Genomic DNA, 447855 nt, shown 5'->3' with positions numbered 1-447855 from the left:
CAAGATCGCGATAAAGACGCGGCGCAGCGCTATCGCGCGCAACCGCGTCCAACGTGGCAACAGCACCGGCGACATCCCCCGCATCAGCGGCAGCATCGGCCTGCAAAAATGCGGTGACAGCGGCAACAGCGCCCTCGCCCGCATCAATCTGCGCCAGCGCGCTTGCGCGACCTTCAGCGGGCCCCTCGAGCGCGCTCAGCAGCGCATCGCCGCGCGCGCGCACCTCGGCGGTTTGGTTATGGCGCGAGACCTCGTACCAAATGGCAAGACCCAGCAGCACGACGATAACGATCAGCGCAATGCCACCATAGCGGCGGAAAAACGTGAAAAGACGCTCGCGCCGGACTTCCTCGGTCACTTCGGCGATGAAAGTATCGGTTTGGCTCACGCTATGGATCCTTATTCTTTATGTCCTGCTGTGCCCCGCAAAGGTTCCGCGCGGACAGTGGCTTGGCATCCTTTTAGCGGCAGGATCGCCGCAAGCCAAGCCTTGCTGTCAGTCTTGGTCGGAAGCTTGCTGATGCGCCCATAGCTGGGCATAGCGGCCGTTCTGGGCCAAAAGCCCGCCATGACTGCCGCGTTCGACCACCGCGCCGTGATCCAGAACGATGATCTCGTCGGCGTCGGCAATGGTGGACAGGCGGTGCGCGATGGAAATCGTGGTGCGCCCCGCCTCGGCCCGCGCCAGCACCTCTTGCACGCCCATCTCGGTATTGGTGTCGAGTGCAGATGTCGCCTCGTCCAGCAGCAACAGCGGCGCATCTTTCAAAAGCGTGCGGGCAATACCCACGCGCTGCTTTTCCCCGCCCGAGAGTTTCAAGCCCCGCTCGCCCACCTGCGTCTCATAGCCTTCGGGCAGGCTGGCAATGAAATCATGGACTTGCGCGGCGCGGGCAGCATCCTCGATCTGCGCCTGCGTGGCGCCTGCGCGACCATAGCCGATGTTATAGCCGATGGTGTCGTTGAACAGCACGGTGTCTTGCGGCACCACACCGATGGCGCGGTGCAGCGATTCCTGGGTCACGTCACGAATATCTTGGCCGTCGATCAAGATGCGTCCGCCCGTCACGTCATAGAACCGGAACAACAGCCGCCCGATGGTGGATTTCCCCGATCCCGTCGCGCCGACCAGCGCCAGCGTTTTGCCCGCGGGCACGGTGAAACTGACGCCCTTCAAAATCTCGCGATCCGGGGCATAGTGAAAGCGGACGTCCTCAAAGCGGATTTCGCCGCCGGTGATCCGCAGCGCGGGCGCGCCCGGCTTGTCCTTGACCTCGGCCGCCTCGCCCATCAGATCGAACAACTGACCCATATCGACCAGAGCCTGCCGGATTTCGCGATAGATCGTGCCAAGGAAGTTCAGCGGCTGGGTGACCTGGATCATATAGGCGTTGACCATGACGAAATCGCCAACCGTCATCGTGCCATCCTGCACCCCCATCGCGGCCAGCACCATGACGGCGGTCAGGCCAAGGGTGATGATCAGCGATTGGCCAAAATTCAGCGCGGCCAGCGAGACACCAGTTTTGACGGCGGCATCCTCATATTTCTCCATCGCCGAATCATAGCGGTTCACTTCGCGCGTCTCGGCGTCGAAATATTTCACCGTTTCAAAGTTCAGCAGACTGTCGATGGCCTTTTGATTGGCGTCATTGTCCTGCTCGTTCATCTTGCGGCGGATGCGGACGCGCCATTCGGTCGCCAGCAATGTATACACGATATAGGCGGCAATCGTGCCCGCAACGACCAGCAGGAAACGCACGTCGAACAGAAAGAATAAGGTGGCGCAGACCAGCACCAGCTCCAGCACCAAGGGCCCCAGCGAAAAGACGAACATCCGCAGCAGGAAGTCGACGCCTTTGATCCCGCGCTCCATAATGCGGCTAAGGCCGCCGGTCTTGCGCGTGATGTGATAGCGCATCGAAAGTTGATGCATATGCGCAAAGGCCTGTCCCGCGATGATCCGCAGCGACCGCTGGCCGACGCGCACAAAGACCGCATCGCGCAGCTGCTGAAAGCCGACCGTCAGCAGACGCGCGCCGCCATATGCGACGGTCAGGCCCACCGCCCCCAGCGCCATCATGCCCGCGGGCCCGCTGACCACGCCCGACAGGCTATCGACCGCCCATTTGTAAAACAAAGGCGTCGCAACCGTGATCAGTTTCGCGATCATCAGCAGGACAAGGGCCGCAACCACCCGGTATTTCACCCAATTCGCGCCATCGGGCCACAAATAGGGCAGCACGCGCCGCAGGATGGAAAGGCCCTGCACCGGCTTTGCCGAAGCGTCAGTGATTGAAATACGCGGCCTGTGCATGTTGCCCCCTTTTCCCAAGGAGGCGCACCCTAGTCCCTTGGACCGGGATGCGCCAGTGCGTCTGCGCGGTTACGGCGTCGCAGGGCGATCGGGCGATTCCGGCAGATCCGGCAGGTCGAAAATCTGGCCCGGATAGATCAGATCGGGATCGCGGATGCGGTCGCGGTTCGCCTCGAACACCTGCACATAAAGAATGCCGCTGCCGTAACGTTCGCGCGCAATAGCCCAGAGCGTATTGCCGGGTTGCACGGTGCGGCTGGCGATGCCGGTGGTGGCGGCAGTGGCCTCGGTTGCAACGGCCTGCGCCAGCGCGCCTTCGTCCTCGCGCAGGAAAGGCGTCTCGACACGGTTGCGCACACGGCCCTCCGTGTCCAGCCAATCGACGCGCAACGTGTGGCGACCGGGGTCGATGCCGTCGTGTTGCAGGCTCCAACTGCCGTCATCGGCGACCGCGGCAAAGCCCAGCAGCACGTTATCGACATAGATCGCAACGCGCCCACCGACACCGGCAGCGCGGCCGGACAGCAGCACATTCCCGGCGGCATTATAGGAGATTGTCTGCAGCAGCTGCGCCGGCGCATCGGCAGAGAGCGGCGCAGGCGCGGCGATCACGCGCGCACCATCGGCATCGGTGATCAGGATCGTCGGCGCGGCCTGTTGCACCGGCAATTGTTCTGCGGGTTCATCTGCGGGTTCGCCTTCGGTCGGCACTTGACCCGCCGCCTCACCATCAGCCACTTCGACAGGTTCAGGCGCTGCTGCGGGCGGGTTCGGCGCAAGGATCGCCTCGGACAAGCTGGCAACGGGACCGTCGGCCGTTTCTGTTTGCAAGCCGATGACGCGCGGCGCATCGCTGGCGCCGATATCGACAACGCCAGCAAAACTGCCATCCGCGCTGGCGGTCACCGTGGTCGATGGCGCGCCATCCACCACAATCGTCACATCACTGCCCGGTGCGGCATTTCCGGCGACAACAGCCAGACCATCTCCGGCCAGACGCACGACATCAAGGCGCGGCGCGTCCTGTGCGGGCTGGGCGGCGGGTTCATCCGCGACGGGCTCAGGTTCGGGCGCAGCATCCGCAGCCGGATCAGGCGTTGCGGCGGCGGACTGTTGCTCGGCCGTATCGGCCTCAGCGGTTGCTGTTTCTGGCGGTGCGACGGCGGGTGCCTCTGCTGCTGCTGCGGGAACTTGGGTGCCGGGCGTCATGCGCGCGCTTGTGCCGAACAGGATCAGCACCACAAAGGCAACCGCAGCCGCCAGCAACCCAAGGATAATTTTCACCGTCTTTGACACTGCCTATCCGAATCCCATCAAGAATTTGAACAGGATGTGACACAATCCTGTCATCGTGACGAGTTCGACATGCGTTGAGTTACCCGCCCGCCCCAACTAATCTGGGACCTGAGACTTGAAGGAAACAGTTTAGGGGTAAATTCATGGCGCTGACCAAGAAATCAATCTGCGTATACTGCGGCTCTCGCTATGGCACGCTGGCGCATTATGCAGAACTGGCCAGTGCCACGGGTGCGATGATCGCGCGCAATGACTGGGGCCTGATTTACGGCGCGGGCGATGTCGGCCTGATGGGCCTTGTCGCCAGCGCCACACAAGAGGCCGGCGGCGCGGCCGTGGGCGTCATCCCCACCCATCTGATGAAGCGCGAGGTTGGTCGCCGCCAACTGGATCAGCTGATCATCACCGAGACGATGCATGAACGCAAAAAGGTCATGTTCATGAACGCGGATGCCATCGTCGTCCTGCCCGGCGGCGCAGGCACGCTGGACGAGTATTTCGAGGTGCTGACCTGGCGCCAGATCGGCCTGCACCAAAAGCCGATCTTTTTGCTGAATGTCGACGGGTTCTGGGACCCGCTGGTGCAGCTTTTGGAAAACATCGTGGCGCAGGGCTTTGCCGAAAGCAGCCTGCTGTCCTACACCACGGTGGTGAACACGGTCGAAGAGATCGAAGCCGCGCTGAAGCCTTACTTCGCGGCGTGATGCGCCCGCAGGCTGGCCCCGGTATAGACCGCAAGGGCCAGCCAGATCAGCGCCAGTGCGACACCGTGCCAGATCGTCAGCGCCTCGTGGAAATAAAGCGTTGCAACAAGGAGTTGCATCGTGGGGTTCATGTAAGAGATGATCCCCGTTGTGGCCATACTGACCCGTTGCGCGCCATAACCGAACAAGATCAGCGGAATGGCCGTAATCGGCCCCGCCAACATCAGCAGCAGTTGATCCTGCCACCAGGCGGGCGACAGCGGCGCTTGCCACAGCGTCTCGCCGAAAAACACCAGATAAAGCGCGGCGGGAATGACCAGCAAGATCACCTCGGCCATCACCGAGACCAGCGAGGGCACATCCTTTAGCGTTCTTTTGATCACATTATAGATGACGAACGTGCCCGCCAGCAGCAGGCTGACCCATGGCGCGCGCCCAAGGCCCAGCGTCAGCACCAGCACGCCGCTGGCCGCGATCAGCAGTGCGACGATCTGCCAGCGCCCCAGCTTTTCGCGAAAGACGGCAAAGCCGGTGACAGCGGCGATCAGCGGCAGGATGTAATAACCGATCGAGGCCTCGGTCGCGTGGCCATTGCTGACGGCAAAGATGAACAGCAGCCAGTTCGCGGCGATCATCAGCCCGGCCAGCAGCATCAGCCGCAGCTTGCGCGGATCGCGCATGGCCGTGGGCACTTCGCTGAACCGCCCCTGCACCAGCAGGATCAACCCATAAAACACTGCCGCCCAGAACACGCGATAGGCCAGCACTTCCATCGGCGGCACATGCGAGACCGCCCCGAAATAGATCGCGATAAAGCCCCAGAGCAGATAGGTGCCGATCAGGGCCAGAACGCCCGAGGATTGCTGCAAGTCGCGCATGTCTCACCCAAGAAAAAACCCGGCGCCACAGCGCCGGGTCTGGTTCGAAATCTGTAGGCGGCTTAAAGCGCCGACGCAACCTTTTCCCAGTTGACCAGATTGTCGAGGAAGTTGGTCAGATAGGCCGGACGCTTGTTGCGGAAGTCGATGTAATACGAGTGTTCCCACACGTCGACGCCCAGCAATGCGGTTTGACCAAACACCAGCGGGTTCACACCGTTTTCGGTCTTGGTGACTTTCAGGCTGCCGTCTTTGTCTTTGACCAGCCATGCCCAGCCCGAACCGAATTGGGCGGCACCAGCGGCCGAGAACTCTTCTTTGAACTTGGCAACCGAACCAAAGGACTCGGTCAGGGCCTTTTCCAGCTCGCCCGGGATGGCGACGGTTTCGGGCGACAGCCATTCCCAGAACTGGTTGTGGTTCCAAAGCTGGCTGATGTTGTTGAAGATGCCGTTTTGCGCAACAGCAGTGGCATTATAGGTGCCGGTGATGATCTCTTCGAGGGTCTTGCCCTCCCACTCGGTGCCGGCGATCAGCTTGTTGCCGTTGTCGACATAGGCCTTGTGGTGCAGGTCGTGGTGGTATTCCAGCGTCTCACGCGACATGCCTTTGGCGGCAAGTGCGTCGTGGGCGTAGGGAAGTTCCGGAAGGGTGAAAGCCATGGGACTAATCCTTTCAATGCCTTGGTAAGCTGATATGTGACCCATCGCCTTCAAAGGTCAAGGGATGGCGAGGGGGAAATTCCGCGCAAGACGTATAACGGATCACTCTTGCGGCAATAGCACGCTGAACGTGCTGCCCTTTTCGGGTGTGCTGGAAATCGCCAACCGGCCGCGGTGGCGGTTCACGATATGCTTGACGATCGCAAGGCCAAGGCCGCTGCCGCCCACGGTGCGGGCGCGATGCGCATCGACGCGATAGAACCGCTCGGTCAGGCGGGGAATGTGGTGCGCCTCGATCCCCGGGCCTTCGTCCTGCACGTCGATCCGTACGGCTGTCGCGCGCAAAGCCACATCGAACTGCGCCGGATGCAACGCGATCACGACATTCTTGTCCGGCCCGCCGTATTTCAGCGCATTCTGCACCAGATTGCGCAGCACCTGATGCAACTGCCCGATATCGCCGGGGACAATCCAATTGCCGGGTTCGGCGTGCAGGGTGACTGTATTATTGCCCTGCGCGGCCAAAGGCTCTAGCGCGGCAATGGTTTCTTCGGCCAGCGCCTTGAGATCCACGGGTGTCGTCGGGCGGACGCGTTCATCCACCTCGACCCGCGACAGCGAAAGCAGGCCATCGACCAGCTGCACCATACGGTTGGCCTCGCGCTCCATAATATCCAGAAAACGGCCGCGCACGCCGGGGTCATCGCGGGCGGGGCCGCGCAATGTCTCGATAAAGCCCATGATCGCGGTCAGCGGGGTGCGCAGCTCGTGGCTGACATTGGCGACGAAATCGCGGCGGATCTGGTTCGCCTCCTCGACTGCGGTCAGATCGGTAAAGGTCACCAAAATGGCGCGGCGCTGCCCCTCGAATGCGGCGGCGCGCATCTGCCAGATCGAATCGCGCGAGGCACCGCGCTGGGTCAGTCGCGCCCGCGATTCAGGCGCGCCCGACAGCACCAGATCAACCGCAGCACTGACCGCAGGCTGGCGCAGCACCGCCGCATGGGGCAGCCCGACCATATCCATCCCGATCAAATCCCGCGCCGCCGCGTTATGCGCGATGATCTGACCCTCGGGCGAGATAATCAAAGCGGGCAAATCCAGCGCGCCAATGATGGCGTTCAGATTGTCGGGCATGTCGGTCTCCTTCGTCTCGCGCTTATCCGGGCGAAACGAAACGGAATTATGACGACGTGCCACGCAATGTAAATTCCTGCTGAAGACCGCGCGTAAAGCCATTCAGCCAAGGTTGGCGGCTGCGACGGGCGCGTTCGGCCTGAATGATGGTGATCAGCTGCGCCTCGGCCTGATCCAGATCCTCGTTGACCAGCACGTAATCGTATTCCGCCCAATGGCTGATTTCGTTCATGCTTTCGCGCATACGTTTCGCGATCACCTCTTCGCTGTCTTGCGCGCGCGCGCGCAGACGGCTTTCCAGCTCGGCAATCGAGGGAGGCAGGATGAAAATCGACACAACAGCCGCCCCCAGCGGCGAGTTGCGGATCTGTTGCCCGCCCTGCCAGTCGATGTCGAACAGCGTATCGCGGCCCTGCGCCATCGCCATTTCCACCGGACCGCGCGGGCTGCCGTAATAATTGCCAAAGACCTCGGCATGCTCCAGCATCTGATCGGTGGCGATCAACTGGCCAAAGCCGTCGCGCGTCATGAAATGGTAATGTTCGCCATCCACCTCGCCCGCCCGCGGCGCACGCGTCGTGGCCGAGACCGAGAATCGCAGCGTCTCATCCCAGGCCATCAGACGGCGCGACAGCGTCGATTTTCCCGCGCCCGAAGGCGAGGACAAGATGATCAAAAGCCCCTGACGCGGGGCGGCTTGGCGCGGCGTGGTCATGTCGGTCATTCCAGATATCATATAAAGCCTGACTGCCCAGCTTTGCGCCGCGCTGCAAGCTTAAATCCGCAGCAATCTGCGGCCAACGGGCGGATTAACCACTCTTTTACTTTCGAGATCTCAACGCTGAGATAGCGTGCTACACAAAGGTAAGGTTTCAGTAACCACGTCTGGTTGGAGTTGGTCATGCACGGCACGCCTCATGCGCATCAGTATCGTTGCCAAGGAAGCGAGGAAATTCGCCGCTCGTTCGCGGCCTTGGAATTCTATTGGCAGCGCCTGCGCGGGGCCGCCAGCGCGCCCGCGCTTTATGACTTTGATCCCTCGCAGGTTGACGCCGTTCTGCCCTATTCGCTGGTGATCGAGGCCATCGCCCCCGGCCTGACGCGCGTGCGCGTCGCCGGCACCGAAATCGACAAGCTGTTCGACGGCGATGTGCGCGGCATGCCCTTTTCCGCGCTGTTTCAGGGCGGTGCGCGGGCACATTTGCAGGACTTGACCGAACAGGTGCTGACGCAGCCCGCTGTGATCGAGGCGAATATCCGCATGGGTCGCGCGCGCGGCCAGATGATGATGTTGCCGCTGGCCAGCAGCGAGGGTCAGGTGACCCGCGCCATCTGCGCCATGATTTTCGAGGATACCGACAGTCGCGGGCTGCATCGCTGCAGCTTTGACGGCCTGCCCGAGCGGATCGCCCCGATTCACGGCGCGGATAAGGCGCGCTTTACGCCGATCGCGCAGGCGCCTGCCCTGCGTCTGGTTAAAACCGGCGCCGCAGTTGCGACGCGCCGGGCCAGCCGCAGGGATCACCTGCGACTGGTTGTGCGAAACGACTGATCAGACCGCCAACTGCCGCGCCACGGCGCTGCGGCGGTTGGAGAGTTCTTCGGCGACAAGGAAGGCCAGCTCCAGCGATTGGCTGGCGTTCAGGCGCGGATCGCAAGCGGTGTGGTAACGGTCCGACAGATCTTCGTCGGTGACCGCGCGCACGCCGCCGGTGCATTCGGTCACGTCCGAGCCGGTCATCTCGAAATGCACGCCGCCGGGGATGGTGCCCTCGGCATTATGGATGGCAAAGAACTCACGCACTTCGCGCATCACGGAATCGACCGGACGGGTTTTATAGCCGGTGGTCGATTTGATCGTGTTGCCGTGCATCGGGTCACAGGTCCAGACGACATCCGCACCCTCGGACTGAACGGTTTGGATCAGACGCGGCAGGTGGTCGCCGACCTTGCCCGCGCCAAAGCGTGCGATCAGCGTCAGACGGCCCGCCTCGTTTTGCGGGTTCAGACGCTCGAGCAGGCGTTTCAGATCATCCGACGTCATCGAGGGGCCGCATTTCAGACCGATCGGGTTTTGCACACCGGCGCAATATTCAACATGCGCACCATCGGGTTGACGCGTGCGGTCGCCGATCCAGACCATATGGCCCGAACCTGCCAGCCATTTGCCGGTGGTCGAATCGACGCGGGTCAGCGCCTCTTCATATTCCAGCAGCAGCGCTTCGTGGCTGGTAAAGAATTCAACCGTTTGCAGCACATGGGCGGCCTCGTCGCGGATACCGGCGGCCTCGATGAAATCGAGCGCGTCGGAAATGCGGTTGGCCATCTCGCGGTACTTGCCCGCCTCGGGCGCGCCGGTAAAGCCCAGCGTCCAGGCATGGACCTTGCGCACATCGGCATAACCACCGGTCGAAAAGGCGCGCAGCAGGCTCAGCGTGGCGGCCGATTGCAGATAGGCTTGCAGCATCCGCTCGGGGTCAGGCACGCGCGCGCCCTCATTGAAATCAAAGCCGTTAATGATGTCACCGCGATAGCTGGGCAGCTCGATGCCGCCGATCGCCTCGGTCGGGGCCGAGCGCGGCTTGGCGAATTGGCCCGCCATACGGCCGACTTTCACCACCGGCACCTTGGCGCCATAGGTCAGCACGACCGCCATTTGCAGCATCACCTTGAACGTATCGCGGATGTTATCCGCCGAAAACGCCGAGAAACTTTCCGCGCAATCGCCGCCTTGCAGCAAGAACGCCTCGCCGCGCGAGACTTGCGCCAGCAGCGATTTCAGGCGGCGCGCCTCGCCCGCAAAAACCAAGGGGGGATAAGAGGCAAGGCGGGACTCGACATTCGCCAGCTGCGCGCTGTCGAGATAGTCGGGCATCTGTACGCGAGGAAGGTTGCGCCAGCCGGCTTTTTGCCACTCGGTCATCTTGGTCTCCGTTAAAAAATCATCGCGCTGCGGGTTGCTGTGACGCGACGTGCCGAGGCTTATAGCCCCACGCGTCAACATAGCAATGTTTTTTCAACTTGCATCCCATTCGGGCATTGAAAGTGAAAGCTGCTGTTTCCCTGATCACACGCCGCCAAGTGGCTTTCTTTTTGGTGACCCGACGTTATCCTGACCAATAGGACAATAGTCCAACAAGGGAGAGAATAATGAAAAAGCTTCTACTTGCCTCGACCGCAGTCTCGCTTTTGGCGGGGGCGGCCATGGCCCAGGAAGACATCAAGCTTGGTGTGTCTATCGGTTTCACCGGGCCTTTGGAAAGCATTGCACCGGCGATGTCATCGGCGGTTGATCTGGCTGTGGCCGAGGCGAATGCCGCAGGTTTCCTCGGCGGCTCAAGCGTGTCGGTTGTCACGGGCGACTCGACCTGTATCGATGCGGCGGCCGCAACCGCCACGGCGGAACGCCTGATCAGTGCCGAGGGCGTCAAGGGCATCATCGGCGGCATGTGTTCGGGCGAGACGATTGCCCAATTGCAAAACGTCGCCTTGCCCAATGGCGTCGTGATGATCTCGCCCTCGGCCACCTCGCCCGCGCTGTCGACGGTCGAGGATAACGGGCTGTTCTTCCGCACCGCGCCGTCCGACGCCCGCCAAGGCGAAGTGATGACCGAGATCCTGACCGATCGCGGTTTCACCACGGTTGCCGTCACCTACACGAATAACGACTATGGCAAGGGCCTGGCCGACAGCTTTGCCGCGGCCTTTACCGCAGCGGGCGGCACGGTCACGATCAATGCGCCCCATGATGACGGCAAGGCGGATTATTCGGCGGAAGTGGCCTCGCTGGCCTCGGCTGGCGGCGAAGTCCTTGTGATCGCGGGTTATATCGACCAAGGCGGCGGCGGTATCCTGCGCAATGCCATCGATACGGCAGCCTTTGACATTTTTGAATTCCCCGATGGCATGGTCTCGGTCGCGCTGGAAGAGCGGTTTGCGGGCGAGATTACCGGCTCGTTCGGGCAAAACCCCTCGGCCCAAGGTGACGGGCGCGATGCGTTCATCGCAATGGCCGAAGCTGCGGGCTTTGACGGCTCCGAGGCTTTTGCGGCGGAAAGCTATGATGCGGCGGCGCTGATCATTCTGGCCATGGCGGCGGCAGGCTCAAGCGATCCTGCGGTTTACAAAGAGCATGTCATGACTGTTGCCAACGCCCCCGGCGAGCCGATCCTGCCCGGCGAGATTGCCAAAGCGTTGGAAATCATCGCAGGCGGCGGTGACGTCGATTATGTCGGTGCCTCGGCGGTCGAGCTGATCGGCCCCGGCGAAAGCGCGGGCAGCTATCGCGAGGTTGAATTCGCCGATGGTGCCATGAACGTCGTGAACTGGCGTTGATTTCAAAGGGGGCGTGCCGCGGGCGCGCCCCCATTCATTTGCGGCAGACGGGATAACCCGCGGTGCCCCCAGATGGGCAGGCCGCCACAGGGAGATTTGCATGATCGTTGTCCACGACTTGCACAAGCATTTCGGCGGCTTTCGCGCCGTCAACGGCGCGTCGTTGCGCATTGAAACCGGCTCTATCACCGGGCTGATCGGCCCCAATGGCGCGGGAAAGACCACTTTGTTCAACGTCATCGCAGGCCGCCTGCCGCCCACATCGGGCCGGGTCGAAATGGATGGCGAGGATATCACCGGCCTGCCCCCACATGAATTGTTTCACAAAGGCTTGCTGCGCACGTTTCAGATCGCACATGAATTTTCCTCGATGACGGTGCGGGAAAACCTGATGATGGTGCCCGGCGGCCAATCGGGCGAGACGTTGTGGAACGCCTGGTTCCAGCGCACCCGCATCCGGGACGAGGAACGCGCCTTGCGGCAAAAGGCGGATGAGGTGCTGGAATTCCTGACCATCAGCCATCTGGCGGATGAAAAGGCGGCGAATATCTCGGGCGGGCAGAAAAAGCTGCTGGAGCTGGGCCGCACCATGATGGTCGATGCCAAGATCGTCTTTCTGGACGAGGTTGGTGCCGGCGTGAACCGCACGCTGCTGAACACGATCGGCGATGCCATCGTGCGCCTGAACCGCGAGCGCGGCTATACGTTCTGCGTGATCGAGCATGACATGGATTTCATCGGTCGCCTGTGTGATCCGGTGATCGTCATGGCCGAAGGTCAGGTGCTGGCCCAGGGCTCGGCCGATCAGATCATGCAAAACGAGGCGGTGATCGAGGCTTACCTTGGCACCGGTCTGAAAAATAAGGTGGTCTCCGCATGACGTTTCTGAACGCAAGCGCGATGCGCGGCGGCTATGGGCGCGGTGCGGATATTCTGAACGGCGCGACGATCAGCGTGGAAAAAGGCCAGATCGGCGTGGTCGTCGGCCCCAATGGTGCCGGAAAATCCACCGCGATGAAGGCGATTTTCGGGATGCTGGCGTTGCGCGAGGGCAGCGTCACGCTGGACGGCGCCGATATCACCGCCCTGTCGCCGCAGGACCGCGTGGCGCAGGGCATGGGATTTGTGCCGCAAACGCATAACATTTTCACCTCGATGACCGTCGAGGAGAACCTTGAAATGGGGGCCTTTTTGCGCCGCGACGACATCCGTCCGACGCTGGAACAGGTGTATACACTCTTTCCGATCCTCGGCACCAAGCGTCGCCAACATGCGGGTGAGCTGTCGGGCGGCCAGCGTCAGCAGGTCGCTGTGGGTCGCGCGCTGATGACCCAGCCCAAACTGTTGATGCTGGACGAGCCGACGGCAGGCGTCAGCCCGATTGTGATGGATGAACTCTTTGATCGGATTATCGAAATCGCACGCAGCGGGATCACCATTTTGATGGTCGAACAAAACGCCCGCCAAGCGCTAGAGATCGCCGATATCGGCTATGTCCTTGTGCAAGGCGCGAATGCCTATACCGGCTCGGGGGCCGAGCTGATGGCCGATCCCGATGTCCGCCGCACGTTTTTGGGGGGCTGAGGATGCTTGATCTGATAAACGCCGGCGTCGCGCTGCTGAATTTCATCATCATCCCCGCCACCGCCTATGGGGCACAGCTTGCGCTCGGGGCCCTGGGGGCAACACTGATCTATGGCATTTTGCGGTTCTCGCATTTCGGCCATGGCGATAATATGGCCTTTGGCACGATGATCACGATTGGATTTACCAATCTGCTGCTGGGCCTAGGGATCACCTTTGGCCCCTTCCCGACCGCGCTGCTGGCACTGCCGTTTGGGATCATCGTCACCGCGCTGATGATGCTGCTGATGGACCGCACCGTGTTTCGGTTCTATCGCCGCCGCCGCGCCGCGCCGGTCGTGATGACCATGGTGTCGCTGGGCGTGATGTTCATCATGAACTTTGTCGTCCGGTTCGGCATCGGTGTCGATGATGTGCTCTTCGCCGATGGCACCCGGTTCATCATCGCCGCACGCGAATTTCGCGATTGGTCGGGGTTGGACGAGGCGCTGTCGCTGCGCATGACGCAGGTGATTACTGTGGTGACCGCCGCCATTGCCGTGGCACTGCTGTTTTGGTTCCTGAACCGCACCCGCACCGGCAAATCCCTGCGCGCCTTTTCGGATAACGAGGATCTGGCCCTGCTATCGGGCATCAACCCCGACCGCGTGGTGATGGTCACCTGGATCATCGTCGCGGCGCTGACCACCACGGCGGGCGTACTTTACGGTCTGGATAAAAGCTTCAAGGCCTTCACCTATTTCCAACTGCTGCTGCCGATGTTCGCGGCGGCGGTGGTGGGCGGTCTTGGCAATCCGCTGGGTGCCATCGCGGGCGGTTTCATCATCGCTTTTTCCGAAGTGATCGTGACCTATGCGTGGAAAAAGGTGCTGACCTATCTGCTGCCTGACGCGCTGGCGCCTGCGGGCCTCGTGCAGCTTTTGGGCACGGATTACAAATTCGCCGTCAGCTTTGCGATCCTGATCATCGTGCTGCTGTTCCGCCCGACCGGCATTTTCAGGGGGAAATCGCTATGAGCACCCATGTGCAAACCACTGGAAACCAAAGCCTTCGCACGCTGCTGCTGTTCCTTGGGATGGCGTTGCTGCTGGTCTGGACGGGCTGGGCCTATAACGCGAACCTTGCGCTGATCATCCTGAATATGGGGTTGATCTCGGCGGTGATGGCCCTCGGCGTGAACCTGCAATGGGGCTATGCTGGGCTGTTCAATATCGGGGTGATGGGCTTTGTCGCGCTGGGGGGTCTGGGCGCGGTGCTGACCGCGATGCCGCCCACGATTGATGCGTGGCAGGCCGGCGGCCTTCGGATCGTGATCGGCCTGTTTATTGGTGGCGCGACGATTGTCATTGCGGTGATGACCTATCAACGCCTGCCCACGGGTCCGCGCCGAGGGCTGATCACAACCGCCATCGTGCTGGTCGGCTATGCTTTGTTCCGCTTTGTCTATGTCCCCGGCACGCAGGCGGTCGAGGCGGTGAACCCCTCCTCGACCGGCTATCTCGGCGGGCTGGGACTGCCGGTGGTGCTGTCATGGCCCGTTGGGGCGCTGATGGCGGCGGCTGTCGCGTGGGTTATCGGCAAGATCACCCTTGGGCTGCGCTCGGACTACCTCGCCATTGCGACGCTGGGCATTGCCGAGATCATCCTTGCCGTCATGAAGAACGAGGATTGGCTGTCGCGCGGCGTGAAAAACGTGAACGGCATCCCCCGTCCCGTGCCCTACGAGCTGGATTTGCAGAATTCGCCCGAATTTGTCGCGGCGGCCGCCAATCTGGGCATGAACGCGGTCACCGCCTCGACCGTCTTTGTGCGGTTGAACTATTCGCTGATGTTTGCGGCTGTGGTCATCGTGCTGCTGGTGCTGGCGCAGCTGGCGTTGAATTCACCCTGGGGGCGTATGATGCGCGCCATTCGCGACAATGAAAACGCGGCAGGTGCGATGGGCAAGGATGTGAAAAAGCGTCACTTGCAGATTTTCGTCATCGGATCAGGGCTTTGCGGCCTTGCAGGCGCGATGATGGCGACGATGGACGGCCAGCTTGTGATGTCCAGCTATCAGCCGCTGCGCTTTACTTTCCTGATCTGGGTGATGGTGATCGTCGGCGGATCGGGCAACAACTTTGGCGCGGTGCTGGGCGGGATGCTGGTCTGGTGGCTGTGGGTCATGGTCGAGCCGATCAGCCAACAGCTTGTCGGTTATATCACCGCCGCCATGCCCGAGGGCTGGCTGCGCGGTCGCCTAACCGATGTCGCGCCCCATACGCGGCTGTTCCTGATGGGGCTGTTGTTGTTGCTGGTCTTGCGGTTCAGCCCGCGCGGCCTGCTGCCGGAAAAATGAGTGAGAAATGAGTGTGGGCCGGGTGATCCCCGGCCCTTTTCTTTAGAATTTCTCAAGCCGCGCGAGCAGAGAGGATGTATCCCAGCGACCGCCGCCCAGCTTTTGCACATCCTTATAGAATTGATCGACCAGCGCGGTCAGCGGCAGGCTGGCGCCGGTTTCCTCGGCCGCATCCAGCACGATGCCCAGATCTTTGCGCATCCAATCGACGGCAAAGCCGAAATCATATTCGCCCGCCAGCATGGTGGCGGCACGGTTGCCCATCTGCCAGCTGCCAGCCGCGCCTTGGCTGATCACCTCGACCAGCGCGGCACCATCAAGCCCCGCCGATTTCGCGAAATGCAGCGACTCGGCCAGCCCCTGCACCACACCCGCAATGGCGATCTGGTTGCACATCTTGGCCAATTGACCCGCGCCTGCAGGCCCCAGCAATTTGCAAATCCGGCCATAGGCGGCCATGATCGGGGCTGCGGCCTCGAACACCTCGGGCCGGCCGCCGCACATGATCGACAGCACGCCATTCACCGCGCCCGCCTGCCCGCCAGATACCGGCGCGTCGATGTAATTGAGCCCCATGCTTTCGGCCAAAGCGGCCATTTCTCGGCTGATTTTCGCGGACACGGTGGTGTGATCCACGAAAGTTGCGCCTCGTGCCATCGCCGGAAACGCCGCCGCACAGATCGCGCGCAGATCATCGTCATTGCCGACGCAGGTCATCACGAATTCCGCGCCCGCCACCGCCTTTTCCGGCGTCTCGCCAAAGGCGTGGCCATGTGCGGCGACCCAAGCCTCGGCCTTTGCCGTCGTGCGGTTATAGACCGTGACCTGATGCCCTGCGGCCACCAGATGGCCTGCCATCGGCCCGCCCATCACGCCTAATCCCAAAAATGCGACCTTCGCCATTTCTTGCCCCTCTCGCCTTGATTTGTAAAAGACGATAGCGATAGCGCGCGGGCCTGCAAGGCGCGTGCCCACAAACAGACGACAGGTTTCGCCGATGATTTTGATTTTCCGCTGGCTCTTGCGCATTGCAACTGGGCTCATCGTGTTTGCGGCTGTCGTCATCGGGTTGATCTGGTTCTTTTTGTCGCGCTCGCTGCCCAATTATGATGCAACTGCAACGGTTTCTGGCATCACCGCCCCGGTCGAAATCGTCCGCGATCTGGCGGATGTGCCCCATATTTTCGCCGCCAATGATTCTGACGCCTATTTCGCGCTGGGTTATGCCCATGCGCAGGACCGGCTGTGGCAGATGATCGTGGCGCGCCGTACCGTGCAGGGCACGTTGTCGGAATTGTTCGGTCAGCGCAGCTATGCCAGCGATGCGTTGATGCGGCGGCTCGACCTTTATGGCGCGGCAACAGACTCGGTCGCCGCACAGGACGAGGCGGGGCTTGCTGCGCTGTATGCCTATAGCGCGGGCGTCAACGCTTGGCTGGCGGAAGTGAACCGCGGCGCGCTGGGCCGCGGCGCGCCCGAGATGTGGCTGTTCAACCATGCCATCGCGCCCTGGCAGCCCGCCGATAGCCTTGGCGTGATGAAGCTGATGGCGCTGCAACTGCAGGCGCAGATCCCGGCCGAAGTGCTGCGCGCCCAAGCCTCGCTGCTGCTGCCGCCCGAACGTGTCGCCGATCTGCTGCCTGACGCCCCCGGCGACGGGCTGGCCGCCCTGCCGCGCTATGCCGAGATTGTCCAGGACGTGCCGACCCAGTTTGCGCTGAACACAACCACCCGCGACATGCTGCAAGCTGCACCCATGCCGGGGTTCGAGGGCGCCTCGAACGCCTTTGCCGCTGGCCCCTCGCGCGTCGCAAGTGGCGGCACGCTGCTGGCCAATGACCCGCATACGGGGCTGACCGCCCCCGCGTTGTGGTATCTGGCGCGCCTGCAACTTCGCGCAGGCGATGTGATCGGCGCAACGATCCCCGGCATCCCGCTGGTGCTGTCGGGCCGCAGCAATACCCTCGGCTGGGGTATTACCGCCAGTTACCTCGACGACCTTGATGTCTATATCGAGGAGGTCAATCCCGCCAACGCCAATGAATATCGCACCCCAGACGGCTGGAAGCTGTTCGAGACGCGCGATTCCATCATCCAGATCAAAGGCGCGCCCGCCGTCACGCTGCGCCTGCAATGGACAGACAACGGCCCGGTGCTGCCGCCCGACCAATATGACCTTGGCACGATCCGGCCGCAGGGGCATGTGACCTCGATCGCTTGGACGGCGCTCGCGCGCGATGATGCCTCCTACAGCGCGGCGCGGCGGATCATGGGCGCGCGATCCGTGGCGGGCGCGATCACCGCCGCCGAAGGCTTCATCGCCCCATCGGTCAATCTGGTGCTGGCCGACCGCGCCGATATCGGCATGAAAACTTTGGGCGCGTTTCCCATTCGCGATCCCGAACACGACAGTCAGGGCCGGATGCCCAGCTATGGCTATCTGCCGCAAAACCGCTGGCAGGGCCTGCGCCCCTACGCCGACAACCCCGAGTTTCGCGGCGCGGATAACGGCATTATCGGCAATACAAACAACAAGGTGGTCGACGCGCCCTTCCCCGATCACATGAGCTTTGTCTGGGGCGATACGCAGCGTATCCTGCGCTGGGAACACTTGATGCAGCAGCGCCAGGTTCATACGCGCCAAAGCTTTATCGAGGCGCAGCTCGACACCGTCAGCCCCACCGCGCGCGCGCTGCTGCCGCTGATCGCTGCCAATCTGTGGTTCACCGGCGAAGCCGCCCCCGAGGGCACGCCCGAACGTCTGCGCCAGCGCGCCCTGACGCTGCTGGCGGCGTGGAACGGCGAGATGAACGAACACCTGCCCGAGCCGCTGATCTATTCCGCCTGGATGCGTGCGCTGCAGGACCGCATCATCCGCGACGAGTTGGGCCCCCTTGCCGACCGGTTCACCCATGTCGACCCCGTCTTCATCGAACGCGTCTTCCGCAACACGGATGGCGCAGCCATCTGGTGCGATATCATCCAATCGGCGCAGGTCGAGGATTGCGACACGATCGCCCGCCTTGCGCTGGATGATGCGCTGATCTGGGTCACCGAACATTACGGCGATGCCATTGAATCCCTGCGCTGGGGCGATGCCCATGTGGCCACCAGCGACCATCCGGTGCTGGGCGATGTGCCGCTGCTGGGCTGGATCGTGAATATCCGCCAATCGTCCAGCGGCGGAGATAATACGCTGATGCGCGGCCTGACGCTGGGCAGCGGGGATGAGCCGTTCCTGAACGTCCATGCGGCGGCCTATCGCGGGGTCTATGATTTCTCGGACCCGGATAACTCGGTCTATATCATCTCGACCGGGCAATCGGGCCATCCGCTGTCATCGCATTATGACAATCTGGGCGAGCGCTGGCGGCGCGGCGAGTATATTCCGATGTCCCTTGACCCCCAAATCGCCCGCGCCGGTGCCGTCGGGGTAACGCATCTGCTGCCCGCAACAGCGGGCCTTGACCAAACGGGTGCTTCGCAATAGCAAAGCGGGGCGCGGGTATGGTGAAATGGTATCACACGAGCTTCCCAAGCTCTTGGCGCGGGTTCGATTCCCGCTACCCGCTCCAGCCGAACGCACAATACGGCATCAATTTTCTTGATTATTAAAGCTGTTACACCGGGCGAATAACGAGGCTTGGTGGCGTTTGCGATGACAGCCTGTTGTATCATCTTGACACTGTGACCGCCTGCCTATTTCCTACGCTGTATTGAAATTCCAGCATTTGAGACGAGGTTATTGTGGATCTGCCAACACCTTCGCTGCTGGGCGCCACTTCTGCGCACGCCCCTCACCCCGTGACCACTGCGCTGCCTGCTGTGCCCTTTCGATACTATAATACCATTCGCAACTCTGGCGATGCCGTCACCAGCTATATCCTGCAGCAACAGCTGGGTGTCAGTGGCCGCGTCGTCACATCGGCCGAGCCGCATCTGTTGGGCATCGGTAGCATTTTCTTTATGGCCAATCCGCAGTCTCATATCTGGGGCTCTGGCGTGATGAGCCCAGAGGCGCAAGCGCCCAGCATCGACCCGCTCAAAGTGCATGCCTTGCGCGGCAAAAAGACCCTCGCATGGCTGCGCGAACGTGGCTTTGACATTGGCGACGTGCCCTTGGGGGACGCGGGTATTTTTGTTGACGGCTTGGTCAGCGACCGCACGAACCGCTATCGCGCGGCGGTCGTTCCCCATCATAGCAGCTTTTACAGCCCCAAATGGGACAAGGCGCGTGACAATCCCGAAATGGTGATTGTTGATATGATGGATGACAGCATGTTGCCCATCGAACAGATCGCACAATCCGAAGTGGTCATTTCAGCCAGCCTGCACGGGCTGATCTATGCCGCAGCGTTCGGAAAGCCGCATGTCTGGATCTCTGGCCACAGCAGCGACACCTGGAACTTCAAGTTCCGCGACTGGTTCAGCATGTGTGAGAACGGTCAGGATGTGCCTGTTCTTATGGACCAAAGCTTTGAAGAGATGATGGCGATGGCCGAAATCCGTCCACATGTCATCGACCGTGCGGCGCTACTGGCCGCATTTCCCCGCTTTCTAGCCGAAGACACGCCCATCGACCGCCTATCCTTCCAGACGGCACGCGCGCATTCTCCGGTGCAGGTCTATATCGAGCCCGGAAATGGCGAATATTCTGGCAAGGATTTTGCGCATAAGTTGCGTGAATTGCGCAGCAAAGCATTCGCCAACGCGCTAGAGCCGACCTATATCGCCTTTACCCATGTCAATGTAGCGCAAGCGCCGTCGCGCGCGCTTTTACTGGCCGCGCAACGCTACCTTGATGTCCATCGCAGTGCCGGTTTTGCCTGGATTCCGGGGCAAGGCGCACAAAACGGCGATTTCAGCCTGTCTGAAACCACATTTATCGATGCTGATTTTTCCAATGGCACGATCGTTATGCGGCCAGACGGCTATATTTCCGGCAATCAGAAATTCGCCTATATCTGACTGGAAAGAGGCCCTAAGAAATAAGGGCCTCTTCAATCATCGCGCGTATATCAGCGACGTCTTGCTCGGTCCCCTCCAACGCGAGATCGCGAAAGAAAGTCTCGTTGAAAACCACGCTCTTGCGCGCCTCATCCAATTTCTGATTCAGAACGGATCGGGTTCTTGTCTTGATTTTGGATACAAAGCGCTCTTTCGCATGGACGGGATGATAGATAAGCCCATCGTATCCTTGGCCCTCGAGTGCGGAGAGTGACTTTGGCGTGCCGACTGAAAATGTCTCGGCCGAATAAAACTTTTGATCAGCGCTGTTTATCTTCTCGTGGCTAAAGCCCTGAGCCAATAAAGTGGAAATCAGGAACGATTCATCATTAGGCCAGCGTCGCGCCTGATCTTCAGGAACGATATCCCGGAAAGTTTGCGACATCAGAACGCGTGCATTGAAGGCCGCCTGAATGCCCGCGTTACTGACCCCCAACAAGGGAAAGAGACAGGCATAAACGTCGGGGATAAAGTAGGACATCGGTCGATGCCAATACCATTTTGGCGTAGATTTAAAAGAATGCGCCACAACAAGATCAGATGCGCGTGCGCTGAAATGATCAAAGAAATCAGAGCAGCGCTCCATATTAAAGCGCACGTCACTTTCGACAAGCCAATATCGATCGTAATGCGGCAGCGCCTTTTGGCCAGCGTAAAGAAAGTAATCTCCGCATAGCCATCCCCAATTTTTAGGGGCGTAAAGTCCGAGCGAGCTCATATAGTCGGCGGTAATGCTGACTTTCGCCCGCCCTTGGCCCACATTGACCACACCATTGCTTTCGTCGCAAACAAATACGATATCGCGGCCAGAAGTGCGCGCCATATGATCAAAGAAGTTCAATACATCTGCGTCAGCGTAATGCGTTCGCACCAATATCACTTCGCGCATATCAAACTCCAAATATCTTATCTAAGAGAGCATTTTCTGAAATAACGACGTCTACAACGTTAATACGCTGGATCGAAACAGGCGATGAAATCTCATCGCCTGTCGTTCTGATCAATATTATGCGCTTGCGATTTTATGCAAGAACGCCGCGGGTTTAAGACCCGCTTCCTGAAGGAAGTTCACGTAACGACCCGCTTTCATCGCGCGATAGGCATCATAGGCCGCACCGTCGAATTTGATCATCTCGCGGACTGTCGCACGTGTCAGCGGGCGATCAAGATCAGCCGCACGCAAGAAAGGAACGCCGGTCTCACGGCACATCTCTTCAGTACGCGAGTCGATTGTAATACAACAGGCCATACGCTCGGCCTGCAAGGCCAGTTGCGCACCATGAAAGCGCGGACCAATCAACAGATCATGGCGCCGCATATCATCCATCCACGCATAGATGTCGTAATACGAACGCGCATAATTATTCGCCCAAGTTTTAAATTCTTCGATCGAATAATGCGGCATGATATGCTTGCGGATCTGCTCCAGCTTTTCCGGTTCGATCGCGTCAAAATCCCCGCGCGAGATTTTCACCATATCAGCCATAGATTGTACGACGTAGACACCCGGATACTGGACATCCATCATCATGGCGACCAGTTGCTGTTCGATTGTACGGACGTGACCCCAGCTTTCGTGGCCGCCTGCAACCGCCACACGTTTCGGCAGCGGCGTGCTGTTCCAGTTCGCCTCAAGCGCTTTGCCAAGGTTGGGATTTTCGCTGAGGAAATGCGATGGGCAGCCGTTGGAAAATGTATCGACTCCGGTCAGTTTTTTAATCTGCTCGGTTGTGAAGGGGCCGCGGGTATAAATGTTTTGAACCCCGAAGCGCTTGCCATTTTCAATAAGGCAATCCAGCCAAGCGCGGGTTCCCTCTTTCAGCTCGATATCGCGGCCAAAATCATCCGCCTGCGCGCCCAGCCCGATTGCGATGACGGGCTTGTCATATTTCGACATGTTATCGGCAAGACCGCCAAGGTCGGTATGCTTGCCCAGCTGGTTTGCACCTGGGAAAACAACCATATCGACCTGCTCATTCACAACCGCAGCCGGTGTGCCCCAGGCAAAAGGAATGAATTCAGCGTCGATTTGATTCATGATCGAGTGAACGAAGGCTAGATTGCCATTGTTATGCCCGACTTGTGAAAAAAGTTCATCAAAGCTCTTGTTGGAATACATGCCCAAATTTGGCGTCTTCCACAGTAGACCGATCTTCATATCGTATAATCCTTAGACAAAATTAAATCTATAAGGTATTGTTTTTTAAGAGACAAAGGCGGCCCTCAAAGGGAATATCCCTACCTGCAATCAAATCGAACTTTATTGAAACCCAGGCGGACCCTCAAGTCTGCTTCGGCAGGCATCGTCAGATTACACCACATTTGCCGCTTTATTGGACAGCATAGGTCGATCGTACACACCATGTTGCGAAGGCAGACCAGCGCAAAAAACACTGATCTGCCGGTTTTATCATCTAACCCACATCCGCGACCCGATACACGCCGAGCGCATCACCCAGCTGCGATTTCATGCAGGAATTTAGCGGGTTTTAGACCGGCCTGTTGCAAGAACTGCACGTAGCGACCGGCCTTCATTGCGCGATGGGCGTCATAGGCTGCGCCATCAAATTTGATCAACGACTTTAACCGCGTACGCGTGATCGGCTGCGTCAGATCCTGCGCGGGGATATAGGGGACCCCTGTCTCGCGGCACATCTCTTCGGTGCGGGTGTCGATCGTGATGGTGCAAGCCATACGCTCGGCTTGAATGGCCAGCTGCGCACCGTGGAACCGCGGGCCGATCAGCAGGTCGTGGCGGCGCAACTCGTCCATCCATGCCGGTACATCATAGAACGAGCGTGCATAATTCAGCGCCCAAATCTTGAATTGGTCCAGCGAGTAATGTGGCACAGTGTGATGGTGAACACGGGCGAGAGCATCTGGGTCCATTTCATCGAACAACCCGCGCGAGATCATGATCATCTCGCTCATGGATTGGACGATATAAAGCCCGGGAAAGGTCGGGTCCATCATCAGCGCGATCAGCTGCTGCTCGATCTCGCGCGTGTTGACCCAGGCCTCATGACCGGCGGCGACAGCGATGCGCTGAGGAAAGGGCTTTTGGCTCCAATGGGCTTCGATTCGACGTCCCAGATCTGCGCGGGGGTTAATAAAATGCGTCGGACAGCCATTGGCCATCGTCTCGGCCCCGGTGATCTTTTTAATCTGTTCGGACGTATATGGCCCACGGGTATAGATGTTCTGAATGCCATGACGGCGCCCGTTTTCAAGCAACATGTCCAACCAAGCCCGCGTGCCGGGCGTCAGTTGAATATCAGTGCCAAAGCCATCCGCCTGCGCACCCAAACCTATGGCAATAATGGGTTTATTAAAGCCTGACATCGTCTCGACCAACGAGCCGAGGTCCGAGTGGTTGCCCAACTGGTTGGCACAGGGAATGACGACGACATCGACATTGGCGTTGATGACATCGGGTTGTACATGCCAAGGATAGAACTGGATATCCGCGTCGATCTGGCTACGGATCGCTTGCACGAATGCGAGATTGCCATTGTTCAGCCCGATTTTCCGGTAGAGGTTTTCAAAGCTGTCGTTCGAGTAGAAACCGCAGTCCTTACTCTCCCAAAGCAATCCGATTTTCATTCTTTATTCCGCCATTCTATCAACTTAACAGTAGCTTACAGGCCACGTTCACTTGGTTCACGCCGCATCGTCTTAATGATACACAGCAGGTCCTCGCCCAGACCATGTTCTGAACATCACAAGATAGACGCGTGGTGACAGCTACTCGCGTATTAACTCAAAATCTTACAAAATATGGTACAACTTAGGGCGCAACGCCATGTTACCGCTACCAAATATGAGATAGCGTCACATTGCCACCGTTTTATGACTCGTGGCTTGAAATTACATGCAGTGCTGCCGAAAAATTAGACCGTCAGCAACGAGCTTAGCCGCCGACCTGCGCGCGGCGGGCTTCGTCACTTACGGCCGCACCGGCGTTTTGCATATCGCGGCCCGCGCCTTCGATTGTGGCGCAGGCGGCAAGGGTCAGGCAGATCGCAACCAGCATCAGATGTTTCATTCGCTTCTCCATCACTTAGACTTATTGCCCGCAAGCCTAGCGGCTTGTTTGATAGGGCACAACAGGACATGTGACCTCGGCAGAAAACTGCCAAGCCCATGGGGTTAAACTATTTTTTCACAACCACAGGTTTAGGCGCGCTGCGTGTTTCCATTGTCCGGCTGCGCCACCAGGCCGGCAGTGGCAGCAGGGCAAAGACCGCCAGCGCCAGTAGCGTCATCATGCCCTGCGACGGGTCACCCAACTGCTTGCCAAAGTAAAAGGCCATGTAAACCAGCGGCACGTGCCAGACATAGGTGTGCAGCGAATGCTGCCCCATCATCACGGCCGGACGCCAAGCAAGCACGGCGGCAATCCCGGCGCTGGTGGCGCGCAAAATGCGGCTGCCGCTGCGCGGGCCGCAGGCCACTATCCACGCGAACAGATAACCCACAGCAGCAAAGCTGATGATAAAGATCGGCCCCAGCGCGCCGCGATTTTCCATCACGCGATAAAACGGCCAGGCACCCTCGGGCAGCAGACCGCGCGCCGTCAGCCAGCGCAGCGGGAACAGCACCAGCAACACCAGCGCCGCCAGCAGCGCAAGGCGACCCGCCCGGCCCGGTGCCATGGCTTTCAGGTCAAAGCGCTGCTGAGCCAGCATCACGCCAATCACCAGCCCCATCATGAACAGCAATTGCCAGCCCATCGGATTGAACGCCATGCGCAGGCCCTGCCCGTCCGAGGCTTCGAATATCCAGTTGAACGGCGCTTGAATCCAGCCCCAGACGCCAAATTGCGCCGCGATCCAGATCGTGGCCGAGGTCACGATGACCTGCATCTGCCGCCCTTGACTGACGGCACGCACGGCGGGGGCCGCGAACAGCATAAAGACGATATACATCGGCAAAATATCGGCAAACGTCGGCTGATAGGCCAATGTCAGCACCCCAAACAGGCGCCACAGATCCCAGATCGGTGCCTCGCCTGTCCAACTGCGGAACAGGACATCCCCATCCGGCAAGGCGAAACGCATCGCATAAAGACCCAGCACCAAAAGCACCGAATAGCGCCACAGCTCGGCAATGCGGTGCTGGGCCTGCTGGGTGATCGCCTCGTATCCGCGCCGTTGCAGCCGCTTCAGCAGCACGATGCCAAACACCATGCCCGAGACAAACACAAAGCCCTGCGCACTTTCGGTGAACATAACATTGCGAAAATGCAGCGAGATCATCCAGATCGCGTCAGGGAAAACCAGATGGCTGAGCACCATGCTGATCAGCAGCCAGCCGCGCAGTCCATCAATCGCTTCAATACGCCTCACGGGGGTGGATCACTTCTATTGTTTCCCAACCCCTTGTAACTAGGGAGGTCGCAGCGGAAATGCCCGCGCCCTGCGCATACTGCGACGTTAACCGGCGGAACCCGGCCTTTTTGGCGGTTTCGTTGCGGCAGGTTCTTGCCACTTGGCGGCGCGCCGCGGTTTTTATGGGGTCGGGTCGGGGAACGAAATCGCGCTAGCGGGTGGCATTGCGGATCAGATCGCGGATTTCGCCGGCTTGCTGCGGCGTCGCTTCCATTGCCAGCTCGTCGTAAAAGCGCTGCTGAAAGATCTGCCCGATCTCTTTCTCGCTGGGCTTGCGGCTGAGTGTGTCCTTGACCCAGGCGGTCGCCTTTTGAACATAGGCGGTCCCGTGGTGCACGGGGTGATAGATCATATCGTCAAAGCCCTGCACCTGCAGCGCCCGCAAAGAACGCGGCGCGCCAACTGTAAAGCTGTCCTGCGTCGCAAATCTTGTACCGCTGCCGTTCAAATCCAGATGCTGAAAGCCGTTGTTCAGCAAGATCGACATCACAAAGGATTCGTCATTCGGCCAGCGCCGTGGCGCATCCGGCGGCACGATGCGCGCGACACTTTCGGACATCGCGATGCGCTCTTTCAGGCAGAAGGCCAAAGCGCGATGACTGATCCCGACCAGCGCGAAAAGACAGGCATGCACTTTGGGCGTGAAATAGGCCATGGGGTAGTGCCAGTACCAACCGCCATCGGATTTAAAGCCGTGAAAGGTCAGAATATCGGCATCAGATGCGGTGAAGCGATCAAAGAAATACCGGCTCTGACGCATATTCAGCCGTACATCGCCCTCGATCAGCCAATAACGGTCGTAATCGGGCAGCGCCTTGAGGCCGGCATAAAGAAAATAGTCACCGCACAGCCAACCAAAATTCGGCGGGGCAAAAAGCCCCCATGCGGCCGCATCTTTCGCCGTCAAACTGATCTTCAGCCGCCCCTCGCCCACCTCGATCGCCCGATGGGTTTCGTCGCAAACAAACACGACATCGCGGCCGGAATGCAAAACGAGATCGTCAAAAAACGCCAATATCTCGGGGGTGACGTAATGGACTCGTACCAGAATGATTTCGCGCATTTGGACCATCCCGTTTCGTTCTACCGGCTTAACTGCTGTGAAATAAGGGGGGAAGGCGGCCCAAAGTCAATGCATTGCGCCAATGGACCGCAGGCACTGACGTGCGGTCGTCTAACGGCGGGCGAATTCCTCGATCCAGTCGATGGCAAAGGCGGTGATCTCGGACGCGTCGACCAGAACCGCCGCCGCTTGACCGACCCGCCCCTGCTCTGCGCGCCCGATGACAAGGTAATCACGCAGGATCTGGCCAAAGTAATCATCGGGCAGCCCGGCGATCACGGGATCTGCGGTGTCGAACTCGTGACACCAGCGCCAGCGCGTACCCTCTGGCGTGGCAAAGGGCACCTCGACCCGTTTGATACGTTTGCCCGGTACATCGGCCAGATGTTCGGCGTGATGCAGCAAGGTGATCGTATCAAGCGGCGCGCCCAGCATCAGCACTTTGCCGCCCGCCGCCACCAGCCGCGCAAAGGGCGAGCCTGGCCCATAGCCATCATCCAGCGGGTGATCCGCGGTCAGCGCGGCGGCCTGATCGCCAATCGCGACGACCGAGGCACCGGGGTTCGCGCTGCGCAGCGCGCCGGGCGTAGTGCGCAGGAATTCCGGAAAGATGCCATTGCCGCGCGCCGCACGCGATGTTCCCGCGTGAAAGCCGGGCACCAGGTCGCGCCACGCCTGCGGTATGCTACCGTCGGGGCCCAGCAGCGCCTCGTAATCCGCGTTCCAATCGGCATAGGCCAGCACAGTCCCTGCCACTTCACGCAGCGCTGCGATGACCGTATCCACGCCGCCAAGCACCGGCCCGATCCGGCTGATCGCGGCATGGACCATCACGATATCGCCCCGACCGAGGCCCAATTGCCGCAGATCGGCGATCAGCCCATCGCGCGTCAGCACTACAGCCCCAGCGCAAGCAGCAGCATGGCCAGCACCGCAGGCACCGTTTGGATAAAGACGATCCTGCGGCTGGATGTCAGCGCGCCAAAAACGCCGGCGATGGCGACGCAGCACAGGAAGAACCATTTGAACGCAAGGCCGCCGTCGCCAATGATCAGGCCGACGATCAGACCCGCCGCCAGAAAGCCGTTATAAAGGCCTTGGTTCGCGGCCATGGCCTTGGTCTGGCGTGCGAATTCGGCCGAAAGCCCAAAGGCCCGGCGGGCGCGCGGGGTTTCCCACAGCACCATCTCGAGCACGAGGATATAAAGGTGCAGCGCCGCGATCAGCGCGATGAGGATATTGGCCAGCATAAAAGGCTCCGATGAAGGTTAGCGTGAGATTAGCGGGCGTGGCGCCCCGCGGCGATTGAAAAATTGTTACATCTTTGCGGTAGCATGGCGGAATGCGCGTTAATCGAATCGCCGATGTCTTTTGGGCCTTCCTTGTGCTGGGTTTGACCGCTTTTGGCGGCCCCATCGCGCATCTGGGCTATTTCCGCGACGCCTTTGTGACGCGGCGGCGCTGGCTGGATGATGAAAGCTATGGCGATCTGGTGGCGCTGTGCCAGTTTTTGCCGGGGCCTACCTCGTCACAGGTCGGCTTTGCGCTGGGGCTGATGCGCGCGGGCTGGGGCGGCGCGCTGGCGGCATGGGTCGGCTTTACCCTGCCCGCCGCGCTGCTGATGGCCGGATTTGCGTGGCTTGCGGTGCGTCTGGACGGCGCGGCGGCGCTGGGCGCGCTGAACGGGCTGAAAATCGTCGCGGTTGCCATTGTGGCGCAGGCGGTTCTGGGCATGGCGCGCAGTCTGACACCCGATGCGCCGCGCGCCACCATCGCGCTGGGGGCCGTCACCATCTTGGCGCTGCTGCCTGCCCCCTTTGCCATGCCGCTTGCCATCGCGGCGGGTGCGGCGGCGGGGCTGCTGCTGGCGCCGCCCGCGATCACCGCGCGCAGCCCGATGCCGCTAGTCACGGCCAGCGCGGGAAGACTGGCAGCGGCGGCGCTGGTCATTTTACTGATCGCCCTGCCCCTCATCGCGCCGCTGCACGAGACGCTTGCGCTGATCGACCGCTTCTTTCGCGCAGGCGCGCTGGTGTTCGGCGGCGGCCATGTCGTGCTGCCGCTGCTCGAGACCGAGCTGGTGCCGCATATCATCTCCGAGGATGCGTTCCTCGCCGGTTATGGCGCGGTGCAGGCGGTACCGGGGCCACTGTTTTCCTTCGCGGCTTACCTTGGCGCGCTGGAAATGGCGGGGATCGGCGCGCTGATCGCCGTGCTTGCGATCTTTGTGCCGGGCGTTCTGGTGCTGATCGCCGTGCTGCCGTTCTGGCCCGCGCTGCGCAGCCATCCCCGCGCCGCCCGTTTGATGAGCGGCGCGAATGCCGCTGTCGTGGGTGTGCTGGGCGCTGCTCTTTATACCCCCGTCTTTACCAGCGCGATCAGTGATATGCTGGATTTCGCGCTGGCGCTCGGGGGCTTTGTCGCATTGGTCGTGTGGCGGCTGCCGCCTTGGCTGGTGGTGTTGGGCGCGGCCAGCATTGGCGCGATGCTCGCCCTCTGACAAAGGCGTGAGGCCGCCCTTCGCCCCTTGTCTTATTGGCCAGATCGGTCAGGACAGGGCAACGCCACCGCACCCGAGGAATCCGATGCTGCGCCCGATCATCTCCGCCCTGACCGTTAGCCTTGCCGCCAGCGCCGCCGCCGCCGATTGCGCCAGTTGGACAAGCGGCGATCTGCAGATCAGCGCGCCGTGGTCGCGCGCGACCATCGCCCCGGATCGGCCTGCGGTTTTGTATCTGACGCTGACCAACACCGGCACGGCTGACGACGCTGTGGTGGGTCTGGAAACGCCGGTGTCGCGGATGCCGATGCTGCACGAAACGCGGGTGGAAAACGGCATCGCCTCGATGCCGCATCTGAGCCGCGTGCCGCTGCCTGCGGGCGCGACGGTCGCCCTCGCGCCGGGGGGCTTGCATGGAATGCTGGCCAGCCTGACACAGGGGCTAACCCAAGGCGAAAGCTATCCGCTGACCCTGACATTTGAAACTGCGCCGCCCGTGACGGTCGATGTGCAGATCCTGGCCCTTGGCGCACGGGGGCCGCAATGTTGAACCGTCGCAAGCTGCTGATCGGCGCGGGCGCGGCCGTCGGCGCCGTCGCCTATATGCTGGCTATCGGCGCGTGGCGCAGCCAAAGCGCGGCGCCGCAATCGCCCCGTCCCGATGCGATCACGCAGATGGACTGGCAGTTGACCGACCATAACGGGGCCACCGTCACCCCTGCAGATTGGATCGGACGCCCCACCTTGGTTTTCTTTGGCTTTACCTGGTGCCCCGATGTCTGCCCGACGACGCTGATGGATATCTCTGGCTGGCTCGAGGATCTGGGGCCAGAGGCGGATGCCTTACGCGTCGTGCTGATCACCGTCGATCCCGCCCGCGACACGCCCGAGGTGCTGGCCAATTACGTCGGCCTGTTCGACCCGCGCATCACGGGCCTGACCGGCGCGCCAGACCAGATTGCCGCCGCCGCGCAGCATTTCCGCGTCAGATACACACGTGTCGCGCGCGAAGATGGCGATTACACCATGGATCACACCGCTGGCGTTTTCCTGTTCCACGCCGATGGCCGCTTTGGGCGCATCATTGATTTCCACGAGGATCGCGCCTTTGCCGTGCCGAAAATCCGGCAAGTGTTGACCTAGGGTTTGCACAAAAATGCAGCAAATGCCCTTCCCCATAGGGAAAGTCATTTTTCTTTCCAGAAAATATTTTGACAACTCGGAAAATCATCCAGACAGAGGCTGCATCCAACTCTCCGACAGGCAGCCATAATGAACCGCTTTGCAAAATTGCTTCTGACCACCGCCTTTGTCGCCCAGACCGGCTTTGCCGCGGCGCAGACTCTGGTTGTTTCCGAATGGGGCTATACGCCCGACCAGACCGATGAGCTGGTCAATGCCCCGTTCGAGGCCGAACATGGCGTCGAGATCATCGTCGAGACCGGCAACAACCCCGACCGCCTGAACAAGATGGCCGTGCGCGGCGGCGTTGACGTGATCCTGCTGACCGATGCGTTTTCGCAGCAAGGCATCGACCGCGACGTCTTTGGCACCATCGACGCCGCCGAGCTGTCGAACCTGTCCCAGTTGACCGAGGCCGCGCAGCGCCCGCAGGGCGATTTTGGCCCCGCCTATGCCGTTGGCCGTTATGGCATCATCTATGACAGCGCCAAGGTCGAGCCGATCACCTCGTGGAGCGATCTGTGGCGCGAAGACCTCGCTGGCCAGATCGCCATGCCCGGCTTCAACACCAGCTCGGGCCCGATGACGGTTCTGGTCGCGGCGAGCCGCGTGGGCGTGGATGCCTATGCCGATCCGGATGCGGCCTTTGCCTCGCTGGCAGAGCTGTCGCCCAATATCGTGAAGACCTATAACACCGGCTCGGAACTGGTGAACCTGTTCAGCACCGGCGAGATCACCGTCGGCGCGCTGCAGGATTTCGCCGTGCCCGCGATTTTGGCCGCTGTCCCGACCGCGCGCTGGGCACCGCTGGATGAGGGTAACTTTGCCATCTACAACACGCTGAACATCGCCGCCGATACGCCGAACCGCGATCTTGCGATCAAATATATCGACTTCCGTATCTCGGCAGCCGTGCAGCAGGCGATGGCGCTGGCCGTGGGCGATGGCCCGACCAACACCACCGTCGCGCTGCCCGAAGGTGAATATCCCTTCGCCTCGACCCCCGATCAGATCAACTCGCTGATCTCGGTCGATTACAGCCAGTTGCTGGCAGTGCGCGACGACTGGGCCACACGCTGGAACGACGTATTCGGTCAATAAGTGATGAACTCTGTCGTCCAGACAGCACAGCAAGGCGGCAAGGCGGACAAACGTCCCGCCTTGCCCTTTGTGCTTGCCGCCCCAGCCGTGTTTGCACTGCTGGTCTTTCTGGTTCTGCCCGTCGCAGTGCTGATCGGCGAAAGCCTGACCGGCCCCGGCGGCGCGCTAGAGCCCTATGTGAAATTCCTCTCTTCGGGCTATAATCAACGGGTGATCTGGCGCACGCTGCAGATCGCGGGCGCAACGACGCTGCTGGCACTGGCGCTGGGGTTGATCGTCGCCAGCGCACTTGCACGTATTGGTGGAACTTTGGGACAGATCCTGCTGTTCCTGTGTGTTTTTCCTCTGCTCACCTCGGCGCTGGTGCGCTCATTCGCTTGGATGGTAATCTTGGGCCGGCAGGGTCTGGTGAACACCGGCTTGCAGGGCATAGGCCTGATCGATGCGCCGCTCTCGCTGTTGTTCAACCCGACCGCCATGGTCATCGGCCTTGTCTATCTGTTCACGCCGCTGGCGATCCTGACGCTGAAAGGCGCGATTGAGGCCATCGCCCCCCAAGTGCGCGAGGCTGCGACCACCCTTGGCGCGACGCCCATCCGCCTGTTCACGCAGGTCACGCTGCCACTGCTGGTGCCCTCGCTGATCGTCAGCGCGGTGCTGATCTTTACCGGCTCGCTTGCCGCATTCGCCACCGCGCGGCTGCTGGGGTCGGAACGCCATATGATCCTACCGACATTGCTGCATGAAAAGGTCATGGTCAGCTTTGACTGGGCGGCGGGCAGCGTGATTGCGGCGGTGATGCTGGTGCTGTCCTTTGCCGCCATCACGCTGTTCAACGCGCTTGGCCGACGTGCCAACAGGATGGTGGATTGATGCGCAACCTGCACCCCCTTCACGCCGTTGCGGCGGGCCTTGTGATCCTGTTCCTGACCCTGCCACTGGTCATCATCCTTGGCGCGGCGGTGTCGGATACGACCTATCTGACGTTTCCGCCCCAAGGGCTGTCGCTGCGCTGGTTCGAACTTGCGCTGCAAAAACAGAACTTTGTCCGCAGCTTTTTCACCAGCCTTCAGGTGTCATTCGCCGCCACGCTATTGGCACTGCTGATCGGCATCCCCACCGCCTATGCGCTGGTACGCTGGCGCGGCGCACTGCCGGCGTGGATGAAATCGTTCTTTTTCCTGCCCGTGCTGGTGCCCGAGATCGTGCTGGGCTTTGCCATGCTGAAAACCGTGGTGGTCGATATGTCGATCCCGGTGATGCCCGCGCTGATCATCGGTCATCTGGTCATCATCCTGCCCTATGCGGTGCGGGTGGTGGGCGCCAGCCTCGAGGGTTTCGACTTTTCAATCGAGGATGCCGCCGTCACGCTGGGCGCATCACGGCTGAAAGTCGTCCTGACGGTGATCTTGCCGAATATCGCGCCGGGGATTCTGGCGGCCTTCACCTTGGGCTTTATCACCTCGATCAATGATGTGTCGGTGTCGCTGTTCCTGACGGGGCCGGGCATATCGACGCTGCCGATCGAGCTTTTCACCTATGTCGAGCAGCATTTCGACCCTTCGGTCGCGGCGGTCTCGGTCATGATGATGGCGCTGACGATGGCCGTGATGGTCCTGCTGGAACGCAGCCTCGGTCTATCGAAAGCGATGGGTTAAACATGAAATCTTTGCAAATCAGCGGCCTGTCGGCCAGCTATGGCGGCCAACAGGTGCTGCGCGACCTGAACCTTGATATCCCTGCGGGGTCGTTTGTCTCGCTGCTGGGGCCGTCGGGCTGCGGCAAGACGACGACGCTGCGGCTGGTCGCGGGCCTGATGGAGGCCAGCGCGGGCCGCATCGACCTTGACGGCCGCAACCTGCTGCGCGTGCCGTCCCACCGGCGCAATATCGGGCTGGTGTTCCAGAACTATGCGCTGCTGCCGCATCTGAACGTGGTCGAAAACGTCGCCTATGGCCTGCGCCAGCGCGGCATGGGCACGGCCGAACGGCTGCGCAAAGCGGCGGAATTCCTCGATCTTGTCGGCCTGCAAGGCTTTGCCGAGCGCACACCTGATGCGCTTTCTGGCGGGCAAAAGCAACGTGTCTCGCTGGCCCGCGCGCTGGTGATCGACCCCGATCTGATGATGTTCGACGAACCGCTGTCGAACCTTGACGCGCGGCTGCGCCTTGGGATGCGCTCGCTGATCCGGCGGCTGCATCTGCAACGGCAGACCACCTCGATCTATGTCACGCACGATCAGGAAGAAGCCTTTGCCATTTCCGACCGCGTCGCTGTCATGAACAGCGGCAAGGTCGAGCAATATGACCGCCCCGAGGTGCTTTACGCGCGCCCTGCCTCGCGCTTTGTCGCAAATTTCGTGGGGTTCGAGAATATCTTTCCCTACCACCTGATCAGCCGCGCGGAGGGCGGGCTTACCATCAGCACGCTGGGCGGCACGCTCACCCTGCCCGATGATCCGACTTGGGAGGTGCTGCCCACCGGACTACTGGCCGCCCGCCCCGAGGCTTTGTCTTTTGGCGACAGTTCCATCGCGCTGGATGTCACCTTGCGCACCTATTTGGGTCGCGGCTATGCGTTCGAGGCCACCGCCCATGGCACGCCCATTCTGCTGCACAGCGAGCACGCCGACGCCCCCGCCACGCCGCGCCTTTCCATCGACCCGCGCCAGATCACCTTCCTGCCGCCAGACCAGTTGAGCGTCTAAATGTCCGATCATTCCTATATCCTCGCCGTCGCCCAGATGGGCCCGATCCAGCGCAGCGACAATCGCGCCAGTGTCATCGCCCGCCAGATCGAGATGCTGCGCGAGGCGCATGCGCGCGGTGCGCGCTTTGTGGTCTTTCCCGAACTTGCGCTGACGACCTTTTTCCCGCGCTGGATACTGTCAGACGCCGAAAAGCAGGAATTTTACGAGCATCAGATGCCGAACGCGGCCACCCAGCCGCTGTTTGACGAGGCCGCGCGCCTTGGTGTCGGCTTTTATATCGGCTTTGCGGAAAAAGACGGTGATCGCTATTTCAACACCGCGATCATCACCGATCAGGCGGGCAAAATCATCCTGAAATATCGCAAGATCCACCTGCCGGGCACCGCAGAACCCATCGCGGGCCGCGACACCCATCATCTGGAAAAGCGTTATTTCGAACCCGGCAACCTCGGCTTTCCGGTGGTGCGCAGCGCATACGGCATCGCGGGCGCGTTCATCTGCAACGACCGCCGCTGGCCCGAGACCTATCGTATGCTGTCGCTGCAAGGGGCCGAGATCGGCTTTGTCGGTTATAACACCCCGAATGATCACACCGCGAATTTCGATTTCGACAATTTGACCTCGTTCCACAATCGCCTGTCGCTGCAGGCAGGCGCCTATCAGAACGCGATGTGGATCGCGGCGGCGGCGAAATGCGGGCTGGAGGAAGGCTCCAGCATGATCGGGGATTCGATGATCGTCGCCCCCTCGGGCCAGATCGTGGCGCAGGCACTGACCACTGGCGACGAGGTGATCACCGCCAAAGTCGACCTCGGGATGGGACGCCTCTATCGCAAGACGATTTTCGACTTTGCCCGCCACCGTGAACCGGCGGAATATGGTCTGATCACCACCCGCAAGGGCATGGTCGTCGAAGTATGAACGAGCGGCTGAAAGAAAACGCCCCCGGCGCGCTGCTGGCGGCCCTGCGCAAGCAAAACGGCTGGACGTTGGCCGAGGTCTCGGGGCGGACCGGCGTGTCGATCTCGACCCTGTCAAAGATCGAAAACGGCGTCTCGGCCCCCGCCTATTCGGTGCTGGTGCGCTTGGCGGATGGGTTGCAACTGGATATCAGCGCGCTGCTGGGCCAGCCGCGCGCCACATTCGGCACCGGCGTGCGCGAAGTCACCCCCGCGGGTCAGGGCATCCGCTACAGCAATGATATGGGCGGCTACGAAGATATCGCAGCCGGCCTTTCGGGCAAGGCGATGCAGCCGATGATCATCGACATCCCCTATCGCGACGGCGCGGCCGAACAGGTCAGGTCCGAACATAACGGACAGGAATATGTGCTGGTGCTGTCGGGCGCGGTGGTGTTTGAAATGGAGCATTACGCCCCGACCCGGCTTGGCCCCGGCGACAGTCTTTACTTTGACTCGGGCGCGCGGCATGGGTTTTCGGCGGAAACGGCGGGCGGCGCGCGCATCCTGTCGGTCTGCCATGTTCCCCATCCCGGCCTGCCACAGGACCCAACCACATGACCCCGTTGACCCGTTTCAAAGGCTGGCAAAGCTACCCCGCGCGGACAGTGCTGATCGACCAGCCCACCTTGCAGCGCAATATCGACAAGATGCAGGCCTTGGCGGGCGTTGCCGCGCTGTGGCCGCATATCAAGACGCATAAATCCCCCGCGATCGCCCAGATGCAAAAGACCGCAGGTGCAACCGGCCTGACCGCCGCCCTGACCGAGGAAGCGCTGGCGATGATTGACGCGGGTCTTGGCCCCGTCACCCTTGCCCGCCCCGAGATTGACCCCGCCCAGATCGCCCGCCTGCTGCCCCATGCCTATGCTGGGCAATTGCGATTTACCGTCGATCACGCGGATCACATCGCTGCCATTGCCGCGCAGGCAGAGGGCCCCGTTGATATCCTGATCAAGATCGATGTCGGCCTGCACCGGATGGGCATCGGCCCTGATGCGGTCGGCCTTGCCGCACTGCGCCGCACCATTGCGGCCCCTCTGCGCTATGCGGGCATCCTGTCGCACGCGGGCCACAGCTATGGCGGTCAAAGCGTTGACGCGATCAGGCAGATCGCGGCGGATGAGGTCGCCGTGATGCGGGCCTTGGCCGCCGCCGTGCCGGTGGATCGCGGCCCCACCATCATCTCGATCGGCGCGACGCCGACGCTGCTGGCGGGCCAAGATCTGACCGGCATCACCGAAATTCGCCCCGGCAATTACGTCCTGCTGGATATGACCGCTGTCGGCCTTGGCATCGCCACCCGCGATGATATCGCCATGGCTGTCGTCGCCACCGTGATCGGCACCGCCGAGGATCGCATTGTCGTGGATACCGGGTCAAAGGTTCTGACCTCGGATCGCGGCGCGCATGGCACATCCGCCGTCGCGGGCTTTGGCGAGCTGTGGCTGGACGGCGCAACCCGCCCGCTGGTGCTGGAGCGTCTGTCCGAAGAGCATGGCGTTGCGCGCCCTGAACAGGATATATCCCCCCGTATCGGGCAAAAGGCGCTGGTTCTGCCGAACCACTCCTGCCCGGTGATGAACCTTGCGGGCTGTTTCACCCTGCTGCCTGCAGGCACGCCCCATCTGCTGGGCCCAACCAGCACCGAGATCGCGCGCCAGCGCCTGATGAGCCAGTAAGATGACCCAAGACCTCCTCCTGAATGCCCGCGACGAAGTCGCCACCCGCAAGCGCCTGTTGCAGGTCTCGCTGGGGCGCTTGCCCGCCGACCGCATCCTGCGCGTCGGCCGCCTGTTCGAATCCGGCACCGGCACATGGATGAACGATGCCGAAATCGTCATCTCGGGCCGTCGCATTGCCTTTGTCGGCCCGCGTGGCAGCTATACCGGCGAGGCCGCCGAGGTGATCGAGCGTCCCGATCTGGCCGCCGTTCCCGGCTTTGGCGAGGTGCATAAGCATATTGAGTCAAGCCACCTGACCCCGGAATACGAGGCGGCGCTGACCATCCCACGCGGCTGCACCTGGACCTGCGAGGCCAGCCACGAATATTCTAACGTCAACGGCGCGCATAATCTGGAATTCTGGCTGACCGCGCGCAAAGCCGGATCGCCGCTGAAGATCTTCCCGCTGCCCGGCTCTGCCGTGCCGCCCACCGCCTGGGAATATGGCGGCGGCTATTTCGGCAAGGATGAACAGGCCGCGTTCATGGCCGATCCCATGGTTGCGGGCCTTGACGAAGTGATGGACTGGCCCGCCGTCTGCAACGCGGACAACCCCAGCCACGACCGCCTTTGGGGCGTGATCGAGGCGACGATTGCCGCGCGCGGCGTGGTCGAGGGTCATGCCGCTGGCATCAAAGATATCATGAATATCAACGCCTTCGCGGCGGCCGGGCTTGCCTCGGATCACGAAAGCTGGACCGCGGACGAGGCATGGGACAAGATCACCCGCGGGCTGTTTTTGGAAATCCGCGTCCATTCCATGCCCGATATCGTCAAGGGTCTGCTGGAACGCGGCCTCAGCGATTGGTCGCAGGTCGCCTTTGCCACCGATGACCGCTCGGCATCCGACACTTTGAGGCTGGGCGGCACCGACCATAACGTGCGCACCGCGATCCGCGCCGGGCTGTCCCCGGAAAAGGCGATCCAATGCGTAACGATCAACCCAGCCCGCCACATGCGTCTGCAGGCCCATGTCGGTATGATCGCACCGGGCCGCTATGCCGATATCGTGCTGTTGTCCGACGTGGCCGATCTGCAGATCGCCGAAGTTTGGGCCGACGGCCTGCCCGCCTCCAAGGGCACCGACTATATCGGCGCGCTGCCAGCGATTGACTGGCCGGCCTGGGCGCGCACTTCAGTCCACATCAACCGCGAGATCACGGCGGCGGATTTCGCGCTGCATCACGACGGCGATGTGGCGGATGTGGCGCTGCTGCGGCCTTTCCACTGGGCGCCCGATTTCATCCGCGACCAACTGCCGGTGGTGGGTGGCGAAGTGCAGCGCGATACCGCGCGCAATATCACCAAATTCGCCATTATCGACCGCCATACCGGCGCGGCGCGCGTCGCCAAAATGTTCTGGCTGGGCACAGGCCCGGCGACGCCCGACACCGCCGTCGGCTGCACCGTGGCGCATGACCAGCACAACCTGTGGATCGTCGGATCTTCCGATGCGGCGATGGCGATGGTCGCGAACCGTATGCGCCAGACGCAAGGCGGCTGGGTGCTGGCGTCAGGCGGCGAAATCCGCGCCGAAGTGCATTACGAGATCGGCGGCCTGATGACCCACCGCCCCGCCGAGGCGCTGCACGCCGATATGGAGGCCTTCTACGCCGAGGCGAACAAGATCGACTGGATGTATGAGCCGACCTATAGCCCGCGCTGGTGGGCCGGTTTCCCCGAACGGCTGCAATTTGCGACGCTGACCTGCGCGCCCTGGGCCTGGGCCCTTGTCGCCCCATCAGACGCGATCCCGCAGGGTTTCGTGAATGTGCAGACCGGCGAGACGCATCCCGTCGTCTGGTAAATACGGGGGGAAGCGCGCGGGACATGCCGCGCGCTTCCCCCCGTGATCACCGCGTCTTCGCATCCGTGAACGATATGATCCCGCAGATTTTTCTGTCAAAGCGCTTGGCGCGTGTTAGGACGGCGGGACAATAGTTTACAAAATGACTCGTGATCTGATCGGAGGATCATATGGAAGACCAAATCATCATTCGCCACCGTTTCGACATTCGCCGCCGCACGCTGGTCGTGGCGCAAAAGGCGTATCTGACACCGCAGATGATCCGCTTTACCCTGACCAGCGACGAGTTGGACGGCTTTCAAAGCCCATCGCCCGACGATCATATCAAGCTGATCTTTCCGGATGCAGGCACCGACGAGACGGTGATGCGCGAATACACCCCCCGCGCCTTTGACGCGGATGCGGGCCAGATGGTGCTGGATTTCGCCGTCCATGACGCGGGCCCCGCCACGCAATGGGCGATTGACGCTGAGGTCGGCGACACGCTGATGATCGCAGGCCCGCGCGGCTCGGCCCAGATCGCACCGATCTTTGACTGGTATCTGCTGATCGGCGATGAAACCGCCCTGCCGGCCATGGGTCGCTGGCTGGAAGAAATGGACGATGATGTGCTGGCGATCAGCCTTGGGCTGGTGACGGACGCCGCCGAGGAGCAGGTCTTTACCTCTGCCGCTGATCTGGAGGCCATCTGGCTGCATCGCGCCGATCCGACCGACCCCGCCGTGGCACTGGCTGCTGCCGCCGATATCGACCTGCCGGACGAGGGTCGCGGTTTCATCTGGATCGCCGCCGAGGCGCAGGTCGCCCGCGCCCTGCGCGACCATTTCGCCGCGCGCGGCCACCCGCGTCCCCAGATGAAAGCCGCCGGTTACTGGACGCGCGGATTGGCCGATACCAGCGAAAAGTCGATGGACTAATTTGCATCAGATCCGCCCATAGCATAGGCAAGACACGGCAAGCCAAACGCCAGCCGTGTTTTCTTACGCATGGAAGAGCCGATGATCTTACTGACAATTAACACAAAAGGATCGCTGCAATGACAGCGATCTGGACGAATGCCGCAGGCGCGCGCCTGACCCATGCCGGGCTGATCCATCAGATGGCCCCCGCGCCCGCCGTACTGCTGGGCGAGCGTCATGACCGCGCCGATCATCACCTGTGGCAGATGCATGTGATTGCGGGCCTTGCCGCGCATCGCCCCGTCGTGGTCGGGTTCGAGATGTTCCCCGCCCGCCTTGATCCCGTGCTGGCCGAATGGGTGCGTGGTGCACTATCCGAAGCGGAATTTCTGGAACGCGCCGCATGGGGCACCTCTTGGGGGTTTCCGTCCGACCTTTACATGCCGATCTTTCGCCTGTGCCGCGATCTGCGCCTGCCGATGGTGGGCCTGAATGTGCCGCGCGCGCTGGTGCGCGCGGTGGGCGCGCATGGCTGGGACGGCGTGCCGCAGGCGGAGCGCGAAGGGCTGACGCCCGCCGCGCCCTCGCCCATGGCCTATCGCGCCTTCATCTTTGAGCTGACCGGCGGCGCGCGCGAGGGGCGCGCGGCGAAATCCGCCGACGACCCCGCATTCGACCGCTTTTTGCGCGCGCAAGAGGTCTGGGATCGCGCCTTTGCCACCCATATCCTGCGCGCCGCCCGCGCCCATCCCGGCGCGCAAGTCATTGGCGTGATTGGCATGGGCCATTTGCAGCACGGCGGCGGCGTCTCGCACCAATTGGCGGATCTGGGCTTGCCCGGCAGCCGCGTGCTGCTGCCTGTGGCCGAGGGCGATACCATGCCGGCCCCCGGTGCGGCTGATGCGATCTGCCAGCTACCCCGCCAGCTCGCGGCCACCCTCGCCCAAGGCTAGGGTCTGGGTGATGTCCAGCCCAGTGGGCGCGCGGTGGGCGACACAGATCACCATCGCTTGCGGCAGGTGCTGGCGGATCATCGACAGCATCTGACGCTCGGCCACGGGATCAAGGGCGGATGTCGCCTCGTCCATGATCAGCACATCGGGCTGCGCCAGCAGCGCGCGGGCGATGGCAATGCGCTGCTGCTCGCCCTGCGAGAGGCCCGCGATGGATTGCGCGCCGCCTGTCTCGAGCATCGAGATACGGTCGGACAGACCCACGGCGGTCAGCGCGGCAGCCAAGGCGGCGGCATCCGTATCCGCCGGATCATCGGGATAGGTCAGCATCCCCGCAAGGCTGTCAGCGGCCGTGAACGGCCCTTGCGGCAAGAAGCACAGCTTGCCTTTGGGCCGGGTGATATCGCCCGCACCGTAAGGCCAAAGCCCTGATATCGCCGCCAAAAGCGTGGACTTGCCCTGCCCAGACGGGCCACAGATCCAGACCCGCGCACCCGCGCCCAGATGCAGGAACGGCACGGGGCGCAAAGCCTCGCCCTTGGGGGTGAACAGTTGGACGCCGCGCAGGATCAGATCCGTGCCCTCGACGCGGTGCGTGATGGCGCGCGGCACATCAGGCATCGGTGCCAAGTCGCGCGTGGCGGCGAATAGCCCGTCAAGGCGTTCGGAAACTGCCGCGAATTCAGCAAGGCGGCGATATTGGAAGATGAACCAGCTGAGGGTCGTGGTCACTTGCGAAAACGCGCTTGCCATCGCCATCATGCCGCCCAAAGTCACATTGCCCGCGAAATAGGCAGGCGTCGACAGAAAGGTCGGAATGCGCAACACCGTCTGGTTATAGGGACGCGTGAACAGACCAAGGATGAGCTGCTGGTTGATCACCATCCGCCAGTTTTTCTGGATCGCGCGGAAGCGATCCGCCATGCGGCGATGCTCAGCTTCCTCACCACCTGCACGGGCGACGATCTCAGCATTCTCGCGCAATTGCATCAGGGCGTGACGGAAATCGGCCTCGCGCCGTTCTTGCATGAAATAGCGCGACTTTAACCGCCCGCCCAACATATGCGTGATCCATGTCGAAAGCGCGACATAGATGAAGGCGGTCCATACCATATAGCGCGGGATCACCACATCGAAGCCGAACAGCGTAAAGGACAGCGCAAAATCCGACAGCCCCCATAGCACCGCAACAAAGGTAAAGAGCGAAACAATGGATGAAATGAACCCCAGGGTCAGGTATAGCAGCAATTCGTTGAAGTTATTGCTGTCTTCCGCAATCCGTTGATCAGGGTTGTCGACCGGATTGGGCGAATAGCCTGCGCGTAGGTGCCAATACGCACGGCCCGCCATCCAGCGCTCCAGCGCCAGTTCGGTCAGGCGGGTGCGCAGCATCATCTGCAGGTTTTCCTGCAGCCATGTGCCGATCAGGAAGGATGACGCCGATATCGATATGATGAAAAAGAACACGCCTATCTGTTTCAGCGCCTCAGGCGCGTTCATCTGTTCCAGCGCATCATAAAAGGCGCGGTTCTGGTTGATCAGCTGCACGCCGAACCAGACGCCGACGAATTGCAGCGCCAGCACCACCCCATAAAGCCCAAGGCCGCGCCATTTGGCGCGACCCGAGAAAGCCAGCAGCGTCAGCCGCCAGATCCGTTTCAAAATGATCAGCATGTCAGAATGTATAGCTGATGCTGAGGGCGAGGTTGCGGCCCGCGCCGGTGTTCAGCTCGATCGGCGAGCCGTTGGCGACCGCCGTGGTGGGCACCAAAGCGGCGCTTGCCGCGCTCATGACATAGTATTTCTCGTCAAAGACGTTGTTCACCTGCATGTTCAGAACGACATTGGGCGCAAATTCCCACGACGCGCCAAGGTCGAGCAATTGATACGACGGCGGGGTGAAATTCGTCTCGACCGCAGGGGTCGTCTTGCTGGCAAAGGTCGCATCGGCGCGCAGCGTCAGGCCATAATCTGCGAATGTATAACTTGCGCCAATCACAGCCGACAGCGGCGGCACCAGATGGCCGGTGGTGGCCGAGGTCGGCGTCGCCCGCTGCTCGCCATCCATCCACGCCAGCGATCCGGTCAAGGTCAGCGCATCGCTGACTTCCCATGCGCCTTCAGCCTCGATGCCCCAGGTTTTGACCGCGGCGATATTGCGATAGGAAATGTCATTGGTGTTTGGGATGAACCAGAAGCTTTCAATGAAATTCTCGTATTCCGCCTTGAACGCGTTCACCGACCAATAGCTGTTGCCATATTCGCCGCGGACACCAACCTCGATGCTTTGCACCTCTTCGGGCACCAGCCAAGGCGCCGGCACAAGGTCATAAGTGCCCGAGGCCGATGAGGTATAAAGCTGTTGGAACGTCGGCATTTTAAAGCCTTCGCCGTAATGCGCCCAGACCGAATAGGTATCGTTAAACCGCCATGTCGCGCCCAGCGAGGTGAGCAGTTCATCGGCGCGGCGATCTGTCGTCGGGTTATCGGCATGGGGCAGCACCGAGGAATTCAGCGAGGGCGACATGCGATAGGTCGCAAAGCGCAGGCCGGGCGTGACTTCCAGCTTGCCGCCAAACAGCGTGATCTGGTCCTGCACATAGATGTCCGCGCGGGTCGTGGTGCCATCGGTAAAGTTAAAGCCGTTCGGGACGCTGTCGACGCTGGTGCCTTGGGTCACATTCACCACCGTGCGGCGGCGGTCATAGCTGGTCTCGGTGTAATCGCCGTCAAAGCCATAGGTCAGCACATGGCTGGTCGCGCCCAGATTAAAACGCGACGTCGCCTGAATATCCAGTTCAAGGAAATCTTCGGAATAATCGACATAGTCAAAGGTGCGGGTGATATCGCCATTGGCGGCGCGGGCGACAGCCTCGGCCACCTGGTCATAGCCCGAGGGGCTGAAGGACAAGGTGCTATTGAGCGTGTCAATGAAGCCGCCGATATTTGCCTCGTGATCAATCGCATAGCGGGTGCGGTTGATGTCACGCGTGCGCGGGTTCGCGATGTTATAGCTGGTGCCGCTTGGGCCCAAAGTCGCGCGGTTCTCGATCTGTGCCAGACGATCAAGGCGGTCATAGCTAAAGCTGAGGCGCTGGTCGGCGGTGATATCCCAGTCCAGCTTTACCAACATGCGATCAGTCGTGCGATCCAGCGGATTGAATGCGCCGCAGCTCGTGTTGCCATAGGCGACCGCGCGCCCGCAGGCCCATGGGCCGCCATTGGGGTCGGCATTCGATAGGCGCATCTCGTGATCGACCGTGCGCGAGCGTGCGATCATCGCCGAGACATTATGGCTGAACCGCTGCGCAAAAGCCGCCGCCACATTGGTCGAGCGGGTGACTTCGCTGTATCCCACCGTGACCTGCCCGCCGTGCGTCTCGCCTGCGGCGATCAGATCATCCGGCCCGATGGTGCGCAGTGCCAGCACACCGCCAAGCGCATCCGCGCCCCACAGCACCGATGCCGGCCCCCGCACGACATCCGCCTGCGTGGTAAAGTTGAAATCCAGATAATCGCGCGAGCCATCGGTGATCCGCTCGGGGATGCGGCCGCCATCGACCTGCATCTGGATGCGGTTGCCCTCGACCCCGCGAATGCGCAGGCCAATCTGGCTACCGCCAAAGGGATCGCCGCTCAGAACCTGGCGCGAGGCCGTGATCCCGGGTATATTGCGGACCAGATCTTCCAACGACTGAACGTTGCGCTGCTCGATCTCGTCATTTGTGACGACCGAGATGTTCCCCTCGACATCGGTTAGGGCCCGGCCGATGCGGTCAGCCAGCACCGTAATGCGGCCGATATAATTGCTGTAAGCGGTGGTTTCGGTGGTCGTCTGGGCGATGGCGGGCATGGACAGCCCAGCACAGGCCGTGCTGGCTAGCAGCACGACACGCGCCGTGAATGGCAAGCGCATGGAAAATCTCCAAAAATGTGAGAAAAGCTGGCGTCATGCGCTGGCGCGGAGTTTGCGCCGTGAAACCGGCACCAAACATGGGTGCCGGTTTATATTTCCGATAATTTAAATCAAGATATGCCTCATTTATTCGCGGCATGTGCGTTTATTATGCATCAGTGCCCTGTCCCGCGCTCCAGAATGCGGTGACATTGGACTCGCCGCGCGTCAGACCCTTTGTCTCGCGCAGCCAGATGCGGGTGGCCTCGGCCTCGGCACTCTCGGCGCCGACATAGACGAAACGGTCTGTTTCGGGCAGCGGTGTGGCGCGGATCGCATCCGCAACTGCGCCGGGGGTGCGCTCGATCCATCGCAAGGTGATGCCGGGGGGATGCCGTATCACCTGACGGTCAGCCTGATCGGCCAATGCGATCACGGCAACACCGGTGGTGGATTGGGGCAGACGCGCCAAATACAGCGCAATCGCCGGAAGCGATGTTTCATCGCCGAAAAACGCGACCCAGCCGGGGAAATCGCGCTTCATCGTCGTCGGCCCCATCAGACCGATCACATCACCCGGCGTGGCTCGCTCAGCCCATGCGCTGACGCGCCCACCCGCATGGATATAGATATCAAAGTCCATCCAGCCTGCATCTGCGTCAATCTCGCGCACCGTATACACAGGTCGGTGAAGAGCCAGATCACCATCAGGCCAATTGGTCCGCCCCGAGGCATCAATCACCGGCCAGCGCAGCACCGAGCCGCCTTGCGCCTCATCGGGCGGCAGGGCCGAGATGACAAAGCGGAAATGCAAGCCGTCCACCGCATAGCGCGCGACATCGTCAAACGTCAGCCGGACACGGCGGAAATTGGGGCTGATCTGGCGGATATGAACGAGCGTGGCCAGCGTCAGGTTCGGCGGCAGCGCGCCCTCATCGACATGGGCCCAATCCAGACGCGGCACCGGGTCCAGCCGGTCCAGCCGGTTCAGCACCAGTTGTTGCAGCAGATATAGCTGGCGCCCGGTCTGCGCCTCGAGCGTCACATCAAGACCGCTGCCCTCAGGCACCACGCCAATGCGCCCCGCCGACAATTGCAGGCTAAGTGCACCCGCCGTCTGACGAGGCTCGATGTCTAAAAGCCGTGCAAATTCAGTAAAGCTGTCCACGATCTGCGCGGGTTGCGCGTCATGAATTCGGGCGGTAATCGTCTGCATCATCAGCAGCCTCCGTAAAGGGAACGAAAGGCTGGCGCGCGGAAATGCGATGCTGGCGAAAGCGGGCCCGGGGCCCCTGCCTTGTGAGGAACCATAAAGCCGCGATCTTTGCAATTGGATCGATGATCATAGGCGCATCGGCCATTTTCAAGGTGGACAGCCCGCCCCGGCTTCGACAAATTAACAGCAGCACATATTGGATGATTGCATGACCTTCCCGCCGCCCATCAGCGCTGCCACACCGCAAGATTTTTTTCGGCCCGGCGTGGATGAAGGCCTATGGCTGCTGCGGCCCGAAAGCATGGAGCCGGTGCCATTTGAACGCGCGAATATTACTTGGATTTCGCTGGCCAGTGATCACCGCGTCAGACTAACGACTGATATGTTGATGCGCACCCATCCCAGCAATGGCAACAGCCTGCTGTTTCCCACAGTTATTGCCTATGCTCAGGATGTGACAGTTAGCCAATCCTATATGGCGATCGGCGGGAAGTATCTGCTGAACTCAGCAGGCGCTTTACGCATTCGCGGCAAGGCAATAAGCGCAAAAGAGCAGGACAATGACGGCGCCAAAGACGCCGCGTTGACACGCTACTTGGCGGCGGGCGCGAGAGAGGCGCAGCCGCTGGAAGTGTGGAAAGGTGCAGACCCGCGCGATCTGGATTTTGTGATCGACACGCGCAACTTCCACAATTTTTATCACTTCACCAAAGAAGCCTTATCGCTTTTAACCCTTTACGGGCGCTACGGTCTACGCGGACGCATTATCTTTTATTCAAAGAACACAAAGGATCATAAGGTTGGCGACTTTGTGCAGCAATCTATCCAGGCTTGGTTCCCAGAGTTGGCGGATAGAATCGAAGTGACCGGCAGCAACCGCGACGGTGAAGGGTATAGCGCCCCTGCCGCGCTTATCGCCTATGATACGATCAGTTATTTTTTACAAAGCAACAAAAACTGCTTTCCCAATATCACCAGGTTTGGCGTCAAGGTCGAGCGCAAGCCGGGATTAGGCAATGCGCGCGACATGGGGCGTATGTCGGTCGAATCGCCACTGGTCTCGCTGCGAGAGCGAGCCATGCGCTACATTGATCGCAGTGCACCGCAAAAATTGCGTCTATATGTCGAGCGCCGGTCAACGCGCAGTCGTCCTGTCGTGCAAGAGCATCTGCTGACAGATATTTTGAAGCGCCATGGCTTTCGCACGATCGCATTCGAGGATTCGATCGTGCCTGAACAGGCCGCGCTCGTTGCAAATTGCGAGGCGATGGTGTCGATCCACGGTGCAGGCATGACGAATATGCTTTATGCGCCAATTGGCGCTAAAGTGTTCGAGCTGTCGAATACACAGACTTTGGTTGGACGATTTGGCGATTTCAATCCAATCGCCAATGCGGCCTCGGTCACCTATGCGCATATCTATCTTGATCACGACCATGATGATCCCAGTATCGTGCCGCGGATCGTTCCCGACAAGCATCGTGGCGTGCGCCTAACGCCTTTCTCCGCGGCAGCGGCGGCGGGCTATATTTTGGCGACATTGGACCCACAAGCGGCACAAGACGCGAAAGCCTTATGCGAGGCGGCAAATGCCGCTGGTGACTTTGAACAGCTTGAACAACTGTTGGATCAGCACCAAGACATCATATCCCATATAGCGGATTACCATGTCTGGCGGGCCAATTTGGCCGCGCAAAGGCAAGATCGCTCGGCGGTTTTGCGCAAGCTGATCCATGCGCTGATGCTGGCACCGCGCAGGATCATGTTGATCAAACGCCTACTGCCTGTCGCGATAGAGTTTTCCGATCAGGTGACATTTGAATTTGCTGCACGGCAATTGCATCGCATCGACGAGGCGGAGTTTATCGCCTTTTTCGACAAGCACAAATGGCCAATCCCAGCGAATGTGACGCTGAGCGGCGGTGAGGATGACGAAGGCGCGGGTTTGGACGCCGTCTCAGAAGCACGTCGCGCGACTGACTAGCGCCGGGCCGCCTTGCGCAGGCGCCCTGCCGTGCGCGGCAGGATGATCGTCTGTTCCAGCCCGGCGGGCTTGAGGTTGCGGATCGAGATCGTGCCGTCGAACCGCTCGATAATTTCTTTGGCAATCGCAAGACCCAGGCCCGCGCCGGGTACCGATTTGCGGCGGGCCATATCGACGCGAAAGAACGGCTCGAACACGCGCTCGAGCAGCTCATCGGGAATGCCGGGGCCATTGTCACGAATGACGATGCGCGCGGATTGGCAGTCGATCTGCAAATAGACGCTGGCGCCGCCGCCGTGCAGAACGGCATTGCTGATCAGGTTGCGCAAGGCGCGCTTCAGACCGATCAGCTCGGCCTGCACGATCACGGGGCGCGAGGGGATCGCGGTCAGCACGGCGCCCTCCTCGAGTTCCGCCATCACATCGCCCAGCGGGCCGCGCAGGTCGATCGTTTCGCGCGCATGGGGGCCGACCTCTTCGCGCACCAGACGAATGGCACTATCGGCAATCACATCCATTTCCTCGAGGTCGGACAGCCATTTGGCCTGTTCCTCGGGATCGGCGATGAATTCGGCACGCAGGCGCATCCGCGTCAGCGGCGTGCGCAGATCATGGCCCGCGGCCGCGACCAGCCGCATCCGGCTTTCCATCGACTTGCGCAGCCGCTGCGATAGCTGGTTCAGCGTGCGCGCCATGTGACGGATTTCGGGGGGGCCAGACTCGGGCACATGCGGGATGACGCCATCGGGGCCGATCCGCTGCATGGCGCGTTCAACCACCGCCAAAGGCCGCGATATCCCCGACGCAACATAAAGCGCCATGCCCGCCGTACCCAAAGTGATCAGCCCGATCCACATCCCCAACAATACGAAACGATCTTCGGGCGCGCTGAAATCGGGGACTTGCGCGATCATCCAATGCCCATCCGACAGGCTCATCGAGGCAATCAGATAGGCCGCATCCGACCCGCGCGAAATGACAATCTCGCGCAGGGGCAGGATCTGCTCGGCGACGGGGCGCAGGAATTTGATCGCCTCGGCATCCTCGTGCAGGCGAAAAGGCGCGGTCGCGATCTCGACCCCGGCAAGGCGCGCCATATCGGGGTCCGCCTCGGCCAGCCGCGCCAGCCCCTCCAACTGGTTCACAATCGGCACAACGGCGGCATCGACATAGCGCGGCTCGATCACATGCAGCACGGCGACGGTGGCCAAAAACACCACCGCCAAAATAGAGCCGATCAGCACCAGTGACAGACGCAAGCGCAGCGAGATCAATGCGAGGCTCCGTATTCGGCGCGGGCGGTTTCGACCACCGGCACCACCAATTGATAGCCCGCATTGCGTACCGTTTTGAACAACGGCTCTGACGTCTTTTCCGCAAGCTTGCGGCGCAGGCGGCTCATCAGCACATCGACGGAACGGTCAAGCGGTTCATGCTCGCGGTTGCGCGTCAGATCCAGCAGCCGCAGGCGCGACAGCACACGTCCCGGACGCTCGAGGAAAACGCAGAGCAATTCAAACTCGGCCCCGGTCAACTCGAGCGCGGTGCCATCGGCGGCCAGCACCTGATGCAGCGCAGTATCGGCGGAGAGGCCCGCGAACAGATAGGTCGCAGGCGCCGCCACCTCCTCGGGTTGCGAGGCGACGCGGCGCAACACCGCTTTGATCCGGGCGACCAGCTCGCGCGGGTTGAACGGCTTGCCCAGATAATCATCCGCGCCCAGTTCCAGCCCGATGATGCGGTCGACATCCTCTTTCAGCGCGGTCAGCAGCACAACCGGCACATGCGGGTTCGCAGAGGACAGCTCGCGGCACATCTCGAGGCCGGAGCCGTCCGGCAACAGCACATCCAGCACCACCAGATCAGGGGTTTCATGCGACAGACGTTGCATACATTCACGGCGGCTTGCGGCCATTGTGACGCGAAACCCCTGCCCGCTCAGGTACCGGCTGAGAAGGCTGCGGATCTCGGGATCATCATCAACGATTAGAATATGGTTCACCGCAAAACTGCCCTTTACCTGCGCTGGCCTGCTTATATCCTACGCGACACATAGGGGCGTGGTTTTTCATGTCAAACGATGTCTGCCCGAATTTCAGACATGTTTTGACACAAAAAAGATGATCCAGAAACATTCAGACACATTAATGACGAAGAGCAGCAAAAAACCGTTGTTAGATGGGCATCATCCATACTCAGGGGTGTCTTGCCGCAATATTGAAAATCACCGACCATATTTTGGTCGTCGACGCGCCCCTAAAGTTGGGCAGGCCATAAAATAGAGCCTGTGACGATTGGCGCATTCGCATCGCAGATCTTTATCTGCGATGTTTTTCATTGCGAATAGACCCTCAGAGCAACGTTAATCATCTTACGAGGCCCAAGATGAAATCAAGCTTGTCCGGCGGCACCCTCCCGGTTGTCGGCACTGCCGTTTTCGCCCTGCTGGCACTGCCTGCTTTTGCGCAAAATGCTCCGCCGCCCAGCCCGGTCGGCGTGGTTGAAATGCACCAGCAAGCCGTGCCCCGCACCATCACTGTCCCCGGTCGCGCCATCGCAGCCGAGGAAACACTGGTGCGCCCGCGCGTCAACGGCATCATCACCCGTATTCTGTATCAGGCAGGCCGGCCCATCACCGCCGGCACCCCGATGTTCGAGATCGAGCCCGCCGTCTATGAGGCAGCCGTCGTGCAGGCCCAGTCGAATGTCGCCTCGGCCGATGCTGGCGTGCGTCAGGCACAATCGGCATTCGACCGCGCACAGCGCCTGGTGGGTTCCGGCACGACGCAGGCTGATGTTGAAAGCGCACAGGCCACCCTTGATCAGGCTTTGGCAAGCTATGCCGTTGCCGAGTCGACCTTGAATTTGGCGCAGTTGGAACTGGGCTGGACCACCGTGGTTGCGCCGATTGACGGCATGGCCAGCGTCTCCGAAGTCTCGATCGGCGATCTGGTATCCGCCGCCCAAGCCAGCGGCTTGGCCACCGTGACCACGCTTGATCCGATCGAGGTTGACCTCTACGGCCCCGCCGTGCGCCTGCAACAATTGCAATCGCAAATCGACAGCAGCCGCACCGGGGTTCTGCGCGACCTGCAAGCGACGCTGACGCTGGAAGATGGACGCGCCTATGAGACCGCTGGCCAATTCGTCGCGCCCGGTTTCTCGGTTTCGACCACCACCGGCACGATCGAGACGCGGTTCAGCTTTGAAAACCCTGATTTCCTGCTGCTGCCGGGCATGTTCGTGCGCGGTCAGGTCGTCTTTGGCGAACAACAGGGCTTCCTTGTGACCCAGACCGCCGCCACGCGTGACCGTCAGGGCAATCTGACCGTCTGGGTTGTCGAGAACGGCACCGCGGTACAGCGCGCGGTCACCGATGCGGGCGTCTGGCAACACCATTGGATCATCACCGACGGGCTGAGCGAAGGCGATCAGCTGATCGTAGACGGCACTTCGATGCTGGCCCCGGGCGCCGCCGTCACCCCCGTGCCGGTCACCATTGATGACGCCGGCCTCATCCATGACGCCAGCGCCCCTGCAGGTGGCAACTGATGGCTCAGTTCTTCATCCACCACCGCGTATTCGCATGGGTGTTGGCGATTGCGACCATGTTGCTGGGCGCGATCGGGATGTCGCGCCTGTCTATCGCCCAATATCCTGACATCGCACCCACAACAGTGCAGGTCATGGCGACCTATACTGGCGCCTCGGCCGAGATCGTCGCCGATTCCGTGACCACCGTCATCGAAGACGGCATGACCGGCATCGACGGTTTGGTTTACATGACCTCCAGCTCGTCGACAGGTTCGGCGACGGTGACCTTGACCTTTAATGAATCGGTCGATCCTGACATCGCACAGGTGCAGGTACAAAACCGCCTGCAAATGGTCTCGGCGCAGCTCCCCTCGGTCGTGCAGCAAAACGGCGTGCAGGTCTATCGGTCCAGCTCGTCGATCCTGCTGGTGGGCGCGCTGACATCCGAGGATGGCAGCTATTCCGTCGTAGAACTGGGCGATTTGACCAGCCAAGTGCTGGAGGACCCGGTGCGCCGCACCTCGGGCGTAGGCTCGATCCAGTCCTTCGCATCCAGCTATGCGATGCGTATCTGGCTCGATCCGATGAAAATGGTGCAATATCAGGTCACGACTGCCGATGTTCTCAGCGCCGTTTCGGATCAGAACACCAATGTCACCGTCGGCACATTGGGCAGCCGCCCCGTGGTTGACGGCCAGCGCCTGACGATCCCGCTTTCGGCACAATCGCAATTGAGCACCGTTTCAGAGTTTGAAAACATTCTGATGCGCGTGAACGAAGACGGTGCAACCGTCTTTCTTGGCGACGTTGCCCGTATCGAGATCGGCCAGGAAAGCTATGCCTTTGACTCGCTGTATAACGGCAAGCCCGCCTCGGGTTTTGCGGTAAACCTTGCGACCGGGGCCAATGCTGTCGACACGGCCGAGGCCGTACGCCACACGCTTGCCACCCTCGAGAGCACCCTGCCCGACGGCGTTTTCCTGGTTTACCCCTATGACACCTCGCCCTTCGTCGAGAAGTCGATTGAAAAAGTCTATCACACGCTGATCGAAGCCATCATTCTGGTCTTTGTCGTCATCCTTGTGTTCTTGCAAAGCTGGCGCGCAACGATCATCCCGATTGTCGCCATTCCGGTGGTGCTGCTGGGCACGATGGGTGTGCTGGCGGTGCTGGGCTATTCCATCAACACCTTGACCATGTTCGCCCTTGTGCTGGCGATCGGCCTCTTGGTCGATGACGCCATCGTGGTGGTGGAAAACGTCGAGCGTGTGATGGAGGAAACCGGCCTTGGTCCCGTTGAGGCGACCGAGAAGTCGATGAAGGAAATCACCTCGGCTCTCGTCGGTATCGTGCTGGTGCTGTCGGCGGTGTTCCTGCCCATGGCCTTTATGAGCGGCTCGACCGGCGTGATCTATCGCCAATTCTCGGTGACGATCATCACCGCCATGGTTCTGTCGCTGGGCGTTGCAATCATTCTGACGCCTGCGATGTGTGCCAGCATGCTGCGCGCGCGCAAGCACGGCGAAAGCAAGTTCCCGCCCGCGCGTTGGTTCAACCGCGGTATGGACAAGACCACCAAGGGCTATGGCGGCGTGATCAAGCTGCTGGTGCGCCGTCCGATCTTTATGATCATCGTGCTGCTGGGCATCAGCTGGGTTGCACTGGGTCGGTTCCAGGATCTGCCCTCGTCCTTCGTCCCGCAAGAGGACCAGGGCGTGCTGATGGCGATTGTCGAGACGCCTGACGGCTCGACCATGGAAGTCACGCGCGAATTGCTGGACCGCATCCAGACCTATCTGCTGGAAGAAGAAAGCGAAGCTGTCGAGGCCGTCTTTGGCATCCTTGGCTTCTCGTTCTCGGGGCAAAGCCAAAACGGCGGTATGCTGTTCGTCAAGCTGCATGACCACGAGGATCGCCTGGGCACCTCGGCGGCAGATCTGGCGAACCGCGTCAACGGTCACTTCTTTATGACCAACCGCACCGGCTTTGTCTTCTTCCTGCAACCGCCGGCCATTCAGGGTCTGGGCACCAGCGCAGGCTTTACGATGCAGCTGGTCGATCAGGCGCAAAACGGGCAAGAGGCGCTGGCCGCCGCTGCTGCCGAACTGCGCGCCCGCGTGCAGGCCGATGGCCGCATCACCAACGTTCAGGGCGGCGATGATCCGTTCCAAAGCGCGCTGCGTCTGAACATCGACCAACAAAAGGCCGCCGCTTTTGGCCTGAGCATTTCCGAAGTCAACGCCATGCTGTCGGTGATCTTCTCGGGCAGCGAAGTGAATGACTTTGCCATGGGCAGCGGCCTGCGTCCGGTGATCGTGCAGGGCGAAGCCTCGGCCCGCAGCCAGCCTGACGATATCGACAGATGGTATGCGCGCAACAGCAGCGGCGAGATGGTTCCCTTCTCGGCCTTTGCCTCGCGCGTGTGGGATCAACAGGCCGAAACCGTCACCCGTTACGGCGGCACGCTGGCGATGGAGATCAGCGGCGAGGCCGTTCCGGGCCTGTCCTCGGGCGATGCAATGGCGATCATGGAGGAGCTGGTCAGCGAACTCGACGGCGGTTACGGCGTTGCGTGGACGGGCCTGTCCTATCAGGAACGCCAGTCGGGCGATCAGGCGACAATGCTGTTTGCGCTGTCGGCGATGGTCGTCTTCCTTGCTCTTGCTGCGCTTTACGGCAGCTGGTCGGTGCCTTTCGCGGTGATGATGTCGGTGCCGGTCGGTATCTTGGGGGCGGTTGTCGCCGCCGGATGGTTCGGCCAGTCCAATGACGTCTATTTCAAGGTGGGTCTGCTGACGACCATCGGTCTGGCTGCGCGAAACGCGATCCTGATCGTGGAATTCGCCCAGCAACTGCACCACGAAGGCAAAACCCTGCGCGAAGCGGCGATCATGGCGGCCCAGATGCGTCTGCGTCCGATCCTGATGACGACCTTTGCCTTCATGCTGGGTGTTCTGCCTTTGGCGATTGCAACCGGCGCAGGTGCGGCGGCGCAAAACTCGATCGGCATTGGTGTGCTGGGCGGGATGACCTCCTCGGGTGCGATCGGGATTTTCCTTGTGCCCGCTTTCTATGTGGCCGTGCTGTCCTTTGTTGGACTGTTCACGAAAAAGGGAAAAACGGCATGACCTTTCTTGGTAAAGGACTGACAACGCTTCCGATCCTGCTGCTCACGGCTGCCTGTGTGGCCGTGGGACCGGACCCGCAAAGCACCCCGGCCCCTGCCGTTCCCACGACATTCGTGGGCGGCGACGGGGCGGCCCTGCCCGCTGTCGCGCAGACAGCGTTCTGGGCCGATTACCGCGATAGCACGCTGACGGCGATCATCACGCGCGGTCTGTCGCAAAACCTTGATGTGCTGGCCGCAAACCAGCGCATCGACGCCGCGCGCGCCGCGGCTGCCGCCACCGGTATCATGGCCAGCCAAGGCAGCAGTTCCCTTGGCACCCAGCGCACGCGCACCTCGGGCGATGGCATTGCAACAACCGAGGCGAATACCTCGACCCTCTCGGCCGCTTTTGTCTTCGACCTGTTCGGTGGACAACTGCGCGCCCGCGAGGCCGCATCGGCCAGTCTGATGTCTGCCGAGGCTGGCGCACAGACCACGCGTCTTGCGTGGCTGGCCGAGGTCATCTCCGCCTATGGCAACGCCCGCTATTACCAAGAGGCGATGACCCTGACGCGCAACACGATCGCCACGCGCGAGCGTACCGTCGAGGTGACGCGCAACAAGCTGAACGTCGGCACCGCCACCGATTTTGAAGTGGCGCAGGTCGAGGCGCTGCTGTCCGCGTCGCGCGCCGATCTTCCGACCCAGGAAGCAGCGTTCAACGCGCAGATCTTTAGCCTTGCGGCGTTGCTGAACGAGCCTGCGGGCCCGCTGATGGCGCAAATGCAACGCGGCGCCTCGATGCTGCGCGTGCCGGCTGCCCCCCGCGTTGGTGTTCCGGCAGACCTGCTGCGCAACCGTCCCGATGTGCGCGCGGCTGAACATGATCTGGTCGCCGCGATGGCAGATATCGGCGTGGCAGAGGCCAGCCTCTACCCCTCGCTGACGTTGTCGGGCACCGCCACGGCAACATCGGGCACCGATGTCTTTAGCTTTGGCCCCAGCCTCTCGCTGCCGCTGCTGAACCAAGGCACATTGCGCGCGACCCGTGACCAGCGCATCGCGCTGGCGGATCAGGCACAGACAGCTTGGCGCGCCAGCGTTGTCTCGGCCATTGCCGATGTGCAGACCCAGAACTCGAACCTGCAGCGCTATCGTCAGCAATTGTCGGCGCTCGAGGCGTCCGTTGCCGCCTACGACCGCGCGTTCGAACTGGCACAGCGCAATTTCGAAGAGGGCTCGCTCGCCCTGCTTGATCTGCTCGAGGTTGACCGCTCGCTTGCGTCGGCCCGTCTCAGCCTTGCCGCAGCGCGCAATACGGCCGCGCAATCCTGGGCAAGCCTGAACATCGCCATCGGCGCGGGTGCAAACCCGGCCTAAGCGGACAAAGTCGCGGGTGCCAACCCGGCCTAAGGCTGCAAACATTTGCCTGAAATTGAAAAGGCCCGGGGGAAACCCCGGGCCTTTTTATTCACAAAAGATCGGCAGGCAGGATGCTGTCCGGCAGGTTCTGATAGCTGACCGGCCGCAAGAACCGCCGGATCGACATCGTGCCGACCGAGGTCGCGCCAAAATTCGTCGAGGCCGGATAAGGCCCGCCATGCACCATCGCATCGACAACCTCGACCCCCGTCGGATAGCCGTTCACCAGCACACGGCCCGCCTTGCGTTCCAGCACGGGCAGCAGCGCGCGCGCCAGATCCGTATCCTGCGCATCCATATGCAACGTCGCGGTCAATTGCCCCTCGAACCGTTTGGCCAGCGGCACCATCTCATCGGCCGTAGCAACGCGCACCACCAGGCTGAGGGGGCCAAAGACTTCCTCGGTCAGCGCGTGGTCGGCCATGAAGGCTTCGGCAGATACCTCGTAAAGGTTCGGGCTGGCCTCGCGCCCGGTGCTGTCGGTCGTATAGATCGGGCGGACAGAGTTGCGGCTGTCAAAGCGCGCTTTGCCGGTGCGATAGGCCTCGGCCATGCCAGCGGTCAGCATGGTCTGGGGCGCGACGGCTTTCAGCGCCTCGGCAGTGGCGGCAACAAAGGCATCGCCCGCCGCGCCCGCAGGTACGATGGCGATGCCGGGGTTGGTGCAAAGCTGGCCTGCCGATCCGGTCATCGACCCCGCCCAGCCCTTGGCGATCTGATCCGCGCGCGCGCCAAGCGCAGCAGGCAGCAGGAACATCGGATTGACCGAGCCGAGCTCGCCAAAGAAGGGGATCGGCTCGGGCCGCTGCGCACACAGATCGAATAGCGCGCGCCCGCCGCCCAGCGATCCGGTAAAGCCGACCGCTTTGATCAGCGGATGCTGCACCAAAGATGTACCGACATCGCGCTTGCCGCCCTGGACCAGCGAGAACACCCCCGGATGCATGCCGGTGGATAGCATAGCCGCATGGATCGCCTCGGCAATCACCTCGCCAGTGCCGGGATGCGCGCTATGGCCCTTGACCACGACCGGACAGCCCGCAGCCAGCGCGGCAGCGGTGTCACCGCCCGCGACCGAAAAGGCGAGCGGAAAATTCGACGCGCCAAACACCGCCACCGGCCCAATCGGGCGCTGCATCAGATAGATATCGGGGCGCGGCGCGGGCTGGCGATCGGGCAGCGCCGCGTCATGGCGCACATCCAGATAGGTGCCCTTCAGCAGCGTTTCGGCAAAAAGGCGCAATTGGCCGGTGGTGCGGCCACGCTCGCCTTGCAAACGCGCGGGCGGCAGGCCGGTCTCGCGGCAGCCGATATCCGTGATGTCATCAGCGCGGGCCTCGATCTCATCGGCGATGGCATGCAAAAAGGCGACACGCTCAGCGCGGGTCGTATAGCCATAGGCCCAGAACGCATCTTCCGCACCTTCAGCCGCGCGGTTCACCAGATCGACGGTGCCCATCGAGAAATCGGATGGCGCGCCGCTGGCCGGCTCGTTCTGGAAGGTTGCGCCGCCCCCGATCCATTCGCCTGCGATCAGATGTTTGCCATGTGGGGTAAAGCCCATTGCGGTATCCTTTGCCTTTAAAATGATGGCGGCCCGACATGCGGGCCGCCACTTGCGTTAATGTGCGTCCAGATCGACGCCGGTTCGATCCTTGGTAAAGGCCATCGCCACCAGCGAGATCGCCGCACAACCCATGATGAACAGCGCCACCGGAATATAGCTGCCGCTATAGGCGACCATCAGCGCCGTCGCGATCAGCGGCATCGGGCCGCCCACCAGTGCCGCACCCAGCTGATAGCCCAGCGACATGCCGGTATAGCGGATATCGGCGGGAAAGGCCTCGGCCAGAACGGTGCCGATCATCGCGCCATAGGTCGCCCAGATGATCGACATGCCGACCAGCAGCGCCAGCGCGATCAACCAGATCGAGCCTTGGTTCAGCAGCCAGAAGTAAGGCAAGATCCAGACCATGATGGCAATCGTGCCGCCAACAAAGACCTTTTTACGGCCGATCTTGTCCGACAGCTTGCCAAAATACAGCATCATCGGAAAGGCTAGCACCGCCGCCAGCAGCACGATATTCAGCACCGACACGCGGCTATAACCGAGGCCGACCAGATATTGGATCGTGAAGGTCGCATAGAGGAAGAAGGTCGAGGTTTCGACCGCCTTGGTGCCGATGGCGATAAAGACTTCCTTGCTATGGGTGCGGAAGGTCTCGACCACGGGGACGCGCTTGGCTTTGTTCTGCTCGAGCACGCGGCGGAACGAGGGCGTCTCGTCAATGCGGTTGCGGATATACATGCCGACGAACACAAGGACGATCGACAAGATGAACGGGATACGCCAGCCCCAGGCAAGGAACGCCTCGTCGCTGAAAATGCTGCTGAGGAAAGCGGTGATCAGGTTCCCCAGTGCAAGGCCGATGACCGCGCCAGTCTGCGGCACAGCGCCGAAAAAGCCGCGTTTCTTGCGCGGCGAATATTCCACCGCCAGCAGCACGCCGCCGCCCCATTCACCGCCCAAAGCCACGCCCTGCAATAGGCGCAGCAGCGTCAGCAGGATCGGGGCCATAATGCCGATGGTCTCATAGGTCGGCAGCAGGCCCATCGCGACGGTCGAAAAACCCATCAGGCCCAGCGTGAAAACCAGCGTCTTTTTGCGCCCGATGCGGTCACCGATATGCGCGAAAATCACGCCGCCAAAGGGCCGGATCACAAAGGCCAACGCAAAGGATGTCAGCGCCAGCAATTGGCTGACAACGGGGTCCGACGACGGAAAGAACAGGTTGCCGAACACGATGGCCGACATGGTTCCATACAGGAAATAATCATACCATTCGATGGTCGACCCGATCGCCGATCCCCAAAGCGCGCGGCGGCGGTCTGCGTCCGGGATCATATCCTCTTTGGCGATATGCGCGGCAGTTGTATCTGTCATATTGGCCTCCTCGCCAATTCTGGTGCCCCCCTCCCAAGGGGCGGTGTTTATAGGGAAGCGTGCAGCATCGCGCGGTAATCCGCGGCGGATGCCTCACGCGGGTTGGTCTTATGGCTGTGATCCGCGAGCGCGCCGGTGATGACGCGGTCGAACAGGTCTTGGGTGACGCCCAGTTCCGACAGGGTCGCAGGCAGGCCGATTTTGCGCGTCATCGCGGCAATCGCGGGGATCACGGCGTCGCCGCCTGACAGGCCCATGGCGGCGGCAAGCTGCGCGAATTTCGTATCATCGCGGTTGAATTCCAGCACGGCAGGCATGAAAATCGCATTCAGCGTGCCATGGTGCAGGCGCGGGTTGATGCCGCCAAGCGCGTGGCTGAGGCTATGGACGCAGCCCAGACCCTTTTGGAACGCCATCGCGCCCATCGTTGCCGCAATCGCCATATTGGCGCGCGCCTCGCGGTCGCTGCCATCGGCCGTCGCCGCCTCGATATGCGCCCAAGCGCGGCGCAGCCCTTCCAGCGCGATCCCATCGGCAGGCGGGTTGAACGAGGGGGCGAGGAAGGTCTCGATACAATGCGAAATCGCATCCATCCCCGTCGCCGCCGTCAGCATCGGCGGCAGGCTGAGGGTCAGCTCGGGGTCCACAATCGCCGCTTTCGGCACCAGATAGGGCGACAACAGCCCGACTTTGCGGCCATCCTCTAGGATGATGATCGCGCCGCGCCCGACCTCACTGCCAGTGCCGGCGGTGGTCGGAATGGCGATGGTCGGATAGGTTTTGGCGGTGATCTTTTCGACCCCGCCCTCGATCGCGGCATAGGTTTTCAACGCGCCGCCATGCGCGGCCAGCACGACCACGGCTTTCGCCAGATCAAGCGCCGAGCCGCCACCGATTGCAATGATCCCGTTCGCATCCGCCGCCGTGAATTCCGCGACCGCATCACGCACCGCCGCCTCGTTCGGGTTGCCGGGGGTCTCGTCATAGATCGCAACAGGCTTGGTGGTCAGCACGGCCTCCAGCTTGTCCAACATGCCAAGGGCGCGCACGCCTTTGTCCGTCACGATCATCGGGCGGGTGATGCCGGCCAGCTGGGCCTCGGCCTCCAGCGTTTCCAGCGCACCAAAGGCAAATTGGACACGCGTGACATAGTTGATCAAGCCCATGACAGACCCTCCCTCATGGAATTCCGGTATTTTGAATAGGTATGTTCCCTTTGGCCCTGCGGTGCCTCCACACGTGATCAGGGCCGTGAGGGGGGAAATTAGGGGCTGCGGCCGCGAAGTAAATCCACTATTTTCCGATATGGGTATAACGAAAAGGAAATCCTGAATGGTGCTGCCAGCCGCCCTGCCGCTGACCCGCCTGTCGCTGCGACAGGTGCTGCTGCTGTCGGCCATCGACGACAGCGGATCGCTAAAACAGGCCGCCGCCACCATTGGCATGAGCCAGCCGCGCGCCAGCAAATCCGTACAGGAGATCGAAGATCTGATGGGCCACCGCCTGTTCAACCGCACCAATCGCGGCCTGTCCCCGACCACCGCCGGCGAGGTGGTTATCCGCCATGCGAAAACCATGATGGCGCAGCTATCGACCCTGCAACAGGAGTTGTCTTCGCTCGCGACCGGATCATGGCGGCGGCTGCGCATCGGCACGATCATGGGCGCCGTGCCCATCGTCAGCGATGTGGTGCAAAGGTATCTCGAGCGCTATCCGCAAACTTCGGTCGAGATTATGGACGACACCAGCGCCGAGCTGCTGCGGATGCTGGATCGCGGAGTGCTGGATTTGGTCATCGGGCGCACTTCGGTCAGTGCGACGCTCGCGCTGTACGATACGCAGATCTTGCAACAGGAAACGCTGACCGTCGTCGCCAACCCCGCCCATCCGCTGGTCGGCCGCCGCCGTGTCCGGCTAGAGGATCTGCGCGAGCCGCGCTGGATTGTATACACAGCCGGGATGCCGATGCGGCTATCGCTGGAACAGGAATACCGCCATGCGGGCCTGCCCTTTCCGCGCAACCTGCTGGAAACGCGATCGGGCTTTACCACCATGTCTTTGCTGCAAAGCAGCCCGAATGCCATCGCGCTGCTCTCCAGCGATGCGGCGGCATTCCTGGTGGATTTCGGCATTGCCCGCACCCTGCCCGTGCATCTGTCGGCGCGCAGCGAACCATACGAGGTCATCACCCTGCGCGCAGGCACATTGCCGGAACATGTGCGGGATTTCATCGCCGTGCTGCGTGATGATCAGCACGGCGACTGGGCGATCTAGTACACGTCGACCTTGCCTACCGGCGCCGCCGGTTCCGCCGCATGGAAATCCGCCAGCAGCTTTTCCGAGGCGTTCACCAGCAGCCCGACATCATGGCCAATCGCCACGAATGTCGCGCCAAGCTGGGCATAGCGTTTGCTGAGCGCGAGATTCCCGATCAGGATGCCCGGCGCTTTGCCATGGGCCAGAATGCGCGCGATGGCGGCCTCGATCACCGCTTGCACTTCGGGATGGCCGGGATTGTCGATATGGCCCATATCGGCGGCCAAATCGGCGGGGCCGATGAACACACCATCGACGCCATCGGTCGCGGCAATCGCATCCAGCGCGGCGATGCCTTTGACCGTTTCGACCTGCACCAGCAGGCAAATCTGCGCATCAGCGGTATGGAAATAATCCTTGGTGCGGTTGTATTGGGCTGCACGCGCCAGCTGCGCGCCCACCCCGCGCACACCGCGCGGCGCGTAACGCACGGCGCGGACCAGTTCCTCGGCCTGCGCCGCGCTTTCCACCATCGGGATCAGCAGGCTTTGCGCGCCAATATCCAGATATTGCTTGATCAACCATGTCTCGCCAATCGGCGGGCGCACCACCGCATGGGCGGTGCCGCCCTGCATCGCGCGGATCTGATCGGCGATCATCGGCACGTCATTGGGGGCATGTTCGCCGTCCAGCAGCAGCCAGTCATAGCCGCTACCGGCGCAGATCTCGACCGTATAGGGGCTGGCCAATGCCTGCCACAGACCGACCTGCAACTTGTTTTCCTGCAGCGCTTTTTTGAATTCATTCACTGGTGCCGCCACGACTCATCCTCCCTATCGCAAACGAGAGGCAGACAAGCGCAAATTCCCGCGCGGCACCAGAGGGGTTTTAATAGCCCCATGCCGCAAGCCATGCGCGCATCATGGCGATCTCGGCTTCTTGCGCAGCGATAACCTCTTCGGATAGTTTACGAATTTCGGGGTCCGTGCCGTATTCCAACTGGACCCGCGCCATCGCGACAGCCGCCTCGTGATGCGGGATCATGCCGCGCACGAAATCCACATCCGCATCGCCCGTATAGGGCACCATCATATCCGCCATCATCTGATCCATGGCGGCCTGATAGGCCGCCGTCGACGCGTTATCTTCCGCTTGCGCGCCATGATGCGCGTGCTGGGCAACGGCGCCGCCCGCCATCACAGCCAAAGCCGCCGCGCAGGTGATAAGATAGGTTTTCATCGTGATCTCCCTTGTCTTTTGGGCCCCAGAACGGTGCCCAAAAAATCTATGCGCCTTACCACCGTGGCAAGGTCAAGACAGGATATCCCAAAAGCAAAACGGGCCGCGGCAAATGCCAGGGCCCGTTTTTGCGTGTCACCACCCGAGGGTGATTATGGCGGAGAGACAGGGATTCGAACCCTGGGTCGGCTTGCACCGACAACGGTTTTCGAGACCGCCGCATTCGACCACTCTGCCACCTCTCCGCTGTGTGACGGGGTTTACAGTCGCTAACTGATGGCTGCAAGTGGAATTTTCGCCCATTTACCTGCCATCAGCGCTGACGTTACTTCCCCTCATTCACCCTCATCGAAATAGGCAATACGACCACCGGTTTTATTCGATGTCATCACGCCAAGGCTTTTCAATTTGCGATGCAGGGCCGAGCGTTCCATGCCGACGAAATGCGCGGTGCGGCTGATATTGCCGCCGAAACGGTTGATCTGGGTCAGCAGATATTCGCGCTCGAACAGCTCGCGCGCCTCGCGCAGCGGCAAGGTCGCAAGGCCGCCCGACAGCACGATGCGCCCATCGCCCGTATCGACATCCTCGCCGCCGGGCAGCTCGCGCGGGCTGATCTCGCCCGCCGTCTCGCCCAGAATCAATACCCGCTCCATCACATTGCGCAATTGGCGGATATTGCCCGGCCAGGTCATGGTCTGCAGCTCGGCCGCCGCATCTTGCGATAGCGCGCGCAGCGGCAGACCTTGGGTTTTGCTCAGATGCGCGATGAAATGACCGGCCAGCACCGGAATATCCTCGCGCCGCTCTTCCAGCGACGGGATGGCAATCGGCACCACATTCAGGCGGTGATACAGTTCCTGACGGAAAACGCCGCTGGCAATTTCAGCTTGCAAGTCCTTGGTCGTGCTGGAAATCACCCGCAGATCGACCTGGATTTTATCATGGCCGCCGACACGCGTAAAAGATTGATCGACCAGCACACGCAGGATCTTGGCCTGCGTGCCGGGCGGCATATCTGCCACCTCGTCGAAATAGATCACGCCGCCGTTCGCTTGCTCGAGCAGGCCCTGTTCGATCCCCCGCTCGGGGCTTTCGCGGCCGAACAGCACGTCTTCCATGCGATCGGGCGCAATCGCGACCGAGGCGACCGAAACGAAAGGCGCATGGGCACGGCTGGAATTGGCGTGAATATAGCGTGCGGCGGCCTCTTTCCCTGCCCCCGCGCCGCCCGTCAGCATCACCCGCCCGTTCGAGCGCGTCACCTTATCCAGTTGGGCGCGCATGGTGCGAAAGGCGGCGGAATCGCCGATCAGCTCGACCGGCGGCGTATCGCCCCGCTTGAGCGCCGTGTTTTCGCGGCGCAGGTGCGAGGCCTCCATCGCGCGGCGGATCACCACCAGCAAATGGTCGATATTAAAGGGCTTTTCGATAAAATCATACGCGCCCTGTTTGATCGCTGCCACCGCGATCTCGATATTGCCGTGCCCCGAGATGATGACAATCGGGATATCGGGGTGGTCGCGCTTGACCGCTTTCATAATATCCAACCCGTCCATCCGGCTGTCTTTCAGCCAGATATCCAGGATCATCAGCGCCGGTTTTTCCTGCGCAATCTCGGCCATGCATTGGTCCGCATTGGCGGCAACACGGGTGGTAAACCCCTCGTCTTGCAGGATGTCCGAGATCGTCTCGCGAATGTCCCGTTCGTCATCGGTGATCAGGATGTCGCCCATATTATGCTTCCCGTACAAGTTGTGGCTTTTCGGCTTCAGTCACGATCAGCGGCAGTCTGATCAGCGCTGTCGCGCCAAAATGGCTATCCGCATCAAAGGGTTCGGCATCGACCAGATCCAGCGTGCCGCCGTGTTCCTCGATGATCTTTTTGACAATCGCAAGGCCCAGCCCCGTGCCCTTGTCACGCGTCGTGACATAGGGTTCAAACAGGCGCACGCGATCATCCGGCAGACCTATGCCATTGTCGGATATGGATATTTCAACCATATTGCCGAACTGTTCGACCGCGACTTTGATCTTTGGATCAAAGCGGTCATCGGGCCGCTTTTCGCGGCGGGTTTGCAGCGCTTCGCCGGCGTTTTTCAACAGGTTGGTCAGCGCCTGCGACATCATTGTCGCGTCAATCGCCGCGATCAACGGATGGGTCAGCGTGGGCCGTTCAAAACACACCTCGGGCTGGCCTGCCATTTGCAGCGTCAACGCATCGCGCAGCACCGGCACCAGATCCTGCACCCGTTTTTCGGGCTGCGGCATCCGCGCGAAACGCGAGAATTCGTCAACGATCCGGCGCAGGTCATCGGTCTGGCGGATGATCACGCCCGTCATCTGTTCCAGCGCGGCAGAATCCTCGCCCAACCGGTTGCCGAATTTGCGTTTGATCCGCTCGGCCGAGAGCTGGATCGGGGTCAGCGGGTTCTTGATCTCATGCGCGATGCGGCGGGCCACATCGCCCCAAGCCGCCTGACGCTGGGCCGAGACGAGCTCGGTCACGTCATCGAAAACAACCACATAGCCAACCAATGCCCCATCTTGGGACAGGCGTGGTGCCATCTGCACCAGCAGCGTCTTTTGCTTGCCGCCGCGCGTGACATTGATCTGGTCGGAAACCGCGCTCGAGGCGGCGCGCACCGCGTCAAACAGGGCGGCGAATTCGGGAACAACCTCGACCAAGGCCCGGCCCTCGGGCAGCTCGACATCGCGCAAGCTTGCCCGCGCCGATGGGTTCGAGAAATCAATCTCGCCGCCACTGCTCAGTCCGACGACGCCCGATGTCACCGAGGTCAGCACCGAATCGAACAGACGGCGACGCTCTTCGGTTTTCAGGCTAGAGGTGACCAACTCCTCATGCTGTAGTTTAATTTCAGACGTCATTGCGTTGAAATATTTACCAAGTTGGGAAATCTCGTCGTCGCCATCTTCCTCGATCACCCGCACATCGAAATCACCCGCCCCGACCTTTTGCGAGGCCACCAGCAGGCGCCCGATCGGGCTGGACAGGCGATCCGCAAACCAGAAGGCCAGCCAGATCGCGGCCAGCATCAAGATGATGGCAAAGCCGACATAGAGCAGGCCAAACTCGAACAGCACGCGGCCCCGCTCGCGCTCTAGCTGCTCGTAAAGGGCAACGGTTTCTTGCGTCTGATCCAGCAGCGCTAGAATCTCGCCATCCACGATCCGTGTCACATACAGATAGCGGTCGCCGAACGACGGCAGCGGCAGCAATGCGCGGAATTCGTCGCTGCGCGGGTCTTCGATAATCACAACGCCATTGGCATCGGCAGCGGCGAAATCGGCGGGCGCGGGCTGCTCATAGCCGAATTCATAGGACCGCGGCGCGCGGGCGCGGATGGTGCCGGCGCTGTCGATCACAAAGGCCTCGCTCAGGCCGCGCTCGATCTGCGCCTGAAAGCGCCCCAGCGCCATGCGGGTATCGCCGTCATCCATGAACAGAATGGTTTGGCGTGTCTGCTGCAGATAGTCGGCGACGGTGCGGGCATCGCGCACCAGCTCGTTGCGGTGTTCATCGGCGTAGGCCAGCGCCGCCTGTTGCGAGGCCGACAGCACCGTGCGCACGCGGTCAGAAAACCAGCCCTCAAGGCCGATGTTAATCGTCAGCACGGCAAAAACCGCGACGATGACCGTCGGCAGCAGCGCCATCAGGGTAAAGGCGCCGGTTAGCCGCGAATGCAGCCGCGATCCGGCCGAGCGTGCCCGTCGCGCCGCCAGCATCCGCACGATGCGTTGCAGCACCAGCCCCGCGATGACCATAATGTATACGATATCGGCAAGGATGACGCCGCGCAGGCTGGGCGCGTTCACGCCGCGATCCAGCGGCCCCATCACCCACCATGTCAGCCCGACCAGTAGCGGGCCCAGCACGACAATGGACAGGGTCACAAATGTCTGCACGCGTTTACGGCGTCGCCAGCGGCTAAACCGCGCCAGACTATCCCCTGCCAGTGAATGCGCCACGTTTCAGACCTAGTTCGCTATGCCATTGGGCAGCGCTGTTGCAGCGCCACCCAAAACTGTTGCGAAGTTACATCAGCTTACGCCGCCGTGTCACGCGAATATCCAGATCTGTGATCTTTTTGCGCAAAGTATTGCGATTGATCCCCAGCAGATCGGCACATTTCGCCTGATTTCCGCCGGTTGCATCCAGTGCGATTTCGATCAGCGGCGTCTCCACATCCTTCAAAATCCGGTTGTAAAGGCCGGGGGGCGGCAGCACGCCACCGTGCAGATCGAAATAGCGGCGCAGATGTTTGGCGACCGAAGTCATCAGCTTTTCCCCGTCCGAGGCACCGCGCATCGGCTCCATCGTCGGCTGGTGGCCCAGCACGGCCTCGATCTCGGCGCGCGAGATTTCCTCCTCGGAGGAGGTCACGACCAGACGGCGGATGACGTTTTCCAACTGCCGCACATTGCCCGGCCAGCTATAGGTGCGCACCAGTTCCAGCGCAGGCGCGGAAAAGCGGCGCAGCGTAAAGCCGTCGCGTTCGGCGCGGGTCAGGAAATGCTCGGCCAACAGCGGGATATCGTCGACGCGCTCACGCAGCGCGGGCACGTTGATGGTGACGCCACCCAGACGATAGAACAGATCCTCGCGGAACTGACCGGCTTCGATCTGTCCCATCAGATCGACCTGCGAGGTCGCCATGATGCGCGGCGCGTGATCGTCGAGGCTATCCAGCATCCGCACGACGCGGGCCTGCGCCTCGGCATCCAAATCGCTGACTTCGTCCAGCAGGATCGAGCCACCACGCGCCCGCGTCAGGACCGAGGACGGCCCTTCGACCCCTTGCAGATCGCTGCTGCCGACGACGACAAACGGCAGCGAGCGGCGATCCGAAAAGTCGTGCAGCGCCTTTGCAATCAGCGACTTACCTGTGCCACTTTCACCCGAGATCATCACCGGCAGCGAGGTATTCATCACCCGCGCGACCAGACGATACAAAGATTGCATCGAAGGCGTGCGGCCCACCAGCGGCAGATCCGCGGTCGGGCGTTCGGGGATTTCTGCGGGTTTTGGCGGGTTGATGCGGCGCTTGACCTCTAGCGCGCGGGCGGCGCGGCGCATCAGATCGGGCAGATCGAACGGCTTTGGCAGATAGTCGAACGCATCCGCCTCGGCCGCCTGAATGGCGGTCATAATGGTGTTTTGCGCCGAAATCACGATGACCGGCAGGCCGGGGCGCGATTTCGCGATTTTCGGCAATTGGTCCAGACCATTGCCATCGGGCATGATGACGTCTGAAATGACCAGATCGCCTTTGCCCTCCTCGACCCAGCGCATCAGCGTGACCAGCGAGGAGGTTGCATGCACTTTGCACCCGGCGCGGGTCAGGGCCTGCGTCAATACGGTGCGGATCGTGCGATCGTCATCAGCAACAAGGACTGTTCCGTCCATCATTCTTCTCCTGCTAAATCAGTGGCTTCCTTGGGCACAAGCGGCAAGGAGACGCGGAAGACCGTGCGGCCGGGGATGGATTCAACCGAAATCCACCCCCCCACGGCGGTCACAAGTTTCGACACCAGCGCAAGGCCGAGGCCGGTGCCATTTTCGCGCCCCGAGACAAAGGGTTCAAAAATATCATCGGCAATATCGGGCGGCAGGCCGGGGCCATCATCAATAATTTCAACCTGCAGCGGCAGACGGTCGGAATTCCCGTCAGGGCGACGCACCCGCAGCGAAGGCTCGTAAAAGGTATGAATGCGGATCGAACCGCCGGGTTGGCCCGCCTCGGATGCGTTCTTCAGCAGGTTCAAAAACACCTGCAGCATCTGGTCGGGATCAATATAGGTGCGCGGCAGCGAGGGGTCATATTCCTCGAGGAACATCATATGCGCCCCAAAGCCGACCGAGGCCGACTGCCGCGCACGATCCAGAATATCGTGAATATTGACGGGCTTGCGCGCAGGCGGACGCAGGTTTCCGAATTGCTCGACCTGTTCCAGCAGCTTCACGATGCGGCGGCTTTCCTCGACGATCAGATCGGTCAGCTCGATATCCGAACCCTCAAGACCCATCGACAGCAATTGCGCCGCGCCCGTGATACCCGCCAGCGGGTTTTTAATCTCATGCGCCAGCATTTCCGCCATGCCGATCGCCGATTTCGCGGCCTTCACCGAGGAATTCTTTTGCGTCATCCGATGCGAGATTTCACGCGGGCTGATCAGCATCAGCATCTTGCCCGGCGAGCCTTGCAGCGGCGCGAAATAGATATTGCACAGGGCGGGGGGACGCTCGCCTGAACCCACATCGACATCATTCACGAACAGCGAGGATTCGTATTTGCGCGCCCGGGCAAAGGCCTCTTCCAAAGGCGCATCGACCATCACCTTGTCCCATACGGGCGCATCTCGCAGCGCCCGGGCCGAGATGTTCAAAAAAGCCTCGGCAGCGGGATTAATCTCTTGAATATGATCGCTCTCATCCAGCAGCAGCGCAGCCACTGGCAGCGATGACCACAGCGCGCTGTCTTTGTCGGGAATACCCGTCAGGGGGATTGCAGTCGTCATGCAGCATGCCTTTGTTCGCTATCAAGGGCGGTCGGCAGCAGGGCGATCACATCCGCCGCTGTCGGCGCGGTCAGAACCGCGCGACGCAGCACATCGGATGTGCCTGCCGTATCCATAAACCAACCCAAATGTTTGCGCGCGACACGGTGGCCCAGCGTCGCGCCATAGAAATTCAAAACCGCATCGTAATGCGTCAAAACCAGATCGGCGAAAGCGGCCCCTTTGGGAATTACGGGCGCCGCCGTGCCGCACAAATCGGCCATCACCTCGGCCAGCAGCCAGGGCCGCCCCTGCGCGCCGCGGCCGATCATCACACCATCGGCGCCGGATTGTTCCAGCGCATCGCGCGCATCTTGAACGCTGCAAATATCGCCATTGGCGATCACAGGGATCGACACCGCCTGTTTCACAGCACGGATCGCGGCCCAATCCGCGCGGCCGGTATAGAACTGACAACGCGTGCGACCATGGATCGTGACCAGCTTGATCCCTGCCCCTTCGGCGCGTTTTGCCAGCTCTGGTGCGTTAATCTGGTCATCGTCCCAGCCCAGACGCATCTTGAGCGTTACCGGCACTTTGACCGCGCCGACCGTTGCCTCGATCAGGCGCAAAGCATGGTCCAGATCGCGCATCAGCGCCGAGCCCGACAGCCCGCTGGTCACCTTTTTGGCCGGGCAACCCATATTAATATCAATCAGTTGTGCGCCGTTCCCTTCGATCATCTTTGCAGCCTCGGCCATCCATTCAGCCTCGCGGCCAGCAAGCTGCACCGCGGTGTTTGCCTGATCCAGACCCAGCTCGGCCTTTTCAATCGTGCCGGGACGGTTGGTTAAAATCTCTTGGCTGGCAATCATCTCGGACACGACCCAGCCCGCCCCGAATGCCCCCACCATCTGGCGATAGGGCAAGTCGGTAATCCCGGCCAAAGGCGCCAGAACCACCGGCTTCAGCACATGCTGGTCAATCTGGATAGACGGAAGGTACGCCACTTGTTTGGTCGATTGCCGCATAATTAATCACTACATCCCATGTAGAGCCAGACAAACTGTGATCTCAAGGCCGGGCGGCAAAATAGGCCTCCTGCTCGTTATGAAATATATCACTTGCACACAAATTGTGCAACAAATTGCCGTGACGCCCGTGAATTGCGCCTGTGCAAAGATCGGATTAGATTGCGGCAAGGCATTAAGGCGGGACACATGCAGATTGCTGTTGTGATTGTGGCGGCGGGACGCGGCCTGCGGGCGGGGGGCGGATTGCCCAAACAATGGCGGCTTTTGAACGGGCAGCCGGTGCTGGCCCATACGCTGGCTTTGTTTCAACGCGATGACCGGATTGGGCAAATTGCCCTTGTGACGCATCCCGATGAGGCGCAACGGTGCGGCAGCCTGCCCCAAGACAAGCTGATCCACACCATCGGCGGCGCGACCCGCAGCGAAAGCGTGCTGGCGGGTCTGCGCGCCCTTGCGCCCCATGCGCCCAGCCATGTGCTGATCCATGACGCAGCGCGCCCCCTGACGCCGCAGGCGGTGATCGATGGTGTGATCGCGGCCTTGCAGACCCATGCCGGCGCCGCGCCCGCCCTGCCCGTGACCGATGCCCTGTGGCGCGGCGCGGGTGATATCGTGACGCAGATCGTGCCGCGCGACGGGTTGCTGCGCGCCCAAACGCCCCAGGGCTTTGCCTATCGCGCCATTTTGCAGGCGCATGAAACGGCACCATCCGACGCCGCCGATGACGTGGCGCTTGCGCTGCGCGCCGGGATAGAGGTTGCCATTACCCCCGGCGATGAGCGTAACCTGAAACTGACCACAGCCGCGGATTTCACCCGCGCCGCCAAACAACTGGAAGACACAATGGATATCCGCACCGGCAACGGTTTCGACGTGCATGCCTTTGGCCCCGGCCAATCGGTCTGGCTTTGCGGGGTCGAGGTGCCCCATAGCCACGGCCTGGTCGGCCATTCCGACGCGGATGTCGGTATGCATGCGGTGACCGATGCGATCTATGGCGCGCTCGCGGCGGGCGATATCGGCCAGCACTTCCCGCCATCGGACCCGCAGTGGAAAGGCGCAGCCAGCCGCATCTTTTTGGACCATGCCTGCGCCATGGCCCGCGATCAGGGCTTTACCATGACGCATGTTGACTGCACGCTGATCTGCGAGCAGCCTAAGATCGGCCCCCATGCGCCCGCTATGCGCGCGGCCATGGCCGCGATCATGGGGCTGGAGGAGACACGCGTCAGCGTGAAGGCGACAACCTCGGAGCGGCTTGGCTTTACCGGCCGCAGCGAGGGGATCGCTGCAATCGCAACCGCAACTTTGGTGAAAGCATGAGCCGCCTGATCGCAACCGTTTTCTACATCGGCCTTTTGCGCCCGGCCCCCGGCACCTGGGGATCGGCGGCAGCGGTCGCCCTCGCCTATCTGCTGTGGCAGCTCGGCGGTCTGTGGCTGATCCTCGCCGCAACTGTGGCCTTGTTCTTTATCGGGCTTTGGGCCGCGCGCGAACAGATCGCGGCCTCGGGCGATAATGACCCCAGCTTTGTCGTCATCGACGAGGTGGTCGGCCAGTGGATCGCGCTATGGCCGGTCTTTATCGGCGGCACCATGGCCGCGAACCGGATCGAGGGCGACATCCTGCGCCTGTGGCCCGGCTTTGTCGCAGGCTTTATCCTGTTTCGCCTGTTCGACATCTGGAAACCGGGGCCCATCGGCAAGGCCGACCGGCGCGGCGATGCGCTGGGGCTGATGCTGGATGATGTGATCGCGGGCGTCTTTGCGGGCCTGATCGTGATCCTGCTGGCGGCGCTCTCGCACGGGTTGATGATCCTGCTATGACACGCGCGGCAGAGATCTTGCTGGAACAGGCCAAGGCGGCGGGCGCGATGATCGCCACCGCCGAAAGCTGCACCGGCGGCATGGTGGCGGCCGCGATCACCGATATTGCCGGATCATCTGCCATCTTTGACCGTGGCTTTGTCACCTATACGAATGACGCCAAGGTTGCGATGCTGGGGGTGCAAGGCGGCACGCTGGACCGCTATGGCGCAGTGTCCGAACAGGTCGCGGCGCAAATGGCACGCGGCGCGATCCATCACTCCACCGCCAATTTCGCCGTTGCCACCACCGGTATCGCGGGCCCAGGCGGATCTGAATTCAAACCCGAGGGCCGCGTCTGCTTTGCCGTGGCCGGCCCCGGCTTTTGCCATACCGAGACCGTCGAATTTGGCGCGATTGGCCGCGCCGATGTGCGCGCGCGTGCGACCGCCCACGCCCTGTCGCTGCTGCTGCGCGAGGTGAAGTGATGCGCGAGGCCGTCCTCTTTCAACGGATCGAGGGCGGGCTGATCTTCCTCGCTGCCCTTGCGTTTCTGACCTTTACCGGCACCGTCTTTGCGTGGTGGGCGGCCCTGCTGATTTTCTTTATCCCCGATCTGACCTTTGCGGCCTATGCCCTTGGGCCGCGCATGGGCGCTGTGATCTATAATCTTATGCATATCTATGCGCTTGGCCTGATTTTACTGGTGGCGGGGCTGGTCTTTGCCCTGCCCGCGCTGGCCGCGATTGGCGCGCTGTGGCTGGGTCATGCCGGGATGGATCGCGCGCTGGGATACGGGCTGAAACTGCCCTCGGGCTTTCAAAATACCCATCTGGGGCGGATCGGCCCGCGGAAAAATTAAGGCTTTCGCCCTTTTCCCCGTCAAAGATCCATGCAATAGGCAAGTGCCAACAGTCCCAGCCCGAGGAGAACGCGCATGGAGATTCGTGAGGCACTTACCTTTGATGATGTCCTGCTGGTTCCCGGCGCATCCTCAGTTCTGCCGTCTACCGCAGATACGCGCACGATGGTCACCCGCAACATTTCGATGAACATTCCGCTGCTGTCCAGCGCGATGGATACCGTGACCGAAGCGCGCATGGCGATCGCCATGGCACAGGCGGGCGGCATTGGCGTCGTCCACCGCAACCTGAACACCGAACAGCAGGCCAATGAGGTCCGCAAGGTCAAGCGTTTCGTTTCGGGCACCGTTTACAACCCGATCACGCTGCGCCCCGACCAGACCCTGGCCGATGCCAAGGCGCTAATGGCCCGCTATGCCATCACCGGTTTTCCGGTAGTGAACGAAAGCGGTCTGGTGGTTGGCATCGTGACGAACCGCGACATGCGCTTTGCCAATGATGACAAGACCCCCGTCAGCGTCATGATGACCTCGAATGATCTGGCGATCCTGCGCGAGCCTGCCGATCTCGATGAGGCCCGCAGCCTGATGCGCGCCCGCCGGATTGAAAAGCTGCTGGTGACCGATGATGCGGGCAAACTGACCGGCCTTTTGACCCTGAAAGACAGCGAGCAAGCCGTGCTGAACCCGATCGCCTGCAAGGACGAGCTGGGCCGCCTGCGCGTCGCTGCCGCCTCGACCGTCGGCGATGAAGGGTTCGAGCGTTCGCTGGCCCTGATCGACGCAGGCGTCGATATTATCGTCATCGACACCGCCCATGGCCATTCGGCGGGCGTTGCCAAGGCCGTTGATCGCCTGCGCCGCGAGTCGAACGGGGTCGAGATTATGGCCGGTAACGTCGCCACCGCCGATGGCACCCGCGCGCTGATTGATGCTGGCGCGGATGCAGTGAAAGTGGGGATCGGCCCCGGCTCGATCTGCACGACGCGCATGGTCGCGGGCGTGGGCGTGCCGCAGCTGACCGCTGTGATGGATGCCGCAGGCGCCGCGGGCGATGTGCCAGTGATCGCAGATGGCGGGATCAAATTCTCGGGCGATTTCGCCAAGGCCATCGCGGCAGGCGCGTCCTGCGCCATGGTCGGCAGCATGATCGCAGGCACGGACGAGTCCCCCGGCGAGGTGATCCTGTATCAGGGCCGCTCGTATAAATCCTATCGCGGCATGGGCAGCCTTGGGGCAATGGCGCGCGGCTCGGCCGACCGCTATTTCCAAAAGGACGCCGCCAGCGACAAGCTGGTCCCCGAAGGGATCGAAGGCCAAGTGCCCTATAAAGGCGCCGCGCATACGGTCGTGCACCAGATGGTCGGCGGCCTGCGTGCCGCTATGGGTTACACCGGCTGCGCCACTGTGGCGGAAATGCGCAAAAACTGCAGCTTTGTGAAGATCACCTCGGCGGGTCTGCGCGAAAGCCACGTCCATGACGTGCAGATCACGCGCGAAAGCCCGAATTACCGGATCGGCTGATGACCCCTGCCGCCCGCGTCGCCGCAGCCATTGCGGTGCTAGACCAGATCATCGCAGGCGAGCCTGCCGAGCGCGCGCTGATTTCCTGGGCGCGCGCCAACCGCTATGCGGGCTCGGGCGACCGCGCCGCCGTGCGGGATCGGGTCTTTGACGCGCTGCGGCGGCGGGATGAATATGCGCATCTGGGCCACGCCCTGTCGGGGCGCGGCCTGATGATCGGCGCGCTGCGCGCAGCGGCTGAGGATCTGGAGGCGATTTTCAGCGGTGCCGCCTATGCGCCGCCCGCGCTGACCGAGGCCGAACGCGCCGCACCCGCGCCTTTGCCCGATGACGGCCCCGCGCGGTGGAACCTGCCCGCACCGCTGATTGCAGCCTTTCGCGCCTCGCTTGGCGATCAGGCGGATCGCGCGATGGCGGCGCTTTCTCAGCGTGCCGATGTGCATCTGCGGGTCAATACCCGCAAAGGCGGCCGCGAAAAGGCACAAGCCGCGCTGGCCGCGGAAGAGATCGAGACGCGCCCGCACAACAGCGTCGAGACCGCGCTGATCGTCACCAAAAACGCCCGCAAAGTGCAGAATGCCCAAGCCTATCTGCAAGGTCTGGTCGAGCTGCAAGATGCCGCATCCCAAGCCGCGATCCTGCGCCTGCCGCTGTCCGATGGTATGCGCGTTTTGGATTATTGCGCTGGGGGTGGCGGCAAATCCTTGGCGATGGGGGCGCGTGCAAGGCTGGATATCGCCGCCCATGACGCCGCGCCCGCCCGCATGGCAGATCTGCCCGCTCGCGCCGCACGCGCCGGGCTGAAAATCCGCCAGATCGGGCCTGCCGATGTGGCGCGCTCTGGCCCCTATGATCTGGTGCTGATCGACGCGCCCTGTTCAGGCAGCGGCACGTGGCGACGCACACCCGATGCGAAATGGCGATTTGAGGACAAGGACTTACAGGCTCTTGTTCGTGTGCAATCTGAGATATTGCCCAAAGCCGCCCGACTTGTGACGGCGGGTGGTGTGCTGGCCTATGCCACCTGTTCGGTGCTGCAGGGCGAGAATGACGACCAGATCGCAGCCTTTTGCGCCGCCCATCCGCAGTGGCAGCAAACAGACCGGATGCAGCTGCTGCCGGGCCCCGATTGGGATGGCTTTTACCTGTACGTGCTGCGACATCAGGCCTAAAATCAACCATTTGATCACGAAAATGTTGACAAGCGCCGCAGGCGGGTCAATTCATGCGCATCTCGCATGTTTTGAAGGTAGCAATCATGATCCGCTCACGTGCTTTGTTTGGCGCTGTAACTGCGGCGCTTGTCGGCCTTGCCACTGCGGCCTCCGCCTGCCCTGACTGGCGCGGCCAGCCGCATTTCGGCTCGATCCAGTTGAACGCGGGTTTCATGCCCGACCCCCATGTGCGCAATATTACGGCAGGCGGCACGATCAACCTGCAAAATTGCGGCACCAACTGGGGCGGTTTTGTCACCCAGCGTCCCGACTTTGACCTGTATTGGAATGGCAGCTCGGCGCAATTGACCATCGCGATCGAGGCGAATGCCGATGCGATCCTGCTGATCTCGGCCCCCGATGGCACATGGTATTACAATGATGATTACCGCGGCCTGAACCCGGCGATCACCTTCAGCAACCCGCAACAGGGTCTGTATGACATCTGGATCGGCACCTATGACGGCTCGCGCCGCAATCCGGGGCGGCTGATCATCACCGAGTATAACTGGTAGCGAAAGAACACCATTCTCCCCGTATTTACATTTTGTTATCCTTGATCAGGCAAGACCGGATCAACGATCCGCCCAAAGTACGGGGAAGATGATGGCAGTCGTAAAAGGTGAAGTGCCGACAGACACCATGCCGACCGAGGCCGTCACGCTGATCAGTGATCGCAAGGGTCGCCTGTTGACGCTGTCGCCCGCTGCGGCAAGCTGGCTCTATCTGCCCAAGGAAACAGCGGGACAGATGAGCATTGCCGATGCGCTGGTGCTGCGCCTGCCTGATACGCATGAGGAATTACAAGACCTTGCAAGCCGCGCGGGCAGCACTTTGCGCCGGGGCGAAAGCCTGTGGCACGGTCACCTGCGGGTGACGCGGCTGGGCCTGGGGCGGCTGGAATGGTCGGTCTCGCCCTCGCTGGGCACACAGCGCGCCCGCGCGGCCGTGCAATTATCCGACCGCTGGCAGGTTGCGGTGAACCTGCCGGTGCCGCTGGCCCTGTTCGATCTGACCGGCCATATCCGCGCCATCAACGCCGCCGCCGAGGCGCTGCTGGGCCAAGAGGTCACCCCCGGCACGCCCGTCCTCAATGTGCTGGAGGGGCTGGGCCGCCCGATGGTCGACTGGCTGCGCGAGGTGCATGAGGGGCGCGCCCTCTCTTATGTCGAATTCCTGAATGACGTGCAGGGCGATAAGGTGTTCCAAGTCCGCCTCAGCGAAGCGCATGGCATGATCCCCGACGGGGTTTTGGCGATTCTGGACGATGTGACCGAATTGAAACTGCTGGAAGAGCAGTTCCTGCAAAGCCAGAAAATGCAGGCCGTCGGACAGCTTGCCGGCGGGATCGCGCATGATTTCAACAACCTGCTGACCGCGATCTCGGGCCATTGCGACCTGCTGCTGTTGCGCCATGACCGCCATGATGCCAGCTATGCCGACCTGATGCAGATCCACCACAACGCCAATCGCGCGGCCGCCTTGGTGCGGCAATTGCTGGCCTTCTCGCGCAAGCAGTCGCTGACGGTGGAAAGCATCGCCGCCGATCAGACCATCAGCGAGGTTGGCTTCCTGCTGCGCACGCTGCTTGGCGAGCGGGCACAGCTTTTGCTGTCGAACGACAGCGATCTGTCGCATATCCGCGTCGATCGGCGCCAGTTGGAACAAGCGCTGGTGAATTTGGTGGTAAACGCCCGCGACGCCCTGCCAAACGGCGGTCAGATTACGATCGCGACGCGCAATCTGACCTTGGCCACGCCGCTTTTGCGCGATCGCGCCCGCGTGCCCACGGGCGATTACGTTGAAATCACCGTCGCCGATAATGGCACGGGCATTCCCGCCGCCATCCTCGACAAGATTTTTGAACCGTTCTTTACGACCAAACGCGTGGGTGAAGGTACTGGGCTGGGCCTGTCTATGGTTTACGGCTTTGTAAAGCAAAGTGGCGGCTATGTTTTTGTCGATTCAGGGCCAGAGACGCGGCCAGAGGGCGGCAGTTGCTTTACGCTGATTTTCCCCGCCGAAGCGCCCAGCGACACCATACCGACCACGCCCGCGCAGCCCGCGGCGGGCTTTATGCCGCTGCCCGCAAGCACCGGCCAAAACGTGCTAATCGCCGAGGATGAGGCGCCCGTGCGCGCCTTTGCCAGCCGCGCCTTGCGCCTTGCCGGGATGAACGTCCTCGAGGCGGATAGCGCCGAGGGCGCGTTGAAATTGCTGGAAGATCCGCTGGTTCAGGTGGATCTGATCATCTCGGATGTGATCATGCCTGGCCTGAACGGCCCGGCATGGGTGCAGCAGGCGCTGCAAGATCGCCCCGGCACGCGGGTGATCCTGATCTCGGGCTATGCCGAGGAGAGCTTTGACGACCATCGCGCGATGATCCCCAATTGCACATTCCTGCCCAAGCCCTTTTCGCTCGCCGCGCTGGTCGAGGCGGTGAATAAAAAGCTGGCGGCCTAAAGCCCGCTGCGGACGGCAGCCTCCGCGGCAGCGGCCAGCGTTTTGCGGTCGCTGTTATCCGTCACCGGGATCGGCGGGTGAAAGGTCACGCGCACAAAACCATGCTTGCGCTGCGCCAACATCGCCAGAAAATGCGGCGCAAAACCCATTGTGCCATACCAGGCATAAAAGCGCGGATCAGCGCCCGCAGGCGCGATGTAACGCACGGAAATCGGCTGCACCCAGATCGGCTGCTGGCTGTGAACCGCACAGATCGACGCGAAAAGGGTCGTGCGAAACGGCAGCACCCGCTGCCCATCGGTCGAAGTGCCCTCTGGGAAAAACAGCAGCCGCTGCCCTGCGGCAAAACGGGCGCGCATCAGGTCGACCTGCGCCTGCGCCGCGCGCGGATCACGGGTGATAAATAGGGTGCCGGTCAGCCGCGCCAAGGGACCGATCAGCGGCCAGCGCGCAACCTCGGCCTTTGACACGAAGGTCACGCCCGCCGCCGCACCCAGCACGAAAATATCCAGCCAGCTTGCGTGATTGGCAACAACCGCCCCCGCATGATGACTGTCCTTGCCACGGGTTTCCAACCGCAACCCCATGCAAAACAGCGCCCAGCGGCAGCCCCATAGCTTGATCGGCAAGGTCAGCGGGCGACGCTCGCCCATCAAAGGGCGCTCGATCACGCGCAATATAAGCAATATAATCAGCAGGATAAGGATACCGGCCAGCAATGGGATGGCGCGCGCAATGGCGCGCAACTTGCCAAAAGCATCGGGCACCGGGATCAAGGGCGCATTCTCATCCGTCCAGGCAACACCGCTACGCAGGGTGGTGGATTTTTCCTCGGGGGCCTGCACGTCTTTCACCAACCGTCCTCAATTCTTTCAAATTGCGTGAAAACCGCTGCGCTTGCAGCATCCTATTAATCTTTTGCCCCGATGCTGCCCGAAAGGTTCCAGTTTCAACCCGCCGGGAAGGTAAGACATGATCACTTCGACCAGCTATACACCCGCTGCGGCGGATATGGAAAACCGTCTTCCGTTCATCGCCCTCGATTCCGCGGCGCAACAGCGCCTACGCAGCCTCGCCGGGCCCATTGGCGCGGCGATGGGGCCCGCGCTGGACGATTTTTATGCGCGCGTCGCGCAAACACCCGCGCTGCGGCACCACTTCCCGACGCAAGACCGCATGAACAGCGCGAAAACCCGGCAAGAATCGCATTGGAAACGCATCGCGCAGGGCGACTTTGGTCCCGATTATGTCGCCGCCGTCCGCCGGATCGGCGCGATTCACGCCGATATCGGGCTAGAACCGCGTTGGTACATCGGCGGCTATGGCCTTGTTCTGGATCGAATCATCCGCGACATCGTGACAACGCGGCGCACATGGACAGGCAAAGACCGCGCGCGCCTTGCCGCAGACCTGTCCGCCGTTGTGCGGGCGGCGCTGGTGGATATTGATCTGTCGATTACCTGCTATATCGACAAGCTGGACGAAGCGCGCGAGCGGTCCGAGGTCGCGCAGCGCAGCGCGGCCGAGACGATCGCCGCCGCGCTTGGCCGTCTGGCCGAGGGGGATCTGGGCGTGCGCATCGACGCCGAGCTTTCTGCCCGCACGCGCTTTAATGAGACGATGGAAAGCCTTGGCGATGTGATCTCGGCCGTCCATCGCGCCAGCGAAGCGATCAATGTGGGGTCTGCCGAAATTGCCGCCGCCTCGGATGACCTTGCACGGCGCACCGAACAACAGGCCGCAAGCCTCGAGGAAACCGCCGCCTCGCTGGACCAGTTGACCAGTGCTGTGCAGGATTCCGCAACGCGCGCCGCAAGTGCCGAACAAATGGCCAATCGCGCCCGCGACGTGGCCCAAAAAGGCAGCGCCATCATGGATGAAACCCGCACGGCAATGGCGCAGGTCTCGTCATCTGCCGGCGAGATGGGCCAGATCATCGGCGTCATCAACGAGATCGCCTTTCAAACCAACCTTCTGGCACTGAATGCAGGGGTCGAGGCCGCCCGCGCGGGCGAGGCTGGTCGCGGTTTCGCCGTCGTCGCCGCCGAGGTCCGCGCCCTCGCGCAGCGCTCGGCCGAGGCGGTGCGCACCATTCAGGCCCTGATCGACCGCAGCAGCGAGCAGACCGAACGCGGCGCCGCGCTGGTCGGCGCCACCCATGCCGCCTTGGGCGAGATTGTGGTGATGTTCCATGACATCAACACCACCGTCGTCGATATGGCAGAATCGGCGCAAAAACAGGCGCTGAGCATTTCTGAGGTGAACACCGCCGTGCGCTATCTTGATATGATGACCCAGCAAAACGCCGCCATGGTCGAGGAAACCAACGCCACCACCAACTCTTTGAATAACGAGGCAAAAGACCTGACCCAACTGATCCAGCGTTTTGGCGGCATGGGCGCTGCGCCTGAAATGGCGCGGCACGCCAGGGCGGGTTAACTGGACCATATTGACGCAACGTCGCCCGCGCGCATAACCTGTATGCATCCACGATTTGACGGAGAGATCAGGTGCAACTCGACCCGAAAACCGACCTTCGCCTTGAACGCACGATCCCTGTGGCGCGCGACCTGGTCTGGGAATGCTGGACAACGCCCGAACATATCAAGGCATTCTTCGTCCCGCGCCCGCACAAGGTTATCGCCTGTGAGATCGACCTGCGCGTCGGTGGTCGTTTCAACACAACGTTTGAGGTGGAGGGCAATGAAATGGCCAATGACGGCGTTTATCTTGAAATTGTGCCGACCACCAAACTGGTCTTCACCGATACCTATACCGAAGGCTGGAAACCAACGGCCGAGCCGTTCATGACCGCCATCTTGCTGCTAGAGGATGCGGGCGCGGGCCAGACGAAATACACCGCAATCGCGCGGCATCGCAGCGAGGAAAGCCGAAAAAACCACGAAGATATGGGATTTTACGAAGGTTGGGGCATCGTCGTCGATCAACTGGTTGAATATGCGGCGGGGCTAAAGCGGTAACGGGCCGCCGCGCTCACAAAACCGTTCCAATGGGTTGCCGCCCCCGCGCGCGGGGTCTAGCTTGCAGGCGATGCTGATGGGGCAGCGCCCCGCCTTCGCAAGGACATCCTATGTATACTGATACCCTCCTTCTCATTGACGGCATTTGGAGCGAAGCCTCTGACGGCGGTCGCATTCCCGTGGTCAATCCCGCGACCGAAGAGGTGATCGGCCACGTCGCCCACGCCACGCCGACCGATCTCGAGGCCGCTCTGGCTGCCGCGCAGCGCGGCTTCAACCAGTGGAAAGACGTCTCGCCGCTGGAACGCAGCAAGATTATGCGCCGCGCCGCAGATCTGCTGCGCGCCCGGTCCGAGACAATCGCGATGCTGCTGACGCTGGAACAGGGCAAAACCCTGGGCGAGGCCAAGGGCGAAGTGACCGCCGCCGCCGATGTGATCGACTGGTTCGCCGAGGAAGGCCGCCGCACCTATGGTCAGGTGATCCCCGCCCGCGCGCCCGGCATTTTGCAGATCACGATCAAGGACCCGGTCGGCCCCGTCGCGGCCTTTACGCCGTGGAACTTTCCGGTCAACCAGGTCGTGCGCAAGCTGTCTGCCGCGCTCAGCACCGGCTGTTCCATCATCGTCAAGGCGCCCGAAGAGACCCCCGCCTCGCCCGCCGCGATGATCAATTGTTTTGTTGATGCGGGCGTGCCTGCCGGCGTCGTGAACCTTGTGTTCGGCGTGCCTGCCGAGATTTCGGAATATCTGATCCCGCATCCGACCATCCGCAAAATCTCGTTCACCGGCTCGACCCCGGTTGGCAAACATCTTGCCAGCCTCGCCGGCCTGCATATGAAGCGCGCCACGATGGAGCTGGGCGGCCACGCCCCCGTGCTGGTGTTCGATGATGCCGATATCGAGGCGACCATCGCCCTGACCGTACAGCATAAATTCCGCAACGCGGGTCAGGTCTGCGTCTCGCCCACGCGCTTTTTGGTGCAAGATAGCGTCGCGGATCGGTTCATCGACGGCTTTGCCAGCGCGGCAGAACAGATCAAGGTCGGCGACGGGCTGGACCCGAACAGCCAGATGGGTGCGCTCGCGAATGACCGGCGCATCCCTGCATTGGAACGCATGATCGAGGATGCCGTCGACCGCGGCGCGCGTCTGGTCACCGGCGGTCGCCGCATTGGCAACAAGGGCTATTTCTATGCCCCGACCGTGCTGGCCGATGTGCCGCAAGATGCGCTGATCATGAATGACGAACCCTTTGGCCCCGTCGCGGTGATCAACCGTGTCGCATCCGTGGATGCCGCGCTGACCGAGGCGAACCGCCTGCCCTTTGGCCTTGCGGCCTATGCGTTTACCGGCTCGTCCGAGACGGCGTCGCGTCTGCGCGAAGGGGTGCGCTCGGGTATGCTGACCATCAACCACCTTGGCCTTGCCCTGCCCGAAGTGCCGTTCGGCGGGCTCGGCGATTCGGGCTATGGCACCGAAGGCGGCTCTGAGGCGGTCGAGGCCTATCTCGACACGCGCTTTGTCACCCAAAAACTGTAATAAAGGTGCCGCCGCCTAAGCTGCGGCGGCAACCGCATCCATCTGCGCATGTGTCGCGCGGATATGTTGACGCAGTACGGATTTCGCCTCCTCGGCGCGGCGGCCCCGAAACGCATCGACAAGGGCCTGATGCTCGCGCAGCCAGCGTGTCGTATTGGCAGTTTTGCTGTCATATTCGCGCAAGTAAAGCGCACAGATGGGGCGCAATTCCTGCACAATCGCCAGTTGGCGCGGGCAATCCGCCGCACGATACAGCGCGTCGTGAAAGGCCCAATCCGCCTCTTGCCCGCCGGTACGCCCGATGGCGGCAGCGACAACTTTCATCGCAAAATCAACATCATCCATCGCGGATTGATCGGCGCGACCAATGGCGCGCGCCAACAGATCGCATTCCAGCATCAGGCGCAGATCGCGAATTTCCGCAAGATCGGCCTGTGTCAGCGCCACGACCTGCGCACCGCGACCGGGCACCAGATCAACCAGCCTTTGCGCCGCAAGGCTTTGCAGCGCATCGCGCACAGGAATGCGGCTGACGCCGTAAGTTGCCGCAAGTTCCGTTTGCAACAGATCGCTGCCGGGGGGATAGACACCGGCAAGAATGTCGCTACGAATACGCGCGACAAGGGTCAATTCATTCTGGATCATGGTTGGCCTGCCTCTTTTTTGTATACGCGTATACAGGAACAGCCAAGGAAAACCAATATGGAACATAGCTATAGCGCCGAAGTCATCTGGACGGGCAACCGCGGCGCGGGGACGATCAACTATCGCGGCTATGACCGGACCTGGGATATCGCCGTGCCCGGCAAGGCGGTTGTACATTGTTCGAACGACCCGCTGCTGGGCGGCGATCCGACGAAAATGAACCCCGAGGATCTGCTGCTGTCGTCCCTCTCGGCCTGTCATATGCTGTGGTATCTGCATTACGCGGCAAATGCGGGCCTGATCGTCAGCAGCTATCGCGACAGCCCGATCGGCGTGGGCGAGGTCGAAAAATCCGGCGCTGGCCGCTTTCTATCCGCGACCCTGCGGCCCGAAATTGCGCTGAATGCGGGGGCGGATCTGGATCTGGCCCATGACCTGCACCACCGCATTCATGCTGTTTGCTTTATCGCGCGTTCGGTGAATTTCCCGATCAGCTACGCGCCGACGTTTCGGGCGACCTAGGCCGCCGCCGCCGATTGGCGGATGCGTTCAATCATCGCGCGCAGCCCGTTCGAGCGCTGCGCCGATAGATGTTCGCGCAGACCGATGCGGTCAAATTCGGCCAAGGCATCGACCCGCGCCACATCCGCAACCGGCAGGCCGTTGTAAAGTTGCGCCAAAATCGCGATCAAGCCGCGCACGATCAGCGCATCGCTTTCGCCGTCAAAGCGAAAGACACCGCCCTCGATCACTGGATGGATCCAGACCTGACTGGCGCAGCCGGTGACTTTGGTTGCGGGCACGCGCAACGCCTCGTCAAGGGGCGACATCGCCTTGCCCAGCTCGATCACATGGCGATAGCGGTCTTCCCAGTCGTCCAAAAAGGCAAAGGTATCAACGATTTCCTCGAATGCAGACGTGGCCATGATCACGCCTCGCTCAGGCGGATCGTGACGACATTTTGCCCCTTGGCGGCCAAAGCGATCTTGCCCTCGCACAGGGCCAGCGCGTCATCGCCAAACAACTCTTGCCGCCAGCCGGACAGGGCCGCGACATCGCGCTGCCCCGCCGCAATTGCATCCAGATCATGCGAGGAGGCGATCAGTTTTTGCGCCACCCCTTCGGCCTCGGACCGGGCTTTCAACAGCACGCGCAGCAGATCGGCGAGCGCCGGATTGACCTGCAAGGCGCTGTCTTTTTCGACCGCAAGGCGCGGCATCTGATCGGGGCGCAGCGCCAAAGCGCGCTTGACCGCCGCCAAAATACCATCCGCGATCGGGCCACGGCGCGCCTCGCGCAGCAGCAGGCGCGCCGTGCCCAGATCATCCTCGGTCGCGGGCTTTAGCGAGGCGAGCTCCAGCATCGCGTCATCTTTATAGACGCGCGAACGCGGCACATCCTGCGCCTGCGCATATTCCTCGCGAAAGCGCGCGAGTTCTTTCATCACCGCCAGAAATTTTGCGGATGATGTGCGCGTTTTCACCCGCAGCCAGGCCTGTTCGGGGTCGACACGATAGGTATCAGGGTCGTTCAACACGCCCATTTCCTCGGCCACCCAAGCGGCGCGACCGGATTTGGCGATTTGCGCCGACAGATTTTCATAGATCTGGCGCAGATGCGTCACATCGGCCAGCGCATATTCTTTTTGCGCCTCGGACAGCGGACGGCGCGACCAATCGGTAAAACGCGAAGTCTTGTCGATATCGGCCTTGGCAATTTTGCGCGCCAACGTCTCATAGCTGACCTGCTCGCCATAGCCGCAGACCATCGCAGCGACCTGCGTGTCGAACAAAGGCGCCGGAATAACGTTCTGCCCGACCGAGAAAATTTCCAGATCCTGCCGCGCGGCATGGAACACTTTGACCACGGCGGGGTTCAGGAACAGATCATATAGGGGCTTCAGGTCGATCCCATCGGCCAGCGGATCAACCAGCGCGGCATCCGCATCAGGGCCGGAAAAGGCCAACTGCACAAGGCAGAGTTTCGCGTAATAGGTGCGTTCGCGCAGGAACTCGGTGTCGACCGTCACATAGGGATGTTTGGCCGCTTCAGCACAAAAGCTGGCCAGCGCTTCGGTCGTCGTGATTGTTTTCATCAGCCTGCCGTAAATTCATGAGCTTGCAAAGGTGACGCAAGGAATAGGACATCACGCTGCCAAGTAAAAGGGCATCATTCCAGAATGATTGCGGTCTGATCGCCCGATGCAAAGCGTTTCAGCACGGCGGGATACAGGCGATGCTCTTGCACCAGCACCCGCGCGGCCAAAGTTTCAGGCGTGTCATCGGGCAAAATGGCGACCCGCGCCTGCCCCAGAACCGGCCCGTCATCCAGCGCCGCAGTCACCAGATGCACCGAGCAGCCATGCACCGCATCGCCCGCCTCAATAGCGCGTTGATGGGTGTGCAGCCCCTTATACAGCGGCAACAGCGAGGGGTGGATGTTCAGCATCCGCCCTTCCCAGCCCGCCGTGAATTCCGGCGTCAAAATGCGCATGAACCCCGCCAAGCAGACCAGATCGACATCGGCCGCGCGCAGTTCTGCATCCACCGCCGCGTCAAACGCGGCGCGATCCTTGCCAAAGGGGCGGTGATCGACAACAGCGGTGGGAATACCCAACGCGGCGGCCTTTTCCAGCCCGCCCGCATCGGGGTTATTCGCAAGCACCAGCACCGCGCGCGCCGGGAAGTCACCCTCCTCCATCGCGCGCAGCAGCGTCATCATATTAGAGCCGCCCCCCGAGATCAGGATCGCGACACGCCTCATGCCGTCAGCGCGCCGGTATAGCTGACGCCTGCGCCTGCGGTGATCTGGCCTAGGGTGTAAACCGTCTCGCCCTCGGCTTGCAGTAGCGCGGTAATCTGCGCCGCGCGATCCGCCGCGACGACGACAACCATACCGATACCGGCGTTAAAGGTTTTCAGCATTTCCGCCTGATCCAGACCGCCGACCTGCCCCAGCCAGTTGAACACCGGCGGCAGCTTCCATGCGTTCAGATCAATCGTCGCACCCATGCCTTCGGGCAAGACGCGCGGCAGATTCTCGGTCAGACCGCCGCCGGTGATATGCGCCAGCGCATGCACGCCGCCCGCACGGATCGCCGATAGCACCGGCTTCACATAAAGACGGGTCGGCGCCAGCAGCACCTCACCAAGCGCGCCATCTGCAAAGGGGGCAGCATCGTTCCATCCAAGGCCCGCTTTTTCAGCGACCTTGCGCACAAGCGAATAGCCGTTCGAATGCACGCCATTGGACGCAAGGCCCAGCAGCACATCGCCCGTCGCCACGCCCGCAGGCAGATCGGCACCGCGCTCCATCGCGCCAACCGCGAAACCGGCCAGATCGAAATCGCCGTCGTGATACATGCCGGGCATCTCGGCCGTCTCGCCGCCCACCAGCGCGCAGCCCGATGCGGCGCAGCCATCCGCGATGCCGCCGATCACACGGGCCGCCTCGTCGACCGACAGCTTGCCGGTTGCGAAATAATCCAAGAAGAACAACGGCTCGGCGCCTTGGCAGACCAGATCATTCACGCACATCGCCACAAGGTCGATGCCAATCGTGTCCAGATGGCCGGTGTCGATCGCGATGCGCAACTTGGTGCCCACCCCGTCCGTGGCCGAGACAAGGATCGGATCGCTATAGCCCGCCGCCTTCAGGTCGAACAACGCGCCAAAGCCGCCAAGGCCCGCCATTGTTCCCGTGCGGCGCGTGCGCGCGGCAGCCGGTTTGATCCGCTCGACCAATGCGTTACCGGCGTCGATATCAACACCTGCTGCGGCATAGGTCAGTTTACTTGTCGTATCGCTCATGGCTCACCCCGATTGCCCTGACGTTCTCCGCCCGCCGATACCGCAGATACTGCCGCGAGGCCAGTAGCAACTTGACCAGATGCGGTGGCTGACCTATCGGATGCAAGGGGGCCTGTAGCTCAATGGTTAGAGCAGAGCGCTCATAACGCTTTGGTTGGGGGTTCGAGTCCCTCCGGGCCTACCAATCCCCCCAATGTCCCTTCATCAATCTGACACATTTCGCGCCTATCTCCCGCGATATGTGGGCGCGACCGGGATGCGCCTGCGTTTATGCCGTGCTTTGGCCGGCAGATAGTGACAGGTTTTACATGAATATCGTTACATCTTTTGCCCTCAGCCTTGCACTTGCGGTCGGGCTTGGTGGCGCTGCTGCGCGGGCGCAGGTCGGCATGCAGCAAACCATGGCGCCCACAGCCAGCGGCTATGCCTATGCCAATATCAAAAAGGCTGATCGCAGCGTGGGTGTTCTGCATATCGAGGTAGAGTTTATCACCGATATGCAGGGCTATTCGGGCGAGCTGATCTATGGCCCAATCCCCGCGACCGATCTGGACAGCACCATCTATCTGCAGGCGGGCGATGCGCATCTGCCGCTGATCCGTGTGGATGGGGTCGCCAATATCCATGACACGATGCAGCTCGCCTTTAACTACAACCCCAACCGCAACCCACGCGTCGGGCGTTGGCAGGGTGATTTTATCGCCCCCGAAGGCGCCGCGCCGGTCTATTTGATCCTGCCCAATGTGGCGCCTATCGGGCCGATCACCATCCGAGACCGCTAGGATATCTCTTTCAAGGCGAGATGACCTTGCGTCACATGCGGCACCGCCAGCCCTTGCCTTGGGCAAAATCGCGGCCTATCGGTCACTTGCCGAAAATAGAGTTGCAGGGTGGTGTCTCCTGCACCCGGGTACGGGATCTTCTTCGCCACGGCGTCACACAGGCTTTGGTGTTGGCGCAGGCTTTGACGATGTCAGCGCAGCCGGATTATGAAGGAGACCCGATGTATATTTATGCAATCTTGCCGAATTCGGCCTTTTCCCTTGGTGCCACATGGCTGGGCTGGGCGCTGGCGGCGTTCTTTGTGCTGGGCGGCGTGGTGAATTGGATCGGCACCCCATCCGCGCGGGCCGATTACGCACGCTGGGGCTATCCCAGGTGGTTCCATTATGTGACAGCGCTATGCGAACTGACAGCCGCAGCCCTGCTGGTGTCGCCCTTTACCCAGATCTGGGGCGCGGCGCTGGCAGCGCTGGTGATGGCGGCGGCCTGCACAACAGTGATAAAACATAAGGAACTGGGCCACCTGCCCGCGCCTGCCATTGTGCTGGTGCTGTGTTTGATCTGTATGTTGGGCAATTTGATTTAACGACATGGCCCCCGCAGCGCGTATTGCGGGGGCCATGATTTCACATCTGCAATCAGATCGCGTGGCGGAATTGCAGGTTGATCAACAGACCATTGATGAAGACCGCAACCGCACTGTTGAACACAATCCCCGTATTCCGGCGGGACCGGCGCTCGTGGCGGGTCAGGCCCAAACGCGCGATACACAAACCAGCCGCCGAACCCCCACAAGGATCCGCCGAACCCACCCCAGTAGGCAAAGTCCACGCGGGCCGCGCGCGCGGTCATCGACGGTCGAGCGCATGACGCCGGCCCATGCAAACCACGTGATTTTGAAGCTGTCGTCCTTGACAACTTTTGTATGGGGAAAGAATAGCCTGCCACAAAGGAGGGTTTGGGATTGCTTTATTGTTTTTGTGTGGGTCACCTATGCGGGGCATACCAACCAGATAGAAGTTTGATATGATATTTGAAAATCTTATCCCTATGCTATGTGGCTGGTATAATCTGAGCGCGAATGAGATGAGTCTGACGGGAGATCAAGTCAGCCACATTAAGAATGATATTCTTCGCGATTATTACAAAAAATTTGGCGCATTGACCGGGCCAGTCGCCCCGATAATTCAAGCCGATGGCGGACACCTTGAGGCGCAGGATGTTATGATATGCGCATCTGAAGTGATATCGAAGGATTCCTACGCTATCTTTTGCCATGAGAACCAAGCGGTCTTTTCTCTTGCTGCCCATGACAGAGAAAACGAAGGATTTGCATTCGGTACGCTTGGCCACTTCGACAGCCCGGAACATGCGTTTGCCGTGGGTATAAGTTTGTCAGAGATTTTGGTGACATTTGCCCTTCGAGAAGCGATTTTCAGTGCACAGCGTACCTTTTGTGCACGACCACAGCGCGCGCAGAATGAATTGAAATCCAGCGCGCGCAGGGGGATCAGCACTCGATCTCGATACCTTGGGCCTGATGATTACCACGTCTTTCACTTCGGGGAGGATGCGTGGCTTATGGAGTTCCAGGGTATGGAATTCTGCGCAAAGCGTGGAAGCTTCAAGAAGCCATAGTTGCACGCAAACTTGACCTGCCCTTTTAACGGCGCGGCGCAAACCCAAGGCTAGGCTTGCGGTTAACTTTCCCCAAAACATCCATCCAAGCGACCACGTCGGCCTCTGCATGCCCTCCGCGTGCACCTATTCCCGGATTGGCGGGGATCGACCAAGTGGGCGGTGACGCAGACCTTTGGCGTCACCCTTTTGCATATCGCGATATTCTAGCAGGGCCGCTCACCAGCGCGGAGTCAGCGTCTTTGGCGGCGATGCCCAAGGGCCCTTGTAAAATTCAGATCCCTCTTACGTCTCTCGCATACCAATACAGCAGATCAAATATGACAGCCTAGTGCCTGCCTTATGATCATAGCGTTCGGGGATTGATCAGCCTACGTATAAAGAAAAAACCGGTCGTAGAACGCTTAAGGTAGTAGATAGTCTGCCTTATCAGCTCATAGGTTATCGCACATAGGCTTATACACCAAAATACCCGCTGAATGGTCAGCGCATGGATACGATCATCTTTGTTTCCATTGACGTCGGACCACCTATTAATTCCCAAAGTTTTTACATTATCGTCCATCAATCAAGAATATTTGAGAAAATAAGTGCTGCTTTATCCCATGCATTTTTCACCGTTTACTTGCGAAAACTTTGCCCTGAACAAAAGCCGCGCTGGCGTTAAACCTTCTCAATAATCGCCCTGCCCCGTGTTAAGCCCGCCCTTGTGGCCATTGCGGCGGACGCCAGCCCGACATAAGCCAGGCCATCACGCGGGCCGCAACGGGATTCACGCCACGCGCTGTGGATCGCGTGTCGGGCATTTCCCATTTGCGGATCGTTTGGGGGGCAGTATCAAGAATTGCGCCCAACTCAGATTGGGTAAGGCCCAGCTTTCGCCGGGCCTCTTTGAATTCTTCGGGCGTCATCCAAGGAAAATTTTCACAAGCGCCGCAGTCGCCCCCATCAACCCCGCCGCAGCGAGGAAGGGCGCAAGAAATGTGCTGACGGTCACTTGCTTGGTCTCAGCCAGCAGCTTCGCGATCTCGGCGCGCATTTTGTCATCTGCAAGGCTTTGTTCAGCTTGGGTCACGTCGATCTCCTCGTTTGGCGGGATGTTTTCCCATCGACATCCACAAAATAGCGCCATTGGCGCTAAAAATCAACTGCAATCTCGATACAGTTGCGGATTTATATTGGGATAGATCCGTGTAAATCAACCTTTTGCGGGCCATCGCATACCTGCGGCATAGGGTCCGTATCGATTGCGGCGCTGCGATGCAGACGAATGATATGCCTTACGCAAGGATAGTCTAATTTACGTGCAACGTCGACCGAAATTCATTCATCCGCCTTATAATCGTGGAAAATATGGCGCATTGTCTGGACAAGATATCCCGCAATAGCTAAGGCGCGCAAACGCATTTAAAATGGATATATTATGTCGTCGGTCGAATATTCAGCAACCATAGAGCGCGTGCTGGAAGATTATAGAATATTTGATGCAAGATCCGGATTGGTGAAAGAGCACACCACAAGACGTCGCAGATTAAAAGCGGGCAATCGTTTACATTTCAACCCCTCCACCACTATTGAGGAATACGTGACAATCGCAGCGGGTCATAACCTGTATGAGGTGGGCGCGTTTTCATCCATAGTGTCTGTTTTGCCAGTGCATGCGCGTGTCGGTCGCTATTGCAGCATTGCCACAGGCTTGTCGTTTCTGGGCTTTAATCACCCATTCAAAGCCGTCAGCCAAAGTTCGGCTGTTTTCAATTTTGATCGCGAATTTATTGCCTCCTATCTTTCTGATGCGCGGGTACGGGGCACTATTACGAATGATCCCCGCGAAATTGCCGCCCCGCAGCCCGAACGCAAACTGATCATTGGCCATGATGTCTGGATTGGCGAGAATTGTACCTTTTCCAGCAGTTTGCAGATCGGGAATGGTGCCATTGTCGCCTCGAACTCCCATGTGGTAAAGGATGTGCCGCCCTATGCAATCGTGGGGGGCAATCCGGCAAAGATTATACGATATCGCTTTCCAGATGAAATCATCGCAAGGCTTGAGGCGTCTCGCTGGTGGGATTACGAGTTGGCGGCAATGCTCGATCGCGGCATAGATTTCTCGAACCCTCAGAATTTTCTCGACGTCTTTGAATCACAAAATGATCTACCCAGGGCCCAATATAGACGGCTGCGCCTATCGAGCTTTCTTATCGCACCCGAAACAAATGCAATCATCTCGCATCACGGCGGTATCGTCAGATTGTCGGATCAGGGTGATATCAGCCATGATACCAACTATACAGACAGTGCAGCGATAGCGACTATCGATCGATTGCGCGATGCAGGATATACGATCACTGCAATGCAAGATGGCCGCATCACGGTAGAAAAGCACGGCAAAAAGCTGTCAGCGCAGCCAAATGGCGGTTTCGCCCAAGTCTATCACATCGCGGATTGGGAACTATTCACTATGGTCGGACATCCATCTGAATAGACCCAAATCGTTCTTTCCCGCAAAGCGATGATACCCCTTACCCGGCAATGCGCCGGGTAATTTTTCATGAGTTACAGCCAACGCGGCTGCGGATTGCGATGATAAAGAGCCGCTGAACCACCTGCGCCACTGACATTTGGCTTTGCGGCAAGAAACTGATTTGAAGTAAATATTTAATTCGGGATCGCGAAATCATGGTTTGATAAGCGACGTGATCCGGTTGCGCGACGGTTTTCTCTATCCTTAATCGACAAAAACATCGTCGATGGGCGCTGCCCTACGCGCCTCGGCGGCGGCGCGCTCAATCAGGATAATTTCGTTCACCACAGATCAGCCGCCGCCGATGTCTTTTGCAGCCTCGGGATGCGACCCTATCAGCCGCGATGGCCCTTCTCGCGATTTGCGCCACCAGCGTTAGGCTCGTTGGTTCGTGGCGCTTTATTCGGGTTATGCGGGGTCGACGCGTTACCCATTTTCTGCTTTTGGGCTTCTTCCTTCACGTCGAATTTCGTGTCCTCGGCTTTTTTGTCAAAGTCAGGATGTGTCATCGCAGATCTCCTTTCAAATTAACTGCCGCCAGGGAAACGCCCCGCCCCGGCCATCCGTTCCTCACGATGTGTTAACAGGTGATCACGGAACCGAGACGATAGTTCGCGTGTTTCGTGGATGTAGCAGCGCATATTCAGGTGCGTTGCACGTATCACGCACTTGCCGAACTCGGCACATCTCAGGGGCATCTCATGAACAGCATCATCTATCTCGTCGGCCTCGTCGTGGTCGTTCTGGCTATCTTGTCGCTCATTGGCCTGCGCTAGGAGTCATGGGCATGGAAAATCCGACAACCACACTGCCCCCCCGCCGCGATCGCGGTGTCGGGTATATCGACTGGGCCGCTATTCTTGGCGGCACCGTCGTCGCAGCCGCGATTGCAGCGCTTTTTATGGCTTTTGGTGCCGCTCTTGGGCTGTCAACGATATCGGCCGAACCCGGCGAGGGTTCGTTTAACCTGTGGATCATCGTCACCGCTGTGTGGATGGTGATCACACTGGTCGTAAGCTATATGGCTGGCGGCTATATCGCCGGACGACTACGCCGTCAGGATGACGAGGCAACCGCCGACGAAATTTCGACGCGCGATGGCATCACCGGACTTGTCGTGTGGAGCTTGGGCATGTTGCTGACAGCCTGGATGGCAGGCAGCTTGATCAGCGGTGCCGCATCGGCGGTTGGCACGGCGACAAATGCGGCTGGCGCAGCGGTGGGCGGCATGGCGCAAGGCGCTGGCGCGGCAATCGGCAGCGCGGCACAAGGCGTCGGTAACGCGGTTTCGGACGAGGATTCCGACGGGCTGCTTGACTATCTGAACAGCACCTTGATGCGCCCGGCAGTGGACGGCGTTCAGCAATCGGCCCAGCAACAGCCCGGTCTGGTGACCACGCCCGGCACGCCTTCGATGGATGATGCCGAGCTTGCTCGCCAATCCGGTGTGGTTCTGGGTAATGTGCTGCGCACGGGCGAGATCTTGGATACCGACCGCCAATTCCTGATTGCCGCCGTGGCACGTCGCACAGGTCAGACCGAGGCCGAGGTAGAAGCCCGCGTCGACGAGACTGTGGCTAATATCCAGCAAGCCCGCGCAGAGGCCGAGGCCGCAATCGCCGAGGCGCAACAAGCGGCGATAGACGCCGCCGAGACGGCTCGCAAAAGTGCGATCCTGACCGCCTTCTTGCTGACAGCGGCAGCGCTGGTTGCCGCAGCCGCAGCCGTGGCAGGCGCCGTGCGCGGTGGTCGCCATCGCGACGAGGGGCGTATCTGGGGCGGTTTTTCATATCGCATCTAAGCCGGCCCGTATGGTCAAGACAGGGGGTGCGCCGCGGCGCGCCCCTTTTTAATGCGCGCTTGCGCCGGTCTTTAGACCACAAATAAAAAGCGGCAGATCGTGATCCGCCGCCTTACACATCGTATCAATCTTACACTCAGCGCCGCAAAATCAATTTACCGCAGGGATCTGCACCTCTTCAGAACGTTTTTTTAGGCTCAAAGTCAGCGGGATTTTGATCTGCCCGCTGGTCTTTTTGCTTACGCTCTTCTTCGGCGATCCGCTTGACTTCGTTGCGCGGGTCTTGCTTGGTGTTATCTTGGTTCATGAAATTTCTATTGTCGGAACCCATATGAGTATCCTCCATATCGCCGCTCGGGATATTCCCGCGACCTCATACATCTAGTGATCAAACGTAACGATACGACCGCCCGTCCGAAACGATCTCTCAAATCACTGTAAAGATGACAAACTATTATGATCGTGCGGGATGTGGATCAAAAATAACACGCTGCATTACGTCTTTTTACGCTTTTACCGCCGCATGCCGCCTTGAAATTCAACCGTCATATAGGCGGTTTTGCGCCGCTTCGCTGTGAATTTCATTATTATGCCATAGTACCATCAATAGCTGCGATACCAACAGTGCAAGCGGTCAGTTCAAAAGCGAACTGTCGCACCCGACCTCATCCCAAATCCACAGATAAACGCCTATAGTAGCCGTGCTTTATGGCCCTGTTCTTTGAGGTATTTTGCAAAAGGAGGACATGATGCACAGCATTATCAATACTTCTGCACCAAAAATTAATCTGCGAATTCAGTCACATCATCAGGATCTATACGATATCGATAGCCACCACCAAAAGACCTTGCGACAGATTGTGTCTCTGGGCCCGGATATGAGAAAATTCGCCATCTATCTTTGCCGAAATTCCAATGATGCAGACGACTTGGTTCAAGAAACCGCGCTAAAAGCGATCAGCAAATCGGATCAATATCAGCCGAACACCAATCTGCGTGCATGGTTATACACGATTATGCGCAATAATTTCTATACGAGTTGCTACAAACGGGCGCGTGAAAAGCCGGGCGATCTGGATTGCGCCTCAGATATTCCTGTCGAGGATTGCGATACAGCATATTGGCATCTGCGTATGACCGAGGTTTCCAGCGCGATGAGATTAATCTCGCCGCATTTAAGCCAAGCAATCAAACTCGTCGCGATGGACGGCTACAGCTATCAACGCGCGTCAGAAATTATTGGTTGCAACATCGGCACGCTGAAAAGCCGCGTGAACCGTGGCCGGGCGGCGCTCAGAAATCGTTTGGGTGAAGATCAGATGGTGACAGCGTAATCATCCGCCGCGCCGCATGGCGAAGACGGGGGGGTGATGCCCCCCCCGCCGCACGGCCTGCTCGGATACATGCGGATTGATACGACCTGCCTACCACCTTGTTGATGCGAACATATGGGGCGGCACACGATCAGCCCAGCGCTTGGCGATGCGGCGGCGGATCAGGCAATCCCCAGATGATCGGCGAAATGCGTGCCTGTATACGCGCTGCGGAACAGCCCGGCACGCGCCAGCGCGGGCACCAATTGCTGCAGCGCGATATGCATTGATCGGGTCGAGCCGCAGGGCGCAAGGATCATGCCGTCGATCACCCCTGCCCCGTGCCACTCGGCAATCTCGGCCACGGCATCCTCTACTGTGCCGACAATCGTCCAATGCGGCGCGGCGACCAGCTCGTGCCGGTTCAGCAATTGCGCGACGGTGGGCGCCTCAGCCGTGATCAGACGGCGCAGACGCGCCTCTAGCATCGCGGTGCGGGGCTTGGCGGGCGGCAGATCGGCGGCGGTGACCTGCCGCGCATCCGGCCAGTTCCGCAGATCAAGGCCCAGCGCGTCCAGCACCTTGTCCAGACGCCTCTCGCGCGGGATACGGGCGTGAGTTGCGGAAAACAACGCCTCGGCCTCGACGCGGGTCTCGCCCAGATAAAGGCCGATCCCGGGCAGCACGCGGATATCCTCGGGCGCGCGGCCATGGGCGACGGCGCGGGCGGATAGATCGTCCCGCAGCTCTTTGGCGGCGTCGAAATCAGGGGTCATGGCGAAGACGATATCGGCGGTGGCCGCCGCGAAATCACGCCCAGCGCCCGAGGCCCCCGCCTGTATCAGCGGCACACGCGGGCCGGGATAGGCCGGCAAGTTCAGAGGCCCCTTGATGCGATAGCTGCGCCCGACATGGTTGATGGGATGGATTTTGCTGGTATCGGCATAGCGCCCGCTGGCGCGATCGGCCAACACCGCATCCGCCGGAAAGCTGGCCCACAGCCGGTGGACAACATCGGTGAATTCGGCGGCCTCGGCATAGCGATCCTCGGATTTCGGCAGGCTCTCCATGCCGAAATTCTCTTGCCCCTGCATGGCGGTGACAATGTTCCACCCCGCGCGGCCCTTGGACAACCAATGCAGCGACATCAATTGCCGCGCCACCAGATAGGGCTGTTGCAGCGTGGTGGATACGGTCGTCACGAGCCCGATATGCGAGGTCTCACGCGCGATAGCGGCCATCAGCATGGTGCTGTCCAGAGAGGTAAAGCCAAAGCTTTGCTCCAGCCGCTCCATCGGCAAATACAGCGTATCGGGGCGGAAGACGAAATCCAGATGCACCGCCTCGGCCATACGGGCGATATCCAGCGCGAAATCGGACGAGAACAGCCCGTCGATATTGCTGTCATCGGCGCGCCAACCCTCGCCGCTGAGCCAGGTGGGCGCCAGCGACATGCCGATACAAAGTTTCCGTCGGGTGGCCATTGGGCTTCCTTTTTGCATAGCACGGCCCCCGCACGAACGGGGGCCGGATATCATTTAAAACGTGCCGCGGACACCCAGGCCCACGGTACGCGGCGTGGTGATCGAGGCCTCGATCCCGCCGCCGGTGCGGTTGTATTGCATCGCGGTCGGCACGCGCTCGTCGAAGACGTTGTTCACATAGCCATAGATTTCCAGCCCATTGTCAAAGCGATAGGCGGCTTGCAGATCGGCCAGCGCGTAATCATCGACGACATAGGCTTCGGTATTGGCGATATCGGAATAATAGCCGCCAAAGGCACGGATCGAGCCTGCGATGCTCAGCGCCTCGGTCGCCTGCCAATCGGCGCCCAGCGCCAGCGTATAGCTGGGCGATTTTGCAAATTCATTGCCCTCATAGCTGCTATTGGCGGTGACCTCATCAATCCCAGTGCGCAACAATCCCGCCGAGGCGCGCAGCTTCAGCGTATCGCTGGCCGCGAAATCAAGCCCGACCTCCAGACCGTAGGAATGCGCCTGTTCGGCGTTGATCGTATAGCTTTGCGTCACACCGGGCGAGACCTCGACCGCGATGTTATACTGCTGATCCTCGTAATCCATGTAGAAGATGTTCGTGGTCAGGAACAGGCGCTCCTCCAGCAGCGTCGCGCGCGAGAACAGCTCGTAGTTCCAGATCGTTTCCGCCTCGAACTCCTGCCACGCCTTCGATGACAGATTCAGCGTCAGACCGCCGGGGTTATAGCCGCGGCTGATCATACCGCCGATGTTGAAATCGGGCGTCACCTCATAGGTCAGCGCCAGTTTCGGCAGCAGTTCGGTAAAGGTCTGGTCATAGGTCGCAGGCAGCGTCGCCGCATAAGATGTGCCAAGACGCTCGATCTGGTCGCTTTGCAGGCGCAGACCGGCGTTCAGGCTCCAGCGCTCGGCAAAGTTCCAGGTCGCCTCGCCAAAGACGCCGATATTGATCTTGGTATCGTCAAAACTCGAATTGCCGGCGGTCAGGCGTAGGGCCTCGTCCGCCTCGACACGGCGCACGAACAGGCCGGCAAGGCCGGTAAAGGCATCATCTGGCTGGCCAAAGGTCAGACGCGTCTCGTTCGAGAAGTCGCGCGTGGTGATATCGGCATCACCGTTCCCCGTACCCACGCGCCGCTCGACCGTGCCATAGGAGGCTTGGGTCTGGTTGGTCAGCACCATACCATTGCCAAAGTCCTGCTCGATATCCAGCACCAGAGCGTCCTGCTGCTGATCCCAACCGGGAACGGTGGTCGCATAGGCGTTGTTCAGATCGCTATAGGGCGCAGTGGCCATTTCCTGCGTCGGGCGGTTGGTGTCGCTATGGCTAAAGGTCAGCTTGACGGACAGACCGTCCATATCGCTGGGCAGCCACAGCAGCTTGCCGCGCAGGTTCAGGTTCTGGAACGAGTGATCTGCATCGCCGGTGGTAAACGAAGGGTTCGTATAATTGATGAACGTATCGCGGCTAGTATAATCGACCGAGATCCGCCCTGCCAGATTGTCGGTGATCGCCGAGGAATAGGCCAGCGACACACGGCGGCTATTGTTCGACCCGACCTCGGCGCGATAGGCACCCTCGGGCGTAAAGGTCGGGTCATTGGTATTCACCACGATGGCGCCCGCAATGGCGTTGGCGCCTTGGCTGGTGGTTTGGGGGCCGCGATAGACCTCCAGCGACTGGCTGTCCCAGATCGAGCTTGCACCGTAATACAGCTCGTTAAAGCCCAGATAATGGCCGTCGACGCTGACCGCGACGCGCGGCACGGTGCCCGAAAAGAACGCGCCCGCCCCGGTGTTCGGCCCTTGGGTATCCAGACCGCGAATAACCGGCGCGCTGACATTGTCGGGATAGACAAGGTTCGCCGTGCCCGAAATGGCGGTCGACAGCGAATCCGCACCGGCATGTTCGCGCGCAAGATCCTCGGCGGTTTTCACCTCGACCGAATTTGCGGTGTCCTGCTGGTTGCGCAAGCCCCGGTCGCCCGTCAGCGAAATGTAGATATTGCCAAGATTGGTGGACGTCTGTTGTGCGGCCAGCGGCAGCGCCGCGGCAAGGGCAAAGGACAGGGTGCTGACACCAAGGGTCAGGCGGGCGCGTGTGCCAAGGGCCATAATGATCTCCGGATATGGATTTTCCCGGCTGGCGATAGGCTGGCGTCGCGAATGCGTATTGCATTGCAGAACGCATACCGCATGTCAACACGCGCCCCGCGCAGTTTCGGCTTTGCCTGCCCCCTTGCATCGGGTTAAGTGACCGGACTGCAACAAAGGGCCGCGATGATGGACGAGTTCGAGCTATTCCCCGAGGAAGACCCCGAAACCGGGGGCGGCAAACGCTCGCCCATGATCCAATCGGTGTCCTTTGCGGCGCGGTTTCTGAAGGTCATGGCCGAGGCGGGCAGCAGCCTGCCCCTCAGCGAATTGGCCCGTCAGGCGGGGACCGGCCGCTCGACCGCGCATCGCTATTTGCAAAGTCTGGTGAAAGAGGGTCTGGCGCGTCAGGATCGCGCCACCGGCCATTACGATCTGGGGCCGATGGCGCTGACCATCGGCATTGCCGCGCTGAAACGCACCGATGCGATCGAGGTGGCCGCCCAGCATACCCGCGATCTGGCGCTGCAACATGGCCTCAGTGCAGGTGTTGCGATCTGGACGGATCGCGGGCCGGTGCTGGTGCGCTGGTATCGTAATGTCTATTTCGCCATCAACCCGCTGGTGCTGGGCGATATCCTGCCCCTTGATAACACCGCCTGCGGTCTGGTGTTCCAAGCGTTCCTGCCCCCCGCCGCCGTACAGGCCGCCCGCGCCAATCAGCCCGAGACCTTTCGCGGCACCCCGCCCGATGCGCCGACGCTAGAGACGATCCGCCAGACCGGCTGGGCGGAAAAGACCAGTCATCTGCTGCCCAATGTCACCGGCCAAGCCGCGCCGGTCTTTGACGTGCAGGGCGAGCTGGTCTGCGTCATGACCACCGTCACCGACCTTGGTCGTCTTGCCCATCCCGAGGATCGCATGGCCCTGCTGGCCGAGGCAAAGCGGGTGAACGCCGCCCTCGGCGCCGCTATCCCCTAGACCTGCCCCCTAGCGCGCCGCGTCGGCACAATCATTGGCGTCTGTGTCACCGGATCAGGCAACACGATCGAATCGAGGTCAAAGACGCGTTTGACCAGCGCCGCATCGACGATCTGATCGGGCGCGCCCTCGGCCAGAATATGGCCATCGCGCATGGCGATCAAATGGGTGGCATAGCGGCAGGCTTGGTTCAGGTCGTGCAGCACCGCCAGTACGGTGCGCCCCGCGTGGTTCAGATCGGCCAGCAACTCCATCAGATCGACCTGATGCGCGATGTCCAAAAAGGTCGTCGGCTCGTCCAGCAGCAGGATCGGGGTTTCCTGCGCCAGCACCATGGCGATCCAGACCCGCTGGCGCTGACCGCCCGATAGCGCCTCGACCCGGCGATCCGCCAGATCAGCGGTGCCGGTCTGCGCCATCGCCCGCGCAACCGCCGCCGCATCCGCCGCCGACCATTGCCGCAAGAAGCCCTGATGCGGGAAACGCCCGCGCCCGATCAGCTCGGCCACGGTGATCCCCTCGGGCGCGGTGGCGGTCTGCGGCAACAGCCCCAACCGCCGCGCCACCTCGATCGAGGGGATGGCGCTGATCGACTGGCCGTCCAGCAAGATCTGCCCTGCCGCAAGCGGCAGCAACCGCGATAGCGCCCGCAACAGCGTGGACTTGCCGCAGGCATTAGGCCCTACGATGACGGTAAAGGCGCCATCGGGGATCGCGACAGTTAAATGCGTGGAAATTTCGCGCGTGTCATAGCGCAGGGTGATAGATTGCGCGTGAAGGCGGGCCGTGTCGGCTGGCTGCATGGGCTGCGCGGGGCGGGATGTCATGATCAGCCTCCGATTGTTGCGACGTGTATTGCATCGCGGAACGCGTTCTGCAATATCAATCCTGCCACGCGGGCGATGCCGCCCGCTTTAGCCTTCCCCACCATGACCGGATACGAGGCAAAGATGGCCGCAGATAAACGCGACAGCGTTGAAGACCGCAATGATACACTCAGCAAAGCCGACCATATGCGCGGGCTCGAGCGGCTTCAGATGCAGGTCCGCACGATCACCCGCCCCAATGCAATCATGCTGCGCGTCACGGGCACCATTCAATCCCAGGACACGGCCGCTTGGGCCGTCCCCAATGTCGCCGTCCGGCTAGAGGTCGCATCGCCCGAGGGCATCCGACCCACCTCTCGCGTCTATACGATTCGCCGCTTTAATGCCGCGAGCGGCACGGTGGTAATTGATTTTGTCGACCACGATGGATCAAGCCCCGCGATGGATTGGCTGCGCGCCGCCCAGCCCGGCGCGCGCATCTGGTTGACCGGCCCCCGCCCGCATTTCCTGCCCGCGCATCTATCGGGTCACCGCGCTGTGGTGCTGGCCGATGACACCGCCATCCCCGCGCTAGAGCCGATCCTTGCCATCTGGCCCGCGGGTGCCCCCGGCCTGCTGATCGTCGAGACCGCCGACCCCGCCGCCTTCACCGCGCTGAATATCCCTGCAGGGGTCGAGGCGCGGATGATCCCGCTGCAAGGCGCGGCCGGCACCACGGGCACGCTGGCCGCTGCCTTTGCCGCGATCACCGACCCGCAGATCACGCTGTGGGCCGCAGGCGAGCGGGCCGAGATGCGCACTATTCGCCAGCACGCCCAAGCCCTTGGCCTGCCGCGCGATCTAATCCGGGTCGAGGGCTATTGGAAACATGGCGTCTCCAGCTCCGAGATCGACCGCGCCCGCCTTGCCCATTACGAAAAACTGCGCGCCGCAGGTGGGGGCCTGATTGATATCGACTTTGCCGAGGAGACCTTCTGATGCTGCGCTATCTGCTGCTCGCCACCGCGCTTGCCACCCCCTTGGCCACCCCCGCCTTCGCGCAGGACTGGCCCCGCACCCTGCCGCATGAGGGCGGGGAATTGACCCTGACAGCCCCGCCCCAGCGCATCGTCTCGACCAGCCCCAGCCTGACCGGTATTTTGCTGGCGATGGATGTGCCGCTGCTGGCCAGCACCGCCGCCACGCGCACGCCTTTGACAGATGAAAACGGCTTTTTCACGCAATGGGCCGATGTGGCGGTATCGCGCGATGTTGCAGTCCTCTACCCCAATCTGACCTTTGATATCGAGGCGCTGATGATTGCCGCGCCCGATCTGATCATCGGCGCATCCACCGGCGCAGATAGCATTGTCAGCTATCTGCCCGATCTGCAGGCGATGGATATGCCGGTCTTCGTGCTGAACTACTCCAACCATAGCTGGCAGGATCTGGCCCGCCAGATTGGGGCCGCCACGGGTCACGAGGCCGGTGCCGAGGCCGCCATCGCGCGCTTTGACACCGAAATGGCCGCGATCCGCGCCCAGCTACCTGCAGGCGGCGGCCGCGTCACCGTTGTTGGCTATAATCTGGGCGGCAGCTATTCCATTGGCCGCACCGAAAGCCCGCAGGCCCGCGTGGTCGAGGCCCTTGGGTTCGACATCCTCCCCCTGCCCGAAGCGCTGCGCCCGCAGGTCAGCCGCTCGTCCGATTTCGATTTCATCTCGCATGAATATCTATCGGCGGCGATCGAGGGGGAGACCGTCTTCCTGTTCGGCGCGGATCAGTCGGGCGTCGCGGCCTTTATGGCCGATCCGGTGCTGGCGAATCTGCCTGCGGTGCAAGCGGGCCGCGTCTATGCGCTGGGGCTCAGCTCGTTCCGCGTTGATTATTACTCGGGTCTGCAAATGGCGCATCTGGTCGCCGATGCGCTAACCCAGTGAGCCGCCCTGCGATCCTGCTGACGGCACTTGCCGCGCTACTGGTGCTGGCGTTGCTGGGCATCTGCCTTGGCGCGCGGCCCATCGCGCCGGGTGACAGCCTGCGCGCGCTATTCTCGCCCGATCCGGCGAATGATCTGCATCTGGTGGTGCGGGAACTGCGCCTGCCGCGCACGCTGATCGCCGTCATGGCAGGCGCGGCGCTGGGGATGGCGGGCGCGCTGATCCAGGCAGTGACGCGCAACCCGCTGGCAGAACCCGGCCTGTTGGGCGTCAACGCGGGTGCAGGCGTCGCCGTCATCATCGCCGTCGCGTTTTTGGGGGTCAAGGGCGTCACCGCCTATGTTTGGTTCGCCTATCTTGGCGCGGGCGCTGCGGGGGCGCTGGTGTTCTTTTTGGGCCGCGCCCATACCAGCGGCGCGCACCCGCTGCGTCTGGTCCTGGCAGGCGCGGGCCTGTCGGTCGCGCTAGGGTCCCTCACCGGCATCATCGTCATCAACAGCCCGGTGCAGGTGCTGGACGATTTTCGCAACTGGTCCGCAGGCTCGGTCGAGGGGCGCAGCCTGCAGGTGGCCTTCGTCCTTGCCGCGTCGCTAGCGGCGGGCGGGCTGATCTGCTTTACGCTGGCGCGGGGGCTGAACGCGCTGATGTTGGGACAGGAGAGTGGCCGCGCATTGGGGCTGAACCCGCCGCGCATCTGGGCGCTGGCCTGCGTCGCTGTCATGCTGCTGGCGGGCGGAGCAACAGCGGCGGCGGGGCCGATCAGCTTTGTCGGCCTTGTCGCCCCGCATCTGGCCCGCAGCGTCGGGCGCGCAAACTATGGCTGGATCTTGGTCTTTTCGGCGCTGTTCGGCGCGCTACTGCTGCTAGGCGCAGATATCATCGGCCGCATGATCGCCGCGCCAGACGAGGTTGCCGCCGGCATTATCGCCATGCTGGTCGGCGGGCCGTTCTTTATCTGGGTCGCCCGTCGCTTTCGGATGGTGCGGGCATGAAACTGGTGACCCTTGGCCCCTATTCGCTGCTGCTGCGGCCTCGTGCGCTGCTGGTTGCGCTGGTGATGCTGGGCGTCCTCACGCTGATAGGTTTCGCGCTGCTGGGCACCGGGACGCTGAATGTCCCACCGCTGGATGTCGCACGCACGCTGAGCGGCCACGCCCCCGATCTGATGGCCGAACGGATCATCTGGCAGATCCGCCTGCCCCGCCTGCTCACCGCCATTCTGGTCGGCGGGGCGCTGGGTGTCGCAGGCGCGGTATTCCAGTCGATCTCGCGCAACGCACTGGGATCGCCCGATGTGATCGGGTTCACCTCTGGCGCGGCGACCGGAGCGATCGTGCAGATCATCCTGTTCAACGCGGGGCCGTGGCTGACGGCTGTCAGCGCGATGGCCAGCGGCATGGCCGTCGCGGTGATCGTGCTGCTGCTGTCGCGGCGCGATGGTGGCGGGCGGCTGGTGTTGGTCGGCATCGGTTTTGGCGCGCTGCTGGCCGGGATCAATACGGTGCTGCTGGTGATGGGTAATCTAGATCAGGCTGCCAGTGCGCAGCTGTGGCTGGCCGGATCGCTGAATATGCGCGGCTGGACGCATGTCGCGACGATTGGCGTCGGTATCGCCTGCCTGCTGCCGCCCATCCTCGCGCTGTCGCGGCAGTTGAATATTCTGGAAATGGGCGATGACACCGCCGCGCAGCTGGGCCTGCACCCCGAACGCTTGCGCCTTGTGATGGTGTTGCTGGCGGTCGGGATGACGGCCTCTGCCACTGCGATTGCCGGGCCGATTGCCTTTATCGCACTGGCTGGCCCACAGATCGCCAAGCGCCTGACCCGCGCGCCCGATGTGCCGATCATCTCAGGCGCGCTGGCAGGCGCGGTGCTGCTGGCGGCGGCCGATCTGATCAGCCAACGCTTTGCGCTTGGCGTCGCGATGCCGGTGGGGCTGACGACCGGGCTGATCGGCGGGCTTTATCTGGTGGTCTTTACCTTTCGCCGGATCGACAGGGCATAATGCCGTTTGCCGGAGGCGCGCGGCTGGCCCAAACCCCGCCAGCGCCTCGCTGTGCGATAGGCCGTGCTGCGCAAGATTGCTTTCGCTTTTGGCGCGCTCTGCGGCTATGAATGTGCGGGATATCCGCGCCAGCGATATCATCATGCCCGGCACTCATCGCGGCTTCCGCCTGCGCTTTTCCAGCGGCGGCAATACCGTCTCCGCGGCGCGGAATTGCAGGTGAGTTACAACACCGGCCGCGCCTTTGGCGGCAGCGATCAGCTGTCGTTCGATGTCGCGGTCGATAACGCGACCGGCTTCGCGCTGAAAGCCCCGATCACGCCCCGTCACACGCCATGTCACAGGCCCCTGCCCGCAAAACCTGCGCGCGGGCGACAGAGCCATCAGTACAGATGACAACCGTCATATGCGTTCAATATCTTATAGGGATAATGGCGGGCTATGCGGGACCCGGATGAGAACTATGTCTACTCCATAGCCCTCCATGGCCCTCTATAGCACGACAAAAGGCTGATCATCGGGTCCTTAGCTACAGTCGATCTGGGCGACATCATCCTGATATTGCGCCGCTGCTGGCTCCTGATTATCGCCACTTCGGCTCCGGCGTCAGCTGAGATGATCAGCTCATCTTCCGACCTCTACTAGCGCAGCATGCAAAGAACTGCTTTCGGCTCATTGAGCAGAATGGCCATCGATGCCGACGTATCGATAAACATTATCGCGGCAAGCCGGTCTCGTCGTCATAGAGAAAATCCTGGCTGCGGGCGGCAGAGACACCCGCCGACGCCTTCGCTGCACCGGACTTTCGAAACGTTTCGAAAAGAACCCGGCGATCTTTGGCGGATAGAACGGTGTGAACCGGCACGAGCCGCACGGCGGCATGACCATGGCGGGTCAGCTCCACGTCCTCGCCAGATTCGGCGCGGCGCACCAGTTCTGCCAGTTGGGTCCTTGCTTTCGTAATAGGCACTCTCATGGCGTTTCCTTTCAGGCGGTCCAATAGCCCATCTTCACACTGCAGAATGAACTGCTGAATAGTCTATTCCAAGGTGCAGCATAGGTCGTCACGCCTAAAGTCCTGTTTTGAAGAAGCGTGATTAAGAGAATGTTGCACTGACCATGATTGCCTCGCTAACCGGCATTGAGCAAATCGATAAATATCTGTAGATAATGTAATTAATAAATAGATTTTTGGCTTTAACCCTTCCTCCTTTAGACTATTCCGGCGATACGCTGGGAATGTCAAAAACTCCGCGTAAATCCCGATCCGCCTCATCCACAAACGCCAACCCTGCAGTCTCCAGCTCCAAGCGCCGTCCGAAGCACGACGTGTCCACCTGGATCGTCACGGACGACTGGCCTGATGAGGTGCCGATCACCGAAGCTGAGATCGAGGTGTTCGAGCGGTACTTCGGCGATGTCTTCGATGAGATGTTCGGCCCCATCGATCCGATCGACCGGTCAAAATCGTGATCGCCGTAGGCAGTACTGCGGCGCTGCGAGTCGCGCTTTACCTGCGCGTCTCCACGACGCGGCAGGCACAGCATGACGTCTCTATCCCCGATCAGCGTCAGCAGGGCGAAGCCTGGTGCGCCGCGCATGGGCATCAGCTTGTCGACACCTTCGTCGATGCCGGCGTGTCCGCCACCAGCGATCGCCGACCCGAGTTTCAGCGTCTGATCGAGGCAGCAAGCGGACGGCCTGCGCCGTTCGACATCATCCTCGTCCATTCCTTCAGCCGCTTCTTCCGCGATCATTTCGAGCTGGAGTTCCATATCCGCAAGCTGGCCCGCAACGGGGTCAAGCTGATCTCGATCACCCAGGCGGTGGGCGACGATCCTATGCATGTCATGATGCGCCGGGTGATGACCCTGTTCGACGAGTATCAGTCACGCGAGAACGGCAAGCATACGCTGCGGGCCATGAAGGAGAACGCGCGTCAGGGCTTCTGGAACGGAGCGCTGCCGCCGATCGGATACCGCATCGTCGAAGCCGAACGGCGCGGCGCCAAGGTAAAGAAGACACTGGCCATCGACCCCATGCATGCAGACACAGTGCGTCTGATCTACCGGCTGGCGCTGTCGGGTGATGGAACCACCGGGCCAATGGGCGTCAAGGCGATCGTCGGATATCTCAACGACCGGTCGATATTCACCCGCGACGGAGGACGCTGGGGCGTCGGCCCGATCCACGCGATACTGACCCGAACGACCTATGTGGGCCAGCACCGGTTTAACCGACGCGGCAAGGACAGGACCCGCAAAGCGGACGACGAGGTCATCACCCTCGCCGTGCCGCCGCTGATCGATCAGGCAACGTTCAACGCCGTTCAGACGCTGTTGCGCGACCGCAACCCGAAGACCCTTTTGCCGCATCTTGTCAGCAGCCCGAACATGCTGACCGGCCTGCTGCACTGCGCGCAATGCGGAGGTCTCATGACCATGCGGACCGGCAAGGCCGGGCGCTATCGCTATTATGCTTGCCAGAAGACGGCGCGCACGGACACCGCCCGATGCACCGGCATCGCGATCCCGATCGATGCGCTCGACACACTGGTCGCCCGGCACATGATGGAACGGCTACTGGATCGGAAGCGCATCGAGCGCATTCTGACGATGATTCTCGAACGCCGGCAGGCGCTGATAGCGCGGGACGGAGCTGGTCGACTCGACGAACTGAACCGATGTGCCGAGGAGGCGAAGCTCCGCCTACAAAGGTTACGAAAAGGGATAGAAATGGGCGCTCTCGACATCGATGACCCATCATTGCAGGAGCGCTTGACCTATCTTCGGGCACTACAAGCCCGAACAGCGGAGGAAACCGCGAGCCTTCAGGCTGAACTCGACCGAGCGGGCATCGTGACGGTATCGGCATCGATGCTGAGCGCGGTCATCGAGACGGCAGGCCAGCGCCTGCTTGAGCGAGGGGATGGCTTTCGGCGCGGATATGCCTCTGCCTTTACCGGGCGGATCGTTGCCGAGCCGGACAAGGTGCGAATTACGTGCACAAAGTCATGAAGGTCTCGTGCTTCATAACAGCAACGGAGGTTCTACGCAGGAATCCAGTTTTCAGCAGCCCGTGCCATCTGAAAAAGAGGCCTGCTTGAACGATCAGAAGGTCCGCAATGTTGGACCTTCCGGAACGGCAGCTTCGAGAACGCGAAGGGCGACAAGCTGCCGTTCACGCCGGCCTACGCCAGAGGCAGTAAAGCGCACCAAGATCGCTCGATGCTGCGCGCCCGCACTTCGTTCAGGCGTCCTTGGATGAGTATGCTCAACAGATTACGGTAACGTGCGAAGAGCTGGTCCCAAATTGCGTGCTTGCCCGCAGTATGGGCGGGCCAGTCCTACGAGATCCTACAATCCGTCGCCGCATCGGGTTGCCGCTAGGTGTCGTGCGCTGCCCTTGATCCACCTCGACCCTTGGCTGGGTCTATGGTGGGCTAGATACGGGAGGTCGGGCTTTCTGCTTTCTTGTGACGCTAAAACGGCAAATCGTCGCGGTCGCCCAGTTCATCGTCACCTTCCTCCGCGATTATGGCGGTGGTCGACGCACCGAGCGATCCAAACAGGCTCGCCAAAGCAGCGTCGTCGAATTTATCGCTCGGAATATCCGTGGACCCGGTGAAATTTGCTTCGATGTCGTCGGCCTCTGTTTCACGCAATTGTAAAGTTCGGTGATTGAGGGCGGCATGGGCGCGCTCGACGACGAGCGAATCTGCATCGAAACGAGCGGCGAGCGTTTCGATCGTTTTGCCCCAGTCTTCCAGCGTAGATTCCGAATCTAGATGGCCGAGATTGTCGGGTAGCTCCTCCATCATCCGGTGCGTGGCGCCTTCGATCTCAGCGAAAAGCTCGGGTGGCAGACTACCTTCATGTTCGTCGGCAGCGGCGAGGATGCGGGTGATGTCGTCCGGATCAAGATCGGTCGCGAGCAGACCGGAGACCCCGGCCTGGACAGCGTCGATCAGTTCGGAAGGCGTCGGTTCGCCCAGAGCCTGGGCTGCGCGCAGCCCAGCTAGTATCTCCGGCAGCTTCCTTCCGTCCTCCCACGCAGACAGGACGGCGCGTCCCCGGTCGGCGATCGTCTGCGCTGCCGTGATGAACGGCTCGGCGTTCGAGAGCCGCCACCAGTTCACGAGAAGGTCCATGCGGTCCGAATTCGGTAGCTCGTACATTCGAGAGCGATATGTTTCTCCCGGAATGCGCTTCCACACCTCCACCGCTACGAACCGCTCACAAAGCCGGACGAATCTGGAAACGAAGGTAGAGATCCCCTCGTTGGTAGGGTCGGGCTGCTTCATGAAGTGATCGAAGAGGTTGCGCGCACTTCGTAGCGTGGGAACGCCGTCGGCCAGCACGGACAACAACGCCTTGTCACTCAGGTAACGCGCAAGATAGTCCCGTACCGACGGGTTGACGAAGCGCACCATCGTTCCTGAAATCACGATGAAGCTCCCTTCGACCGTACGGAGCGCACCTTCGAAATCCTTCGGATCATAGGGCACGCCGAATTTCACGCACAGAACCGGGTGAATGCCGGCGAACACTTCGTCGAGATCATCGATCTCGGAGCCGTGTTCGGACATCAGGAACAGGGCGATCAGCAGGTGCTGCGAGCGCCGAGTGATGTGGGTGCGGAACGCCTTGTCCCAGATGAGATCAGGGTCCTTGAGCGTATCGAGAAACGCTTTGGGATACCCTGCCGGATCGGTATCGGCGACCCGGTCCGCCTCGGTCATGAACTGGATGATGCGGGGGTTGTAGTGTTTGTGATCGACGATCTTCTTGATCGCTTTCTGATCGATTAGCGCTGCGATGTGCGCTTCGGGAATACCTGCCACAACCAGATGGTTGTATAGGATGCGCGCGCGAATGCGACGGGTGTAGATGCCCACATCCAGAACATAGCGCGATACGTTGAGCTTGGTATCGGACAAAGCCTCCGAGAACAGTCGCGCCTGCTCGTAAATATAAGCACGGGTTGTTAGAATGAACCGCGCACCAGGTGTTCGCCGTACCCGGCTGATAAACCGGGCGAGATCGGAGTCCTGCGTCGATAAAGCGCGCTCGTCGAGCGCGATCCTACCGAGGAAATCATCAAAGAAGAAAATCTGCCGCTTGCTGTCGTCTATCCGCGCAAACCCTTCTTCGAGATTGCGGATCGCGATGAGTTCCCACTCTTCCGCGATGTAGGCGTAGCAAAGCATTTCGGCGAGCGTAGTCTTGCCGACGCCGGGAGGACCCGAAATGATAAGGACGCGCTGACTTTCCAGAATATCTCGCCCTGATTTGAAACTCGGGTTCTCAGCATAAACCTTGAGCTTCGCCTCGATCTCCTGTTGTGTAATCGTCGTGAAGTTGTGTGAAGCTGCGTTGAGCACACGGTCGAGCATACCGGCCCCGGAGAGCCACAGCTTAACGTGACTGCGTTCGATTTCAGGATATTTGCGCAGCAGACCGTTCAAATCTTCGCATCCGAAGATGTCGTCGATCGAGCGCAAAGACGACAGCCCAATGATCTCGGCCAAGGCCGCCTTGTTGTCCGGCGTCAGCGGCCGTGATGTCGCGAGGATGTATCGGTCTGGATCGAGCCGGTTGATCGCACCGCGTTCCTTCTTCATCGCGCGAGTGAGCGCCGCCATATCCGATAGGCGATAGTGCTTTGCTTGGAGAATCACCATCTCGTCGCCGGTCGCATGTCGGCCATCGACTCCTCCATCGGGACCTGGCCCGAACGCTTCGAATCGGACGCCAAGATGGCGACCGACGAGGTCGCGTACGAGATCCTCGAAATCGGCAGGGGAGAGGGTCTCAAAACTGTAAGTCAATTAAGAATATATCCCGCACGGTGCCATCTGATCTGGGTGGTCGCTACGCGCGCCAGCCATTGGCACTGCTCCTATACGTACCGCGACGCTGTGCATATCCACATGATATCAGCCGGGATCTGACAGCAACCACCTATAGATAGCGCAAAGTAGGCTACGCTCAAAATTGTACATAGGTTACAAGAATTATGAATAATAAAGCATGGCCATAAGCACATTTCTAAAATTAGTGTGTGCCTATCCAACATATGCTGGGCCGGTATAGGAGGCGGTTTGTGTTTCTGAAAAAAATCACCACACTCAAGAGTGTTGGCAGGTTCAAGTCCGCTCGCATCAGCGGCGGTGAATATGGCCACTTCACGCTGATCTACGGCGGAAATGGGCGTGGAAAGACCACGCTTTGTGCCGTGCTTCGTTCGCTTCAGCTAAATGATCCGAAAGTGATCCTACGCCGCAAAACGTTCACGGCAACTACAGAACCCGACGTTGGGTTGTTGTTCGACACCGGCCTCTCTCGCTTTTCGGCCGGGACGTGGAGTGCACCTCAGCCCGACATTCACATTTTCGATCAGCAGTTTGTTACCGAGAATGTCCACGGCGGCGATCAGATCGACGTGGAACATCGCCGAAATTTCTATCGGATCGTCGTCGGTCCGACCGGCGTCGCGCTTGCGGAGGAGGTCGACCGGCTAGATGCAGATGCGACCGCCAAGCAATCGACCATTACAGCCGAGAAGAAAGTTCTGGAGCAGCATCTTCCGGCCGGGATGAAGCTCGATACCTTCCTGAAGCTGGCTGCGGACTCCGCAATCGACTCAAAGATCGAGGCTGCCGAGAAGGCCTTAAAGGCCGTGATGGACAGTGCTGCGATCTCGGCTCGAAAGCAATTCAGCGTACCCACGCTCCCTTCTCTGCCCGACGATTTTCTCGACCTGCTTGCCAAAGGCGTGGACGGGATTGCCGCTAATGCCTCAGCGCGCATCCAAGCCCAACTTGCGCATCACGCTTTCACCGATGCGGGCGAGGAATGGCTCTCGCAGGGTGTCCCCCACATCGTCGACGATCGCTGCCCTTTCTGCGCGAACCCGCTCGACGGCAACGCGCTGATCGAGGCCTATCGTGGATATTTCAGTGAGGCCTATGAAGATCACAAGGCCGCGATCACCGACATGGCGACCGAGCTGAACAAGGCTTTGTCATCGACCACTGCGCTGAAGGTAGAAACGGCCTTTAAGACAGTCGCGACCGATGCCGAATTCTGGGCGGCCTATTGCGATCACGGCTTCATGCCATCGGAGGCGGTCGATCGTATCAGCGAGGAGGTCGATGCGCTTTTCGTGGCTGCAAAGGCGATGCTGATGACGAAGGCGGCAGCCCCGCTCGATCCGGTCGCTTCCACTACGGGGTTCATTGAAGCGCAGGCCAAGTGGGCTGCGACGGTGGTTGAGCTTGAGGCGAGTGAAGCTACCTTCGAAGAGGCTAACCGGCATATCCAGGCCATTAAGGATGCGAACGCCGTTACCGACAAGTCGACAGCGCAATCCGCGCTTGACGCGCTCAAAGCGGTGAAGAAACGCCACACGGAGCCGGTGCTTGGGCTCGCCTCCAATTATGCGACGCTGCTCAACGAGAAGAAGACGTTAGTCGACTTGAAGGACGATAAGAAGGCAGCGCTCGACGCCTATGATGCGTCGATCCTTCGCGCTTACGAGGCCGACATCAATCAGTTTCTGGCATCGTTCGGGGCGAGCTTCCGCCTTGCGGAATGCGGCAAAAACTATGTAGGGAAGCAGCCTCAATCGACATATTGCCTGCGCTTCGACACGAGCGACGTCGACGTCATGAAGAGCAATCCGGATGATCCCGGCTTCGACACAACGATGAGTGCCGGCGACAAGAATACCTTCGCGCTCGCTTTCTTTCTGTCGCAGCTCAAACGCGACGCCGACCTCTCGAAGAAGATCGTCGTCTTCGACGACCCCTTCACGAGCCTCGACGATTTCCGCCGCGCTATGACCGCTAAGGAGATCGTGCGCACCGGAGGCACCGACAGGGCGGCGCAGGTCATCCTGCTCAGCCACGACAAGTTCTTCCTCGATGCCGTACACGGCCTCATCCACGGTGCGAACTGCACGCCGTTCCAGATCTCCACGAGCTCCGGCAGTTCGTCGATCGAACCTTGGGACATTGAGCGCGAGGTGAAGGAAGGCTATCTGCATGACCATATGCGTCTGCAGGACTTTGCCGAGGGCCGCGGCGGCTATGCGCGTGACATGCGTTTGTTGATGCGGCCGCTTCTGGAACGGTACATCCGCTACCGCTTCCCGAATCAAATTCTGGAAGGGAAGTGGTTGGGCGACATGCTCGCGATCATCAGGGATGACGCGGCACACCCACTCACCCCGCAATATGACGATCTCGATGACATAAACGGCTACACTGCACCATTCCACCACGACCCAAACACGACCTTCGACGAGGATGAAGTGAGGACCTATGCCCAGAGGACGGTGGCGATCGTTGGGGGGTGCTAGTGCCGTGAATTGGTCGGCAGGCTACGCGCGCCAACGGCAGCTTTGGTTACATGCCGGCCTGAACCGGACATTCGCCTATCGGCCCAAGAGGCACCATAGTTAGCCGCATGAATGGACAACCAATTTCTATGTCCCGGCGAGGCGTAGTGAATGTCGGAGATGTTGGCACCAGGAGAACAGGTGCAGCAATTTGATGCGAGTGGTGGTTCGGCATCTGAACGAACGGAAGGTTATGGGGTGCAGCCAAGTTAGGCAGAGAAGTTGGCGCTTGCAGTCTGGCATCTCAGTTCTTCGGCCACTCTCAATGCGACGGCTGATGTCTCCTAAAAACTCGGTAACCCCATGATGAAGGCTCCGAACTTCTTACGCAGCATTAACCCGAGTTCGTCTGTCGACGTCAGGCCCTCCAACTCCTGCCGGTTTAGGACGAGTGTCTTCAATCCGACTTGGTCGAACTCCCTTCGCAGGTGCGCATGTCCTGCGGTGCGATCCGTCTGATCTCCGGTGATGCCGTTCGAGGCAACGACAATGCCAAAATCGAGCTTGAATTGTCTGAGCTTGGAGGTGAACGCGCGCAGCGTTGCAGTATTCACCGGCGAACCCCAATTTTTACACTCGATGAGGATATTATCGGGTAGAAATGGTAGTCCCGCCGGGTGACGCTGATTATAAAGAAGTATGTCAATTTCGCAGGAAGTATCGACATCGACAGCGTTGGTAAAGAGCACGCCGACGCCATCGAACAAGCATAGCGTATCGGCCACGACCTGCTCGAGAGCATTTCCCTTCTGAGCAGTCGTGCCGCCGTCTGCTGCAGCTAAGGTGGCGGCAATCGAGCCGAGCGCTATTGCAACCATTAGCGGACGCCGTGCACGGCGCGATTTCGACTTTCGCGCAGGTATGACCCTAGGCGCGACGATTGCAGTAGGTCACGAAAAGTCTGCAGATCCAGCCAAAAAATGGTCGGCCACGCCGGTTGTGATCGCTCGGGAACGGTCTCCGACGTTATTACTAGCCCAGTACGCACGCCGCTGGTGCCCATAAAGCCTAGCAATCGCTCTTCAATCGAACGAATCGAACCGCGCTCGACGCGCCCCTTTACCTCGATTACCGCTGGATCGAGCAGCTCCGGTTCCTGCGAGCTGAGCCAAACCAGCAGATCCGGGCGGTATCGCTCGGGCGCAGCGCTCTCCGGTTGTACGACCGCCGAACCACCGGCTTGCTGGATCAGGTCGAACACTTCCTGCTCGAGCCGGGAGTCGGGCGTTGCAGGTCGGGCTCGTTGCGTCGCAGGGATGCTAGGCGGCTCTGGGGCAGACGACGAGGTCGGACTGCGCTCCTCAAAAACATTCCGATGCGGTGCTGACAAGAAGGCATCGATATGGAAGCGAAGCGCGCGCTCATCGGTTAGCTTAACATGCGCGATGGTGAATTGGCGCAGATCTACCGGCAACTTCCTAAGCGGGGACATGATCAGAAGAACAGGCTTCGCCAATGCTGCGGCGACGCCCACCTCATGTATCACCCGATAGTCGGCCCTAGTTCCGTTCAACACCCCGATGAAGAAATCGGCGTGGCGAATCGCCGCGTAGGGGTTTGCCAATTCCGAAGTGCTCGCCTTTGCCCATTCCCAGCCTATGCCGCGTGCACCTAGAATCTCCGGTAACAAGCCAAGGTTCATTCCGGCGGGTGCCGAAATGAAGCAGCTGCTGAAACTATGCCCTCTTGAACTGGCCAGCACCACACACCTTTCGAGCATTTGTCCGCTCATACCAGAGCTCCCTCCCCGTAGCATCAGATCATGGCTGCACGTGAGGTCTCACATTTGTTCCTGTTTCGCGCAAAGTGCGCTTCGGTTTCGACTATTATATTGCCCAGCAATTCCATGCGATCGCAATGGCCGAGCGAGATGAGATCGCGATTTCTCCAGCATATCTCCCAACAACTTTGCCTACTCATCGAAGAAGACGCTTATAATGCTGCTGGATCAACATGCGCGTGGTTTGCAGGTGTGGCGGTCGTTTTCCGTCCTTGAGGCTCCGAAACGAATGACAGCTATTGGGAGGTACGCCGCAGGCATCGAACGGCCGCAATGTTAGCGGAAACCGCGCTTCTACCAAACAGGATCAGCGTGCCAGAGACCACGTCCATCCTTCTTTAGCCATAGCCGCGCTGATCCAAGAGGCCACATCGCCAGTAGGTCCGCTGTGATACCACAGGAGGGAGTCGTCTTCTTCTCGCACCCAGGCCACCAGTTCCGCAGCTTGGCGTGAAGTATAGGAAACGACTGCCCCATTTGCCGCGTGCCGATGAATTCCGGCGAGTGCTGACCAAAGCTCAACGCCGCATGCGCCATCCGCTCTCACCTGTTCGCCAACGGCACGATCGATGGTAGCTTCGAATTCCTTTATCGGTCGAAGCAGGCGCTGGCTGGGCACACCCGCAAAATCGGCTTTGTCGAAAAAGGGGAAAATGAACCTCCTGCGGCTCAGCTCTATTTGATCGGGCACTTAGTTTTGTGCGGGAAACGACGGCTAACGGCGGTGTTTGGCGTTCTTAAATAGGGCCGAAACAGGAAGTATGGCGGACAGTGAGGGAGTGCGGAAGTCCATGATTTTCAAGTGCCTATCGCGGAAAACCACTTCGCTTGAGCTTGAATGATATCAATAAGTTAGCTGACCATGTGGAAAACGTCCGCGAGCATATTGCCTTTGCCTTTCACAGCATACCGCTTTCGCGAACATCTTGCGGGGCTCGCCACCAAGAAGGGCCCGCCTCCTACCGTTCGGTAAGGTCTCACGGCCGAGCGCAAATACGGAATAGCCCCTGAATTTTTTCAAGGCTGAGCCATGCCTCGAGTATTAACTGCGAGCAAATCTGCGACCAGTGTTCTTCCCCTACTCGGAACAAAAGAACTTTCACCTCGTTACCGCTCTATCTCATTCAAACGAGGAAATAGTCATGAACGACCGTTCGCTAGTAGGAAAAACGATAGTTATTACTGGTGCGTCTAGCGGCTTTGGTAAGGGTGCAGCAATAGCGCTTGCCTCAATGGGCGCTAACGTTGTTCTTGCCGCGCGCCGGACCAACTTACTGGCTGAATTGACCAGGCAGATTGGCCCCAATGCGCTCGCGGTGACAACGGACGTCAGTAAGCCAGACGACATTCAGCACCTTAAAAAAGAGGCGCTATTGCGTTTTGGTGCCATTGACGTCTGGATCAACAACGTCGGTGTAGGAGCATTGGGACTTTTCTGGGACATCCCTGTCGAGGATCACGCCCGCGTGCTCGACGTAAACATCAAGGGGCTAATCTACGGCGCGCACGCCGCCCTTAGCGAGTTCCTCACGACAGGCACGGGCACCTTGATCAACGTGGGATCCATCGACAGCGAAGTGCCGCTTGCCTACCAAGCGTCCTACGCGGCCTCTAAAGCAGCTGTATTAAGCTTAAGTCGATCATTGAACGAAGAACTTCGGCTGATTAATCAAGGCAATATCCGCGTTGCGACCATTATGCCTTGGGCTGTAGACACACCTTGGTGGATCCACGCGGCGAATTACACCGGCCATGAGCCGCGCATGGCCGCTATGGATGACCCGCAAATTGTGATTGACGCTATAGTAAGAGCCTGCATCGACCCGAAAGAGGAGATGCCAGTTGGACCAAAAGCCCATGCGTCCAATATCTCGCACAAACTCTTTCCGAATCTGACAGAACGTCTAACTGCAAATATTGCCGATAAAGAGGTGAAGAAAGCTTGGCCGGCACCACCGACCGCAGGCAGCCTGCATGAGCCAATGGATGAAGGGAGCGGCATCGATGGAGGAATTCGCAAGCGTATGAGGCTGAAAGACGAGGCACCTCATGACATCCCACCGGAATGAGCGCGCTTCCGCTGCATTTGCAATAATCTATTTATTCTCTGAACAGCGTCGTCACCCCGTGACACAGTGAGCGCACACTCGGCCAACTTACTTGGGGTTGGCTGCACGATTCTAAAGCCCAAAAAAATAGGAGACTTTAAGGCGGCTGTACTTATAGCCGCCAGTCGAAGGTCAGCGCGAGGAGAAAGCTGTGACTGTAATCACAAACGACTTAGTACGTCTAGGCTCCAGACCCATTGATTTTGGGGTTTTGGCGTGATTCAGGCTCTGTGAGGAGACCTGATCGATGAGCAATCTATATTGGCTGAGCGATGCTCAGATGGCGCGCCTTGCGCCTTTCTTTCCCAAGAGCCATGGCAAGCCCCGCGTGGACGATCGTCGCGTCCTCAGTGGCATAATATTTATCAACCGCAATGGGTTGCGGTGGTGCGATGCGCCGAAAGAATACGGCCCGGCGAAGACCCTTTACAACCGGTGGAAGCGATGGAGCGACAACGGAGTCTTCGCCCGGATCCTGGTCGGGCTGGTCACTGAGCGCGCCGAGCACGAGACGATCATGATCGACGCGACGTATTTGAAGGCACACCGCACCGCATCAAGCCTTGGGGTGAAAAAGGGGGGCGCGGGCGCCAGATCGGGCGCACCAAAGGCGGCATGAACACAAAGCTGCATGCCGTTGCTGATGCCAAGGGGCGGCCGATCGGGTTTTTCATGTCGGCTGGGCAGGTCAGCGATTATACTGGCGCGGCGGCACTGCTAAGCAGTCTGCCGAAGGCGGGGTGGCTGCTCGGAGATCGGGGTTACGATGCCGATTGGTTCAGAGATGCGTTGAAAGACAAGGGGATAAAGGTCTGCATCCCAGGCCGGAAGTCCCGCAAGAAGGCGGTGAAATACGACAAGCGGCGTTATAAACGGCGCAACCGCATCGAGATCATGTTCGGTCGCCTCAAGGACTGGCGGCGCGTGGCGACCCGATACGACCGGTGTCCAGAGACCTTCTTCTCAGCCATCATCCTCGCCGCAACCGTCATGTTCTGGCTATGAGCAAGAACGAGTCCTGAGCCTAAGCAACCCCGACTCACGACCCGACACCTTTTACGGCGAACTCGAAGAGTGGAATTCTCTCACAACCACAGATCAAATCTTGTTACTGCTTCCCAGCTTGAGAAAGCGTGGAAATGTACTTTGTCGCAATGCTAACGACGCAGACGATTTGCTTCAGGACACAATCCTACGCGCGATAGCTAAAGCCCACCAGTTCCAGCGGGGCACTAATTTGAAAGCTTGGCTATTCACTATCATGCGAAATCGGTTTTACTCCGCATGGCGAGTAACGAGCCGTGAGAGCCCAGCGGTGAGCGAAGATCGCTTACCGTCCCCTGTAGACAATTCAAATCTTAGCTATTGGAATATTAGAACAAAGGAAGTGGCTGCTGCACTTTCTCGCATCGGGCCGAAATATCGTGTGGCTCTTTTGCTTGTTACGGTTCAGGGTGAAACGTATGAAGACGCTTGCCGAATTGCAGATTGCAACATCGGAACACTTAAAAGCCGCATCAGTAGAGGTCGGGCTGCGCTCAAGCTAGAATTAGGCGAAGTCTAATTAGCGCGCTAGCTTAGCAGGTGAGCAAGAGTCCTTAGTCTACCCTTGCACATTCTATGGCCAGCATCCCGCCGCCATCCCGAATTCCTGATGACCGATCAGTGCCCGCAGTGCCTGCGGATCTTGCTCGGCCAGATAGTCCACGGTCGCACCAGCCACTTGGACCTGTCGCCAGCCTGCGCACCCTGCTTCAATCCTTGGGCCGCACGAGGCCAACACGCTTAGCGCGGTTAGCCAAGTCAACATCATCAGCGATTTGCGCATCCATCTCATCCCGTTTTTCGTCTGCATTCGCGGCAGCCTCTGCCTGCTGCTGCCGCACCGCTTCCCGGCCACTGCGCCGCCCCTGCCACCACGCGAGGACAATTGCCCCCGCCCAGATGGCAATCCCAATCAGCCAATCCATCAGGTGGCCCAACCCATGCGGCGCGCGATCTGCCACCAGACCAGTTGCAAGCCCATGAGTGCCGCGCCGATCAGACGCGCGACCGCATCGATCATAGCCGGATCTTGGGTGGCGGCATGAACAAATTCAGGCGGTGCCCCGCGCGAAATCAGCCAGACGCCACCCCACCCCAGTACGATGCGTGCCCATACGATGCTTTGTGCGATGATTTGTGCGGCCATCGGTTAGCCCTCCAATGCGTTGAGACAAAGCCGCTGCTCTGCGGCGCGGCGATTGGTCAGGCCCGCGACGGGCTGGCCGCCTGCCCGGTTCCAGCGCGGCAACTGCTGGCAAGCCGCCTGCCAGTCACCGGAATTTGCGAGGCGCGCGAGGGTCGAACCGCAGGCTGCGCCCACGCCCACGTTGTAGGCCCATGAGGTCAGCGCGACTTGGACGCCCTGTGGCTGATCAGGCAGGGCCGCCACGCAGCGCGCGAGGCCCGCGTGATAGACCGACAGAGCCTCGATCAGCATCTTCTGGCATTCGGCGCTGGTATAGCTGTCGCCCTGCTGGACGGCGCGCGTCTCGCCAAAGCAGACTGTCCACACCGGCGGGTCAGCGATGCGGTCGAGGTAAGCCTCGAGGCGCTCGCCCTCCCACGGGCCGACGAACACGGCGATAGCCGTCAGCAGACTTGCAGCCGCGCCGCCGGAAGTGGCCGCAGCGCGCTTGGGCGTTGAGAATAGAGATTGAAGCCACGCGAACAGCGCGGCGAAGATCTTTTGCATAAGCATCTCCTGAAAATGAAAAACCCCGCACGATGGCGGGAATTTTGTATCTACATATACTTGACGGCCTCACGGTTTATGCATATACATAAACGCATGATGATGATTGTCTGGGATGAACCGAAACGCGAAAGCAACCTCGAGAAACACGGGTTAGATTTCGCAGATTTGTCCGAGGAATTCTTTCTGTCCTCGGTCGTTGTCCCGGCAAAGAACGGGCGTCACATGGCGATAGGGAAGCTTGCCGACGGAACGATTGCAGTGGTCTTTGCCACACTTGGAACGCAAGGCCTGTCGGTGATTTCGATGCGCCACGCCAGCAAAAAGGAAAGGGCGATCCTATGAAAGCCAACAAGCTAACCGAGAAAGAAATCCAACGCCGGATCGCAAGCGACCCGGACGCACCCGAGGCAACAGATGACCAGCTGGCGAAGGCGAAGCCCTTCGCCGAGGCCATGCCCCAACTGGCAGAGAACCTGCGCCGCAACCTTGGCGGCCGCCCGAAATCCGACAACCCCAAAGTCGCGGTTTCGCTGCGCCTCGATCAAGACGTGATTGAGAAGTTCAAGGCCGCTGGCCCCGGCTGGCAGTCGCGCATGAACAAAGCCCTGCGCGAAGCTGCGGGGGTATGAGACTGCGCCGCTCACTCTTTGCGGCGCAGCAACTCTTTAATGTCAGTCCGCACCTCGGTCAGCAGCGAGTTGGTGGATGCCCGCGCCTCTTTGTGCGCGGCCTGATCCTCGTTGCGCTGGTGTTGAAGACGGCGCAGCTCACGGGCGTTTGCCTGCACCGATGCCTCCATACGCACCACCCACACCACCAGCGCCAGCAGGCCCGCGAATTGCGGCCAGTATTCCTTGAGCAATTGCATTCGCGTCGATCCGATCACTGCACGCGGGGCGGCGCGTTGCGATAGGGATGGTTTGCGGGCAAGCGCTCCTCGAGGCCGTGGCGCCAGTGCATGTACGCCTCGATCAGCTGGCGCGTGGCAAGATCCGGCACCACCCCCAGGGCGATGGCGCCGAGGATCGGCCCGACCCATTGGCGGTTGTTATTTGCATCAAAGCCCCGACCGATACACCAAGATGCGCTGGCGCTAACGCCGAACGACATCGACCCCATCGGCATCGGGAAAATGCCGGACGACACCTCAGCTTCAGCCGCGTTCAAACGGATCGCACTCGTCCCGGATTGCACGGCATCCGGCTGCTGGAACGACACACGCGCAAGTGCAGCCTGCCCATTACCGAGGATCTGCGTATAGATCGCACTGCCCGTTGACGTGCCACTGATGATCTCAACGCCTGTGGCAAATTCCGCGAGGACGAGCCACCACATCGGTGCAAAAGCCGCAGGCGGTTGCAGATATTGGTACTCCGGGGACTTGTCCCAGATGACGGCGGGCATACCGCGAAATGTGCCAGCACGGGGCTGATTGGCGGCTGTGGGCTGGGTGTAATCCCGCACGCCAAACTTGTCGCGCCACGCGGTGACGTAATCCGCGCCGTTGCGCTCGACTGTGGTCCGATCCTCGCCCAGCCATAGTCCACCATTGTCCTTTTGCGGCGCGGTCAGTTGGCGCTCTGGCACCCACATCTGGATCGTGTTGCTTTGCATAATGGTAATATCCGCATCTTGAGAAATCGCCGCGCCCTCCAGCGCCGCGCTGATAATGAGCTCCCGCCCAATGGCGCCGGAGATTGCCACGCCGTCCGCGAACCACTGGCCCGATAGGTTCGACCGCAGCCGCGATCCGGCATAGCCCGCACCCTGCACGATCCGAATGATCGGGCGATAATCGAGGCTGATGGCAGCGCCCTCATAGGCGGGCGTCATTTCCCAGCGCAGGCCCACCGCGCCGGGGATATCGACGCCATCGGCCTGCCACTGGCCAAAGACGCTGGATTGATAGCTGCTGCCTGCATAGCCCGGATCGCCATCGCTGACCCAGATATGCGGATCGACCCGCAGAAAGATCGCCGCGCCCTCGAGGTCGGGCGTGATCATCAGCGCACCCCCCCAAGCGCCGGGGATGGCACGCCGTCCGCATACCACTGGCCCTCGACGCTCGAGACGAGTTCTGCGCCCGCGTATCCGCTGCTGGACGCTAGCGAGATCACCGGCACCGCCCCCGCCCGCGCGCCTGCCAGCGCGGCAAGGGCGGTCAGGCCAAAGCCAAGGGCCAGCATTACCAGATTCCGACGAGGCCGGTGGCCGTGGTGCCCGAGGCCCAGACGCGCGAGACGCGCACCGGCAGCGGCACCCCCACGAGGATCGGCAGCACCACGGGATCGCCACCGCCGCGCATGGTCACCCGCACATTACCCTCTCCCAGCGCATAGAGCGCGCGCGGGACATTGGGCAGGTCATCGGTATTCGAGGGGGTAATGCTGGCGGCATTGGATGCCGGGCTGTCCATGCCTACCGCATGGTGTTGAAAGGCGTCTGCCATGGTGTTCCTCACATGAGCATGGGGCAAAAGAAAAACCCGCCACAATGGGCGGGTTTAAAAAGATCATTACTATTTCATCGCTAGTTAAAAAGCGTGAACGCTAAATAGACAAGCTGGGAATATAAATTTCCCAAATCGCGTCAGGCCTCACTCAACTGTAAACCAAACAAAGACTGACAAGCTCAGCACCACGAGCGGCGCAATGGCATGTGTGAACTCTCCATGAGCGAGCACGGTGGCCGCCGCCCCACACATGACGACTGCTGCTAAACCAGAACCAAGCTTGCGGGTTCGCAGGGAGATCAAAAGAGCTCCAGCAATCAACTCCAAAGTTCCGGTTAAATAATGGAACCAAAAAGGATAACCCCAACGGGCATAATCAGCCTGAATGGCGTCCGAAGCGAGTATGTTGCCTATTCCCCCGACAAAGAAAAAAGCGGCTAGAAGCCAAGCAAGAATAGATTTCCAGAATATGTTACGCATCATGCGTCTTTCATAAGCGCACCATGAAGGAATACGGAAACCGCCTGGCGCGCAATAGCGGCAATTTCCTCAGAATCGAGTGGTTCGCTCATGCCAGTCAACGCGTCCCGCTGCGCCTTGCTGACAAGCAGTGTCACAAACAGCTCTGCTAGGGAAGTTACGGATAAATTCGGACGAAAGTCTTCTTCTCTGGTCAAAAGCCAACGAACAAGAACAGCTACACCCGCCTCATGACCTGAAGCAGAAATCGCTCGCGACAGCTCGGGAAAACGCTGCCCTTCGGCAATCATAAGGCGATGTAGTGCAAGGGTGCGTGGCTGCAATACGATCTGCAGCAAACGTTCACCGAAGGACTGGAGTGCGCTGACCAGATCTCCTCCCGCGATTTCCATCTCACGCAGGGGTGCCGCCTGACAGTCGCAAAGTTTGGTAATTACCTCGACGAACAAACCCTGTTTGTCGCCAAAACGGTTATAGATATTCCGCCGAGACCCCCCCACCTTTTGAATCAACTCGTCAACGGAAACCCCATCCATTCCCTTCTCAAGAAACAGGTCGGTCGCAGCCTCTGTCAGAGCGAGAATACGGGTCTCACCGTGCTCTGTAAGTTGTGGCTTTGCTGTCGTCATTGATCACTCGAATCACGTGGTAACACTTAGTACCAAATTGCATTCGATATAACCACTCTTTGCATACATTCCAAACCTGTCATGGGGTTGGGAAAGGTACGATCAATGAATGCTACATATTTTCATCTTCACCCTCCGGCCACTCGACGACCTCGACCGCCTCGCACCCCTCCGGCACATCCATCCCCGGATAGGCGGGGATCGCCCATGTGCCCGGCGTGGCGGTCTCGCGCGGTTCTGCCCAGCGGGCGGTGACGCGGGCCTCGGGCGCAACCTCCTGCCCGTCGCGGTATTCGGGCAGGCCGGTCACCAACGCGGTGGCTGCGGCTTCGGCGGCGATGATTGCGGTCTGCGGGCCAGTCCAATAGATCTGCATTATTGTTTCCTCGGTCCAAGAGTTTTGTAAGGGTGGTCGGCGGGCAGTTGCGCCGCCAAGCCGTTGCGATGGGCGAGACAGCCCTCGATCATCAGGCGGGTTGCCTCATCGGGTTCGGACGCCAGCGCCAGCACTTCATAAACGTCGCCGAACCACGACCAGTTGTTGCCCTGCCCCCAGCCCAGCGACCACAGCGCAAGCCGATCGATGGACGGGTTCACATAGGGTTCGAACGACAGCAGCGCCTTCGGCATGGGTAAGGCACTGCTACTTGCCGCGCCGCCGTTGCGGCGATCACTTGCATTCTGCCAGTTGCCAAAGCCGCCCGGGACACGCATGCGGCGCTGATTGGTGCCATCGCCCAGCAGCGTTGCGCCGTTGCCTGCAACCGCCTCAAAGCCGGTGCCATACTGCGCGACCGCAAAGACATAGCCTGCCCTTAGCGCCGAGGTTGGCGACAGATACGTGATGCCCGTATCTGCTGGGAAGCTGATCACCGGCATATCACCGACCAGCTTGCGCATCGGCTGGTTAGCGGCGGTGCCTTGCACCAGATCGCGCAGACCAAAGCCGTCTGGGACTGCGGTGATCGCATCGCCAGCAGTCACCTGCACGCCACGCTTCGGATCCCACCAGCCCTCTTTCAAAGCGGCGGGCAGATCGGTCGGCATTAGCATCTGGATGATGTTGCTGCGCGGCGGGGCAAAGGCGATATAGCTGATCGCCGCGCCTTCATATTGGATCGCCATCGTATAGGTCTGGCCGCGCGCGCCGGGGATCGGCAGGCCGTCCGCATACCACTGCCCGCCCCCGCGCGAGGCGCGATAGACAGAGCCAGCGAAGCCCGCGCCCGAGGTGATCGAGATCTCGACCGGCTGTTGCGACAGGGCCAGATCATACTGTATCGCCGCGCCCTCATATCCAGCCGTCATCGTCCATGTCTGGGCCGTCGCCCCAAAGATCGGCACGCCGTCCGCAAACCACTGCCCGCCGGGCTGCGATGCGGCATAGATTGAGCCTCCGTAACCGCTGCCAGATGCGAGCGAGATCTGCGGCGGCGCAGCCCACATCAGCACAGATCCGCGCCGCAGCTCAGTCACATCGCGGCCCGCGATGCGCAGTGCGCGGATCTTTGCAAATTCCAATTCGATCATGTGACCCTCGCATACCAATGTAGCGGATTGGGATCGGCCGGCGGCGGCCAATTGGCTTCATCGACCAGCGTCACCGTCACCCCATGCGGCACCGGCACCCCCAGCAGATCGGCCAAAGCATAAGGGCCGGGGCCGTCGATAAAGATGCTGCCAATGACCGTGGTGCGGTCACCCTTGAGGACATAGGCCACGTCATAGATGACGCCCTGCCCCAAAGACTGCTGGAACAGCGAGGCGCTGAACGTGCCGCCCGTCACCGTCACATCGACCGGCGCGCCGGTGATGATCGCCGCGCCGCTCTTGTCCCAGCCGCGCGGGGTAAAGCGGATCAGGCTCAAATTCTGCGGCGCGCCCGCGATATCGCGCAGCTCACCCGTAACCGTTACGGTCGTGATCGCCATGACTGGCCTTTCTCTCGTTTGGGCAAAGAAAAACCCGCCACGGGGGCGGGATATTCCTGTAAAGGTGATTTTGAGGGCCAGCCATGCTGAGCAAGCGGACATCCATGGGTGTAGACAGCGCAATCATTAGGATCTGCAGAGGAGGCGCATCCGAACATAGCCTCGTTTCAGTAGAGACCGATTGCCTATTTGCTTTTCATTTGGAAAAGAGCTTGCTTTGCGTGACCAGTAGGGAGTTTCAGGATGTCGTCGCGCACCGCTCAAGGCGTTAGTTTTGTCGTCATGCTCATCATTGTGACCATCGCATTTGTTTGGCTGATGCTGCCATTTTATGGTGCTGTGTTGTGGGCCATCATCCTCGCCATCCTCTTTAATCCACTACACCGCAGATTGGTGCGAGGCTTAGGTGGCCGCAGGAGTCTAGCAGCAGCATTTAGCACTCTTGCTTGTATCTGCATCGTCGTCATTCCCGGCTCTATGGTCCTTGCGGCTTTAGCTCGTGAAGCGGGCAGCCTGTACGCACGCGTAAGCGCTCCGGATTTTGATGCGATTTCGATCTTGGAGCGAGTGCACGCCGGCATGCCTTCCTACCTCGTCGAAGCCCTGTCAGCGTTTAACCTCAGCGAATTCGACCAAATTCAGACACGTCTTACCGGCTTTCTAGGCGATGCTGCGCAAACAGTGGCCACCGGTGCTCTGAACATAGGACAGAGCACAGCGCAGCTTGTCATCGGCTTAGGCGTAATGCTCTATGTGCTCTTTTTCATGTTCAGAGATGGATCACAGCTAGCGATCATCATACGACGAGCCAGTCCGCTCACCGACTACCAGACCGAACACGTCCTTCGAAAGTTCACCACGGTTGTTAAGTATACGGTCAGAGGCAATGTCATAATCGCGGTCATTCAAGGTGCCATCGGCGGCATCACTTTTCTTCTTCTTGGTATCGAGGCTGCATTCCTATGGGGGGTGTTAATGGCAGTACTGTCACTTCTTCCGGCTGTCGGCGCATTCCTTGTTTGGTCGCCAGCAGCCGCCTATCTGTTCCTTTCAGGACAGGTAATCCAAGGTTTCATTTTGGTGGCAGTGGGCGTCGTAATTATTAGCACCATCGATAATATTCTGCGGCCTCCCCTAGTCGGTCAAGGAACCAAGTTGCCGGACTATATGGTGCTCGTTTCAACGCTGGGCGGTCTTGCACTGTTTGGTGTGAATGGGTTCGTTATAGGCCCGTTGATCGCAGCTTTGTTTGTAGCGCTATGGTCGCTTTACACAGATCAACAGTCGCGCCTACAGGGCGAGGGTACCACGGTGAGCAATGGTCAAAGTGATTTGACACGTTCACAATCTATTCAGAATGACGAGTGAAGATCCTATCTAGTGCCACCGTCAGTGCAGGCGATCTCCCCCTTCACCCTGGCCCTGCCGGCCAAACCAACTGCGCCGGATCCGCTGTTGCCTCCGGCAGATCCCGCAGCGCCTGCCGATAGGCGAGCCATGCGACGCGGGCCTCATCGCTTTGCGGATAGTCCGGCAGCACGTAGCGATCCGACGCCGCCAACCGCCGATCCCGCTCGGCGCGCAAACCGTCCATCGCGGCGCTGGCCGCGCCGAGGACGGCAAAGCTGCCGCCCTCAGGCACGAACTGTGGCGCGTCCGATTCCTCGACCGCGATGCGGTTCAGGACGGTGCCCGCCGCATCGCGGATCTCGATATTCACCACCGTCATTCCAGAAGCCCCATCATTTCAGGTTTCCTTGTCCGTAATAGACGACCATGACAAAGCCCTGTCCGCCACTGCCGCCTGCGACGTCACGGCTGCCATTGGTGCCGCCGTCATCGCCCCGATAATCGTGCGTTGAGCGGCCAGCGCCGCCCCCGCCATAGCCGCCATTGCCTTCCCAGCCATGCACATTGCCAGCACCGCCCCGGAAGTCATTGCCATAGAGACCCTTGAACGGCAGGCCGGTGACTTCGAGGCCGTTAAAGATGGCAGGCCAAGCCTCGCGCATGCCGCCCTGCTGACCCTCGCCAAAGGGATTACCCCAGCGATCCACGCCAAGGCCAAAGTCGGCGGACGAGCCGCCTGCCCCGATATGCACGGACATGTCATGCGTGTTGCCATAGCCGGGGCTATTCCAGCGCCCGCCCGTCGCATGACCGCTTTGCCTTGGCGGCGACCAGCGGTTTGGCGTGGCTTCACGGCTGCCAACCCATCCGCTTTGCCCCCCTGCGGCCCAGACATTGATGATCTGCGATTCCGACCATCCACCCGCGTTCAGGTTGTAGAAATGGCTTGCGCCACCATCCCAACCCCAGCCCTCTTGCGCCCCGCCGCTGACCCAGCCGCCACCACCGCCAGCGCCAACAAAGATATTATAACGCTGGCTAAAGTTCAGGTTCGGGATGAAGTTCCACCCAAAACCGCCCGAGCCACCACCGCCCGCGAACATAGGGCGATAACCCTGCGCGGCTTGGTTGTTGTAATAGCCCTGATAGACAGCGCCACCACCGCCACCGCCGCCGATCACATAAGCAGCGGCCAGACCTTCCATCGGCGGCTGCCAGTTCGAGACGGACGACATAAAGATATCGACGCGCACCGGATAGAGCGCTGTTTGCAGCACCCCATTGGCAAACAGCGGCAGGGTCAGGCTATCCGCCTCGATCATCGCGCCGCGCATATACACCCGGCCATTGTCGATGATGAACGGATAGACGTCAGACTGTCCGCCGGTCACCGCAAAGCGCTGCGCGTCGATAATCACTTCCGATGGCGCACCACTGCGGGCGCGCAGATACAGCGCAGCTTGACTATCTTGCGCCCCGCCACCCATCACACGCGCATTAAGGCCAATGGTCGTGCTGGCCCCAGCTTCCTCTGCAACCACAGTCACGCGGAACCGGCCCTCTGCGGACATATCGCCGACCTGCGCACTGACCGAGGTCAGGCTGTCGGACAATGCCGTCAGATTGCCCTCCGCATCGCTGACACGCGTCGTAAGCGAGCTGACCGCAGTCGCCGTGCCCGCCTGCGCCAGCGCGAGATCGCTGACCGAGGAATTGAGGCTGGTCAGTGCCTCAGCCTGCGTGGCGAGCCGCCCTTCCGCGTCAGCGACCCGCGTAGACAGACCTGCCACCGCGCCCGAGGTCGCAGCCTGCTGCCCCTCGATATCCTGCACCGACGAGATCAGCGCATCCTGCACTTCCTCGAGGGCGATCACGATCCCCGGCAGATCGCCCAGATCCGCCGCGATCCACGCATCCAGTGTCGCAAGGCTGGCGCGGATCTCTGCGGACAGCTCATCTGCGGTCAGACGCACATCCGGCGTTGTCACGCTGACCCAGCCCGACCAGACCACCGGCAGGCCCTCTGCAATCGGGCGCAGCCGGATCTGATAGCTGGTCGCGGGCAAGATCCCGTCCGCAATCGTCAACCCACCCGCTGCCGGATCCGCCATCATGCCGGTCAGCACGGCGTTGCTGCCCGTCGCCGCCACCTCATAGGCGATGCCGGTGACGCCAAAGAGGCCGTCACCTTGCCACACCGCCCGGATCGCGGGCCGACGCGGCGCGCCTGCATTATCCTCGAGGATCAGGCCATAGGCATTGACCCCCGATAGCATCAGCGCCTCGAGCGCCTCGGGCTGCTGGCTGACCGGCACCCACGGCACCACCTTGTCGAGATCCGGCTGGTAATCGTTCGGATCGACTTCGCGCAGGCTGAACGTCACCAGCTGCGTGAACGGACTTACGGTCTTACCCGCGACCTCAAAGACTTTGCCGTCAAACCCGTTCTCTTGGCTTGACCAACTGATCGTGTCGAGCGGCGTCAGATAGGCATATTCCGGCGGCAGCGTGATCGTGAACACGCGGCTGCGGCGGCTATCCTCCGCATAGGCGACAGCAAGGCGCTGCACCTGTTCGGCATAGGGTGCCGCCCCCAGTTGCAGATCGGCGATATTCTCTTGCCCATCATCCGCCGCGATATGCGCCGGATTGCGGTAGATCGGCGCGGGCACGCTTTGCCAGTTCGATGCCGGATCAGGGAAGGCGACGGCCACACCGTTGTAAACTTCGGCCATCGACTTGATGACTTCAAAGCTGCGACCTTCCGTCACCACGATATCGTCGTCAGATATCCACGCGACCGGCGCAGCAGGCCCGCCAAGCCGCGTAAGCCATGCGGTGCCCACTTCGGCAAACTGCATCAGGCTGGCCGCGCCAAGCTGTTCCAGCACCGTCGCAGGCTCATCCGACAGCGCCACTTCATAGGATGTGCGCCAAGCAGGCTCACTGCCACCGCCCGTGGTCGCCACCTGCGCATCAGCCGCGTTCATCGCGGCAACCCACGAGGTCAGCGGCAGCTGCGCGCTATCCGCCTGCCCGCCCCAGATGCGGCCATCGGGCAAGGTGATGCCGCGCAGGATGTTATATGCCTGCACGGCGGGGTTTTCTGATGCCGCCCAGGTGCTGCGATCATGCCAGCGCATCGCGCCAGCGCCGCCGATGCTGCTATCAAAGCGCGGATCGTAAAGCGGGATGCCCCCGACCACGAGCTGCACCTGCGGCATGCCTTTGAAGGCTTCCGTATCATACTGGAACGTCACCACCGCATAGGCGGTGCCATGGCCGATCATATCCGCCGTCCAAGGCCGCTCTTTGCGGTTGCCGTAAGCCGCCAGCAGATGGCTGTCCGCCGCCGTCTGGTGGCCGTCATGCCAGCGCACCCAAGCCCGGTCGCTGCGGTCATCGAATTTGACCATCTGCCCATAGGTGGCGTGATTGGTCGTCGTGATTTCTGCCAGTTTGCCGTCGACCAATATGCCATCGAGGCTGCACCCCGGCACGTCCGAGGCGGCAATGACATAGGTCAGATAGGCGTTTTGCGCCCCGCCCGCGCGGCCATGCGTCATCGGCGGGCAGACATGGCTGCCGCCAGTGGCGTAGCGGCCAAGAATGAACCCTTGCGAGACCGTGCCGCCGGTCAGCGTTACCTCGTTCTTGATACCGCTTGAGGCACCGGCGCTTTGCTTGCCTGCCAGCACCTGCCCCAGCGCCGTCAGCGCGACCGAGGACATCAGCTTGCCGGTGACGGTCGTGGTGGCCCATGTCCATGCGCTGGCCGCCGCGCCCTGCATGCCGGGGATGAATGCGAGGCCGATAACCGCCGCAACGCCGATGATCTTTTTTGCGGCCTTACTCATAGTGCGAACACCTCCAAGGCGGTATCGATCGGCACCAGCCCGATACCCCATTCGCCAAACACATAGGCCACGCCGTGACCCGCGATCCCGAGGGCCGCAAAGCGCCCCTCACCGGGCACTGCCACCACATCGCCGGGCATGGCCGCCATCCAGCCGCTGCGCGCTGTCAGCGCCGCGCGGAATACTGCAACATGATCGGCAAAGCCTGCCGCGCGCACCACGCGCAACCCGCCGCGTTCCGTGCTGTAACGCCCCCGGAAACTGGCGCCGAGATCTTGGCCGGTGCGTTCCAGCACCCAGCCCGCCGCGAATAGCGCGCAGTCATGCAGGCCATAGGCGAAGGGCTTTTGCGCCGCATCGCCGACATAGGCGCTTAGCGCCGCGACTACCCCTTCGCCCCCCATGTGTCCGCCCCCGTGCTGCTGCTGTATTTGTAAAACTGGTCTTGGCCGTTGCCGCGCTCGGCCATGCCCGCAGCCGATCGCGTCAGGAACACCCGCCGTGTCAGCTGCCATGCGGTCGAGAGGATCGAGACTTCCGCCCCGCCGGTGCCGCCCTGCGCAGGCGTCTGGATCGTGACACTGCCGACCCGCCCAAAGATCTCGGGCACGGGCGCGGAGAGCGGTTGCATTGTGGCAGGGTCAAAATCGACCGTGTGAACATCCGCCGCGGCTAACCGCAGATCATAGCCACGGATCGCCGCGCGGCCATTATCCGTGAGGCCGGAAAGTCCTGCCTTCCAAGGCCGCACCGTCAGCCCGATCGTCTGCGCCAGCTGGTCAACCGAGATGACCTCGCCTGCGCCAAGGTAAGTGCGGCTGACGCCCGCCACTTCAAACTGGCGGTCATGGTCACCCGTCCAAAAGCCTACCGGCTCATATTGCGGCGGATCGTCAAAGGTGCGGGCATTGATCCAGATCAGATAATGCGTGATCTGGCCCGCGCGCTTTTGGCGGGCAGCCGCAACCGCCGCTGGCAGGGTCTGCATGATTACCTCTAAGCGCTAAGGGTTTGGATGATTTGAAAGCTGATGCCGCTGGTGACGACCTGATTGGAACTGCCCTCGTTCACCGTGTCGGGCACGATCACGGCGCGGAAAACTGGTGCGGCGATCTGCACTTGCGCCCCCGCCGTGACCCCCGGTCGAAAATGCGGCCGCACATCGAACAGCGGCGTGATCCCTGCCGCGTTGGCGGTGACCGGCTCCGATATCCGGTGCAGGGCATGGCGCTGGGGCGCTGGCCCGTATTGGAACGACAGGAAGCCGCCACGGTCGAGTTCATAATGTGGCGGCAGGCCCGCGAGGCTGATGCGTCGGTTATCGGCCACGCTCGCGATGAAAGGGCTATGCCCCGCGATCAGCAAGCCCAGCGGATCCACGCTAGGCAAGAGGCGCGGCAGAGGCGTCGCCAAGAACGATGCCCCCGCATCCTGCATTGCCTCGATCAGCGCCAGCGCCGCCTGCCCCTCGCGCGCCGGCATCGCCGCCAGCGTCACCGTGCCTTGCCACAGCCTTGTCCCTAAGCTGGCCGTCAGCACCTCGCCGCCGCCGGTCACACTTGACTGTATGGCGGCGGGCAAGGTGAATATGGCAGAGGCGACTTTTAGCCCGCCGAAGAACGCCGCGACGGGCGCAGGATTTGCGAGTGCCATTGTTACCCCATGCGCGGGTTTGCCGCGATTTCATTGACGCGCATCGGCAGCATGGCATCCATTGTTGCCACAGCCTGCGCCATACCCGCCCGCACCATGTCCATAATCTCGGCATTGCCGCGCGCGCCGGTCACGTCGATATTGATCTGCCGCACACTGCCGCGCCCCATGCCATCGGCCATGCGGTTCGACACATCATGCGGGATGATCCGGGTGCCGGACGGCAGATCGACAATCTCGCCGCCGCGCTCGTTGATCTGCGTCAACCCGCCGCGCCAATTATTGGTGCCGTTGGCATTGGCCCCGATCAAACTGCCAAGGCCCGAGGCGATCCCACCCCAAAGCCCGCCGCCCGCCGCAAGCTGCGCAAAGCCCTGCTGCGCGAAGGTCTTGGCGATCTGCAAAGCGAGATCCCCAAGGGCGGACTTCAAAGACTTTGTGCCGGTCACGAGGCCCAGGAACGTATCCGACATAAGCGAGGCACCCGACTTGGCCGCATCGCTCAGATCATTGGTGGCGTCGGTCACCTCACTGATCGCACTGGCCGCGCCACTGGCGCTGCCACCGCCGCCACCCGAGATCTCGGCAAAAAGATCGCGGATCGCCTCGAGGCTTTGCATCGGGGCGATCACATCGGCAAAGCCTGCCGATGCATCGGCCAGCGCAGTCCGCGCCGCCTCTGCCGCATCCGCCGCCGTTTGCGCCAGCGCCGCCGACACGCCACTGCCATCGAAGGTGTTGGAATTGAACCCTGCCGCGAAAGCTCCCGCCGCTGCCGCGCCAGCCTCTTGCGCCGCGCCCGCATGGGGGTTCTGGATCCGCTCAATCTCGACTTCACCGATGATGCCAATGCGAGCATTCTCGCCGCCCATCCAGTCGGGGATCAGCGCCAGCGCGCTGTTCACCCCCGCGATAAAACTGTTCACGCGGCCAATGACGCCGTTCAGCATCGCCTCAACACCGCCAATCATGGCGTTGGCCGCGCCATAGGCCAGATCGCCGATCGCGCCGGGCAGCTGGCCCCAGATCGCTTTGACCGCCTCAAAGGCCCCGCGATAGATGCCGATGTAGCGGTTCGCAAAATCCACCCCGCCGGTGACAATATGCGAGGCCATGGTAGCAAAGCCCGACTGCATGCCCTTGAGCGCGGCGGTAATACCCTTGCCCATCACATCGACCGCCGTCCCGACGCGGCCCCATGCCTCGATCCCGATATCGCGGACATAACCAAACGCCTGACCGATCCCCCCCGTCACCTTCACCAGATCGAAGAACTTTTGCCCGAGTGTCACGGCAAGCCCGACAAGCGAGGTGAAGCCCGCAAATTGGAAAGCGGTGCGCATGGCAGCACCGACGCCCCGAAGGCCGGTGGTCAGCGGCCCCAGCGCGCTGCGCAGCGTATTGACTTGCGTGGTCGACCCGCGCGCGCCCTGCTGGAACTGGCGCGCGTCCAGCCCGAGGTTCACGCGCAGATTACCGATGATCGACGGACTGGCCATTGCCTGTTTCCTGTTGCTTGAGGTGGTCGCGCACATCGGGCGGCATCTCTGCACCCCATGCACTGGCAAGCGCGATCAGCACCGCCTGCATCGCTGCAGGTGGCATTGGCGTGCCCGCGCGGGATTTGGTGAATATCTGATCATAGGGCCGGATATCGCCGCCCAGCGGCACCACCACGAGCTTGGCGATCAGCCATGCCTGCCGGGTCAGCGCCTCGGCCTCGCGCTCAATCCGCTCCACTGCGCCTGCCATATGGATACGGTAGAGCGCGGGTGTGAGCGCCCAGAACCCGGCAGGGTCAAACCCCGCCGAGACATAGGCGCGCAGCAGATCTTCTATTGTTGCCGGGTCTTGCGCTTCGGCTTGGGCGGATCCGGGTTCGGCGGCTCTACAGCCTCCCCCGGCGCTTGCGCTGGCTCCAACTCCTCCGCCTCCCGGGACTTTCCCGGCTCTGCGCCCGTCAGCTTTCTGATGGCTTTCTGATCATGAGTGATAATCAAGCCTGCCAGCCCGACCGTGGCATCGAGGTGGTGTTGCCGCAGTGCGGCCCAGATCAGGTAGCGCATATCGCGCGCATTAATCGGTTCGCCCGCCTCGATCTGATCAACGAGCGTTAAACCGTTGCGCCCAGTCACGTCCTCAAAGTCGCACAGGGCGTTGAAGTTCAGCACCAACTTATAACTTTGACCATCATACTTGGCGGTCACTTCACCCTTAAGTTGCTGTGCCATCAGCCACCTGCCACCAACCCGAGCGTGGGCTTGCCAGAGGGCTGCATGACTAGCGATGCAGTAAGCTTGTCATTGCTGATATCACCAAGCGCAAATTCGGTGACGATCCCGGTAAAGTCGAACGCCACCGTCCCGCCCGGAAACAGAATGCGGAACTCGCCCGAGCCGGTTGCAAAGGCATCCGTCACGTCCGAAGTGGCGGCAGGCACAAAGTTCAGTGTGATCGTCACCGGCTTGCCAGTCTTCATACCGGCGATGAACTCGTTGTAGCCATCAGGGCTTTCCAGATGGGTTGCGTCGATGGCCTCGCGCGTCATGCCGATGCCGTTAATGTTCGAGACCTCGGCGAAATAGGCATAGGTATTGCCGGTGCCGGTCTTGCGCCCGAAACGGGTGCTGAAGCCGGTGGTGGCAGTGGATGCAGGCATGTTGCCCTCCTGTTAAAAGATCCAGTAGCAGCGGCAATTGAATGTCACCGCGACCGTGCCGACGCGCTTGCCGCCGTCGGCATTCACAACTGTTTGGCTGGTCTCGACGTCGCACTGGATCTGCGCGCCGCAGAGGCTCGCGCCGTGCAGCGCGGTGATGATCGTGGCGATAATCGTTTCCAGATCGAGATCGAGGTCGTCATCGAGGTCCGAGGGCAGCCCGGTGCGCTTGGCGGCGACCGTCAGCTTCACATCCCACTGATGTTCGCCATCCAAGGTGGTGCGCCCGAAGGCATCCGACAGCGTGAATGCGCCAAAGGCAGGCAGCACGCTATCATTCACCGCCTCAACCCAAGACGGCAGGCGCGCAAAACCGGCGAACCGATCCGCCGCCGCCATGGCCGCCGCCGCCGTGTCGCGATAGGCTTTGCGGATACTGGCAGGGCTATCCATACCATTCCTCCAGCTGACACAGCACTTGGGCATCCGCAGCAGGCGAGCCAGTCGGGTCAAAGTTTACGACGCGGTAGACCTTACCCGAGGCGGGGCGCACCAGATCATCGCGCTTGAGATCCGGCACCAGCCGGTGAATGACCCGCCAAGTCGGCGCGATGATCAGCACATCGCGCCCCTCGGCATCCGTGACCTCGATCGGCTGTTCGCGGAAGGTGGACGGAATATCCGTCCACTCCATGCGCCCGTCGCGCCGGTATTCGACAACCGTGCCGAAGGTGCCGGTCAGCAGCCCCGCGACACCATCAAACAGCGCCGTCATGGCCTAGGCCGCAGCGGGCGAGAACGACCCATTGAGCCGAACAATGCCCGTGGCAGATGGATTGACGGTCGCCTCGACCGCCACCCCAACGAGCACGTTGCCAGATGCCGCCGTGGTCAGAACGCCCGTAGCGGGCACGGCATAGACCAGTGCCCCGACAGACCATGCCTGCGTCGGTGTTTTGGTCAACTCATAAACGCCCTCCAGGTGGATCTCGACCCGATCACCCGCGTCTGCATCCGCACCCGCGACGCCGACCATGCGACCCGCGACGACCAATTGGCCGCTTTCCACCGCAGCCGCTGCAATGATGGCCAAGGAATGGCCGCGTTGAATGGAGTTTTTCATATGTCTTTCCTGACATCTAAGAGGTGAACGACAAAAGCCGCCCGAAGGCGGCTCTTGTCAGTGAATAGGCAGTGGCTTTTAGCGGCCGATGTTCTTGAAGCCGCTCTCATAGCGGGCGTGACCCACGCCAAAGTCATGCTCCAGTTTCAGTTTCATGCCCTGCTGATCGAACAGCTCCTGCGTGCTGACACGCGGGGCCGAGGCATCCTCGAGATAGCCGTAAGTCCAGCAGGGGTTTGTATTGTCAAACACATACCATTCCCGACCGGTGATCTCCGGCGTAACCACCAGCCCCAGCTGGCCGCTAAAGACGTTGACGTCGTCAGCGTTGGCGGGCGTGGTCTGCGCCAGCAGGCGCTGCGCCGCTGTCTCGTTCTTGGGGCCGACCAGCAGCAAGTTCGGGTTCAGGTAAAGCGGCTCGCCGTCCAGCCCTTTCGCCTCACGCAGATAGGTGCGTGCCTCGCTGACTGCGTCGTCCGTAATATCCGAGCCGTTCGGCGCGACGTTCTTGTGATCCGTATGGAAGATCGGCTTTTCGTCAGACATGAGGCCAGAGAATGCCAGCGAATAGAAGGTGCGTTCCTCGAACACGCCAACCGTGCGGCCATAGCGCTCCATAACGCGAGCAATCGCGCCCAGTTCGTCATTCACGATCATCGCCCGGTCAATCGGCACAATCACGCCATAGCGTTCGATTGTCGCCATCTCGCCGCGATCGGAGAAGGTGCCGTGCTTGATTTCACCGGTCTCGGTAATCGGCTTCAGCATCGGCAAGCTGCCGGTCATCACCAGTGGCATCGGGCGGAAGTCGTTAAAGTCCTTGCGCTCGGCCACGCGCTGATAGGTCGGTGTGAAGTTGCTGTAGGTGTCGAGCAGCACCTTATGCAGCGCATTTTGGAAAATCGCCGGAAAGTCCGAGGTGGAATGCATCGCATCCATCATGAACTGTTCGCGCACACCATAAGACATGGCAAAGCGCGGCAGCTTGCGACCCGTTGCGACCGATGCCATCTCGATCAGACCCGCATCCATATACTGGCGCGATGCGCCCTGCACCTCGACTTTGCGACCGCGCTTTTGCTGCATTTTGGCAAAGATCGCACCGGTCAGCGCCGCGCGGCGGGTGTCGACCTCATCGCGCACAATGCGGGCGCGCGGCGTGAAGGCGGTGGTCTGGGGCATGCGGCCATCCTTGTTCGCAGGGTGGAGGCGGCGCACGTCATCCGAGGACATGCCCGCCGCGATATAGTGATGCGCAACCGCCGTGCTGATGCCGCGCGCCTTACACAGCTTCATCACCGCCGTTGCCCGCATCGCGGTTTTAAGTTCGTCATCGGGATCTGCCCCGGATGCATTCAGATCATCGAGATCATCGCCGTCATCGGCGGTGATTTCATCGTCGTCGCTGGCCGTAATGTCGTCGTCGTCGCTGGCGGTGATGTCGTCAACGTTCTGGTCATCCAGCGCCGGATCCAGATCATCCTCCAGCGTCGGAGCCTGATCATCGTTCATGGTTGCATTTGCACGGGTCGCACGGGGTTTGGGCATGAAAGCCTCCTTTTGAGCATTGTTAGATCCGGCCATCATCGCCGCGACGGCGCGCTTGGACTGACGCCGACCGACTGCGTCACCCACCGCCCGCAAACTTGCGGGGGCATGAGCGTAAAGATTGTAATCAAAAAGCGCCGCAGCTGCTGCCGCCGCGCTGTCATCTGTCGCGGTCGCAAACCCCGCGCGGACCGCTTGCGGCCCATCGTAATAGGTCTCGACCTGCATGATCTTGCGGGCAGCCTCGGGGCTGATACCTGCCCGCGCGGCGTAAATCGCCGCATAGGCATTGGCGATAACGCCCAGATGCTTGGCGGCTTTGAGGTGATCGGCCTCAGTGCCGCGCCCCTCGACCGCCCAGCTGGCCGGATCGTGGATCATCATGATCGCGCCTTCGGGCATAATGATGTGATCACCGGCCATCGCGATCAGCGAGGCGGCAGAGGCCGCGATGCCGTTCACAACAATCGTCACCTCGCCCGGATATTCCTTCAGCAGCGTATAGATCGCCTGCCCCTCGGTCGCGATCCCGCCACCCGAGTTCAAATTAACCGTCAGAGGGCCGCTTAGACCCGCCAGCACGTCGCGGACGGAGCTTTCGGTGAAGAATTCCTCATCCCAAAAGGACTGCCCGATCGTGCCGGACAGGTAGATCTCATTCATTGCGTGCCCTTTCCGCCTGCTCGCTGAGGATCTGCCGCGAGATGTCCTTGCGCGGGTCGCTGTCAAAGATCAGCCCCAGCTCATCCGCCTCGCGCATGTCTTGATATTGCTCCTGCATCAGCCTTTCGGGATCGATGCCGGTTGTCCGCACCACGCCCTGACGGCTCATGAACCCCGAGCGCACCGCCGTGTTGAACGCCGCGAACTCGCCCGAAGGGTCGATCATCAGCCGCACCGGCGGCACCCACGTCAGAACAAGCCCGCCGCCGTCGATGAAGTCGCCAAGCGGCAGATCCTTTATCTCCCGCGTCTGCGCCTCGTATTCGGCCCATGCTTCCATGATCCAGCAACCGAGTGGTTGCAGCATCTGCGGCACCATCATCAGCCATTGCCAGCTGCTAACATTGCGATCCATTTCCAGCCGTCCGATGCGGGCCGAGCTGAAGTTGACGCCCGACAGATCGCCGGTCAGCGCCTCGTAAGAGATGCCAAGCCCCATCGCGATGCCGCGCAGGATCGTGCCTTTGAACTGGTCATCCCCCGATGCCGTCGGCGGCGCAGCAAAAACCACATCCTCCTCCGGCCCGATATCGACGATTGTGCCGGGAACCAGCGTCTTGCTGATTTCAGGCGATGCCTTCGCATCCGGCCCCGTTTTACGGAACGCGGCAAAGCAAGCCGCGATCCGCTGCCGCATCAGCTGCGCGTCCTCGTAATCGTCGAGCATGAGCATCTTTTCCGCCACCGGCGCGAGCCAACTCATACCGCGATCCTGTCCCGGGCGATCCGGTCGAAAGACGTGAATAATCTCATCGGCAGGCACCCGAACCGAAGTGATCTGCGATTTACTGGGCACGAACTCGCCGCCGGGATGCTGGCTGAACAGCCAATAGGCGACACGGTTGCCAACCGGATCGTATTCGATCCCGTCCCGCACGATATTCTCGCCCTCGCCCGCCCACATGCGACCACTGTCGAGGTATTCGGGTTCAAGCACCTCGATTTTCAGCGGCAGCCCCGCGCCATTTTCAACCGGCAGCTTGTGCCGCCTGATCAGCGCCTCGCCCGATTCCACGACCGTGTTGATTACCTGTCGCTGCAAGCCGTAAAGATTTTGCAGCCCCTTTTTGTCGATATGCACGGTATCGAGTGAGGTCTCGATATGGTGCATGCCGCGATCCTTCAGGCGCTGGCCGAGATCCCGATCCGCGACCTGCGCATTCATAGTGACCTTCGGGATGATCCCGTCGCCCACCACATTGTTCGCGATGACCGCCTGCGCCCGCGCCGCAAAAGGCGCATTGCGCACCAGATCCCGCATATATTGCGACACCCGCTGTCGCGCCTGCCCCGCCACATTGGCATCGGAGTTCGTGGGGCGCAGACTATCCGAACGCTGCCCAAGCCGTGCGGCGCGATAATGCATCGCGACAAGGCGCGAGCGTTCACGCCGCGCCGCCCATGCCGGGGCGACCGCGAGCGCGACTTTGTTCATGAAGCCCATATCACCCCCGCGAGAACTTTGGCGTGTGGAACGTCTTGCGCGTGTCGCCATCGCGCCTGCGGTAGAGCCACGTCAGGGTGCGCTGCATTTCGTCAAAGCTACGTAACGTGACCTTTTCGCCGTTTTGCTCCAGCGAAAGCACACCCTTCGCGATCATGTCCTCGATCTGCTCGATTTGCGTATTGACCTTGCTCAAAGCCAGCTTCCTTTCCGGTGTTTGATCCAGCCGCCGGTTTCGGGCTTGGCAGGCTGCGCTTGCGGGCGCGGTTTTCTTTTAGCGGGCACCGGCACCGCAGCTTCCGGATCCGCAAGCGGGGCGAGTTTGATCGGGGCAACAAAAAAGCGGTTCTGGTTACCCAAAACCGCCCATTCCGGTGGATCGTCCCAATTGACCCGCTCGCCGCCCTTGATCAGATGCTGGGCCCTTGCTTGGACGAGGTGGTCGAAACTCTCGTTTCGCACAACGCCGGGTCGTTTTTCCCAGCCGGACTTGCCGCGCCGCTCGGCCATCAGCTCGCCCAGCTCATCGGTGGTCATCCAGCCCGGCACCTCGCAATCATTGGTGCCGCCGTCCTGCATGCGAAGACTTGCCGCCACCGCATCTTTCAACCGATCCGTCGCCATGTGCAGGATCTGGATATCCGCTGCCGCCTTGCGCTTGACGTTGTTCGACCGTTCCGGCGCTTTCAGCCACACGCGATCGGGTTTCTTCAAACCGCCCTCGCCGCGCGTCAGATACCAGCGCTGCCCCTCGCCCGCCTTGCGGCGCTTGCGGTAGAACCGATAGGCGTTTTCCGTGGTCGAGCCGCCGCCGTGCATGTCGATCGCGATCGAGCGTGCAAGCAGCGATCCATTGGCCCCATCAACCGGCCATTCGCGCGTCGCCAGATCCACCAGCGCATCCCAATCGGCGGCAATCTCGAACGGCTTTAGCGTCCGCTCCGGCGCATCCGCGTCCTGATTGGGCGGCTTCACAATATCAAAGCGGTCAATCGGGCAGTGCCGACCGTTCTCGCCCCAGCCCGTGACACCCACCGAGAAGTAGGTGCTTTGCACGTCCACCGATACCGTGAGGTAACGCACCCAATGCGGCGCGATCCCGCGCGGCAGATCATGCCCTTCCGCCTTATCCTTCAGCCCTTGCAGCGAGAGCGTCATTTCATCCGAGGCAGAGCGCGGCATATAGGGCATCGCCTGCCCCGTGTTCGCTGCGGTCTTTAGCTTTTCCTCGTCGCCGGTCTTGTCAAAGGCGCGCTTGGCGTTCTCATAGGTTTCCACCAGTTCCGCCCAAGTCGAGAACGCGGCGGCTGCCCCGTTCAGCCAGTAGCTAAGCATATCGGTGCGCCGCACTAAGCCGCTGTCGATGGTGACAAGGCGCGGGCGTCCGTATTCGTCAACCTCGCGGCCTTCATGCAGCCAGCGTCCTTCACTGTTCAGCGCGCGCTTGAGGCCATGCCCGAAGGTCTGGCGACAATGCGGGCACCGCATCTCGGCAGCGTCACCGGCTTCCGCAGGCTCGGCCCCTTCGGGATAGACGAGGCGCGCAAAGGTCGGTTCAAATTCCTCGCCGCAGCACGGGCATGTCCAATACCACCGGCCCCGCGTCCCGTTCGGATAGAGCGACAGCACCCCGTATTCCACCGGCGGCACATCATGCGCTGATTGCGGCTGCCAATGTTCATCCGTGATCGGCGCGCCTGGACTGCTTTCAACCACCACCATGCCCCGCGACATGTAGGTCTTGGCCCGCGCCCGCATCAGCGAATAGGCATCGCCCTCGCCGTCCACGCTCTCGGGGAAGTGGTCATAATCCGTGCCCAGCACCAGCCGGATCGTGGTCGAGCTGAGCTGCGTAATCGTCGGCCAGTTCAGCGTCAGATGCGTGCCGCCCAGAAACAGCTTTTGAAAGATCGTATCCGACCCGCGCCCCTTCGCCAGCTTCGCCCGCAGCTCAGGCGAGTTCGCGATCATCGGCGCGATCTTTTCGCGCTCAAACAGCTGCGCCGCATCCCGTGTCATCTGGAACAGCCCGACCCGTCCGGGGTTCGCGGCAATCGTATAGGCCACCGCCGATTGCAGCATCTGGGTCTTGCCCGACTGCGACGGCCCGCACAGCACCAGCCCGCGATACATCCGCGAAGGGATCATGTCGCTCGGCTCGGTCATGTAAGGCGTCACGTCGCGGCTGAACTTTTTCCACGTTCCCGAAACATTCACGCGCATATACTTTTCGGCGGCATCGGTGACCGAGATCCGCTCGGCAGGACGAAGCGCAGGCAGCGCCGCCTTCAGCGCTACGCGCGGATCCGCATAAGGCATCAATGGCTCGAACCCGCGCATCTGCATCGATAAAAGCCCTCTTAATTTAATTTCATCCATTGTGGCTGCACTGCTCTAGCCAACGTGAATTGGGAGTAGACAGAACGATCCAATCTGATCCAATTCAGCTTGTAGTTGTAGGTAACCCAACAGGTTAGACAGGATCGGTCCATGGAGATTAAGGATTTGCAGGAGAGAATGCTGAAGCTCTCCACCAAGATTGCCGCGATCGAGCGAGACAACAGTTCGTTAAATTTGCAGATGGAGCAGCTCAAGCGCATGCTCAAAGAGGATAGACGCCATATCGCGCAACTGATCGAGGCCGCGCGCAAGCAATCTGACGAGACCTAATTCATCCACAATTGCCGATCCGGCAGGTCAGCGACCGTGCGTTCTTGCAGTTCGGCGGCTTCAATCTTTTCCGTCAGGCTGGTCAGGATATCGTGCCCGACAGCAACAGCCGCCGCGACCTGATCGGGTTTCAGGTTCAGTTCCCGTTCCAGCAGATCGGGCATCGCCTCGATCCCATCGCGCACCATGGTCAGCACGCTCTCCAACAGGTCATGCACCTCGTCCAACTGCACCAGCGTCCGGCGTTCGCGCTGCGCTTTGTTCCAAACAAGATCAGCCTCGGCCATTTCGCGGCGCGCTTTCGGCGTCATGTGCGCGTTTGGGTCTGACACATCGAGACCCAGCATTTCGGCTTGCAGCGCAGCCGCCTGCTGTTTGTTGTGTTGGCTGCGCAAGTCGCGATCCGCATCCCGCGCCTTGAGCCACGCCCAGCAATGCGACAGCCGCAGCACATAGGATTTACCGTTGCCGCCCGCCTGGGCGACCGGCATGCCCTCTTGCCGAATCCACTTTGCAATCGTGTTGACGGATTGGTTAAGGGCCGAGGCCAGTTCCTCTTGGTTCATATCCGCGTCCTGCACCGTCGCGGGCAGCGGATAGTCAGCAAGGATCTTTTGAAACTCGGCGCTGACCTCGACCGCGACGAGCGTAACAGTTTGATCGTCGGCCATGGCAAACCCCAACAACAACCCCTTATTTGCAAATGGAAAACCAAAAAAATCGCACGGCACGGGGCGCGAATTACCCGCATGCAAGCGAACCCTAGGAAGGACCCGCGCGGATTTTTTCAGACCTTGACGGCCCGCTTGGCGACCATTTGCGCTAGCGTCCGGCGAAGGTGCAGCGGCATCTGGCGAGAGGCCACCACCTCGGCACCATCGAGGAACTTCAGGCGCGGCTTGTAGACCGCCGAGCGATCCGTGAAGTTCAGCACCTTTTGCAGCTTGGCCCCGCGACTGGTGCGCTTCCATACACCGGGCGACAGTTTCGATCCGGCGCGCGGCACAAAGAACTGCGCAGCGCTCGATCGCTTCACCTTGGCCGCGCCGCGCTTGCTGTTCATGTGCTTATCGCTCTGGGCGCGAATGCTAGAGAGGACGCGGTTGCGTTCACCCGTCGACCAATTGCCGCGCGCATCGAGCAGCGCCGCAGGCCCCGGCGTCACAGTTTGCAAATGCCCAGCGTAAGGCAGCTTGAAACCTAGATTGCGTTCAAGGCCGGTTTGCGGGCGAACGCCGCCAAGTTCCTGCACTTTCAGGAAATGGCGCTTTCCGACCGAGGGCCGTTCCTGCACCGCTGCCTGCAAGTCATTGGGCCGCGCCTTGCGCACCTGAAATGCGTTCAGCGCAAAAGGCGTTGGCCGGTCGAACACCTGCCCCATGCGCTGCTGCACATCGGTCAGCACATCTGCCGCCGTATCATTCAGCGCCCATGTCGCGGCAATATTCAGATCGCGATCCGAGAGATCGGTCAAAGACCGGATCAGCGCGCGATCACCCGTCAGAGTTACGCCATTGCCGTGGGTCAGCACAGAAAGACCTGATGCCATTGCACCCTCCAGAAACGCGAAACTGACCAATCGGCAAAAAAGCGTCGTTTTAGCTCGCTCAAAAAATGTGATTACGGTTTAGGCAAAATATTAACGACGATGAACTCACGTGAAGACCAATCTTGTGAACTCTTAACCAATGGAGGACGGCATGAACTGGGATACCGTGAAGGGCAAATGGGCCCAAGCAAAGGGTGATGTGAAGACCAAATGGGGTCAACTCACCGACGACGATCTGACTGAGATCGACGGCCAGCGCGAAAAACTGGCCGGAAAGATCCAAGAACGCTACGGCATTGTCAAAGAAGAGGCCGAAAAGCAGATCGACGAGCACTTCAAGACCAAATAGCCTGAACGTCGACGGCGGGTCCTACGTATGCACCTAGCCCGCCGTCACCCTTGGCTTTCCTTGCCGCGCTATGCCGTCTGCATAGACAGTTCTTTCCCATGCAGACGGCACCAGCAGTATAAGGCAGCACTGATGGTTAATGCTGTAGACGAGGTCAGCCGCCGTCGTTAACCTGAGATTCGATGGCAGGCACGGTCGCTTATGTTGCCATCGCAATTGGCTTACTCCGCCAATATCAGCCGCCTGCGTTAGCTGTTCCAATCCTCGCGCAGGCGGCTTTTAGTCGGAACGCCAAATCTACCCAAGTCGCCTGCAAGATGTTCTGTTGTTATCTGTCCTTGCGGGCGACACCACCAAACCCCTGAACGCAAAAGCGCCCGCCGGTTTCCCGTGGGCGCAATTATGGATAGTGCTTATTTCCTATCGTCGGAAGGGATAAGGCGTCAACCCCCTATTTGGCGAAGGGGCTACGCGCCACCACGCCGCACCGTAAGGTGGCATGTCGGTGCCGCGCAGTAGGCCCAGTCATCCGATCCAATGCGGCCCCCAGCGCCTTAATCAGCGATCCACGCGTAGTAGCATCCGGCGACCAGCCATGCGAGCGAAGCAATGACGCCAAACTTTGATCCGCGAGGCAAACGGCATCCACCAATTTGCGATCGGTGATTTGCGACTTCACCGTTACGGCCTTGTCATCCACCTTGCGCCGACGACGCACCTCCAACGCAACGCCGTCACCGATCCGGGCGCGGATCCGGTCGAGTTCGCGCGATGCATCCAACCGCGCCTGCGTGAAGCTATCGGCAGAGCCGCCACCACCGCCACCGCCCGCCTCGGCAGACGAACATTTAATCCCGCCCGCCTCATGCCGCTCGACCAACGCGCTATAGGTGCGCGCCATTGCGATTTGCGTTGGCGTCAGTGCCAAGGCCCCGCCCCGACGACCCGCTTGCAGCGCCATCAGGTCGAACACATCCGCGACCTTCATGCGCCCCGCAATGGGTTTCAGCTTTGGCTCGGGCGGCTGGCGCGGATCCTTTGCCGCCACGTATTCGATTTCGTAATCGGCATCGGGAACGAGTTGACGGGCATCCATCATGCCACCGCCTTTCCGGCCCGCGCATCCGCCACGGCTTGCTCGCAATACAGCCGCCGATCCAGATACCAGCGTTCCCATGCCAGATCGTCGGGAAACTGTTCGCGGCCACGTTCGCGACGTTCCGCAATCAGTTGCAGCTTGCGCGCGTTGTGCTGCGCGACAACCTCGACGCGCTTGCGATCCTCAGGCAGCGACGGCGGGCGCTTTTTCTGTTCAAAGAATTGCCACGTTTCGACGAGCGTCCCGTTCTCAATCGCGCGCGGCCCCTCGATCGAGGCGAACCAGCTGAGCAGCTTGGGCGAGAATTCCAGCGGGCGCGGATGCAGCCATTCGGCCACCCCGATGAACGAGGCGCGCGACGGCCAGAAATCCTTGCTGGCCCCCTCGCCCCGCGCCCGCATGGCCTCAACCATCGCGATCAGCACGTCATCAGGCAGATACGCCATTTCATCTGCAATCGCGTCCAGCGATGCGCGGCCCACTGCCTCTTCGGTCTTGCGCGGGTGCCGGAACCCCAGCGGCACCAGCAGCAAGCGCCTGACCCGATCGCGATTAGTCTCTGGTTGGTTTGTGTCGAACCCCATCAGCCTTTCCTCTTTTCTCAGCAATGCCCGATTGCCACCTGCATGCGGCTTGTTCGGCGCGACTTATCCACAGCTTGACCGTCCAACTGTCGCTGCACGGGTATTTGTATTTATCTTGTCATTGTCCTTGTCCTTATGGTGGTGGACAGTCCGGGACTGTCTTCGTCTGTCTCGATCTGTCTTCGTCTGTCTTCGTCTGTCCATGTGGACACATACGATAGACTGTAGTTTCGTTTAGATACTACGCCCACGACCTGAGAGGCGATGCATGTGCCCCGACCATGCCGACATGGCCCGCTCCAGCCAGTCAGAGCTACGCTTTGTGCATCCTTGTTCGATCAGCCATTCATCAATCCAGCGCACTGCCGCCTCATTAGAGGCCAGATCTTTGCTGTAACCCGCCAACATGCTGCGCATACGCTGAAGGCGCTTGATGTTGCTGGCTGCATCGGTGCGCGCTTGGTTCTCTGCACGGCGCGCGACAGCCTCATTCAACGTCTTTAGAACCATTGGATGGCCCAGGCGGATTTCGCCTTCGCAGTTGAACTTGCGCCACTTGTGCAGCGGCCCGAATTCTTGGCGGCACAGCTGCTCAAAGCGGTCATCAGTAACGAACAGCAATTTCGCCAAGATCTTATGATCCGTTGGCAAGGTGCCGACCGGCGACTGATCATAGCTGATATTGATCAGATCAAAGAACAGGGCGCGGCATTCCGGATCACCACGCAGGCGCATGTCGGAATTGAGCCAGCGCCGCCGTTCCCATGCCATAAAATAGTGGCTTTCGAAGCGATCCTCGACCGAGAACGGATAGTCCCCGATCTCATCCACAGCGACAGGCCGCAGGCTTGAAATTGCGGTCATCACATTCCCAATGCTGATTTGTAGATTTCGAGGATGGTTTCTTCCTCAGCCAAGTCATCGGCATGACGCTTGCGCAGCGCGATGATCCGACGCAAAATCTTTGTGTCGTATCCTCTTGCCTTCGCGCGCGCCATCACCTCGCTCATACGGTCTCCGACGCCGGAACGCTCTTCGGCCAGCGTTTCATATTCTTCGACAATCTCTTTGATTTCGGCCGAGGTCACCGCAAACGCCAGATCTGCGACAGCACGATCCGCGTCTGTCTGTTTCAGTGGTAACGCTTTCACGCCAACGCCCTCAAAGTGATGGAACGCATCGCCGTCACACCCGTTTCCGTCGAGATAGCGCGGTAAAGTCGTGAGGCGAGCAACCAATGACCCAAGACCGAAAGAAATATCACCGTCTCCGAAAACTGACGGACGAAAGCGTAAAAGCTGCCGATGAGATGAGAGCGGCTGCGAAAGAAATATCGTCTCTTCTCACTGCGGAAGCCAACGCCAAGAGAGATGAAATCCTGAGATCCATCAATGGCATCGAGAAAGCCGCAAGATTGCTTTGCGAGACAAATGAGTTGCTTAGCGACAACGCCAAACTTAGCTAGGATAATCTTCAGCGCGCTAAGGAGGCGCTTCTGGACGTCGAGCGTCATGTCGAGATCATGGACGCAGATGTCTACGCGCTGACAGCGACACCTGCGGGCGGCATTGTCATGGCACCACGATCCCCGGAAGGCACTGAGCCAAGTCACTACCTCTGCCCGTACTGTTTCGCATCTGGACAACGCAGCATGCTTCAGGGAGGCAGCATCAGAAAGTTCTGCCACACTTGCGAAAATAGCTTTCGCATCGGATTTCTGCGTCGCGACAACGATATCGTTCATTGATCGCGCACCACAGCTAGCAAACTTATATTGACGCCAGCTCACCGCATTGCCCCCTTGATCTTGTGGAAAAACTTTTCCGAGCGCGACTTAAACTTAGCCGCCGCCATCGTGTTGCCTGCGCGGCGGGCACGAGCCGCGCGCGCAAGCAGGTAACGTTGTGCAATCCGCCAGAGGATCCGCTTCATTCGCCCACCTCCGGGTCAATCATTTGGAAAACAGCCTCGGCCCCCACAAGCGCGATCACCTTGATCACATAGCGAAAGTGCGGCGCGTTCTCGCACCGCAGCCAATTGCGCACCGTCCGCTTATCGACAGGGCGCGATTCCGAGGTCAGCACCATCGCCGCGAGCTCGGCCAGCTCATTTTCGGAGTTGGCATCAGGGAACGCCCGCCACAGCAGCCGCGCGAACCGCGCCCGCTCTGCATCCTCGCCGTTTTTCGGTTGGCGAGATTTTCGGAAAGACTTTTCCAACGGCACCCCCTTATGTTGGTCTCGTGTCGAACGAACCGAAACATTTGATGCTAGGTTGTGAGGGGCGGTCTGCTGCATCAGGCCGCCCTTTCATTTTGGGCAGCGGGCGGGTTTGCAGCCATGTAGGCGCGAACGCGGTCGGCAACAGCCATCGTTGGGCTGGATTTCCCATCAAGCCACGCCTGCCACACGCGCCAAGATGCTCGAACCGCCGATTTCAAAATCGACTGTGGGGGCCTGCCTACCGCTTTCGCGTATGCCTCAACTTCAGTAACGAATTGTTCCATGGCTTACGGTATGGAGTTATTATACTCCAGTCGTCAAGGGTTTTTATACCCGATGCTATAGCTTTGAGCCTGGAGTAATTTACCTCCATGCAAAGCACCTTCGCCTCCGCCCTAGAACATGCCATCGCGACAACGGGACGCTCACTACGTAGTGTTTGCGCCCAAGCTGGCGTGTCTTACGACCAGATGAAAAATGTAAGGCAAGGCAAGGCGAAAACCACCAACGTTGACGACGCAATGAAAATCGCGGCAGCGTTTGGAGTAACCCTTGAAGACTTCTATGATGGCAACTTTAGCGGGTCAGGTCGTAAAACCGCTGTAGCAGGCCGCATCGGCGCGGGCGCACAAGTCGAACTGATGGACGACTTTGCCAAGGGCGATGGCATCTACCACGTCGAGACTCCAAATCACCTTCCGACACACGGCATCGTGGCGGTCGAGGTGACGGGCGACAGCATGGAACCTTTCTACGAATCAGGCGGCGTGGTGTTTTACTCACGCGACACTATCGGCGTCCCCTCCGAAGCCCTCAATAAGATCTGCGTAGCCGAATGCGAGGAAGGTAAGGTTTGGCTGAAGCAGGTGAAACAAGGGAATGAGCCACACCTATTCCACCTGCTTTCCCTGAACATGACAGCCGAACCAATGTTCAATCGACGCCTGAAATGGGCGGCGCCAATCAAGCATTATTTGCAACCCGAACTAGTAAGAAAATCCAGTTAGGAGTTCATATATGGCAAAACCAACTACACCATCTGGCCACGCGCGCGTAATCTCTAACAAAGCGGCCGAAGTGACGAACAACGCATCGCCACTGAAATCTGTCAAAACGTCCGGTCCCCCGCCAGCAAAGAAAAATACACCTACGACTTCTTCAGAGTAAAAATCACACGACTTACTTCACTGGCCGGAACATAGGTCAGTGAAGTACCCCACTCAGCGTCAAAATTCGCGCCATGCTCAATAACGGATCCGTTCGGCATGTATTCGTTTTCGACAACCATCAAAACCGAACCATCGTCACCCAAAAGTAGCCCGTCCCACGGCTGGCCAATATATGCGGGCCCATTCAATAAGTTAAGAACGCGCCCATCCTTTAGGTATACCTGACACTGGTTGATCTCATGGTTTCCATGTACAAGAATTGGCCAGATACGCAGGTTCCCATCATCGCGATGGACACCAGACCATCTCATCAACGTCTGCCAGAAGCTCATGCCAAATTTGCGCCATAATGCGCCTGCCGCAATTGTGGTTAAGAACACGCTAGGCACAGAAATTATCGGCAAAAACTGCGCATGTTCTAGAACAACGAATAAAAGCTGCGCCAGCGCGGAAAAGGCTATTGTGATGAAGATTGCATCTTCCGCTCGATGATCCTTTCGATAGCCTGCGTATGCAACCGCATACGCTAGGTAACCAGCGCCGAGCGAAACCTGCAGCGTGAGCGTGAGCTCCAAAAATTCCAAGCCAAACATCATGCCCCCTCTGGTAGCGCCGCTCTAAGCGCCTGATAGCACACCCCGCCCTAGTGGCGGTTTTTTTCTCGCCCCGATTCTGCACGTCCGAGTAATCACGTCAATAAAAAGTGGAGTAAAATAACTCTATTTAGTTGACGGAGTTTTTTTACTCCAATACCACTGCCCCATCGATACACCGATGGAGCATCAAATGCAGACGACCTCCACCCCCGCTAACTTCGCCCAACTCGCCCACGCGGCGACTTCCGACTCTATTCTGCACGGCCCCGTGGCCGCGAAACAGCACGTCTGGCAGGCCCTTTGCGAAGAGCGCGGCATCCGCCTGAACCCCGAAAATCTCATGCTGACCGGCCACGTCATGCGCCGCGAAGGCAGCGGCCTGCGCACCCACGCCCAGCCAAGCCTGCGCCAAGTGCTGGATGACGCCGCACCGCGGATCAGCGCTGCCGTCGCCGCGCGTCTGCGCCGCAATGCAGTTTGATCCGGGGCGACAATGCAGACCAAGCTAATCACAACGCAGGATATCAAGCGCGTGACAGGCCTTAGCCCGCGTGCCATCCGTCACTATGAAAGCCTTGAGCTGATCCCCCCGCAACAGACGCGAATGGCATTCGCCGCCGCCTACCCGGTCAAGCACTGAAGGCTGGCCGCAACCTTCGCTATTTCAAGCCTGACGTGCTGGAGCGGTTGGCGCTGATCCGGTTTCTCATTTCCATTGGGGTCGGACTGCAAGACATTTGGTTCATCCTGCAGGATCTGGACACCAGCCGCTCGCTCGAGCGCACATTGCACCAGCACCGCGATAAGGTGGCCGAGGCCTATGAGCGCCTACACCAGCTCGCAATGGACGCACATGCAAAGGCATTAACCGCTGCCCAATTGCTGGCCGGTGCTAACCCGTCCAACCTATTCAATACCCACAATTCCAGCGCGGTGAAGCAACTGGCCGCACTGGTCAGCAGCAAAATGCTGGCCGAGGTCACATCGGCGTCGGAACTGGTGGCCGACCTTGGCCTGACGCCTGACATGCTCGCACAGCTTTACCTGCTGATCGAGAACCGTTTCGGCGTCCAGCTGCCCACGGGCGTCCGCGAAACCGTCCGCACGGTCGGCGGGATTGAGGCCGTGATCCAGCATCTAACCAACCAGAATGCGGAGGCAGCATAATGCGCGATCACGCACCGACCGCGCAGGATCCGCGCACGACGAATGAGGCCCAAGCGCCAAACCCTTACAACCTCGCACCCGAACGCCTGCGCGGCGAAGCGCTGGCTGCCGAGGCCAAACAGCCGGTCGCGGCCCGCGAGGTTTCTACCGACCGCGCCGATGTGCTGCAAGTCGCTGGCGAACTAATTGGCCAACGCCGCGATAACCGCGTCGAGGCCATGCACCATGCCGGCCTGACCATTCGCGCCATGCAAAAGCGAATTGACGAGTTGACCAAGCCGCACATCAATCACTGCACAGAATGCGACGGCCACGGCCAAGTTATTGGTTGGCTGTGCGACGAGGATTGCGCCGCCTGCGACGGCACCGGCAAGATTCCAATTACCCAGGTGCCAGCCGCCGCAGATACCAAAATGGTGCCGACACGCGACCAGATGAAAGCCGAGATTGACCGGCTGAAAGCGCAACTGAAACCGGCGCTGGAAGCCTGTCAGGTCATCGATGCCATCGTCATCGCTGGCTACGACAACTTCCGCGACATGGTTATGCACATGCTGGAGGCGGTTGAGCCTTCCCGCGCAGCCCTGGAAGGATCGCAGGAATGAGCGCCGATCTGTTGATACGTCTTAATGGGGCTGAGCGCAGGGCCAAAGCGCTGATGAATTTCCTTGGCCTCAAGGGATCATCGAGCACCACATTGCTATGGATGGTCGACTGCTGCAACGACTCTGCCGCCGAGATCACCCGCCTTCGCGCTGAACTGGCCGAGGCGCGCGAGGTCAAGTCGCTTGCTTGGGGACCGCGCAATGACGAGGACGCACACCCCGACGAACTAGTTGCTGGTGACTATGCAATTTGGGCGGAACGGCACCAATTCGAGTTGCTGTTTTGGTCGATACCGATTGGCCGCTTTGGTGCTCTGCGGGATGCGCAGGCATTCGCGAACTCCCACCACACGTCCCGAATCCTTGCAGCCCTGAAAGGCGGTGCATAATGCGCGTCCTCATTGGCTGCGAAACATCGGGCGTGATGCGCCGCGCATTCTCCGAGCTTGGACACGACACTTGGTCTTGTGACCTCCTCCCCGCAGATGACGGCAGCAACCGCCACATCCGTGGTGATGTTCGTGACCACTTGGGCGACGGCTGGGATCTGCTGATCGTCGCGCACCCGCCGTGCACTAGGCTTTGTAACAGCGGCGTCCGCTGGCTGCATAACCCGCCACCTGGACGCACTCTAGCGGATATGTGGCGCGAGCTAGACGAGGGCGTGGCGCTTTTCACGACATGCTGGCGAGCCCCAATTGATCGGGTCGCCGTGGAAAATCCAATCATGCACCGACATGCTCGTGAAAGGATGCCAGCGAACCTGCCGCGCCCACAGATCGTGCAGCCATGGTGGTTTGGGGATCGGGCAAAGAAGGCCACGGGCTTTTATTTGCGGGGCCTGCCCCGGCTGAGCCCGACTGACAAGCTAACGCTGCCGCCGACTGGCAGCGACGAGGCGAAGCGATGGGAGGCCGTGCATCGCGCGCCGCCCGGTCCCGATCGCTGGAAATTCCGCAGTCAAACATTCGCGGGCATTGCTCGAGCGTGTGCGTCACAGTGGGGCGGATACGCCTTGGAGGCGGCAGCATGAACTTGATCGACCGCCCCTTCCGCCGCGAAGCTCATGCCTGCCGCATCGACGGCATGATCAAAATAACCGGCGGCGCGATCTCGCAGCGCCAGCTGGCCGAGCGCCTAAAGATCCATCGCGCCACAGTCCGCAGCATCCTGAAAGAGCGGAACTGGTTGCGCCGGATCGACCGCCCACACCCATCGGCAAACCTCGCTGCGTTCAATGCGCGCAGGCAGGGGTTTGCTGAGCTGAACTTTGATTGAGAGGATCAAATGACAGTATCCACTCCAACCCAAGCAGCTATCAAGCGCGGCATTGCTGCGCTTGAAGGCGCAGGAAAGCCGGTCATAGCGCTGCGCATCATGCGTGATGGTAGCGTAATGATCCTTGCAACAGACACACAAACAGACTTAGCGTCCGAACCCGAAACCGGAGAGGACGCATGGGACAAAGCTATAGGGGCAGCGTAGTGACGCTTGAAGGGATTAAGACGGTGGTACGGAGGGGAAAGACCTATCGCTACTTTCAGCGCCGAGGCTTTCCTTTGGTGAAGCTGCCGGACTTGCCGATGGACGATCCAGCCTTCCTAAGGGCCTACGCAGAAGCAAAGTCCGCCAACCCCGAGAAGTCACCAGCAGCCGCTGGATCTTTTGCAGCGTTGGTGCGAGCTGCGCTAAAGTCAGACCATTATAGCCAATCGAAACTAGCTACCCGCGCCATGTTCCGCCGCCATTGCGATGCGCTGGTGGAAGAATTCGGCGAGCTTCCCGCGCGGGGACTTAGATCGCGGCATATCCGGGCAAACCTTCCGAAAAGCACTTCACAAGGCCACCGACTTCGCACTTGGCGCTTCCTCTGTAGTTTCGGGGTGGCGACCAATCTGCTGGAGCGCAACGAGGCGCTCGACGTCGCCATGCCTAAGGCAAAGAGCAAAGGCGGCCACCCACCATGGACGCAGGATGAAATCGCAGCTTTTCGCACACGCTGGCCAATGGGATCAGCAACACGTGCTGCCTTCGAGCTTCTGCGCTTTAGCGGCGCGCGGATCAGCGATGCTGTTCGCCTTGGGCCGGGAATGGTGCGTGGTGGCGTGCTGACATATCGGCAGGTTAAGACTGACGGTCCGGCACATATTCCATGGTCGTGCCCCCTACCTGATTTCGCAGCGCACCTTTCCGAAGACCGGGCCATCATGCACCACGCCCTCGAGGCACTTGCGGGTCAGATGACCTATCTAGATGCACGCGGCAAAGCCCGGTCGGAAAAATCTCTCGGAACGATGATACGCGAGGCTGCGATGGAAGCTGGTTTTAAGAAAAGCGCGCACGGGCTGCGCAAAAGCCTCGCCACCGAATTGGCAGAGGGCGGTGCCACGGCGCACCAGATTAGCGCTTGGACGGGGCACGAAACACTGAAAGAGGTCGATCACTATACCAAGTCAGCTGACCGTCGCCGCGCCGTTGTCGGAACGGAACAAGATCAGAACATTGGAAAACATTCTGGGCAAATGTGGAAAACGCGAAATTAACTACGCGTTTTCAGTATCTTATAGGGATAATGGCGGACAGTGAGGGATTCGAACCCTCGAGACGGTCTCCCGCCTACACACTTTCCAGGCGTGCGCCTTCGACCACTCGGCCAACTGTCCAACGCGTTTCTCTTGCGCGAGAAGCGCGATATTTGCAAGGGGTTATCCAGCGGAAACCCGCAAGAAAACCCTAGGCTTAAACTCAATCTTCGGCATTCGCCTCGGCGCGGCTTTTGCCCGAGACATCCATCGCCAGCGTCGCGGCCATGAAACCGTCCAGATCGCCGTCCAGCACGCCTTGGGTGTCCGAGGTCTCGTGCGAGGTGCGCAGGTCTTTCACCATTTGGTAAGGCTGCAGCACATAGGATCGGATCTGGTTGCCCCAACCCGCACTGCCCTTGGACTCATGCGCCTCGTTGATGGCGGCGTTGCGGCGGTCCAGCTCGATCTGATAGAGGCGCGATTTCAGTGCCTTCATCGCGATATCGCGGTTCTGGTGCTGCGACTTTTGCGAGCTGGTCACGACGATGCCGGTCGGCAAGTGGGTGATCCGCACGGCCGAGTCGGTGGTGTTCACGTGCTGGCCGCCCGCGCCCGACGAGCGATAGGTGTCGATGCGGATATCTTTGTCCTGCACCTCGATCTCGATATTGTCGTCCACCACCGGATAGACCCAGACCGAGCTGAACGAGGTGTGGCGACGCGCCGCAGAATCGTAAGGCGAGATGCGCACCAAGCGGTGGACGCCCGATTCCGATTTCAGCCAACCATAGGCGTTATGGCCGGAAATCTTATAGGAAACCGATTTGATGCCCGCCTCTTCGCCGGGGCTTTCCGATTGCATTTCAACTGTATAGCCCTTTTTCTCGGCCCAGCGGACGTACATCCGCGCCAGGATCGAGGCCCAGTCGCAGCTTTCGGTGCCGCCCGCGCCCGAGTTGATCTCGAGGAAAGTGTCGTTGCCATCGGCCTCGCCGTCCAGCAGCGCCTCGATCTCTTTCTTGCCGGCGACATCGCGCAGGGCGCGCAGCGCAGCCTCGGCCTCGGCGACGACATCATCATCGCCCTCGGCCTCGCCCATCTCGATCAGCTCGATATTGTCGCGCAGGTCACGTTCCAGCGCGTCGACATTGCTGATCTTGTCCAGCAGCACCTGACGGTCGCGCATCAGCTTTTGCGCGGCCTCGGGGTTGTCCCACAGCGTCGGATCTTCAACGCGGGCGTTGAACTCTTCCAGCCGATAGGATGCCGTCTCACGGTCCATCCGCTGGGCCACCAGCGTGATAGATTTTTCAATGGCGGCAATGATATCTCGCGTTTCGCTACGCATGGCTGTCCCGGTGTATAAGAATTGGAGCCGCTTCTAGACCGGCAGGGGCGATCAGTAAAGCCACCCTTAGTAAAGACCGCCCGAGGTCACAGTCCCGAACGAGGCATTATCGCCGACCGTCGCAGCGCCGCCCGACGAGTTGGTGACATTGCGCGAGGCGGCAACAACTTCGTCCACCAGTGGCAGGTCCGCCGACATCGCAAAACCGCCGTCAAAGGTGATGCCGAACACCGGCTCTTCGCCCGCACGGAAACATTCCGCCTGTACATTCGGGCCGCTGGCATCGGGGCCAAGACGCGCACCCGAAAAGCGGTCGATATTCATAAAGCGGCAATCGGCAGGAATATGGAACGGGCCGCCGCCATATTCCTCGATCGCGGCGGCCATGGCGCGCTGGAACACGGGGCCGCAGGTGCCGCCGCCCGATACCGAACCCATCGGCTCGGGCGTGTCATAGCCGATATAGCAGCCTGCGACGATGTTCGACGAATAGCCGATGAACCAGACGTCTTTCGCGTCATTGGTGGTGCCGGTCTTGCCGGCGATCGGCACCGGCAGGTTGATCGAGCTGCCCGTGCCGCGCTGCACCACGCCCTGCATCATCGAGGTCAACTGATAGGCCGTGACCTCGTTCATGATCCGCTCGCGTTCCGAATGGATCGTCGGGCTGACACCGGCTTGCAGCGTCGGCAGGGTGCAATCCAGACATTCGCGCTGGTCGTGGCGATAAATCGTGCGGCCATAGCGATCCTGCACGCGGTCAACCAGCGTCGGCTCGACCCGCTCGCCGCCATTGGCGAACATCGCATAGGCCGCCACCATGCGGTAAAGCGTCGATTCCTCGGACCCCAGCGAGGCGGCCAGCACCGGGTTCATCGTGTCGTAAACGCCGAACCGCTCGGCATATTCGGCGACCACATCCATGCCGACTTCCTGCGCCAGACGAATGGTCATCAGGTTGCGCGACTGTTCAATCCCCGTGCGCAGCGGCGTCGGGCCATAAAAGCGGTTCGAGGCATTTTGCGGACGCCACGGGCCTTGCGGGGTCATAATTTCGACCGGCGCATCCACGACGATCGTGGCAGGCGTATAACCGCTATCCAGCGCCGCCGCATAGACAAAGGGCTTAAAGCTAGAGCCGGGCTGACGGCGCGCTTGGGTCGCGCGGTTAAACACCGAGGATTGATAGGAAAAACCGCCCTGCATGGCCAACACGCGGCCGGTGTTCACGTCCATCGCCATGAACGCGCCCTCGACCGCGGGCACCTGACGCAACGTCCAGCGCACGAATGCGCCGCTACTGTCGTTCGTCATGCGGCGCACCAGCACTACATCACCGGCGGTGAAATTGTCATGGAAATTGCCGCGCATCCATTCGATATCCGCGCGCGGCACGACGGGCGTTTCGGCATCGTCCAATGCCACGCCCTCGATCCCCAGTCGCAACTGGCTATCCTCGACCGCCAGCACAACGGCAGGCAGCCACGGGCTATCCAGCGCAATATCGCGCGGCACATCGGTCGCGGTCAGCGCCGTGCGCCACAGGACTTCATCGCCCAGCAGCGCCGGATCGATCACCTGCCCCGTGCCATGCCAACGCCCGCGACCACGATCATAGGTTTCCAGCGCGCGCTGCAGCGCCAGCGCCGCGACATCCTGCAATTGCGGGTTCACAGTGGCGCGGATCGACAGACCGCCGTTAAAGAACTGATCCTCGCCGAACGAGCGCGACAGCTGACGGCGGATTTCATCGGTAAAGTAATCGCGCGGCGGACGGGCGGTACGGAAGCTTTCGATATCGCCGGTCTGCACGGTGCGCAAAGGCTCGGCCATGGCGGCGTCAAAAGCGGCCTGATCGATATGGCCATCGGCCAGCATCCGGCGCAGCACATAACCACGGCGCGAAATGGCGGCATCGTGGTTGGTGACGGGATGCAGGCGGCTGGGGCTTTGCGGCAGGGCGGCAAGATAGGCCACTTCGGCCACTGTCAGCGCGTCCAGCGATTTGTTGAAATAGGTCTGCGCGGCAGCGGCCACACCGTAAGAGTTCTGACCCAGGAAAATCTCGTTCAGATAAAGCTCTAGGATCTGGTCCTTGGACATGACCTGTTCGACGCGGCTGGCCAGGATGATCTCTTTGATCTTGCGCTCGGCCTCGCGCGAGCCGTCGAGCAAAAAGACCTTCATCACCTGTTGGGTAATGGTCGATGCGCCGCGCAGCTCTCGCCCGCCCGAGCGCAGGGCCTCGACCGCGACCGCCGCCAGACCGCGAATGTCGTACCCTGGGTGGGTATAGAAATTCTGATCCTCGGCCGAGATGAAGGCGTTCTTCACAAGATCGGGAATTTGATCGGCAGGCACGAACAAACGCCGCTCATTGGCGAATTCGTCGATGATCTGCCCCTCGCCCGAATAGATTCGGCTGATGGTGGGCGGCGCGTAATTTGTCAGCGTCTCATAGCTTGGCAGATCGCGGCTATAGACAAAGATCACTGCGCCCATGGAAAGAGCGCCGAAAATCAAGGCCATAGAAACGAATGAAAAGATGCCGCCAAAGAACGAGGCGATGAAACGTAGCAAGCGCGAGCTCCCCCAGAAAGTGCAGCTGCCTTATACCCTTTGGGCAGCTTCCCGTCAAAACACCAGCTAGCGCAGCCGCAGCGGTGCCAGCGCCGCCTCGGATTGATGCCAGCTTTGCAGGCCCTGAACGATGCCCTCGATCAGCGGCTGCCGTCCCAAAACGGTATCAAGCCGCGCGCGTTCCGCCGGATTGGAAATAAATCCCGCCTCGATCAGGATCGAGGGGAAATCCGCCGCATTGAGCACCCATAAAGGCGCGCGCCTATGCGGCATCGTATTCATCTGCGCCCCCGCGCCGGACATGCTGGCGATCAGCGCAGCGGCCAGACGCTCGGATGCGGGGCCGGTCTCGCGCCGCGCCAGATCCATCAGCACCGTGGCAACACGATCATCCTGCCCCGTCAGATCGAGGCCGGCCAGCAAATCGCCGCGGTTATGCCGCTCGGCCATGTTTTCCGTCGCGCGATCCGCCGCGCGGGCCGCGAGTGTATACACGACAGCGCCCGACACCTCGCGTTGATCCACCGCATCAACATGCAGCGAGATGAACACATCCGCCCCCGCCGCGCGCGCGATGGTCATGCGTTCGGACAAAGGCACGAAAACATCATCGCTGCGGGTCAGCACGGGGGTGAAATCGCCACTGCGTTGCAGCCGATCCGCCAGCTCGCGCGCGAATTGCAGGACAAGCTGCGCCTCGATCACGCCGTCGCGCATGGCGCCGGGGTCAATGCCGCCATGGCCGGGATCGATCGCGACCACCAGCCGCCCATCGCCCGCCGCACGCGGCAGCGCCGCCGGGATCATATCCCAACCGCTGGCATTGGGGACACCGGATTCCACGCTAAACTGTGCGGCATCCGTGGGTTGCAGGGTGATATTCAACTGCGCGCGTCCATCGCCCGACGCCACCTGCATCCCCGCCCGCGCAATGCGCATCGGCTGCGCCAGATCCAACACCAGACGCGACCAGCCGGGACGCAGCCGCCCCATGCGCAAGGCCCCCTCGGGCAAATCGCGGCTGATCGCCTGCGCGCCGGCGCTGCCGAATTCGACCTCGCGAAAATCAACGACAAGGCGGCGCGGATCGTCCAGCGTGAACACCCGCCACGGCACCGCCTGCGACAGGCTGAGGCCTATGTGATCCGCACTGACCGCACTGCCCGCCGCATCCATCCGCGCCAGGCCCGCCATCGGCGCCTGCGCCAGTGCGCCCCCGGCCAGTGTCAGCAGCAGCGCAAGGGTCGCGAAGAACCTCATGTCCGCCGCCCCGCCATAAAGGCCTTGATCCGCGCGATCCCCTCAATGATGTCAGAGGTTTGCCGTGCATAGCAAAAGCGCACCCAGTGATGGCCTTCCTCGGGGTCGAAATCCACGCCGGGCGCTGCGGCAACGCCCGCCTCTTGCAAAAGCGCGGCGGTAAAGGCCAAGGCGTCATCGGTATAGGCGCTGACATCGGTATAGATATAGAACGCCCCATCAGGCGGCGCGAAATGACCAAGGCCCGCCTCGCGTAGACCGGCGATTATCAGATCGCGGTTGGCTTTATAGACGGCAAGGTTCGCGTCAAGCTCGGGCCGCGCATCCATAGACGCCAGCGCCAGCCGCTGCGCCGCATGGTTCGGGCAGATGAACATATTCTGCGCCAACCGCTCGATCGGGCGAATGTGATCCTTGGGCACGACCATCCAGCCGACCCGCCAGCCGGTCATCGAAAAATACTTGGAAAAGCTGTTGATGACATAGACATCATCGGTGACGGACAGCGCGGTCTCGGCCACTGATCCATATTCGATACCGTGGTAAATTTCATCTGAAATCAGTGAAATACCGGACGCATTGCATGTATCACTCAACGCTTGATAAGCCGCGCGATCCAGCATCGTGCCGGTGGGATTTGCGGGCGATGCGACCAACAGCCCGTCCAGCCGCAGCCCCGCCAAATCCGCAGGCACGGGCTGCATCCGGTTCTCCATCGTCGTTCGGATGCCAACGGGCTGCATATCCAGCGCGCGCAGGATCTGGCGATAGCTGGGATAGCACGGATAGCCAAGGCCGACGCGCGCACCGGTTTCAAACAGCGCATTGAACGCCAGCAAGAACGCACCCGATGCCCCCGCCGTCACCACGACACGCTGCGGGTCCAGATCGACGTTATAGACATCGCCATAATGCCGCGCGATCCGCGCGCGCAGCGCCGGCAGGCCCAGCCCCACCGTATAGCCCATTGCATCATGCTGCAGCGCGTCCCCAAGGCGCGCCAGCGCCGCCTGCGGCGCCCCGGTCGAGGGTTGACCCACCTCCATATGGATGACGTGACGGCCCGCAGCCTCTAGCTTGCGGGCGGCTTCCATCACATCCATCACGATGAACGGATCAACATCTCCACGCTGCGACAGTTTCATGGGGGCCTCTTTTGATATCTCTGCCGCAGTCTTGGCATATCCCGTCCCGCCCGGCCAGAGTGGCTTGGGAAAGATGTGATCCGAGCGGGGCTTGGCATTCAGGTCAAGCTGTGAACAATTGCGGCAAACAGTGATGGATATCCCGATGCGCCAGCCTCTTTTTGCCCTTGCCGCGACCCTTGGCCTTGCGGGCGGCCTCAGCGCACCGGCGCTGGCCTTTGACCCCGCCGCAATGACTGCGGACGAGCAGCGCGCCTTTGGCCTTGCGGTGCGCGACTATCTGCTGACCCATCCCGAGGTGGTGATGGAAGCCGTCGATGCCCTGCGCGCCAAGGAATTCACCGCCCAAGCCGATCGCGACAGCGAAATGGTCGTCGCGCTGCAGGACGAGCTGTTCAACGACGGCTATTCCTGGGTCGGCGGCAACCCCGACGGCGATATCACCATCGTTGAATTCATGGATTACCGCTGCGGCTACTGCCGTCAGGCCTTTGCCGAGGTCGAAGAACTGGTCGCCGCAGATGGCAATATCCGTCTGATTATCAAGGAATTCCCGATCCTGACCGAGGGCTCGACCCTGTCCGCGCAATTCGCACTGGCGGCCAAGCTGATCTATGGCGATGACACCTATAAGACCCTGCATGATGCGCTGATCACGCTGCGCGCCGATGCCACGCCCGAGGTGCTGGTTGACCTCGCCAATACGCTCGGCCTCGACGGCGCGTCGATCGCCACCCGCGCGGCCAGTTTCGAGGTCTCGGATATGATCGGTCGCAACCATGATCTGGCCAATACCCTGCAAATCAGCGGCACCCCGACCTTTATCCTGAATGATACGATGCAGCGCGGCTACGAGCCACTCGACAGCATGCGCGCCCGCGTCGCTGCCCTGCGCGCCGAGGGGTAAGCCAAAAGGCGGCCTATTCGGCCGCCTTCCCTGCCGCCTCGATCGAGGCCGCCTTTTGTTCGACCTGCTCGACGATGTGGTCGATCATCTGGTCGTTCGACATGCGGTGCGATTGTTTGCCCGCCAGATAGACCATGCCATTGCCGCCGCCGCCGCCGGTCCAACCGACATCGGTCATCAGCGCCTCGCCGGGGCCGTTGACGACGCAGCCGATGATCGACAGGCTCATCGGTGTCTTGATATGTTCCAGCCGCCGCTCGAGCGCCTCGACCGTTTTGATCACGTCGAACCCCTGCCGCGCGCAGCTGGGGCAGGAAATGATGTTCACGCCGCGATGGCGCAGGCCCAAAGATTTCAGCAGCTCGTTGCCGACCTTCACCTCTTCGACCGGATCAGCCGACAGGCTGACACGGATCGTATCGCCGATCCCCATCCAGAGCAGGTTGCCAAGGCCGATGGCCGATTTGATCGTACCCGACATCAGGCCGCCGGCCTCGGTGATGCCCAGATGGATCGGTGCCTCGGTCGCCTCGGCCACGGCCTGATAGGCGGCGGCAGCCAGAAAGACATCCGAGGCCTTGACCGAGATTTTGAAGTTCAGAAAATCGTTATCCTCGAGGATCTTGATATGATCGAGCGCGCTTTCCAGCATCGCATCGGGACAAGGCTCGCCGTATTTCTCCAGCAGGTGCCGCTCAAGCGATCCGCCATTCACCCCGATCCGCATCGAACAGCCATAGTCCCGCGCGGCCTTGATCACCTCACGCACGCGGTCGGCATTGCCGATATTGCCGGGGTTGATGCGCAGACAGGCCGCGCCTGCCTCGGCCGCCTCGATGCCGCGTTTGTAATGGAAATGGATGTCGGCCACGATCGGCACCGGGCTTTCGCGGCAGATTTCCTTTAGGGCGCGCGCGCTATCCTCGTCCGGCACGGACACACGCACGATATCCGCCCCAGCCTCGGCCGAGCGGATGATCTGGTCCAGCGTGCCCTTGATATCGGTGGTCAGCGTATTCGTCATCGTCTGCACCGAAATCGGCGCACCATCGCCCACCGGCACATTGCCAACCATCACGCGACGCGATTTGCGGCGGTAAATCTCGCGCCACGGACGAATGGAATTCAGTGACATTGTAGTCCTCGTGTGGCGCGGGCTGCGCCGTCACATTAATTTAAGGCCTTCGCGCCGCAGGCTCAACCACCTGCGACAGCGTCACGCATTATTGCGGTGTGACCAATTGTGCGACGCGCACCACCTCGGCCAAGGCATCGTCGCGCGACAGATCAGCGACCTGAAAGCGCCCCGTCACCGCAGCGGGCGACAGTTCGATATTCGAGGTGACCGTCCCCGCCGCGCCGACCGGGCCATGCGGCACGCCATTGACGGCCAGATACATCGCACCGGATTCGCCCACGCGCACACGCGGCGCATCGGCCATCGCGGGCACAGCATAGGTCTGGCCCGCCGACATAATGCCTTCGAACAGGATCGTGCCATCGGCGGCACTGACCCGCACCCAGGCGGGCCGCACCGCGACCAATTGCAGCGGCTCTTGCGGCGCGTCGGTCACCTGCACGCTGGGGGTGGCATCGGCGATCTGGGTAACGGCGGTTGCAGCACCGTCAACCGACGGCAGTTGCGGCCCCTGTAGCTGGGTTCCGGCAAGACGCGTCAGCGCGGTCTCTGCCCCCGGTGCGATGGCCGAGATCGGCCCGTCGCGCGCGATCAGCACCGGCAATTCCAGCGCTTGCGGGCGATAAAGTCGCGCCAGCGCATCATTGGTGGGCGCGTTCGGCGCCGCTTCGACGCTGACGGTCTGCGCCGGCGCATTGCCCGACAGCCGGTCAACGGTGGTCACGACGACCGGCGCCTGCTCGACCGGGGCCAGTTGGACGCGCTGCACCTCTTGCACGACGGCCCAGGCGCCATAGCCGAGGCCGGCCACCAGCAAAGCCAGCACGGCGATCGAGCCGATCGCGCGCGGCTCGATGCCGGAAAACATCCGCTCGCCCGCAGGAATGAACGGTGTGCGCGACGAGGTGAACATATCACCGCCGCGCCCCATGCCACGGCTTTCCTCGCGCGGGGTGGTGGTCGGGCCGACAACCGTCGCGGTCGGGCGAAAGCCCGCCTCTTTGCAAAAGGTCACAAAGGTCTGATCGGGGTCCATCCGCAGATAGCGCGCATAGGATCGCACATAGCCCGCAATAAAGCCGGGCGTGTCAAAGACCGACGGGTCGCAATTCTCGATCGCGGCGATATAGGCGGCCTTGATTTTCAGCTCGCGTTGCACGTCCAACAGGCTTTTGCCCATGGTTGCACGCTCACCGCGCATCAGGTCGCCAAGGCGCAGCTCAAAATCATCGAAGCCTTTGGCTTCGACGACCGGTTCGACCGCATTCTTGCGCCGAAAGGCCTGCCTGATCATGCAGATGTCCCGTCACTGCCTGTTATCGCGAAGGTTTGATTCGACAAACACTTCGCCCATAAGGCCGAAATATCACAGGTGAAGTAAATTTACAGCGTTCTCTTGCGATTATCCGGCCAATTCGGCGCGATTTAGCGCGCAATGCGACCACAGCGCGTCCAAAGCCCGCACCAGCGCATCCATTTCCTTGGGCCCATGCACGGGCGAGGGCGTGAAACGCAAACGCTCGGTGCCGCGCGGCACGGTCGGGAAATTGATCGGCTGGACGTAGATGCCATATTGCTCGAGCAGCATGTCCGACATCATTTTCGTATGTTTGGGGTCGCCCACGATCACCGGCACGATATGCGAGCCGTGGTCGATCACCGGCAGACCCAGCATCTTCAGGCGGGTTTTCAGCACGCTGGCGCGTTCTTGATGCAGGGCGCGGATGTCCTCGTCCTGCTTCAGATGGCGCACGGCCGCCAAGGCACCCGCGACAACCGCAGGCGGCAGCGAGGTCGAGAAGATGAACCCCGGCGCATAGGACCGCACCGCATCCATCATCTTTGCCGAACCCGCGACATAGCCGCCATGGACGCCAAAGGCCTTGCCCAAAGTGCCGTTGAAAATATCGATGCGATGCTGCAGATTGTCCCGCTCGGACACGCCGCCGCCGCGCTTGCCATACATGCCGACGGCATGCACTTCGTCGAGGTAAGTCAGCGCGCCGAATTCATCAGCCAGATCACAGATCTGCGCGATGGGGCCGAAATCGCCATCCATCGAATAGACCGATTCAAAGGCGATCAGCTTGGGCGCGGCAGGATCGTCGGCGGCCAGCAATTCGCGCAGATGGGCGACGTCATTGTGACGGAAGATGCGCTTTTCACCGCCATAGCGGCGCACACCCTCGATCATCGAGGCATGGTTCAGCGCATCGGAATAGATAATCAGACCGGGAAACAGAATGCGCAGCGTCGAAAGCGTGCCGTCATTCGCATTATAGGCCGAGGTGAACAGCAGCGCAGATTCGGCGCCATGCAGATCCGCAAGTTCGGCTTCCAGCTCTTTGTGGTAAACGGTGGTGCCCGAGATATTGCGCGTGCCGCCCGAACCTGCGCCCACCGCGTCAATCGCGCCATGCATGGCGGCGAGAACGGCGGGATGCTGGCCCATACCCAGATAGTCATTGCCGCACCAAACGGTCACCTGCTGCTTTTCGCCATCGGGGCGGTGCCAGGTCGCGTGGGGGAATTGACCCTTTTCACGCGCAAGGTCGATAAAAGTGCGATAGCGACCCTCGGTATGAAGGCGATCAAGAGCTGCATCTAGCTGGGCGTTGTAGTCCACTGGCTTGCCTTTCAGGTCTCCTGGCCCACTGTATCCAGAACAGGGCTTGGTGTGGGTCTTCCGCAGACGTCATATAAACCTGCAATCGCGTTCACAAGATAAGAATGGTTCTAATTCTGACCATCGGGGGTAAAAATTCCCTAAATCCGCACACAGAATCGCGACCACTCGACATGTCCGCGCGATCAGGGCAAGTCTTTTGGCAACCGGATTCCCAGACGTGAAAGAGATTGGCCCATGTCCACGACCCCCACTTTGCAGGATGTTCTGAACCAGATCGACACATCGCTGCCAGCCGCAACCGACCGGTTGATGGCGCTGCTGCGCATCCCCTCGATCTCGACCGATCCGGCGTTCAAGGGCGATGTGGCCAATGCCGCCGATTGGCTGGTGGACGAGCTGAACAGCCTGGGGTTCGAGGCGACATCCCGCCCCACCCCCGGCCATCCGATGGTTGTCGCCCATGCCAAGGGCGGGGCTGGCCCGCACATTCTGTTCTATGGCCATTATGACGTGCAGCCGGTCGATCCGCTGAACCTGTGGGACCGCCCCCCGTTCGAGCCTGCGCTCGAGGAGACCGAAAAAGGCACGGTGATCCGCGGCCGCGGCACCGCCGATGACAAGGGCCAGTTGATGACCTTTGTCGAGGCCTGCCGCGCCTATCGTGACATCACCGGCACCCTGCCCGGCCCGATCACCATTTTCCTTGAGGGCGAAGAAGAATCCGGCTCGCCCTCACTCGTGCCTTTTATGGTCGAGAACGCAGACGAGCTGCGCGCCGATGTCGCGCTGATCTGCGATACCGGCATGTTCGACGCCGACACCCCCGCCATCACCACGCAGCTGCGCGGGTTGCTGGGCGAGGAAATCACCATCAAAGCCGCGACGCGTGACTTGCATTCGGGTCATTTCGGCGGCGCGGCGCAAAACCCCATTCGCGTGCTGACAAAGATCCTCGCCAGCTTGCATGACGAAACCGGCCGCATCACCGTGCCCGGTTTCTATGACGGCGTGCCGGAAATCTCGAACGCTTTGCGCGCGCAATGGGAAGACCTCGGCTTTGACGACAAGGCCTTCCTTGGCGATGTCGGCCTGTCGATCCCCGCGGGCGAGCAAGGCCGCACCGTGCTGGAACAGATCTGGGCGCGCCCGACCTGCGAATTCAACGGCATCTTGGGCGGCTACACCGGCGATGGGTTCAAAACCGTGCTGCCCGCCGAAGCCTCGGCCAAAGTCTCGTTCCGCCTTGTCGGCACCCAAGACCCGCTGGCCATCCGCGAATCGTTCCGCGCGCTGGTGCGCGCCATGGTGCCCGCCGATTGCGAGGTGGAATTCCACGGCCATGGCGCATCGCCTGCCAGCGTGATGTCGACCGACAGCCAGTTGTTCGCACAGGCGCGCCAGGCGCTGACCGACGAATGGCCCCGCCCCGCCGCCTTTATCGGGGCTGGCGGCTCGATCCCGATCGCGGGCTATTTCAAGACCTACCTTGGTATGGATGCGATGCTGATCGGTTTCGGCCTCGAGGATGACCAGATCCACTCGCCCAATGAAAAATACGATCTGCGCGCCTTCCACAAAGGCACACGGTCCTGGGCGCGTATTCTTGGGAAAATCTACGGCGTTGAATAAGCGTTGAAAGATGGGGGAATCTGGGCCAAAAGGTGAACATGGCTAAAGATTCCCCCAGTTTCAAATGCACATCCTGTAACGCCCGCACCACCAAATGGGCCGGGCGTTGCGAATCCTGCGGCGCGTGGAACACCATCGTCGAAGATACCGGCCTCAGCGTCTCGGGCCCGTCCAAACAGGGCATGGGCGGGCGGCGCGGCAAGATGCTAGAGCTGACCGACCTGAAATCCATGGCCGAGGCCCCGCCCCGCACCGAGGCGGGCGTGGCCGAGCTGGACCGCGTGCTGGGCGGCGGGCTGGTCCATGCCTCGGCGGTGCTGCTGGGGGGCGATCCGGGCATCGGCAAGTCCACCTTGCTGCTGCAGGCTGCCGCGCGCTTTGCCCGCAACGGTCTAAAGGTCATTTATGTCACGGGCGAGGAATCGGCGGCGCAGGTGCAACTGCGGGCACAGCGCCTTGGCCTTGCGGACAGCCCCGTGCTGCTGGCCTCCGAATCGAACCTGCGCGACATCCTGACCACGCTCGAGGCGGAAAAGCCCGACCTTGCGATCATCGATTCGATCCAAACCGTCTGGATCGACACGATTGAAAGCCCGCCCGGTTCCGTCAGCCAGGTGCGCGCCAGCGCCCACGAGCTTGTGAATATGGCCAAAAGGCGCGGCATTTCCACCATTCTGGTCGGCCATGTCACCAAAGAAGGCGCCCTCGCCGGCCCGCGCGTGGTCGAACATATGGTCGATACGGTGCTGTATTTCGAGGGCGAGCGCGGCCACCAATTCCGCATCCTGCGCGCGGTGAAGAACCGCTTTGGCCCCGCCGACGAGATCGGCGTGTTCGAGATGACCGGACGCGGCCTTGCCGAGGTGAAAAACCCCTCGGCCCTGTTCCTGTCCGAGCGCGGCAAGCCCACCCCCGGCTCGGCCGTTTTCGCCGGGATCGAGGGCACGCGGCCCATATTATGCGAGATTCAGGCGCTGGTCTCGCCCGCGCCGCAGGGCCAATCGCGCCGCGCTGTGGTGGGCTGGGACGGGTCGCGCCTGTCGATGCTGCTGGCAGTGCTGGAATCGCGCGCCGGGGTCAGTTTCGCGGGGCTTGATGTCTATCTGAACGTGGCGGGCGGCCTGCGTGTCACCGAACCGGGCGCCGACCTTGCGGTGGCCGCTGCGCTGATGTCCGCGCGTGAGAACCACCCTTTGGGCGGGCAAACCGTCTTTTTTGGCGAGATTAGCCTATCCGGGGGGGTGCGTCAGGTGATTCAGACGGAAAACAGGTTGAAAGAAGCGCAAAAACTTGGTTTCACCAGCGCATTCTTGCCCCGCATGGCCAAACGCAGCGCGGTGCAGGGCATCGCGCTGGACGAAGTCGATGATCTGGCGGGATTTGTGACAAGCAATTTCGGCCAACCCGCCCCTCAGCGCGGTTAAAGCCATAACCGGAGACGAACCTCATGGAAGGCTTTACCATCATTGACGCGGTGGTTGCGGCAGTCATTCTGCTGTCAGCGCTTTTGGCCTATTCGCGCGGCCTTGTGCGCGAAACCCTCGCCATCGGCGGCTGGGTGGTCTCGGCGATCCTTGCGTTCATGTTCGCAGGCCAAGCCGCCCCCATCGTGCGCGCCATCCCCGTGGTGGGCGATCTGATCGCCGATAGCTGCGAATTGTCGATCATCGGCGGCGCCGGCCTGATCTTTGCCGTCGTGCTGATGATCACCGCGATTTTCACGCCGCTGTTTTCCAGCCTGATCCACCGTTCGGTGCTGGGCGGCATTGATCAGGGTTTTGGCTTTTTGTTTGGCGTGCTGCGCGGCATCCTTTTGGTCGCGGTCGCCTATTTCGCCTATCAGACGTTCCAATCGGCCCAAGGCATCGCCATGGTCGACAACAGCCGTTCGGCCCAGATTTTCGCAGGCGTCACCGAACGCTTTGCCAGCGCCGATTCCTCGGCTATGCTGGACTGGATCAATGCACAATATTCGAACCTGATCAGCAGCTGCGCCGCACCGGCCGCGCCTGAAACGCTGACTGTTCCGGGCTGACGTGCCGCCGACTTGCCCTAGTGGCGTCTTAATTGCCGCACCTATATGAACGTGACGTGACAAAGCCGCCGCCCCCCGTTAAGGGGGTGGCATGCCAGCCGCCTTTCGGAGTCCCTCCCATGACCGACCGCCGCCTGCCGCCTGCTCACCCGTTTGACGATGACAAGCTGCATGAAGAATGCGGCGTCTTTGGTGCAATAGGCGTGTCCAATGCCGCAAATTTCGTGGCCCTTGGCCTGCACGCGCTGCAGCACCGGGGTCAAGAGGCGGGCGGGATTGTCACCTACTGCCCCGATTTGGGTTTCCAGTCCGACCGTCGCATGGGCTATGTGCGCGACAACTTCACCTCGCGCGAGGTGATGGAAAAGCTGCCCGGCACCATCGGCATCGGCCATGTCCGCTATTCGACCGCAGGGGCCAAGGGCCAGACCGCGATTCGCGACGTGCAGCCCTTTTTTGGTGAATTCTCGCTGGGTGGCGCGGCGATTGCGCATAACGGCAACCTGACGAATGCTGCCGCGCTGCGCCGCGAATTGGTGGAACGCGGCTCGATCTTCCAATCCTCGTCGGATTCGGAATGTATCATCCATTTGATGGCCCGCTCGATGGGCCGCACCATCCCCGACCGGATGGAAGATGCGTTGCGCAAATGCGAAGGCGCATTCTCGGTCGTGGCGATGACCCGCACCAAACTGCTGGGCTGCCGCGATCCGCTGGGGATGCGCCCCCTCGTGCTGGGTAAGGTCGGCGACGGCTGGGCTTTGGCCTCGGAAACCTGCGCCCTCGACATCATCGGCGCCGATTTCGTGCGCGAGATCGAGCCGGGCGAGATGGTCGTCATCTCGGCCGAAAAAGGCGTCGAGAGCTTTTTCCCCTTCCGCGCCCGCGCCTCGCGTTTTTGCATCTTTGAACATGTCTATTTCTCGCGCCCCGACAGCATTATCGGCGGCCGCTCGGTCTATGAGACGCGCGAGGCCATCGGCCGCGAGCTGGCAAAAGAGGCACCGGTTGACGCGGATATCGTCTGCCCAGTGCCGGATTCCGGCACGCCCGCCGCCATCGGCTATTCGCTGCAATCGGGCATTCCCTATGCGATGGGGATCATCCGCAACCAATATATGGGCCGCACCTTTATCGAGCCGTCCGAGCAGATCCGCAACATGGGCGTGCGGCTGAAGCTGAACGTGAACCGCGCGCTGGTGCGCGGCAAGCGCGTCATTTTGGTCGACGACTCGGTCGTGCGCGGTACCACCTCGCGCAAGATCAAGGAAATGATCCTCGAGGCTGGCGCGAAAGAGGTGCATTTCCGCATCGCATCGCCGCCCACCGCTTGGCCCTGTTTCTACGGCGTCGATACGCCCGAACGGGGCAAGCTGCTGGCCGCCACGATGAACGAAGAGGAAATGCGCGAATGGATCGGCGTTGACAGCCTGAAGTTCATCTCGCTCGACGGCCTCTATCGCGCGGTCGGCGAATTGAACGGACGCGACCCGATGCGCCCGCGTTATTGCGATGCCTGCTTCTCGGGCGATTATCCCGTTGCGCCCGCAGACATGCTGGAACAAGGCTTTAAGATGAAGTCCGAAGCGGCCTGATCACGCCGCATGGCGGGCGGGCATCTTGCCTGACCCGCCGCCCTGCCTTATGACCGTCTGTAAAGTGAGTAAGGACGGTCAATGCGCATTCTGATCACCAATGACGACGGCATCAACGCCCCCGGTCTTGCGGTTTTGCAGGCCATCGCCCACGAGATCGCTGGCCCAAATGGCGAGGTTTGGACCGTCGCCCCCGCGTTCGAGCAATCGGGCGTCGCGCATATGATCTCTTACACCCACCCGACCATGATCGCGAAACTGGGGCAGCGCCGCTTTGCGGCCGAGGGCTCGCCCGCCGATTGCGTGCTGGCGGGTCTTTATGATGTGATGGAAGGTGCCCCGCCCGATCTGGTGCTGTCGGGCGTCAACCGCGGCAATAATTCGGCCGAAAACATCGTCTACTCGGGCACTGTCGGCGGCGCGATGGAGGCGGCGCTGCAACATCTGCCCGCGATAGCCCTGTCGCAATTCATGGGCCCCGCGAATATGAAACTCGACAACCCGTTCGAGGCAGCCGCCGTCCATGGCGCGCGCATCATCCGCGATCTGCTGGACAAGGCGATCTGGGACAATGCCGATTACCGCCTGTTTTATAACGTGAATTTCCCCGCTGTTGCCGCCAATGATGTCAAAGGCGTCAAGGTCGCGAAACAGGGTTATCGCCATGGTGCGGGTTTTGGGCTCGAGCCGCAGATATCACCCTCGGGCCGCAAATTCCTCTGGGTCAAGGGCGGCAAGCAGGATCTGACCTCGGGCCCCGACACCGATGGCGAGGCGAACCTGCAGGGTTATATTTCGGTGACGCCGCTGCGCGCCGATATGACCGCCCATGACACGCTCGCCGATCTACAAAGCCGCCTGAACCGGGAAGGTCACGGGTGAGCGGCGAACACGATCAGCTGATGCAATTCATCTACACCCTGCGCGCGCGGGGCGTGACGGATACACGCACTTTGCGCGCGATGGAACGTGTCGACCGCGCGCTGTTCGTGCGCCCCACCTTTGCCGATCGCGCCTATGAGGATGTCCCCCTGCCCATCGGCGCGGGTCAGACCATCTCGCAGCCCTCGGTCGTCGGCATTATGACCCAGGCGCTGGATGTGGGCGAGCGCGACAAAGTGCTAGAGGTCGGCACCGGCTCGGGCTATCAGGCCGCGATCCTGTCGCATCTGGCGCGCCGTGTATACACGGTTGACCGCCATCGCGGATTGGTCGCGGATGCCCGCGCGGTATTCGACGCCCTTGGCATTACCAATATCACCGCCTTTACCGCCGACGGCAGCTATGGCCTGCCCGAACAGGCGCCCTTTGACCGCATCATCGTCACCGCCGCCGCCGAGGATGCGCCCTCGCCCCTCTTGGCGCAGTTGAAAGTCGGCGGTATCATGGTGTTGCCGGTGGGCCAGTCCGACCATGTGCAAAGTCTGATCCGCGTGATACGTCTTGAAAACGGCTTTGATTACGAGGAATTACACCCCGTGCGCTTTGTTCCGCTGGTCGCGGGTCTCGCGTGATTTCGCTGCGAAAGAGGAAGCTATGCCAAGACCTATTCCCATGAAAAATCTTGGGCTGCATCTGATGGGGGGTGTCGCGCTGATGGCGCTGGCCGCCTGTAATGACGTGCCCGATTATGATCTGCGTGGCATGGGCACTGGCTTTACCACCGCGGGGGCGATGCCATCGACCAATAACCGCCCGGCGCCAGACGCCAATGGCGTGATTTCCTATCCGACCTATCAGGTTGCGGTGGCGCGCGCGGGCGATACGGTCGCGACCATTGCGGGCCGCCTGTCGCTGGATGCGGGGCAACTGGCCAGCTATAACGGGCTGCAAACCGGCACATCCTTGCGCGCGGGCGAAGTTCTGGCCCTGCCGGCCCGCGTTTCGGGCGGCCTTTCGGGCGGCATGACCGATATCACCAGCATCGCCGGGGCCGCCATCGACCGTGCGGGCGATGTCACCACGACCGCGCTTGCGCCCTCGGGCAGCAGTGCCGCCACCGCCCCTGCCGCCAGCAGCACGCCGCTGCAAATCTCGGAACCCGTGCGCCACCAGGTCGCGCGCGGCGAGACCGCCTATATCATCGCGCGGCGCTATAATATCCCCGTGCGCTCGCTGGCGGAATGGAATGGTCTCGACAGCAATATGACCATCCGCGAGGGGCAATATCTGATGATCCCGACCGCGAATGGCACGCCGTCGACCACGCCGGTCACCTCGGCGCCGGGCCAAGGATCGGCCACCCCCGTCCCGCCCTCGGCCAGCCAGCCGCTGCCGTCCGAGGCGACGCCCCCCGCCGCTGCCGCACCGGCCGCCGCTGCGGCCGCCGCCGCCGCAACGCCGAACCTTGGCGCGCAGCAGACCAGCGCCAGCCAATCGACCTCGACCCTGCAGCGCCCCGTCGCGGGCAATATCATCCGCGCCTATGCGCGCGGCCGCAATGACGGGATTGATATCGGCGCGCCCGCCGGCACCGATGTGCAGGCCGCCGCCGCCGGCACCGTCGCGGCCATCACCACCAACACGGACGGCATCCAGATCGTCGTGATCCGTCACGATGGCAATCTGATGACCGTGTATACACATCTTGACCGCCTGACGGTGGCGCGCGGCGCATCCGTCTCGCGCGGGCAGGTCATCGGCAAGGTCGCGGATGGCGCCACGCCCTATCTGCACTTCGAGGTGCGGCGCGGGCTGGACAGCGTCGATCCCTCGACCATGCTGCCATAATAGAAACGTAAGGAAAACAGATGGCTATCCGCTACCTTCACACCATGGTCCGCGTGCTGGATCTGGATAAAAGCGTCGCCTTTTACCAACTGCTGGGCCTTGTGGAAAAGCGCCGCACGGAAAGTGAAAAGGGCCGCTATACCCTTGTTTTCATGTGCGCCCCCGGTCAGGACGAAGTTTCGGTCGAGCTGACCTATAACTGGGACGGCGATACCGGCCTGCCCAGCGACAGCCGTCATTTCGGCCATCTGGCTTACCGCGTCGATGATATCTATGGCCTGTGCCAGCGCCTGATGGATGCGGGCGTCACCATCAACCGCCCGCCGCGCGACGGCCATATGGCGTTCGTCCGCTCGCCCGACAATGTCTCGATCGAGCTGCTGCAAGAGGGCGAACACCTTGCCCCGGCCGAGCCTTGGGCCTCGATGCCCAACACCGGTCACTGGTAATCAGTAGATATAGCGGATCTGTTCCGTCCAATAGCGTTCGACCCGGCGCAACATCAGCGTCAGGTCGTCCATCCCCTCGCGCGGCAACACGCCGCGCGCCACCATCCCATCGGCGTGGCCCGCAAATAGGCGCAGCAACGTCTCGCGCACGCGGCGGCCCTTTTCGGTCAGGCGAATACGCACCGCGCGCCGATCCGCTGTGCTGCGTTCGTGATGCAGATAGCCCAGATCAACCAGTTTCTTCAGATTATAGCTGACATTGCTGCCTTGATAGAAACCGCGCGTTTTCAGCTCGCCCGCCGTCAGCTCTTGCTCGCCCATATTGAACAGCAGCAGCGCCTGTACCGGGTTGATCTCCAGCACGCCCAGCCGTTCGAACTCGTCCTTGACCAGATCCAGCAGCAGCCGGTGCAACCGCTCGACCAGCGCCAGCGTGTCAAAATAGCTGACCATCTGCCCTGCCGCAGGGGGCGCAGATTTGGTCATCGGATGGCTTAGATTCATCGCACTCTCCCTTTTCAGGAAGATTCGCCGCAAAAAGCCAAAACGTCGTTAATAGGGGGCCGCAGTGTCTAAAACTTTAGACAGATCGCGCTAGACCCAGGCCCCGCGCACGGCTGCCGCATGGGCCAGTAGCTGCGCAATCAGCCCGGCATAGGCGCCGGGCACCGGCAGCGCCCCGGTGGCCCAGGCGTGAATGTCATGGTCATTCTCGTCCAGCAGCGCCTCGAACAGATCCAGATCCGCGGGCGCCAGATCCGCCAGCCGCGCGGCGGCGAAATGGCCCAGCAGCAGATCCATTTCCTTGATCCCGCGGCGAATGGCCCGCATATGCAGGCGGCGCAGGCGCAAATCGTTACTCATGGTGGTCCTCACGGCTTGCCTTGGCCCGTCCGCTATGCCACGAAATGGTGCTGCCCCGCCAGAGGGCCGCTATCCCAGCAGGACAAGCATATGAGCTTCCTTTCCCAGACCCTTGCCCGGGTCAAGCCCTCGCCCACCATCGCCGTCACCACCCGCGCGGCGGAACTCAAGGCCGAAGGCCGCGATATCATCAGCCTCGGCGCGGGCGAGCCGGATTTCGACACGCCCCAGAACATCAAAGACGCCGCGATCCGCGCCATCAACGAGGGTAAGACGAAATACACCGCCGTCGACGGCATCCCCGCGCTGAAACAGGCGATCTGCGCCAAATTCGCGCGCGAGAATGACCTGACCTATACGCCTGCGCAGGTCACGGTCGGCACCGGCGGCAAGCAAGTCCTGTATAACGCCTTGATGGCCACGCTGAACGCGGGCGACGAGGTGATCATCCCCGCTCCCTATTGGGTCAGCTACCCCGATATGGTCCTGCTGGCGGGCGGCACGCCGGTCATCATCACCGGCACGCTGGAAAACCAGTTCAAGATCACGCCCGAACAATTGGAAGCGGCGATCACGCCCAATACCAAATGGTTCATGTTCAACAGCCCCTCGAACCCGACGGGCGCGGGCTATAGCTGGGACGAGCTCAAGGCCCTGACCGATGTACTGCTGCGCCATCCGCAGGTCTGGGTGCTGTCGGATGACATGTATGAACATCTGGCCTTTGACGATTTCAAATTCTGCTCGCCCGCGCAGGTGGAACCGGCGCTTTATGACCGCACGCTGACGGTGAATGGCGTGTCCAAGGCCTATGCGATGACCGGCTGGCGCATCGGCTATGCGGCGGGGCCTGTGGCGCTGATCAAGGCGATGGCCAAGGTACAGTCGCAATCGACCTCGAACCCCAGCTCGATCAGCCAATATGCGGCGGTTGAGGCGCTGAACGGCCCGCAGGATTATCTGGAAAGCAACAAGGCCCTGTTCCAAGGCCGCCGCGATCTGGTGGTCGCTGCGCTGAACACCTGCCCCGGCATCACCTGCCCCGTCCCCGAAGGCGCGTTTTATGTCTATCCCGATATCGCGGGCTGCATCGGCAAGACCAGCGCCGGCGGCGCGGTGATCGCGAATGACGAAGCCTTTGTCACCGCCCTTTTGAACGAGACCGGCGTTGCGGTGGTGTTCGGCGCGGCGTTCGGCCTGTCGCCTAACTTCCGCATCAGCTATGCGACCTCGGAAGCCGAACTGACCGAGGCCTGCGCCCGGATCAAGACCTTCTGCGAAGGCTTGAACTAAGCCCTATCGCCTGCTGCGCATCTGCCGCAGCAGGCGCCAAAAATAGACCACCGCGACACCGCCAAAAATCACCAGCGACAAAGGGTCCAGTACGGATTCGATCCGGTGGTAATTCTCGCGCAGCAGCACGCCGGTCATGGTCAGGATGGTGATCCAGACCGTGCTGCCCGCTGTGGTCGCCAGCAAAAACAGCGGCAGCGGCATTCTAGAGATGCCAGCGGGGACCGAGATCAGCGTCCGCGCGCCGGGGATCAGCCGCGTGACCAGCACCGCCCAGACACCCCAGCGTTCGAACCATGTGAAGGCGCTGATCGTATCTTCGCGCGACAGCGTCAGGATCGGGCCAAAGCGGTCGACAAAGCGCAAGATACGCGCGCGCCCGATCATCATGCCGACGTAATACCAGAAGACGGCCCCCAGAACCGATCCGGCAACACCGGCAAGGATCACCTGCCAGAACGACATCTCGCCCTGCGCCGCCAGAAATCCCGCCAGCGGCACGATCAGCTCGGACGGGATCGGCGGAAACAGGTTCTCCAGGATCATCAACAGGAACAGGCCGAACGCGCCGGCCCATTCCATCAATCCCAGCAGCAGGTCAAACATGGGCGATATACCTATGGGTGACGAGACCGCGCCAAAAGCGATAGATCATCAGCACGCTGGCAACGCCAAGCCCGGCCACCAGACCGACCCAAACCCCCACCGCGCCGCCGTTCCACCAGATCCCGATAGCAAGGCTAAGGGGGAAGCCGACGCCCCAATAGCTGACAACCGCCATCAGCATGGGAACGGTCGTATCCTGCACCGCGCGCAGCAGTCCCAATGCCATGACCTGCGCCGCATCCAGCGCCTGAAACAGCGCCGCCATCAGCAGCAGCGCCATGCCGATCTGCAGGACATGCGCGTAATTCGCATCAGACTGATCCAAAAAGACCGAGACCAGCGGCATCCGGAAGATGACGAAAATCGCGACGCCCGCGACCAAAATACAGGCCGCCACGCTGCCAGAGGCCAGCGCCACGCGGCGCAAAGCCTGCGGATCGCGTTGACCGTATGCGCGCCCGGCCAGAATGGTCGCCGCCTGCGACAGACCCATATACAGCATAAAGACCAGCGCCGCGATTTGCAGGGCAATGCCATGCGCCGCAAGCTCGGCCGTGCCGATCCAGCCCATCAAGATCGCGGTGGCGCTGAATAGCCCGCCCTCGGCCAGGCTGGTCAGACCGATGGGCAGGCCGACACGCGTGACCTCGACCATCGCCTGCGGATCGGGCCGCCAAAAGCGTTGGAACAGATGATATTCGGGCAGCTTGCGCACCGCATAGATGCACAGGATCGCAAGGCCGGTGATCTGCGCAATCGTCGTGCCGACCGCCGCGCCCAGAATGCCAAGCTCGGGAAAGCCGAAATGGCCAAAGACCAGCAGATACACCAGCACGCCGTTCAGGATCGCAACAAAGACCGTTGCCCAGAACACCACCGCCGTATGCCCCAGCGCCGCCAAAAAGCTGCGCATACAGGCGATCAGCAGCGCCGCGAACAGGGCGATGAAAATCACCTGCAGATAATCCTGCGCCAGCGCGCTGATGCTTGGATCTTGGCCGATCGACAGCAGCAACGCCTCGGACAGCAGCATCGGGATGGCGGCGAGCGTGGCAAAGCCCAGCGACAGCCAGATCCCCATCCGTGTCACGCGCCGCACGCGGGTGTCGTTCCCCTGCACCGCGGCCTCGGCGACCAGCGGCATCACCGCCCAGGCGAACCCTGCGCCAAACAGATAGAGCAGCGAATAAAGCGCATGGGCCAGCGTGACGGCGGCCAAAGCCTGCACATCATACCAGCCCAGAATGATCGTATCGGTCAGATTGATGACCATCTGTGCCAGATTTGACGCGATCAGCGGCACACCAAGGGTCAGAACTGCCCAGATTTCATGCCGAAATCCACGCTTTGCCGCATTTGCCATCATATCCTCCACCTTCGCGGCGTCACTACCGCCAAACCGCCCGCCCGTCTAGCGGGTCACACAACTGTTGCGTGATCCTGTGGACAACCGGGCGCGGCGTGTTAATCTGCCCTGAAATCCCTGACCGAGCCGAGCCGAAAACATGCGCCACAGTTTGCCACTGGCCCCGCAGTTTTATGTCACCGCTCCGGCGCCATGCCCCTATCTTGAGGGGCAGCTAGAGCGGAAACTGTTCACCGCGCTGCAAGGCGATGGCGCGGCTGCGATGAATGATGCGCTGTCGAAACAGGGGTTCCGCCGCTCGCAGAACGTGATTTACCGGCCGACCTGCGCCAATTGCAGCGCCTGTTTGTCGGCGCGCATCCGGGTCGCCGATTTCAAACCCAACGCTTGGCAGCGCCGCGTCCTGAAACGCAATGCCCGCGTCCAGCGCCGCGTGCGCCCGACCTGGGCGACCGAGGATCAATTCGCCCTGTTCCGCCGCTATCTGGATGCCCGCCACGAAGAGGGCGGCATGGCCGATATGGATGTGTTCGAATTCGCCGCCATGGTCGAGCAAACCCCCGTGCGCAGCCGCATGGTCGAATTCACCGATCCCGAGGCCGCCGATTTCCTTCGCGATGACGACGGTCTGGTCGGTGCCTGCCTGATCGACATTCTGGATGACGGGCTGTCGCTGGTCTATTCGTTCTATGATCCGAACCGGCCATCGGACTCGCTGGGGAATTACATTATCCTGCAGCATATCCTGCTCGCGCAGGAGTTGGGCCTGCCTTACGTCTATCTGGGCTACTGGGTGCCCGGCAGCCCGAAAATGGCCTATAAGGCGCGCTACCAGCCGCTGGAGATTTATCGCGGTGGCGCATGGGTTCAGTTTGACCCCCAAGACCCGCCCCAGACCGCACCGCACCCGCTGGACACGCCCCCCGTGGCCGAACAAGTGGCGCGGATCACCCTGCCCGATCTGACCCGCCTGTAGGATTCGGGCAAAACCGCCCCCTCGAAATGATCTTCCGCAATTTTGATACAAAATTTCGGATCATTACCCGAAAGCCCGAAATTGACGTTGGGTTCCTTGCGCAACGGCTGCGATTATATCGCTAACCCTACGTGCATTTGGTTGACGATTTACCGCTTTTCGCCCTAGTTTGCGCGGAAGTCCGCCGCGTAATTATATTACGCGGCCTAGTGTCGTAGCGTGATCTTTTACGCGGGGGGAGAAATAATTCATGAAGATACTTCTAGCCTTTGCTAGGATTGTCGATGCAGTGAATGAGTTCATCGGTCGTCAGATCGGTTGGCTTATTTTCGTGGCGATCCTTGTCTCTGCGCTGAACGCCATTGTGCGTAAGGTGTTCAACTATTCGTCCAATGGCTATCTCGAACTGCAATGGTATCTTTATGGTGCCGCATTCATGCTTGCAGCATCTTGGGTCATCAAGACGAATGACCATGTGCGCATCGACCTGATCTATGGACGCCTGTCGCGTAACGCGCGCAACTGGATCGAATTGCTGGGCCATCTGTTCTTTTTGATGCCCTTCGTCCTCGTGATGATCTATTTCCTGTGGCCCTATGTGATCCGCTCGTACAATTCGGGCGAGATGTCCCCAAACGCAGGCGGCCTGATCCTGTGGCCGGCAAAGATGATGCTGCTGATCGGCTTTTTGCAGATGTTCTTCCAGGCCATCTCGGAAATCATCAAGCGCGTCGGCGTCATGACCGGCACTTATGACGACCCCAACCCCTATGTCACCGCGCGCGACCTTGCCGAACAAGAAGCCAAAGAGCTGGCGGAAGAAATCCTTAAAGCGCAGGAGGCACGCCAATGATGGAATTCATTGCGACGAACATGGCGCCGATCATGTTCGCATCGCTGATCATCTTCCTGCTGATCGGCTATCCGGTGGCCTTTGCATTGGCTGCAAACGGGCTGATGTTCTTTATCATCGGCGTGGAACTGGCGCCGCTGTCCAATGGCGTCATCACGCTGAACTGGCCACTGCTGAACGCGCTGCCGGATCGTTTCTTTGGGACAATGTCCAATGATACGATGCTCGCCATCCCATTCTTTACCTTTATGGGCGTAATCCTCGAGAAATCCGGCATGGCCGAGGATCTTTTGGACACGATCGGCCAGCTCTTCGGCTCGATCCGCGGCGGCCTTGCCTTTGCCGTGGTTCTGGTTGGTACGATGCTGGCGGCCACCACTGGCGTTGTGGCGGCCTCGGTGATCGCCATGGGCCTGATCTCGCTGCCGATCATGCTGCGTTACGGCTATGACCGCTCGCTGTCTGCGGGCGTGATCGCCGCGTCGGGCACGCTGGCGCAGATCGTGCCGCCCTCGCTGGTGCTGATCGTTCTGGCGGACCAGCTGGGCCGCTCGGCCGGTGACATGTTCAAAGGCGCGATGTATCCCGCCCTTGCACTGTCAGGCATCTACCTGATCTATATCGCCTTTGTCGCGATTTTCCGCCCGCACAAAGTGCCCGCCCTGCCGCCAGAGGCCCGCACCTTGGGCAAAGGCATGGGCTCGCTCGGCGTGATCATGGGGATCCTGATCCTGCTGGCGCTGGCGCTGATCGTCCTGTTTTCGCAAGTCATGTCGCGCAGCAACGCGGATATCCTGGGCGGCTTTGCGGCCGTGCTGGTCGTCTATACTTACGCGCAACTTGATCGCAAACTGAAATGGAACCGCCTGTCCTATCTGGCGCAACAGGTCGTCATCGTTATGGTGCCGCCCGTTACGCTGATCTTCCTAGTGCTGGGCACGATCTTCCTCGGCGTTGCAACCCCGACCGAAGCAGGCGCGATGGGTGCCGTTGGCTCGCTGTTGCTGGCCGCTGGCAAGCGTCGCCTGAACCTTGACGTCATCAAACAGGCGATTGTCTCGACCACGCGCCTGTCGACCTTTGTCATGTTCATCCTGCTGGGCGCGCGCGTTTTCTCGCTGACCTTCTACGGCGTGAACGGCCATATCTGGGTCGAGCATCTGCTGACCTCGCTTCCGGGCGGCGCGCAGGGCTTTATCATTGTGGTGTCGATCCTGGTGTTCTTCCTGGCCTTCTTCCTCGATTACTTCGAGCTGGCCTTCATCATCGTGCCGCTGCTGGTCGCACCTGCGCTTGCGCTGGACATCGACCTTGTGTGGTTCGGGGTGATCCTTGCGATCAACATGCAGACCTCGTTCATGCACCCACCTTTCGGCTTTGCGTTGCACTTCCTCAGATCGGTCGCGCCGCGCGTCCCGTATATCGATAAGGTGACGGGCAAGAAAACCGCGCCGGTTACATCGGGGCAAATCTATCTTGGGGCGATCCCGTTCATGGGGCTGCAACTGCTGATGATGGTCATCGTGATCTGCTTCCCGCAGCTTGTGATGCACTATCGCGGCCCTGCCATTGATACATCCACGGTGACGATCACGCTGCCGGGTGTTGGCGGCGGGCTGGGTGCGCCGGGCATGGGCGGCCCTGGGGGCGGCCTTGGTGCACCGGGTAGCGGCCTGGGTGGCGGCGGCTTGGGCGGCGGCCTAGGCGCACCGGGGGGCCTTGGCGCTCCGGCACCGGCGGGCAACTGATCCCGCGAACATCACAGACGGCGCCCCACGCGGGCGCCGTTTTTTTTATGGCCCGCCGCCTTCCAAGCAGACAAAGAAAAACCCCCGCGAGGCACGCGCCTCGCGGGGGTTTGTGATCGGGACTGGGGCCCGCGCTTACAGCGCGCCTTCGTTCTGCTTGATCATCATATAGGTGTCGTAGTTATACTCGGTCACTTGCGACCAGGTATAGTGATCACGACGGAAGTCCTTGATCGCGCCCCACATATTCGCAAAGGCCGGGTTCACGGCTTCGATCTCGGCATAGACCTTGTTGGCCGCGTCGAACATCGCATCCATGATCTCTTTCGAGAAATAGCGCAGTTGGGCGCCCTGACCGATGACGGTGCGCAGCGCAGGCGGGTTGCGCCAGTCGTATTCGGCCATCAGGTCGTTGTTCACGATCTTTGATCCGCCAACCAGCAAGGCTTGATAGGCGGGCGGCAGGTCTTCGAACTGATCCTTGTTGATAAAGAAGTGGATCATCGGGCCGCCTTCCCACACGCCGGGCGCGTAGTAATAGGGTGCAACCTTCACGAAACCCAGCTTTTCATCGTCATAGGGGTTGGTGAATTCGGTCGCATCCAGCGTGCCACGCTCGAGCGCGGGATAAACATCGCCGCCTGCCAATTGCTGCGGCACAACGCCCAGCTCTTCCAGAACCTTGCCGGCAAAGCCGCCGACGCGGAACTTCAGACCGCGCAGGTCATCCAGCGTGTTGATCTCTTTGCGGAACCAGCCACCCATCTGCGCGCCGGTGTTGCCTGCGGGCAGGCCGACGATATTATGCTGGGCGAGGAATTCGTTATACATCTCGTTGCCGCCGCCTTCGAACATGAACGCATTCATGCCGCGCGCGTTCAACGAGAAGGGAACTGCCGAACCCAGTGCAAAGGTCGGATCTTTGCCCCAGAAATAGTAACCCACGGTATGGGCGATTTCGACCGTGCCATCGGTCACCGCGTCATGCACTTGCAAGCCGCCGACGATCTCGCCCGCCGCAAACGACTGGATCTGGAACGCGCCGTCGGTGGCATCCGACATGAACTTTGCCAGCGTCTCACCGCCGCCATACAGCGTATCGGTCGATTTGGGGAAGGACGAAGCCAGGCGCCAGGTGATGCGCGGGTTAGCCTGTGCCAGCGCGGGCGCGGCCAAAGTGGTCGCTGCCGCAGCGGCTGCACCGCCCACCGTAGCTTTCGTCAAAAACTTACGTCTATCCATCAGAGCAATCCTAAAAAGCCGGGATTCTTTCCCGGAAACTGGCGGCAAACTAATAAACTTGCGTGCAGGAGGGAATAACAAAAATGATAATTCACCCCCTTTAGAGTCATTTTATTTCGCGCGTAGATAGGTAATCTTTGCTGACATAATAAAAAACCCCGCGACAAAATCGCGGGGTTCCTATTACAGCGTTGAATTCCCTTAAATTAAAGGGCGCCCTCGTTCTGCTTGATCATCATATAGGTGTCATAGGTGTATTCGGTGACCTGCGACCAGGTGTAATGGTCGCGGCGGAAGTCCTTGATCGCACCCCACATACGGGCGAAATGCGGGTTCGAGGCCTCGTATTCGGCATAGGTGCTGTTCGCGGCGGTGAACATATCGTCCATCACCTCTTTGGGGAACCAGCGCAATTGCGCGCCTTGGGCGGCCAGCACTTTCAGCGCGGGCGGATTGCGCCAGTCATAATCGGCCAGCACGTCATTATTCACCGCGCGCGTCGCGGTCTGCAGCAGCGATTTGTATTGTGCTGGCAGATCGTCATAGGCGGGCTTGTTGAAATAGAAGTGCAGCGTCGGGCCACCCTCCCACACGCCGGGCGCATAGTAGTATGGCGCAACTTTCACAAAGCCCAGCTTTTCATCGTCATAGGGGCCGACCCATTCGGCGGCGTCGATCGTGCCGCGTTCCAGCGCCTGATAGATGTCGCCCGCCGCGATCTGTTGCGGCACAACGCCCAGCTGCTCCAGCACCTTGCCGGCGAAACCGCCGACACGGAACTTCAGACCGCGCAGATCCTCGGTCGTGTTGATTTCCTTGCGGAACCAGCCACCCATCTGCGCGCCCGAGTTACCGCCCGGATAGCCCACGATATTATGGCCTGCCAGAAACTCGTTATACAGCTCGTTGCCGCCGCCGTAATACAGGAACGCGTTCATCCCCCGTGCCGAGAGCGAGAACGGGATCGACGTCGCCAGCGCGAATGTCGGGTCCTTGCCCCAGAAATAATAGCCAACGGTATGGCAGGCCTCGACCGTGCCTTCGCTGACCGCATCCTGCACCTGCATCGGGCCGACAAGCTCGCCCGCCGCAAAGGGTTGGATCGTAAAATTGCCATCCGTCGCCTCGGACAGATAGCGGTTCAGGCTCTCCGCGCCGCCATACAGAACGTCCAGCGACTTAGGAAAGGATGAAGCCAAGCGCCAGGTAATGCGCGGGTTGCTCTGGGCGATGGCAGGGGCGGCCAGCGTGGCTGCTGCGGCAGCCGTTGCGCCGCCTACCGATGCTTTCGCCAGAAACGAACGTCGATCCATTAGAACTTCCTCCGAAATCCGGGGGTCTTCCCCGAAATCTGGCGGCAAACTAGAGAGTTTCGGATCTTTTTGGAATAACAAAACCGAAGTTTCACTGGCGATTTCGTCATTTTATTTCGTCAGAATATAGGTAAACTTTCCTGACATAACGTAAGGGCCCCGCAGCACGCTGCGAGGCCCCAAGATGACCTGAAGACCTGAAAGGCGGCTTACAGCGCGCCTTCGTTTTGTTTGATCATCATATAGGTGTCGTAGTTATAGTCGGCGATCTGCGCCCAAGTGTAATACTCGGAACGGAAGTCTTTGATCGCACCCCACATATTGGCAAAGTGGGTATTGGTCGCGCTATATTCCTCATAGGTGCGGTTCGCGGCGTCGAACATCGCATCCATGACGTCTTTGCTGAACCAACGTAGCTGCGCGCCTTGCCCCACCAGCGTCTTGATCGCGGTCGGGTTCTTATAGTCGTATTTCGACAGCATACGGACGTTGGCCGCATCACAAGCCGTGCGCAGCACGGATTTGTAGTTTTCCGGCAGCGCGCCATAGGCATCGGTGTTGAAGTAGAAGTGCCACATCGGGCCGCCTTCCCACACGCCGGGGGCGTAGTAGTAAGGCGCAACTTTCACAAAGCCCAGCTTTTCGTCGTCATAGGGGCCGATCCATTCGGCGGCGTCGATCGTGCCACGCTCCAGCGCCTGATAGATATCGCCGCCCGCGATCTGCTGCGGCACAAGGCCGAGCTGTTCCAGAACCTTGCCCGCGAAGCCACCGATGCGCATCTTCAGGCCGCGCAGGTCGTCGACGGTGTTGATCTCGCGGCGGAACCAGCCACCCATCTGTGTGCCCGAGTTACCGCCCGGGAAGGCAATAATCTTATACTGCGCCAGAAACTCGTTATACAGCTCGTTGCCGCCGCCCTCGTACATGAAGGCGTTCATGCCGCGCGAGCTGAGCGAGAAAGGCACCGCACAGCCCAGCGCGAAGGTCGGGTCCTTGCCCCAAAAGTAATAGCCAGCGGTATGCGCCGCCTCGACCGTGCCGTCGGTCACTGCGTCATGCACTTGCAGCGCGCCGACAATCTCCCCCGCGGCGAACGGCTGAATGACAAAGTTCCCATCGGTCGCTTCGGACACGAAGTTGTAAAGATCATCGGCCGCACCATAAATGGTATCGAGCGATTTCGGAAATGACGACGCAAGACGCCATGTGATACGCGGGTTGGTTTGTGCAATTGCAGGTGCGGCCAGCGTGCTGGCAGCCGCGCCCACGACCGCAGTCTTCGTCAAAAACGAACGACGATCCATTGTTTCTCTCTCCCTCACAGACGGGGTTTTATGCGCCCCCATCAAATGCGCTGATCAAGCGTAAATCGGCATGATTCCGCGCGATACAGAAAAAATCGCCGCAGTCGCGCAAATTCACGGAAGATGTGATTGACGCAACTATATTACAATTTTTACACCAAATACGACGAATCCCGTGGATCACCCGGCTTTCGATCTTACCTCTGTCGACAGAATCGGGGATGGCCTGCAGAATCACCGCAGAATCACCGCAGAATCACGCCATGCCCAGCGCGTTTCTTTCACCACAGTTGTTGAAATTTTCTTTCGAAATGGTGATTAAAAAAGACATATTATTCACAAAATCTATTGACCTCGCCAAGGGCCCTGTGCATAACCGCGCCATCAGATGTGGCTGAAATCCGAAAGTGGCTGACATGAACGGTATTCTTATTCTTGTCGTAGATGAATTTGGGCGTATGGGCCGGTAACGGCACTCCAGCGATGGACCCATGCGCCCCCGGTTAACAGCCGGGGGTTTTTCATTTCCGACGAGGTGCCGTGCCTACCCCTTTCGATAAACTGGAGACGACAATGACGCGCGAAATGACTGGCGCAAAGATGGTGATCCAAGCCCTGAAAGATCAGGGTGTAGACACGGTATTCGGCTATCCGGGCGGCTCGGTGCTGCCGATTTATGACGAGCTTTTCCAGCAAAACGACATTCGCCACATTCTTGTCCGCCACGAACAGGCAGCGGTTCATGCGGCCGAGGGCTATGCCCGCTCGACCGGCAAGCCCGGCGTCGCGCTGGTGACATCGGGCCCGGGCGCCACCAATGCCGTCACCGGCCTGACCGATGCTTTGCTTGATTCGATCCCGATTGTCGTGATGTCGGGCCAAGTGCCGACCTTTTTGATCGGCACCGATGGTTTTCAAGAGGCGGACACCGTCGGCATCACCCGCCCCTGCACCAAACACAACTGGCTGGTGAAAGACACGTCGGATCTGGCGCGCACCATGCATACGGCGTTCCATGTCGCCACCTCGGGCCGTCCGGGTCCGGTGCTGATCGACATTCCCAAAGACGTGCAATTCGCCACCGCGACCTATACCGCGCCCGAGGATGTCACCCACCGCTATAACCCCCGCCGCGCGCCCGAGCTTGCCGGCGTGAACGCGCTGGTCGAGATGATCGAGCGCGCCAAGCGTCCCGTCTTTTATACCGGCGGCGGCGTTATCAATTCCGGCCCGCGCGCCAGCAAATTGCTGCGCGAATTGGTGGCCGAGACGAATTTCCCCATCACCTCGACCCTGATGGGTCTGGGCGCTTATCCCGCATCGGGCAAGAACTGGCTGGGTATGCTGGGAATGCACGGCCTTTATCAGGCGAATATGGCGATGCATGATTGCGATCTGATGATCAATATCGGCGCGCGCTTTGACGACCGCATCACCGGCCTTGTCTCGGCCTTCAGCCCCAATTCGCGCAAAGTGCATATCGATATCGACCCCTCGTCGATCAACAAGGTGATCCGCGTCGATGTCGGCATCGTCGGCGATGTGGCCGAAGTGCTGGAACAGGTGCTGTCGATCTGGCGCAACCGTGGCAGCAAGACCGACCCCGCCGTGCAGACGAAATGGTGGCCGGAAATCCAGACTTGGCGTCAGGTCGATTGCCTGCATTACACGCAATCGGGCAAGGTCATCAAACCGCAATATGCGCTGGAACGGCTAGAGGCGCTGACCAAGGGCCGCGACCGCTATGTCTCGACCGAAGTGGGCCAGCACCAGATGTGGGCCGCGCAATTCCTGCATTTTGACGAGCCGAACCGCTGGCTGACCTCGGGCGGCCTTGGCACGATGGGCTACGGCTTTCCGGCCTCGATCGGCGCGCAGATCGCCCATCCGGATGCCCTGTGCATCAACGTCGCGGGCGAGGCGAGCTGGCTGATGAACATGCAAGAAATGGGCACCGCCATGCAATTCGGCCTGCCCGTCAAACAGTTCATCCTGAACAACGAACGCCTTGGTATGGTGCGCCAATGGCAGCAATTGCTGCACGGCGAGCGTTATTCCCAAAGCTGGTCGGAAAGCCTGCCCGATTTCGTGAAACTGGCCGAGGCCTTTGGCGCCAAGGGCATCCGCTGCGATGATCCCGACACGCTGGATGATGCGATTTTGGAAATGATCAACACCCCCGGCCCGGTCATCTTCGACTGTCTGGTGGAAAAACACGAGAACTGCTTCCCGATGATCCCATCGGGCAAGCCGCATAACGAAATGCTGCTGGGCGACGCCTCGACCGAGGGTGCGATCACCGGCGCTGGCGGCGCATTGGTGTAGGAAGGGCAAACATGTCTGCAATGAAACTCAGCAGCGATAGCGTCAGCCACTCGGCCTATAACCTGACGCAATCCGCCAATACCCCTGAACGCCACACGCTGACCGTGCTGGTGGAAAACGAACCGGGCGTCCTCGCCCGCGTCGTCGGCCTGTTCTCGGGGCGCGGCTATAACATCGAAAGCCTGACCGTGGCCGAGGTGGATCACTTCGACAAACGCTCGCGCATCACGATTGTGACCTCGGGCACGCCCGGCGTCATCGAACAGATCAAGCTGCAACTGGGGCGCATCGTCTCGGTTTACGGCGTCAACGATCTGACGGTCGAGGGCAACGCGGTCGAGCGCGAGCTGGGCCTGTTCAAAGTCGCGGGCAAAGGCGAAGCCCGCATCGAGGCGCTGCGCTTGGCCGAGATTTTCCGCGCCAATGTGGTGGATAGCACGCTGGACAGCTTTGTCTTTGAACTCAGCGGCAACCCCACCAAGCTTGATGCTTTTGCCGATCTGATGCGGCCCTTGGGGCTGGCGGAACTGGCACGGACCGGCGTTGCCGCCCTGCCGCGCGGCAGCAAGTAACACTGGCATCGGCCTGCCCTTGGTGTTTGGATAAAGCCAGATACCAAGGGGGCGCTGATGGCACCGCAGAAAATCATTATCGACACCGATCCGGGTCAGGATGACGCGCTGGCGATCCTGCTGGCGCTGGGGTCTCCGGCCGAGATCGAAGTGTTGGGCATTGTCGCCGTCGGCGGCAACGTTCCCCTGACCCGCACCTCGCGCAATGTCCGCACTGTGCTGGAACTGGCGGGCCGCACCGATATCCCGGTTTACGAGGGGCACGCCGTCCCGATGCTGCGCCCCCTCGCCACCGCCGAACATGTCCACGGCGCGACCGGCCTGGACGGCGCGGCCCTGCCCGAGCCGGAAATGCCGATCATGCATAAGCACGGCGTCGATTTCATTATCGACACGTTGCGGGCGGAGCCTGCGGACACAGTCACCCTTTGCACGCTTGGCCCCCTCACCGATATCGCCCAAGCCTTTCGCCGCGCCCCCGATATCATCCCGCGTGTCAAACGCGTGGTGTCCATGGGCGGCGCGTATTTCGAGGTTGGCAACATCACCCCCGCCGCCGAGTTCAACATCTGGGTCGACCCCGAGGCTGCCAAGGTCGTCTTTGGCGCCGGCGTGCCGCTCACTCTTGTGCCCCTTGATGTGACGCATCAGGCGCTGACCACCCGCGAGCGCGTCCAGCGCTTTCGCGATATGGGCACGCGCCTTGGCGATGCGGTTGCGGGCTGGCTCGATTTCTTTGAGCGCTTTGACACCGCCAAATACGGCTCGGACGGCGGGCCGCTGCATGATCCTTGCGTCATCGCCTGGCTGATCCGCCCCGAGCTGTTCACGGGGCGCGAGATCAATGTCGAGATCGAGGTGCAATCCGAGCTGACCCGCGGCATGACCGTCGCCGATTGGTGGCGCGTCTCGGGCCGCGCGCCGAACGCCCTGTTCCTTGGCGGGATCGACGCTGACGGATTTTACGAGTTGCTGACCGAACGGATCGCCACGCTATGATGCGCCCCCCCGCCTATACCAGCCTGCCTGAACGCATGTATGCCGCCCAGCGCCCCAGCGCCGTGCCCGCGCCGCGTCTGATCGCCTATAATCAACCGCTTGCGGACGCGCTTGGCCTGTCGCTGACGCTGGACGAGATGGCCGGCAATGCCATTCCAGATGGCGCGCAACCCATCGCGCAGGCCTATGCGGCGCATCAATTCGGCCAGTGGAACCCCATGCTGGGCGATGGCCGCGCCGTGCTGCTGGGCGAGGCGGGCGGACGCGATATCGTGCTGAAGGGCGCAGGACGCACGCCGTTCAGCCGTCAGGGCGACGGCCGCGCCGCCCTTGGCCCGGTGCTGCGCGAATACCTCGTATCCGAGGCGATGGCCGCCCTTGGCATCCCCACCACCCGCGCGCTGGCGGCGCTGGAAACGGGCGCAAAGGTGCAGCGCGAAATGCCGCTGCCCGGCGCGATTCTGGTGCGCGTCGCCGCCAGCCATATCCGCATCGGCACCTTTCAATTCTTTGCCGCCCACCGCGATACCGAGGCGCTCGGCGCGCTGTTCGAACATGCCTGCGACCTGCATTACCCCGGTGCGCAGAACCCGATGGATTTCCTGCACGGCGTCATGGCGGCGCAGGCCGATCTGGTGGCCGCCTGGATGGGTGTCGGCTTTATCCACGGGGTAATGAACACCGATAATATGTCTGTCTCGGGCGAGACGATCGACTTTGGCCCCTGCGCCTTTATGGATGGCTATAATCCGGGGGCGGTGTTTTCCTCGATCGACACCTATGGCCGCTATGCCTATGGCAACCAGCCCGGCATCGCGCATTGGAACGTTGCGCAGCTTGCGTCCTGCCTGATGCAGCTGATGCCCGATCCAGATGCGGCAAAGGCGCAGATGCAGGCCGCGATCGACACATTCCCCGCGCTTTACGAGGCCGCATGGCTGCGCGTTTTCGGCGCAAAGCTGGGGCTAAAGCTGACGCTTGAGACCCGCCCCATCGCCGCCCGCCTCTTGGATCTGATGGCGACAGATGGGGCGGATTTCACCAATACTTTCGCAAACCTGCCCGACGCCCGCGACCAGTTCCTTGACCGCGAGGCCTTTGACGCATGGCAGCGCGACTGGCTGGCCCTAGGCCCCGACCTTGGCGCCCTGAAAAACCCGCAGGTCATCCCCCGCAACCACCGGATCGAATCCGCGATCTATGATGCTATGGCAGGCGATTTCGCCCCCTTCCACGCGCTGCTGGACGCCGTCACGCACCCCTTTGATCCCAATACAGAATACGCCCGCCCCCCCACGGAAGACGAGCGCATCACCCGCACCTATTGCGGGACGTGACGAAAAAACCCGCCAGATCGCTCTGGCGGGTTTTGTTTATTCGGTGACGCGCACTGTCGTCATGATATCGGGGGCGCCTTCAACCGCGCCATTGGCGGCGGAAGATCCCTTTTTGATCGCGTCCAGCACTTCCAGACCCTCGGTCACGCGGCCAACCACGGTGTATTGCCCGTTCAGGAAATCACCGGGGGCGAACATGATAAAGAACTGGCTGTTCGCGGAATTGGGGTCCTGCGCGCGCGCCATACCAACCACGCCACGCTCAAACGGAATGTCCGAGAATTCGGCGGGCAGATTCGGCAGGCTGGAGCGGCCCGTGCCTGCACGGCGCAGATCGCCGCCAATACGGCCATATTGCACATCGCCCGTCTGCGCCATGAAGCCGTCGATCACGCGGTGAAACACCACGCCATCATACTGGCCTTCGCTGGCAAGCGTGGTCAGACGCTCGACATGCTGGGGGGCGGCATCGGGCAGCAGCTCGATCTTGATCGTGCCATTGGCTTCGCCCTGCACGTCGATCTCGAGGCCCACCGCGCCGGCGGCACCCGCCAGCACGCTTAGGGCAACGCCCGCCAGAAGATTACGCAACATCGGCCGCCACCTTGACCGAGATCATGCGGTCGGGGTTTGCAGGCGGCTCGCCGCGGACGATTTTGTCCACGAATTCCATGCCCGAAATCACACGGCCATAGACGGTGTATTGACGGTTCAGGAAGTGGTTGTCGTTGAAATTGATAAAGAATTGGCTGTTTGCCGAATTCGGGTTCATCGAACGGGCCGCACCCAAAGTGCCGCGGTCATGCGGCAGCGCCGAGAATTCGGCAGGCACATCCGGCAGGTCCGAACCGCCCGTGCCTGCGCGGCGCGGGTTATAGTTTTCGCTGGCCATATTCGCATGTTCGACATCGCCGGTCTGCGCCATAAAGCCGTCGATGACGCGGTGAAAGGCGACGTTGTCATATTTGCCGGCGCGGGCCAGCTCTTTCATACGCGCCGTGTGCTGGGGCGCAACATCAGCCAACAGCTCGATGACGACGGCGCCGTCCTTCAGTGCGATGATGATGGTGTTTTCGGGATCTTTGATCTCGGCCATAGCTGGCTCCTTTTCGTGCAACTGGGGCAGATATGGCGCGACTTGGCCGTTATGGCAACCGTGCTGCGTTGACCAAAGCGTGTCCATCATGCAGGTGTTGGCGCAACTGCAACCCGAGGGGGATTAAAATGGGCTGGAAATCGCTGGCTGAACTGGATCTGGCAGGCAAGAAAGTGCTGCTGCGCGTCGACATCAATGTGCCGATGGAGGGCGAGCGTGTCCTCGACACCACCCGTATCGACCGCATCGTGCCGACGGTAAAGGCGATCCAGGCGGCAGGCGGCAGCGCGATCTTGCTGGCGCATTTCGACCGGCCCAAGGGCAAAGTCGTCCCCGAAATGTCGCTGTCGCGCGTGCGGCCCGCCCTGTCCGCCGCGCTGGGCGAGGATGTCGCCTTTGCCAGTGACTGCATCGGCGCGCCCGCCGAGGCTGCCGTTGCCGCGCTGCCAAAGGGCGGCGTGCTGCTGCTGGAGAACACCCGTTTCCACGCGGGCGAAGAGGCGAATGATCCCGCTTTTGCCGCCGATCTGGCAAAGCTTGGCGATATCTATTGCAACGACGCCTTCAGCGCCGCCCACCGCGCCCATGCCTCGACCGAAGGGCTGGCGCGCCTGCTGCCCGCCTGCGCGGGGCTGTTGATGGCCGAGGAGCTGTCCGCACTGGAAGCCGCGCTGACCACGCCCGAGCGTCCGGTTGTCGCCATCGTCGGCGGCGCCAAGGTCTCGAGCAAACTCGACCTGTTGTCGAACCTGATCACCAAGGTCGATTACCTTGTGATCGGCGGCGGCATGGCGAATACGTTCTTGGCGGCAAACGGCGCGGATGTCGGCAAATCTTTGTGCGAACATGACCTTGCCCCCACCGCCCGCGCGATTACCGAAAAGGCCGAGGGCGCAGGCTGCACCATCATCCTGCCTGTCGATGTGGTCGTGGCCCGCGAATTCAAGGCGAATGCCGCGCACGAGATCGTCGCCGCCGACGCCTGCCCGCCTGATGCGATGATTCTGGACGCTGGCCCCGCCACTGTCGATGCGCTGGCCGAGGTCTTTGCCAAATGCAAAACCTTGGTCTGGAACGGCCCGCTGGGCGCGTTCGAGCTGACCCCGTTTGACGCCGCCACCAATGCCGCCGCACAGGCGGCCGCAGCCCTGTCGCGCGCGGGCGCGCTGGTCACTGTGGCAGGCGGCGGCGATACCGTCGGCGCCCTGAACCATGCAGGCGTTGCGGGCGATTTCACCTATATCTCGACCGCAGGCGGCGCTTTCCTTGAATGGATGGAAGGCAAGACCCTGCCGGGCGTCGCAGCTTTGGGCTAATGTCATAATTCTTCGAAAGGGTTGGCGCTAACACAATTGCGCCAGCCCATTTGCTTTTCTATGGCTTGGCCGAACCGTTCCTAAAGGGGCCATGCCACCATGAAGACCACGCGTATCGTTCAAAACATCCTGAAGAACTACGAAGGCGAGAACGCCGGCGTTAAGGGCAACCTGGCCCGTATCCTGATGGAAGGGAAACTCGGCGGCACCGGCAAGCTGATCATCCTGCCCGTCGATCAGGGTTTCGAACACGGCCCCGCCCGCAGCTTTGCCCCCAATGCCGCAGGCTATGACCCCCATTACCACTATCAACTGGCGATTGACGCAGGGCTTTCGGCCTATGCCGCGCCGCTTGGCCCGCTCGAGGCTGGTGCCGATACTTTCGCAGGCCAGATCCCGACAATCCTGAAAGTGAACTCGGCCAATTCGCTGATGTCCGATACCGCAGGCAAGAACCAGGCGATCACCGCATCGGTGGATGATGCCCTGCGTCTGGGCGTCGCGGCGATCGGCTTTACCATCTATCCCGGCTCGGACATGGCCCTCGATATGTTCGAGGAAATCGTCGAGATGCGCCGCGAGGCTGCCGCCAAGGGCATCGCCACCGTCATCTGGTCCTATCCGCGCGGCGAGGCAATCACCAAAGACGGCGAGACCGCCATCGACGTGGCCGCCTATGCCGCCCATATCGCGGCGCTCTTGGGCGCGCATATCATCAAGATCAAACTCTCGACCGATCACCTGATGCTGCCCGAGGCCAAAAAGGTCTATGAGGCGCAGCAGATCCCCGTCGCCACCATGGCCGAGCGTGTGCAGCACTGCGTGCAATCCTCGTTCGGCGGTCGCCGGATCATCGTCTTCTCGGGCGGCGCGGCAAAGGGTGCGGATTCGGTCTATGACGACGCCCGCGCGATCCGCGACGGCGGCGGCAATGGCTCGATCATCGGGCGCAACAGCTTCCAGCGCTCGCGCGAAGATGCGCTGGCGATGCTGTCGAACCTCGTCGATATCTACAAAGGCAAAGCCTAATCAGATCAGGGCGGGCTAACTGGCCCGCCCTTTTCATTCGGGGATTCCCAATGGCCCGCAGACGTGGCACAATGGCGGCGCACGGCAAGAAGCAGTCCCGATGATCAGAACCCGCCCCGCCCTAGGCTTCATTTATATCGCCGCAGCCGTCATGGCCGCGCTTTACTTTATGTTTGCCGCGATTCAGGGTGACTATGGCCTGTTCCGCCGGATCGAGCTGAACGCCGAAGCCGACGCCCTGCGCACGGAACTGGGCGCCCTGCGCGCGGAACAATCCAACCTTGAAAACCTGACGCACCGGCTGTCTGACGCCTATCTTGACCTTGATCTGCTGGACGAACGCGCCCGCAATGTGCTGGGCTATGTGCGCGCCGATGAGGTGGTCGGGCGCTGATCGCCTCTTGCCTCTCGCCTTTTCAGCGCCGATGATGTAAAGATCGTTCAACGTTGAACTATCCTGAACCCATGGGGGAGGACGCCTGCTATGGCACCACGCAAAGCCGCAGCTTCGACCAGCGACGCCACGAAATCGAACGTCGCATCCGAAGACCTGCTGAAATACTATCGCGAGATGATGCTGATCCGCCGGTTCGAGGAAAAGGCAGGCCAGCTTTATGGCATGGGCCTGATCGGCGGTTTCTGCCACCTGTATATCGGGCAAGAGGCGGTCGTCGTCGGCCTTGAGGCTGCGGCCTCGGAAGGCGACAAGCGCGTCACCTCGTATCGTGACCACGGCCATATGCTGGCCTGCGGCATGGATGCCAAGGGCGTCATGGCCGAGCTGACCGGCCGCGAAGGCGGCTATTCGCGCGGCAAGGGCGGCTCGATGCATATGTTCAGCAAGGATCGCCATTTCTACGGCGGCCACGGCATCGTCGGCGCACAGGTGCCGATTGGTGCGGGTCTGGCGTTCGCCGACAAATACCTTGGCAATGACCGCGTGACCTTTGCCTATTTCGGCGATGGCGCCGCGAACCAAGGTCAGGTCTATGAGACCTATAACATGGCGCAGCTGTGGGATCTGCCGGTCATTTTCGTCATTGAAAACAACCAATACGCCATGGGCACCTCGGTCCAGCGTTCGACCAAATCGCCCTCGCTGTGGAAGCGCGGCGAGGCTTATGGCATCAAGGGCGAAGAAGTCGACGGCATGGATGTGCTGGCCGTCCGCGACGCGGGCGAGCGCGCCGTCGCGCATTGCCGCGCCGGCAAAGGCCCCTACATCCTCGAGGTGAAGACCTATCGCTATCGCGGCCACTCGATGTCCGACCCTGCGAAATACCGCTCGCGCGATGAAGTGCAGAAGATGAAGGACGAACGCGACCCGATCGAACAGGTCCGCCAGATCCTGCTGACCGGCAATCACGCGACCGAGGATGAGCTGAAAAAGATCGACGCCGATATCAAAGCCATCGTGAACGAATCGGCGGAATTCGCCAAAGACAGCCCCGAGCCCGCGTTGGACGAGCTCTGGACTGATATTTACGCTTAAGGGGTCACCGACATGGCAATCCAAATCCTGATGCCCGCGCTTTCCCCTACGATGGAGGAAGGCACCCTCGCCAAATGGCTGGTGAAGGCAGGCGATACCGTCAAATCCGGCGACATCCTGGCCGAGATCGAAACCGACAAGGCCACGATGGAATTCGAGGCCGTCGATGAAGGCGTGATCGGCGAATTGCTGGTCGCCGAGGGCACCGAGGCCATCGCCGTCAACACCGCCATCGCGACCCTGATCGCCGACGGCGAAGAGGCAGCGCCCGCCGCCGCGAAAGCTGAAGCGCCCAAGGCGGAAGCGCCCAAAGCGACCGCCGCGCCCAAGGTCGATGCCGCCCCCAAATCCGAGGCCGCGACCTTCGCCCCCGAATGGCCCGCTGGCACGCCGATGAAAACCATGACCGTCCGCGAAGCCCTGCGCGAAGCGATGGCCGAGGAAATGCGCGCCGACGATACCGTCTTCCTGATGGGGGAAGAGGTCGGCGAATACCAAGGGGCCTATAAGATCAGCCAAGGTCTGCTGGACGAATTTGGCCCCAAACGCGTGGTCGACACGCCGATCACCGAACACGGCTTTGCCGGTATCGCGGTCGGCGCGGCCTTTGGCACGCTGCGCCCCATCGTTGAATTCATGACGTTCAACTTCTCGATGCAGGCGATTGACCAGATCATCAACTCGGCGGCAAAGACGTTGTATATGTCGGGCGGCCAGATGGGCGCGCCGATGGTGTTCCGTGGCCCGAACGGCGCCGCCGCCCGCGTGGGTGCGCAGCACAGCCAGGATTATGCCGCATGGTATAGCCAGATCCCCGGCCTGAAAGTCGTGATGCCCTATACGGCAGCCGATGCCAAAGGCCTGCTGAAATCGGCCATCCGCGACAATAACCCGGTGATCTTCCTGGAAAACGAGATCCTGTATGGCCGCAGCTTTGAAGTGCCGCAGGTCGAGGATTGGACCGTGCCGATCGGCAAGGCCCGCATCGCGCGCGAGGGCAGCGATATTACGCTGGTGTCCTTTGGCATCGGCATGAGCCACACCCTCGCCGCCGCTGAAAAGCTGGCCGAACAGGGGATCGAGGCCGAGGTGATCGACCTGCGCACCATCCGCCCGATGGATACCGCAACGATCATCGAATCCGTGAAAAAGACCAACCGCTGCGTCACCATCGAGGAAGGCTGGCCGCAGTCCTCTGTCGGCAACTATATCTCGTCGGTGATCATGCAAGAGGCGTTCGACTATCTGGATGCCCCCGTCATCAACGTGACCGGCAAGGACGTTCCGATGCCCTATGCCGCGAACCTTGAAAAGCTGGCGCTGGTGACCGTGGATGACGTGGTCGAAGCCGCCCGCAAAGTCACCTACCGCTAAGGGGAAAGCCACATGTCGATTGAAATTCTGATGCCGGCCCTCTCCCCCACGATGGAGGAAGGCACCATCGCCAAATGGCTGGTGGCCGAGGGCGACACGGTGAAATCCGGCGACATTCTGGCCGAGATCGAAACCGACAAAGCCACGATGGAATTCGAGGCTGTCGACGATGGCGTGATCGGCAAGATCCTTCTGCCTGCGGGCAGCGAGGGCGTGAAAGTGAACACGCCGATGGCGATCCTGCTGGAAGACGGCGAAACCGAAGCCGCCGCCCCCAAAGCGGCTGCCCCCAAAGTGGAAGCAGCGCCGGTCGAAGCGCCCAAAGCAGCTCCGGTCGCCGCCGCTGCCGCGCCGGTCGAAAAGGGCGACCGCGTTTTCGCCTCGCCCCTCGCGCGCCGCATTGCCGCTGACAAGGGTCTGGACCTGAACGCCATCGCAGGCAGCGGCCCCAAGGGCCGGATTGTGCGCGCTGATGTCGAAGGTGCCACGGCCGCGAAACCCGCCGAGGCCGCAAAGGCCCCTGCCGCCGCCGCGCCCACACCTGCCGCGCCCGCGCCCGTCCCCACCAGCAGCAGCGCCGATCAGATCCTGAAAATGTATCAGGGCCGCGACTATACCGAGGTCAAGCTGGACGGGATGCGTAAAACCATCGCCGCCCGCCTGACCGAAGCCAAGCAGACCGTGCCGCATTTCTATCTGCGCCGCTCGGTGAACTTGGACGCGCTCATGGCCTTCCGCGCTGATCTGAACGCAAAGTTGGGGCCGCGTGGGATCAAGATCTCGGTCAATGATTTCGTCATCAAGGCCTGCGCCATCGCGCTGCAACAGGTGCCAAAGGCGAATGCGATCTGGGCCGGTGACCGCGTGCTGCAGATGAAAGCCTCGGACGTCTCCATCGCCGTCGCGGTCGAGGGTGGCCTCTTCACCCCCGTCATTCGCGATGCCGACGCCAAAAGCATCTCGGCCCTGTCTGCCGAAATGAAGGATCTGGCCAAGCGCGCCCGCGACAAGAAACTGCAGCCGCAAGATTACCAAGGCGGCAGCTTCTCGATCTCGAACCTCGGGATGTTCGGGGTCGAGAATTTCGACGCCGTGATCAACCCGCCGCAGGGCGCGATCTTGGCCGTGGGTGCAGGGATCAAGAAACCCATCGTGGGGGATGATGGCGAAATCACCACCGCCACGCTGATGTCGCTGACCCTGTCGGTTGACCACCGCGTCATCGACGGCGCACTGGGCGCGCATCTGCTGACCGCGATTGTCGAAAATCTGGAAAACCCGCTCTCGATGCTGGCTTAAGAGCCCGCGTAAAGACAACAAAAAGGCCGGGATCGTCCCGGCCTTTTTTGTTTCCCGCGCCGCAACCTGTGCGGCACCTGATGCAGCGCTTACTGCGCCGCGTCGCTGAAGCTTTGATCCAAAGTCTGATCCATCTGCGAGGCAGGCTTGTCGCAGCCCCCCGCGCCCACGACGCGTGCCGGAACGCCCGCGACCGTGGTGCAGAACGGCACATCTTTCAGCACCACAGACCCCGAGGCGATGCGCGATGCATCCCCCACATGAATATTCCCCAGCACTTTTGCGCCCGCGCCGATCATCACGCCATTGCCGATCTTCGGATGGCGGTCGCCGTCGGATTTGCCGGTGCCGCCCAGCGTCACATTATGCAGGATCGACACGTCATCGCCGACCACCGCTGTCTCGCCAATGACGATGCCATGGCCGTGGTCGATCATCAGCCCGCGCCCGATTCGGGCGGCGGGGTGGATATCGACGGTAAAGACTTCGCTCATGCGCATCTGGATCAGATAGGCCAGATCATGGCGGCCCTGTTTCCACAGCCAATGCGCGATGCGATAGCATTGGATCGCAAGATATCCCTTAAAGAACAGCAGCGCCTGCAGCAGGCTGTGGCAGGCCGGATCGCGGTCAAACACCGCCTGCAAATCGGCGCGCGCCGCCAGTGCGATCTGCGGATCGGCGGCAATCGCCTCGTCGGCGATCTCGCGCAGGGCCTGCGCCGAAATCTCGGCACTGCCCAGCTTCATCGAAATGCGATAGCCCAGCGCGCGTTCAAAACTCTGCTGATAGAGGATGCCAGCGTGGATGATACTGCCCAGAATCGGCTCATGCGCGACGGCGGTCTCTGCCTCGTTGCGCATTTGCCGCCACAGCGGATCGCATTCAGCAATATGGGGACGAGGATGCGCCATGGGGGCCTGCCGGAACTGGTTTCTGCTTTTGCATAGGCAAGTTTTGGGAAAAATGAAAGGCCGCGGTGCCCAGCGCCAGTAAATACTCTCTTTCCACCCCGGTCACCGCATATCCCGGTCGCAGCGTCTCGCATAGGATCGCGGCCATGACGGAACCATCGCCGAAATCGGGATGGATGCGCCCGGTGGCCGCCACATGGGCGCGCGCGGCGGTGCAGCGCCAGTCGAGTTCCCCCAGCGCCCTGCCCCAATCGCCGCGCGGCCGATCCATCAGCCAGCGCGCCGCCAGATCGAGATCGCCCAGATGCAGCATCAGATCGCCCCAACCAGCGCGGGCCCCGCACCGAAGACTTGGGACATCTGCGCCACTTCGACCGTCACACCCGCCCCATCTGCCGCGCGCATGGCGGCGGGATAGGCGAAGGCGGGCGTGTCCAGCATCACCTCGCGCAGCAGCGCGCCGGATTGATACATGCGCAGGCGGTACAGCTCGCGCTCCTCACCCAGCGGCACGTCGATGCCGTCCCAACTGTCGCCGCCGCTGCGGGTGCGGCGTTGCCATGTCACGGCGGTATCACTCACGCGCAGATGGCAGGGCGCATAGGGACGCAAGCCCACGCCGGTAAAGGCGCGGTTGGCCTGCCGCCAAGTGCGGTCGCTCATCGGGCGTTGCACCGGCCCCCAATGCCAGTCGCGCGACACACCGCGCGGCACATCAAGCGGCGTCAGGCGATTGTCCAACAGCACGAACCGCGACCCTGCGGGCCAGACGGGCGGCATCACCCCATCACTGCCGCCCTGACCGCGCAGGCGCAGGCTGAGGGCGTATTCGTTCGGGGCCACCAGCGCGGCCTCGGCAAATTGAAAGACCTCCCAGATATCACTGGTGCCATCGCCGATAGCGGCAAGGTTCGCGCCCGATAGCAATGCCTCGGGCAGGTGCGAGGCGAGCGTGCCGGACACCAGCCGCACCCGCAGCGCGGGGCCGCGATCCCAGATCCCTGCGCGGGCGGCCGATAGATCGTTCAGCGTCTCGCCCACCACCGCCGGGGCGGCGCTGCGGGCGAGTTCCACCAACGGCGGCCCGGCGTGGATCGCGACCTCGCCCGGCCATGTGGCCGAAGTGAGGGCGACAGCGAAACTGGGGCCGGTCTCGGACGGCAGATCAAGGAAGGTTGCCGCGACCGGCATCGGCGGCGCAAAGGCGGCGGGCTGGGGGATATCCTCCACCGCATCATGGGGCAGGAACAGGCTGCGGCTGGTGCGGGTGGCGGTGATGCCCAGCGCCTCGGCCCGCTCTAGCTGGTCGATGCGGTAGTCATCGCCCGCAAGCGTCAGCACATCACCCACGCGCAGCCATGCGTCCGAGGGCGGCAGCGTGAATGTCGCCACCTCGCGCGCGAGACGGGATTCCAGCAGCCAGCGCTCGGCGGCGCGGGTGGCGTCGGCGCGCGACATCAGCAGCGGCAGGTCCGAGGTCGAGACCGTATCGCGCGGCGTATCGGCAAGCGTCGCCTCGGCCCCGCCGATGCTGAAATCGCCGCCCGCTGCGACAAAAGCCACGCGGACCTGACCGGCGAGCTCGGCCTCGGGCAGACGGGTCCGCACCAGCGCGGGGGCGTCGTGGGCCACCAGATCATCCATCTCGCGCGTGGCGATGGGGCGGCCGTGGCGGGTGATCAGGTGCAACGCACCGTCGCGGTCGACCGCATCGAACCCATGCGCCAGCATCAACGGTTGCAGCGCGGCGCGCCCCGTCTCGATCCGGTCCATCGCATAGCCCTGCACCATGCCCCAAAGCGCATCGGTGTTCGCGGACAGACCCGCATCCGTGCAAATCTGATCCGCGACGGCGGCCAAAGCCTGCCCGCCGGCGCGGCCGTTCAGCCAATGGCCACGGTCGTAATTCGCGCCATCCGACCACAGATCGCCGCGCGCGGGGAGCCACGGATAGGGCCGCGCGTCCCACGCCCAGACATGCGCGTAGTCCATTTCGACCATGGGGCCGTCGTAGATTTCAGAGGTCGGGTTCTGCGAGGGATCGGCGAAATGGCGGTTTAGGGCGCGCAGATATTGAAGCTGGATAAAGTCGTCGCGTAGGCCGTTGGAATAGTACGGCAGCGCCGATTCCGAGGATTTCGGATCGAGGAATTTGTTCGGCTGGTTGGTGCCTTTGTCGATGGCGGCGCAGCCGATTTCGGTAAAGCGGATCGGTTTGGAACGCGGCAGCCAAGGGCTTTGCGGGCCCTGCGCGCCGTCCACGCGGTCGAAATGCGCATGGCTCCACCACCCTAAGATATCCTTCACGCGCCACATCCAAGGCTGATCGTAACCATCTGTGATTGCAGTGCGAATTTGCGCATCTCGTGCCTCGGGCGAGTGGTAGAACCAATCGTACATCTCGCCGCCTGCGACATTGGCGGTCAGGTAATCGAGGTTATAGATCGCGCCCGCCTGCGCGTCCAAGTGGCTATCGCCGTCGCGCCAATCCGACAGCGGCATGTAATTGTCGATACCGATGAAGTCGATATCCTCATGCGCCCAAAGCGGGTCGAGGTGGAACAGCTTGTCGCCCGTCCCAAGCGGTTGGTAGCCGTGATATTCGCTCCAATCCGCGGCATAGGTGATCAGGGTATCGGGGCCGAGGATGCTGCGCACATCGGCGGCCAGCGCCATGAGTGCGCTGACGGCGGGAAAGCCGATATCGTCGCGCACTTGCGTCAGCGCCACCATTTCCGAGCTGATGCAGAAACTGTCGACGCCGCCCGCCGCCGCGCATAGATGCGCGTAATGCAGGATGAAGCGGCGCAGCGACCACTCATTGGGGCCGGTATAATGCACCCGCTCGCCGGTGCGGGTGAAATGCGCGGGGGTGGCGGTGCCGAAAAAGGCCGCAACCTCGGCCCGTGCGGCGGCTGTGCCATCGGTTGTGCCGGGTTGACCCGGGGCAAGGCTGGTCGTGATGCGGCCGCGCCATGGCAAGGGCGGCTGACCAGCCTGCCCCGTCCAGGGGTTCGGCAGGGTGTTATCCGCCAGTTGATCCATCAGGATGAAGGGATAGAACATCACTTCCTGCCCGCGCGCGCGGATGGTGCGGATGGCGCTGATGACTGCGGCATCGGACGGCGTGCCGCCATAGATGGGCGAGCCGCCGACGCGGGGCACGGTTGCCGCGGCGCTGCGCGTGATGCCGCCTGCCCGCCACGGCTGGTCGGGGGCATCAAAGGCGGTCTGTTCGACCTTTGGCTGCACCTTGCACTGGCCCGCGCGCAGGTCATCGCCGAACCAAGAGACCACCAGCGAGACGGATGTCACGCGCGGCAGTTCGGTATTCAACTGGTCAAGCGCCGTCAGAAAGTCGCTTTGGCCGCTGGGGGTGTTTTCGTTCTGTGTGCCTTCATCGGCATAGGAATAGCGCAGGGCGACGGGTGTATCCGACAGGGCATATTCGCCGGTGCCGGGGATCATGGCGACAGCCTGCACCGCGCCTGCGAATGTATCATCGCGGGCGGGATCGTTGCGGATCACCTCGAATGAAAACTGCGGCACGCGATTGCCATAGGGGCCAAGGTCGAGGTCCTCGATCACCACATAGGCGGTGCCGCGATAGGCGGGGGTGTTGTCTGCCCCCTCGACCGCGCTGATACGGGGGTCGGGCAGTTGATCCATATGGCCGTGGTAAAGGCGCAGGCTTAGGTCGGTGGGCGCAATCTCGGTCCCGTCGGCCCAGATGCGACCGATGCCATTGATCGGCCCCTCGCACAGCGCAATGGCCAGCGAGGTGGTATAGCTGAAAGTGGTGGTCTTTGGCTGACCTTTGCCAGCGCGGGTCTGGGTGCTGGTTTCCATGAATTTGGTCGCCCAGATCACCTGCCCGCCGACACGCATCCGGCCATAAAGGCGCGCCATCGCGGCGCCTTCGGACGCACCTGTGACGCGAAAGCGGTCGATGCGGCCGGTTTCAACGGGCTGCGCGCCGCCGCCCAAGATGCGCTGGTCGATCAGGCTGCCTGCAACAGCGCCGACAGCGCGGCCGATGACGGCCGAGGAGAGGCCCAAAATCCCGCCCCCGATCGAGGCACCGACCGAGGCGCCAACGGCAGAAAGAACCAGCGTTGCCATGTTAGGACTCCTGTTTAGGGGCGAAATGGTAAAGGCCTGCGATGCGGCGGCGCCACGGCAGGCTGAGGGGGCTTTCAACGACGCCGCCCGCGTGGAAGGCATGGATGAACGTCGGCCCCGCGCAGATGGCCAGATGCGCGGGCGGCAAATGCGGGCGCAGGCGCAACAGCATCAGCGCGCCGGGATAAAGCTGCGCTGCGCGCGGCAGATAGCGGTCGGCGGCGCGCGCCATCGCATCTGGCCCCAGCGTTACGGACCAGTCGGGGCTGTAGTCCAGCGGCCACGGCGCGGGGCCGTAAATCTGCCGCCAAAGGCCGGTGATGAGGCCAAGGCAATCGGCCCCGACCCCTTGCAGGCTAGCGCCGTGCACGAAAGGCGTGCCGATCCATGCGCGGGCAAGGGTGTCAGGTGTCATCGGAACAGGCTCTCGCCGCTGCCGTTTGTTTTAGGGGCGGCGATCAGCCAATCCTCGCCCGGGATATGGGGGAAGCCGCGAAAGTTGTGCAGATTGCCGAATTTCGCGCGGCAGGTGGCGAGGCGTTTGTCGCAGCCGGGCAGCAGGCGGATCTGATCGCCTGCCTGCGGTTGCACCCCCAAGGGCGACCAGAGCGAGATCAGCCGCTGTGCGCCCAAGCTGGCGTCGGATTTGATCATGCCCGAGAGGCCAGCCGCAGCCCCCGTGGTGATTTTCACAACGCCGCGTTCGAACCAGCGCGGATCAAGGTCCGGCGCGGCGATGGTCAGCGTGGTGTCATCCACCGCGATCAGCGCGGCATCCATCGCAAAGCCGGGGGTATCGAGGTCAAAGCCGCAGGCGGCATCGCCCAGCACCGCCGCGCAGCCGCGCTGATAGCTGCGCCCGATGGGACGGGACAGCGCCTCGGCCGCGCCGCGCAGCTCGGCCCGCCATGCGCCATCCTCGAGGGTGATCTCGCCCAAAGTGCCGTGAAAGATCAGGCTGCGGTCGGCAGGGGCGCGCCAGTTGACCTGATAGATGCGGATATCGGCCCCGTCGAAACGGCCTGCCCGCAGGTCGCCCTCGCCCACGGCATCATCGGTGATCATGCCAAAGCCTTCGGTATTGTCGACAGCAAGGCCTGCGCCTTGCACCAGTGCCGCGCCGCTCATGCCCGCGCCCGCGCGGAACGTCAGGCCCGCAAAGGTCAGATCGCCATCGTGATCGGTAAAGCCCAGTTGCAGCCCGTCCGTGCGGGTGATGGCCCAGGCGGTGCAGCGGGTGGTGGAATGGTCGCTCATGGGCGCACCTCGATCAGGGGGACGGAGGGGATTTGGCCCGCCCGAAAGGACGAGACCGAGATCTGGATCGTGTCGGTTTCAAACCGCACGGGGACGTCGAATTCAAAGCCCGCGCTGATTTCGGCCCCCGGCGCAGGCGGGCTGGCAAAGATCACGCGGCCAAGGCCAAGGTTCAGCGTGTAATCCGTCCCCTCGTCCAGCTTTTGACCGGCGACGGCGATCTGGACGGTATTGGCGACAGGTTTGGTGATCGGGCGGGCATAAGCGCCCTCGCCCGAGACATAGTTTTTCACCAGCGGCCAGTCGGCGGTTGCGCCATCGCCATATCCAAGCGTCTGATCCATTTCGGAAATCGCGGCGGACGGCGCGCAGGATTTGTAATCCGACCAGTCTTTCCAGCGAAAGGCATGCAATTGCCCGCCGCGCGCCTCGAAAAAGGCGATGAGCTGCGCGACATCATCCAACGAGCGCAGGCCGACGCCTGCGTCATAGCGGCGGCGGGAATGGGCCCAAGCGGTGTTGCGCTGTTCATAGCCGCTCGTCAGCGTGACGATTTCCGTGCGCCGCGTCGGGCCGCCGAGCGAGTCAAAACTGATGGCGGCGGGAAAGCGGATGTCGTGAAAGGCCATGATGCCCCCCTGTCAGCGGTTGCGGTTGCCGCGCGCCACAAGGCGCGAGACCTGCGCGCCGATCTGGCTTTGCGAGCGGTGGAAACTGGCGGCATCGGGCGTCTGGATGTTCATCACCAGATTGACGCCGCCGCCGCCTTGCGCCGCGACGCCCAAACGGCCATCGGCGCCGCGCGTCAGCGGCATGATCGCCTCGGGCCCCGCCTCGCCCATCAGCCCGGTGCCGCCGCGCATCGGAAAGGTGGTGGGGGCGGTGACAACACCGCCTTTGGCAAAGGGCATGACGCGGCCTTGGGTGAAGGTGCCACCCTCAGCGAAAGGCATCAGGCTTTCGATGCCACTGGCCAACCAGCCGCCGATCTTGTCGGTGATGGGCCGCATGGCGGCGTTATAGGCGGCGTTTTGAACGCTTTGCGCGATGCTGCTGACCGCCGTGCTGAGGCGGTCGCCGTCGAACACCAGCCCGTCAAAGGCGCGGCGCAGCCCCTGCGAGAGGCCGCGTTCCAGCCCCGCCACATCGCGCGAGGTCGCCGATAGCGTGCCGCGCATCTCGCGCAGGCCCGCGTTGAAGGCGGCGGTGACGGATTGGGTTTGCTGAAGCTCGGCGGTGGTGGTGTCAGCCATCGGTGGCCTCCTGGAGTGGGGCGTGATCGGGATAGGCACGGACGAGCGCATCAAGGCGCGCGCGCGCCATGGGTTGGCTGCCTGCTGCAAGGCCCAGCATCAGCATCAGTTCAATCGGCGTCAGCGCCCAGAATTCGGCGGGTTTCAGGCGCAGATGCTGCAGGCCAAGGCGCAAAAGGCCGGGGAAATCCATGGGCTTATCCCGCGCTTGCAAAGGCGCGGGCCAAAAGCTGGCCTGCAATACGCGCCGCTGCCAGCGGCCCGCCGCCCACGTCGATCTGCTCGAGATCCGCCGCCGTGCCCTGCCAGCCGCCGCCGCGCAGGCCCGCAACGATCAGCGCCAGCACATCCGCCGTGCGGATATCGCCACTTTCAAACCGCGCGACCAGATCGGGCAGATTGCCCGATTGCAGATCCGCCTCCAGCCGCGCCAGTGCGCCAAGGGTCAGACGGCCGATGTGGATGACGCCGTCGAGCGGGATTTCGACCTCGCCCGCATGAGGATTGGCGCTCATACCTCGGCCTCGAATGTCAGTGCGCCTGCCGAGGCGAGGGTCACGTCATAGGTGGCCTCGCCATTATAGGTGCCGGCATATTCCAGCGCGGTGATCTGAAAGCGGCCCTCGATCGCGCCGAAATGCGGGATGATGATGCGAAAGGCGGGCACCTCGCCGGAAAAGAACAGGGCGCGCATCCGCTCGTCCGTGGATTGGTCGCGGAACACGCCCGCGCCGGACACGGAGGCCGAACGCATCCCCGCCCCGGCCAGCAATTCGCGCCAGCCGCCCTGGCTTTCCATCGTGGTGACATCCACCGTTTCGGCGTTGAAACTGATCCGCGAGGCGCGCAGCCCCGCGACGGTCTCGAACAGGCCATCGCCCGTCATGTCGATCTTGATGAGGAGATCCTTGCCGTTTTGCGCGCTCATATGAGGCTCCTTTAGGGTTCGATACGGATGCGGAAGAACAGGTCGATGCGGCGCTCGGCCCCCGAGGCGGATGTGCCCTTGGCCGAGGCGCGCAGGAATTGCGCGGGGCTGGCGGTAAAGGACGGCAGGGTGAGCGGCGCGGCCAGCGCCTCGGTGATGGCGGTGGTAATGGTCTTGGCGCTGCCAAAGCCGCCACCCGTCGCGATGACCGAGATTTTCACCTCGTGGATGGTCAGCGCGCCCTCATGCGTGGAAAGGTCTTCGACCTCCTCGGGGCCGAGGGCGACGTAAAGCGCGGGCACGGGGCCGCTGGGCAGCGCGTCATAGATGTCCACGCCATCGAGCGCGGCCGTCAGCCGTGTATACAGCGCCTGTTGCAGGGCAAGGGATTGGGTCATCGCACCAGCTCCTCCTCGGCAATGCAGGTCAGCAGGCGGGCGCTGGTCTCTTGCACCGCTAGGATCAGAAAGCTGCGCGGCCCTTCGGTGAGCCGCTGGCCCGCGATGGGGCGGCGGGGATCGCCGGCGGGCGCGGCGCGCAGGGTGATGCGCACCGGCACGCGCGCCAGTGCCGCGCCCAGCGCCGCCGCCTCGCGCCCCGTGGCAGGTGTCACCGCAGCCCAAAGCGTGCCGAGGGTCTGCCAGCCTTGCGTATAGCCGCCCGCGCCATCGGGGGTGCGGGTCGGGGCCTGCAGGATTAGGGCGCGGTTCATGCGCGGCGGCCTCATGTGCGGGCCCCCATCGACAGACGCAGCGTGCGATAGCGTTCGGTCAGGGCCGAGACGCCAAAGGGCATACAGGCGCCGTCCAGCGCCGGGTCCTGGCGGTATTCGTAATAATGCGCCGCCAGCATCAGCACCGCCTGTTGCAAATCGGCGGGCAGCGCGGCGAAATCATCCGCCAGCCCGGCGTCATAGCGGACGGTCAGCTTGGCCGTTGTCGGCGCGGTGATTGTTGTGCCCGCCAGCGCATAGGGCTGCGCCGTGCCATCCACCGTCACCGACAGCACCGCGCGCAAAGGGCCGACCGCCATCGCCTGACCGGATGTCATCTGCTGCGCAAAGCTGCGAGCGATCAGGATTTTGTTGATACGCCCCTCGATCGCGGCAAGGGCGGCGCGCAGGAAGGCGCGCAGCAGGTCATCTTGCAACCCATCCGTGCCAAAGCCAGAGCCGAGGCGCAGGAAGGCACCCAGCGCCGCGACCGGCAAGGCGGCATCATCCACCGTTGTTTCTTCGACCAGCATCATCGCGCCCAGCCCTTCCGTGTGATCATTGGGGGGATGGCGGGGCTGATGGCCCCGCCCGTTGGATTTACGCGGTCGCGTAGCGCAGCAGCTTGATCGCGGCATAATCGGTGACCGCACCGCCGACGCGTTTGGTCGCATAGAACAGCACATGCGGCTTGGCCGAGAACGGGTCGCGCAAGACGCGCAGGTCGGCGCGTTCGGCAATCGTGTAGCCAGCGGTGAAATTGCCAAAGGCGACGGGGAAGGCATTGGCGGCGATATCGGGCATGTCCTCGGCAATCAGAACGGGATAGCCCATCAGGCGCGCAGGCTCGCCCGCGGCAAGGCCGTCAGACCACAAAAAGCGGCCGTCGCTGTCTTTCAGCTTGCGCAAAACGCCGGTGGTTTTGGAGTTCATCACAAAGCTGGCGCCGGCGCGGTATTCGGCGCCCAGCGCATAGACCAGATCGACGATCGAATCCGCAGGCAGCGCTGCGGTCGAGCCGGTTGCGACATAGCCGAGGTTGCCCCAGCTAAAGCTGGCATTCGCGACTTTCGTCACCGTCAGGAAGCCGTTCGGCTTATCGACGCCATCGCCATTGACGAAAGCGGCCGCCTCGGCGCGGGCAAAGCGCTGCGCGATGCGGGTGGCGAGCCAGTCTTCAAGATCAAAGGCGCTGTCATCGAGCAGGCGCTGCGAGACTTTGGGCAGCGCCGAGAGTTCATGCAGGCGGATCGAAATGCGGTCGATGACCGGGGTCGTGCTTTCTGCAACGGTGCCGGTCTCGCTCGCCCAGCCCGCGCCCGGCTCGGTCCGGTCGACCAGCACGTCATAGCTGCTGGCATCGACATTCACGACGCTCGAGATCGCGCGGATCGAGGCGGTGGCATTGAGCACCGACTGGATCGTTTGCGCGGTTTGCGGCGAGACCAGATAGCCGCCATCGGCGGCGACGGCGGTGGACATCGCCTTGCCCTCGATCTCGATATGGCGCAGGCCGTCATCGTCGCCCGAGCGCAAATAGGCGTCAAAGGCCTTTTGATGCGGCGCGTCGGTGTCGACGGCAGCGGACAAGGCGGGACGGTAGGCGGATTTGCGGTCAAGACGGGTCATGCGGGTCTCCTGCTGTTCAAGACGTTGTTTCACTTCGCCTGCAAAGACATTGAAATCAGAGATGAAACCGTTCATCTCGTCGGTTACGGAGGGCGTATCCATGGCGGCTCCTAGAGGTTGCGGATGGTGGCGCGGGCGCTGCGCAAAGCAGCGATCAGCGCGGCGTCGGTTTTGGTGTGTACGCGGGCGTTGGGCAGCATGGGGAATGTCACCAGCGACACCTCCCACAGCTCGACCTCGTGCAAGAGGCGGGTGCCTGTGTCCGATTTGGTAGAGCGCAGGGTGCGATAGCCGATGGAAAGGCCGTCGATCGCACCGGCCGCCAGCAGCGCGGAAACTTCGGCGGCCTTGGCGACCTCGGGCAGCAGGCGGCCGCTGACGCGCAGGCCGGTGGCATCCTCGGTGACCTCGTCCCAGACGCCGATAGGAAGGCTGGGGTCGTGCTGCCACAGCATCCGCACCTTGGTGCCAGCAGCGGCAAGACGCGCGAGCGAAGCGGCAAAGGCCCCCTTTTGCACGATATCGCCGCCTTGATCGCGCAGCCCAAAGACCGAGGCATAGCCTGCGACGCTCACGCCCGCAGGATCGGGCGCGGATAGCGTTGCGTATTTATATTCGAGATCCAAAATCCCCTCCATTTAACCGGGAGCAACCGACAGGAATGATTGAAACGCCTGCGCCAGAATCGCGCCCAAAACGCCGTAAACCGTCAGCCACAGACGTTTTTCTAACCGCTCGATCAGCGCCTCTACCCGGGCAAGCTGTTGCTGCAATTGCTGGAATTGCAGCGCGACCAGCCGCTCCTGCGCCTCGATCTTCAGGCCGGGGGCGCAGAGGAAGGGGCGCTCACGCGGCTCCATCTGGCTCTCCGGGAAGGCCGAGCAAGGCGCGTTTTTCGGCGGTCGAGAGGAAGCTTGCGGCGCCCACGCGTGCCCACAGGGCGTCGCGTTCGGTTTGCAAGGCGGCGATCTGGTCGGGATCGGGCCGCAGATCCAGCCAGGTGCCCGCAAAATCGTCCAGCCAATTCACCAGCGCACCCGTGACCCGCGACGCCAAAGGCAGCACGGTTAGGCGGTAAAAGGCGCGGTTCGCCTCTTGGTAATTGGCATAGGTCGCGTCCCCGGGGATGCCCAGCAACATGGGCGGCACGCCAAAGGCGGTGGCAATCTCGCGCGCGGCGGCCTCTTTGGTTTGCAGGAATTCCATGTCCGAGGGCGAAAAGCCCATCGGCTTCCAATCGAGGCCGCCCTCAAGCAGCATCGGGCGTCCGGCATTCCTCGCGCCCTGATGCTGGCTTTCCATCTCGGCCACCAGCCGGTCGAATTGGCCGTTGGACAAGGTGCCGTTGCCATCGGCGCCGCGAAAGACAATCGCGCCCGAAGGCCGCGCCGCGTTCTCCAAAAGCCCCCGCGACCAGCGCGAGGCGGCATTATGCACCTCGACCGCCGCCGCCGCGGGCGTCAGGGGCGACAGGCCGTAATGGTCGTCATGGGGGTGAAAGGCACGGATATGGCAGATCGCGGCGGCGTCAAAGCGGTGTTTGCGCCCGGCCACCGCATAGTCATAACCGGTGGGCCAGCCATCGGGCCCCGGCACGACCGACATACGATCGCTGCGCAGGACATGCAGTTCCGTGGGCAGCGCGCCATCCGACACGGCCTCGACATAGGCATTTCCGGTCAACAAAAGCTGGGCGTAGATCGCCTCGAACAGTTCAAGCTGGCCTTGGGCGGGATTGGGGCGGGCCAGCAGATCCAGCACGGGGTGGGTGTCATAGCGCTGCGTCGCGTCTTGCAAGATCAGCGGCAGGGCCGAGGCCGCCTCAGAGATCAGGCGCACGGCACGAAAGCCGATGGGGTTGGCGGCAAAGCCCGCGCGCACCAGCGATGATCCCTCGCGCGGCTGGAATCCGGTGCGACCGGCTGTGCCGAAACCCACCACCTTTCCCGCCGCCGAGGCTTTGACCTCGACCAGCGGCGCCGGTTGTTTTTTCTCGCCAAATCCGAACATGTGCCCCTCGCTGCTGCCGTCTTGCGCTTAAGGGGGGTTATCGGGGATGGGGGTTAACGCGCGGCGGTGGCACCGCGCGTTGCCCGTTGCGCTAGCCGATAGCGCGGATCTGGGGCGATGCGCCGCCTGCCCCCAGCATCAGCTCGTGTGCGGCCCAGACCAGCGCGTCGACCCGGTCGGGCGAGCCTTTGCCGGTAAAGCCCTGCAGCGTCATCAGGGACATTTGCGCCTCAAGCAGCGCTAGCCCCGGCAGGTGGCAGGCGCGGCCCCGCTCGTAAATGGTCGAGACGGGTTCAGCGCGCGCGCCCTTGGATTTGCTGGCCCGCACGGCGCGATAGGGGATATGCGGGTCAAGCTGGCGCAGCACGCTTTCCACCAGCGCGCCGCCTTGGTTCACCTCGGCCACGAGGCGATCCGCGCCGTGGCGGTGAAAGGCCGCGATGGCGGCGCTGGCCCAGGTATGGGGGGACGCGCCCTGCACGGTTGCATCCTCGATCACCCACAGCCGCCAGTCGGTGGGGGCCCCGCGCTGTTCGACCCCCGCGACAATGATGCCGCAGGCGTCCGAACCCGCATGACCCGTCACGGGCGGATCGACCGCGACCACGATGCGATCCAGCGGGGGCGCCTGCCGCTGCAAGGCCGCATCCAGCAGGTGCTGCGGCCACAGCGTGCCCTCGGCCTCGTCAACCAGCAGGCCATCGAGTTCCTGACGACCCAAATGCGAGCCCTCGAACATCGCCTCGACCGCGGCGACAAAGCCGGGGGCGAGGTTGGCGCGATTGGCGCGGGTGGGGGCATGGGTCATCACGGTGCCGCTTTGGGCCAGCAGCTTGCGCAGGAACGGCCCGCCGCGCGGGGTGGTGGTCAGGCAGGCGCGCGGGTCATCCCCCAACCGCAGGCCCATCACCAGCATGTCCCATGCCTCTTGCGCAAGGCGCCATTTGGCGACCTCGTCCGCCCAGATGGCGTCGAACTGGGGGCCGCGCAAAGCCTCGGGGTCGTGGGCGGAAAACAGGCGCGCCTCTGGGCCCCGTTCGGCCAGCGCAGCATGGCGCGGCCCGCGATCCATTCGGGGCGGCGCGCGGGCGGGCAGCAGGCCATCAGCCCGCTGTCGCCAAAGACCATCACCTCGCGCGCCTGATCCATCGTCTGGGCGATAAGGCCGACCCGTTTGGCGCGGCCGGGGGTATCGGGGCGCGGCCCTTCGACCATGCTGCGCACCCATTCGGCCCCTGCCCGCGTCTTGCCCGCGCCGCGCCCGCCCATGATGACCCATGTGCGCCAATCGCCCGAGGGCGGCAGTTGATGCGGCAGCGCCCAAAACTCGAACAGCCAGGGCAGCGCCGCGATCTGGTGATCGGCAAGCGCGCCCAAGAACTCAGCCCGCGTCGCAGCAGGGGTTGAGGCGAGCCAGGCGGCAGCCGATTTCATCGCGGATCGCGTCATAATCGAGTGTGTCATCAGCGGTCCCTTTGGCAAATTTCGCATACCAGTCGTTGAACTTCTGCTCGGTATCAAAGGCGCGCCGCAGCGCGGTCTCGAGTTCCGATTGTTTGGGGGCAATCTCGCGCAGCGGGCCCGGATTGCCGGCAGAGAGTTCCGCCAGCATATCGGCGAGCGAGCCGCGCACCGACAGCAGCAGCACCATCGCATCGCGCAGTTGCCGCTGGATGTCTTGGTTTGGTGCCAAATTCGGGGGGTGTAAATCGTCAGCCATGATCGTGCGCCTTGTCTGAGGGGCTGGCACAGACGCAAAAAGCCCCACGGTTTCCCGTGGGGCCTGATGCAATTGTGCCAGTGTGCCCAAATTACGCGGCGCACCGTGCGCTGGCAATGAGATGCGCCGCAAGGGCCTTGCGCGGGCGGCGCATTAACCGATTGCTGGCTTTAGTTACCCAAAGCCCGCCAGCGCGCGACGTTGCGGTTATGCTCGTCCAGCGTCGTTGCAAAAGCATGCCCGCCAGTGCCGTCAGCCACAAAGAAGATATAGGGGCTGGTCGGCGGGTTCAGCGCAGCCTCGATACTGGCGCGGCCGGGGTTGGCGATGGGCGTCGGCGGCAGCGCGGGAATCGTATAGGTGTTCCAAGGCGTTGGCGTGTCGAGTTCCGACCGGCGCAGGCCGCGTCCCAGCACGCCGCGCCCCTCGGTCACGCCATAGATCACCGTCGGGTCGGTTTGCAGACGCATCCCCTGACGCAGGCGGTTCACAAAGACGGCGGCCACCTCGCCGCGCTCGTCCGGCACGCCGGTTTCCTTCTCGATGATCGAGGCAAGGATCAGCGCCTCTTCGGGCGTGGTCACGGGCAGGTCATCGGCGCGCGCCGCCCAAGCGGTTTGCAGGATATTGTCCTGACGCGTCCGCATCTGTGCCAGCAGATCGGCGACAGCCGTGCCACGGCGGATTTCATAGGAATCGGGGGCCAATGTCCCCTCGGGCGGCAGGTCGGTCACATCGCCTTCCAGCACATCCATTGCGTTCAGGCTATTGACCACTTGCCAGACGGTCGTGCCCTCGACCACTTGCACGGTCAGTTGCACATCGCCCTCGGCCAGCGCGGTGGTATATTCGGCGGGGACGGCGTCCTCGGCGGCGGGGTTAAAGCGGGCAACCTCGCCGTAGCGGCCCGTCTCAGGATCAAGTTCGCGCACGCGGGCGCTGAAATCATTCACGCTGACGACATAGACCACCTGCGCGCCGCAGGTGGATGCGCCGCCGCGCGTGATCTGATCGGTGATCTGTTCCATCGAGGAGCCGGGCGCGATCAGGAAGGCCCCCTGTTTCAACTGGCTGCGCATGTCGCGATAGTCAGCCATCAGATTGAACAAAGTGACCGACGAGATCGCACCTTGTTCCCCAAGGTTTTCCGCCGCGCGGCCAAAGCTGCCGCCTGCGGGCACCCGCAGGCAGACCGACTGCTGCAGCGGCCCCGGCGCCGCATATTCCCGCACGCCCCAAGTGATGACACCCGCCACCAAAAACAGCGCAACAACCGCAAAGGTCAGGAAACTTGACGCCAGGTGCTTCCACATCAGGCGTATTTCCCAACGATCAGGCTGGCATTGGTGCCGCCAAAACCAAAGGAATTCGACAGCGCCACGTCGATCTTGCGCTCGACTTTCTTATTCGGCGCGAGGTCGATTTTCGTCTCGACCGCCGGATTATAAAGGTTGATCGTGGGCGGTGCGACCTGATCGCGGATCGCGAGGATCGAGAACACAGCCTCGATCGCGCCCGCTGCGCCAAGCAGGTGGCCGGTGGCCGATTTGGTCGAGGACATGGTGACGTTGCTGGCCGCATCGCCCAGCAGACGCTCGACTGCGCCCAGTTCAATCGTATCGGCCATGGTCGAGGTGCCATGCGCGTTGACATAGTCGATGTCCGACGCGCTGATGCCCGCATCGCGCATCGCCATCGCCATGGCGCGCGCGCCGCCTTCGCCGTCCTCGGACGGGGCGGTGATGTGATAGGCATCGCCCGACAGGCCATATCCCAGCACTTCGGCATAGATTTTTGCACCGCGCGCAAGGGCGTGTTCCAGTTCCTCAAGGACGACAACGCCCGCGCCCTCGCCCATGACGAAACCGTCGCGGTCGGCATCATAGGGACGCGAGGCGGCCTTGGGGTTATCGGCACCTTTGGTCGACAGCGCCTTGCAGGCGTTAAAGCCCGCGATACCGATTTCGCAGATCGAGGCCTCGGCCCCGCCGGCGACCATGACATCGGCATCGCCGTATTTGATCAGACGGGCCGCATCGCCAATGGCATGGGCGCCGGTGGCGCATGCGGTGACGACCGCGTGGTTCGGGCCCTTAAAGCCGTGTTTGATCGCGACCTGACCCGAGATCAGGTTGATCAGCGCGCCCGGAATAAAGAAAGGCGAGACGCGGCGCGCCCCCTTTTCCTTGATCAGAACGGCGGTTTCGGCAATGGATTTCAGACCGCCGATGCCCGAGCCGATCATCACGCCGGTGCGGAAACGATCCTCGTCGGTTTGCGGCACCCAGCCCGAATCCTCGACCGCCTGCTGCGCGGCGGCAACGCCAAAGATGATGAAATCATCGACCTTGCGCTGGTCTTTCGGCTCCATATAGCGGTCGGCGTTGAACGTGCCGTCCGTGCCATCGCCCAAGGGAACCTCGCAGGCATAGGTGGTGGCCAGGTGGCTGGCATCAAACTGCTTGATCGGGCCTGCACCCGACTGGCCGTCCAAAAGACGCGACCAGCTTTCCTCGACCCCATCGGCCAGAGGGGTCACAAGGCCAAGGCCCGTTACGACAACACGACGCATATTCTACCCTTCCTCGGAAGTTTTGCCGCATCTGATACACGCGGTCGCGGCCAAGGCCAACCCGATTTAACCTTTACGATCCTCGGCAAGTGTGTGCGCCACCAAGGCATTGGCATGGCCGTGGCCCATCTGGTGTTGATCTTTCAACCATTGCACCAGCTCCATATGCTTGCGGTCGCCCTGCGCGCGGATCATCGCCTGCCATTCGGAAATGGGGCGGCCGTATGTCTTTTCAATGGATGGAAAATAGGATGCCGGCCCTTTGATCACTGGTTCTGACATGATGCGTCCTCCTGTTCCCAGATTGGGAGGGGGCGCGTCAAAGTCAAGAAAAGCTGGCAGCGCAAAAGAAAACGGCGCCGACCCGAAAGTCAGCGCCGTCATGCAAAAATCGTGAAACGATTATTGCGCTTCCGAGATGAACTTCACGGCATCGCCGAAAGTTTGAATGGTCTCGGCGGCGTCATCGGGGATTTCGATGCCGAATTCTTCTTCGAAGGCCATCACCAGTTCAACGGTGTCCAGGCTGTCTGCGCCCAGATCGTCGATGAAGGACGCGGCTTCAACCACTTTGTCCTCTTCAACGCCAAGGTGCTCTACAACGATCTTGCGTACGCGCTCTGCGACATCGCTCATCTAAATGTCCTCATGTCTCTCTGGGCTTGTGCCCGCTTTTCAATACCCCCGGAAATGGGGGCGATTCAACTGCCCGGCACCGGGCCCATTCCACCGGGCCCCATCATAGGACCCAGCCAGAATTACGGCGGCTCATAGCAGGATTTTATCCGAAGGCAAACGCTTTCACATCCCGCAAATCAGCCTACCCCCGTCCAATTGCGACGGGAAGGGGCGAAATGCCTTAAATCATCGCCATTCCGCCGTTCACGTGCAGCGTAGCGCCCGTGACGTAACCTGCCTCGACACTGGCCAGATAGAGGACAGCCGCCGCGATTTCTTCGGGGTTGCCCATGCGTCCGGCCGGAACCTGACCCAAGATGGTGGCTTGCTGGCCCTCATTCAAGGCGTCGGTCATCGCAGTCGCGATAAAGCCCGGCGCGATGCAGTTCACGGTGATGCCGCGGCTGGCAACCTCGGCGGCGATGGCCTTGGACATGCCGACCATACCAGCCTTGGACGCGGCATAGTTCGCCTGACCGGGGTTGCCGGTTGCGCCGACGATGGACGAGATATTGATAATGCGGCCCCAGCGCGATTTCATCATCGGGCGGATCACACCGCGCGCAAGGCGCATGGTCGAGGTCAGGTTGACGTTGATCACATCATCCCATTCCGCATCCGACATCCGCATGAACAGGTTATCGCGGGTGATGCCGGCGTTGTTCACCAAAATATCGACAGAGCCCATGGCGGCGGCGGCGGCTTTGGGCAGCGCCTCGACCGCCTCGGCGTCCGACAGGTTGCAGGTGATGACATGGACGCGATCGCCCAGATCGGCGGCCAGCGCATCCAGCGGCGCTTGGCGGGTGCCGGAAATCGTCACCACAGCCCCTGCCCCATGCAGTGCGCGCGCGATAGAGGCGCCAATACCGCCCGAGGCGCCGGTGATCAGGGCGTTTTTGCCGGTCAGGTCAAACATGTCATTCTCTCCTTAAAGGGTTGCGGCGGCTGCGGCCGCTTCCTCGGGGGTGCCGATGTTCAGGCACGCGATATCTTTTTCAATGCGGCGGATCATGCCCGACAGCGCCTTGCCCGCACCAATTTCCCATGCGGTGGTCACGCCATTTGCCGCCATCCATTGCACGGATTCGCGCCAGCGCACTGACCCGGTCACCTGTTGCACCAGCAGATCGCGAATCGCCGCGGGGTCGGTCACAGCGGATGCGACCACATTCGCGACCACGGGCACGGCGGGCGTGTTAATCGTCACCGCCGCCAGCGCGTCCCGCATGACATCGGCCGCAGGCTGCATCAGGGCCGAGTGGAACGGCGCCGAGACCGGCAGCAGCAGCGCGCGTTTGGCGCCTTTGGCCTTTGCAATCTCGCAGGCGCGCTCGACCGCGGCCTTGTGACCCGAAACGACGACCTGCGAGGGGTCGTTGTCATTGGCGGCCTGACAGACCTCGCCTTGGGCAGCTTCGGCGGCAATCTCGGCAACAGTCGCAAAATCGAGGCCCAGAATCGCAGCCATCGCGCCAATGCCGACGGGCACAGCCGCCTGCATCGCATCGCCGCGAATGCGCAACAGCCGCGCGCTATCCGCGAGGCCGAGCGCGCCGACGGCACAAAGGGCGGAATATTCGCCAAGGCTGTGGCCCGCGACAAAACCGGCGTCGGTGATCTTGACGCCCTCGGCCTCGAGCGCGCGCAGCGCGGCGATCGATGTGGCCATCAGCGCAGGCTGCGCGTTGCGCGTCAGGGTCAGCGTTTCGATATCGCCCTCCCAGATCAGCGCCGACAGGCTTTCACCCAGCGCATCATCAACCTCGGCAAAGACGGCGCGCGCGGCGGGATAGTGATCGGCAAGGGCACGGCCCATTCCTATGGCCTGCGACCCCTGTCCGGGGAATACGAATGCGCGCAAGGGCTCTCTCCTCATTACGTTTTCAACCTCACTAGTCAAATTGGGCGGGTTTCTCAACTGCTGGCTTGAAAAGCGCGCGATACGTCATCATATTATAGGGCGTGGGACGACCCACATTTTCATGCATGTCTCGGGACGACCCGATTGTGATGAGGCTTGAAAATGGCTTGGGTTTATCTGGTTTTGGCTGGCGCGTTTGAAATCGTCTGGGCCTATACGATGAAACTGTCCGACGGGTTCACCAAACCGCTTTATACCAGCATCACCATCGTCACGATGGTGTTCAGCTTTGCGCTGCTGTCGATGGCGATGAAAGTGCTGCCCCTTGGCACCGCCTATATGATCTGGACCGGGATCGGCGCGATTGGTGCCTTTACCATCGGCGTGCTGTTTCTGGGCGAGGCCCTGACCCCCATGCGCGTCATTGCGGCGCTGCTGCTGCTCTCGGGGCTGATCCTGATGAAACTGGCAACCAAATAAGGGCGTAAAGCCTTGCGCAAACGCGCGGGGCCTGTATAAGGCCCCATCTTTCCGCCATAGATATGAACGGCGCAGTCTCTCGAGGGGTGGTGCGGAAAGTAAGCCATCCCGTTGAAATGCGCATGACACATGGAGAAAACATGCCCCTGTATGAGCATGTCTTGATCGCGCGTCAGGATCTGTCCAACGCGCAGGCCGAAGGCCTCATCGAACACTTCTCGGCCGTTCTGGCTGACAACGGCGGTGCCGTTGTTCTGTCGGAATACTGGGGCGTTAAAACGATGGCCTACAAGATCAACAAAAACCGCAAAGGCCATTACGCCTATCTGCGCACCGACGCCCCTGCGGCTGCTGTGCTGGAGATGGAACGTCTGGCCCGTCTGCACGACGACGTCATGCGCGTTCTGACCATCAAGGTCGATGCACATGAAGACGGCCCGTCGGTTCAGATGCAAAAGCGTGACGAGCGTGACCGCGGCGAGCGTGGCGACCGTCCCGAGCGCGGCGAACGCCGCGAGCGTCGTTGATCTCAGGTCATAAGGAATAACGCACATGGCAACCAAGCCTTTCTTCCGTCGCCGTAAGTCCGACCCCTTTGAGGGCGAAGGCGCACCCGTGATCGATTACAAAGACACCCGTCTTCTGCAGCGCTACATTTCCGAGCGCGGCAAAATCGTTCCCGCCCGCATCACCGCCGTTTCGGCAAAGAACCAGCGTAAGCTGGCACAGGCTATCAAGCGCGCGCGCTTCCTGGCCCTGCTGCCCTACGCTGTGAAATAAGGAGTATTCCACATGGAAGTCATCCTGCTGGAACGCGTCGCCAAGCTTGGCCAGATGGGTCAAGTGGTCAAGGTCAAGGACGGCTACGGCCGTAACTACCTGCTGCCCCAAGGCAAGGCGCTGCGCGCAACCACTGCAAATATTGCGAAATTCGAATCGCAAAAGGCGCAGCTCGAGGCTCGTAACCTCGAGACCCGTAAAGAAGCCGAAGCCGTTGGCGAAACGCTGGCCGGTCAAAGCTTTATCGTCATCCGTTCGGCTTCGGACGGCGGCGTGCTTTACGGTTCGGTCGCTGGTCGCGACATCGCTGAAGCGGCAACTGCTGCAGGCTTCACCGTTGACCGTCACCAAGTTGCACTGATTGCTCCGATCAAAGATCTGGGCGTTCACGATGTGACCGTGCGTCTGCACCCCGAAGTCGAAGTCACCGTTTCGGTGAACGTGGCCCGTTCGCCTGAAGAAGCTGAACTGCAAGCCGCTGGCAAGTCGATCCGCGAACTGGCTGCAGAAGCTGAAGCTGCTGCAGAATTCGAGATCGCCGAGCTGTTCGACGATATCGGCGGCGCTGTCGACGAAGACGAAGAATAAGCAATCCTGTGATTGCGACCAGAAAACCGCGCCCCTCGGGCGCGGTTTTTTGTTGCGCGGATATTTTATGCAGCTGCGACATGACGGTGCCCTGTGCTGCGCGGATTGCTGCCACGACGGGGACATCTGTCACGCTGTCATTGCCTTGTAACCCCCGCCTGTCAGGCTGGCGGCAGTTTTCAAGGAGCCTTCCCATGACATTTCGCCTCTCGCGCAGGCATTTTCTGGCCACCACCGGTGCGACGCTGGCCGTGATGCATCCGTTCTCGGTGCGCGCCGCCAGCAATCAGGCGCATCTGCGCATCATGGAAACGACGGATCTGCACGTCCATGTCTATCCCTATGATTATTACGCCGACCGCGCCATCGACACGGCAGGCCTCTCGCGCACCGCAAGCCTGATCGAGGGTATCCGCGCCGAGGCCGCGAACAGCATCCTGTTCGACAATGGCGATATGCTGCAAGGCAACCCGCTGGGCGATTACATCGCCTATGAGCGCGGCATGGAGCCGGGTCAGACCCACCCGATCATCAATGCGATGAACACGCTGGATTACGCGGCGGGGACGCTGGGGAACCACGAATTCAACTATGGCCTGCCGTTCTTGGCCAATGCGCTGGCCGGATCGGGCTTTCCGGTGGTCTGCGCCAATGCGATCACCAGCGCGGGCGAGAGTCCGCTGGAGGATGTGACGCTGGTCGCGCCCTATGTGATTCTGGACCGCGAGATGACCTTGGGCGATGGCAGCACCCTGCCCCTGCGCATCGGCGTGATCGGCTTTGTCCCGCCGCAGATCACCGCCTGGGACAAGGCGCATCTGGATGGCAATGTCACCGCGCGCGGCATTGTCGAGGCGGCCGAGGCCTATGTGCCCCAGATGAAGGCCGAGGGGGCCGAGATCATCATCGCCCTGTGCCATTCCGGCATTGGCGAGGTGGGTGCCGACCCCGCTCAGGAAAACGCCGCCATCCCGCTGGCGGCGATTGAGGGCATCGACGTGCTGCTGCTGGGCCATTCCCACCGCGTCTTTCCCGGCCCCGATTATGAGGGCACCGAGGGCGTCGATGCCAGTGCTGGCACCATTGGCGGCAAACCTGCCGTCATGGCCGGTTTCTGGGGCAGCCATATGGGTCTGGTCGATCTGATGCTGGAACATGACGGCACGGCTTGGGCCATCGCCCGCGCCGAGGTCGAGGCTCGCCCGATCACCGCCCGCGACGCCGAANATCGCGTGACCGCCGCCGTGGGCGACGTGGCCGCCGTGCAATCCGCCGCGCGGGTCGAGCATGAGGCGACCCTTGCCTATGTCCGCCGCGCCGTCGGCCAAACCAGCGCGCCGCTTTATAGCTATTTCGCGCTGGTGGCGGATGACCCTTCGGTGCAGATCGTCTCGCAGGCGCAGCTGTGGTATGTCGCCGACCTGCTGCGCGGCACCGAATATGAGGGCCTGCCCCTGCTGTCCGCTGCTGCCCCGTTCAAGGCAGGCGGGCGCGGTGGTCCCGATTATTATACCGACGTACCTGCGGGCGATATCGCGATCCGCAACGTGGCCGACCTTTACCTCTATCCAAACACCGTGCAGGCCGTGCTGATCACCGGCGCACAGTTGAAAGGCTGGCTCGAGCGTTCGGCGGGCATGTTCAACCAGATCACCCCCGGCGCCAGCGACGCGCTGCTGCTGAACCCTGATTTCCCCAGCTATAATTTCGACGTGATCGACGGGGTGACCTATCAGATCGACCTGAGCCAACCGGCCATGTTCGACCGCGACGGGGCGGTGGTGAGTGCAGATACGAACCGTATCGTGAACCTGCAATGGAACGGCGCGCCGGTGGACCCGGCGCAGCAGTTCGTCGTCGCCTCGAACAATTATCGCGCCAGCGGCGGCGGCAGTTTCCCGGGGGCGGATGGCTCGACCATCATTCTGGTTGCGCCCGACACGAACCGCGACGCGCTGGTGCGCTATATCGTCGATCAGGGCACGATCAACCCCAGCGCCGATGGCAATTGGCGCTTTGCCCCGATGGAGGGCACCACGGTGATCTTTGAAACCGGCCCGCGTGCGATTGAATACGCCGATCAGGTGCAAGGGTTGACGATCACCCATATCGGCCCGGCCGAGGGCGGTTTTTCCCAGTTCCGCATCAACCTGTAAGACCAAAGGCCGCCCTAAGGGGTGGCCCTCTCACTGCAATGCAAAAGGGCCACCCAATCGGGTGGCCCTTTCCTATCCCAGAAGGCGGGACTTATTCGACGTCAAGCGCCTCGACAGCGGCTTGCAGGTCTTCTTTGGTGGCGTCTTTTTCTTCAACTTTCACTTGGCTGAAGATGAAGTCCACGACCTTGTCTTCGAAAATCGGGGCTTGGATCTGCTGACGGGCAGCAGCGTTTTGTTGCACGAATTCAAAGAACTGACGCTCTTGACCGCGGTATTGGCGGGCTTGGTTCAGGATCGCTTGGGTCAACTCGGAATCGGTGACCTTGATCTCGTTCTTTTGGCCCAGTTCCGCCAGCAGCAGACCCAGTTTCACGCGGCGCACAGCCAGTTTGCGGTGTTCGTCGGTGGTGACGATCTCGCCATGGGTGTGGTTGGTGTCTTCGGGGTGCTCTTCGTGGTACAGTTGATGCGCGATTTGACCGGCTTCAGCCTCAACCAGCACTTCGGGCAGCTCGAACGAGACCAGCGTGTCCAGCTTGTCCAGCAGGGCGCGTTTGGCAACAGCGCGCGAGGCACCGGCAAATTCGCCTTCCAGCGAGGTCGCGATCTGCTTTTTCAGACCTTCAAGGTCTTCGGCGCCGAATTGCTTGGCCAGCTCGTCGTTCAGCTCGGCGGCTTTGGGCTCTTTCACGGCTTTGACGGTGCAGGTGAAAACAGCAGCTTTGCCAGCCAGATGGGCAGCGCCGTAGTTTTCCGGGAAGGTGACTTCCACGTCCTTCACTTCGTCGACTTTCACGCCAACGAGACCCTCTTCAAAGCCGGGAATGAACGAGTTCGAACCCAGAACCAGCGGGTAATCCTCAGCCGCGCCGCCTTCAAAGGCTTCGCCGTCGACTTTACCCAAGAAGTCGATGACCACTTGGTCGCCGTCTTTGGCCTTGGAGCCCTTGCGACGGTCTTCGAATTGCTTCGAGGTATCGGCGAGGTTTGCCAGCGCTTCGTCGATGGCCGCATCGTCGGCCTTGACGCTCAGGCGGGTGATTTCAACGCCCGACAGGTCGACTTCGGGAACGGCGGGCAGCGTTTCATAGGACAGCGTGACTTCGACGTCCTGGCCTTCTTGCCAGTCTTCGTTGGTCATTTTCACTTCGGGCTGCATCGCCGGACGGTCACCGGTGGCGGCCAGATGGTCGTTGATCGCGCCATCGACAGCTTCTTGCATGGCTTCGCCGAGCAGGCGCGGGCCGAATTGCTTTTTCAGCAGCGCGAAGGGGACTTTACCCTTGCGAAAGCCCTTCATCTCGATTTCGGGCGCGGCTTCGTCAAGCTTCTCACGGACCTTCGCGTCCAGTTCGGCAGCGGTCACCGTGATGGCATAGCCGCGCTTCAGTCCTTCGTTGAGGGTCTCGGTGACCTGCATTTTTGCGTCCTTCAGCTTTCGATATCTGGCGGAACGACCCGCCTTCACGCCCCTTGGTCTGCCCAAAAAGGCCATATTCTCTGGGGCGGATAAAGAATTTCCCCGGCCAAGGCAAGCAGACAATGACGTCAGACCGCCGATCCCGCGATTGTTAAGATGCTGTTAGCGGGTAACAGTTAGCCTTGCAGGACCGCTTACCTCTATGTCACTGTAGGTAGATAGATTTTTATTATCGCAATCATGCGAGAGGTGCTGCACGATGATGCGAATGCTAAAATGACACCAGAACCAGAAATATCCGCGAGCCGTCGATGACTTGTTTGCCAGCTTCGGGGAAATTCACCGTGATCTTGCCCCTGATATTGGACTGCACCTGCCCCTCACCCCATTCGGGATGGTCGGGGTGGCGCACGATATTGCCCGGGGCCAGCATCGCATTCAGGTCGATCATCCGTTTATCCTTCCGGCGCGACAGCGCTGTTTTTCTGTGTTGTGAATGAAAGGGCCTTTCGAATGCAAGCTGATCTGACAGCTTTGGTGACGTCGCGTATCAGCCACGATCTGTTCAACCCGCTGGGCGCGATCAGCAATGGGGTGGAACTGCTTGGCCTTGTCGCCCCCTCGCCCGAGTTGGAACTGATTGGTGACAGCGTGAAAAGCGCCACCGCCCGCCTGCAGATGCTGCGTCTGGCCTTTGGCGCGGCGGGATCGGGGGCGGTCACCGCGCGCGATTGGGCGGCGACGCTGGCGGGCGTTTCAGCCGGTGGGCGCGGCAAATACAAACATAACAGCCCCACACCCGTTCCGCGCAACGAGGCCAAGGTGCTGGCGCTGCTGGGTCTGTGCTGCGACGCCAGCCTGCCCTATGGCGGCGAGATTGTGTTCAGTCCCCATGGCAATGGCGGATGGTCGGTACAGGCCAGCGGGCGCGAGGTGCGGTTCAACGCGCATCTTTGGGGTTGCGTCACCGGCCTCGCCCCGCGCGAGCCGGTCGAGCCGTCGCATGTGCAGTTCCTGCTGGTCGCAGCCGCCGTGGCGGATCTGGGGCGCCAGATCAACCTTGTTCATACCGCGACGACAATCGACATCGTCTTTTGATGGCATTGGGGCCGGCCTGGCGCCAGCCCCAAACCTTAATAAGTCTTGGTCAGAAACTGCCGCTCGGCCGCGCTTTGGGCCGAGGCAACCGTCATGGGCTGCTGCATATGCGCAAAGGACAGCACGTCCAGCCCGCCCGTCCAGCCGATCAAGGGATCAATGGCATGGGCGGTGGGTACCGCTTTCGCCTCGAACCAGGACCAGAGTCTGTTAAAGGCCGATTGCGTTTCGGCCCGATCTTGGTGGTCAAACCCGTCTGCCATTTGTCACCTCCTGCGAATGGCGGTCACGTGTAAGGTCAGTGTATACAGCACGGGCCATTTGCCAAAGAAAAACCGCGCAGAAACCGGTGTCCCTGCGCGGCGATCAGCCAAAAGAGAAGATTCTGCTGGCGATCTGGGCCAAATCACCGTGTTTTGCGCGTTTATCGCGCAGTCACAGTCGATCCAAACCGCGTATAATCGAGGCGGTCGAGCAATTCGGCGATCGTGCCATCGCCGATCATCTCGGTCATGGCCGCATCCAGCTCGCCGCGCAGGAAGGTGTTATTGCTCAGGACAATCGCACCCATGTCGATTTGCGCATTCACGGCGGGCATCCGTTCCAACTCGTGCAGCCCCTCGAGCAGCGCGGGCTCTTCTTGTTCGATTTTGCGCCAGGCCGGGCCATAGATGCTGGCAGTGGCAATGCTGCCGTCCTGCACGCGGGTCAGCAGCAGCGTATGGTCGACATAGGGCTGATAGCCCCATTGCTGATCGGTCGGGCGCAGGCTGTTGAACTGGCGGAAGATATAGGCGCCATAGGACGCAAGCTCTAGCCCGATGCGGCGATCCGCCGGAATATCGGTCAGGCGCGTAAAGCCCGGATCTTTTGACAGATAGGTAAAGGAATGCGTCGCATAGGGACGCGTGACGGTAAATTCGGGCGGATAGGGAATAACGCCGAGGCCCATCCCCATAATCACATCACAAGTGGCCGATAGCGCGACCAGCATATCCGAGGCCGCGAATTCGCCGCCCATCCCATAACCCGAGGGCATTTCATTCACCTCGATGGGCATCAGCAGACGCGCGGCGATCTCGCTAGCGACGGCGCTGTCCAGATCAGCGGTGGGTGAATTACGGTAATGACAGGCCCGCAGCGTACTGCCCGAAGGCAGGATGTTGGGGTTCATCAATTGCGGATTGGCAACCTGATCAATCAACTGCGCCGAGGCGAAAGCCGGGCACAGCGCGATGACGGCAGAAACGAAAAAACGCATAAGCTTATCCCAAAAAGAACTGCACCGGCCCTGGGGCCGGTGCAGCTTGGTTCATTTATTCAGCGGTCAGACGATAGACATAGACCATGTTCGCACCGGTGATCGGCGGAATGCTCATGCCAGGGGTCAGCGCAACTTGCGTGGTTGCCGATTGGCCAGCCGGGATGGCGACATATTGGATGCCGTCAATCTCGTAGGTCATCGGGTAACCACCGATCGGTGCGTGCAGACGCTGGGTCCACAGCACTTCACCGGTCTCGTCGTTCATCGCATAGACGTAACGGTTTGCGTCACCGACGAAGATCAGGCCGCCACCGGTGGCCAGAACCGAGGACGAGAAGCGTGCGGGCTGCTCGACTTCGAAGGCGTCCGAGCCGTCCAGAACGTTCAGCGCAAACAGCGAGCCGACGTTATCATGGCCGGGTGCCAGTTGCTGCGGGCCGGTTTGGGCCAGACCCATCGATTCACCGGTCGGTGCCAGTTCAAATGCCAGCGGCGTGATCGTTTGGCAGATGTTGGCAGCCGGCAGGTAGAACATGCCAGTGTCGGGGCTGTAAGCCGTTGCTTGCCACAGACGACCACCGTTGAAGGTCGGGCAGAACAGCTTTTCTTCACCAATCTCGGTCGGGATGGTGTCGAGGTTCAGCGTGATCTCACCGGTCTCTTGGTCGATGCTTTCGATGACGTTCTGGTAGATGGTTTCTTTCGACCAGATGAATTCACCGGTTGCCGCGTCCAGCGCAAAGGTGATGCCGTTTTTACCGGGCGTCGTGACGACCAGCTTGCGCATCTCGCCGTCGATTTCTTCTTCGATGATGATCCGCTCGAACGGCGAGTCAAGGTCGAAGTTATCGCGCGGCATGTGCTGGTAGTACCACTTCAGCTCGCCCGTGTCGGCGTCGATCGCCAGGGTCGAGTTGGTGTAGAGGGCCGAACCCTCGCCGGTACCACGGGTCAGTTCCGAATAGGGGATCGGCATACCGGTGCCGAAGAAGACCATATTCAGTTCTGCATCATACGAACCGGTTGCCCAAGGGGTTGCACCCCAACGGTTTTCAGCCGGAACGCCACCCCACGATTCGTCAACCAGCGGGTTGTTCGGATCGTCGATGGTGTTAAAGCGCCAGATTTCTTCGCCGGTGTCGGCATCATGCGCGGTGATAAAGCAGCCGCCATTGGTGCCAGCGATCGAGCAGCCCGAGATGCCGCTGAAGATCTTGCCGTCAACAACCAGGGGACCGGCGGTATAGCTGTAGCCCTTTTCCCAGTCGTGGACCTGAACGTCCCATTCGACTTGGCCCGACAGCGCGTCCAGCGACATCAGACGACCGTCAACAGTGGTCAGGATGACGCTGTCTTGCCACAGCGCGACCGAGTTCTTTTGACGCTCGGCCTGACGACCGTGGTATGCGCCCTCGAATTCGGGACGGGTGTGGGTGTACATCCAGATCGTGTCGCCGGTGACGGCGTCAACAGCCATCACGTTGTTCTGGTTTGTCGCCAGGAACATGATGCCGTCGTGAACGATCGGTGCAACTTCTTGCAGACCGGGGACACCCATCGGATAGGTCCAGGCCAGTTCCAACTCGCCCACGGTATCGCGGTTGATCAGGTCCAGCGGGCTGTGACCTTGGTTGTCGACCGTGCGGCGCCATTGCAGCCACTCGGACGGATCGGGGTTCAGGATCATTTCCGGGGTCACCGGCGAGTAGTCGCGCGCAGGCGCGGCTTCAGCGGTTTCTTCCAAAACGACATGGGCAATATCTGCCGGGTCGGCGCCGATGGCAGCGACCTGAACGGCGGCAGTGCCAGCGACGACTTCGTCACCCAGCGCCATGCCGTTGTGGTTCAGGATATAGCCGGCAATGTCGACATAATCCTGCGCCGGAAGACCGCCGGGATTGTCCAGCGGCATGCCATTCAGGACCATCGCATCAACGATCGTCGCGGCGGTGGCGGTCGAATTTTGGTAGCTGTCACGGATGCTGTTCGCGTGGCAAACCGAGCAGCGTGCGTCGTAGAGTTCCTGACCGCGTTGAACTTGTTCAGCGGTGTAGAAACCATCCTGCGCATGCGCTGCACCTGCGATCATCATCGGGATGATGGCGGCAGTTGCCCGCAAAAGGAATGTGGGTTTCACGATGGGCCCGTCCTCTGTCTAACTAATGCCGGCCTGGAATGAAGGCGGCGTTGCTGGAACACACGAACCCGCCGGGGGAGGACGGCGGGTCGAGACTCTCACGCGCATGTAAAATTGCAGACATCTCTGCCCAGAATCGTCAAATGCGCATTTTGTCGCTACCATATTTAGTGCATAAAGTAATGGTATATTTTGATTTTAGGCTATTTCGGGGGTGGACCTCGGGGCAGCAAATGGGGTGATAACGCTAGCAAAAACCCATGCCATGGTGCGCCCCTCGGCGCATGAAAACTGACTGAGTCGCACGCAAAAGGGCAGATATGAGCAAGCCAACCGCCGATGTCGCAGGGATCGCCTATGCGCTGCGCGATGTAACCGTCGAATATGGTCGCACTGTCGCATTAGATCACCTGTCGCTGCAGGTGGCGCGGGGCACGTGGATGTCCGTGCTGGGGCGCAATGGCGCCGGCAAAAGCTCGCTGATCAAACTATTAGCAACCCTGCTGCAGCCGACATTCGGGCAAGTTGAGCTGGATGGCATCAATGTCGCACGCAAACCGGGTCTGGCACGGCGACATTTGGGCTATGTGCCGCAGTCCGGCAGTCTGGATGGACGGCTGACGGTGCGCGAGAACCTGGAATTCTTTGCCGCGATGCAGGGGTTACGGGGCGGTGCACGCCGCAGCGCGATTGATCAGGCGCTGGCCCCATTCGACGCCTTTGCAGACCGTTTGGTCGCGCAATTGTCCACCGGACAAAAGCGCCGAGTCGAAGTGGCGCGTGCGCTGATGCATGATCCCGATATCGTGATTCTCGACGAGGCGACCGCCGGGATTGACGCGCAGTCGCGGCAGGCGATTTGGGACAGCCTGCAACAGATGCGCCAGACGCGCAGGGTGACGGTGATCATGACATCGCATTTCATCGAAGAAATCGGCCAGACCGACCGCTGTTGTATCCTGCACAAGGGGCAGTTGCTGGGCGAATGGGCGACGCCCGATCTGCTGCGTGATTATGGCGGCCAGTTCTATCGCATGACGGCCAAGGATGCTGCGGCGCAAGATGCGCTGCTGGCTGCCCTGCCCGGCGCGGCCATCGATCCCACCAGCGGCGATGTAGTGGTGACATTAACACAGCACGACCCCGCCCTGCTGGCGCTGATCGCGGCGCACTCCGCCCGTCTGCATGTGACGCCCGCACCGCTTGACCGCGCGATTGTCGAAGCAACCGCAAGGCTGGCGCGATGATTGCGATTTTGCAGGCCATTCACGCGATCTGGCAGCGCGATGTGCATAAATTCCTGCGCGACCGCGCGCAACTGGTCGGCAGCATCAGCCGTCCGCTGCTGTGGGTAGTGATTATGGGGATCGGGCTGAACCCCTATTTCCGGGCCGAGACCTTCGGCCAAGTGCGGTTTGCCGTACCCTATACCTATCTGCAATTCATCTTTCCGGGGGTCATCGCGCTGAATGTGATGTTCGGGGCGATGCAGGCCGCAACCAGCGTGATCGCCGACCGTGAATATGGCTTTGCGCAGATGCTGGGCACCAGCCCGCCGCCGCGCTGGGCGATCTTGCTGGGCAAAGTGCTGGGCGGCACCACGATTGCGACATTCCAAGGGATGATCGTGCTGCTGCTGGCCCCGACCGTCGATCTGCAGATCGGGCTGGCGCAGGCGCTGCTGGGTCTGTGCGCCATCGCGGGCTTCGCCTTTGCCATGAGCTGCTTTGCCATCTACCTTGCGACCCGCACCACCAGTTTCGAGGGCTTTGGCCTGTTTTCAAATGCCGTCATCCTGCCGATTTATTTCACATCCAACGCGATGTTCCCGATTGATCCGGCGATTGGCGCAGCCCAAGCCCGCGCCATCTTCCCCGAATGGCTAGTTTTAATGGTCGAGATGAACCCCGTCACCTATATCACTGATTTATTTCGCGGAGTCTTCATCGGCTTTCAATCCTACACCACCGCCGGCAGCGTTTGGGTGCTGGTGATTTCATCGGCGTTTTTCTTTACGCTGGCGTGGCGGCGCTTTTTGCGCGCGCAGCAGGTGTAGCCATGTTTTTCCGTCGCCATGCCCGAGACCTCGGCGCTATCGCCGCCGTGCTGATGTTGTTTTCCGCCGTTAATCTGCTGCCGCCTGACACCGCACTGAAGCAGGTCGAACGCCAAGGCGTGCTGCGCGTCTGCGCGCCGCAAAACTACCCGCCCTTTGTCACCGCCGACCCCGCCGCGCCGGGGATCGAGGTCGAGATCATCCGCACGATTGCCCAAGGCATGGGCCTGCGCCTTTCCATCAACCGCATTGCCGCCATCGGCCGCGAGGTGAACCCGCTGGCCTGGAATATCAGCCGTGCCAATTGCCATGTGATGATCGGCGGTCTGGTCGATACCCCCCTGATGCGCAATTACATGGATATGAGCCCGCCCTATCTGCAAAGCGGCTGGGTCACGCTGGCCGCCACTGATACCCCTGATGTGTCCGGCGCGCGGATCGGCGTGTTCGTCGGCACGATCGGGCGCGACCGCCTTGCCCTCAGCCGCGCGCTGCGCGAGGCTGGCGCGGCGGAAATTACTGGCCAGACCAGTTTGAACGGCGCTGTGCGTGCATTGGCCGCGGGTGATCTGGATCTGATCGTGACCGATGCCGTTCTGGCCTCGGGCGTTGCGCATGAGGATCTGCGGATTGCCCCCCTTGGCGCTTTGCCCGGCGATTCCATCGGCATGGGATTTTGGAAAGGGGATTTGACCCTGAAACGCGCCGCCCTGCGCATTTTGGATCAGATGATCGACAGCGGCGAGACGGTGCAGATCGCCGCGCGCTATGGCTATGGCACGCTGGCCGAACTTGCGGCCGAGGACAGCGAATGATCAATCCCTTTGATATCTACGGCAACACGCCGCAGACCATTGTTTTCTCGGTGATTGCGGGTGCGGCGACGGTCGGGCTGCATAGCTGGCTGCTGGCACGGCTGGTGGTGCTGCTGGGCGATCGCGGCCCGCGCCAGGATGGGCGCATCGCGCTATCGCCCCTGCGCGCGGCGGGGCCGATCGGGCTGTTTGCCGTCGCCATCACGCAGATCGGCTGGATCCGCCCGATGCAGATCGATCCTGCCCGTCTGCGCGGTGGTCGCGCGATGGTGCCGGTGCTGTTGCTGGCCAGCCTCGCGCTGCTGGCGCTGGTGGCGTGGGGGCTATGGCAGCTCAGGCCCGTGTTGGTGCAAAATTTCCCCGGCGCGACGCCCGCCTATGTGACGATCACCACAATCACCACATTCGCCTATACGGTGTTCTGGTATAGCCTGTTCAACCTGCTGCCACTGCCGCCGTTCTTGATGGGGCATTGGTTTCAGTCGCGTCTCCAACGCGTTGCAACGCCGGTGGCAGTGGCAGCACTGGCCGCATTGCTTTACCTGACCATCACCTATCGCGGCTGGTTCGGCGGGGTCGAACGGTGGTTCTTCTCTTAGGCACTGCGGCTGAAGACATCCAGGCCGCCCACGTCACGTTCAACCAGATCAAAGCCGCGCGCGGCGTAATAAGGCGCGTTGTCGCGGCTGGCACAAAGATAGACCTTCGCATAGCCCAGAGCCGCGGCGCTGTCTTGGGCGTGCTGCATCAACTGGGCGGCGATCCCCTGCCGCCGGGCGTCTTCCTCTACCCAAAGCGCGGCGATCCAAGGCGTCAGCGTGGGTCGCGCCGACAGGTCGTTTTCGATCAGGAACACCGAGCCCAGATAGCGCCCGCCGTCATGCGCGACAAACCCGCAAGGGATGCCGGCGCTGGCAGCAATCGCGGCGACACCGGCTTGGTAATCCTGCAGCGTCACATCTGTCTCCTGCCACCAGGCCTGCCACGCGCGCTGCGCGATACGTGGCACGAAATGAGGAACATCGCGAAGCGGACTGATCTGCACGGGTCTTAACCTTTGGCGGAAATTGGTGGAGCCGAGGGGGATCGAACCCCTGACCTCGTCATTGCGAACGACGCGCTCTCCCAACTGAGCTACGGCCCCATGGTGAAAATCTGCGCCCCGGCCCGGGGGCTGTCAAGCCTAGAAGGTGAGCCAGGCGTCCAGCCCCAGCGCCGCGCCGCGATCACCGGTGAGGGCTTGGGTCACGCTGGCACGCAAGGTGATCGCCTCGGTCACGGCATAGCCACCGGCGGACATCACCTTGGCATAGAAATCGCCGCTGATCCCCTCGCCCATCTGCATGCTGAGGCTGCTCATCCACGGGGTGTCGGTGAAGGTGTGGCCCCATGTGACCTCGACCTTGCTTTGCACCAGATCTGGCAGGTCATCACCCGATCCGAGCCGCCCTTCATAGATGGCATCGGCGCTCAGCCAGCCCTGCTGCAGCCCATAGCCCCAATGCAGCGCAATGCGGCCCATCGGGGCTGTATACATATCGGTATAAATCTGACCATAGGCCAGCGAGACCGCCAGTTGGTGCCCCGCCGCATCTTGCAAAACCGGCACGCGGGCGAACAGGTAATCGCTGCGCGCCGTGCCGCGATCGGCCTGAAAGCCATCAGCGCCCACCGTTAGCCAACCTGTTGCGCCGAATTCAACGTAATAGGTCGGATCGTAATGCACCGGCCGCACGGCGGAAAACAGCGCCACATTCGCGCCGACCGTGGTAAATGTCTCGCCCTCGGCGCGCGGCCAAGCGCCGCCTTGCGCCGCAGCGCCGTAGGTCGCGATCAGAAAGGCCAAGGGGATGATCCGCATGGCCCGAGTTGACGGGCCATATGGTTAAAGTGCGGTTAACGCCGCTTGCTGCGTTTATTGCCGCCGCGCTGACCGGCACGGCCAGCGGTCGAGCGACCACCGGCCTTTTTGGCCCCTTCGACCGCGTCATCGACCTCGGATTGGCGCGCCAGCGGATCATCGGCGATGGTCAGTGCGACCGTCTCGAGCCGCTTCACCTCGTCGCGCAGACGGGCCGCCTCCTCGAATTCGAGGTTCTCGGCGGCCTTGCGCATATCGGCGCGCAGACCCTCCAGCACCGCCTCGAGATTGCCGCCCTTGCCGGGTTTGATCTTGGCCGTGACGCGGGACATATCGGTGTCACCTTGATAGGTGCCAAACAGAATATCCTCGACGTTCTTTTTCACGCTTTGCGGCGTGATACCGTGTTCGACGTTATAGGCCATCTGGCGTTGGCGACGGCGATCCGTCTCGGCAAGCGCGCGCTGCATGGAGCCCGTGATGCGATCCGCATACATGATCACGCGGCCTTCGGCGTTGCGCGCCGCGCGGCCAATCGTCTGCACGAGCGAGGTCTCGCTGCGCAGGAACCCCTCCTTATCGGCGTCCAAAATAGCAACCAGCCCGCATTCGGGAATGTCCAACCCCTCACGCAGCAGGTTGATGCCGACCAGCACATCAAAGGCCCCCAGACGCAGATCGCGCAGGATCTCGATCCGCTCGATCGTGTCGATATCGCTGTGCATATAGCGCACGCGAATGCCCTGTTCGTGCAGATATTCGGTCAGATCCTCGGCCATACGCTTGGTCAGCACGGTGGCGAGGGTGCGCATCCCGGCGGCGGACACTTTGCGAATCTCGGACAGCAGGTCGTCGACCTGCATCTCGACGGGGCGGATATCCACCAGCGGGTCCAAAAGACCGGTCGGGCGGATGATCTGTTCGGCAAAGACGCCGCCGGTCTGGCCCATTTCCCATGGGCCGGGCGTGGCCGAGACAAAGACCGATTGCGGGCGCATGGCGTCCCATTCCTCGAACTTCAACGGGCGGTTATCCATACAGCTGGGCAGACGGAAGCCGTGATCGGCCAGCGTCGTTTTGCGCCGAAAGTCGCCGCGATACATCGCACCGATCTGCGGCACGGTCACATGGCTTTCATCGGCGAAAACGATGGCATTATCCGGGATGAATTCGAACAAGGTGGGCGGCGGCTCGCCCGGGGCGCGACCGGTCAGATAACGGCTGTAGTTTTCGATACCGTTGCACACGCCAGTGGCTTCCAGCATTTCAAGGTCAAAGCGGGTGCGCTGCTCCAGCCGCTGCGCCTCGAGCAGCTTGCCCTCGTCAGTGAACTGATCAAGCCGCTGGCGCAGCTCGTTTTTAATGCCGATCACCGCCTGATTCATCGTCGGGCGGGGCGTGACATAGTGGCTGTTCGCATAGATGCGGATCTGGGTGAAATTGTCGGTTTTCTGGCCGGTCAGCGGATCGAATTCGATGATCGATTCCAGCTCTTCGCCAAAGAATGACATGCGCCAGGCGCGATCCTCGAGGTGGGCGGGCCAAACTTCCAGCAGATCGCCGCGCACGCGGAAACTGCCGCGCGAGAACGCCTGATCGTTCCGCTTATATTGCTGCGCCACCAGATCGTTGATGACCTGCCGCATGTCGTAATTCTGCCCGACGAACAGATCCTGCGTCATCGCGGAATAGGTCTCGACCGAGCCGATACCATAGATGCACGAGACCGAGGCGACGATGATCACATCGTCACGTTCCAGCAGCGCCCGCGTCGCCGAGTGGCGCATCCGGTCGATCTGCTCGTTAATCTGGGATTCCTTTTCAATGAACGTATCGGTGCGCGCGACATAGGCCTCGGGCTGGTAGTAATCGTAATAGCTTACGAAATACTCAACGGCATTTTCGGGAAAGAAATTCTTGAACTCGCCATAAAGCTGGGCGGCCAAGGTCTTGTTATGCGCCAGAATAATCGCGGGACGCTGGGTGCGCTCGATCACCTGCGCCATGGTAAAGGTCTTGCCCGTGCCCGTCGCGCCCAGCAGCACCTGATCATGCTCGCCGCTGTCGATCCCGGCCACCAATTCGGCAATCGCACTGGGCTGATCGCCTGCGGGATCGAAACTTGTGTTAAGGACAAACCGCTTGCCACCCTCCAGCTTTTCGCGGCGCTGGGGCGTGGAATACAGCATCGGCATTTGATCTGGGGCGTTGTTGTGCATGGCGACCTTTTCCGCAGAACTGGCCCCTTTATGTGGTCACTTTTTGTTCCAGCACAAGAGGGGATCAAACTGCGACAATTTGCCATTGCAAGCGGGGCTGGAACGCGCAACACTTGGCGCGACGCAAATCACGAGGTTAGACATGTCGGCCCGTATTTACCGCCCTGCCCGCACAGCCATGTCGTCGGGCACCGCCAAGACCCAAGTTTGGGTGCTGGAATGGGACGCAAGCGCCGCGCCGCAGATCGACCCGCTGATGGGCTGGATCGGTCATGGCGACACCCAAAGCCAGATGCGGCTGCAATTTGAAACATTGGACGCCGCTTTGGCCTATGCGGCCGCGCATGATATCGACGTGGTGACCCTGCCAACCCAAGAGCGTGCGCCGCAATTGCGCAGCCTTGGATATGGCGAAAACTTCGCGACAAATCGGCGCGAGCCCTGGTCGCATTAAGCGCGTTTTGACGGGATAAAAAGCGCGCCTGTGTTAACGCGCCTTTTATTCATCGCAACGTATATTCATAATATGACACAACCAAAGCGTGCAGCGATACACTAAACCTTGCGCGCATTCAGGCGTATTGGGTGAATGAATTACTTATAAAAATTCCAAAATCCGAACCAATTGGAAAACAAATCCAGACGATATTCATGCCCCGGAAATCAGAGTTCGCATTCCTCTAGCGTCATGCCTGCGGCGTCCAGATCGTGAACCCATTGCGGCTTGCGGCCGCGGCCAGACCAGGTTTGATCGGGATTTTCCGGATTTCTGTAACGTGCCACGCCCGGCATACGGCGATTGCCCAGCATGGAAATCTCGTCCGTCAACTGGGCTAGCGAGAAACCATAGGCCGATGCCGCCTGTTGCGCGGCTTCCAGTGCTGCGAGCCGGTTACGCTCATCAAGAGTGGCCAAAGCGCGATCGACGTCCACGCGCAGCTTAACCAGCTCTTTACGGTCAAGCGAATTCAGATCCATTTTTTTACCCATATTGCGGGAGGACCGAAAACCGAGGTCTGATCCCAAATATTTGCACAGCAAATGTAGGCAAATAATAGAATCGCATTGTCACAATTGCAAGGCGCTCTACTACCTTAGGTAGAGTAAACCATTTACAAACAGAAAATAGAATAAAAATTCCATGAAATCAGATTGTTTGATTTCGCACGTGGCGCGAAGGTCAGCAGTATCGGCGTAATTCGCCCATTTCATGGTGAATGATGAACCAGCGATAGGTCTGAATCAACCCATTATGTAAATTGATTTTCGCATTCCATCCCAGCCGTTCCAGACGACGAGAATCGACAATCCGCCGGGCCACGCCCGAGGGTTTGGCGGGGTCAAATCGGATCTCGCCGCCGTATCCGGTGACCTGCGCCAGCGCCCGCGCGAGGGTCGCAACGGATGTTTCCTCGCCGCTGCCAGCGTTCAAATGGGCAAGCCCCTCTCCCAGTGCGCCCCAATAGGCCTGCGGCGGCAGATCCAGCACAAAAAGCGCCGCATCAGCCAGATCGTCAACGAACATGAACTCGCGCCGCGCCTGCCCGTCGCCCCAAATATCGACCGAAGGCGCAGCGATGTGCCGCGCATGATGCATACGCGCCATCAATGCAGGGATCACATGGCTAGAGGTTGCGTGAAAATTATCGCCCGGCCCGTAAAGATTTGGCGGCATCAGGCTGCGAAAATCGGCCCCGTATTGGCTATGATAGGCGGCACATAGGGCGATCCCTGCGATTTTAGCCAGCGCATAAGGCGCGTTCGAGGGATCAAGCGGCCCTGTCATCAGCACGTCTTCCGGCATCGGCTGGGGCGCATCGCGCGGGTAGATACAGGATGACCCAAGGTTCAAAAGCCGATCAACCCCCGCCTTCTGTGCCGCGTGAATAATGGTGGTCGCGATCATCAGATTATCGTGCAGAAATTCAGCAGGTTGGGCGATATTCGCGGCGATCCCCCCGACGCGCCCTGCGGCGATAATGACCTGATCGGGGCGAGCGGCGTGAAAGAATCGCACCACCGCATCCCTGTCGCGCAGATCCAGCCCCGCACGCGGCGCTGTCAGTATCTCATGCGCCTCACCCGCCGCATGACGTTGCGCCAGCGCGCGCAAAATAGCGCCGCCGACCATACCGCGATGCCCTGCAACGAAGATGCGCCGCGTCATGCGGGTATCGGGCGCTGCGCCCGGGCCAGTTGGATATCTGCGAGCACCATCTCGCGGCAGAGCGTGCGTGCATCAATTTCAGGCACCCAGCCCAAGATCGCATGGGCACGGGCAGCGTCGCCGCGCAGTTGCGGCACATCGGCGGGCCGAAAAAGATGCGGGTCAACCTGCAACACCCTGTCCCCACGGCGCAAAGCGGGCGCATAGGGGCCGTCGTTTCGCGCAACAATCGCGTGCTCCTGCGTGCCGCTGCCGCGAAATTCCAGCGTCAGGCCCAGATCCTCGGCGGCCCAGGTGACGAACTGGCGCACGCTGCATTGGTGTCCCGTCGCGATCACATAATCACCGGGGCGATCCTGTTGCAGCATCAGCCACTGCATCCGCACATAATCGCGCGCATGGCCCCAGTCGCGCAGCGCATCCAAATTGCCCAGCCGCAACGGCCCCTCTAGCCCCTGGGCCAACCGCGACAGGCCACGGGTAATCTTGCGCGCAACAAAGTTTTCGCCGCGCCGGGGGCTTTCGTGGTTGAATAACAGCCCGTTGCTGGCGTGAAAGCCATAGGTCTCGCGATAATTCACCACGCTCCAATACGCGAACAGCTTGGCGACCGCATAGGGCGATCGGGGCTGAAAGGGCGTCCCCTCGTGCTGGATGGGCGCGCGGGTGGCCCCGTAAAGTTCTGAGGTCGAGGCCTGATAGAATCGCGCGCGCAATTGCAAAGCGCGCATCACCTCGAGCAGGCGCAGCGCGCCCAGCGCGTTCACATCGGCCGTATAAAGCGGTGTGTCGAAACTGGCAGCGACATCGCTTTGGGCGCCAAGATTATAGATTTCATCGGGCTGGATGCGCGCCAGAATCGCGGTCAGCCCCGCTGCATCGGACAGATCGCCGTAGTGCAGATGCAGGGGCTGATCGGGCAAAAGATGCGCAATGCGCTGCGTATTATCGACGGATGCGCGCCGCAACATCCCATGGACCGCATATCCCTTTTCCAGCAAAAACTCGGCCAGATAAGAGCCGTCCTGCCCGGTAATGCCTGTAATCAATGCCCGTTTCATCGCCTGCCCCGTTCCAAACAAGGACAGGTTAAAACGGCGACTGTAAACGGCGGGTTAGCCGATCAGATCGATAAACTGATAAGGATAATCAAAAGGATGCTGGTTCATCCTTTTATATGGTCGGGGCGGAGAGATTCGAACTCCCGACCCTCTGTTCCCAAAACAGATGCGCTACCAGGCTGCGCTACGCCCCGAACCAAGGCCCTCATAGCGGCAATTTTTGCCGAGGGAAAGACCGCTAATTGCAACTTCCGGCAATCGAGGGGTGAATCATGTGATCACCCGCCGTCAACCCCAGCGCCTCCGCCGCGCCGCCATTGATTTCAAGGACATATTGCACATTCGGCCCGCCCGGAATTGCCGTTTCGTCATGCGGGATCGCGTTTTCATGAATGCGCGTAATTTCACCGTCGGGCGCTGCAAACAGCATATCGAGGGGAATCAGCGTATTGCGCATCCAAAAGCTGGGGCTTTCGGGCGCGTCATAAACGAACAGCATACCGGCCATATCGGGCATCTGCGGCACGAACATCAACCCTTGGGCGCGGGTCTGCACGGTATCGACCACTGCCACCATGAAGCGCAACGTCTCACCGGTGTCGTGTTTGCGGATGAATAATGTGCCCTCGTGGCAGGCAACCTGCGCCTGCGCACTGGACACATCGGCAAAGGCCGTCAAGGCGGCTAGGCCAAAGGCAAGCCCGCCTCCCAAGGCATAACGGCCACGGCCATTGGCCCTCGTTTTCCGGCGATCAGGCGCAGACATATTGCTTCTCCTTGGCGCAGGTCGGAGAATCCGCCTTCGCGCATCACTTCGATATGGATGAACACATCATCGGCGCTTCCAAAGACATTCGCAAAGCCAAATCCGCGTGTGCGATCAAAGCGTTTGACCCGCGCGGGCACCACAGGCAAGGCGCGGATTTCCTCGGCACTAAGCCCCTCAAGGTCGGTAAGTCCGGTGCCGGGGCGGCCATTATCGCCGACCGCCAAAATCTCGATCGCCTGCGCGCCTTTGGGCGTCCGACTGACTAGCACCGTAATTTCAATACCTTCGCCAACGCTATTGAGGCCAAAGCGACGCAGCACATTGGCGTGGAGCAAGATGTCCGAGCGTCCTTGTGGATCGACAATAAAGCCAAATCCTTTGGTCGCGTCATACCATTTCACATGGCCAGCCATCAAAACGGCTGGCTGTTCGTTATCTGTATTCATGCAGTGCGATTTTACGGGAGCCTATCCCGACCTCGTGAATATCTATATTGACCTTAATATAACCACACGCAAAACGGAACAAATCGCAAGCTGCCTAGCCCTTCGCCGTCACGGCTTCAAGGGTAAAGGCGCTGAACGACCCACGGGTTTAAGGCCGATTCGCGACTCCACCGAAAGCGATCATGCAAACGGTGGGCACCATCGGCCCAAAACTCGATACTCTGGGGAATAATGCGGTAACCGCCCCAATGCGGCGGCCGTGGCGGCGCGTCCCCAAAACGCGCGTTTAGTTGCTCGACACGCTGCATCAACACGGCGCGCGACTCAAGAGGGCGTGATTGGTCCGAGGCCCAGGCCCCGATCCGGCTCTCCAGCGCGCGCGATGCGAAATATGCATCTGATGCAGTCTCGGTTTCTGGTGCGACATGGCCGCGCACCCTAATCTGGCGACGCAGCGTTTTCCAGTGCAGCACGAAGGCGGCTTGCGGATTTTCAGCAAGCGCGCGGCCCTTGTCACTGTCATGATTGGTATAAAAGACAAACGCATCGTCTTCGATGGCTTTCAGCAAGACCATCCGCACATCGGGCAGGCCCGCAGAATCCGCTGTCGCCAAGGCGATTGCATTGGGATCATTGGGTTCGGTGATGGTTGCCTCGGCCAACCAGGCGCGGGCGATCTCATAGGGGTTCTCGCCTGCGAAAATGCCGTCAGTGGGGTTCATGCTTGCTACTCTCTTGGGCGCACTTCGGTGGCGTAAAATGACATACTGCGACGTGAATGTTACCCTTAACGCCTTAATGACGCTACGTCGCGAACAGGTTGTGATGGTTCTTGCCGCCTGCGGGGCAATGGCCTAGAGAAAGGTCAGAACAGCCACGTTTGGCAAGAGGAATAGAATGGCAAATGAACTGATGAAGGGAAAGCGTGGACTTATCATGGGCCTGGCCAATGATAAATCCATCGCCTGGGGCATCGCGAAAGCCTGTGCTGACGCCGGAGCCGAGCTTGCTTTCTCGTATCAGGGTGATGCGCTGCTAAAGCGTGTGACGCCCCTCGCCGCAGAACTCGGCTCGGATATCGTGCTGCCCTGCGATGTGACGGATATGGAGTCGATCGACGCCCTGTTCGCCGCGCTTGAGGAAAAATGGGGCAAGCTGGACTTTGTCGTCCATGCGATTGCCTTCTCGGACAAGAACGACCTGCGCGGCCGCTATGTCGACACATCGCGCAACGGCTTCCTGCTGGCGATGGATATCTCGGTCTATTCGTTCACCGCGATCATGCAGCGCGCGGAAAAGCTGATGGAGCCCGGCGGCTCGGCCATGACGCTGACCTATTACGGCGGCGAGAAAGTCATGCCGCATTATAACGTCATGGGCGTCGCCAAAGCCGCGCTTGAGGCATCGGTGAAATATCTTGCCGAAGATCTGGGCAAAGACGGCATCCGCGTGAATGCGATCTCGGCCGGCCCGATCAAAACGCTTGCCGCCAGCGGCATCGGCGATTTCCGCTATATCCTGAAGTGGAACGAATATAACTCGCCGCTGCGCCGCAATGTGACGATCGAAGATGTCGGCCGCTCGGCCCTCTATCTGCTGTCGGACCTAGGTTCGGGCGTCACGGGCGAGGTTCTGCACGTCGATGCGGGCTATCATGTTGTGGGGATGAAGGCGATTGACGCCCCCGACATGGCCAAGGAACTGTCCAAAGACTAACCCAATATCCAGCCAGGTAATCCAGATGACCACTCCGCGCCCCGACCGCCTGCCCCATGAAAAGGGCTTCCACATCAGCTGGGATCAGATCCATCGTGACAGCCGCGCGCTGGCGTGGCGTCTGGACGGGCATGGCCCGGGCGAGAACGGGACGTGGCGTGGCATCTGCGCGATCACGCGCGGCGGCATGGTGCCCGCCTCGATCCTCGCGCGCGAGCTGGATATCCGCACCATCGATACGATCGGTGTGAAAAGCTATGACCACAACCAGCAAAGCGGGCTGGAAGTGCTGAACCAACCCGATCCCGACTTTATGAAAGACGGCGAAGGCATCTTGATCGTCGATGATCTGGTCGACAGCGGCAAAACGCTGGAACTGGTGCGTCAGATGTATCCCAAGGCGCATTTCGCCACCGTCTATGCCAAGCCCAAGGGCCGCGTGCAGGTTGACACTTTCATCACCGAAGTCAGCCAAGACACCTGGATTTTCTTCCCTTGGGATATGGCGCTGCAATATGTCGAGCCTTATCGCGGTCGCGAATAAGCCATGACACGCACCGCTGCGACGTTTCCCTCGCCCATTACGGAATCGCGCAGTTGGCTGGCGGGGACCACCTTCCCGCCAGAGCGCCCGCTGATCAATGTCAGCCAGGCCGCCCCACTCGCGCCGCCACCTGCCGATATGTTGCAGGCGATGGCGCAGATGGTGCTGAACGATCCGTCCATTCATCGCTATGGCCCCGACCTTGGCCTGCCTGCTTTGCGCGCGGCGCTGGCGGCGCGGTGGGCGCGGCTGAATGGCGGCACGGTCAGCGCCGATCAGGTGGCGATCACCTCGGGCTGCAATCAGGCCTATTGCGCCGCCAGTGCCAGCCTCTGCGATGAGGGTGACGAGATCATCCTGCCAAGCCCGTGGTATTTCAACCACCGCATGTGGAACGATATGGCGGGGATCACGACCGTGCCGCTGGCGCTGGATGATACGCTGATCCCCGACCCTGCCGCCGCTGCCGCGCTGATCACGCCGCGCACCCGCGCCATCGTGCTGGTGACGCCTAACAACCCTACCGGCGTCGAATATCCCGAAGGTGTGGTGCGCGCCTTTTACGATCTGGCCAAGGCGCATGGCATCGCGCTGATTCTGGACGAGACCTATCGCGATTTCGACAGCCGCAGCGCGCCTGCGCATGGGCTGTTCGCGCTGCCGGATTGGGATCACACCCTCATCCACCTCTATTCCTTTTCCAAGGCCTACCGCCTGCCCGGCCACCGCGTCGGCGCCGTGACCACCGCCCCCGCCCGCCTGTTCGAGATCGAAAAATTCATCGACAGCATGACGATCTGCCCCAGCCAGCTGGGCCAGAATGCCGCGCTATGGGGAATCGAACATCTGGACGGCTGGCTGGCTGGCGAGCGGGAAGAGATTTTGCGGCGCAGGCAGGCGGTGATCGACGGCTTTGCCCCCCTTGCTGCGCAGGGCTGGCGGCTGCTGGGCTGCGGCGCTTATTTCGCCTATGTCGCGCATCCGTTTGAGATGGCCTCGGACATCTTGGCGAGGCGGCTGGTCGAGGAGGCAAGCATTCTGATGCTGCCCGGCACCATGTTCACCGCCCCCGGCGATACGGGCGGACAGCGGCAATTGCGCATCGCCTTTGCCAATATCGACGCCGCCCAGATCACAGAGCTGTTCCGGCGCCTCACATCCTATCGCCCCTGAGGTCTGCCGCCTTGCATGGCGCGCGCGCGCCCCTTATGCAGTGTCGAACGAAATTGAACGGCACGGGACCAAAACATGGCCACGAAAAAGCGCACGAGCCCCTTTGTTTGGGCGGGGTTCATTCTGATCGCAGGCGGCCTGATGATTACCGGCGGCCTTGGCCTATCAGGCACCGTGCGAAATGTCGGCAAGGTCGGTGATAAGACCGTGACCGCGCTGGAATATCAGGGCGCGATGCAGCAGGGCCTGCAACAGATGCGCCAGATGTTCGGCAATACGCTGACCTTCGCGCAATTCCAGCAAATGGGCGGCGAGGCGATGGCCCGCGAGCAGCTGGTGCAGGAACGCGCGCTGGAAAACGAGGCTAGCCGCATCGGCCTGTCGGTCGGCGATCTGTATGTTGCCCGTCAGATCCAGCAGATCAGCGCCTTTCAGGGTCTGACCGGCGGTTTCAGCCTGGAAACCTATCGCGCCGCCCTGCGTCAGGTCGGCCTGGCCGAGCGTCAGTTCGAGGATGCCCAGCGCGACGCGATTGCCTCGGGCCTTTTGTCCAGCGCCATCGCGGGCGATCTGACGATGCCCGCCATCTATGCCGAGACTCTGGCCCGTTTCCGCGGCGAGCGCCGCGTGATCACGTGGGCCGCTGTCACTGCCGCCAATGTGACCACAGATATCCCCGCCCCGACCGAGGAAGATCTGCAGGCCTATCACGACAGCCACCCCGATGTGTTCACCACGCCCGAGACGCGCCGCGTGACCTATGCCGCGCTGACGCCTGAAATGGCCGCCGAGACGATCGAAGTGTCCGAGGACGAGATCCGCGCCCTCTATGACCAGCGCATCGACAGCTATATCGTGCCCGAGCGTCGCATCGTCGACCGTCTGACCTTTAACAATGACGCTGATGCAACGGCCGCGCTGGCCCGCATCCAAAGTGGCGAGATCACCTTTACCGACCTCGCCAATGAGATGGGCTTTTCGCTGGAGGAGATCGACCAAGGCGAGATGACCGAAGCCGCGCTTGGCGAGGGTGGCGCTGCCGTCTTTGCCGCAGCAACAGGCGATACGGTTGGTCCCGTCCCATCGCGCTTTGGCCCGGTGCTTTACCGCGTGAACGTCGATCTGGCCGCCGAGGAAACTCCTTATGATGCCGTGCGCGACACGCTGCGCAATGAGCTGGCCGCCAGCCGCGCAGGCCGCGTCATCGCGCAGGAAAAAGCCAGCCTGACCGATCTGGTCGCAGGCGGCGCGCAGATCGAGGATATCGTGAACCTCTCGGATCTGCGCAGCGGCACGCTGGACTGGCAAGAGGGCAATACCGAAGGCATGGCCGCTTACGAGCCGTTCCGCGCAGCTATCGCCGCCGCCGAAATTGGCGCTTTCCCGGCGATTGTCGATCTGCCCGATGGCGGTATTTTCGTGCTGCGTCTGGACGAGATAGTGCCGCCGCGCGTGCAAACGCTGGACGAGATGCGCGCCTATGCCGAGGTGATGTGGCGTTTCCAAGCGACCCAAGACGCCGTCGCCACTGAGGCCGCCCGTCTGGCCGAGGCCGTCGAGGGCGGCGCAACGTTCGAGGAGTTGGGCCTGACCGCCACCACCGAACCCGCCCTGACGCGCAGCGATGTCGTGGCGGGCACCCCCTATGGCACAATGACCACCGCCTTTACGCTGGACAGCGGCGATGTCACCACCTTGTCGGATCAGGGCACCGTCGTCATCCTGCGCCTTGATAGCATCGCCACTGCGGACGAGAGCAACGCCACCTATACCGCCGACCGCGACGCGTTGGCGCAGACGCTGAACAACAGCCTCGCCGGTGATGTGATGCAGGCTTACGGCGGCGCCGTACGCGCAACGACTTCGGTCAGCTTTAACGAGACGGCAGTCTCGTCCATTAACACCGGACTATAACGGATCACTCACATGCCGATCTTCCCCGACTTTGAAACGTTTCGCACCGGCTATGAGGCGGGGAAGAATCAGATTGTATACACGCGCCTTGCCGCCGATCTGGATACGCCCGTCTCGCTGATGATGCGCCTGTCTGGCGCGGGCAAACACGCGTTCATGCTGGAAAGCGTGACCGGCGGCGAGGTGCGCGGGCGCTATTCCATCATCGGCATGAACCCCGATCTGATCTGGGAATGCAACGGCACCACCAGCCGCGTGAACCGCGCCGCGCGCTATGACGAAGATGCCTATACCGATATGGGCGAGCCGCTGGCCGCGATCCGCACCCTGCTGGACGAATCGAAAATCGACCTGCCCGATGATTTGCCGTCGGCCAGTGCGGGCCTGTTTGGCTATCTGGGCTATGATATGATCCGGTTGGTCGAACATCTGCCCGATGTGAACCCCGACCCGATTGGCGTGCCCGATGCGGTGCTGCTGCGTCCTTCGGTCGTGGCGGTGCTGGACGGCGTCAAGGGCGAGGTTATTCTGGTCGCCCCCGCCTGGGCGAACAGCGGGCAGTCGGCCCGCGCCGCCTATGCCCAAGCCGCCGAACGCGTCCGCGATGCCGAGGTTGCGCTGGATCGCCCTGTCGCCCTCAGCGGGCGGGCGCTGGGATCGGTCGGCACCCCGTCGGAACCCGTGTCGAATTTCACGCGCGAGGGCTATAAGGCCGCGGTCGAGAAGGCCAAGGATTACATCCGCGCCGGCGATATCTTTCAAGTCGTCCCCGCACAGCGCTGGACGCAGGATTTCCACGAGCCGCCGTTTTCGCTGTATCGCAGCCTGCGCCGTACGAACCCCTCGCCCTTCATGTTCTATTTCAACTTTGGCGGCTATCAGATCGTCGGTGCCAGCCCCGAGATTCTGGTGCGCGTCTTTGGCAAGGAAGTGACCATCCGCCCGATCGCCGGCACCCGCCCGCGCGGCGCAACGCCAGAGCAGGATCTGGCGCATGAGCATGACCTGCTGAACGAACCCAAGGAATTGGCCGAGCATCTGATGCTGCTGGATCTGGGTCGCAATGATGTGGGCCGCGTGTCAAAGCCCGGCACCGTGAAGCCGACCGAGAAATTCACGATCGAGCGCTATAGCCATGTGATGCATATCGTCTCGAATGTGATCGGCGAGCTGCGCGACGATCAGGACGCTTTGTCGGCCTTCTTTGCCGGTATGCCCGCAGGCACGGTCTCGGGCGCTCCCAAAGTGCGTGCGATGCAGATCATTGACGAGCTGGAGCCGGAAAAGCGCGGCATCTATGGCGGGGGCCTCGGCTATTTCAGCGCCAATGGCGATATGGATATGTGTATCGCCCTGCGCACCGCCGTTGTGAAAGACAACAAGCTCTATATTCAGGCCGGTGGCGGCGTTGTCTATGACAGCGACCCCGAGGCGGAATATATGGAAACCGTGCACAAAAGTGGCGCACTACGGCGCGCCGCCGCCGAGGCCACGATGTTTCGCGGCCTGAAAGACAATTAATCCCGCAGCAACGCCGAGACCGGAACAAAGCCCGTGGGCAGTGTTCCGGCGCGCAGCGCGGCGATGACCACAGGCCGCAGCCGCGTTAGGAACACTGCGTCTTGATCACTGGCGGCAAGGCCGCTGATCTCGCGCGCCAGCACGATGGGACTGCTGGCCGTGCTGGGCAATTGCGCGGTGATCTGCGCATGTTGCAAATCGCCCGTGCCCTCACCCATCGAGATCAGCCCCAGACCCGCCTCGCGCAGCGCATTGGCAGCGCCGGTGCCGATCTCGGCTGAATCGACGTCCATCACCGCCACCGCCTGCGGCAGCGCGTGCTGGGCGGCGAAAACGGCGGTCGGCCCCGCACCCTCTAGCCGCAGCAGCGCGACAACCTCGATCCCCATGGCGCGATAGGCGTTCATCTTGTCAGTGGCATCGGCGCGCGAGGGGTCAATCGCAATCGTCACTGGCATCGGCAGCGCGGCGACGGCCTGCGGGCCGCCCACCATCATGCCATCGTCAATCATCACAATTGCCAAAGCGCGGCCAATGACCGGCGCTGTGGGGGCGGCATAGGCCTCGATCGGGCGGCTGGTTTGCGGCAGGACTTGGCAATGCGACCGGCGCGGGCGCGGTCTGCGGCAGCGGTGCGGTTTGCACGGGCGGCGCGCTTGGCATCGGGGTCGCAGCGTCCAAGGTCGCGGGGGCGTCGGCGGCGCGCTGCGGCAAATCGGGGCGCAGGGCGGCATCAGGGGCGGCGCCGACCTCAGCCACATCTGCGGCGGGGGCGGCCTCGGCCTGTGCGGGGCGGGCCGCGACTTCTTGCGCCATGTCGTGCGGCGGCAGGCGCAGGGGCGACAGCAGCGCGCTTGCACCCAGCGCCACCACAGACACAGCCGCGCCCGATACGAATCCCAACAGATGCCCGCGCATTTTGCCCCTTTCTTATGCAGTCTTTGCCGCAGACTAGCCGCGCGGGCCATGGCGCGAAAGCCCCGTTCACCCATTCGCACAGGTGACGCTTCGGCTGTTGCCCCGGGCGGCATGTTCAGCGATAACAATCGCGACACTTTCGGGGCCCTGCCGATGCTTTTGCTTATCGATAACTATGACAGCTTTACCTATAATCTCGTGCATTATTTTGGCGAGTTGGACGCCGATGTGGTCGTGCATCGCAATGATGCGCTGGATGTGCAGCAGGCCATGGCGCTGAACCCTGATGCAATCACGCTGTCGCCCGGCCCCTCGGACCCCGATCATGCGGGCATCTGCCTTGCATTGACCGCTGCGGCGGCGGAAACCCGCACCCCCCTGCTGGGCGTCTGTCTGGGGCATCAGACCATCGGTCAGGCCTTTGGCGGCGCCGTGGTGCGCTGCCACGAGATCGTGCACGGCAAAATCGCCGACATTTACCATGACGGCAAAGGTGTGTTTGCGGGCCTGCCCTCGCCGTTCAAGGCGACGCGCTATCATTCGCTGGTGATCGACCGCGAAAGCCTGCCGCCCGAGCTGGAAGTGACGGCCTGGCTGGCGGATGGCACGATCATGGGCGTGCAGCACCGCGACCTTCCCATTCACGGCGTGCAATTCCACCCTGAAAGCATCTCGTCCGAACATGGCCACCAGATGCTGCAGAACTTTCTGAACCTCGCCAAACCCGCGCATGAGGCGGCGGCATGAGCGCGGCGCTCAAGCCGCTGATCGCTGCTGCCAGCCATCGCCCCCTGACCTCTGCCGAGGCGACCGAGGCCTTCAACATCCTGCTGCAGGGTGGGGCCACCCCGGCCCAAGTTGGCGGGCTGCTGATGGCTTTGCGCACGCGCGGCGAGACGGTCGAGGAAATCACCGCAGCCGTCGGCGCGATGCGCGCGCATATGGTACCGGTCAAGGCGCCTGCGGGCGCGGTCGATATCGTCGGCACCGGCGGCGACGGCAAAGGCACGCTGAACATCTCGACCGCCGCCGCCTTTGTGGTGGCGGGCGCGGGCGTGCCGGTGGCGAAACATGGCAATCGCAATGTCTCGTCGAAATCCGGCTCGGCCGATGTGATTTCCTTCCTTGGGATCGAGACGATGGTCGGACCCGAGGTGGTCGAACATATTCTGGCTGAGGCGAATGTCGGCTTTATGATGGCCCCGATCCATCACCCCGCGATGCGCCATGTCGGCCCGATCCGGCAGGATCTGGGGACACGGACGATTTTCAACATTCTGGGGCCGCTGTCGAACCCGGCCGGGGCGCTCTATCAGGTGACCGGCACCTATGACCGCGCGCTGAACCGCCCGATGGCCGAGGTTTTGCGCAAGATGGGCAGCCGCCGCGCGTGGCTGCTGCATGGCAGCGACGGCACCGACGAGCTGACAATCACCGGCACCAGCTGGGTCAGCGCGCTTGATGGCGACAAGATCACCGATTTCGAAGTACATCCCGAGGATGCCCGCCTGCCCGTCCATCCGTTCGAGGCGATTATCGGCGGCTCGCCCGCTGAAAACGCCGCCGCGATGCGCGCCATGCTGGCCGGTGAGCGCGGCGCCTATCGTGATGCGGTGCTGCTGAACGCCGCCGCCGCGCTGGTGGTGGCCGGTGCCGCCGCGCGTCTGTCCGACGGGGTCGAAATGGCCGCCGTCAGCATCGACAGCGGTGCGGCTATGGCGGCGATTGATACGATGGCACGGATCAGCCCCAAAGCATGACGGATCTACCGCAGAACGGCTGGCGCGATCTGGCCTTTTTCACCGCAGACTGGCCCCGTATCCAGACGGTTCTGGCCGCCGAGACGCGCCAGATCCTGCCGCCCGCACCGCAGCGCTTTGCGGCGCTGAACTTGACCGCGCCTGATGATGTGCGCGTGGTGATACTGGGTCAGGACCCCTATCCGACGCCGGGCGATGCGATGGGCCTTGCGTTCTCGGTCGCGCGCGGACAGGCGCTGCCGCGCTCTTTGCGCAATATCTATACCGAGATGCGGGACGATATCGGGGCGGCGCCTGTGGATGGCGATCTGACCCATTGGGCCGCGCAGGGCGTGCTGTTGCTGAATACCGCCTTGTCCGTGCCTGCGGGCAGCGCGGGCGGACATGCAAAGCTGGGTTGGGACCGCCTGACCGCCGAGGTGATACAGCGCGTCAGCACACGCCCCACCGCGTTTATCCTGTGGGGCAATCACGCGCAGGGCTATGCCCAATATATTGCGCCCGCAGACCACCTGATCATCCGCAGCGCGCATCCCTCGCCGCTGTCTGCGCGGCGCGGCTTCTTTGGCTCGCGCCCGTTCTCGCAGGTGAATGAATGGTTGCAGGCGCGCGGGAACGCGCGCATCTGTTGGCAAGGGAATGATAGGGGGCTGCTGCTATGACGAATATTCTGGACCAGATCAAAGCCTATAAACTCGAGGATGTCGCCGCCCGCAAAGCCGCCGTTCCGCTGGCCGAGGTCGAGGCAAAGGCCCGCGCCGCCAGCAAACCGCGCGGCTTTGCCGAAAGCTTGCGCACGGCGTCCATCGAGGGTTACGGCCTGATCGCGGAAATCAAAAAAGCCAGCCCCTCCAAGGGCCTGATCCGTCCCGATTTCGATCCGCCCGCGCTGGCAAAGGCCTATGCCGATGGCGGTGCGACCTGCCTTTCGGTGCTGACCGACACGCCCAGCTTTCAGGGCGAGGACAGTTTCCTGACCGCCGCGCGCGAGGCCTGCGATCTGCCCGCGCTGCGCAAGGATTTCATCTATGACACCTATCAGATCGCCGAATCCCGTGCGCTGGGGGCCGATTGCATCCTGCTGATCATGGCGTCTTTGGAAGATGGTCAGGCGGCTGAACTCGAGGCTGCCGCCTTTGACTGGGGCATGGATGTGCTGATCGAAGTGCATGACGAGGAAGAGCTGGAACGCGCGGCCTTGCTGAAATCGCCGCTAATGGGCATCAACAACCGCAGCCTGAAGACATTCGAGGTCACGCTCGACACCACGCGCCGCCTTGCGCGCATGGTGCCGCCCGACCGGATGATCGTCGCGGAATCGGGTATTTTCACGCCCGCCGATATGGCCGATATCGCCCGTTATGGCGCGCGCTGTTTTCTTGTCGGTGAAAGCCTGATGCGCCAAGATGATGTGGCAACCGCCACGCGCACGCTGCTGGCGAACCCCTATATGGGCGAGAATGCCTGATGCTGAACCATTTTGACGAAAGCGGCCGCGCGCATATGGTCGATGTCTCGGACAAAGAGATCACCACCCGCACCGCCGTGGCCGAGGGGCAGATCACCATGCTGCCCGCGACTTTGGCGCTGGTGCAGGCAGGCACAGCCGCCAAGGGTGATGTGCTGGGCACCGCGCGCCTCGCTGCGATCATGGGCGCGAAACGCACGCCCGATCTGATCCCTTTGTGCCATCCGCTGCCCCTGTCCAAGGTGGCCGTTGACCTCGATATCGACGAAAGCCTGCCCGGCGTGCGCATCACCGCCACTGTCCGCACCAATGGCCGCACCGGCGTCGAGATGGAGGCGCTGACCGCCGTCTCGGTCGCGGGCCTCACCATCTATGACATGCTCAAGGCCGCCGACCGCGCCATGGTCATCGGCCAGATCCGCTTGCGCCTGAAAGAAGGGGGCAAGTCCGGTCGGATTGAGCTGGAATGATCTCGGTCGCGGAGGCGCTGGCGCGGGTTCTGGCCCTTGGCGCGCCGCTGGCGCCCGAGGAAATCGACCTCGATCAGGGGCTTGGCCGCGTCTTGGCCGCGCCTGCGGTGGCGCAGCTGGATCAGCCGCCGTTTGATACCTCATCCATGGATGGCTATGCCGTGGGCGCTGCCGCGACGGGTGACAGCCTTCAGGTGATCGGCGAAAGCGCGGCGGGTGCGCGCTTTTCGGGTGTCCTGTCGGCGGGCGAGGCTGTGCGCATCTTTACCGGCGCCCCCCTGCCCGCTGGTGCGCTGCGCGTGGTGCCACAAGAGGATGTCTTGCGCGATGGCGACCACATCGCCATCACCGAGGATCAATCCAGCCTGTTCGTCCGCACCGCTGGTGATGATTTTCGTGCAGGCGACACGCATTTCCCCCGCCGCCCCCTGCGCCCCGCCGACCTCGGCCTGCTGGCGGCGATGAATGTGCCGCGCCTGTCCGTCCACCGCCGCGCGCGCGTGGCGATTATACCGGGCGGTGACGAGTTGGTGCCCCCCGGCGGCCGTCCGGGCCCGGATCAGATCATCGCCTCGGGTGATCTGGCCATCGCGGCGATGGTGGAACGTGCGGGCGCCATCGCGCTGCGCCAGCCCATCGTGCCGGATCATGTCGATGCGATCCGCGCCGCGTTTACCGCCGCAGCCGATGCAGATGTGGTTGTGACCATCGGCGGCGCCTCGGTGGGGGATCACGACCTGATCGCGCCGACCGCGCGCGCCATGGGGGCTGTGATTGATTTTCACCGCATCGCCCTGCAACCGGGCAAGCCGCTGATGGCCGGCACTTTGGGACATCAGGTGTTTATCGGCCTGCCCGGCAATCCGGTTTCGGCGCAGATCTGCACGCTGTTGTTCATCCTGCCGCTGCTGGATGTGCTGCGCGGTCTGCCCGGCGCCGCGCCCAAGACCGCGCGTGTCAGACTGGCCGCCGATCTGCCTGCCAATGGCAAGCGCCAGCATTATATGCGCGCCACGCTGACCGATGAGGGTGCGCTGCCGGTGCGTTCGCAAGAAAGCAATCTGCAAAGCCTGATGGCGCTGGCTGATGGCGTGATTATCCGCCCCATCGGCGCAGGCCCTGCCAAATGCGGCGAAATGGTCGATTACATTGCATTTTAACGACCTTGTTCATTGACACAAAGAACGAACAAGGGCAGAACAAATGTCAAACATTTCTTCGCGGGGTCGCCATGCTGACACGTAAGCAGCTTGAACTACTGGAATTCATCGACCAGCGGGTCAAAGCCACGGGGGTGCCGCCCTCATTCGAAGAGATGAAAGAGGCGCTGGATCTGAAATCGAAATCGGGCATCCACCGCCTGATTACGGCGCTCGAGGAACGCGGCTTTATCCGCCGCCTCGCTCATCGCGCCCGCGCGCTGGAAGTGGTGCGGATGCCCGAGATGACGGCGCATAAACCCGCCGCCGCCGCGCGCAAGCCGCAATTGGTCGCCAGCGCGCTGAATACTCTCGCCGCGATCGAGGTCGATGTCATGGGCCGTATCGCCGCCGGCGTGCCGATTGCCGCGATTTCCGAGGTTTCGCATCAGGTCGCCGTGCCGCAAGGTATGATCGGCACCGGCAACCATTATGCGCTGGAAGTTCAGGGCGATTCGATGATCGGCATCGGCATTAATGACGGTGATATCGTAGTGATCCGCCATGCGGACCTCGCCAGCAATGGCGATATCGTCGTGGCGCTGGTCGATGAGGCCGAGGCGACGCTGAAACGTTTTCGCCGCCAGAACGGCATGATTGCCCTCGAGGCCGCGAACCCCGCCTATGAAACCCGCCTGCTGCCCGAGGCGCGCGTGCGCGTACAGGGCAAGCTGGTCGGGCTGATCCGCAATTACTAAGCCGGGCTTGCGGCACCCCTTCAGGGGGGCTGCAAGCGGTTCGCTGGCAAGATGGTGTCACTTTGACGCCAATATGCCGTGATACCGCTGACCGCCACGCCTTCACATCGTGATATTAAAAAAGGGGCCTTGCGGCCCCTTTTCTTTTACTTGCTCCACCAGCCAGAGCGTTTTGGCTTGGCCGCCGCATCCGGGGCCGCCTCTGGTTCAGGGGTCACGACGGGTGCCGCTGGCACAGGCGTGAGCGCAGGGGTCACGACGACCGGCTCAACCGTTGCTTCTCGCGCAGGTTCCGCCACCGCGACAGGTGCAGCCTCGACGGCAACCGGCGCATCAGCCACAGCTTCGACAGCAGCCTCAGCCACTGGCTTTTTACGGCTGCGGCGCGGCTTTGGCGCGGGTGCCTCAGCGTCGACGGCAACAGCTGCCTCGGCTGCGACTTCGACCGGAGCCTCGACCTTCTTGCTACGCGTACGGCGCTTGGGCTTTTCGGCGACAGCTTCGGCTACTTCCGCAACGACCGGCGCATCTTCGGCACCTTCGGCAGCGACTTCAGGCGCAGCAGCTTCAGCCACTGGCTTTTTGCGCGTGCGGCGCTTGGGCTTTTCGACCGGCGCCGGAGCTTCTTCGGCTACGACCTCGACAGGCGCGGCGACCACTGGCTGCGCTACAACTGGCGCAACAGGCGTCTCGACGGCGAGCTCTACAGGCGCGACTGTGGCAACAGCCTCGTCATCGCCATCCTCGTCACCTTCGTCATCGCCAGACAAAGCATCGCCATCCAGCGTGCCGTTGCCCTCGCCATTGCCCCGACGACGACGACGACGACGACGCTTTTTGCGCGGGCGATCATCTTCACCCTCGGGGGTCTGCACGGGCGCAGCGGCGACTGCCTCTTCCTCGACGACAGCGATATCGTCCTCGATGACCTCGGCCGCGATGATCTCTTCCATCAACTCGGCCGTGCCGGTCACAACGGTCGGCGCAGCAGGCGCAGCTTGCACAACGCGCGTTGCGGCTTTCAGTTTTTCAATGGAATAATCGGGCGACACCAGCGTGATATCCGCCTCGACCCGCACGGACATGCCGTAACGCTGTTCGATGCCGGCAATATGTTCGCGCTTTTGGTTCATCAGGAAGTTCACGATGCCGACGGGCGCATGCACCACAACTTCGCGGCTGCGCCCACGGACGCCCTCTTCCTCGAGCTGGCGAATGATCGTCAGACCCAGGTTGTCGTCCGAACGCAGAAGGCCGGTGCCGTGGCAATGGCTGCACGGCTGGGTCGTCGCCTCGATCATGCCGGGACGCAGACGCTGACGGCTCATCTCTAGCAGGCCAAAGCCCGAGATGCGGCCGACTTGGATGCGGGCACGGTCGTCTTTCAACTTGTCGCGGAAGCGCTTTTCGACGGCGGCGTTGTTCTTGCGCTCGTCCATGTCGATAAAGTCGATCACGATCAGACCGGCCAAGTCGCGCAGGCGCAGCTGGCGGGCGATCTCGTCGGCAGCCTCAAGGTTGGTTTTCGTCGCGGTCTGCTCGATCGAGCCTTCTTTCGTGGCGCGGCCCGAGTTCACGTCGATGGCCACCAGCGCCTCGGTCACGCCGATCACGATATAGCCGCCCGAGGGCAGTTGCACGACCGGGTTGAACATGCCGCCCAGATACCCCTCGACCTGATAGCGCGCGAACAGCGGCATCTGATCGTGGTAATGGATGACCGAACGCTCTTGCCCCGGCATCATCATTTTCATGAAATCATAGGCGGTGCGGAAGCCCTCGTCGCCCTCAACGATCACCTCGTCGATCTCGGTCGAGGTCAGGTCGCGGATCGAGCGTTTGATCAGATCGCCTTCTTCATAGATCTTCGCGGGCGCATTCGAGGACAGCGTCAACGCGCGGATCTGTTCCCACAGGCGCATCAGATATTCGTAGTCGCGCTTGATCTCGGCCTTGGTGCGCTGCGATCCGGCGGTGCGGATGATCAGGCCAGCGCCTTGCGGCACTTCCAGCTCTTGCGCGATTTCCTTCAGCTTTTTGCGGTCGGCGACATTGGTGATCTTGCGGCTGATGCCGCCACCGCGCGCGGTGTTCGGCATCAGGACGCAGTAACGGCCCGCCAGCGACAGATAAGTCGTCAGCGCCGCGCCTTTGTTGCCGCGTTCTTCCTTGACCACTTGCACCAGCATCACCTGGCGCACTTTGATCACTTCCTGGATCTTATAGCGACGCATACGGGTCTTGCGCACGGGGCGCACATCGTCGCTGTCGTCCGCAGAGATCGTCTCGACCTCGTGGGCGGGATCGGGTGTGTCGTCCTCGTCCTCATCATCGGCAGCAGCCTCGGCTGCGGGCGTCTCGACCGGAGTCTCGGCGACCGTCACCATCGGCGACAGACCCTCGGAGGGATCATCACCCTCGGCCTCGAGGTCGATGACCTCCATACCGGCGGGCGCGGATGCGGCATCGCCCTCGGTCAGCTCTTGGGTCGCGACAGCATCACCGCGTGCCTGTGCAGGACGCGGGCCAGTACCCGTGCTGGTGCGGCTGCGGCGCACGCGGCGGCCACGGCCACCCGATTTTTCCCCCGATTTTTCATCGGTCGGCTGATCATCGGCGGGGCTGACATCGTCGCTATCGGCATGGGCATCGGCCATTTCCTCGGCCAGCAGCGCCTCGCGGTCGGCAACGGGGATCTGGTAATAGCTGGGGTGAATTTCCGCAAAAGCCAGAAATCCGTGACGGTTGCCGCCGTAATCGACGAAAGCCGCCTGCAGCGAAGGCTCGACCCGCGTTACTTTTGCAAGGTAGATATTGCCTGAAAGCTGCCGTTTGGCAGCGCGTTCAAAGTCGAAATCCTCGACCTTGTTTCCGTCGACCACCACAACGCGGGTTTCCTCCGCGTGGGTGGCATCGATAAGCATTTTCTTTGACATTTGTTCCGTTCGTGCGCGCGCAACACCGCGCTGCGAGGGCGAACCATCACAAAACTGGACTTGCGCACACATCTATCTGAGGCAAAGGGGCCCCGCGTCGCGCGATGAATGGCGCAAGATGAGCCTAAAGCCCCCTGCATCCGATCGCTTTCCCGCGGCACACAGCCCATTGCGTTACTACCCTGGCGCAGATGCACCAACGCGCACCCGGCCCTCTGACTACGCCCCGCAACACCGCACATCAGGCGCGCAGCGGGGTAAACTCGCATCCCTTGCGGGACAATAAACCTGCGCACGGGGCCCAACATCGGGGCCGCATCGTGGCAGAAATTCCATCACCGGCATCAAAGCACCCGTATGTCGGTACTTCCAATTCCTCAATGTCACCTTAATGACATTCACGCCCGCTGCACAATCATAATTTACGCCCACACAATTCAAGATTGTGTGGGCGTCTATTTTTTCAACCTTAAAGGTAATCGCTGCGCTGTAGCCCGTATTTGGCCATTTTCTCGTTCAGCGTGCGCCGCGGCAGGCAGAGCTCGTCCATCACCGCAGCGATCGAGCCCCGATGCCGCCGCATCGTATTGTCGATCAACATCCGCTCGAACGCATCGACGAATTCCTTCAGGGGCTTGCCTTCGGTGGTGATGGCGGGGCGGCTGTCATCGGCTCCATCGCTCATCAGCAGCGAGGCGATCGTCCCTGCCCCGCGCCGCGATTGCAGTACCGCGCGTTCGGCGACATTGATCAATTGACGCACATTGCCCGGCCAAGGCGCTTGCAGCAACTGGGCCGCCTCTTGTGCGGTGACGGCGGGCGCGTCGCAGCCATATTCATCGGCGAATTGCTCGGACAGGCGCGAGAACAGCGTCAGGATATCCTCGCCGCGGGCGCGCAGGGGCGGCACGGTGATGCGCAGCGCGGCAAGGCGATAGAACAGATCGGGACGCAGCATATCCTCGCAGGTCTTGCCGGCCTCTTGCACATTGCAGATCGCGACGATGCGCGTCTCGCCCGGCGTGCCCTGTTCGTTAATCACCGTCAGCAGGCGCGCCTGCAGCGGTTGGGACAGGGCCTCGACATCTTCCAGCACCAAAGTGCCGCCGCGCGCCTCTTCCATCGCGGGAATGGGCTCGTCTTCGGCGGCGGGGCCAAACAGACGACGGGTCAGGGTTTCCTCGTCAAAGGCCGCGCAGGACAGCAGCACGAATTTGCGGCTAGAGCGCGCGGATACCGCATGCAAAGCATGGGCGACCAGCGTTTTGCCCGTACCGGTTTCGCCATCGATCAGCACGTGACCATCGGCCTGCCCCAGATCAAGGATGTCTTCTTTCAGGCGCTGCATCATCGGGCTGGAGCCGATCAGCTTGTTCATCAGCGCGGTCGGGTCGGACAATTCGCGGCGCAGCGCGCGCGCATCCAGCGTCAGGCGACGGTTCTGGCTGGCCTTTTTCGCCAGTTCGGTCATGCGATCAGGGTTGAACGGCTTTTCCAGAAAGTCGAATGCGCCCACGCGCATCGCCTCGACCGCCATCGGCACGTCACCGTGGCCGGTGATCATGATGACCGGCAGCGCCGAATCGACGCCGCGCAGCTTTTTCAGGAATTGCATCCCGTCCATGCCGGGCATCCGCACGTCACTGACGACGATGCCGGGGAAATCGGGGCCAATGGCCTTCAACGCCTCTTCTGCGCTGGCATAGGCTTCGGTGTCGAAACCCGATAGCGCAAGCCATTGGCTAATCGACTGACGCATATCCTTTTCATCGTCTACGATCGCGATCTTCATGGCTTTGCTGAGGCTGTTGCTCAAGCTCATGGGACTTCCTCTCATTGTGCGGCGGTTGCGGGGGCGTCATCGGGCAGACGCGGCAGCTGAACTTCAAACGCAGCGCCACCCGAAGTGGCATTATGCGCCGTCAGCCGACCGCCAAGGTCAGCGACGATCCCAGACGAGATCGCCAACCCAAGACCCACCCCGTCGCCGGGTGCCTTGGTGGTATAAAACGGTTCGAATAGGGCATCGAGGTCGTCAATGCCGGGGCCATTGTCGCGTACGGTCAAGGTCACTGTCTCGCCCTGTGCCAAAGTGATCGTCACTTCTGGATGTGGGGTGCCTTGGGTCGCATCAAAAGCGTTGCGCAAAAGATTTATTATCACCTGCTCCATCCGCAGGCGGTCGCCCAGCACCAGAACAGGGGTCGAGGGCAGCGTGCGCACGATGGCGATCTTGCGCGCTTTCAGCTGCGGCTCCATCATCGCCAGCGCGCTGGAAATGGCGTTGCGCATGTCGAACGGCTCGAACGCATCGGTGCCTTTGCGGGCAAAGGATTTCAACTGGCGCGTGATCGACCCCATACGGTCGATCAGATCGTCGATGCGCTGGAAGGCGGACAAAGCCTCGTCGGGGCGCTTGCGTTGCAGCAGCAGACGCGCGCCCGCAAGATAAGTTTTCATCGCGGCCAACGGCTGGTTCAACTCGTGGCTGACAGCCGCCGACATCTCGCCCAAGGCCGCCAGTTTCGAGGATTGCGCCAGCGATTGCTCTGCCACTTCCAGCGTACGCTCGGCCTTTTCACGCTCGGCAATCTCGCGTTGCAGGCGCATGTTCAGCGCCCGCAGCTCGGCAGATTCGCGCTGGAACAGCACCACGCGCGAGGCGCTTTTGCGCGAGCTGACCCAGAATGCCAGCGCGGCCAAAATCGCAAAGGCCATGATTTCCAAGGCGATAATGGCATTCACCTGCTCGCGGATCGAGGCATAGGTGGTAAAGCCGACCATCTTCCAGCCCTGAAACGGCACACGCAGCTCGCGCCGCAGCACGGCCTCGCCCCGCAAATAGGTGTCATAGGGCGAGCTCCATTCGTCAAAGCGCAGCGCGCGCGCAATGGCCGAAGGGGCCGAGGTGTTGGTCAGCGCGGCTTCCTCGCTCAGGCCGCGCCAGCGCGGCTCGGTCGCCATCAGAATCGTGCCGGCGGAATCGGTGACCAGCACCGCGTCCTGCGTGCCGGCCCAGCTGCGCTCGAGCCGCGCCAGATCCACCTCGACCGCGATCACGCCCAGCATCTGACCGCCACTGTCGATCCGGCGCGAATAGTAAAAGCCGTAGCCGCCATTCTCGCGCGGCAGCGAGGTGAAAACCGTGGTCGAGACCCGCCCCGCATCACCAAAGTAAGGCATCGCCGCATCGTTACGCCCCATGATCGCGGGGTCGGTGGCGGCGACGATTGTGCCTTCGCGGTCATAAAGCAGGATCGAGGCCGCGCCGATTTCCTCGACAAAGCTGGTCAAACGCTGGGTCGACAGCGAATAATCCTGCGTCTCGAGGGCTGTGATCAGTTCGGGGTCGCGCGATAGCAGTTGCGGCACGATGGAATTGCGCTGCAATTCAGACACCAGATTGCCGACATAGATCGTCATGCGCACTTCGGCGCGTGTGCGGGTCGTGGTGGTAAAGCGTTCGGTCAGCAGCACATTGGTCAGCCAGACCGCACCGAATGCGATCAGCACCACCGCACCAATAATCAGGCGCGGCCACCAACTTGGGCCGTTTGCACCAGTGCTTTGGCGCGTCGGGGCGATATCTACACCTGAAGCCATAACGGGCAGCTTATTTCACTGCCCGTCCAGCAGCAATCACCCCATAGGGGGCCGTAGGGGTCAGGCGGCAACAAACCGCCCGACAAGGCCCGCAAACAGGGCACGACCGTCGGTGCCACCGTGCAAATCCTCGATCGCGCGCTCGGGGTGGGGCATCATGCCCAGCACGCGGCGGTTCGCGGACAGCACGCCCGCAATGTCATCGCGCGAGCCGTTGGGGTTTTGCGCATAGGTAAAGGCGATGCGGTCTTCGCCGTGCAGCGCGGCCAGCGTTTCATCATCGACAAAGTAATTGCCGTCGTGATGCGCGATCGGCACATTCAGCACCTGCCCCGCATTATAGCCGCTGGTGAATGCGCTATCGGATGTCGCGACCGTCAGGCCGACCGGCTTGCACAGGAATTTCAGCCCCGCGTTGCGCATCAGCGCGCCGGGCAGCAGACGGGTTTCGGTCAGCACCTGAAAGCCGTTGCAGACGCCCAGCGCGTAACCGCCACGTTCAACATGGCGCACAAGCGCCTGACAGGCCGGGGAATTTGCGGCGATCGCGCCGCAGCGCAGGTAATCGCCGAATGAAAATCCGCCCGGCACAGCGACCAGATCAACGCCCGCAGGCAGATCCGTATCCTTGTGCCAGACCATTTCCACATCGGCACCCGCTTTGCGCAGGCCTTCGGCCATGTCGCGGTCGCAGTTCGATCCGGGAAAGACGATAACGGCGGCCTTCATGGCAAACCCCTTTAGGACAGGCTGATGCGGTAGCTTTCGATCACGGTATTCGCCAGCAGCTTTTCGCACATCTGGCGGACGGTTGCCTCGGCGCTTGCGGCGTCGGTTTCGGCCAGATCCAGCTCGATCACCTTGCCCTGACGCACGCCGTTCACGCCCGCAAACCCGAGGCTGCCCAGCGCGGCACGCACCGCTTCCCCTTGCGGGTCAAGAACGCCCGCCTTCAACATGACTTCGACGCGCGCCTTCATGGCATTCTCCCTAGTTGATCATCGTGCCGTTGGCGTTATGCGTCACATTCGACGGCAAAACACCCAGGCGGCGAGCGACTTCGGTATAGGCATCCGACAGCGACCCAAGGTCTTGACGGAAAACATCTTTATCCAGCTTGCGACCGGTCTCGATATCCCACAGACGGCAGCTATCGGGGCTGATCTCGTCCGCGATGACAAGGCGCGGGAAGTCGTTTTCCCAGATCCGGCCCATTTCGATCTTGAAATCGATCAGGCGGATGCCGACGCCGTGGAAGACGCCCGACAGGAAATCGTTCACCCGCAGCGCCAGCGCCACGATATCGTCCAGCTCTTGCTGCTGGGCCCAGCCAAAGGCGATGATATATTCCTCGGGCACCAGCGGGTCGCCCAGCGCATCGTTCTTATAGCTGAATTCGACGATGGGACGCGGCAGGGGCATGCCCTCTTCAAGGCCAAGACGCTTGGCCATGGAACCGGCGGCGAAATTGCGCACGATCACTTCCAGCGGCACAATCTCGACCTGACGGACAAGCTGCTCACGCATGTTCAGACGCTTGATAAAATGCGTCGGAATGCCAACGCCTTGCAGGCCAAGCATGAAGAATTCGGACAGGCGGTTATTCAGCACGCCCTTGCCTTCGATCACGGCCTTTTTCTGGGCGTTGAAGGCGGTGGCATCATCCTTGAAATACTGCACAAGCGTGCCCGGCTCGGGGCCTTCATACAGGATCTTGGCCTTGCCTTCGTAAATTTTCTTGCGACGTGCCATGACGGCTCCTACTGGTTCCGCGCCGAGGGTCGGCGGCCTTAGCTTGCGCGCCTCTTATGACAAGGGCGACGGGGGGGCAAGGGCTTACCCGTGCACCCGGGTAAACGTCCCCTGCCCGGCCAAAATGCCGCGGAAGCCACCCGGCTCGTCCAGGCTAAAGACGATGATCGGCAGGTGGTTGTCACGCGCCAGCGCAATGGCGGATGCATCCATGACGCCCAGGTGCTTTTGCAGCACTTCGTCATAGGTCACATCGCCGTAACGCTTTGCATCGGGGAACTTTTTCGGGTCTTTATCATAGACGCCGTCAACTTTGGTGCCCTTAAAGATCGCCTCGCAGGCCATCTCGCTGGCGCGCAGCGTCGCTGCTGTGTCGGTGGTGAAATAGGGGTTGCCGGTGCCTGCGGCAAAGATGCACACCCGCTTTTTTTCCAGATGACGCACGGCGCGGCGGCGGATGTAGGGCTCGCACACCTGATCCATCGGAATGGCCGAGATCACGCGCGAATGCACCTCAAGCGATTCCAGCGCGGCCTGCATCGCCAGCGCGTTCATCACGGTCGCAAGCATACCCATGTAATCGGCGGTCGTGCGCTCCATCCCCTGCGCCGAGCCTTGCAGCCCGCGAAAGATATTGCCGCCGCCGATGACCATGCAGACCTCGACGCCCATGTCGCGGACGTTTTTAACTTCTTGGGCCACGCGCTGGACGGTGGGCGGATGCAGACCAAACCCCTGATCCCCCATCAGCGCCTCGCCCGAAATCTTTAGCAGGACACGTTTGAAACGGGGGTGGGTTTGATCATCGACCATGTCTTGTGCTCCGCTGGCTTTCATTAGGCCCAGAAATGTCGCAAAAGGCGCCGTCTGGCAATGGCAAGAGAAGCGGAAAATGGCCGAGCATGTGATCAAGGGCAGCGACGGAAGGGCTTTTGCACTGGATGCCATCGCCCCAGATCGCCCCGTGCTGATCGCAGGCCCGACCGCCTCGGGCAAGTCGGCGCTGGCACTACGGATCGCGGAACATGCGGGCGGCGTGATTATCAACGCCGATGCGCTGCAGGTGTTCGGCGGATGGCGCATCCTGACGGCGCGCCCCGACGATGCGGATCTGGCGCGCGCGCCCCACTGCCTGTATGGCCATGTGCCGTTTGACGGGGTCTATTCGGTCGGCCACTGGCTGCGCGATATTGCGCCACTGTTGGGCGGTGCGCGGCCGATCATCGTTGGCGGCACCGGCCTTTATTTTCACGCGCTGACCCAAGGCCTTGCGGACATTCCCGCGACGCCGCCCGCAGTGCGCGGTGCGGCGGATGAGATGGATTTGCCCGATCTGGTAGCAGGCCTCGATAGCGCCAGCGCGGGCGGCATCGATCTGAACAACCGCGCCCGTGTGCAGCGCGCCTGGGAGGTGTTGCAAGCCACCGGCGAGGGGATTGCCGCTTGGCAATCGCGCACCCCTGCGCCTCTGCTGCCGTTGGATGCGGTTTACCCCATCGCGATGATGCCCGATGTCGATTGGCTGAACGCCCGCATTGCGCAACGCTTTGACCTGATGATCGCAGGCGGCGCGCTGGAGGAGGCGCGGGCCATGCTGCCCCACTGGGACCCCGCGCATCTGTCGTCAAAGGCCATCGGCGCGCCCGAGCTGATCGCCCATCTGCAAGGCGCAATGCCCCTGGATGAGGCGCGCGACGCCGCCATCATCGCCACCCGCCAATACGCCAAGCGCCAACGCACATGGTTCCGTGCGCGGATGAAGGCCTGGCAGCACCTGCATCTGGGTCGTGGCGCATAGATACGTTCCGCTTGAGCCGCGAAATCCTGTTAGGCAAAAGCGTGGAACCCTCGCATTCTTGTTAAGAATATATTTTCAGGTCGTATCTATATCCATCTATACCCCGTGAGAAACTTGACGATTAGTATCTAAGCAAGGTTAAGATTTCATTGACCAAATGTTAACTATTTCAACGAGAATCGTGCTAGAAATACTAGCGCAAGCAGCACATTTGCGTTAACGTGAAATCATTATAACGAAAGTGGTAAAATATGAGCATTGCGGTATCAGACCAAGTAAAAGAAAACAGTGCCCTATTACGGCTGGACTTGAACGATACGGCAAATGCGTTGCGCGTCCTGAGCGACGCCTATGTCATCCCGCCCGATCCGACCAAGAAATCGGGCCGCTACACGAACTCTGGCGTGCTGGATGCGGATGGCAACTTTGTCATCCAGTCGATCAGCTGGTCCAACTCGACCGAGCAGGTGAATTCAGCGCCCGCAACCCCCGCCCCCGAAGAGGTGGAACAGCTCAAAGGGCGCTATATTTTCGGCGGCGTACTCTATGGGCATTTCGGGCATTTCATTGTGGAATCGCTGGCTCGGCTTTGGGCACAGGATGCCGAGGGCGTCGATGCCGAGGCTTATATCTTTACCGCCAAAGTCAGTACTTTCCCGCAGAAATCCGTCGAAAAGCTGCAAAAGCTGGCCGCACTTCTGGGGCTGCGTCTGCCCATTATTGTGGCACGTGTACCAACTCAGGTCGAAACCCTATATGTGCCTGCGCAAGGTTTTGGGATGAACGACCTGATCGAAGGCAGCGCCGCATTTCGCACCTTCATGAACACCCATGCCGGCGCCGGGATAGAGCCTACGGGCGACGAAAAGATCTATATTTCGCGATCGAAACTGCCTTCTGATCGTGGCAGTCTGCTGGGTGAGTACAAGCTGGAGGAATATCTCGCGGCCGAGGGTTATGACATCTTTCACCCACAAAGATTCCCCGCCGAAGAGCAAATTGCCCGCTATAAGGCGGCGCGCCAGATTATTGCCGTGGATTGCTCGCCCCTGCATATGTTGGGTTACGTGGGACATAAGGACCAAAGCGCCGCGATTATCCTGCGCCGCAGCATGGTGATCGGGGATTACCTGGCGCGTCAGCTCCAAAGCTTTAAGGGCATGGACGCCTATTCCATCGACTGCCTGCTGGATGACTGGATTTTGCAACCCGGCAGCCGGCCGTCGCGCAGCTCTTGGGGCGAGATCGACTTTGGCGCGCTGCACGCAAAGCTTTTGGCGTCGGGACATATCCAGAATCCGACCCCATGGCCGTCACTGACGCAAGAAGAGCGCAGTGCCGAGTTGGAGCGCATTGAAAAGATGCACGAGGCCAAGTTCCGCTCGTATAATGAAATCAAAGTGATCCGTAATAAATCCATCATTTAATATAATGCCGCCAGCCTTCATACTGGCGGCATTCTTAATAAGGTCACTTGAATATGACGCGCACGCCGCTACGGGCCTATTGGTGGCAGAATCCTGGCTTTCTGAATATCGGCGATGCCATCAACGGCAATGTGTTGGAATATATTTCCGGTCGCAAGGTCGAGCGGGCCGGCCCATGGGGAGCCGAGATCATCGCCATTGGCAGCGTTCTTGATAACCCCATGATTGGCGAGGCATTTGCCAATGGCAGAGGGAAACGCCTTTGGGTTTGGGGTTCGGGCGCGATGGATTCTGTGCCGCCCCATTGGTTGAAAAAGATGAATGTGGCGGCTGTGCGCGGCGCTTTGACAGCTAGCATGTTGGATGCAGCGACAGCGACAGGTGTCCTTGGTGATCCCGGATTGCTGGCACCGCGCATATGGCAAACAGACAATACAAAGACACATAAAATTGGCCTGATCCCGCATCACAGCCAACTCAAGGCAGACTGGGTCGCACGCTTTCTAGCGCAAGTGCCCAGCGCAGTATTGATTGATGTGACCAATCCGGATTTTGCGGCGGTCTTCAATCAAATTGCGGGCAGCGAGATGATATTTTCTAGCAGCCTCCATGGTCTTATTTTTGCAGATGCATGGCATGTACCCAATTTCCGGATCAATGCTGGGCGGCTGCATCGCGGCGGCGACATCAAGTTCCGTGATTACTATTCCGGCGTGCTGCGGCCCGAAGATATACCTTTTGATACCGAAAGCTTTGATGGTGTCGCCGATTTTGAATTCGAAGCGGATTATTTCAATTATTTCAAGGCATTGGATCTTGTCGCAGATCGATTAGAGCGGGCATTTCCGGAAGAGTTGAAAGAGGTCCAGACGGCCTAAAGCCCCAAAATCACCCTGACATAGGCCTGGGTTTCGGCAAAGGGCGGGATGCCGCCGTGCGTCTCGACCATCCCTGGACCCGCGTTATAGGCGGCCAGCGCAAGCTGCCAATTGCCGAACTTGTCATATTGTCTGCGCAGATAACGCGCGCCGCCATCCAGATTTTGCTGCGGATTGAGCGGATCGACCCCCAGCAGCCGCGCGGTATCGGGCATCAATTGCGCAAGGCCTAGCGCGCCTTTGACTGACACCGCAGCCTCATTCCAGCCGCTTTCCCGCTGCACAAGGCGCAGGAACAGGTCCTCGGGGATGTTATGCCGCCGTGCGGCGGCGCGGGCCTGCGCCAGATAGGGGCCGTTATAACTGCCGTTATACAACGGGATCTGGGGCGCTACGCGTTCGGGAATCAGACGCTCGGAAAAGCTGTATTGCGAGGATGCGCGCCCATCCAGCACGTCGAGCTGGCTTTGCAGCAACCCCACCCGATTGGATGTCGACAGCGTATCGGCAAAGGCAGGCACGCTGCATAGTGCAGCCCCCAGCAGCGCAATCGCGCAGGCCCCGTTTCGCATTCTGGTGTCCCCCAGTGCAGTTTGCGCGGCAGATTAACGCAGAATTCGCATTTGGGAAGTATCCTTGCGACAGGCGGGCGGGCATCCGCCTTGCGGCGCGATGACAAATCTGCGACCAATGCGCATCACGCATTTGAAGGGGGCTGGCGCATGGCTGGATCGGTAAACAAGGTCATTCTGATTGGCAATCTGGGGCGCGACCCCGAGGTCCGCAGCTTTCCCAATGGCGGCAAGGTCGTGAACCTGCGCATCGCCACCAGCGAAACCTGGCGCGACCGCAATTCGGGCGAGCGCAAGGAACGCACGGAATGGCATTCGGTTGCCATCTTCTCAGAACCGCTGGGCAATATCGCCGAAAAATACCTGCGCAAAGGCAGCAAAGTCTACCTTGAGGGCCAGCTGGAAACGCGCAAATGGCAAGATCAGGCCGGCGCTGACCGCTATTCGACCGAAGTCGTGCTGCGCCCCTTTAATAGCAGCCTGACGCTGCTGGATGGGCGTGATGGCGGCGGCCAAGGCGGCGGCGGTGGCGGCTATCAGGGCGAGCAAGGTGGCTATGATGGCGGCTATGACCGTGGTTATTCTAGCCAGCCGGCATCGGGCGGCGCTGGTGGCCGCAGCGGCGGCGGCGCGCAAAACCGCGTCAGCGACCTTGGCGATGACGAGATCCCGTTTTAAGATTGAAGGGTGGCCAAGAGCCACCCTTTTTATGTTGCGTCATGCAACCAAGGTGCAAAACTAAGGCCGGTCAGCACGCCTTCAGGGCTGATGAAACGGGCAATCGTCTGGCCCCATGGCTCGTCGCGCGCGGTATGGATAAAAACCTGTCCCTGCGCCTGCATTTCGGCGACAGCGACGGCGACGGCAGCGGCGGTTTCCAGCTCAAACTCGACCGAGGCGCTGGGGATCGACAGATCATCGGGCCAGTCATCCATGCCAAAACAGGCCTGCGCCACGTCCTTCAGCGGCCAGACGCCAAAATGATGCGCGCCGGAAAAGCCGTCAATAAAGGCATAATCGCCCTGCTGCTGCATCGGCAGCCCTAGCGTGTCGATATACAATGCGGCGCTGGTCGGGCCATCGCGCGAAATCACCGAAAATCCTGATATTGCGACGATTTTCATGTCACTCCCTTTCCTTCAAAGCATCCTCTAGCACGCGCAGAACCGCAGTCGCGGGCACGTCGGATGTGATGAAGGCCTGACCGATGCCGCGCGTCAGAATGAAGCGCAGTTTACCATCTTGCACCTTTTTGTCCTGCCCCATCAACGCCAGCAGCGCCGCCGCATCGGGCAAATCACCTGCAATATCAGCAAGGCGCATCTTGGTGCCCATCTGTGCCAGATGCGCGCGCAACCGCGAGGGGTCCTCTTGCGGACACAGGCCAAGGCGCGCCGACAGCTCTAGCGCAAGGACGCAGCCGATTGCGACCCCCTCGCCGTGCAGCAGGCGATCCGAATAGCCGGTCGCCGATTCCAGCGCGTGGCAAAAGGTATGGCCAAGGTTGAGCAGCGCGCGGTCGCCCTGCTCGGTCTCGTCGCGCATGACGATATCCGCCTTCATCTGGCAGGATTTTTGCACGGCATAGATCAGCGCATCGGGATCGCTGTGCAGGTTCGGGCCATGCTGTTCCAGCCACGCGAAAAATTCGAAATCACCCAGCAGGCCGTATTTCACCACCTCGCCATAACCCGCCAGAAAATCGCGGCGAGGCAGCGTGGCCAGCACATCCGTATCGGCCAGCACCAGTGTCGGCTGATGGAAAGCGCCGACAAGGTTCTTGCCATGGCGGGTGTTAATACCTGTCTTGCCGCCGACGCTGCTATCCACCTGCGCCAACAGGGTCGTCGGGATCTGCACGAATCGCATCCCGCGCCGCGCGATGGCGGTGGCAAACCCGACCAGATCGCCCATCACACCGCCGCCCAACGCCAGCACCAGATCGCCGCGCTCGACCTTTTGGTCGAGGATCCATTCGACCGTTTGCGTAAGGCCGTCCCAGGATTTGGTGCCCTCGCCCGCGGGCAGGGTCAGGCTGGCATGGGCAATCCCGGCGCCATCCAGCGCGCCTTGCAGCGCGCCCAGATGCAGCGTGCTGACATTGCTGTCGGTCACGATGACCACACGCTTGCGGCGCAGGAAAGGCGCGATCAGATCAGGGGTCTGCGCCAGCAGCCCGCGCCCGATCAGGATATCATAGGCCCGTCCGGGCAGATCGACATGAACCTTGGGCATCAGATTTCCTCTAGCACATCAGGGCGGGTCAAAAGCAGCGCGACGGCGCGGCTGGCGGTTTCTTCGACGCTTTGGCCGCCAATGGCCTGCAGGCGCAGCCCGGCAAGCTGATAGATGGGCGCGCGCACTTTATGCAGCTCTTCCAGCGTCTTGCGCGGATTTTCGGTGCGCAGCAGCGGCCGCGTATCGCGGTGGCGCACGCGTTCCCACAAGATCCCGACCGAGGCATCAAGCCACAAAGCCACGCCCGCCCCTTCGATTTTCTCGCGGTTGCGCGCCGCCAAGAACGCACCGCCCCCGGTCGAGATGATCGCAGGTTCGTCCGTCAGCAGGCGGGCGATCACCTCGGCCTCGCGGTCGCGAAAGAACGGCTCGCCATCGCGGGCGAAAATCTCGGCGATGGTGGATTGGGCCGCCGCCTCGATCGCCTGATCCGAATCGCGAAACGGCACGCTAAGGCGCTGCGCTATGGCGCGCCCGACAGCGGTTTTTCCAGACCCCATCATACCGACCAATGCCACGGCCTTATGCAGGTGATATCGTTTTTTCACTGCCGATTGCCGCCGCATATGCCTCACCTCGGTCTTGACGTAATTGTTTCGACTGAATGGCGTGATCTTGGATAAATTTCCAGCTATAAACCGTAGGTAGGCCTCAACGGCCGCTGCTGTTTGTGGCAGATAGAAACGTAAACGAGGCTTGGATCGCGCATATGCTGTGGAAACTCATCAAGGTTATCTTCATTCTCGTCGTCGTGGCGGCGATTGCGCTGATCGCCTATGCCTATGTCGGCCCGCTGGTGATGCCCGATGACTTCCAGCCCCCCGCGCGCGAAATGCGTGTGCCCGTGACGCTGCCTTAACCCATTTTCCTGCGGGGATCCGATGCGTATTGCTCAGGGGCTTGGCCTGATATGGTTGACGATTGCAGGCGCGGCAGTGGCGCAAGAGCGCGGGCCGCTGTCTGCGATTGACTGGCTCTCTGAAAGCGTGACGCCCGCCCCGCCCGCAAGCCCCACCAGCACCGCCCCGGTCACCGGCGGCGTCACGCCCGAGATCACAGTGCAATCGCTGGACGCGCCCTCGCCCGATATCGTGGGGCTGCTGCCATCGGATGTGACCGGGCTGCCGACCAGCCTGTGGTCGCAAAGCCCCGAATCCGACGCGCTGGCCGCCTTGCGCGCGACCCCTGCGCCCAGCCTGCCCGCCTTGCAGGAACTGCTGGTGCAACTGATGTTGGCCGAGGCTGCCCCCCCGTCGGGCGCGGCAGCGACCGGCAATTTATTCCTCGCCCGCGTCGATAAGCTGTTGGAAATGGGCGCTTTGGATCAGGCCCAATCGCTGATCGAAGCCTCGGACGTCGCGCGCCCCGAAGTGTTCCGCCGCTGGTTTGACGCCTCGCTGCTGACCGGGACCGAGGATTTTGCCTGCACCAAATTGAACGAAATGCCGGCCATCGCGCCGACGCTTTCGACGCATGTCTTTTGCCTTGCCCGCGCGGGCGACTGGCCTGCGGCGGCGCTGGTGCTGAACAATGCCCTCAGCCTTGGTGCGGTGAATGCCGATGAGCAGGCGCTGCTGGTGCATTTCCTCGACCCGGAAATGGACGATGGCGACAGCATCCTGCCCGAACCCACGACGCTGACCCCGCTGGAATTTCGCATGCGCGAGGCCGTGGGCGAGGCGATCCCGACGGCTACCTTGCCGCGCGCCTTTGCCAATGCCGATCTGCGCAGCATGGTCGCGTGGCGCAGCCAGATCGAGGCGGCCGAGCGTCTGGCCCGCGGCGGCGCGCTATCGGAAAACGCGCTGGTCGGCTTTTACACTGCACATATTCCGGCAGCTTCGGGCGGCATATGGGATCGCGCGCGCGCGGTGCAGGATTTCGAACGCGCCTTGGCGACGGGGGCCGAAACGGCCTTGGACGCCCTGCCCGCGCTTTATGACGGTGCGAAAGCCGCGCGGGTCGAAGTGCCCCTTGCCCGGTTTTACGCCGAAGCACTGGTGCAGCCCGATTTTGCGCGCTCTGGCAATGCTGCTGCGCTAGAGATGGGGCTGCTGTCGCCCGATTACGAATCGGTCGCCGCGCTGCAACGCCCCGCGAATGCCAATAGCCGCGAGGCATTGCTGATCGCCGTTGCACGCGGACAGGTGACCGAGGGGACCCCCGTCGGCGGCTGGGCCGGAAACCCGTTTGTCGGCCCGGTGATCAACGGCTTTACCCTTGACGATACGCCCAATGCCGCCGCCGACCTGATCAACGCAGGCAAGCTTGGCGAGGGGTTGTTGAAAGCCATTACCGGGGCCGAGGCCGCGCTGACCGGTGATCCGGCCGCGCTTGCCCCCGCCTTGGCAGCGCTGCGGCTGGTCGGCCTCGAGGATGTCGCACGGCGGATCGCGCTGCAAGTGCTGCTGCTGGATCGCACAGGCTAAGGCGATGATGGAGCGCTGGATATCCACCTTTCTTGAGGCACAGGCGGCCGAGCTTGGCGCGGCGCGCAACACTTTGCTGGCTTATGGGCGCGACCTGCAAGATTTCGCGGCATGGCTGGCGCGCCGCAAGCTGGATTTTCTGACGCTGGATCAGGCGGATATCGAGGATTATCTGACGTTTTGCGCCGATCAGGGCTTGTCGCCTTCGACCCGCGCGCGGCGGCTGTCAGCCGTGCGGCAATTGTTCCGCTTTGCCTTTGACGAGGGTTGGCGCACCGATAATCCGTCCATCCGTCTGAAAGGCGCGACCAAGGCGCGCACCCTGCCCGAAACGCTGAACGAGGACGAGGTCGACCGCCTGCTGGACGCCGCCCGCGCAGCGAGCGCTGCCCGCCCGCGCGAAGCGTTGCGCAACACCTGTCTGCTGGAATTGCTTTATGCGACGGGGATGCGGGTCAGCGAATTGGTGACCCTGCCGGTCGCCGCCGCGCGCGGGGACCCGCGCATGTTGTTGGTGCGCGGCAAGGGTGGCAAGGAACGTCTGGTGCCGCTGTCGCCGCCCGCCCGCACCGCTATGGTCGAGTGGCTGGCCCAGCGCGACACGGAGCAAGAGGCTTTGCGCAAGGCAGGCGGGCAACCCTCGCGCTTTTTGTTCCCCTCGCACGGGGCCGATGGTCATTTGACACGGCAGCATTTTCTGGTGATTTTAAAAGACCTTGCGGTGCTTGCCGGCATATCGCCCGCGCGTGTCAGCCCGCATAAATTGCGCCATGCCTTTGCCACGCATCTGCTGGCCAACGGTGCTGACTTACGCGCGATCCAGACCATGCTGGGCCATGCCGATATCGCCACGACCGAAATTTATACCCATGTGCTGGACCAGCACCTGAAAGATCTGGTGCTGACCCATCACCCGCTGGCTAAAGATTAACGGCGGCCAAGGATTAACGTCCCTTGAACAAGGTCCCAAAGACGCCGCGCATGATGCGGCGGCCGGTGGTGCCGCTCAGTTCCTTGACCGCAGCTTTCTTGAACGCCTCGACAAAATCGGCGCCGCCGGTTTGCGCGCTTGGCGCGGGCTGGCTGCGACCGCCGTTGTAACGACGCGCGCGGGTGAATTCGCCGGTCGCCTCGGTCTCGGCGGCATCCGCCTCGGCGCTGGCCAGCGCGGCCCGCGCCGCCAGCATTTCGCGCGCGGATTCGCGATCAATCGTCTTGTCGTATTTCCCCGCCATATCCGAGGCTTGCAGGATCACCTGCCGTTCCTCGACGGTAATGGTGCCATTCCTTGATTGCGGCGGGCGGATCAATGTGCGCTCGGCCATTTGGGGGCTGCCCTTGCGATCCAGCAGCGATGTCACCGCCTCGCCCGTGCCAACCTGCGAGATCGCATCGGCGGTTTTGAACCGGGGGTTGTCGCGATAGGTCTCGGCCGCCTTTTGCAGATCACGACGGTCTTTTGCGGTAAAGGCCCGCAACGCGTGCTGAATGCGATTGCCCAGCTGCCCCAGCACCGAATCCGGCACATCTTGCGGATTTTGCGTGACAAAATAGACGCCGACACCCTTTGATCGGATCAGCCGTGCCACCTGTTCGATCTTGTCGACCAGCACTTTTGGCGCATCGTCAAACAGCAAATGTGCCTCGTCAAAGAACAGCACCAGCTTTGGTTTGTCGGGGTTGCCAACCTCGGGCAGCGTCTCGAATAATTCGGACATCAGCCACAGCAGGAAGGTCGCGTAAAGCCGCGGCGCTTGCATCAACTGGTCAGAGGCAAGGATATTCACCATGCCGCGCCCGGCGGCATCGACGCGCATCAGATCGTCCAATTCCAGCGCCGGCTCGCCAAAGAACTGCAGCGCGCCCTGATTCTCGAGGATCAGCAGCGCGCGTTGGATCGCGCCCACCGAGGCGGTCGAGACATTGCCATATTGCAGCGACAGATCGCGCGCATTTTGACCGCACCAAACCAGCATCGCCTGCAAATCCGTCAGATCCAGCAGCGGCAGGCCCTGCTCATCCGCGACGCGGAACAGGATGTTCAACACCCCCTCTTGCACATCCGACAGGCCCAAAAGGCGCGACAGCAACAGGGGTCCCATCTCGGCCACCGTGGCACGCACCGGGTGGCCCTGCTTGCCGTAAACATCCCAGAACGTGACCGGAAAGGCCTGATATTGCAGATCAAATCCGATCTGCGTGGCGCGTGCGGCAAAGGCGTCGCGCAGCTTTTCATCGGGCACGCCCGCCTGCGACAGCCCCGCCAGATCGCCTTTGATATCGGTCAAGAACACCGGCACACCAGCGGCGGAAAAGGCCTCGGTCATGATCTGCAAGGTTACGGTCTTGCCCGTTCCCGTCGCACCCGCGATCAGCTCGTGGCGATTGCCCTGCGCCAGCAGCAGGTTTTGCGCCGTGCCATAGGCGTCACCGCCGCCACCAATGAAAATCTCTGTCGCCATCTGAGCCCCCGTTTTTCACGGGTATTGAACGCCGGGCGGCGCTTAAAAACAAGGCAAGCCATGCGCCGCGACCCCGACATTCTACCCGGCATGCACAAAGCGATTGACGCATCGCTAAAGGTTCCGTAACTTTTTTGTAATAGGTCGGCCAAGTCCGGCGGGGAGATAAAAGAGAAGGGACCTTTTGGGTCCCTTCTTTATTTTGGCACAAACTTGCCACATCCGTCATCAACACGACATCAACCTTTCGCATATCGGCGCAGGTTGTGCTGTTTGTTGCCACCGCATCATGCTAAAACAGCGCCACATCCGCAGACCGGAGAAGTCATGCAAAAGACGACGTTGAAACTCATGTCCGCCGCACTTGCTGTGCTGCTGGCCGCCCCTGCCTTTGCACAAGAGGCTACCCCGCCCGCCGCATCGGGCCTGAGCACGGGCGAGCCTGTCGCCGCCGCCACCGGCCCCCAGCTGGGCGAGCCCTATGTGCAGGAAACTTTTGGCGATTGGGCCCTGCGCTGTGTGAACACCGGCGAGGAGAACGACCCCTGCCACCTCTACCAGCTGCTGGAAGATGAGGAAGCCAACCCGGTCGCCGAGATCAGCATTTTCGCCCTGCCCGCCGGCCAAGAGGCTTCGGCTGGCGCGACGATCATCGCCCCGCTGGAAACCATGCTGCAAGCCGGTGTTGTGCTGGAAGTCGACGGTCAGAACGCCCGCCGCTATCCCTTTGCCTTTTGCGGCATGGCGGGTTGCGTCTCGCGCATCGGGCTGACCACGGCTGAACTTGACCAGCTGCGTGCTGGCAGCGCTGGCCGCGTCACCATCGTTCCGGCTTTCTCGAATGCCGAGAACCCCGAGGTCAATCTGACGGTTTCGCTGGCCGGTTTCACCGCTGGCTATCGCGCAATCGAGGCCCTGCCCCCGACCGAGGCACCCGCCGAGTAAAGCGAAAGGGCCGCTTCATCGGGCGGCCCTTATCTTATTCGCCTTTGCGCGGGGCGAGTTTGGCAAGGATGCGCGGCAAGCGCCGCAGCGCCTTATAGCTTTCCAGTTGCACATCCATTTTCGTCGCCGGATAGCCCAGCATGACGCGCCCTGCGGGAACGGACGATAGGATCACGCTTGCCCCGCCCAGCACGCAATCATTGCCGATGGTGATATTGTCGCTGATGCCCACCTTGCCGGCGCAAACGACGCGATTGCCGATCACGCTCGAGCCTGCAACGCCAACCTGTGCGGCAAACAGGCAGTGCTCACCGATCACCACGTTATGCGCGATATGGATCAGGTTATCCAATTTGGTGCCATTGCCGATTTTCGTGGCGCGGATCGTGCCCGAATCAATCGTAGTGGCCGCGCCGATTTCGACATCATCGCCGATCTCGACCCCGCCCAGCGAATGGATGCGGTGCCAGCGCGGATCACTGGGGATCGTCACCTCGCCCACACCCAGGGTCTGGCGCGAGAGTTCGACAAAGGAGGGCTCGGCAGTCACGAACGACAGGCCGTCGGCGCCAATCACCGCATTCGGCTGCACAATCACCCTCGCGCCAATGCGGACGCGGCGGCCAATTCGCACGCCGTCATGGATCAATCCGTCCACGCCGATCACGCTGCTTGGGCCGACCGACACATGCGCGCCGATCCGGACACCCGCCGCCACTGTCACCCCCGCACCGATGATCGAAAACGGGCCGATTGCCACATCCGCCGCAATATCGGCAGTGGGATCGACAATCGCGCTGGGATGGATACCGGGCGCCATCGCGGGGCCGGGGTCCATCAGCGCCGTCAAACCTGCCATCGCCAGCCGTCCGCGCGGGGCGAAAACCGCAGCTTTCAGACCCAGCGCCTGCCAATCCGCACCCGGCCAGACAACGGCGGCTTGGGCGCGGCCCTCGGCCAGATGGGCGGCATAGGCGGGGGACATGGCAAGGGCCAGATCGCCCTCGCCTGCGGTTTGCGGCTCGGCCGCGCCCGAGACGATCAGGCTTCCGTCACCCTCAAAGCTTGCGCCCAGTTTTTCGGCCAGCTCGTCAATCCGATAGGGCATGTCGCGTCCTTTTTCAGCTTTTATCATCTCTGAAATAGTATCAGACAAGCCGCGCCGCTACCCCTTGCTGCGCCATTGCACCCCAGATCGCTGCGTCGCGGCCATAGATGTCGCGGCGGAACGTAACCGCACCCGAGGGCGCGATAACCGTGGTGCGGTAATCCAGATGCACCGGCAGCGGCTGTTCCAGATCGACGCGCGTCTCGCGGCCGGTGTCCAGCGTGCGCTGGAACAGGCCGCGCGGATCGCTGGTTTGCGGCCCCAGCAGTTGATAGGCGAAATCAAAGGGATCGGCCAAGCGGATGCAGCCGTGGCTAAAGGCCCGCGTCTCGCGCGCGAACAGATCCTTGGACGGCGTATCATGCAGATAGATGTTCCACTGGTTCGGGAACATGAATTTCACCAACCCCAAAGCATTCCCGCGCGAGGGCGGCTCGCGCATGGAAAACGGGAAGTTGCTGGCATTATAGGCGTTAAAATCGATCAAGCTGCGGTCGATCGCGCGGCCAGACCCATCCTGCACATTGATATGGCTAACGGCATAGGGGTTGCGCTGCAATTGCGGCAGATATTCCCCCACGACGATCGAGCGTGGCACATGCCAGCTGGGGTTCACCACCATATGGTTCATGATATCGGAAAACTCGGGCGTTTCGCGATCTGCACCGCGCGCGCCGATCACCGAACGGGTGCGGAATTCGTCCATACCATTGTTGCGGATCACCGTATGGTAATCGGCGAGGTTCACCCAGATATGCCGCGCGCCCAAGGGTTTGTTCGACCAGCGCGCGCGCTCCATCGCGACCAGCACCTGCTGGATACGGGCGTCGATCCCCATGTTCAATTCGGCCAAAGTTCCCGCCCCGACGACGCCATCGGTGGCAAGGCCATGCGCGGTCTGGAACGCCTGCACGCCCAAAAGCAGGCTCTGGTCAAAGACGGGGCTGAGGCTGGGCGCCATATAGCCCTGCAACATCAGTCGGTTGCGCAGGGACAGCACGGCATCGCCCTGATCGCCCAGCTGCAATTTACCGGCGGCACCGGCAAAAACCTCGCCGCCCCAGCCGCCAGCCGCCTCGGCCGCATCCAGCTGCGCGCGGGCGCGCATCAGACCGGCATATTGCGCATCCGACGGCGTAAGCGCACGCAGCACGGCGCCCGCAGATTGGCTGGTCATCGCGTTCAACAGCGCGACGCCATCGACCTGCGGTGCCTGCCGCTTGATCAGCGAAATCACCCGACCCGGTGTCAGAAAACCACCATGCAGCGCCTGCCCCAATGAGACGGCGGCACGGCTCAGCGCAGCCTCGGCGGTGCCTTGGGCCTGCGGTGTTGCGGCGGCGTGCATTTTCGCCAGCAGATCATAGGGATCGAACAGCGACGCGGGCAGACCATGCGCAGGCGCGTCTGCCATCGCAGCCAGCAGCGCGTTGCGACGTTGGACGGCAGTATCTTCGGTGCCAGCCCACAAGGCCTGATAATCGCGCGCGCCATAAAAGCTGCGCAGGGTCGCGTCATCGCCGATCGCCTCGATCAGGCCCTGACGAAAGCCTGCCTGATCAAGCCCCAGCGCCATCGCACCGCCTGCAGGCAACAGGCCCGCCACCATTCCACCCGATAGACCGCGCAGCAGCGCCCGACGCGACATTTGAACCTGAACCATACCCAGCCTCGTCTTTATATTTTCTATAAGTCTTTGACAGCGCTGCAGCAGAGGTAAACTCACAATCGTGTCTGCTGGTTAAAAATCTGGCCAATGCGGCGGCGCAGACACGCGCGCAGACGGGAAATCATCCGCACATCTGCGCAAAATCGCAGCAACAACTGTCCCAATTTGCACGCAGACGCGCAATTTTTCGCCTATTTACCATTTCCAAAGGAACCAATGGCAAAACAGAGGTTGGTCGCTCAGCGATCGCATGCCATAAACCCCCTGCGCCCGTAAGAGGCGCAAGACCAGCATCGGTTGAGGATCAGCCAGTTTAGCTAGGGTTTGGCCGGTGCGGGCGAAGGAAAACGACGGGACAGGCATTCGATGACAAGATACGAATCCACCGGCCAGATGGATCAATCATCTCGCCGCAGCGACACGGGTTTCAGCCGGCGCGCGCTTTTGGGTATCTTCGCGGCCACGATGGTCACGGCGGCACCTACGTTTAGTAAGGCAGCTGGTTTTTTGCGCGGCGGCGCAGGCGATATTCGCCGCATCCGCATGTATTCGGGACGCACGGGCGAACAATTGGACACGATCTATTGGATCGACGGCCAATATGTCCCCGAGGCTGTGCGCGAAGTGACCTATTTCATGCGCGACTGGCGCAATAATGAAATGATCGGCATCGACACACGTACCATCGACATTCTGACGGCGACGCATCGCCTGGTGGATGTGAACCGCCCTTATATGCTGCTGTCGGGTTTCCGCTCGCCGCAGACGAATGCGATGCTGCGGGCGACCAGTTCGGGCGTTGCACGCGATTCGCTGCATATGCGCGGTCAGGCGGTTGATGTGCGTCTGGAGGGCCGTTCGGTCAGCCAAGTTGCATCGGCAGCCGAGCGGTGCAGCGCGGGCGGCGTTGGGCGCTATTCGGGTTCGAATTTCGTGCATATGGATTGCGGCGCTGTGCGCCAATGGGGCCGCTAAGGCCCCTTTTTATGGGCGCTACCAGCGCCCTCGCATCGCGCGCCACAGCAAAGATAGGCGGCGCGCGGCCTCAGACGGGGCAAGCCCGCCGGCCATTGCGTCGGCCTCATGCGTTTTGGCCCGGCGCAACACGGGCCCCGCATGGACCGACCAAAGCGCAGCCGGAAAATCCGATTTCGGCAGGCCGCGGCGGCGATCCAGCAGCGCCAAACCCTGCCCCGCCAATTCCCCGACACTGACCGATGCAGGCAGCCACGTCTTGCCCTTTGCCAATAGAGCAGGGCCGGCCAGCAGCCAGTTTGCAATGCCTGTGGCCAAGCCGATCTCTTGCAACGCCTTGATATCGCGCGCGCCTGTCGCCTGACCGGCCAGCGCGGACAGATTGCCCGCCGTATCACGCAGAAAGTGCATCAGATCACCCTGCTCGCCCCGCGCGGCGATCATCGGGTGCAGCAGATCGGGGTCAAGACCCCGCTCCAGCAGCCCCGCCAGCGCCAGCGCCACATCGCCACTAGGGGCGGCACGGCCATCGACGATATCATGCCACCACTGCAGCCGCATCGCGACGATCAGCGGATTGTCCGAAATCCACCCGATGCGCGCCAGTTCCAAATTCAGCGCCGCCAGCGCGAATAACGGCGCGCGGGCGGGCACAGGCGCGGCCATTGTAGCGGCAAAACGGTCCGCGTCGCCCTCGCGCACCAGTTCGGCAAGGGCGACGTTGACCATGCGCTAGCCTTTCAGCGACGAGAGGTCGGCGCCCGCGCCGATCTGCCATTCGGTGACACCGCCGGGCTTGTCTTTCAGCACGACGCCCGCGGCAACCAGGCGATCACGGATCGCATCGGCGGCGGCAAAATCGCGGGCCGCCTTGGCCGCCGCGCGATCCGCGAGTAGCCCGTCGACCAGCGCGGCGTCATCGCCGCTGGCCGCCAGCCAATCGCCCATACCGTCCTGCAACAGCCCCAGCATCTGCGCCGAGGCCAAAAGCCCCCCCGCATCGCCCGCATTCGCCAGCCGGTGCAGCGCGGAAATCGCGCCGGCGGTGTTCAGATTATCCGCGAGCGCGGTAATCACCTCGGGGTCGATGGCACCCGGGGCCGCGCCCGCCGTCAGCGCACGCCATTTGCGCAAAGCGCCTTCGGCGGTCAGGCGTTTATCCTCGGTCCAGTCCATCGGGCGGCTGTAATGGGTGCCCAACATGACAAGGCGGATGACCTCGCCCGGCACGCCCTGATCCAGCAGATCGCGGACGGTAAAGAAGTTGCCCAAGCTCTTCGACATCTTGCGGCCTTCGACCTGCAACATCTCGTTATGGATCCAATAGCGCGCAAAGGACGCTTCGGGATGGGCGCAGCAGCTTTGCGCGATCTCGTTTTCATGATGCGGGAATTGCAGGTCGATGCCGCCGCCGTGGATGTCGAAGGACGCGCCCAAAAGCCCATAGCTCATGGCCGAGCATTCGATATGCCAGCCCGGACGGCCATGGCCCCAAGGGCTATCCCAGCCCGGCTGATCCGTGTCCGAAGGTTTCCACAGCACGAAATCCATCGGGTTGCGCTTAAAGGGCGCCACCTCGACCCGCGCGCCCGCGATCATATCCTCGACCGAGCGGCCCGACAGCGCGCCGTAATCGGCATAGCTATCGACGGCGAATAGCACATGGCCCTCAGTGGCATAGGCATGGCCACGGTCAATCAGCCCGGTGATCATCTCGACCATGGCGGGAATCCAATCGGTCGCGCGCGGCTCGAGATCCGGGCGATCCGCGCCCAGCGCATCCATATCGGCGTGATACCAGCCGATCGTCTCGTCCGTGATATCACGGATCGAGCGGCCGGTGGCGGCGGCGCGATCGTTGATCTTGTCATCGACATCCGTGAAATTGCGCGCATAGGTCACCGCATCCGCGCCGTAAACATGGCGCAGCAACCGCACCAGCACATCGAACACCAGCACGGGGCGCGCATTGCCCAGATGCGCGCGGTCATAAACGGTGGGCCCACACAGATAGAGCCGCACATTTGCCGGATTGAGCGGCACGAAGACCTCGGTCTGGCGGGTCTTGGTGTTGTGCAGGGTAATCTGTGTCATTTCAGCCTCTAAGCGGATTTGGCGGCCTTTTTCTCGGCCACCAGCTTTTCTGCCAGATCGCGGGCGATTGCGAAAGAGCCGCGAATGCGGTCAGCTTCGGTTTTCCAATCGGCCTGAATAACGATCCGGTTGTCTTTGACGCGCGCCGCGCCTTTCTGGTCGGTGATGAATTCGACCAGCCCCACGGGCGAGGCGAATTTATCGTTGTGGAACCGGATGGTCACGCCCTTTGGCCCGGCCTCCAGCGCAGAGATACCGGCGCGTTTGCACATCGCCTTGATCCGCACCACGGTCAGCAGAGTGTTCACCTCGCGCGGGAGTTTGCCGAAACGGTCGATGAGTTCCGCCGCAAAGCCCTCGAGTTCCACCTTGGTCGACAGATCCGACAGGCGGCGGTAAAGGCCAAGGCGCACATCCAGATCGGGGACGTAATCCTCGGGGATCAGCACCGAGACGCCAAGGCTGATATTGGGTGCCCATTGGTCATTATTCGGCAGCCCTTCGGATTCGCCGGATTTGATGCGGGCGATCTCGTCCTCCAGCATCTGCTGATACAGCTCGTATCCGACTTCGCGGATCTGGCCGGATTGCTCCTCGCCAAGCAGGTTGCCCGCGCCGCGAATATCCAGATCCTGCGAGGCAAGCTGGAAGCCCGCCCCCAGACTGTCGAGGCTGCCCAGCACCCGCAGCCGCTTTTCGGCCGCAGGGGTCAGCTTTTGACGCGGCTTTGTCGTGAGGTAAGCATAGGCGCGCACCTTGGAGCGCCCCACCCGGCCGCGAATTTGATAAAGCTGCGCCAGGCCAAACATATCGGCGCGGTGCACGATCATCGTATTCGCCGTCGGGATATCGAGGCCGGATTCCACAATCGTTGTCGCCAGCAGCACATCATATTTGCCGTCGTAAAAGGCGTTCATACGGTCATCCAACTCGCCCGCAGCCATCTGGCCATGGGCGGTGACGTATTTCACCTCGGGGACTTCGCGTTGCAGGAATTCCTCCATCTCGGGCAGATCCGACAGGCGCGGCACGACGATAAAGCTTTGGCCGCCGCGGTAATGTTCGCGCAGCAGCGCTTCGCGCACGGTGATCGTGTCGAATTCGCTGACATAGGTGCGGATCGCAAGGCGGTCGATGGGGGGCGTGCCGATGATCGACAGGTCGCGCACGCCGGTCAGCGACAATTGCAAGGTGCGCGGGATCGGCGTCGCGGTCAGGGTCAGCACGTGGATGTCCGACCGCATCTGTTTCAGCCGCTCTTTGTGCTGCACACCAAAATGCTGTTCCTCGTCGATCACCAGCAGGCCGAGGCTTTTGAACTTCACGCCTTTGGCCAACACGGCATGGGTGCCGATCACCACATCGACCGTGCCATCCGCCAGACCCTTGCGGGTCGCCTCGGCCTCTTTGGCAGAGACGAACCGCGACAGCGGGCGCACGTTCAGCGGGAAGCCACGGAAGCGTTCGGCAAAGCTTTTGAAATGCTGCCGCGCCAGCAGTGTCGTCGGCGCAACCACCGCGACCTGCAGGCCGGACATGGCGGCGACAAAGGCGGCGCGGATCGCCACCTCGGTCTTGCCAAAGCCGACATCGCCGCAAATCAGGCGATCCATTGGGCTGCCCGCCTGCAGATCGCCGATCACATCGCCAATCGCCTGCAATTGGTCGTCGGTTTCCTGATAGGGAAAGCGCGCAAGGAACTGCTCCCAAATCTCCGAGGGCGGATCGACCTCGGGCGCGGTGCGCAAGGCGCGCTCGGCCGCGACGCGGATCAGGCTGTCCGCGATCATGCGGATACGTTCTTTCAGGCGGGCCTTTTTCGCCTGCCACGCGCCGCCGCCCAGCTTGTCGAGCAGCCCCTCCTCGTGCCCATAGCGGCTGAGGAGTTCGATATTCACCACCGGCAAATACAGCTTTGCGCTTTCTGCGTATTCCAGCACAAGGCATTCATAGGGCGCACCCGCGGCGGTGATCACCTCTAGGCCCAGATAGCGACCGACGCCGTGTTCGACATGGACGACCAGATCGCCCGGCGACAGGCTTGCAGCCTCGGTCAGGAAATTCTCGGCCCGTTTCTTGCGGCGGGTCTGGCGGATCAGACGCTCGCCCAGCACATCCTGTTCGGATACGACATGCAGGCCGGGAGCGTTGAAACCGGCCTCTAACGCCCAGACGGCGATATGGATGCCGCGCTTGCCGACGCGGGAAAAGTCGGTGACGGGGATCACCTCGCCAATGCCTTCGTCCTCGAGAAGGCCGGTCAGGCGTTCACGCGCGCCTTCGGAATAGCTGGCGATGATAACGGCATGATCTTTAGATAGGGGTTTAACATAGTCTGATAATGCCTTGAACAGGCTGATGCTTTCTTGTTGTCGTTCAGGCGCGAAATCGCGACCGATTGTGCCGCCTGCATCAATCACACCCAGGCCGGTCGGCTGTTTCAGCGGCGCATAGCGCAGCACGCGGCGGGGCCCGACGGCGGCCTCCCACGCGGCATCGTCCAGATAGAGCGTCTCGGGCGGCGCGGGTTTATACACGCTGTCATTGCCGCGCCGCTGCGCCAGCGCATGTTGGCGCGCGCCATATTGGTCGGCGATGGTGGCCCAGCGCGCCTCGCGGATGGCGTCGCTTTGATCGTCGAGCGTGATGGTCGCACCCGGCAGATAGTCGAACAGGCTTTCCAGATGGTCATGGAAAAAGCCCAGCCAATGCTCCATCCCCGCATGTTTGCGGCCCGCCGAGACCGATTCATACAAGGGATCATCCGCCCCGCCCGCACCAAAGGCGATGCGGTAATTCTGGCGAAACCGCGTGATCGACGCCTCGTCCAGCACCACTTCGGACACGGGGGACAGCTCGATCCGATCGAGCTTTTCCACGGTGCGCTGGGTGGCGGGATCAAAGGTGCGCGCGCCATCCAGCACATCTCCAAAGAAATCGAGCCGCACCGGCAGATCGCGTCCCGGCGGGAAAATATCGACGATACCGCCGCGCCAGGCAAAATCCCCCGGCTCGGCCACGGTCGAGGCTTGGCTATACCCCATCCGCACCAAAAAGGCGCGCAGGGCAGCCTCGTCGACGCGAGTGCCGACATCGACGGCAAAAGCGGATTTGCGCAGCAGCGCACGCGCGGGCAGCTTTTGCGTTGCCGCGTTCAGTGTCGTCAGCAGCACATAGCGCTGCGGCATGCCATGGGTCAGCGCGGCCAGCGTCGCCATACGGGCGGCGGAAATCTCGGGGTTGGGCGAGATGCGGTCATAGGGCAGGCAATCCCACGCCGGAAAGACAAAGACCGGCATCGCCGGATCAAAGAATGCCAGCGCGGCCTGCATCGCGGCAAGGCGGCGGTCATCGCGCGCGACATGCACCAATGGCCCGCCGCTTTTGGCGATTTCTTGCAAAATCAGACGGGCATCGAACCCTTCGGGCGCGCCAGAGACGGTAATGTGATGCGGATGATGAGACATATCGAATACCTAAGCGGCCCGCCGTCTTTCGGCAACCTGCTAAACCTAAAACAGAATATAGCTGCGGATGATGTCAATTGCGCCAATGATCAGCGTGACAAACGCCAGCAGCGCGCCGATCGCGCGCCGCGCCCAGCGCAGGCGGACCAAGGTGCGGCGCAGCGGCTCGCCCACCAGCTCGCCGTGGAAAATCCGCAGCGCCCATCGCAGATCCAGCAGCGCCAGCGCCAGCAGCGGCAGCGCAAGGCAGGTCAGCGCGCGAAAAAACTCGACCCGATAGAACCAGCCAAGGCTGATCAGCGCGGCGCCCGCAAAGCCGATCAGACCCGCCAGCCAGATGCCGCCCTTGTCGGCGGTGCGCGCGATACGGCCCAGCGCGATGCGCACGGCGTCATTCATATCGCGGACGCTGTCTGCCTCGCCGGATTTTGCGCGGCGGATGATGTCCCATGGCACGCCCAGAACCTGCGCCGAAGCATGGCCCCAGACCAGCGCCACGCCGATCCAAAACCACAGGCTGGTGAAGGCGCGCGGCGAGATAATGTCAAAGATCGTCACGTCTTTTTGGTTCCAATAGGCCGGATGGGCGCACCCTAACGGGGCAAAGCCCCCTTGCCCATAGCGCATATGGGCGTAAAACCCATGGCAAACGCATATGTGTCACGAAAGGCGCGCAATCATGCCACCCGTCCTTGCCCCATTTCCCGCCACCCGCCTGCGCCGCAACCGCGCAACACCTGCGCTGCGCGCCCTTGTGCGCGAGACGCATCTGGACAGCAGCGATTTGATCTGGCCGGTGTTTGTGATGGACGGCGAGGATTGCGCGACGGATATCCCCTCGATGCCGGGCGTGCAGCGCCTGTCGGTCGATCGCATCGCCAAGGCCGCCGTCGAGGCTGAGGCCCGCGGCATCCCCGCCATGTGCATCTTTCCCTATACCGACATGTCCGCCCGCACCGAGGATTGCGCCTTGGCCTGGAGCATGGACAATGTCGCGAACCGCGCCATCCGCGCGATTAAAGACGCTGCACCCAATATCGCCGTGATGACTGATATCGCGCTCGACCCCTATAATATCAACGGCCATGACGGCTTTGTGGTCGACGGCCAGATCTTGAACGACGAGACCGTCGAGGCGCTGGTGAAAATGGCACTGGCGCAGGCCGAAAGCGGCGCCGATATTCTAGGCCCCAGCGACATGATGGATGGCCGCATCGGTGCGATCCGCACGGCGCTGGAGGGCGCGGGCCACCGCAATGTCACGATCATGAGCTATGCCGCGAAATATGCCTCGGGCTATTACGGGCCGTTCCGCGATGCGGTGGGCGCCAGCGCTGCGCTGAAAGGCGATAAAAAGACCTATCAGATGGACCCCGCCAATCGCGACGAAGCTTTGCGTCTGGTCGCGCGCGATCTGTCCGAAGGGGCCGATATGGTCATGGTGAAACCGGGGATGCCTTACCTCGATATCTGCCGCCAGGTGAAAGATACGTTCGGGGTGCCGACCTTTGCCTATCAGGTGTCGGGCGAGTACGCGATGCTGAAGGCGGCCTTTGCCAATGGCTGGCTGGACCCGCAAAAGGTCGTGCTGGAAACGCTGATGTCGTTCAAGCGCGCCGGCTGCGACGGCATCCTGACCTATTTCGCGCCAGAGGTGGCCGAGGCGCTAAACGGGTAAAATCCCGCGCATCTGGTCGCAGGCGGGTGACAAATCCCTGCTTGCGGCCTATTCTGCGCGCCAGCGGCCACCATAAGGCCGACAGAACAACCAGAGGCGGCAGAAAATGATGGACCTGACACGACGCGGCCTGCTGATCGGCCTTGGCGCAACCGGCCTTGTCGCGGGATGCAGCAATGGAATCGGCAGTGGCGGCGCGGCTGAGATTGACGCCCGCGCGGATAGCACCATTCAATATATGTTGCAGGCCTATCCCGGCACGCAGGATCTGATGAACCGCTCGGCGGGGATGCTGGTCATGCCGGTGATTTCCGAACTTGGCCTTGGCTTTGGCGGCTCGTATGGGCGCGGCGCGCTGCGCATTCACCAGACCACCGTCGATTATTACTCGGCCGCATCGGCCAGCGCGGGTTTCCAGATCGGCGCGCAGCAGTTCAGTCATGTGCTGTTTTTCATGACGCAGGACGCGCTGGGGCAATTCCGCACCGGCTATGGCTGGGCGGCGGGTGCCGATGTCGAATATGCGATTGCCGAGAATGGCGATATGCTGCGCACGGATACCACTACCTCGAGCGCGCCTGTGATTGCCGTCGTCTTTGCCCAAAGCGGACTGCGCGTGGGTGCGACGATTGAAGGCACGAAATATTCGCGCATCATCCCGTAACAACGCGGGCGTGCTGCCAGCTTTTGTAGACGAATTCCAGCGTATAGCCGTCGAGGTCGCGCAGTTGTGCCGCAAAATAGCGCGGATCGTAATGCAGCTGCGCGCCGGGCGGGTGAATTTCGGTGCCGCCCGCCGCAAGGGCGGCAGCATGAGCGGCCCGGACTTCGGCTTCGGAATGGGCCAGAAAGCCAACATGCACCGCCTGCGGCGCGGGCTGCCCCTGCCGCAACCAGAATGAAATACGCCCCTGTGTGCCAAAGCCCTTCAGATCAGGGTGACCGGCAGGGCCGTCCTTGCCGTCATAATCATGGCGCTGGGTGATGCCGACATGCGGCAGCACCGCCTGATAAAAGGCAATGGCGCGCGTCAGATCGTTGACGGTTAAAAAGATATGGTCCAGCATAGCGCGCCCCGCAAAAAGTCAATCTGCAAGGCCTATCACAGCGACCCCGCCAAGGCACGCTTTGCTTTGCCCCCTCAGGCGCCGCGCAGGGCTTTGGCCTTTTGGGCGCGCCATGCGAAAAAGATCAGCGCCACAATGGTCACGGCAAAGGGCATCGCCTGGATCAGCTCGGCCGGGAAATTCTGCGCCCGGGTGGCAATGACGAATGACAGCGCGTCGAAAAAGCCGAAGAGCAGCGCCGCAACGCAGGCGCCGACCGGATGACGCGCGCCCAGCAGCACGGCCCCCAGCGCGATGAACCCCCGTCCCGCCGTCATGTCACGGGTAAAGCCGACATAGTTGAACATCGCCAGCTGCGCCCCCGCCAGCCCCGCGAATGCGCCCGAGGCGATTAGCCCCCACATACGCACGGTATCGACCTTGATCCCCGCAGCCGCAGGGGCCGCGGGATATTCGCCCACCGCCCGCAGCCACAGCCCGCCGCGCATCCGGTAGAGGAAGAACCACAGTCCAAAGACGGAGGCAAAGGCAAACCATGTCAGCACCGAATGGCCCGACAGCATCCCGTGCAGGGGCTGCCCCACCACGGGAATATCGCGCAGGAACGGCAGATTCACCGCCGGAATGGCCTTGGACACCAGATTGATCGAGGTGCCTTTATCGCCGCCCGTCGCCAGCGACAGCGCGAAAACCGTGCCGCCGGTCGCCACGATATTCACCGCAAAGCCGACCAGAATGATATCGGCGCGCATGCGCAGGTGGAAGAACGCCATCATCAGGCCCAGCGCCGACCCCGCGCTCATCCCCGCCAGCACCGCCACATACCAAGGGTAATGCACCGAGACGAGCACCGCCGTCAGCGCGGAAATCAGCATCATGCCTTCCAGCGCAACATTCAGCGCGCCCGAGAGGTCCGCGATCAGCCCGCCCAGCGTCGCCAGCAGCAGCGGCGTCATCTGGCGGATGACCATGGCAAGGAATGTGACCGAAAAGACGGCTCCGATAATATCCATCATTGCGCGGCCTCCTTGCGGCGCAAAAGGCGCGCCAGCGCGCGGCGACCGGGAATGGTGAAACTGGAGGCGACCAGCAAGATGACCAGCGCCTGCACGACGGCGATCATTTCATTGGGCACGTCGGTGCGGTTGCCCATCAGCTGCGCGCCTTGGCGTAAGTAGCCATAGGCCAGCGCGACGAAAGGCACTGCAAGGGGGCGGTTCTTGGCGACGATGGCGATCAGGATGCCTTCGAACGCAAGGTTGCCGTCAAAATTCTCGGTAATCTTGCCATAGGCGCGGCCCTGTACAAAGACCGAGCCCAACAGGCCCCCGATTGCGCCTGCCGCCGTCATCGCGGCGATCATCACCGCGTTCGATTTGATACCGGCATAGGCGGCGAAAGTGGCATTATCGCCCACCAGCCGCAACTTTAGCCCCCAGCGCGTGCGATAGAGGGTGAACCACACCACAATCACCATCACCAGCGCGATGACCAGCCCCAGATCCAGACGAGTGCCGGACACCAGCGCGGGAAAGGTCGCCTCGGGCGGAAATGGCGGCGACATCAATTGGCCGCTGCCCTCGGGTGCAAGATGTGCGCGCGTCACCCAATTGACCACTTTGATGGCGATATAGTTCAGCATGAGGGAGGAGACGATCTCGTTCGCGCCGAATTTAGCCTTGGCATAGCCGGGGATAAAGCCATAGGCAGCGCCGCCGATCATGCCCGCGATCAGCCCCAGCGGGATCGCAAGCACCGTGGTCCCCAGCGGCGACAGCGCAACCCAAGCGGCGAACATGCCACCGATATAGACCTGCCCCTGCACGCCCATCGAAAACTGCCGCGCTTGGAATACCAGACTGAAGGCAAGGCCGGTCAGCGTCAGCTTTGCCACGTCATCCATCCAATAACCGATCGTGCGTTTCGACGTCAGCGGCGCGGTCAGCAATTGCGTAAAGGCATTTGCAGGGTCGGATGAGGTCGCGATGATAATCAGCAGTGCCACGACCAGCGCGACAGCCAGCGCCAGCAGCGCGCGGGAAAGCTCGGTGTAAAATTGTGTCATTGCAGTCCCGCCGTGATGTCCTCGGGCGTCTGACGGGTCAGGCCCAGCATATAGCGGCCCAAAGCCTCGGGCGTGAGACCCTCGGTATTTGGCAGCGCGGCGACGATCTGGCCGCGATAGAACACCACCAGCCGATCCGACAGAGCCATCAGTTCCGACAGATCGGCGGACACCAGCAACACGCCCGCGCCGCCGTCCCTTGCCTCGGTCAACCGCTCCCAAATGAATTGGGTCGCACCGAGGTCAACGCCGCGTGTCGGCTGGTTCACCAGCAACAGCGCCGGCTGCGTCGCAAGTTCGCGCGCCACGACGACCTTTTGCATATTGCCGCCCGATAGCGTCGCGACAGTGTAATCCGGCCCGCCCGCGCGGATGGCGAATTGAGTGATCCTGTCCACGGCATTTTTGCGGATCGCGCGCAGGTTGAGCAGACCCCGCCGCACGAAACGCGGATCATCCAGCCGCGTCGCCACAAGGTTTTCGGCAATGGTGGAATGGGGCGCCAGCCCCTCGGCCAAGCGATCCTCGGGGATCGAGGCGACGCCCATGCTACGGCGCGCCAGCACCGATTGGCCGTCCAGCACCTGCCCCGCCAAGGTGATGCGACCGCCCGCGACGGGGCGCAGACCCGCGATCGCCTCTAGCACCTCGGCCTGCCCGTTGCCCTCGACCCCGACGAGGCCGAGAATCTCGCCCGCGCGCACCGACAGATGCAGGTTCTGCACCAGCGCCGTGCCTTTTTCCGACCGCAGATCAAGGCCCTCGACCGATGCAATCACATCGCCGATATGGGCGGTGCGCGCCGCGCGCAGGTGCACCTGCCGCCCGACCATAAGGGTCGCAAGGCTATCCTCGGTCACCTCCGCTGCGCGCACCTGCCCCACCGTGCGGCCCGCGCGCATCACGGTGATGCTGTCGGAAATCGCCAGAACCTCGGGCAGTTTATGGGCGATGAAGATGACCGTGCGCCCCTGCGCCGTCAGGGCGCGGACGGCGGCAAACAACTCCTCGACCTCTTGCGGCGCAAGGACGGCGGTCGGCTCGTCGAGGATCAGGATCTTTGCATCGCGATAGAGGGATTTCAGAATCTCGACACGCTGCTGTTGGCCGACCGGCAGGGTATCGACGCGCGCCTCGGGGTCGACATTCAGGCGAAAGCGGCTCGACAGCTCGCGCACACGCGCAATGGCAGCGGCGCGGTCAAAGATGATACCGGATTTGGGTTCAGACCCCAGCACGACGTTTTCATAGACGGTAAAGGACGGCACCAGCGAGAAATGCTGAAACACCATGCCGATGCCCATATCAATCGCATCGCGCGGGCCAGAGAACGCCACCGGCTTGCCAAATATCTGCAAGCTGCCGCCATCGGGCTTTTCCGTCCCGAACAGGATTTTCATCAGCGTGGATTTGCCCGCGCCATTCTCGCCCACGACGGCATGGACCTCGCCCGGCTGGACGCGCAGGTTCACGCCGTCATTGGCAACAGTACCGCCGGGATAGACCCTGCGGATATCAACAGCCTCGATGACCGGTTGCATATCTGTCCCTTAAACGCACCCTTAAACGCAGCGCGCCCGCGAGGGATATCCCCGCGGGCGCATCTGCCTTTATTACATCATCGTCTCGACGGTGATCTCGCCGGCGATGATCTGCGCCTCTAGCGCATCCACCTCGGCGCGCACATCAGCGGGGACAACCGCCTCGTAATAGGCGTTTTTCGAGATGCCGACCGCGCCGTCTTGCAGACCCAGCACGATGGTCGAGCCATAGGGCGCGGTGCCCGCCAGCGTCTGCTCCAGCACCAGATAAAGCGAGTCGCCGACCTTCTTCTCGACCGAGGTGAAGATGGCTTTCGCCTGTGCCTCGTCCGTCGCCTCGAAAATCAGGGCCTGATCGCTATCGACGCCGACGGCGAGTTTGCCCTCGTCCCGCGCCGCTTGCAGCGCGCCGATGCCGGTGCCGCCCGCGATGGGGAAGATCACATCCGCGCCCTGCGCGATCTGGGTCAGCGCCAGTTCCTTGCCCTTGGCGGGGTCGGTAAAGCTGCCTGCGACCGCGCGGATCAGCTCGACCTCGGGGTTGGCATGGCGGGCGCCTTGCTCAAAGCCGACCGCGAATTCCAAAATGGTCGCGCCTTCGACACCGAAAATCTCGCCGATCTTGCCGGTTTGGCTGACCTTGGCCGCCGCATAGCCCGCAAGGAAAGCCGCGGTCGAGGTGCGATAGGTGATCGCCAGCACATTGGGCAGGCTGGCGGCCGCGAAATCGGGCGCGTCGTCAAAGATGATGAATTTGGTATCGGGAAATTCGGGTGCCAGCGCGACCACGAAACCGGTCATTTCCCATGTCCCCACGACAATGATGTCGTAGCCCTGATCAGCCGCATCCGCCAGCGCCGGCTCCCAGCGCGAGCGGTCATTGCCCGGCTCGATCACGGTCGTCTCGACCGGCAGGCTTTCGGCTGCGCGGGCAAGACCGGCCGCAGCCGAGTCGAGGAAGCTTTTATCACCAAGCTGGCCGTGCACCACAAAGGCCACACGGGTCGCAGCCTGGGCCGTTGCGCTGCCTGCAAAAGCGGCAATCGCGGTGCTGGCCATCAGCGTCGCGCCAAAGCCGCGACGGGTGATCAGGATGGACATGGGAAAATCTCCTGTTGGTTATGCGTGATAAGAAATCGACGCCTTATAAGCGGCGGTCAACTGCGTCACATCGCCCGTCTCGACCAGCGTGATCATCGGCGTGCCAAGGCGGCCCGAGGGATCAACCACCGTCATGCCGCGCGTGATGCCCAGCGCCAGCGAGACATCGACCGAGGCCTTGATGGTTTTGATCACGAGGTCTGGGTTCAGATAAACCGCAATCGCAAAGGGATCGACATATTTGAACTTGCCGTCGCCGCCGTAGAATTCATCGGTCTTGCAGGCATGTTCCAGCAGCGCGGACGAGAAATCACGCACAAAGCTGGGCGCCTCGGCGGCGATCATGGCGCGGGCCGCGTCGCGGCTGATGAAATGGGTGGTGCAGGGCTCCCACGGGACGACGATCGTGTCGATATCCGCCTGGAAGACAACGGCAGCCGCCTCGGGGTCGGCGCAGATGTTGAATTCGGCGGCGGGGGTGGTGTTACCGCGGCCATAAACCGTCGCGCCCATAATGGTCAGGCGGCCGATACCGGCAGTGATCGCGGGCTCGAGGCGCAGCGCCAGTGCAAGGTTGGTCAGCGGGCCGATCATGATGATGTCGGTCTTGGTGCCATTGGCGGCGCTATTGCGGAAGGTCTCGCGCAGGAAGGTCACGGCATCATCGCCAGCGGGCGCAGGGATCGATGCGGGGCGCGGCGCGCCGCCAAGGCCGTCTTCGCCGTGGATATGCGTCGCATCAATGACGGGCTGCACCATCGGCACCGCAGCGCCCGTATAGACCGGCACACCGCCATGGCCGGTGACTTCCAGCACGGTCAGCAGGTTGCGCGTCGCAGCCGCCAGGCTGACATTGCCGAAAACCGAGGTGATCGCCATCGGCACAACGCCGCCCGCCAGCAACATTTGCAGCGCCTGCGCGTCGTCAACACCACCGTCCGAGTCGAAAATAACAGGGTTTCTCACTTAATTCGCCTTTGTCTTTGCCGCACGCACACGCGCCCAGAACGTCTGATGGGTCGCCTCATATTGCGCGCGAACGGTTTCGTAATCTGTCCGGACCAGCTTGCGATTTGCGACCAGCGCCTCGCCCGCGACCCATACATCCTGCACATCTCGCCCCGAGCCTGAATATACAAGCGCCGTTTCCACATCCGGTGTCGGCGACCAGCCCGGGCCACGCATGTCGATGCTGATGATATCAGCAGCTTTGCCGATGTCCAACGAGCCGATTTCATGGTCCAGACCCAGCGCCTTTGCGCCCTCGATCGTGGCCATACGGATCAGATCGCGGCTAGAGATGACCTGCGCCACGCCCTCGCGGTGGCTGGCGACAAGGCCCGCGACGCGCATTTCCTGCACCATATCATAGGAATTATTCGCCGCGACATTATCGGTGCCGATGCCGACGGGAACGCCCGCCGCGCGCAAGGTGACAACGGGGCAGATCCCCTCGCGCCCTGACCTCAGGCCCGCCGTCGCGCAATAGGCGACCGAGGCGGCAGGCGCGCGGGCAAAGACGGCGATATCCTCGTCCGACAGGTCAAGGCAGTGCGCCACATGCACCCTGCCGTTGAAAAAACCTGTTTCTTCAAGGGCTACAGCGGCTGTCTTGCCATATAGCTTTAGCGATATGTCATTATCTTCGGGGCCGGCGGCCATATGCATATGCAGGCCCGCGCCATAGGTGTTGGCCACTTCGACCTCGGCGCGCAGCAGGTCCTCGGTATTATCGACATAGGGGGCATGCGGGCCAAACCACGGAATCACGCGGCCGTCGGGCGAGCGCTGCCCGGCAAGGAAAGCCTCAGCCAGGGCCAGCTCGCGCTTGCCCACATCGGGATCGCCCAGTTGAACGATGCCATAGGCGATGACGCCGCGCAGGCCTGCCTGCCGGACGGCACCGGCGATTTCCTCGGCAAAGAAATATTGCTCGCAAAAGGTGGTGGTGCCGGAGAGCAGCATCTCGGCACAAGAAAGCGCAACGGCGGGCGGGATATCTTCGGCGACCAGCGACAGTTCCGGCTCGCGGATGGCATTATACCAGCCGTCCATCGTCAGCAGGCTTTGCCCCTCGGCGACGCCGCGAAACAGCACCATCGGCGTATGGGTATGCGCATTCACAAGGCCGGGCATCACCAGATGGCCCGACAGGTCACGAATATCGGCATAGCCCGCAGGCTCGGAGCCCATCGCGCCGGTGCCTGCGATGCGCCCATCTTTGACCGCGACCCAGCCCTTTTCATAGGCTGTATCTGCGGCATCTACCGTCAAAACATGGGCATTTATCAGCAAAAAACTGGTCATACTGTCCGAAGTCCGTCAAAGGGTTACATAGAAAAGGCGCAGCCTTGCGCCAATGTCAAACTCAGACAACAGGCGGCACGCATGCACGGCTGGCATTCGCCGCAAATAGAGGCAGGAAAGACCATGTTCGCCACGCGTATCCCCGCAAATCCTGATGTGCCCGCGCGCCTTTTGCAGCTATCGGACCACCAAGACGCCATCCGCGCCGACGCTCTGTCGCCGCTGGCGGACCACGCCTATCTGCGTCATGAAGGCCGCCGGATAACGGCTGATCACGCAGATAGCGTCATCGCCCGCCATGGCCTATCGGGGGTCGAGGAATTGATGCTCCTGCTGCTGCCCGATGCGGAAAAAGTCGCGACGCCGCCGATTTCAGGCTTTCACGTTGGCACCGTCGGGCGTGCGGCGGGCAGTGGTGCGCTGACACTCGGTGGGAATATCGAATTTCCGGGCGCGCATCTGGGACAGGCGATCCATGGCGAGGGTTTTGTCACCACCCGCGCCTTTTTGCGCGGTGAAAGCCTGTCACATATCGCGCTGACGGCGGCACATCCCTGCGGGCACTGCCGCCAATTCCTGACGGAATTCGAGAGCGCGCCAGATTTGCGCCTGATCGACCCGCGCGGCGGCACCTATGTGATGGATGACCTGCTGCCCTTTCCGTTCAACCCCGCCGCGCTCGAAACCGCAGGCGCGATCCCCGGCCATGTCGCGCATGATCTGGCGCTGGCCGATGGCCCTGCCCGCGATCTGCTGATCCATGCGGGCAATCGCGCGCATGTGCCCTATAGCCACTGCCCCTCGGCGCTGGTGTTGGAACTGGGCGATGGCACCCAAGTTTGGGGCACCAGCATTGAAAGCTGCGCCTATAACCCGACCATCATGCCCGCGCAGGCGGCGCTGATCATGCTGCTGGATCACGGGCATAGCTATGGCGATATTGCGCGTGCATGGTTCGCGCGGCCCAAAGGCGCGGTTGTCGATCTGGCCCGTGCCAGTGCCGATCTGCTGGCGGCGGTTGCGCCGGACGCGTCTTTGACGATTTTGGAATGGAACTGAGAGATGCCCGCGCTTGATTTCGCCTTTACGCCGTGGACCGATGTCGAGGCCCGCCTCACGCGACCGACTGTCGCCGTGTTGCCTTTGGGCGCGGTCGAACAACATGGCGCGCATTTGCCGCTGACGGTGGATGCCGATCTGGCGCTGGGTGTGGCGCGGGCGATTGCAGATCCGCTTGATGCGCTGCTGCTGCCTGCAATGCCTTATGGCGATGCGTGGAACAATGCCGCCTACCCCGGCACGCTGTCGCTGTCGCCCGCCACGCTGCGCGCGGCGATCACCGATATCGGCAAGGGCCTGCAAGAGATGGGGGTGTCTAGCCTGATCTTGCTGAATGGGCATTTCGGCAATCATGAACCGATGTTGCTGGCGGCGCGCGATCTGGCAGGCGGCGGGCTGCCCTGCCTGCATCTGGATTATCCGGGCCTTGCCGAGCTGGCAGAGAAACACTGCGACAGCACCCCTGCCGCGCCGCATTTCTATCACGCGGATGAGGTCGAAACCTCGATGATGTTGGCGCTGCGGCCGGATGCGGTACGGATGGCGGATGCCGCCCCCAGCTATCCGACGTTTCCGGCGACCTTTGGGGCCGAGCCGATGCAGTTGCGCAGTTTCAACCCCAGCGGGGTGTTCGGCGATCCCCGCCCCGCGACGGCAAACAAAGGCCGCGCGTTCATCGAGGGCATCGCGGCAAATGCCGCGCCGATCATTGCAGCTTTCCTGCATCGGCACGGCATTGCGGTCATCGAACCTTAGAAAGGTTTCCAGATCATCAAGATCAGCACGATGATCAGCACCAGCAGTTGGATCGCGGCGAATTTCAACGCGGTTCCGGTTTGCATGGCATAAAGGGCACGGCGGCTTTTCGCGCCAAGGATGTTGTGGACAGCGATCCCGGCAAAGCCGACCCAGGGGAAAACCCACATTAGCCACGGGCCGAACAGCGTCACGATAATGCCGAAAACGGCCGAAAGGCCCGTCAGCACCATCATCGGCAGATAGATGCATTTGCGATACATAGTGGGGAAGCGCGCAATATCACCCGCGCCGAACAAGATCCCGCCGACCCAGAACAGGGTCCACAGGAAACCCAGATAAGATGTCGCGCTGTGCAGAAATACAAAGAATCCCATGGCCTAACCCTTGCTGTGGTTTCAAGCGTTGATAGGCGGTTTTGGCCCAATGGGAAAGGCGGGCGACCATTGCCGCCCGCCTTTTTGGATTATTCTTTTGTCACAAGACGGTAGTAGACGTAGTCGGAGGATGCGCCGTTGACGAAGCCTTCGACATTATCGGCCATCGCGACTTGTTTGACGGCTTGGAACATCACAACGATCGGCGATTCCGCCTGCACCTGACGCTGCAGATCACGGTACATATCAAGGCGCGCCTCGGGGTCAGCCTCGGTCAGGGCGGCCATGGTCAGCTCGCTCATTTCCGCAGGCGGCATCCATGCGTTGCGCCATGTGGTGGTCGAGGCATAGTGATCGTCGTCGTTATTCGCATTATAGGCGAAAGCCTTGGCGTTCGAATGCGGGTCCATAAAGTCGGGGCCCCAATACAGCAACATCGCCTCGTGCGAGCGCTCGCGATAGCGGGTGATCACTTGGCTGCCGGTGCCGGGCAGGATCTCGAATTCGATCCCGGCTTGGGCAAAGCTGGCTTGCAGCGCCTGCGCCATATCGGTGAACGGGTTCGAGTTGATCACATCCAGCGTGACGCGGATCGGCAGCTCGACGCCGGCGTCTGCCAGAATTTGCGCCGCTTTTTCAGGGTCATAGGTAAAGGGGTTATCCTCGACCGCGCCCGGATAGCCGGTGGGCCAGAACGCTTGGTGCACGATCATCTGACCGTTCAGCAGCGTGTCGGCCATGCCTTGGTAATCCACCAGATAGCGGGCGGCTTCCCAAACGGCGGGGTTGGTCAGATCCTCGTCCTTTTGGTTGAACGACAGCCAGTGAACAGCCGCCTGCGGGAAGGTCTCGACCTCGACGCCCTCGGTGCCCGCGAGGCCGGCAACCTGGTCAGGCGTCAGGTTCATCGCCATATCCACATCGCCGGTTTCCAGCATTAGACGCTGGGTTGCGGCCTCGGGGACGTGGCGGATGATGACCTGTTCCATCGCGGGGGCGCCCGCGTAGTAATTCGGGTTCGCGGTCAGCGCGATCATCTGGCCGGGGTTGAACTGGCGCAGCACGAAGGGACCCGAGCCTGCCGAATTCTGGTTCAGCCAGGCATGACCCATATCGCCATCGACTTCATTCGCCATGGCGGTGGTGAAATCGACGATGGACGCGGGGCGCGAGGCCAGCACGTTCAGCACGAAAGCCGGTGCGAAATCGCCTGCATAACGCACGGTGACAGTATTGCCATCGGCGGTGACCATTTCGGCGATATTATCGACCGTCCAGCCAAGCTGGGTCAGGATGAAAGCGGGCGCTTTGTTCAGCGTCAGAACGCGCGTCCACGAGCCCACCACATCCGCACCCGTCACCGGATTGCCGGACGAGAAGGTCACGCCTTCGCGCAGGGTAAAGGTGATCGCCTTGGCCTCGGCGTCAACCTCCCAGCTTTCGGCCAGCGCACCGGCCAAAACGGTGGTGTCGACCGCATCATAGCGCACCAGCTGGTCATAGGTATTCGCTACATATTCGCCCGAGGTGAACTCGTACGCCGAGGCCGGGTCGATGGTGACGATATCGTCGATATTCTGCGCGACGACCAGCGCATTGGCGGGCGTTTCGGCGGCAGACTGGCTGGCCATCACGGCCAGCAGACTGACGGCGAGGCCGGTTTTCAAGAAATTCATAACCCTCTCCTGTTATTACTCGGTTGGACCCGAAAGAACGGTTGGAAAAATATTGGGCGCGGTGCCTGTCCACAAAAGGCGTGCCTCAGCCTTGCCGATGGTGCGGCTGGAATGGGGCACGTCACCCATGAAATGCAGCGCGTCATCCTTGACCATGCGCATCGTCACATCGCCAAGGGTTACTTCGATCTCACCTTCCAGCATCAGGATGAACTCCTCGCCGGGGTGGGATGTCGTCTCTAGGCGGCAGCCGGGGGGCATGTGGATGATGATGCCGGTCAGATTGCTGCCGGGCATCACGGTCGTCACCCGCTCGTATCGCGCGCGGCCGGGACCGGTGCCGAAACTGTCCCGGCCCGCCGCACGGCTAAGGCTGTCGCTGGGCCGCGGGGTCGAAATGAAATGGTCGATATCCACCTGCAGCACCTGCGCCAGCCGCGCCAGCGACCGCAGCGACGGCAGCGACGGCACGGCCTTGTCCCGCTCCAATTGTGACAAAAATCCAACCGAAAGCCCGGCGCGATCTGAGAGCTGTTGCAGCGTCAGGCCGTTTTTCTTGCGTAGCTCGCGAATGCGGCTACCGTAAACCGGTCGATCCCCGCCAAGGCTGGCACGGGTTTCACGGACGGGTTCGGGCGCATGTTCTGCGATGGCGGCATTCCCTTTCACGACATTCCCACGTAAAGGTCTGGTAAAATTTCTTTGACGGTATCAAAATAAATCACATCGTCAAACGAAATCAGACATATAAAATTTCGCGCCTGCCGCCCTTATCGGAGAATAGGATGATCGCCAGATGAGCCCAAGCCTTGCCGCTTTCGGAAAACGGATCTCGAACCGGGCGCGCGGCCTTGCCGGGCTGCTGCTGACCGTCGCGATCACCTTTATCGGCCTGCTGGCTATCACCTTTTTCATCGGGCGCGTGATCCCGATTGATCCGGTGCTGGCGGTGGTGGGCGATCGCGCCTCGACCGAGACGTATAATGCCGCGCGCGAGGCTATGGGCCTTGATCGCCCGATGATCGTGCAATTCGGCAGCTATATTCTGGATGTTTTACAAGGGGATCTGGGACGGTCCGTCTCGACCGGGCGTCCCGTGGCCGAGGATCTGTCGCGCGTCTTCCCCGCCACGCTGGAAATGGCAACGCTGGGGATCATCATTGGCGTGGTGCTGGGCGTGCCGATGGGCGTTTATGCGGCGTGGCGGCAGGGCACATGGATCGATCAGGTCATCCGTGTCGTCGGCCTTGCCGGCTATGCGATTCCCGCATTCTGGCTGGGTCTGGTCGGTTTGGTTATTTTTTATGCACGGCTGCGCTGGGTCGGCGGGCCGGGGCGGATTGATATCTTTTTGGACGGCATGGTGCCGGTGCGCACGGGCCTGTTGCTGATCGACAGCCTGCTGGCGGGCGATATGCAAAGTTTCCACAGCGCGTTTCGCCGCATCATCCTGCCCGCCGCGATCCTTGGCTTTTTCTCGCTGGCCTATATTTCGCGCATGACCCGCAGTTTCATGCTGGAACAGCTGGGGCAGGAATTCATTTTGACCGCCCGCGTCAAAGGTGCCCCGCCCCGCATCATCCTGTGGCGCCATGCCTTTCGCCCGATCCGCATCCAACTGGTGACGGTGGTCGGCCTGTCCTATGCCGCGCTGCTGGAAGGGTCCGTCATGATCGAGACCGTCTTTAGCTGGCCCGGTATCGGCAATTACATCACCACCGCCCTGCTGAACGCCGATATGAACGCCGTTCTGGGCGGCACCTTGGTGATCGGCGCGGTTTTCATCATTATCAACAAAGGGTCCGACCTGCTTTACAGCTTGCTCGACCCGCGTGCGCGCTAAGGGGGCAGGTATGACAACACGACGCGAATGGTTGCTGTCCGAGACGCCCGAAAACATGGTTCAGTTCCGGCTGGGCCAAGCTTACCGCATGGCGCGCGCCTTTAGCCGCAATCCGCTGGCGATGGTGGGCGCGGTCATCATTCTGATCCTGCTGCTGGTTGCGGCATTCGCCCCACTGCTTGCGACGCATAACCCGCTGTTTGGCACGCTGTCGCAGCGCCTGCTGCCGCCCTCGACCAGCCATTGGATGGGCACGGATGAGCTCGGCCGCGACATCTATTCCCGCGTGATTTTTGGGGCGCGCATCACGCTGACCATCGTCGTGATGGTGGCGGTGATTTCTGCGCCGATCGGTCTGATTTTGGGCGCGGCTGCGGGCTATTTGGGCGGTTGGTGGGATCGCGTGCTGATGGCCGTCACCGATATTTTCCTGTCCCTGCCCCGCCTGATCCTTGCGCTGGCGTTTGTCGCCGCGCTGGGGCCGGGCATTCAGAACGCGGTGATCGCCATCGCCATCACCAGCTGGCCGGTCTATGCCCGTATCGCGCGAGCCGAGGCGATCACGCTGCGCGGTGCCGATTTCATCACCGCCGCACGCATGCAGGGTGCCTCGCATATCCGCGTGATCTTTCAGCATATCCTGCCGATGTGCCTGTCATCGACCATCGTGCGCGCCTCGCTGGATATGGCGGGGATCATTCTGACGGCGGCGGGGCTTGGCTTTATCGGCCTTGGCGCACAGCCGCCCCTGCCCGAATGGGGGGCGATGATCTCGCGCGGGCGGGATTTCATCATCGACCAATGGTGGGTCGCCACCATGCCCGGCCTTGCCATCGTCATCGTCAGCCTTGGCTTTTGTTTCTTTGGCGACGGGCTGCGCGATATTCTGGACCCCAAAGGAAAGACCAAAGGATGAGCACTCTGATCGAAGTTCAGAACCTGCGCGTCGCCTTCCCGTCAGAGACGGGCATGGTCGAGGTCGTCAAAGGCATCTCGCTGTCCGTCGGGAACGAGCGGGTCGGCATTGTGGGCGAAAGCGGCTCGGGCAAATCCATGACCGGGCGCGCCATGATGGGGCTGATCCCGCCCCCCGGCCGCGTCACCGCAGATCGGCTGACATTCAAGGGCCAAGACATCCTGGGCCAACCCGAATCAAAGCTGCGGCATCTGCGCGGGATGCAGATGTCGATGATCATGCAGGACCCGAAATTCTCGCTGAACCCGGTGATGACCATCGGCGCGCAGATTGGTGAAGTGCTGTCCTTCCACGGCAAATTCACCCGCAAGGAACGCCACGCCCGCGTCATCGCCGCGCTGGAATCGGTGCGCATTCACGACCCGGAGCGTGTCGCGAAACTTTATCCGCACGAGGTCTCGGGCGGCATGGGGCAGCGCGTCATGATCGCCATGATGGTGATTATGGAGCCCGCCCTGCTGATCGCGGACGAGCCGACCTCGGCGCTTGATGTATCCGTGCGCGGCCAAGTGTTGGAGATCATGGATGATCTGGTGCGCCGCCGCGGCATGGGCCTGTTGATGATCAGCCACGACCTTGGCATGGTCTCGCGCTGGTGCGATCGCGTTCTGGTCATGTATCAGGGCAAGATTGTCGAGGAATGCGCGGCGGGCGCGCTGGATCAGGCCCAACATCCCTATACGCGCGGGCTGCTCGCCTCGCAGCCGCAACTGGACGAGACACGCGACGTGCTGCCCGTTCTTGATCGCGCCATGCTGGAGGGCGTCAAATGATCCGTCTGGACAACCTTGATATTTTCTATGGCGAGACCCGCGTCGTCAAAGGCATGAACCTGGATATCGCGCGGGGCGAAAGTTTCGCGCTGGTCGGTGAAAGCGGCTCGGGCAAGTCGACGGTGCTGAAAGCGCTGGCCGGGCAAGTGGATAGCTGGACCGGCAAGATGACCGTCGCGGATAAGATCGCGGAAAACGGCAAGATGCGCGCCGGTCCCCGCCTGATGCAGATGGTGTTTCAGGACCCCTATGGCTCATTGCATCCGCGCAAAACCGTCCATGCCACGCTGATGGAGCCGCTGCAGATCCACAAAATGGACCGGCGCGAGGAGCGGATCAGCGATGTGCTGCAAGCCGTCGGCCTTGGGGCGCATTTCCGCTTTCGCCTGCCGCACCAACTGTCGGGCGGCCAGCGCCAGCGCGTCGCGATCGCCCGCGCCCTGATGCTAGAGCCGCAGATCCTGCTGCTGGACGAGCCGACCTCGGCGCTGGATGTCTCGGTGCAGGCCGAGATCTTGAATCTGCTGAAATCCCTGCGCCAATCGCGCGGGCTGACCTATCTGCTGGTGGCGCATGACCTGTCGGTCGTGTCTTTCCTTTGCGACCGTTTGGCCGTGCTGCGCCACGGCGAGGTGCAGGAGATGGCCGATGTCAGCGCGCTGAAAGCCCGCGCGCTGACCAGTGACTACGGACAGCATTTGCTGGCCTCATAGGCCCTTTGCCGCCGCAATCTTGTGCTGCAGCGCCTGTTCATCCGCCACACGGCGGGTGAATTCAGAGCTTTCGGCATCCTTGCCCATGAAGACGGCGGGATTGCGATAGATCATCGGGCTATCGACCTGTTTTCCGGCGCCAAAATGGAACTCGTAACCGCCTGCCAGCGTGCCATCGGGGTCGATATCAGCGGGGGTCAGATCACCGCAGACCAGAATGATGATCCGCCCGCGCGCGGCGCGGATCAGATTCTGCAGCAGCGGCAGCGCCAGCGCAGCGCGCGCCTGTTGGCCGGTGGTCAGGACGCGGCTGACACCGGCGGCGATCAGCGCCTCGAGCGCCTCAAACGGGTCACGGGTCATGTCAAAGGCGCGGTGACAGGTGACATCCATCCCGCCCGCCGCCGCCACAATCGCCCGCATCCGGTCGAGATCAATGGTGCCGTCCGGCATCAGGCAACCGGCCACCACACCGGGTATGCCAGCTGCGCGAAAGGCCGAAATATCGCCCAGCATCGATTCAAATTCCGATGCTGTATACACGAAATCGCCGCCGCGCGGGCGCACCATCGGATAGATCAGCACCTGTTCCAGATAGGTCTGCGCCACCTGCACCAATCCGACCGAGGGGGTGATCCCCCCTTCGGTCCCGAGCGCCGCGCAAAGCTCGATCCGGTCCGCGCCCGCGGCCTCGGCGGCCAATGCCTCGTCGACGTTTTCGACGCAAATTTCGACCAATGGCATCAATGCCCTCCGCAGGCGCAGGGTTGCAGATGAAAGAACGGCTCTTCAAAGGTGCGCCGCGCGATTTCCGCCTCGCGCCCGGCCTGATAAACCGCCATCGGATGGAACAGGCGATCGCCCTTGCGCGTCTGCCCGCGCACATCGGTAAAGGTGAAACCGGCGTCCACGACCTGCAGCGCGGTGATATCGGCAATCGCGCCGACACCCAAATGGCCGAGTTCCGGCCGACGCACCGCCAGCGCGGGCGCATTCGCGGAGGCCGCGACAACCTCGGCCACAGACATACCGCAGTTCAGCAGCTTGCTCATCGTATGCAGCAGATCATAGCCAGGGCCGCCCAGACTGACGACATGCACATCGCTGGAAATCAGGTCGGGCTTGAACCCCAAGGCCAAAGATTTCTCGGCCACTTCGAAACCAAAGGCCCCCATACCGTGGGCGATATCAAACAACACACCGCGCTCGCGGGCGGCCTGCACCTCGGGCAGCAATTGCCCATCAGCGCCCAGCGCCGAATTTGGATCGGGGCGATAGCAATGGGTCAGGATATCGCCGGGCCGCAGCATCGCGACCACCTCGGCATAGCTGGGCGGCGGGCCACCGATATGGGTCATCAGCGGCAGGCCGACAGCCTCGGCCGCCTCGAGCGCCAACTCCAGCGCGCCAAGGCCAAGGCGACCGGTCGCGGGGCCGCCGATGCGCACCTTTACACCGACGATCTTGTCGCGGTTCGCCTCGATCTTGGCGATGCAGCGGTCGACGGGCAGCATTTCGGCCAATGTCGCCTCGCCGATGAACAGATTGTGGTCAAAGCCAAAAATGCCCGGAAAGGAAATGTTAAGGAAAGCGAGGATACGGTAATCGGACTGCTTCATCACAAAGTCACGAAAGCCGTCGTAATTGCCCGCACCCGCCGACCCCGCATCGACCAAGGTCGTCGTGGCAGAGCGGCGCGAGATCATATCGGGGTCAACACTAAGAGAGGTCGCCTTGTGATAGACATGGGTGTGGATGTCGATCAGGCCGGGCATCACATAGCAACCCGCCATATCGCGCACGCGCGCCCCTGCGGGATCAAGGCTTTCAGCCACAGCGGCGATCTTGCCGTTCAAAATGGCGATATCGCGCTTGTCGTCGATGCCGTTGCGCGCATCCAAAAGATGGCCGCCTTTCAGCACCAGATCGTATTTACGACCCTGAATTTGCGACATTTTATTCTTTCCTTCCTTGGCACTTGCGCGCCTTTAGTCCTGCGGCTTATACGCCACGGCTTCGATTTCGATCAGGATGTTGGCCATCAGCCGCGCCTCGCTGGTGGTGCGGGCGGGCAGACCTTTGGTGAAAAAGCCGGCATAGGTGGTGTTAAAGGCGCGAAAGTCGCGGGCGTCCTGCAGCCAGACGGTGGTCTTGCAAATGTCGTCCAGCGTGCAGCCCGCCAGCGCCAGTGCCTTCTCGATATTGGCCATGACCTGCTTGGTTTGGGCGGTGATCTCGTGCCCGACAATCACGCCATCCGCGCCCGCCGGGATCTGCCCCGAGACCCAGACGAAATCGCCAGTGCGCACAGCCGGGCTGAGGGGCGAGCCGCCGGTTGCGCCCGCAAATGTCAAATATTCAATGGTTTTTGGCATGGTCTTTCCTTTCAGCCTTTGACCGCCCCGCCTGCGAGGCCGGAAATCAGGTGGCGTTGCAGCCAGATAAAGATCACCGATACCGGGATCGTCGCCACGAATGTCGCGGCCATCACGTAATGCCATTCGATCTGATAGCGCCCACCGCTGAGGGCCGAGATGCGCAGTGGCAAGGTGTAATTCTCGGCGGATCGCAGCAGCGCCAGCGCCAGCGCATATTCGTTCCACGCGCCGATAAAGGTGAACAGCGCGACAACCGCAGTCGCGGGCGCCGCCAGTGGCATGAAAACGGTGCGCAGCGTGTGGAACTTGCTAGCTCCCTCCAGCCAGGCCGCATGTTCCAGCTCGATCGGGATCGAGGCGAAATAGCTTTGCAACATCCAGATCGCGACGGCGATGTGGAAACAGCAATACAGCACCGCCAGGACGGGCAGCGAATCCAGCATCCGCATCTGGACCATCAGCGTGAACAGGCCAATGACCAGCACCACCGGCGAGAACATCTGCGTCACCAGCATGAAGATGCGAAAGCCCGTCATCCCTTTGAACGGCATCCGCGACATCGCATAGGCGGCGGGGACCGAGACGAGGATCGTCAGCAGCGTCGTCATCACCGCAACCATCATCGAATTCGCCAGCGCCTGACCAAAGCCGGTGGTGACCCACATTTCGGTAAAGTTGTTCCAGGCAAGGCGCACCGGCACCCAGCGTGTCTGCCCCGACAGCACCACATCGCCCGGCGTCAGCGCGGTCGAGATCATCACCGCAAAGGGAAACAGGTTCGCAACGACCAGCGGCGCCAGCAACAGCCATGTCAGGGCCGAGGCTTTGAACGTTATACGATTACGCATTGGACTGCTCCTTTGAGATCAGGCGCAGATAGATGACCGAACAGATCAGCAAAAAGACGATCATCAGCAGCGAGACGACCGAGGCCTCGCCCAGCTTGCCGTATTTGAAAGCGATCTTGTAAAGGTAAGTCACCAGAATATCAGTGGAATTCGCGGGGCCGCCTTCGGTCAGAATCCAGATGATCGGGAAAGAGTTGAACACGTTGATCATGTTCAGCACGACCGCGATATTCAGGAACGGACGCATCAGCGGCAGGGTGATGGTGCAAAACTGCTGCCAGGGGGTGGCGCCCTCCATCTCGGCGGCCTCATAGATATCGCTGGGCAGCGACGACAGCCCGCCCAGCAGCAGCGAGGATGTGAACGGGATCGAGACCAGAATCCCGATGACGATCTGCACGGTAAAGGCGATCTGCCCGTTACCGAGCCAGACCACCGGCGCATCGATGATATGCAGCTGCATCAGCAGGTGATTCAGCAGGCCGGATTCGGCGTTCAGCGCCCAGCGCCACACCACCGTCAGCAGCGACAGCGAGACCGACCATGGCAGGATCACAATGACCCGCGCCAGCGCGCGGCCATGGAATTTGCGGTTCAGCAGCAGCGCGACGCCCATCGAGATGATGATCGTCCCGACGATGATCGCGCCCGTCCAGACCAGCGATCGCCAGGCCGCTGCCTGAAACTGCGGATCGGCAAAAACGGCGGTGTAATTGGCAAAATCATTCAGGCCTTGGATCATGCCAAAGCGGTTTACCGACCGCATCGACGTATTGATTAGCGCATAAAGCGGATAAAAAACGATGAAGGCCGCCAGCAAGAATGAAGGCGCGATCAACAGGTAAGGCGCGGTCAGCCGGTGGGCGGGTGGTTTGCGCGTCGGTATAGCAGTAGCTGCGGTCATCTTTTCGTCCTGCAGTTGGGGGATCAGGGCGCGAGCGCCCTGACCTTGGGCCAGTTACGGCAGGATGGCGTTCACGCTGGCCTCGATCGCGGCCAAGGCAGCTTCGGGCGTGGTTTGGCCAAGGTAGACCGACTGCAACTGAGTGATGGTCGCATCGGCGATCTCTTCCCAACCGCCGACCAGCGGCGCGAATTGGGCGTTGGCCAGCAGTTCGGTAAAGACCTTTAGGTCCTCGTTATCGGCGAATTGCGGCTGTGCGGCCTCTTCAACGTTCACGGGCAAAAAGCCCTCGGCCTCGTCGAATTTCACGCGTTGGTCGGTGGTGAACAGGAAATCAAGAAAGGCCCAAGCCTCGTCCTTCACATCCGAATTCGCGAACATGACGATGGAATCGGTCACGCCATAGGTGGCGGTTGTGGTGCCCGCAGGCACACGGCCGATACCATAGTTTAGATCGGGCGCTTGCTCGGCCAATTGGTTCGACAGGAACGGCCCGGTGATGACAAAGGCGGAGCGGCCCTGTTTGAACAGGTTCTCGATATCGGCGCGGGCGTAATCGGTGACGCCCGGTTGGGTCAGCCCCTCGTTGATCATGGTTTGATAGGTGGTCAGCGCGGTCAGGCCCGCTTCGGTGTTCACGCCGCTGGCGCCATCGGTCAGGATTTCGCCGCCATAGCTCCACATCGGGTAATAGAAATAGACGTCGGTCTCGGTCGATTTGCCCTGCAGACCAAAGGGAATGACATCGGGATTGCTGGCGCGGATGGCGCGCGCCACCTCGAGCATTTCTTCCCATGTCGCGGGCGGCGCATCATAGCCGGCAGCCGCCAGAATATCGGTATTATAGAACATCGCACGGGCGGATGCGGCGATCGGCAGGCCGTAATTGGTGCCGTCGATGATCGAAGGCGTCAGGAACACGTCAAAGAAACGGCCCGCGAAATCTGGGGTGATATAGCTGTCCAGCGGCTCGATCACGCCCAGTTCCGCGTAATCCAAGATCCAGCGCGTGCCGATCACCGCAAGGTCGGAATTCACCCCGCCCGAGATATCCGTCACCAGCTTTTGCTGCAGCGAGGCCCAAGGCACCATTTCCAGTTCAATCGTGGTGTCCGGGTTGGCAGCCATGAAATCAGCGGCAGCGGCCTGAAAATAGGGCATCGTATTGGCGCTGTATTCGGGAATGGTCACGCGCACAGTGTCGGCAAAGGCCGCCCCCGCCACCAGCGACAGCGCGGCGGCAGAGGTCAGCGACCGACCCAGCACGGGTTTGGTCAGACGAGGGGTCATGGTGTTCTCCTGTTGGGATGGGTCTTCTTTTGATTATGTCTCAGGCTAGGTTTGCGGTTTTGCGCCTGTCAATAAATTTGTTTGCGCAAATCGAAAATCATGCCTAGCCTTGCAACATATGCGAAGTTTTGCACAAATCGAATCCAGAAATCAGCAAGCGGACGTTGTTATGACCAGCCCCCGAGCCTATCGCGCCCTTTATGCCTATACGTGGGACTTGGCCGAATCGGACCCCGGCGCATTGGACCAGGAATTCGCGCGCGCGCGGCTGAACACAATCACCATCGCCGCCGCCTATCACGCAGGCAAATTCACGCGGCCACATGGCACCTCTGGCAAAGTCTATTTCCCCGAGGATGGCGTGCTGCACTGTCAGATCGACGATGCGAAATTCGGCACGATCAAACCAGAGATCGGAAAATTAGCCCAAGAAAACAACGTTTTTGCTGATTTTTGCCAGAACAGCGCGCTGGACGTCACAGCCTGGGCCGTACTGATGCACAACAGCCGTATCGGCGCGCAGCACCCCGACAGCATCACGCGCAACGCCTTTGGCGACGGGCTGATCTACAGCCTGTGCCCCTCCTCGCCCGCGGCGCGCGACTATGCGGTGACGCTGTGCACCCAGCTTGCGGCGCAATATGACATCAAAGGCCTGACCCTCGAGACGCCCGGCTGGCTGCCATTCCGCCATGGTTACCATCACGAATTCGCGCTGATCGGCGAGTCGCCCCGCGCCGAATTTTATTTAGGGCTATGTTTTTGCGCAAATTGCAAAAGTTGTGCAAAACTTGCGGGCATTGATGTAGAAAATTTGCAGACCCGTGTCATGGCCCGCGTCAATGAAAGCCTGTCTGCGGAAGTCGAGCCCTTCGCCCCGACCGACCGCCAATGGCTGGAAACCGAGCTGCTGTTCGATGCTGATCTGGCGGCATTTATGCGCTGGCGCTGCACGGTGGTCACATCGCTGATCGCGCAAATCCGCGCCGAGGTGCGCAAGGACGCCGCCGTCCATGTCATCCCATCGGTCAACCAGCCCCTGGCGCTGTCATGGATTGAGGGCACGGACCTTGCCGCCATTGATCGCGCCGCCGATGGGCTAGAGGTCTGTTTCTATGCCCCTGCCGATCGCGTGATGACCGATGTGGCCGCCGTCAAGCGCCAGATCGGCCATAGCGATATGCGCGTGGTGCTGCGGCCCACCTCGCCCGAACACCGGTCCGAGGGCAGCTTTGCGGGCACGATCAAAACCATGGCCGACAGCGGTATCCGCGATTTCGGCTTTTACAATTACGGACATATGCGACGCGCAGGCGTCGAGCGGATCGGCAGATCCCTTGGGGCGATTGAACCGCGCGCGGTCTTGACAGGAGAGAGTGAATGAAACTGCTGGAAGGTAAAGTTGCGCTGGTCACCGGTGCGGTGGGCGGAATTGGCACGGCCATCGTGCGCGATTTTCTGGCCGAAGGCGCCAAGGTGATCTTGATGGATATCAAGGCCGAGGCGGTCGAGGCCGCCGTCGCCAAATTGCAAGCCGAAGGGTTCGAGGTTGCCGGTGCCGCCGCCGATATTCGCGACGCCGCGGCTGTAAAGTCCGCCGTCGATGCGGCGCGGGCCAAGCTTGGTCCGATTTCCATCGTCGTCGCCAACGCCAATACCGGCGGGTCGACCACCACGATGGACAAATCCACGCCCGACGTGTTCCGCACCGAGGTTGCAGATAACGTCGGCGGCCAGTTCAACACGATCTATGCCGCAATTGATGATCTGAAGGCGCTGGGCGGCTCGATCACGGTTGTGGGCTCCGTCAACGGCCTCGCGACCTTCGGGCAGCCGGGATATAGCGCCGCAAAAAGCGCGCTGGTCAGTTTGGTGCGCACCATGGCGACCGAATACGGGCCACATAATATCCGCGCCAATATGATCGCCCCCGGCACCGTGCGCACCCCCGCATGGGACAGCCGTCTTGCGCGCAAGCCCGATGTCATGGACGGGCTGAAACGCTGGTATCCGCTGGGCCGCGTCGCCTCTCCCGAAGATATCGCGAAACCGATCACCTTTCTTGCATCCGAGGGTGCGGCCTTCATCTCGGGCGCGATCATTCCGGTGGATGGCGGGCTGATGGCCGGCAACCATCAGATGGCCAAAGAACTGACGTTGGAGGGCTAAATGGCTGATCTCACACTTGATAAAATCACCAAATCCTATGGCGCCTATAACGTGCTGCACGGGATCGACCTGAAAATTTCTGAGGGCGAATTCGTCGTGCTGGTCGGCCCTTCGGGGTGCGGGAAATCCACGCTGCTGCGGATGATTGCGGGCCTTGAGGATCTGACATCGGGCGATATGGTCGTGGGCGGCAAGCTGTATAACGATGTGCCGCCGCAAAAGCGCAATATCGCGATGGTGTTTCAATCCTATGCTTTGTTCCCGCATCTGAACGTGCGCGACAATATCAGCTATGGCCAAAAACTGCGCGGCGAACCTGCTGATGAGATCGCGCGCAAGGTCGATTGGGCGGCGGGCGTGCTGAACCTGACCCCTTACCTCGACCGTTTTCCGCGTCAGCTTTCGGGCGGGCAACGCCAGCGCGTGGCGATGGGCCGCGCGATCGTGCGCGCCCCCAGCCTGTTCCTTTATGACGAGCCTTTGTCCAACTTGGACGCACAGCTACGCGTGCAGATGCGCACGGAGATCAAGGCCCTGCATAAAAAGGTCGGCACGACATCCATCTATGTCACCCATGACCAGATCGAGGCGATGACACTCGCCGACCGTGTCGTGGTGATGAACGCGGGCCGGATCGAGCAGGTGGGCACACCGCTGGACCTGTTCGACCGCCCGCAGACCACTTTCGTTGCCGGCTTTATCGGATCGCCTGCGATGAATATGCTGCCTGCAACCTATACGCACGGCCAGATCGTGATGGATGACGCCAGCGCCGGTGCGATCCCCTTGCCCGCTGGCTATCATCTGCGCGAAGGCGCGACCCTGACCATCGGCATCCGGCCCGAGCATTTGCAAGTGACCGCAGACGAGGGTCTGAACTTCACCAGCACGATTGTCGAGCAGACCGGCTCGGACACCTATGTTTATGGCACGCTTGGTGGGGCGGCTGCGACGATGATGTTCCGCGAACGCACGGCCATTGCCGATAACACCCAATTGCGCGTGACCGCAGCCCCCGGCAAACTACACCTGTTCGACCGCGAGACGGGCCTGCGCATCCCCGAGGTACAGGCATGAGCTGGCAAGAGATCGAGACCCCCGGCGTCATCGTTGATCTGACCATCGTAGAAGCCAATCTGAAGCGGATGCAGGACTATTGCGACGCCCATGGCATCCGCCTGCGCCCGCATATCAAGACGCATAAGATCAATGCCTTGGCACAGATGCAGCTGGATCTGGGCGCCGCCGGCATCACTTGTCAAAAGCTGACCGAGGCCGAGGCGATGCTGGGCAGCGGTGCCAGTGATATTCTGATTTCCTATCCGATGATCGGGCCGCAAAAGGCGGCGCGGCTCGGCGCGCTGGCAGGCAAAGCGCGCTTTACCGTCGCCGCCGATAGCCCGATGGCGATTGAAACCGCCGCTGCCGCCGCCGCGATTGCGGGGGCCGAGATTGGCATTTTGGTCGAATTCGACAGCGGCATGGGCCGTACCGGCGTTGTCGCGCCAGAGGCTGCGCTTGCGCTGATGCAACAGGTGCTGGCCACCCCCGGCCTGCGCCTTGCGGGGCTGATGACCTATCCCGCCAGCGCGCAGACGGTGACGTTCATGGCGGCGCTAAAGCCGCTGCTGCGGGCCCAGGGGCTGGACGTGCCTCCCCTGTCCGTCGGCGGCTCGCCCAAGGCCTATCAGACCCATAGCCTTGGCGGCGTCGATGAACTGCGGGTTGGCACCTATATTTATAACGACCGCAATATGATCGCAGCCGGCGCGGCGAGCGTTGACGATTGCGCCCTGCATGTCATTGCCACCGTCATCAGCACGCCCAAGCCCGGCCATTTCATCATTGACGCAGGCACGAAAACCCTGACCAGTGACCTCAGCGGCGCGGCGCATCCGGGCTATGGTTACCTACGTGACTACCCCGATGCGGTGATCGAACGCCTGACCGAGGAACATGGCATCGTCCGTATCGACCCTGCCTTGCCTGCGCCCAAGATCGGTGAAAAAATCCGCATCATACCGAACCATGTCTGTCCGGTCAGTAACCTGCATGACACAATCACCGTGGTTCGCGGCGACGGGGTGCAAGACATCTGGCAAGTCTCGGCGCGCGGCGCTACGCGATAGACACCCCCATTTCAGGAGCCTGTCGTGGCCCTCCGGCAAGACTTTCGCACATTGATGCGCAACCCCAGCTTTGTGCTGTTCACCCTATCCTCGCTGGCAAGTTCGCTGGCCTATTGGATGCTGCGCACCACCAGCGGCTGGCACGCATGGCAATTGACGCATGATACCGCCTGGGTCGGCATTGTCGTGGCGGCGGATATGATCCCGGCGATGCTGGTCGGGCCATGGGCCGGACAATTGGCGGATCGGCTGGATTTGCGGCGGATCTTGATGGCATCCACCATGGCCTCGGTCGTGCTGATGGTCAGCACGGCGGCCATGGTGGGCATGGGACTGGCAAGTGTCTGGCTGCTCTGTGCGATCATGATGACGAACGGGATTATTGCAGGCCTGTCGCAGCCCGCCCATCACGCAGCGGTCGGCGCGGTGACGGACCGGCCGCAAATGGGCACCGCCGTCTCGATCAGCTCGATCCTGTTCAACGTCTCGCGTTTTATCGGACCGGCGATTTCGGGCATCATCATTGCAGGCGCCAGCATTCAGGCCAGCTATGGCAGCGTCGCATTGGTGATGGTGTTCAGCCTGCTCGGCCTGTTCCTTGTCCGCTTCCGCCCCACTGTACGGATGACCGGACAAAAGGGCATTATCAACGGTCTGGCCGAGGCGTTCCACTATATCATGGCCTCGCCCGCCTGCGCGCCGATGTTTATCATCTTTGCCAGCGCCGCGCTGTTCCTGCGCCCGATTGGCGAGCTGTTGCCCGAGCTTGCCGATCTACGCCTGGGTGGTGATGCGCGCACCTTGGCGCAGCTCAGCTCCGCCATGGGTCTTGGCGCGATTGTGGCGGGGCTGACGAATATGGTCGGCGGCATCCGCGGCGTGGTGCGGCTGTCGTTTGTGGGAACCGGGATTGCAACGCTGGCGGGGCTGGGACTGGGGTGGTCCGCCTCGACCCCGGTGGCACTGATTGCCGCCGGGTTTTATGGCGGCGCGATTGCAGCGGGCGGCGTCTCGATCCAAACCGCACTGCAGGTCACCGCGCCTGAGGCGATGCGCGGCCGCATCATGGGCCTGTTCGGCATGACATTCCGCGTCGCACCCGCCCTTGGCGCCATCGGCATGGGCGCACTGGCCAGCCGCTTGGGCCTCAGCCAAACCTTCACGCTGGGCTGCGCGCTGATGATGGCGGTGCTGGTTGTCCTCTCGCGCCAGTTCGCCACGGCAAAGCGGGGAATTATTGCCGAATAGACCCGCCCTTTGCGCATTGCGCAATTGGCAAGGTGGGCGCTTATCTGTAGGGAGTGGTCATGCCAAACATGCCCGACCGTAAGATCAATCAATCCGATATCGCCCGCCAGGCGGATGTCAGTATCAGCACGGTCTCGCGCGCGCTATCGGGTGCGCCGGGGATCAGACCCGAGCTGCGCGAGCGGATCATGTCCATCGCCTATAGCCTGGGCTATGACCATCCGGCGGGCAATGACGCGCAGCGCGTCGCGGTGATCTTGCCGATGAACCCGGTGACCGGCGGCTTGCATCAGATCTTTCAAGAGACGTTTGACGGCTTTCAGGCCGCAGCGCTGGAAAGCGGCCTGCGGCTGTTTCCGCATCTGATCATGGAACGCGATGTGACGGCGGCGCAACTGCGCGAGATCCACGACAGCATCGGCTCGACCACCACAGTCATCTTTTACGCCCGCCCCGATGCCGAACTGATGCAATATCTGCAACAGACCGGCCCCTTCGTGCAGGTGTTCAACCGCGATGGCGAGATGCGGTTCGATGCGGTCATGGCCGATGATCGTGCGGGCGCACGGCTGATGGTGCGCCATATTCTGGGCCTTGGCCATCGCAAGACCGCCTTCGTCTTTGCCCCCAGCCGCCCCAGTTCCCAGCGGCGGCAACAGGGGATGCACGAGGCATTGGCCGATGTCCCGGATGCCAGCGCCACGCTGATCGCACTGGACCACGACCGTCAGGAAACCGCCTTTGACTATTTCACCGCCCTGTTCGCCAAGGGGCGGCCCGCGTGGTCTGTGGCGATCTGCGTCAATGATCTGGTGGCGATGGGCCTGATCCAGGCCGCGCGCGATGCTGGGCTATCGGTGCCTGGCGATCTATCTGTCAGCGGTTTTGACAGCCTCGCGTGGAGCCAGATGACAAAACCCAGCCTGACCACAATGCATGTCGACCGTGCCGCGCTGGGGCGTGAAGTGGCAAATGCATTGCTGCGCCGTCTGGCCGATCCCGCCGCGCCCGTATTGACCGTGATGCAAGGATCGACCCTGTTGCCGGGCGGCACGGTTACCGCCATTTAAATTATCCGCGACGTCATCTGTTAGCGCGTGACATTTCCCGCGCCACGATGCAAAGCGCGACATAAATTCGTCATGGTTTCGTGCAAGCCGTGGCCCGCAATTTACCCCATTGGACCATCATGCCCGCCATTTTTGCCCCAGCCATTATTTTTGGCTGCAACGCCATCCTGTTCGTCACGCTATTCTCGCGCCTGCCCGATCTTGCGGCCAACCTGTCACTGGATAAGGGGGCGCTTGGCACCATTATCCTGTGCAGCGCGGTCGGCGGATTGCTGTCCACCCCGCTGGCGAACCGGATCGCCGCGCGCCTGACGCCGCCGCTTGCCGCCACAATCGGCATCACCATCCTGTCGCTGGTGGTGTTTTTGATGAGCTTTGCGCCCATCCCCGGCCTTGTGCTGCTGTTCTTTGTCATGGGCGCGAACAACACCGTGCTGGAAGTGTCGCAAAACCTAGTCTCGCTGCGGATCGAGGCGGATAGCGGCAAAAAAGTCCTCGCCCGCTCGCACGGGTTCTGGTCGGCGGGGATGATCCTTGGCAGCGCGATCTCGGCTGGGATGCAGTGGGCGGGAGCCTCGGCGCAGGTGCATATGGGCGCGATGGCGCTGCTGGCGATCTGTGCGGCCTGGTTCGGCATCCGCCGCTTTGCCCCCAAAAGCTGGCCCGCCGCGCCCGTCACCACCGGCAAGCCGCGCTTTGCCTTTCCGAACCGCTTTATCCTGCTGCTTTGCGTGACGATCTGGGGCCTCGTGCTGCTCGAGGGGGCCGCCTATGACTGGGGTATCTTCTTCTTGCGCGAGGTGAACCTGTTCGATCCGGCCACCGCGACGCTGGTCTATGGCTGTATGTCGGTCGCGATGTTCGTCATGCGGATGACCGGCGACAGCCTGCGCAGCCGCATCAGCGATGGCACCATCCTGCGCGGCGCGGCGGTGGCGGGGATCTTGGCGATCATCCTGTTGCTGGCCAGCCCTACCATTTGGGCGGCGGCGCTGGCCTTTGTGCTGCTGGGCTTTTCGGCGGCGATGGTCTTTCCCGTCGCAGTGGCGATCGCGAATGCGCGTTCGGGGCTGGACGGCGGCGATGGGATCGCCGCGCTGGCCGCAACGCTGACACTGGCGCGCATCGGCATCCCGCCGCTATTTGGCTGGATCGCGCAGGCCTATAGTTTGCAGCTGGTGTTCGGCATGTTGATCATACCGATACTGGTGACGATCCTACTGGCCCCGCGCGTGACGGGACGCACATAGAAAACCGCGCAAGGATCTCTCCTTGCGCGGTTTTTTATATCAGGCGACGCTTGCGGCGTTCAGGAAATCGGCGATCAGATCGCCGGTATCCTCTAGCCCGATCGAGACGCGGACCATGCCGGGGGTGATGCCAGCCTCGGCCTTTTTCTCGGGCGAAAGGCTTTGGTGCGTCGTCGTATAGGGATGGGTCGCGATGGATTTCGCATCACCCAGATTGTTCGAGATGATGCAGATCTCGAGTGCATTGAGGAACCGGAACGCCGCCTCTTGGCTGCCCAGATCCAACGCCAGCAGCGTGCTGCCATAGCCGCCGGTCTGCTTCATCATGATCTCGTGCTGCGGATGGCTGGGCAGACCCGGATAGATGACGCGCTGCACTTTGGGATCAGCTTCCAGCGCCTTGGCAATTTCCAGCGCCGAGGCCGTTTGCGCGCGCACGCGCAGGTCCATCGTCTCGAGGCCCTTCAGCAGCAGCCAAGCGTGGAACGGCGACATCGCACCGCCCGTATGCTTCATATAGGGTTCCAGCACGCCGCGGATATAGTCGCGCTGCCCCAGCACGACGCCGCCCAGCACGCGGCCTTGGCCATCGATATGTTTGGTCGCCGAATAGACCACCACATCCGCGCCCTGCGCGATCGCGTTCGAAAAGACCGGCGTCGCGAACACATTGTCGATCACAACGCGCGCGCCGACCGCATGGGCCAGCTCGGCCACGGCCGCGATATCAATGACTTCCAGCGTCGGGTTCGAGACGCCCTCGAAAAACACCATCTTGGTATCGGGGCGGATAGCGGCGCGCCATTCGTCCAGATTGGTGCCGTCGACATAAGTGATCTCGACGCCGAATTTCGCCAGCACCTGATCAAGAATATAGATACACGAGCCAAACAGCGCCCGCGCCGAGACGATGTGATCGCCCGCGCTGATCCCCGCCATCAGCGCACCATTGACGGCCGCCATGCCCGATGCAGTCGCGAAAGCATCCTCTGCCCCCTCGAGCGCGGCGATGCGGTCTTCGAACATCGCGGTGGTCGGGTTCGCATAGCGCGCGTAGATGAATTCCTCGCGCGAGGCTTTCAAAAAGCGCGCTTCGGCCTGCTCGGCGCTGTCATAGACAAAGCCTTGGGTCAGGAAAATCGCTTCGGAGACTTCGTTATATTGGCTGCGGCGGATGCCGCTATGCACGGCTTTGGTGCGCTTGTTCCAGTCGCTCATCTGTTCCTCCACCCCGAATCTCGGGGCAACAAAACCCACGTCAATTAGATAGGGTCGGGTGCAGGACCAGGCCCCCTCTTTAGCGGAATGTTTAGCGTGGCCCGCAATCTGGGTCGTTCAAATCACCACGTCGTCCGGCGGGCATAGACCTGCCCGCCCCCAGCGTCAAGAACGCTATTTCGCCTCATCATCGGGCAGATATGGCGCCAGCGACGTGAACTGCCAGAACAAAAATCCGAACATCAGCAGCGGAAAGCCAAAGCTTTCGATCATTACCCAGGCGCTATCAGACAAAAGGCGCCAGGTCAGTTCATTCAATACCGCCATGCCCGCAAAGAACAGGCAAAGACGGCGGGTCAAAATCATCCATCCCTCGGGCGCCATGGGCAGGGCGTCGGACATGACCCATTGCAGATAACTACGCCCGCGCAGCAGCCCGATCCCCAGCAGCACCGCGAACAGGCCGTAAACGATCGAGGTTTTCATCTTGAAAAACCGCTCGTCATTGAACCAAGCCGTCAGCGCGCCAAAGAAAATCACCATAAAGGCTGTGAAAACCTGGATGCGGCTGATCTGCCGTGTCAGCGCCCACAGCACCGCCATCGAGGCCAGCAGTACGGGAATGAAGAACACGCTGGCCATGATAAAGCCGGAATATTCCGTGCCGCCGATAACGAAAACGTCATCTTTGATAAGGAAGTATAGCACGACGAAAAAGACTGTCGGCCCCAGATCCAACACTTGCTTTAGGATCGGGTTCAGCGGTTTGCGCGCGGGTTTGGGAGCGGTATCGGTCATTTCAGTTCCTCAAGTCCGCAAAGGGCGCGGGCAAATTCCTGCGGGTCAAAGGGCGCCAGATCGTCGATCTGCTCGCCCAGCCCAATCGCGTGAATCGGCAGACCGAATTTATCGGCCAGTGCCACCAGCACCCCGCCCCGCGCGGTGCCGTCCAGCTTGGTCATCACAAGACCCGAAACATCGGCGATCTTGCGGAAAATGTCGACCTGCATCACGGCGTTTTGTCCGGTGGTCGCATCCAGCACCAGCAGCGTATTATGGGGCGCGCTGGGGTCTTTCTTGCGAATGACACGGACGATCTTGGCTAGCTCTTCCATCAGATCCTGACGGTTTTGCAAGCGGCCAGCGGTGTCGATCAGCAAAAGGTCCGCGCCAATTTCCTCGGCGCGGGTCATGGCATCGAACGCAAGGCTGGCCGGATCGGACCCTTCGGGCGCGGTCAGCACGGGCACGCCCGCGCGCTCGCCCCAGACCTGCAATTGCTCGACCGCGGCGGCGCGGAATGTATCGCCTGCGGCCACGACGACCTGCTTGCCCGCCGCCTTGAACTGGCTGGCCAGCTTGCCGATCGTGGTCGTCTTGCCCGATCCATTCACCCCAACCACCAGAACAACTTGCGGTTTTTTCGGGTAGATCGGCAGCGGACGGGCGACAGGCTCCATAATGCGGCCCACTTCGCGGGCCAGCGCCTCTTTGATCTCGCGCGTGGTCAGGCGGCGCCCGTGCAGCGCATCACCGATATTGGCGGTGACGCGCGTTGCGGTCTCGACCCCCATATCGGCGGTGATCAGCAGCTCTTCCAGCTCTTCCAGCATCGCATCATCAACGGTGCGGCGCGCCTCGTCCGCGGCACTGGCAGCGGGCGCATCGGCAACGATCCCCTCGATCCCCGCATCAAGGCGTGTCGAGGATTTGAACAACCGATCTTTGAGCTTGCTGAATAATGACATAGGCACCTTCTATGGCCGGTGGCGGCGATTGCTCGCAGACCTAAGCGCTCTGCCCCCGTTTGGAAAGCCCCGAGGTTCAGGTCCAATGCATCATGGATGGCCCCGCCAGCATCTGCATGGCCAGCATCGGCTGTTCATAGGGCAGCCCCACCTCGTCGCAAAAGGCGCGAATCCAGTCATCGTCATTGCCAAGGAACCCCAGAACCGACGCAAGAAAGGCATGGTCCGTCGCCCCCCGCCGCAGATCGTCCATACTGGCACCCGTGGCCCCCAGAAAGGCCATCAAAATATCATCCTGCGTCGCCAGCCAGCCCAAGGCCTGAATGCCGATCACCTCTGCCGCTTCGCGGTTTATTGCCTGTCTGCTGCGCTGCATCGCGTCCTCCGAACCTTCGAAACACTATATTAACCATTTTCTACGAAGTGTGAATCAAAGCTCTCTCTGTCAGGAGATTGACGTGATGTCTGGCGAAATTCTTGTGGTGGATGCCGATGCGACGCGGCGCGCGGCGCTGGGCCATGTGCTGGCCAGCGCGCATTACCGCATTATCGATGCCGCGACCGCCGACGAGGCGCTCTTGCACGCCGGCACCCTACGGCCGGATGTGATTTTATTACGCCTCGACGGCGGCATTGCGCAATGGGGCGCGCTTTTGGTGCGCCTGCAGGCGCTGGCCGGCCCCTTGCCGGCGTGGATTATCGCCATCAGCGACAGCAATGCCCCGTCCGAGCGGATCGGGGCGCTGCGCGCGGGCGCGCATGATGTGATCTCGGGCGCTTTCCCCGCCGAGGTGTTGCATGCAAAGCTGCGCGCGACGCTGCGCCAACGCGATCTGCTGCGCGATCTGCAACCCCGCGATGATGTCGAGGGGGATACCGCCATCGGCTTTGCCGAGGCGCAGGCGGGCTTTTCCGCGGCGGGCCGCATCGCCGTTGTCAGCACCCTCCTGCCCGAGGACCAGCCGCAACGCCTGCGCAATCTGCTGCAACGCTGGCCGGGCCGTCCTATTTATCTGGCGCCAGATGATTTGCCACTGGACCCCTATGTGCAGGTGCCGGACCTGTTCGTGATCGACGGCACCGATGGTGATGCGCGCGATATCTGCCGCCAGATCGCCGCCGCGCGCGGCAAATCCGCGACACGCCACACGCCGACGCTGGTGCTGCTGGACAGCGGCGCGAATGAACTTGCGGCGACGACGCTGGACCTCGGCGCATCCGATCAGGTCTTTACCGATGTCAGCGAAGAGGAACTGGCTCATCGCGCCCGCAGTCTGATCCACAGCAAGAACCGCGCCGAAAAGCTGCGCAATCGCATGCGCTCACAGCTAGAGGCGGCGATTACCGATCAACTGACCGGCCTGCACAACCGCGTCTATGCCCTGCCGCGCCTGATCCGTCTGTCGCAGCGCGCGCGGGACGAGGGCCGTCCCTATTCCATCATGATGATCGACATCGATCATTTCAAATCGGTCAACGACAGCTATGGCCATATGATCGGTGATCAGGTGCTAGTCGGGATTGCGCAGCAGATCCGTAGCAATCTGCGCGCCATCGACATGACCATCCGGTTTGGGGGCGAGGAATTCTTGGTCGCCATGCCCGATACGGATGTCGAGCAGGCCATGGGCGTGGCGCAACGGCTGCTGCGCAAAATATCAACCACGCCGGTGCGGGTGATGCTGCCCCTGCTGCAAGGAGAGGCGCCCGATGCCGCGCTGGATGTGCCGATCACGATATCAGCGGGGGTGGCAGCAGGCATTCCTGCCTGCGCCGTCTATGACACCCAACTGACATTGGACGAAATCTGCGCCGCCGCGGATGAGGCATTGTATCGCGCGAAAGGCATGGGCCGTAATCGCGCGATAGCGGCGCAATAGCGCTAGCGGCGCCCCTCTTGGGGTGCGGGCGCGGGATCATTGCCCTGATTTCCATCGCGGTTCTCTCCGCGTCCAAAAGCGCGGTGAGAGCGTTCGAATGCAGCGGTCAGGCGATCGGCAAGGGCGTTACGCTCGTCGGGTGTCATCTGGGACAGACGTTGCAATAGGGCCTGTTGCAGCGCGCCCTGCATCGCAATATCCGATGCATTTTGCCGCTGAAAAATCGCCTCGAGCACGGCAGGATCGAAATCCGCGCCGCGCAGGGTATCCATCATCAACACCCCATCAGCGCGCATATCGCGCGGCGACATAATGTCGGGATTGCGACCACTGCGCACAAAATCCAGCACTTCGTCGCGGTCTTCGGGGGTCAGCGCGCGCGACAGCGGGCCGACGGTCAGCATTTGCATATTAGCCGGTGGTGCGCCCCCCGCGACATGACGTTTAAGGCTAAGAACACCGCCCACCCCGACCCCGACAAACAGCAGGTTCAAGGTCAGCGATCCAAACAGCAACCAGCGTGTCCACCCCTTTGGCGTGGCTGAGATTTTTCCCTCAGTCATCAATCATTCCTCCAATAGGGCATAGACATCCAGATCCTGATAGAGCGGCACCGTGATCGCGGCCGAGGCTTGGCCCACCCCGATCACCTGCGGCAGCACCGCCCCGATCCACAGACCGCAAACCGCTGCGGCGCACAAGGCACCAAGGGCGGAAAACTTTTGCATCATGTGGCGTGGGGCGGCGGGACGCGGCGGGGCAATGTCATTGGCGGGGCCCGCCGGCATCGCCGCAAGCGCGCCTTGCTGCACCGCGGCCAAAAACCCCTCGGGCAGTTCAATAGGTTTCGCGGCAACATCATCAAAGACCTGTTGCAGGATTTTATCATCTGATGCGTTACTCATCTGCGAATCCCAATTCCTCTTTTCGCCCATGCAAGGCGGTGGCCAAGGCACGGCGGGCGCGCGCGGTCAGGCTTTCGACCGCCTCGATTGTAATATCCATAATCTCGGCAATCTCGGGGTTGGACAGCCCCTCGAGGTGGCGCAGCGCGACGGCCTCGGCCTGTCTTGCAGGTAGGGCCGCCAAGGCGTCGGACAAGGCCTTTTCGCGTGCAATATGCAGCAAACGCGCCTCGGCGGATGGCGCGGGATCGACCGGCTCGGCCGCCTCGCTATCCACTGCCATGATCCGCCTGCGGCGCAGACGGTCCGTGCATAGATTGGCAACCACGCGATACAGCCACGAGCTGACCCGCGCCTCGCCATAACGCCATGTGGGCGCGGCGCGCCACAGACGTAACAGGGCCTCTTGCGCGACATCTTGGGCCTCGGCCGCATCGCCCAGCATCCGATAGGCCTGACCATAGGCCCGCGGCGCAAGGCGCGCCGTCAGCGCACCGGCAGCCACGCCATCACCGCGCGCAAAAGCGGCCAGCAGCTGCGCGTCTGCGTCAAGGCGCTGCGGCTCGGGCGCGGAAAAGCGGAAGAGTTGCTGCATCTTCACCGGTTGCGATTTCCCCATCGGGCTGGCCCGAGAATACCTGATTCCCGGGCCTTGCACCATGCGCATCGCCTAGTCGCGCGGGCCGCGATCATCGCGGCGGTCTTGATGGTGGCCTTGGTGGCGGTCTTGGGGCATCTCACCCGCGGCCCCGCGCATCCCCCGGTGCATCTCGCGCAGGCGTTCGGGCGCGGCGGCATATTCCTCGGCCGAGATTGCGCCATTGCCATCGGTGTCCAGCGCTTGGATCATGCGCGCGATGCCGGGACCACGCGGACCGCCATGCATCGGGCTACCCTGCATCGGGCTACCCTGCATTGGACCGGCCTGCATCGGGCCGCCGTGCATGGGGCCATCTTGCATCGGGCCGCGCGCGCGGCCTTCGGGGGCGCGGCCTTCGGGGGCATTGGCGTGGCCACGGGGGCCGGGGCGACCCTCAAAGCCGCGCTGCATCGGTGCAGCGGCGATTTCCTCGGCCGACAGCACGCCATCGCCATTGCTATCAAGGCGGGCAATCAGCGCATCGGCACGGGCCAGCGCACGGGCTTGGCGCAGGCTTTCAGGTGCAGCGGCCAGTTCCTCGGGCGAGATAGCGCCATCGCCATTCGTGTCAATCGCGGCGAAACGTTCGGCGGCACGCTGAGACTCCATCGCGTCAAAGTCAGCGGCGTCGATCTGACCGTCACCGTTCACGTCCAGCACCTCGAACGGCGGCAGGCTGAAGCCGCGCGGGGCCGCATCGGACCCCGCCTCGGGCGCTGCCTGAGGGGCGGGTGCGGGTTGCGCCGAAGCGGTCGTGCCAAAAGCGGCGACAGCCAGCGCGGCAACAGCGGTTGCAATTGCGCCAGAGGCAATCAGTTTATAGGCCATGTGCTTATCCTTTCGCGTTTTGCGCGGGTGTTCCAAAGACGATGTTTTGCCTTTGAACTGCCCTTAAAACGGCGGGTGCGGATTTTTCCGTCGCGGGTTGCGCGAAATATCTGACTTTCCCCCGCGTTCCATCAGGCGTAAAGCCGTGGGCATCCGTATTTGAAAGGTCTGCAGATGACCGCAGAAACGATTACACCTCCCCAACCGATGACCGCCGAGCGCCCGATTGGCCCCGCCCTGTCACGCGGCTGGCGTCGCCGTTGCCCCGCTTGCGGCAAGGGCAAATTGTTGACCGGCTATCTGAAGGTTGCCGATCACTGCCCCGCTTGCGGCGCGGAAATGTTTCACCAGCGCGCAGATGATGGCCCCGCCTATCTGACAATCCTGCTGGTCGGCCATATTATGGCGGTCGCGCTGCATATCGTCTGGTCGGCCTTTCGGCCCGCGCCGATTGTCATGGCCTTGACCTTTTCAATTGGCGTGGTGCTGCTGGCGCTGTATTTGCTGCCGCGCATCAAGGGGGCGTTCATTGGCCTGCAATGGTCGCGCAAGATGCACGGCTTTAGCGATAAGCTGCCCGATTAAAAAGGCATCGCATGGGCGCGGTGGGTCTGTTCGATCGCGTCCAGCACATCGCTGCTCAGGCGCAGATCGTAACCGGCGAGTTGCACCTCGAGCTGCGCGGCAGTGGTCGCCCCGAGGATCGGGATCAACGGGAACGGACGGCTGCGCAACCAGGCCAGCGCCATTTGCACGGGGTCTAGCCCCGCGCCCGCTGCGATATCCAGATAGGCCTGCACCGCATCGAAGACGCGCGGCGTCACGCGCCCGCCCAGATCGGCCACCAGCGAGCGACGCGAGCCTGCGGGAATGGCGCCGTTTTGATATTTGCCGGTCAGCAATCCCGCTGCCAGCGGTGAATAGGCCAGCAGGGTCACCCCCTCGTTCACCGCAACTTCGGCCAGATCGGTGTCGAACAGCCGGTTCAGCAGCGAATATTCGTTCTGGATCGTCAGCACGCGCGGCGCGCCTTGCGCATCGGCGCGATCCACCCAGCGCGTGGTGCCCCAAGCGCTTTCATTCGATAGACCAAAGGCGCGGATTTTCCCCTCGCGCTGCAGATCTTTCAGCGTGCCCAGCACCCCATCCATATGCGCGATATTGCCCGCCGGGTCCTGCCCAGAGGGATCATAGCTCCAGTTCTGGCGAAACGCATAAGAGCCGCGCTGCGGCCAGTGGGTCTGATAGATATCAATGGTCTCTAACTGCAAGCGGCGCAGGCTGTCCTCGAGGGTGCGGCGGATGATCTTGCTGTCAAACCCCTCGCCGCCGCGCACTTGCTGGCGGCCAACACCGGTGACTTTGGTCGCGATCACCGCATCACCGCGCCCGCGCGCCGCAAGCCAGCGGCCCAGAAATTCCTCGCTGCGGCCGACGCTTTCGGGGGTGACTGGGTTTACGGGATACATCTCGGCTGTATCGAAAAAGGTGATGCCCGCCGCACGCGCCATATCAAGCTGGCGAAAGCCCTCGGCCTCATCGGTTTGATTGCCAAAGGTCATATTGCCCAAGGACCAATCCGATACCACGATCCCGCTTTTGCCCAGTTCCAGCTGTTTCATCCGTCATCCCTTATGCGTTTCCCGCACACTAGGTGGCCCAAAGCGGGATGCAAGCCGATTGCGCTGCCCTCTGGCCCTTTGGAACGACTAGGGGTAATCAATGACAAAATTAGCGGCGGACGGACTATGGCACGGCATCTTATCACCTCGGCTATTCCCTATATCAACGGGATCAAGCATCTGGGCAATCTGGTGGGAAGCCAGCTGCCTGCGGATCTTTATGCGCGATATCAGCGGGGGCGCGGTCATGAGGTGATGTTCCTCTGCGCAACCGATGAACACGGCACGCCCGCCGAGATTGCTGCCGCCAAAGCCGGTAAACCCGTCGCGGAATACTGCGCCGAGATGCATGATGTGCAGGCCGAGATCGCGAAAGGCTTCCGCCTGTCGTTCGACCATTTCGGCCGCTCGTCCAGCGCGCAGAACCACAAGCTGACCCAGCATTTCGCAGGCGTTCTGGCCGAGCGCGGCTTTATCCGCGAAGTGACCGAAATGCAGATGTATTCGCCGACCGATGGCCGCTATCTGCCCGACCGCTATATCGAGGGCACCTGCCCCAATTGCGGCTTTCCCGACGCGCGCGGCGATCAATGCGACAATTGCACCAAGCAGCTTGATCCGGTCGATCTGATTAACCCGCGCTCGGCGATCTCGGGCGCGACCGATCTGGAAATGCGCGAGACGAAGCACCTCTACCTGTGCCAAAGCCAGCTGCAGGACAAGATCGCGGCATGGATCGACAGTAAGACCGACTGGCCGGTGCTGACGACCTCGATCGCAAAGAAATGGCTGACGGATGGCGACGGGCTGCAAGATCGCGGCATCACGCGCGATCTGGATTGGGGCATTCCGGTGAAAAAGGGCGATGCGGACTGGCCCGGCATGGAGGGCAAAGTCTTTTACGTCTGGTTCGACGCCCCCATCGAATATATCGCCAGCGCGCAAGAATGGGTTGATGCCGGTAAGGGCGTGGATTGGGAGCGCTGGTGGCGCACCGACAAGGGCGCCGATGACGTGACCTATACCCAGTTCATGGGCAAGGATAACGTCCCCTTCCACACGCTGACCTTCCCCGCCACGATCCTGGGTTCGGGCGAGCCGTGGAAGCTGGTCGATTACATCAAGTCGTTCAACTATCTGAATTATGACGGCGGCCAATTCTCGACCTCGCGCGGGCGCGGCGTGTTCATGGATCAGGCTTTGTCGATCCTACCCGCTGACTACTGGCGCTGGTGGCTGCTGTCACATGCGCCCGAGACCTCGGATTCCGAATTCACCTGGGACAATTTCCAGATGTCAGTGAACAAGGATCTGGCCGATGTGCTGGGCAATTTTGTCAGCCGCGTCACCAAATTCTGCCGCAGCAAATTCGGCGAAGTCATCCCCGAGGGTGGCACCTGGGGCGCGCGTGAGAACGCCCTGATCGCCGAGCTGACCCAGCGCCTTCAGGCCTATGAGGGCTTTATGGATGCGATGGAGGTGCGCAAAGCCTCATCCGAGCTGCGCGCGATCTGGGTTGCGGGCAATGAATACCTGCAATCGGCAGGTCCCTGGACCACGATCAAAACCGATACCGAGACCGCCGCCATGCAGACGCGTCTGGGTCTGAACCTGATCCGTCTTTATGCCGTGCTATCCGCGCCCTTTATCCCCGATGCATCGGCCACGATGCTGGCGGCGATGAAGACCGCGGATGATCAATGGCCCACAGATATCACCGGTTTCCTGACGGCCCTGCCCGCAGGCCATGCATTTGAGGTGCCCGAGGTGCTGTTCGGCAAAATCACCGACGAGCAGCGCGAAGACTGGCAAGTGCGCTTTGCCGGAACGCGCTAAACCTTACGCGCTAAAAGGATCAGGGCCGCCCCATCGGGCGGCCCTTTTCATTATTGCTGCCAGCTATAGGCGATGACGACATTCGACTGCGTCACCGGCACGATCACCAGACCATCAAGTTCGGGATAGTAATGGTGGTCGGCAAAGCTGAGCATCCCGGTATCAAGGATCGTCTCGGGGGCGCCTTCCTCGGGGATAAAGACCAGCTTGCCGCCGGCGTAATCTGCCGCAAGAACGCCGCCTTCGGCCATATCAACACCGTCGAAAATACCGATCTCGGTCTGGCCGAAATCGCTGATTTCTTTGGATGCGATATTGATCTGCTTGGCATCGCCAATGGGCGAGATATTGGCAAAGCCGTTCGACAGATCGCCCATGCGGACAATGATCAGACGCTCGCCATCCACTTCGATGCCGTTGATACCCGCCAGCGCCGGATCTTGCAGCCACAGGCTGACAGTGCCGTCCTGCAGCGCATAGATCGAACCGGCCATCGTGTCGGTCGCATAGACCGTGCCATCTTCGGCCACATCGATACCGTTCAGCATATTGGTGCCTTCGGGCGCGGGATATTGGGTGACTTCGCCCGATGCTAGATCAACCGTGGCAATCGAATTCACGGTTGCCACATACAGGACGCCATCCGCGATTGCAGTGCCCAGCGGGCGGGTCAGCCCTTCGGCAAAGCGTTCCTCGGCGATGGTGCCGTCGCGGTTCAGTTTCGAAATAAAGCCAGCCGCGCCTTCGGCGTCGCCGTTCACGTTGGTCACATAGAATGCGTCGGTGCCGGGGTCATAAGAGACCGATTCAGGTGCCGTAAAGCCGGTGGTGCGCCACAGTTCGACTGGCTCGGCCGCCATAGCGGGGGCGGCAGCTGCAAACAGGGCGGCGACAGACAGGGACGAGATGAGCTTGTTCATTCTTTCCTCCTTTGGACACGGGTTTTTAGGGCCCGCGCATTCCCGCGCCCACGATAGTGCGACAATCTGACACCCTCTAGCGAAAAATAGTCACAAACCCATGATCGGCAAAAGTTTTCTAGCCATGCGGATTTCGGCCGGTATGATGCGGCCATACATTTTGGGGGGAAGATCATGCGGAAGACGGCTTTGACATTCCTGCTGGGCGCGCTGCTTGCAGGCCCGGCGGCGGCCTTGACCTGCGGTGATACCGCCGCAGGTTTTGGCGCGTGGAAGCGCGAATTTGCGCAATATGCGGCGCAAAACGGCGTCGGCGCGCGAGGATTGGCGGCGCTCGATAGTGCGACCTATGCGACCCGAACCATTAACGCCGACCGCAACCAGCGCAGTTTCCGCTATGAGCTGGACGAGTTCATGCGCATTCGCGGCGGCGACACCATCGTCGCCCAAGGTCGCCGCCAGATCGAGAATAACCGCGATTTCTTTCTGCAACTGGAACTGACCTATGGCGTTCCCTCTAGCATCATCGTCGCGATCCATGGGATGGAGACCGGCTTTGGCAATTTCATGGGCGACAGCAACGTGGTCTCGGCGATCACGACGCTGGCCTATGACTGCCGCCGCCCCGCATTCTTCACGCCCCATGCGCTGGCCGCGCTGCAATTGGTGGATCGCGGCGCGATCAGCCCGAATTCCACCGGCGCGATGCATGGCGAGCTGGGCCATACCCAATTCCTGCCCGGCAATATTCTGGCTTACGGTGTCGACGGCAACGGGGATGGCATCGTCGATATGACGAACCGCGCAGATTCGCTGTATTCCACCGCGAATTTTCTGCGCCAAAAGGGCTGGCAGACCGGCCAGAGCTATGCCGAGGGTGGCCCGAATTTCAGGGTGATCCAAGAATGGAATGCGGCGGGCGTCTATCAGCGCGCCATCGCCCTGATCGCCAGCCGCATCGACGCCTGATCGGTGCTTAGGCGCGCTGTTTGATCAGGCTGGGACGCGCCTGTGCCACGGCGGCGGTGATCACCGCCGTCAGCACCGCTTTGATGATATCCCCCAGCAAAAAGGGCGTGGTCATCGCCAATGCGCCGATAAAGCTGGTCTCTAGTTTCCACCACATGCCCAGCGCGCCGATGAAATTCACGATCACCACGCCGCTGATCAGCGCGCCTGTCAGCACGGCAGGCAGGCTCATGGGCGCGCGGAACTGGCCCGCGATCCAGCCGGTGACGAATGCGCCGATGGGAAAGGCGACCAGATAGCCAATCGTCGGCCCCATAAACACCCCCAGACCGCCGCGCCCGCCCGATAGCAGCGGCAGGCCCAGCGCGACCAGCGCCAGAAACAGCAGCACCGCCAGCGCGCCACGTTTTGGCCCCAGAACGGCGCCCGCCAGCATGATCCCCATGCTTTGGGCCGAGATCGGCACCCCATTCAGCAAGGTCAGCGCCGGCACAAAGGCCAAAGCCCCGATCAGCGCGGCAAAAAGGGCGATCATCGCAAGATTGCGTTCCAACATGGGCTCCGTTCAGGTCTGGTCGCGGCTATCGCTGTCAATGGCACCGCGGGCGCGCAATGCTTCGCCGACCTGATCGGCTGCGTCAATCGCAGAAAGGGCCAAAGGCAGCGCCAATCGCCACCCTGCCCGCTTTGTGCTGCGCGCGCGCCAAGCCATGCGCATCTGGCCCGCCCGGGCGGAAAGCTGCGGGACAAAGCTGATCACCAGCGCCGCCGCCGTTGCGATCTGGCTGCGCAGTCCTGCGGGCACGCCAATGCGGCGCAAAAGGCCCGCGATCACGCGCATCATCTCTTGCAGGGGCGTCGTCATGGTCACCAGATTGGCCGCCGCAACCAGCGTGATAATGCGCCCCGCGATCAGCAGCCCGCTGGTCAACGTCCCGAACACCGCGTGCCAGACCACGATCACCACAACGAATATCCAGATCGGGCGCAGCAGCCGCATCGCCTGCCGCATCAGGGCTAGCCCGCCAATCATATGCAAGATCAGCACGGCGATGGCGGCGATCGCCAAGGTCAGCGGCGAAAACGCCAGCATCACCACCACCATAAACACCGCCAACGCCGTCAGCTTGAGGGCCGCCGGCAGGCGATGGAAGGGGGTCGGAACTTCAGTGGTCAGGCTCAGCATCGGCGCGCTCTTGCATATCGGCGATATAGGCGGGCAGCACGGTATTGGGCGGGCCGTCCAGCAGCACTTGGCCGCGATCCAGCCAGATCACGCGATCATAACCCGCCAGCGCCTCGAGGTCATGGGTCACGTGCAGCACGTCCTGCGGCAGATCGCGCAGCACGCGCAGCAACCGCAGCCGCGTCACCAGATCAAGGCCCGAGGTCGGCTCATCCAGCACGATCAATTTCGGCTGCATCGCGATCACGGCCATCAGGCACAGCAATTGCTTTTGCCCATGCGACAGCGATTGCACTGCCCGGCCCCGCCACGGCTGGCGCTGAAACTGTGCCAGCACCGCGTCGATACGGGCCTCGGCCTCGGCCTTGGGCAGATGGCGCAGGCCAAAGCCCATTTCCTCGTCCACGGTCGGGAAGATGATCTGGTGATCGGGGTTCTGAAAGATCACGCCGACCAGCTCAATCGCGCGGGCGCGTTGGCGCGCGATATCGACGCCTTCCAGCCGCACCTCGCCCTGATCGGGGGCGATCAGACCCGCCGCAAGACGCAAAAGCTGCGATTTTCCCGCACCGTTGCGACCGACAACGCCAACACGATGCTGCTGCAACGTCAGCGAAAAACCGGTGAACAGCGGCGCATCCGACGGGCTATAGGTTAGCGATTTGAAATCCAGCGTGACGGGCGCCATTTAATGCGCGGTCTCGGCGTGGTCGTGATGCTTGCACAGGTCATGGTTGCCCAAAACCTCGATCACGCGGCAATCGGCGATGGTGGTATGGGCGTCCTGCGCGATCATACGGGCAAGCTCGGCCTCCAGAGCCTGCAACCGGCTGATCCGGTCGCGCACCTCGGCCAATTGGCGCACCGCGATTGTGTCGACCGCCGCACAGGAATGGTCGGGCTGGTCGGACAGGCTGAGGAGTTCGCGCACATCCTCGAGCGGGAAGCCCAGATCGCGCGCGTGGCGGATGAACCGCAGCCGGTTCAGCACGTCAGTGCCATAAAGCCGCTGGTTCCCCGCGCTGCGCCCGACATCGGGCAACAGGCCGATCTGTTCGTAATAGCGGATCGTCGGCACTTTGACGCCCGCCGCTTTCCCCAACTTTCCGATCGTCAGCATGATTTACCCCTTGAACCTCTAGTTGCTAGAGCAATTAGTTTCCTGATTCGATGAAAGCAAGACCTGAAGGCGGCACGACTCGGATGACGACACATGAATGGAATATCACCGGCATGGATTGCGCCGGTTGCGCGCGCAAGATCAAAACCGCGGTCGAGCGTTTGCCCGGCACCGCAGATGTCGAGGTGACCGTCATCAGCGAGCGGCTGAAACTGGCGTTGCAAGGCGGGGCCAATGCGGCGGATGTGGAAAGCACGGTGCGCGATCTGGGTTACGGGATCGCGGGCGTGAAAAAGCACGACCATGAACATGGCCACGGCCACGGCCACGATCATGACGACCCCGCAGACCGCGACCGCACGTGGTATCAGACCGGCAAGGGTCGCCTTGTGATCCTGACGGGCGTGCTGCTGGCACTGGCTTGGGGGGCCGAATGGCTGTTCCCGGCAGTGGGACCGCTGGCCTTTACACTCGCCTGCCTGACCGGGCTGATCCCCGTCGCCCGCCGCGCCACTGCCGCGCTGCGCACGGGCCAGCCCTTTACGATTGAAAGCCTGATGACCATTGCGGCCGTGGGCGCGCTGTTCATCAACGCCGCCGAGGAGGCCGCGCTGGTGGTGTTCCTGTTTGCCGTAGGCGAAGTGCTAGAGGGCGTTGCGACCAACCGCGCGCGTCAGGGCATTCGCGCGCTGGGGCAGCTTGTCCCCCGCACCGCCCTGCGCGAACACGGCAATCACACGCATGAGGTGCCCGCCGCATCGCTGAACATCGGCGATATCATCCAGGCCCGCCCCGGCGAGCGGATCGCCGCAGATGGCGAGATTATCGAGGGCACCTCGGGCATTGACGAAAGCCCCGTCACCGGCGAGAGCATACCCCGCACGCGCGGCCCCGGCGAGGATGTCTTCGCAGGCGCGATCAACACCCAGGCCGCCCTGCGCATCCGCGTCACGCGGCAGGCCAGCGACAATACCATCGCCCGGATTATCCGCTTGGTCGAGGAGGCCGAAGAGGCCCGCGCCCCGACCGAACGGTTCATTGACCGCTTCAGCCGCTGGTATATGCCGCTGATCGTGTTGGCCTCGCTGTTGGTGATCGTGGTGCCGCCGCTGGCGATGGGACAGGATTGGGGGACATGGGTCTATCGCGGCCTTGCCCTTTTGCTGATCGGCTGCCCCTGCGCGCTGGTGATCTCGGTCCCCGCATCCATCGCCTCGGCCATGGCGGCAGGCGCGCGCAACGGCCTGCTGATGAAAGGCGGCGCCGTGATCGAGGCCGCCGCCGCCATCCGCACCATCGCCTTTGACAAGACCGGCACCCTGACCGAGGGCACGCCCAAAGTCACCGATATCATCCCCCTGACCGCCAATGTGGACGAGGTGATGTCCGTCGCTGCGGCGGTCGAGCGTGGCTCCTCGCACCCCCTCGCCGGTGCAATCCTGTCGCGGGCAGCGGATCTGCCTGTGCTGCCGGCCAGCGGCGCGCGCGATCTGACCGGCATGGGTGTCACCGCCGAGGTTGCGGGCGCGCCCGCTTTTGTAACCTCGCCCCGCACGGCACTGGCGGATGGCGTGATCGGCACGGATGTGATGGAGCAAGCCGCCGCGCTGGAGGCCGAGGGCAAGACCGTCGTTACCGTCTATCGCCGCGGCGCTGCGCTGGGTCTGATCGCCATGCGGGACGAGCCGCGCGCGGATGCCGCCGCAGCCATCGCCCGTCTGCACGCAATGGGGATCAGCACCACCATCCTGACCGGCGACAACCCCCGCACCGCCGCCGCGATTGCAGAAACGCTTGGCACGGCGTTCCGCGCCGAAATGCGGCCCGAGGATAAGCTGACCGCAATCCGCGATCTGTCGGGGGCGGGTGGCGTGATGATGGTCGGGGACGGCATTAACGACGCGCCCGCGCTGAAACAGGCCAGCGTCGGTGTGGCGATGGGTGGCGGCACGGATGTGGCGCTGGAAACCGCCGATGCGGCGATCCTGCGCAGCCGTGTGCAGGATATTCCGGGCCTGATCGCACTCGCGCGCGCGGCGATGGGGAATATCCATCAAAACGTCGCGCTGGCGCTGGGGCTGAAGGGAATTTTCCTTGTGACATCGGTGCTTGGTTATACCGGTCTTTGGGTGGCGATCCTTGCCGATACCGGCGCAACCGTGCTGGTCACGCTGAACGCGCTGCGCCTGCTGCGGTTCTCGCCGGACAAAAAGGGGTGAATTGCACCTGCCGCGCCCCAAGGTTACAACCTCTGGATAACGGAGGCGCAGATGGCTGGTTCGCTCAATATCATTAAACTTTCCGTCGGCACTGAGGATGTGGGCGATCTGGCCGCGTGGCAAAGCCTGCCGCAGGCGCAGACCGCCGACGGCCTGCCGCGCCACATCACCCGTATGTGGCCCAAGCGCGAGGCGGAGATCCTCAGCTCTGAAGGTTCGGTCTATTGGGTGATCAAAGGGGTGATCCTGTGCCGCCAGAAACTCGTCCGCTTTGACCGCGTCACCGGCAGCGACGGGATCGAGCGCTGCGCCATGGTGCTAGAGCCAGAACTGATCCGCGTGACGCCAACGCCGCGCCGCCCCTTCCAAGGCTGGCGCTATTTTGCGGGCGGCGATGCGCCTGCCGATCTTGACCCCAAACGCGCGGCAGATGATGCGCTGCCGCCGAAACTCTCGGCGGCATTGGCGGAATTCGGGGTTATTTAACCGCGGATTTCGTCGATCAGATCAATGGCGACGGCCAGCACTTCCTCGGCGGTCAGTTCCGATGTGTCGATGGTGATCGCATCATCAGCGGCAAGCATAGGCGCGGCATCACGCGCCGCATCGCGCGCGTCGCGGTCCTGCATATCGCGCAGCACGGTTTCAAAATCGGTATCAACGCCCGCGCGTTTGAATTCCGACAGGCGTCGCTCGGCCCGCGATATATCGCTGGCGGTGACGAACAGTTTCACCGGCGCATCGGGCGCAATGACCGTGCCAACATCGCGGCCGTCCAGCACCGCGCCGCCCTCTTGCAGCGCGAAACGCTGCTGGAACGCCAGCAGCGCGGCGCGCACCTCGGGGATAGCCGCGACGCGCGAGGCTTCGGCGCCAACCTCGGGGCTGCGCAGGTTCGGTGCGGCAAGATCGGCAGGGGTCAGCGCGCGGGCGGCATCCGCAGGCGCGACCCCCGCCAGCACCTTGACCGCCACCGCACGATAGAGCGATCCGGTATCCAGATGCGGCATATTGTAATGGGCGGCCAAGGCCTTGGCCAAGGTGCCCTTGCCCGCCGCAGCCGGGCCGTCAATCGCGATCGTGAAAATCATCAGGCATCGTCCCGGATAAAGGTCATGTAGTTGGGGAAGCGCCCCTCGCGCAGGGCCTTTTGCTCATACCGGGTCGAGATCCAATCCGACCACGGCTGATCCATCGGATGATCGACGCGGGCAAAGCCTGCGGGCGGCACTTCTTCCAGCGTCTGGCGCACATAATCGGGAATGTCCGTCGCGACACGGAATTCGGCACCTTTGGCCAGCACGCGATGCAGCGGCGCAAGATAATCGGGCGTGACAAACCGGCGGCGATGGTGGCGCGCCTTGTGCCATGGATCGGGGTAATTCAGGAAGGCCTTGGCAATCGCGCCATCGGGGATGACGTCGAACAGCTCGCGCACATCGCCGGGGAAAACGGCAAGGTTCGATACGCCCGCCAGATCAATCTTGCGCAGCAGCATGGCGACGCCGTTCACATAGGGCTCGGCCCCGATGATCGCCATATCGGGATGGGTGGCGGCCATATGCACCAGATGCTCGCCGCCGCCAAAACCGATTTCCAACCAGATCGGGCGATCACCAAAGCGCGCCTGCAAATCCAGCGGCAGGCGCTGGGGGTTTTCCTCATAGGTGACCGCGCCGGGCGACAGCGGGTCAAGATCGCTCAGGCGCGCCTCTTGCGCGGGGCGCAGCGTTTTACCGCGAATGCGACCGTAGAAGTTCCGCCAAGGCGTGCCATCGGGATGAAGACGGGGTTTGGAAATGCGCTGTGACATGGCGCTCCGATAGCTGTAGCCGTGCCTTGCGTAAAGGGGGGCATGGCGGGTTCGCCGCCATGCCACGTCGTTTTAGTTCAGGGCCGCGTCAGTGATGACATGCGTCCATGCGCCTTCGGGCACGGCGGTGATGACCGGGTCCGAGCCGGGCTGCATCAGCATTTCAACCGTGCGGTCAAACGCCGCCGGGTCCAGCGCGCCGTTCGAGCCTGCGGTCAGCTTGGCAATCTCGCTCATCATAAAGACCTGATGCGCCTCGGTCTGGGCGCCGGTCTCGTCGAATTCCAGCACGATGGCGGCGGCTTCCTCGGGGTTCGCCTCGGCGTATTTCCAACCCTCCATCGAGGCGCGCACGAACCGCACCAGAGAATCGACAAAGGCCTCGTCCGACAGGCGGTCTTCCAACACCCAAAGGCCGTCTTCCAGCGTGGCAACGCCCAGATCCTCGAAGACGAAATTGGTCAGCTCGTCGGGGCTGACGCCAGCCTCCAGCACTTGGCCATATTCGTTATAGGTCATGGTCGAAATGCAATCGGCCTGACGCTGCAGCAGCGGGTCGACGTTGAAACCCTGACGCAGGATCGTCACGCCATCTTCGCCGCCATCAACCGAGATGCCTTCGGCGCTCATCCAGTTCAGGAAGGGATATTCATTGCCGCCGAACCAGACGCCGATTGTATGGCCTTTGAAATCCTGCGGGCCGGTAAAGCCCGCGTCTTTCCAACAGGTCAGCATCAGGCCCGAGCTGGCAAAGGGTTGCGCGATATTCACGACCGGAAGGCCGCCTTCGCGCACCGCCAGCGCCGAGGGCACCCAGTCTGTCATGATATCCGCCGCGCCGCCCGCCAGCGCCTGCGGCGGGGCCACATCGGGGCCGCCCGGCAGGATGGTGACATCAAGGTTCTCGGCCTCGTAAAATCCCTTTTCCAGCGCGACGTAATAGCCCGCGAATTGCGCCTGTGTGACCCATTTCAGTTGCAGGGTCAGCGCGTCTTGCGCCATGGCGGGGGCGGCGATTGCGCCCAGCGCGGCACCTGCCAGTAAGATGTTCTTGATCATTTTCGCTCTCTCTGTTGGTTGGGAGGTTATGGTTTTCTTGTTGTTATTTACGTTGCGAGGGGTGCCAGAACGTCACCGCCCGCTCGACAAGTGCGACCAGCCCATAGAACAGGCTGCCCGCGATGGCCGACATCACAATGGCCGACCACACGACATCCAGCGCCAGCCGCCCGCGCGAGGCGTCGATCCGAAAGCCAAGGCCCTGTGTCGGCGAGCCGAAGAATTCCGCCACAATCGCGCCGATCAGCGCCAGAGTGGTCGAGATTTTCAGCCCGTTGAAAATGAACGGCATCGCCGCTGGCAGGCGCAGTTTCAGCAGCACCTGCCAATAGCCCGCCGCATAGGTCGTCATCAGATCGCGCTGCTGCACGGTGGTATCGCGCAGGCCCGCGACGATATTCACCAGCAGTGGAAAGAACACCATGGCGACGACCACGGCCGCCTTTGACTGCCAGCCAAAGCCGAACCACATGACGAAAATTGGCGCCGTACCGACAATCGGCAGCGCGGACAAAAAGCCGCCGACCGGCAGCAGGCCGCGCCGCAAAAAGGCAAACCGGTCCGCCAGCAGTGCCACGACAAAAGCCGCAATGACGCCAATGACATAGCCGGACAGCGCGCCTTTGAACACGGTCTGGACCAGATCCTGCCACAGGGTCGGCAGGTTGCGCATAAAGCTGACCCAGATGGCGCTGGGAGGCGGCAGGATGACGCCCGAGACATTCAGCCCCCGCACCAGCAATTCCCACATCAGCAGCAGCGTGACGCCAAAGATGATTGGGGCCACGGTCGCAACCCAAGGGGCGTTGAGGCGCGACAGCCGGTGGTTCAGCGCCCAAGCGCCCAGCCAGATCACCAGTGCAAGCAGGGTCAGCATCATGCCGCACCCCCCATCGCGCGGCGCACCAGCCGGTCGGCGACGCCGACCACGCCGACCATCGCCGCCGCCAAAATCGCCGCCGCCAGCAGCGCCGCCCAGATCTGTACGGTTTGCCCGTAATAGGACCCCTGCAACATCCGCGCGCCGAGGCCTTGGGTGGATGAGGTCGACAGCTCCGACACGATCGCCCCGACCAGCGCCCCCGCAATCGCGACTTTCAGCGAGGCGAACAGATAGGGGACCGCCATCGGCAGCCGCAGCTTCCAGAACCCCTGCGCCGCCGAAGCATTATAGGTGCGCATCAGATCCAACTGCATATGATCAGGCGCGCGCAGCCCTTTGACCATGCCGACCAGCACCGGAAAGAACGACAGATAGGCCGCGATGATCGCGCGCGGCACAAGGCCGGTGATCCCCGCAGATGACAGCAGCAACACGATCATCGGCGCCAGCGCCACAATCGGAATGGTCTGGCTGATGATTGCCCAAGGCATCACCGACAGATCCATCGCCCTTGAATAGACGATACCCACCGCCAACGCGATCCCCAGCACCGCCCCAAGAACAAAGCCGTAAAGCGTTGTTTCAATGGTCTTTAGCGTATGCAGCACCAGCCCCGCATTCGACAGACTGCCCGATCGCACGATACCGCGCCGCCCGTTCATCTCTTCGTCCAGGGTGCTGTTATAGAATTCACGGATCACCTGCGCGGGCGACGGCAGACGCGGGCGATCCTGCGCATAGGTCAGCCCGATTTGACCCGCGTTTTGCACGACCAGCGACAGCGCGCCGGCATCGCGACGCTCGGGCGCGGTGGCGGGGGTGATGGCGGCGCCTGCCCGCTCGGCCTCGGTCAGCGCCTCGCGGATGTTCATCGGGATGACGGCGAGCGTCCAGAGGAGCAGCAGCCCTGCCACCACCGTCAGGATCGCCGCCACATTGACTATCCCTTCACGTGGCAGGGTCATTCCACATGCCCCGCGCGCAGGCCTTCGCGCACGCGATGCGCGATGGCGATGAATTCGGGGCTGTCGCGGATCTCCAGCGGACGCTCGCGCGGCAGGGTGCTTTCGATCACGTCAGTGATGCGGCCGGGGCGCGGCGACATCACCACGATCTTGGTCGACAGATAGACTGCCTCGGGGATCGAATGGGTGACAAAACCGATGGTCTTTTTGGTGCGCGCCCATAGGCCGAGCAATTCCTCGTTCAGGCGGTCGCGGACGATTTCATCCAGCGCACCGAACGGCTCGTCCATCAGCAGGATATCGGCATCGAACGCCAGCGCGCGGGCAATGCTGGCGCGTTGCTGCATCCCGCCCGACAATTGCCACGGGTATTTCTTTTCAAAACCGGCAAGTTCCACCAGCTCCAGCACGCGCTGCACCCGCATATCCTGCTCGGTCTTGGGAAAGCCCATGATCTCCAGCGGCAGGCGCACATTCGCGCCAATCGTGCGCCATGGGTAAAGCCCCGCCGCCTGAAAGACATAGCCATAGGCGCGGGCGCGGCGCGCCTCGTCCGGGGTCATGCCGTTGACGGTGATCGCACCGCCCGTCGGCTGCTCGAGCCCCGCGATCACGCGCAAAAACGTCGTCTTGCCGCAGCCCGATGGGCCGATAAAGCTGACGAAATCGCCCTTTTCAATATTCAGATTCACATCTTTCAGCGCCTGCACAGGCCCGTCGCCGGTTTGAAAGATCAGGTTCAAATTGTTCGCAGTAATGACCGGAGCCATTTATACCCCCGTCGCAGGCAGTTCGGCGCGCAGGACGGCGCGCGGGTTGGATACGGCTTTCCAGGCAGAAAGCGCGCGGTTCACATCGGGATTGGCCTTGCGCGGCACAAAGGCACCGTGACTCTCGGCCGCGAGAACCTTGCCCTCGGCATAGGCGATCACCCCGCGCGAGAGTGTCATACGCGGCAGGCCGGTGACGGTGATCCCCTCGAACACGTTGAAATCGCTGGCGGATTGTTGCGCGCTGGCGGTAATCACCTTTGTCGCCTTTGGGTCCCAGATCACCAGATCAGCATCCGATCCGACCGCCACCGCGCCCTTTTGCGGATAGCAGTTCAAAACTTTCGCGGCATTGGTCGATGTGGCGGCGACGAATTCGCTGGGCGTCAACCGCCCCGTGCCGACACCATAAGTCCACAGCAGCGGCATCCGATCCTCGAGCCCGCCGGTACCGTTCGGGATCTTGGTGAAATCACCTAGGCCGAAGCGCTTTTGCGCTGTGGAAAAGGCGCAGTGATCGGTCGCAACGCAAGACAGCGACCCCGCAGCCAACCCCGCCCACAGGCTGTCCTGATGCTGCTTGCCGCGAAAGGGCGGCGACATGACGCGGCGCGCGGCATGGTCCCAATCAGGGTGCAGATATTCAGAATCGTCCAGCACCAGATGCTGGATCAGCGGCTCGCCCCAGACGCGTTTGCCGGATTGGCGCGCGCGGCGGATCGCTTCGTGGCTTTCCTCGCAACTGGTGTGGACGACATAGAGGGGCACGCCCGCCATATCGGCGATCATAATGGCGCGGTTCGTGGCCTCGCCCTCGACCTGCGTGGGGCGCGAAAACGCGTGGCCTTCGGGACCGGTGACGCCATCGGCCAGCAGCTTTGCGGACATTTCGGCGACGATATCGCCGTTTTCGGCATGCACCATCGCGAGGCCGCCCAGATCCGCGATGCGGCGAAAACTGGCGAACAGCTCGTCATCATTGACCATCAAGCTGCCCTTATAGGCCATGAAATGCTTGAAACTGGTAATGCCGCGGGCGGTGATTTCCGCCATCTCGTCAAAGACTTGCTGGCCCCACCAGGTGATCGCCATGTGAAAGCTGTAATCGCAATGGGCGCGCGCCGTCTTGTTCGACCACAGTGCCAGCGCATCCAGCAGCGACTGACCCGGCGCAGGCAGCGCGAAATCCACCACCATCGTGGTGCCGCCCGCCAGCGCCGCACGGGTGCCGCTTTCAAAATCATCGATCGAGAACGTGCCCATAAAGGGCATTTCCAGATGGGTATGGGGGTCAATCCCCCCCGGCATGATCAGGCACCCTGCCGCATCAATCACCTGATCGCCCTGCAACCCTGCGCCAATCGCGGCGATCACGCCATTCTCGATCAGCACATCGGCAGTATAGGTCAGTTCATGCGTGACAATGGTTCCGTCTTTAATGACCGTGGTCATACGGAGTCCTCGACAACTGTTGGAAATGGCCGGGTTTTCCCGGTCCTTATTATCGCCCGCGCGAGGAAGCCCGCGCGGGCGCAAATCTTATCGCGCAGCGCAGATCGGGTTGCCCGCGCCATCGCGCAGCGGATAGCCGCTGGGCGGGGTGGTCACTTCGACCGAGTAAAGATAGCAGCCGTCGGAATTCTGGATGACAACGCTTTCGGGTGCGCCTGCGGGCAAGGCGGCAGCGACATTTGCGGGCAGCGGCTCAGGCTCGCGCGGCACGGCGGGCTGGATGACCACACAGCCTGCCAGCAGCGGCAGAAAAGCGACGGATATCAGGTATTTCTTCACTGGTCTTTCCTTCTTTCGTTTCGAGGCCAAGGCCCATCACGCCGTGATGATAGCGGTTTCAAGCACTGCGTGAAGCAAAACATCAGTGCCTTTGGTCGCCCAATCGGGGGTGATCTCCTCGGCCTCGTTATGCGACAGGCCGTCAACGCAGGGGCAAAAGATCATCGCAGTCGGTGCGACCTTGCTGATCCAGCAGGCATCATGGCCCGCGCCCGAGATCATATCCTTGTGGTCATAGCCGAGGCGGGCCGCGGCGGCACGGACACGCTCGACCAAGGTGGGGTCGAAGGTCACGGGATCGACATGGCCGACGGGTTCAATCTCGATCGACAGGCCCAGCGCATCGGCGATGGCGGGGGCCTCATCCTCGAACCGCGCGCGCATGGCGGCAAGCTTTGCCGGATCGGCGGTGCGAAAGTCGATGGTAAAGACCGACTTGCCGGGGATCACATTGCGGGAATTGGGATAGACATTGATCTGCCCCACCCCGCCCACGGCACCGGGCTGCGCCTCCATCGCGATGGTCTGCACCAGCTCGATCATACGTGCCATGCCAAGGCCCGTATTGCGGCGCATCAGCATCGGGGTCGAGCCGGTATGCGCATCCTTGCCCAGCAGCGTCACCTGCAGCCACCACAGGCCCTGACAATGGGTAACAACGCCGATGTCCAGCTCCTCGGCCTCGAGGATCGGGCCCTGTTCGATATGCAGCTCGAACATCGCATGGATTTTGCGGGCGCCGACTTCTTCCTCGCCGATCCAGCCGATGCGCGCCAGTTCATCGCCAAAGCGCAGGCCATCCGCGTCGCGGCGATCGTAGGCGTAATCCAGATCGTGAATCCCTGCAAAGACGCCCGAGGCCAGCATGGCGGGCGCGAAACGCGAACCTTCCTCGTTCGTCCAATTGGTCACGACGATGGGGTGGCGGGTCTTGATGCCCAGATCCTTGATGCTGCGCAGCACCTCGAGGCCCGCCAGAACGCCGTAAACGCCATCGAATTTGCCGCCCGTCGGTTGGGTATCAAGGTGGCTGCCGATGTAAACCGGCGCGGCCTGCGGGTCAGTGCCCGGAATTTGGGCAAAGATACTGCCCATTTTATCGACACCAATTGTCGCACCCGCAGCGATACACCATGTTTTAAAGAGGTGGCGGGCCTCACCATCAGCGTCGGTTAAGGTTTGACGGTTATTGCCACCGGCCACACCTGGGCCGATTTTTGCCATTTCCATCAAGCTGTCCCAAAGGCGCGCGCCATTTACCTTGAGGTTAGCTGCCGGGCTTGCCATAGATAGTTCCTTGAATTCTGTGTCGTTCCACGCAGTCGCTGTAACGCTACAGGGTCCGGCTGCGGGCCAAGCGATTTGACCAAACGGTAAAGTGAATCTAGCATTTACGAGACGTATCGGGTCAAGGGCCGCTGCTGAAAACCAAGGCGGAAGATGAATAGCGATGAGAAAACAAACACCGACCCGTAACTTCGCGCAAAAATGCAGCAAGTGCCAAACCGGCACAATGGCTCTTTAGGTGGGAATGCCGATGAATAGCCCCGTCGTCAGCGAGACAACCCCCGCACCAAAGCGCAGCCGTATCCAGCGCAAGAACCGCGCCCTGATTCTAAAAGCCGGGCTCGAGGTGTTTTCCCAGAACGGTTTTCGCGGCGCGACGGTTGATATGATCGCGCAGGTCGCGGGCCTCTCAAAGCCGAACCTGCTGTATTATTTCCATTCCAAGGAAGAAATTTACACCACGATCCTTGCCGATCTGCTGGTGGAATGGCTGAACCCGTTCCGGATGCTGGACCCGAACGGCGATCCGATGGACGAGCTGATGGGCTACATCCGCGCCAAGCTGGCCATGGCCCGCGATTTCCCGCAAGAAAGCCGCCTGTTTGCGACCGAGGTGATCCAAGGCGCGCCGCATATCAAATCCGTGCTGGAAACCGATCTGCGCGAGCTGGTCGAGGCGCAATCCGCGATTCTATCGAAATGGATGGACGAGGGGCGCATCGCGCGGATGCATCCGGTGCATCTGATCATCACGATCTGGGCGCTGACGCAGCATTACGCCGATTTCGACGCGCAGACCCGCGCGATCCTGTCGGGCGACGACCCGTTTCCCGATGCCGCCGCCCATCTAGAACTGTTGTTCCGCAAACTTCTGACGCCCTAAGAGGCGTCAGATAAAGTCGCGCATCACCTCGGCCCCGATTTCCAGCGAACGCTTGCGCGCCTCGAAATCATAAACCGCGCCTGCAGCCATGATCTCGTCCGGGGCAAAGGCGTCGATCAGGCGGCCGATATCGGCGCGCAGCTTGTCGCGGCCGCCCACGGCAGACACCGACAAGGCATGATCCGCGCCCTGCAGGATCGACGGCGGATAGAGCGTTGCAATGTCATTGCGCGGCGGCGGCAGCAGGCCCGGCATGCCGGTGCGCAGCCGCGCAAAGGTCTGCACCTGCGAAGTTTTCAGGAACTCTGCCTCGGCATCGCTTTCTGCCGCATAAAGCCCCATCGCCATCATGAAATAGGGCTTTTCAAGATGCTCGGACGGACGGAAGGTGCGGCGATAGACATCCACCGCCTGCGCCAGATGGTCAGGCGCGAAATGCGAGGCAAAAGCATAGGGCAGCCCCAGATAGGCCGCCAATTGCGCGCCATAAAGGCTGGAGCCCAGCACCCAGACCGGCACATTCGTCCCCGCCGCAGGCACCGCCTGCACGCGCAACTGACCCGCATCATCCGAGAAATAGGTCATCAGATCGACCACGTCCTGCGGAAAGGTGTCATCCGCCGACATATTGCGGCGCAGGGCATGGGCGGTCACCTGATCGGTGCCCGGCGCACGGCCAAGACCCAGATCGACACGGCCCGGGAATAGCTGCGCCAGCGTGCCGAACTGCTCGGCAATCACCAAAGGCGAGTGGTTCGGCAGCATGATCCCGCCCGCGCCAAGGCGGATGGTTTTGGTGGCCGCGCCGACATGGCCGATCACGACGGCGGTCGCGGCACTCGCGACCCCCGGCATGTTATGGTGTTCGGCCAGCCAAAAGCGGTGATAGCCATTCGCCTCGGCCAGTTGCGCCAGCGTTGCGGAATTGGCCAAGGCCTGCGAGGGCGTCGAGCCCTCGGTGACCTGGCACAGATCCAGAATCGAATAATGCTGCATCTGTTAACCGTTCAACTGGGCTTTGATGATCGCGCCCGCTTTGCCAAAATCCATCTGCCCCGCATAATTCACGCGCAGATAATCCATGATCCGGCCCATATCGCGCAGGCTGGCAGCCTCGGTCGCGGCAATCGCGGCGGCAATCGCGGCCTCGACCTCGGCGCTGTCCAGTTGGCGCGGCAGGAATTCTTCGATCACGGCGATCTCGGCCCGCTCTTTGGCAGCAAGCTCGGGGCGGTTGCCGCTGTCGTAGACACTGGCGCTTTCCTGACGCTGGCGCACCATTTTCGCCAGCAGCACGGTGATATCGGCATCGCTGATCGCGTCTTTGCCCTCGCCGCGTGCATCGATGTCGCGGTCTTTGATGGCGGCGCTGATCAGGCGCAGGGTCGACAGGCGCGCGCTGTCGCGGGCGCGCATGGCGTCTTTCACGGCTGCGGTCGTCTTTTCGCGCAGGTCCATGGGATGTCCTTTCATCTGGCTTTGCATCATTAGATAGGGTGCCCCATGCCAAAGGTCAAAACCCGACGAAATACAGCGCCAATCCCTTGACCCTGATCGCGCGCGGCACTAGTTACCCGTCGATTTATCTTTCGGTTTGGAAAAGGACGCGCGCGATGTCGAACACTGCCAAGAAACCGACGGCCTGCCTTGCTTTGGCAGATGGCACCGTCTTTTACGGCTTCGGCTTTGGCGCAACCGGCCAGACAGTGGCCGAGCTGTGCTTTAACACCGCTATGACCGGCTATCAGGAAATCATGACCGACCCGTCCTATGCGGGTCAGGTTGTGACCTTTACCTTCCCCCATGTCGGCAACACCGGTACCACCGCCGAGGATGACGAAACCGGAGATCCCGTGGCCGCCGGCATGATCGTGAAATGGGACCCGACCCAGCCGTCGAACTGGCGTGCACAGGGCGATCTGGAAGCCTGGCTGACGAAAAAGGGCCGCATCGGCATGGGCGGCCTTGATACCCGCCGCCTGACCCGCGCCATTCGCCAGCAAGGCGCACCGCATGTCGCCCTCGCCCATGATCCCGAAGGCAACTTTGACGTCGAGGCGCTGGTCGCCGCCGCCCGCGGCTTCCGCGGTCTGGTCGGTCTGGATCTGGCCAAGGATGTGACCTGCGCCCAAAGCTATACCTGGAACGAGATGCGCTGGGCCTGGCCCGAAGGCTACGCCCCCCAGACCGCCGCGCGCCACAAAGTCGTCGCGATTGACTATGGTGCCAAGCGTAACATCCTGCGCTGTCTTGCCTCGGCCGGCTGCGATGTCACCGTGCTGCCCGCTTCGGCGACCGCTGATGACGTGCTGGCGCTGAACCCCGATGGCGTCTTCTTGTCAAACGGCCCGGGCGATCCGGCCGCAACCGGTGCCTATGCCGTGCCGATGATCCAAGGCGTGCTGGAGCGCAGCGACGTGCCGCTGTTCGGGATCTGCCTTGGCCATCAGATGCTGGCGCTGGCGCTGGGGGCAAAGACCGTCAAGATGAACCACGGCCACCATGGCGCGAACCACCCCGTCAAGGATGTGGAAACCGGCAAGGTCGAGATCACCTCGATGAACCACGGCTTTACCGTCGACAGCCAGACCCTGCCCGAAGGCGTGATCGAGACGCATGTCAGCCTGTTCGATGGCTCGAACTGCGGTATCCGCATGCTGAACCGTCCGGTCTTTTCGGTGCAATACCACCCCGAAGCCAGCCCCGGCCCGCAAGACAGCTATTACCTGTTCGAGCGTTTCGCCGATGCCATGGACCAAAAGAAGGCCAGCTAAGCCTCTCTCTGTTCACACTTTATTTACCAATAATCGTTCTGCTGTTCCCGTAACTTACGGGGACAGCGATGGCGGATAGCGCCGCAGGCTTTGCGACAGATCAACTGCCGGGCGGTCGGCCAGATCCGGAATTATTGGACCGCTTTGGCGCGGACGAGGCTGCGGCAATGGGCCTTATGCCATGGCGCAGGCAGGGCGCTGCGGTCATCGTCGCCACCAGCGGCGCACCAGATGCTGCCGCGCTGATCCGACTGCGACAAGTCTTTGGCCGCACCGCGCTGCACATGCTGCCGCCGCGCGTTTTCGAGCGTGAGGTCGCCCCCCTCTATCAACGCCAGGCCATCTCTGCCGCCGAACGCCTGCTGCCCCTTGCACAAAGCTGCCGCACGATCCTGCATTCCTATGGGCTGCAATATACCGCGCTGGCCGTGGTGGCGGCGCTGGCCATTGCGCCCGGCCCCAGTTTTGCCGCCCTTTGTATCATCGCGGGCGGCCTGTGCATCGCGAACGCGCTGCTAAAACTGGTCTGTGCGCTGGCCGCAGGTCGCCTGCCGCCCGCCCCGCCGCCCCTGCCCGATGACGAGCTGCCCGTCTTTACCATCTTCGTCCCCCTGCTGTTCGAAGAGGATATCGCAGGCCATTTGCTGGCCCGGTTTGAAAAGCTGGATTATCCGCGCGACCGGCTGGATCTGTGCCTGCTGACCGAGGATCATGACGAGATGACCCGCAGCGCGCTGCGGGCCGTATGCCTGCCCGCATGGGTGCGCGTGATCGAGGCGCCGCTGGGCACCATCCGCACCAAGCCCCGCGCGATGAACTATGCCCTGCCGCAAGCGCGCGGCAGCCTGATCGGCATCTATGACGCCGAGGACAACCCCGCCCCCGATCATCTGCGCCGCGTCGCCGCCGAATTTGCAATGCGCGGGCCGCAAGTCGCGTGTTTGCAAGGCAAATTGGATTACTTCAATGCCAATGCGAATTTTATAACCCGCTGTTTCACGCTGGAATATGCGGTCTGGTTCCGCCTGTTCCTGCCCGGCCTTGGGCGGCTGGGATTTGTTGTGCCATTGGGTGGCACGACGCTGTTTTTACGCGAATCCGTCATCCGCGCGCTGCATGGGTGGGACGCCCATAATGTGACCGAGGATGCCGATCTGGGCGTGCGTATCACCCGCGCCGGTTATCGCACCGAGATTATCGACATCACCACGATGGAAGAGGCGAACGGGCGGGCATGGCCTTGGGTGAAACAACGCTCGCGCTGGCTCAAGGGATTCGCGATGACCTGGGCGACGCATATGCGCGATCCCGCTGCGCTGCTGCGGGATCTGGGCGCGCGGCGGTTTTTGGTGCTGCAAATCATGCTGCTGGGGATGCTGGTGCAGACACTACTGGCGCCGCTGCTGTGGTCCATGTGGTTGATCGTGCTGCAAATCCCGCATCCCTTAACCGGCCTGCTGCCTGCATGGGTGCTGGTTTTTGCCGCCAGCGCGTTTATTGCGGCGGAACTCGTGCAGCTCGTCACCTTTTCCATTGGTGCGATCCGCGCGCGCAAAGCTTGGCTGATCCCATGGGCCCCCACGATGCACCTGTATTTCCCGCTGGCGACGCTTGCGCTGATCAAGGCGCTGGCCGAAATGGTGACCCGGCCGCATTACTGGGACAAGACGCAGCACGGATTTTACAAGCCGCCTGCCAGCTCGTGACTATAAAAGCCCGCTATTCTCGGCCTTTAGCGCATCGACCTTGAGCCGAGTGCGATAGGCGCGCGAAATATGCTCGCGCAGCGCCGCCTCGGCCGTTTCGCCGTCCCCCGCCTCTATCGCGACGACAACAGCGGCATGTTCGTCCATCGCAGCCTGCGAGCGCCCCTCAACCTCCAGCGACGAGCTGGCCAGCAGCGCCATCGAGCGATGCACAAGATCCAACTGCTGCACCAAAAACCGGTTGTGCGAGGCGAGGTGAATTTGACGGTGGAACCGCCGGTTCGTACGCGCCAGCGCCGCCGGATCACCTGTCAGCAGCAGATCATCCTCCAACATCTCGCGCAGGACGCGGACTTCCTCGGGCGTGGCGTGGCGGGCGGCAAGACGGGCGGCCAGCCCCTCAAGCGTGCTGCGCACCACATAAAGCTCAGACAATTGGTTATGATCGAGCGAGGCGACGATCAGCGAGCGTCCATCGCGCGACAGCAGCGCCTGAGTCTCAAGGCGCTGCAACGCCTCGCGGATCGGGGTGCGCGACATGCCGAAACGTTCGGCCAATTCATTCTCGACCAGACGGTCACCGGGGCGATAAATGCCGCTGTCAATCGCCTCAAGGATCTGACCGTAAGCATCCCCCTGATTTGGCTTATTTTCCGTCATATCCGCCTCCAGTTTCAGCAAGTCTTAGGCCAGCGGGACGCGCGGTTCAACTGGAATGCAGGCTTGTCAACGCGCCCGCCCAAGACTAGCACAGGATCATGAGCGAAATTCTAAAGCCCGCCCCGCGCGCAGTCATGAATCACGTGAATGTCTGGGTCTTTGACCTCGACAATACCCTTTATCCGCCAGAGGCGACATTATTTGACCAAATCCGTGCCCGGATGCGGGATTATGTGATCCGCGAGCTGCGCCTGAGCCCGGCGGATGCGGACACATTGCGCGATGGCTATTGGCATCGCTATGGCACGACGCTGGCGGGTTTGATGGCCGAACATGGCATCGCGCCCGAGCCTTTCCTAGACGAAGTGCATGATATTGATTTTTCATGTCTTTGCGCCGATGTGCAGCTGGCGACGCAGATCGCGGCCCTGCCCGGTCGCAAGATTATCTTTACCAATGCGGCGCAAGGCTATGCGAACAAAGTACTGAAAGCGCGCGGTCTGGACGGGTTGTTCGACGGTGTTTTCGGCATCTCGCAAACCGGCTATTGCCCAAAACCCGAACGCGCCGCCTATGACATCGTGATCCGCGATGCGGGCTTTGATGCGACCCGCGCCGCCATGTTCGAAGATGACCCCCGCAACCTGTTGGTGCCCAATAGCATGGGGATGCGGACGGTGCTGGTCGGATCAACCTCGGTCGCGCCACATATTGATTTTTCTGCGCCCGATGTCGGGAATTTCCTGTCGCAGTTGCAACATGTCTAGCGTCGATATCGTCATCGCAGGCGGCGGCGTGGCGGGATTGACAGCGGCGGCCGCCTTTGGTGCGGCGGGCTATACCGTCGTGCTGGCCGACCCTGCTCCGGCCGTCGCGGCCCAAAATGATCAACGCACAACCGCGTTTTTGCAGCCCGCCCGCGCGCTGCTGGAACAGGCGGGCGTCTGGCCACTGATCGCGGGGGATGCCGCGGATTTGCGCGTCATGCGCATCGTCGATGCCGCCAAGCAGCCAGCGGTATCCGCCGATTTCGTCAGCGACGAGATTTCCGACCAGCCCTTTGGCTGGAATTTCCCCAATGCGCTGCTGCGGGCAAAGCTGCTGGAACGGATCGCCGCGCTGCCGCAGGTGCAGATCCGCTTTGCGACGCGCTATGAAAGCCACCTTGCCCAAGATGCAGATGTGCGCGTGCAATTATCGGACGGTATCGTGAGAGCGCGCCTGCTGATCGGGGCGGACGGGCGCGCATCAAACGTGCGCGAACAGGCCGGGATCAAGGCGCGGGCCAGCAGTTTCGCCCAAAAGGCGGTGGTGTTCTCCGTCACGCATAGCCAGCCGCATGACAATGTCTCGATCGAGGTGCACCGCAGTGGCGGGCCGTTCACGCTGGTGCCGCTGCCGGATCGGGACGGCAAACCCTGTTCCTCGGTCGTTTGGATGGAAAACGGGGCGCGCGCCGAAGACCTGATGGCGCTGGACGACGCCGCTTTCATCGCCGCCGCGCAGGATCGATCCGCCGATGTGCTGGGGCAGATGGCGCTGGCGTCAAAACGGCAACTTTGGCCGATCATCGCGCAGCGCGCCGCCCATATCACCGCGCCGCGTGTGGCGCTGATGGCCGAGGCCGCGCATGTCATGCCGCCTATCGGCGCGCAAGGGCTGAACATGTCGCTGGCCGATCTTGCCGCGCTGCTGGATCTGGCGACGCCCGCGGGCCTTGGCGGTGGGACAATGCTGCGCGCCTATGCCCGCCGGCGCGAAGCGGATATCGCGCTGCGGATGGCGGGGGTTGCGGCGCTGAACCATGCCTCGATCGCGGCACTGCCGGGGATTGGCGCGCTGCGGGCGCGAGGGTTGCGGGCGATCCACGGGCCGAAAGTGATCCGCCAAGCCCTGATGCGCCTTGGCCTTGGCGTGCGTTAAAGCGGGCCGGGCAAGCGCTCCTCGGACAGCAGGACATTCGCCTCGACATTGCCGACGCCGGGCAAGGTCAGGATACGGCGGCGCAACACACGTTCAAAATCAGCCAGATCGCGGGCAACGACACGCAGGCGGTAATCGAACAGGCCCAGCACATGTTCGACCAATTGCACCTCGCGGATGGCGGTCACGGCGCGCTCGAAATCATCGACACCCACCCGCCCGCGCGCGGCAAGCTTGACGCCCAGAAACACCGTCACGCCAAAGCCCAGCGCTTCTTTGTCCAGCACAAGGCGTTTGCGCGCAATCACACCCGCCTCTTGCAGCCGGTTGACGCGCCGCCATGCGGCGGGTTGCGACAGGCCCAGCTTGCGCCCGATGGCGCTGGCGGGCTGGCTTGCATCCTGCACCAGCAGGCGCAGGATTTGACGATCGATGCCGTCAATCTCGATCATAGCGGCAGGCTTTCATCGTTTTTGATCTGGGCGATGGTCATCAGGGATTCGATTTCCAGAATATGCGGCAGGTTCAGCAGCCGGTCGTGATAGATCGCCTGATAGTCGCGCAGGCTGCGCGCGATCACAGATAGCCGCAGATCGACCCGGCCAAGGAAGGTCTGAATCTCGATCACCTCGGGCACTTGGCGGGCGGCGGCGGCGAAATCCTCAAAGGCGCGCGGAGCGGTCTTGTCCAGCGTGATCCGCAATGACACCTCGACCTCATAGCCCAGCGCACGCCAGTCGATCACCGCCACCTGCCCCGCGATGACCTTGGCCTCGCGCAGCTTTTCCAGCCGCCGCCAGACAGCGGGCGCGGTCATGCCGGTCAGCTCTGCCAGTTCATTATTACCCAAAGAGGGATCATCTTGTAATAATCGCAAAAGGCGGCGGTCGATATCGTCAAGCATGATTGTTAAACCAATATCTGTAATGACGCATGATAATTTCCATTGTACGCCAAATTATCCAAGGCTCAATCTGGTTTATCGCCAGAATATGGATAGTTTATCGCCATCAAGGCCGCTTGGCCAGCTAGACCCAAGGATGAAGACAATGCGCGTTTATTATGACCGTGACTGTGATGTGAACCTGATCAAGGACACCAAGGTCGCCATTCTTGGCTATGGCAGCCAAGGCCACGCCCATGCGCTGAACCTGCGCGATTCGGGTGCGAAAAATCTGGTTGTTGCCCTGCGCGAGGGCAGCCCCTCGGCCGCCAAGGCAGAGGCAGAGGGCCTGAAGGTGATGGGCATCGCCGAGGCTGCCGCCTGGGCCGATCTGATCATGTTCACCATGCCGGACGAGCTGCAGGCCGAGACCTATAAGAAATACGTGCATGACAACCTGCGCGAAGGCGCGGCGATTGCCTTTGCCCATGGCCTGAACGTGCACTTCGGCCTGATCGAGCCGAAACCCGGCGTTGACGTCATCATGATGGCGCCCAAAGGCCCCGGCCATACCGTGCGCGGCGAATATACCAAAGGCGGCGGCGTGCCCTGCCTGGTGGCGGTGCACAACAACGCCACCGGCCGCGCGATGGAGCTGGGCCTGTCCTATTGCTCGGCGATCGGTGGCGGTCGCTCGGGCATCATCGAGACGAACTTCCGTCAAGAATGCGAGACCGACCTGTTCGGCGAGCAAGCCGTTCTGTGTGGCGGTCTGGTCGAGCTGATCCGCATGGGTTTTGAAACGCTGGTCGAGGCTGGCTACGAGCCCGAAATGGCCTATTTCGAATGCCTGCACGAAGTGAAGCTGATCGTAGATCTGATCTATGAAGGCGGCATCGCCAACATGAACTATTCGATCAGCAACACCGCAGAATACGGCGAATATGTCAGCGGCCCGCGCATCCTGCCCTATGACGAGACCAAGGCCCGCATGAAAGCCGTGCTGACCGACATCCAGACCGGCAAATTCGTGCGTGACTTCATGCAGGAAAACGCTGTCGGCCAGCCCTTCTTCAAGGCGACCCGCCGCATCAACGACGAACACCAGATCGAGCAGGTCGGTGAAAAGCTGCGCGCGATGATGCCCTGGATTTCCAAGGGCAAGATGGTCGACAAGGCCCGCAACTAACAGATCAAGGGGCGCGAAAGCGCCCCTTTTTCATTCCGGTTGCCACTCAAATTGGCTGTCCAACCCATCCGAGGACAGCAGGCGAAAGCCGCAAGCGGCATAGAACCCCGCCGCCGCACTGTCTTGCAGCGCGATCAGGCGGATCACCTGCCCCATTCCTTGCAAATGCGCGATCACCTGCCGCCCGACGCCCTGCCCCTGATGCTCGGGTTTTAGGTAAAGATGGTCGAGGTAAAGGTGACCCTCGCGCGGGCGCAGCACATAGAACCCCATCAGATCGCCGATATAGATCAGCATGGTGTCCGCAGGCGTGAAATTATCCAGCAGCCGCGCACGGGCGCGGGCCTCGTCGAACCGGCCCACAGCCATCAGGCTGTCGCGCATCGCAGCGACACGGATATCGGCAAGGCGGGCCGCATCCCCGGCCCGCGCGCGGATCAGCCGCATCAGGCCGCGCGCTCAACCGCGGCGACGATATCGTCCACCACCTGTTCAGCCAGCGCCGGATCGACGCTTTCGGCCATAACGCGGATCAGCGGCTCGGTGCCGGATTTGCGGATCAGCAGACGGCCCTTGCCGTCCAAGCGCGCCTCGGCATCGGCGATCACGCGCTGCACCTCATCGGCGTCAAGGGGGGCTGTCCCCTCGCCATAGCGGACGTTTTTCAACAACTGCGGCACCATGTCGAACTGGCGCGCCAGCACGCTTGCGGGTTGGCCGGTCTGCACCATCGCGGCCAAGAACTGCAGCCCCGCCAGCAAACCGTCACCGGTGGTCGCGTAATCGGTCATGACGATATGGCCCGATTGCTCGCCGCCCAGGTTCATGCCACGGTTACGCATCTCCTCGACCACATAGCGGTCACCGACGCGTGTGCGCAGCAGGGCAAGGCCCCGGCCCTCCAGATAGCGCTCAAGCCCGAGGTTCGACATCACCGTCGCAACCAAAGTGCCATGGGACAGACGCCCCTCATCCGCCATGCGGCTGGCAAACAGCGCCAACAACTGGTCGCCGTCCGCAATCTGGCCCTGCTCGTCGATGATCACGATCCGGTCGGCGTCACCATCAAGGCAGATGCCGACATCCGCGCCATGCGCAACGACCGCAGCCGCAGCCGCAGCAGGCTTGGTCGAGCCACAGTTTTCATTGATATTCAGGCCGTTTGGCGTATTGCCCAGCGGGATGACATCGGCGCCCAGCTCCCAGAGCACATCGGGGGCGACGCGATAGCCCGCGCCATTGGCGCAATCGATCACGACCTTTAGGCCGCGCAGATTGAACCCCGCCGGCAGGCCGGCCTTCAGGCGTTCCATATACCGAAAGCGACCGTCATCGATACGCTTGGCGCGGCCGATCTGCTCAGACAGCGCATTCGGGACGCCGCTATCGATCAGGGATTCGATTTCAGCCTCGGCATCATCCGACAGTTTGAACCCGTCGGGGCCAAAGAATTTGATGCCGTTGTCGTAATGTGGATTGTGGCTGGCCGAGATCATGATCCCAAGATCCGCCCGCATCGACGGCGTCAACAGCCCCACCGCAGGCGTCGGCACCGGCCCCAGCAGCAGCACGTTCATCCCGGTCGAGGTCAAACCCGCCGTCAGCGCGTTTTCAAACATATAGCCCGACAGCCGCGTGTCCTTGCCGATCACCACACGGTTCACGCCGCGTTCGGCCGCACGGAAATAGTGCCCCGCAGCGGCACCCACACGCAAAGCCATCTCAGCCGTCATCGGCCAAGCGTTTGAACGTCCACGGATTCCATCAGTGCCGAAATATTTGCGCGACATGCTGCCTCTCACTTCTCTTTTTCGGCCATATGACCGAGAGCCCAAGGCAAGGGCCACTCACATAATATTACAGCCTGGTTTCAGGCAGATTGGCGTCAGTTTGAGGCTGTGCGGATCGGGTCGCGATAGAAACGATGCGCGCCAATGCTGGCGGTGCGTTCAAAGACGCGCGACCATCGCGGGCTGACAGCCGATGTGTGGTAAAATGTAGCGCCATTGGTCAGATCGCGCGGCGCGCCATCCAGCATCGCGCGGGCGATCTGGCCCACTTTGCGATAAGCGGCGCGTTCATTGATCACCTCGGGGCGACCATCGCAGGTATAGGAAAATTGGCAGCTACGCCCGCTGGCGCTGCGCTGGTTGACCACGGTGCAGACGGTATTGGGGAAACCATCGCTATCGACGCGGTTCAGGATCACTTCGGCGACGGCTGCGATACCTTCGGTTGTCTCACCGCGCGCCTCGAAATACAGCGCCTCGGCCAAACAGGCCCATTGATCGTCACCCGAAGCGGTGGCCGCAGCGATGCGGCTGGTCAGGCTATCGGTCTCGGCCTCGGCGCTTGGCGTGATGCGGTTTGACCCGACCGGCGGCGTGTTCAAGACCGCCTCATCTTCCAACGTCTGAGAGTAATCACCCTGATCGAGAAGCGCCCCAAGGCGGCTTGCCACCAGCTCTTCTGCGCCTGCATGACCCGGCGAAATTGCCAAACCAGCGACCAGAATCCCCACCGCAATCCCGTGCCCTAGCACCACGTGACCAGACTGCATTTACCTTCATCCGTCGTTTCACGCAGTCAGCCCCGCGCCGGCTGGAACGAGGTATGCGAGATGAAACGAGGTGTCCAGACATTAACGCAAGTTAAGCAATTCTTGGCCTTCGCATAAATTTACATTTTAATTCATGTAGTTATAAATATTTCCCGCTAGCACTGGGAAAATCATAACGTTCACGAATCGCAAGTTGCGCTGCCGCAAGCCGCGCAACCGGCACTCGAAACGGCGAGCAAGAGACGTAATCGAATCCCTGCGCGCGGAAAAATGCGATGGCCTCGGCATTGCCGCCATGCTCGCCGCAGACCGATAAAGTGACGCTGGGGTGACCCTGTTTGGCGCGCGCAGCCCCGATCTGCAACAGCTCGCCCACCCCCTCGATATCGAGGGTGTGGAACGGGTCGGCGGGGAAAACATGGTCGGCCAGATAGGCGGGCATGAACCGTCCCGCATCATCGCGCGACAGGCCATAGGTCATCTGCGTCAGGTCATTCGTACCAAAGGACAGAAAGGCCACATCCTGCGCAATATCGCTGGCGCGCAGGGCCGCGCGGGGCGTTTCGACCATGACACCCAGACGATAAGTGAACTCAACCCCAGATTGTGCCCGCACCGCACTGGCGATCGCATCGATCTGACTGCGCACGGTCTGCACCTCGCGCCGGGCCGAGACAAGCGGCAGCATGATTTCGGGCGTCACACTCAGCCCGCCGCGTACGACAGCGACGGTTGCCTCGAAAATCGCGCGGGCCTGCATCTCATAGATTTCGGGGACGGTGATCCCAAGGCGGACGCCGCGCAGGCCCAGCATCGGGTTATATTCGGTCAGCGCCTCGACCCGCGCGATGACATCGGCCAGCGGCAGCGACAGGCCGTCGGCCAGATCACGCATCCCGGCACGGTCCGAGGGTAGGAATTCATGCAACGGCGGATCGAACAGACGGATGCACACCGGCAGCCCGTGCATGATTTCGAACAAGCGGACGAAATCCTGTCGCTGCATGGGCAGCAGACGGTCCAGCACTTCGCGCCGTTCGCCGGACGTCGCGGCAAAGATCATCTCGCGCATCATGCCGATGCGCTCGCCCTCGAAAAACATATGTTCGGTGCGGCAAAGGCCAATGCCCTCGGCGGCAAAATCGCGGGCGATCTGCGCATCGCGCGGCGTATCAGCATTGGCACGGATGCCGATATCGCGGCTGGCATCGGCCCATGACAACAAGGTGCGAAAGGCATCGTCCAGCGGCGCCTCTCGCAAGTTGGCCTCGCCGGCCAGCACCTCGCCGGTCGAGCCATCGACCGTGATCACTTCGCCCACGTGGATGACGCGGCCATCGGGCGCGATGACGCGCGCGCCGCGCCGGTCGATGACCAGCCCCGTCGCACCGACGACACAGGGCACCCCAAGGCCCCGCCCCACAACGGCCGCATGGCTTGTCACACCGCCGCGCTGCGTCAAAACCCCCGCCGCCGCATGCATGCCGCGGATATCCTCGGGGGTCGTCTCGCGGCGCACAAGGATCGCAGCCTCGCCGCGCATGGCAGCGGCCTGCGCCTCTTCGGCTGTCAGCACCAGCTTGCCATGGGCGGCACCCGGACTTGCCGCGATGCCGCGCATGATCAGGTCGCGCGGCGCTGTCGGGTCGACCTGCCGGTGCAGCAGCGCGGTGACCGCCTGCACGTCAATACGATGCACAGCCTCGGCCCGCGGGATCACATCGCTTTGCGCCAAATCCACTGCGATCCGCACCGCCGCCTGCACCGTGCGGGGCACACGTACCGCGTCGATAATATGCAGCGCGCCGTTGGAAATGGTGAATTCGATCTGCATCTCCTCGCGCAGGCGCTTGCGGGCGATCTGGCCAAAAGCCTGCAATTGCGCGAAAATCTCGGGGTTCTGCTGTTCCAGCGCGGGGCCGCGCGGATCGCGTGTCAAAAACAGCGCGCCATCGGCCACCATCGCCTCGCGCCCCTGACTTTGGCCAAGGTAGCGCCCGGTGATGCGCGGCGCGCCGGTTTGGCTGTCGACGAATTGAATGACGCCCGCACCGCTGTCGCCCGCGCCAACGCCCAAGGCCATCGCCTGCACGACCAGCCCCAGACCCGCATCGCTGGGCGCACCTTTCGCCTGCCGCAGCAGTCGCGCGGATGTCCCCTCCCACGTGCGCGCCATGGACCGCAACACCTCGGACAGTTGCACGGCGGGATCTTGGGGAAACGGCTCGTCCATTTCCGCCTCGAATGTGGCAAGGGCGATACCCAGTGTATCCAGTCCGGAACGCCCGTCGAAATCAAAGGCGTCGGGATTCAGCCGCGCCACCTGGATCGCATAGGTCTGGATAAACCGCAGATACAGCGCGGTTGCCGCCGCCTCGCCCGCCGTCGCGGTCAGCTTTTGGTGCAGCGCATCGCACATGCCGATGTTCAAGATCGCCCCCGGACCGCCCCAATCGGGATCAAGGCTAGACGGGCGCACCGACAGCAGTGGCGCATCGCCAAAGGGGAAGACAATTGCAGCCATATCCGGCATCTGCCCGCGCGCGATCGCCCGCACCGCATCAAACCCCAGCGCCACCGTAACAGGCACCGGCATTTTCAGGCGGATCAGCCGCTGCAGGCATTTGGCGCGCCCGCCAAACACATCAGGCCGCATCGGGGCGGTTTCGGTGATCAATGTGACGGGGTCGTAATGCGATGCATCAGGCACAGAGGGCCTCCTTCATTCGCCCCTATCTTAACCCGTCACGCCCCGTGGTTCAAAGCCTTGATTCGTCCCCCTTTACGCTGCTGGAACCCCTTGAGCGGATGGGACAATTCGCGAAAAATTCAATGAAATAAGGCGCCTCTTGATTTTTTGACCAATCGGTGACATATGAGAGAGGTCACTCAAGACAGAAAGAGAAGAGTGTGTAATGACTGCCCTGAAGCGCAGCCTGAATTCGTTCGGCGCTGTTCTGGGGGTTATCGGCGCCGCATTTTGTATTCGCGGCTGCTCAGATCACCATGGCTCCTACGCGGGCCTGAACCGTTCCGGACAAGCCGGAAAAGAGTTCGACGTTCATTTCTGACCTTATCGGGATGCCCGCCCATTAGAATTGGCGGCGCGGTAGCCCAGTCAGGTCAGACTCGCAGGTCCCACTTTGGGGATCGCCTTGGCGAGAGACTGCGACGGTTGCAGCACTGATCGAACGTTACCAGAACTACCGCAAGACTATCGTAAGATAGGCGGCCGGTCGGGATCCATTCCCGGTCCGGCCGTTTTGCTTTTGGGGGTCACGGGTTGCTGCGGCACGCCCAGCGGGATCGCCTGCCCCACGTTCAGCCGTGCGACAAAGCTGCTGTCTTTGCTGCTGTCAAAAAAGGCCACATCCAGTGCTGCCGCCTCGACCCCGGAAAAGACCAAAGCTTCGCGCACCGCGCTGGCCAGTTGCGGCTGCGCGGCAGGATCGGCATCGACAAAAGCCAGCATATGGCCGCGCGCGCCGGTGTCATATTCGATTGCAGCCAGCCAAGCCGCCCGCGCCAGCACGCCCGCATGGGTCAGACGCGCGGTCAGCGCCTGCATCAGCCCGGGCGGCATCTGCGCGGGGGCCGCGATTTTACGGGGGCGCGCGAAATCGGATTCCGGCTGCGCCGCCAGTGTGTCCGCCAGCCAATCCACCCCTTCGGGCCCGATCATCATGCTAGAGGGCGCGCTATCGAGGTTCACGCCAAGACCGATTCCCTGGCCCGCGATCATCTCGACCAGACCGCGCCCGGCGAGACCGGCATAGGGCACCGCCCCGCCCGCAAATGCGGCAAGGCGTGCCTCGCTGTCAAAGACCAAAATGTAATCCACGCCTGCGACATTGAACACGGCGGGGCTGACGCTTTCGCCTTCAGGCTCGCCCTCCAGCATCAAAAACAAAGCGCTATCGGCCAGCACCGCATAGAATTGCAGGCGGCGCGCATCATCATCGGGCGCGGCCTGCATCTGCGCATGGGCTTGATCCAGCGCGCTGAGGTCACTCATTGCGGCTTTTCCACCGGGCCCAGTTGATGCACATCGGCCGAGGATTCCAGCGTCTCGGCGGTCTCGATCGGCAGCGTATCATTCGACAGCTTGTTCATAATCTCGCGCTGATCGCGGGTATAGGCCGCGCCCGCCAGCAAGATCAGTCCCACCGGCGTTGTGATCATGACAAAGATGCCGATGATCAACTCATGCAGCAGCACCTCGCCCGCGATGACCGAAAAGAAGATCATCGAGGCCAGCGCAATCCCCGCCGTGCCCCAGCTGGTGCCAAGGGTCGGCGCGTGCAAGCGGTCGTAAAAGTTCTTCAGCCGCACCAGACCCAGCGCGCCAACAAAGGTCAAAGACGATCCGACCACCACCAGCACGGCGATCAAAATTGCGACCCAAACGGGCAGATCAGCGCCGGTCATTCGATCACCTCGCCGCGCAGCAGGAATTTCGCCAAGGCGACCGTGGTGACAAAGCCAAGGATGGCGATGATCAGCGCGGCCTCGAAATAGTAATGCCCGCCGGTGCGGATCCCGGTGACCAGCAACAGCAACATCGCGGTGATATAGATCGTATCCAGACCCAGCACGCGATCTTGGGCACGCGGGCCGGTCACGCCGCGCCAGCCCGCCAGGATCAGCGCCAGACCCAGCATGATCTGCGCATAGGTCACCGCCCAAAAGAGGATGGTTTCGCTCATTCGTAGATCTCCATCAGAACCCGCTCATATCTTTCTTGGATCTGCCGCCGCCATTCGTCCTCGTCGACAAGGTCAAAGACATGGATCAGCAGCCGCCCGCGTTCGGGATCGTGCCAGATCCAGGCCGAGCCCGGCGTCGCCGTCAGGATCAGCGCCATGACCATCAGGCCAAAGCGGTCGGTCAGTTGCAAATCCATCTCGATAAAGCCGGATTTGCGCGCGCCTTGGCGGCCTTTGGTGACGATCAGCCAGAACACGGCAGCATTCGAGCGGATGATATCGGCGCCGACGACAAAGAACAGTTTCACCAGCGGTAGCCAGTTCTTGATCCGCCGCTCGCGCGGATAGACTAGGCCCAGCGACCAGCCTGCCAGCAGCGCAATACCAAGGCCCAGCAGCAGATGCCCGACGCTGAAATCGTTCAGCGTCATCCAGACCAGCGTCAGCGACAGGGTCACCATCGGATGGGGGATAAGTTTACGCACCGTTTCCTCCTGCAGCTGCGACGGGTTGCTGTTCTGCGACGGGGCCTTGCAGATCCTCGACCCGCGGCGCGGTGATGACGCCGTCGATATAAATCGTCGGACGCGCCAGCGCGCGTGCGGTGATCTCGGTATAGCGCATGACCGGATGGGCACGCACGGCAAGGATCACCAGCAATACAACCAGACCGACGATGGGCAGCAGCTCTTGCAGGCGGACCTTGGACATCGGCTCATCATCGCCCCAGAATGTCTGCATCCCGATCCGCACCAGTGCGATCATCGTGGCAAAGCCCGACAGGATCACAAGGAAGGTGAACAGCCACATCCATTCCGACGGCATTCCGCGCCCCAAGCCGCCCGGGTTCAGCCCGCCCGACAGCATGGCGAACTTGCCGATAAAGCCCGGCAAAGGCGGCATCCCCGACAGCACCAGCGCCACGGCAAAGAACGCCACCGCCAGCACGGTCAGCACGGCAGGAATGGCAACGCCAACCTCGCCCGATTCCGAATCGTCCTCGGGCTGATCAACGCCGTAAGCATCAGCGGTCAGCGCAAGGATGGCCGCGATACCGCCCTGCCTGCGCTGCAGCACCTCGTCCAGCAGGAATAGCGCGGCCGTGGCGAGGGTCGAGGCGATCATATAATACATCGCGCCGCCCAGCATCGACATGCCGCCACCACCGATGGCAAAGCCGATCACCGCGATCAGCGTCGCCGATGTGACCTGCACCGAATAGCCCGCCATACGGCCAAGGCTTTGCGATGTCATGACACCCGCAGTGGCATAGATCAGCGACAGGATGCCAATGGCGATCAGCACCTCGGCCCCGAAGCCGGCGGAAAGACCGCCGCTTTCCCCAAACAGCAGCATCGACATGCGCAAGATGACATAGATGCCGACCTTGGTGAGGATGGCGAACATCGCCCCCACCGGCGCCGGCGCCGCCTGATAGGTCGGCGGCAGCCAGAAGGACAGCGGCCACGCGCCCGCTTTGATCAAGAAGGCGATCCCCAGCACACCTGCCGCCGCGTGCAGCAAGGGACGGTCGGCATCGCTGATATTCACGATCCGCGTCGCCAGATCCGCCATGTTCAGCGTGCCGGTGACCCCGTAGATCAGCGAGACGCCGATCAGGAACAGCAGCGCGCCGACAAGGTTCACCGCGATATAATGAAGACCCGCCCGCACCCGCAGCTGCCCCGAGCCATGCAGCATAAGGCCATAAGAGGCCGCCAGCAAAATCTCGAAGAAAACGAACAGGTTGAACAGATCGCCTGTCAGGAACGCGCCGTTCACGCCCATCAGCATGAACTGGAAGATCGAATAGAAATGCTGCCCCTTACCGCCCCAACCGGCAGCGGAATAGACCAGCGCCGGGATCGAGACCAGCGCCGTCAGCACCAGCATCATCGCCGACAGGCGGTCGACCACCAGCACGATGCCAAAGGGCGAGGCCCAATCGCCCAGCAGATAGAAACCGATCGAGTTGCCACCCGTCAGTTCGGACCCGCGCGCGCACCAGCAGCTCGATCCCGATGACCAGCATCGCAAGGGCCGAGCCAAGGCTCATGATCAGTTTTGCGCGCCGCTGACGGTCATCATACAGCAGCATCAAGGCGCCAATGACCATCGGGATGACGATCGGCGCGATCATCAGGTGTTCAGGTGATGCGCCCATCAGTTGGTCTCCTTGCCGTCAACGTGGTCAGTGCCGGTCAGCCCGCGCGAGACCATCATCACCACCAGAAACAGCGCCGTCGTGGCAAAGCTGATGACAATGGCGGTCAGCACAAGGGCTTGCGGCACCGGGTCGGCGAATTGGGTCGGATCGACCGGCCCGCCTTTGGTCATGATCGGGGCTTTGTCGACCCACAGCCGTCCCATGGCAAAGATGAACAGGTTCACACCGTAAGACAGCAGGCACAGGCCGATAATCACCTGGAATGTGCGGGGGCGCAGCACCAGCCACACACCCGACGCGACGAGAACGCCGATTGCAGTTGCAAGAACGACTTCCATCAGGCGACCTCCTCGTCTTCTTCTTTGGCACGCGCCTCATCCAATTCACGCGCCCGCGCGGAACGCAGCGATTGGTGGGCGATTGCGATCAACATCAGCACGGTTGCGCCCACGACCAGCAGGAACACCCCAAGGTCAAAGAACAGCGCACTTGCCGCAGGGACGCGGCCGATGATCGGGATATCCAGATATTGCGAATGGGCGGTCAGGAAGGGATAGCCAAACAGCCATGCCCCCATCCCCGTCGCCGCCGCAATCAGCAGACCCCAGCCAATCCAGCGGATCGGCAGCACCGTCAGTCGCGATTCAATCCAGCGCACATTCGCCGCGATATATTGCATCAAGAACCCGACGGCCAAGGTGACACCGGCAGCAAAACCGCCACCGGGCAGATCGTGACCGCGGAAGAACAGATAGGCCGAAAGTGCAATCGTCGGCGCGAACATCCACTGCATCACGATGGCCGGCACATACAGGAACTGGTCCAGCATCTTGGGATCGGCACCGATTTGTTCATCCGGGCGACCGGCAGCCTCTGGCGCGGGGCGGAACCGCCGCAGCAGCGAAAAGACGGTCAGCCCGACGATGGCTAGAACGGTGATCTCGCCGAACGTGTCAAAGGCGCGGAAGTCGACCAGAATGACATTCACCACATTGGTGCCGCCACCCTCGGAATAGGCGTTTTGCAAGAACCAATCGCCGATTGTATCCACTGGCGGCGATAGCATGACCCACAGTGCCACGATTGCGACACCCCCGCCGCACGCCACCGCAATCACCAGATCGCGCGTCCGCCGCAGGTGCGAGCGTAGAGCCCCGTCACCTTTGATCGGCTCGCGCCGCTTGGGCAGCCAGCGCAGACCCAGCAGCAGCAGGACGGTGGTCACAATCTCGACCAGCAGTTGCGTCACGGCCAAATCGGGCGCGGACAGCAGAGCAAAGGTCATCACCGTGCACAGGCCCGCGCCGCCCAGCAGCACCAGCGCCGCGAAACGGTGGTATTTCGCCTGCCACGCCGCCGCGACAGCACAGGTCGCACCCACGATCCACAGCATCGCAAACGGCAGGTCAAAGCCGACGCCGCCCAGAATATCGGGCACCGGGCGCGGCACGCCCCAGACCGACCACGCCGCCACAAGGAAAGCGACCAGAATGATAATCACCAACTGTGACTGCAGGCGGTCACTGGCAAAGGTCGACAGCAGCCGGCGCGGCACGCGCCACGACAGGATCAGCAGCAGCCGGTCAAACACGCGTTGCCCGCGCAGCGGGTGGATCAAGGGCGGGCCATCGGGCCCTTCCTCGATCTGGCGACGGAACGTCAGATACAACAGCGTGCCGCCGATCAGGGCAATCGCGCTCATCATCAGCGGCGTGTTAAAGCCGTGCCACAGCGACAGCGAATAATGCGGCGTCGCATCGCCCAGCACCGACAGCACCGCCACCTTCAGGATCGGGGCAATGGTTTGATAGGGAAAACAGCCCACGGCCACGGCCAGCAGCACCAGGATCTCGACCGGCAGGCGCATCAGGCGCGGCGGCTCGTGCGGGGTTTTGGGCAGGCTGGTCGCATCGGGGCCAAAGAACACCGACAGGATCAGGCGCAGCGCATAGGCGGCAGAGAACAGCGAGCCAATCGTCGCAACCCATGGCAGCAGCGCGGCAAATTGGCTGCCGTTATAGGGCTCGATCGTTTCGGCAAGGAACATTTCCTTGGAAATAAAGCCTGACAGCAGCGGCACGCCCGCCATCGCGGCAGCCGCCAGTGCGGTCAGCACAAAGGTTACCGGCATCAATCGCCTGAGGCCGGACAGGCGCCGCATATCGCGGGTGCCCGCCTCGTGGTCGACGATACCTGCGGCCATGAACAGGCTGGCCTTGAAAATCGCGTGGTTGGCGATGTGGAAGATCGCGGCGACAATGGCGGCAGGGGTGCCAAAGCCCGCAAGTGCGGTGATCAGACCCAGATGGCTGATCGTCGAATAGGCCAGCAGACCTTTCAAATCATGGCGGAACAGCGCGACAAAGGCGCCAAAGGCCATGGTGACCATCCCGACGCCGCCCACCGCATAGAACCACAGATCGGTCCCACCGATAGAGGGCGCAAACCGCACCATCAGATAGACGCCCGCCTTCACCATCGTCGCCGAATGCAGATAGGACGACACCGGCGTTGGCGCGTTCATCGCGTTTGGCAGCCAGAAATGGAACGGGAATTGGGCGGATTTTGTGAACGTGCCCAGCAGAAACAGCGCGAGGATGACAGGGTACAGGCCGTGATCCTTGATCACGCCGCCCGCCGCCAGAATGCGGTCGATATCATAGCTGCCAACCACATGGCCGATGATCAGCATCGCGGCCAGCAGGCATAGCCCGCCCAAACCCGTGACGATCAGCGACATCCGCGCCCCATCGCGCGCGCCTTGCAGGTGGTGCCAATAGGAAATCAGCAAGAAGGATGTGATCGAGGTCAGCTCCCAGAACACGACCAGCATGATCACATTGCCCGACAGCAGCACGCCCGCCATCGCGCCGGTAAAGGCCAAGAGGCTGCCAAAAAAGCGGGCCGAGGGATCTTTGGGCGACAGATAGAACCGCGCATAGATCACCACCATCAGCCCGATGCCGAACACCAGCAGCAGGAACATCCAGCTAAAACCGTCCAAGCGGAACAACAGGTTCAGCCCGATACTGGGCACCCATTGGATCTGGCTGCGCAGCGCGCCGCCATCTTGGATCAGTGGATAAAGCGACAGCGTGATCACCAAACCTGCGGCCATGACGATCGCGGCAAGCCATGCTTCGGCGTTTCTGGCATGGGTTCCCAGCGAGACGGCCAGCAATGCGCCCGCAAAGGGCAACACTGTCAGCACCAGCAGCAGGTTTTGTTCTATCATTCGGCCACTTCCCCCCAAGCCACGTGCATCATAACGCCACCCACGACGCGGGCCACGCAAATGACAGTTTAAGCACTGTCACAGCTCCCCTCGGAACCTAACTTGCCTAAAAGCAACAGTCTGTCGCTGTGCTGCAACAGACATCCTGATGGGAGCGCCCAAAAACTAGGCCAGCCCGCCCCGATTGTCGAGTGTCAAGGCGGCAAAAATGTGCAGATTTGCACATGAATTTTCATATCTTAACAATCGCATTGCACGTTTAGCGCTAATTACGCCCTAGCCGGCGGCAACGCGTCGCAATCGCAACGCATTTGCCACCACCAAAACAGACGAAAGAGCCATCGCGCCCGCCGCAAGCGCGGGCGACAGCAGCCAGCCAAACGCCGGATAAAGCACACCTGCGGCGACCGGGATCAGCAGCACGTTATAGCCAAAGGCCCAGAACAGGTTCTGCCGGATATTTGCCATCGTCGCCCGCGCAATCTGGCGCGCGCGCAAGACGCCCGCGATATCGCCGCTCATCAGCACAATGTCCGCGCTTTCAATCGCGATATCAGTGCCATTGCCGACGGCAAGGCCGACATCCGCACTGGCCAGCGCCGCTGCGTCATTGATGCCGTCCCCGACAAAGGCCACGGGGCCACCCTCGCGCAGCGCCAACACCGCGTCGCGCTTGCCCTCGGGCAGCACCTCGGCCAGCACCTCGTCAATCCCGAGGGTTGCGGCCACGCGGCGCGCATTGGCCGCCGCATCGCCCGAGATCATCACCACCCGCGCGCCTGCCGCCCGCAGCGCGGCGACAGTATCGGCGGCATGGGGCTTGGCCTGATCCTCGACCGTCAACAGACCCGCAATCTTGCCCGCCTTGGCGATCAGCACGGGGGCGCGCCCCTCGGCGGCCAGCGCGGTCAGGCGCGCGGCGATGGGGGTCAGGTCGATGCCTTCATCCGCCATCAGACGCTGGTTGCCGATGACAAGACGCTGGCCCGCAACCATGCCCGTCACGCCCAGACCGGGCAGCACCTGCAGATCACGCGCCTCGGGCAGCGTGCGACCCGCTGCGGCGGCGGTGATGGCAGCAGCGGTCGGATGTTCGGACAGGCTTTCCAGCGCGGCAACCTCGGCCAGCAGATCGCCGTCCGCCAGCGCTTCAAAATCTGTCAGCACAGGCTTGCCGGCGGTCAGCGTGCCGGTTTTGTCAAAGGCATAGGTCTTGATCCCCGCCAGCCTTTGCAGCGCATCGCCCTTGCGAAACAGCACACCCAGCTCGGCCGCGCGGCCAGCGCCGACGATGATCGACACCGGCACCGCCAGCCCCATCGCGCAGGGACAGGCAATGATCAGCACCGAAACGCCCGCAACCAAAGCATGGCTAAGGCGCGGCTCGGGGCCAAAAACCAACCAGACCAACACTGCCCCCGCCGCCAGCACCATCACAACCGGCACGAACCATAGCGTGATGCGGTTGACCAGATCTTGGACAGGCAGACGCGCGCCTTGCGCCTCTTCGACCATCGACAGGATGCGCGACAGCACCGTATCGCTGCCGGTGGCGGCAACCTCCATCCGCAGCATACCCGCACCATTGACGGTGCCGCCGGTCAAGCTGTCGCCAGTGGTTTTCGCGGCGGGCATCGGCTCGCCTGTGATCATGCTTTCATCGACATGCGAGGTGCCCGAGATCACCCGCCCATCGGCGCTGATGCGGCTGCCGGGGCGAATTTGCACGATATCGCCAAGGCGCAGGTCAGCAATCGGCAGCTCGACCACCTCGCCCGCGCGCTCGACCAGCGCGGTGGCGGGGCGCAGGTCCATCAGGCGGCGAATGGCCGCGCCTGCCCGACCCCGCGCCCGCGCCTCTAGCCAGCGACCGGCGAGGATCAGGGTCACGATGACACCCGCCGCCTCGAAATAGACCACGCGGCCAGATGCGGGCACCAGCCCCGGCAGGAACAGCACGAAGGTCGAATAGAGCCACGCCGCCCCCGCCCCGACGGCCACCAGCGCATTCATATCTGGCGCGCCGTGCAGCAGCGCGGGAATGCCACGGCGAAAGAACACCTGCCCCGGCCAAGCCAGCACAGCGGTAATCAGCAGGAATTGGAACAGCCAATTGGTCAGCGGCAGTTCTGTAAAACTGGTGCCGTGATCATGCGCTGCGGATGTCAGCCCGACCCAGCCCAGCAAATGCGAGCCCATTTCAATGGCGAACACCGGCAGCGTCAGCGCAGCGGCGATGATCAGGTTGCGCTGCAAGGCGGCCGCCTCAGCCGCGTCGCGATCCTCGGGTGCGGCGTCCACCTCGCGCAGGCGGGCATCATAGCCCGCGCGTTTCACCGCGGCGATCAGACGATCCGCATCGCGCGACAGATCATCCAGCTGCGCGCTGCGCGTGGCAAGATTGACAGTGGCATTGGACACGCCCGGCACTTTGGCCAGCGCCTTTTCCACCCGCGCGACGCAAGAGGCGCAGGTCATCCCCTCGATCTCGAGGGTGCGGTGGGTCAGCGTTGCGGGATAACCCGCCTTGCCCAGCGCGGCCGTCAGCGCATTGGCGACAACGGAGGCCTCTGCGCCATCGGCGAGGGTCACACGGCCCGCATGGGTCGCAAGGTTCACATCCGCAACCGCGACGCCCGGCACGTGTGAGAGCACCTTTTGCGCCCGCGCCGAACAAGATGCGCAGGTCATACCTTCGATATGAAAGGTCAGATCCATGGGGCACCTCCTTTTCTTGATTCGATGAAGATAAGGGCTTCCCCAATGGCAAGGTCAAGGCCCGCGCCGGATTGTTGTTGACTGGGGCGCGCGGGGGATCAAACTGGGCCAAAGTGACCCGAGGAGAAGTGTCATGGATACTCTGCGCAGCAACGATCCCACCGCCATTATGGCCGCGGACAAGGCCCATGTCTGGCACCATCTGATGCAGCATAAACCCTTTGAGGGCGGCGTCGATCCCCGCATCATCGTCGAGGGCAAGGGCCTGCGCGTCTGGGATATCAAGGGGCGCGAAAGTCTGGATGCGGTCTCGGGCGGCGTCTGGACGGTGAACCTTGGCTATGGGCGCGAGCGGATCGCCAATGCGGTGCGCGACCAGCTGATCAAACTGCCCTATTTCGCGGGCGCCTCGGGCACGATCCCCGGCGCGATCTATGCGCAAATGCTGATCGGCCATATGCCGGGCCTGTCGCGCGTCTATTTCGCGAATTCGGGGTCAGAGGCGAATGAAAAGGGCTTCAAGATGGTCCGCCAGATCGCCCACAAACATTACGGCGGTAAAAAGTGGAAAATCCTGTATCGCGAGCGGGATTATCACGGCACCACCATCGGCACGCTGGCCGCCTCCGGTCAGGTCGAGCGGGCGATGCAATACGGCCCCTATCCGGACGGTTTCGTCATGGTGCCGCATTGTCTGGAATACCGCAAACAATGGGATGTCGAAAACTATGGCGAGCGCGCCGCAGAGGCGATCGAGGAAGTGATCCTACGCGAGGGCCCCGATACGATCGGCGCGCTGTGCCTGGAACCGATCACCGCAGGCGGCGGTGCGATTGTCCCGCCAAAAGGCTATTGGGAAAAGGTGCAAGAGATCTGCCGCAAATACGACATTCTGCTGCATATCGACGAGGTCGTCTGCGGCTTTGGCCGCACCGGCACGATGTTCGGCTATCAGCATTACGGCATCCAGCCCGATATCGTGACCATGGCCAAGGGGGTCGCCTCGGGCTATGCCGCGATATCGGCTTGCGTCACCACCGAGGCGGTGTTCGACAAGTTCAAGGACGACAGCGACCCGCTAGGCTATTTCCGCGATATCTCGACCTTTGGCGGCTGCACCAGCGGCCCCGCCGCCGCGATCGAAGTGCTAAAGATCATGGACGAGGAAGACACCTTGTCGAACGTCAAGAACACCGGTGCCTATTTCATCGACCAGCTGCAGGGCTTGGCGGATCGCCACGCGATCATTGGCGATGTGCGCGGCAAGGGCCTGTTCGCAGGGGTCGAGCTGGTCGCGGATCGCACCACGAAAGAGCCGCTGGCGGAAAAGCTGGTCGGCGGTGTGGTGGCCGATTGCGCTGCGAACGGCGTGATTATCGGGGCGACCAACCGCTCGATCCCCGGGTACAACAATTCGCTGGTCTTTGCCCCGCCGCTGATCGCCACAAAATCCGATATTGACGAGATCGTGGCGGCCGTGGACGGGGCGCTGTCGCGCGCGGTTTAGCTGCCGCGATAGGTCGAATAGCCAAAGGGCGACAGCAAGAGGGGCACGTGATAGTGGTCCTCTTGATCCATCGTGAAACGGATCGGGATGATATCCAGAAAACCGCCCTTCAGCCCCGCGCCGCGCAGGTAATCACCGGCGTGAAACACCAATTCGTATTCGCCCAGCGCAAAGGCCTCAGCGGGCAGAATCGCGCCATCGGTGCGGCCATCGGGATTGGTGACTTTGCTCGCGATCAATTGGCCCGCGCTGAACAATTCGATCTTCAGGCCGACCGCGGGCGTGCCGGTTGCGGTATCCAGAACATGGGTCGTCAGATAGCCTTTGCTCATTCCTTGATCCTTTGGCGTAAATTTCTGCCCGCCACCTTGCAACTTTCCGCAGGCATCCGCTACGCCTGAACCGACAGATGAGGGAAGAAAACATGCCGAACCGTTATCCGCGCGATTTCAGGGGCCACGGGCCAGAGGCGCCCGATGCCGCATGGCCGAACGGGGCCAAAGTCGCGATCTCGCTGGTGCTGAACTATGAAGAAGGCGGCGAGAATAACATCCTTCACGGCGATGATGCCTCTGAGGCGTTCCTGTCGGATATCGCAGGCGCGGCGATGTGGCCGGGCAAGCGGCACTGGAACATGGAATCCATCTATGAATACGGTGCGCGCGCGGGGTTCTGGCGGCTGCACCGTCTGTTCACGGGGCTGAATCTGCCGATCACCATTTACGGCGTCGCCACCGCCCTTGCCCGTAACCCCGAACAGGTCGCGGCGATGGTGGATGCGGGCTGGGAAGTGGCCAGCCACGGCTGGAAATGGGTCGAGCACAAGGACATGCCCGAGGAGATCGAGCGCGCCCAGATCGCAGAGGCTATCCGCCTGCATACCGAGGTCGTCGGCACCCCGCCCAAGGGCTGGTATACGGGCCGCTGCTCGGCCAATACCGTGGCGCTGACGGCTGAAACCGGTGCGTTCGACTGGATTTCCGACACTTATGACGATGACCTGCCCTATTGGCGCGAATGCGGCACCCGCGACCAGCTGGTCATTCCCTATACGCTAGAGGCGAACGACATGCGTTTTGCCACCGCGCCCGGCTATATCGAGGGCGAGCAGTTCTATCAGTATCTGAAAGACACGTTTGATACGCTCTATGCCGAAGGCACGGCCGGCCATGCCAAGATGTTCTCGGTCGGTTTGCACAACCGCCTGATTGGCCGCCCCGGCAAGATCGCGGGGCTGAAACGCTTTCTGGATTACGCGCTGTCGCATGACGGGGTCTGGTTCGCAACGCGCGGCCAGATCGCCGCCCACTGGGCCGCGCACCACCCGCATCAGCGCTTTGAACGGCCGAGCGAGATGGATGCCGTGACATTCGTCGCCCGTTTCGGCGGCATTATCGAACACAGCCCATGGATTGCCGAGCGTGCCTTTGCGCTAGAACTTGGCCCCGCGCATGACAGCGCGGCGGGCTTGCAAAACGCGCTGGTGCGGATGCTGCGCAGCGCCTCGGACGCGGAAAAGCTGGGCGTGCTGAATGCGCACCCTGACCTCGCAGGCAAGCTGGCCGCCGCCAAACGCCTGACAGCCGACAGCACCGCCGAACAGGCCAGCGCGGGCCTAGATGCGTTGACGGACGAGGAACGTGCGACGTTCACGCGCCTCAACGCCGCTTATGTGGAAAAGTTCGGCTTTCCCTTTATCATCGCCGTGCGCGATCATGACAAAGCGGGCATCCTTGCGGCTTTTGCACGCCGCATCGCCAATGATCACGCCACCGAATTCAACGAAGGGTTGCGCCAAGTCGAACGCATCGCCCTCTTGCGCCTGAAAGCCATCCTGCCATGACCTATGCCTTCCCCCCCGGCGGTATGCCGCCCCTGAGTGACGATCCCGCAGCCGCAGGTGCAGTGTTCACCCCCGCCTATGCCTTCATCCCCGGATCGGTCATGCGCGATATCGTCGCGAGCCTGCTGCCCGGCTGGGAGGGCACACGCGCCTGGATCATCGCCCGCCCCCTGACCGGCTTTGCCGAAACCTTCGCGCAATATGCGGTCGAAGTGGCCCCCGGTGGCGGATCGGACGCGCCCGAGCCTGACGCGGGCGCCGAAGGCGTGTTGTTCGTTGCCGCGGGCGAGATGCAACTGACGCTGAACGGCGCCCTGTATACACTGACCGCAGGTGGCTATGCCTATCTGCCCCCCGGTGCGATCTGGTCGCTGCGCAACACCGGCGGCGCGCTGTTGCAATTCCATTGGGTGCGCAAGCGGTACGAGCCTGCCCCCGGCCTTGCGCTGCCCGATGCCTTTGTCACCTCGGATACCGACAATCCGGTGAACTGGATGCCCGGCACGGACAAATGGGGCACCACACGGTTTGTGGAACCAAGTGATCTGCGTCACGACATGCATGTCAATATCGTCACCTTCCACCCCGGCGGCCGTATCCCCTTTGCCGAGACCCATATCATGGAACACGGCCTTTATGTCCTTGAGGGCACGGCGGAATATCTGCTGAACAAGGATTGGGTCAAGGTGCAGGCCGGCGATTTCATGTGGCTGCGCGCCTGGTGTCCGCAGGCCTGTATCGCCACCGGCGACGGCCCGTTCCGCTACATGCTGTATAAGGATGTGAACCGTCATCCCAGCCTGACGCTGGCCGCCAAATGATACTGGCGCGCCCGCTGACGGCGGCGGATTTCGCGCCCTTTGGGGATGTGCTGGACGCCGCGGGCGATCCCGATCGGATCATCAATGCGGGGCTTTGCGGTCGTTTCCACGACCGCGCAAGGCTCGATTTTGCGGCAGGCGGCCGCGCGGGGGTCAGCATTTTCAATGCCGTGCCACGCGCCCTGCCCTATGCGCTGGATCTGGTCGAGCGTCACCCGCTGGGCGCGCAATGCTTTATCCCGATGACGCAGCATCCCTATCTGGTGATTGTGGCAAGCGCCCCCACGCCTGATGCGGTGCAGGCGTTCATCGCTGCGCCTGGTCAGGCGATCAACTTCCACCGTGGCACTTGGCACGGTGTGCTGACCCCGCTGCATGCCCCCGGCCTGTTCGCCGTGGTGGATTACATCGGCGAGGGCGACAACCTGCAAGAAGTGACGTTTGATACGCCCGTGATGATCACAGCGCCGCAAGCATGACTACCGCGCCGCAGGCATAATCACAGCGCCGCAAGCGCCGCGTTGACACCCTTTAGCCCGCCATAAAGCCCCTGCCAAATCGCAAAGCGTTTCTCGGCCAGGGCGGCAGCGGCGGGATCGGGGATAAAGACACGATCCACCGGCACCAGCGCGCGGGCGGCGGCGGCCAGATCATCGGTCAGGCCGACGCCCGCTGCCGCCATTACTCCCGCGCCCATCGCGCCCGCATCGCGCGCCTGCATCCGTTCGACCGGGCGGCCCAGCACATTGGCGCGGATCTGGCACCAGGCGTCGGACGATGTGCCGCCGCCCCCGACCCGCACGACACGGGGGCGCATGCCCCCCGCCTTTTCAAGGGCCTCGAGGGCGAGGCGCGCAGAAAAGGCGACCCCCTCCATCACGGATGCAACCATACGCGGCGCGCGGGTCGAGCTGTCGAGGCCCGCAAACGCCCCGCGCGAGACCGCATCCCACAGAGGCGCGCGCTCGCCCTCTAGATGTGGCAGGAATAACGGGCTGCGCGGGTGGATCACCTCGCCCTCGGCCAGTGTCGCCGCCGCGCCCGGCTCGATCTGCAAAAGGCGCGCCAGCCAATCCAGCGAGGCGCCCCCCGCCTGCGTCGGCCCCGCATGCAGTGTGATGCCGCGCCAGGCTGGAAAGGTAATGACGCCTGCGACCGGATTGCGCGTGCTGGAAATCAGCCCAAGCACCTCGGATGTGCCCGACAGGTTCATCCCCTCGCCCTCGCCCGCGACGCCCACCCCGAACATCGAGGCCCAGGCATCCATCGTCCCCGCGACCACGGGCACGCCTGCAAAAGCGCCCTCAGCCACCGTCCCAATCACATCCAACGGATCATGCAGCAGAGCCAACCGCCCCGCCGCGCCGTCCAGCAGGCGCAGCACCGCGCCCGCATATCTCATATCCGTCCCGACCAGCCCGACGGATGAGATCGGATCGGCCACAACCTGCCCCGTCAACTGCGCGATGACATAATCCTTGGGCGCCAGCACATAGGCGGTCCGCGCCCATAAATCCGGCGCGGTCCGCCCCAGCCACGCCATCCGCGACAGAGCGTGGCTGGCGTCAATCTGCATCGGCGCGCCCAGCGCTGCGATCTTTTCCTCGGCCGACAGCGCCTGATCCAAGCGCACGGCATCACCGGCCGCGCGCCCATCGGCCCAGTTGATCGCAGGCAGCAAGGGCTGCAGCGCGCCATCCACAAAGACATGGGTATTGACCTGCGACGTCACGCCAATCGCCGCAACCTCGCCCGCGCGGGGATGGGCGGCGAATGCGGCAAGCGCCGCAGTGACATGTGCCGTCCAGTCATTGGGGTTTTGCTCGACAAGCCCGGGCGCAGGCCGCGCGGTCGGATAGCCCGCGCTATACCCCGCCAGCCGCTGACCGCCCGCGTCCAACATCACCGCTTTGACCGCAGTTGTGCCAATATCGACGCCGATCAGAACCGCCTTGCTCATCTTCCCCCCGAATTCTTATGTACGCACCCGTCCGGGCGCTGGACAGTCGCCTGCGGCGCTGCCATTCATGTCCCGATGAACCACAAAGCTTCCGGGGGAGGAAGACCTGACATGATCCGCACGGGACAAGCCATTGCAAGCGCCGCCATCTTTGCCCTGATGGGCAGCGCCGCTTTCGCGCAAACTGTTGCCGTCATCACGCCCTATCTGGCGCAGCCCGGCACGCAGTTCTATGTCGAGGCGTTCAACGCCCGCGCGGCAGAGCTGGGCTGGGATGTCTCGGTCGTCGATACCGCAGGTGATGTGGGTGCGGTCATCAGCCGGATCGAGGATGCGGTGATCCAAAACGTCGACGCCATCGTCATCAACGTCGATCCCGTGCAGGTCGGCGCTGGCCTTGCCGCCGCCGCCGATGCGGGCATTCCCGTTGTCGGGATGGATGCGGGGAACGACCCGCTGCTAGCGGCGAACGTCACCTCGAACGGCTATGCGATGGCGGCTGAAACCGCGGTTTATGTGGCCGACCGCATCAATGGCGCGGGCAATGTCGTGATGATCACTTTTGACCCCTTCCCACCTGTCCAAGTGCGCGGTGTGGTTGCGGATGCCGTGTTCCAGAACTTCCCCGATATCAATGTGATCGACCGCATCACGCCGGACGTATCCGACGGCGGCATCGCCGATAGCCGCGCCAAGATGGAAGCCATCCTGACTGCGAACCCCGCGCCTGGCTCGATCGCGGCGGTCTGGGCCGCCTGGGATCAGCCCGCCTTGGGCGCGCTACAGGCGATCGAGGCCGCTGGCCGCGAGAACGAGGGTATCGTCATCACAGGCATCGACGCGAACCCGCAGGCCCGCGAAGCCGTCGCCGCCGGCGGCAATTTCGAGGCGACCGTGGCGCAGGATTTCGCAGGCATTGGTCGCACCGCAGCCGATACCGTCGCGCGCCTGCTGGCAGGCGAGCAGATCCTGACCCAGAACGTCTATGTGCCGACGGTGCTGATCACCGCCGCCAACGCTGCCGAGTAAACACGCGGGGGGCGGCGACCCCGCCCCCAAAGGCCCCCTATGACGACCCTGACCCTTTCCGATATCAGCCGCCGCTATGGCGCGGTGCAGGCGCTGCAAGGCGTGTCCCTCAGCCTGCAATCAGGCGAGGTTCACGCCCTGATGGGCGAGAATGGCGCCGGAAAATCCACGTTGATCCGCATTTTGGCGGGGCTCGAGCGCGCCGATAGCGGTGCGTTCCACCTGGATGGCGCGGCACTGCCGCCTTTGGATTGCACATCAGGCCTGCGCTTTATCCATCAGGAATTGCAGATCATTCCGGCCCTGTCGGTGGCCGAGAATATGCATATCGCGCGCCCCTATCCGCGCCGCTTTGGGTTTGTGGACTGGCGCGCGCTGCACCGCGCATCGGCACGGGCGCTGGCGCGCCTTGGCCTGTCGCATATCCGGCCACAGCAGCTGATGGGGGACCTCGGCCCCGGCGATCAGATGCTGGTGCGGATTGCCGCAAGCCTGCTCGAGAGTGCCACGCAACCTTGGCTTTATGTCATGGACGAGCCGACGGCCGCGCTGACAGGTGACGAAGCTGCGCGCCTGTTCCGCGTCATCCGCGAATTGGTGACGCAGGGCGCGGGTGTGCTCTATGTCTCGCACCGCATGGGCGAGGTGATGGAGCTGTCGCAGCGCGTCACCATCCTGCGCGACGGCAGGTTGATCGAAACCACCCCCATCGCGAAGACCGATCAGGCCCAGATCATCACCGCGATGACGGGCCGCGCGATGGCCGATCTCTATCCGGCGCGGGCGGCGGCTGCCCGCACGGATACGCGCCTCAGCGTCGAAAACCTGTCCTCTGGTCGCTTGCAAAATGCCAGTTTCACTGTAGCGCGGGGCGAAATTCTGGGCCTTGCCGGTCTTGCAGGATCAGGGCGCGGCGCGCTGCTGGCGGCGCTGGCGGGGGCCGCGTGCTATACCGGGAATGTGACGCTAGACGGCAGCGCCCCGCCCCGCGATGCGACCGGCGCATGGCGCGCAGGCATTGCCCATGTCCCGCCCGAGCGGCGGGCCGAGGGGTTAATGCTGGATCAAAGCATCACCGACAATATCGCCCTGCCGCATCTGAACCGCCTGTCCCGCATGGGGCTCCGCGCGCATCGGCGCGAGCGCGCGCTGGCCAGTGACAAGGGCCAAGCGGTGCGGCTAAAAGCGGCCTCGGTGCAGGCACCTGTTGCCTCGCTATCAGGGGGCAACCAGCAAAAGGTACTGTTCGCCCGCGCTTTGGCCGGAAATCCGCGCCTGCTGCTGCTGAACGAGCCGACGCGCGGCGTCGATGTGGCGGCAAAATATGACATCTATCAGATCATCCGCGATCTGGCCGACAGCGGCACCAGCGTGATCATCGCATCATCCGACCTGCCCGAGCTGATCGGCCTTTGCGACCGCATCGCCATCTTGCGCGAAGGCCACCTGACCCGCGTGATCGCCAATGAAAACCTAACCGAAGGTGGGCTGCTGACCCATTGCTATGGCCACCAAGGGGATGCCGCATGACTTCGATTTTCCGCCGGTTCGCAAGCCTGCTCGGTATGGCTGCCATCGTGCTGTTCTTTTGGTTCAACCTGCCCGAGACGTTCATGACGGCCCGCAATTGGCTGAATATCAGCCAGCAGGTCAGCATGTTGATGGTCGTAGCCGTGGCAATGACGGTTGTGATGGCAATGAACGATTTTGACCTGTCCGTGGGGGCGATGGCCTCGCTGGCGGGGGTCGTGGCGGCGATGCTGTTCAGCCAAGGCTGGGGCATCGGCGCGGGGATCGCGGCGGCGCTGGCGGTGGGCCTTTTGGGTGGCGCGCTGAACGGCTTTTTGATCGCGGGCATCGGCATTTTACCCTTTGTCGCGACACTGGCGACGATGACGATCTTTTCGGGCGCAGCGATGATCGTCTCGGGCGGCAGCACGATTTTCGGATCGGCCATCCCGGCGGAATTCGGTAATTTCGCCCGCGGCGGCATCCCCCTGTGGGAGGTCGACGGCCGCATCACCCGCCTGCCCGCCCTGACCGTGGTCGCATTGATCATCGCGGCGCTGCTATGGCTGGTGCTGGAACAGACCAGCTATGGCCGCCGCCTTTATGCGATTGGCGGCAATGCGGTCGCCGCGCGCCTTGCGGGCGTGCGGGTGGCATGGCTGCGCGCCAGCGCCTTTGCCTTTACAGGCGTGGGCGCGGCGATTGCGGGGCTGATGTATGCCAGCCGCGTCGCATCCGCGAACCCCGTGCAGGGCGATGGCTTGATGCTGAACGCCATTGCGGCGGTGTTTTTGGGCATGACGCTGACCCAGAACGGCCAGCCAAAGATTCTGGCCACGATCGCAGGGGTCTTTACCCTTGCCGTGCTGGAAAACGGCCTGACCCAGATGCGCGTCGACAGCTATGTGTCAAAAGTGCTGGTCGGGGTGATTATCGTGCTGGCGGTCAGCCTGTCGGCGATCAGCCGCAAGCGGGCAGCGCGGGGATAGCGCCCCGCGCCGCGCCTCTATTACTCGGCCTCGTCGAATTTCGACGCGTTCAGCAGCGCGTAATTCTGATCGCCCAGACGGTCGAGCAGTTCCAGCTGCGTTTCCAGAAAGTCGATATGACCTTCCTCGTCGGCCAACAGCTCGTCAAAAAGCTGTTTGGAGACGTGATCACTGACCGAGGCGCAATATTCGCGCGCCTCGCGATAGAGCTCACGCGCTTCGCGCTCGGCGGCCAGATCGGCCTCGACCGATTCGCGCGGCGTCTGGCCAATGCGCAATGGATCGAGCTTTTGCAGGTTGGGATGGCCTTCCAAAAAGATCACGCGCTGGATCAGTTTGTCGGCATGTTGCATCTCTTCGATGCTTTCGGCGCGGGATTTCGCGGCCATATGGCCGAGGCCCCAGTCCTCTTGCAGGCGGTAATGCAGCCAGTATTGGTTGACGGCTGTCAACTCGCTGCGGATACCACGGTTAAGGTAGTCGATGACTTTCGCGTCGCCCTTCATCTTGCAGATCCTGTGTCTTGACGCGGCCAAGGCCGCGCAGTTGCATGGGTATCTCAAGATTAGCGTTCTGGCGCATGGTTGAAAGGAAAAGTGGCAGACAAGAGCCACAATCAGCGGATTTTCCCAATGCGCGATAGACTTTACCGGGTGTGATCAGCGTATGGGCATCGGATGCACGCATCCAATCAACAGCGGCGTTGATATCTTTGTCGGTGATTCCCAGACAAGAACAGACAATCATCGGGCGGCCCCTACACGGCAAAAGCGAGGGATTCATGCCCGTGACAGGGCAAAAAGTCAATCCTGACAAAAACAATCATCTGTTACGGCAAAACCTGACGGTTTCCCTTTGACCATTTCCGACTAAACCACTACGGATTTTTGCGAAGACCCACAAAGCGTTGAGCCCTTCAGGCGCATCGCCCAAAAAGGACCTTGCAATGAACCTGCGTTACACGTTGTCGGCCGCAAGCATCGCCATGGTGGCGGCACTTCCGGCTTTTGCCCAGTCGGTTACCATCCCCCATGCACAGGGCGAGCTGACCCTGGACGCCGCACCCGAAAAGGTGCTGGTGATGGATATCAACACGCTCGACAACTTTGTCGCGCTGGGCCTGACGCCTGCGGGCGTGCCCAAAGGCAACCTGCACGGCCCGGCTGCCGTGTTCGACACCGATGAATTCATCAATGTCGGCACCTTGTTCGAGCCTGACCTCGAGGCGATCAACGCCGCCGAAGCCGATCTGATGATCGTCGCCTCGCGTTCGGCGCGCGCCTATCCGGCCGTGTCGGAGATCGTGCCGACGATCGACCTGTCCTTCGACAGCGGCAAAGTGTTCGAGGATGTCTCGCACAACCTGACGCTGCTGGGCGATGTGTTTGGCGTGCAAGACCGCGCAGCCGAATTGGTGGCCGATCTGAACACCCGTCTGGAGACGCTGCAAGCCGCCGCCGCAGGCAAAGGCACCGCCGTCGTGCTGGTCACCAATGCAGGCAACCTTGGCACCTATGGCCCCGCCAGCCGTCTGGGCTGGATCTTTAACGATCTGGGCTTCCAGCCGCTGGAAGAGAATATCGATGACCGTTTCCACGGCGGCGATGCGATCAGCTTTGAATATGTGCTAGAGCGTAACCCCGATTACATCTTTGTCGTCGACCGCGACGCGGGCGTTGGCGACAATACCGGTGCGGCTGCCGCGCTGCTGGACAATGATCTGGTCAATCAGACCACCGCAGCCCAGAACGGCCATATCATCTATCTGGACCCCTATTCGGCCTATATCACCTTTGGCGGCTATAACGCGCTGGTGACCCTGACCGACCAGATCCTCGCCGGTATTCAGTAACAGGATAGGGGTGATCAGCCAGCGCTGATCGCCCCTTTTATTTCATGCGATTTCCCCTTTTCCTTGCCATTGCCGGCCTGATTATACTGGCCGGCATCAGCCTTTTCGTTGGGGTCACCAATGTCAGCATACAGACGCTGATCACCGGTGGCTTTGACGGTCGCGCCATGCAGGTGCTGATGGTGTCCCGTGTGCCGCGCACGCTGGCGCTGATCCTTGCGGGCGCGTCCATGGCCATTTCCGGCCTGCTGATGCAGATGATGATCCGCAACCGCTTTGTCGAACCGGGCACGGTTGGCACCAGCGAATCCGCGGCCCTTGGGCTGCTGCTGATCACGATCTTTTTCCCGGCCTCGCCGGTCTTTGTGAAAATGCTGGTCGGCGCGATGGCAGCGCTGATGGGAACTGCGCTTTTCCTGCGCATTCTGCGCGCCGTGCCGCTGCGCGATGTGCTGATGGTGCCGCTGGTTGGCATTATGCTCAGCGGCGTGATCGCCGCCATTACCACCTTTATTGCCTATCGTTACAATATGATGGCGACCGTTTTGGGCTGGGGCGCAGGCGATTTTTCCGGCGTGCTGCGCGGCCGGTACGAGCTGCTGTATATCGGTTTTGCCTTTGCTATCCTGGCCTTTGTCGCCGCCGACCGCTTTACGGTTGCGGGGATGGGGCGCGATTTTACGGTCAATCTGGGGCTGAACTATCGCCGCGTGGTGATCTTTGGTCTGGTGATCGTGTCGCTGATCTCCTCGACCGTGCTGGTCTCGGTCGGGATGATCCCGTTCCTTGGCCTCGTGGTGCCGAACCTTGTCAGTATGATGATGGGCGACAATATGCGGCGCGCAGTGCCATGGGTTGCACTCCTTGGCGCGGGTTTCGTGCTGGTCTGCGATATTTTCGGCCGCATCGTCCGCTTCCCGTACGAGATCCCGATCGGCACCGTCGTTGGCGTCGTCGGATCGGCCCTGTTCCTTTACCTGCTGCTCAGGAAAAATCGCCGTGTTAGCTAAGGCCGTCTCGCACGATCCTGCCGCCCGCCGTGCGCATATCGTGCTGATCATATTGATCGTCATCGCTGTGATTGCCACGTTTTGCTTTATGACGCTTGGTGCGCGGGGATCGTGGTCCTTTGTGCTGAAACTGCGCGGCACCAAACTGGCCGGTCTGGTGCTGGTGGCATCGGCGATTGCCACATCAACCGTGCTGTTCCAGACCGTCACCAACAACCGCATCCTGACCCCCTCGATCATGGGGTTCGATGCGCTTTATATTCTGCTGCAGACCATGCTGATCGCCTCGCTGGGATCGGTCGCGGTCAGCCGAATGGACAGCACGCTGCTTTACGGCATCGAAGTCGTGCTGATGCTGGTGTTTTCTGGCCTGCTGTTCCGCTGGCTGTTTATCGGGCACGAGCGGTCACTGCACCTTTTGGTGCTGGTCGGCATCATCTTTGGCACGTTCTTTCGCAGCCTGTCGGGCTTTGTACAGCGCATTTTGGACCCGAATGAATTCCAAGTGCTGCAAGATATGTTCTTTAGCAGCTTCAACATCGTTGACCGCTCGCTGCTGGGCTTTTCCGCCGTCATCCTGATCGGTGCGCTGATCTGGACCTATCTGCTGATCGGGCGGCTGGATGTGGTGAACCTGGGCCGCGCGACGGCGATCAATCTGGGGCTGAATTACCGCAGCACGGTGATGCAAGCGCTGATCATCTGTGCGGTGATGGTGTCCGTCTCGACCGCGCTGGTCGGGCCGGTCACATTCTTTGGCCTGCTGGTCGCCAGCCTTGCGCATCGGCTGGTGGGCACCGATAAGCATATCTACCTGATCCCGACCGCGATCCTTTTGGGCATCATCGCGCTGGTCGGCGGCCAAACCGTGCTCGAGCGCGTGTTCGCCTTTAACACCGCCCTCTCGATCATCGTCGAATTCCTCGGCGGTCTGACCTTTATCTACCTCATCATGCGCAGGAGCCGTGCCCGATGATCGTCGCAAGCCAAGTCACCAAAACCTATGGCGATACGCTGGTCGTCGATGACGTCACGCTGACCATCCCCGCACATGGGATCACCGCCATTATCGGCCCGAATGGTGCGGGCAAATCGACAGTGCTGTCGATTGCCGCCCGCCTGCTGGCCGCCGACAAAGGCACTGTCACCGTCGACGGCATGGATGTGACCAAGACGCCCTCCGATAAGCTGGCGCGTCATCTGGCGATTTTGCGGCAGGATAACCACCTGTCCGCCCGCCTGACGGTGTACGATCTGGTCACTTTTGGCCGCTACCCCTATTCCAAGGGTCGCCCGACTCTTGAGGATAAGGGCCATGTCGATCGCGCCATCGAATATCTGGGCCTGACCGAGCTGTCTGGCCGCTATCTGGACGAGCTGTCGGGCGGCCAGCGTCAGCGTGCGTTCGTGGCGATGGTGCTGTGCCAAGACACCGATTACGTGCTGCTGGACGAGCCGCTGAACAACCTCGATATGAAACATGCGCGCTCGATGATGCAACTGCTGCGCCGCGCCACGCGCGAGCTGGGCAAGACCGTCGTGCTGGTGCTGCATGATATCAATTTTGCGGCCTGGTATGCCGATACGGTCATCGCCATGCGCGATGGCAAGCTGGTTGCAGGCGGCTCGGTCGATCAGATCATCACGCCCGACGTGCTGCGCCAGATCTATGATATGGAGATCGCGGTGCATGAGCTGGCAGGCAACCGCATCTGCCTGTTCTACGAGTAAATCGACTTTATTCCCTGCACGGCGGTGCGCAACAGTGCGCCGCCCCCCAGCCCTTTGCGGGTTTTGCGCACGACGATATTGGGGCGGATCGCGCCGATTTCGGCCAGACGCACGGCGGTCAATGCTGACGGGATCTGCGCATCCGCACGCCAGTCGCTGCGGCGCAGGATCTTGCACGGCACATTCGCATCAGGCACCCAACGGCGGTATTTCAGCGCCAGTGCCAGCGTGAGCCCCCCTGTAAGCAGCCCGCGCAGCGCCCCGTCGCGCCGATTGCGGCGGCGCATCATCACGGCGGGCAGCTCGCCCGCGATGACCAGACGCGCATAGCAGCCAAGGCCCGCCAGCGGCACCTGCCCGTCAGCGTCCAGCACCATAATGACATCGGCGCTTGCGGCCGCCACGCCCGCGTTCAACGCCGCGCCATGGCCTGCGTTTTCTTGCTGGAGTAACCGGATACGCGGATCAGCCCTGACAATTGCAGCCGTATCATCCGTCGAGCCATCGTCGACGACGATCACCTCGGCATCAGGCACGGCGGTCAGGATATGATCGCCAAGTTCGGCCAGCGCAGCGGCGATCCCCGCCTGTTCATTATAGGCGGGGATAATGATCGAAAGCTGCGTCATTCGCCCTGCAAGGCCGCGATGATCGCGCCGACATTATGGCGCTGCATGGCGATGAAATCCGCCGCGTGGCCATCCGCCGCCGAGAAATTTTCCGCATAAAGTGGCGCGCCCAAGGGGATCGACAGCTCGGCCGCAAGCCGCGCCACAAGGCGGTCGCTGGCGCCGCTCACCGGAAAGGCCGCCGCTGCGCCTTCGTCCCTGAGCGCGCGCAACAGCGCGGCGAGATCAGCGGCAGAGGGTTCGGATTCGGTCGACAGGCCTTGGGGGGCCTCGAAGGTCAGGCCGTAAGCCGCGCCGAAATAGGCAAAGGCATTATGCGGCACCAGCAGCACGTGATCCTGCGCACCGGCCTTAGTCAGCGCGGCGTGCAATTCCACGTTCAGCGCCGCGAATTCCGCATGGGCCTCGCCCTGCCGTGCCTGATAGGTGTCGCAGTTCTCGGCGTCGAGACCGCAAAGCGCCTGCGTGATATTGTCGATATAGATCAGCGCGTTGTCGATGGATTGGAAGGCGTGCGGATCAGGCGCGTCATCGCCGTGGTCGTGATGATCGTGATCGTCATGCCCGCCCGCCTCTTGCAGCGTGACACCCTCGCTGGCGACAACCACGGGGGCCGCGCTGCCGCTGGCGGCGATCAGACGGTCGATGAACCCCTCGAACCCAAGGCCATTCACCACGATCAGATCGGCGCGCGCCAGCACGCCCGCATCGGCAGGCGTCGGCTCATACACATGCGCATCCGCGCCCGCCCCCACCAGCGAGGTGACGGTGACGCCGTCGCCGCCCACACGCTGGACGAAATCGCCAAGCACGGGGAATGTCACCACGACATGCAGCGGATCAGCCACTGCTGCCCCTGCGCAAACGCTGAGTGAGGCTGCCAAAAGCGCGATCTGTTTCATAACCCTACCCTATGCCGTGCGGTGACGCGCCGCCGGACGCGCGCCCAGCAAGCCGCGCCGCCCAATGACCATTGAAATCAGATAGATCAGGCCCGCTGTCAGGATGATCGCCGGCCCCGCTGGCAGCGCCCAGTGATACGAGGCCAGCAGCCCCAGCACCGAGGATATCAGCCCAAAGCCCAACGCCAGCGCGGTGATCACCCCCACCCGGGCCGACCAGAACCGACCAGCAGCGGCGGGCAACATCATCAGACCGACCACCATCAGCGATCCCAGCGCCTGAAAGCCTGCCACCAGGTTCAGCACCACAAGGCCAAGGAAGGCGAAATGCACCACACCGCCCAGGCGCGAGACGCTGCGGAAAAACAGCGGGTCCATACATTCCGCAACCAGCGCGCGCCACAGCAGGCCCATGACGATCAGCGTCACCACCGACACGCCGCCAATCAGCGCCATCGCGCCGCCATCCAGCGCCAGAACAGACCCGAACAGCACATGCATCAGATCCACGCTCGAGCCTTTGGCCGAGATCAGCACCACGCCCAAAGCCAGCGAAATCAGATAGAAAGCGGCCAGTGAGGCATCCTCGCGCTGGACGGTCAGCCGCGCAACGGCCCCCGCACCAAAGGCCACGACAAGGCCCGCAATCAGGCCCCCGATGGTCATCGGCATCAGGTTCAAGCCAAAGAACATAAAGCCCAGCGCCGCGCCGGGCAGGATCGCATGGGCCATCGCATCGCCCGTGAGGCTCATGCGGCGCAGCATCAGGAACACGCCAAGAGGGCTGGCGGCGGCGCTCAGAAGCCACGCCCCCAGCAGCGCCCGCCGCATGAAAGCAAAATCAGCGAAAGGCGCGATAAACAGGTCGTAAAGCGCCATCAAGCCAGCTTTCGGAAATGGTCGTGCCCCTGATCGTGGTCATGGCCGCCCAGATGTTCGTGGGGCGGCTCGTCACAAATCGGGGCGCTGTCATCCCACGCCTCGGCAAAGCCGCGCGCGCGGGCAAGGTTCAAAGGCGTCAACACATCCGCCGTCGGCCCCCAAGCAATCGGGTCGCGCGCCAGCAGCAGCGCGCGCGGGAAATGTGTGCGGACGGTGTCAAGGTCATGAAGGACGGTCAAAATGGTGCGCCCCTCGGCGTGCCAACCGGCGATCAGGCGCAAAAGATCGGCCTCGGTCGGCTGGTCGATCCCGTTAAACGGCTCGTCCAGCAGAATGATGTCGGCCTGCTGCACGATGACACGCGCGAACAAAGCGCGCTGGAACTGGCCACCGGACAGGGCATCCAAGGGGCGATTCTCGAAACCCGCAAGACCGACACGCGCCAGCGCCGCTTGCAGACGGGCACGGTCATCGGTGCTGTGCTTGCGCCACAATCCACGCTCGGCCCAGAGGCCCAGGCTGACCAGATCAATGACGCGGGCGGGAAAAGACCGGTCAACCTCGGCCGATTGCGGCAGATAAGCGATGCGGGTGCCCTCGGCGCGCGTAATGCGACCGCCCATCGGGCGCAGCAGCCCGACGATCCCCTTCAGCAGCGTCGATTTACCCGAGCCATTGCCGCCCACCACCGCCAGCTTTTCCCCTCGCGCGATACTGCCGCCCAAGTGGTGAACCGCCGCGTGGTTGCCGTAACCAAGCGTGAGGTTATCAATCGTCAATATGGGCATATCAGGCACGCGCCTCGTGTTTTTGGCAGGCGGGGCATAGGCCCGCCACCTCGATCACGGCACGTTCAGCGCGAAAACCGGTTGCCGCGGCCAGCGCCGACAGACCGCCGAGGTCATGCCCCGCCTCCAGCTCCGCCACCGCATTGCATTTTTGGCAGATCATAAAGACCGGCGCATGGGCATGGTTGAAATGGCTGCAGGCGACATAGGCGTTCAGCTTTTCGATCTTATGGGCAAAGCCCTGCTCGACCAGAAAATCCAGCGCGCGGTAAACCACAGGCGGCTGACTGCCCAAGCCCTCGGCGGCAAGGCGTTCCAAAATGGCATAGGCCCCGATGGCGCGATGTTCCTCGCCCAAGATTTCCAGCACGCGGCGACGCACGGGGGTCAGGCGCAGACCTTCGGCTTGGCAGCGATCTTCGGCGCTGGCCAGCATTTCGCCTTGGCAATGCGAATGGTCGTGGGTGTCGAATCCGGTCATTTTGCGCCTCTAAAGTTACGATATAACATAAGAGGACGCAGGCTGACCCGCAAGGGGCGTTATTTTGCGGCGATTTGCGCCTCGAGCGCGGCAATACGGGCGGCAAGGGCGATATTCTCCTCGCGCGCGCGGGTTGCCATGGCGCGGACAGCCTCGAATTCTTCGCGGGTGACCAGATCACGGTCGGCCAGCCAGCGGTCAAGCCAAGCCTTCATGGCATTATCCGCCTCGCCCTTGGCCCCTTGGGCGACACCCATAGCATTGGTGAAAAGCTGCGATACGTCATCAAAAAAGCGGTTTTGGCCGGCCATGATATCCCCCTGTCCAGTTGCCCTATCATATGGCGTTTGGCGCACCGATCACAAGAACGCCCGGGCACATTGACTTTGCACCGCAATCCCGCAAGGAAAGCATATGGAAACCGGCATCCCCTTCCCCCCGCTGTCACCCGATGTTTTCAGCCTGAGCCTGTTCGGGTTCACCTTTGCGCTGCGCTGGTATGCGCTGGCCTATATTGCCGGGGTGGTGATCGGCTGGATGGTGGTGCGCGCCGCTGCCCAGCGCCCGCAGCTATGGCCCGAAGACCGCGCGCCCTATACGCCCGCGCAACTGGAAAACTATATCACCTGGGTGATCGTCGGCATCATTCTGGGCGGCAGGTTAGGCTATGTGCTGGTCTATGAGCCCGCCCAATATCTGGCCCGCCCGTGGGAAATTTTGGCGCTGTGGACCGGCGGCATGTCTTTCCATGGCGGCTTTGTCGGTGTGGTGTTGGCGACGCTGCTATTCGCGCGCAGGCATGGCATCGCGCTGCCCGCGTTGTCCGATAGCGTGGCCATGGTCGCGCCGATCGGCATTTTGCTGGGGCGGCTTGCGAATTTCGTCAATGCCGAGCTGTGGGGCCGCCCGACCGATCTGCCGTGGGGCGTGATCTTTCCGGGTGCGGCGGCGCAGGATTGCGGCAATTTGATCGGCCTGTGCGCGCGCCACCCCTCGCAGCTTTATGAGGCGCTGATCGAGGGGCTGATCCTGGGCGCGCTGCTGCTGTGGCTGGCGTTCCGGCGTGGCGGGCTGAAAAAGCCGTGGCTGATCACAGGGCTGTTTCTGACCATCTATGGGCTGGGCCGCTTTGTCGTCGAATTCGTGCGCCAACCCGATGCGCAATTCGTGGCGGTCGGCAACCCGCTGGGCCTTGCGCTGCATGTGGGCGGCTGGGGCCTGACGATGGGCCAATTGCTGTGCCTGCCGATGATCCTGATCGGACTGTGGCTGGTCCGGCGCGCCCGCGCATGAGCCTTGCCGCCCGGATCAAGCGGATGATCGCGCAGGGCGGGCCGATGCGCCTGTCGGATTACATGTCGCTTTGTCTGCTCGATCCCGAGGCCGGTTATTACACCACCCGCACAGCAATCGGCGCGGGCGGCGATTTCATCACCGCGCCCGAGGTCAGTCAGGTCTTTGGCGAGCTGATCGGCCTTGCGCTGGCGCAGGCCTGGCTGGATCAGGGCGCGCCCGATCCTTGCATATTGGCCGAGCTTGGCCCAGGGCGCGGCACGCTGATGGCCGATATTTTGCGCGCGACGCGCAAGGTTCCCGGTTTTCACGCCGCAGCACAGGTCGTGCTGGTCGAGGCCTCGCCGCTGATGCGCACGCTGCAAGCGGCCAATGTGCCCGCGGCCAGATGGTGCGACAGCGTAGAGGCACTGCCCGCCGGGCCGCTATTCCTGATCGCGAACGAATTTCTGGATGCCTTGCCGATCCGCCAATTTCAGCGCAGCAGCGACGGCTGGCACGAGCGGCTGGTCACCGTGCAAGACGGGGCGCTGACCCTCGGCCTTGGGCCGCAGATCGCACTGCCCGATGCGCCGGATGCGGATGTCTTTGAACAAAACACGATGGCCGAAAGCGTGATGCGGATCATCGCCAGCCGGATCGCTGTTGCGGGCGGCGCTGCGATTTTCATCGACTATGGCGCGGATGAAAGCCGTGGCGATACGTTTCAGGCCGTGCAAAATCACGCCTATGCCGATCCGTTCAGCGATCCGGGGACAGCGGACCTGACCGCGCATGTGGCGTTTGGCCCCCTCGCACGCGCTGCGACAAATGCGGGCGCTGCGGCCTCGGCCTTGATAACCCAAGCAGATTTCCTGCTGACCCTTGGCCTCAGCGCGCGCGGCGCGGCTTTGGCCCGTCATCTATCGGGCGCTGCGCTGGACGCGCATCAGGCCGCGCTGAACCGCCTGACGCATCCGGGCGAGATGGGGACCTTATTCAAAGTTCTGGGCATCACCCCTGCCGCCGCGCCAGCCATTGCGGCCCTGCCGCGCCCCGTGCATAGTACATGACGACTCTGGTGAAAGGGCCGTGGGCATGAGCCTCGACATCATCACTTCTGATGCGCTGGTGGGCGTGCGCCATGGCTTTTTCGGCCGTGCGGGCGGCGCATCTTCGGGTGTATTTGCAGGGCTGAATTGCGGCCTTGGCAGCACCGACCAGCGCGAGGTTGTCCTGCTGAACCGGGCCCGCGTCGCGGCTGCGATGGGTGTGGCGGCAACCGCGCTGATTGGTGTCAATCAGGTGCATTCCGCCGATGTGGTTGTGGTCAGCGACAGTGATACGCCCCGCCCCGCCGCCGATGCGATGGTGACAAATGTGCCGGGCATCGCCCTTGGCATCCTGACCGCCGATTGCCAGCCGGTGCTGTTCGCCGACGTTGATGCTGGCGTCATCGGTGCCGCGCATGCCGGTTGGAAAGGCACGCGGGCAGGCGTGCTCGAGGCGACGGTCGATGCGATGATCCCGCTTGGCGCGCGCCGCGATCAGATCACAGCGGTGATCGGCCCGACCATCAGCCAACGTGTCTATGAGGTTGGCGCCGATTTTCGCGACAATTTCATCGCCGCCGATCCCGATGCCGCGCGATTTTTCGTGGCGGGCGCGCCCGGAAAATATCAGTTTGACCTGCCAGGATTTGGCCTGTCGCGTCTGCGGCGCACGGGGATCAAACAAGCGGAATGGACACGCCATTGCACCTATTGCGACCCCAAGCGCTTTTTCAGCTATCGCCGCACTACACATGAAAAAGAGGCGGACTATGGCCGCCTCATCTCAGTGATCAGGCTGTAATTACGCGCGGCGCGCGATCCGCTCTTCCAGAACATCGAACGGCACGCCCGGCTCGTCTTTCGCGCAGCGAATCACAAGGCTGGTCTTCACGCTGGCCACATTCGGCGCCGAGGTCAGCTTTTCCGTCAGGAACGACTGAAAGGTGCGCAGATCCGGCGAGATGCATTTGAGGATAAAATCCACTTCGCCGTTCAGCATGTGGCATTCGCGGACCAAGGGCCATGATTTCGCCAGCGCTTCAAAGGCGCTCAGGTCAACCTCGGCCTGATTGATCAGGCGCACCATGGCGAAAACCTGCACCTCGAACCCCAGCTCGCGCGGGTCGATATCGGCATGATAGCCACGGATATAGCCCTGTTCCTCAAGGGCGCGGACACGCCGCAGGCAGGGCGGAGCCGAGATTCCAACGCGTTTCGCCAGTTCCACATTGGTCATACGACCATCGGCCTGAAGCTGGGCTAGGATATTGCGGTCAATGTCGTCTAGTTTCGCCCCGGGCACGCCTTACCCCATCAATGCTGATTTCAGTGCTGTCAGAGGCATATAATACGCAATAATATTACGCAACAGCCCAATCGCTTAGCAAGGAAAAGACGTCGCGGGAATTCGCCATTGTCCCTGAAAATCGCGGCTTTTGCTGGCGGGCTGCACTGCCTATATGATGTGCAACGACCTATCGCAGGAGCCGATCCCATGTCCAATCCCCGTCACACACGCGTCCTGATCATCGGATCGGGCCCGGCGGGCTATACCGCTGCCGTCTATGCGGCGCGCGCCATGTTGCAACCGATCCTTGTGCAAGGGATGGAGCCCGGTGGCCAATTGACCACCACCACCGATGTCGAAAACTGGCCGGGCGAGAAAAGCATCCTCGGCCCCGACCTGATGGTGCGGATGGAGGACCACGCCCGCGAGATGGGCGCCGAGATTGTGATGGATCTGATCACATCGCTGGATCTGCAGCAGCGCCCGTTCACCGCAGTGGGCGATAGCGGCACCGTGTATACAGCCGATGCGATCATTCTGGCCACCGGCGCGCGCGCCAAATGGCTGGGCCTGCCGTCTGAGGAGCATTTCCGCGGCTTTGGCGTCTCGGCCTGTGCGACCTGTGACGGCTTCTTTTATCGCGGGCAGGAAATCGTCGTTGTGGGCGGTGGCAATACCGCCGTCGAAGAGGCGCTGTTCCTGACGAACTTTGCCAGCAAGGTGACGCTGGTGCACCGCCGCGACAGCCTGCGCGCCGAAAAGATCCTGCAAGAACGCCTGTTCAATCACCCCAAAGTCGAGGTGATCTGGAACCACGAAATCGTCGAAGTGCTGGGCGAGACCAATCCGCGCGGCGTCGAGGGTGTGCGTCTGCGCGATGTGAACACGGGCGATGTGCGCGATCTGGCCGCCAAGGGCTTTTTCGTCGCCATCGGTCACGCCCCTGCCAGCGAATTGGTGCAGGGCCAGTTGGAACTGTATAACGGCGGCTATGTGAAAGTGACGCCCGGCAGCACCGCAACCTCGGTGCCGGGCGTGTTTGCGGCGGGCGATCTGACCGATGACAAATATCGCCAGGCAATCACCTCGGCCGGGATGGGCTGCCAGGCGGCGCTGGATGCTGAGCATTGGCTGCAAGCCCAAGGCTGACGAGAGGGTTGATTTTACAGCGCCAAGCGCGACACTGCGTCAAAGCGACGGGAGATGAAGATGAGTAATGTTCTGGCCGATCTGCTGAGCGAAGTCTCGGACGCCGAAGAAATATCCAAAGCGGCCAGCGCCGCTTTGGTCAAAGCCCAAGAAGAGCTGACTTGGTTTGACGCCTTTGATCAGGCCGAAGTGCGCGCCAAGATCGAAGCGTTGAACGAAGATCTGGGCGTGCTGGCCGGCACGATCGCCGGCCTTGTGGCCGAGGAAGCGCTAGAGCAAGAGCGCTACAAGGAACTGCGCAGCGAGGCGGGTAGCATCCTGAACCCGCTGAACTGGTTCAATAAAGAGAAAAAGGAAAGCCGTGCCGTTGCCCGCGACCAGCGTGGCAACCGTGATGCGACCCGCGACCAGTTGCGCGATCAGCGGCTGGTCGAAAGCCGCCTGCAAGCCGAAAAACGCGAGCAGCAAGAGCATTTGAAGCGGTTCGAGGCCTTTGATCGCCCCAAACAGGTCAAGCTGCTGAAGTCGCTGGAGATCGACGCCGACAAGACCCGCCTCCATGCCGAGGCTTTGCGCGCGCTCTATGAAAGCGCGAAAAAGCTGACCGCCGGCGCGCTGGCGGAATTCGAGGTGCTGTCGGACAAGCTGAAACCGCTGCAAGACCGCCTGTCGCGGGCCACCACCGCCGTCGCCAATCTGGCCGCAGAAAAGGACCAGACCCAATGCGACGTGCTAGAGGAGCGCGCCAAGGAACAGTTCGGCACCGTCGATCTGCAACAGGTGATCAGCGGCTGTCAGGCCGAGATGAGATCGCTGGAGGATCAGCTGGCCGGGGTCGAGGCGCGGATTTCCGAAACCGTCCTGACGATGCGCAAAAAGCTGGATTTGCCCGTGGTGCAGAAGAAAACCTAAATAAAAAAAGGGCCGCGCGATGCGGCCCTTTTCTTTAATTCACACCCACCGGCGTGCGCTCGTATTGGCGGGCGATTTTAAAGGCCAGATCGCGGTTCGCAACCAGCGCCAATTGTTCACCGGCTGCGTCATGGATTGAAAAGACCGTCTCCATATTCTGGCCGATCCGCTCTTGCACATCATCAGGCAGGCTCGCAACCTCGACGGGTTTCACATAGACCACTTCGCCCAGGCCAACTTTTCCAAGATCGATCAACGTGTTCATTTCCCACTCCTTTTGATGCGGATGGTCTGCACGACGGCGTCGGGCAGTTGGCGGTTCAAATCAATATGCAGCAGGCCGTTTTCCAGCACGGCCTCGCCGACTTCCATCCCGTCGGCCAGCACGAAACTGCGCTGGAATTGGCGCGTGGCAATGCCACGATGCAGATAGACCCGCTCGCCCACATCATTTTGGCGCCCGCGCACCACCAATTGGCGGTCCTCGACCGTGATGGACAAATCCTGTTCCGAAAAACCTGCAACAGCCAGCGAGATCCGGTAATCCCGCTCGGAGGTTTGTTCGATATTATAGGGGGGATATCCCTCGTTCGAGGATTTCGCCGTCCGCTCAACCAACCGCTCGAGCTGGTCAAAGCCCAGCAAAAACGGATGGGCCCCCAATGTCAATTTCGTCATTCCGCACGTCCTATAGCTAGCGACAGTGTCCAAAGTGGCCCCAAATAGGCGACCATCTGTACAGTGAATATGGGCGCTTGCCCGCCCCCTTGCAAGTAGCCAGACCTTGCAACTGGGCTAGCGCGGCGGCACAAGGCACAGTATAAAATCAGAACCCTCCCAGACGCACAGGTAACCGCAGATGAGCTTTTCGCCCCGTATGGAAGAGACCGAGGTCCTGCGCGTCAAGCTGGAGATGTTGCGCCGCGAACACCGCGATCTGGACGAGGCGATCCAGGCGCTGGACGCGCGCGGCACCGGCGATATGTTGATGATCCGCCGGTTGAAAAAGCAAAAGCTGATGCTGAAAGACCAGATCGCCGCAATCGCCGACCGAATTCTGCCCGATATCATTGCCTGACCTCGCGCGCGCGTATAAGCGGGGCGTGAAACAACAGGGGATCGGCATGGGCGATATCAAAGTTGGCATCATCATGGGCAGCCAGTCGGACTGGGCCACGATGCGCGAGGCAGCAAGCATTCTGGACGAGCTGCAAATCCCCTATGAAACCAAGATCGTATCTGCCCATCGCACGCCCGACCGCTTGTGGTCCTATGGCAAAACCGCTGTTGATCGCGGCCTGCATGTGATTATCGCAGGCGCGGGCGGCGCGGCGCATCTGCCGGGGATGATGGCGTCGAAAACCCGCGTGCCGGTAATCGGTGTGCCGGTGCAGACGCGGGCGCTGTCTGGCGTCGATTCGCTGTATTCCATTTTGCAGATGCCCAAGGGCTTTCCCGTGGCCACGATGGCGATTGGTGCCGCGGGCGCCGCGAATGCCGGGCTGATGGCTGCGGGCATTCTGGCGATCAGTGATGCCGCGATTGCCGCGCGTCTGGATGCGTGGCGCGAGGCGCTGTCCGCCTCGATCCCCGAGGAGCCGCGCGATGAGTGATATGCTGCAACTGGGCGCGACGATCGGGATTTTGGGCGGCGGGCAGTTGGGGCGTATGCTGGCGGTTGCGGCATCGCGCCTTGGCCTGCATGTCCATATTTACGAGCCGGGCGCCTCGCCCGCCGCTGAAACCGCCGCCCGCGTGACCCATGCCAGCTATGACGACGCGGCCGCCCTGCGCGCTTTTGCTGAAAGCGTCGATGTCGTCACCTATGAATTCGAGAATATCCCGACATCGGCGTTGGATCTGCTGGAATCCCTGCGCCCGATCCGTCCGGGTCGCCGGGCGCTGGCGACCTCGCAAGACCGGCTGACGGAAAAGACATTCCTGCAAAGCATCGGCCTGCAAACAGCGCCTTTTGCGGTGGTTGATGATGCCGAAAGCCTGCGCAGTGCGATCCTGGCGGTCGGCACGCCCGCGATCTTGAAAACCCGCCGCATGGGTTATGACGGCAAGGGCCAAGCGCGACTAAAGTCGGAGGCCGATGCCGTGGATGCGCTGGCCGCGATGGCGGGCGCCCCCGCCCTGCTGGAAGGTTTCGTCGAGTTCAGCGCCGAGATTTCCGTCATCGGTGCGCGCGGCGTGGATGGCGAGATCGCCTGTTTCGACCCCGGCGAGAATGTCCACCGCAATGGCATCTTGCACACCACCACCGTTCCTGCCCGCATCAGCCCTGCCCTGCGGTCGGATGCGGTGCTGATCGCGGCGCGTATTTTGAATGCGCTGGATTATGTCGGTGTCTTGGGTGTCGAGCTGTTCGTGACGCCGCGCGGGTTGATCGTGAACGAGATCGCGCCCCGCGTGCATAACTCGGGCCATTGGACGCAGAACGGCTGCCTGATCGACCAGTTCGAACAGCATATCCGCGCGGTTGCAGGCTGGCCCCTCGGCGATGGATCACGCCACAGCGACGTGGTGATGGAGAATCTGATCGGCGATGACGTGCTGCGAGTGCCAAGCATTGCCCGCAGCAATACGGCGATCCACCTTTACGGCAAAGGCGCGCCGCGCCCTGGCCGCAAAATGGGCCATATCAATCAAATCACTGGCCGTTAAACGCCCTAAGCGCCTCATCCACGGCAGCAGATAGCACGCCGCCAAGGGTGAGGTCATGGTTGAACGCCCCCTCGCGCAGATAGGTGACCGTCTGCGCGATGACCAGCGGGTTGTTCATCAAGAATGTATGGCTGACCGGCAGCACCAGATGGTCGCGCATCCCCTCAAGACGTGTCGAGGCGACCGAGACCTTGCCGTCATGCTCGCCCTCGAACGCCAGCGACATCAGCGGGTTCAGCGGGGCGTTTCCGGCGATAATGCCGATATCATAGCCATTCGCGGGGCCCAGCGTGTTCGGCACCGAATCCGCGCCTGTCCCCAGTTGCAACCCCGCCGGCCCGTTCATCCATTGAAACGGCGCGAAATCACCAAATATATCCACCAGTTCCGAGCCTTGGTTCGGCGGTGCCAGCATGACGATCCGCCCCAGATCCGGCACATGATTGTCGGCCAGATAGGCGCGCACCAATATGCCGCCCATCGAATGGGTCACGAAATTCACCCGCCTTTTGCCGCATTCGGCAATATCCTGCGGCAGATGCTGGGCGACCAGTGCCTCGATCGGCTCGGCGGTCGAAGGGTAGCCGCTGTTCACCACCCTATAGCCCGCGATTTTCAACGCCTCGCCCATCGGCGCAAGCGAGGCCTCGCTGCGGGCAAGGCCGTGCAGCAGCACGACGCATTCCCCCGTATCCGGCGCGGCAAGGGTAAAGGCGGGTGTCTGTGCCATAGCGGGCCCTGCGGTGATGGCCAAAGCGGCCAGGATCAGCGGTTTCATGCCCTGCATCAAACCAGCAACACAGGGCAATGGCAATCAGCGCGCCTCGCGCCGGACCACGCGCAGCACGACATAGCCCAATGTGCCCGAGAGGATCGATCCGGCCAGAATGCCGAATTTCACCCCGTCCTGCAGTGCCGGGTCGTCAAAGGCCAAAAGGCCAATGAACAGGCTCATGGTAAAGCCGATCCCGCATAGCAGCGACACACCCAGCACCTGCCCCCAACTGGCCGCCGCTGGCAGATCGACGATACCACTGCGCACCATCAGCGCGACCGCGCCAAAGACCCCGATCAACTTGCCAAGGAACAGCCCAGCGGCCACACCCAAGGTCAGCGGCTGCGCGAATGTCGCCAGCGTAACGCCCTCGAACGAGACGCCCGCATTGGCGAAACCAAAGATCGGCACGATGATAAAGGCGACCGGTGTTTGCAGGATATGCTCGAGCCTGTGCAGCGGCGATTCGGCTGGCGATGCTTCGGGCGCGGCGGGGGTGCGTTTGATCGGAATGGTCAGCGCAAGGATCACGCCCGCCAGCGTCGCATGCACGCCGGATCGGTAGACCAGCACCCACAAGATCACGCCCAGCACCAGATAGGGCACAAGGGAATTGACCCGCATCCGGCCCAAGCCCACCAGCGCTGCCACAACAGCCGCCGCCAGCCCCAGATCCACCACGGACAGATCCGTCGTATAAAACAGCGCGATAATCACGACCGCGCCCAGATCGTCGATGATCGCCAGCGCGGCGAGGAACACCTTGAGCGAGGCAGGCACCCGTGGCCCCAGCAGCGACAGCACCCCCAGCGCAAAGGCGATATCGGTGGCCGATGGAATCGCCCAGCCGCGCAGGGCCGCCGGATTTCCTGCGTTAAAGGCGACATAGATCAGCGCAGGCACCGCCATACCGCCCAGCGCCGCCACTCCCGGCAGGATGCGGCGCGGCCAGGTCGATAGCTGGCCATCGACCATCTCACGCTTGATCTCGAGGCCGACCATCAAAAAGAACGCTGCCATCAGCGCATCATTGATCCAATGCTGCAGGCTGAGCGGACCAAGATACAGATGCAGCGCGTTGAAATAGCTGGCCGCAAAAGGCGAATTCGCCGTGATGATCGCAAGGGCCGCAACCACCATCAAGACGATGCCCGCGGATGATCCGCTGTCCAGAAATTTACGAAATGTAGCGTTACCGCCGCGACCATTCGGCCGTGGTTCATGCGTCGACATGACCAAGCTCCCCAAGAGACAGGTTTCAAACTTCTCCGTATTCAGGGGGACCCTGGGCGCACGCAGCACACGCCTGTCTGTATTCTAGCCAATGCGGCCCTGCGGTGCCAAGCCTTTTCGTCGCATTGCACCCCGCCCTCGCCGCCGATAAATACGCAAAGCCGAAAAGATAAAGGGCGGTTGGTTATTCCGCCCCTCTGCGTTCCAGAGATCCATTTGCGCCTGCGCGCAGAGCCACGGCGTCTGTCGCAGCACGGCCCCAGACACGGGGGCCGCATTATCTGGAAAGCCTCACCCTTTGGAACTGAAGACTCGTATTATCGCGCAACTGATCATCACCTTTTGCATGGCCAGCATCATGTCGGGTTTCCTGACGCTGCTGGTCATGGGGCCAAGTATGCAATGGCTGCAACAATGGCCGCTGCGCATTATCGTCGCTTGGCCGCTGGCCTTTATCGTCAGCCTGATCGTCGGGCCGCTGGCGTTTAAGATTGCGGCGCGTCTGACGGCACCGCGCCGCTAAAAGCCTCGGCCACGGCCGCCGCCTCGTGCGGGTCAAGGCCGTGGCCTGCGGGCAGCAGGGTGACCTGCACCTGCGCGCCTGCGGCCTCCAGCGCTGCGGCAAGCCGCTGGCCTTCGGGCAGGAAACTGTCATCGCGGCCAAGGATTAGCGTAATCGGCACATGATCCAGCGCCACTGCGGGCGCCCCCTCCAGCACTTCGGCGGCGCGCAGCAGAACCGTGCGGGTGGCAAGCTGCGGATAAAGCCGCATCGCCGCCGCGATGAAATTCGCGCCATTGGAATAGCCAAGGAACGTGACATCGCTGATCGCGATGCCATAGCCCGTGCGCAGATCCTCCATAAAGGCGGCAAAGGCGGCGGCCTCGGCACGGATGTCGGCCTGATCATACTGGCCCGCGCCAAAACGGCGGAACCAGCGCAGGCTGCCCTCCTCGGTCGCGCGACCGCGCAGGGCGATCAGTGTCGCGCGCGGATTGGCGGCGGCGGCAATGGGCATCAGATCGGCCTCGGTCCCGCCCGAGCCGTGCAGCAGCACGATCACCGATCCATCGGGGTCGGCCGGATCATAGAAACGGTGGCTGAAATCCAGCGTGCGAATGGGGCGGCGCGGCGCACCCGGCAGTGCAAATTGCGGCAGCATCACCTGTAGATCCGCCGCACGGTCCAGCGCATTATCGGGCAAGAACAGCCCGCTGCCCAAGTCCTCGGCGCGCTCATCTAGCAAGAAACCGGGCGCATCGGTGGCATATTCGATCAATGTCCCCGCAGGCTCGCGCACGTAGAGCGAGAAAAAGTATTTGCGATCATGGACATGGGTCACGCCCTCGTGGTCGCGCAAGTCAAGGCGCATCTGGCGGACGGCATCGACATCGGGCGCACGAAAAGCGACGTGATCAAAAATCCCAGCGCCCGGGCCCCCGGTCACAAAGCCCGCGGATTGTCGGATATCCACCACATCACGGTCGGATTGCATCCGGATGAACGGCCCGTCGCGCAGCGCCACGCTATAGCCGAAACGCGCGATGAATGCGCCCGTTGCCTCGGCATCCTCGGTCAGGATCGTCACCGCGCGGATGCGGGTCGGGGCCATCGGATCGGGCAAAGGGGCATCCGCAGGCAGATCAGTCCCGACCAGCTTGACGATAATCCCGTCGGGGTCGCGCAGGCGCAGCACAGGCTCGCCCAATTCGCGCGCGGGGCCGGTAAAGGGAATACCCGCCGCCATTGCCCTTTGCAGCCAGTCACCGATACTGGCGAGCGGCACCGCAAAGGCGATCTCGCTGACCTGCCCGAGGCCGACGCGGCCATGCGCGCCATCGGGCCAGACCAGAAAGGTGATCAGCGATCCGGGGCTGGCAAGCTGATCGCCATAAAACAGGTGCAACTGTTCGGCATCCTCGAAGCCGCCGGTGCGCTTGACCAGACGCAGGGCCAGAAACCCCGCGTAAAAATCGACATTGCGCTGCACATTTGCAGTAACGGCGGTGACGTGGTGGATGCCCGAGGTCATATTCTATCCTGTCTGTAGCGCCGCCACCTTGCCGCGATTTTCGTGCAAAAAGAAAGGGCCCGCGTTGCCGCGAGCCCTTCCCGTCAGACCAATTGGCCGGATGATTACATCATGCCGCCCATGCCGCCCATGTCGGGCATGCCGCCGCCGGCGGGTGCGCCTTTGGGCTCGGGCTTGTCAGCGATCATCGCTTCGGTGGTGATCAGCAGCGAGGCAACCGACGCTGCGTTTTCCAGCGCAGTACGGGTCACTTTAGCCGGGTCGATCACGCCGAAGGTGAACATGTCGCCATATTCTTCGGTCTGCGCGTTGAAGCCGAACGAGGTCGAGGTCGATTCGCGGATTTTGCCCGCAACAACCGCACCATCAACGCCCGAGTTTTCCGAGATTTGACGGATCGGCGCTTCCAGCGCGCGACGGATGATCGCGATACCGACGTTTTGGTCGCTGTTTGCGCCAACCAGGCCGTCCAGCACTTTGGTCGCTTGAACCAGAGCGACGCCGCCGCCGACGATGATGCCCTCTTGGACAGCAGCGCGGGTTGCGTTCAGCGCGTCATCAACGCGGTCTTTACGCTCTTTCACTTCGACTTCGGTCATGCCGCCAACGCGGATGACAGCGACGCCGCCAGCCAGTTTGGCCACACGCTCTTGCAGCTTTTCGCGGTCGTAGTCCGAGGTGGTTTCCTCGATCTGCGTGCGGATCTGGCCCACGCGGGCTTCGATCTCGGTACGCTCGCCCGCACCATCAACGATGGTGGTCGCGTCTTTGGTGATCGAGACGCGCTTGGCCGAGCCCAGCATGTCGATCGTGACGCCTTCCAGCTTCATGCCGAGGTCTTCCGAGATCACTTGACCACCGGTCAGGATCGCGAGGTCTTGCAGCATGGCCTTGCGGCGATCGCCAAAGCCCGGTGCCTTGACGGCAGCGATCTTCAGACCACCGCGCAGCTTGTTGACGACCAGCGTGGCCAGAGCCTCGCCTTCGACGTCTTCAGCGATGATCAGCAGCGGCTTTTGCGACTGAATGACGGCTTCCAGCAGGGGAACCATCGGCTGCAGCGACGAGAGTTTCTTCTCGTGCAGCAGGATCAGCACGTCATCGAGGTCAGCAACCATTTTGTCGGGGTTGGTGACAAAGTAGGGCGACAGGAAGCCACGGTCGAACTGCATGCCTTCGACAACTTCGACCGAAGTCTCAGTGCCTTTGGCTTCTTCGACGGTGATGACACCTTCGTTGCCGACTTTTTGCATAGCTTCAGCGATCAGCTTACCGATCAGCGCTTCGCCGTTGGCCGAGATGGTGCCGACTTGGGCAACTTCATCGCTGTCCGCAACGGGACGGGCCGCGGCTTTCAGGGCTTCGACGACTTTGGTGGTCGCCAGGTCGATGCCGCGCTTCAGATCCATCGGGTTCAGGCCAGCCGCAACCGACTTCAGACCTTCTTTGATGATCGCTTGCGCCAGAACGGTCGCAGTGGTGGTGCCGTCGCCGGCCTCATCATTGGTGCGAGCCGCAACTTCTTTCACGAGCTGTGCGCCCATGTTTTCGAATTTGTCAGCCAGTTCGATTTCTTTGGCAACCGAAACGCCGTCCTTGGTGATGCGCGGGGCACCGAACGACTTGTCGATCACGACGTTACGGCCTTTGGGGCCCAGCGTCACTTTTACAGCATCGGCGAGGATGTTGACGCCGCGCAGCATACGCTCGCGGGCTTCGGTGTTGAACTTTACGTCCTTGGCAGCCATTTCAGCTTTCCTTGTCTTCTATGGTTTCCCGGAAGGGCGAAATCAGGCGATAATGCCCAGAATGTCGCTTTCCTTCATGATCAGCAGCTCTTCACCTTCGACGGTGATCTCGGTGCCCGACCATTTACCGAACAGAACGCGGTCGCCGGTTTTCACCGAAGGTGCGATCAGCTCGCCCGAATCCTTACGTGCGCCTTCGCCAACGGCGACGACTTCGCCCTCAGCGGGCTTTTCTTTTGCGCTATCGGGGATGATCAGACCGCCCTTGGTCTTTTCTTCGCTTTGCACACGGCGCACGACCACACGGTCATGAAGCGGCTTGAATGCCATCTTGCGGCTCCTCAGCTCATCAAAATATGGTTTTTAGCACTCATCAGTCCCGAGTGCTAACGATCCTTACTTAGGGATCGAACAGCGCTTATGTCAACTCTTGTGGTGCGGAAGTTTTCGGCGGCATGCGTGAAATTTGCATGACAACGGGCGAAAGCCCGCCGCTGGCAAGTGACATCTCGTGGCCCGCCCCCTATAAACCGGCCGAAATGCAGGCGTCTGCACCAAATTCACGCAGGATATCACTATGACGACATTGGTTTTTGGCCATAAATCCCCTGACACCGACGCAACCGGCTCGGCCCTGATCTGGGCCTGGTATCTGAACGCCACCGGTTTCAGCGCCGAAGCCCGCGTTTTGGGCACGCCAAATACCGAAGCCGCTTTCGTGCTGAAGCGTTGGGGTTTCGAGACGCCGGCCCTGCTGACAGAAATCGCCGCGGGCCAGCCCTGCGTCATCGTCGACACCAATAACCCAGCCGAATTGCCCGAGGGCATCAACAGCGCCGATATCCGTGCGATCATCGACCACCATGCGCTGATCGGCGGGCTGAAGACCAAAGGCCCGATCGAGATCACCATCCGCCCGCTGGCCTGCACCGCAACGCTGCTGCACCAATTGATGGGCCATGTCGCCGAGACCGCGCCCGAGGCGATCAAGGGTCTGATCCTGTCGTGCATTTTGTCGGACACGCTGGAATTCCGCTCGCCCACCACCACGCCGGTTGACCGCGCATTGGCGGAAAAGCTGGCCGCAGACCTTGGCATCGAAATCCCTGCTTATGCGGCTGAAATGTTCGCCGCGAAATCGGATGTATCGCATTTCTCTGACGCGGCGCTGCTGCGGATGGATTCCAAGGAATACAACGTCGATGGCGTCGAATTCCGCGTCTCGGTGCTGGAAACCACATCGCCCGCCACGGTGCTGTCGCGCAAAGAGAGCCTGATGGCCAGCATGCTGGATGTCGCCCGCGAGGATGGCGCCGACCAAGTGCTGCTGTTCGTCATCGACATCCTGAACGAAGAAGCCACCCTGCTGGTGCCGAATGATCTGACCAAACAGGTCGCCGAGAAAAGCTTTGGCGCCACTGTCACGGGCGACACCGTGGTGCTGCCGGGCATCATGAGCCGGAAAAAGCAAATCATCCCCGCACTAAAGGTCTGACATGTCACGTATTATCGAACGTTTCAGCGAAATCGCGCTGAACTACGACGCCGCTTTCGTTGACCTGTGGGGCTGTATGCATGACGGCATCCGCGCGCTGCCCGATGCGGTGGCCGCGATGCAGGACTTCCGCAAAGGCGGCGGCACGGTTGTGCTGGTCACCAACTCGCCCCGACCCCGCGCCAGTGTCGAGCGTCAGATCACCGAAGATTTCGGCATCGCGCCCGATAGCTGGGATGCGATTGCGACGTCGGGCGATGCGGCGCGCACCGCGCTGTTCACCGGCGTTGTCGGCCAAAAGGTCTGGTTCGTCGGCCAGCCGCATGAGCGCATCTTTCTTGAGCCGCCAAAGGTCTTGGACACACCCATCGACGTGACCGAGGTGGATCTGGATCAGGCCGAGGGCATCGTCTGCGCGGGTCCCGCCGATCCGATGGCTGATCCCGACCTATACCGGCCGGAATTTGAACGCGCCATCGCGCGCGGGCTAAAGCTGCTGTGTGCGAACCCCGATATCGTCGTGGATCGCGGCCATTCGCGCGAATGGTGTGCGGGCAAGCTGGCGCAGATCTATACCGAGATGGGCGGCGAGAGCCTGTATTTCGGCAAGCCGCATGCGCCGATCTATGATCTGGCGCGCCGCCGTCTGGACAAGCTGGGGCGCAAGGTCGATCACAGCCGCATCATCTGCATCGGCGACGGCATCATCACCGATGTCCAAGGCGCCCTGTCCGAGGATTACGATTGCCTTTATATCAGTGGCGGTCTGGCCGCGGCCGAGACGAAAACCACCTATCAGCCCGAACCCGCCGCGCTGGATGCCTATCTGACAAGCACCGGCCTTTCGCCTGATTACACGATCGGTTTCCTGCGTTAAGCGCGGGAAACTGTCACGCTTGCGCTTGCCGCGTGGCGGCGCTAGGCAAACCGCATGGACATCATCCGAGACTCGCAATTCATCGCGCCCGCGCAACGCTGCGCCGTCATCGCCATCGGTAATTTCGATGGCGTCCATGCTGGCCACGCCGCCGTCATCGACCACGCAAGGCAGATCGCCCAACAGATGAACGCCCCCTTGGGCGTTCTGACGTTCGAGCCACATCCCCGCCAGTTCTTCATTCCCGATGGACCGACCTTTCGACTGATGGATGCCGCAACGCGCGCCGAACAGCTGCGCGAAAGCGGCGTGCAGCGCCTGTACGAGCTGCCATTCAACAGCGCGCTGGCGGAACTGAGCGCCGAAGATTTCATCCAAAAGATCCTGCACGAGCGTCTTGGCGTGAAACATGTCGTCGTCGGTCAGGATTTCCATTTTGGCAAAGGCCGCAGCGGCAATGCCGCCATGCTGGCCGAGATGGGCGAGCATTTGGGCTTTGGCGTGACCGTCGCGCCGCTGATTGCGCTGACCGGCAAGGAAGTGTCCTCGACCGCCATCCGCACCGCCTTGGCCGAGGGTCGCCCCCGCGACGCCGCCGCGATGCTGGGCCATGTTCACCGCATCGAAGGCATCGTCGAACACGGCGATCAACGCGGGCGCGAGCTGGGCTTCCCGACTGCCAATATCGGCATCAACGGCCTGCATATGCCGCGCTTTGGCGTCTATGCGACCACTGTCATCGTGCGCGATGGCCCCTATGCCGGACAGTACTTGGGCGCGACATCCATCGGTAGCCGTCCGACCTTTGGCGTGAACAAACCCAATTGCGAGACCTATCTGCTGGATTTTCGCGGCGACCTTTATGGCGCGCGGATCTCGGTCGGGCTGGTGGATTATCTGCGGCCTGAACTCAAATTCGACAGTATCGACGCGCTGATCACCCAGATGCACGCCGATGTGATCGAGGCGCGCCGGATCTTGGCCGATGTCTGACCCCACTCTTCGCCCGCAGTTCTGGGAGAAGTATCGGCTGGAGCAACTGACCCCCGCCGAATGGGAAGCCGTCTGCGATGGCTGCGGCAAATGCTGCCTGAACAAGATCGAGGACGAGGACAGCGGCGAGGTGTTTCTGACCCGCGTCGCCTGTCGCCTGTTGGACGGTGCAACCTGCCAATGCTCGCGCTATGCCACCCGTCACGATTACGTGCCCGAATGCATCGTGCTGACGCCCAAGACTTTGCGTAAGAACCTGTATTGGTTGCCACAAACCTGCGCCTATCGCCTGATGCACGAGGGGCGCCCCCTCTATCCGTGGCATCACCTGATCAGTGGCGACCCTTCCGCCGTCCATAAAGCAGGTGTATCGGCCGCTGGCATGACTGTTTCCGAGCTCGACGTCGATGACGACGACTGGGAAGATCTTATTATCGAGGAGCCGCTTTGAATGTTTTTCGCATCGGATAATGCCGGGCCTGTCCACCCTTCGGTTTTTCGCGCGCTCGAGGCCGCGAACCAGGGCTATGTGGCAGGCTATGGCGCCGACGCCCTGACCCGCGATGTGACCGCCCGCATCCGCGCCCTGTTCGAGGCGCCCGAAGCTGCGGTCTATTTCGTCGCAACCGGCACCGCCGCCAATTCGCTGGCGCTGGCGACGCTGGTGCAGCCGTGGCAGACCGTTTTTTGCACCGAAATGGCGCATATTCAGGAAGATGAGTGCAACGCCCCCGTCGCCTTCATGGGCGGCGCGACCCTGACGCTGGTCGAGAATGTGAATGCGAAAATCGTCCCCGCCGCGCTGGCAAAGGCGATCGCAGGTGCGGGCAGCCGCGGCATCCACGGGGCGCAGCCAGGCGCCGTGCAGATCACGCAGCTGACCGAAAAAGGCACGCTCTATACGCTGGACGAGATCCGCGCCGTGACCGATGTGGCCCATGCCGCTGGCCTGCCCGTCCATATGGACGGCGCGCGTTTTGCCAATGCGCTGGTCGCGCTGGGTTGCTCGGCGGCCGAGATGACGTGGAAAGCCGGCATTGACGCGGTGACCTTTGGTGGCACCAAGAACGGTCTGATGGGCGTCGAGGCAGTCGTGATTTTCGACCCCAAACACGCACTGGAATTCGAATACCGCCGCAAGCGCGGCGCGCAGCTGTTTTCCAAACACCGCTATCTGTCGGCGCAGTTTGACGCCTATCTGCAGGGTGATCTGTGGCTGGATCTGGCCCGCGCCGCAAATAGCAAGGCCGCGCGCCTGGCGGCAGGTTTTGCCGCAGCAGGTCACAGCCTGAACTACCCCGCCGAGGGCAACATCCTGTTCGCCGACCTGCCCCGCAGCCTGCACCGCAAGCTGCAAGGTGCGGGCGCCATGTATTCCCTGTGGAACGGCGCCTTGGGCGAGGGGCCGGAAGACGAGCTACTGCTGGCGCGCTTTGTCTGCGACTGGGCCCTGCCCGAGGCCGAAATCGACGCTTTCCTCGCACTGCTTTAACCACTGACTGTTGCAACGGCTTCAGGACGGCTATGTTTTCGCAAACATCCGTCACAAAGCCGTTGCAGATTTCCCGCTGCGGGGCCAGAAGCGGCCTCATCGTCGGCGGAGAGTTCCGCCCCTTCTGCCAAAGGAAAATCCGATGCCGCTGATGACCGAACCCAAGTTGATTTCGGGGAATGCGAACCGCACCCTGTCGCGCGCGATTGCCCGCCGCATGTCGATGCACCGGGGCATGAATGTCGATCTGGTCGACGCCCGCGTCGAGCGGTTCAACGACCAAGAGGTCTATGTCGAGGTTTACGAGAATGTCCGCGGCGAGGATATGTTCATCGTCCAGTCGACATCGAACCCCTCGAACGACAACCTGATGGAATTGCTGATCATCACGGATGCGCTGCGCCGCTCGTCCGCGGGTCGCATCACCGCCGTGATCCCCTATTTCGGCTATGCCCGCCAAGATCGCCGCACCCGCGCCCGCACGCCGATTTCGGCCAAGCTGGTCGCGAACCTGATCGCCACCGCTGGTGTTGACCGCGTCTTGACGCTGGACCTGCACGCGGCGCAGATTCAGGGCTTTTTCGACATGCCGGTGGATAACCTCTATGCCTCGCCGATCTTCTCGCTGGATATCAAACATCACTTCGCCGACCGGATCGAAGATCTGATGGTCGTCTCGCCCGACGTGGGCGGTGTGGGCCGTGCGCGCGAGCTGGCAAAGCGCATCAACGCGCCGCTCGCCATCGTCGACAAGCGCCGCGAAAAGCCCGGTGAGATTGCCGAGATGACCGTGATCGGTGACGTGACCGGCAAGACCTGTATCATCGTCGACGATATTTGCGACACCGCAGGCACCCTGTGCAAAGCCGCTGAAGTGCTGATCGATGCAGGCGCCGCCGAGGTCCACAGCTATATCACCCACGGCGTCCTATCCGGCCCTGCCATCGAGCGGATCGAGAATTCGGTCATGAAATCGCTGGTGATCACCGATTCGATCGAGCCGAGCGCCGCTGTCCGTGCCGCCTCGCGCATTCGCATCGTGCCGACCGCGCCCCTGTTCGCGCAGGCGATCATCAATACCTGGAGCGGTACTTCGGTCTCGTCTTTGTTCGAGACAGAGACCCTGACCCCAATCTACGAAGGCCTTTATTCGGCCGGCTAAAACAAAAGCCCCGCAGGACACTGCGGGGCTTTTTGCAAAGGGTCAGACGTCCCAGGCGTCGGCCTCGACCATGCCGATGGCCTGCCACCCGACCCTGACCCGTGCGATTTTCGTATCGCCCCAGGTGCGGAAGATCAGCGTAAAGCCTTTGGGCGTGATGTCAGCAGTCGTCAGATCGACGCGTGCCACATGCGCGTTTGAAATATCCCACATCTGCAAACCAACCGTCACCGCAGGCGTCGCGGCAAACGTATCGTTGAAACGCACCTTTGTGCGCACCTCGCGGTCACCCTCGCCTGTCCACATCGGGCCGCCATTCTCATAGTCCGAGAACAGTACAATCTGCCCGTGGTCAACACCGATATACCCACTGAGGAATCGCTGCATCGTCTGTCTTTCCATCGTTTAAACGGCATAAGGGGCCCATTTCGGGGCCCCTTATAAAGTCTTAGCCAGCGTGGTCAAAGACCATCAAAGCCCGAGGCTACGCGCAGCAACGTCCAGATCTGCAACCTGTTTGGCTGCAACATCGACGTCTGCATTGGCGCGCAACTGAGCGGCCAGTTCTTCGACCTTGGCCGCCGTCACTTCTGCTGCAGGCAGCGCAACCTCGGCCAGAACCGTCACCGTTGTCGCACTGATGTCAGCAAAGCCGCCGGTGACCAGATAGTCATCGGTGCCGCCCGCATGGACAACGCGCAAGATGCCGGGACGCAGCGTGGTGATGGTGGTCGCATGGTCCGCCATCGCCGTCAGGTCGCCATCAGCGCCCGGGATCTGCACCTCGCGCGCGGAAACAGAGGCAAGCCTCCGCTCCGGGCTAACGAGGTCGAATTGGATGTCAGCCATTCAACCGCTCCTTAGGCAGCAGCCGCAGCGAGACGCTCGGCCTTGGCGATCACTTCCTTGATGCCGCCAACCATGTAGAAGGCAGCTTCGGGAAGGTGATCGTATTCACCAGCAACCACGGCCTTGAACGAGGCAATGGTTTCGTCCAGCGGCACTTGCTTACCGTCAGCGCCGGTAAAGACCTTTGCCACGTCGAACGGTTGCGACAGGAAGCGCTGGATCTTACGCGCGCGGGTCACGGTCAGCTTGTCGTCTTCCGACAGCTCATCCATGCCCAGGATCGCGATGATGTCCTGCAGCGACTTGTACTTTTGCAAGATGATCTGAACCGAACGGGCAACAGCGTAATGCTCTTCGCCAACGATCGCCGGGTCCATCAGACGCGAGGTCGAATCGAGCGGGTCAACGGCCGGGTAGATACCCATTTCCGAGATCGCACGCGACAGCGTGGTGGTTGCATCCAAGTGCGCAAAGGTCGCGGCCGGTGCCGGGTCGGTCAAGTCATCGGCGGGCACGTAGATGGCCTGAACCGAAGTGATCGAACCCTTTTTGGTCGAGGTGATACGCTCTTGCAGGGCGCCCATGTCGGTCGCCAGCGTCGGCTGGTAACCCACGGCCGAAGGAATACGGCCCAGCAGTGCCGACACTTCCGAACCTGCTTGGGTAAAGCGGAAGATGTTGTCGACAAAGAACAGAACGTCCGAACCCGAGGTGTCGCGGAATTGTTCTGCAATGGTCAGACCGGTCAGGGCCACGCGCGAACGCGCACCGGGCGGCTCGTTCATTTGACCGTAAACCAGCGCCACTTTCGACTCGGTCAGGTTGTCCGGCTTGATAACGCCCGATTCGATCATCTCGTGATACAGGTCGTTACCTTCGCGGGTCCGCTCGCCCACACCGGCGAAAACCGAGTAGCCCGAGTGCACTTTGGCGATGTTGTTGATCAGTTCCATGATCAGAACCGTCTTGCCCACGCCCGCGCCGCCGAACAGACCGATCTTACCGCCTTTGGAGTAAGGGGCCAGCAGGTCGATGACCTTGATGCCGGTGACGAGGATTTCCGACGAGGTCGACTGTTCGTCGAACGCCGGTGCGGTGTTGTGGATCGGACGGGTTTCGGTCGAGATAACCGGGCCCTTTTCGTCAACCGGCTCGCCGATGACGTTCAGGATACGGCCCAGCGTGGCATCGCCCACGGGAACCGAAATCGGTGCGCCCGTGTCTTCAACCGGACCGCCACGGACCAGACCTTCGGTCGCGTCCATTGCGATGGTGCGGACGGTGCCCTCACCCAGGTGCTGTGCAACTTCCAGAACCAGTTTCTTGCCGTTGTTTTCGGTCGTCAGCGCGTTCAGAATCGCCGGGAGTTGATCCTCGAACTGCACGTCGACGACGGCGCCAATCACCTGCGTGATCTTGCCCTTGTTTGCCATGTCGTTACTCCGGTTCGTTAGAGCGCTTCAGCGCCCGCAATGATTTCGATAAGCTCGGTGGTGATCGCGGCCTGACGGGTGCGGTTCATTTCAACCGTCAGCTTGTTGACCATGTCGCCTGCGTTACGCGTGGCGTTATCCATGGCCGTCATCCGCGCGCCCTGTTCCGAGGCAGCGTTTTCCAGAAGCGCCGCAAAGACCTGCGTCGTGACACCGCGCGGCAGCAGCTCGGCCAGGACCGCATCCTCGCCCGGTTCGTAGTCATAAAGACCCGAGACCTCGGCGGTGGTGGTGACCTGGGCCGGAATGACCTGCAGTGCCGTCGGCGTCTGGCTGATCACCGACTGAAAGCGCGAGTAGAACAGCGTTGCGACATCAAAATCGCCAGCGTCGAACGACGCCAGGATCTGTGCGGCAACATCCTGTGCAACAGCGTAACCCAACTTGACGCCCGTCAGGTCAACGTGACCGACGAACAGATGGGCAAAGTCACGCTTCAGCGCTTCGCGGCCTTTTTTGCCAACGGTCAGAATCTTGACCGTTTTGCCCTCGGCCAGCAGCTTGTTCGCATGCTGACGCGCAAGGCGGGCGATGTTGGCGTTAAAACCGCCACACAGGCCGCGTTCAGACGACAGAACCACCAGCAGATGCACGCGATCCGCACCGGTGCCAGCCAGCAAGGCCGGCGCCGAAGGCGAATTCGCAGCCGCTGCCGTCAGCCCCGCCAGAACCGCGTTGAAACGGTCGGCATAGGGGCGCGCGGCTTCGGCCGATTCCTGCGCGCGGCGAAGTTTCGCCGCGGCAACCATCTGCATGGCCTTGGTGATCTTGCGGGTCGATTTGACCGACGCGATCCGGTTTTTCAGGTGTTTAAGACTGGGCATGCCAACCTCTCCCTTTTATGGCCGGATCAGGCGAAATCGCGTGCGAAATCGTCCAGAGCCGTTTTGATCTTGGCCTCGGCGTCGCCCTTGATTTTGGGGTCTTCCGTCGCGATGAAGTCCAGCAGATCCTTGCGCTGGGTGCGCAGGTAGGTCAGCAGGGCTGCTTCAAAGCGCACCACGTCACGCACAGCGATCTTGTCCAGATAGCCTTTGATCGCGGCATAGATCACCACAACCATCTCGGCGCTGGTCAGCGGCGCGTATTGCGGCTGCTTCATCACCTCGGTCAGACGGGCACCGCGGTTCAGCAGCTGTTGCGTTGCCGCATCCAGATCCGAACCGAACTGCGAGAACGCCGCCATTTCGCGGTATTGCGCCAGTTCCAGTTTGATCGGGCCAGCCACCGACTTCATGGCGTTGGTCTGTGCGGACGAACCCACACGCGACACCGACAGACCAGTGTTCACAGCCGGGCGGACGCCCTGATAGAACAGATCGGTTTCCAGGAAGATCTGACCGTCGGTGATCGAGATCACGTTGGTCGGAACATAGGCCGCAAGGTCACCAGCCTGGGTTTCGATGATCGGCAGCGCGGTCAGCGAGCCAGCACCGAAATCGTCGTTCAGCTTGGACGAACGCTCGAGAAGGCGGGAGTGAAGATAGAACACGTCGCCCGGATAGGCTTCGCGGCCCGGCGGACGGCGCAGCAGCAGCGACATCTGGCGGTAGGCGACGGCTTGTTTCGACAGGTCATCATAGATGATCAGCGCGTGACGGCCGTTGTCGCGGAAGAACTCGGCCATTGCGGTTGCCGAATAGGGGGCCAGATATTGCATCGGCGCGGGGTCCGAAGCGGTCGCAGCGACGACGATCGAATAGGCCATCGCGCCGCTTTCTTCCAGCTTTTTCACCAGCTGGGCCACGGTCGAGCGCTTTTGGCCGATCGCGACATAGACGCAATACAGCTTTTTCGACTCGTCCGAGCCAGCTGCTTCGTTATACGACTTTTGGTTCAGAATGGTGTCGAGCGCGATTGCGGTCTTACCGGTCTGACGGTCGCCAATGATCAGCTCGCGCTGGCCACGACCGACGGGGATCATCGCATCAACCGACTTCAGGCCGGTTGCCATCGGCTCATGCACCGATTTACGCGGGATGATGCCGGGGGCTTTCACGTCGGCCACGCGGCGCTCGGTGAATACGATCGGGCCCTTGCCATCCAGCGGGTTACCCAGTGCGTCGACAACGCGGCCCAGCAGGCCATCGCCTGCGGGCACGTCCACGATGGACTGCGTACGCTTGACGGTGTCGCCTTCTTTGATGTCACGGTCCGAACCGAAAATAACAACACCAACGTTGTCTTTTTCAAGGTTCAGGGCCATCCCGCGGATACCACCGGGGAATTCGACCATCTCGCCAGCCTGGATGTTGTCGAGGCCATAAACGCGGGCGATACCATCGCCAACCGACAGGACGCGACCCACTTCAGCAACTTCGGCGCTTTGGCCAAAGTTCTTGATCTGGTCCTTCAGGATCTTGGAAATCTCAGCGGCTTGGATCGCCATCATCCGACCTCTTTCATGGTGTTCTGGAGTGCCTGCAGCTTCGAAGCGACCGACGTGTCGATCATTTTCGAGCCAATTTTTACAACAAGACCGCCGATCAACGCAGGATCAACGGTCGCATTCAGTTTAACAGTCTTGCCAACTTTCGCCGAAAGAACCTCGGCAAGTTTGGTGGCTTGGGTTGCGGTCAGCGCCTTGGCCGATACGACCTCTGCGAAGACTTCACCCTTTGCGGCCATGACGCGGGCACGCAGCTCTGCCACCAATTGGGGCAGAACGAAAAGACGACGCTTGGCGGCCATCAATGCCAGCGTGTTTTTCAACACAACCGACAGGCCCAGCGCATCAGCAACAGCCGTAATGGCCCTTGCCTGCTCGTCGCGGGTCAAAACGGGCGATGCAATTACCGCACGCAGATCTGCACTGGCGGTCAGGGCAGCGTCGAGGCTGTCGATATCACCCTCGAGCGCGGGCAGAGCCCCTTCTTCCACCATAAGGTCAAAGACAGCCGTTGCATAACGACTGGCGATGCCTGTTGAAATCGAAGCTGGTTCGGACACGTCCACCCTTCCGATGTCTGGGCCCGCCGATCACATCGTAATGCCGATGCTGGCGGGCTGCCTACCCCAACTACCTCATCACAAGGCAGTCATTAATCCATGGCGCGTGTAGCAGACGAGGGTGGGCCTCGCAACCGGCTAGAGGCTGCTTTTCGCGATTGAATCGCATTTGTTTCGTGCCTTTGCTGCACGAATTGGCACCCTGTTGCATGGGTGACATGATGGGGCCGTGATTTCGGGAAAATGTCAGCGGTAACGCATCGCTGCGGGCGAAGTTGCGGGCCCGAGGATTCGCAAGCTGCGCTTTTCCAGCACGCTGCGCGGGCGTGCGGGGGTGCGCGGCGCGGGGACTTTGACCGCTTCGACCATTAAAACGCCACCTGCATATATCGCAGGCAGATGCGTTCCGACACTTTCCAGCATCGGCCCCAACCGCCGCCATGTGCGCCGCACGGATGGCGGCTGATACAGCACCGTTGCCGCGCGCTCGGGCGCAAAGTCATGCAGTCGCAGCGCCCCTTCTAGCTGGCCGATCGTATAGGGCTTGCCATAGCCAAAGGGCGTGCGGTCGGTGCGCGACCATATCCCGGCGCGGTTGGGCACGATGAACACCGCCCGTCCGCCGGGCCCAAGGACGCGCCGCGCCTCTTGCAGCAGCGCGCCGGGGTCATCGGACATCTCAAGGCCGTGCAGCATGACCAGCCGGTCCACCGACCCCGTTTCCAATGGCCAAAGCGCCTCTTCGACCAATGTGGTGATATTGGGCAGGCCGGGCGGCCAGGCCATCACCCCCTGCGGCCCCGGCATCAGCCCGATGACGCGGCGGGCCTCGGGCAGAAACGGACGCAGCAACGGCAGTGCAAAGCCGAATCCTGCAATCGTCATACCCTTTGTCTCGGGCCACATCTGCCGCAAGCGTCCGCGCAAGACCTGCTGCACCGCCCGCCCAAGGGCGCTGCGATAGTAGAAATTCTTCAGATCCTGCACGTCGAGATACATTTCACCCCGCCAAATCCGCCCCGGCACCTTGCCTTAGGGGCGAAGTAATCCCATGATTCCCAAAGGGGCTGTCAATGCAACCCCGTATCCACATGTTCATCCGAACGACATCCCCGACATTCCGGGGGGCCCTAGAATTTTGGGAGACTGCCATGTCCGCCTCGACAGGAACCGATGACAAAGGATTTCGGATCGTCACGATCCCCTGCCTGCGCGACAATTATGCCTTTCTGATCCACGACAGCACCACAAACCGCACCGCCTTGATCGACGCCCCCGAGGCAGACCCGATCGAGACCGTGCTGCGCGCCCGCGGCTGGAAGCTGGACGCCATCTTGCTGACCCACCACCACGACGACCATATCGCCGCCGTCCCCGCCCTGCTGCAAAACCACAAGGCCCAGGTTTACGGCGCGGCCGCTGACCGCCACCGCCTGCCGCCGCTGGATCATGCGCTAAAGGGCGGTGATGTGTTCTCGTTGCTGGGCACGCCGGTCGAGGTGATCGAAGTGCCCGGCCATACCATCGGCCATATCGCCTTTCACCTGCCTGAACTGACAGCGGCCTTTACCGGCGACAGCCTGATGGTGATGGGCTGCGGTCGCCTGTTCGAGGGCACCGCCGCACAGATGTATCACAGCCTGACCCAGCTTGCCGCCCTGCCGCCCGAGACGCTGATCCATTCGGGCCATGAATATACCGAAAGCAATATGCGCTTTGCCCTGTCGATCCTGCCGGACGACCCATCCTTGCGTGCGCGTGCCACCAAAATCGCGGCCTGCCGCGCCGAAGGCAGCTTTACCGTTCCGGCCCGACTGGAAAAAGAGCTGGCAACAAACCCGTTCTTGCGGGCGCATGAGGCGCAGATCGCGCGGGCCATCGACATGCCCGATGCCGATCCGCTGCGCGTCTTTACCCGCTTGCGGGCCATGAAGGACGATTTCTAGGCGAAAACCCGCGGCCCGAAAGGGCCGTTTACGCCTTCATTTCTGCTCCGTCTTATTTAGTGATCGGAATGTGACAATTTTCTTCTTGAAGATACGCAAGGAAAGCCGATCTTTATATCCTATAGGCCATGGTGGCGCAGCGGACCAAAAGCCAAAGGCCTCTGCCCGCCCCCGGACGAAAGGAGCACCCGACCGTGCCGTCATTTACCAATTCGCTCGAACAGTCCATTCACAGCGCATTGTCGATTGCCAATGCACACCACCATGAGCTTGCAACGCTCGAGCATCTGCTGCTCGCCTTGCTTGACGAACCTGACGCGGCCCATGTTTTGCGCGCCTGCGCCGTCGATATGACCGACCTGCGCAAATCGCTGGAAGACTTTGTTGACGATGACCTGACCACGCTGGTGACAACGGTTGAAGGCTCGGAAGCCGTGCCGACCGCCGCCTTCCAGCGTGTGATCCAACGCGCCGCCATCCATGTCCAAAGCGCGGGCCGTGTCGAGGTGACCGGCGCCAATGTCATCGTCGCATTGTTTGCCGAGCGTGAAAGCCATGCCGTCTACTTCCTGCAAGAGCAGGACATGACCCGCTATGATGCGGTGAACTTCATCGCCCATGGCGTCGCCAAAGATCCAGATTTTGCCGAAAACCGCACTGTCAACGGGGCGACGAACGGCGAAGACCGCTCGGCCCCCACGGGTGACGAGAAGGAAAAGGCCTTGGCGAAATATTGCGTCGATCTGAACAGCAAGGCGCGTAAGGGTGACGTCGACCCGCTGATCGGCCGCGACCTCGAGGTCGAGCGGGCCATTCAGGTCCTGTGCCGCCGGCGCAAGAACAACCCGCTGTTGGTGGGTGATCCGGGCGTGGGCAAGACCGCCATCGCCGAAGGGCTGGCGTGGAAAATCGTTCAGGGCGACGTGCCCGAAGTGCTGGCCGCGACCACGATCTATTCGCTGGATATGGGCGCGCTGCTGGCCGGCACCCGCTATCGCGGTGATTTCGAGGAACGTCTGAAGGCTGTCGTCAAAGAGCTGGAAGACCACCCCGATGCCGTGCTGTTCATCGACGAGATCCACACCGTGATTGGTGCGGGCGCGACCTCGGGCGGGGCGATGGATGCCTCGAACCTGCTGAAACCGGCTTTGGCCGGTGGCAAGCTGCGCTGCATGGGCTCGACCACCTATAAAGAGTTCCGCCAGCATTTCGAGAAAGACCGCGCCCTCGCCCGCCGTTTCCAAAAGATCGACGTGAACGAGCCCAGCATCGACGATGCGGTGAAAATCCTGCGCGGCCTCAAGCCGAATTTCGAGGAGCATCACGGTGTGAAATACACCAATGATGCGATCCGGGCCTCGGTCGAGCTGGCAGCGCGCTATATCCATGACCGCAAACTGCCCGATAGCGCGATTGATATCATCGACGAGGCCGGTGCCGCCCAGCATCTGGTGCCCGAAAGCCGCCGTCGCAAGACGATCTCGGTGAAGGAAGTCGAGGCTGTGGTCGCCAAAATCGCCCGCATCCCGCCCAAGCAAGTGTCCAAGGACGATGCCGCTACGCTGAAAGACCTCGAGCCGTCGCTGAAACGCGTGGTCTTTGGTCAGGACAAAGCGATCGAGGCGCTGGCCTCGGCGATCAAACTGGCGCGGGCTGGCCTGCGCGAGCCTGAAAAGCCGATCGGCAACTATCTGTTCGCAGGGCCCACCGGCGTCGGTAAAACCGAGGTTGCCAAGCAGCTAGCCGATACGCTGGGCGTTGAAATGCTGCGCTTTGACATGTCGGAATACATGGAAAAGCACGCGGTTTCGCGTCTGATCGGCGCGCCTCCGGGCTATGTCGGCTTTGACCAAGGCGGGCTTTTGACCGATGGCATCGACCAGCACCCCCATTCGGTGCTGCTGCTGGACGAGATCGAAAAGGCCCACCCCGATGTGTTCAACATCCTGTTGCAGGTGATGGACCACGGCAAGCTGACCGATCACAACGGGCGTCAGGTCGATTTTCGCAATGTGATCCTGATCATGACCTCGAATGCGGGGGCTGCCGATCAGGCGCGCGAGGCGCTTGGCTTTGGCCGCGACCGCCGCGAGGGCGAGGACACCGCCGCGATCGAGCGGACGTTCACGCCCGAATTCCGCAACCGTCTGGATGCGGTCATCGCCTTTGCCCCACTGGCCAAGGAGACGATCAGCAAGGTGGTCGAGAAATTCGTCCTGCAACTCGAGGCGCAGCTGCTGGATCGCAACGTGCATTTCGAACTGTCGCCCGCGGCCGCCGCTTGGTTGGGGGACGAGGGTTACGACGAAAAGATGGGCGCCCGCCCACTGGCGCGCGTGATCCAAGAGCATATCAAAAAGCCGCTGGCCGAGGAGCTGCTGTTTGGCAGCTTGCAAAAAGGCGGTCTGGTGCGCGTCGGCGTCAAGGATGGCAAGCTGGACTTGCAATTCGAGGCGGCGAAACAGCGCCAAGCCACCAGCGATACACCTGAACTGGCGGACTGATCGCCAAGGGTATAATCTGAAGGCCCGCCAGAGATGGCGGGCCTTTTCCATTTCGGGAGGCAAACATGCCCGCAGACAGCCATTACGATAAGGTCGACAAGCAATTCGGCCCCCGCGCGCAGGCCTATATCGACAGCCCGACCCATGCGGCGGGCGAGGATATCGAGGCTTTGGCCGAGATTATGGCCGGTAAACGCCCGCATCTGGCGATTGATCTGGGCGCAGGCGGCGGCCATGTGGCTTACCGGATGGCGGGCCTTGCTGATCATGTGCTGGCCGTTGATCTGTCGCAGGACATGCTGCTGGCCGTCGGCGCCACCGCGCGGGCGCGCGGCATCACGAACCTGACGACCCTCTGTGCGCCTGCCGAGATGATGTCCCTGCCCGATGAACATGCCGATTTTCTGGCCAGCCGCTATTCGGCGCATCACTGGCACGATCTGGCCGCCGGTCTGCGCGAGGCGCACCGCGTGCTGAAACCCGGCGCGACGGCTGTCTTTATGGATACGGCAGCGCCGCGTTCCGCCGTGGTCGACACCCATCTGCAGGCGATTGAACTGCTCCGCGACCGCTCGCATGTGCGCAATTATACCGCCGCCGAATGGGTCAGCGCACTTGCCGTTGCGGGTTTTCAGGTCCAGACCCTCAGCCATCACCCGCTCAGGCTGGAATTCCAGCCTTGGGTGAAACGCTCGGGCACGCCCATCCCGATGGTCGCGGCGCTGCTGGAATTGCAATCGGGCGCAAGCCAGCCGGTGCGCGATGCCCTGCGGATCGAGGATGACGGCACGTTCACCGTGGACAAGGTCTTCATCACCGCCACGCGGACTTGACTTCCCGCCCTGCCCCTCATAAAGCCGCCTCTGTTGGTGTTGGTGGCCCCCGCAAGGGGCAGCCTGTCGGGATATCATTCCAAAGGACAACGCCCTTCACGCCCCATCCGGGGCACCCACTTTGAAGGAGATCAGAGGTGACTAAACGTACTTCTGCCAAGCACAAAATTGACCGCCGTATGGGCGAAAACATCTGGGGCCGTCCCAAATCGCCGCTGAACCGCCGCGAATACGGTCCCGGTCAGCACGGTCAGCGCCGCAAGGGCAAACTGTCCGACTTTGGTACCCAGCTGCGCGCAAAGCAAAAGCTGAAGGGTTACTACGGCGACCTGACCGAAAAGCAATTCCGCCGCATCTATTCGGATGCCGAGCGTACCAAGGGCGACACCGGTGAGAACCTGGTAGGCCTGCTCGAGCGCCGCCTGGACGCCGTCGTCTACCGCGCCAAGTGGGTTGCGACCGTCTTTGCTGCACGCCAATTCGTGAACCACGGCCACGTCACCGTGAACGGCGTTTCGGTGAACATCCCCTCGTATCGCGTCAAAGAAGGCGACGTCATCGAGATCCGCGCCAAGTCCAAGCAACTGGCCGTCGTGCTGGAAGCCATCAACCTGGCCGAGCGTAACGTTCCCGACTACATCGAAGTCGACAACAGCAAGCTGACCGCGACCTATGTGCGCACGCCTTCGCTGGCTGACGTTCCCTATCCGGTGATCATGGAACCGAACCTGATCGTCGAATTCTACGCAAAGAACTAATCCCAACCGGATTTCTTCTTTTAAGCCCGCCGGTTTCGGCGGGCTTTTTCTTTGCCCGCGCTTTGCCCATGCGATTTTGTGTCACGCCCTATTGATCGCGGATCGCGTCGATTTTATCTGATCGCGAAACACCCCTCCCGGAGAAAAGAATGTCGAAAAAGAACGGTCTCGAAGTCGGCTTCGAGCGCACCTTGTTTGCGTCGCGCTGGCTGATGGCCCCTATGTATCTGGGCCTTGTGCTGGCGCTGTTGATGGTCGTTGTGATCTTTTTCCGCGAGCTCATGTATTACGTGCCGCAGATGTTCACGATGGAGATGGACAAGGGCATCCTCGCCGTCCTGTCACTGATCGACCTGACGCTGGCTGCGAACCTTTTGGGGATCGTGATCTTTTCGGGCTACGAGAATTTCGTCTCGAAACTCGATATCGACGAAAATGCCGAGCGTCCCGAATGGATGGGCACTGTGGACTTCGCGGGCCTCAAGATGAAGCTGATCGCCTCGATCGTGGCGATTTCGGCGATCCACCTGCTGAAGCGGTTCATGGAAATCGGCAAGCCGGTGGGCGAGTTGTTCGACGGCACCGAGCTGATGTGGCTGGTGATCATCCACCTGGTGTTCATCGTCTCGGGCGTGATGATGGCGCTGATGGATTACATCAACGCCAAGGTGAAAGCCGCATCCAAATACTAAAAGAAAAGGGGCCGCGCGGCCCCTTTTTTACGTCTTGTTGCGGCTGATCCAGACACCGGCAAGGATCATCAGCACCCCGCCGAGCTGCATCCAGCCATTGCCGGATGCGCCGCGCAACAGATCCAGCGCCACCGATGACAACATCTGCCCCGCGATCAGCAGCACCGATGTCAGCGCCGCGCCCAGACGCGGGATCAGCCAGCTACCCGCCGCCACAAAGACGGCGCCAAAGATGCCGCCCATCCAGGCCAGCATCGGCGCGGTGGATGCGCCCTCGGGCCACAGACCACCTGCGCCCAGCACCACCAGCGTATAGGCCAGCAGGATCACAAAGCCGACCGCGTGGTTCCACAGCGACGAGATCACCGCCGAGGTCGACAGCGCCAGCCGCCCGTTCAACTGGCGCGACAGCGTGACCAGCATTCCGCCCGCGAAAGCGATCAGAACAATCACCGCCATCAGCCCTGCCCTCCAGCCTGCGCGCGACCAAAGATGATCAACAGCGTGCCGCCGATTACCAGCGCCAACGAGATCAGATCATTGCGCGTCGGCTTGCGCCGCGCCATGCCCAAAAGGCCAAAACGGTCAAAGATCAGCGCCAGGATCACCTGCCCCGCCAGACCCAGCGCCAGCGTGCCCGTCAGCGCCAGCGAAGAATTCGCGGCATAAGAGGTCAGCACCACCGTCAGCGCACCTGATAGCCCGCCCAGATAGGCCCACAGCGGCGCGCGGCCAATCAGCGGCGGCTGTGCCTTGCCCGGCATCGCCAGCCGCAGCGCCAGCACCGCCAAAACCAGCGCCACCGCTCCCACGCCATGCGCCGTCAACGATGAAAACAGCGGCGTGGTATGTGCGGCCATCAGGCTGTTTGACAGCAGCATGATCGTCATCAGGCCGCCCGTCGCCAGCGCGATGCCGATTTCAAAGATACCGGGAGAAGACGCGGGTTTGGTCATCAGAATCCTTTCAGCGGCAATAGGCACTGCGGCGGCTGGCGGTGTCGAAATGCAGGTGGTCGCGGTGGGCGGCGTTCGCCTCGGGGCCCAGAACCGTGCCGAACATGCCGCAGGCGGCGCGATGCATCTGGCGCAGCACATTGCCCCAGGCCGCGCTGCGCCAGCCGTTCAGCACGTTGAATGTGGTGCCATCGCGCAGGCGAAAGGCGACGACATCCACCGCTTTGCCGCGTCCATGTTCAGACAGGCGATTGCTATTGGTGCCCACCACCGCGCGGCAGGAATAACCGCCCGGCGTCTGGATAAAGGCGAGGCCGCCGCCGGTATTGCCGATGCTGGGGATCGCAACCTCGCTGACCCAGCGGTTAAAGGTCACGGCGGTTTGGCAATCAATGACCAGCGGCGTCGAAAGCGCAACACCCTGCACCGATCGCACCTGCACCGCATTCGTGACGCCGCAGCCGCCGCGACCGGAAATATCCTGAATCACATCGCCTTGCAGGCCGGGGATACCGCAAAGCCCTGCGCCGGTGCTGGCGATACGGGGGGCGGCAGGTGCGGCAGGCGCGGGTGTTGCTGCAATGGCGCGCCGCCCGGCGGGGCGCTGCGGCGGGCGGGGCACCGGGGGCAGAACCGACAGGACCGTCGGGGCGACCTGCGCCGCGCGGGGTACGGCTGGCACGGATTGCGGCCTTGTGCGCGGGATCGGCACCGACAGCGAGCCATCAGGCCGAGCGGTGACAGGCGCCGATTGCGCAGGCGTGTTGGGGGCAGCGGTTTCTGGAGCAGGCGTTTGCGGAGCTGCAGCCTCGGGGCGCGCCTCGGGCAACGGAATGGTTTGCGCCGCCAGGGGCGCGCCTAGCAACGCCAGGGCAAGGCAGCCAAGGGCGATCTGGCGCCCTGCCCGCTTCAACCCTTGCTCTCCGATACATCCTCGATGCCGCGGCCAAAGTTCGGCTTGGCGGTATCCTGACCTGCCTCGATAATGCCGCGACGAATGGCACGGGTGCGGGTGAAATAGGCGTGCAGATGATCGCCATCGCCCTGCCGGATCGCGCGTTGCAGGGCGAACAGCTCTTCGGTGAAACGCCCCAGAATTTCCAGCGTCGCATCTTTGTTGTTCAGGAACACATCGCGCCACATCGTGGGGTCAGAGGCCGCGATCCGCGTAAAATCGCGAAAACCGGCGGCGGAATATTTGATGACCTCGGAATCGGTCACACGGCCCAGATCATCGGCGACGCCCACCATCGTATAGGCGATCAAGTGCGGCGTATGGCTGGTCACGGCCAGCACGCGGTCGTGGTGGTCGGCGTCCATCACCTCGGTATTCGCGCCCAAGGCCTGCCAGAAGTCTTGCAACATTTGCAGGCGATCGGCGGGGGTGTCCTCTTGTGGGACAATGATGCACCAGCGGTTATCAAACAGCGAGGCAAACCCGGCACGCGGGCCAGAATGCTCGGTCCCAGCCAAAGGGTGCGCCGGAATAAACGACACATTTCCAGGCACATAGGGCATAACCGCATCAATAACAGAACGCTTGGTCGATCCCACATCGCTGAGGATCGCACCCGGTTTCAGCGCCGCGCCAATCTGACGCGCCACCGATCCCATCGCGCCCGGCGGCACGCAAAGAATAACCAGATCGGCATCCACCACAGCCGCATCAGGCGTGTCGGTAATGCGATCGCACAGGGCAATCTCGCGCGCGGTATCGCGGACATCGCCTGAGACATCATAGCCGACAATCTCGCCCGCAACACCGGCCCGCCGTGCCGCATGGGCGATGGACGAGGCGATCAGCCCCAGCCCGATCAGCGCTACGCGCGGGAACAGCACGGACATCAGCGCAGGCCCTTGAATTGCGCGACGGCATGGACGACCTGACGGCAAGCCGCCTCGTCACCCACGGTAATGCGCAGCCCCTCGGGGAAACCATAGCCGGTCACGCGGCGCACGATGATACCGTTGTCGCGCAGATGCGCATCGCAGCCCGCCGCCTCGGCCTCGGAGGCGAAACGGGCGAGGATGAAGTTCGCAGAGCTTTCGTCCACCGCAACACCAAGCTCGGTCAGCGCATGGCTGAGCCACGCGCGCCATTTTGCGTTATCGGCGCGGCATTTCTCGACCCATGCGGTATCGCGCATCGCGGCTTCGGCGACGCTAAGCTGCACTTCCGACAGATTGAACGGCTGACGCACGCGGTTCAGCACGTCGATGATCTCGCGCGCGGCATAGCCCCAGCCGATCCGAAGGCCGCCAAGGCCGTGGATCTTGGAAAAGGTGCGCGTCATGATCATGTTCGGGCGCGTGGTCACCAGACTTGCGCCGCCGTCATAACCATCGGCAAATTCACAATAGGCGCTGTCCAGAACCAGCAGCACCTGACGCGGCAAAGCATCGGACAGGCGTGCGATTTCAGCCTCGCCGATCATGGTGCCGGTGGGGTTGCCGGGGTTGGTCAAAAAGACGATTCGCGTGCGATCCGTGCAAGCGGCCAAAATGGCATCCACATCGACGCGGCGCTGCTTTTCAGCGACTTTCACCGGCACCGCGCCAACCGCCAAAGCGAGCAGCGGATATAGCGAGAAACCGTGTTCGGTATAGATCACTTCATCGCCCACACCCGCATAGGATTGGGTGACGAATTGCAGCACTTCATCAGAGCCTACGCCGCAGATAATACGTTCAGGATCAAGGCCTTGGACTTCGCCAATGGCGCCGCGCAGGCGCGCGTGATCTGTGCCCGGATAGCGATGCAGGTCATGCGCCGCCCGCAGGAAAGCCTCTTTCGCCGCATCCGAGAATCCGGCCGGATTCTCGTTCGAGGAAAGCTTCAACACATGGCTTTTCCCGGCGATGCTGGACGCGCCACTGGTGTAAAGCGCGATATCCATAATGCCGGGTTGCGGGCGAATTGCGGTCATCTTGAACCTGCCTGACTTGACTTCCGCCCCTCTCTAGCCGCGAGGGCGCGCCAATGCCAGAGGCTAACCAAGCGTAAAGAAGCCCTCGCCTGCCAAACCACGTAGTTTTCGTGCCATTTCGGCACCGATTTGGGCAGCATCAACGGCGGCGCCGCGCATGTCATCACAAATCGCCTCGGAACCGTCGGGGCGCAGCACCTCGCCGCGCAGGCGGATCTGGTCGCCGATGATCTCGGCCAGCCCCGCGATAGGCGTGTGGCACGAGCCGTCAAGCCCCGCCAAAAACGCGCGCTCTGCGGCCAGACGCACACCCGTCGGGCCATCGTGAATAACGGCCAGCATCCCCTCGATGATACGATCATCGGCGCGCCGTTCGATCCCGATGGCGCCTTGGGCGACGGCGGGCAGCATCTGCTCGACTTCCAGCGCCTTCAGCGGCACGTCACCCCGCTGCAGGCGGTTCAGGCCGGCCATGGCAAGGAAAGTGGCATCTGCGACGCCCTCGTCCAATTTCTTCAGGCGGGTCTGCACGTTACCGCGAAACTCGACCACGGTCAGATCGGGGCGACGCGCCAGAATTTGGGCGCGGCGGCGCAGGCTAGAGGTGCCGATGACCTTGCCCGCAGGCACATCCGCCAGCGTCCAGCCATGCAGCGACACGAACGCATCACGGACATCTTCGCGCGGCAAATAGCAATCCAGCAGCAGGCCGGCGGGCTGCTCGACGGGCATGTCCTTCATCGAATGGACAGCAATGTCGATACTGCCATCCAGCAGCGCATCCTCGATCTCGCGGGTGAACAGGCCCTTGCCGCCGATCTCGCGCAGCGCTTTGTCCTGCACCATATCGCCCGTGACCTTGATCACTTCGATCTGAAAGGCCTCATGCGGCAGGGCAAAGGCCTGCGCCAAGCGGTCGCGGGTCTCATAGGCTTGCGCCAGGGCCAGCGGCGAGCCGCGTGTGCCAATGCGCAAAGGTTGGGCGGGTGTGGGAAGGGCGTTCAGCATGGCCCCTTCTATGCCGAGGCGCGGGTGCTTTCAACTGTGCAGGCTTGACTTTCACCCCCATTGCCCCGACTTGCCATCAAGACTGACAAGAGGACGATCATGACGCTGCAAAAGCCCATTCTGCGCGCCCTTGCGGGCGAAACGCTGCCGACGCCCCCCGCCTGGATGATGCGCCAAGCTGGCCGCTATCTGCCCGAATATCGCGCAACGCGCGCCGAGGCGGGTGATTTCCTGTCGCTGTGCTATACGCCCGATCTGGCGGCCGAGGTCACGTTGCAGCCCCTGCGTCGATACAGCTTTGACGCGGCGATCCTGTTTGCCGATATTCTGCTGCTGCCCCAAGCGCTTGGGGCCGAGCTGTGGTTTACGCCGGGCGAAGGCCCGCGCCTGTCGACCACGACGACCCCGGATGAGCTCTCGGCGCTGAAACCCGCAGATGCCGTCCATGACCGTCTGTCGCCAATTTATGAAACCGTCCGCATTCTGGCGCGCGAGCTACCAAAGGACGTGGCACTGATCGGCTTTGCCGGTGCGCCTTGGACGGTTGCGACCTATATGATCGCCGGTCGCGGCACGCCGGACCAAGGCCCCGCCCATGCGCTGAAGACCGAGGACCGCGCCACATTCGACGGCATCATCGACCTGCTGACCGCTGGCACGATCGAATATCTGTCGAAACAGGTCGAGGCTGGCGCCGAAGTGATCAAGCTGTTCGATAGCTGGGCCGGATCGCTGCAGGGCGAGGATTTCGCCCGCTATTCGCTGCGCCCGATGCAGGAAATTACCAGCGCGCTGAAGGCCCGTTTCCCGGGTCTTCCCGTCATCGCCTTTCCGCGCGGCGCGGGGAACCGCTATGCGGGCAGCCATGCCGCCGTTGGCGCCGATTGTATCGCGATTGATGATGGTGTGACCGCCGCATGGGCTGCCGAACATGTCCAGCCCGCAGGCTGTGTGCAGGGCAATCTGCTGAACAGCCATCTGGTCACCGGCGGCGATGCGCTGGTGACCGAGACGCAGCGCGTCGTGCGTGCGCTGCGCGGCGGGCCCCACATCTTTAACCTCGGGCACGGCATCACCCCTGATGCCGACCCCGAGAATGTGACGATCATGCTCGAGGCGATCAAAAACGCCTGATTAGGTCCATTTGGCCAAAGGCGGCAGGCTCATCAACACCGCATCGGCGTTGTGACCTGTCGCCAGACCGAATTTCGTGCCGCGATCCCAGACCAGATTATATTCGGCATATAGGCCGCGATAGATCAGCTGGGTGTCGCGGTCAGCCTCGGTCCAGGGCGTGTTGCGGCGGCGTTCGATCAGCGGCAGATAGGATGGCAGGAACGCGCGGCCAATATCGCGGGTCAGCGCGAAATCCGCAGCCCAATCGCCGGTGTTGCGATCATCCATGAACGTGCCGCCCACCCCGCGCGCGCGGCCACGGTGCGGAATAAAGAAATACTCATCGGCCCAGGCTTTCAGCTGCGGGTAAAGCCCCTCGCCATGGGGCGCGATGAAGGATTCTTGCGTCGCGTGGAAATGCGCCGTGTCCTCGGCATAGGGGATCGGCGGGTTCAGATCGGCACCGCCGCCAAACCACCACGCCGAGGGTGTCCAGAACATGCGGGTGTTCATATGCACCGCAGGCACATGCGGGTTCTGCATATGCGCCACCAGCGAGATACCAGCAGCCCAGAAACGCGGATCGGCCTCGATCCCCGGCACGCCGCGCTGCGCCATCGAGCGGATCGCGCCCTCGCCCAACGTCCCCTCGACCGCAGAAAAGTTCACGCCGACCTTTTCAAAGACGCGGCCACCGCGCATCACGCTCATGATGCCGCCGCCCAGATCCTCGCCATTTTCGCCATGGCGTGGCGTCGGGGTCACTTCGAAACGCGCAGGTGGCAGATCGGCGGTGGGGCCAGCAAGATCGCCATGCTCGGCCGCCTCGAACGCGGTGACGATCTCGTCCCGCAGGCTGCGGAACCAATCCGCCGCTGTTTTCCGCTCTTCTTCCATACCGGTGGCTTTGATATAGCCCGCCATAACGGCCCCCTTGCGCTTGCTTGCCAGTTGCGGGGGGCTTACCATTGGACAAGCGCAGGCACCAGCCGCGCGTGTTTTCGGTTACGCAAGGAGTAAGCGATGCGCAAAGCCCTCGTCATTCTACCGCTGGTCTTTCTGGCCGCGTGCCAAACCCCGCGTGAGGCCTGTATCAGCGATGCATCGGGCAATCTGCCGACCATCAACCGCTTGATCACTGAGGCCGAGGGCAACCTTGCGCGCGGCTATGCCATCGGTACCCGCGAAGAGGTCGAGATCGAGCGTGATTATTGCACCCGCACGTTGCAGGACGGCTCGACGACCGAGGTGCGCTGCGATCGCGCCCGCACGATCGAGCGCCGCGTGCCCGTCGGCATCGACCTGAATGCCGAACGCGCGAAACTCGAGTCGCTGTATCAACGGCAGGCCCAGTTGCAGCGCCAGATCGCGCCCGCCATCCAGGCCTGCGTCGCAGCCTATCCCGAATAGGCCTTAACGCCGTGCGCGCACGGGTTTGGCGGCGTAGAACAGTTTGAAGGCGCCGTCACCGCCCGGAAGTTCCGAGACTTCATGGAACTGCTCGCGCAGGATGGCCTCATAGGGCAAATGGCGGTTCGCAACCATCCACAGCTTGCCGCCGGGGTGCAAGATACGCTGCGCGGCGGTGATAAAGGCGCGGCCCAGTGCAGGCTCGCCCTTTGCGCCGATGTGGAAGGGCGGGTTCATCACCACGGCATCATAGGCCTTGTCCGCCTTGAACTGCGTCGCATCGGCCCAAGTGAATTTCGCGCGCGCATCCGTCACGTTCTGGCGGGCATTCTCGAGCGCCAGCGCCTCGGCCTCGATCAGATCGACGGTTTTCACACCCTCGCGCTGCAAGATCGCCTGCGAGAGATACCCCCAGCCTGCGCCGAGGTCCGCAATCCGCGCTGGCAGTTTTTCAGGCAAAGCGGCCGCGAGCAGCGCCGAGCCGCGATCCACTGCGCCATCCGAGAACACGCCAGCCGAAGTGACAAAGCCGTCGAATTCCGACAGCACCGGCGCCGCCCAATCCTCAAATGCGCCTGCGGGGATCTGATCGCGTGTCAGCCAGAACAGGCGACCATGCGCCTTGACCACACCCGACAGGTCGGCGGCGGGCACTTTGGCGCGCATATCGCGCCAGATGCTGTCGATACCATCTTCGCGCTGGCCATCGACCAGCACCAGTTCGGCCGTCGCAACGGCCGCCGCAATCAGCGCGCGGGCCTGCACTTTAGAACGCGGCAAGACCACCAGCGCGGTCGGCGCGGTGATCGCGCCCTCTTGCACGGCATAGCCGGCGGCGCGCCAATAATCGTAATCGGGACGGAATGTATGGCTGATGACGACCTGTTCACGCGGCAAAGCGGACAGGTCGAAACCGGCGGCGGGACGAAAGACGGCGATAGGGCCGTCAGGCAGGCTGACCGCGCCGCTGTCCAGCGCAGTCGTCAGGCGGGATTGCGCCATTGATGTTACTCTTGCTCCATCGTGCATTGCAGGGGGTGCTGGTTGCGGCGAGCGAATTCCATCACCTGCGCAACCTTGGTCTCGGCCACCTCATAGGGAAAGACGGCGACAACGGCCACACCTTTGGTATGGACGGCCAGCATAATCTCGACCGAGCGGGACTCGTCGAGGCTAAAGAAACGCTGCAGCACCAAAACGACGAATTCCATCGGCGTATAGTCGTCGTTCAGCAGCATCACCTTGTACAAGGGCGGCCGCTTGGTCTTTGGGCGCGTCTTTAGGGCAACGCCGCGTTCGTTCTCGGGCGTGTTGGTGCCGTCATTGTCGTTGGATGATGTCATCCGTGTCGTGCCACCCATGCGTCACGTTCCGTCTCTATGCGAATTGAAAGGTTGAACCTCTATATAAGCGGGCATAGGCACATGAAAAGACCTGTATAGCCCCAAGGTAAGGCAAATATGCCCCGCAACGACTGGACCATTGGCTTTGATGCCGATGACACCCTATGGGAGAATGAGACATTCTTCCGCACAACCGAAGCGCAATTCGTCGAAATGCTGGGTGATTTCGCGGATCGTGACCATTTGATGAACCATCTGATGGAGGCCGAGACCCGCAATCTGGCCTCGTACGGCTTTGGCATCAAGGGATTCGTGCTGTCAATGATCGAAAGCGCCATTCAGGTGACCGAAGGGCGCGTTGATTCGCGCACCATTGGCAAAATCGTCGATTGGGGCAAGGATATGCTGGCCCATCCCGTCGATCTGCTGCCCGGTGCGCGCGCCGCGGTCGAGGCCATGGCCGAACGCGGCGATGTCGTGCTGATCACCAAGGGCGATCTGCTGGATCAGGAACGCAAACTGGCCCTGTCCGGTCTGGGCGAGCTGTTCACATCAGTCGAGATTGTCAGCGACAAGCGCCCCGAGACCTATGCCCGCATCTTTGCCCGCCACGACAGCCACCGCGCGCTGATGGTCGGCAATTCGCTGAAATCCGATGTCATCCCCGCGATCGAGGCCGGTCATTGGGGCGTGCATATCCCGTTCGAGACCACTTGGGCCTTTGAAATGGCCGAGGCGCCGGTGGATCACCCCCGCTTTCGCGCGTTGCCGCAGATCGGTCATCTGGTGGGGCTGGTCGATTCGCTGTGATCATTAACAATTGCTGAATTGCCACAGGGGACAAAAAGTTATCCACAGGCGCAACCTAGGTCTAGGCAGAATCCTGCGCGTGACCCCCACATATGCGCGCATTACCGTAATATCACCCGCGAAACTGCTGTAATTCTATTGTTTTCTTGAAGCCCCTCACATGCTAGCCTGACCGGACGACACGCATGGAAACCGACCGCGGATCAACCGCTGGCGATACCTGAGGCGAAGGGCAGTTAATATGGCACAGCTGGCAGGCAAGGCCCGTCTGGGGCTTTTGGCGTTCATTATTCTATGTGCGGCGATGATGTCGCACGCCTTTGCTGCACCCTATGCAGCGCTGGTGATGGATGCACGAACGGGACAGGTTCTCGATTCCGAAAACGCAGATACGCGGCTGCACCCGGCCTCGCTGACCAAGATGATGACGCTGTATATCGCGTTCCAAGCGATCGAACGCGGCGAGGTTTCGCTGAATTCGCAGGTCACCGTATCCGCCAATGCTGCAGCCCAACCGCCCTCGCGCCTTGGCCTGCGCGCGGGACAACGGATCGAGCTGCAATATCTGATCCGCGCTGCCGCCATCAAATCCGCCAATGACGCAGCCACCGCCATTGGCGTTGGTATCTCGGGTTCGGAAGAGGCCTTTGCCGCCCGCATGAACGCGACCGCCCGCGCTATGGGCATGAACAACACCCATTTCATCAGCATGAACGGCCTGACAACGAACGGTCACTATTCGACAGCACGTGACATGACGATTCTGGGCCGTCACCTGATCTATGATTTCCCGCAGTATTATAACCTATTCTCGCGCCGCTCGGCGGATGCCGGGATCGCGACGGTGCGCACCACCAATTCACGCCTCCTGGACAATTATCAGGGCGCTGACGGGATCAAGACCGGCTATACGCAGGCGGCGGGTTACAACCTGACCGCATCGGCGGAACGCGGCAATGTGCGGATCATCGCAACGGTGTTTGGCGCGACATCGAACGCGGATCGTCATACGCGGATCACGCGCCTGATGGATCGTGGCTTTGCCAATGCGCCGCGCAACGCCCGTCTGCGCCCGCCCGAGGCACCGCCCGCCTTCCTGACACCGCAGCAACAGCAGCCCTCCGCCCCTGCGCGCCTGCCTGAAACACCGCCCGCGCGCCCGACGGAAGAGAACTTCGACATGAACGCGCTGATCGCGGCGGTCTCTGCCAGCGCCGCGGGCAACAGCCCTCCGCCCGCGCCGCCCAGCAGCGAGACGCTTGCCGCGCTGCGCCCCATCGCGCGCCCCAGCCTAGCGACAGCCGCTGTGGTCGCCGCCGCCGCGCCAGAGCCTGCCGCCCCGCCGCCGTTCCAGGTCATCTCGGACGAAGATCTGGGCGCGATTGCCAGCGACAGCACGACCGCCGATGCCATTGCCGAGGCTGTGGCGCTGGCCGTGGCCAGTGATCCCGCCGCGCCCGCTGTTTTGCGCCCGATGATGCGCCCCGCGACACAAGTCGCGGCGGCGACCCCGGCCCCCGCGCCCGTTACAGAGCCCGTCGCAGAGCCGGTCGCCGCGTCTGAACCCGTTCAGCTCGCTGCGGCAGAGCCCCTGCCCGCGCCCGCACCGGTCGAAGAAGCCCAGATCATCGCCAGCTTTGGCGAGACCGAGGCCCAGCCCGAAACCCTTGCGATGCTGGACACGACCGAAGCACAGGCCCGCCCGCAGACGGTCATCATGACCACGGCAGAGATCACCCCCGCCGCCACCGGCGTCGCCGAGCAGCAGGTCGTCTCGCGCATGTCCACCTCTGGCGGGCGGCTGTTTGGCGTGAATATCGGCCGCTTCAATTCGTCCTATGCGGCCGAGCGCGAGCTGATGCGCGTGGCGATGATGGAGGTCAGCATTCTGTCTGGCAGCCAGCGCACCGTTAGCCAGAACCCGCGCGGCTTTGACGCGAATTTCGTCGGCATGACCCGCGATCAGGCGGAACTGGCTTGCGGTCGCCTGCAAGCGCGGTCGATGGAATGTAATCTGCTGGATACCAACTGATAAGATCAGGCGGCCTTAGGCCCAAAAGGCCGCCTGCATCAATGTCTTGGTATAATCGCTGGTCGGGTTGTCAAAGACATCAGCCGCCAAGCCGCTTTCCACCACATCGCCGTCTTTCATCACCATAATCCGGTGCGACAGCGCGCGCACAACGCGCAGGTCGTGGCTGATAAAGACATAGGCCAGCCCGTGTTTGGCCTGCAAATCGCGCAACAGATCGACAATCTGCGCCTGCACCGTCATATCCAAGGCCGAGGTCGGCTCGTCCAGCACCACCAGATCGGGGCGCAGCACCAGCGCGCGCGCAATCGCGATGCGCTGCCGCTGACCGCCGGAAAACTCATGCGGATAACGGTTGCGCATTTCGGGGTTCAGCCCGACCTCGCGCATGATCGCGACCACCTGCTGTTCGCGCGGGGTGGCGGGGTCGACAGCATGAACGCCCAACCCCTCGGCGATGATCTGGGCGACCGTCATGCGGGGGGATAGCGCGCCATAGGGGTCCTGAAACACAATCTGCATCTGGCGACGCAGCGGGCGCATCTGGCGATGGCTAAGGGCCGAGATCTCGCGCCCCAAAAACAAGATCCGCCCCTGGGATGGCACCAGTTTCATCAGCGCCAGCGCGAGCGTCGTTTTGCCCGAGCCGCTTTCCCCCACAATCCCAATCGTCTCGCCAGCGCGGACCGCAAAATTCGCGTCGTTCACCGCCTTTACATGGCCGACCGTGCGTTTCAGCAATCCGCGCTGAATGGGAAACCAAACGCGGAGGTTCTGCACCTCGGCGATCACCGGCGCCTCATCGGGCACCGGCTGCGGCACGCCTGCCGAATGGGCGGCCAGCAACATCTGCGTATAGGGATGCTGCGGATTGGCGAAAATCTCTGCCGTCAGGCCCTGCTCGACGATCTCTCCGTCTTTCATGACGCAGACACGGTCGGCGATGCGCTGCACGATGCCAAGGTCGTGCGTGATGAACAGCATCGCCATGCCGCGTGCGCGGCGCACATCGGCCAGCAATTCCAAAATCTGCGCCTGAATGGTCACATCGAGCGCGGTCGTCGGCTCGTCCGCGATCAGCAATTTGGGATCGTTGGACAACGCCATCGCGATCATCACCCGCTGGCGCTGGCCGCCCGATAGCTGATGCGGATAGGCGCCAAGGCGGCTTTCGGGATCGCGAATACCGACCTGATGCAGCAATTCAACCACGCGCGCGCGCGCAGCCTTGTCGCGCAACCCTTGGTGCAGGGTGATCGCCTCGACCAACTGCTTTTCAATCGTATGCAGCGGGTTCAGGGATGTCATCGGCTCTTGAAAGATAAAGCTGATGTCATTGCCGCGCACGGATTGCAGGTCGCGTTCGCGCATTTGCAGCATCTCATGCGCGCCAAACAACACCTGCCCTGCTGTCACCGCATTATCCGGCAGCAGCCGCACCGTGGACATAGCCGTGATCGACTTGCCCGAGCCGCTTTCGCCCACCAGCGCCACGGTCTCGCCCGCGTTCACGGTGAAACTGACGCCGCGCACGGCATGCGTCTCGCCCGCCTCTTGCTGAAAGCGGACATGCAGGTCTTTCACCTGCAACAATGGGGCATTCATCGGAACGTCTTTCGCGGGTCAAAGGCATCGCGGACGCCCTCGAATATGAAAACCAGCAGCGTCAGCATGATGGCAAAGGTGAAAAAGGCGGTAAAGCCCAGCCATGGGGCCTGCAGATTATCCTTGGCCTGCTGCGCCAATTCGCCAAGGCTGGGGGCGGATGACGGCAGGCCAAAGCCCATAAAGTCCAGCGCCGCCAGCGCGCCGATCTGGCCGGTGACGATAAAGGGCAGCATGGTCAGCGTGGCCACCATGGCATTCGGCAGCATGTGGCGGGCCATGATGGCAATATCCGACACGCCCAGCGCCCGGGCGGCGCGGACATATTCAAAGTTGCGCGCCCGCAAGAATTCCGCCCGCACGACGCCGACCAATCCCATCCAACCAAATAGGATCGCAAGAAATATCAGCAATGATAAACTTCGCCCCAGCACCGCAAACAGGATGATGATAACATAGAGCGTGGGCGTGGCGGACCAGATCTCGATAATCCGCTGCAAGATCAGATCGACCCAACCACCGAAATAGCCCGAGGCCGCGCCCACCGCGATGCCGATCACCGATGTCGCAACCGTCACCACCAGCGCATAGATGATCGACAGCCGCACGCCGTAGATCACCCGCGCCAGCACATCGCGTTTCGTGTCATCGGTGCCCAGCCAGTTATGGCCGTTCGGAGCCGATGGCGCCGCGCCCGGAATATCGACGATGGTGGAATAATGATAGGGGATCAGCGGCCACAGCATCCAGCCTTTGACGAAACCCGGATCATCGACCGCACCGCTATCCGCCGCCGCAATCATCGCGCCGGGATCGTCAAAACAACTTTCCAGTCCGCCGGTCGCGATCAGGCATTGCAGCTCGATATCTTTATAACGCGCAGCGGTGGGCAGATCGCCGCCAAAGTCACGCTCGGCGTAAAAGCGTGTCATCGGGAAATGCAATTCGCCCCGGTAACTGACGACCAAGGGTTTGTCATTCGCGACGAATTCAGCGAACAGGCTGATGGTGAACAGCACGGCAAAGATCACCAGCGACCAAAAGGCCCGGCCATTCTTGCGAAAGTTGCGCCAGCGGCGGCGGTTCAGGGTCGAGATCGCCATTACCTGCGGCTTTCAAAATCAATACGTGGGTCGATCAGCACATAGGTCAGATCAGTGATAATGCCGACCACCAGCCCCATCAGGCCAAAGGCGAACAGCGTGCCGAACACCACGGGGTAATCGCGCTGCAGCGCAGCCTCGAAACCAAGGCGGCCAAGCCCGTCCAGCGAAAAGATCGTCTCGATAATCAGCGAGCCGCCAAAGAATACGCCGATGAACAGCGCCGGAAAGCCCGAGATCACGATCAGCATCGCATTGCGAAAGATATGACCATAAAGGACGCGGGATTCCGACAGGCCCTTGGCGCGGGCGGTCATCACATATTGCTTGCGGATCTCGTCCAGAAAGCTGTTCTTGGTCAGCAGCGTCAGCGTGGCGAAGCCCGAGATGGTCGAGGCGATGACCGGCAGCGTGATATGCCACAGGTAATCCACGATCCGCGCGCCCCAGCTCATCGCCTCCCACCCGTCGGATGTCAGGCCGCGTAGCGGAAATATCCGCCAGTACGACCCCCCCGCGAACAGCACGATCAGCAGGATGGCGAACAGGAACCCCGGGATGGCATAGCCCACGATAATCGCGCCCGAGGTCCAGGTGTCAAAACGCGATCCGTCGCGCACCGCCTTGCGGATGCCCAGCGGGATCGAGATGAAATACGCAAGCAGCGTCGACCATAGTCCCAGCGTGATCGAAACCGGCATTTTTTCCAGCACCAGATCCACGACCGAGATCGAGCGGAACCAACTGCGACCGAAATCGAACCGGATATAATCCCACATCATCATCGCAAAACGTTCCAGCGGCGGCTTGTCGAAACCGAATTCGCGCTCGAGCTGTTCGATAAAGGCGGGCGGCAAGCCGGTCGCACCGGCATAGGTCGATCCGGTGACGCCGGATGTCACCTCGGATTGAAAGGCGGCATCGCCGCCGCCGCCGGTGATGCTTTCCATCACATTGCCGCGCCCTTCCATCTGGGCGATGATCTGTTCGATCGGCCCACCGGGCACGAATTGTGTCAGCACAAAGTTGATCACCATGACCCCGAACAGGGTCGGGATCACCAGCAGCAGGCGGCGTAGGATATAGGCGCCCATATTTAACGGATGACCCCCGCCGCACGCAGCCCATCGGCTTTCTCGGCATTATACCACCAGAAATCCAACTGCCCCAGCGCATAGGGGGGCATCTCTTCGGGGTGCTCGAACATGTCGTAATAGGACACCCAGAAATTGGCATTATACCACGAGGGGATCACGAACAGCGCGCGCCGCATAATGCGGTCGATACCGCGAACGGCGGCAGACATCTCATCGTAATTCTGCGCATCGACCGCAATCTCGATCAGGCGATCAACGGCGGGCGATGAATAGCCAGCAGGGTTGAACACGTCATCCACGGCGTAAGAGCCGAACCGCTGCGCAAGGCCAAGGCCCTCTTCCAGCCCGGTGGTATAGCCATCATAGACCATATCGAAATCATTGGCGCGGGTGCGCACCGTATATTGCGAGGGGTCAATGCGGTTGTAATTCGCGGCAATGCCCAGGGTATTCAGGTTTTCGATAAAGGGCGTCACAATGCGGTCAAAGGTCGGCGAGTAGCCCAGCAGTTCCAGCGTCAGCGGCTGGCCGTCTTTCATCAAGCGGCCATCGGCGCCACTTTCCCAGCCCGCCTCGGTCAGCAGCGCCAGCGCCCGACGCAGGTTCGCGCGGTCTAGCTGGTTCGCGCCCGCCGTATGGGGCATGGTCACAGGCTCGGTCAGGATCGCGGGGTCGATCAGATCGGCGACGCTTTCCAGATATTCCAGCTCCAACCCCTCGGGGGTGCCGTGGGCCTCGAGCGGGCTGCCCTGCCAAAAGCTGTTGCGCTGCTGGAACAGGCCATATTGCAATGTGTCGTTCGTCCAAGTGAAATTATACATCAGCGCAATGGCCTGACGCACGCGAATGTCCTGAAATTCGGGACGGCGCAGGTTCAACACAAAGCCGACAGCAGGTGGCAGGTTGCCATTCCCCAACTCATCCTTGACGACATAGCCATTGTTCAGCGCCGGAAAATCATAACCCGTCGCCCAAACGATCGAGCTGTTTTCCTGCCGGAAGGTATATTCGCCGGCCTTGAACGCCTCGAACGCTACATTGGCATCGGCGAAATAGACGACGCGGATCTCGTCGAAATTGTGCCGCCCTTGGTTGATCGGCAGATCGGCGCCCCAGTAATCGGGGTTGCGGCGATAGGTGATGTAATTGTTGAAATCGAACGCCGCGCGCACATAGGGGCCGGAACCGGGCGAGGTTTCCACCTGCGTCTGATCCAGCCGCGCGCCGGTGGATTCATACCAAGCCTGCGAAAACACCGGCGAGCCGCCCGCCTGCACGATCAGCCCCTTGCGCGGCACATCGGGAGCAAAGGTAAAGCGCACGGTGTGATCGTCCAGCGCCTCGACATTCGTGATCAGCGGGGCGACAGCCTCGCGATAAGACGGCAGACCCTGCTCCATCAACAGGTTATGGCTGAACACCACATCATGCGCCGTCAGCGGCGTGCCATCGGAAAAGCGCGCCTCGGGGCGCATGTGAAAGATCACCCAATCCTGACTTTCGGGATATTCCAGCGTCTCGCACAGCAGGCAATAGGCGTCGCTGACGGTATCGGCGGTTGCCTCTAGCAGGCTTTCATAGCCGATGGTTGCCATTGCCCCCGACAGACCCTCGCGCGCATAGGGGTTGAAGCTGTCAAACGTGCCCTGCGCCCAGACCGAGATCGTGCCGCCTTTTGGTGCATCGGGGTTCACATAGTTCAGATGCTGGTAATCGGCGGGGTAGGTCAGCTCGCTCAGATCACCAAAGGTGGTAAAGCCGTGCGAGGTGATCGTTTCCTCTTGCGCGCGGGCGGCACCAGACCACAGGGCCGCCCCCAAAAAGCCGAATGCCGCCAGCACGATGACGGGTCGCCAATCCCTGCGCCCTGCGGCAATCACACGCGAACGGGAACGAGGGGCCTGGCGCATCATCATAGCTCTCCTGCACTGATGTTGTTTCGCACCAGCTAAAGGCCTGAACCCGCAGGATTCAAGTTGATAATGCGTGATCGGGTCCTAGTGCCCCTGAAGGAAGGCAATCAGATCGGCGCGGTCCTGCGCATTTCGCATCCCGGTATAGGTCATCAGCGTGCCCGGCGCGAACCGGCGCGGGTTCGCAATCAGGGCATTAATGCGGTCAGGTGTCCAAACCGTGACAACCCGCTCCAGCGCGCCGGAATAGGCAAAACCGGGGGCGGTATCGACCGCGCGCCCGACAACACCGGCAAGGCTGGGACCTGTGCGGTTGTCGCCCGCCTCTAGCGAATGGCACATGCGGCACGACCGCCACAGGCTTTCGCCGCGCACCGGATCAGCCGCCTCAAAGATGCGGGCGAATTCAACGGGATCAAGCGGATCGATCCGCGGCCCCGCCCCCGGAACCTCAACAAAATACGCAGGCTCGTCATGGATTGCGCCGACCGAATAGACCGCATCTGCGATGAAACGGATGACCAGCAGCAGCGCGAGCGCCGCGATGATCGACAGCATCAGCGCCGCGGCTGCGCGGGTTTTTGTGCCAAACATGCCGCGCCTCCGCTTTGGTTTTCACGCTGGGCGCATCTATGCCCTTCAAACCCTATTGCGCAAGGTATAGAGGCCATTCACCTGCCCCAAGGACATCACCGGGCAGGCCAAAGGAGGACAGATGACCACGACCTATCGCGGCCGTATCGCCTATCAAGGCGCGCCCGGAGCCTACAGCCACCAAGCCTGTATCGATTCCTGCCCTGATTTTGAGCCTGTCCCCTTTGCCACCTTTGAAGACGCGATCGAGGCCGTGCGCAGCGGCGCCGTCGATCTGGGCATGATCCCGGTCGAGAACTCGACCTATGGCCGCGTCGCGGACGTGCATCAGCTGCTGCCCGAAAGCGGTCTGCATGTGATCGACGAGGCGTTCGTACGCGTCCATGTGAACCTGCTGGCGGTGCCCGGCGCGACGATGGCAGACATCCGCGAGGTGCGCGCCATGCCGGTGTTGCTGGGTCAGGCGCGCGGATTCATTCGCGACAATAACCTCAGCCCCATTGCGTGGTCGGATAATGCGGGCGCGGCGCGCGATGTCGCGGCGCTGGGGGATATCACTGTCGCCGCGATGGCGTCGGAAATCGCGGGCCAGATCACGGGTCTGACGGTGCTGGCCCGTCATGTCGAGGATAACGACCTGAACACGACCCGCTTTTTGGTCATGTCACGCACGCCCGATTATACCCGCCGCGGCACCGGCCCGATGATGACCTGCCTGATCTTTCAGGTGCGCAACATTCCCGCCGCGCTTTACAAAGCGATGGGCGGCTTTGCCACCAATGGCATCAACATGACCAAGCTGGAAAGCTATATGGTCGGCGGCCATTTCACCGCGACGCAATTCTATGCGGAAATCGAGGGCCATCCGGACGACCGTTCCGTCCAACTGGCATTGGAAGAGCTGGGCTATTTCACCAGCCATATGGCGCTGATGGGTGTCTATCCCGCATCCAGCGCCCGTAACTCAGAAACCCGTAACTAAGAAAAAGGCGTCGGCTTAAACGCCGGCGCGCTCCTCGGCGCGGTGCAGGTAATTGCCCACACGTTTATGAACGCGGCTAGAGATCTGGCCACGCGCCAATTTCAGCGATTGCAGCAAAAGCCGCCCGATCAGGGTCGAAGCCCCCATCGTCATCGTAAACGCCGTATCCGTACCGTCACCGGCCGGGGTGGCGAGCAGCACGACTTTACCCTCGACCCCGCCGGTGGTGAACAGAACGCGCATCCGATGCGGTGCCTCAACCTCGGTCACGGTCATCGTCACATCCAAGGTGCGGTCGCGAAAAGGCGCACCAATCTGCCATGTCGCACCAACGCCCGCACCGCGACCCGCGTCAGTGCGCCGAACTGTCGCACCGCCGCGCCGGATCATCTGTTCCAGCAGGTCGGTATCGTTAAGATGTTTGAAGAGGGCATCGGGGCTAACAGCGATATGATCGTTGACAACAAACTCCATGGCCCATTCCTATCTGACATACTTCATGTATCGGTTAACTTATTTGATCTCACCGGTCAGCAACGAATTGCAACAAACATCATTCATCTTTGATCTAATTTGGCGCATCCTCGCCGCAAGATCCTCATAACGAAGGCGAATACCGATGTCCGAACCCGTTCTTTATGGCCATCCCGATTCGGGACATGCCTGCAAAGTGGCCCTCGCGCTAGAGCTGGCCGGCGTCCCCCATCAGCGCATCTGGGTCGATATCTGGGCGGCGCCCGAGACACGCCCGGCGGCCTTTCTGGCGGGCAGCCCCTTTGCCGAAGTGCCGCTGTTGGTGATTGATCAGCAGCCCTATGTCCAATCGGGCGCGATTTTGCTGGAAATCGCGCAGCGCTATCAGGTGCTGGGCGGCGACAGCCATGCGGGCCTGCGCCGCGCGCGCGAGTTGATCGTCTGGGAGGCGAACCGCATCGGCATGTGCCTGCCGCAAATCCACTATGCCGCGAAAGTGCAGAACCAGGGCTTTCCGCCCGGCGCGCTGGATTGGCTGCGGGCCCGCTATCAGGTCGACCGCGCAAATTTTGATCGTTTGCTGGGCGATGCGGCGTTTTTCCACGGCGATGCGCCGGGTGTGGGTGACTGCGCGATTTGGGGCTATACCCAGTGGATCAACCGCATGGGGGTCGAGCCGACGACATCCATGCTGCGCTGGATCGACAATATGCGCGCCCTGCCCGGTATGAAGACGCCCGAATCCTTCTTTCCCAACTAACAAGGACGACCCAATGACCGATACTGTGACCCATGCCTTTAAGGGCGTCGTCTTTGATCTGGATGGCACGCTGACCGATACCGAGGCACAGGCAAATCACGCCGCGATCGCGGTTCTGGCCGATATGGGCGCCGACGTCGATATCGCGATTTTCGAGGCGCTGGCCGGCGTCCATGATGCCGAGCGCCGGGTGATTCTGAACCGCGCGCTGGCTGAACAGGTCTCGCCCGATGCGTTCCTGCTGGCCTGGCGCGCCCGCATCAACGACCTGCGCGAGATCAGCGTCCCCATCAAACCCGACGCGCATGAGGTGCTGACGGCGCTGAAGGCGGCGGGCTATAAACTGGCGCTGGCGACATCCAGCCACCGCGAACAGATGGATGCCAAGCTGGCAAAGGCGGGCCTCGCCGGTTATTTCGACGCGCTGGTGCCGGTGGATGACGTCGCGCACGCCAAGCCCGCGCCCGATCCCTATATCCTTGCGGCAGAACGCCTCGGGCTGAAGCCGGTCGAATGCGTGGCCTTTGAAGATACCGAAGTGGGCGCTGAAGCGGCCTTTACCGCTGGGCTTTTCACCGTCCAAGTGCCTGATATCCAACCCGCCAGCGGAAAATGGGCCAATCTTGTCGCCCCGACTTTGCTGGAAGGGGCGAAAGGCGCAGGGTTGATCTGACCCTTGCGCCCCGCGCATCAGCCGATTATATCGGCCCCTGAGAGGTTGGCGCGGGCAAGCGCCTCGCCAACCCGGTCAGGTCCGGAAGGAAGCAGCCGTAACGAGATCCGTATGGGTCGTGTCCAGCCTCTCACCTTGCAGACCGCCGATGGCTGCCTCTGGATGATATCTCATGGATGACAGCGTTTATAATGGATCGTGCCACTGCGGAACGGTGCGATTCACGGTGCGTTTGCGCGACGGCCTGGCCAGCGCGCGCCGCTGCAATTGCAGCTTTTGCGCCATGCGCGGGGCGGTTGCGGTGTCGGCAAAACTTGCGGATCTCGAGATCCTAGAGGGCCGCGATAACCTGTCGATGTATCAATTTAATACCGGTCAGGCGAAACATTACTTTTGCAAGACCTGCGGGATTTATACCCATCACCAGCGCCGCTCGCGCCCGGGTGAATTTGGCGTCAATCTGGCCTGCATTTCGAAAATGTCGCCCTTTGATCTGCCCGAAGTCCCCGTCCTGAACGGCCGCGACCACCCGCGCGATGGCAATCCCCATCGCAATCCGGTCTATGGCACGCTGATCTTCCGCCGCTCGGACAGCTAAGGCTTTGACGGTGTAAGATGAGCCGTTTTCACATCCGCCAACTGACCCGCCACGATGCCGAATCGTTCCGCCAGCTACGGCTGGAGGGTCTTGCCGCGCATCCCGAGGCTTTTGGCGCCGACCTTGCCGACGAGGCCGCACGGGATCGCGATTTCTTTGCGACCCGGATCGAGACCAGCAAGATCTTTGGCAATTTCCGCTTTGCAACCAAGATGATGGGCAGCATCGGGCTGGCGCAGGGATCAGGCGCGAAAACGCGGCATATTGCGACGATCTGGGGCATGTATGTCCGCCCCGAGATGCGCGGCAGCGGGCTTTCCTCGGCCTTGATGCAGGCGGCGCTGGATAACCTGCCCCCAGATGTGCGGCAGGTGCGGCTGTCGGTTGTCGCCTCGAATGCGGCAGCACTGCGGCTGTACCAGACATTCGGCTTTCGCATCTGGGCACGGGATCAGGGCGCGCTGCGCGTCGGCGACAGATTGCACGACGAGATTTTGATGCGCCGCGAGCGTGCCGATTAACCCATCGGCGCGGTTTACGGCGGGCGCGCGCGGCGTTAGATTAGCCTGATGCTAAAGGAACCCCGCGCATGAGCGATCCGCAAAACTACCGCGTGCTGGCGCGTAAATATCGCCCCGAGACCTTTGCCGATCTGGTCGGTCAGGATGCGATGGTGCGCACGCTAAAGAACGCCTTTGCGGCGGGGCGTATCGCGCAAGCCTTTATTATGACAGGGATTCGCGGCACCGGTAAAACCACGACCGCGCGGATCATTGCCAAGGGGCTGAATTGCATCGGCGTGGATGGCACAGGCGGCCCGACGACCGAGCCTTGCGGCAAATGCGAGCATTGCGTCGCGATCACCGAAGGCCGCCATGTCGATGTGCTGGAAATGGACGCCGCCAGCCGCACCGGCGTCAATGACATCCGCGAAATTATCGACAGCGTCCATTACCGCGCGGCCTCGGCCCGGTATAAAATCTATATCATCGACGAAGTGCATATGCTCTCGACCAGCGCCTTTAACGCGCTGCTCAAAACGCTGGAAGAGCCGCCCGCCCACGTCAAATTCATCTTTGCCACGACCGAGATCCGCAAGGTTCCCGTGACCGTCCTGTCGCGCTGCCAGCGGTTCGACCTGCGCCGGATCGAGCCCGAGGTGATGATCGCCCTGCTGCGCAAGATCGCGGATGCGGAAACAGCCGCGATCACCGATGATGCGCTGGCGTTGATCACCCGCGCGGCCGAGGGGTCAGCCCGCGATGCCACCAGTCTTTTGGATCAGGCCATCAGCCATGGCGCGGGGTCGGACGTCGGCACCACCGCCGATCAAGTGCGCGGTATGCTGGGCCTTGCGGATCGCGGTCGTGTGCTGGACCTGTTCGACATGGTCCTGCGCGGCGATGCGGCAGGTGCGCTTTCCGAACTTTCGGCCCAATATGCCGATGGGGCCGATCCGATGGCGGTGCTACGCGATCTGGCCGAGATTGCGCATTGGCTGTCGGTCATCAAGGTGACCCCCGATGCGGCGGATGATCCGACCATTCCGCCTGATGAACGCCTGCGCGGTACTGAAATGGCGGGCAATCTGCCGATGCGCGTGCTGACCCGCATGTGGCAGATGCTGCTGAAAGCACTGGAAGAAGTGGCGATTGCCCCCAATTCCATGATGGCCGCCGAAATGGCGATCATCCGTTTGACCCATGTCGCCGATCTGCCCAGCCCTGCCGAGCTGGTCGAACGTCTGCGCGATCTGCCCGTGCCGCCCCCCTCCGGCGGTGGCGGTGGCGGCGGCTATCGCGCCGCGCCCGCACCCGGCGGCACAACCCAGGCGCGCGGCGTCCCGATGGCGACCCATTCCGCATCGGGCGGTCCGGTGGCGCAACTTGCCGGCGCGCCCAGTCTGCTCGCGCCCTATGCCACTTTTGAGGCTGTGGTCGAATTGATCCGCGATCAGCGCGACATGCGCCTGCTGGTCGAGGTCGAGGGCACCATGCGCATCGCCCGCTATCAGCCCGGCCGGATCGAGTTTCAGCCGACCCCAAATGCCGCGCCTGATCTGGCCGGTCGCCTTGCCACGCGCCTGCAGAACTGGACCCATGCCCGTTGGGCTGTCATCATCGTGAACGAGGGCGGCGCCCCCACCATCACCGAGGCCCGCGACAGCGCCGAGAATGCCCTGCGCGACCGCGCCGCGCAAAACCCGCTGGTCGCCGCCGTCTTGCGCAACTTTCCGGGCGCGAAAATTGAAGTCACCCCGATCCCCGACAAAATCGCCAGCGCCGCACAGGATGCCCTGCCCGAGGTCGAGGATGAATGGGACCCCTTTGAAGACGATTAAGAGGTAGCAGATGTTTAAAGGTATGGGCGGTCTTGGCGATATGGCCAAGATGATGAAAACCGCGCAGGATATGCAGGAAAAAATGCAGCGCCTGCAAGAGGATCTAGAAAACACCGTGGTCGAGGGCCAATCGGGCGCGGGCCTCGTGCGCGTCAGCGTCACCGCCAAGGGCGAGATCCGCGCGCTGTCGATTGATCCTTCGATCCTGGTCGCCTCGGAAAAGGAAGTGGTCGAGGATCTGATCCTGGCTGCAATCCGCGACGGTCAAAGCCGCGCGGCGGAACGCTCGGCGCAGGAAACCCGCCGCATGGCCGACGGCCTTGGCCTGCCCCCCGATTTCAAGCTGCCGTTCTAAACCGTGGATGACAGCAGCGACATCGCCCGTCTGATCGCGCTGATGGCGCGTGTGCCCGGTCTTGGGCCGCGTTCCGCGCGGCGGGCGGTGTTGCATCTGGTGAAAAAGCGCAGCCAGTTGATGGTGCCGCTTGGCAATGCCATGCAAGCGGTGGCGCAATCAGCGCGCGAATGCCTGAATTGCGGCAATATCAGCACCCATGACATCTGCCCGATCTGCGCAGATACCGCCCGCGCCAACGGCCAGATTTGCGTGGTCGAGGATATTGACGATCTGTGGGCGATGGAACGCACGGGCGCCTTCAAGGGCCGCTATCATGTCCTTGGTGGCACGTTATCCGCCATCGACGCCATCGGCCCCGAGGAGTTGCGCATTCCGCGTCTGGTCGATCGCGTCACGACCGAAAATATTACCGAGGTTATTCTAGCGCTTGGCGCGACCATTGATGGCCAGACCACCGCGCATTACATCGCTGACCACCTCAGCGGCATCATCGTCAGCACCCTTGCCCAAGGCGTGCCCATCGGCGGCGAGCTGGATTATCTGGACGATGGCACGATTGGCGCCGCACTGCGGGCGCGACGCCAATTGTAATTTTTAGATCGTCTGCGTGACCTTCGACAGCGTTTCAGGCGCGTCGGGGTTCATGCCCAGCGACAGCGCAATCTCGCGGATGATCGGGTAAACCACACACAGCAGCAGCGCGGCGGCGGCGGCAGGCACCAGCGCATCAGCCGTAATATCGCTGGCAGCGATGCGGAACACTTTGCCGCCGGTGGCGTTGAAACGCGCCTCGGCCGCGTCGAGGCTGGCTTTTGCGCTCTCCTCGCCGGTGTCCAGAATCAGCACCGTCAGGCCGCGTTTGACCAGTTGCAGCGGGCCGTGCAGCACTTCAGAGGCGGAATAGGCCTCGGCATGCAGCACGCAGGTTTCCTTCAGCTTCAGCGCTACCTCCTGCGCCGCGCCAAAGCCGCAGCCGCGACCGACGACATAGACGTGGTTCGCACCCGCCAGCGCCGCTTGCAGTTCTGCCGCGCGGGCATGGGCGGGGGTGCCGATGGCGGCAAAGGTTGCAGCGGCGGATTTCGCAGCCGGGGCATAGGCCGGCTTTAGCGCCGCCAGCAGCGCCATGGCTGCCGCAACCGAACCCACAACCGATTTCGTCGCAGGCACCGCCAGCTCCGGCCCCGCGCCGATGGGCGAGAGCGCATCTACCGCTGTGCCAACGGGCGAGGCTTCGACGTTGACGATCCCCACCGTCACGGCGCCCGCGGCCTTTGCACCCTTGATCGAGCGCACCAGATCCTCGCTTGCGCCCGATTGCGAGATGCCCAGCGCGATCGCGCCGTCCATCTTGACGCCCGCGCCCAGCGAGAAAATCGACGGCGGCAGCGAGGTCATCGGCAGGCCGGTCTCGCGCATGAATTCATAGGAAATGATCGTCGCCGCCGCGTCGGACGAGCCGCGCGCGATGGTGTAAAAGGCGCTGCGGCCCCCGAAATTGCCGTCAGTCAGGCCCAGCGGGGCCAAAGCGGGGGTCAGGTCGGCTGCTGCAGTGCGGGCGAATGTACCCGGTGCCTCGGCCACTTCGCTGGCCATCAATTCTCCGCTCATGCTTGTCTCCTGCTGGTCGGATGTCGTTGGCCCTTGGTAGGCGATGCGGGGGCCAAGGGAAAGGGCAGTGAATTACTGAGATGTGATAAGTTATTCGATGCGGCAAAAGTTAGGACTGTCTTGCAGTTACCCTTGATTAGGGAATGACCTTTAGGCATCTGCACATCACGTGATATCAATGGGATAGATTATGACCACACTTCGCCTCGCCCTGATCGCCGCCGCATTGGCCACCGCCGTTGCCGCACCGGCCAGCGCCGACCCCAAGCTGGGCCTTGGCCTGACGCTGACCTTTGGCCCGAACCAGACGCTGAACACCGGCGCCAGCCTGCGCCTGTTTTCCGACAACGAAGATGACAGCGTCGTGGGTGCCGTCGGCGTCGATTATATGTTCATGACCAACAGCCTGCGCGCCAGCGTCGGCCCGGCCTATGTGAAGGACGACCTCTTTTTCGACCTGAACGTCGGCTATGACTTTGGCCTGCAAAACGTCAGCTTTGGCGCAGGTATCGGCGCGCTGTCGACCCAAAGCGAACAGCCTGCTGTCGTGCACTATCAATAAAGATTAAGGGGGCCTTTCGGCCCCCTTATTTTATTCCCCGTAGCCCATCGGATTGGCAGATTGCCATTTCCAAACGCTGTCGGTCATATCGCGCAACCCGTATTCGGCGCGCCAGCCCAGCACATTCGCGGCCTTGGTCGCATCGGCACGCATCTCGGCCACATCACCGGGGCGACGGGGCTGCACCGCAAAGGGCAGATCGCGACCGACGCTGGCCGAGAATGCGGCCAGCATTTCCTTGACCGAATAGCCGGTGCCGGTGCCGATGTTAAACGCCTCGGCCCCCTCGCCGTTGAAGTTCAGCGCGGCGACATGGGCGTTGGCCAGATCGACGACATGGATGTAATCGCGCACGCCAGTGCCATCGGGCGTGTCATAATCATCGCCAAACACCGCCAGCTTTTCACGGCGGCCCGTGGCCACCTGTGCCAAGAACGGCATCAGATTGTTCGGAATGCCGACCGGGTCCTCGCCAATCGTGCCACTCGCGTGGGCGCCGACGGGGTTGAAATAGCGCAAGAGGATCGAAGTGCGCCCCGGCGCCGCCTCGGCCCAGGCCGACAGCAGCTTTTCGGCCGTGAATTTGGTCTCGCCGTAGACATTGGTCGGGGCCAGCGGGTGGTCTTCGGTCATCGGCAGGAATTGCGGCTCGCCATAAACCGTGGCCGAGGAGGAGAACACGATCTTATTGCAGCCCGCCGCCTCCATCGCGCGGATCAGCGACAGCGTGCCGGTCACGTTCACATCATAATAATCGACGGGGCGCGTGCGGCTTTCGCCCACGGCCTTCAGCCCGGCAAAGTGGATGACCGCATCGGGACGGAACGCAACCGCCACAGCCGTCAGCGCAGCCGTGTCGCGAATATCGACATCATGCGCCTCGATATGGCCGTTGGTGATCGCGCGCACGCGGTCCAGCGCGATGGGCGAGCTGTTCGCATAGCTGTCGACAACGCAGGTCTCATAGCCCATCGCCGCCAGTTCGACCAATGTATGGCTGCCGATATAACCGGCCCCGCCTGTCACAAGAACGCGCATAAAATTTCTCCTGAAAATCGTCTTTGTCGCTGTTCTAACGACACAATGTGACAGCCCGCCAGCAAATTGCACCATGCTCGGCGCTTTTGGGGTGTTGTAACGCAAGGTGCCGCCGATCTAGGCTGACATCAGGTAACAGGAGAGGCCCATCATGCCAGACAACAGCCCCAACAGCTGGGAAGCGCGCGCTGATCGCTATAACCTCTATGGCTTTACGGATCTGCCAACGGTCGAGGCCCGCGGCGCGGTCGTCGTCACCCATGGCAAAGGGCCCTATATCTTTGACACGGCGGGGCGCAGCTATCTGGATGCGAATTCCGGCCTGTGGAATATGGTTGCGGGCTTTGACCATCAGGGGCTGATCGACGCCGCCAAGGCGCAATATGACCGCTTTCCGGGCTATCATTCCTTCTTTGGCCGCCTATCCGATCAGACGGTGATGCTGTCGGAAAAACTGATAGAGGTCTCGCCCTTTGACCGTGGCCGTGTGCATTACACGAACTCGGGGTCCGAGGCGAATGACACGCTGGTCAAGGCGCTCTGGTTCATGTTCCGCCACGAAGGCCAGCCCGAGCGGCGCAAAATCCTGACCCGCATCAATGCCTATCACGGGGTGACGGCGGTCTCGGCCTCGATGACCGGCAAACCCTATGTCGGCACGTTCGGCCTGCCCCTGCCCGGCTTTATCCACCTGACCTGTCCGCATTACTGGCGCTTTGGCGAAGCTGGCGAGACTGAGGCGCAGTTCACCGCCCGCCTTGCGCGCGAGTTGGAAGATACGATCCTGCGCGAAGGCCCTGAAACCATCGCCGGTTTCTTTGCCGAACCCGTCATGGGCGCGGGCGGCGTCATCCCGCCCTCGGACGGCTATTTCCAGGCGGTACAGCCGATCTTGCGCAAATATGGCATTCCCTTTGTCGCGGATGAGGTGATTACCGGCTTTGGCCGCACGGGCGAGGTTTGGGGCTGTCAGACCTATGATTTCACGCCCGATGCGATCATCTCGTCAAAGAACATCACCGCGGGTCTGTTCCCGATGGGCGCGATCATTCTGGGGCCAGAGCTTGCCGACCGTATCCAGGCGGCCTCTGAGGCGGTCGAGGAATTCCCCCATGGCTTTACCGCCTCGGGCCACCCGGTCGGCTGCGCCGTCGCGCTAAAGGCGATTGATGTCATCCTGAACGAGGGGCTGCTGGAGAATGTCCGTGCCCTGACGCCCCAGTTCGAGGCCGGCCTTGCCCGCCTTGCACAAAAGCCGAACATCGGCGAATGGCGCGGCAAGGGTCTGATGGGCGCGCTAGAGGCCGTTGCGGATAAAGAGACCAAGCGCCCCTTTGATGGCACCCTGTCCGTGTCCGAGCGTATCGCCAATGCCTGCACCGATCAGGGCCTGATCTGCCGCCCGCTGGGACAGTCCATTGTGCTGGCCCCCCCGTTCATCATCACTCCCGCCCAGATGGACGAGATGTTCGACAAGCTGGAAAAGGCGCTGGACAAGGTGTTCGCCGAAGTCGCCTAACAAAAAGCGGCCGCCCTGCTGGAGACAGGACGGCCGCAACGCAATCCGCCCAAGGGATGGACAAAGGGCGAAATGTCATCCCGCGCCGCAAAGGCGCGGCCACGGCAAAGGCAAAGGCAAAGCCTTCATCTGCGTTCTACCAGTTTCCATTGCAATGGTGAACGCCGCATCGCGTCTTTACAACAGACGCATCCACGGCAGATCCGGCCCTTCGGGAACGATGCCCATCGGGTTCAGCGTCTTGATCGAATAATAGCCGCGCTTGATATGGTCGGGGCTGACAGTCGCCGCAACACCCGGCACCGCCAGCACGCGTTCGATATAGGCCGACAGCGCCGGATAGCTGGAGACCTGACGTTTATTCGCCTTGAACAGCCCATAATAGGCCAGATCAAAGCGGATCAGCGTGACAAAGGCGCGGATATCCGTCTCGGTCAGGCGGCTGCCGAACAGGAAAGGGCCGCCGTTTGTCAGCCGATCTTCCAGCGCATCGAGCGCGGTGAACACATCGGCATAGGCATCTTGATAGGCGCCTTGGGTCGTGGCAAAGCCCGCGCGATAAACGCCGTTGTTCAGGCGCGGATAGATCCAATCGTTCAGCGCGTCGATTTCCGTGCGAAGATCTTCGGGGTAAAGGTCGATGCCACCTTTCGCCAGCGCGCCGAAACCGCTGTTCAGCATCCGCACGATATCGGCGGATTCGTTGTTCACGATGGTTTTTGTCTGACGATCCCACAGCACAGGCACGGTGGCGCGGCCGGTGTAGTTCGGGTCGGTTGCGGTATAGATTTCATGGATATAGGTCGCGCCCTGTGCAGTCTCCGTGTCCGCACGGGCGGCGTCCGATAGCCGCCAGCCTTGATTGCCAATCTCGGGCTCCATGACCGAGACGGTGATCACATCCTCGAGCCCTTTCAGCGCGCGGGCGATCAGCGTGCGCGAGGCCCAGGGGCAGATCAGCGCGACGAACAGGTGATAGCGGCCCGCCTCGGCGGGATAGGCGCTGCTGCCATCCGAAGTGATGACATCGCGAAAACCCGAGATTTGGCGCACAAAGCCGCCCTTTGCATCCGTGCTTTGCACCGGCTGCCAGTCAGCGTCCCATTTTCCATTGACCAGCATGTCAGGCGTCCTTCGTCGTCAGGGTAAAGGTGGTATGGCTGGGGTCGGCGACCGTCAGCACCGGCGCGGGTGTCTGCCCAAGGCGGGCCGCAACCGCATCCAGCGTCGCGCGATCTTGCGTCAGCAGTTTCACATCCGACAGGCCCGTCATCGCGCCTGTGCGCGGGGGCGAATTGCGGCTGTTCCAGATGTTCGAGGCCAGATGGTGGTGATAGCCGCCCGAGCCATAGAAAATCGCGCCCGGATAGCGAGTTGTCACATCGAAGCCCAAATCCTTGGCGTAAAAGGTCTCGGCCGCCGACAGCATCGCGGTTTGCAGGTGGACATGGCCGATATAGGTGCCGGCGGGCACACCCGACCAGCGACTGTTACCGGCGCTTTGCACCAGATCCTGCACGTTCAGCGCCTCGGTGAACATCTCGAGGCTGCCGTCCGATTGTTTGGGCCACTGGGCATAGGGGCGGTCGGCATAAATTTCGATGCCGTTGCCCTCGGGGTCGGTCAGATAGATCGCCTCGCTGACGCCATGATCCGAGACGCCGCTGACGGGGATCTGCCCATCAATCGCATGCATCACCCAGCGCGCCAGATCGGCCCGCTGCGGGAACAAGAAGGCATTGTGGAACAGGCCCGCCTGACGCGCGCCGGGGTTCTGCGCGGCCTTATCCCCGCGCAGGGTCAAAAAGGGCGTATCGGCGCCCAAAGTAATCTCGCTGCCATCCGCGCTGAACGTCTCGAGGTTCAGCAGATTGCGGTAGTAATCCGCCATGCCTTGCAGATCCTGCGCGACCAGCGTGACGCCACCCACGAAAATCGGCGCTTGGTTCGAAATGGTCATATTGCACCTATCCAAAGGGCGATCCGCCCGTTGAGGGTTAGATAGACTATTTCTGACTTTGCCTTAAGACACCCGTTTGTGATGATTAAGTTTCCATTTTGGAAACAATCACCAGCCCTTCTCCCAGTCCGGCGTGCCACGGAAATGTCCGGCAAGGAATTCGACAAAGCTGCGCAGCTTCAGCGGCAGGTGACGGCCGGGCGGAAAGACGATGAACAGGCCTACGGGGTCATCCTCGGTCTGGGTCATCAGCGGTACCAATGCGCCGCTTTGGAACATCGGCCCGGCGACAAAGCTGGGGATGCGCGCGATCCCAAGGCCAAGGCTCGCCGCGCGGGCGCAGCTTTCGGCATTCGACAGCACGATGCGCGATTGCACCGGCACCGAGACGCGCCCGCCGGCCGTGTTGAAACGCCACCTTGTCGCATCGGTGAAATTCGCGTCAATCACGCAATCATGGCCCACCAGCGCGGCAGGCTGATCGGGCGTGCCATGCGCGGCCAGATAACCCGGCGATGCGCCCAGCACGATGCGGATATCGGTCAGTTTGCGCGCGATCAGGCTGCTATCAACCGGATGGCCGATGCGGACGGCGGCATCGAACCCCTCGTCCACCAGTGACACCACGCGGTCGGAAAAGCTGATATCCAGCGTAATCTCGGGGTAGGCGCGGGCGAATTCGACCAGAATTGGCGTCAGGGTCGAGACGCCAAAGGTCAGCGGTGCCGTCACCCGCAACCGCCCCGAAGGCCGTCCTGTCGCCTGCCGGACCGAGGCGTCGATCGCCTCGACCTCCTCAACGACGCGGCGCATCCGCTCGACATAGGCCTGCCCCGCCTCGGTCAGCGACAGGGCGCGCGTGGTGCGTGACAGCAGTTGCACGCCCAGATCGCTTTCCAGCCGCGAGATCACCTTTGACGCCTGACCGGGGCTGACGCCGTGCCGCTCGGCCCCGCGGGCAAAGCTGCCAAGGTCGACGACGGAAATCAGCAGGCGGTCTGCGTCAAGGCGGTCCATCAGCGGCCCGCCGCCGCGATCAGACCGGCCAGCGTGGTTGCATCATCGGGTGCGGTGCGGGGGCTGGCGCCCAGTTGGGCCAGCGCGCGGGCATAGGCATCGGCGCGCGGGCCGATCACCACGATATCTTGTCCCAGCCACCAATGTTTCGCACCGGCAAGATCGGCCCCGATCAGCAGCCCCTGCTGCGCAGCGCGGCCAGATGTGGTCGCAAGACGTGACAGCAACTGCTCGGGCCGGGCATAGCCATCGGCGACGGCCGCATCGAAATCGCCACCCTCGCCCTGACCATCGGCCAGAAAGTCGCTGATCTCGCCGGTCAGGCTGGCGCGCAGGCCGATCACCTCGCCCGCGCTGACATGCGCCCAGATCGTGCGGCTGTGGCACAGGCAGATCGCGCCATCCCAATCACCCGCCGCACGCAGCCATCCGATGATCCGCGCCTCGTGCCCCATGGTGACCGCGCCGGTATCGCTTTGGATCAGCGGTGCCAACAGCTTTTGCTGTGCGCCTGCGGCCAGATGCAGCGGGATGGTCGGCACAGGCATCGCGGGCACGCCGCCGATACCGCAGGCGACAATCGGCAGATCGGGCAAGGCCCCGCCATCAAGGGCAAAGGCACGTTGCACCTCGGCCCCGCGCATCTGCCAGCCTTGGCCGCTGAGAGCGTCGATCGCCAGCCAATCGCCGGTCATAATCCGCCGACCTCTTTCAGCAGAGCGACGATCTCCTCGACCCCCTCACCATTCCTAAGGCTGGAGAACAGGAACGGCCGCCCCTGCCGCACGCGGGTCGCGTCGCGTTCCATCACATCCAGCGATGCCCCGACATAGGGCGCAAGATCGGTTTTATTGATGATCAAAATATCGGATCGCGTGATCGCGGGGCCGCCTTTGCGCGGGATCTCCTCGCCCGCGGCGACGTCGATGACATAGATCGTGACATCGGCAAGCTCGGGTGAGAAGGTCGCCGACAGATTGTCGCCGCCGCTTTCGATAATGACCAGATCGAGGTCAGGATGGCGGGCGCGCATCTCGGCCACGGCGGCGAGGTTGATCGAGGCATCCTCGCGGATCGCGGTATGGGGACAGCCGCCAGTCTCGACGCCCATGACGCGGCTTTGCGGCAGGATCTGCAGGCGCATCAGCGCCTCGGCATCTTCCTGCGTATAGATATCATTGGTGATGACGGCCAGCGACAGCTCGTCTTTCAGGCGCTTGGCGAGCGTTGCGGTCAGGGTGGTCTTGCCCGCGCCGACGGGGCCTCCGATGCCGAGTTTCAGCGGGCCGTTCGGGGAGATGGTCATCGACGAGAGTCCTTTATGAGCGGAAGAGGCGCGGCTGCAGCCCCTCGTGCCGCATGGCAGCGATATCGGCAGCAAGGGCGAAACCGCCCAGATCTTGCAACGATGCGCCCGTGTTTTCCAGCGCAACCTGCGCGCAGATCGGTGACAGCGCCTCGATCGCCTGCTGCGCGCGGGTCTGACCCAGCGGCATCAGGCGCTGTGCCCCCTGCACGAGGTTGGTGACAAAGGCTTGCAGATAGACCTGCGCGGCGGGCACCAAGGGCAGCTGCGCCTGCCGCGCCGCCCAGCCGAAAACCACAGGAAACACGGCATCGGGCAGATCATAGCCGCGCACATCGCGGGTGATTTTGGCAAAAGCCGCGCCTTGGCTGCGCGCCTCGAGCAAACGTTCGCGCGCGGGCTGCAAGGCGGCACCATAGGCGGCGGCACCCTGATCGCCGCGATAGGCCG

465 protein-coding genes, 6 tRNA genes, 1 other RNA gene, 1 pseudogene and 1 riboswitch (2 of these 474 only partly in view) are annotated in these 447855 nt (G+C 61.8%); of the genes and pseudogenes, 203 read left to right on the top strand and 270 right to left on the bottom strand.

Going from position 1 to position 447855, the window contains the following annotated elements; translation table 11 throughout:
- The 3 genes from KVU_RS04510 to KVU_RS04500 all read right to left on the bottom strand — a co-directional run.
- Positions 1-388, bottom strand: partial view of a hypothetical protein gene (locus KVU_RS04510; protein WP_013384149.1) — the 5' portion only. The gene continues 263 nt to the left of window position 1, outside the view; 388 of the gene's 651 nt are visible here — the first part of the coding sequence; its start codon is at positions 386-388; its stop codon lies off the left edge, out of view.
- Between the two features lie 108 nt (positions 389-496).
- Positions 497-2317 (bottom strand): ABCB family ABC transporter ATP-binding protein/permease, encoded by a 1821-nt coding sequence (locus KVU_RS04505; protein ID WP_013384148.1) that lies wholly within the window; start codon positions 2315-2317, stop codon positions 497-499.
- A gap of 69 nt (positions 2318-2386) precedes the next feature.
- Positions 2387-3613, bottom strand: coding sequence for a LysM peptidoglycan-binding domain-containing protein (locus KVU_RS04500; protein WP_014537688.1), 1227 nt, complete (start codon positions 3611-3613; stop codon positions 2387-2389).
- 143 nt (positions 3614-3756) lie between these two features.
- On the opposite strand from KVU_RS04500, the gene KVU_RS04495 reads away from it, so the two are divergent.
- Positions 3757-4317 (top strand): LOG family protein, encoded by a 561-nt coding sequence (locus tag KVU_RS04495; RefSeq protein ID WP_013384146.1) that lies wholly within the window; start codon positions 3757-3759, stop codon positions 4315-4317.
- Here KVU_RS04495 and rarD read toward each other — a convergent pair.
- The 4 genes from rarD to gmk form a co-directional block, all read right to left on the bottom strand.
- The gene (gene rarD / locus KVU_RS04490; RefSeq protein WP_014537686.1) at positions 4302-5195 is read right to left on the bottom strand and encodes an EamA family transporter RarD; all 894 of its coding nucleotides are present in this window, start codon (positions 5193-5195) and stop codon (positions 4302-4304) included. The genes KVU_RS04495 and rarD overlap by 16 nt on opposite strands.
- A gap of 62 nt (positions 5196-5257) precedes the next feature.
- The gene (locus tag KVU_RS04485; RefSeq protein ID WP_013384144.1) at positions 5258-5857 is read right to left on the bottom strand and encodes a superoxide dismutase; all 600 of its coding nucleotides are present in this window, start codon (positions 5855-5857) and stop codon (positions 5258-5260) included.
- 102 nt (positions 5858-5959) lie between these two features.
- On the bottom strand, positions 5960-6994 hold the full coding sequence (locus tag KVU_RS04480; protein WP_013384143.1) for a sensor histidine kinase: 1035 nt from the start codon (positions 6992-6994) through the stop codon (positions 5960-5962).
- 46 nt (positions 6995-7040) lie between these two features.
- Positions 7041-7718, bottom strand: a complete 678-nt coding sequence (gene gmk / locus KVU_RS04475; protein ID WP_014537685.1) for a guanylate kinase — start codon at positions 7716-7718, stop codon at positions 7041-7043.
- 177 nt (positions 7719-7895) lie between these two features.
- On the opposite strand from gmk, the gene KVU_RS04470 reads away from it, so the two are divergent.
- A complete protein-coding gene (locus tag KVU_RS04470; protein ID WP_013384141.1) occupies positions 7896-8546 on the top strand; it encodes a PAS domain-containing protein in 651 nt (216 codons plus the stop codon).
- Here the strand turns inward: KVU_RS04470 and KVU_RS04465 are convergent, their stop codons facing one another.
- Complete coding sequence (locus tag KVU_RS04465; RefSeq protein WP_014537684.1) at positions 8547-9917, bottom strand: class II 3-deoxy-7-phosphoheptulonate synthase; 1371 nt, start codon at positions 9915-9917, stop codon at positions 8547-8549. It lies immediately after the preceding gene.
- A 227-nt stretch (positions 9918-10144) separates the two neighbouring features.
- Between KVU_RS04465 and KVU_RS04460 the strand changes: the two genes are divergently transcribed.
- The 5 genes from KVU_RS04460 to KVU_RS04440 all read left to right on the top strand — a co-directional run bounded on the left by KVU_RS04460 (position 10145) and on the right by KVU_RS04440 (position 15251).
- Entirely contained in the window at positions 10145-11329 is a 1185-nt protein-coding gene (locus tag KVU_RS04460; RefSeq protein WP_014537683.1) for an ABC transporter substrate-binding protein, read from the top strand.
- 100 nt (positions 11330-11429) lie between these two features.
- Entirely contained in the window at positions 11430-12209 is a 780-nt protein-coding gene (locus KVU_RS04455; RefSeq protein WP_013384138.1) for an ABC transporter ATP-binding protein, read from the top strand.
- Complete coding sequence (locus KVU_RS04450; protein WP_013384137.1) at positions 12206-12913, top strand: ABC transporter ATP-binding protein; 708 nt, start codon at positions 12206-12208, stop codon at positions 12911-12913. The genes KVU_RS04455 and KVU_RS04450 overlap by 4 nt, the downstream gene beginning before the upstream one ends.
- Before the next feature lie 2 nt (positions 12914-12915).
- A complete protein-coding gene (locus tag KVU_RS04445) occupies positions 12916-13929 on the top strand; it encodes a branched-chain amino acid ABC transporter permease (protein WP_013384136.1) in 1014 nt (337 codons plus the stop codon).
- Positions 13926-15251: a branched-chain amino acid ABC transporter permease gene (locus KVU_RS04440; protein ID WP_014537682.1), complete on the top strand. Its 1326-nt coding sequence runs from the start codon at positions 13926-13928 to the stop codon at positions 15249-15251. The genes KVU_RS04445 and KVU_RS04440 overlap by 4 nt, the downstream gene beginning before the upstream one ends.
- Before the next feature lie 42 nt (positions 15252-15293).
- Here KVU_RS04440 and KVU_RS04435 read toward each other — a convergent pair whose 3' ends face one another.
- On the bottom strand, positions 15294-16154 hold the full coding sequence (locus KVU_RS04435; protein WP_044008032.1) for an NAD(P)-dependent oxidoreductase: 861 nt from the start codon (positions 16152-16154) through the stop codon (positions 15294-15296).
- Positions 16155-16248: 94 nt separating this feature from the next.
- Between KVU_RS04435 and KVU_RS04430 the strand changes: the two genes are divergently transcribed.
- The 3 genes from KVU_RS04430 to KVU_RS04420 all read left to right on the top strand — a co-directional run bounded on the left by KVU_RS04430 (position 16249) and on the right by KVU_RS04420 (position 20219).
- On the top strand, positions 16249-18741 hold the full coding sequence (locus KVU_RS04430) for a penicillin acylase family protein (protein ID WP_014537680.1): 2493 nt from the start codon (positions 16249-16251) through the stop codon (positions 18739-18741).
- Positions 18742-18752: 11 nt separating this feature from the next.
- Positions 18753-18826, top strand: a tRNA-Gly gene (locus KVU_RS04425).
- 172 nt (positions 18827-18998) lie between these two features.
- The gene (locus KVU_RS04420; RefSeq protein ID WP_013384132.1) at positions 18999-20219 is read left to right on the top strand and encodes a polysaccharide pyruvyl transferase family protein; all 1221 of its coding nucleotides are present in this window, start codon (positions 18999-19001) and stop codon (positions 20217-20219) included.
- Positions 20220-20232: 13 nt separating this feature from the next.
- Here KVU_RS04420 and KVU_RS04415 read toward each other — a convergent pair whose 3' ends face one another.
- From KVU_RS04415 to KVU_RS04380, 8 genes are all read right to left on the bottom strand, one after another.
- On the bottom strand, positions 20233-21147 hold the full coding sequence (locus tag KVU_RS04415) for a hypothetical protein (RefSeq protein WP_013384131.1): 915 nt from the start codon (positions 21145-21147) through the stop codon (positions 20233-20235).
- A 117-nt stretch (positions 21148-21264) separates the two neighbouring features.
- On the bottom strand, positions 21265-22416 hold the full coding sequence (locus tag KVU_RS04410) for a polysaccharide pyruvyl transferase family protein (RefSeq protein WP_013384130.1): 1152 nt from the start codon (positions 22414-22416) through the stop codon (positions 21265-21267).
- Positions 22417-22709: 293 nt separating this feature from the next.
- Positions 22710-23861 carry a polysaccharide pyruvyl transferase family protein gene (locus KVU_RS04405; protein WP_013384129.1) on the bottom strand — a complete coding sequence of 384 codons (1152 nt, stop codon included), beginning with the start codon at positions 23859-23861 and terminating at the stop codon, positions 22710-22712.
- Between the two features lie 307 nt (positions 23862-24168).
- On the bottom strand, positions 24169-24303 hold the full coding sequence (locus tag KVU_RS04400) for an entericidin A/B family lipoprotein (RefSeq protein WP_013384128.1): 135 nt from the start codon (positions 24301-24303) through the stop codon (positions 24169-24171).
- A 109-nt stretch (positions 24304-24412) separates the two neighbouring features.
- Positions 24413-25606 (bottom strand): OpgC domain-containing protein, encoded by a 1194-nt coding sequence (gene opgC, locus KVU_RS04395; protein ID WP_013384127.1) that lies wholly within the window; start codon positions 25604-25606, stop codon positions 24413-24415.
- Positions 25607-25799: 193 nt separating this feature from the next.
- Positions 25800-26711 carry a hypothetical protein gene (locus tag KVU_RS04390; protein WP_013384126.1) on the bottom strand — a complete coding sequence of 304 codons (912 nt, stop codon included), beginning with the start codon at positions 26709-26711 and terminating at the stop codon, positions 25800-25802.
- 111 nt (positions 26712-26822) lie between these two features.
- Positions 26823-27608: an aminoglycoside 3-N-acetyltransferase gene (gene aac(3) / locus KVU_RS04385; RefSeq protein ID WP_044008151.1), complete on the bottom strand. Its 786-nt coding sequence runs from the start codon at positions 27606-27608 to the stop codon at positions 26823-26825.
- Entirely contained in the window at positions 27608-27961 is a 354-nt protein-coding gene (locus tag KVU_RS04380) for a DUF1304 domain-containing protein (protein ID WP_014537677.1), read from the bottom strand. The genes aac(3) and KVU_RS04380 overlap by 1 nt, the downstream gene beginning before the upstream one ends.
- A 92-nt stretch (positions 27962-28053) precedes the next feature.
- Here KVU_RS04380 and chrA point away from each other — a divergent pair, with 92 nt between their 5' ends.
- The 13 genes from chrA (at position 28054) to KVU_RS04315 (ending at position 40546) form a co-directional block, all read left to right on the top strand.
- Positions 28054-29211, top strand: a complete 1158-nt coding sequence (chrA, locus tag KVU_RS04375; RefSeq protein WP_013384124.1) for a chromate efflux transporter — start codon at positions 28054-28056, stop codon at positions 29209-29211.
- 85 nt (positions 29212-29296) lie between these two features.
- The gene (locus KVU_RS04370; protein ID WP_013384123.1) at positions 29297-29761 is read left to right on the top strand and encodes a copper chaperone PCu(A)C; all 465 of its coding nucleotides are present in this window, start codon (positions 29297-29299) and stop codon (positions 29759-29761) included.
- A complete protein-coding gene (locus tag KVU_RS04365; RefSeq protein ID WP_013384122.1) occupies positions 29755-30354 on the top strand; it encodes an SCO family protein in 600 nt (199 codons plus the stop codon). The genes KVU_RS04370 and KVU_RS04365 overlap by 7 nt, the downstream gene beginning before the upstream one ends.
- A 129-nt stretch (positions 30355-30483) precedes the next feature.
- Complete coding sequence (locus KVU_RS04360; protein ID WP_013384121.1) at positions 30484-31494, top strand: ABC transporter substrate-binding protein; 1011 nt, start codon at positions 30484-30486, stop codon at positions 31492-31494.
- A 3-nt stretch (positions 31495-31497) separates the two neighbouring features.
- A complete protein-coding gene (locus KVU_RS04355) occupies positions 31498-32367 on the top strand; it encodes an ABC transporter permease (protein ID WP_014537676.1) in 870 nt (289 codons plus the stop codon).
- Positions 32367-33152: an ABC transporter permease gene (locus KVU_RS04350; RefSeq protein WP_013384119.1), complete on the top strand. Its 786-nt coding sequence runs from the start codon at positions 32367-32369 to the stop codon at positions 33150-33152. Before KVU_RS04355 ends, KVU_RS04350 begins: the two co-directional genes overlap by 1 nt.
- A gap of 2 nt (positions 33153-33154) precedes the next feature.
- A complete protein-coding gene (locus KVU_RS04345) occupies positions 33155-34201 on the top strand; it encodes an ABC transporter ATP-binding protein (RefSeq protein WP_013384118.1) in 1047 nt (348 codons plus the stop codon).
- On the top strand, positions 34202-35125 hold the full coding sequence (locus KVU_RS04340) for an N-carbamoyl-D-amino-acid hydrolase (protein ID WP_014537674.1): 924 nt from the start codon (positions 34202-34204) through the stop codon (positions 35123-35125).
- Complete coding sequence (locus KVU_RS04335) at positions 35122-35724, top strand: helix-turn-helix domain-containing protein (protein WP_013384115.1); 603 nt, start codon at positions 35122-35124, stop codon at positions 35722-35724. Before KVU_RS04340 ends, KVU_RS04335 begins: the two co-directional genes overlap by 4 nt.
- A complete protein-coding gene (locus KVU_RS04330) occupies positions 35721-36845 on the top strand; it encodes an alanine racemase (protein WP_013384114.1) in 1125 nt (374 codons plus the stop codon). Before KVU_RS04335 ends, KVU_RS04330 begins: the two co-directional genes overlap by 4 nt.
- 1 nt (position 36846) lies before the next feature.
- On the top strand, positions 36847-38694 hold the full coding sequence (locus KVU_RS04325) for an adenine deaminase (protein WP_013384113.1): 1848 nt from the start codon (positions 36847-36849) through the stop codon (positions 38692-38694).
- Between the two features lie 170 nt (positions 38695-38864).
- Positions 38865-39611 (top strand): siderophore-interacting protein, encoded by a 747-nt coding sequence (locus tag KVU_RS04320; protein WP_013384112.1) that lies wholly within the window; start codon positions 38865-38867, stop codon positions 39609-39611.
- 119 nt (positions 39612-39730) lie between these two features.
- Positions 39731-40546: a ChaN family lipoprotein gene (locus KVU_RS04315; RefSeq protein ID WP_013384111.1), complete on the top strand. Its 816-nt coding sequence runs from the start codon at positions 39731-39733 to the stop codon at positions 40544-40546.
- On the opposite strand, the gene KVU_RS04310 is transcribed toward KVU_RS04315, so the two are convergent.
- From KVU_RS04310 to KVU_RS04300, 3 genes are all read right to left on the bottom strand, one after another.
- Positions 40508-42220: an ABC transporter ATP-binding protein/permease gene (locus tag KVU_RS04310; protein ID WP_013384110.1), complete on the bottom strand. Its 1713-nt coding sequence runs from the start codon at positions 42218-42220 to the stop codon at positions 40508-40510. The two genes, KVU_RS04315 and KVU_RS04310, sit on opposite strands and share 39 nt — an antisense overlap.
- A gap of 1 nt (position 42221) precedes the next feature.
- Entirely contained in the window at positions 42222-44462 is a 2241-nt protein-coding gene (locus tag KVU_RS04305) for a TonB-dependent receptor domain-containing protein (protein WP_014537673.1), read from the bottom strand.
- Between the two features lie 148 nt (positions 44463-44610).
- A complete protein-coding gene (locus KVU_RS04300; RefSeq protein WP_014537672.1) occupies positions 44611-45660 on the bottom strand; it encodes a siderophore-interacting protein in 1050 nt (349 codons plus the stop codon).
- Between the two features lie 205 nt (positions 45661-45865).
- Between KVU_RS04300 and KVU_RS04295 the strand changes: the two genes are divergently transcribed.
- Positions 45866-47641, top strand: a complete 1776-nt coding sequence (locus KVU_RS04295) for a glycosyltransferase 61 family protein (protein WP_014537671.1) — start codon at positions 45866-45868, stop codon at positions 47639-47641.
- On the opposite strand, the gene KVU_RS04290 is transcribed toward KVU_RS04295, so the two are convergent.
- Together KVU_RS04290 and KVU_RS04285 are read right to left on the bottom strand one after the other, a co-directional pair.
- Positions 47638-48915, bottom strand: a complete 1278-nt coding sequence (locus tag KVU_RS04290) for an ATP-binding protein (protein ID WP_014537670.1) — start codon at positions 48913-48915, stop codon at positions 47638-47640. The genes KVU_RS04295 and KVU_RS04290 overlap by 4 nt on opposite strands.
- Positions 48912-49643, bottom strand: coding sequence for a response regulator (locus KVU_RS04285; RefSeq protein WP_013384103.1), 732 nt, complete (start codon positions 49641-49643; stop codon positions 48912-48914). Before KVU_RS04285 ends, KVU_RS04290 begins: the two co-directional genes overlap by 4 nt.
- A gap of 383 nt (positions 49644-50026) precedes the next feature.
- Here KVU_RS04285 and KVU_RS04280 point away from each other — a divergent pair, with 383 nt between their 5' ends.
- From KVU_RS04280 to KVU_RS04270, 3 genes are read left to right on the top strand one after another with little or no spacing between them, the layout of a single operon-like run.
- Entirely contained in the window at positions 50027-51193 is a 1167-nt protein-coding gene (locus tag KVU_RS04280; RefSeq protein WP_014537668.1) for an efflux RND transporter periplasmic adaptor subunit, read from the top strand.
- Positions 51193-54303, top strand: a complete 3111-nt coding sequence (locus KVU_RS04275) for a multidrug efflux RND transporter permease subunit (protein WP_013384101.1) — start codon at positions 51193-51195, stop codon at positions 54301-54303. The genes KVU_RS04280 and KVU_RS04275 overlap by 1 nt, the downstream gene beginning before the upstream one ends.
- Positions 54300-55664: an efflux transporter outer membrane subunit gene (locus KVU_RS04270; protein ID WP_013384100.1), complete on the top strand. Its 1365-nt coding sequence runs from the start codon at positions 54300-54302 to the stop codon at positions 55662-55664. Before KVU_RS04275 ends, KVU_RS04270 begins: the two co-directional genes overlap by 4 nt.
- Before the next feature lie 91 nt (positions 55665-55755).
- Here KVU_RS04270 and KVU_RS04265 read toward each other — a convergent pair whose 3' ends face one another.
- The 3 genes from KVU_RS04265 to gbd are packed head-to-tail and all read right to left on the bottom strand — an operon-like array spanning position 55756 to position 59816.
- A complete protein-coding gene (locus KVU_RS04265) occupies positions 55756-57270 on the bottom strand; it encodes an aldehyde dehydrogenase (NADP(+)) (RefSeq protein ID WP_014537667.1) in 1515 nt (504 codons plus the stop codon).
- 57 nt (positions 57271-57327) lie between these two features.
- Positions 57328-58650, bottom strand: coding sequence for an MFS transporter (locus tag KVU_RS04260; protein WP_014537666.1), 1323 nt, complete (start codon positions 58648-58650; stop codon positions 57328-57330).
- Positions 58651-58697: 47 nt separating this feature from the next.
- On the bottom strand, positions 58698-59816 hold the full coding sequence (gene gbd / locus KVU_RS04255; RefSeq protein ID WP_014537665.1) for a 4-hydroxybutyrate dehydrogenase: 1119 nt from the start codon (positions 59814-59816) through the stop codon (positions 58698-58700).
- A 166-nt stretch (positions 59817-59982) separates the two neighbouring features.
- Here gbd and KVU_RS04250 point away from each other — a divergent pair, with 166 nt between their 5' ends.
- Positions 59983-60924: a LysR family transcriptional regulator gene (locus tag KVU_RS04250; protein ID WP_014537664.1), complete on the top strand. Its 942-nt coding sequence runs from the start codon at positions 59983-59985 to the stop codon at positions 60922-60924.
- Here the strand turns inward: KVU_RS04250 and hpaI are convergent.
- From hpaI to dusB, 8 genes are all read right to left on the bottom strand, one after another.
- Positions 60921-61727: a 4-hydroxy-2-oxoheptanedioate aldolase gene (hpaI, locus tag KVU_RS04245; protein WP_013384097.1), complete on the bottom strand. Its 807-nt coding sequence runs from the start codon at positions 61725-61727 to the stop codon at positions 60921-60923. The two genes, KVU_RS04250 and hpaI, sit on opposite strands and share 4 nt — an antisense overlap.
- Before the next feature lie 67 nt (positions 61728-61794).
- Positions 61795-62145: a CopM family metallochaperone gene (copM, locus tag KVU_RS04240; RefSeq protein ID WP_013384096.1), complete on the bottom strand. Its 351-nt coding sequence runs from the start codon at positions 62143-62145 to the stop codon at positions 61795-61797.
- 155 nt (positions 62146-62300) lie between these two features.
- Positions 62301-62390 (bottom strand) — tRNA-Ser (locus KVU_RS04235).
- Positions 62391-62480: 90 nt separating this feature from the next.
- Positions 62481-63881: a nitrogen assimilation response regulator NtrX gene (gene ntrX, locus KVU_RS04230; RefSeq protein ID WP_013384095.1), complete on the bottom strand. Its 1401-nt coding sequence runs from the start codon at positions 63879-63881 to the stop codon at positions 62481-62483.
- 1 nt (position 63882) lies between these two features.
- Complete coding sequence (locus tag KVU_RS04225; protein ID WP_013384094.1) at positions 63883-66135, bottom strand: sensor histidine kinase NtrY-like; 2253 nt, start codon at positions 66133-66135, stop codon at positions 63883-63885.
- A gap of 67 nt (positions 66136-66202) precedes the next feature.
- Positions 66203-67573 carry a sigma-54-dependent Fis family transcriptional regulator gene (locus KVU_RS04220; protein ID WP_044008030.1) on the bottom strand — a complete coding sequence of 457 codons (1371 nt, stop codon included), beginning with the start codon at positions 67571-67573 and terminating at the stop codon, positions 66203-66205.
- On the bottom strand, positions 67573-68685 hold the full coding sequence (locus KVU_RS04215; RefSeq protein ID WP_013384092.1) for a two-component system sensor histidine kinase NtrB: 1113 nt from the start codon (positions 68683-68685) through the stop codon (positions 67573-67575). Before KVU_RS04215 ends, KVU_RS04220 begins: the two co-directional genes overlap by 1 nt.
- The gene (gene dusB / locus KVU_RS04210; protein WP_013384091.1) at positions 68682-69695 is read right to left on the bottom strand and encodes a tRNA dihydrouridine synthase DusB; all 1014 of its coding nucleotides are present in this window, start codon (positions 69693-69695) and stop codon (positions 68682-68684) included. The genes KVU_RS04215 and dusB overlap by 4 nt, the downstream gene beginning before the upstream one ends.
- A gap of 189 nt (positions 69696-69884) precedes the next feature.
- Between dusB and KVU_RS04200 the strand changes: the two genes are divergently transcribed.
- The 8 genes from KVU_RS04200 (at position 69885) to KVU_RS04165 (ending at position 77566) form a co-directional block, all read left to right on the top strand.
- The gene (locus tag KVU_RS04200) at positions 69885-71021 is read left to right on the top strand and encodes a bifunctional 2-C-methyl-D-erythritol 4-phosphate cytidylyltransferase/2-C-methyl-D-erythritol 2,4-cyclodiphosphate synthase (protein WP_013384089.1); all 1137 of its coding nucleotides are present in this window, start codon (positions 69885-69887) and stop codon (positions 71019-71021) included.
- Positions 71018-71524 carry a phosphatidylglycerophosphatase A family protein gene (locus KVU_RS04195; RefSeq protein WP_014537662.1) on the top strand — a complete coding sequence of 169 codons (507 nt, stop codon included), beginning with the start codon at positions 71018-71020 and terminating at the stop codon, positions 71522-71524. Before KVU_RS04200 ends, KVU_RS04195 begins: the two co-directional genes overlap by 4 nt.
- Positions 71521-71991, top strand: coding sequence for a CinA family protein (locus KVU_RS04190; RefSeq protein WP_014537661.1), 471 nt, complete (start codon positions 71521-71523; stop codon positions 71989-71991). The genes KVU_RS04195 and KVU_RS04190 overlap by 4 nt, the downstream gene beginning before the upstream one ends.
- The gene (locus tag KVU_RS04185) at positions 71991-72365 is read left to right on the top strand and encodes a DUF4260 domain-containing protein (protein WP_013384085.1); all 375 of its coding nucleotides are present in this window, start codon (positions 71991-71993) and stop codon (positions 72363-72365) included. The genes KVU_RS04190 and KVU_RS04185 overlap by 1 nt, the downstream gene beginning before the upstream one ends.
- A 75-nt stretch (positions 72366-72440) precedes the next feature.
- Positions 72441-73889 (top strand): IMP dehydrogenase, encoded by a 1449-nt coding sequence (guaB, locus tag KVU_RS04180; RefSeq protein WP_013384084.1) that lies wholly within the window; start codon positions 72441-72443, stop codon positions 73887-73889.
- Positions 73889-75061, top strand: coding sequence for an RsmB/NOP family class I SAM-dependent RNA methyltransferase (locus tag KVU_RS04175; protein ID WP_013384083.1), 1173 nt, complete (start codon positions 73889-73891; stop codon positions 75059-75061). The genes guaB and KVU_RS04175 overlap by 1 nt, the downstream gene beginning before the upstream one ends.
- Before the next feature lie 86 nt (positions 75062-75147).
- Complete coding sequence (locus KVU_RS04170) at positions 75148-75618, top strand: peptidase S1 (protein WP_013384082.1); 471 nt, start codon at positions 75148-75150, stop codon at positions 75616-75618.
- Between the two features lie 91 nt (positions 75619-75709).
- Complete coding sequence (locus tag KVU_RS04165) at positions 75710-77566, top strand: ATP-binding protein (protein ID WP_014537660.1); 1857 nt, start codon at positions 75710-75712, stop codon at positions 77564-77566.
- Here the strand turns inward: KVU_RS04165 and olsA are convergent.
- A complete protein-coding gene (gene olsA, locus KVU_RS04160; protein WP_013384081.1) occupies positions 77563-78420 on the bottom strand; it encodes a lyso-ornithine lipid O-acyltransferase in 858 nt (285 codons plus the stop codon). The genes KVU_RS04165 and olsA overlap by 4 nt on opposite strands.
- Before the next feature lie 118 nt (positions 78421-78538).
- On the opposite strand from olsA, the gene KVU_RS04155 reads away from it, so the two are divergent.
- The 3 genes from KVU_RS04155 to KVU_RS04145 all read left to right on the top strand — a co-directional run bounded on the left by KVU_RS04155 (position 78539) and on the right by KVU_RS04145 (position 82088).
- The gene (locus tag KVU_RS04155; RefSeq protein WP_013384080.1) at positions 78539-80005 is read left to right on the top strand and encodes a globin-coupled sensor protein; all 1467 of its coding nucleotides are present in this window, start codon (positions 78539-78541) and stop codon (positions 80003-80005) included.
- A 71-nt stretch (positions 80006-80076) separates the two neighbouring features.
- A complete protein-coding gene (locus tag KVU_RS04150) occupies positions 80077-80547 on the top strand; it encodes an SRPBCC family protein (protein ID WP_013384079.1) in 471 nt (156 codons plus the stop codon).
- Positions 80548-80657: 110 nt separating this feature from the next.
- The gene (locus KVU_RS04145; RefSeq protein ID WP_060486252.1) at positions 80658-82088 is read left to right on the top strand and encodes an NAD-dependent succinate-semialdehyde dehydrogenase; all 1431 of its coding nucleotides are present in this window, start codon (positions 80658-80660) and stop codon (positions 82086-82088) included.
- A gap of 15 nt (positions 82089-82103) precedes the next feature.
- On the opposite strand, the gene KVU_RS04140 is transcribed toward KVU_RS04145, so the two are convergent.
- Positions 82104-82733, bottom strand: coding sequence for a GntR family transcriptional regulator (locus KVU_RS04140; RefSeq protein WP_013384078.1), 630 nt, complete (start codon positions 82731-82733; stop codon positions 82104-82106).
- Between the two features lie 57 nt (positions 82734-82790).
- Between KVU_RS04140 and KVU_RS04135 the strand changes: the two genes are divergently transcribed.
- On the top strand, positions 82791-83255 hold the full coding sequence (locus KVU_RS04135) for an OsmC family protein (RefSeq protein WP_014537658.1): 465 nt from the start codon (positions 82791-82793) through the stop codon (positions 83253-83255).
- Here KVU_RS04135 and KVU_RS04130 read toward each other — a convergent pair.
- The 4 genes from KVU_RS04130 to purM all read right to left on the bottom strand — a co-directional run bounded on the left by KVU_RS04130 (position 83252) and on the right by purM (position 86542).
- Complete coding sequence (locus tag KVU_RS04130; RefSeq protein ID WP_013384076.1) at positions 83252-83659, bottom strand: SufE family protein; 408 nt, start codon at positions 83657-83659, stop codon at positions 83252-83254. The genes KVU_RS04135 and KVU_RS04130 overlap by 4 nt on opposite strands.
- Positions 83660-83661: 2 nt before the next feature.
- The gene (gene rnd / locus KVU_RS04125) at positions 83662-84828 is read right to left on the bottom strand and encodes a ribonuclease D (RefSeq protein WP_013384075.1); all 1167 of its coding nucleotides are present in this window, start codon (positions 84826-84828) and stop codon (positions 83662-83664) included.
- A 74-nt stretch (positions 84829-84902) separates the two neighbouring features.
- A complete protein-coding gene (gene purN, locus KVU_RS04120; RefSeq protein WP_013384074.1) occupies positions 84903-85496 on the bottom strand; it encodes a phosphoribosylglycinamide formyltransferase in 594 nt (197 codons plus the stop codon).
- On the bottom strand, positions 85493-86542 hold the full coding sequence (gene purM / locus KVU_RS04115) for a phosphoribosylformylglycinamidine cyclo-ligase (RefSeq protein WP_013384073.1): 1050 nt from the start codon (positions 86540-86542) through the stop codon (positions 85493-85495). Before purM ends, purN begins: the two co-directional genes overlap by 4 nt.
- Before the next feature lie 108 nt (positions 86543-86650).
- On the opposite strand from purM, the gene KVU_RS04110 reads away from it, so the two are divergent.
- The 5 genes from KVU_RS04110 to KVU_RS04090 all read left to right on the top strand — a co-directional run bounded on the left by KVU_RS04110 (position 86651) and on the right by KVU_RS04090 (position 88963).
- Positions 86651-86726: transfer RNA gene (locus KVU_RS04110), tRNA-Ile, on the top strand.
- Positions 86727-86850: 124 nt separating this feature from the next.
- Positions 86851-87324 (top strand): hypothetical protein, encoded by a 474-nt coding sequence (locus KVU_RS04105; RefSeq protein ID WP_013384072.1) that lies wholly within the window; start codon positions 86851-86853, stop codon positions 87322-87324.
- Between the two features lie 221 nt (positions 87325-87545).
- Positions 87546-87911, top strand: coding sequence for a DoxX family protein (locus KVU_RS04100; RefSeq protein WP_049776463.1), 366 nt, complete (start codon positions 87546-87548; stop codon positions 87909-87911).
- Between the two features lie 34 nt (positions 87912-87945).
- The gene (locus KVU_RS04095; protein WP_162467561.1) at positions 87946-88350 is read left to right on the top strand and encodes a hypothetical protein; all 405 of its coding nucleotides are present in this window, start codon (positions 87946-87948) and stop codon (positions 88348-88350) included.
- Between the two features lies 1 nt (position 88351).
- Positions 88352-88963 carry a hypothetical protein gene (locus KVU_RS04090; protein WP_044008028.1) on the top strand — a complete coding sequence of 204 codons (612 nt, stop codon included), beginning with the start codon at positions 88352-88354 and terminating at the stop codon, positions 88961-88963.
- Between the two features lie 695 nt (positions 88964-89658).
- Here KVU_RS04090 and KVU_RS04085 read toward each other — a convergent pair.
- Both KVU_RS04085 and KVU_RS16105 read right to left on the bottom strand, forming a co-directional pair.
- Complete coding sequence (locus KVU_RS04085) at positions 89659-89874, bottom strand: helix-turn-helix domain-containing protein (RefSeq protein WP_013384069.1); 216 nt, start codon at positions 89872-89874, stop codon at positions 89659-89661.
- Positions 89871-90038 carry a hypothetical protein gene (locus KVU_RS16105; protein ID WP_013384068.1) on the bottom strand — a complete coding sequence of 56 codons (168 nt, stop codon included), beginning with the start codon at positions 90036-90038 and terminating at the stop codon, positions 89871-89873. Before KVU_RS16105 ends, KVU_RS04085 begins: the two co-directional genes overlap by 4 nt.
- A gap of 348 nt (positions 90039-90386) precedes the next feature.
- Here KVU_RS16105 and KVU_RS04080 point away from each other — a divergent pair, with 348 nt between their 5' ends.
- A complete protein-coding gene (locus KVU_RS04080; RefSeq protein ID WP_013384067.1) occupies positions 90387-91448 on the top strand; it encodes a CatB-related O-acetyltransferase in 1062 nt (353 codons plus the stop codon).
- 374 nt (positions 91449-91822) lie between these two features.
- Here KVU_RS04080 and KVU_RS16100 read toward each other — a convergent pair whose 3' ends face one another.
- On the bottom strand, positions 91823-91996 hold the full coding sequence (locus tag KVU_RS16100; RefSeq protein WP_013384066.1) for a hypothetical protein: 174 nt from the start codon (positions 91994-91996) through the stop codon (positions 91823-91825).
- A gap of 278 nt (positions 91997-92274) precedes the next feature.
- Here KVU_RS16100 and KVU_RS04075 point away from each other — a divergent pair, with 278 nt between their 5' ends.
- Positions 92275-93288: a hypothetical protein gene (locus KVU_RS04075; protein WP_013384064.1), complete on the top strand. Its 1014-nt coding sequence runs from the start codon at positions 92275-92277 to the stop codon at positions 93286-93288.
- Positions 93289-93466: 178 nt separating this feature from the next.
- Here the strand turns inward: KVU_RS04075 and KVU_RS16350 are convergent, their stop codons facing one another.
- Positions 93467-93595 carry a hypothetical protein gene (locus tag KVU_RS16350; RefSeq protein ID WP_257720550.1) on the bottom strand — a complete coding sequence of 43 codons (129 nt, stop codon included), beginning with the start codon at positions 93593-93595 and terminating at the stop codon, positions 93467-93469.
- Positions 93596-94037: 442 nt separating this feature from the next.
- Between KVU_RS16350 and KVU_RS04070 the strand changes: the two genes are divergently transcribed.
- Complete coding sequence (locus KVU_RS04070; protein ID WP_013384062.1) at positions 94038-94622, top strand: sigma-70 family RNA polymerase sigma factor; 585 nt, start codon at positions 94038-94040, stop codon at positions 94620-94622.
- 161 nt (positions 94623-94783) lie between these two features.
- On the opposite strand, the gene KVU_RS04065 is transcribed toward KVU_RS04070, so the two are convergent.
- Together KVU_RS04065 and KVU_RS04060 are read right to left on the bottom strand one after the other, a co-directional pair.
- Complete coding sequence (locus KVU_RS04065; protein ID WP_013384061.1) at positions 94784-96085, bottom strand: NtaA/DmoA family FMN-dependent monooxygenase; 1302 nt, start codon at positions 96083-96085, stop codon at positions 94784-94786.
- A 54-nt stretch (positions 96086-96139) separates the two neighbouring features.
- The gene (locus tag KVU_RS04060) at positions 96140-98212 is read right to left on the bottom strand and encodes a TonB-dependent receptor (RefSeq protein ID WP_014537653.1); all 2073 of its coding nucleotides are present in this window, start codon (positions 98210-98212) and stop codon (positions 96140-96142) included.
- Positions 98213-98377: 165 nt separating this feature from the next.
- On the opposite strand from KVU_RS04060, the gene KVU_RS04055 reads away from it, so the two are divergent.
- Positions 98378-99172, top strand: coding sequence for an IclR family transcriptional regulator (locus KVU_RS04055; protein ID WP_013384059.1), 795 nt, complete (start codon positions 98378-98380; stop codon positions 99170-99172).
- Here the strand turns inward: KVU_RS04055 and KVU_RS04050 are convergent.
- Positions 99169-99999, bottom strand: a complete 831-nt coding sequence (locus KVU_RS04050; protein ID WP_014537652.1) for an ABC transporter ATP-binding protein — start codon at positions 99997-99999, stop codon at positions 99169-99171. The genes KVU_RS04055 and KVU_RS04050 overlap by 4 nt on opposite strands.
- Positions 100000-100122: 123 nt before the next feature.
- Here KVU_RS04050 and KVU_RS04045 point away from each other — a divergent pair, with 123 nt between their 5' ends.
- The 5 genes from KVU_RS04045 (at position 100123) to KVU_RS04025 (ending at position 104319) form a co-directional block, all read left to right on the top strand.
- On the top strand, positions 100123-100977 hold the full coding sequence (locus KVU_RS04045; RefSeq protein ID WP_065739344.1) for a siderophore-interacting protein: 855 nt from the start codon (positions 100123-100125) through the stop codon (positions 100975-100977).
- A complete protein-coding gene (gene fepB, locus KVU_RS04040; RefSeq protein ID WP_013384055.1) occupies positions 100977-101918 on the top strand; it encodes a Fe2+-enterobactin ABC transporter substrate-binding protein in 942 nt (313 codons plus the stop codon). Before KVU_RS04045 ends, fepB begins: the two co-directional genes overlap by 1 nt.
- The gene (locus KVU_RS04035) at positions 101915-102910 is read left to right on the top strand and encodes a FecCD family ABC transporter permease (protein ID WP_014537650.1); all 996 of its coding nucleotides are present in this window, start codon (positions 101915-101917) and stop codon (positions 102908-102910) included. Before fepB ends, KVU_RS04035 begins: the two co-directional genes overlap by 4 nt.
- On the top strand, positions 102907-103923 hold the full coding sequence (locus KVU_RS04030; RefSeq protein ID WP_014537649.1) for a FecCD family ABC transporter permease: 1017 nt from the start codon (positions 102907-102909) through the stop codon (positions 103921-103923). Before KVU_RS04035 ends, KVU_RS04030 begins: the two co-directional genes overlap by 4 nt.
- 219 nt (positions 103924-104142) lie before the next feature.
- Positions 104143-104319: a hypothetical protein gene (locus tag KVU_RS04025; RefSeq protein WP_156771216.1), complete on the top strand. Its 177-nt coding sequence runs from the start codon at positions 104143-104145 to the stop codon at positions 104317-104319.
- A gap of 319 nt (positions 104320-104638) precedes the next feature.
- Here the strand turns inward: KVU_RS04025 and KVU_RS04020 are convergent, their stop codons facing one another.
- Positions 104639-104899 (bottom strand): type II toxin-antitoxin system Phd/YefM family antitoxin, encoded by a 261-nt coding sequence (locus KVU_RS04020; protein WP_014537648.1) that lies wholly within the window; start codon positions 104897-104899, stop codon positions 104639-104641.
- A 353-nt stretch (positions 104900-105252) separates the two neighbouring features.
- Between KVU_RS04020 and KVU_RS16095 the strand changes: the two genes are divergently transcribed.
- Together KVU_RS16095 and KVU_RS04015 are read left to right on the top strand one after the other, a co-directional pair.
- Complete coding sequence (locus tag KVU_RS16095; RefSeq protein ID WP_013384052.1) at positions 105253-105396, top strand: hypothetical protein; 144 nt, start codon at positions 105253-105255, stop codon at positions 105394-105396.
- Positions 105393-106940: a recombinase family protein gene (locus KVU_RS04015; protein ID WP_013384051.1), complete on the top strand. Its 1548-nt coding sequence runs from the start codon at positions 105393-105395 to the stop codon at positions 106938-106940. The genes KVU_RS16095 and KVU_RS04015 overlap by 4 nt, the downstream gene beginning before the upstream one ends.
- Before the next feature lie 464 nt (positions 106941-107404).
- Here the strand turns inward: KVU_RS04015 and KVU_RS04010 are convergent, their stop codons facing one another.
- Positions 107405-109753: an nSTAND3 domain-containing NTPase gene (locus tag KVU_RS04010; RefSeq protein WP_013384050.1), complete on the bottom strand. Its 2349-nt coding sequence runs from the start codon at positions 109751-109753 to the stop codon at positions 107405-107407.
- Between the two features lie 275 nt (positions 109754-110028).
- Here KVU_RS04010 and KVU_RS04005 point away from each other — a divergent pair, with 275 nt between their 5' ends.
- Positions 110029-112287 carry an AAA family ATPase gene (locus KVU_RS04005; RefSeq protein WP_014537646.1) on the top strand — a complete coding sequence of 753 codons (2259 nt, stop codon included), beginning with the start codon at positions 110029-110031 and terminating at the stop codon, positions 112285-112287.
- Positions 112288-112610: 323 nt separating this feature from the next.
- Here KVU_RS04005 and KVU_RS04000 read toward each other — a convergent pair whose 3' ends face one another.
- The gene (locus tag KVU_RS04000; protein ID WP_044008027.1) at positions 112611-113144 is read right to left on the bottom strand and encodes a restriction endonuclease; all 534 of its coding nucleotides are present in this window, start codon (positions 113142-113144) and stop codon (positions 112611-112613) included.
- On the bottom strand, positions 113144-114058 hold the full coding sequence (locus tag KVU_RS03995) for a nucleoside 2-deoxyribosyltransferase (protein ID WP_148639074.1): 915 nt from the start codon (positions 114056-114058) through the stop codon (positions 113144-113146). The genes KVU_RS04000 and KVU_RS03995 overlap by 1 nt, the downstream gene beginning before the upstream one ends.
- 1190 nt (positions 114059-115248) lie before the next feature.
- On the opposite strand from KVU_RS03995, the gene KVU_RS03990 reads away from it, so the two are divergent.
- The 3 genes from KVU_RS03990 to KVU_RS03980 all read left to right on the top strand — a co-directional run bounded on the left by KVU_RS03990 (position 115249) and on the right by KVU_RS03980 (position 117778).
- Positions 115249-116175, top strand: a complete 927-nt coding sequence (locus KVU_RS03990) for an SDR family NAD(P)-dependent oxidoreductase (RefSeq protein WP_014537645.1) — start codon at positions 115249-115251, stop codon at positions 116173-116175.
- A 286-nt stretch (positions 116176-116461) separates the two neighbouring features.
- Positions 116462-117219 (top strand): IS5 family transposase gene (locus KVU_RS03985; protein ID WP_148225652.1). Its coding sequence is split into 2 segments (ribosomal slippage): positions 116462-116786 and positions 116786-117219, totalling 759 coding nucleotides; the frame shifts between segments, so codons are not numbered across the junction.
- A 100-nt stretch (positions 117220-117319) separates the two neighbouring features.
- On the top strand, positions 117320-117778 hold the full coding sequence (locus KVU_RS03980; protein ID WP_014537644.1) for a sigma-70 family RNA polymerase sigma factor: 459 nt from the start codon (positions 117320-117322) through the stop codon (positions 117776-117778).
- Positions 117779-117968: 190 nt separating this feature from the next.
- Here KVU_RS03980 and KVU_RS03970 read toward each other — a convergent pair whose 3' ends face one another.
- The 3 genes from KVU_RS03970 to KVU_RS03960 are packed head-to-tail and all read right to left on the bottom strand — an operon-like array spanning position 117969 to position 118951.
- On the bottom strand, positions 117969-118184 hold the full coding sequence (locus KVU_RS03970; protein WP_162467560.1) for a hypothetical protein: 216 nt from the start codon (positions 118182-118184) through the stop codon (positions 117969-117971).
- Positions 118184-118405: a hypothetical protein gene (locus tag KVU_RS03965; protein WP_013384046.1), complete on the bottom strand. Its 222-nt coding sequence runs from the start codon at positions 118403-118405 to the stop codon at positions 118184-118186. The genes KVU_RS03970 and KVU_RS03965 overlap by 1 nt, the downstream gene beginning before the upstream one ends.
- A gap of 3 nt (positions 118406-118408) precedes the next feature.
- Positions 118409-118951, bottom strand: a complete 543-nt coding sequence (locus KVU_RS03960; RefSeq protein ID WP_013384045.1) for a lysozyme — start codon at positions 118949-118951, stop codon at positions 118409-118411.
- Between the two features lie 96 nt (positions 118952-119047).
- Here KVU_RS03960 and KVU_RS03955 point away from each other — a divergent pair, with 96 nt between their 5' ends.
- Both KVU_RS03955 and KVU_RS03950 read left to right on the top strand, forming a co-directional pair.
- A complete protein-coding gene (locus KVU_RS03955; protein ID WP_013384044.1) occupies positions 119048-119296 on the top strand; it encodes a BrnT family toxin in 249 nt (82 codons plus the stop codon).
- Entirely contained in the window at positions 119293-119583 is a 291-nt protein-coding gene (locus tag KVU_RS03950; protein WP_013384043.1) for a BrnA antitoxin family protein, read from the top strand. Before KVU_RS03955 ends, KVU_RS03950 begins: the two co-directional genes overlap by 4 nt.
- A gap of 11 nt (positions 119584-119594) precedes the next feature.
- On the opposite strand, the gene KVU_RS03945 is transcribed toward KVU_RS03950, so the two are convergent.
- From KVU_RS03945 to KVU_RS03910, 9 genes are all read right to left on the bottom strand, one after another.
- Positions 119595-119822, bottom strand: coding sequence for a hypothetical protein (locus tag KVU_RS03945; protein ID WP_013384042.1), 228 nt, complete (start codon positions 119820-119822; stop codon positions 119595-119597).
- A gap of 14 nt (positions 119823-119836) precedes the next feature.
- Positions 119837-120958: a hypothetical protein gene (locus KVU_RS03940; RefSeq protein WP_254660353.1), complete on the bottom strand. Its 1122-nt coding sequence runs from the start codon at positions 120956-120958 to the stop codon at positions 119837-119839.
- Positions 120958-121140 (bottom strand): hypothetical protein, encoded by a 183-nt coding sequence (locus tag KVU_RS16225; protein ID WP_254660352.1) that lies wholly within the window; start codon positions 121138-121140, stop codon positions 120958-120960. The genes KVU_RS03940 and KVU_RS16225 overlap by 1 nt, the downstream gene beginning before the upstream one ends.
- Positions 121140-121403: a spike base protein, RCAP_Rcc01079 family gene (locus tag KVU_RS03935; RefSeq protein ID WP_013384040.1), complete on the bottom strand. Its 264-nt coding sequence runs from the start codon at positions 121401-121403 to the stop codon at positions 121140-121142. Before KVU_RS03935 ends, KVU_RS16225 begins: the two co-directional genes overlap by 1 nt.
- A gap of 147 nt (positions 121404-121550) precedes the next feature.
- Positions 121551-121889 (bottom strand): DoxX family protein, encoded by a 339-nt coding sequence (locus KVU_RS03930; RefSeq protein WP_236953149.1) that lies wholly within the window; start codon positions 121887-121889, stop codon positions 121551-121553.
- Complete coding sequence (locus tag KVU_RS03925; protein WP_044008023.1) at positions 121886-122515, bottom strand: TetR/AcrR family transcriptional regulator; 630 nt, start codon at positions 122513-122515, stop codon at positions 121886-121888. Before KVU_RS03925 ends, KVU_RS03930 begins: the two co-directional genes overlap by 4 nt.
- Before the next feature lie 112 nt (positions 122516-122627).
- Positions 122628-122891 carry a hypothetical protein gene (locus tag KVU_RS03920; RefSeq protein WP_013384038.1) on the bottom strand — a complete coding sequence of 88 codons (264 nt, stop codon included), beginning with the start codon at positions 122889-122891 and terminating at the stop codon, positions 122628-122630.
- Positions 122891-124045, bottom strand: a complete 1155-nt coding sequence (locus KVU_RS03915; RefSeq protein WP_013384037.1) for a hypothetical protein — start codon at positions 124043-124045, stop codon at positions 122891-122893. The genes KVU_RS03920 and KVU_RS03915 overlap by 1 nt, the downstream gene beginning before the upstream one ends.
- Positions 124042-124446, bottom strand: coding sequence for a hypothetical protein (locus KVU_RS03910; protein ID WP_013384036.1), 405 nt, complete (start codon positions 124444-124446; stop codon positions 124042-124044). Before KVU_RS03910 ends, KVU_RS03915 begins: the two co-directional genes overlap by 4 nt.
- A 243-nt stretch (positions 124447-124689) precedes the next feature.
- Here KVU_RS03910 and KVU_RS03905 point away from each other — a divergent pair, with 243 nt between their 5' ends.
- Complete coding sequence (locus tag KVU_RS03905; protein ID WP_013384035.1) at positions 124690-125814, top strand: AI-2E family transporter; 1125 nt, start codon at positions 124690-124692, stop codon at positions 125812-125814.
- 43 nt (positions 125815-125857) lie between these two features.
- On the opposite strand, the gene KVU_RS03900 is transcribed toward KVU_RS03905, so the two are convergent.
- From KVU_RS03900 to KVU_RS03825, 16 genes are all read right to left on the bottom strand, one after another.
- A complete protein-coding gene (locus KVU_RS03900) occupies positions 125858-126175 on the bottom strand; it encodes a tail fiber assembly protein (RefSeq protein WP_013384034.1) in 318 nt (105 codons plus the stop codon).
- A 13-nt stretch (positions 126176-126188) separates the two neighbouring features.
- Positions 126189-129653: a phage tail protein gene (locus KVU_RS03895; protein WP_014537639.1), complete on the bottom strand. Its 3465-nt coding sequence runs from the start codon at positions 129651-129653 to the stop codon at positions 126189-126191.
- Entirely contained in the window at positions 129650-130057 is a 408-nt protein-coding gene (locus tag KVU_RS03890) for a DUF6950 family protein (protein ID WP_013384032.1), read from the bottom strand. Before KVU_RS03890 ends, KVU_RS03895 begins: the two co-directional genes overlap by 4 nt.
- The gene (locus tag KVU_RS03885) at positions 130039-130641 is read right to left on the bottom strand and encodes a hypothetical protein (RefSeq protein WP_014537638.1); all 603 of its coding nucleotides are present in this window, start codon (positions 130639-130641) and stop codon (positions 130039-130041) included. The genes KVU_RS03890 and KVU_RS03885 overlap by 19 nt, the downstream gene beginning before the upstream one ends.
- An 8-nt stretch (positions 130642-130649) precedes the next feature.
- Positions 130650-131306, bottom strand: coding sequence for a hypothetical protein (locus tag KVU_RS03880; RefSeq protein WP_013384030.1), 657 nt, complete (start codon positions 131304-131306; stop codon positions 130650-130652).
- A gap of 2 nt (positions 131307-131308) precedes the next feature.
- Entirely contained in the window at positions 131309-132805 is a 1497-nt protein-coding gene (locus tag KVU_RS03875; RefSeq protein WP_014537637.1) for a tail tape measure protein, read from the bottom strand.
- Entirely contained in the window at positions 132780-133046 is a 267-nt protein-coding gene (locus tag KVU_RS03870; RefSeq protein ID WP_013384028.1) for a hypothetical protein, read from the bottom strand. Before KVU_RS03870 ends, KVU_RS03875 begins: the two co-directional genes overlap by 26 nt.
- Positions 133047-133141: 95 nt before the next feature.
- On the bottom strand, positions 133142-133537 hold the full coding sequence (locus KVU_RS03865) for a GTA-gp10 family protein (RefSeq protein WP_044008021.1): 396 nt from the start codon (positions 133535-133537) through the stop codon (positions 133142-133144).
- Positions 133537-133965, bottom strand: coding sequence for a phage tail tube protein (locus tag KVU_RS03860; RefSeq protein ID WP_013384027.1), 429 nt, complete (start codon positions 133963-133965; stop codon positions 133537-133539). The genes KVU_RS03865 and KVU_RS03860 overlap by 1 nt, the downstream gene beginning before the upstream one ends.
- Before the next feature lie 12 nt (positions 133966-133977).
- Positions 133978-134418, bottom strand: a complete 441-nt coding sequence (locus KVU_RS03855) for a hypothetical protein (RefSeq protein ID WP_013384026.1) — start codon at positions 134416-134418, stop codon at positions 133978-133980.
- The gene (locus KVU_RS03850) at positions 134411-134740 is read right to left on the bottom strand and encodes a head-tail joining protein (protein ID WP_014537636.1); all 330 of its coding nucleotides are present in this window, start codon (positions 134738-134740) and stop codon (positions 134411-134413) included. Before KVU_RS03850 ends, KVU_RS03855 begins: the two co-directional genes overlap by 8 nt.
- A gap of 3 nt (positions 134741-134743) precedes the next feature.
- Positions 134744-135088, bottom strand: coding sequence for a DUF2190 family protein (locus tag KVU_RS03845; RefSeq protein ID WP_013384024.1), 345 nt, complete (start codon positions 135086-135088; stop codon positions 134744-134746).
- Between the two features lie 78 nt (positions 135089-135166).
- Positions 135167-137299: a head maturation protease, ClpP-related gene (locus tag KVU_RS03840; protein ID WP_014537635.1), complete on the bottom strand. Its 2133-nt coding sequence runs from the start codon at positions 137297-137299 to the stop codon at positions 135167-135169.
- Entirely contained in the window at positions 137292-138803 is a 1512-nt protein-coding gene (locus KVU_RS03835; RefSeq protein ID WP_013384022.1) for a phage portal protein, read from the bottom strand. The genes KVU_RS03840 and KVU_RS03835 overlap by 8 nt, the downstream gene beginning before the upstream one ends.
- Position 138804: 1 nt before the next feature.
- Positions 138805-138999, bottom strand: a complete 195-nt coding sequence (locus KVU_RS03830) for a phage head-tail joining protein (protein WP_013384021.1) — start codon at positions 138997-138999, stop codon at positions 138805-138807.
- Positions 138996-141122 (bottom strand): phage terminase large subunit family protein, encoded by a 2127-nt coding sequence (locus KVU_RS03825; protein WP_236953148.1) that lies wholly within the window; start codon positions 141120-141122, stop codon positions 138996-138998. The genes KVU_RS03830 and KVU_RS03825 overlap by 4 nt, the downstream gene beginning before the upstream one ends.
- 171 nt (positions 141123-141293) lie before the next feature.
- On the opposite strand from KVU_RS03825, the gene KVU_RS03820 reads away from it, so the two are divergent.
- On the top strand, positions 141294-141473 hold the full coding sequence (locus tag KVU_RS03820) for a hypothetical protein (protein ID WP_014537634.1): 180 nt from the start codon (positions 141294-141296) through the stop codon (positions 141471-141473).
- Here the strand turns inward: KVU_RS03820 and KVU_RS03815 are convergent.
- Complete coding sequence (locus KVU_RS03815) at positions 141470-142144, bottom strand: DUF1441 family protein (protein WP_014537633.1); 675 nt, start codon at positions 142142-142144, stop codon at positions 141470-141472. The two genes, KVU_RS03820 and KVU_RS03815, sit on opposite strands and share 4 nt — an antisense overlap.
- 116 nt (positions 142145-142260) lie before the next feature.
- Positions 142261-143022, bottom strand: a complete 762-nt coding sequence (locus KVU_RS03810; RefSeq protein ID WP_013384017.1) for a hypothetical protein — start codon at positions 143020-143022, stop codon at positions 142261-142263.
- 151 nt (positions 143023-143173) lie between these two features.
- Between KVU_RS03810 and KVU_RS03805 the strand changes: the two genes are divergently transcribed.
- A complete protein-coding gene (locus tag KVU_RS03805; RefSeq protein ID WP_013384016.1) occupies positions 143174-143371 on the top strand; it encodes a CsbD family protein in 198 nt (65 codons plus the stop codon).
- Positions 143372-143822: 451 nt separating this feature from the next.
- Here the strand turns inward: KVU_RS03805 and KVU_RS03800 are convergent, their stop codons facing one another.
- The 7 genes from KVU_RS03800 to KVU_RS03770 all read right to left on the bottom strand — a co-directional run bounded on the left by KVU_RS03800 (position 143823) and on the right by KVU_RS03770 (position 147351).
- A complete protein-coding gene (locus tag KVU_RS03800; RefSeq protein WP_013384015.1) occupies positions 143823-144470 on the bottom strand; it encodes a hypothetical protein in 648 nt (215 codons plus the stop codon).
- Positions 144467-145054 (bottom strand): hypothetical protein, encoded by a 588-nt coding sequence (locus tag KVU_RS03795; RefSeq protein WP_236953147.1) that lies wholly within the window; start codon positions 145052-145054, stop codon positions 144467-144469. Before KVU_RS03795 ends, KVU_RS03800 begins: the two co-directional genes overlap by 4 nt.
- 234 nt (positions 145055-145288) lie before the next feature.
- Positions 145289-145918, bottom strand: coding sequence for a hypothetical protein (locus KVU_RS03785; protein WP_014537631.1), 630 nt, complete (start codon positions 145916-145918; stop codon positions 145289-145291).
- Complete coding sequence (locus tag KVU_RS03780) at positions 145918-146142, bottom strand: DUF2312 domain-containing protein (protein ID WP_338033835.1); 225 nt, start codon at positions 146140-146142, stop codon at positions 145918-145920. The genes KVU_RS03785 and KVU_RS03780 overlap by 1 nt, the downstream gene beginning before the upstream one ends.
- A 59-nt stretch (positions 146143-146201) precedes the next feature.
- Positions 146202-146798: a hypothetical protein gene (locus KVU_RS03775; RefSeq protein ID WP_044008019.1), complete on the bottom strand. Its 597-nt coding sequence runs from the start codon at positions 146796-146798 to the stop codon at positions 146202-146204.
- Between the two features lie 41 nt (positions 146799-146839).
- The gene (locus KVU_RS16090; RefSeq protein WP_014537630.1) at positions 146840-146986 is read right to left on the bottom strand and encodes a hypothetical protein; all 147 of its coding nucleotides are present in this window, start codon (positions 146984-146986) and stop codon (positions 146840-146842) included.
- Positions 146983-147351, bottom strand: coding sequence for a hypothetical protein (locus KVU_RS03770; protein WP_236953146.1), 369 nt, complete (start codon positions 147349-147351; stop codon positions 146983-146985). The genes KVU_RS16090 and KVU_RS03770 overlap by 4 nt, the downstream gene beginning before the upstream one ends.
- A 296-nt stretch (positions 147352-147647) precedes the next feature.
- Between KVU_RS03770 and KVU_RS03765 the strand changes: the two genes are divergently transcribed.
- Positions 147648-148283, top strand: coding sequence for a S24 family peptidase (locus tag KVU_RS03765; RefSeq protein WP_014537628.1), 636 nt, complete (start codon positions 147648-147650; stop codon positions 148281-148283).
- 140 nt (positions 148284-148423) lie between these two features.
- Here KVU_RS03765 and KVU_RS03760 read toward each other — a convergent pair whose 3' ends face one another.
- Positions 148424-149041 carry a hypothetical protein gene (locus tag KVU_RS03760; RefSeq protein WP_044008018.1) on the bottom strand — a complete coding sequence of 206 codons (618 nt, stop codon included), beginning with the start codon at positions 149039-149041 and terminating at the stop codon, positions 148424-148426.
- Positions 149042-149231: 190 nt separating this feature from the next.
- Here KVU_RS03760 and KVU_RS03755 point away from each other — a divergent pair, with 190 nt between their 5' ends.
- The 8 genes from KVU_RS03755 (at position 149232) to KVU_RS03725 (ending at position 153356) form a co-directional block, all read left to right on the top strand.
- Complete coding sequence (locus KVU_RS03755) at positions 149232-149522, top strand: hypothetical protein (protein ID WP_236953145.1); 291 nt, start codon at positions 149232-149234, stop codon at positions 149520-149522.
- A gap of 12 nt (positions 149523-149534) precedes the next feature.
- Positions 149535-149681 (top strand): MerR family DNA-binding transcriptional regulator, encoded by a 147-nt coding sequence (locus KVU_RS03750; protein WP_014537626.1) that lies wholly within the window; start codon positions 149535-149537, stop codon positions 149679-149681.
- 35 nt (positions 149682-149716) lie between these two features.
- Positions 149717-150208, top strand: a complete 492-nt coding sequence (locus KVU_RS03745; RefSeq protein ID WP_014537625.1) for an acyl carrier protein — start codon at positions 149717-149719, stop codon at positions 150206-150208.
- Positions 150208-150813 (top strand): hypothetical protein, encoded by a 606-nt coding sequence (locus KVU_RS03740; RefSeq protein WP_014537624.1) that lies wholly within the window; start codon positions 150208-150210, stop codon positions 150811-150813. The genes KVU_RS03745 and KVU_RS03740 overlap by 1 nt, the downstream gene beginning before the upstream one ends.
- Complete coding sequence (locus tag KVU_RS03735; RefSeq protein ID WP_013384003.1) at positions 150810-151202, top strand: hypothetical protein; 393 nt, start codon at positions 150810-150812, stop codon at positions 151200-151202. The genes KVU_RS03740 and KVU_RS03735 overlap by 4 nt, the downstream gene beginning before the upstream one ends.
- Positions 151202-151846 carry a hypothetical protein gene (locus tag KVU_RS16220; protein WP_014537623.1) on the top strand — a complete coding sequence of 215 codons (645 nt, stop codon included), beginning with the start codon at positions 151202-151204 and terminating at the stop codon, positions 151844-151846. The genes KVU_RS03735 and KVU_RS16220 overlap by 1 nt, the downstream gene beginning before the upstream one ends.
- Complete coding sequence (locus tag KVU_RS03730) at positions 151843-152091, top strand: helix-turn-helix domain-containing protein (RefSeq protein ID WP_013384002.1); 249 nt, start codon at positions 151843-151845, stop codon at positions 152089-152091. Before KVU_RS16220 ends, KVU_RS03730 begins: the two co-directional genes overlap by 4 nt.
- 179 nt (positions 152092-152270) lie before the next feature.
- A complete protein-coding gene (locus tag KVU_RS03725; RefSeq protein ID WP_013384001.1) occupies positions 152271-153356 on the top strand; it encodes a tyrosine-type recombinase/integrase in 1086 nt (361 codons plus the stop codon).
- 30 nt (positions 153357-153386) lie between these two features.
- On the opposite strand, the gene KVU_RS03720 is transcribed toward KVU_RS03725, so the two are convergent.
- The 5 genes from KVU_RS03720 to KVU_RS03700 all read right to left on the bottom strand — a co-directional run bounded on the left by KVU_RS03720 (position 153387) and on the right by KVU_RS03700 (position 159671).
- Positions 153387-153476: transfer RNA gene (locus KVU_RS03720), tRNA-Ser, on the bottom strand.
- Between the two features lie 82 nt (positions 153477-153558).
- Positions 153559-154686, bottom strand: coding sequence for a peptide chain release factor 2 (gene prfB, locus KVU_RS03715; protein WP_013384000.1), 1128 nt, complete (start codon positions 154684-154686; stop codon positions 153559-153561).
- Between the two features lie 66 nt (positions 154687-154752).
- Positions 154753-157266 (bottom strand): penicillin-binding protein 1A, encoded by a 2514-nt coding sequence (locus KVU_RS03710; RefSeq protein WP_014537622.1) that lies wholly within the window; start codon positions 157264-157266, stop codon positions 154753-154755.
- A gap of 66 nt (positions 157267-157332) precedes the next feature.
- Entirely contained in the window at positions 157333-158526 is a 1194-nt protein-coding gene (locus KVU_RS03705) for an N-acetylmuramoyl-L-alanine amidase (protein WP_014537621.1), read from the bottom strand.
- Positions 158523-159671 (bottom strand): pyridoxal phosphate-dependent aminotransferase, encoded by a 1149-nt coding sequence (locus tag KVU_RS03700; RefSeq protein WP_014537620.1) that lies wholly within the window; start codon positions 159669-159671, stop codon positions 158523-158525. Before KVU_RS03700 ends, KVU_RS03705 begins: the two co-directional genes overlap by 4 nt.
- 133 nt (positions 159672-159804) lie before the next feature.
- On the opposite strand from KVU_RS03700, the gene KVU_RS03695 reads away from it, so the two are divergent.
- The gene (locus KVU_RS03695) at positions 159805-160578 is read left to right on the top strand and encodes a DsbA family protein (RefSeq protein WP_013383996.1); all 774 of its coding nucleotides are present in this window, start codon (positions 159805-159807) and stop codon (positions 160576-160578) included.
- Between the two features lie 13 nt (positions 160579-160591).
- Here KVU_RS03695 and ispG read toward each other — a convergent pair whose 3' ends face one another.
- The 3 genes from ispG to hemA all read right to left on the bottom strand — a co-directional run bounded on the left by ispG (position 160592) and on the right by hemA (position 164342).
- On the bottom strand, positions 160592-161713 hold the full coding sequence (ispG, locus tag KVU_RS03690; protein ID WP_013383995.1) for a flavodoxin-dependent (E)-4-hydroxy-3-methylbut-2-enyl-diphosphate synthase: 1122 nt from the start codon (positions 161711-161713) through the stop codon (positions 160592-160594).
- A gap of 88 nt (positions 161714-161801) precedes the next feature.
- Complete coding sequence (locus KVU_RS03685) at positions 161802-163010, bottom strand: helix-turn-helix domain-containing protein (RefSeq protein ID WP_013383994.1); 1209 nt, start codon at positions 163008-163010, stop codon at positions 161802-161804.
- A gap of 108 nt (positions 163011-163118) precedes the next feature.
- Positions 163119-164342, bottom strand: coding sequence for a 5-aminolevulinate synthase (hemA, locus tag KVU_RS03680; RefSeq protein WP_013383993.1), 1224 nt, complete (start codon positions 164340-164342; stop codon positions 163119-163121).
- 237 nt (positions 164343-164579) lie between these two features.
- Between hemA and KVU_RS03675 the strand changes: the two genes are divergently transcribed.
- The 8 genes from KVU_RS03675 to KVU_RS03640 all read left to right on the top strand — a co-directional run bounded on the left by KVU_RS03675 (position 164580) and on the right by KVU_RS03640 (position 172783).
- Positions 164580-165974: a M20/M25/M40 family metallo-hydrolase gene (locus KVU_RS03675; RefSeq protein WP_013383992.1), complete on the top strand. Its 1395-nt coding sequence runs from the start codon at positions 164580-164582 to the stop codon at positions 165972-165974.
- 38 nt (positions 165975-166012) lie between these two features.
- Complete coding sequence (radA, locus tag KVU_RS03670) at positions 166013-167398, top strand: DNA repair protein RadA (protein WP_013383991.1); 1386 nt, start codon at positions 166013-166015, stop codon at positions 167396-167398.
- 23 nt (positions 167399-167421) lie between these two features.
- The gene (locus KVU_RS03665) at positions 167422-168009 is read left to right on the top strand and encodes a CvpA family protein (RefSeq protein ID WP_014537618.1); all 588 of its coding nucleotides are present in this window, start codon (positions 167422-167424) and stop codon (positions 168007-168009) included.
- Positions 168010-168128: 119 nt separating this feature from the next.
- Positions 168129-169604 carry an amidophosphoribosyltransferase gene (gene purF, locus KVU_RS03660; RefSeq protein WP_013383989.1) on the top strand — a complete coding sequence of 492 codons (1476 nt, stop codon included), beginning with the start codon at positions 168129-168131 and terminating at the stop codon, positions 169602-169604.
- Positions 169605-169685: 81 nt separating this feature from the next.
- Positions 169686-170486 carry a 5'/3'-nucleotidase SurE gene (surE, locus tag KVU_RS03655; RefSeq protein WP_013383988.1) on the top strand — a complete coding sequence of 267 codons (801 nt, stop codon included), beginning with the start codon at positions 169686-169688 and terminating at the stop codon, positions 170484-170486.
- A complete protein-coding gene (locus KVU_RS03650) occupies positions 170483-171118 on the top strand; it encodes a protein-L-isoaspartate(D-aspartate) O-methyltransferase (protein ID WP_013383987.1) in 636 nt (211 codons plus the stop codon). Before surE ends, KVU_RS03650 begins: the two co-directional genes overlap by 4 nt.
- Before the next feature lie 40 nt (positions 171119-171158).
- Positions 171159-172334, top strand: coding sequence for a M23 family metallopeptidase (locus tag KVU_RS03645; RefSeq protein ID WP_014537617.1), 1176 nt, complete (start codon positions 171159-171161; stop codon positions 172332-172334).
- Between the two features lie 20 nt (positions 172335-172354).
- Positions 172355-172783 (top strand): VOC family protein, encoded by a 429-nt coding sequence (locus KVU_RS03640; protein ID WP_013383985.1) that lies wholly within the window; start codon positions 172355-172357, stop codon positions 172781-172783.
- On the opposite strand, the gene KVU_RS03635 is transcribed toward KVU_RS03640, so the two are convergent.
- Complete coding sequence (locus tag KVU_RS03635) at positions 172784-173269, bottom strand: MarR family winged helix-turn-helix transcriptional regulator (RefSeq protein ID WP_420537793.1); 486 nt, start codon at positions 173267-173269, stop codon at positions 172784-172786.
- A 108-nt stretch (positions 173270-173377) separates the two neighbouring features.
- Positions 173378-173647 carry an FAD assembly factor SdhE gene (locus tag KVU_RS03630; RefSeq protein WP_013383983.1) on the bottom strand — a complete coding sequence of 90 codons (270 nt, stop codon included), beginning with the start codon at positions 173645-173647 and terminating at the stop codon, positions 173378-173380.
- 90 nt (positions 173648-173737) lie between these two features.
- Here KVU_RS03630 and KVU_RS03625 point away from each other — a divergent pair, with 90 nt between their 5' ends.
- Positions 173738-174940 carry a pyridoxal phosphate-dependent aminotransferase gene (locus tag KVU_RS03625; protein WP_013383982.1) on the top strand — a complete coding sequence of 401 codons (1203 nt, stop codon included), beginning with the start codon at positions 173738-173740 and terminating at the stop codon, positions 174938-174940.
- A gap of 3 nt (positions 174941-174943) precedes the next feature.
- Here the strand turns inward: KVU_RS03625 and KVU_RS03620 are convergent, their stop codons facing one another.
- Both KVU_RS03620 and KVU_RS03615 read right to left on the bottom strand, forming a co-directional pair.
- A complete protein-coding gene (locus tag KVU_RS03620; protein ID WP_013383981.1) occupies positions 174944-175546 on the bottom strand; it encodes a DedA family protein in 603 nt (200 codons plus the stop codon).
- A complete protein-coding gene (locus KVU_RS03615) occupies positions 175539-176912 on the bottom strand; it encodes an MATE family efflux transporter (RefSeq protein WP_236953144.1) in 1374 nt (457 codons plus the stop codon). The genes KVU_RS03620 and KVU_RS03615 overlap by 8 nt, the downstream gene beginning before the upstream one ends.
- A 139-nt stretch (positions 176913-177051) precedes the next feature.
- On the opposite strand from KVU_RS03615, the gene KVU_RS03610 reads away from it, so the two are divergent.
- The 3 genes from KVU_RS03610 to KVU_RS03600 all read left to right on the top strand — a co-directional run bounded on the left by KVU_RS03610 (position 177052) and on the right by KVU_RS03600 (position 180489).
- Positions 177052-177888, top strand: a complete 837-nt coding sequence (locus KVU_RS03610; protein WP_013383980.1) for an arginyltransferase — start codon at positions 177052-177054, stop codon at positions 177886-177888.
- A 250-nt stretch (positions 177889-178138) separates the two neighbouring features.
- Positions 178139-178741 (top strand): TRAP transporter small permease subunit, encoded by a 603-nt coding sequence (locus KVU_RS03605; RefSeq protein WP_044008016.1) that lies wholly within the window; start codon positions 178139-178141, stop codon positions 178739-178741.
- Positions 178738-180489 (top strand): TRAP transporter large permease, encoded by a 1752-nt coding sequence (locus KVU_RS03600; protein WP_013383978.1) that lies wholly within the window; start codon positions 178738-178740, stop codon positions 180487-180489. The genes KVU_RS03605 and KVU_RS03600 overlap by 4 nt, the downstream gene beginning before the upstream one ends.
- Positions 180490-180624: 135 nt before the next feature.
- Here the strand turns inward: KVU_RS03600 and KVU_RS03595 are convergent, their stop codons facing one another.
- The 3 genes from KVU_RS03595 to KVU_RS03585 form a co-directional block, all read right to left on the bottom strand.
- On the bottom strand, positions 180625-181731 hold the full coding sequence (locus tag KVU_RS03595; RefSeq protein WP_013383977.1) for a TRAP transporter substrate-binding protein: 1107 nt from the start codon (positions 181729-181731) through the stop codon (positions 180625-180627).
- Between the two features lie 206 nt (positions 181732-181937).
- A complete protein-coding gene (locus tag KVU_RS03590) occupies positions 181938-183044 on the bottom strand; it encodes a TRAP transporter substrate-binding protein (protein ID WP_013383976.1) in 1107 nt (368 codons plus the stop codon).
- 209 nt (positions 183045-183253) lie between these two features.
- Positions 183254-184351, bottom strand: a complete 1098-nt coding sequence (locus KVU_RS03585) for a TRAP transporter substrate-binding protein (protein WP_013383975.1) — start codon at positions 184349-184351, stop codon at positions 183254-183256.
- Positions 184352-184924: 573 nt separating this feature from the next.
- Here KVU_RS03585 and KVU_RS03580 point away from each other — a divergent pair.
- Genes KVU_RS03580 through KVU_RS03565 form a run of 4 tightly spaced genes read left to right on the top strand, consistent with a single transcriptional unit; the run spans position 184925 to position 189584 of the window.
- Positions 184925-186676: an acetolactate synthase 3 large subunit gene (locus tag KVU_RS03580; RefSeq protein WP_013383974.1), complete on the top strand. Its 1752-nt coding sequence runs from the start codon at positions 184925-184927 to the stop codon at positions 186674-186676.
- Positions 186677-186687: 11 nt separating this feature from the next.
- Positions 186688-187248: an acetolactate synthase small subunit gene (gene ilvN / locus KVU_RS03575; protein ID WP_013383973.1), complete on the top strand. Its 561-nt coding sequence runs from the start codon at positions 186688-186690 to the stop codon at positions 187246-187248.
- 57 nt (positions 187249-187305) lie between these two features.
- Entirely contained in the window at positions 187306-188247 is a 942-nt protein-coding gene (locus KVU_RS03570; protein ID WP_014537615.1) for a nucleoside hydrolase, read from the top strand.
- Positions 188244-189584: a protein adenylyltransferase SelO gene (locus KVU_RS03565; protein ID WP_013383971.1), complete on the top strand. Its 1341-nt coding sequence runs from the start codon at positions 188244-188246 to the stop codon at positions 189582-189584. The genes KVU_RS03570 and KVU_RS03565 overlap by 4 nt, the downstream gene beginning before the upstream one ends.
- Before the next feature lie 36 nt (positions 189585-189620).
- On the opposite strand, the gene KVU_RS03560 is transcribed toward KVU_RS03565, so the two are convergent.
- Both KVU_RS03560 and KVU_RS03555 read right to left on the bottom strand, forming a co-directional pair.
- Positions 189621-190178, bottom strand: a complete 558-nt coding sequence (locus tag KVU_RS03560) for a peptidylprolyl isomerase (RefSeq protein WP_013383970.1) — start codon at positions 190176-190178, stop codon at positions 189621-189623.
- Positions 190168-190680, bottom strand: a complete 513-nt coding sequence (locus tag KVU_RS03555) for a peptidylprolyl isomerase (RefSeq protein WP_013383969.1) — start codon at positions 190678-190680, stop codon at positions 190168-190170. The genes KVU_RS03560 and KVU_RS03555 overlap by 11 nt, the downstream gene beginning before the upstream one ends.
- Before the next feature lie 128 nt (positions 190681-190808).
- On the opposite strand from KVU_RS03555, the gene KVU_RS03550 reads away from it, so the two are divergent.
- From KVU_RS03550 to KVU_RS03525, 6 genes are all read left to right on the top strand, one after another.
- A complete protein-coding gene (locus KVU_RS03550) occupies positions 190809-191996 on the top strand; it encodes a phosphoglycerate kinase (RefSeq protein WP_013383968.1) in 1188 nt (395 codons plus the stop codon).
- Positions 191997-192095: 99 nt separating this feature from the next.
- Positions 192096-193025, top strand: a complete 930-nt coding sequence (locus KVU_RS03545; protein ID WP_013383967.1) for a class I fructose-bisphosphate aldolase — start codon at positions 192096-192098, stop codon at positions 193023-193025.
- Positions 193026-193125: 100 nt separating this feature from the next.
- Positions 193126-193419 (top strand): FtsB family cell division protein, encoded by a 294-nt coding sequence (locus KVU_RS03540; RefSeq protein ID WP_013383966.1) that lies wholly within the window; start codon positions 193126-193128, stop codon positions 193417-193419.
- 90 nt (positions 193420-193509) lie between these two features.
- A complete protein-coding gene (gene pdhA, locus KVU_RS03535; protein WP_014537613.1) occupies positions 193510-194517 on the top strand; it encodes a pyruvate dehydrogenase (acetyl-transferring) E1 component subunit alpha in 1008 nt (335 codons plus the stop codon).
- Between the two features lie 12 nt (positions 194518-194529).
- A complete protein-coding gene (locus KVU_RS03530; protein ID WP_013383964.1) occupies positions 194530-195891 on the top strand; it encodes a pyruvate dehydrogenase complex E1 component subunit beta in 1362 nt (453 codons plus the stop codon).
- 12 nt (positions 195892-195903) lie between these two features.
- Positions 195904-197190 carry a pyruvate dehydrogenase complex dihydrolipoamide acetyltransferase gene (locus KVU_RS03525; RefSeq protein WP_014537612.1) on the top strand — a complete coding sequence of 429 codons (1287 nt, stop codon included), beginning with the start codon at positions 195904-195906 and terminating at the stop codon, positions 197188-197190.
- Between the two features lie 89 nt (positions 197191-197279).
- Here KVU_RS03525 and cysE read toward each other — a convergent pair whose 3' ends face one another.
- The 25 genes and pseudogenes from cysE to fabD all read right to left on the bottom strand — a co-directional run bounded on the left by cysE (position 197280) and on the right by fabD (position 216849).
- A complete protein-coding gene (gene cysE / locus KVU_RS03520) occupies positions 197280-198104 on the bottom strand; it encodes a serine O-acetyltransferase (protein WP_013383962.1) in 825 nt (274 codons plus the stop codon).
- Positions 198076-198417, bottom strand: a complete 342-nt coding sequence (locus KVU_RS03515) for a DUF7742 family protein (RefSeq protein ID WP_013383961.1) — start codon at positions 198415-198417, stop codon at positions 198076-198078. Before KVU_RS03515 ends, cysE begins: the two co-directional genes overlap by 29 nt.
- Positions 198417-202226, bottom strand: coding sequence for a baseplate multidomain protein megatron (locus KVU_RS03510; RefSeq protein ID WP_013383960.1), 3810 nt, complete (start codon positions 202224-202226; stop codon positions 198417-198419). Before KVU_RS03510 ends, KVU_RS03515 begins: the two co-directional genes overlap by 1 nt.
- Before the next feature lies 1 nt (position 202227).
- Complete coding sequence (locus KVU_RS03505) at positions 202228-202641, bottom strand: C40 family peptidase (RefSeq protein ID WP_013383959.1); 414 nt, start codon at positions 202639-202641, stop codon at positions 202228-202230.
- Positions 202638-203483 carry a phage/gene transfer agent baseplate hub protein gene (locus tag KVU_RS03500; protein WP_013383958.1) on the bottom strand — a complete coding sequence of 282 codons (846 nt, stop codon included), beginning with the start codon at positions 203481-203483 and terminating at the stop codon, positions 202638-202640. The genes KVU_RS03505 and KVU_RS03500 overlap by 4 nt, the downstream gene beginning before the upstream one ends.
- Positions 203480-204112 carry a DUF2460 domain-containing protein gene (locus tag KVU_RS03495; protein ID WP_013383957.1) on the bottom strand — a complete coding sequence of 211 codons (633 nt, stop codon included), beginning with the start codon at positions 204110-204112 and terminating at the stop codon, positions 203480-203482. Before KVU_RS03495 ends, KVU_RS03500 begins: the two co-directional genes overlap by 4 nt.
- A 12-nt stretch (positions 204113-204124) precedes the next feature.
- A complete protein-coding gene (locus KVU_RS03490) occupies positions 204125-204736 on the bottom strand; it encodes an RcGTA-type gene transfer agent tail tape measure protein (RefSeq protein WP_013383956.1) in 612 nt (203 codons plus the stop codon).
- Positions 204729-204929: a rcc01693 family protein gene (locus KVU_RS03485; RefSeq protein WP_013383955.1), complete on the bottom strand. Its 201-nt coding sequence runs from the start codon at positions 204927-204929 to the stop codon at positions 204729-204731. The genes KVU_RS03490 and KVU_RS03485 overlap by 8 nt, the downstream gene beginning before the upstream one ends.
- 4 nt (positions 204930-204933) lie before the next feature.
- Positions 204934-205251 (bottom strand): gene transfer agent family protein, encoded by a 318-nt coding sequence (locus tag KVU_RS03480; protein WP_013383954.1) that lies wholly within the window; start codon positions 205249-205251, stop codon positions 204934-204936.
- Positions 205248-205664, bottom strand: a complete 417-nt coding sequence (locus KVU_RS03475; protein ID WP_013383953.1) for a phage major tail protein, TP901-1 family — start codon at positions 205662-205664, stop codon at positions 205248-205250. Before KVU_RS03475 ends, KVU_RS03480 begins: the two co-directional genes overlap by 4 nt.
- Positions 205665-205675: 11 nt before the next feature.
- Positions 205676-206062: a DUF3168 domain-containing protein gene (locus KVU_RS03470; protein WP_014537611.1), complete on the bottom strand. Its 387-nt coding sequence runs from the start codon at positions 206060-206062 to the stop codon at positions 205676-205678.
- A complete protein-coding gene (locus tag KVU_RS03465; RefSeq protein ID WP_013383951.1) occupies positions 206059-206391 on the bottom strand; it encodes a head-tail adaptor protein in 333 nt (110 codons plus the stop codon). Before KVU_RS03465 ends, KVU_RS03470 begins: the two co-directional genes overlap by 4 nt.
- On the bottom strand, positions 206388-206912 hold the full coding sequence (locus tag KVU_RS03460; protein WP_014537610.1) for a head-tail connector protein: 525 nt from the start codon (positions 206910-206912) through the stop codon (positions 206388-206390). The genes KVU_RS03465 and KVU_RS03460 overlap by 4 nt, the downstream gene beginning before the upstream one ends.
- A gap of 64 nt (positions 206913-206976) precedes the next feature.
- Positions 206977-208107, bottom strand: coding sequence for a phage major capsid protein (locus KVU_RS03455; protein WP_013383948.1), 1131 nt, complete (start codon positions 208105-208107; stop codon positions 206977-206979).
- Positions 208108-208115: 8 nt separating this feature from the next.
- A complete protein-coding gene (locus tag KVU_RS03450) occupies positions 208116-208643 on the bottom strand; it encodes an HK97 family phage prohead protease (protein WP_013383947.1) in 528 nt (175 codons plus the stop codon).
- The gene (locus tag KVU_RS03445) at positions 208644-208865 is read right to left on the bottom strand and encodes a GTA head formation protein, RCAP_rcc01685 family (protein WP_013383946.1); all 222 of its coding nucleotides are present in this window, start codon (positions 208863-208865) and stop codon (positions 208644-208646) included. It lies immediately after the preceding gene.
- A complete protein-coding gene (locus tag KVU_RS03440) occupies positions 208852-210015 on the bottom strand; it encodes a phage portal protein (RefSeq protein WP_013383945.1) in 1164 nt (387 codons plus the stop codon). The genes KVU_RS03445 and KVU_RS03440 overlap by 14 nt, the downstream gene beginning before the upstream one ends.
- A gap of 91 nt (positions 210016-210106) precedes the next feature.
- Positions 210107-211449, bottom strand: a pseudogene (locus KVU_RS03435) (DNA-packaging protein).
- The gene (locus tag KVU_RS03430; protein ID WP_013383943.1) at positions 211397-211735 is read right to left on the bottom strand and encodes a hypothetical protein; all 339 of its coding nucleotides are present in this window, start codon (positions 211733-211735) and stop codon (positions 211397-211399) included. The pseudogene KVU_RS03435 and the gene KVU_RS03430 overlap by 53 nt, the downstream one beginning before the upstream one ends.
- A 170-nt stretch (positions 211736-211905) precedes the next feature.
- On the bottom strand, positions 211906-213048 hold the full coding sequence (gene mltG / locus KVU_RS03425) for an endolytic transglycosylase MltG (protein WP_013383942.1): 1143 nt from the start codon (positions 213046-213048) through the stop codon (positions 211906-211908).
- A complete protein-coding gene (gene fabF, locus KVU_RS03420; protein ID WP_014537609.1) occupies positions 213048-214307 on the bottom strand; it encodes a beta-ketoacyl-ACP synthase II in 1260 nt (419 codons plus the stop codon). The genes mltG and fabF overlap by 1 nt, the downstream gene beginning before the upstream one ends.
- A 66-nt stretch (positions 214308-214373) precedes the next feature.
- Complete coding sequence (locus KVU_RS03415; protein ID WP_236953143.1) at positions 214374-214691, bottom strand: DUF4287 domain-containing protein; 318 nt, start codon at positions 214689-214691, stop codon at positions 214374-214376.
- Between the two features lie 18 nt (positions 214692-214709).
- Positions 214710-214943: an acyl carrier protein gene (locus KVU_RS03410; RefSeq protein WP_013383938.1), complete on the bottom strand. Its 234-nt coding sequence runs from the start codon at positions 214941-214943 to the stop codon at positions 214710-214712.
- Positions 214944-215166: 223 nt separating this feature from the next.
- A complete protein-coding gene (fabG, locus tag KVU_RS03405; RefSeq protein WP_013383937.1) occupies positions 215167-215904 on the bottom strand; it encodes a 3-oxoacyl-[acyl-carrier-protein] reductase in 738 nt (245 codons plus the stop codon).
- Between the two features lie 12 nt (positions 215905-215916).
- Positions 215917-216849 (bottom strand): ACP S-malonyltransferase, encoded by a 933-nt coding sequence (gene fabD, locus KVU_RS03400; protein WP_014537608.1) that lies wholly within the window; start codon positions 216847-216849, stop codon positions 215917-215919.
- Between the two features lie 162 nt (positions 216850-217011).
- Here fabD and KVU_RS03395 point away from each other — a divergent pair, with 162 nt between their 5' ends.
- The 5 genes from KVU_RS03395 (at position 217012) to KVU_RS03375 (ending at position 220853) form a co-directional block, all read left to right on the top strand.
- Entirely contained in the window at positions 217012-217329 is a 318-nt protein-coding gene (locus KVU_RS03395; protein ID WP_013383935.1) for a DMT family transporter, read from the top strand.
- Between the two features lie 140 nt (positions 217330-217469).
- Positions 217470-217856 carry a 30S ribosomal protein S6 gene (gene rpsF, locus KVU_RS03390; RefSeq protein ID WP_013383934.1) on the top strand — a complete coding sequence of 129 codons (387 nt, stop codon included), beginning with the start codon at positions 217470-217472 and terminating at the stop codon, positions 217854-217856.
- A gap of 25 nt (positions 217857-217881) precedes the next feature.
- Positions 217882-218109, top strand: coding sequence for a 30S ribosomal protein S18 (rpsR, locus tag KVU_RS03385; protein ID WP_014537607.1), 228 nt, complete (start codon positions 217882-217884; stop codon positions 218107-218109).
- Positions 218110-218121: 12 nt separating this feature from the next.
- Positions 218122-218697, top strand: coding sequence for a 50S ribosomal protein L9 (rplI, locus tag KVU_RS03380; protein WP_013383932.1), 576 nt, complete (start codon positions 218122-218124; stop codon positions 218695-218697).
- 194 nt (positions 218698-218891) lie between these two features.
- Positions 218892-220853, top strand: a complete 1962-nt coding sequence (locus KVU_RS03375; protein WP_014537606.1) for a bifunctional 2',3'-cyclic-nucleotide 2'-phosphodiesterase/3'-nucleotidase — start codon at positions 218892-218894, stop codon at positions 220851-220853.
- A gap of 91 nt (positions 220854-220944) precedes the next feature.
- On the opposite strand, the gene tig is transcribed toward KVU_RS03375, so the two are convergent.
- Entirely contained in the window at positions 220945-222276 is a 1332-nt protein-coding gene (tig, locus tag KVU_RS03370) for a trigger factor (RefSeq protein WP_013383930.1), read from the bottom strand.
- Between the two features lie 271 nt (positions 222277-222547).
- Entirely contained in the window at positions 222548-222727 is a 180-nt protein-coding gene (locus KVU_RS03365; RefSeq protein WP_013383929.1) for a DUF3553 domain-containing protein, read from the bottom strand.
- Positions 222728-222789: 62 nt separating this feature from the next.
- On the opposite strand from KVU_RS03365, the gene KVU_RS03360 reads away from it, so the two are divergent.
- A complete protein-coding gene (locus tag KVU_RS03360; protein ID WP_013383928.1) occupies positions 222790-223374 on the top strand; it encodes a histidine phosphotransferase family protein in 585 nt (194 codons plus the stop codon).
- 35 nt (positions 223375-223409) lie between these two features.
- On the opposite strand, the gene KVU_RS03355 is transcribed toward KVU_RS03360, so the two are convergent.
- The 3 genes from KVU_RS03355 to KVU_RS03345 all read right to left on the bottom strand — a co-directional run bounded on the left by KVU_RS03355 (position 223410) and on the right by KVU_RS03345 (position 226775).
- Complete coding sequence (locus tag KVU_RS03355; protein ID WP_013383927.1) at positions 223410-223637, bottom strand: hypothetical protein; 228 nt, start codon at positions 223635-223637, stop codon at positions 223410-223412.
- A gap of 161 nt (positions 223638-223798) precedes the next feature.
- Entirely contained in the window at positions 223799-224635 is an 837-nt protein-coding gene (locus KVU_RS03350) for a transporter substrate-binding domain-containing protein (RefSeq protein WP_013383926.1), read from the bottom strand.
- 55 nt (positions 224636-224690) lie between these two features.
- Positions 224691-226775: an outer membrane protein assembly factor BamB family protein gene (locus KVU_RS03345; RefSeq protein ID WP_014537605.1), complete on the bottom strand. Its 2085-nt coding sequence runs from the start codon at positions 226773-226775 to the stop codon at positions 224691-224693.
- 320 nt (positions 226776-227095) lie between these two features.
- Here KVU_RS03345 and KVU_RS03340 point away from each other — a divergent pair, with 320 nt between their 5' ends.
- The 4 genes from KVU_RS03340 to KVU_RS03325 are packed head-to-tail and all read left to right on the top strand — an operon-like array spanning position 227096 to position 230245.
- Complete coding sequence (locus KVU_RS03340) at positions 227096-228022, top strand: ABC transporter ATP-binding protein (RefSeq protein ID WP_013383923.1); 927 nt, start codon at positions 227096-227098, stop codon at positions 228020-228022.
- Positions 228019-228831, top strand: a complete 813-nt coding sequence (locus KVU_RS03335; protein WP_013383922.1) for an ABC transporter permease — start codon at positions 228019-228021, stop codon at positions 228829-228831. The genes KVU_RS03340 and KVU_RS03335 overlap by 4 nt, the downstream gene beginning before the upstream one ends.
- Positions 228832-228833: 2 nt before the next feature.
- Positions 228834-229646 (top strand): substrate-binding periplasmic protein, encoded by an 813-nt coding sequence (locus KVU_RS03330; RefSeq protein WP_013383921.1) that lies wholly within the window; start codon positions 228834-228836, stop codon positions 229644-229646.
- Positions 229643-230245: a zinc metalloprotease gene (locus KVU_RS03325; protein WP_013383920.1), complete on the top strand. Its 603-nt coding sequence runs from the start codon at positions 229643-229645 to the stop codon at positions 230243-230245. Before KVU_RS03330 ends, KVU_RS03325 begins: the two co-directional genes overlap by 4 nt.
- Here KVU_RS03325 and KVU_RS03320 read toward each other — a convergent pair.
- From KVU_RS03320 to uvrB, 4 genes are all read right to left on the bottom strand, one after another.
- Complete coding sequence (locus KVU_RS03320) at positions 230242-230691, bottom strand: GNAT family N-acetyltransferase (protein ID WP_014537604.1); 450 nt, start codon at positions 230689-230691, stop codon at positions 230242-230244. The two genes, KVU_RS03325 and KVU_RS03320, sit on opposite strands and share 4 nt — an antisense overlap.
- Before the next feature lie 23 nt (positions 230692-230714).
- Positions 230715-230790 (bottom strand) — tRNA-Ala (locus KVU_RS03315).
- 39 nt (positions 230791-230829) lie between these two features.
- Positions 230830-231492 carry a hypothetical protein gene (locus KVU_RS03310; RefSeq protein ID WP_236953142.1) on the bottom strand — a complete coding sequence of 221 codons (663 nt, stop codon included), beginning with the start codon at positions 231490-231492 and terminating at the stop codon, positions 230830-230832.
- A gap of 50 nt (positions 231493-231542) precedes the next feature.
- The gene (uvrB, locus tag KVU_RS03305) at positions 231543-233726 is read right to left on the bottom strand and encodes an excinuclease ABC subunit UvrB (protein ID WP_013383917.1); all 2184 of its coding nucleotides are present in this window, start codon (positions 233724-233726) and stop codon (positions 231543-231545) included.
- Positions 233727-233868: 142 nt separating this feature from the next.
- Here uvrB and KVU_RS03300 point away from each other — a divergent pair, with 142 nt between their 5' ends.
- Positions 233869-234180 (top strand): NADH dehydrogenase ubiquinone Fe-S protein 4, encoded by a 312-nt coding sequence (locus KVU_RS03300; RefSeq protein ID WP_013383916.1) that lies wholly within the window; start codon positions 233869-233871, stop codon positions 234178-234180.
- A 209-nt stretch (positions 234181-234389) separates the two neighbouring features.
- On the opposite strand, the gene KVU_RS03295 is transcribed toward KVU_RS03300, so the two are convergent.
- The 7 genes from KVU_RS03295 to pdxH form a co-directional block, all read right to left on the bottom strand.
- On the bottom strand, positions 234390-234704 hold the full coding sequence (locus KVU_RS03295) for an H-NS histone family protein (RefSeq protein ID WP_013383915.1): 315 nt from the start codon (positions 234702-234704) through the stop codon (positions 234390-234392).
- 202 nt (positions 234705-234906) lie between these two features.
- Complete coding sequence (locus tag KVU_RS03290) at positions 234907-235893, bottom strand: GDP-L-fucose synthase family protein (RefSeq protein ID WP_014537603.1); 987 nt, start codon at positions 235891-235893, stop codon at positions 234907-234909.
- Positions 235890-236954 carry a GDP-mannose 4,6-dehydratase gene (gene gmd, locus KVU_RS03285; protein WP_014537602.1) on the bottom strand — a complete coding sequence of 355 codons (1065 nt, stop codon included), beginning with the start codon at positions 236952-236954 and terminating at the stop codon, positions 235890-235892. Before gmd ends, KVU_RS03290 begins: the two co-directional genes overlap by 4 nt.
- Before the next feature lie 117 nt (positions 236955-237071).
- Positions 237072-237148 (bottom strand) — tRNA-Pro (locus KVU_RS03280).
- A 44-nt stretch (positions 237149-237192) separates the two neighbouring features.
- Positions 237193-237633 carry a DUF192 domain-containing protein gene (locus tag KVU_RS03275; protein WP_013383911.1) on the bottom strand — a complete coding sequence of 147 codons (441 nt, stop codon included), beginning with the start codon at positions 237631-237633 and terminating at the stop codon, positions 237193-237195.
- Positions 237634-237638: 5 nt separating this feature from the next.
- Positions 237639-238169, bottom strand: coding sequence for a cold-shock protein (locus KVU_RS03270; protein ID WP_013383910.1), 531 nt, complete (start codon positions 238167-238169; stop codon positions 237639-237641).
- 116 nt (positions 238170-238285) lie between these two features.
- Positions 238286-238891 carry a pyridoxamine 5'-phosphate oxidase gene (gene pdxH / locus KVU_RS03265; protein ID WP_013383909.1) on the bottom strand — a complete coding sequence of 202 codons (606 nt, stop codon included), beginning with the start codon at positions 238889-238891 and terminating at the stop codon, positions 238286-238288.
- A gap of 175 nt (positions 238892-239066) precedes the next feature.
- Here pdxH and fabI point away from each other — a divergent pair, with 175 nt between their 5' ends.
- The 5 genes from fabI to trpE all read left to right on the top strand — a co-directional run bounded on the left by fabI (position 239067) and on the right by trpE (position 245037).
- A complete protein-coding gene (fabI, locus tag KVU_RS03260; RefSeq protein WP_013383908.1) occupies positions 239067-239885 on the top strand; it encodes an enoyl-ACP reductase FabI in 819 nt (272 codons plus the stop codon).
- Between the two features lie 25 nt (positions 239886-239910).
- Positions 239911-240429: a xanthine phosphoribosyltransferase gene (gpt, locus tag KVU_RS03255; protein ID WP_013383907.1), complete on the top strand. Its 519-nt coding sequence runs from the start codon at positions 239911-239913 to the stop codon at positions 240427-240429.
- A gap of 3 nt (positions 240430-240432) precedes the next feature.
- On the top strand, positions 240433-241602 hold the full coding sequence (locus tag KVU_RS03250) for an aminotransferase (protein WP_013383906.1): 1170 nt from the start codon (positions 240433-240435) through the stop codon (positions 241600-241602).
- Between the two features lie 75 nt (positions 241603-241677).
- Positions 241678-243516: a peptidylprolyl isomerase gene (locus KVU_RS03245; RefSeq protein ID WP_013383905.1), complete on the top strand. Its 1839-nt coding sequence runs from the start codon at positions 241678-241680 to the stop codon at positions 243514-243516.
- Between the two features lie 12 nt (positions 243517-243528).
- On the top strand, positions 243529-245037 hold the full coding sequence (trpE, locus tag KVU_RS03240) for an anthranilate synthase component I (RefSeq protein ID WP_013383904.1): 1509 nt from the start codon (positions 243529-243531) through the stop codon (positions 245035-245037).
- Here trpE and KVU_RS03235 read toward each other — a convergent pair.
- Positions 245034-245549, bottom strand: coding sequence for a polysaccharide deacetylase family protein (locus tag KVU_RS03235; protein ID WP_164928153.1), 516 nt, complete (start codon positions 245547-245549; stop codon positions 245034-245036). The genes trpE and KVU_RS03235 overlap by 4 nt on opposite strands.
- Positions 245542-245955: a hypothetical protein gene (locus KVU_RS03230; RefSeq protein ID WP_014537599.1), complete on the bottom strand. Its 414-nt coding sequence runs from the start codon at positions 245953-245955 to the stop codon at positions 245542-245544. The genes KVU_RS03235 and KVU_RS03230 overlap by 8 nt, the downstream gene beginning before the upstream one ends.
- Before the next feature lie 153 nt (positions 245956-246108).
- On the opposite strand from KVU_RS03230, the gene KVU_RS03225 reads away from it, so the two are divergent.
- From KVU_RS03225 to lexA, 7 genes are all read left to right on the top strand, one after another.
- Positions 246109-246702: an anthranilate synthase component II gene (locus KVU_RS03225; RefSeq protein WP_044008142.1), complete on the top strand. Its 594-nt coding sequence runs from the start codon at positions 246109-246111 to the stop codon at positions 246700-246702.
- On the top strand, positions 246699-247715 hold the full coding sequence (gene trpD, locus KVU_RS03220) for an anthranilate phosphoribosyltransferase (RefSeq protein WP_013383900.1): 1017 nt from the start codon (positions 246699-246701) through the stop codon (positions 247713-247715). The genes KVU_RS03225 and trpD overlap by 4 nt, the downstream gene beginning before the upstream one ends.
- The gene (locus tag KVU_RS03215; protein WP_013383899.1) at positions 247712-248377 is read left to right on the top strand and encodes a uracil-DNA glycosylase; all 666 of its coding nucleotides are present in this window, start codon (positions 247712-247714) and stop codon (positions 248375-248377) included. The genes trpD and KVU_RS03215 overlap by 4 nt, the downstream gene beginning before the upstream one ends.
- A complete protein-coding gene (trpC, locus tag KVU_RS03210) occupies positions 248374-249183 on the top strand; it encodes an indole-3-glycerol phosphate synthase TrpC (RefSeq protein ID WP_013383898.1) in 810 nt (269 codons plus the stop codon). The genes KVU_RS03215 and trpC overlap by 4 nt, the downstream gene beginning before the upstream one ends.
- Positions 249183-249653, top strand: coding sequence for a cyclic pyranopterin monophosphate synthase MoaC (gene moaC / locus KVU_RS03205; protein ID WP_013383897.1), 471 nt, complete (start codon positions 249183-249185; stop codon positions 249651-249653). Before trpC ends, moaC begins: the two co-directional genes overlap by 1 nt.
- Positions 249650-250813, top strand: coding sequence for a molybdopterin molybdotransferase MoeA (locus tag KVU_RS03200; RefSeq protein ID WP_013383896.1), 1164 nt, complete (start codon positions 249650-249652; stop codon positions 250811-250813). Before moaC ends, KVU_RS03200 begins: the two co-directional genes overlap by 4 nt.
- 71 nt (positions 250814-250884) lie before the next feature.
- Positions 250885-251550, top strand: a complete 666-nt coding sequence (lexA, locus tag KVU_RS03195) for a transcriptional repressor LexA (protein WP_013383895.1) — start codon at positions 250885-250887, stop codon at positions 251548-251550.
- 146 nt (positions 251551-251696) lie between these two features.
- On the opposite strand, the gene KVU_RS03190 is transcribed toward lexA, so the two are convergent.
- From KVU_RS03190 to pyrH, 7 genes are all read right to left on the bottom strand, one after another.
- Positions 251697-254486, bottom strand: coding sequence for an Rne/Rng family ribonuclease (locus KVU_RS03190; RefSeq protein WP_014537597.1), 2790 nt, complete (start codon positions 254484-254486; stop codon positions 251697-251699).
- A gap of 469 nt (positions 254487-254955) precedes the next feature.
- On the bottom strand, positions 254956-256308 hold the full coding sequence (locus KVU_RS03185) for a sigma-54-dependent transcriptional regulator (RefSeq protein ID WP_013383893.1): 1353 nt from the start codon (positions 256306-256308) through the stop codon (positions 254956-254958).
- A gap of 11 nt (positions 256309-256319) precedes the next feature.
- On the bottom strand, positions 256320-258089 hold the full coding sequence (locus KVU_RS03180) for a sensor histidine kinase (RefSeq protein ID WP_014537596.1): 1770 nt from the start codon (positions 258087-258089) through the stop codon (positions 256320-256322).
- Positions 258090-258149: 60 nt separating this feature from the next.
- Positions 258150-258818: a phosphoribosylformylglycinamidine synthase subunit PurQ gene (gene purQ, locus KVU_RS03175; protein ID WP_013383890.1), complete on the bottom strand. Its 669-nt coding sequence runs from the start codon at positions 258816-258818 to the stop codon at positions 258150-258152.
- 11 nt (positions 258819-258829) lie between these two features.
- Positions 258830-259069, bottom strand: coding sequence for a phosphoribosylformylglycinamidine synthase subunit PurS (gene purS, locus KVU_RS03170; protein ID WP_013383889.1), 240 nt, complete (start codon positions 259067-259069; stop codon positions 258830-258832).
- A gap of 10 nt (positions 259070-259079) precedes the next feature.
- The gene (gene purC, locus KVU_RS03165) at positions 259080-259841 is read right to left on the bottom strand and encodes a phosphoribosylaminoimidazolesuccinocarboxamide synthase (protein WP_013383888.1); all 762 of its coding nucleotides are present in this window, start codon (positions 259839-259841) and stop codon (positions 259080-259082) included.
- An 84-nt stretch (positions 259842-259925) separates the two neighbouring features.
- Entirely contained in the window at positions 259926-260654 is a 729-nt protein-coding gene (pyrH, locus tag KVU_RS03160) for a UMP kinase (protein WP_013383887.1), read from the bottom strand.
- 79 nt (positions 260655-260733) lie between these two features.
- On the opposite strand from pyrH, the gene miaA reads away from it, so the two are divergent.
- From miaA to KVU_RS03145, 3 genes are all read left to right on the top strand, one after another.
- Positions 260734-261639: a tRNA (adenosine(37)-N6)-dimethylallyltransferase MiaA gene (gene miaA / locus KVU_RS03155; protein ID WP_013383886.1), complete on the top strand. Its 906-nt coding sequence runs from the start codon at positions 260734-260736 to the stop codon at positions 261637-261639.
- A 308-nt stretch (positions 261640-261947) separates the two neighbouring features.
- A complete protein-coding gene (locus KVU_RS03150; protein ID WP_236953141.1) occupies positions 261948-263066 on the top strand; it encodes a glycosyltransferase 61 family protein in 1119 nt (372 codons plus the stop codon).
- A 53-nt stretch (positions 263067-263119) separates the two neighbouring features.
- On the top strand, positions 263120-263944 hold the full coding sequence (locus KVU_RS03145; RefSeq protein WP_013383884.1) for a polysaccharide pyruvyl transferase family protein: 825 nt from the start codon (positions 263120-263122) through the stop codon (positions 263942-263944).
- Here KVU_RS03145 and KVU_RS03140 read toward each other — a convergent pair.
- The gene (locus KVU_RS03140; RefSeq protein WP_013383883.1) at positions 263941-264516 is read right to left on the bottom strand and encodes a lytic transglycosylase domain-containing protein; all 576 of its coding nucleotides are present in this window, start codon (positions 264514-264516) and stop codon (positions 263941-263943) included. The two genes, KVU_RS03145 and KVU_RS03140, sit on opposite strands and share 4 nt — an antisense overlap.
- 150 nt (positions 264517-264666) lie before the next feature.
- Between KVU_RS03140 and ssb the strand changes: the two genes are divergently transcribed.
- On the top strand, positions 264667-265194 hold the full coding sequence (gene ssb, locus KVU_RS03135) for a single-stranded DNA-binding protein (protein ID WP_044008141.1): 528 nt from the start codon (positions 264667-264669) through the stop codon (positions 265192-265194).
- A 29-nt stretch (positions 265195-265223) separates the two neighbouring features.
- Here ssb and KVU_RS03130 read toward each other — a convergent pair whose 3' ends face one another.
- The 3 genes from KVU_RS03130 to KVU_RS03120 are packed head-to-tail and all read right to left on the bottom strand — an operon-like array spanning position 265224 to position 267320.
- Positions 265224-265640 (bottom strand): glyoxalase/bleomycin resistance/dioxygenase family protein, encoded by a 417-nt coding sequence (locus tag KVU_RS03130; protein ID WP_013383881.1) that lies wholly within the window; start codon positions 265638-265640, stop codon positions 265224-265226.
- 1 nt (position 265641) lies between these two features.
- A complete protein-coding gene (aroB, locus tag KVU_RS03125; protein WP_013383880.1) occupies positions 265642-266751 on the bottom strand; it encodes a 3-dehydroquinate synthase in 1110 nt (369 codons plus the stop codon).
- Complete coding sequence (locus KVU_RS03120) at positions 266751-267320, bottom strand: shikimate kinase (RefSeq protein ID WP_044008014.1); 570 nt, start codon at positions 267318-267320, stop codon at positions 266751-266753. Before KVU_RS03120 ends, aroB begins: the two co-directional genes overlap by 1 nt.
- Positions 267321-267424: 104 nt before the next feature.
- Here KVU_RS03120 and KVU_RS03115 point away from each other — a divergent pair, with 104 nt between their 5' ends.
- From KVU_RS03115 to KVU_RS03105, 3 genes are read left to right on the top strand one after another with little or no spacing between them, the layout of a single operon-like run.
- On the top strand, positions 267425-267613 hold the full coding sequence (locus KVU_RS03115; RefSeq protein WP_014537593.1) for a hypothetical protein: 189 nt from the start codon (positions 267425-267427) through the stop codon (positions 267611-267613).
- 22 nt (positions 267614-267635) lie between these two features.
- Entirely contained in the window at positions 267636-269183 is a 1548-nt protein-coding gene (locus tag KVU_RS03110; RefSeq protein WP_013383877.1) for a hypothetical protein, read from the top strand.
- 7 nt (positions 269184-269190) lie between these two features.
- The gene (locus KVU_RS03105) at positions 269191-270114 is read left to right on the top strand and encodes a site-specific tyrosine recombinase XerD (RefSeq protein ID WP_060486301.1); all 924 of its coding nucleotides are present in this window, start codon (positions 269191-269193) and stop codon (positions 270112-270114) included.
- Positions 270115-270127: 13 nt separating this feature from the next.
- Here the strand turns inward: KVU_RS03105 and KVU_RS03100 are convergent, their stop codons facing one another.
- The gene (locus tag KVU_RS03100; RefSeq protein ID WP_014537591.1) at positions 270128-271645 is read right to left on the bottom strand and encodes a helicase HerA-like domain-containing protein; all 1518 of its coding nucleotides are present in this window, start codon (positions 271643-271645) and stop codon (positions 270128-270130) included.
- A gap of 327 nt (positions 271646-271972) precedes the next feature.
- Here KVU_RS03100 and KVU_RS03095 point away from each other — a divergent pair, with 327 nt between their 5' ends.
- Entirely contained in the window at positions 271973-272590 is a 618-nt protein-coding gene (locus tag KVU_RS03095) for an invasion associated locus B family protein (protein ID WP_013383874.1), read from the top strand.
- 34 nt (positions 272591-272624) lie between these two features.
- Here the strand turns inward: KVU_RS03095 and KVU_RS03090 are convergent, their stop codons facing one another.
- Together KVU_RS03090 and KVU_RS03085 are read right to left on the bottom strand one after the other, a co-directional pair.
- On the bottom strand, positions 272625-273698 hold the full coding sequence (locus KVU_RS03090) for a UDP-3-O-(3-hydroxymyristoyl)glucosamine N-acyltransferase (protein ID WP_013383873.1): 1074 nt from the start codon (positions 273696-273698) through the stop codon (positions 272625-272627).
- A gap of 40 nt (positions 273699-273738) precedes the next feature.
- Entirely contained in the window at positions 273739-275361 is a 1623-nt protein-coding gene (locus KVU_RS03085; RefSeq protein ID WP_014537590.1) for a L,D-transpeptidase family protein, read from the bottom strand.
- 372 nt (positions 275362-275733) lie between these two features.
- On the opposite strand from KVU_RS03085, the gene mepK reads away from it, so the two are divergent.
- Entirely contained in the window at positions 275734-276342 is a 609-nt protein-coding gene (mepK, locus tag KVU_RS03080) for a peptidoglycan L,D-endopeptidase MepK (protein ID WP_014537589.1), read from the top strand.
- A gap of 18 nt (positions 276343-276360) precedes the next feature.
- On the opposite strand, the gene KVU_RS03075 is transcribed toward mepK, so the two are convergent.
- The 4 genes from KVU_RS03075 to KVU_RS03060 are packed head-to-tail and all read right to left on the bottom strand — an operon-like array spanning position 276361 to position 282461.
- The gene (locus KVU_RS03075) at positions 276361-277071 is read right to left on the bottom strand and encodes a squalene/phytoene synthase family protein (protein WP_013383870.1); all 711 of its coding nucleotides are present in this window, start codon (positions 277069-277071) and stop codon (positions 276361-276363) included.
- Positions 277072-277074: 3 nt separating this feature from the next.
- Positions 277075-278436, bottom strand: coding sequence for a cysteine--tRNA ligase (cysS, locus tag KVU_RS03070; protein WP_013383869.1), 1362 nt, complete (start codon positions 278434-278436; stop codon positions 277075-277077).
- Positions 278437-278444: 8 nt separating this feature from the next.
- Positions 278445-281903 (bottom strand): transcription-repair coupling factor, encoded by a 3459-nt coding sequence (gene mfd, locus KVU_RS03065; protein WP_013383868.1) that lies wholly within the window; start codon positions 281901-281903, stop codon positions 278445-278447.
- Positions 281904-281948: 45 nt separating this feature from the next.
- Complete coding sequence (locus KVU_RS03060; RefSeq protein WP_236953140.1) at positions 281949-282461, bottom strand: hypothetical protein; 513 nt, start codon at positions 282459-282461, stop codon at positions 281949-281951.
- Positions 282462-282582: 121 nt separating this feature from the next.
- Between KVU_RS03060 and hemB the strand changes: the two genes are divergently transcribed.
- Positions 282583-283581, top strand: coding sequence for a porphobilinogen synthase (gene hemB, locus KVU_RS03055; RefSeq protein WP_013383866.1), 999 nt, complete (start codon positions 282583-282585; stop codon positions 283579-283581).
- Positions 283582-283687: 106 nt separating this feature from the next.
- Positions 283688-284245, top strand: coding sequence for a lipid-binding SYLF domain-containing protein (locus tag KVU_RS03050; protein WP_014537588.1), 558 nt, complete (start codon positions 283688-283690; stop codon positions 284243-284245).
- On the opposite strand, the gene KVU_RS03045 is transcribed toward KVU_RS03050, so the two are convergent.
- From KVU_RS03045 to KVU_RS03015, 7 genes are all read right to left on the bottom strand, one after another.
- On the bottom strand, positions 284235-284648 hold the full coding sequence (locus KVU_RS03045) for a VOC family protein (RefSeq protein WP_013383864.1): 414 nt from the start codon (positions 284646-284648) through the stop codon (positions 284235-284237). The two genes, KVU_RS03050 and KVU_RS03045, sit on opposite strands and share 11 nt — an antisense overlap.
- A gap of 74 nt (positions 284649-284722) precedes the next feature.
- Positions 284723-285664: an ABC transporter permease gene (locus KVU_RS03040; RefSeq protein WP_014537587.1), complete on the bottom strand. Its 942-nt coding sequence runs from the start codon at positions 285662-285664 to the stop codon at positions 284723-284725.
- Positions 285661-286713 carry an ABC transporter permease gene (locus KVU_RS03035; RefSeq protein WP_013383862.1) on the bottom strand — a complete coding sequence of 351 codons (1053 nt, stop codon included), beginning with the start codon at positions 286711-286713 and terminating at the stop codon, positions 285661-285663. The genes KVU_RS03040 and KVU_RS03035 overlap by 4 nt, the downstream gene beginning before the upstream one ends.
- The gene (locus KVU_RS03030; RefSeq protein WP_013383861.1) at positions 286710-288254 is read right to left on the bottom strand and encodes an ABC transporter ATP-binding protein; all 1545 of its coding nucleotides are present in this window, start codon (positions 288252-288254) and stop codon (positions 286710-286712) included. Before KVU_RS03030 ends, KVU_RS03035 begins: the two co-directional genes overlap by 4 nt.
- Before the next feature lie 72 nt (positions 288255-288326).
- The gene (locus KVU_RS03025; RefSeq protein WP_013383860.1) at positions 288327-289355 is read right to left on the bottom strand and encodes a BMP family lipoprotein; all 1029 of its coding nucleotides are present in this window, start codon (positions 289353-289355) and stop codon (positions 288327-288329) included.
- Between the two features lie 18 nt (positions 289356-289373).
- Positions 289374-290321 carry a nucleoside hydrolase gene (locus KVU_RS03020; protein ID WP_013383859.1) on the bottom strand — a complete coding sequence of 316 codons (948 nt, stop codon included), beginning with the start codon at positions 290319-290321 and terminating at the stop codon, positions 289374-289376.
- The gene (locus KVU_RS03015; RefSeq protein WP_013383858.1) at positions 290322-291662 is read right to left on the bottom strand and encodes an amidohydrolase family protein; all 1341 of its coding nucleotides are present in this window, start codon (positions 291660-291662) and stop codon (positions 290322-290324) included.
- Between the two features lie 123 nt (positions 291663-291785).
- On the opposite strand from KVU_RS03015, the gene cdd reads away from it, so the two are divergent.
- Both cdd and KVU_RS03005 read left to right on the top strand, forming a co-directional pair.
- Positions 291786-292721, top strand: a complete 936-nt coding sequence (gene cdd / locus KVU_RS03010) for a cytidine deaminase (RefSeq protein WP_014537586.1) — start codon at positions 291786-291788, stop codon at positions 292719-292721.
- Between the two features lie 3 nt (positions 292722-292724).
- Positions 292725-293477: a creatininase family protein gene (locus KVU_RS03005; RefSeq protein WP_013383856.1), complete on the top strand. Its 753-nt coding sequence runs from the start codon at positions 292725-292727 to the stop codon at positions 293475-293477.
- On the opposite strand, the gene KVU_RS03000 is transcribed toward KVU_RS03005, so the two are convergent.
- The 3 genes from KVU_RS03000 to KVU_RS02990 form a co-directional block, all read right to left on the bottom strand.
- Positions 293474-293854: a hypothetical protein gene (locus tag KVU_RS03000; RefSeq protein WP_013383855.1), complete on the bottom strand. Its 381-nt coding sequence runs from the start codon at positions 293852-293854 to the stop codon at positions 293474-293476. The two genes, KVU_RS03005 and KVU_RS03000, sit on opposite strands and share 4 nt — an antisense overlap.
- Positions 293855-293943: 89 nt before the next feature.
- Positions 293944-295530, bottom strand: coding sequence for an ABC transporter substrate-binding protein (locus KVU_RS02995; protein WP_014537585.1), 1587 nt, complete (start codon positions 295528-295530; stop codon positions 293944-293946).
- A 15-nt stretch (positions 295531-295545) separates the two neighbouring features.
- Positions 295546-296199, bottom strand: a complete 654-nt coding sequence (locus KVU_RS02990; protein WP_014537584.1) for a helix-turn-helix domain-containing protein — start codon at positions 296197-296199, stop codon at positions 295546-295548.
- A 127-nt stretch (positions 296200-296326) separates the two neighbouring features.
- On the opposite strand from KVU_RS02990, the gene KVU_RS02985 reads away from it, so the two are divergent.
- From KVU_RS02985 to KVU_RS02970, 4 genes are read left to right on the top strand one after another with little or no spacing between them, the layout of a single operon-like run.
- Positions 296327-297373 carry an ABC transporter permease gene (locus KVU_RS02985; protein ID WP_013383852.1) on the top strand — a complete coding sequence of 349 codons (1047 nt, stop codon included), beginning with the start codon at positions 296327-296329 and terminating at the stop codon, positions 297371-297373.
- Positions 297374-297383: 10 nt separating this feature from the next.
- A complete protein-coding gene (locus KVU_RS02980) occupies positions 297384-298289 on the top strand; it encodes an ABC transporter permease (RefSeq protein WP_014537583.1) in 906 nt (301 codons plus the stop codon).
- Positions 298286-299122 carry an ABC transporter ATP-binding protein gene (locus KVU_RS02975; protein WP_014537582.1) on the top strand — a complete coding sequence of 279 codons (837 nt, stop codon included), beginning with the start codon at positions 298286-298288 and terminating at the stop codon, positions 299120-299122. The genes KVU_RS02980 and KVU_RS02975 overlap by 4 nt, the downstream gene beginning before the upstream one ends.
- Complete coding sequence (locus KVU_RS02970) at positions 299119-299835, top strand: ABC transporter ATP-binding protein (RefSeq protein ID WP_013383850.1); 717 nt, start codon at positions 299119-299121, stop codon at positions 299833-299835. Before KVU_RS02975 ends, KVU_RS02970 begins: the two co-directional genes overlap by 4 nt.
- On the opposite strand, the gene KVU_RS02965 is transcribed toward KVU_RS02970, so the two are convergent.
- Genes KVU_RS02965 through KVU_RS02940 form a run of 6 tightly spaced genes read right to left on the bottom strand, consistent with a single transcriptional unit; the run spans position 299830 to position 305255 of the window.
- Positions 299830-300579 carry a copper homeostasis protein CutC gene (locus KVU_RS02965; RefSeq protein WP_013383849.1) on the bottom strand — a complete coding sequence of 250 codons (750 nt, stop codon included), beginning with the start codon at positions 300577-300579 and terminating at the stop codon, positions 299830-299832. The two genes, KVU_RS02970 and KVU_RS02965, sit on opposite strands and share 6 nt — an antisense overlap.
- Entirely contained in the window at positions 300579-301790 is a 1212-nt protein-coding gene (locus KVU_RS02960; RefSeq protein WP_013383848.1) for an amidohydrolase/deacetylase family metallohydrolase, read from the bottom strand. The genes KVU_RS02965 and KVU_RS02960 overlap by 1 nt, the downstream gene beginning before the upstream one ends.
- 33 nt (positions 301791-301823) lie before the next feature.
- Positions 301824-302210 (bottom strand): RidA family protein, encoded by a 387-nt coding sequence (locus KVU_RS02955; RefSeq protein WP_013383847.1) that lies wholly within the window; start codon positions 302208-302210, stop codon positions 301824-301826.
- Between the two features lie 11 nt (positions 302211-302221).
- Positions 302222-303061: a carbohydrate ABC transporter permease gene (locus KVU_RS02950; RefSeq protein WP_013383846.1), complete on the bottom strand. Its 840-nt coding sequence runs from the start codon at positions 303059-303061 to the stop codon at positions 302222-302224.
- The gene (locus tag KVU_RS02945) at positions 303054-303965 is read right to left on the bottom strand and encodes a carbohydrate ABC transporter permease (protein ID WP_013383845.1); all 912 of its coding nucleotides are present in this window, start codon (positions 303963-303965) and stop codon (positions 303054-303056) included. The genes KVU_RS02950 and KVU_RS02945 overlap by 8 nt, the downstream gene beginning before the upstream one ends.
- Positions 303966-304019: 54 nt before the next feature.
- Positions 304020-305255: an extracellular solute-binding protein gene (locus KVU_RS02940; protein WP_013383844.1), complete on the bottom strand. Its 1236-nt coding sequence runs from the start codon at positions 305253-305255 to the stop codon at positions 304020-304022.
- A 169-nt stretch (positions 305256-305424) separates the two neighbouring features.
- Here KVU_RS02940 and KVU_RS02935 point away from each other — a divergent pair, with 169 nt between their 5' ends.
- From KVU_RS02935 to KVU_RS02905, 7 genes are all read left to right on the top strand, one after another.
- The gene (locus tag KVU_RS02935; protein WP_014537581.1) at positions 305425-306639 is read left to right on the top strand and encodes a hypothetical protein; all 1215 of its coding nucleotides are present in this window, start codon (positions 305425-305427) and stop codon (positions 306637-306639) included.
- On the top strand, positions 306636-307424 hold the full coding sequence (locus tag KVU_RS02930; protein ID WP_013383841.1) for an SDR family oxidoreductase: 789 nt from the start codon (positions 306636-306638) through the stop codon (positions 307422-307424). The genes KVU_RS02935 and KVU_RS02930 overlap by 4 nt, the downstream gene beginning before the upstream one ends.
- Complete coding sequence (locus tag KVU_RS02925; protein ID WP_013383840.1) at positions 307425-308501, top strand: ABC transporter ATP-binding protein; 1077 nt, start codon at positions 307425-307427, stop codon at positions 308499-308501.
- Positions 308498-309553, top strand: a complete 1056-nt coding sequence (locus tag KVU_RS02920) for an alanine racemase (protein ID WP_014537580.1) — start codon at positions 308498-308500, stop codon at positions 309551-309553. Before KVU_RS02925 ends, KVU_RS02920 begins: the two co-directional genes overlap by 4 nt.
- A gap of 24 nt (positions 309554-309577) precedes the next feature.
- Positions 309578-310801: an MFS transporter gene (locus tag KVU_RS02915; protein ID WP_013383838.1), complete on the top strand. Its 1224-nt coding sequence runs from the start codon at positions 309578-309580 to the stop codon at positions 310799-310801.
- A 59-nt stretch (positions 310802-310860) separates the two neighbouring features.
- Positions 310861-311871: a LacI family DNA-binding transcriptional regulator gene (locus KVU_RS02910; RefSeq protein ID WP_013383837.1), complete on the top strand. Its 1011-nt coding sequence runs from the start codon at positions 310861-310863 to the stop codon at positions 311869-311871.
- Positions 311872-311990: 119 nt separating this feature from the next.
- Complete coding sequence (locus KVU_RS02905; RefSeq protein ID WP_013383836.1) at positions 311991-313121, top strand: MFS transporter; 1131 nt, start codon at positions 311991-311993, stop codon at positions 313119-313121.
- Positions 313122-313160: 39 nt separating this feature from the next.
- Here the strand turns inward: KVU_RS02905 and metZ are convergent, their stop codons facing one another.
- The 4 genes from metZ to KVU_RS02885 form a co-directional block, all read right to left on the bottom strand.
- Positions 313161-314339 carry an O-succinylhomoserine sulfhydrylase gene (gene metZ / locus KVU_RS02900; RefSeq protein WP_013383835.1) on the bottom strand — a complete coding sequence of 393 codons (1179 nt, stop codon included), beginning with the start codon at positions 314337-314339 and terminating at the stop codon, positions 313161-313163.
- A 62-nt stretch (positions 314340-314401) separates the two neighbouring features.
- A riboswitch (SAM riboswitch) is annotated at positions 314402-314478 on the bottom strand.
- 35 nt (positions 314479-314513) lie between these two features.
- Positions 314514-315137 carry an inner membrane-spanning protein YciB gene (locus KVU_RS02895; protein ID WP_013383834.1) on the bottom strand — a complete coding sequence of 208 codons (624 nt, stop codon included), beginning with the start codon at positions 315135-315137 and terminating at the stop codon, positions 314514-314516.
- Entirely contained in the window at positions 315134-316087 is a 954-nt protein-coding gene (gene ftsY / locus KVU_RS02890; protein WP_013383833.1) for a signal recognition particle-docking protein FtsY, read from the bottom strand. Before ftsY ends, KVU_RS02895 begins: the two co-directional genes overlap by 4 nt.
- A 76-nt stretch (positions 316088-316163) precedes the next feature.
- Positions 316164-316463, bottom strand: coding sequence for a DUF3572 domain-containing protein (locus KVU_RS02885; RefSeq protein ID WP_013383832.1), 300 nt, complete (start codon positions 316461-316463; stop codon positions 316164-316166).
- Between the two features lie 85 nt (positions 316464-316548).
- Here KVU_RS02885 and KVU_RS02880 point away from each other — a divergent pair, with 85 nt between their 5' ends.
- On the top strand, positions 316549-317967 hold the full coding sequence (locus tag KVU_RS02880) for a diguanylate cyclase (RefSeq protein ID WP_013383831.1): 1419 nt from the start codon (positions 316549-316551) through the stop codon (positions 317965-317967).
- Between the two features lie 2 nt (positions 317968-317969).
- Here the strand turns inward: KVU_RS02880 and KVU_RS02875 are convergent, their stop codons facing one another.
- From KVU_RS02875 to KVU_RS02860, 4 genes are read right to left on the bottom strand one after another with little or no spacing between them, the layout of a single operon-like run.
- Positions 317970-318530 carry a periplasmic heavy metal sensor gene (locus tag KVU_RS02875; RefSeq protein ID WP_013383830.1) on the bottom strand — a complete coding sequence of 187 codons (561 nt, stop codon included), beginning with the start codon at positions 318528-318530 and terminating at the stop codon, positions 317970-317972.
- Positions 318531-318533: 3 nt separating this feature from the next.
- Positions 318534-318872 (bottom strand): hypothetical protein, encoded by a 339-nt coding sequence (locus KVU_RS02870; protein ID WP_013383829.1) that lies wholly within the window; start codon positions 318870-318872, stop codon positions 318534-318536.
- The gene (locus KVU_RS02865; RefSeq protein WP_014537579.1) at positions 318865-319491 is read right to left on the bottom strand and encodes a sigma-70 family RNA polymerase sigma factor; all 627 of its coding nucleotides are present in this window, start codon (positions 319489-319491) and stop codon (positions 318865-318867) included. Before KVU_RS02865 ends, KVU_RS02870 begins: the two co-directional genes overlap by 8 nt.
- A gap of 51 nt (positions 319492-319542) precedes the next feature.
- Positions 319543-320340, bottom strand: a complete 798-nt coding sequence (locus KVU_RS02860) for an EF-hand domain-containing protein (RefSeq protein WP_013383826.1) — start codon at positions 320338-320340, stop codon at positions 319543-319545.
- A 174-nt stretch (positions 320341-320514) separates the two neighbouring features.
- Here KVU_RS02860 and KVU_RS02855 point away from each other — a divergent pair, with 174 nt between their 5' ends.
- Positions 320515-320925, top strand: a complete 411-nt coding sequence (locus KVU_RS02855) for a DUF983 domain-containing protein (RefSeq protein ID WP_014537578.1) — start codon at positions 320515-320517, stop codon at positions 320923-320925.
- Here the strand turns inward: KVU_RS02855 and KVU_RS02850 are convergent.
- Positions 320922-321962, bottom strand: a complete 1041-nt coding sequence (locus KVU_RS02850; protein ID WP_013383823.1) for an aldo/keto reductase — start codon at positions 321960-321962, stop codon at positions 320922-320924. The two genes, KVU_RS02855 and KVU_RS02850, sit on opposite strands and share 4 nt — an antisense overlap.
- A gap of 126 nt (positions 321963-322088) precedes the next feature.
- On the opposite strand from KVU_RS02850, the gene metG reads away from it, so the two are divergent.
- The gene (metG, locus tag KVU_RS02845) at positions 322089-323798 is read left to right on the top strand and encodes a methionine--tRNA ligase (RefSeq protein ID WP_013383822.1); all 1710 of its coding nucleotides are present in this window, start codon (positions 322089-322091) and stop codon (positions 323796-323798) included.
- A gap of 50 nt (positions 323799-323848) precedes the next feature.
- On the opposite strand, the gene KVU_RS02840 is transcribed toward metG, so the two are convergent.
- Positions 323849-324718 carry an SMP-30/gluconolactonase/LRE family protein gene (locus tag KVU_RS02840; protein ID WP_014537577.1) on the bottom strand — a complete coding sequence of 290 codons (870 nt, stop codon included), beginning with the start codon at positions 324716-324718 and terminating at the stop codon, positions 323849-323851.
- Between the two features lie 174 nt (positions 324719-324892).
- Between KVU_RS02840 and KVU_RS02835 the strand changes: the two genes are divergently transcribed.
- Positions 324893-325687, top strand: coding sequence for a lytic murein transglycosylase (locus KVU_RS02835; protein ID WP_014537576.1), 795 nt, complete (start codon positions 324893-324895; stop codon positions 325685-325687).
- A 7-nt stretch (positions 325688-325694) separates the two neighbouring features.
- Here KVU_RS02835 and KVU_RS02830 read toward each other — a convergent pair whose 3' ends face one another.
- The 4 genes from KVU_RS02830 to KVU_RS02815 are packed head-to-tail and all read right to left on the bottom strand — an operon-like array spanning position 325695 to position 327993.
- Positions 325695-326243: a biotin transporter BioY gene (locus KVU_RS02830; protein WP_014537575.1), complete on the bottom strand. Its 549-nt coding sequence runs from the start codon at positions 326241-326243 to the stop codon at positions 325695-325697.
- 9 nt (positions 326244-326252) lie between these two features.
- Positions 326253-326873: an energy-coupling factor transporter transmembrane component T family protein gene (locus KVU_RS02825; protein ID WP_014537574.1), complete on the bottom strand. Its 621-nt coding sequence runs from the start codon at positions 326871-326873 to the stop codon at positions 326253-326255.
- Positions 326854-327561 carry an energy-coupling factor ABC transporter ATP-binding protein gene (locus KVU_RS02820; protein WP_013383817.1) on the bottom strand — a complete coding sequence of 236 codons (708 nt, stop codon included), beginning with the start codon at positions 327559-327561 and terminating at the stop codon, positions 326854-326856. Before KVU_RS02820 ends, KVU_RS02825 begins: the two co-directional genes overlap by 20 nt.
- Positions 327562-327993 (bottom strand): MerR family transcriptional regulator, encoded by a 432-nt coding sequence (locus KVU_RS02815; protein ID WP_013383816.1) that lies wholly within the window; start codon positions 327991-327993, stop codon positions 327562-327564.
- Positions 327994-328076: 83 nt separating this feature from the next.
- Here KVU_RS02815 and KVU_RS02810 point away from each other — a divergent pair, with 83 nt between their 5' ends.
- A complete protein-coding gene (locus tag KVU_RS02810) occupies positions 328077-330212 on the top strand; it encodes a heavy metal translocating P-type ATPase (protein ID WP_013383815.1) in 2136 nt (711 codons plus the stop codon).
- A gap of 51 nt (positions 330213-330263) precedes the next feature.
- Positions 330264-330698 (top strand): DUF1489 family protein, encoded by a 435-nt coding sequence (locus KVU_RS02805; protein WP_014537573.1) that lies wholly within the window; start codon positions 330264-330266, stop codon positions 330696-330698.
- On the opposite strand, the gene KVU_RS02800 is transcribed toward KVU_RS02805, so the two are convergent.
- The 9 genes from KVU_RS02800 to KVU_RS02760 all read right to left on the bottom strand — a co-directional run bounded on the left by KVU_RS02800 (position 330695) and on the right by KVU_RS02760 (position 338780).
- A complete protein-coding gene (locus tag KVU_RS02800; protein ID WP_013383814.1) occupies positions 330695-331303 on the bottom strand; it encodes a (d)CMP kinase in 609 nt (202 codons plus the stop codon). The two genes, KVU_RS02805 and KVU_RS02800, sit on opposite strands and share 4 nt — an antisense overlap.
- Positions 331303-332025: a tRNA (guanosine(46)-N7)-methyltransferase TrmB gene (gene trmB, locus KVU_RS02795; RefSeq protein WP_013383813.1), complete on the bottom strand. Its 723-nt coding sequence runs from the start codon at positions 332023-332025 to the stop codon at positions 331303-331305. Before trmB ends, KVU_RS02800 begins: the two co-directional genes overlap by 1 nt.
- A gap of 72 nt (positions 332026-332097) precedes the next feature.
- Positions 332098-333084 (bottom strand): ABC transporter substrate-binding protein, encoded by a 987-nt coding sequence (locus KVU_RS02790; protein WP_013383812.1) that lies wholly within the window; start codon positions 333082-333084, stop codon positions 332098-332100.
- A gap of 43 nt (positions 333085-333127) precedes the next feature.
- A complete protein-coding gene (locus KVU_RS02785) occupies positions 333128-333964 on the bottom strand; it encodes an ABC transporter permease (protein WP_014537572.1) in 837 nt (278 codons plus the stop codon).
- A complete protein-coding gene (locus KVU_RS02780; RefSeq protein ID WP_162467605.1) occupies positions 333961-334911 on the bottom strand; it encodes an ABC transporter permease in 951 nt (316 codons plus the stop codon). The genes KVU_RS02785 and KVU_RS02780 overlap by 4 nt, the downstream gene beginning before the upstream one ends.
- A 17-nt stretch (positions 334912-334928) precedes the next feature.
- Positions 334929-335702, bottom strand: coding sequence for an ABC transporter ATP-binding protein (locus tag KVU_RS02775; protein ID WP_014537570.1), 774 nt, complete (start codon positions 335700-335702; stop codon positions 334929-334931).
- Entirely contained in the window at positions 335703-337154 is a 1452-nt protein-coding gene (gene hydA, locus KVU_RS02770; RefSeq protein WP_014537569.1) for a dihydropyrimidinase, read from the bottom strand.
- Between the two features lie 87 nt (positions 337155-337241).
- Positions 337242-337493: a hypothetical protein gene (locus KVU_RS02765; protein ID WP_013383807.1), complete on the bottom strand. Its 252-nt coding sequence runs from the start codon at positions 337491-337493 to the stop codon at positions 337242-337244.
- Between the two features lie 36 nt (positions 337494-337529).
- Positions 337530-338780 (bottom strand): Zn-dependent hydrolase, encoded by a 1251-nt coding sequence (locus tag KVU_RS02760; protein ID WP_013383806.1) that lies wholly within the window; start codon positions 338778-338780, stop codon positions 337530-337532.
- Positions 338781-339030: 250 nt separating this feature from the next.
- On the opposite strand from KVU_RS02760, the gene KVU_RS02755 reads away from it, so the two are divergent.
- A complete protein-coding gene (locus KVU_RS02755; protein WP_014537568.1) occupies positions 339031-339663 on the top strand; it encodes a TetR family transcriptional regulator C-terminal domain-containing protein in 633 nt (210 codons plus the stop codon).
- Between the two features lie 6 nt (positions 339664-339669).
- Here KVU_RS02755 and KVU_RS02750 read toward each other — a convergent pair whose 3' ends face one another.
- Both KVU_RS02750 and KVU_RS02745 read right to left on the bottom strand, forming a co-directional pair.
- The gene (locus tag KVU_RS02750) at positions 339670-340659 is read right to left on the bottom strand and encodes an LLM class flavin-dependent oxidoreductase (RefSeq protein ID WP_013383804.1); all 990 of its coding nucleotides are present in this window, start codon (positions 340657-340659) and stop codon (positions 339670-339672) included.
- A gap of 3 nt (positions 340660-340662) precedes the next feature.
- Positions 340663-341121, bottom strand: coding sequence for a GatB/YqeY domain-containing protein (locus KVU_RS02745; protein WP_013383803.1), 459 nt, complete (start codon positions 341119-341121; stop codon positions 340663-340665).
- 155 nt (positions 341122-341276) lie between these two features.
- Between KVU_RS02745 and carA the strand changes: the two genes are divergently transcribed.
- Together carA and KVU_RS02735 are read left to right on the top strand one after the other, a co-directional pair.
- Positions 341277-342437, top strand: a complete 1161-nt coding sequence (carA, locus tag KVU_RS02740; RefSeq protein WP_014537567.1) for a glutamine-hydrolyzing carbamoyl-phosphate synthase small subunit — start codon at positions 341277-341279, stop codon at positions 342435-342437.
- Positions 342438-342505: 68 nt separating this feature from the next.
- Positions 342506-344143, top strand: coding sequence for a glycosyltransferase family 2 protein (locus KVU_RS02735; RefSeq protein ID WP_013383801.1), 1638 nt, complete (start codon positions 342506-342508; stop codon positions 344141-344143).
- On the opposite strand, the gene KVU_RS02730 is transcribed toward KVU_RS02735, so the two are convergent.
- Complete coding sequence (locus tag KVU_RS02730; RefSeq protein ID WP_014537566.1) at positions 344144-344803, bottom strand: GntR family transcriptional regulator; 660 nt, start codon at positions 344801-344803, stop codon at positions 344144-344146. It lies immediately after the preceding gene.
- Positions 344804-344901: 98 nt separating this feature from the next.
- Here KVU_RS02730 and KVU_RS02725 point away from each other — a divergent pair, with 98 nt between their 5' ends.
- Both KVU_RS02725 and KVU_RS02720 read left to right on the top strand, forming a co-directional pair.
- Positions 344902-345570: a pyrimidine 5'-nucleotidase gene (locus tag KVU_RS02725; protein WP_013383799.1), complete on the top strand. Its 669-nt coding sequence runs from the start codon at positions 344902-344904 to the stop codon at positions 345568-345570.
- A complete protein-coding gene (locus KVU_RS02720; RefSeq protein ID WP_013383798.1) occupies positions 345563-346726 on the top strand; it encodes an FAD-dependent monooxygenase in 1164 nt (387 codons plus the stop codon). The genes KVU_RS02725 and KVU_RS02720 overlap by 8 nt, the downstream gene beginning before the upstream one ends.
- Here the strand turns inward: KVU_RS02720 and KVU_RS02715 are convergent.
- On the bottom strand, positions 346723-347178 hold the full coding sequence (locus KVU_RS02715; protein ID WP_013383797.1) for an Lrp/AsnC family transcriptional regulator: 456 nt from the start codon (positions 347176-347178) through the stop codon (positions 346723-346725). The two genes, KVU_RS02720 and KVU_RS02715, sit on opposite strands and share 4 nt — an antisense overlap.
- The gene (locus tag KVU_RS02710; protein WP_013383796.1) at positions 347175-347630 is read right to left on the bottom strand and encodes an Lrp/AsnC family transcriptional regulator; all 456 of its coding nucleotides are present in this window, start codon (positions 347628-347630) and stop codon (positions 347175-347177) included. Before KVU_RS02710 ends, KVU_RS02715 begins: the two co-directional genes overlap by 4 nt.
- Before the next feature lie 88 nt (positions 347631-347718).
- Here KVU_RS02710 and ilvC point away from each other — a divergent pair, with 88 nt between their 5' ends.
- Positions 347719-348798: a ketol-acid reductoisomerase gene (gene ilvC, locus KVU_RS02705; protein WP_148225657.1), complete on the top strand. Its 1080-nt coding sequence runs from the start codon at positions 347719-347721 to the stop codon at positions 348796-348798.
- Between the two features lie 30 nt (positions 348799-348828).
- Here the strand turns inward: ilvC and KVU_RS02700 are convergent, their stop codons facing one another.
- The 4 genes from KVU_RS02700 to KVU_RS02685 form a co-directional block, all read right to left on the bottom strand.
- Complete coding sequence (locus KVU_RS02700; protein WP_013383794.1) at positions 348829-349245, bottom strand: GNAT family N-acetyltransferase; 417 nt, start codon at positions 349243-349245, stop codon at positions 348829-348831.
- Positions 349245-350588: a phosphoglucosamine mutase gene (glmM, locus tag KVU_RS02695; protein WP_014537565.1), complete on the bottom strand. Its 1344-nt coding sequence runs from the start codon at positions 350586-350588 to the stop codon at positions 349245-349247. Before glmM ends, KVU_RS02700 begins: the two co-directional genes overlap by 1 nt.
- A 95-nt stretch (positions 350589-350683) precedes the next feature.
- Positions 350684-351358, bottom strand: a complete 675-nt coding sequence (locus tag KVU_RS02690; protein ID WP_420537776.1) for a cell wall hydrolase — start codon at positions 351356-351358, stop codon at positions 350684-350686.
- Between the two features lie 139 nt (positions 351359-351497).
- On the bottom strand, positions 351498-354014 hold the full coding sequence (locus KVU_RS02685) for a putative PEP-binding protein (protein ID WP_014537564.1): 2517 nt from the start codon (positions 354012-354014) through the stop codon (positions 351498-351500).
- Between the two features lie 259 nt (positions 354015-354273).
- On the opposite strand from KVU_RS02685, the gene KVU_RS16085 reads away from it, so the two are divergent.
- A complete protein-coding gene (locus KVU_RS16085; protein ID WP_013383790.1) occupies positions 354274-354429 on the top strand; it encodes a hypothetical protein in 156 nt (51 codons plus the stop codon).
- Between the two features lie 143 nt (positions 354430-354572).
- Here KVU_RS16085 and KVU_RS02680 read toward each other — a convergent pair whose 3' ends face one another.
- The 8 genes from KVU_RS02680 to KVU_RS02645 all read right to left on the bottom strand — a co-directional run bounded on the left by KVU_RS02680 (position 354573) and on the right by KVU_RS02645 (position 364184).
- Positions 354573-355373 carry an SseB family protein gene (locus KVU_RS02680; RefSeq protein ID WP_013383789.1) on the bottom strand — a complete coding sequence of 267 codons (801 nt, stop codon included), beginning with the start codon at positions 355371-355373 and terminating at the stop codon, positions 354573-354575.
- Positions 355370-355786 carry a monovalent cation/H(+) antiporter subunit G gene (gene mnhG / locus KVU_RS02675; RefSeq protein WP_013383788.1) on the bottom strand — a complete coding sequence of 139 codons (417 nt, stop codon included), beginning with the start codon at positions 355784-355786 and terminating at the stop codon, positions 355370-355372. The genes KVU_RS02680 and mnhG overlap by 4 nt, the downstream gene beginning before the upstream one ends.
- A complete protein-coding gene (locus KVU_RS02670; RefSeq protein ID WP_013383787.1) occupies positions 355783-356064 on the bottom strand; it encodes a K+/H+ antiporter subunit F in 282 nt (93 codons plus the stop codon). The genes mnhG and KVU_RS02670 overlap by 4 nt, the downstream gene beginning before the upstream one ends.
- On the bottom strand, positions 356061-356549 hold the full coding sequence (locus tag KVU_RS02665; RefSeq protein WP_236953139.1) for a Na+/H+ antiporter subunit E: 489 nt from the start codon (positions 356547-356549) through the stop codon (positions 356061-356063). Before KVU_RS02665 ends, KVU_RS02670 begins: the two co-directional genes overlap by 4 nt.
- On the bottom strand, positions 356542-358113 hold the full coding sequence (locus KVU_RS02660) for a monovalent cation/H+ antiporter subunit D (protein ID WP_236953138.1): 1572 nt from the start codon (positions 358111-358113) through the stop codon (positions 356542-356544). Before KVU_RS02660 ends, KVU_RS02665 begins: the two co-directional genes overlap by 8 nt.
- A 114-nt stretch (positions 358114-358227) precedes the next feature.
- Positions 358228-358569, bottom strand: a complete 342-nt coding sequence (locus tag KVU_RS02655; RefSeq protein ID WP_013383783.1) for a Na+/H+ antiporter subunit C — start codon at positions 358567-358569, stop codon at positions 358228-358230.
- Positions 358569-361466 carry a monovalent cation/H+ antiporter subunit A gene (locus KVU_RS02650; RefSeq protein WP_014537563.1) on the bottom strand — a complete coding sequence of 966 codons (2898 nt, stop codon included), beginning with the start codon at positions 361464-361466 and terminating at the stop codon, positions 358569-358571. Before KVU_RS02650 ends, KVU_RS02655 begins: the two co-directional genes overlap by 1 nt.
- 276 nt (positions 361467-361742) lie before the next feature.
- Positions 361743-364184 (bottom strand): heavy metal translocating P-type ATPase, encoded by a 2442-nt coding sequence (locus KVU_RS02645; RefSeq protein ID WP_014537562.1) that lies wholly within the window; start codon positions 364182-364184, stop codon positions 361743-361745.
- Between the two features lie 133 nt (positions 364185-364317).
- Between KVU_RS02645 and KVU_RS02640 the strand changes: the two genes are divergently transcribed.
- Positions 364318-365691 carry an aminotransferase family protein gene (locus KVU_RS02640; RefSeq protein ID WP_014537561.1) on the top strand — a complete coding sequence of 458 codons (1374 nt, stop codon included), beginning with the start codon at positions 364318-364320 and terminating at the stop codon, positions 365689-365691.
- Here KVU_RS02640 and uraH read toward each other — a convergent pair.
- Positions 365688-366023, bottom strand: a complete 336-nt coding sequence (uraH, locus tag KVU_RS02635; protein ID WP_013383776.1) for a hydroxyisourate hydrolase — start codon at positions 366021-366023, stop codon at positions 365688-365690. The genes KVU_RS02640 and uraH overlap by 4 nt on opposite strands.
- Positions 366024-366115: 92 nt before the next feature.
- Between uraH and puuE the strand changes: the two genes are divergently transcribed.
- The 3 genes from puuE to KVU_RS02620 are packed head-to-tail and all read left to right on the top strand — an operon-like array spanning position 366116 to position 368834.
- Positions 366116-367534, top strand: coding sequence for an allantoinase PuuE (gene puuE, locus KVU_RS02630; protein ID WP_013383775.1), 1419 nt, complete (start codon positions 366116-366118; stop codon positions 367532-367534).
- On the top strand, positions 367531-368355 hold the full coding sequence (locus tag KVU_RS02625; protein ID WP_013383774.1) for a bifunctional allantoicase/(S)-ureidoglycine aminohydrolase: 825 nt from the start codon (positions 367531-367533) through the stop codon (positions 368353-368355). The genes puuE and KVU_RS02625 overlap by 4 nt, the downstream gene beginning before the upstream one ends.
- The gene (locus tag KVU_RS02620) at positions 368352-368834 is read left to right on the top strand and encodes an ureidoglycolate lyase (protein WP_013383773.1); all 483 of its coding nucleotides are present in this window, start codon (positions 368352-368354) and stop codon (positions 368832-368834) included. Before KVU_RS02625 ends, KVU_RS02620 begins: the two co-directional genes overlap by 4 nt.
- 20 nt (positions 368835-368854) lie before the next feature.
- On the opposite strand, the gene KVU_RS02615 is transcribed toward KVU_RS02620, so the two are convergent.
- Positions 368855-370315 carry a xylulokinase gene (locus KVU_RS02615; protein ID WP_014537559.1) on the bottom strand — a complete coding sequence of 487 codons (1461 nt, stop codon included), beginning with the start codon at positions 370313-370315 and terminating at the stop codon, positions 368855-368857.
- 111 nt (positions 370316-370426) lie between these two features.
- On the opposite strand from KVU_RS02615, the gene KVU_RS02610 reads away from it, so the two are divergent.
- The 3 genes from KVU_RS02610 to KVU_RS02600 are packed head-to-tail and all read left to right on the top strand — an operon-like array spanning position 370427 to position 373842.
- Positions 370427-371344 carry a substrate-binding domain-containing protein gene (locus tag KVU_RS02610; RefSeq protein ID WP_013383771.1) on the top strand — a complete coding sequence of 306 codons (918 nt, stop codon included), beginning with the start codon at positions 370427-370429 and terminating at the stop codon, positions 371342-371344.
- Between the two features lie 39 nt (positions 371345-371383).
- On the top strand, positions 371384-372874 hold the full coding sequence (locus tag KVU_RS02605; protein ID WP_013383770.1) for a sugar ABC transporter ATP-binding protein: 1491 nt from the start codon (positions 371384-371386) through the stop codon (positions 372872-372874).
- On the top strand, positions 372871-373842 hold the full coding sequence (locus KVU_RS02600) for an ABC transporter permease (RefSeq protein ID WP_013383769.1): 972 nt from the start codon (positions 372871-372873) through the stop codon (positions 373840-373842). The genes KVU_RS02605 and KVU_RS02600 overlap by 4 nt, the downstream gene beginning before the upstream one ends.
- 20 nt (positions 373843-373862) lie before the next feature.
- On the opposite strand, the gene bfr is transcribed toward KVU_RS02600, so the two are convergent.
- Both bfr and KVU_RS02590 read right to left on the bottom strand, forming a co-directional pair.
- Complete coding sequence (gene bfr, locus KVU_RS02595) at positions 373863-374348, bottom strand: bacterioferritin (RefSeq protein WP_013383768.1); 486 nt, start codon at positions 374346-374348, stop codon at positions 373863-373865.
- On the bottom strand, positions 374314-374589 hold the full coding sequence (locus tag KVU_RS02590; RefSeq protein WP_013383767.1) for a (2Fe-2S)-binding protein: 276 nt from the start codon (positions 374587-374589) through the stop codon (positions 374314-374316). Before KVU_RS02590 ends, bfr begins: the two co-directional genes overlap by 35 nt.
- A 199-nt stretch (positions 374590-374788) precedes the next feature.
- Here KVU_RS02590 and KVU_RS02585 point away from each other — a divergent pair, with 199 nt between their 5' ends.
- Genes KVU_RS02585 through KVU_RS02570 form a run of 4 tightly spaced genes read left to right on the top strand, consistent with a single transcriptional unit; the run spans position 374789 to position 378435 of the window.
- The gene (locus KVU_RS02585) at positions 374789-375694 is read left to right on the top strand and encodes a siderophore ABC transporter substrate-binding protein (RefSeq protein WP_013383766.1); all 906 of its coding nucleotides are present in this window, start codon (positions 374789-374791) and stop codon (positions 375692-375694) included.
- Between the two features lie 44 nt (positions 375695-375738).
- Positions 375739-376704 carry an ABC transporter permease gene (locus tag KVU_RS02580; RefSeq protein ID WP_013383765.1) on the top strand — a complete coding sequence of 322 codons (966 nt, stop codon included), beginning with the start codon at positions 375739-375741 and terminating at the stop codon, positions 376702-376704.
- On the top strand, positions 376694-377680 hold the full coding sequence (locus KVU_RS02575; protein ID WP_013383764.1) for an iron chelate uptake ABC transporter family permease subunit: 987 nt from the start codon (positions 376694-376696) through the stop codon (positions 377678-377680). The genes KVU_RS02580 and KVU_RS02575 overlap by 11 nt, the downstream gene beginning before the upstream one ends.
- Positions 377677-378435 carry an iron ABC transporter ATP-binding protein gene (locus tag KVU_RS02570; protein WP_014537558.1) on the top strand — a complete coding sequence of 253 codons (759 nt, stop codon included), beginning with the start codon at positions 377677-377679 and terminating at the stop codon, positions 378433-378435. Before KVU_RS02575 ends, KVU_RS02570 begins: the two co-directional genes overlap by 4 nt.
- On the opposite strand, the gene KVU_RS02565 is transcribed toward KVU_RS02570, so the two are convergent.
- The 6 genes from KVU_RS02565 to KVU_RS02540 all read right to left on the bottom strand — a co-directional run bounded on the left by KVU_RS02565 (position 378426) and on the right by KVU_RS02540 (position 382428).
- Positions 378426-379064, bottom strand: a complete 639-nt coding sequence (locus KVU_RS02565) for a glycosyltransferase family 2 protein (protein WP_013383762.1) — start codon at positions 379062-379064, stop codon at positions 378426-378428. The two genes, KVU_RS02570 and KVU_RS02565, sit on opposite strands and share 10 nt — an antisense overlap.
- Complete coding sequence (locus KVU_RS02560) at positions 379061-379912, bottom strand: metal ABC transporter solute-binding protein, Zn/Mn family (protein WP_013383761.1); 852 nt, start codon at positions 379910-379912, stop codon at positions 379061-379063. The genes KVU_RS02565 and KVU_RS02560 overlap by 4 nt, the downstream gene beginning before the upstream one ends.
- 63 nt (positions 379913-379975) lie before the next feature.
- Positions 379976-380845 carry a metal ABC transporter permease gene (locus KVU_RS02555; protein ID WP_013383760.1) on the bottom strand — a complete coding sequence of 290 codons (870 nt, stop codon included), beginning with the start codon at positions 380843-380845 and terminating at the stop codon, positions 379976-379978.
- Positions 380845-381636: a zinc ABC transporter ATP-binding protein AztA gene (aztA, locus tag KVU_RS02550; RefSeq protein ID WP_013383759.1), complete on the bottom strand. Its 792-nt coding sequence runs from the start codon at positions 381634-381636 to the stop codon at positions 380845-380847. The genes KVU_RS02555 and aztA overlap by 1 nt, the downstream gene beginning before the upstream one ends.
- A 1-nt stretch (position 381637) precedes the next feature.
- Entirely contained in the window at positions 381638-382117 is a 480-nt protein-coding gene (locus KVU_RS02545) for a transcriptional repressor (protein ID WP_013383758.1), read from the bottom strand.
- A gap of 59 nt (positions 382118-382176) precedes the next feature.
- Positions 382177-382428, bottom strand: a complete 252-nt coding sequence (locus KVU_RS02540) for an accessory factor UbiK family protein (RefSeq protein ID WP_013383757.1) — start codon at positions 382426-382428, stop codon at positions 382177-382179.
- A 103-nt stretch (positions 382429-382531) separates the two neighbouring features.
- Here KVU_RS02540 and lgt point away from each other — a divergent pair, with 103 nt between their 5' ends.
- From lgt to pgeF, 3 genes are read left to right on the top strand one after another with little or no spacing between them, the layout of a single operon-like run.
- The gene (lgt, locus tag KVU_RS02535; RefSeq protein ID WP_014537555.1) at positions 382532-383410 is read left to right on the top strand and encodes a prolipoprotein diacylglyceryl transferase; all 879 of its coding nucleotides are present in this window, start codon (positions 382532-382534) and stop codon (positions 383408-383410) included.
- Positions 383407-384462, top strand: a complete 1056-nt coding sequence (locus tag KVU_RS02530; protein WP_013383755.1) for a class I SAM-dependent methyltransferase — start codon at positions 383407-383409, stop codon at positions 384460-384462. The genes lgt and KVU_RS02530 overlap by 4 nt, the downstream gene beginning before the upstream one ends.
- Positions 384463-384487: 25 nt before the next feature.
- Entirely contained in the window at positions 384488-385243 is a 756-nt protein-coding gene (gene pgeF / locus KVU_RS02525; RefSeq protein WP_013383754.1) for a peptidoglycan editing factor PgeF, read from the top strand.
- Here the strand turns inward: pgeF and KVU_RS02520 are convergent, their stop codons facing one another.
- The gene (locus KVU_RS02520) at positions 385244-385744 is read right to left on the bottom strand and encodes an Lrp/AsnC family transcriptional regulator (RefSeq protein ID WP_014537554.1); all 501 of its coding nucleotides are present in this window, start codon (positions 385742-385744) and stop codon (positions 385244-385246) included. It abuts the gene before it with no gap.
- A 192-nt stretch (positions 385745-385936) separates the two neighbouring features.
- Here KVU_RS02520 and trxB point away from each other — a divergent pair, with 192 nt between their 5' ends.
- Entirely contained in the window at positions 385937-386878 is a 942-nt protein-coding gene (gene trxB, locus KVU_RS02515) for a thioredoxin-disulfide reductase (RefSeq protein WP_013383752.1), read from the top strand.
- Positions 386879-386938: 60 nt separating this feature from the next.
- Positions 386939-387790, top strand: a complete 852-nt coding sequence (locus KVU_RS02510) for a coiled-coil domain-containing protein (RefSeq protein ID WP_014537553.1) — start codon at positions 386939-386941, stop codon at positions 387788-387790.
- A gap of 34 nt (positions 387791-387824) precedes the next feature.
- On the opposite strand, the gene KVU_RS02505 is transcribed toward KVU_RS02510, so the two are convergent.
- Positions 387825-388055: a DUF1150 family protein gene (locus tag KVU_RS02505; protein ID WP_013383750.1), complete on the bottom strand. Its 231-nt coding sequence runs from the start codon at positions 388053-388055 to the stop codon at positions 387825-387827.
- Positions 388052-388468: an Hsp20 family protein gene (locus KVU_RS02500; protein WP_013383749.1), complete on the bottom strand. Its 417-nt coding sequence runs from the start codon at positions 388466-388468 to the stop codon at positions 388052-388054. The genes KVU_RS02505 and KVU_RS02500 overlap by 4 nt, the downstream gene beginning before the upstream one ends.
- Positions 388469-388649: 181 nt before the next feature.
- Between KVU_RS02500 and KVU_RS02495 the strand changes: the two genes are divergently transcribed.
- From KVU_RS02495 to KVU_RS02485, 3 genes are read left to right on the top strand one after another with little or no spacing between them, the layout of a single operon-like run.
- Positions 388650-388868 carry a YdcH family protein gene (locus KVU_RS02495; RefSeq protein WP_013383748.1) on the top strand — a complete coding sequence of 73 codons (219 nt, stop codon included), beginning with the start codon at positions 388650-388652 and terminating at the stop codon, positions 388866-388868.
- A 46-nt stretch (positions 388869-388914) separates the two neighbouring features.
- Positions 388915-389403 (top strand): 5-(carboxyamino)imidazole ribonucleotide mutase, encoded by a 489-nt coding sequence (purE, locus tag KVU_RS02490; RefSeq protein WP_013383747.1) that lies wholly within the window; start codon positions 388915-388917, stop codon positions 389401-389403.
- The gene (locus KVU_RS02485) at positions 389396-390460 is read left to right on the top strand and encodes a 5-(carboxyamino)imidazole ribonucleotide synthase (protein ID WP_013383746.1); all 1065 of its coding nucleotides are present in this window, start codon (positions 389396-389398) and stop codon (positions 390458-390460) included. The genes purE and KVU_RS02485 overlap by 8 nt, the downstream gene beginning before the upstream one ends.
- On the opposite strand, the gene KVU_RS02480 is transcribed toward KVU_RS02485, so the two are convergent.
- Entirely contained in the window at positions 390447-391247 is an 801-nt protein-coding gene (locus KVU_RS02480; RefSeq protein ID WP_014537552.1) for an esterase/lipase family protein, read from the bottom strand. The two genes, KVU_RS02485 and KVU_RS02480, sit on opposite strands and share 14 nt — an antisense overlap.
- Before the next feature lie 27 nt (positions 391248-391274).
- Complete coding sequence (gene nhaA / locus KVU_RS02475) at positions 391275-392468, bottom strand: Na+/H+ antiporter NhaA (RefSeq protein WP_014537551.1); 1194 nt, start codon at positions 392466-392468, stop codon at positions 391275-391277.
- A 298-nt stretch (positions 392469-392766) separates the two neighbouring features.
- Between nhaA and KVU_RS02470 the strand changes: the two genes are divergently transcribed.
- Entirely contained in the window at positions 392767-392991 is a 225-nt protein-coding gene (locus KVU_RS02470; RefSeq protein ID WP_013383742.1) for a DUF2798 domain-containing protein, read from the top strand.
- Here KVU_RS02470 and KVU_RS02465 read toward each other — a convergent pair.
- The 3 genes from KVU_RS02465 to groES form a co-directional block, all read right to left on the bottom strand.
- Positions 392954-394501, bottom strand: a complete 1548-nt coding sequence (locus KVU_RS02465; RefSeq protein ID WP_014537550.1) for a VOC family protein — start codon at positions 394499-394501, stop codon at positions 392954-392956. The genes KVU_RS02470 and KVU_RS02465 overlap by 38 nt on opposite strands.
- A gap of 104 nt (positions 394502-394605) precedes the next feature.
- Entirely contained in the window at positions 394606-396249 is a 1644-nt protein-coding gene (groL, locus tag KVU_RS02460; protein WP_013383740.1) for a chaperonin GroEL, read from the bottom strand.
- 42 nt (positions 396250-396291) lie between these two features.
- Entirely contained in the window at positions 396292-396579 is a 288-nt protein-coding gene (gene groES / locus KVU_RS02455; protein WP_013383739.1) for a co-chaperone GroES, read from the bottom strand.
- Positions 396580-396826: 247 nt separating this feature from the next.
- Between groES and KVU_RS02450 the strand changes: the two genes are divergently transcribed.
- The 6 genes from KVU_RS02450 (at position 396827) to KVU_RS02425 (ending at position 402268) form a co-directional block, all read left to right on the top strand.
- Positions 396827-397744, top strand: a complete 918-nt coding sequence (locus tag KVU_RS02450; RefSeq protein WP_013383738.1) for a manganese-dependent inorganic pyrophosphatase — start codon at positions 396827-396829, stop codon at positions 397742-397744.
- Position 397745: 1 nt separating this feature from the next.
- Entirely contained in the window at positions 397746-398621 is an 876-nt protein-coding gene (locus KVU_RS02445) for a TIGR01459 family HAD-type hydrolase (RefSeq protein WP_014537548.1), read from the top strand.
- Between the two features lie 54 nt (positions 398622-398675).
- Complete coding sequence (locus tag KVU_RS02440; protein ID WP_013383736.1) at positions 398676-399614, top strand: bifunctional riboflavin kinase/FAD synthetase; 939 nt, start codon at positions 398676-398678, stop codon at positions 399612-399614.
- Positions 399607-400065 (top strand): YcgN family cysteine cluster protein, encoded by a 459-nt coding sequence (locus KVU_RS02435; protein WP_013383735.1) that lies wholly within the window; start codon positions 399607-399609, stop codon positions 400063-400065. Before KVU_RS02440 ends, KVU_RS02435 begins: the two co-directional genes overlap by 8 nt.
- Positions 400066-401106, top strand: a complete 1041-nt coding sequence (locus KVU_RS02430; RefSeq protein ID WP_013383734.1) for a threonine aldolase family protein — start codon at positions 400066-400068, stop codon at positions 401104-401106.
- Positions 401107-401248: 142 nt separating this feature from the next.
- Positions 401249-402268 carry a ribose-phosphate pyrophosphokinase gene (locus KVU_RS02425; protein ID WP_013383733.1) on the top strand — a complete coding sequence of 340 codons (1020 nt, stop codon included), beginning with the start codon at positions 401249-401251 and terminating at the stop codon, positions 402266-402268.
- A 42-nt stretch (positions 402269-402310) separates the two neighbouring features.
- Here the strand turns inward: KVU_RS02425 and KVU_RS02420 are convergent, their stop codons facing one another.
- The 7 genes from KVU_RS02420 to KVU_RS02390 all read right to left on the bottom strand — a co-directional run bounded on the left by KVU_RS02420 (position 402311) and on the right by KVU_RS02390 (position 408558).
- Positions 402311-402655: an H-type lectin domain-containing protein gene (locus tag KVU_RS02420; RefSeq protein ID WP_013383732.1), complete on the bottom strand. Its 345-nt coding sequence runs from the start codon at positions 402653-402655 to the stop codon at positions 402311-402313.
- Between the two features lie 84 nt (positions 402656-402739).
- Positions 402740-403117 carry a F0F1 ATP synthase subunit epsilon gene (locus tag KVU_RS02415; protein ID WP_013383731.1) on the bottom strand — a complete coding sequence of 126 codons (378 nt, stop codon included), beginning with the start codon at positions 403115-403117 and terminating at the stop codon, positions 402740-402742.
- Positions 403118-403128: 11 nt separating this feature from the next.
- Positions 403129-404550, bottom strand: coding sequence for a F0F1 ATP synthase subunit beta (atpD, locus tag KVU_RS02410; RefSeq protein ID WP_013383730.1), 1422 nt, complete (start codon positions 404548-404550; stop codon positions 403129-403131).
- A 17-nt stretch (positions 404551-404567) separates the two neighbouring features.
- Positions 404568-405434 carry a F0F1 ATP synthase subunit gamma gene (locus KVU_RS02405; RefSeq protein WP_013383729.1) on the bottom strand — a complete coding sequence of 289 codons (867 nt, stop codon included), beginning with the start codon at positions 405432-405434 and terminating at the stop codon, positions 404568-404570.
- 26 nt (positions 405435-405460) lie between these two features.
- Positions 405461-406999: a F0F1 ATP synthase subunit alpha gene (gene atpA, locus KVU_RS02400; protein ID WP_014537546.1), complete on the bottom strand. Its 1539-nt coding sequence runs from the start codon at positions 406997-406999 to the stop codon at positions 405461-405463.
- The gene (locus KVU_RS02395; RefSeq protein ID WP_013383727.1) at positions 406999-407559 is read right to left on the bottom strand and encodes a F0F1 ATP synthase subunit delta; all 561 of its coding nucleotides are present in this window, start codon (positions 407557-407559) and stop codon (positions 406999-407001) included. Before KVU_RS02395 ends, atpA begins: the two co-directional genes overlap by 1 nt.
- Positions 407560-407805: 246 nt before the next feature.
- Positions 407806-408558 carry a class I SAM-dependent methyltransferase gene (locus KVU_RS02390; protein WP_013383726.1) on the bottom strand — a complete coding sequence of 251 codons (753 nt, stop codon included), beginning with the start codon at positions 408556-408558 and terminating at the stop codon, positions 407806-407808.
- A 152-nt stretch (positions 408559-408710) separates the two neighbouring features.
- Between KVU_RS02390 and gloB the strand changes: the two genes are divergently transcribed.
- The 5 genes from gloB (at position 408711) to KVU_RS02365 (ending at position 414292) form a co-directional block, all read left to right on the top strand.
- A complete protein-coding gene (gloB, locus tag KVU_RS02385; RefSeq protein WP_013383725.1) occupies positions 408711-409505 on the top strand; it encodes a hydroxyacylglutathione hydrolase in 795 nt (264 codons plus the stop codon).
- A 194-nt stretch (positions 409506-409699) separates the two neighbouring features.
- On the top strand, positions 409700-412009 hold the full coding sequence (gene clpA / locus KVU_RS02380; protein ID WP_013383724.1) for an ATP-dependent Clp protease ATP-binding subunit ClpA: 2310 nt from the start codon (positions 409700-409702) through the stop codon (positions 412007-412009).
- Positions 412010-412074: 65 nt separating this feature from the next.
- Positions 412075-412842, top strand: a complete 768-nt coding sequence (locus KVU_RS02375) for a class I SAM-dependent methyltransferase (protein WP_014537542.1) — start codon at positions 412075-412077, stop codon at positions 412840-412842.
- A 137-nt stretch (positions 412843-412979) separates the two neighbouring features.
- Positions 412980-413600: a 30S ribosomal protein S4 gene (gene rpsD / locus KVU_RS02370; RefSeq protein WP_014537541.1), complete on the top strand. Its 621-nt coding sequence runs from the start codon at positions 412980-412982 to the stop codon at positions 413598-413600.
- Positions 413601-413749: 149 nt separating this feature from the next.
- On the top strand, positions 413750-414292 hold the full coding sequence (locus KVU_RS02365) for a TIGR00645 family protein (protein WP_013383720.1): 543 nt from the start codon (positions 413750-413752) through the stop codon (positions 414290-414292).
- 27 nt (positions 414293-414319) lie between these two features.
- On the opposite strand, the gene KVU_RS02360 is transcribed toward KVU_RS02365, so the two are convergent.
- From KVU_RS02360 to hemC, 6 genes are all read right to left on the bottom strand, one after another.
- Entirely contained in the window at positions 414320-414751 is a 432-nt protein-coding gene (locus KVU_RS02360) for a DMT family transporter (protein WP_013383719.1), read from the bottom strand.
- Positions 414751-415248, bottom strand: coding sequence for a DMT family transporter (locus KVU_RS02355; protein ID WP_014537540.1), 498 nt, complete (start codon positions 415246-415248; stop codon positions 414751-414753). Before KVU_RS02355 ends, KVU_RS02360 begins: the two co-directional genes overlap by 1 nt.
- Before the next feature lie 10 nt (positions 415249-415258).
- Positions 415259-416161 (bottom strand): extensin-like domain-containing protein, encoded by a 903-nt coding sequence (locus tag KVU_RS16215; RefSeq protein ID WP_014537539.1) that lies wholly within the window; start codon positions 416159-416161, stop codon positions 415259-415261.
- Complete coding sequence (locus KVU_RS02345) at positions 416158-417093, bottom strand: prephenate/arogenate dehydrogenase family protein (protein ID WP_013383714.1); 936 nt, start codon at positions 417091-417093, stop codon at positions 416158-416160. The genes KVU_RS16215 and KVU_RS02345 overlap by 4 nt, the downstream gene beginning before the upstream one ends.
- Positions 417093-418175: a histidinol-phosphate transaminase gene (gene hisC, locus KVU_RS02340; protein WP_013383713.1), complete on the bottom strand. Its 1083-nt coding sequence runs from the start codon at positions 418173-418175 to the stop codon at positions 417093-417095. Before hisC ends, KVU_RS02345 begins: the two co-directional genes overlap by 1 nt.
- 63 nt (positions 418176-418238) lie before the next feature.
- Positions 418239-419183, bottom strand: a complete 945-nt coding sequence (gene hemC, locus KVU_RS02335; protein ID WP_013383712.1) for a hydroxymethylbilane synthase — start codon at positions 419181-419183, stop codon at positions 418239-418241.
- Between the two features lie 99 nt (positions 419184-419282).
- On the opposite strand from hemC, the gene hemE reads away from it, so the two are divergent.
- On the top strand, positions 419283-420317 hold the full coding sequence (gene hemE, locus KVU_RS02330) for a uroporphyrinogen decarboxylase (protein ID WP_013383711.1): 1035 nt from the start codon (positions 419283-419285) through the stop codon (positions 420315-420317).
- On the opposite strand, the gene hemF is transcribed toward hemE, so the two are convergent.
- Positions 420318-421223, bottom strand: coding sequence for an oxygen-dependent coproporphyrinogen oxidase (gene hemF / locus KVU_RS02325; RefSeq protein WP_013383710.1), 906 nt, complete (start codon positions 421221-421223; stop codon positions 420318-420320). It lies immediately after the preceding gene.
- 99 nt (positions 421224-421322) lie between these two features.
- Here hemF and KVU_RS02320 point away from each other — a divergent pair, with 99 nt between their 5' ends.
- A complete protein-coding gene (locus KVU_RS02320; RefSeq protein WP_013383709.1) occupies positions 421323-421709 on the top strand; it encodes a hypothetical protein in 387 nt (128 codons plus the stop codon).
- Positions 421710-421712: 3 nt separating this feature from the next.
- On the opposite strand, the gene KVU_RS02315 is transcribed toward KVU_RS02320, so the two are convergent.
- Positions 421713-422711 carry a class I SAM-dependent methyltransferase gene (locus tag KVU_RS02315; RefSeq protein ID WP_013383708.1) on the bottom strand — a complete coding sequence of 333 codons (999 nt, stop codon included), beginning with the start codon at positions 422709-422711 and terminating at the stop codon, positions 421713-421715.
- Between the two features lie 5 nt (positions 422712-422716).
- Positions 422717-423070 carry an ATP-dependent Clp protease adapter ClpS gene (gene clpS, locus KVU_RS02310; protein ID WP_013383707.1) on the bottom strand — a complete coding sequence of 118 codons (354 nt, stop codon included), beginning with the start codon at positions 423068-423070 and terminating at the stop codon, positions 422717-422719.
- 99 nt (positions 423071-423169) lie between these two features.
- Between clpS and KVU_RS02305 the strand changes: the two genes are divergently transcribed.
- Both KVU_RS02305 and KVU_RS02300 read left to right on the top strand, forming a co-directional pair.
- Entirely contained in the window at positions 423170-423862 is a 693-nt protein-coding gene (locus KVU_RS02305; protein ID WP_013383706.1) for an HAD family hydrolase, read from the top strand.
- Between the two features lie 241 nt (positions 423863-424103).
- On the top strand, positions 424104-425894 hold the full coding sequence (locus KVU_RS02300; RefSeq protein ID WP_014537536.1) for a D-alanyl-D-alanine carboxypeptidase family protein: 1791 nt from the start codon (positions 424104-424106) through the stop codon (positions 425892-425894).
- Between the two features lie 15 nt (positions 425895-425909).
- Here KVU_RS02300 and KVU_RS02295 read toward each other — a convergent pair whose 3' ends face one another.
- The 5 genes from KVU_RS02295 to KVU_RS02275 form a co-directional block, all read right to left on the bottom strand.
- Positions 425910-427499: an ABC transporter ATP-binding protein gene (locus tag KVU_RS02295; RefSeq protein ID WP_014537535.1), complete on the bottom strand. Its 1590-nt coding sequence runs from the start codon at positions 427497-427499 to the stop codon at positions 425910-425912.
- Positions 427496-428602 carry an ABC transporter permease gene (locus tag KVU_RS02290; protein WP_013383700.1) on the bottom strand — a complete coding sequence of 369 codons (1107 nt, stop codon included), beginning with the start codon at positions 428600-428602 and terminating at the stop codon, positions 427496-427498. Before KVU_RS02290 ends, KVU_RS02295 begins: the two co-directional genes overlap by 4 nt.
- The gene (locus tag KVU_RS02285) at positions 428602-429696 is read right to left on the bottom strand and encodes a microcin C ABC transporter permease YejB (RefSeq protein ID WP_014537534.1); all 1095 of its coding nucleotides are present in this window, start codon (positions 429694-429696) and stop codon (positions 428602-428604) included. The genes KVU_RS02290 and KVU_RS02285 overlap by 1 nt, the downstream gene beginning before the upstream one ends.
- Before the next feature lie 2 nt (positions 429697-429698).
- On the bottom strand, positions 429699-431615 hold the full coding sequence (locus tag KVU_RS02280) for an extracellular solute-binding protein (protein ID WP_013383698.1): 1917 nt from the start codon (positions 431613-431615) through the stop codon (positions 429699-429701).
- An 81-nt stretch (positions 431616-431696) separates the two neighbouring features.
- Positions 431697-432206 carry a c-type cytochrome gene (locus KVU_RS02275; RefSeq protein WP_013383697.1) on the bottom strand — a complete coding sequence of 170 codons (510 nt, stop codon included), beginning with the start codon at positions 432204-432206 and terminating at the stop codon, positions 431697-431699.
- A 121-nt stretch (positions 432207-432327) separates the two neighbouring features.
- Here KVU_RS02275 and KVU_RS02270 point away from each other — a divergent pair, with 121 nt between their 5' ends.
- Entirely contained in the window at positions 432328-433188 is an 861-nt protein-coding gene (locus KVU_RS02270) for a prephenate dehydratase (protein ID WP_013383696.1), read from the top strand.
- 15 nt (positions 433189-433203) lie between these two features.
- On the opposite strand, the gene KVU_RS02265 is transcribed toward KVU_RS02270, so the two are convergent.
- A complete protein-coding gene (locus KVU_RS02265; protein ID WP_013383695.1) occupies positions 433204-433662 on the bottom strand; it encodes an SRPBCC family protein in 459 nt (152 codons plus the stop codon).
- A gap of 145 nt (positions 433663-433807) precedes the next feature.
- Here KVU_RS02265 and KVU_RS02260 point away from each other — a divergent pair, with 145 nt between their 5' ends.
- From KVU_RS02260 to recR, 8 genes are all read left to right on the top strand, one after another.
- Complete coding sequence (locus tag KVU_RS02260; protein WP_013383694.1) at positions 433808-434422, top strand: glutathione S-transferase family protein; 615 nt, start codon at positions 433808-433810, stop codon at positions 434420-434422.
- A 13-nt stretch (positions 434423-434435) separates the two neighbouring features.
- Positions 434436-435095 carry an HAD family hydrolase gene (locus KVU_RS02255; protein WP_013383693.1) on the top strand — a complete coding sequence of 220 codons (660 nt, stop codon included), beginning with the start codon at positions 434436-434438 and terminating at the stop codon, positions 435093-435095.
- A gap of 38 nt (positions 435096-435133) precedes the next feature.
- Positions 435134-435231, top strand: an RNA gene (ffs, locus tag KVU_RS02250) — signal recognition particle sRNA small type.
- 36 nt (positions 435232-435267) lie between these two features.
- Positions 435268-435693, top strand: a complete 426-nt coding sequence (locus KVU_RS02245) for a GFA family protein (RefSeq protein WP_013383692.1) — start codon at positions 435268-435270, stop codon at positions 435691-435693.
- A gap of 17 nt (positions 435694-435710) precedes the next feature.
- Entirely contained in the window at positions 435711-436214 is a 504-nt protein-coding gene (locus tag KVU_RS02240; RefSeq protein WP_013383691.1) for a GNAT family N-acetyltransferase, read from the top strand.
- 68 nt (positions 436215-436282) lie between these two features.
- A complete protein-coding gene (locus KVU_RS02235; protein ID WP_013383690.1) occupies positions 436283-438034 on the top strand; it encodes a DNA polymerase III subunit gamma/tau in 1752 nt (583 codons plus the stop codon).
- 10 nt (positions 438035-438044) lie between these two features.
- Positions 438045-438389: a YbaB/EbfC family nucleoid-associated protein gene (locus tag KVU_RS02230; protein WP_013383689.1), complete on the top strand. Its 345-nt coding sequence runs from the start codon at positions 438045-438047 to the stop codon at positions 438387-438389.
- Positions 438390-438392: 3 nt separating this feature from the next.
- Entirely contained in the window at positions 438393-438983 is a 591-nt protein-coding gene (gene recR, locus KVU_RS02225) for a recombination mediator RecR (protein WP_013383688.1), read from the top strand.
- 3 nt (positions 438984-438986) lie between these two features.
- Here recR and KVU_RS02220 read toward each other — a convergent pair whose 3' ends face one another.
- A complete protein-coding gene (locus KVU_RS02220) occupies positions 438987-440003 on the bottom strand; it encodes an SIS domain-containing protein (RefSeq protein ID WP_013383687.1) in 1017 nt (338 codons plus the stop codon).
- Positions 440004-440193: 190 nt separating this feature from the next.
- Between KVU_RS02220 and KVU_RS02215 the strand changes: the two genes are divergently transcribed.
- Positions 440194-440565: a hypothetical protein gene (locus tag KVU_RS02215; RefSeq protein ID WP_013383686.1), complete on the top strand. Its 372-nt coding sequence runs from the start codon at positions 440194-440196 to the stop codon at positions 440563-440565.
- A 30-nt stretch (positions 440566-440595) separates the two neighbouring features.
- On the opposite strand, the gene galE is transcribed toward KVU_RS02215, so the two are convergent.
- Complete coding sequence (galE, locus tag KVU_RS02210) at positions 440596-441603, bottom strand: UDP-glucose 4-epimerase GalE (RefSeq protein WP_013383685.1); 1008 nt, start codon at positions 441601-441603, stop codon at positions 440596-440598.
- Positions 441604-441754: 151 nt separating this feature from the next.
- Between galE and KVU_RS02205 the strand changes: the two genes are divergently transcribed.
- On the top strand, positions 441755-443122 hold the full coding sequence (locus KVU_RS02205) for an aminotransferase (RefSeq protein WP_013383684.1): 1368 nt from the start codon (positions 441755-441757) through the stop codon (positions 443120-443122).
- Between the two features lie 177 nt (positions 443123-443299).
- Here the strand turns inward: KVU_RS02205 and KVU_RS02200 are convergent, their stop codons facing one another.
- The 6 genes from KVU_RS02200 to KVU_RS02175 all read right to left on the bottom strand — a co-directional run.
- Complete coding sequence (locus tag KVU_RS02200) at positions 443300-444244, bottom strand: glutathione S-transferase family protein (protein WP_013383683.1); 945 nt, start codon at positions 444242-444244, stop codon at positions 443300-443302.
- A gap of 1 nt (position 444245) precedes the next feature.
- Positions 444246-445082, bottom strand: coding sequence for a VOC family protein (locus KVU_RS02195; RefSeq protein ID WP_013383682.1), 837 nt, complete (start codon positions 445080-445082; stop codon positions 444246-444248).
- A gap of 108 nt (positions 445083-445190) precedes the next feature.
- Positions 445191-446099 carry a LysR family transcriptional regulator gene (locus KVU_RS02190; protein ID WP_013383681.1) on the bottom strand — a complete coding sequence of 303 codons (909 nt, stop codon included), beginning with the start codon at positions 446097-446099 and terminating at the stop codon, positions 445191-445193.
- Positions 446099-446794 carry a 2-dehydro-3-deoxygalactonokinase gene (locus KVU_RS02185; protein ID WP_013383680.1) on the bottom strand — a complete coding sequence of 232 codons (696 nt, stop codon included), beginning with the start codon at positions 446792-446794 and terminating at the stop codon, positions 446099-446101. The genes KVU_RS02190 and KVU_RS02185 overlap by 1 nt, the downstream gene beginning before the upstream one ends.
- A complete protein-coding gene (gene ureG / locus KVU_RS02180; protein ID WP_014537530.1) occupies positions 446791-447405 on the bottom strand; it encodes an urease accessory protein UreG in 615 nt (204 codons plus the stop codon). Before ureG ends, KVU_RS02185 begins: the two co-directional genes overlap by 4 nt.
- A 13-nt stretch (positions 447406-447418) precedes the next feature.
- Positions 447419-447855, bottom strand: the 3' portion of a protein-coding gene (locus KVU_RS02175; protein ID WP_236953136.1) for an urease accessory protein UreF. The gene runs 280 nt beyond the window's last position; the window shows 437 of its 717 coding nt (coding positions 281-717); its start codon lies beyond the right edge, outside the window; the stop codon is at positions 447419-447421.

The sequence above is a fragment of the Ketogulonicigenium vulgare WSH-001 genome (assembly GCF_000223375.1).
Taxonomy (GTDB): Bacteria; Pseudomonadota; Alphaproteobacteria; order Rhodobacterales; family Rhodobacteraceae; genus Ketogulonicigenium; species Ketogulonicigenium vulgare.
This window is presented reverse-complemented; position numbering and strand designations above follow the sequence as displayed.

Coding starts and splice junctions, on each gene's coding strand:
- KVU_RS04505 (WP_013384148.1), bottom strand. CDS start 2,317: ATGCACAGGCCGCGTATTTCAATCACTGACGCTTCGGCAAAGCCGGTG.
- KVU_RS04495 (WP_013384146.1), top strand. CDS start 3,757: ATGGCGCTGACCAAGAAATCAATCTGCGTATACTGCGGCTCTCGCTAT.
- rarD (WP_014537686.1), bottom strand. CDS start 5,195: ATGCGCGACTTGCAGCAATCCTCGGGCGTTCTGGCCCTGATCGGCACC.
- KVU_RS04485 (WP_013384144.1), bottom strand. CDS start 5,857: ATGGCTTTCACCCTTCCGGAACTTCCCTACGCCCACGACGCACTTGCC.
- KVU_RS04480 (WP_013384143.1), bottom strand. CDS start 6,994: ATGCCCGACAATCTGAACGCCATCATTGGCGCGCTGGATTTGCCCGCT.
- gmk (WP_014537685.1), bottom strand. CDS start 7,718: ATGACCGACATGACCACGCCGCGCCAAGCCGCCCCGCGTCAGGGGCTT.
- KVU_RS04470 (WP_013384141.1), top strand. CDS start 7,896: ATGCACGGCACGCCTCATGCGCATCAGTATCGTTGCCAAGGAAGCGAG.
- KVU_RS04465 (WP_014537684.1), bottom strand. CDS start 9,917: ATGACCGAGTGGCAAAAAGCCGGCTGGCGCAACCTTCCTCGCGTACAG.
- KVU_RS04460 (WP_014537683.1), top strand. CDS start 10,145: ATGAAAAAGCTTCTACTTGCCTCGACCGCAGTCTCGCTTTTGGCGGGG.
- KVU_RS04455 (WP_013384138.1), top strand. CDS start 11,430: ATGATCGTTGTCCACGACTTGCACAAGCATTTCGGCGGCTTTCGCGCC.
- KVU_RS04450 (WP_013384137.1), top strand. CDS start 12,206: ATGACGTTTCTGAACGCAAGCGCGATGCGCGGCGGCTATGGGCGCGGT.
- KVU_RS04445 (WP_013384136.1), top strand. CDS start 12,916: ATGCTTGATCTGATAAACGCCGGCGTCGCGCTGCTGAATTTCATCATC.
- KVU_RS04440 (WP_014537682.1), top strand. CDS start 13,926: ATGAGCACCCATGTGCAAACCACTGGAAACCAAAGCCTTCGCACGCTG.
- KVU_RS04435 (WP_044008032.1), bottom strand. CDS start 16,154: ATGGCGAAGGTCGCATTTTTGGGATTAGGCGTGATGGGCGGGCCGATG.
- KVU_RS04430 (WP_014537680.1), top strand. CDS start 16,249: ATGATTTTGATTTTCCGCTGGCTCTTGCGCATTGCAACTGGGCTCATC.
- KVU_RS04415 (WP_013384131.1), bottom strand. CDS start 21,147: ATGCGCGAAGTGATATTGGTGCGAACGCATTACGCTGACGCAGATGTA.
- KVU_RS04410 (WP_013384130.1), bottom strand. CDS start 22,416: ATGAAGATCGGTCTACTGTGGAAGACGCCAAATTTGGGCATGTATTCC.
- KVU_RS04405 (WP_013384129.1), bottom strand. CDS start 23,861: ATGAAAATCGGATTGCTTTGGGAGAGTAAGGACTGCGGTTTCTACTCG.
- KVU_RS04400 (WP_013384128.1), bottom strand. CDS start 24,303: ATGAAACATCTGATGCTGGTTGCGATCTGCCTGACCCTTGCCGCCTGC.
- KVU_RS04390 (WP_013384126.1), bottom strand. CDS start 26,711: ATGCGCGAAATCATTCTGGTACGAGTCCATTACGTCACCCCCGAGATA.
- KVU_RS04380 (WP_014537677.1), bottom strand. CDS start 27,961: ATGCTGGCCAATATCCTCATCGCGCTGATCGCGGCGCTGCACCTTTAT.
- chrA (WP_013384124.1), top strand. CDS start 28,054: ATGCGCGTTAATCGAATCGCCGATGTCTTTTGGGCCTTCCTTGTGCTG.
- KVU_RS04370 (WP_013384123.1), top strand. CDS start 29,297: ATGCTGCGCCCGATCATCTCCGCCCTGACCGTTAGCCTTGCCGCCAGC.
- KVU_RS04365 (WP_013384122.1), top strand. CDS start 29,755: ATGTTGAACCGTCGCAAGCTGCTGATCGGCGCGGGCGCGGCCGTCGGC.
- KVU_RS04360 (WP_013384121.1), top strand. CDS start 30,484: ATGAACCGCTTTGCAAAATTGCTTCTGACCACCGCCTTTGTCGCCCAG.
- KVU_RS04355 (WP_014537676.1), top strand. CDS start 31,498: ATGAACTCTGTCGTCCAGACAGCACAGCAAGGCGGCAAGGCGGACAAA.
- KVU_RS04350 (WP_013384119.1), top strand. CDS start 32,367: ATGCGCAACCTGCACCCCCTTCACGCCGTTGCGGCGGGCCTTGTGATC.
- KVU_RS04345 (WP_013384118.1), top strand. CDS start 33,155: ATGAAATCTTTGCAAATCAGCGGCCTGTCGGCCAGCTATGGCGGCCAA.
- KVU_RS04340 (WP_014537674.1), top strand. CDS start 34,202: ATGTCCGATCATTCCTATATCCTCGCCGTCGCCCAGATGGGCCCGATC.
- KVU_RS04335 (WP_013384115.1), top strand. CDS start 35,122: ATGAACGAGCGGCTGAAAGAAAACGCCCCCGGCGCGCTGCTGGCGGCC.
- KVU_RS04330 (WP_013384114.1), top strand. CDS start 35,721: ATGACCCCGTTGACCCGTTTCAAAGGCTGGCAAAGCTACCCCGCGCGG.
- KVU_RS04325 (WP_013384113.1), top strand. CDS start 36,847: ATGACCCAAGACCTCCTCCTGAATGCCCGCGACGAAGTCGCCACCCGC.
- KVU_RS04320 (WP_013384112.1), top strand. CDS start 38,865: ATGGAAGACCAAATCATCATTCGCCACCGTTTCGACATTCGCCGCCGC.
- KVU_RS04315 (WP_013384111.1), top strand. CDS start 39,731: ATGACAGCGATCTGGACGAATGCCGCAGGCGCGCGCCTGACCCATGCC.
- KVU_RS04310 (WP_013384110.1), bottom strand. CDS start 42,220: ATGCTGATCATTTTGAAACGGATCTGGCGGCTGACGCTGCTGGCTTTC.
- KVU_RS04305 (WP_014537673.1), bottom strand. CDS start 44,462: ATGCGCTTGCCATTCACGGCGCGTGTCGTGCTGCTAGCCAGCACGGCC.
- KVU_RS04300 (WP_014537672.1), bottom strand. CDS start 45,660: ATGATGCAGACGATTACCGCCCGAATTCATGACGCGCAACCCGCGCAG.
- KVU_RS04295 (WP_014537671.1), top strand. CDS start 45,866: ATGACCTTCCCGCCGCCCATCAGCGCTGCCACACCGCAAGATTTTTTT.
- KVU_RS04280 (WP_014537668.1), top strand. CDS start 50,027: ATGAAATCAAGCTTGTCCGGCGGCACCCTCCCGGTTGTCGGCACTGCC.
- KVU_RS04275 (WP_013384101.1), top strand. CDS start 51,193: ATGGCTCAGTTCTTCATCCACCACCGCGTATTCGCATGGGTGTTGGCG.
- KVU_RS04270 (WP_013384100.1), top strand. CDS start 54,300: ATGACCTTTCTTGGTAAAGGACTGACAACGCTTCCGATCCTGCTGCTC.
- KVU_RS04265 (WP_014537667.1), bottom strand. CDS start 57,270: ATGGGCTTTACCCCACATGGCAAACATCTGATCGCAGGCGAATGGATC.
- KVU_RS04260 (WP_014537666.1), bottom strand. CDS start 58,650: ATGACAGATACAACTGCCGCGCATATCGCCAAAGAGGATATGATCCCG.
- gbd (WP_014537665.1), bottom strand. CDS start 59,816: ATGGGCTTGATCAACTATGTCACGCGTGTCCAATTTGCCTTTGGTGCG.
- KVU_RS04250 (WP_014537664.1), top strand. CDS start 59,983: ATGGTGCTGCCAGCCGCCCTGCCGCTGACCCGCCTGTCGCTGCGACAG.
- copM (WP_013384096.1), bottom strand. CDS start 62,145: ATGAAAACCTATCTTATCACCTGCGCGGCGGCTTTGGCTGTGATGGCG.
- ntrX (WP_013384095.1), bottom strand. CDS start 63,881: ATGGGCGACATCCTGATCACCGATGACGAACGGGACATTCGCGAGACG.
- KVU_RS04220 (WP_044008030.1), bottom strand. CDS start 67,573: ATGGACGGAACAGTCCTTGTTGCTGATGACGATCGCACGATCCGCACC.
- KVU_RS04215 (WP_013384092.1), bottom strand. CDS start 68,685: ATGACGACTGCAATCCCCCTGACGGGTATTCCCGACAAAGACAGCGCG.
- dusB (WP_013384091.1), bottom strand. CDS start 69,695: ATGCGGCAATCGACCAAACAAGTGGCGTACCTTCCGTCTATCCAGATT.
- KVU_RS04200 (WP_013384089.1), top strand. CDS start 69,885: ATGCAGATTGCTGTTGTGATTGTGGCGGCGGGACGCGGCCTGCGGGCG.
- KVU_RS04195 (WP_014537662.1), top strand. CDS start 71,018: ATGAGCCGCCTGATCGCAACCGTTTTCTACATCGGCCTTTTGCGCCCG.
- KVU_RS04190 (WP_014537661.1), top strand. CDS start 71,521: ATGACACGCGCGGCAGAGATCTTGCTGGAACAGGCCAAGGCGGCGGGC.
- KVU_RS04185 (WP_013384085.1), top strand. CDS start 71,991: ATGCGCGAGGCCGTCCTCTTTCAACGGATCGAGGGCGGGCTGATCTTC.
- guaB (WP_013384084.1), top strand. CDS start 72,441: ATGGAGATTCGTGAGGCACTTACCTTTGATGATGTCCTGCTGGTTCCC.
- KVU_RS04175 (WP_013384083.1), top strand. CDS start 73,889: ATGACCCCTGCCGCCCGCGTCGCCGCAGCCATTGCGGTGCTAGACCAG.
- KVU_RS04170 (WP_013384082.1), top strand. CDS start 75,148: ATGATCCGCTCACGTGCTTTGTTTGGCGCTGTAACTGCGGCGCTTGTC.
- KVU_RS04165 (WP_014537660.1), top strand. CDS start 75,710: ATGGCAGTCGTAAAAGGTGAAGTGCCGACAGACACCATGCCGACCGAG.
- KVU_RS04155 (WP_013384080.1), top strand. CDS start 78,539: ATGATCACTTCGACCAGCTATACACCCGCTGCGGCGGATATGGAAAAC.
- KVU_RS04145 (WP_060486252.1), top strand. CDS start 80,658: ATGTATACTGATACCCTCCTTCTCATTGACGGCATTTGGAGCGAAGCC.
- KVU_RS04140 (WP_013384078.1), bottom strand. CDS start 82,733: ATGATCCAGAATGAATTGACCCTTGTCGCGCGTATTCGTAGCGACATT.
- KVU_RS04135 (WP_014537658.1), top strand. CDS start 82,791: ATGGAACATAGCTATAGCGCCGAAGTCATCTGGACGGGCAACCGCGGC.
- KVU_RS04130 (WP_013384076.1), bottom strand. CDS start 83,659: ATGGCCACGTCTGCATTCGAGGAAATCGTTGATACCTTTGCCTTTTTG.
- rnd (WP_013384075.1), bottom strand. CDS start 84,828: ATGAAAACAATCACGACGACCGAAGCGCTGGCCAGCTTTTGTGCTGAA.
- purN (WP_013384074.1), bottom strand. CDS start 85,496: ATGAGGCGTGTCGCGATCCTGATCTCGGGGGGCGGCTCTAATATGATG.
- purM (WP_013384073.1), bottom strand. CDS start 86,542: ATGAGCGATACGACAAGTAAACTGACCTATGCCGCAGCAGGTGTTGAT.
- KVU_RS04105 (WP_013384072.1), top strand. CDS start 86,851: ATGAATATCGTTACATCTTTTGCCCTCAGCCTTGCACTTGCGGTCGGG.
- KVU_RS04100 (WP_049776463.1), top strand. CDS start 87,546: ATGTATATTTATGCAATCTTGCCGAATTCGGCCTTTTCCCTTGGTGCC.
- KVU_RS04095 (WP_162467561.1), top strand. CDS start 87,946: ATGATTTCACATCTGCAATCAGATCGCGTGGCGGAATTGCAGGTTGAT.
- KVU_RS04090 (WP_044008028.1), top strand. CDS start 88,352: ATGATATTTGAAAATCTTATCCCTATGCTATGTGGCTGGTATAATCTG.
- KVU_RS04085 (WP_013384069.1), bottom strand. CDS start 89,874: ATGACGCCCGAAGAATTCAAAGAGGCCCGGCGAAAGCTGGGCCTTACC.
- KVU_RS04080 (WP_013384067.1), top strand. CDS start 90,387: ATGTCGTCGGTCGAATATTCAGCAACCATAGAGCGCGTGCTGGAAGAT.
- KVU_RS16100 (WP_013384066.1), bottom strand. CDS start 91,996: ATGACACATCCTGACTTTGACAAAAAAGCCGAGGACACGAAATTCGAC.
- KVU_RS04075 (WP_013384064.1), top strand. CDS start 92,275: ATGGAAAATCCGACAACCACACTGCCCCCCCGCCGCGATCGCGGTGTC.
- KVU_RS16350 (WP_257720550.1), bottom strand. CDS start 93,595: ATGAACCAAGATAACACCAAGCAAGACCCGCGCAACGAAGTCAAGCGG.
- KVU_RS04070 (WP_013384062.1), top strand. CDS start 94,038: ATGCACAGCATTATCAATACTTCTGCACCAAAAATTAATCTGCGAATT.
- KVU_RS04065 (WP_013384061.1), bottom strand. CDS start 96,085: ATGGCCACCCGACGGAAACTTTGTATCGGCATGTCGCTGGCGCCCACC.
- KVU_RS04060 (WP_014537653.1), bottom strand. CDS start 98,212: ATGGCCCTTGGCACACGCGCCCGCCTGACCCTTGGTGTCAGCACCCTG.
- KVU_RS04055 (WP_013384059.1), top strand. CDS start 98,378: ATGATGGACGAGTTCGAGCTATTCCCCGAGGAAGACCCCGAAACCGGG.
- KVU_RS04050 (WP_014537652.1), bottom strand. CDS start 99,999: ATGACATCCCGCCCCGCGCAGCCCATGCAGCCAGCCGACACGGCCCGC.
- KVU_RS04045 (WP_065739344.1), top strand. CDS start 100,123: ATGGCCGCAGATAAACGCGACAGCGTTGAAGACCGCAATGATACACTC.
- fepB (WP_013384055.1), top strand. CDS start 100,977: ATGCTGCGCTATCTGCTGCTCGCCACCGCGCTTGCCACCCCCTTGGCC.
- KVU_RS04030 (WP_014537649.1), top strand. CDS start 102,907: ATGAAACTGGTGACCCTTGGCCCCTATTCGCTGCTGCTGCGGCCTCGT.
- KVU_RS04020 (WP_014537648.1), bottom strand. CDS start 104,899: ATGAGAGTGCCTATTACGAAAGCAAGGACCCAACTGGCAGAACTGGTG.
- KVU_RS04000 (WP_044008027.1), bottom strand. CDS start 113,144: ATGGTTGCAATAGCGCTCGGCTCGATTGCCGCCACCTTAGCTGCAGCA.
- KVU_RS03995 (WP_148639074.1), bottom strand. CDS start 114,058: ATGAGCGGACAAATGCTCGAAAGGTGTGTGGTGCTGGCCAGTTCAAGA.
- KVU_RS03990 (WP_014537645.1), top strand. CDS start 115,249: ATGAACGACCGTTCGCTAGTAGGAAAAACGATAGTTATTACTGGTGCG.
- KVU_RS03970 (WP_162467560.1), bottom strand. CDS start 118,184: ATGGATTGGCTGATTGGGATTGCCATCTGGGCGGGGGCAATTGTCCTC.
- KVU_RS03965 (WP_013384046.1), bottom strand. CDS start 118,405: ATGGCCGCACAAATCATCGCACAAAGCATCGTATGGGCACGCATCGTA.
- KVU_RS03960 (WP_013384045.1), bottom strand. CDS start 118,951: ATGCAAAAGATCTTCGCCGCGCTGTTCGCGTGGCTTCAATCTCTATTC.
- KVU_RS03955 (WP_013384044.1), top strand. CDS start 119,048: ATGATGATGATTGTCTGGGATGAACCGAAACGCGAAAGCAACCTCGAG.
- KVU_RS03950 (WP_013384043.1), top strand. CDS start 119,293: ATGAAAGCCAACAAGCTAACCGAGAAAGAAATCCAACGCCGGATCGCA.
- KVU_RS03945 (WP_013384042.1), bottom strand. CDS start 119,822: ATGCAATTGCTCAAGGAATACTGGCCGCAATTCGCGGGCCTGCTGGCG.
- KVU_RS03940 (WP_254660353.1), bottom strand. CDS start 120,958: ATGATCACGCCCGACCTCGAGGGCGCGGCGATCTTTCTGCGGGTCGAT.
- KVU_RS16225 (WP_254660352.1), bottom strand. CDS start 121,140: ATGCTGGCCCTTGGCTTTGGCCTGACCGCCCTTGCCGCGCTGGCAGGC.
- KVU_RS03935 (WP_013384040.1), bottom strand. CDS start 121,403: ATGGCAGACGCCTTTCAACACCATGCGGTAGGCATGGACAGCCCGGCA.
- KVU_RS03930 (WP_236953149.1), bottom strand. CDS start 121,889: ATGATGCGTAACATATTCTGGAAATCTATTCTTGCTTGGCTTCTAGCC.
- KVU_RS03925 (WP_044008023.1), bottom strand. CDS start 122,515: ATGACGACAGCAAAGCCACAACTTACAGAGCACGGTGAGACCCGTATT.
- KVU_RS03920 (WP_013384038.1), bottom strand. CDS start 122,891: ATGCAGATCTATTGGACTGGCCCGCAGACCGCAATCATCGCCGCCGAA.
- KVU_RS03915 (WP_013384037.1), bottom strand. CDS start 124,045: ATGATCGAATTGGAATTTGCAAAGATCCGCGCACTGCGCATCGCGGGC.
- KVU_RS03910 (WP_013384036.1), bottom strand. CDS start 124,446: ATGGCGATCACGACCGTAACGGTTACGGGTGAGCTGCGCGATATCGCG.
- KVU_RS03905 (WP_013384035.1), top strand. CDS start 124,690: ATGTCGTCGCGCACCGCTCAAGGCGTTAGTTTTGTCGTCATGCTCATC.
- KVU_RS03900 (WP_013384034.1), bottom strand. CDS start 126,175: ATGACGGTGGTGAATATCGAGATCCGCGATGCGGCGGGCACCGTCCTG.
- KVU_RS03895 (WP_014537639.1), bottom strand. CDS start 129,653: ATGAGTAAGGCCGCAAAAAAGATCATCGGCGTTGCGGCGGTTATCGGC.
- KVU_RS03890 (WP_013384032.1), bottom strand. CDS start 130,057: ATGGGGGGCGAAGGGGTAGTCGCGGCGCTAAGCGCCTATGTCGGCGAT.
- KVU_RS03885 (WP_014537638.1), bottom strand. CDS start 130,641: ATGCAGACCCTGCCAGCGGCGGTTGCGGCTGCCCGCCAAAAGCGCGCG.
- KVU_RS03880 (WP_013384030.1), bottom strand. CDS start 131,306: ATGGCACTCGCAAATCCTGCGCCCGTCGCGGCGTTCTTCGGCGGGCTA.
- KVU_RS03875 (WP_014537637.1), bottom strand. CDS start 132,805: ATGGCCAGTCCGTCGATCATCGGTAATCTGCGCGTGAACCTCGGGCTG.
- KVU_RS03865 (WP_044008021.1), bottom strand. CDS start 133,537: ATGGCACAGCAACTTAAGGGTGAAGTGACCGCCAAGTATGATGGTCAA.
- KVU_RS03860 (WP_013384027.1), bottom strand. CDS start 133,965: ATGCCTGCATCCACTGCCACCACCGGCTTCAGCACCCGTTTCGGGCGC.
- KVU_RS03855 (WP_013384026.1), bottom strand. CDS start 134,418: ATGGATAGCCCTGCCAGTATCCGCAAAGCCTATCGCGACACGGCGGCG.
- KVU_RS03850 (WP_014537636.1), bottom strand. CDS start 134,740: ATGACGGCGCTGTTTGATGGTGTCGCGGGGCTGCTGACCGGCACCTTC.
- KVU_RS03845 (WP_013384024.1), bottom strand. CDS start 135,088: ATGAAAAACTCCATTCAACGCGGCCATTCCTTGGCCATCATTGCAGCG.
- KVU_RS03840 (WP_014537635.1), bottom strand. CDS start 137,299: ATGAATGAGATCTACCTGTCCGGCACGATCGGGCAGTCCTTTTGGGAT.
- KVU_RS03835 (WP_013384022.1), bottom strand. CDS start 138,803: ATGGGCTTCATGAACAAAGTCGCGCTCGCGGTCGCCCCGGCATGGGCG.
- KVU_RS03825 (WP_236953148.1), bottom strand. CDS start 141,122: ATGCCTTATGCGGATCCGCGCGTAGCGCTGAAGGCGGCGCTGCCTGCG.
- KVU_RS03820 (WP_014537634.1), top strand. CDS start 141,294: ATGGAGATTAAGGATTTGCAGGAGAGAATGCTGAAGCTCTCCACCAAG.
- KVU_RS03815 (WP_014537633.1), bottom strand. CDS start 142,144: ATGGCCGACGATCAAACTGTTACGCTCGTCGCGGTCGAGGTCAGCGCC.
- KVU_RS03810 (WP_013384017.1), bottom strand. CDS start 143,022: ATGGCATCAGGTCTTTCTGTGCTGACCCACGGCAATGGCGTAACTCTG.
- KVU_RS03805 (WP_013384016.1), top strand. CDS start 143,174: ATGAACTGGGATACCGTGAAGGGCAAATGGGCCCAAGCAAAGGGTGAT.
- KVU_RS03800 (WP_013384015.1), bottom strand. CDS start 144,470: ATGATGGATGCCCGTCAACTCGTTCCCGATGCCGATTACGAAATCGAA.
- KVU_RS03795 (WP_236953147.1), bottom strand. CDS start 145,054: ATGGGGTTCGACACAAACCAACCAGAGACTAATCGCGATCGGGTCAGG.
- KVU_RS03785 (WP_014537631.1), bottom strand. CDS start 145,918: ATGACCGCAATTTCAAGCCTGCGGCCTGTCGCTGTGGATGAGATCGGG.
- KVU_RS03775 (WP_044008019.1), bottom strand. CDS start 146,798: ATGAACGATATCGTTGTCGCGACGCAGAAATCCGATGCGAAAGCTATT.
- KVU_RS16090 (WP_014537630.1), bottom strand. CDS start 146,986: ATGAAGCGGATCCTCTGGCGGATTGCACAACGTTACCTGCTTGCGCGC.
- KVU_RS03770 (WP_236953146.1), bottom strand. CDS start 147,351: ATGCAGCAGACCGCCCCTCACAACCTAGCATCAAATGTTTCGGTTCGT.
- KVU_RS03765 (WP_014537628.1), top strand. CDS start 147,648: ATGCAAAGCACCTTCGCCTCCGCCCTAGAACATGCCATCGCGACAACG.
- KVU_RS03760 (WP_044008018.1), bottom strand. CDS start 149,041: ATGATGTTTGGCTTGGAATTTTTGGAGCTCACGCTCACGCTGCAGGTT.
- KVU_RS03755 (WP_236953145.1), top strand. CDS start 149,232: ATGCAGACGACCTCCACCCCCGCTAACTTCGCCCAACTCGCCCACGCG.
- KVU_RS03750 (WP_014537626.1), top strand. CDS start 149,535: ATGCAGACCAAGCTAATCACAACGCAGGATATCAAGCGCGTGACAGGC.
- KVU_RS03740 (WP_014537624.1), top strand. CDS start 150,208: ATGCGCGATCACGCACCGACCGCGCAGGATCCGCGCACGACGAATGAG.
- KVU_RS03735 (WP_013384003.1), top strand. CDS start 150,810: ATGAGCGCCGATCTGTTGATACGTCTTAATGGGGCTGAGCGCAGGGCC.
- KVU_RS16220 (WP_014537623.1), top strand. CDS start 151,202: ATGCGCGTCCTCATTGGCTGCGAAACATCGGGCGTGATGCGCCGCGCA.
- KVU_RS03730 (WP_013384002.1), top strand. CDS start 151,843: ATGAACTTGATCGACCGCCCCTTCCGCCGCGAAGCTCATGCCTGCCGC.
- KVU_RS03725 (WP_013384001.1), top strand. CDS start 152,271: ATGGGACAAAGCTATAGGGGCAGCGTAGTGACGCTTGAAGGGATTAAG.
- prfB (WP_013384000.1), bottom strand. CDS start 154,686: ATGCGTAGCGAAACGCGAGATATCATTGCCGCCATTGAAAAATCTATC.
- KVU_RS03705 (WP_014537621.1), bottom strand. CDS start 158,526: ATGAGGTTCTTCGCGACCCTTGCGCTGCTGCTGACACTGGCCGGGGGC.
- KVU_RS03700 (WP_014537620.1), bottom strand. CDS start 159,671: ATGAAACTGTCGCAGCGTGGAGATGTTGATCCGTTCATCGTGATGGAT.
- KVU_RS03695 (WP_013383996.1), top strand. CDS start 159,805: ATGGATATCCCGATGCGCCAGCCTCTTTTTGCCCTTGCCGCGACCCTT.
- ispG (WP_013383995.1), bottom strand. CDS start 161,713: ATGTCACTGAATTCCATTCGTCCGTGGCGCGAGATTTACCGCCGCAAA.
- KVU_RS03685 (WP_013383994.1), bottom strand. CDS start 163,010: ATGATCAGGCAGGCCTTTCGGCGCAAGAATGCGGTCGAACCGGTCGTC.
- KVU_RS03675 (WP_013383992.1), top strand. CDS start 164,580: ATGTCCACGACCCCCACTTTGCAGGATGTTCTGAACCAGATCGACACA.
- radA (WP_013383991.1), top strand. CDS start 166,013: ATGGCTAAAGATTCCCCCAGTTTCAAATGCACATCCTGTAACGCCCGC.
- KVU_RS03665 (WP_014537618.1), top strand. CDS start 167,422: ATGGAAGGCTTTACCATCATTGACGCGGTGGTTGCGGCAGTCATTCTG.
- purF (WP_013383989.1), top strand. CDS start 168,129: ATGACCGACCGCCGCCTGCCGCCTGCTCACCCGTTTGACGATGACAAG.
- surE (WP_013383988.1), top strand. CDS start 169,686: ATGCGCATTCTGATCACCAATGACGACGGCATCAACGCCCCCGGTCTT.
- KVU_RS03645 (WP_014537617.1), top strand. CDS start 171,159: ATGAAAAATCTTGGGCTGCATCTGATGGGGGGTGTCGCGCTGATGGCG.
- KVU_RS03640 (WP_013383985.1), top strand. CDS start 172,355: ATGGCTATCCGCTACCTTCACACCATGGTCCGCGTGCTGGATCTGGAT.
- KVU_RS03635 (WP_420537793.1), bottom strand. CDS start 173,269: ATGACCAAATCTGCGCCCCCTGCGGCAGGGCAGATGGTCAGCTATTTT.
- KVU_RS03630 (WP_013383983.1), bottom strand. CDS start 173,647: ATGAGTAACGATTTGCGCCTGCGCCGCCTGCATATGCGGGCCATTCGC.
- KVU_RS03625 (WP_013383982.1), top strand. CDS start 173,738: ATGAGCTTCCTTTCCCAGACCCTTGCCCGGGTCAAGCCCTCGCCCACC.
- KVU_RS03620 (WP_013383981.1), bottom strand. CDS start 175,546: ATGTTTGACCTGCTGCTGGGATTGATGGAATGGGCCGGCGCGTTCGGC.
- KVU_RS03615 (WP_236953144.1), bottom strand. CDS start 176,912: ATGATGGCAAATGCGGCAAAGCGTGGATTTCGGCATGAAATCTGGGCA.
- KVU_RS03610 (WP_013383980.1), top strand. CDS start 177,052: ATGCGCCACAGTTTGCCACTGGCCCCGCAGTTTTATGTCACCGCTCCG.
- KVU_RS03605 (WP_044008016.1), top strand. CDS start 178,139: ATGAAGATACTTCTAGCCTTTGCTAGGATTGTCGATGCAGTGAATGAG.
- KVU_RS03600 (WP_013383978.1), top strand. CDS start 178,738: ATGATGGAATTCATTGCGACGAACATGGCGCCGATCATGTTCGCATCG.
- KVU_RS03595 (WP_013383977.1), bottom strand. CDS start 181,731: ATGGATAGACGTAAGTTTTTGACGAAAGCTACGGTGGGCGGTGCAGCC.
- KVU_RS03590 (WP_013383976.1), bottom strand. CDS start 183,044: ATGGATCGACGTTCGTTTCTGGCGAAAGCATCGGTAGGCGGCGCAACG.
- KVU_RS03585 (WP_013383975.1), bottom strand. CDS start 184,351: ATGGATCGTCGTTCGTTTTTGACGAAGACTGCGGTCGTGGGCGCGGCT.
- KVU_RS03580 (WP_013383974.1), top strand. CDS start 184,925: ATGACGCGCGAAATGACTGGCGCAAAGATGGTGATCCAAGCCCTGAAA.
- ilvN (WP_013383973.1), top strand. CDS start 186,688: ATGTCTGCAATGAAACTCAGCAGCGATAGCGTCAGCCACTCGGCCTAT.
- KVU_RS03570 (WP_014537615.1), top strand. CDS start 187,306: ATGGCACCGCAGAAAATCATTATCGACACCGATCCGGGTCAGGATGAC.
- KVU_RS03565 (WP_013383971.1), top strand. CDS start 188,244: ATGATGCGCCCCCCCGCCTATACCAGCCTGCCTGAACGCATGTATGCC.
- KVU_RS03560 (WP_013383970.1), bottom strand. CDS start 190,178: ATGTTGCGTAATCTTCTGGCGGGCGTTGCCCTAAGCGTGCTGGCGGGT.
- KVU_RS03555 (WP_013383969.1), bottom strand. CDS start 190,680: ATGGCCGAGATCAAAGATCCCGAAAACACCATCATCATCGCACTGAAG.
- KVU_RS03550 (WP_013383968.1), top strand. CDS start 190,809: ATGGGCTGGAAATCGCTGGCTGAACTGGATCTGGCAGGCAAGAAAGTG.
- KVU_RS03545 (WP_013383967.1), top strand. CDS start 192,096: ATGAAGACCACGCGTATCGTTCAAAACATCCTGAAGAACTACGAAGGC.
- KVU_RS03540 (WP_013383966.1), top strand. CDS start 193,126: ATGATCAGAACCCGCCCCGCCCTAGGCTTCATTTATATCGCCGCAGCC.
- pdhA (WP_014537613.1), top strand. CDS start 193,510: ATGGCACCACGCAAAGCCGCAGCTTCGACCAGCGACGCCACGAAATCG.
- KVU_RS03530 (WP_013383964.1), top strand. CDS start 194,530: ATGGCAATCCAAATCCTGATGCCCGCGCTTTCCCCTACGATGGAGGAA.
- KVU_RS03525 (WP_014537612.1), top strand. CDS start 195,904: ATGTCGATTGAAATTCTGATGCCGGCCCTCTCCCCCACGATGGAGGAA.
- cysE (WP_013383962.1), bottom strand. CDS start 198,104: ATGGCGCATCCTCGTCCCCATATTGCTGAATGCGATCCGCTGTGGCGG.
- KVU_RS03515 (WP_013383961.1), bottom strand. CDS start 198,417: ATGCTGCATCTGGGCGATCTCGATCTGGCGGCGCGCTGGCTGATGGAT.
- KVU_RS03510 (WP_013383960.1), bottom strand. CDS start 202,226: ATGGCAACGCTGGTTCTTTCTGCCGTTGGCGCCTCGGTCGGTGCCTCG.
- KVU_RS03505 (WP_013383959.1), bottom strand. CDS start 202,641: ATGACACCTGACACCCTTGCCCGCGCATGGATCGGCACGCCTTTCGTG.
- KVU_RS03500 (WP_013383958.1), bottom strand. CDS start 203,483: ATGAGCGACCATTCCACCACCCGCTGCACCGCCTGGGCCATCACCCGC.
- KVU_RS03495 (WP_013383957.1), bottom strand. CDS start 204,112: ATGGCCTTTCACGACATCCGCTTTCCCGCCGCCATCAGTTTTGACTCG.
- KVU_RS03490 (WP_013383956.1), bottom strand. CDS start 204,736: ATGGCTGACACCACCACCGCCGAGCTTCAGCAAACCCAATCCGTCACC.
- KVU_RS03485 (WP_013383955.1), bottom strand. CDS start 204,929: ATGGATTTCCCCGGCCTTTTGCGCCTTGGCCTGCAGCATCTGCGCCTG.
- KVU_RS03480 (WP_013383954.1), bottom strand. CDS start 205,251: ATGAGCGCCAATCCTCATGCGGGCGAGGTCGAAATCCCGCTCGACGGC.
- KVU_RS03475 (WP_013383953.1), bottom strand. CDS start 205,664: ATGAGCGCGCAAAACGGCAAGGATCTCCTCATCAAGATCGACATGACG.
- KVU_RS03470 (WP_014537611.1), bottom strand. CDS start 206,062: ATGACCCAATCCCTTGCCCTGCAACAGGCGCTGTATACACGGCTGACG.
- KVU_RS03465 (WP_013383951.1), bottom strand. CDS start 206,391: ATGAGGCCGCCGCGCATGAACCGCGCCCTAATCCTGCAGGCCCCGACC.
- KVU_RS03460 (WP_014537610.1), bottom strand. CDS start 206,912: ATGATGCTGGTCGAAGAAACAACGGTGGATGATGCCGCCTTGCCGGTC.
- KVU_RS03455 (WP_013383948.1), bottom strand. CDS start 208,107: ATGGATACGCCCTCCGTAACCGACGAGATGAACGGTTTCATCTCTGAT.
- KVU_RS03450 (WP_013383947.1), bottom strand. CDS start 208,643: ATGGAGGGGATTTTGGATCTCGAATATAAATACGCAACGCTATCCGCG.
- KVU_RS03445 (WP_013383946.1), bottom strand. CDS start 208,865: ATGGAGCCGCGTGAGCGCCCCTTCCTCTGCGCCCCCGGCCTGAAGATC.
- KVU_RS03440 (WP_013383945.1), bottom strand. CDS start 210,015: ATGTTCGGATTTGGCGAGAAAAAACAACCGGCGCCGCTGGTCGAGGTC.
- KVU_RS03430 (WP_013383943.1), bottom strand. CDS start 211,735: ATGGCTGACGATTTACACCCCCCGAATTTGGCACCAAACCAAGACATC.
- mltG (WP_013383942.1), bottom strand. CDS start 213,048: ATGTGGAAGCACCTGGCGTCAAGTTTCCTGACCTTTGCGGTTGTTGCG.
- fabF (WP_014537609.1), bottom strand. CDS start 214,307: ATGCGTCGTGTTGTCGTAACGGGCCTTGGCCTTGTGACCCCTCTGGCC.
- KVU_RS03415 (WP_236953143.1), bottom strand. CDS start 214,691: ATGACGGCGCTGACTTTCGGGTCGGCGCCGTTTTCTTTTGCGCTGCCA.
- KVU_RS03410 (WP_013383938.1), bottom strand. CDS start 214,943: ATGAGCGATGTCGCAGAGCGCGTACGCAAGATCGTTGTAGAGCACCTT.
- fabG (WP_013383937.1), bottom strand. CDS start 215,904: ATGTTTGACCTGACCGGCAAAAACGCCCTGATCACCGGCGCCTCGGGC.
- KVU_RS03395 (WP_013383935.1), top strand. CDS start 217,012: ATGGCTTGGGTTTATCTGGTTTTGGCTGGCGCGTTTGAAATCGTCTGG.
- rpsF (WP_013383934.1), top strand. CDS start 217,470: ATGCCCCTGTATGAGCATGTCTTGATCGCGCGTCAGGATCTGTCCAAC.
- rpsR (WP_014537607.1), top strand. CDS start 217,882: ATGGCAACCAAGCCTTTCTTCCGTCGCCGTAAGTCCGACCCCTTTGAG.
- rplI (WP_013383932.1), top strand. CDS start 218,122: ATGGAAGTCATCCTGCTGGAACGCGTCGCCAAGCTTGGCCAGATGGGT.
- tig (WP_013383930.1), bottom strand. CDS start 222,276: ATGCAGGTCACCGAGACCCTCAACGAAGGACTGAAGCGCGGCTATGCC.
- KVU_RS03365 (WP_013383929.1), bottom strand. CDS start 222,727: ATGATCGACCTGAATGCGATGCTGGCCCCGGGCAATATCGTGCGCCAC.
- KVU_RS03360 (WP_013383928.1), top strand. CDS start 222,790: ATGCAAGCTGATCTGACAGCTTTGGTGACGTCGCGTATCAGCCACGAT.
- KVU_RS03355 (WP_013383927.1), bottom strand. CDS start 223,637: ATGGCAGACGGGTTTGACCACCAAGATCGGGCCGAAACGCAATCGGCC.
- KVU_RS03350 (WP_013383926.1), bottom strand. CDS start 224,635: ATGCGTTTTTTCGTTTCTGCCGTCATCGCGCTGTGCCCGGCTTTCGCC.
- KVU_RS03340 (WP_013383923.1), top strand. CDS start 227,096: ATGAGCAAGCCAACCGCCGATGTCGCAGGGATCGCCTATGCGCTGCGC.
- KVU_RS03335 (WP_013383922.1), top strand. CDS start 228,019: ATGATTGCGATTTTGCAGGCCATTCACGCGATCTGGCAGCGCGATGTG.
- KVU_RS03330 (WP_013383921.1), top strand. CDS start 228,834: ATGTTTTTCCGTCGCCATGCCCGAGACCTCGGCGCTATCGCCGCCGTG.
- KVU_RS03325 (WP_013383920.1), top strand. CDS start 229,643: ATGATCAATCCCTTTGATATCTACGGCAACACGCCGCAGACCATTGTT.
- uvrB (WP_013383917.1), bottom strand. CDS start 233,726: ATGCACAACAACGCCCCAGATCAAATGCCGATGCTGTATTCCACGCCC.
- KVU_RS03300 (WP_013383916.1), top strand. CDS start 233,869: ATGTCGGCCCGTATTTACCGCCCTGCCCGCACAGCCATGTCGTCGGGC.
- KVU_RS03295 (WP_013383915.1), bottom strand. CDS start 234,704: ATGGATCTGAATTCGCTTGACCGTAAAGAGCTGGTTAAGCTGCGCGTG.
- KVU_RS03290 (WP_014537603.1), bottom strand. CDS start 235,893: ATGACGCGGCGCATCTTCGTTGCAGGGCATCGCGGTATGGTCGGCGGC.
- gmd (WP_014537602.1), bottom strand. CDS start 236,954: ATGAAACGGGCATTGATTACAGGCATTACCGGGCAGGACGGCTCTTAT.
- KVU_RS03270 (WP_013383910.1), bottom strand. CDS start 238,169: ATGAATACAGATAACGAACAGCCAGCCGTTTTGATGGCTGGCCATGTG.
- pdxH (WP_013383909.1), bottom strand. CDS start 238,891: ATGAACCCCACTGACGGCATTTTCGCAGGCGAGAACCCCTATGAGATC.
- fabI (WP_013383908.1), top strand. CDS start 239,067: ATGGCAAATGAACTGATGAAGGGAAAGCGTGGACTTATCATGGGCCTG.
- gpt (WP_013383907.1), top strand. CDS start 239,911: ATGACCACTCCGCGCCCCGACCGCCTGCCCCATGAAAAGGGCTTCCAC.
- KVU_RS03250 (WP_013383906.1), top strand. CDS start 240,433: ATGACACGCACCGCTGCGACGTTTCCCTCGCCCATTACGGAATCGCGC.
- KVU_RS03245 (WP_013383905.1), top strand. CDS start 241,678: ATGGCCACGAAAAAGCGCACGAGCCCCTTTGTTTGGGCGGGGTTCATT.
- trpE (WP_013383904.1), top strand. CDS start 243,529: ATGCCGATCTTCCCCGACTTTGAAACGTTTCGCACCGGCTATGAGGCG.
- KVU_RS03235 (WP_164928153.1), bottom strand. CDS start 245,549: ATGATTGACGATGGCATGATGGTGGGCGGCCCGCAGGCCGTCGCCGCG.
- KVU_RS03230 (WP_014537599.1), bottom strand. CDS start 245,955: ATGCGCGGGCATCTGTTGGGATTCGTATCGGGCGCGGCTGTGTCTGTG.
- KVU_RS03225 (WP_044008142.1), top strand. CDS start 246,109: ATGCTTTTGCTTATCGATAACTATGACAGCTTTACCTATAATCTCGTG.
- trpD (WP_013383900.1), top strand. CDS start 246,699: ATGAGCGCGGCGCTCAAGCCGCTGATCGCTGCTGCCAGCCATCGCCCC.
- KVU_RS03215 (WP_013383899.1), top strand. CDS start 247,712: ATGACGGATCTACCGCAGAACGGCTGGCGCGATCTGGCCTTTTTCACC.
- trpC (WP_013383898.1), top strand. CDS start 248,374: ATGACGAATATTCTGGACCAGATCAAAGCCTATAAACTCGAGGATGTC.
- moaC (WP_013383897.1), top strand. CDS start 249,183: ATGCTGAACCATTTTGACGAAAGCGGCCGCGCGCATATGGTCGATGTC.
- KVU_RS03200 (WP_013383896.1), top strand. CDS start 249,650: ATGATCTCGGTCGCGGAGGCGCTGGCGCGGGTTCTGGCCCTTGGCGCG.
- lexA (WP_013383895.1), top strand. CDS start 250,885: ATGCTGACACGTAAGCAGCTTGAACTACTGGAATTCATCGACCAGCGG.
- KVU_RS03190 (WP_014537597.1), bottom strand. CDS start 254,486: ATGTCAAAGAAAATGCTTATCGATGCCACCCACGCGGAGGAAACCCGC.
- KVU_RS03185 (WP_013383893.1), bottom strand. CDS start 256,308: ATGAGCTTGAGCAACAGCCTCAGCAAAGCCATGAAGATCGCGATCGTA.
- KVU_RS03180 (WP_014537596.1), bottom strand. CDS start 258,089: ATGGCTTCAGGTGTAGATATCGCCCCGACGCGCCAAAGCACTGGTGCA.
- purQ (WP_013383890.1), bottom strand. CDS start 258,818: ATGAAGGCCGCCGTTATCGTCTTTCCCGGATCGAACTGCGACCGCGAC.
- purS (WP_013383889.1), bottom strand. CDS start 259,069: ATGAAGGCGCGCGTCGAAGTCATGTTGAAGGCGGGCGTTCTTGACCCG.
- purC (WP_013383888.1), bottom strand. CDS start 259,841: ATGGCACGTCGCAAGAAAATTTACGAAGGCAAGGCCAAGATCCTGTAT.
- pyrH (WP_013383887.1), bottom strand. CDS start 260,654: ATGGTCGATGATCAAACCCACCCCCGTTTCAAACGTGTCCTGCTAAAG.
- miaA (WP_013383886.1), top strand. CDS start 260,734: ATGGCCGAGCATGTGATCAAGGGCAGCGACGGAAGGGCTTTTGCACTG.
- KVU_RS03145 (WP_013383884.1), top strand. CDS start 263,120: ATGACGCGCACGCCGCTACGGGCCTATTGGTGGCAGAATCCTGGCTTT.
- KVU_RS03140 (WP_013383883.1), bottom strand. CDS start 264,516: ATGCGAAACGGGGCCTGCGCGATTGCGCTGCTGGGGGCTGCACTATGC.
- ssb (WP_044008141.1), top strand. CDS start 264,667: ATGGCTGGATCGGTAAACAAGGTCATTCTGATTGGCAATCTGGGGCGC.
- KVU_RS03130 (WP_013383881.1), bottom strand. CDS start 265,640: ATGAAAATCGTCGCAATATCAGGATTTTCGGTGATTTCGCGCGATGGC.
- aroB (WP_013383880.1), bottom strand. CDS start 266,751: ATGCCCAAGGTTCATGTCGATCTGCCCGGACGGGCCTATGATATCCTG.
- KVU_RS03120 (WP_044008014.1), bottom strand. CDS start 267,320: ATGCGGCGGCAATCGGCAGTGAAAAAACGATATCACCTGCATAAGGCC.
- KVU_RS03110 (WP_013383877.1), top strand. CDS start 267,636: ATGCGTATTGCTCAGGGGCTTGGCCTGATATGGTTGACGATTGCAGGC.
- KVU_RS03105 (WP_060486301.1), top strand. CDS start 269,191: ATGGAGCGCTGGATATCCACCTTTCTTGAGGCACAGGCGGCCGAGCTT.
- KVU_RS03100 (WP_014537591.1), bottom strand. CDS start 271,645: ATGGCGACAGAGATTTTCATTGGTGGCGGCGGTGACGCCTATGGCACG.
- KVU_RS03095 (WP_013383874.1), top strand. CDS start 271,973: ATGCAAAAGACGACGTTGAAACTCATGTCCGCCGCACTTGCTGTGCTG.
- KVU_RS03090 (WP_013383873.1), bottom strand. CDS start 273,698: ATGCCCTATCGGATTGACGAGCTGGCCGAAAAACTGGGCGCAAGCTTT.
- KVU_RS03085 (WP_014537590.1), bottom strand. CDS start 275,361: ATGGTTCAGGTTCAAATGTCGCGTCGGGCGCTGCTGCGCGGTCTATCG.
- mepK (WP_014537589.1), top strand. CDS start 275,734: ATGACAAGATACGAATCCACCGGCCAGATGGATCAATCATCTCGCCGC.
- KVU_RS03075 (WP_013383870.1), bottom strand. CDS start 277,071: ATGGTCAACGTCGCCCTTGCCGAACTGGTGCGCGAGGGCGACGCGGAC.
- cysS (WP_013383869.1), bottom strand. CDS start 278,436: ATGACACAGATTACCCTGCACAACACCAAGACCCGCCAGACCGAGGTC.
- mfd (WP_013383868.1), bottom strand. CDS start 281,903: ATGTCTCATCATCCGCATCACATTACCGTCTCTGGCGCGCCCGAAGGG.
- hemB (WP_013383866.1), top strand. CDS start 282,583: ATGCCACCCGTCCTTGCCCCATTTCCCGCCACCCGCCTGCGCCGCAAC.
- KVU_RS03050 (WP_014537588.1), top strand. CDS start 283,688: ATGATGGACCTGACACGACGCGGCCTGCTGATCGGCCTTGGCGCAACC.
- KVU_RS03045 (WP_013383864.1), bottom strand. CDS start 284,648: ATGCTGGACCATATCTTTTTAACCGTCAACGATCTGACGCGCGCCATT.
- KVU_RS03040 (WP_014537587.1), bottom strand. CDS start 285,664: ATGATGGATATTATCGGAGCCGTCTTTTCGGTCACATTCCTTGCCATG.
- KVU_RS03035 (WP_013383862.1), bottom strand. CDS start 286,713: ATGACACAATTTTACACCGAGCTTTCCCGCGCGCTGCTGGCGCTGGCT.
- KVU_RS03030 (WP_013383861.1), bottom strand. CDS start 288,254: ATGCAACCGGTCATCGAGGCTGTTGATATCCGCAGGGTCTATCCCGGC.
- KVU_RS03025 (WP_013383860.1), bottom strand. CDS start 289,355: ATGTCCATCCTGATCACCCGTCGCGGCTTTGGCGCGACGCTGATGGCC.
- KVU_RS03015 (WP_013383858.1), bottom strand. CDS start 291,662: ATGACCAGTTTTTTGCTGATAAATGCCCATGTTTTGACGGTAGATGCC.
- cdd (WP_014537586.1), top strand. CDS start 291,786: ATGTTCGCCACGCGTATCCCCGCAAATCCTGATGTGCCCGCGCGCCTT.
- KVU_RS03005 (WP_013383856.1), top strand. CDS start 292,725: ATGCCCGCGCTTGATTTCGCCTTTACGCCGTGGACCGATGTCGAGGCC.
- KVU_RS03000 (WP_013383855.1), bottom strand. CDS start 293,854: ATGGGATTCTTTGTATTTCTGCACAGCGCGACATCTTATCTGGGTTTC.
- KVU_RS02995 (WP_014537585.1), bottom strand. CDS start 295,530: ATGAATTTCTTGAAAACCGGCCTCGCCGTCAGTCTGCTGGCCGTGATG.
- KVU_RS02985 (WP_013383852.1), top strand. CDS start 296,327: ATGAGCCCAAGCCTTGCCGCTTTCGGAAAACGGATCTCGAACCGGGCG.
- KVU_RS02980 (WP_014537583.1), top strand. CDS start 297,384: ATGACAACACGACGCGAATGGTTGCTGTCCGAGACGCCCGAAAACATG.
- KVU_RS02975 (WP_014537582.1), top strand. CDS start 298,286: ATGAGCACTCTGATCGAAGTTCAGAACCTGCGCGTCGCCTTCCCGTCA.
- KVU_RS02970 (WP_013383850.1), top strand. CDS start 299,119: ATGATCCGTCTGGACAACCTTGATATTTTCTATGGCGAGACCCGCGTC.
- KVU_RS02965 (WP_013383849.1), bottom strand. CDS start 300,579: ATGCCATTGGTCGAAATTTGCGTCGAAAACGTCGACGAGGCATTGGCC.
- KVU_RS02960 (WP_013383848.1), bottom strand. CDS start 301,790: ATGTCGCAAATTCAGGGTCGTAAATACGATCTGGTGCTGAAAGGCGGC.
- KVU_RS02955 (WP_013383847.1), bottom strand. CDS start 302,210: ATGCCAAAAACCATTGAATATTTGACATTTGCGGGCGCAACCGGCGGC.
- KVU_RS02950 (WP_013383846.1), bottom strand. CDS start 303,061: ATGCGTAATCGTATAACGTTCAAAGCCTCGGCCCTGACATGGCTGTTG.
- KVU_RS02945 (WP_013383845.1), bottom strand. CDS start 303,965: ATGACCGCAGCTACTGCTATACCGACGCGCAAACCACCCGCCCACCGG.
- KVU_RS02940 (WP_013383844.1), bottom strand. CDS start 305,255: ATGACCCCTCGTCTGACCAAACCCGTGCTGGGTCGGTCGCTGACCTCT.
- KVU_RS02935 (WP_014537581.1), top strand. CDS start 305,425: ATGACCAGCCCCCGAGCCTATCGCGCCCTTTATGCCTATACGTGGGAC.
- KVU_RS02930 (WP_013383841.1), top strand. CDS start 306,636: ATGAAACTGCTGGAAGGTAAAGTTGCGCTGGTCACCGGTGCGGTGGGC.
- KVU_RS02925 (WP_013383840.1), top strand. CDS start 307,425: ATGGCTGATCTCACACTTGATAAAATCACCAAATCCTATGGCGCCTAT.
- KVU_RS02920 (WP_014537580.1), top strand. CDS start 308,498: ATGAGCTGGCAAGAGATCGAGACCCCCGGCGTCATCGTTGATCTGACC.
- KVU_RS02910 (WP_013383837.1), top strand. CDS start 310,861: ATGCCAAACATGCCCGACCGTAAGATCAATCAATCCGATATCGCCCGC.
- KVU_RS02905 (WP_013383836.1), top strand. CDS start 311,991: ATGCCCGCCATTTTTGCCCCAGCCATTATTTTTGGCTGCAACGCCATC.
- metZ (WP_013383835.1), bottom strand. CDS start 314,339: ATGAGCGACTGGAACAAGCGCACCAAAGCCGTGCATAGCGGCATCCGC.
- KVU_RS02895 (WP_013383834.1), bottom strand. CDS start 315,137: ATGACCGATACCGCTCCCAAACCCGCGCGCAAACCGCTGAACCCGATC.
- ftsY (WP_013383833.1), bottom strand. CDS start 316,087: ATGTCATTATTCAGCAAGCTCAAAGATCGGTTGTTCAAATCCTCGACA.
- KVU_RS02885 (WP_013383832.1), bottom strand. CDS start 316,463: ATGCAGCGCAGCAGACAGGCAATAAACCGCGAAGCGGCAGAGGTGATC.
- KVU_RS02880 (WP_013383831.1), top strand. CDS start 316,549: ATGTCTGGCGAAATTCTTGTGGTGGATGCCGATGCGACGCGGCGCGCG.
- KVU_RS02875 (WP_013383830.1), bottom strand. CDS start 318,530: ATGACTGAGGGAAAAATCTCAGCCACGCCAAAGGGGTGGACACGCTGG.
- KVU_RS02870 (WP_013383829.1), bottom strand. CDS start 318,872: ATGAGTAACGCATCAGATGATAAAATCCTGCAACAGGTCTTTGATGAT.
- KVU_RS02865 (WP_014537579.1), bottom strand. CDS start 319,491: ATGGGGAAATCGCAACCGGTGAAGATGCAGCAACTCTTCCGCTTTTCC.
- KVU_RS02860 (WP_013383826.1), bottom strand. CDS start 320,340: ATGGCCTATAAACTGATTGCCTCTGGCGCAATTGCAACCGCTGTTGCC.
- KVU_RS02855 (WP_014537578.1), top strand. CDS start 320,515: ATGACCGCAGAAACGATTACACCTCCCCAACCGATGACCGCCGAGCGC.
- KVU_RS02850 (WP_013383823.1), bottom strand. CDS start 321,962: ATGAAACAGCTGGAACTGGGCAAAAGCGGGATCGTGGTATCGGATTGG.
- metG (WP_013383822.1), top strand. CDS start 322,089: ATGGCACGGCATCTTATCACCTCGGCTATTCCCTATATCAACGGGATC.
- KVU_RS02840 (WP_014537577.1), bottom strand. CDS start 324,718: ATGAACAAGCTCATCTCGTCCCTGTCTGTCGCCGCCCTGTTTGCAGCT.
- KVU_RS02835 (WP_014537576.1), top strand. CDS start 324,893: ATGCGGAAGACGGCTTTGACATTCCTGCTGGGCGCGCTGCTTGCAGGC.
- KVU_RS02830 (WP_014537575.1), bottom strand. CDS start 326,243: ATGTTGGAACGCAATCTTGCGATGATCGCCCTTTTTGCCGCGCTGATC.
- KVU_RS02825 (WP_014537574.1), bottom strand. CDS start 326,873: ATGCTGAGCCTGACCACTGAAGTTCCGACCCCCTTCCATCGCCTGCCG.
- KVU_RS02820 (WP_013383817.1), bottom strand. CDS start 327,561: ATGGCGCCCGTCACGCTGGATTTCAAATCGCTAACCTATAGCCCGTCG.
- KVU_RS02815 (WP_013383816.1), bottom strand. CDS start 327,993: ATGCTGACGATCGGAAAGTTGGGGAAAGCGGCGGGCGTCAAAGTGCCG.
- KVU_RS02810 (WP_013383815.1), top strand. CDS start 328,077: ATGACGACACATGAATGGAATATCACCGGCATGGATTGCGCCGGTTGC.
- KVU_RS02805 (WP_014537573.1), top strand. CDS start 330,264: ATGGCTGGTTCGCTCAATATCATTAAACTTTCCGTCGGCACTGAGGAT.
- KVU_RS02800 (WP_013383814.1), bottom strand. CDS start 331,303: ATGATTTTCACGATCGCGATTGACGGCCCGGCTGCGGCGGGCAAGGGC.
- trmB (WP_013383813.1), bottom strand. CDS start 332,025: ATGTCACAGCGCATTTCCAAACCCCGTCTTCATCCCGATGGCACGCCT.
- KVU_RS02790 (WP_013383812.1), bottom strand. CDS start 333,084: ATGATCAAGAACATCTTACTGGCAGGTGCCGCGCTGGGCGCAATCGCC.
- KVU_RS02785 (WP_014537572.1), bottom strand. CDS start 333,964: ATGATGCTGACCCTGCTTGCACTGGTGATCTGGCTGGGCGCTTGGGCG.
- KVU_RS02775 (WP_014537570.1), bottom strand. CDS start 335,702: ATGGCTCCGGTCATTACTGCGAACAATTTGAACCTGATCTTTCAAACC.
- hydA (WP_014537569.1), bottom strand. CDS start 337,154: ATGACCACGGTCATTAAAGACGGAACCATTGTCACGCATGAACTGACC.
- KVU_RS02760 (WP_013383806.1), bottom strand. CDS start 338,780: ATGGCAAGCCCGGCAGCTAACCTCAAGGTAAATGGCGCGCGCCTTTGG.
- KVU_RS02755 (WP_014537568.1), top strand. CDS start 339,031: ATGAATAGCCCCGTCGTCAGCGAGACAACCCCCGCACCAAAGCGCAGC.
- KVU_RS02750 (WP_013383804.1), bottom strand. CDS start 340,659: ATGCAGCATTATTCGATTCTGGATCTGTGCCAGGTCACCGAGGGCTCG.
- KVU_RS02745 (WP_013383803.1), bottom strand. CDS start 341,121: ATGGACCTGCGCGAAAAGACGACCGCAGCCGTGAAAGACGCCATGCGC.
- carA (WP_014537567.1), top strand. CDS start 341,277: ATGTCGAACACTGCCAAGAAACCGACGGCCTGCCTTGCTTTGGCAGAT.
- KVU_RS02735 (WP_013383801.1), top strand. CDS start 342,506: ATGGCGGATAGCGCCGCAGGCTTTGCGACAGATCAACTGCCGGGCGGT.
- KVU_RS02730 (WP_014537566.1), bottom strand. CDS start 344,803: ATGACGGAAAATAAGCCAAATCAGGGGGATGCTTACGGTCAGATCCTT.
- KVU_RS02725 (WP_013383799.1), top strand. CDS start 344,902: ATGAGCGAAATTCTAAAGCCCGCCCCGCGCGCAGTCATGAATCACGTG.
- KVU_RS02720 (WP_013383798.1), top strand. CDS start 345,563: ATGTCTAGCGTCGATATCGTCATCGCAGGCGGCGGCGTGGCGGGATTG.
- KVU_RS02715 (WP_013383797.1), bottom strand. CDS start 347,178: ATGATCGAGATTGACGGCATCGATCGTCAAATCCTGCGCCTGCTGGTG.
- KVU_RS02710 (WP_013383796.1), bottom strand. CDS start 347,630: ATGCTTGACGATATCGACCGCCGCCTTTTGCGATTATTACAAGATGAT.
- ilvC (WP_148225657.1), top strand. CDS start 347,719: ATGGATAGTTTATCGCCATCAAGGCCGCTTGGCCAGCTAGACCCAAGG.
- KVU_RS02700 (WP_013383794.1), bottom strand. CDS start 349,245: ATGCGGCTGATCCGCGCGCGGGCCGGGGATGCGGCCCGCCTTGCCGAT.
- glmM (WP_014537565.1), bottom strand. CDS start 350,588: ATGTCGCGCAAATATTTCGGCACTGATGGAATCCGTGGACGTTCAAAC.
- KVU_RS02690 (WP_420537776.1), bottom strand. CDS start 351,358: ATGCAGTCTGGTCACGTGGTGCTAGGGCACGGGATTGCGGTGGGGATT.
- KVU_RS02685 (WP_014537564.1), bottom strand. CDS start 354,014: ATGCGGCCTGATGTGTTTGGCGGGCGCGCCAAATGCCTGCAGCGGCTG.
- KVU_RS16085 (WP_013383790.1), top strand. CDS start 354,274: ATGACTGCCCTGAAGCGCAGCCTGAATTCGTTCGGCGCTGTTCTGGGG.
- KVU_RS02680 (WP_013383789.1), bottom strand. CDS start 355,373: ATGAGTGACCTCAGCGCGCTGGATCAAGCCCATGCGCAGATGCAGGCC.
- mnhG (WP_013383788.1), bottom strand. CDS start 355,786: ATGACCGGCGCTGATCTGCCCGTTTGGGTCGCAATTTTGATCGCCGTG.
- KVU_RS02670 (WP_013383787.1), bottom strand. CDS start 356,064: ATGAGCGAAACCATCCTCTTTTGGGCGGTGACCTATGCGCAGATCATG.
- KVU_RS02655 (WP_013383783.1), bottom strand. CDS start 358,569: ATGGAAGTCGTTCTTGCAACTGCAATCGGCGTTCTCGTCGCGTCGGGT.
- KVU_RS02650 (WP_014537563.1), bottom strand. CDS start 361,466: ATGATAGAACAAAACCTGCTGCTGGTGCTGACAGTGTTGCCCTTTGCG.
- KVU_RS02645 (WP_014537562.1), bottom strand. CDS start 364,184: ATGGATCTGACCTTTCATATCGAAGGTATGACCTGCGCATCTTGTTCG.
- KVU_RS02640 (WP_014537561.1), top strand. CDS start 364,318: ATGGATACTCTGCGCAGCAACGATCCCACCGCCATTATGGCCGCGGAC.
- uraH (WP_013383776.1), bottom strand. CDS start 366,023: ATGAGCAAAGGCTATCTGACGACCCATGTTCTGGATACCGCAACCGGC.
- puuE (WP_013383775.1), top strand. CDS start 366,116: ATGCCGAACCGTTATCCGCGCGATTTCAGGGGCCACGGGCCAGAGGCG.
- KVU_RS02625 (WP_013383774.1), top strand. CDS start 367,531: ATGACCTATGCCTTCCCCCCCGGCGGTATGCCGCCCCTGAGTGACGAT.
- KVU_RS02620 (WP_013383773.1), top strand. CDS start 368,352: ATGATACTGGCGCGCCCGCTGACGGCGGCGGATTTCGCGCCCTTTGGG.
- KVU_RS02615 (WP_014537559.1), bottom strand. CDS start 370,315: ATGAGCAAGGCGGTTCTGATCGGCGTCGATATTGGCACAACTGCGGTC.
- KVU_RS02610 (WP_013383771.1), top strand. CDS start 370,427: ATGATCCGCACGGGACAAGCCATTGCAAGCGCCGCCATCTTTGCCCTG.
- KVU_RS02605 (WP_013383770.1), top strand. CDS start 371,384: ATGACGACCCTGACCCTTTCCGATATCAGCCGCCGCTATGGCGCGGTG.
- KVU_RS02600 (WP_013383769.1), top strand. CDS start 372,871: ATGACTTCGATTTTCCGCCGGTTCGCAAGCCTGCTCGGTATGGCTGCC.
- bfr (WP_013383768.1), bottom strand. CDS start 374,348: ATGAAGGGCGACGCGAAAGTCATCGACTACCTTAACCGTGGTATCCGC.
- KVU_RS02590 (WP_013383767.1), bottom strand. CDS start 374,589: ATGATTGTCTGTTCTTGTCTGGGAATCACCGACAAAGATATCAACGCC.
- KVU_RS02585 (WP_013383766.1), top strand. CDS start 374,789: ATGAACCTGCGTTACACGTTGTCGGCCGCAAGCATCGCCATGGTGGCG.
- KVU_RS02580 (WP_013383765.1), top strand. CDS start 375,739: ATGCGATTTCCCCTTTTCCTTGCCATTGCCGGCCTGATTATACTGGCC.
- KVU_RS02570 (WP_014537558.1), top strand. CDS start 377,677: ATGATCGTCGCAAGCCAAGTCACCAAAACCTATGGCGATACGCTGGTC.
- KVU_RS02565 (WP_013383762.1), bottom strand. CDS start 379,064: ATGACGCAGCTTTCGATCATTATCCCCGCCTATAATGAACAGGCGGGG.
- KVU_RS02555 (WP_013383760.1), bottom strand. CDS start 380,845: ATGGCGCTTTACGACCTGTTTATCGCGCCTTTCGCTGATTTTGCTTTC.
- aztA (WP_013383759.1), bottom strand. CDS start 381,636: ATGCCCATATTGACGATTGATAACCTCACGCTTGGTTACGGCAACCAC.
- KVU_RS02545 (WP_013383758.1), bottom strand. CDS start 382,117: ATGACCGGATTCGACACCCACGACCATTCGCATTGCCAAGGCGAAATG.
- KVU_RS02540 (WP_013383757.1), bottom strand. CDS start 382,428: ATGGCCGGCCAAAACCGCTTTTTTGATGACGTATCGCAGCTTTTCACC.
- lgt (WP_014537555.1), top strand. CDS start 382,532: ATGGAAACCGGCATCCCCTTCCCCCCGCTGTCACCCGATGTTTTCAGC.
- KVU_RS02530 (WP_013383755.1), top strand. CDS start 383,407: ATGAGCCTTGCCGCCCGGATCAAGCGGATGATCGCGCAGGGCGGGCCG.
- pgeF (WP_013383754.1), top strand. CDS start 384,488: ATGAGCCTCGACATCATCACTTCTGATGCGCTGGTGGGCGTGCGCCAT.
- trxB (WP_013383752.1), top strand. CDS start 385,937: ATGTCCAATCCCCGTCACACACGCGTCCTGATCATCGGATCGGGCCCG.
- KVU_RS02510 (WP_014537553.1), top strand. CDS start 386,939: ATGAGTAATGTTCTGGCCGATCTGCTGAGCGAAGTCTCGGACGCCGAA.
- KVU_RS02505 (WP_013383750.1), bottom strand. CDS start 388,055: ATGAACACGTTGATCGATCTTGGAAAAGTTGGCCTGGGCGAAGTGGTC.
- KVU_RS02500 (WP_013383749.1), bottom strand. CDS start 388,468: ATGACGAAATTGACATTGGGGGCCCATCCGTTTTTGCTGGGCTTTGAC.
- KVU_RS02495 (WP_013383748.1), top strand. CDS start 388,650: ATGAGCTTTTCGCCCCGTATGGAAGAGACCGAGGTCCTGCGCGTCAAG.
- purE (WP_013383747.1), top strand. CDS start 388,915: ATGGGCGATATCAAAGTTGGCATCATCATGGGCAGCCAGTCGGACTGG.
- KVU_RS02485 (WP_013383746.1), top strand. CDS start 389,396: ATGAGTGATATGCTGCAACTGGGCGCGACGATCGGGATTTTGGGCGGC.
- KVU_RS02480 (WP_014537552.1), bottom strand. CDS start 391,247: ATGCAGGGCATGAAACCGCTGATCCTGGCCGCTTTGGCCATCACCGCA.
- nhaA (WP_014537551.1), bottom strand. CDS start 392,468: ATGTCGACGCATGAACCACGGCCGAATGGTCGCGGCGGTAACGCTACA.
- KVU_RS02465 (WP_014537550.1), bottom strand. CDS start 394,501: ATGACCTCGGGCATCCACCACGTCACCGCCGTTACTGCAAATGTGCAG.
- groL (WP_013383740.1), bottom strand. CDS start 396,249: ATGGCTGCCAAGGACGTAAAGTTCAACACCGAAGCCCGCGAGCGTATG.
- groES (WP_013383739.1), bottom strand. CDS start 396,579: ATGGCATTCAAGCCGCTTCATGACCGTGTGGTCGTGCGCCGTGTGCAA.
- KVU_RS02450 (WP_013383738.1), top strand. CDS start 396,827: ATGACGACATTGGTTTTTGGCCATAAATCCCCTGACACCGACGCAACC.
- KVU_RS02445 (WP_014537548.1), top strand. CDS start 397,746: ATGTCACGTATTATCGAACGTTTCAGCGAAATCGCGCTGAACTACGAC.
- KVU_RS02440 (WP_013383736.1), top strand. CDS start 398,676: ATGGACATCATCCGAGACTCGCAATTCATCGCGCCCGCGCAACGCTGC.
- KVU_RS02435 (WP_013383735.1), top strand. CDS start 399,607: ATGTCTGACCCCACTCTTCGCCCGCAGTTCTGGGAGAAGTATCGGCTG.
- KVU_RS02430 (WP_013383734.1), top strand. CDS start 400,066: ATGTTTTTCGCATCGGATAATGCCGGGCCTGTCCACCCTTCGGTTTTT.
- KVU_RS02425 (WP_013383733.1), top strand. CDS start 401,249: ATGCCGCTGATGACCGAACCCAAGTTGATTTCGGGGAATGCGAACCGC.
- KVU_RS02420 (WP_013383732.1), bottom strand. CDS start 402,655: ATGCAGCGATTCCTCAGTGGGTATATCGGTGTTGACCACGGGCAGATT.
- KVU_RS02415 (WP_013383731.1), bottom strand. CDS start 403,117: ATGGCTGACATCCAATTCGACCTCGTTAGCCCGGAGCGGAGGCTTGCC.
- atpD (WP_013383730.1), bottom strand. CDS start 404,550: ATGGCAAACAAGGGCAAGATCACGCAGGTGATTGGCGCCGTCGTCGAC.
- KVU_RS02405 (WP_013383729.1), bottom strand. CDS start 405,434: ATGCCCAGTCTTAAACACCTGAAAAACCGGATCGCGTCGGTCAAATCG.
- atpA (WP_014537546.1), bottom strand. CDS start 406,999: ATGGCGATCCAAGCCGCTGAGATTTCCAAGATCCTGAAGGACCAGATC.
- KVU_RS02390 (WP_013383726.1), bottom strand. CDS start 408,558: ATGTATCTCGACGTGCAGGATCTGAAGAATTTCTACTATCGCAGCGCC.
- gloB (WP_013383725.1), top strand. CDS start 408,711: ATGTCCGCCTCGACAGGAACCGATGACAAAGGATTTCGGATCGTCACG.
- KVU_RS02375 (WP_014537542.1), top strand. CDS start 412,075: ATGCCCGCAGACAGCCATTACGATAAGGTCGACAAGCAATTCGGCCCC.
- KVU_RS02365 (WP_013383720.1), top strand. CDS start 413,750: ATGTCGAAAAAGAACGGTCTCGAAGTCGGCTTCGAGCGCACCTTGTTT.
- KVU_RS02360 (WP_013383719.1), bottom strand. CDS start 414,751: ATGGCGGTGATTGTTCTGATCGCTTTCGCGGGCGGAATGCTGGTCACG.
- KVU_RS02355 (WP_014537540.1), bottom strand. CDS start 415,248: ATGACCAAACCCGCGTCTTCTCCCGGTATCTTTGAAATCGGCATCGCG.
- KVU_RS02345 (WP_013383714.1), bottom strand. CDS start 417,093: ATGTCCGTGCTGTTCCCGCGCGTAGCGCTGATCGGGCTGGGGCTGATC.
- hisC (WP_013383713.1), bottom strand. CDS start 418,175: ATGACCGCAATTCGCCCGCAACCCGGCATTATGGATATCGCGCTTTAC.
- hemC (WP_013383712.1), bottom strand. CDS start 419,183: ATGCTGAACGCCCTTCCCACACCCGCCCAACCTTTGCGCATTGGCACA.
- hemE (WP_013383711.1), top strand. CDS start 419,283: ATGACGCTGCAAAAGCCCATTCTGCGCGCCCTTGCGGGCGAAACGCTG.
- hemF (WP_013383710.1), bottom strand. CDS start 421,223: ATGGCGGGCTATATCAAAGCCACCGGTATGGAAGAAGAGCGGAAAACA.
- KVU_RS02320 (WP_013383709.1), top strand. CDS start 421,323: ATGCGCAAAGCCCTCGTCATTCTACCGCTGGTCTTTCTGGCCGCGTGC.
- KVU_RS02315 (WP_013383708.1), bottom strand. CDS start 422,711: ATGGCGCAATCCCGCCTGACGACTGCGCTGGACAGCGGCGCGGTCAGC.
- clpS (WP_013383707.1), bottom strand. CDS start 423,070: ATGGGTGGCACGACACGGATGACATCATCCAACGACAATGACGGCACC.
- KVU_RS02305 (WP_013383706.1), top strand. CDS start 423,170: ATGCCCCGCAACGACTGGACCATTGGCTTTGATGCCGATGACACCCTA.
- KVU_RS02300 (WP_014537536.1), top strand. CDS start 424,104: ATGGCACAGCTGGCAGGCAAGGCCCGTCTGGGGCTTTTGGCGTTCATT.
- KVU_RS02295 (WP_014537535.1), bottom strand. CDS start 427,499: ATGAATGCCCCATTGTTGCAGGTGAAAGACCTGCATGTCCGCTTTCAG.
- KVU_RS02290 (WP_013383700.1), bottom strand. CDS start 428,602: ATGGCGATCTCGACCCTGAACCGCCGCCGCTGGCGCAACTTTCGCAAG.
- KVU_RS02285 (WP_014537534.1), bottom strand. CDS start 429,696: ATGGGCGCCTATATCCTACGCCGCCTGCTGCTGGTGATCCCGACCCTG.
- KVU_RS02280 (WP_013383698.1), bottom strand. CDS start 431,615: ATGATGATGCGCCAGGCCCCTCGTTCCCGTTCGCGTGTGATTGCCGCA.
- KVU_RS02275 (WP_013383697.1), bottom strand. CDS start 432,206: ATGTTTGGCACAAAAACCCGCGCAGCCGCGGCGCTGATGCTGTCGATC.
- KVU_RS02270 (WP_013383696.1), top strand. CDS start 432,328: ATGACCACGACCTATCGCGGCCGTATCGCCTATCAAGGCGCGCCCGGA.
- KVU_RS02265 (WP_013383695.1), bottom strand. CDS start 433,662: ATGGAGTTTGTTGTCAACGATCATATCGCTGTTAGCCCCGATGCCCTC.
- KVU_RS02260 (WP_013383694.1), top strand. CDS start 433,808: ATGTCCGAACCCGTTCTTTATGGCCATCCCGATTCGGGACATGCCTGC.
- KVU_RS02255 (WP_013383693.1), top strand. CDS start 434,436: ATGACCGATACTGTGACCCATGCCTTTAAGGGCGTCGTCTTTGATCTG.
- KVU_RS02245 (WP_013383692.1), top strand. CDS start 435,268: ATGGATGACAGCGTTTATAATGGATCGTGCCACTGCGGAACGGTGCGA.
- KVU_RS02240 (WP_013383691.1), top strand. CDS start 435,711: ATGAGCCGTTTTCACATCCGCCAACTGACCCGCCACGATGCCGAATCG.
- KVU_RS02235 (WP_013383690.1), top strand. CDS start 436,283: ATGAGCGATCCGCAAAACTACCGCGTGCTGGCGCGTAAATATCGCCCC.
- KVU_RS02230 (WP_013383689.1), top strand. CDS start 438,045: ATGTTTAAAGGTATGGGCGGTCTTGGCGATATGGCCAAGATGATGAAA.
- KVU_RS02220 (WP_013383687.1), bottom strand. CDS start 440,003: ATGAGCGGAGAATTGATGGCCAGCGAAGTGGCCGAGGCACCGGGTACA.
- KVU_RS02215 (WP_013383686.1), top strand. CDS start 440,194: ATGACCACACTTCGCCTCGCCCTGATCGCCGCCGCATTGGCCACCGCC.
- galE (WP_013383685.1), bottom strand. CDS start 441,603: ATGCGCGTTCTTGTGACAGGCGGGGCCGGTTATATCGGCAGCCATACA.
- KVU_RS02205 (WP_013383684.1), top strand. CDS start 441,755: ATGCCAGACAACAGCCCCAACAGCTGGGAAGCGCGCGCTGATCGCTAT.
- KVU_RS02200 (WP_013383683.1), bottom strand. CDS start 444,244: ATGCTGGTCAATGGAAAATGGGACGCTGACTGGCAGCCGGTGCAAAGC.
- KVU_RS02195 (WP_013383682.1), bottom strand. CDS start 445,082: ATGACCATTTCGAACCAAGCGCCGATTTTCGTGGGTGGCGTCACGCTG.
- KVU_RS02190 (WP_013383681.1), bottom strand. CDS start 446,099: ATGGACCGCCTTGACGCAGACCGCCTGCTGATTTCCGTCGTCGACCTT.
- KVU_RS02185 (WP_013383680.1), bottom strand. CDS start 446,794: ATGACCGGCGATTGGCTGGCGATCGACGCTCTCAGCGGCCAAGGCTGG.
- ureG (WP_014537530.1), bottom strand. CDS start 447,405: ATGACCATCTCCCCGAACGGCCCGCTGAAACTCGGCATCGGAGGCCCC.